Source organism: Shewanella sp. Choline-02u-19 (assembly GCF_002836205.1).
GTDB lineage: Bacteria > Pseudomonadota > Gammaproteobacteria > Enterobacterales > Shewanellaceae > Shewanella.
Genome location: NZ_PJBE01000013.1, coordinates 2,941,244 through 3,402,616, shown reverse-complemented (window position 1 = coordinate 3,402,616; position 461,373 = coordinate 2,941,244). Strand labels below are relative to the sequence as shown.

420 protein-coding genes, 8 tRNA genes and 5 pseudogenes (2 of these 433 only partly in view) are annotated in these 461,373 nt (G+C 44.2%); 226 read left to right on the top strand and 207 right to left on the bottom strand.

Annotated features, from left to right (window positions below; genetic code table 11):
* The 14 genes from CXF83_RS21570 to CXF83_RS21510 all read right to left on the bottom strand — a co-directional run.
* Positions 1-2,657: the 5' portion of a beta strand repeat-containing protein gene (locus tag CXF83_RS21570; protein WP_101098064.1), read on the bottom strand. Its footprint begins 2,272 nt before the window's first position; 2,657 of the gene's 4,929 nt are visible here — the first part of the coding sequence; it begins with the start codon at positions 2,655-2,657; its stop codon lies beyond the left edge, outside the window.
* Entirely contained in the window at positions 2,654-2,965 is a 312-nt protein-coding gene (locus tag CXF83_RS21565; protein ID WP_101098063.1) for an Ig-like domain-containing protein, read from the bottom strand. Before CXF83_RS21565 ends, CXF83_RS21570 begins: the two co-directional genes overlap by 4 nt.
* Positions 2,962-3,273 (bottom strand): Ig-like domain-containing protein, encoded by a 312-nt coding sequence (locus CXF83_RS21560; protein ID WP_101098063.1) that lies wholly within the window; start codon positions 3,271-3,273, stop codon positions 2,962-2,964. The genes CXF83_RS21565 and CXF83_RS21560 overlap by 4 nt, the downstream gene beginning before the upstream one ends.
* A complete protein-coding gene (locus CXF83_RS21555; RefSeq protein ID WP_101098062.1) occupies positions 3,270-3,704 on the bottom strand; it encodes an Ig-like domain-containing protein in 435 nt (144 codons plus the stop codon). Before CXF83_RS21555 ends, CXF83_RS21560 begins: the two co-directional genes overlap by 4 nt.
* 66 nt (positions 3,705-3,770) lie before the next feature.
* Positions 3,771-3,893 (bottom strand): cadherin-like domain-containing protein, encoded by a 123-nt coding sequence (locus CXF83_RS23105; protein WP_443019121.1) that lies wholly within the window; start codon positions 3,891-3,893, stop codon positions 3,771-3,773.
* 21 nt (positions 3,894-3,914) lie between these two features.
* A complete protein-coding gene (locus CXF83_RS23100; RefSeq protein WP_101098061.1) occupies positions 3,915-4,223 on the bottom strand; it encodes an Ig-like domain-containing protein in 309 nt (102 codons plus the stop codon).
* A gap of 28 nt (positions 4,224-4,251) precedes the next feature.
* Positions 4,252-4,518 (bottom strand): Ig-like domain-containing protein, encoded by a 267-nt coding sequence (locus tag CXF83_RS21545; RefSeq protein ID WP_101098060.1) that lies wholly within the window; start codon positions 4,516-4,518, stop codon positions 4,252-4,254.
* 267 nt (positions 4,519-4,785) lie between these two features.
* Positions 4,786-5,031 (bottom strand): Ig-like domain-containing protein, encoded by a 246-nt coding sequence (locus CXF83_RS21540; RefSeq protein WP_101098059.1) that lies wholly within the window; start codon positions 5,029-5,031, stop codon positions 4,786-4,788.
* Entirely contained in the window at positions 5,028-5,324 is a 297-nt protein-coding gene (locus CXF83_RS21535) for an Ig-like domain-containing protein (RefSeq protein WP_101098058.1), read from the bottom strand. Before CXF83_RS21535 ends, CXF83_RS21540 begins: the two co-directional genes overlap by 4 nt.
* Before the next feature lie 118 nt (positions 5,325-5,442).
* Positions 5,443-5,730, bottom strand: coding sequence for an Ig-like domain-containing protein (locus tag CXF83_RS21530; RefSeq protein ID WP_101098057.1), 288 nt, complete (start codon positions 5,728-5,730; stop codon positions 5,443-5,445).
* Positions 5,731-5,916: 186 nt separating this feature from the next.
* On the bottom strand, positions 5,917-5,994 hold the full coding sequence (locus CXF83_RS23095) for a hypothetical protein (RefSeq protein ID WP_443019120.1): 78 nt from the start codon (positions 5,992-5,994) through the stop codon (positions 5,917-5,919).
* 160 nt (positions 5,995-6,154) lie between these two features.
* Positions 6,155-6,424, bottom strand: coding sequence for an Ig-like domain-containing protein (locus CXF83_RS21520; RefSeq protein WP_101098055.1), 270 nt, complete (start codon positions 6,422-6,424; stop codon positions 6,155-6,157).
* A complete protein-coding gene (locus tag CXF83_RS23090) occupies positions 6,390-6,533 on the bottom strand; it encodes a hypothetical protein (protein ID WP_443019119.1) in 144 nt (47 codons plus the stop codon). Before CXF83_RS23090 ends, CXF83_RS21520 begins: the two co-directional genes overlap by 35 nt.
* Before the next feature lie 169 nt (positions 6,534-6,702).
* Complete coding sequence (locus CXF83_RS21510; protein ID WP_269801724.1) at positions 6,703-6,987, bottom strand: Ig-like domain-containing protein; 285 nt, start codon at positions 6,985-6,987, stop codon at positions 6,703-6,705.
* Between the two features lie 132 nt (positions 6,988-7,119).
* Here CXF83_RS21510 and CXF83_RS22640 point away from each other — a divergent pair, with 132 nt between their 5' ends.
* Complete coding sequence (locus CXF83_RS22640) at positions 7,120-7,260, top strand: hypothetical protein (protein WP_157823099.1); 141 nt, start codon at positions 7,120-7,122, stop codon at positions 7,258-7,260.
* A 63-nt stretch (positions 7,261-7,323) separates the two neighbouring features.
* Here CXF83_RS22640 and CXF83_RS23085 read toward each other — a convergent pair whose 3' ends face one another.
* The 23 genes and pseudogenes from CXF83_RS23085 to hemC form a co-directional block, all read right to left on the bottom strand.
* The gene (locus CXF83_RS23085; protein WP_443019118.1) at positions 7,324-7,473 is read right to left on the bottom strand and encodes a hypothetical protein; all 150 of its coding nucleotides are present in this window, start codon (positions 7,471-7,473) and stop codon (positions 7,324-7,326) included.
* Positions 7,474-7,762: 289 nt separating this feature from the next.
* Complete coding sequence (locus CXF83_RS21505; protein ID WP_101098052.1) at positions 7,763-7,948, bottom strand: Ig-like domain-containing protein; 186 nt, start codon at positions 7,946-7,948, stop codon at positions 7,763-7,765.
* Positions 7,945-8,088: a hypothetical protein gene (locus CXF83_RS23080; protein ID WP_443019117.1), complete on the bottom strand. Its 144-nt coding sequence runs from the start codon at positions 8,086-8,088 to the stop codon at positions 7,945-7,947. The genes CXF83_RS21505 and CXF83_RS23080 overlap by 4 nt, the downstream gene beginning before the upstream one ends.
* Before the next feature lie 245 nt (positions 8,089-8,333).
* Positions 8,334-8,498: an Ig-like domain-containing protein gene (locus CXF83_RS22625; protein ID WP_157823098.1), complete on the bottom strand. Its 165-nt coding sequence runs from the start codon at positions 8,496-8,498 to the stop codon at positions 8,334-8,336.
* The gene (locus CXF83_RS21495; RefSeq protein ID WP_101098050.1) at positions 8,485-8,682 is read right to left on the bottom strand and encodes a hypothetical protein; all 198 of its coding nucleotides are present in this window, start codon (positions 8,680-8,682) and stop codon (positions 8,485-8,487) included. The genes CXF83_RS22625 and CXF83_RS21495 overlap by 14 nt, the downstream gene beginning before the upstream one ends.
* Entirely contained in the window at positions 8,679-8,837 is a 159-nt protein-coding gene (locus tag CXF83_RS22620) for a hypothetical protein (RefSeq protein ID WP_157823097.1), read from the bottom strand. The genes CXF83_RS21495 and CXF83_RS22620 overlap by 4 nt, the downstream gene beginning before the upstream one ends.
* A gap of 304 nt (positions 8,838-9,141) precedes the next feature.
* Complete coding sequence (locus tag CXF83_RS21490) at positions 9,142-9,468, bottom strand: Ig-like domain-containing protein (protein ID WP_101098049.1); 327 nt, start codon at positions 9,466-9,468, stop codon at positions 9,142-9,144.
* Complete coding sequence (locus CXF83_RS23075) at positions 9,413-9,652, bottom strand: Ig-like domain-containing protein (protein ID WP_443019116.1); 240 nt, start codon at positions 9,650-9,652, stop codon at positions 9,413-9,415. The genes CXF83_RS21490 and CXF83_RS23075 overlap by 56 nt, the downstream gene beginning before the upstream one ends.
* Before the next feature lie 90 nt (positions 9,653-9,742).
* On the bottom strand, positions 9,743-11,314 hold the full coding sequence (locus CXF83_RS21485) for a retention module-containing protein (protein WP_101098048.1): 1,572 nt from the start codon (positions 11,312-11,314) through the stop codon (positions 9,743-9,745).
* Between the two features lie 262 nt (positions 11,315-11,576).
* The gene (locus CXF83_RS23070) at positions 11,577-13,892 is read right to left on the bottom strand and encodes a VCBS domain-containing protein (protein ID WP_443019115.1); all 2,316 of its coding nucleotides are present in this window, start codon (positions 13,890-13,892) and stop codon (positions 11,577-11,579) included.
* A 731-nt stretch (positions 13,893-14,623) separates the two neighbouring features.
* A complete protein-coding gene (locus CXF83_RS21475; protein WP_198553565.1) occupies positions 14,624-14,860 on the bottom strand; it encodes a VCBS domain-containing protein in 237 nt (78 codons plus the stop codon).
* Positions 14,826-15,047: a VCBS domain-containing protein gene (locus CXF83_RS21470; protein WP_157823096.1), complete on the bottom strand. Its 222-nt coding sequence runs from the start codon at positions 15,045-15,047 to the stop codon at positions 14,826-14,828. The genes CXF83_RS21475 and CXF83_RS21470 overlap by 35 nt, the downstream gene beginning before the upstream one ends.
* On the bottom strand, positions 14,995-15,336 hold the full coding sequence (locus tag CXF83_RS21465; RefSeq protein WP_101098045.1) for a VCBS domain-containing protein: 342 nt from the start codon (positions 15,334-15,336) through the stop codon (positions 14,995-14,997). Before CXF83_RS21465 ends, CXF83_RS21470 begins: the two co-directional genes overlap by 53 nt.
* Positions 15,337-15,364: 28 nt before the next feature.
* Positions 15,365-15,700, bottom strand: a pseudogene (locus CXF83_RS22900) (VCBS domain-containing protein); the annotation flags it as partial.
* Between the two features lie 26 nt (positions 15,701-15,726).
* Positions 15,727-15,948, bottom strand: a complete 222-nt coding sequence (locus tag CXF83_RS22890; RefSeq protein WP_232775216.1) for a hypothetical protein — start codon at positions 15,946-15,948, stop codon at positions 15,727-15,729.
* A gap of 1 nt (position 15,949) precedes the next feature.
* Positions 15,950-16,051: pseudogene (locus tag CXF83_RS22885) on the bottom strand (VCBS domain-containing protein); the annotation flags it as partial.
* A complete protein-coding gene (locus CXF83_RS21450; RefSeq protein WP_232775171.1) occupies positions 16,048-16,269 on the bottom strand; it encodes a VCBS domain-containing protein in 222 nt (73 codons plus the stop codon). The gene CXF83_RS21450 and the pseudogene CXF83_RS22885, both read right to left, overlap by 4 nt.
* 99 nt (positions 16,270-16,368) lie before the next feature.
* Complete coding sequence (locus CXF83_RS22605) at positions 16,369-16,545, bottom strand: hypothetical protein (RefSeq protein ID WP_157823094.1); 177 nt, start codon at positions 16,543-16,545, stop codon at positions 16,369-16,371.
* Between the two features lie 34 nt (positions 16,546-16,579).
* Positions 16,580-18,319, bottom strand: a complete 1,740-nt coding sequence (locus CXF83_RS21445; protein ID WP_101098041.1) for a retention module-containing protein — start codon at positions 18,317-18,319, stop codon at positions 16,580-16,582.
* Between the two features lie 281 nt (positions 18,320-18,600).
* Complete coding sequence (locus CXF83_RS21440; protein WP_101089761.1) at positions 18,601-19,767, bottom strand: heme biosynthesis HemY N-terminal domain-containing protein; 1,167 nt, start codon at positions 19,765-19,767, stop codon at positions 18,601-18,603.
* Positions 19,767-20,918, bottom strand: a complete 1,152-nt coding sequence (locus tag CXF83_RS21435; RefSeq protein ID WP_101089762.1) for a uroporphyrinogen-III C-methyltransferase — start codon at positions 20,916-20,918, stop codon at positions 19,767-19,769. The genes CXF83_RS21440 and CXF83_RS21435 overlap by 1 nt, the downstream gene beginning before the upstream one ends.
* 66 nt (positions 20,919-20,984) lie before the next feature.
* Positions 20,985-21,713 carry a uroporphyrinogen-III synthase gene (locus tag CXF83_RS21430; RefSeq protein ID WP_101089763.1) on the bottom strand — a complete coding sequence of 243 codons (729 nt, stop codon included), beginning with the start codon at positions 21,711-21,713 and terminating at the stop codon, positions 20,985-20,987.
* A gap of 9 nt (positions 21,714-21,722) precedes the next feature.
* Positions 21,723-22,655, bottom strand: a complete 933-nt coding sequence (hemC, locus tag CXF83_RS21425) for a hydroxymethylbilane synthase (protein ID WP_101089764.1) — start codon at positions 22,653-22,655, stop codon at positions 21,723-21,725.
* A gap of 217 nt (positions 22,656-22,872) precedes the next feature.
* Between hemC and CXF83_RS21420 the strand changes: the two genes are divergently transcribed.
* Complete coding sequence (locus CXF83_RS21420) at positions 22,873-25,278, top strand: class I adenylate cyclase (protein ID WP_198553588.1); 2,406 nt, start codon at positions 22,873-22,875, stop codon at positions 25,276-25,278.
* Positions 25,279-25,329: 51 nt separating this feature from the next.
* On the opposite strand, the gene cyaY is transcribed toward CXF83_RS21420, so the two are convergent.
* Complete coding sequence (gene cyaY / locus CXF83_RS21415; RefSeq protein WP_101089766.1) at positions 25,330-25,659, bottom strand: iron donor protein CyaY; 330 nt, start codon at positions 25,657-25,659, stop codon at positions 25,330-25,332.
* Positions 25,660-26,092: 433 nt separating this feature from the next.
* Between cyaY and CXF83_RS22600 the strand changes: the two genes are divergently transcribed.
* The 6 genes from CXF83_RS22600 to CXF83_RS21390 all read left to right on the top strand — a co-directional run bounded on the left by CXF83_RS22600 (position 26,093) and on the right by CXF83_RS21390 (position 30,683).
* Positions 26,093-26,269, top strand: a complete 177-nt coding sequence (locus tag CXF83_RS22600) for a hypothetical protein (RefSeq protein WP_157822888.1) — start codon at positions 26,093-26,095, stop codon at positions 26,267-26,269.
* 4 nt (positions 26,270-26,273) lie between these two features.
* Positions 26,274-27,518, top strand: a complete 1,245-nt coding sequence (gene lysA / locus CXF83_RS21410) for a diaminopimelate decarboxylase (RefSeq protein WP_101089767.1) — start codon at positions 26,274-26,276, stop codon at positions 27,516-27,518.
* A gap of 65 nt (positions 27,519-27,583) precedes the next feature.
* Positions 27,584-28,411: a diaminopimelate epimerase gene (gene dapF, locus CXF83_RS21405; RefSeq protein ID WP_101089768.1), complete on the top strand. Its 828-nt coding sequence runs from the start codon at positions 27,584-27,586 to the stop codon at positions 28,409-28,411.
* Positions 28,408-29,040, top strand: coding sequence for a DUF484 family protein (locus CXF83_RS21400; RefSeq protein ID WP_101089769.1), 633 nt, complete (start codon positions 28,408-28,410; stop codon positions 29,038-29,040). The genes dapF and CXF83_RS21400 overlap by 4 nt, the downstream gene beginning before the upstream one ends.
* A gap of 12 nt (positions 29,041-29,052) precedes the next feature.
* Positions 29,053-29,964: a tyrosine recombinase XerC gene (gene xerC, locus CXF83_RS21395; RefSeq protein ID WP_101089770.1), complete on the top strand. Its 912-nt coding sequence runs from the start codon at positions 29,053-29,055 to the stop codon at positions 29,962-29,964.
* Positions 29,964-30,683: an HAD-IA family hydrolase gene (locus tag CXF83_RS21390; protein ID WP_101089771.1), complete on the top strand. Its 720-nt coding sequence runs from the start codon at positions 29,964-29,966 to the stop codon at positions 30,681-30,683. Before xerC ends, CXF83_RS21390 begins: the two co-directional genes overlap by 1 nt.
* A 47-nt stretch (positions 30,684-30,730) precedes the next feature.
* Here CXF83_RS21390 and ric read toward each other — a convergent pair whose 3' ends face one another.
* Positions 30,731-31,438 (bottom strand): iron-sulfur cluster repair di-iron protein, encoded by a 708-nt coding sequence (gene ric, locus CXF83_RS21385; protein ID WP_101089772.1) that lies wholly within the window; start codon positions 31,436-31,438, stop codon positions 30,731-30,733.
* A 639-nt stretch (positions 31,439-32,077) separates the two neighbouring features.
* Between ric and CXF83_RS21380 the strand changes: the two genes are divergently transcribed.
* Positions 32,078-34,207: a multiheme c-type cytochrome gene (locus CXF83_RS21380; protein ID WP_101089773.1), complete on the top strand. Its 2,130-nt coding sequence runs from the start codon at positions 32,078-32,080 to the stop codon at positions 34,205-34,207.
* 541 nt (positions 34,208-34,748) lie between these two features.
* On the top strand, positions 34,749-37,763 hold the full coding sequence (locus tag CXF83_RS21375) for a UvrD-helicase domain-containing protein (RefSeq protein WP_101089774.1): 3,015 nt from the start codon (positions 34,749-34,751) through the stop codon (positions 37,761-37,763).
* Between the two features lie 146 nt (positions 37,764-37,909).
* On the opposite strand, the gene CXF83_RS21370 is transcribed toward CXF83_RS21375, so the two are convergent.
* From CXF83_RS21370 to prmA, 9 genes are all read right to left on the bottom strand, one after another.
* Positions 37,910-38,608, bottom strand: coding sequence for a glutamine amidotransferase-related protein (locus tag CXF83_RS21370; protein WP_101089775.1), 699 nt, complete (start codon positions 38,606-38,608; stop codon positions 37,910-37,912).
* A 93-nt stretch (positions 38,609-38,701) separates the two neighbouring features.
* Positions 38,702-39,871, bottom strand: coding sequence for an iron-containing alcohol dehydrogenase (locus tag CXF83_RS21365; RefSeq protein WP_101089776.1), 1,170 nt, complete (start codon positions 39,869-39,871; stop codon positions 38,702-38,704).
* Between the two features lie 41 nt (positions 39,872-39,912).
* Entirely contained in the window at positions 39,913-41,328 is a 1,416-nt protein-coding gene (locus CXF83_RS21360; RefSeq protein WP_101089777.1) for an aldehyde dehydrogenase family protein, read from the bottom strand.
* Positions 41,329-41,428: 100 nt separating this feature from the next.
* Positions 41,429-42,796: a glutamine synthetase family protein gene (locus CXF83_RS21355; RefSeq protein WP_101089778.1), complete on the bottom strand. Its 1,368-nt coding sequence runs from the start codon at positions 42,794-42,796 to the stop codon at positions 41,429-41,431.
* Positions 42,797-42,965: 169 nt separating this feature from the next.
* On the bottom strand, positions 42,966-44,426 hold the full coding sequence (eat, locus tag CXF83_RS21350; protein WP_101089779.1) for an ethanolamine permease: 1,461 nt from the start codon (positions 44,424-44,426) through the stop codon (positions 42,966-42,968).
* Positions 44,427-44,625: 199 nt separating this feature from the next.
* Positions 44,626-45,600, bottom strand: coding sequence for a LysR family transcriptional regulator (locus tag CXF83_RS21345; RefSeq protein WP_101089780.1), 975 nt, complete (start codon positions 45,598-45,600; stop codon positions 44,626-44,628).
* Positions 45,601-46,087: 487 nt separating this feature from the next.
* Positions 46,088-46,393, bottom strand: coding sequence for a DNA-binding transcriptional regulator Fis (gene fis / locus CXF83_RS21340; RefSeq protein ID WP_012153658.1), 306 nt, complete (start codon positions 46,391-46,393; stop codon positions 46,088-46,090).
* A 14-nt stretch (positions 46,394-46,407) separates the two neighbouring features.
* Positions 46,408-47,379 carry a tRNA dihydrouridine synthase DusB gene (gene dusB, locus CXF83_RS21335; RefSeq protein WP_101089781.1) on the bottom strand — a complete coding sequence of 324 codons (972 nt, stop codon included), beginning with the start codon at positions 47,377-47,379 and terminating at the stop codon, positions 46,408-46,410.
* 151 nt (positions 47,380-47,530) lie between these two features.
* Positions 47,531-48,412, bottom strand: coding sequence for a 50S ribosomal protein L11 methyltransferase (gene prmA, locus CXF83_RS21330; protein WP_101089782.1), 882 nt, complete (start codon positions 48,410-48,412; stop codon positions 47,531-47,533).
* Between the two features lie 498 nt (positions 48,413-48,910).
* On the opposite strand from prmA, the gene CXF83_RS21325 reads away from it, so the two are divergent.
* The 6 genes and pseudogenes from CXF83_RS21325 to CXF83_RS23030 all read left to right on the top strand — a co-directional run bounded on the left by CXF83_RS21325 (position 48,911) and on the right by CXF83_RS23030 (position 54,895).
* Complete coding sequence (locus CXF83_RS21325; protein ID WP_101089783.1) at positions 48,911-49,615, top strand: fumarate reductase cytochrome b subunit; 705 nt, start codon at positions 48,911-48,913, stop codon at positions 49,613-49,615.
* A gap of 149 nt (positions 49,616-49,764) precedes the next feature.
* Positions 49,765-50,439 (top strand): fumarate reductase cytochrome b subunit, encoded by a 675-nt coding sequence (locus CXF83_RS21320; protein ID WP_101089784.1) that lies wholly within the window; start codon positions 49,765-49,767, stop codon positions 50,437-50,439.
* 90 nt (positions 50,440-50,529) lie between these two features.
* Positions 50,530-52,527: a fumarate reductase flavoprotein subunit gene (locus CXF83_RS21315; RefSeq protein ID WP_101089785.1), complete on the top strand. Its 1,998-nt coding sequence runs from the start codon at positions 50,530-50,532 to the stop codon at positions 52,525-52,527.
* Positions 52,524-53,267, top strand: coding sequence for a fumarate reductase iron-sulfur subunit (locus CXF83_RS21310; protein WP_101089786.1), 744 nt, complete (start codon positions 52,524-52,526; stop codon positions 53,265-53,267). Before CXF83_RS21315 ends, CXF83_RS21310 begins: the two co-directional genes overlap by 4 nt.
* Positions 53,268-53,491: 224 nt before the next feature.
* Positions 53,492-54,391 (top strand): annotated as a pseudogene (locus CXF83_RS22880) (LysR family transcriptional regulator); the annotation flags it as partial.
* 36 nt (positions 54,392-54,427) lie between these two features.
* Positions 54,428-54,895: a GNAT family N-acetyltransferase gene (locus CXF83_RS23030; RefSeq protein WP_308303182.1), complete on the top strand. Its 468-nt coding sequence runs from the start codon at positions 54,428-54,430 to the stop codon at positions 54,893-54,895.
* Positions 54,896-54,997: 102 nt separating this feature from the next.
* Here the strand turns inward: CXF83_RS23030 and rho are convergent, their stop codons facing one another.
* Together rho and trxA are read right to left on the bottom strand one after the other, a co-directional pair.
* Positions 54,998-56,263, bottom strand: coding sequence for a transcription termination factor Rho (rho, locus tag CXF83_RS21300; protein ID WP_101089787.1), 1,266 nt, complete (start codon positions 56,261-56,263; stop codon positions 54,998-55,000).
* A gap of 234 nt (positions 56,264-56,497) precedes the next feature.
* On the bottom strand, positions 56,498-56,824 hold the full coding sequence (trxA, locus tag CXF83_RS21295; RefSeq protein ID WP_101089788.1) for a thioredoxin TrxA: 327 nt from the start codon (positions 56,822-56,824) through the stop codon (positions 56,498-56,500).
* 408 nt (positions 56,825-57,232) lie between these two features.
* On the opposite strand from trxA, the gene rhlB reads away from it, so the two are divergent.
* From rhlB to CXF83_RS21280, 3 genes are all read left to right on the top strand, one after another.
* Positions 57,233-58,546 (top strand): ATP-dependent RNA helicase RhlB, encoded by a 1,314-nt coding sequence (gene rhlB / locus CXF83_RS21290; protein ID WP_101089789.1) that lies wholly within the window; start codon positions 57,233-57,235, stop codon positions 58,544-58,546.
* Positions 58,547-58,561: 15 nt separating this feature from the next.
* Complete coding sequence (locus tag CXF83_RS21285; RefSeq protein WP_101089790.1) at positions 58,562-59,476, top strand: Ppx/GppA phosphatase family protein; 915 nt, start codon at positions 58,562-58,564, stop codon at positions 59,474-59,476.
* Positions 59,477-59,826: 350 nt separating this feature from the next.
* Entirely contained in the window at positions 59,827-62,826 is a 3,000-nt protein-coding gene (locus CXF83_RS21280) for a TonB-dependent receptor (RefSeq protein ID WP_101089791.1), read from the top strand.
* A gap of 59 nt (positions 62,827-62,885) precedes the next feature.
* On the opposite strand, the gene CXF83_RS21275 is transcribed toward CXF83_RS21280, so the two are convergent.
* From CXF83_RS21275 to rraA, 13 genes are all read right to left on the bottom strand, one after another.
* The gene (locus tag CXF83_RS21275) at positions 62,886-63,425 is read right to left on the bottom strand and encodes a thioredoxin family protein (protein WP_101089792.1); all 540 of its coding nucleotides are present in this window, start codon (positions 63,423-63,425) and stop codon (positions 62,886-62,888) included.
* Between the two features lie 247 nt (positions 63,426-63,672).
* Entirely contained in the window at positions 63,673-64,683 is a 1,011-nt protein-coding gene (gene hemB, locus CXF83_RS21270) for a porphobilinogen synthase (RefSeq protein ID WP_101089793.1), read from the bottom strand.
* A 43-nt stretch (positions 64,684-64,726) separates the two neighbouring features.
* Positions 64,727-66,598, bottom strand: a complete 1,872-nt coding sequence (locus tag CXF83_RS21265; protein ID WP_101089794.1) for a sensor domain-containing diguanylate cyclase — start codon at positions 66,596-66,598, stop codon at positions 64,727-64,729.
* Entirely contained in the window at positions 66,598-67,392 is a 795-nt protein-coding gene (locus CXF83_RS21260) for a TatD family hydrolase (RefSeq protein ID WP_101089795.1), read from the bottom strand. The genes CXF83_RS21265 and CXF83_RS21260 overlap by 1 nt, the downstream gene beginning before the upstream one ends.
* Positions 67,392-67,910 carry a hypothetical protein gene (locus tag CXF83_RS21255; protein WP_101089796.1) on the bottom strand — a complete coding sequence of 173 codons (519 nt, stop codon included), beginning with the start codon at positions 67,908-67,910 and terminating at the stop codon, positions 67,392-67,394. Before CXF83_RS21255 ends, CXF83_RS21260 begins: the two co-directional genes overlap by 1 nt.
* Positions 67,911-68,292: 382 nt before the next feature.
* Positions 68,293-69,057 (bottom strand): twin-arginine translocase subunit TatC, encoded by a 765-nt coding sequence (tatC, locus tag CXF83_RS21250; RefSeq protein WP_101089797.1) that lies wholly within the window; start codon positions 69,055-69,057, stop codon positions 68,293-68,295.
* Between the two features lie 3 nt (positions 69,058-69,060).
* A complete protein-coding gene (tatB, locus tag CXF83_RS21245; RefSeq protein ID WP_101089798.1) occupies positions 69,061-69,456 on the bottom strand; it encodes a Sec-independent protein translocase protein TatB in 396 nt (131 codons plus the stop codon).
* A 6-nt stretch (positions 69,457-69,462) separates the two neighbouring features.
* Entirely contained in the window at positions 69,463-69,720 is a 258-nt protein-coding gene (gene tatA / locus CXF83_RS21240) for a Sec-independent protein translocase subunit TatA (RefSeq protein ID WP_101089799.1), read from the bottom strand.
* Between the two features lie 61 nt (positions 69,721-69,781).
* Positions 69,782-71,431 (bottom strand): ubiquinone biosynthesis regulatory protein kinase UbiB, encoded by a 1,650-nt coding sequence (ubiB, locus tag CXF83_RS21235; RefSeq protein WP_101089800.1) that lies wholly within the window; start codon positions 71,429-71,431, stop codon positions 69,782-69,784.
* The gene (locus CXF83_RS21230) at positions 71,428-72,051 is read right to left on the bottom strand and encodes a ubiquinone biosynthesis accessory factor UbiJ (RefSeq protein ID WP_101089801.1); all 624 of its coding nucleotides are present in this window, start codon (positions 72,049-72,051) and stop codon (positions 71,428-71,430) included. Before CXF83_RS21230 ends, ubiB begins: the two co-directional genes overlap by 4 nt.
* A gap of 11 nt (positions 72,052-72,062) precedes the next feature.
* The gene (gene ubiE / locus CXF83_RS21225; RefSeq protein WP_101089802.1) at positions 72,063-72,818 is read right to left on the bottom strand and encodes a bifunctional demethylmenaquinone methyltransferase/2-methoxy-6-polyprenyl-1,4-benzoquinol methylase UbiE; all 756 of its coding nucleotides are present in this window, start codon (positions 72,816-72,818) and stop codon (positions 72,063-72,065) included.
* Positions 72,819-73,192: 374 nt separating this feature from the next.
* Positions 73,193-74,227, bottom strand: a complete 1,035-nt coding sequence (locus CXF83_RS21220; protein ID WP_101089803.1) for a formimidoylglutamase — start codon at positions 74,225-74,227, stop codon at positions 73,193-73,195.
* Positions 74,228-74,383: 156 nt separating this feature from the next.
* Positions 74,384-74,869, bottom strand: a complete 486-nt coding sequence (rraA, locus tag CXF83_RS21215) for a ribonuclease E activity regulator RraA (RefSeq protein ID WP_101089804.1) — start codon at positions 74,867-74,869, stop codon at positions 74,384-74,386.
* 335 nt (positions 74,870-75,204) lie between these two features.
* Between rraA and CXF83_RS21210 the strand changes: the two genes are divergently transcribed.
* The 4 genes from CXF83_RS21210 (at position 75,205) to CXF83_RS21195 (ending at position 78,085) form a co-directional block, all read left to right on the top strand.
* Positions 75,205-75,456, top strand: coding sequence for a YgjV family protein (locus tag CXF83_RS21210; protein WP_101089805.1), 252 nt, complete (start codon positions 75,205-75,207; stop codon positions 75,454-75,456).
* A gap of 227 nt (positions 75,457-75,683) precedes the next feature.
* Positions 75,684-76,196 (top strand): phosphatase PAP2 family protein, encoded by a 513-nt coding sequence (locus CXF83_RS21205; protein WP_101089806.1) that lies wholly within the window; start codon positions 75,684-75,686, stop codon positions 76,194-76,196.
* 9 nt (positions 76,197-76,205) lie between these two features.
* Positions 76,206-77,261 carry an MJ1255/VC2487 family glycosyltransferase gene (locus tag CXF83_RS21200; RefSeq protein WP_101089807.1) on the top strand — a complete coding sequence of 352 codons (1,056 nt, stop codon included), beginning with the start codon at positions 76,206-76,208 and terminating at the stop codon, positions 77,259-77,261.
* A 152-nt stretch (positions 77,262-77,413) separates the two neighbouring features.
* On the top strand, positions 77,414-78,085 hold the full coding sequence (locus CXF83_RS21195) for a Crp/Fnr family transcriptional regulator (RefSeq protein ID WP_101089808.1): 672 nt from the start codon (positions 77,414-77,416) through the stop codon (positions 78,083-78,085).
* A 50-nt stretch (positions 78,086-78,135) separates the two neighbouring features.
* On the opposite strand, the gene tsgA is transcribed toward CXF83_RS21195, so the two are convergent.
* The 8 genes from tsgA to priA all read right to left on the bottom strand — a co-directional run bounded on the left by tsgA (position 78,136) and on the right by priA (position 88,148).
* Positions 78,136-79,305 carry an MFS transporter TsgA gene (tsgA, locus tag CXF83_RS21190; protein WP_101089809.1) on the bottom strand — a complete coding sequence of 390 codons (1,170 nt, stop codon included), beginning with the start codon at positions 79,303-79,305 and terminating at the stop codon, positions 78,136-78,138.
* 78 nt (positions 79,306-79,383) lie between these two features.
* Complete coding sequence (gene deoD, locus CXF83_RS21185) at positions 79,384-80,088, bottom strand: purine-nucleoside phosphorylase (protein WP_101089810.1); 705 nt, start codon at positions 80,086-80,088, stop codon at positions 79,384-79,386.
* A 218-nt stretch (positions 80,089-80,306) separates the two neighbouring features.
* Entirely contained in the window at positions 80,307-80,699 is a 393-nt protein-coding gene (locus tag CXF83_RS21180) for a gamma-butyrobetaine hydroxylase-like domain-containing protein (protein ID WP_101089811.1), read from the bottom strand.
* A gap of 105 nt (positions 80,700-80,804) precedes the next feature.
* On the bottom strand, positions 80,805-82,130 hold the full coding sequence (gene hslU, locus CXF83_RS21175; protein ID WP_101089812.1) for an ATP-dependent protease ATPase subunit HslU: 1,326 nt from the start codon (positions 82,128-82,130) through the stop codon (positions 80,805-80,807).
* Between the two features lie 50 nt (positions 82,131-82,180).
* Positions 82,181-82,705 (bottom strand): ATP-dependent protease subunit HslV, encoded by a 525-nt coding sequence (gene hslV / locus CXF83_RS21170; RefSeq protein ID WP_101089813.1) that lies wholly within the window; start codon positions 82,703-82,705, stop codon positions 82,181-82,183.
* 797 nt (positions 82,706-83,502) lie between these two features.
* The gene (locus CXF83_RS21165; RefSeq protein WP_101089814.1) at positions 83,503-84,072 is read right to left on the bottom strand and encodes an SPOR domain-containing protein; all 570 of its coding nucleotides are present in this window, start codon (positions 84,070-84,072) and stop codon (positions 83,503-83,505) included.
* A 10-nt stretch (positions 84,073-84,082) separates the two neighbouring features.
* Complete coding sequence (gene argS, locus CXF83_RS21160) at positions 84,083-85,828, bottom strand: arginine--tRNA ligase (protein WP_101089815.1); 1,746 nt, start codon at positions 85,826-85,828, stop codon at positions 84,083-84,085.
* Positions 85,829-85,952: 124 nt separating this feature from the next.
* Positions 85,953-88,148: a primosomal protein N' gene (priA, locus tag CXF83_RS21155; protein ID WP_101089816.1), complete on the bottom strand. Its 2,196-nt coding sequence runs from the start codon at positions 88,146-88,148 to the stop codon at positions 85,953-85,955.
* Positions 88,149-88,248: 100 nt separating this feature from the next.
* Here priA and CXF83_RS21150 point away from each other — a divergent pair, with 100 nt between their 5' ends.
* The 35 genes from CXF83_RS21150 (at position 88,249) to CXF83_RS20980 (ending at position 128,902) form a co-directional block, all read left to right on the top strand.
* Positions 88,249-88,974 (top strand): FimV/HubP family polar landmark protein, encoded by a 726-nt coding sequence (locus tag CXF83_RS21150; RefSeq protein WP_101089896.1) that lies wholly within the window; start codon positions 88,249-88,251, stop codon positions 88,972-88,974.
* A gap of 183 nt (positions 88,975-89,157) precedes the next feature.
* A complete protein-coding gene (rpmE, locus tag CXF83_RS21145) occupies positions 89,158-89,370 on the top strand; it encodes a 50S ribosomal protein L31 (RefSeq protein ID WP_101089817.1) in 213 nt (70 codons plus the stop codon).
* Positions 89,371-89,487: 117 nt separating this feature from the next.
* Positions 89,488-90,267: a thermonuclease family protein gene (locus tag CXF83_RS21140; protein WP_101089818.1), complete on the top strand. Its 780-nt coding sequence runs from the start codon at positions 89,488-89,490 to the stop codon at positions 90,265-90,267.
* Between the two features lie 194 nt (positions 90,268-90,461).
* Positions 90,462-91,712 (top strand): malic enzyme-like NAD(P)-binding protein, encoded by a 1,251-nt coding sequence (locus CXF83_RS21135; protein WP_101089819.1) that lies wholly within the window; start codon positions 90,462-90,464, stop codon positions 91,710-91,712.
* A gap of 426 nt (positions 91,713-92,138) precedes the next feature.
* A complete protein-coding gene (csrD, locus tag CXF83_RS21130) occupies positions 92,139-94,055 on the top strand; it encodes an RNase E specificity factor CsrD (RefSeq protein WP_101089820.1) in 1,917 nt (638 codons plus the stop codon).
* A 223-nt stretch (positions 94,056-94,278) separates the two neighbouring features.
* Positions 94,279-95,160: an MSHA biogenesis protein MshI gene (locus CXF83_RS21125; protein WP_101089821.1), complete on the top strand. Its 882-nt coding sequence runs from the start codon at positions 94,279-94,281 to the stop codon at positions 95,158-95,160.
* Entirely contained in the window at positions 95,157-95,771 is a 615-nt protein-coding gene (locus CXF83_RS21120; protein WP_101089822.1) for a PilN domain-containing protein, read from the top strand. Before CXF83_RS21125 ends, CXF83_RS21120 begins: the two co-directional genes overlap by 4 nt.
* Positions 95,768-96,424 carry an MSHA biogenesis protein MshJ gene (locus tag CXF83_RS21115; RefSeq protein WP_101089823.1) on the top strand — a complete coding sequence of 219 codons (657 nt, stop codon included), beginning with the start codon at positions 95,768-95,770 and terminating at the stop codon, positions 96,422-96,424. Before CXF83_RS21120 ends, CXF83_RS21115 begins: the two co-directional genes overlap by 4 nt.
* Positions 96,405-96,740, top strand: a complete 336-nt coding sequence (locus CXF83_RS21110; RefSeq protein ID WP_332871134.1) for an MSHA biogenesis protein MshK — start codon at positions 96,405-96,407, stop codon at positions 96,738-96,740. Before CXF83_RS21115 ends, CXF83_RS21110 begins: the two co-directional genes overlap by 20 nt.
* Positions 96,741-96,744: 4 nt before the next feature.
* Positions 96,745-98,421 carry a pilus (MSHA type) biogenesis protein MshL gene (mshL, locus tag CXF83_RS21105; protein WP_101089824.1) on the top strand — a complete coding sequence of 559 codons (1,677 nt, stop codon included), beginning with the start codon at positions 96,745-96,747 and terminating at the stop codon, positions 98,419-98,421.
* Between the two features lie 2 nt (positions 98,422-98,423).
* Positions 98,424-99,332: an ExeA family protein gene (locus tag CXF83_RS21100; protein ID WP_101089825.1), complete on the top strand. Its 909-nt coding sequence runs from the start codon at positions 98,424-98,426 to the stop codon at positions 99,330-99,332.
* Entirely contained in the window at positions 99,329-100,537 is a 1,209-nt protein-coding gene (locus CXF83_RS21095; RefSeq protein WP_101089826.1) for a tetratricopeptide repeat protein, read from the top strand. The genes CXF83_RS21100 and CXF83_RS21095 overlap by 4 nt, the downstream gene beginning before the upstream one ends.
* Positions 100,534-102,270 carry a GspE/PulE family protein gene (locus CXF83_RS21090; RefSeq protein WP_101089827.1) on the top strand — a complete coding sequence of 579 codons (1,737 nt, stop codon included), beginning with the start codon at positions 100,534-100,536 and terminating at the stop codon, positions 102,268-102,270. The genes CXF83_RS21095 and CXF83_RS21090 overlap by 4 nt, the downstream gene beginning before the upstream one ends.
* The gene (locus CXF83_RS21085) at positions 102,270-103,490 is read left to right on the top strand and encodes a type II secretion system F family protein (RefSeq protein ID WP_101089828.1); all 1,221 of its coding nucleotides are present in this window, start codon (positions 102,270-102,272) and stop codon (positions 103,488-103,490) included. The genes CXF83_RS21090 and CXF83_RS21085 overlap by 1 nt, the downstream gene beginning before the upstream one ends.
* A 21-nt stretch (positions 103,491-103,511) precedes the next feature.
* Positions 103,512-104,003 (top strand): hypothetical protein, encoded by a 492-nt coding sequence (locus CXF83_RS21080; protein WP_232775170.1) that lies wholly within the window; start codon positions 103,512-103,514, stop codon positions 104,001-104,003.
* 73 nt (positions 104,004-104,076) lie between these two features.
* The gene (locus tag CXF83_RS21075) at positions 104,077-104,697 is read left to right on the top strand and encodes a type II secretion system protein (protein WP_101089899.1); all 621 of its coding nucleotides are present in this window, start codon (positions 104,077-104,079) and stop codon (positions 104,695-104,697) included.
* An 80-nt stretch (positions 104,698-104,777) separates the two neighbouring features.
* Positions 104,778-105,299: a type II secretion system protein gene (locus CXF83_RS21070; RefSeq protein WP_101089900.1), complete on the top strand. Its 522-nt coding sequence runs from the start codon at positions 104,778-104,780 to the stop codon at positions 105,297-105,299.
* Positions 105,300-105,314: 15 nt separating this feature from the next.
* Positions 105,315-105,848, top strand: a complete 534-nt coding sequence (locus CXF83_RS21065) for a type II secretion system protein (RefSeq protein WP_101089829.1) — start codon at positions 105,315-105,317, stop codon at positions 105,846-105,848.
* A gap of 300 nt (positions 105,849-106,148) precedes the next feature.
* A complete protein-coding gene (locus CXF83_RS21060; RefSeq protein ID WP_101089830.1) occupies positions 106,149-106,616 on the top strand; it encodes a pilus assembly FimT family protein in 468 nt (155 codons plus the stop codon).
* A complete protein-coding gene (locus CXF83_RS21055) occupies positions 106,606-107,220 on the top strand; it encodes a type IV pilus modification PilV family protein (RefSeq protein ID WP_101089831.1) in 615 nt (204 codons plus the stop codon). The genes CXF83_RS21060 and CXF83_RS21055 overlap by 11 nt, the downstream gene beginning before the upstream one ends.
* Positions 107,220-108,116 (top strand): PilW family protein, encoded by an 897-nt coding sequence (locus tag CXF83_RS21050; RefSeq protein WP_101089832.1) that lies wholly within the window; start codon positions 107,220-107,222, stop codon positions 108,114-108,116. The genes CXF83_RS21055 and CXF83_RS21050 overlap by 1 nt, the downstream gene beginning before the upstream one ends.
* The gene (locus CXF83_RS21045) at positions 108,106-108,624 is read left to right on the top strand and encodes an MSHA biogenesis protein MshP (RefSeq protein ID WP_101089833.1); all 519 of its coding nucleotides are present in this window, start codon (positions 108,106-108,108) and stop codon (positions 108,622-108,624) included. Before CXF83_RS21050 ends, CXF83_RS21045 begins: the two co-directional genes overlap by 11 nt.
* A complete protein-coding gene (locus tag CXF83_RS21040) occupies positions 108,617-112,534 on the top strand; it encodes a DUF6701 domain-containing protein (RefSeq protein WP_101089834.1) in 3,918 nt (1,305 codons plus the stop codon). The genes CXF83_RS21045 and CXF83_RS21040 overlap by 8 nt, the downstream gene beginning before the upstream one ends.
* Before the next feature lie 173 nt (positions 112,535-112,707).
* A complete protein-coding gene (locus CXF83_RS21035; protein WP_101089835.1) occupies positions 112,708-113,757 on the top strand; it encodes a rod shape-determining protein in 1,050 nt (349 codons plus the stop codon).
* A gap of 39 nt (positions 113,758-113,796) precedes the next feature.
* Complete coding sequence (mreC, locus tag CXF83_RS21030) at positions 113,797-114,684, top strand: rod shape-determining protein MreC (RefSeq protein ID WP_101089836.1); 888 nt, start codon at positions 113,797-113,799, stop codon at positions 114,682-114,684.
* Entirely contained in the window at positions 114,681-115,169 is a 489-nt protein-coding gene (mreD, locus tag CXF83_RS21025; protein WP_101089837.1) for a rod shape-determining protein MreD, read from the top strand. Before mreC ends, mreD begins: the two co-directional genes overlap by 4 nt.
* A gap of 87 nt (positions 115,170-115,256) precedes the next feature.
* Positions 115,257-115,853 carry a Maf family protein gene (locus CXF83_RS21020; protein ID WP_101089838.1) on the top strand — a complete coding sequence of 199 codons (597 nt, stop codon included), beginning with the start codon at positions 115,257-115,259 and terminating at the stop codon, positions 115,851-115,853.
* Positions 115,854-115,986: 133 nt separating this feature from the next.
* On the top strand, positions 115,987-117,453 hold the full coding sequence (gene rng / locus CXF83_RS21015; protein ID WP_374702335.1) for a ribonuclease G: 1,467 nt from the start codon (positions 115,987-115,989) through the stop codon (positions 117,451-117,453).
* Positions 117,453-121,694 carry a YhdP family protein gene (locus tag CXF83_RS21010; protein WP_232775169.1) on the top strand — a complete coding sequence of 1,414 codons (4,242 nt, stop codon included), beginning with the start codon at positions 117,453-117,455 and terminating at the stop codon, positions 121,692-121,694. Before rng ends, CXF83_RS21010 begins: the two co-directional genes overlap by 1 nt.
* Positions 121,618-122,451 (top strand): carbon-nitrogen hydrolase family protein, encoded by an 834-nt coding sequence (locus tag CXF83_RS21005; protein ID WP_101089841.1) that lies wholly within the window; start codon positions 121,618-121,620, stop codon positions 122,449-122,451. The genes CXF83_RS21010 and CXF83_RS21005 overlap by 77 nt, the downstream gene beginning before the upstream one ends.
* A 146-nt stretch (positions 122,452-122,597) precedes the next feature.
* Positions 122,598-124,046: a metalloprotease TldD gene (gene tldD, locus CXF83_RS21000; RefSeq protein WP_101089842.1), complete on the top strand. Its 1,449-nt coding sequence runs from the start codon at positions 122,598-122,600 to the stop codon at positions 124,044-124,046.
* Between the two features lie 143 nt (positions 124,047-124,189).
* Positions 124,190-125,581: a TolC family protein gene (locus CXF83_RS20995; RefSeq protein ID WP_101089843.1), complete on the top strand. Its 1,392-nt coding sequence runs from the start codon at positions 124,190-124,192 to the stop codon at positions 125,579-125,581.
* Positions 125,571-126,542, top strand: a complete 972-nt coding sequence (locus CXF83_RS20990; RefSeq protein WP_101089844.1) for an HlyD family secretion protein — start codon at positions 125,571-125,573, stop codon at positions 126,540-126,542. Before CXF83_RS20995 ends, CXF83_RS20990 begins: the two co-directional genes overlap by 11 nt.
* Before the next feature lie 34 nt (positions 126,543-126,576).
* Entirely contained in the window at positions 126,577-127,731 is a 1,155-nt protein-coding gene (locus CXF83_RS20985) for an ABC transporter permease (protein ID WP_198553563.1), read from the top strand.
* A gap of 1 nt (position 127,732) precedes the next feature.
* A complete protein-coding gene (locus CXF83_RS20980) occupies positions 127,733-128,902 on the top strand; it encodes an ABC transporter permease (RefSeq protein WP_101089846.1) in 1,170 nt (389 codons plus the stop codon).
* Positions 128,903-129,060: 158 nt separating this feature from the next.
* Here the strand turns inward: CXF83_RS20980 and CXF83_RS20975 are convergent, their stop codons facing one another.
* Positions 129,061-131,589, bottom strand: coding sequence for an Ig-like domain-containing protein (locus tag CXF83_RS20975; RefSeq protein WP_101089847.1), 2,529 nt, complete (start codon positions 131,587-131,589; stop codon positions 129,061-129,063).
* 151 nt (positions 131,590-131,740) lie between these two features.
* Entirely contained in the window at positions 131,741-132,283 is a 543-nt protein-coding gene (gene yjgA / locus CXF83_RS20970; RefSeq protein ID WP_101089848.1) for a ribosome biogenesis factor YjgA, read from the bottom strand.
* 674 nt (positions 132,284-132,957) lie between these two features.
* On the opposite strand from yjgA, the gene pmbA reads away from it, so the two are divergent.
* The 6 genes from pmbA to CXF83_RS20935 all read left to right on the top strand — a co-directional run bounded on the left by pmbA (position 132,958) and on the right by CXF83_RS20935 (position 140,649).
* Complete coding sequence (gene pmbA / locus CXF83_RS20960; RefSeq protein WP_101089850.1) at positions 132,958-134,298, top strand: metalloprotease PmbA; 1,341 nt, start codon at positions 132,958-132,960, stop codon at positions 134,296-134,298.
* 583 nt (positions 134,299-134,881) lie between these two features.
* Positions 134,882-135,226 carry a metalloregulator ArsR/SmtB family transcription factor gene (locus CXF83_RS20955; RefSeq protein ID WP_101089851.1) on the top strand — a complete coding sequence of 115 codons (345 nt, stop codon included), beginning with the start codon at positions 134,882-134,884 and terminating at the stop codon, positions 135,224-135,226.
* A 33-nt stretch (positions 135,227-135,259) separates the two neighbouring features.
* A complete protein-coding gene (gene arsB, locus CXF83_RS20950; protein WP_101089852.1) occupies positions 135,260-136,297 on the top strand; it encodes an ACR3 family arsenite efflux transporter in 1,038 nt (345 codons plus the stop codon).
* Between the two features lie 186 nt (positions 136,298-136,483).
* Positions 136,484-137,491, top strand: coding sequence for an ArsJ-associated glyceraldehyde-3-phosphate dehydrogenase (locus CXF83_RS20945; RefSeq protein WP_101089853.1), 1,008 nt, complete (start codon positions 136,484-136,486; stop codon positions 137,489-137,491).
* 150 nt (positions 137,492-137,641) lie between these two features.
* Positions 137,642-138,868, top strand: coding sequence for an organoarsenical effux MFS transporter ArsJ (gene arsJ, locus CXF83_RS20940; protein ID WP_101089854.1), 1,227 nt, complete (start codon positions 137,642-137,644; stop codon positions 138,866-138,868).
* A 410-nt stretch (positions 138,869-139,278) separates the two neighbouring features.
* Positions 139,279-140,649 carry an alanine/glycine:cation symporter family protein gene (locus CXF83_RS20935; RefSeq protein ID WP_101089855.1) on the top strand — a complete coding sequence of 457 codons (1,371 nt, stop codon included), beginning with the start codon at positions 139,279-139,281 and terminating at the stop codon, positions 140,647-140,649.
* Positions 140,650-140,717: 68 nt separating this feature from the next.
* On the opposite strand, the gene CXF83_RS20930 is transcribed toward CXF83_RS20935, so the two are convergent.
* From CXF83_RS20930 to CXF83_RS20910, 5 genes are all read right to left on the bottom strand, one after another.
* Entirely contained in the window at positions 140,718-140,897 is a 180-nt protein-coding gene (locus CXF83_RS20930; RefSeq protein WP_101089856.1) for a hypothetical protein, read from the bottom strand.
* Between the two features lie 385 nt (positions 140,898-141,282).
* A complete protein-coding gene (locus CXF83_RS20925) occupies positions 141,283-141,978 on the bottom strand; it encodes a TorF family putative porin (RefSeq protein WP_101089857.1) in 696 nt (231 codons plus the stop codon).
* Between the two features lie 257 nt (positions 141,979-142,235).
* Positions 142,236-142,508 carry an HU family DNA-binding protein gene (locus CXF83_RS20920; RefSeq protein WP_020910742.1) on the bottom strand — a complete coding sequence of 91 codons (273 nt, stop codon included), beginning with the start codon at positions 142,506-142,508 and terminating at the stop codon, positions 142,236-142,238.
* 137 nt (positions 142,509-142,645) lie between these two features.
* Complete coding sequence (locus CXF83_RS20915) at positions 142,646-143,443, bottom strand: response regulator (protein WP_101089858.1); 798 nt, start codon at positions 143,441-143,443, stop codon at positions 142,646-142,648.
* 83 nt (positions 143,444-143,526) lie between these two features.
* Complete coding sequence (locus tag CXF83_RS20910; RefSeq protein WP_101089859.1) at positions 143,527-143,913, bottom strand: hypothetical protein; 387 nt, start codon at positions 143,911-143,913, stop codon at positions 143,527-143,529.
* Between the two features lie 180 nt (positions 143,914-144,093).
* Between CXF83_RS20910 and CXF83_RS20905 the strand changes: the two genes are divergently transcribed.
* Entirely contained in the window at positions 144,094-144,603 is a 510-nt protein-coding gene (locus tag CXF83_RS20905; RefSeq protein WP_101089860.1) for a DUF4240 domain-containing protein, read from the top strand.
* A gap of 141 nt (positions 144,604-144,744) precedes the next feature.
* Here the strand turns inward: CXF83_RS20905 and CXF83_RS20900 are convergent, their stop codons facing one another.
* A complete protein-coding gene (locus tag CXF83_RS20900) occupies positions 144,745-145,053 on the bottom strand; it encodes a hypothetical protein (protein WP_101089861.1) in 309 nt (102 codons plus the stop codon).
* A 287-nt stretch (positions 145,054-145,340) separates the two neighbouring features.
* Positions 145,341-145,646, bottom strand: a complete 306-nt coding sequence (locus CXF83_RS20895) for a hypothetical protein (RefSeq protein WP_101089862.1) — start codon at positions 145,644-145,646, stop codon at positions 145,341-145,343.
* Between the two features lie 258 nt (positions 145,647-145,904).
* Between CXF83_RS20895 and CXF83_RS20890 the strand changes: the two genes are divergently transcribed.
* Positions 145,905-146,441, top strand: a complete 537-nt coding sequence (locus tag CXF83_RS20890) for a DUF3016 domain-containing protein (RefSeq protein WP_101089863.1) — start codon at positions 145,905-145,907, stop codon at positions 146,439-146,441.
* A 2-nt stretch (positions 146,442-146,443) separates the two neighbouring features.
* On the opposite strand, the gene CXF83_RS20885 is transcribed toward CXF83_RS20890, so the two are convergent.
* Both CXF83_RS20885 and CXF83_RS20880 read right to left on the bottom strand, forming a co-directional pair.
* Positions 146,444-148,213, bottom strand: coding sequence for a GGDEF domain-containing protein (locus tag CXF83_RS20885; RefSeq protein WP_101089864.1), 1,770 nt, complete (start codon positions 148,211-148,213; stop codon positions 146,444-146,446).
* A 160-nt stretch (positions 148,214-148,373) separates the two neighbouring features.
* Complete coding sequence (locus CXF83_RS20880) at positions 148,374-148,685, bottom strand: prephenate dehydrogenase (RefSeq protein ID WP_101089865.1); 312 nt, start codon at positions 148,683-148,685, stop codon at positions 148,374-148,376.
* 44 nt (positions 148,686-148,729) lie between these two features.
* Here CXF83_RS20880 and CXF83_RS20875 point away from each other — a divergent pair, with 44 nt between their 5' ends.
* The 3 genes from CXF83_RS20875 (at position 148,730) to CXF83_RS20865 (ending at position 152,642) form a co-directional block, all read left to right on the top strand.
* A complete protein-coding gene (locus CXF83_RS20875) occupies positions 148,730-149,614 on the top strand; it encodes a TraB/GumN family protein (RefSeq protein ID WP_101089866.1) in 885 nt (294 codons plus the stop codon).
* A gap of 131 nt (positions 149,615-149,745) precedes the next feature.
* The gene (locus CXF83_RS20870) at positions 149,746-150,579 is read left to right on the top strand and encodes a MaoC/PaaZ C-terminal domain-containing protein (RefSeq protein WP_180961048.1); all 834 of its coding nucleotides are present in this window, start codon (positions 149,746-149,748) and stop codon (positions 150,577-150,579) included.
* A gap of 350 nt (positions 150,580-150,929) precedes the next feature.
* A complete protein-coding gene (locus CXF83_RS20865) occupies positions 150,930-152,642 on the top strand; it encodes a formate--tetrahydrofolate ligase (RefSeq protein ID WP_101089868.1) in 1,713 nt (570 codons plus the stop codon).
* Between the two features lie 96 nt (positions 152,643-152,738).
* On the opposite strand, the gene CXF83_RS20860 is transcribed toward CXF83_RS20865, so the two are convergent.
* Positions 152,739-154,346 carry a mechanosensitive ion channel family protein gene (locus tag CXF83_RS20860; protein ID WP_101089869.1) on the bottom strand — a complete coding sequence of 536 codons (1,608 nt, stop codon included), beginning with the start codon at positions 154,344-154,346 and terminating at the stop codon, positions 152,739-152,741.
* A 346-nt stretch (positions 154,347-154,692) separates the two neighbouring features.
* Here CXF83_RS20860 and CXF83_RS22870 point away from each other — a divergent pair, with 346 nt between their 5' ends.
* The gene (locus CXF83_RS22870; protein ID WP_232775168.1) at positions 154,693-154,899 is read left to right on the top strand and encodes a hypothetical protein; all 207 of its coding nucleotides are present in this window, start codon (positions 154,693-154,695) and stop codon (positions 154,897-154,899) included.
* Between the two features lie 132 nt (positions 154,900-155,031).
* On the opposite strand, the gene CXF83_RS23005 is transcribed toward CXF83_RS22870, so the two are convergent.
* On the bottom strand, positions 155,032-155,157 hold the full coding sequence (locus tag CXF83_RS23005) for a hypothetical protein (RefSeq protein WP_257982718.1): 126 nt from the start codon (positions 155,155-155,157) through the stop codon (positions 155,032-155,034).
* A gap of 231 nt (positions 155,158-155,388) precedes the next feature.
* On the opposite strand from CXF83_RS23005, the gene CXF83_RS20850 reads away from it, so the two are divergent.
* The 6 genes from CXF83_RS20850 to rraB all read left to right on the top strand — a co-directional run bounded on the left by CXF83_RS20850 (position 155,389) and on the right by rraB (position 160,104).
* Entirely contained in the window at positions 155,389-155,670 is a 282-nt protein-coding gene (locus CXF83_RS20850; RefSeq protein WP_101089901.1) for an ABC-type zinc uptake system zinc chaperone, read from the top strand.
* Positions 155,671-155,751: 81 nt separating this feature from the next.
* Positions 155,752-156,945: a hypothetical protein gene (locus CXF83_RS20845; RefSeq protein WP_101089871.1), complete on the top strand. Its 1,194-nt coding sequence runs from the start codon at positions 155,752-155,754 to the stop codon at positions 156,943-156,945.
* Between the two features lie 55 nt (positions 156,946-157,000).
* The gene (locus CXF83_RS20840) at positions 157,001-157,852 is read left to right on the top strand and encodes a metal ABC transporter solute-binding protein, Zn/Mn family (RefSeq protein ID WP_101089902.1); all 852 of its coding nucleotides are present in this window, start codon (positions 157,001-157,003) and stop codon (positions 157,850-157,852) included.
* A gap of 82 nt (positions 157,853-157,934) precedes the next feature.
* Positions 157,935-158,735 (top strand): metal ABC transporter permease, encoded by an 801-nt coding sequence (locus tag CXF83_RS20835; protein WP_101089872.1) that lies wholly within the window; start codon positions 157,935-157,937, stop codon positions 158,733-158,735.
* Between the two features lie 192 nt (positions 158,736-158,927).
* The gene (locus tag CXF83_RS20830; RefSeq protein WP_101089903.1) at positions 158,928-159,656 is read left to right on the top strand and encodes a 1-acylglycerol-3-phosphate O-acyltransferase; all 729 of its coding nucleotides are present in this window, start codon (positions 158,928-158,930) and stop codon (positions 159,654-159,656) included.
* Between the two features lie 28 nt (positions 159,657-159,684).
* The gene (gene rraB / locus CXF83_RS20825; protein ID WP_101089873.1) at positions 159,685-160,104 is read left to right on the top strand and encodes a ribonuclease E inhibitor RraB; all 420 of its coding nucleotides are present in this window, start codon (positions 159,685-159,687) and stop codon (positions 160,102-160,104) included.
* A 74-nt stretch (positions 160,105-160,178) separates the two neighbouring features.
* On the opposite strand, the gene CXF83_RS20820 is transcribed toward rraB, so the two are convergent.
* Together CXF83_RS20820 and CXF83_RS20815 are read right to left on the bottom strand one after the other, a co-directional pair.
* The gene (locus tag CXF83_RS20820; RefSeq protein ID WP_101089874.1) at positions 160,179-161,147 is read right to left on the bottom strand and encodes a sensor domain-containing diguanylate cyclase; all 969 of its coding nucleotides are present in this window, start codon (positions 161,145-161,147) and stop codon (positions 160,179-160,181) included.
* A gap of 13 nt (positions 161,148-161,160) precedes the next feature.
* Positions 161,161-162,156, bottom strand: a complete 996-nt coding sequence (locus CXF83_RS20815) for a response regulator (RefSeq protein WP_101089875.1) — start codon at positions 162,154-162,156, stop codon at positions 161,161-161,163.
* 382 nt (positions 162,157-162,538) lie between these two features.
* Here CXF83_RS20815 and CXF83_RS20810 point away from each other — a divergent pair, with 382 nt between their 5' ends.
* Together CXF83_RS20810 and CXF83_RS20805 are read left to right on the top strand one after the other, a co-directional pair.
* A complete protein-coding gene (locus CXF83_RS20810) occupies positions 162,539-163,345 on the top strand; it encodes a crotonase/enoyl-CoA hydratase family protein (RefSeq protein ID WP_101089876.1) in 807 nt (268 codons plus the stop codon).
* Positions 163,346-163,456: 111 nt separating this feature from the next.
* Positions 163,457-163,954 (top strand): YqhA family protein, encoded by a 498-nt coding sequence (locus tag CXF83_RS20805; protein WP_101089877.1) that lies wholly within the window; start codon positions 163,457-163,459, stop codon positions 163,952-163,954.
* A 16-nt stretch (positions 163,955-163,970) separates the two neighbouring features.
* Here CXF83_RS20805 and CXF83_RS20800 read toward each other — a convergent pair whose 3' ends face one another.
* Both CXF83_RS20800 and rapA read right to left on the bottom strand, forming a co-directional pair.
* Positions 163,971-164,855, bottom strand: coding sequence for a DUF3530 family protein (locus CXF83_RS20800; protein WP_101089878.1), 885 nt, complete (start codon positions 164,853-164,855; stop codon positions 163,971-163,973).
* Between the two features lie 189 nt (positions 164,856-165,044).
* Complete coding sequence (rapA, locus tag CXF83_RS20795) at positions 165,045-167,951, bottom strand: RNA polymerase-associated protein RapA (protein WP_101089879.1); 2,907 nt, start codon at positions 167,949-167,951, stop codon at positions 165,045-165,047.
* 330 nt (positions 167,952-168,281) lie between these two features.
* Between rapA and CXF83_RS20790 the strand changes: the two genes are divergently transcribed.
* Positions 168,282-169,676: a PhoH family protein gene (locus CXF83_RS20790; RefSeq protein ID WP_101089880.1), complete on the top strand. Its 1,395-nt coding sequence runs from the start codon at positions 168,282-168,284 to the stop codon at positions 169,674-169,676.
* 940 nt (positions 169,677-170,616) lie between these two features.
* Here the strand turns inward: CXF83_RS20790 and CXF83_RS20785 are convergent.
* From CXF83_RS20785 to CXF83_RS20755, 7 genes are all read right to left on the bottom strand, one after another.
* Complete coding sequence (locus tag CXF83_RS20785) at positions 170,617-172,251, bottom strand: methyl-accepting chemotaxis protein (protein ID WP_101089881.1); 1,635 nt, start codon at positions 172,249-172,251, stop codon at positions 170,617-170,619.
* A 165-nt stretch (positions 172,252-172,416) separates the two neighbouring features.
* A complete protein-coding gene (locus tag CXF83_RS20780; protein WP_101089882.1) occupies positions 172,417-173,553 on the bottom strand; it encodes a hypothetical protein in 1,137 nt (378 codons plus the stop codon).
* A 361-nt stretch (positions 173,554-173,914) separates the two neighbouring features.
* The gene (locus CXF83_RS20775) at positions 173,915-175,252 is read right to left on the bottom strand and encodes an MFS transporter (RefSeq protein WP_101089883.1); all 1,338 of its coding nucleotides are present in this window, start codon (positions 175,250-175,252) and stop codon (positions 173,915-173,917) included.
* 416 nt (positions 175,253-175,668) lie between these two features.
* Positions 175,669-175,956: a 4Fe-4S dicluster domain-containing protein gene (locus CXF83_RS20770; RefSeq protein ID WP_101089884.1), complete on the bottom strand. Its 288-nt coding sequence runs from the start codon at positions 175,954-175,956 to the stop codon at positions 175,669-175,671.
* On the bottom strand, positions 175,953-177,245 hold the full coding sequence (fixC, locus tag CXF83_RS20765) for an FAD-dependent oxidoreductase FixC (RefSeq protein WP_101089885.1): 1,293 nt from the start codon (positions 177,243-177,245) through the stop codon (positions 175,953-175,955). Before fixC ends, CXF83_RS20770 begins: the two co-directional genes overlap by 4 nt.
* Before the next feature lie 90 nt (positions 177,246-177,335).
* Positions 177,336-178,277, bottom strand: a complete 942-nt coding sequence (locus tag CXF83_RS20760; protein ID WP_101089886.1) for an FAD-binding protein — start codon at positions 178,275-178,277, stop codon at positions 177,336-177,338.
* An 11-nt stretch (positions 178,278-178,288) separates the two neighbouring features.
* Entirely contained in the window at positions 178,289-179,062 is a 774-nt protein-coding gene (locus CXF83_RS20755) for an electron transfer flavoprotein (protein WP_101089887.1), read from the bottom strand.
* 1,090 nt (positions 179,063-180,152) lie between these two features.
* Between CXF83_RS20755 and caiT the strand changes: the two genes are divergently transcribed.
* From caiT to CXF83_RS20690, 13 genes are all read left to right on the top strand, one after another.
* Complete coding sequence (gene caiT, locus CXF83_RS20750; RefSeq protein WP_101089888.1) at positions 180,153-181,697, top strand: L-carnitine/gamma-butyrobetaine antiporter; 1,545 nt, start codon at positions 180,153-180,155, stop codon at positions 181,695-181,697.
* 56 nt (positions 181,698-181,753) lie between these two features.
* Positions 181,754-182,890, top strand: coding sequence for a crotonobetainyl-CoA dehydrogenase (caiA, locus tag CXF83_RS20745; protein WP_101089889.1), 1,137 nt, complete (start codon positions 181,754-181,756; stop codon positions 182,888-182,890).
* A 212-nt stretch (positions 182,891-183,102) separates the two neighbouring features.
* Positions 183,103-184,329: an L-carnitine CoA-transferase gene (caiB, locus tag CXF83_RS20740; RefSeq protein WP_101089890.1), complete on the top strand. Its 1,227-nt coding sequence runs from the start codon at positions 183,103-183,105 to the stop codon at positions 184,327-184,329.
* Positions 184,330-184,339: 10 nt separating this feature from the next.
* Positions 184,340-185,893 (top strand): crotonobetaine/carnitine-CoA ligase, encoded by a 1,554-nt coding sequence (gene caiC / locus CXF83_RS20735; RefSeq protein ID WP_101089891.1) that lies wholly within the window; start codon positions 184,340-184,342, stop codon positions 185,891-185,893.
* A 130-nt stretch (positions 185,894-186,023) separates the two neighbouring features.
* Entirely contained in the window at positions 186,024-186,809 is a 786-nt protein-coding gene (caiD, locus tag CXF83_RS20730) for a crotonobetainyl-CoA hydratase (protein ID WP_101089892.1), read from the top strand.
* Between the two features lie 116 nt (positions 186,810-186,925).
* Positions 186,926-187,777: a MaoC/PaaZ C-terminal domain-containing protein gene (locus CXF83_RS20725; RefSeq protein WP_101089893.1), complete on the top strand. Its 852-nt coding sequence runs from the start codon at positions 186,926-186,928 to the stop codon at positions 187,775-187,777.
* Between the two features lie 278 nt (positions 187,778-188,055).
* The gene (caiE, locus tag CXF83_RS20720) at positions 188,056-188,646 is read left to right on the top strand and encodes a carnitine operon protein CaiE (RefSeq protein WP_101089894.1); all 591 of its coding nucleotides are present in this window, start codon (positions 188,056-188,058) and stop codon (positions 188,644-188,646) included.
* 288 nt (positions 188,647-188,934) lie between these two features.
* The gene (locus tag CXF83_RS20715) at positions 188,935-189,885 is read left to right on the top strand and encodes an alpha/beta hydrolase (RefSeq protein WP_101089895.1); all 951 of its coding nucleotides are present in this window, start codon (positions 188,935-188,937) and stop codon (positions 189,883-189,885) included.
* A gap of 461 nt (positions 189,886-190,346) precedes the next feature.
* Positions 190,347-191,243, top strand: coding sequence for a LysR substrate-binding domain-containing protein (locus CXF83_RS20710; RefSeq protein WP_101093465.1), 897 nt, complete (start codon positions 190,347-190,349; stop codon positions 191,241-191,243).
* A 713-nt stretch (positions 191,244-191,956) separates the two neighbouring features.
* Positions 191,957-195,661 carry a response regulator gene (locus tag CXF83_RS20705; RefSeq protein ID WP_101093466.1) on the top strand — a complete coding sequence of 1,235 codons (3,705 nt, stop codon included), beginning with the start codon at positions 191,957-191,959 and terminating at the stop codon, positions 195,659-195,661.
* Between the two features lie 117 nt (positions 195,662-195,778).
* On the top strand, positions 195,779-198,181 hold the full coding sequence (locus CXF83_RS20700) for a zinc-dependent metalloprotease (protein WP_101093467.1): 2,403 nt from the start codon (positions 195,779-195,781) through the stop codon (positions 198,179-198,181).
* Between the two features lie 186 nt (positions 198,182-198,367).
* On the top strand, positions 198,368-198,802 hold the full coding sequence (locus CXF83_RS20695) for a hypothetical protein (protein ID WP_101093468.1): 435 nt from the start codon (positions 198,368-198,370) through the stop codon (positions 198,800-198,802).
* A gap of 135 nt (positions 198,803-198,937) precedes the next feature.
* Positions 198,938-199,252, top strand: coding sequence for a hypothetical protein (locus CXF83_RS20690; protein ID WP_101093469.1), 315 nt, complete (start codon positions 198,938-198,940; stop codon positions 199,250-199,252).
* A gap of 102 nt (positions 199,253-199,354) precedes the next feature.
* Here the strand turns inward: CXF83_RS20690 and CXF83_RS20685 are convergent, their stop codons facing one another.
* The 4 genes from CXF83_RS20685 to CXF83_RS20670 form a co-directional block, all read right to left on the bottom strand.
* Positions 199,355-199,699, bottom strand: coding sequence for a DUF6677 family protein (locus tag CXF83_RS20685; protein WP_101093470.1), 345 nt, complete (start codon positions 199,697-199,699; stop codon positions 199,355-199,357).
* Positions 199,700-199,769: 70 nt separating this feature from the next.
* Positions 199,770-200,162: a hypothetical protein gene (locus tag CXF83_RS20680; protein WP_101093471.1), complete on the bottom strand. Its 393-nt coding sequence runs from the start codon at positions 200,160-200,162 to the stop codon at positions 199,770-199,772.
* Between the two features lie 197 nt (positions 200,163-200,359).
* Positions 200,360-203,440, bottom strand: coding sequence for an efflux RND transporter permease subunit (locus CXF83_RS20675; protein ID WP_101093472.1), 3,081 nt, complete (start codon positions 203,438-203,440; stop codon positions 200,360-200,362).
* 59 nt (positions 203,441-203,499) lie between these two features.
* Positions 203,500-204,579 carry an efflux RND transporter periplasmic adaptor subunit gene (locus CXF83_RS20670; RefSeq protein ID WP_101093473.1) on the bottom strand — a complete coding sequence of 360 codons (1,080 nt, stop codon included), beginning with the start codon at positions 204,577-204,579 and terminating at the stop codon, positions 203,500-203,502.
* Positions 204,580-204,875: 296 nt separating this feature from the next.
* On the opposite strand from CXF83_RS20670, the gene CXF83_RS20665 reads away from it, so the two are divergent.
* Both CXF83_RS20665 and CXF83_RS23025 read left to right on the top strand, forming a co-directional pair.
* Complete coding sequence (locus tag CXF83_RS20665; RefSeq protein WP_101093474.1) at positions 204,876-205,820, top strand: LysR family transcriptional regulator; 945 nt, start codon at positions 204,876-204,878, stop codon at positions 205,818-205,820.
* A 31-nt stretch (positions 205,821-205,851) separates the two neighbouring features.
* A pseudogene (locus tag CXF83_RS23025) lies at positions 205,852-205,995 on the top strand (LysR family transcriptional regulator); the annotation flags it as partial.
* Between the two features lie 26 nt (positions 205,996-206,021).
* On the opposite strand, the gene CXF83_RS20655 reads toward CXF83_RS23025, so the two are convergent.
* A complete protein-coding gene (locus CXF83_RS20655; RefSeq protein WP_101093475.1) occupies positions 206,022-206,678 on the bottom strand; it encodes a Qnr family pentapeptide repeat protein in 657 nt (218 codons plus the stop codon).
* Between the two features lie 10 nt (positions 206,679-206,688).
* The gene (locus CXF83_RS20650) at positions 206,689-208,041 is read right to left on the bottom strand and encodes an MATE family efflux transporter (protein ID WP_101093476.1); all 1,353 of its coding nucleotides are present in this window, start codon (positions 208,039-208,041) and stop codon (positions 206,689-206,691) included.
* 247 nt (positions 208,042-208,288) lie between these two features.
* Here CXF83_RS20650 and CXF83_RS20645 point away from each other — a divergent pair, with 247 nt between their 5' ends.
* Together CXF83_RS20645 and groL are read left to right on the top strand one after the other, a co-directional pair.
* Positions 208,289-208,579: a co-chaperone GroES gene (locus CXF83_RS20645; protein ID WP_101093477.1), complete on the top strand. Its 291-nt coding sequence runs from the start codon at positions 208,289-208,291 to the stop codon at positions 208,577-208,579.
* A 93-nt stretch (positions 208,580-208,672) separates the two neighbouring features.
* Positions 208,673-210,316, top strand: coding sequence for a chaperonin GroEL (gene groL / locus CXF83_RS20640; RefSeq protein ID WP_101093478.1), 1,644 nt, complete (start codon positions 208,673-208,675; stop codon positions 210,314-210,316).
* 569 nt (positions 210,317-210,885) lie between these two features.
* Here the strand turns inward: groL and CXF83_RS20635 are convergent.
* From CXF83_RS20635 to CXF83_RS20625, 3 genes are all read right to left on the bottom strand, one after another.
* Positions 210,886-211,782, bottom strand: a complete 897-nt coding sequence (locus CXF83_RS20635; protein ID WP_101093479.1) for a porin family protein — start codon at positions 211,780-211,782, stop codon at positions 210,886-210,888.
* Between the two features lie 348 nt (positions 211,783-212,130).
* On the bottom strand, positions 212,131-212,694 hold the full coding sequence (locus tag CXF83_RS20630) for an excalibur calcium-binding domain-containing protein (RefSeq protein WP_198553585.1): 564 nt from the start codon (positions 212,692-212,694) through the stop codon (positions 212,131-212,133).
* A 415-nt stretch (positions 212,695-213,109) separates the two neighbouring features.
* Entirely contained in the window at positions 213,110-214,123 is a 1,014-nt protein-coding gene (locus tag CXF83_RS20625) for a nuclease-related domain-containing protein (RefSeq protein WP_101093481.1), read from the bottom strand.
* A gap of 514 nt (positions 214,124-214,637) precedes the next feature.
* Here CXF83_RS20625 and CXF83_RS20620 point away from each other — a divergent pair.
* Entirely contained in the window at positions 214,638-215,276 is a 639-nt protein-coding gene (locus tag CXF83_RS20620; protein WP_101093482.1) for a hypothetical protein, read from the top strand.
* A 312-nt stretch (positions 215,277-215,588) separates the two neighbouring features.
* On the top strand, positions 215,589-216,428 hold the full coding sequence (locus tag CXF83_RS20615; protein WP_198553562.1) for a DUF2306 domain-containing protein: 840 nt from the start codon (positions 215,589-215,591) through the stop codon (positions 216,426-216,428).
* Positions 216,429-216,614: 186 nt separating this feature from the next.
* Here CXF83_RS20615 and CXF83_RS20610 read toward each other — a convergent pair whose 3' ends face one another.
* Positions 216,615-218,207: a BCCT family transporter gene (locus tag CXF83_RS20610; protein WP_101093483.1), complete on the bottom strand. Its 1,593-nt coding sequence runs from the start codon at positions 218,205-218,207 to the stop codon at positions 216,615-216,617.
* A 777-nt stretch (positions 218,208-218,984) separates the two neighbouring features.
* Between CXF83_RS20610 and CXF83_RS20605 the strand changes: the two genes are divergently transcribed.
* Entirely contained in the window at positions 218,985-219,887 is a 903-nt protein-coding gene (locus tag CXF83_RS20605) for a DnaJ C-terminal domain-containing protein (RefSeq protein ID WP_101093485.1), read from the top strand.
* 135 nt (positions 219,888-220,022) lie between these two features.
* On the opposite strand, the gene CXF83_RS20600 is transcribed toward CXF83_RS20605, so the two are convergent.
* The gene (locus tag CXF83_RS20600) at positions 220,023-220,472 is read right to left on the bottom strand and encodes a hypothetical protein (protein ID WP_101093486.1); all 450 of its coding nucleotides are present in this window, start codon (positions 220,470-220,472) and stop codon (positions 220,023-220,025) included.
* A gap of 594 nt (positions 220,473-221,066) precedes the next feature.
* Between CXF83_RS20600 and CXF83_RS20595 the strand changes: the two genes are divergently transcribed.
* A complete protein-coding gene (locus CXF83_RS20595) occupies positions 221,067-221,474 on the top strand; it encodes a hypothetical protein (RefSeq protein ID WP_101093487.1) in 408 nt (135 codons plus the stop codon).
* Between the two features lie 314 nt (positions 221,475-221,788).
* On the opposite strand, the gene CXF83_RS20590 is transcribed toward CXF83_RS20595, so the two are convergent.
* Positions 221,789-223,837 (bottom strand): S9 family peptidase, encoded by a 2,049-nt coding sequence (locus CXF83_RS20590; protein WP_101093488.1) that lies wholly within the window; start codon positions 223,835-223,837, stop codon positions 221,789-221,791.
* A 194-nt stretch (positions 223,838-224,031) separates the two neighbouring features.
* On the opposite strand from CXF83_RS20590, the gene CXF83_RS20585 reads away from it, so the two are divergent.
* The 5 genes from CXF83_RS20585 (at position 224,032) to CXF83_RS20565 (ending at position 230,517) form a co-directional block, all read left to right on the top strand.
* On the top strand, positions 224,032-224,535 hold the full coding sequence (locus CXF83_RS20585) for a DUF2975 domain-containing protein (protein WP_232775167.1): 504 nt from the start codon (positions 224,032-224,034) through the stop codon (positions 224,533-224,535).
* A 3-nt stretch (positions 224,536-224,538) separates the two neighbouring features.
* A complete protein-coding gene (locus CXF83_RS20580) occupies positions 224,539-224,751 on the top strand; it encodes a helix-turn-helix domain-containing protein (protein ID WP_101093490.1) in 213 nt (70 codons plus the stop codon).
* Between the two features lie 359 nt (positions 224,752-225,110).
* Positions 225,111-226,277 carry a BamA/TamA family outer membrane protein gene (locus CXF83_RS20575; RefSeq protein ID WP_101093491.1) on the top strand — a complete coding sequence of 389 codons (1,167 nt, stop codon included), beginning with the start codon at positions 225,111-225,113 and terminating at the stop codon, positions 226,275-226,277.
* Between the two features lie 98 nt (positions 226,278-226,375).
* Entirely contained in the window at positions 226,376-227,035 is a 660-nt protein-coding gene (locus tag CXF83_RS20570; protein ID WP_101093547.1) for a hypothetical protein, read from the top strand.
* Between the two features lie 242 nt (positions 227,036-227,277).
* Positions 227,278-230,517 carry an EAL domain-containing protein gene (locus CXF83_RS20565; protein WP_198553561.1) on the top strand — a complete coding sequence of 1,080 codons (3,240 nt, stop codon included), beginning with the start codon at positions 227,278-227,280 and terminating at the stop codon, positions 230,515-230,517.
* 57 nt (positions 230,518-230,574) lie between these two features.
* Here CXF83_RS20565 and CXF83_RS20560 read toward each other — a convergent pair whose 3' ends face one another.
* Positions 230,575-230,835: a DNA polymerase III subunit epsilon gene (locus tag CXF83_RS20560; protein ID WP_101093493.1), complete on the bottom strand. Its 261-nt coding sequence runs from the start codon at positions 230,833-230,835 to the stop codon at positions 230,575-230,577.
* Between the two features lie 599 nt (positions 230,836-231,434).
* Here CXF83_RS20560 and CXF83_RS20555 point away from each other — a divergent pair.
* The 3 genes from CXF83_RS20555 (at position 231,435) to CXF83_RS20545 (ending at position 235,603) form a co-directional block, all read left to right on the top strand.
* A complete protein-coding gene (locus CXF83_RS20555; protein ID WP_101093494.1) occupies positions 231,435-232,451 on the top strand; it encodes a hypothetical protein in 1,017 nt (338 codons plus the stop codon).
* A 370-nt stretch (positions 232,452-232,821) separates the two neighbouring features.
* On the top strand, positions 232,822-233,001 hold the full coding sequence (locus CXF83_RS20550) for a CCGSCS motif protein (protein WP_101093495.1): 180 nt from the start codon (positions 232,822-232,824) through the stop codon (positions 232,999-233,001).
* A 691-nt stretch (positions 233,002-233,692) separates the two neighbouring features.
* A complete protein-coding gene (locus CXF83_RS20545; protein WP_101093496.1) occupies positions 233,693-235,603 on the top strand; it encodes a methyl-accepting chemotaxis protein in 1,911 nt (636 codons plus the stop codon).
* A 176-nt stretch (positions 235,604-235,779) separates the two neighbouring features.
* On the opposite strand, the gene CXF83_RS20540 is transcribed toward CXF83_RS20545, so the two are convergent.
* The 6 genes from CXF83_RS20540 to CXF83_RS20515 all read right to left on the bottom strand — a co-directional run bounded on the left by CXF83_RS20540 (position 235,780) and on the right by CXF83_RS20515 (position 242,913).
* Entirely contained in the window at positions 235,780-236,460 is a 681-nt protein-coding gene (locus CXF83_RS20540) for a helix-turn-helix transcriptional regulator (protein ID WP_101093497.1), read from the bottom strand.
* A gap of 113 nt (positions 236,461-236,573) precedes the next feature.
* The gene (locus CXF83_RS20535; protein ID WP_101093498.1) at positions 236,574-237,044 is read right to left on the bottom strand and encodes a GyrI-like domain-containing protein; all 471 of its coding nucleotides are present in this window, start codon (positions 237,042-237,044) and stop codon (positions 236,574-236,576) included.
* 55 nt (positions 237,045-237,099) lie between these two features.
* Positions 237,100-237,483 carry a VOC family protein gene (locus tag CXF83_RS20530; RefSeq protein ID WP_101093499.1) on the bottom strand — a complete coding sequence of 128 codons (384 nt, stop codon included), beginning with the start codon at positions 237,481-237,483 and terminating at the stop codon, positions 237,100-237,102.
* 268 nt (positions 237,484-237,751) lie between these two features.
* Positions 237,752-239,146, bottom strand: coding sequence for an ammonia-forming cytochrome c nitrite reductase (gene nrfA / locus CXF83_RS20525; RefSeq protein ID WP_198553583.1), 1,395 nt, complete (start codon positions 239,144-239,146; stop codon positions 237,752-237,754).
* A gap of 389 nt (positions 239,147-239,535) precedes the next feature.
* Positions 239,536-241,215 carry an ammonia-forming cytochrome c nitrite reductase subunit c552 gene (locus CXF83_RS20520; RefSeq protein WP_101093501.1) on the bottom strand — a complete coding sequence of 560 codons (1,680 nt, stop codon included), beginning with the start codon at positions 241,213-241,215 and terminating at the stop codon, positions 239,536-239,538.
* Between the two features lie 1,023 nt (positions 241,216-242,238).
* Positions 242,239-242,913 (bottom strand): YoaK family protein, encoded by a 675-nt coding sequence (locus tag CXF83_RS20515; protein WP_101093502.1) that lies wholly within the window; start codon positions 242,911-242,913, stop codon positions 242,239-242,241.
* Positions 242,914-243,394: 481 nt separating this feature from the next.
* On the opposite strand from CXF83_RS20515, the gene CXF83_RS20510 reads away from it, so the two are divergent.
* Positions 243,395-243,685 (top strand): DUF134 domain-containing protein, encoded by a 291-nt coding sequence (locus CXF83_RS20510; protein ID WP_101093503.1) that lies wholly within the window; start codon positions 243,395-243,397, stop codon positions 243,683-243,685.
* A gap of 9 nt (positions 243,686-243,694) precedes the next feature.
* Positions 243,695-244,207, top strand: coding sequence for a NifB/NifX family molybdenum-iron cluster-binding protein (locus tag CXF83_RS20505; RefSeq protein ID WP_101093504.1), 513 nt, complete (start codon positions 243,695-243,697; stop codon positions 244,205-244,207).
* 167 nt (positions 244,208-244,374) lie between these two features.
* Here the strand turns inward: CXF83_RS20505 and CXF83_RS20500 are convergent, their stop codons facing one another.
* The gene (locus CXF83_RS20500; RefSeq protein ID WP_101093505.1) at positions 244,375-245,256 is read right to left on the bottom strand and encodes a DMT family transporter; all 882 of its coding nucleotides are present in this window, start codon (positions 245,254-245,256) and stop codon (positions 244,375-244,377) included.
* A gap of 142 nt (positions 245,257-245,398) precedes the next feature.
* Between CXF83_RS20500 and CXF83_RS20495 the strand changes: the two genes are divergently transcribed.
* Complete coding sequence (locus CXF83_RS20495) at positions 245,399-245,890, top strand: MarR family winged helix-turn-helix transcriptional regulator (protein ID WP_101093506.1); 492 nt, start codon at positions 245,399-245,401, stop codon at positions 245,888-245,890.
* A 111-nt stretch (positions 245,891-246,001) separates the two neighbouring features.
* Here CXF83_RS20495 and CXF83_RS20490 read toward each other — a convergent pair whose 3' ends face one another.
* From CXF83_RS20490 to CXF83_RS20460, 7 genes are all read right to left on the bottom strand, one after another.
* Positions 246,002-247,000 (bottom strand): permease, encoded by a 999-nt coding sequence (locus CXF83_RS20490; RefSeq protein WP_101093507.1) that lies wholly within the window; start codon positions 246,998-247,000, stop codon positions 246,002-246,004.
* Between the two features lie 125 nt (positions 247,001-247,125).
* The gene (locus CXF83_RS20485; RefSeq protein ID WP_101093508.1) at positions 247,126-247,374 is read right to left on the bottom strand and encodes a thioredoxin family protein; all 249 of its coding nucleotides are present in this window, start codon (positions 247,372-247,374) and stop codon (positions 247,126-247,128) included.
* A 68-nt stretch (positions 247,375-247,442) separates the two neighbouring features.
* The gene (locus CXF83_RS20480; protein ID WP_101093509.1) at positions 247,443-247,769 is read right to left on the bottom strand and encodes an ArsR/SmtB family transcription factor; all 327 of its coding nucleotides are present in this window, start codon (positions 247,767-247,769) and stop codon (positions 247,443-247,445) included.
* A 302-nt stretch (positions 247,770-248,071) separates the two neighbouring features.
* Complete coding sequence (locus CXF83_RS20475; RefSeq protein WP_101093510.1) at positions 248,072-248,323, bottom strand: DUF2999 family protein; 252 nt, start codon at positions 248,321-248,323, stop codon at positions 248,072-248,074.
* A 250-nt stretch (positions 248,324-248,573) separates the two neighbouring features.
* Positions 248,574-249,206, bottom strand: a complete 633-nt coding sequence (locus tag CXF83_RS20470) for a flavin reductase family protein (protein WP_101093511.1) — start codon at positions 249,204-249,206, stop codon at positions 248,574-248,576.
* 215 nt (positions 249,207-249,421) lie between these two features.
* Positions 249,422-249,808, bottom strand: a complete 387-nt coding sequence (locus tag CXF83_RS20465) for a hypothetical protein (RefSeq protein WP_232775166.1) — start codon at positions 249,806-249,808, stop codon at positions 249,422-249,424.
* On the bottom strand, positions 249,808-251,355 hold the full coding sequence (locus CXF83_RS20460; RefSeq protein WP_101093512.1) for a S41 family peptidase: 1,548 nt from the start codon (positions 251,353-251,355) through the stop codon (positions 249,808-249,810). Before CXF83_RS20460 ends, CXF83_RS20465 begins: the two co-directional genes overlap by 1 nt.
* Positions 251,356-251,711: 356 nt before the next feature.
* On the opposite strand from CXF83_RS20460, the gene CXF83_RS20455 reads away from it, so the two are divergent.
* Together CXF83_RS20455 and CXF83_RS20450 are read left to right on the top strand one after the other, a co-directional pair.
* Positions 251,712-252,767, top strand: coding sequence for a cysteine synthase A (locus CXF83_RS20455; RefSeq protein WP_101093513.1), 1,056 nt, complete (start codon positions 251,712-251,714; stop codon positions 252,765-252,767).
* 107 nt (positions 252,768-252,874) lie between these two features.
* Entirely contained in the window at positions 252,875-253,369 is a 495-nt protein-coding gene (locus tag CXF83_RS20450; RefSeq protein ID WP_101093514.1) for a peptidylprolyl isomerase, read from the top strand.
* A gap of 41 nt (positions 253,370-253,410) precedes the next feature.
* Here the strand turns inward: CXF83_RS20450 and CXF83_RS20445 are convergent, their stop codons facing one another.
* The gene (locus CXF83_RS20445) at positions 253,411-254,031 is read right to left on the bottom strand and encodes a hypothetical protein (protein WP_101093515.1); all 621 of its coding nucleotides are present in this window, start codon (positions 254,029-254,031) and stop codon (positions 253,411-253,413) included.
* 58 nt (positions 254,032-254,089) lie between these two features.
* On the bottom strand, positions 254,090-255,238 hold the full coding sequence (locus CXF83_RS20440) for a sensor domain-containing diguanylate cyclase (RefSeq protein ID WP_101093516.1): 1,149 nt from the start codon (positions 255,236-255,238) through the stop codon (positions 254,090-254,092).
* A 443-nt stretch (positions 255,239-255,681) separates the two neighbouring features.
* Between CXF83_RS20440 and CXF83_RS20435 the strand changes: the two genes are divergently transcribed.
* Entirely contained in the window at positions 255,682-256,653 is a 972-nt protein-coding gene (locus CXF83_RS20435; protein ID WP_101093517.1) for a transposase, read from the top strand.
* A 655-nt stretch (positions 256,654-257,308) separates the two neighbouring features.
* Here CXF83_RS20435 and CXF83_RS20430 read toward each other — a convergent pair.
* Both CXF83_RS20430 and CXF83_RS20425 read right to left on the bottom strand, forming a co-directional pair.
* Positions 257,309-257,689, bottom strand: coding sequence for a DP-EP family protein (locus tag CXF83_RS20430; protein ID WP_101093518.1), 381 nt, complete (start codon positions 257,687-257,689; stop codon positions 257,309-257,311).
* Between the two features lie 68 nt (positions 257,690-257,757).
* Positions 257,758-261,027, bottom strand: coding sequence for an nSTAND1 domain-containing NTPase (locus CXF83_RS20425; RefSeq protein WP_101093519.1), 3,270 nt, complete (start codon positions 261,025-261,027; stop codon positions 257,758-257,760).
* A gap of 459 nt (positions 261,028-261,486) precedes the next feature.
* Between CXF83_RS20425 and CXF83_RS20420 the strand changes: the two genes are divergently transcribed.
* On the top strand, positions 261,487-261,810 hold the full coding sequence (locus tag CXF83_RS20420; protein WP_101093520.1) for a hypothetical protein: 324 nt from the start codon (positions 261,487-261,489) through the stop codon (positions 261,808-261,810).
* Positions 261,811-261,863: 53 nt separating this feature from the next.
* On the opposite strand, the gene CXF83_RS20415 is transcribed toward CXF83_RS20420, so the two are convergent.
* The 11 genes from CXF83_RS20415 to CXF83_RS20370 all read right to left on the bottom strand — a co-directional run bounded on the left by CXF83_RS20415 (position 261,864) and on the right by CXF83_RS20370 (position 273,834).
* Positions 261,864-262,073: a TOBE domain-containing protein gene (locus CXF83_RS20415; protein WP_101093521.1), complete on the bottom strand. Its 210-nt coding sequence runs from the start codon at positions 262,071-262,073 to the stop codon at positions 261,864-261,866.
* A 250-nt stretch (positions 262,074-262,323) separates the two neighbouring features.
* The gene (locus CXF83_RS20410; protein ID WP_101093522.1) at positions 262,324-263,427 is read right to left on the bottom strand and encodes an FAD-dependent monooxygenase; all 1,104 of its coding nucleotides are present in this window, start codon (positions 263,425-263,427) and stop codon (positions 262,324-262,326) included.
* Between the two features lie 3 nt (positions 263,428-263,430).
* Complete coding sequence (locus CXF83_RS20405; protein ID WP_198553560.1) at positions 263,431-265,599, bottom strand: LodA/GoxA family CTQ-dependent oxidase; 2,169 nt, start codon at positions 265,597-265,599, stop codon at positions 263,431-263,433.
* 2 nt (positions 265,600-265,601) lie between these two features.
* Positions 265,602-266,753 carry a ferritin-like domain-containing protein gene (locus CXF83_RS20400; protein ID WP_157822946.1) on the bottom strand — a complete coding sequence of 384 codons (1,152 nt, stop codon included), beginning with the start codon at positions 266,751-266,753 and terminating at the stop codon, positions 265,602-265,604.
* Complete coding sequence (locus CXF83_RS22595; protein ID WP_145992386.1) at positions 266,750-267,052, bottom strand: hypothetical protein; 303 nt, start codon at positions 267,050-267,052, stop codon at positions 266,750-266,752. Before CXF83_RS22595 ends, CXF83_RS20400 begins: the two co-directional genes overlap by 4 nt.
* Positions 267,053-267,141: 89 nt before the next feature.
* Positions 267,142-267,963: an HvfC/BufC N-terminal domain-containing protein gene (locus CXF83_RS20395; RefSeq protein WP_101093525.1), complete on the bottom strand. Its 822-nt coding sequence runs from the start codon at positions 267,961-267,963 to the stop codon at positions 267,142-267,144.
* Positions 267,960-268,916 carry an MNIO family bufferin maturase gene (gene bufB / locus CXF83_RS20390; protein WP_101093526.1) on the bottom strand — a complete coding sequence of 319 codons (957 nt, stop codon included), beginning with the start codon at positions 268,914-268,916 and terminating at the stop codon, positions 267,960-267,962. The genes CXF83_RS20395 and bufB overlap by 4 nt, the downstream gene beginning before the upstream one ends.
* Before the next feature lie 12 nt (positions 268,917-268,928).
* On the bottom strand, positions 268,929-269,561 hold the full coding sequence (locus tag CXF83_RS20385; protein WP_101093527.1) for a hypothetical protein: 633 nt from the start codon (positions 269,559-269,561) through the stop codon (positions 268,929-268,931).
* 24 nt (positions 269,562-269,585) lie between these two features.
* The gene (locus CXF83_RS20380; RefSeq protein WP_101093528.1) at positions 269,586-270,947 is read right to left on the bottom strand and encodes a ferritin-like domain-containing protein; all 1,362 of its coding nucleotides are present in this window, start codon (positions 270,945-270,947) and stop codon (positions 269,586-269,588) included.
* A gap of 312 nt (positions 270,948-271,259) precedes the next feature.
* Positions 271,260-272,429, bottom strand: coding sequence for an MFS transporter (locus CXF83_RS20375; protein WP_232775165.1), 1,170 nt, complete (start codon positions 272,427-272,429; stop codon positions 271,260-271,262).
* Between the two features lie 367 nt (positions 272,430-272,796).
* Positions 272,797-273,834 carry a class I SAM-dependent rRNA methyltransferase gene (locus CXF83_RS20370; protein WP_232775164.1) on the bottom strand — a complete coding sequence of 346 codons (1,038 nt, stop codon included), beginning with the start codon at positions 273,832-273,834 and terminating at the stop codon, positions 272,797-272,799.
* Positions 273,835-274,014: 180 nt separating this feature from the next.
* Between CXF83_RS20370 and CXF83_RS20365 the strand changes: the two genes are divergently transcribed.
* Entirely contained in the window at positions 274,015-274,608 is a 594-nt protein-coding gene (locus CXF83_RS20365; RefSeq protein WP_101093530.1) for an esterase/lipase family protein, read from the top strand.
* On the opposite strand, the gene CXF83_RS20360 is transcribed toward CXF83_RS20365, so the two are convergent.
* Both CXF83_RS20360 and CXF83_RS20355 read right to left on the bottom strand, forming a co-directional pair.
* Entirely contained in the window at positions 274,605-275,264 is a 660-nt protein-coding gene (locus tag CXF83_RS20360) for a GAF domain-containing protein (RefSeq protein WP_101093531.1), read from the bottom strand. The genes CXF83_RS20365 and CXF83_RS20360 overlap by 4 nt on opposite strands.
* Positions 275,265-275,416: 152 nt before the next feature.
* Entirely contained in the window at positions 275,417-276,367 is a 951-nt protein-coding gene (locus CXF83_RS20355) for a helix-turn-helix domain-containing protein (RefSeq protein WP_101093532.1), read from the bottom strand.
* A gap of 203 nt (positions 276,368-276,570) precedes the next feature.
* Here CXF83_RS20355 and CXF83_RS20350 point away from each other — a divergent pair, with 203 nt between their 5' ends.
* A complete protein-coding gene (locus tag CXF83_RS20350) occupies positions 276,571-277,452 on the top strand; it encodes a hypothetical protein (RefSeq protein WP_101093533.1) in 882 nt (293 codons plus the stop codon).
* A 67-nt stretch (positions 277,453-277,519) separates the two neighbouring features.
* Here the strand turns inward: CXF83_RS20350 and CXF83_RS20345 are convergent, their stop codons facing one another.
* Both CXF83_RS20345 and CXF83_RS20340 read right to left on the bottom strand, forming a co-directional pair.
* On the bottom strand, positions 277,520-278,866 hold the full coding sequence (locus CXF83_RS20345; protein WP_232775163.1) for a sensor histidine kinase: 1,347 nt from the start codon (positions 278,864-278,866) through the stop codon (positions 277,520-277,522).
* Positions 278,860-279,549, bottom strand: coding sequence for a response regulator transcription factor (locus CXF83_RS20340; protein WP_101093534.1), 690 nt, complete (start codon positions 279,547-279,549; stop codon positions 278,860-278,862). The genes CXF83_RS20345 and CXF83_RS20340 overlap by 7 nt, the downstream gene beginning before the upstream one ends.
* A gap of 129 nt (positions 279,550-279,678) precedes the next feature.
* Here CXF83_RS20340 and CXF83_RS20335 point away from each other — a divergent pair, with 129 nt between their 5' ends.
* From CXF83_RS20335 to CXF83_RS20315, 5 genes are all read left to right on the top strand, one after another.
* A complete protein-coding gene (locus CXF83_RS20335) occupies positions 279,679-280,731 on the top strand; it encodes a glycosyltransferase family 2 protein (protein ID WP_101093535.1) in 1,053 nt (350 codons plus the stop codon).
* Complete coding sequence (locus CXF83_RS20330; protein WP_101093536.1) at positions 280,731-282,140, top strand: ArnT family glycosyltransferase; 1,410 nt, start codon at positions 280,731-280,733, stop codon at positions 282,138-282,140. The genes CXF83_RS20335 and CXF83_RS20330 overlap by 1 nt, the downstream gene beginning before the upstream one ends.
* Positions 282,122-282,562 (top strand): GtrA family protein, encoded by a 441-nt coding sequence (locus tag CXF83_RS20325; protein WP_101093537.1) that lies wholly within the window; start codon positions 282,122-282,124, stop codon positions 282,560-282,562. The genes CXF83_RS20330 and CXF83_RS20325 overlap by 19 nt, the downstream gene beginning before the upstream one ends.
* 114 nt (positions 282,563-282,676) lie before the next feature.
* Positions 282,677-284,200: an FG-GAP repeat domain-containing protein gene (locus CXF83_RS20320; RefSeq protein WP_101093538.1), complete on the top strand. Its 1,524-nt coding sequence runs from the start codon at positions 282,677-282,679 to the stop codon at positions 284,198-284,200.
* Between the two features lie 237 nt (positions 284,201-284,437).
* Positions 284,438-285,802 carry a DUF4397 domain-containing protein gene (locus tag CXF83_RS20315; protein ID WP_101093539.1) on the top strand — a complete coding sequence of 455 codons (1,365 nt, stop codon included), beginning with the start codon at positions 284,438-284,440 and terminating at the stop codon, positions 285,800-285,802.
* A 54-nt stretch (positions 285,803-285,856) separates the two neighbouring features.
* Here CXF83_RS20315 and CXF83_RS20310 read toward each other — a convergent pair whose 3' ends face one another.
* Together CXF83_RS20310 and CXF83_RS20305 are read right to left on the bottom strand one after the other, a co-directional pair.
* Positions 285,857-286,294, bottom strand: coding sequence for a hypothetical protein (locus CXF83_RS20310; RefSeq protein ID WP_145991695.1), 438 nt, complete (start codon positions 286,292-286,294; stop codon positions 285,857-285,859).
* 230 nt (positions 286,295-286,524) lie between these two features.
* Entirely contained in the window at positions 286,525-286,761 is a 237-nt protein-coding gene (locus CXF83_RS20305) for a transposase (RefSeq protein ID WP_101093541.1), read from the bottom strand.
* 488 nt (positions 286,762-287,249) lie between these two features.
* Here CXF83_RS20305 and CXF83_RS20300 point away from each other — a divergent pair, with 488 nt between their 5' ends.
* Positions 287,250-287,918, top strand: a complete 669-nt coding sequence (locus tag CXF83_RS20300) for an OmpA family protein (protein ID WP_180961057.1) — start codon at positions 287,250-287,252, stop codon at positions 287,916-287,918.
* 229 nt (positions 287,919-288,147) lie between these two features.
* Positions 288,148-288,936 carry a molybdate ABC transporter substrate-binding protein gene (locus tag CXF83_RS20295; protein WP_232775162.1) on the top strand — a complete coding sequence of 263 codons (789 nt, stop codon included), beginning with the start codon at positions 288,148-288,150 and terminating at the stop codon, positions 288,934-288,936.
* Between the two features lie 96 nt (positions 288,937-289,032).
* Here the strand turns inward: CXF83_RS20295 and mgtE are convergent, their stop codons facing one another.
* From mgtE to CXF83_RS20235, 12 genes are all read right to left on the bottom strand, one after another.
* Positions 289,033-290,397, bottom strand: a complete 1,365-nt coding sequence (gene mgtE / locus CXF83_RS20290) for a magnesium transporter (RefSeq protein ID WP_101093544.1) — start codon at positions 290,395-290,397, stop codon at positions 289,033-289,035.
* Positions 290,398-290,482: 85 nt separating this feature from the next.
* Positions 290,483-290,758 (bottom strand): HPr family phosphocarrier protein, encoded by a 276-nt coding sequence (locus tag CXF83_RS20285; protein ID WP_101093545.1) that lies wholly within the window; start codon positions 290,756-290,758, stop codon positions 290,483-290,485.
* Complete coding sequence (rapZ, locus tag CXF83_RS20280) at positions 290,745-291,599, bottom strand: RNase adapter RapZ (RefSeq protein WP_101098039.1); 855 nt, start codon at positions 291,597-291,599, stop codon at positions 290,745-290,747. Before rapZ ends, CXF83_RS20285 begins: the two co-directional genes overlap by 14 nt.
* Before the next feature lie 468 nt (positions 291,600-292,067).
* On the bottom strand, positions 292,068-292,511 hold the full coding sequence (ptsN, locus tag CXF83_RS20275; RefSeq protein WP_101092614.1) for a PTS IIA-like nitrogen regulatory protein PtsN: 444 nt from the start codon (positions 292,509-292,511) through the stop codon (positions 292,068-292,070).
* Between the two features lie 2 nt (positions 292,512-292,513).
* Entirely contained in the window at positions 292,514-292,801 is a 288-nt protein-coding gene (gene hpf, locus CXF83_RS20270; protein WP_101092613.1) for a ribosome hibernation promoting factor, read from the bottom strand.
* A gap of 30 nt (positions 292,802-292,831) precedes the next feature.
* Positions 292,832-294,343: an RNA polymerase factor sigma-54 gene (locus tag CXF83_RS20265; protein ID WP_101092612.1), complete on the bottom strand. Its 1,512-nt coding sequence runs from the start codon at positions 294,341-294,343 to the stop codon at positions 292,832-292,834.
* Between the two features lie 137 nt (positions 294,344-294,480).
* Positions 294,481-295,212: an LPS export ABC transporter ATP-binding protein gene (gene lptB / locus CXF83_RS20260; protein ID WP_101092611.1), complete on the bottom strand. Its 732-nt coding sequence runs from the start codon at positions 295,210-295,212 to the stop codon at positions 294,481-294,483.
* Positions 295,209-295,757 (bottom strand): lipopolysaccharide transport periplasmic protein LptA, encoded by a 549-nt coding sequence (gene lptA, locus CXF83_RS20255; RefSeq protein ID WP_101092610.1) that lies wholly within the window; start codon positions 295,755-295,757, stop codon positions 295,209-295,211. Before lptA ends, lptB begins: the two co-directional genes overlap by 4 nt.
* Positions 295,758-295,820: 63 nt before the next feature.
* Positions 295,821-296,378, bottom strand: a complete 558-nt coding sequence (lptC, locus tag CXF83_RS20250) for an LPS export ABC transporter periplasmic protein LptC (protein WP_101092609.1) — start codon at positions 296,376-296,378, stop codon at positions 295,821-295,823.
* The gene (gene kdsC / locus CXF83_RS20245) at positions 296,375-296,926 is read right to left on the bottom strand and encodes a 3-deoxy-manno-octulosonate-8-phosphatase KdsC (protein WP_101092608.1); all 552 of its coding nucleotides are present in this window, start codon (positions 296,924-296,926) and stop codon (positions 296,375-296,377) included. Before kdsC ends, lptC begins: the two co-directional genes overlap by 4 nt.
* A gap of 1 nt (position 296,927) precedes the next feature.
* The gene (locus tag CXF83_RS20240; protein WP_101092607.1) at positions 296,928-297,905 is read right to left on the bottom strand and encodes a KpsF/GutQ family sugar-phosphate isomerase; all 978 of its coding nucleotides are present in this window, start codon (positions 297,903-297,905) and stop codon (positions 296,928-296,930) included.
* A gap of 46 nt (positions 297,906-297,951) precedes the next feature.
* Positions 297,952-298,911, bottom strand: coding sequence for a calcium/sodium antiporter (locus tag CXF83_RS20235; protein ID WP_101092606.1), 960 nt, complete (start codon positions 298,909-298,911; stop codon positions 297,952-297,954).
* A gap of 175 nt (positions 298,912-299,086) precedes the next feature.
* Between CXF83_RS20235 and CXF83_RS20230 the strand changes: the two genes are divergently transcribed.
* The 11 genes from CXF83_RS20230 (at position 299,087) to CXF83_RS20180 (ending at position 308,178) form a co-directional block, all read left to right on the top strand.
* The gene (locus tag CXF83_RS20230) at positions 299,087-299,899 is read left to right on the top strand and encodes an ATP-binding cassette domain-containing protein (RefSeq protein WP_101092605.1); all 813 of its coding nucleotides are present in this window, start codon (positions 299,087-299,089) and stop codon (positions 299,897-299,899) included.
* Complete coding sequence (mlaE, locus tag CXF83_RS20225; protein WP_101092604.1) at positions 299,886-300,671, top strand: lipid asymmetry maintenance ABC transporter permease subunit MlaE; 786 nt, start codon at positions 299,886-299,888, stop codon at positions 300,669-300,671. The genes CXF83_RS20230 and mlaE overlap by 14 nt, the downstream gene beginning before the upstream one ends.
* 61 nt (positions 300,672-300,732) lie before the next feature.
* Complete coding sequence (gene mlaD, locus CXF83_RS20220) at positions 300,733-301,203, top strand: outer membrane lipid asymmetry maintenance protein MlaD (protein ID WP_101092603.1); 471 nt, start codon at positions 300,733-300,735, stop codon at positions 301,201-301,203.
* A 17-nt stretch (positions 301,204-301,220) separates the two neighbouring features.
* The gene (locus CXF83_RS20215) at positions 301,221-301,895 is read left to right on the top strand and encodes an MlaC/ttg2D family ABC transporter substrate-binding protein (protein WP_101092602.1); all 675 of its coding nucleotides are present in this window, start codon (positions 301,221-301,223) and stop codon (positions 301,893-301,895) included.
* On the top strand, positions 301,895-302,188 hold the full coding sequence (locus CXF83_RS20210) for an STAS domain-containing protein (RefSeq protein ID WP_101092601.1): 294 nt from the start codon (positions 301,895-301,897) through the stop codon (positions 302,186-302,188). The genes CXF83_RS20215 and CXF83_RS20210 overlap by 1 nt, the downstream gene beginning before the upstream one ends.
* Positions 302,189-302,201: 13 nt before the next feature.
* Complete coding sequence (locus tag CXF83_RS20205) at positions 302,202-302,453, top strand: BolA family protein (RefSeq protein WP_101092600.1); 252 nt, start codon at positions 302,202-302,204, stop codon at positions 302,451-302,453.
* A gap of 21 nt (positions 302,454-302,474) precedes the next feature.
* Positions 302,475-303,737: a UDP-N-acetylglucosamine 1-carboxyvinyltransferase gene (gene murA / locus CXF83_RS20200; RefSeq protein ID WP_101092599.1), complete on the top strand. Its 1,263-nt coding sequence runs from the start codon at positions 302,475-302,477 to the stop codon at positions 303,735-303,737.
* Positions 303,738-303,885: 148 nt separating this feature from the next.
* Complete coding sequence (locus CXF83_RS20195; protein WP_101092625.1) at positions 303,886-305,280, top strand: sensor histidine kinase; 1,395 nt, start codon at positions 303,886-303,888, stop codon at positions 305,278-305,280.
* On the top strand, positions 305,280-305,918 hold the full coding sequence (locus CXF83_RS20190; protein WP_101092598.1) for a response regulator: 639 nt from the start codon (positions 305,280-305,282) through the stop codon (positions 305,916-305,918). Before CXF83_RS20195 ends, CXF83_RS20190 begins: the two co-directional genes overlap by 1 nt.
* A gap of 192 nt (positions 305,919-306,110) precedes the next feature.
* Positions 306,111-307,775, top strand: coding sequence for an Ig-like domain-containing protein (locus CXF83_RS20185; protein ID WP_101092624.1), 1,665 nt, complete (start codon positions 306,111-306,113; stop codon positions 307,773-307,775).
* A gap of 217 nt (positions 307,776-307,992) precedes the next feature.
* The gene (locus CXF83_RS20180) at positions 307,993-308,178 is read left to right on the top strand and encodes a hypothetical protein (RefSeq protein WP_101092597.1); all 186 of its coding nucleotides are present in this window, start codon (positions 307,993-307,995) and stop codon (positions 308,176-308,178) included.
* 174 nt (positions 308,179-308,352) lie between these two features.
* On the opposite strand, the gene degS is transcribed toward CXF83_RS20180, so the two are convergent.
* The 3 genes from degS to CXF83_RS20165 all read right to left on the bottom strand — a co-directional run bounded on the left by degS (position 308,353) and on the right by CXF83_RS20165 (position 311,463).
* Positions 308,353-309,438 (bottom strand): outer membrane-stress sensor serine endopeptidase DegS, encoded by a 1,086-nt coding sequence (gene degS, locus CXF83_RS20175; RefSeq protein ID WP_101092596.1) that lies wholly within the window; start codon positions 309,436-309,438, stop codon positions 308,353-308,355.
* A 129-nt stretch (positions 309,439-309,567) separates the two neighbouring features.
* On the bottom strand, positions 309,568-310,926 hold the full coding sequence (locus CXF83_RS20170; RefSeq protein WP_101092595.1) for a Do family serine endopeptidase: 1,359 nt from the start codon (positions 310,924-310,926) through the stop codon (positions 309,568-309,570).
* Between the two features lie 186 nt (positions 310,927-311,112).
* On the bottom strand, positions 311,113-311,463 hold the full coding sequence (locus CXF83_RS20165; RefSeq protein ID WP_101092594.1) for a ZapG family protein: 351 nt from the start codon (positions 311,461-311,463) through the stop codon (positions 311,113-311,115).
* Between the two features lie 165 nt (positions 311,464-311,628).
* Between CXF83_RS20165 and zapE (CXF83_RS20160) the strand changes: the two genes are divergently transcribed.
* The 9 genes from zapE (CXF83_RS20160) to CXF83_RS20120 all read left to right on the top strand — a co-directional run bounded on the left by zapE (CXF83_RS20160) (position 311,629) and on the right by CXF83_RS20120 (position 322,591).
* Positions 311,629-312,738 (top strand): cell division protein ZapE, encoded by a 1,110-nt coding sequence (gene zapE / locus CXF83_RS20160; RefSeq protein WP_101092623.1) that lies wholly within the window; start codon positions 311,629-311,631, stop codon positions 312,736-312,738.
* Positions 312,739-313,064: 326 nt separating this feature from the next.
* On the top strand, positions 313,065-313,496 hold the full coding sequence (gene rplM / locus CXF83_RS20155) for a 50S ribosomal protein L13 (protein ID WP_101092593.1): 432 nt from the start codon (positions 313,065-313,067) through the stop codon (positions 313,494-313,496).
* A 14-nt stretch (positions 313,497-313,510) separates the two neighbouring features.
* Entirely contained in the window at positions 313,511-313,903 is a 393-nt protein-coding gene (gene rpsI, locus CXF83_RS20150; RefSeq protein WP_101092592.1) for a 30S ribosomal protein S9, read from the top strand.
* A 477-nt stretch (positions 313,904-314,380) separates the two neighbouring features.
* Complete coding sequence (locus CXF83_RS20145; protein WP_101092591.1) at positions 314,381-314,569, top strand: DUF2065 domain-containing protein; 189 nt, start codon at positions 314,381-314,383, stop codon at positions 314,567-314,569.
* Between the two features lie 66 nt (positions 314,570-314,635).
* Positions 314,636-315,931 (top strand): adenylosuccinate synthase, encoded by a 1,296-nt coding sequence (locus tag CXF83_RS20140; RefSeq protein ID WP_101092622.1) that lies wholly within the window; start codon positions 314,636-314,638, stop codon positions 315,929-315,931.
* Positions 315,932-316,397: 466 nt separating this feature from the next.
* Positions 316,398-317,021, top strand: coding sequence for a tetratricopeptide repeat protein (locus tag CXF83_RS20135; RefSeq protein ID WP_101092590.1), 624 nt, complete (start codon positions 316,398-316,400; stop codon positions 317,019-317,021).
* Positions 317,022-317,061: 40 nt separating this feature from the next.
* The gene (rnr, locus tag CXF83_RS20130) at positions 317,062-319,524 is read left to right on the top strand and encodes a ribonuclease R (RefSeq protein WP_101092589.1); all 2,463 of its coding nucleotides are present in this window, start codon (positions 317,062-317,064) and stop codon (positions 319,522-319,524) included.
* On the top strand, positions 319,525-320,274 hold the full coding sequence (gene rlmB / locus CXF83_RS20125; protein ID WP_101092588.1) for a 23S rRNA (guanosine(2251)-2'-O)-methyltransferase RlmB: 750 nt from the start codon (positions 319,525-319,527) through the stop codon (positions 320,272-320,274).
* A gap of 226 nt (positions 320,275-320,500) precedes the next feature.
* A complete protein-coding gene (locus CXF83_RS20120) occupies positions 320,501-322,591 on the top strand; it encodes a prolyl oligopeptidase family serine peptidase (protein ID WP_101092587.1) in 2,091 nt (696 codons plus the stop codon).
* Positions 322,592-322,779: 188 nt separating this feature from the next.
* Here the strand turns inward: CXF83_RS20120 and CXF83_RS20115 are convergent, their stop codons facing one another.
* Complete coding sequence (locus CXF83_RS20115) at positions 322,780-323,523, bottom strand: DUF481 domain-containing protein (protein ID WP_101092586.1); 744 nt, start codon at positions 323,521-323,523, stop codon at positions 322,780-322,782.
* Positions 323,524-323,882: 359 nt separating this feature from the next.
* On the opposite strand from CXF83_RS20115, the gene rpsF reads away from it, so the two are divergent.
* The 4 genes from rpsF to rplI are packed head-to-tail and all read left to right on the top strand — an operon-like array spanning position 323,883 to position 325,334.
* A complete protein-coding gene (gene rpsF, locus CXF83_RS20110) occupies positions 323,883-324,302 on the top strand; it encodes a 30S ribosomal protein S6 (protein WP_101092585.1) in 420 nt (139 codons plus the stop codon).
* Positions 324,303-324,310: 8 nt separating this feature from the next.
* Positions 324,311-324,616: a primosomal replication protein N gene (gene priB, locus CXF83_RS20105; protein ID WP_101092584.1), complete on the top strand. Its 306-nt coding sequence runs from the start codon at positions 324,311-324,313 to the stop codon at positions 324,614-324,616.
* Between the two features lie 11 nt (positions 324,617-324,627).
* On the top strand, positions 324,628-324,855 hold the full coding sequence (gene rpsR / locus CXF83_RS20100) for a 30S ribosomal protein S18 (protein ID WP_005497284.1): 228 nt from the start codon (positions 324,628-324,630) through the stop codon (positions 324,853-324,855).
* A gap of 26 nt (positions 324,856-324,881) precedes the next feature.
* Positions 324,882-325,334, top strand: coding sequence for a 50S ribosomal protein L9 (gene rplI, locus CXF83_RS20095; protein ID WP_101092583.1), 453 nt, complete (start codon positions 324,882-324,884; stop codon positions 325,332-325,334).
* Positions 325,335-325,642: 308 nt separating this feature from the next.
* Here rplI and CXF83_RS20090 read toward each other — a convergent pair whose 3' ends face one another.
* A complete protein-coding gene (locus tag CXF83_RS20090) occupies positions 325,643-327,862 on the bottom strand; it encodes a S46 family peptidase (protein WP_101092582.1) in 2,220 nt (739 codons plus the stop codon).
* A gap of 122 nt (positions 327,863-327,984) precedes the next feature.
* On the opposite strand from CXF83_RS20090, the gene dnaB reads away from it, so the two are divergent.
* The 3 genes from dnaB (at position 327,985) to CXF83_RS20075 (ending at position 331,908) form a co-directional block, all read left to right on the top strand.
* A complete protein-coding gene (gene dnaB, locus CXF83_RS20085; RefSeq protein WP_101092581.1) occupies positions 327,985-329,391 on the top strand; it encodes a replicative DNA helicase in 1,407 nt (468 codons plus the stop codon).
* 93 nt (positions 329,392-329,484) lie between these two features.
* A complete protein-coding gene (gene alr / locus CXF83_RS20080; RefSeq protein ID WP_101092580.1) occupies positions 329,485-330,561 on the top strand; it encodes an alanine racemase in 1,077 nt (358 codons plus the stop codon).
* Positions 330,562-330,630: 69 nt separating this feature from the next.
* Complete coding sequence (locus CXF83_RS20075; RefSeq protein ID WP_232775161.1) at positions 330,631-331,908, top strand: outer membrane protein assembly factor; 1,278 nt, start codon at positions 330,631-330,633, stop codon at positions 331,906-331,908.
* Between the two features lie 170 nt (positions 331,909-332,078).
* Here CXF83_RS20075 and CXF83_RS20070 read toward each other — a convergent pair whose 3' ends face one another.
* Complete coding sequence (locus CXF83_RS20070) at positions 332,079-334,256, bottom strand: OmcA/MtrC family decaheme c-type cytochrome (RefSeq protein ID WP_232775160.1); 2,178 nt, start codon at positions 334,254-334,256, stop codon at positions 332,079-332,081.
* Between the two features lie 403 nt (positions 334,257-334,659).
* Between CXF83_RS20070 and CXF83_RS20065 the strand changes: the two genes are divergently transcribed.
* The 5 genes from CXF83_RS20065 to CXF83_RS20045 all read left to right on the top strand — a co-directional run bounded on the left by CXF83_RS20065 (position 334,660) and on the right by CXF83_RS20045 (position 338,910).
* Positions 334,660-335,619, top strand: a complete 960-nt coding sequence (locus CXF83_RS20065) for a LysR family transcriptional regulator (protein ID WP_101092577.1) — start codon at positions 334,660-334,662, stop codon at positions 335,617-335,619.
* Position 335,620: 1 nt separating this feature from the next.
* Complete coding sequence (locus CXF83_RS20060; protein WP_101092576.1) at positions 335,621-336,571, top strand: LysR family transcriptional regulator; 951 nt, start codon at positions 335,621-335,623, stop codon at positions 336,569-336,571.
* Positions 336,572-337,048: 477 nt separating this feature from the next.
* Positions 337,049-338,032, top strand: a complete 984-nt coding sequence (gene dusA, locus CXF83_RS20055) for a tRNA dihydrouridine(20/20a) synthase DusA (protein WP_101092575.1) — start codon at positions 337,049-337,051, stop codon at positions 338,030-338,032.
* 234 nt (positions 338,033-338,266) lie between these two features.
* Positions 338,267-338,575 carry a hypothetical protein gene (locus CXF83_RS20050; RefSeq protein ID WP_101092574.1) on the top strand — a complete coding sequence of 103 codons (309 nt, stop codon included), beginning with the start codon at positions 338,267-338,269 and terminating at the stop codon, positions 338,573-338,575.
* Between the two features lie 134 nt (positions 338,576-338,709).
* On the top strand, positions 338,710-338,910 hold the full coding sequence (locus CXF83_RS20045; RefSeq protein ID WP_101092573.1) for a PspC domain-containing protein: 201 nt from the start codon (positions 338,710-338,712) through the stop codon (positions 338,908-338,910).
* Between the two features lie 184 nt (positions 338,911-339,094).
* Here CXF83_RS20045 and CXF83_RS20040 read toward each other — a convergent pair whose 3' ends face one another.
* Entirely contained in the window at positions 339,095-339,832 is a 738-nt protein-coding gene (locus tag CXF83_RS20040) for an enoyl-CoA hydratase-related protein (RefSeq protein ID WP_101092572.1), read from the bottom strand.
* Positions 339,833-339,867: 35 nt separating this feature from the next.
* Between CXF83_RS20040 and CXF83_RS20035 the strand changes: the two genes are divergently transcribed.
* Genes CXF83_RS20035 through CXF83_RS20025 form a run of 3 tightly spaced genes read left to right on the top strand, consistent with a single transcriptional unit; the run spans position 339,868 to position 342,084 of the window.
* Entirely contained in the window at positions 339,868-340,347 is a 480-nt protein-coding gene (locus CXF83_RS20035; RefSeq protein ID WP_101092571.1) for a copper chaperone PCu(A)C, read from the top strand.
* A 13-nt stretch (positions 340,348-340,360) separates the two neighbouring features.
* A complete protein-coding gene (locus tag CXF83_RS20030) occupies positions 340,361-341,332 on the top strand; it encodes a DUF2333 family protein (protein ID WP_101092570.1) in 972 nt (323 codons plus the stop codon).
* 2 nt (positions 341,333-341,334) lie between these two features.
* Positions 341,335-342,084, top strand: a complete 750-nt coding sequence (locus CXF83_RS20025) for a TIGR04219 family outer membrane beta-barrel protein (protein WP_101092569.1) — start codon at positions 341,335-341,337, stop codon at positions 342,082-342,084.
* A 71-nt stretch (positions 342,085-342,155) separates the two neighbouring features.
* Here the strand turns inward: CXF83_RS20025 and CXF83_RS20020 are convergent, their stop codons facing one another.
* Both CXF83_RS20020 and CXF83_RS20015 read right to left on the bottom strand, forming a co-directional pair.
* Positions 342,156-342,593, bottom strand: coding sequence for a TIGR02444 family protein (locus CXF83_RS20020; RefSeq protein WP_101092568.1), 438 nt, complete (start codon positions 342,591-342,593; stop codon positions 342,156-342,158).
* Between the two features lie 53 nt (positions 342,594-342,646).
* Positions 342,647-344,557: an ABC transporter ATP-binding protein gene (locus tag CXF83_RS20015; protein WP_101092567.1), complete on the bottom strand. Its 1,911-nt coding sequence runs from the start codon at positions 344,555-344,557 to the stop codon at positions 342,647-342,649.
* A gap of 161 nt (positions 344,558-344,718) precedes the next feature.
* Between CXF83_RS20015 and CXF83_RS20010 the strand changes: the two genes are divergently transcribed.
* Both CXF83_RS20010 and CXF83_RS20005 read left to right on the top strand, forming a co-directional pair.
* Entirely contained in the window at positions 344,719-344,928 is a 210-nt protein-coding gene (locus CXF83_RS20010; protein WP_101092566.1) for a YheV family putative zinc ribbon protein, read from the top strand.
* A 128-nt stretch (positions 344,929-345,056) separates the two neighbouring features.
* Positions 345,057-345,737, top strand: coding sequence for a DUF3313 domain-containing protein (locus tag CXF83_RS20005; protein ID WP_101092565.1), 681 nt, complete (start codon positions 345,057-345,059; stop codon positions 345,735-345,737).
* Positions 345,738-345,780: 43 nt separating this feature from the next.
* Here the strand turns inward: CXF83_RS20005 and CXF83_RS20000 are convergent, their stop codons facing one another.
* Entirely contained in the window at positions 345,781-347,160 is a 1,380-nt protein-coding gene (locus tag CXF83_RS20000) for a DsbA family protein (RefSeq protein ID WP_157822936.1), read from the bottom strand.
* Positions 347,161-347,518: 358 nt separating this feature from the next.
* Here CXF83_RS20000 and dbpA point away from each other — a divergent pair, with 358 nt between their 5' ends.
* The 6 genes from dbpA (at position 347,519) to CXF83_RS19970 (ending at position 355,594) form a co-directional block, all read left to right on the top strand.
* Positions 347,519-348,895: an ATP-dependent RNA helicase DbpA gene (gene dbpA / locus CXF83_RS19995; RefSeq protein ID WP_101092621.1), complete on the top strand. Its 1,377-nt coding sequence runs from the start codon at positions 347,519-347,521 to the stop codon at positions 348,893-348,895.
* A gap of 172 nt (positions 348,896-349,067) precedes the next feature.
* The gene (locus tag CXF83_RS19990) at positions 349,068-350,210 is read left to right on the top strand and encodes an HDOD domain-containing protein (protein WP_101092563.1); all 1,143 of its coding nucleotides are present in this window, start codon (positions 349,068-349,070) and stop codon (positions 350,208-350,210) included.
* Between the two features lie 520 nt (positions 350,211-350,730).
* On the top strand, positions 350,731-351,948 hold the full coding sequence (locus CXF83_RS19985; RefSeq protein WP_101092562.1) for an aspartate aminotransferase family protein: 1,218 nt from the start codon (positions 350,731-350,733) through the stop codon (positions 351,946-351,948).
* A gap of 135 nt (positions 351,949-352,083) precedes the next feature.
* Positions 352,084-353,103, top strand: coding sequence for an arginine N-succinyltransferase (gene astA, locus CXF83_RS19980; protein WP_101092561.1), 1,020 nt, complete (start codon positions 352,084-352,086; stop codon positions 353,101-353,103).
* Between the two features lie 9 nt (positions 353,104-353,112).
* Positions 353,113-354,573, top strand: a complete 1,461-nt coding sequence (gene astD, locus CXF83_RS19975) for a succinylglutamate-semialdehyde dehydrogenase (RefSeq protein WP_101092560.1) — start codon at positions 353,113-353,115, stop codon at positions 354,571-354,573.
* A gap of 223 nt (positions 354,574-354,796) precedes the next feature.
* Positions 354,797-355,594 (top strand): DUF1338 domain-containing protein, encoded by a 798-nt coding sequence (locus CXF83_RS19970; protein ID WP_101092559.1) that lies wholly within the window; start codon positions 354,797-354,799, stop codon positions 355,592-355,594.
* A 130-nt stretch (positions 355,595-355,724) separates the two neighbouring features.
* Here CXF83_RS19970 and CXF83_RS19965 read toward each other — a convergent pair whose 3' ends face one another.
* From CXF83_RS19965 to crp, 4 genes are all read right to left on the bottom strand, one after another.
* Complete coding sequence (locus tag CXF83_RS19965) at positions 355,725-357,056, bottom strand: ATP-binding protein (RefSeq protein WP_101092558.1); 1,332 nt, start codon at positions 357,054-357,056, stop codon at positions 355,725-355,727.
* A complete protein-coding gene (locus tag CXF83_RS19960; protein ID WP_101092557.1) occupies positions 357,053-357,727 on the bottom strand; it encodes a response regulator transcription factor in 675 nt (224 codons plus the stop codon). Before CXF83_RS19960 ends, CXF83_RS19965 begins: the two co-directional genes overlap by 4 nt.
* Positions 357,728-357,824: 97 nt before the next feature.
* Complete coding sequence (locus CXF83_RS19955) at positions 357,825-358,163, bottom strand: PepSY domain-containing protein (protein WP_101092556.1); 339 nt, start codon at positions 358,161-358,163, stop codon at positions 357,825-357,827.
* 82 nt (positions 358,164-358,245) lie between these two features.
* Positions 358,246-358,881, bottom strand: coding sequence for a cAMP-activated global transcriptional regulator CRP (gene crp, locus CXF83_RS19950; RefSeq protein ID WP_101092555.1), 636 nt, complete (start codon positions 358,879-358,881; stop codon positions 358,246-358,248).
* Between the two features lie 440 nt (positions 358,882-359,321).
* On the opposite strand from crp, the gene CXF83_RS19945 reads away from it, so the two are divergent.
* Both CXF83_RS19945 and CXF83_RS23000 read left to right on the top strand, forming a co-directional pair.
* Complete coding sequence (locus CXF83_RS19945) at positions 359,322-360,104, top strand: tetratricopeptide repeat protein (protein ID WP_101092620.1); 783 nt, start codon at positions 359,322-359,324, stop codon at positions 360,102-360,104.
* A gap of 1,073 nt (positions 360,105-361,177) precedes the next feature.
* Entirely contained in the window at positions 361,178-361,306 is a 129-nt protein-coding gene (locus CXF83_RS23000) for a hypothetical protein (protein WP_257982825.1), read from the top strand.
* A gap of 70 nt (positions 361,307-361,376) precedes the next feature.
* On the opposite strand, the gene CXF83_RS19940 is transcribed toward CXF83_RS23000, so the two are convergent.
* From CXF83_RS19940 to CXF83_RS19930, 3 genes are all read right to left on the bottom strand, one after another.
* Positions 361,377-362,264: a phosphoribulokinase gene (locus CXF83_RS19940; protein WP_101092554.1), complete on the bottom strand. Its 888-nt coding sequence runs from the start codon at positions 362,262-362,264 to the stop codon at positions 361,377-361,379.
* 403 nt (positions 362,265-362,667) lie between these two features.
* Entirely contained in the window at positions 362,668-362,922 is a 255-nt protein-coding gene (locus tag CXF83_RS19935; protein ID WP_101092553.1) for a YheU family protein, read from the bottom strand.
* Positions 362,916-363,908, bottom strand: coding sequence for a hydrolase (locus CXF83_RS19930; protein WP_101092552.1), 993 nt, complete (start codon positions 363,906-363,908; stop codon positions 362,916-362,918). The genes CXF83_RS19935 and CXF83_RS19930 overlap by 7 nt, the downstream gene beginning before the upstream one ends.
* Before the next feature lie 191 nt (positions 363,909-364,099).
* Between CXF83_RS19930 and CXF83_RS19925 the strand changes: the two genes are divergently transcribed.
* On the top strand, positions 364,100-364,615 hold the full coding sequence (locus CXF83_RS19925; protein ID WP_101092551.1) for a TAT leader-containing periplasmic protein: 516 nt from the start codon (positions 364,100-364,102) through the stop codon (positions 364,613-364,615).
* Positions 364,616-364,653: 38 nt separating this feature from the next.
* Positions 364,654-366,243, top strand: a complete 1,590-nt coding sequence (locus CXF83_RS19920; protein WP_101092550.1) for a GMC family oxidoreductase — start codon at positions 364,654-364,656, stop codon at positions 366,241-366,243.
* Positions 366,244-366,319: 76 nt separating this feature from the next.
* Here CXF83_RS19920 and tolC read toward each other — a convergent pair whose 3' ends face one another.
* Complete coding sequence (gene tolC, locus CXF83_RS19915) at positions 366,320-367,642, bottom strand: outer membrane channel protein TolC (RefSeq protein ID WP_101092549.1); 1,323 nt, start codon at positions 367,640-367,642, stop codon at positions 366,320-366,322.
* A 290-nt stretch (positions 367,643-367,932) separates the two neighbouring features.
* Between tolC and nudF the strand changes: the two genes are divergently transcribed.
* From nudF to parC, 7 genes are read left to right on the top strand one after another with little or no spacing between them, the layout of a single operon-like run.
* A complete protein-coding gene (gene nudF, locus CXF83_RS19910; RefSeq protein WP_101092548.1) occupies positions 367,933-368,550 on the top strand; it encodes an ADP-ribose diphosphatase in 618 nt (205 codons plus the stop codon).
* 39 nt (positions 368,551-368,589) lie between these two features.
* On the top strand, positions 368,590-369,024 hold the full coding sequence (locus CXF83_RS19905) for a DUF1249 domain-containing protein (RefSeq protein WP_101092619.1): 435 nt from the start codon (positions 368,590-368,592) through the stop codon (positions 369,022-369,024).
* Positions 369,025-369,045: 21 nt separating this feature from the next.
* Positions 369,046-369,885 carry a 3',5'-cyclic-AMP phosphodiesterase gene (gene cpdA / locus CXF83_RS19900; RefSeq protein WP_101092547.1) on the top strand — a complete coding sequence of 280 codons (840 nt, stop codon included), beginning with the start codon at positions 369,046-369,048 and terminating at the stop codon, positions 369,883-369,885.
* Positions 369,886-369,915: 30 nt separating this feature from the next.
* Complete coding sequence (locus CXF83_RS19895) at positions 369,916-370,488, top strand: YqiA/YcfP family alpha/beta fold hydrolase (RefSeq protein ID WP_101092546.1); 573 nt, start codon at positions 369,916-369,918, stop codon at positions 370,486-370,488.
* A 55-nt stretch (positions 370,489-370,543) separates the two neighbouring features.
* Positions 370,544-372,430 carry a DNA topoisomerase IV subunit B gene (gene parE, locus CXF83_RS19890; protein ID WP_101092545.1) on the top strand — a complete coding sequence of 629 codons (1,887 nt, stop codon included), beginning with the start codon at positions 370,544-370,546 and terminating at the stop codon, positions 372,428-372,430.
* A 44-nt stretch (positions 372,431-372,474) separates the two neighbouring features.
* Positions 372,475-373,617, top strand: coding sequence for a PQQ-dependent sugar dehydrogenase (locus CXF83_RS19885; protein ID WP_101092544.1), 1,143 nt, complete (start codon positions 372,475-372,477; stop codon positions 373,615-373,617).
* A complete protein-coding gene (parC, locus tag CXF83_RS19880; protein WP_101092543.1) occupies positions 373,617-375,884 on the top strand; it encodes a DNA topoisomerase IV subunit A in 2,268 nt (755 codons plus the stop codon). The genes CXF83_RS19885 and parC overlap by 1 nt, the downstream gene beginning before the upstream one ends.
* A 77-nt stretch (positions 375,885-375,961) precedes the next feature.
* Here parC and CXF83_RS19875 read toward each other — a convergent pair whose 3' ends face one another.
* Together CXF83_RS19875 and CXF83_RS19870 are read right to left on the bottom strand one after the other, a co-directional pair.
* Positions 375,962-376,153: a bacterioferritin-associated ferredoxin gene (locus tag CXF83_RS19875; protein ID WP_101092542.1), complete on the bottom strand. Its 192-nt coding sequence runs from the start codon at positions 376,151-376,153 to the stop codon at positions 375,962-375,964.
* A gap of 208 nt (positions 376,154-376,361) precedes the next feature.
* Positions 376,362-377,288 (bottom strand): D-2-hydroxyacid dehydrogenase, encoded by a 927-nt coding sequence (locus CXF83_RS19870; protein WP_101092541.1) that lies wholly within the window; start codon positions 377,286-377,288, stop codon positions 376,362-376,364.
* Positions 377,289-377,336: 48 nt separating this feature from the next.
* Here CXF83_RS19870 and CXF83_RS19865 point away from each other — a divergent pair, with 48 nt between their 5' ends.
* Positions 377,337-377,669: a DUF3392 domain-containing protein gene (locus tag CXF83_RS19865; protein WP_101092540.1), complete on the top strand. Its 333-nt coding sequence runs from the start codon at positions 377,337-377,339 to the stop codon at positions 377,667-377,669.
* Between the two features lie 107 nt (positions 377,670-377,776).
* Here the strand turns inward: CXF83_RS19865 and CXF83_RS19860 are convergent, their stop codons facing one another.
* The 5 genes from CXF83_RS19860 to rsgA all read right to left on the bottom strand — a co-directional run bounded on the left by CXF83_RS19860 (position 377,777) and on the right by rsgA (position 384,612).
* Complete coding sequence (locus CXF83_RS19860; RefSeq protein ID WP_101092539.1) at positions 377,777-378,472, bottom strand: glycerophosphodiester phosphodiesterase; 696 nt, start codon at positions 378,470-378,472, stop codon at positions 377,777-377,779.
* Positions 378,473-378,498: 26 nt separating this feature from the next.
* Positions 378,499-381,690, bottom strand: a complete 3,192-nt coding sequence (locus CXF83_RS19855) for a mechanosensitive ion channel domain-containing protein (protein WP_101092538.1) — start codon at positions 381,688-381,690, stop codon at positions 378,499-378,501.
* 70 nt (positions 381,691-381,760) lie between these two features.
* A complete protein-coding gene (locus CXF83_RS19850) occupies positions 381,761-382,645 on the bottom strand; it encodes a DMT family transporter (protein ID WP_101092537.1) in 885 nt (294 codons plus the stop codon).
* Positions 382,646-382,654: 9 nt separating this feature from the next.
* The gene (gene asd / locus CXF83_RS19845) at positions 382,655-383,518 is read right to left on the bottom strand and encodes an archaetidylserine decarboxylase (protein ID WP_101092536.1); all 864 of its coding nucleotides are present in this window, start codon (positions 383,516-383,518) and stop codon (positions 382,655-382,657) included.
* A gap of 26 nt (positions 383,519-383,544) precedes the next feature.
* Complete coding sequence (gene rsgA, locus CXF83_RS19840) at positions 383,545-384,612, bottom strand: small ribosomal subunit biogenesis GTPase RsgA (RefSeq protein WP_101092535.1); 1,068 nt, start codon at positions 384,610-384,612, stop codon at positions 383,545-383,547.
* Positions 384,613-384,736: 124 nt separating this feature from the next.
* Here rsgA and orn point away from each other — a divergent pair, with 124 nt between their 5' ends.
* The 26 genes from orn to CXF83_RS19720 all read left to right on the top strand — a co-directional run bounded on the left by orn (position 384,737) and on the right by CXF83_RS19720 (position 405,205).
* Positions 384,737-385,282 (top strand): oligoribonuclease, encoded by a 546-nt coding sequence (orn, locus tag CXF83_RS19835; protein ID WP_101092534.1) that lies wholly within the window; start codon positions 384,737-384,739, stop codon positions 385,280-385,282.
* Positions 385,283-385,478: 196 nt separating this feature from the next.
* Positions 385,479-385,554, top strand: a tRNA-Gly gene (locus tag CXF83_RS19830).
* Positions 385,555-385,684: 130 nt separating this feature from the next.
* Positions 385,685-385,760 (top strand) — tRNA-Gly (locus CXF83_RS19825).
* A 129-nt stretch (positions 385,761-385,889) separates the two neighbouring features.
* Positions 385,890-385,965: transfer RNA gene (locus CXF83_RS19820), tRNA-Gly, on the top strand.
* Positions 385,966-385,981: 16 nt separating this feature from the next.
* Positions 385,982-386,078: transfer RNA gene (locus tag CXF83_RS22585), tRNA-Gly, on the top strand.
* A gap of 20 nt (positions 386,079-386,098) precedes the next feature.
* Positions 386,099-386,174, top strand: a tRNA-Gly gene (locus CXF83_RS19815).
* Positions 386,175-386,190: 16 nt separating this feature from the next.
* A tRNA-Gly gene (locus CXF83_RS22580) sits at positions 386,191-386,287 on the top strand.
* 20 nt (positions 386,288-386,307) lie between these two features.
* A tRNA-Gly gene (locus CXF83_RS19810) sits at positions 386,308-386,383 on the top strand.
* A 95-nt stretch (positions 386,384-386,478) separates the two neighbouring features.
* Positions 386,479-386,554, top strand: a tRNA-Gly gene (locus CXF83_RS19805).
* Positions 386,555-387,144: 590 nt separating this feature from the next.
* Positions 387,145-387,600 carry a hypothetical protein gene (locus CXF83_RS19800; RefSeq protein ID WP_101092533.1) on the top strand — a complete coding sequence of 152 codons (456 nt, stop codon included), beginning with the start codon at positions 387,145-387,147 and terminating at the stop codon, positions 387,598-387,600.
* Between the two features lie 189 nt (positions 387,601-387,789).
* Positions 387,790-389,271 (top strand): NAD(P)H-hydrate dehydratase, encoded by a 1,482-nt coding sequence (locus CXF83_RS19795; protein WP_101092532.1) that lies wholly within the window; start codon positions 387,790-387,792, stop codon positions 389,269-389,271.
* An 81-nt stretch (positions 389,272-389,352) separates the two neighbouring features.
* Positions 389,353-389,829, top strand: a complete 477-nt coding sequence (gene tsaE / locus CXF83_RS19790) for a tRNA (adenosine(37)-N6)-threonylcarbamoyltransferase complex ATPase subunit type 1 TsaE (RefSeq protein ID WP_232775159.1) — start codon at positions 389,353-389,355, stop codon at positions 389,827-389,829.
* Positions 389,813-391,132 (top strand): N-acetylmuramoyl-L-alanine amidase, encoded by a 1,320-nt coding sequence (locus CXF83_RS19785; protein WP_101092530.1) that lies wholly within the window; start codon positions 389,813-389,815, stop codon positions 391,130-391,132. Before tsaE ends, CXF83_RS19785 begins: the two co-directional genes overlap by 17 nt.
* Before the next feature lie 25 nt (positions 391,133-391,157).
* Complete coding sequence (mutL, locus tag CXF83_RS19780; RefSeq protein ID WP_101092529.1) at positions 391,158-393,014, top strand: DNA mismatch repair endonuclease MutL; 1,857 nt, start codon at positions 391,158-391,160, stop codon at positions 393,012-393,014.
* The gene (miaA, locus tag CXF83_RS19775) at positions 393,007-393,933 is read left to right on the top strand and encodes a tRNA (adenosine(37)-N6)-dimethylallyltransferase MiaA (protein ID WP_101092528.1); all 927 of its coding nucleotides are present in this window, start codon (positions 393,007-393,009) and stop codon (positions 393,931-393,933) included. The genes mutL and miaA overlap by 8 nt, the downstream gene beginning before the upstream one ends.
* A 95-nt stretch (positions 393,934-394,028) precedes the next feature.
* A complete protein-coding gene (hfq, locus tag CXF83_RS19770) occupies positions 394,029-394,307 on the top strand; it encodes an RNA chaperone Hfq (protein WP_101092527.1) in 279 nt (92 codons plus the stop codon).
* Between the two features lie 20 nt (positions 394,308-394,327).
* On the top strand, positions 394,328-395,623 hold the full coding sequence (gene hflX, locus CXF83_RS19765; RefSeq protein ID WP_101092526.1) for a ribosome rescue GTPase HflX: 1,296 nt from the start codon (positions 394,328-394,330) through the stop codon (positions 395,621-395,623).
* A 48-nt stretch (positions 395,624-395,671) separates the two neighbouring features.
* The gene (gene hflK / locus CXF83_RS19760; RefSeq protein WP_101092525.1) at positions 395,672-396,811 is read left to right on the top strand and encodes an FtsH protease activity modulator HflK; all 1,140 of its coding nucleotides are present in this window, start codon (positions 395,672-395,674) and stop codon (positions 396,809-396,811) included.
* A 3-nt stretch (positions 396,812-396,814) separates the two neighbouring features.
* Positions 396,815-397,693: a protease modulator HflC gene (gene hflC / locus CXF83_RS19755; protein ID WP_101092524.1), complete on the top strand. Its 879-nt coding sequence runs from the start codon at positions 396,815-396,817 to the stop codon at positions 397,691-397,693.
* A 416-nt stretch (positions 397,694-398,109) separates the two neighbouring features.
* Positions 398,110-398,700 (top strand): ubiquinol-cytochrome c reductase iron-sulfur subunit, encoded by a 591-nt coding sequence (petA, locus tag CXF83_RS19750; RefSeq protein ID WP_101092523.1) that lies wholly within the window; start codon positions 398,110-398,112, stop codon positions 398,698-398,700.
* Positions 398,700-399,914, top strand: coding sequence for a cytochrome b (locus CXF83_RS19745; RefSeq protein WP_101092522.1), 1,215 nt, complete (start codon positions 398,700-398,702; stop codon positions 399,912-399,914). Before petA ends, CXF83_RS19745 begins: the two co-directional genes overlap by 1 nt.
* Positions 399,914-400,609 (top strand): cytochrome c1, encoded by a 696-nt coding sequence (locus tag CXF83_RS19740; RefSeq protein WP_101092521.1) that lies wholly within the window; start codon positions 399,914-399,916, stop codon positions 400,607-400,609. The genes CXF83_RS19745 and CXF83_RS19740 overlap by 1 nt, the downstream gene beginning before the upstream one ends.
* A gap of 109 nt (positions 400,610-400,718) precedes the next feature.
* A complete protein-coding gene (gene sspA / locus CXF83_RS19735; RefSeq protein ID WP_101092520.1) occupies positions 400,719-401,348 on the top strand; it encodes a stringent starvation protein SspA in 630 nt (209 codons plus the stop codon).
* Positions 401,348-401,803: a ClpXP protease specificity-enhancing factor gene (locus CXF83_RS19730; RefSeq protein ID WP_101092519.1), complete on the top strand. Its 456-nt coding sequence runs from the start codon at positions 401,348-401,350 to the stop codon at positions 401,801-401,803. The genes sspA and CXF83_RS19730 overlap by 1 nt, the downstream gene beginning before the upstream one ends.
* 248 nt (positions 401,804-402,051) lie before the next feature.
* A complete protein-coding gene (locus tag CXF83_RS19725) occupies positions 402,052-402,624 on the top strand; it encodes an anthranilate synthase component II (protein WP_101092518.1) in 573 nt (190 codons plus the stop codon).
* A gap of 103 nt (positions 402,625-402,727) precedes the next feature.
* Positions 402,728-405,205: a S9 family peptidase gene (locus tag CXF83_RS19720; RefSeq protein WP_101092517.1), complete on the top strand. Its 2,478-nt coding sequence runs from the start codon at positions 402,728-402,730 to the stop codon at positions 405,203-405,205.
* Positions 405,206-405,277: 72 nt separating this feature from the next.
* Here the strand turns inward: CXF83_RS19720 and CXF83_RS19715 are convergent, their stop codons facing one another.
* Positions 405,278-406,711, bottom strand: coding sequence for a DEAD/DEAH box helicase (locus CXF83_RS19715; protein ID WP_101092516.1), 1,434 nt, complete (start codon positions 406,709-406,711; stop codon positions 405,278-405,280).
* Between the two features lie 380 nt (positions 406,712-407,091).
* Here CXF83_RS19715 and CXF83_RS19710 point away from each other — a divergent pair, with 380 nt between their 5' ends.
* The 4 genes from CXF83_RS19710 to cydC all read left to right on the top strand — a co-directional run bounded on the left by CXF83_RS19710 (position 407,092) and on the right by cydC (position 411,785).
* Entirely contained in the window at positions 407,092-407,298 is a 207-nt protein-coding gene (locus CXF83_RS19710) for a DUF3565 domain-containing protein (protein WP_101092515.1), read from the top strand.
* A gap of 196 nt (positions 407,299-407,494) precedes the next feature.
* Positions 407,495-407,845, top strand: coding sequence for a DUF3622 domain-containing protein (locus tag CXF83_RS19705; RefSeq protein WP_101092514.1), 351 nt, complete (start codon positions 407,495-407,497; stop codon positions 407,843-407,845).
* A 386-nt stretch (positions 407,846-408,231) separates the two neighbouring features.
* Positions 408,232-410,046, top strand: coding sequence for a heme ABC transporter permease/ATP-binding protein CydD (cydD, locus tag CXF83_RS19700; protein ID WP_101092513.1), 1,815 nt, complete (start codon positions 408,232-408,234; stop codon positions 410,044-410,046).
* Positions 410,046-411,785, top strand: coding sequence for a heme ABC transporter ATP-binding protein/permease CydC (cydC, locus tag CXF83_RS19695; protein ID WP_101092512.1), 1,740 nt, complete (start codon positions 410,046-410,048; stop codon positions 411,783-411,785). The genes cydD and cydC overlap by 1 nt, the downstream gene beginning before the upstream one ends.
* Before the next feature lie 192 nt (positions 411,786-411,977).
* Here the strand turns inward: cydC and putA are convergent, their stop codons facing one another.
* From putA to CXF83_RS19675, 4 genes are all read right to left on the bottom strand, one after another.
* Positions 411,978-415,172: a bifunctional proline dehydrogenase/L-glutamate gamma-semialdehyde dehydrogenase PutA gene (gene putA, locus CXF83_RS19690; RefSeq protein ID WP_180960971.1), complete on the bottom strand. Its 3,195-nt coding sequence runs from the start codon at positions 415,170-415,172 to the stop codon at positions 411,978-411,980.
* Positions 415,173-415,437: 265 nt separating this feature from the next.
* Positions 415,438-416,013, bottom strand: coding sequence for a TIGR04211 family SH3 domain-containing protein (locus CXF83_RS19685; protein WP_101092618.1), 576 nt, complete (start codon positions 416,011-416,013; stop codon positions 415,438-415,440).
* Between the two features lie 163 nt (positions 416,014-416,176).
* Positions 416,177-417,445 carry an inorganic phosphate transporter gene (locus CXF83_RS19680; RefSeq protein ID WP_101092510.1) on the bottom strand — a complete coding sequence of 423 codons (1,269 nt, stop codon included), beginning with the start codon at positions 417,443-417,445 and terminating at the stop codon, positions 416,177-416,179.
* Between the two features lie 24 nt (positions 417,446-417,469).
* Positions 417,470-418,150, bottom strand: a complete 681-nt coding sequence (locus CXF83_RS19675) for a TIGR00153 family protein (RefSeq protein ID WP_101092509.1) — start codon at positions 418,148-418,150, stop codon at positions 417,470-417,472.
* 232 nt (positions 418,151-418,382) lie between these two features.
* On the opposite strand from CXF83_RS19675, the gene CXF83_RS19670 reads away from it, so the two are divergent.
* The gene (locus CXF83_RS19670; protein WP_101092508.1) at positions 418,383-419,870 is read left to right on the top strand and encodes a CYTH domain-containing protein; all 1,488 of its coding nucleotides are present in this window, start codon (positions 418,383-418,385) and stop codon (positions 419,868-419,870) included.
* Between the two features lie 47 nt (positions 419,871-419,917).
* Here the strand turns inward: CXF83_RS19670 and CXF83_RS19665 are convergent, their stop codons facing one another.
* The 8 genes from CXF83_RS19665 to CXF83_RS19630 all read right to left on the bottom strand — a co-directional run bounded on the left by CXF83_RS19665 (position 419,918) and on the right by CXF83_RS19630 (position 426,752).
* A complete protein-coding gene (locus tag CXF83_RS19665) occupies positions 419,918-420,712 on the bottom strand; it encodes a potassium channel family protein (protein ID WP_101092507.1) in 795 nt (264 codons plus the stop codon).
* A gap of 64 nt (positions 420,713-420,776) precedes the next feature.
* Positions 420,777-421,106 carry a hypothetical protein gene (locus tag CXF83_RS19660; RefSeq protein WP_101092506.1) on the bottom strand — a complete coding sequence of 110 codons (330 nt, stop codon included), beginning with the start codon at positions 421,104-421,106 and terminating at the stop codon, positions 420,777-420,779.
* 107 nt (positions 421,107-421,213) lie between these two features.
* Positions 421,214-421,867, bottom strand: coding sequence for a DUF4178 domain-containing protein (locus tag CXF83_RS19655; protein WP_101092505.1), 654 nt, complete (start codon positions 421,865-421,867; stop codon positions 421,214-421,216).
* Positions 421,868-421,878: 11 nt separating this feature from the next.
* The gene (locus tag CXF83_RS19650; protein WP_101092504.1) at positions 421,879-422,568 is read right to left on the bottom strand and encodes a PspA/IM30 family protein; all 690 of its coding nucleotides are present in this window, start codon (positions 422,566-422,568) and stop codon (positions 421,879-421,881) included.
* Positions 422,569-422,580: 12 nt separating this feature from the next.
* Positions 422,581-422,994, bottom strand: a complete 414-nt coding sequence (locus tag CXF83_RS19645; protein ID WP_101092503.1) for a YjfI family protein — start codon at positions 422,992-422,994, stop codon at positions 422,581-422,583.
* Between the two features lie 92 nt (positions 422,995-423,086).
* A complete protein-coding gene (locus tag CXF83_RS19640; RefSeq protein WP_101092502.1) occupies positions 423,087-424,808 on the bottom strand; it encodes a polyamine aminopropyltransferase in 1,722 nt (573 codons plus the stop codon).
* Between the two features lie 71 nt (positions 424,809-424,879).
* On the bottom strand, positions 424,880-425,779 hold the full coding sequence (locus CXF83_RS19635; protein ID WP_101092501.1) for a DUF350 domain-containing protein: 900 nt from the start codon (positions 425,777-425,779) through the stop codon (positions 424,880-424,882).
* Positions 425,780-425,792: 13 nt separating this feature from the next.
* Positions 425,793-426,752 (bottom strand): hypothetical protein, encoded by a 960-nt coding sequence (locus tag CXF83_RS19630; protein WP_101092500.1) that lies wholly within the window; start codon positions 426,750-426,752, stop codon positions 425,793-425,795.
* Positions 426,753-427,124: 372 nt separating this feature from the next.
* On the opposite strand from CXF83_RS19630, the gene glnE reads away from it, so the two are divergent.
* The 7 genes from glnE to CXF83_RS19595 all read left to right on the top strand — a co-directional run bounded on the left by glnE (position 427,125) and on the right by CXF83_RS19595 (position 433,893).
* Positions 427,125-429,932 carry a bifunctional [glutamate--ammonia ligase]-adenylyl-L-tyrosine phosphorylase/[glutamate--ammonia-ligase] adenylyltransferase gene (gene glnE, locus CXF83_RS19625; protein ID WP_232775209.1) on the top strand — a complete coding sequence of 936 codons (2,808 nt, stop codon included), beginning with the start codon at positions 427,125-427,127 and terminating at the stop codon, positions 429,930-429,932.
* Between the two features lie 232 nt (positions 429,933-430,164).
* Positions 430,165-430,854 carry a DUF4347 domain-containing protein gene (locus CXF83_RS19620; RefSeq protein ID WP_101092498.1) on the top strand — a complete coding sequence of 230 codons (690 nt, stop codon included), beginning with the start codon at positions 430,165-430,167 and terminating at the stop codon, positions 430,852-430,854.
* Positions 430,855-430,977: 123 nt separating this feature from the next.
* Positions 430,978-431,352: a hypothetical protein gene (locus CXF83_RS19615; RefSeq protein ID WP_101092497.1), complete on the top strand. Its 375-nt coding sequence runs from the start codon at positions 430,978-430,980 to the stop codon at positions 431,350-431,352.
* A 391-nt stretch (positions 431,353-431,743) separates the two neighbouring features.
* Positions 431,744-432,448 carry a class I SAM-dependent DNA methyltransferase gene (locus CXF83_RS19610; protein ID WP_101092496.1) on the top strand — a complete coding sequence of 235 codons (705 nt, stop codon included), beginning with the start codon at positions 431,744-431,746 and terminating at the stop codon, positions 432,446-432,448.
* Positions 432,449-432,615: 167 nt separating this feature from the next.
* On the top strand, positions 432,616-433,083 hold the full coding sequence (locus tag CXF83_RS19605) for a nuclear transport factor 2 family protein (RefSeq protein WP_101092495.1): 468 nt from the start codon (positions 432,616-432,618) through the stop codon (positions 433,081-433,083).
* A 112-nt stretch (positions 433,084-433,195) separates the two neighbouring features.
* Positions 433,196-433,576 (top strand): DUF3224 domain-containing protein, encoded by a 381-nt coding sequence (locus CXF83_RS19600; RefSeq protein ID WP_101092494.1) that lies wholly within the window; start codon positions 433,196-433,198, stop codon positions 433,574-433,576.
* A 38-nt stretch (positions 433,577-433,614) separates the two neighbouring features.
* Entirely contained in the window at positions 433,615-433,893 is a 279-nt protein-coding gene (locus tag CXF83_RS19595; protein ID WP_101092493.1) for a putative quinol monooxygenase, read from the top strand.
* 100 nt (positions 433,894-433,993) lie between these two features.
* Here the strand turns inward: CXF83_RS19595 and zapE (CXF83_RS19590) are convergent, their stop codons facing one another.
* The 6 genes from zapE (CXF83_RS19590) to CXF83_RS19565 all read right to left on the bottom strand — a co-directional run bounded on the left by zapE (CXF83_RS19590) (position 433,994) and on the right by CXF83_RS19565 (position 443,648).
* Positions 433,994-435,184: a cell division protein ZapE gene (zapE, locus tag CXF83_RS19590; RefSeq protein ID WP_443018896.1), complete on the bottom strand. Its 1,191-nt coding sequence runs from the start codon at positions 435,182-435,184 to the stop codon at positions 433,994-433,996.
* Between the two features lie 40 nt (positions 435,185-435,224).
* Positions 435,225-436,775 (bottom strand): M16 family metallopeptidase, encoded by a 1,551-nt coding sequence (locus tag CXF83_RS19585; protein ID WP_232775158.1) that lies wholly within the window; start codon positions 436,773-436,775, stop codon positions 435,225-435,227.
* Entirely contained in the window at positions 436,775-438,181 is a 1,407-nt protein-coding gene (locus CXF83_RS19580; protein ID WP_198553582.1) for a M16 family metallopeptidase, read from the bottom strand. Before CXF83_RS19580 ends, CXF83_RS19585 begins: the two co-directional genes overlap by 1 nt.
* A 179-nt stretch (positions 438,182-438,360) precedes the next feature.
* The gene (gene norR, locus CXF83_RS19575; protein ID WP_101092491.1) at positions 438,361-439,902 is read right to left on the bottom strand and encodes a nitric oxide reductase transcriptional regulator NorR; all 1,542 of its coding nucleotides are present in this window, start codon (positions 439,900-439,902) and stop codon (positions 438,361-438,363) included.
* Between the two features lie 168 nt (positions 439,903-440,070).
* Positions 440,071-442,365 carry a nitric-oxide reductase large subunit gene (locus CXF83_RS19570; RefSeq protein WP_101092490.1) on the bottom strand — a complete coding sequence of 765 codons (2,295 nt, stop codon included), beginning with the start codon at positions 442,363-442,365 and terminating at the stop codon, positions 440,071-440,073.
* Positions 442,366-442,721: 356 nt separating this feature from the next.
* Entirely contained in the window at positions 442,722-443,648 is a 927-nt protein-coding gene (locus tag CXF83_RS19565) for an LpxL/LpxP family Kdo(2)-lipid IV(A) lauroyl/palmitoleoyl acyltransferase (RefSeq protein WP_101092489.1), read from the bottom strand.
* Positions 443,649-443,767: 119 nt separating this feature from the next.
* Between CXF83_RS19565 and hldE the strand changes: the two genes are divergently transcribed.
* Together hldE and CXF83_RS19555 are read left to right on the top strand one after the other, a co-directional pair.
* Entirely contained in the window at positions 443,768-445,198 is a 1,431-nt protein-coding gene (gene hldE / locus CXF83_RS19560) for a bifunctional D-glycero-beta-D-manno-heptose-7-phosphate kinase/D-glycero-beta-D-manno-heptose 1-phosphate adenylyltransferase HldE (protein WP_101092488.1), read from the top strand.
* Positions 445,199-445,237: 39 nt separating this feature from the next.
* The gene (locus tag CXF83_RS19555; RefSeq protein WP_232775156.1) at positions 445,238-446,101 is read left to right on the top strand and encodes a hypothetical protein; all 864 of its coding nucleotides are present in this window, start codon (positions 445,238-445,240) and stop codon (positions 446,099-446,101) included.
* Between the two features lie 200 nt (positions 446,102-446,301).
* Here the strand turns inward: CXF83_RS19555 and CXF83_RS19550 are convergent.
* Together CXF83_RS19550 and CXF83_RS19545 are read right to left on the bottom strand one after the other, a co-directional pair.
* Positions 446,302-446,427: pseudogene (locus CXF83_RS19550) on the bottom strand (nitronate monooxygenase); the annotation flags it as partial.
* A 90-nt stretch (positions 446,428-446,517) separates the two neighbouring features.
* The gene (locus CXF83_RS19545) at positions 446,518-446,901 is read right to left on the bottom strand and encodes a hypothetical protein (protein ID WP_101092486.1); all 384 of its coding nucleotides are present in this window, start codon (positions 446,899-446,901) and stop codon (positions 446,518-446,520) included.
* 532 nt (positions 446,902-447,433) lie between these two features.
* Between CXF83_RS19545 and CXF83_RS19535 the strand changes: the two genes are divergently transcribed.
* Together CXF83_RS19535 and CXF83_RS19530 are read left to right on the top strand one after the other, a co-directional pair.
* Positions 447,434-448,324, top strand: a complete 891-nt coding sequence (locus CXF83_RS19535; RefSeq protein WP_101097995.1) for a tyrosine-type recombinase/integrase — start codon at positions 447,434-447,436, stop codon at positions 448,322-448,324.
* On the top strand, positions 448,321-449,421 hold the full coding sequence (locus CXF83_RS19530) for an IS91 family transposase (protein WP_101089235.1): 1,101 nt from the start codon (positions 448,321-448,323) through the stop codon (positions 449,419-449,421). Before CXF83_RS19535 ends, CXF83_RS19530 begins: the two co-directional genes overlap by 4 nt.
* Positions 449,422-449,677: 256 nt before the next feature.
* Here CXF83_RS19530 and CXF83_RS19525 read toward each other — a convergent pair whose 3' ends face one another.
* Entirely contained in the window at positions 449,678-450,055 is a 378-nt protein-coding gene (locus CXF83_RS19525) for a hypothetical protein (RefSeq protein ID WP_101098038.1), read from the bottom strand.
* Between the two features lie 113 nt (positions 450,056-450,168).
* Positions 450,169-450,690, bottom strand: coding sequence for a hypothetical protein (locus CXF83_RS19520; RefSeq protein WP_101089241.1), 522 nt, complete (start codon positions 450,688-450,690; stop codon positions 450,169-450,171).
* A gap of 526 nt (positions 450,691-451,216) precedes the next feature.
* Here CXF83_RS19520 and CXF83_RS19515 point away from each other — a divergent pair.
* From CXF83_RS19515 to CXF83_RS19500, 4 genes are all read left to right on the top strand, one after another.
* Positions 451,217-451,555: a cytosolic protein gene (locus CXF83_RS19515; protein WP_101091754.1), complete on the top strand. Its 339-nt coding sequence runs from the start codon at positions 451,217-451,219 to the stop codon at positions 451,553-451,555.
* A gap of 833 nt (positions 451,556-452,388) precedes the next feature.
* A complete protein-coding gene (locus CXF83_RS19510; RefSeq protein WP_101091755.1) occupies positions 452,389-452,856 on the top strand; it encodes a TetR family transcriptional regulator in 468 nt (155 codons plus the stop codon).
* 276 nt (positions 452,857-453,132) lie between these two features.
* Positions 453,133-453,720: a hypothetical protein gene (locus tag CXF83_RS19505; RefSeq protein WP_101091756.1), complete on the top strand. Its 588-nt coding sequence runs from the start codon at positions 453,133-453,135 to the stop codon at positions 453,718-453,720.
* Between the two features lie 10 nt (positions 453,721-453,730).
* Positions 453,731-454,813, top strand: coding sequence for a rhomboid family intramembrane serine protease (locus CXF83_RS19500; RefSeq protein WP_101091757.1), 1,083 nt, complete (start codon positions 453,731-453,733; stop codon positions 454,811-454,813).
* 84 nt (positions 454,814-454,897) lie between these two features.
* On the opposite strand, the gene CXF83_RS19495 is transcribed toward CXF83_RS19500, so the two are convergent.
* The 4 genes from CXF83_RS19495 to CXF83_RS19480 all read right to left on the bottom strand — a co-directional run bounded on the left by CXF83_RS19495 (position 454,898) and on the right by CXF83_RS19480 (position 459,266).
* The gene (locus tag CXF83_RS19495) at positions 454,898-456,277 is read right to left on the bottom strand and encodes a MipA/OmpV family protein (protein ID WP_180960973.1); all 1,380 of its coding nucleotides are present in this window, start codon (positions 456,275-456,277) and stop codon (positions 454,898-454,900) included.
* 136 nt (positions 456,278-456,413) lie between these two features.
* The gene (locus tag CXF83_RS19490) at positions 456,414-457,796 is read right to left on the bottom strand and encodes an NAD(P)(+) transhydrogenase (Re/Si-specific) subunit beta (RefSeq protein ID WP_101091758.1); all 1,383 of its coding nucleotides are present in this window, start codon (positions 457,794-457,796) and stop codon (positions 456,414-456,416) included.
* 6 nt (positions 457,797-457,802) lie between these two features.
* The gene (locus CXF83_RS19485; protein ID WP_101091759.1) at positions 457,803-458,078 is read right to left on the bottom strand and encodes an NAD(P) transhydrogenase subunit alpha; all 276 of its coding nucleotides are present in this window, start codon (positions 458,076-458,078) and stop codon (positions 457,803-457,805) included.
* Positions 458,079-459,266, bottom strand: coding sequence for a Re/Si-specific NAD(P)(+) transhydrogenase subunit alpha (locus CXF83_RS19480; RefSeq protein WP_101091760.1), 1,188 nt, complete (start codon positions 459,264-459,266; stop codon positions 458,079-458,081). It abuts the gene before it with no gap.
* Positions 459,267-459,613: 347 nt separating this feature from the next.
* On the opposite strand from CXF83_RS19480, the gene CXF83_RS19475 reads away from it, so the two are divergent.
* Positions 459,614-461,373 carry the 5' portion of an assimilatory sulfite reductase (NADPH) flavoprotein subunit gene (locus CXF83_RS19475; protein ID WP_101091761.1) on the top strand. It continues 22 nt past the right edge of the window, so only the first 1,760 of its 1,782 coding nucleotides appear in the window; it begins with the start codon at positions 459,614-459,616; the stop codon falls past the right edge of the window.

Genomic DNA, 461,373 nt, shown 5'->3' with positions numbered 1-461,373 from the left:
CTTAAGCCAATGCCAAAGTAGTCATCCGTCGCAACTGGAGGCTCGTTAACATTTGTTAATTCTATATTGACCGTTGCTGTATCTGTAAGCCCTGTTAAATCGGTGGCAACAACATTTAGGGTAAAGACACCTAGATCCGCATCATCAATGTCTTTATTGAGGGATATTTCACCAGTGTCGGCATCGATTGTGAATACGCCATCAGTCAATGTGCCGTTAGAAAAGCTGTAACTTAGGTTATCATTAGTATCTGGATCGTCGGCAATCACTGAACCGACTAGAGTGCCGCTACTACTTCCTTCAGGCTTAAATCCAAAGTCATAGTTATCGACATTTGCCGAATCTCCCTCAATATCAGTACCTGACCTAAACTCTGGCGCTGAATCTCCTTCGGTGACGGTAATTGTAAGTACCGCTGTTGCACCAGTATTAGTGGTATAGGTGATATCAGGGACTTGACCATTCCAATTAGTATTAGGGACAAATATGTAGCTACCATCCGACTCTAAAGCAAAGCGACCTTCATTAATGATAATGAATGTTGCATTGGTGGTATAGCTTTGGCCTGAAACAGTAAAGCTAGTTACAGTGAAATTACTATCAGGATCAATATCATTGGTTAGTACATTACCCGTAGCAATTGAGCCTTCTGCAATGGTGGCAAAGTCATCAACAGGATCTGAGTAATCAACGACTGATACTGTCAGGCTTGATTGCGCAGTGGCTCCTAAAGCATCAACACCCAGAATACTTATACCACTGATAACTAGGTTTTCAGTGTTCACATTGTGAGGGAAGTTTTCTAGCAACTCGGCAGTTACTGTGACACTTCCCTGCTCGCCGCTTTCAATTCTTGCCCAGTTTAGTGTTAAACGAATAGACTCTTTACCTTGGAATGTACCTATAAGCTGTCCTGATTCATTTAACGACCAGGAAATATTAGCATTAACACCAGAGACTTGAATTGCATCTGTATCTCCAAATTGGAATGCTGTAATAGATTCACTGCCTGACTGGAAGCGTAAAGATTGTGTATCTGACTCACTCCCATCATTATTTAAATCTACTTCGCTCAATAGAGAAAGCGCATTTTGGGTTAATGCTACAGGTGCGCTTACAGGCGTAACAGGTGCGTCTAGGGCAATATCGATAATCCCGGTGCTGCTATCTCCATCACTATCAGTAACCGTCACGTCAATTTCTAAGTTTACATCTTCAGTTGAGCTAACGATGTTTTCAGCCGAAGTACCGGTAAACTGGAAGTTGTCATTGCCATCAGCAGGACTTGTTGAAAGTTCAATATAACTAATTGAACCTAAGTTGCTAATGAGTCCACCACTGGCAATGTCACCCTCTCCGAGCAGATTTCCATCAGCATCGTAAGCTTTATAATGTATAAGGTTAGCCCCGTCGAACTGGACGGATGCGGATGCCACATCATTGGCATAATCAATAACAAGGTTCTCTCCTTGATCAACGGCAGCATTTTGTACACCAAAGCCATTAGTGTTGCCATTTACTGAAGAAGATACTCCCCCTGAGCTTGATGTCAGGGTAAATGCCATCTCATTGCCTTGAGCTACATCATTAATATCATTATTGATATCGTAGCTAGTGCCGTTATAGGAAACATATACGGCAGGTGTATTGCCACCCACACCGCCAGCCATATTGACTATGGTTACGCTTTCAAGCTGATCAATAGATTGAGTAAGATTTAGTTGATAGTTGTCGTTATTTGGATCCATTGATAACGTGAAGATTACAGATTGATTCGCATTACTGGCATCATATGTAGAGGGGTTGCCACTTATATCGGAATAAGCAATAAGAATGCTTGGATCGCTAGGGTCAACAAAGTAGAAGATCGTTAAGCCATTCGATGTCATGCCTGAATCTGCAAATGTAATTGTAGAGCCATTCCAGCCAGCAATATTAGCACTCAGATCGGCGCTATAATCTTGATCTGCCCCATCAGTTGTTAATAGGCCTGTGTATATTCCCGCGGCGTTAGTGCCGGTAATATCTGATGGTGTTAGAGTCAGTTCAGCATCGATAACATTTACTTCGACAGTTCCAGATGCGACGGCACCATTACCGTCAGTAGCTATGACTTCTATACCGTTAACGACGAGTGAATCAACGGCGACACCATGAGGTAAATTGTCTAATAAAGTGACTGATACCGTCACTGAACCAGTATCCCCTGCTGCAATCGTAGTGCCTGATAAGCTAAGTTGTAAGATGGGTGAACCATCTAGACTACCGATTAAATTACCAGAGCTATCAACCGTCCAAGTTAAGTTTCCATCAAGTCCTGTCACACCGATATTAGCCAAACTACCAAAAGCAAACAAGCTCACAGCGGCAACACCAGCTGTAAAGTTCAAGCCATTCGAATCTGAATCTGTAGCACTACCAATCGTATCTGAGTCATCAACTGTGAGGGAGGTGGAATTCCCTCCAGAAACATTTGGCATTACGGTGATGTTGACCGTACCGGTGTCGATGTCACCATCTGCGTCAGTCGCGATGTAATCAAAGGTGACAGGGCCGTAATAGTTGTCTGTCGGCTCAAAGGTCATGCTGCCGTTATCGGCGATCACCACGGTGCCGTTAGCAACCGCAATGTTTTGTGCCAGACCGGTGAGGGTCACGCCATTGATCGATTGATAGCGAGGCCGCCATCCGGTGCCACATCGTTACCGAGTAAGTTCAGTGCCACACTGCCATCTTCAAGTACGGTGTAGCCGTCGTCACCAGCAGTGACGCCTTCGTCGTTATTGGTGACGGTGATGTTGACCGTACCGGTGTCGATGTCACCATCTGCGTCAGTCGCGATGTAATCAAAGGTGACAGGGCCGTAATAGTTGTCTGTCGGCTCAAAGGTCATGCTGCCATCGGCGGCAATATTCACCACGCCGTTAGTGACGGTAATACTCTGTGCTTGACCGGTGAGGGTCACGCCATTGATCGATTGATAGCGAGGCCGCCATCCGGTGCCACATCGTTACCGAGTAAGTTCAGTGCCACACTGCCATCTTCAAGTACGGTGTAGCCGTCGTCGCCAGCAGTGACGCCTTCGTCGTTATTGGTGACGGTGATGTTGACCGTACCGGTGTCGATGTCACCATCTGCGTCAGTCGCGATGTAATCAAAAGTCACCGGGCCGTAATAGTTGTCTGTCGGCTCAAAGGTCATGCTGCCATCGGCGGCAATATTCACCACGCCGTTAGTGACGGTAATACTCTGTGCTTGACCGGTGAGGGTCACGCCATTGATCGATTGATAGCGAGGCCGCCATCCGGTGCCACATCGTTACCGAGTAAGTTCAGTGCCACACTGCCATCTTCAAGTACGGTGTAGCCGTCGTCGCCAGCAGTGACGCCTTCGTCGTTATTGGTGACGGTGATGTTGACCGTACCGGTGTCGATGTCACCATCTGCGTCAGTCGCGATGTAATCAAAGGTGACAGGGCCGTAATAGTTGTCTGTCGGCTCAAAGGTCATGCTGCCGTTATCGGCGATCACCACGGTGCCGTTAGCAACCGCAATGTTTTGTGCTTGACCGGTGAGGGTCACGCCATTGATCGATTGGATAGCGAGGCCGCCATCCGGTGCCACATCGTTACCGAGTAAGTTCAGCAGTGCCACACTGCCATCTTCACCATCTGCGTCACGGTGTAGCCGTCGTCGTCGGCTCAAAGGTCATGCAGTGACGCCTTCGTCGTTATTGGTGACGGTGATGTTGACCGTACTTCGGTGTCGATGTCACCATCGATGTGCGTCAGTCGCGATGTAATCAAAGGTGACAGGGCCGTAATAGTTGTCTGTCGGCTCAAAGGTCATGCTGCCATTATCGGCGATCACCACGGTGCCGTTAGCAACCGCAATTTTGTGCTTGACCGGTGAGGGTCACGCCATTGATCGATTGATAGCGAGGCCGCCATCCGGTGCCACATCGTTACCGAGTAAGTTCAGTGCCACACTGCCATCTTCAAGTACGGTGTAGCCGTCGTCGCCAGCAGTGACGCCTTCGTCGTTATTGGTGACGGTGATGTTGACCGTACCGGTGTCGATGTCACCATCTGCGTCAAAAGGTGCGTCAGTCGCGATGTAATCAAAGGTGACAGGGCCGTAATAGTTGTCTGTCGGCTCAAAGGTCATGCTGCCATCGGCGGTGAACCGCCACCGGTTCACCACGCCGTTAGTGACCGTAATCATGTGCCGTTATCGGCTTGACCGGTGAGGGTCACGCCATTGATCGATTGATAGCGAGGCCGCCATCCGGTGCCACATCGTTACCGAGTAAGTTCAGTGCCACACTGCCATCTTCAAGTACGGTGTAGCCGTCGTCGCCAGCAGTGACGCCTTCGTCGTTATTGGTGACGGTGATGTTGACCGTACCGGTGTCGATGTCACCATCTGCGTCAGTCGCGATGTAATCAAAAGTGACAGGGCCGTAATAGTTGTCTGTCGGCTCAAAGGTCATGCTGCCGTCGGCGGCAATATTCACCACGCCGTTAGCCGTTACTCTGTGCTTGACCGGTGAGGGTCACGCCATTGATCGATTGGATAGCGAGGCCGCCATCCGGTGCCACATCGTTACCGAGTGTTTCAGGTCACACCGCCATCTTCCGAAGTAGTTCAGTGCCACTGCCATCTTCAAGTACGGTGTAGCCGTCGATAGCAGTGGCCGCCATCCGGTGCCACCATCGTTACGCGAGTAATCAAAAGTTCAGCTGCCGTTATCGCCACCACCGCCGTTATCTTCCAGACCGGTGAGTCACGCCATTGATCGGTGGATAGCCCGCCATCGGTGCCACATCGCAGTGACGCCTTCGTCGTTATTGGTGACGGTGATGTTGACCGTACCGGTGTCGATGTCACCATCTGCGTCAGTCGCGATGTAATCAAAAGTGACAGGGCCGTAATAGTTGTCTGTCGGCTCAAAGGTCATGCTGCCATCGGCGGCAATATTCACCACGCCGTTAGTGACGGTAATACTCTGTGCTTGACCGGTGAGGGTCACGCCATTGATCGATTGATAGCGAGGCCGCCATCCGGTGCCACATCGTTACCGAGTAAGTTCAGTGCCACACTGCCATCTTCAAGTACGGTGTAGCCGTCGTCACCAGCAGTGACGCCTTCGTCGTTATTGGTGACGGTGATGTTGACCGTACCGGTGTCGATGTCACCATCTGCGTCAGTCGCGATGTAATCAAAGGTGACAGGGCCGTAATAGTTGTCTGTCGGCTCAAAGGTCATGCTGCCGTTATCGGCGATCACCACGGTGCCGTTAGCAACCGCAATGTTTTGTGCCAACCGGTGTTTTCGATTGGATAGCCCGCCATCCGGTGCCGGTGGTGTAGGTCGTCACGCCATTGGTCGGTGATGTTGGATAGCGAGGCCAGGGCCATCCGGTGCCACATCGTTACCGCCGTTAGTAAGTTACACCGGTGCCACACTTGCCATCTTCGTTACCGAGTAAGTCCAGTGCCACACTGCCATCTTCAAGTACGGTGTAGCCGTCGTCGCCAGCAGTGACGCCTTCGTCGTTATTGGTGACGGTGATGTTGACCGTACCGGTGTCGATGTCACCATCTGCGTCAGTCGCGATGTAATCAAAGGTGACAGGGCCGTAATAGTTGTCTGTCGGCTCAAAGGTCATGCTGCCGTTATCGGCGATCACCACGGTGCCGTTAGCAACGCAATCACCGGTGACGGTCACCGTTAGCAACCCGCAATGTTTCTGCTTGACCGGTGAGGGTCACCGCCACCATTGATCGATTGGTGATAATAGTTGTGAGGCCGCCCATCCGGTGCCGTTACATCGTTACCGGTGAGTAAGTTCAGTGCCACACTGCCATCTTCAAGTACGGTGTAGCCGTCGTCACCAGCAGTGACGCCTTCGTCGTTATTGGTGACGGTGGATGTTGACCGTACCGGTGTCGATGTCACCATCTGCGTCAGTCGCGATGTAATCAAAAGTCACCGGGCCGTAATAGTTGTCTGTCGGCTCAAGGTCATGCTGCCGTTATCGGCGATCACCACGGTGCCGTTAGCAACCGCAATGTTTTGTGCCAGACCGGTGAGGGTCACGCCATTGATCGATTGGATAGCGAGGCCGCCATCCGGTGCCACATCGTTACCGGTCAGTTCAGTGCCACACCGCCATCTTCAAGTACGGTGTAAGCAGTGACGCCTTCGTCGTTATTGGTGACGGTGATGTTGACCGTACCGGTGTCGATGTCACCATCTGCGTCAGTCGCGATGTAATCAAAAGTCACCGGGCCGTAATAGTTGTCTGTCGGCTCAAAGGTCATGCTGCCATCGGCGGCAATATTCACCACGCCGTTAGTGACGGTAATACTCTGTGACCGGTGAGGGTCACGCCATTGATCGATTGATAGCGAGGCCGCCATCCGGTGCCACATCGTTACCGAGTAAGTTCAGTGCCACACTGCCATCTTCAAGTACGGTGTAGCCGTCGTCGCCAGCAGTGACGCCTTCGTCGTTATTGGTGACGGTGATGTTGACCGTACCGGTGTCGATGTCACCATCTGCGTCAGTCGCGATGTAATCAAAAGGTCACCGCAATGGCCGTAATAGTTGTCTGTCGGCTCAAAGGTCATGCTGCCGTTATCGGCGATCACCACGGTGCCGTTAGCAACCGCAATGTTTTGTGCCAGACCGGTGAGGGTCACGCCATTGATCGATTGATAGCGAGGCCGCCATCCGGTGCCACATCGTTACCGAGTAAGTTCAGTGCCACACTGCCATCTTCAAGTACGGTGTAGCCGTCGTCACCAGCAGTGACGCCTTCGTCGTTATTGGTGACGGTGATGTTGACCGTACCGGTGTCGATGTCACCATCTGCGTCAGTCGCGATGTAATCAAAGGTGACAGGGCCGTAATAGTTGTCTGTCGGCTCAAAGGTCATGCTGCCATCGGCGGCAATATTCACCACGCCGTTAGTGACGGTAATACTTTTGTGCCAGACCGGTGAGGGTCACGCCATTGATCGGTTGATAGCGAGGCCGCCATCCCGTTCAGTAGCCATCTTCAGTAAGCCGTCGTCACCAGCAGAGTGACGCCTTCGTCGTTATTGGTGACGGTGATGTTGACTGCCGGTGTCGATGTCACCATCTGCGTCAGTCGCGATGTAATCAAAAGGGGCCGTGAGTCTGGGCTCAAAGGTCATGCTGCCGTTATCGCCGTTAGCAACGGTAATATTGATAGCGAGGGTGCACGCCGTTAGCCCGTTTGACCGGCGATCACCATTGACGATTGTGCCGCCATCCGCAGCACACGTTACCGCAATTCAGTTTGTGCCATTGATCGATTGGATCGCGAGGCCGCCATCCGGTGCCACATCGTTACCGAGTAAGTTCAGTGCCACACTGCCATCTTCAAGTACGGTGTAGCCGTCGTCGCCAGCAGTGACGCCTTCGTCGTTATTGGTGACGGTGATGTTGACCGTACCGGTGTCGATGTCACCATCTGCGTCATCGCGATGTAATCAAAGTCACCGGGCCGTAATAGTTGTCTGTCGGCTCAAAGGTCATGCTGCCGTTATCGGCGATCACCACGGTGCCGTTAGCAACCGCAATGTTTTTGTGCCAGACCGGTGAGGGTCACGCCATTGATCGATTTGATCGCGAGGCCGCCATCCGGTGCCACATCGTTACCGAGTAAGTTCAGTGCCACACTGCCATCTTCGTACGGTGTAGCCGTCGTCGCCAGCAGTGACGCCTTCGTCGTTATTGGTGATTTGTGATGTTGACCGTACCGGTGTCGATGTCACCATCTGCGTCAGTCGCGATGTAATCAAAAGTCACCGGGCCGTAATAGTTGTCTGTCGGCTCAAAGGTCATGCTGCCGTTATCGGCGATCACCACGGTGCCGTTAGCAACCGCAATGTTTTGTGCTTGACCGGTGAGGGTCACGCCATTGATCGATTGATAGCGAGGCCGCCATCCGGTGCCACATCGTTACCGAGTAAGTTCAGTGCCACACCGCCATCTTCAAGTACGGTGTAGCCGTCGTCGCCAGCAGTGACGCCTTCGTCGTTATTGGTGACGGTGATGTTGACCGTACCGGTGTCGATGTCACCATCTGCGTCAGTCGCGATGTAATCAAAGTCACCGGGCCGTAATAGTTGTCTGTCGGCTCAAAGGTCATGCTGCCGTTATCGGCGATCACCACGGTGCCGTTAGCAACCGCAATGTTTTGTGCCAGACCGGTGAGGGTCACGCCATTGATCGATTGATCGCGAGGCCGCCATCCGGTGCCACATCGTTACCGAGTAAGTTCAGTGCCACACCATCATCTTCAAACGGTGTAGCCGTCGTCGCCAGCAGTGACGCTCTCGTCGTTATTGGTGACGGTGATGTTGACCGTACCGGTGTCGATGTCACCATCTGCGTCAGTCGCGATGTAATCAAAAGTCACCGGGCCGTAATAGTTGTCTGTCGGCTCAAAGTCAAATGCTGCCATCGGCGATCACCACGGTGCCGTTAGCAACCGCAATGTTTTGTGCCAGACCGGGCGCCATTGATCGATTGGATAGCGATCCATCCGGTGCCACATCGTTGCTAAGTTCAGCCACGCCATCTTCAAGTACGGTGTAGCCGTCGTCGCCAGCAATGACGGTTTGTTGGAGTCCAATTCCAGTTATCATTTGGATGAAGGGAACGCTGCCATGTTATCATTTGATCCATCTTCATTGATAACGAGAGAGCCGCCTTCAAGTGCTACCGTACTGCCAGCGGTAACCGTTTGGCCATCGACTTCAAAGCTAACCACGGTTAAATCGCTGTCGTTATTCAACACCATCGTTATCTAATACGTTGCCAGTGGCAAATCGCCATTCGTTCGTCAGGGATATTCCAGTTTGGCTGAAGGTGTAAGAGCCATCGTTGATAACGAGAGCCGCCTTCAAGTGCTACCGTACTGGCTAATAGACTAGCGTCATCAACAGGCGTGACATTCGTTATCTAATACGGCCAGTGGCAACGCCATCTTCGTCGATAGTTTGCTGTCGAGCCTGTATTGGGTCGTGTAGCCTGTATTGTGTGTATGTAATGACAGGAACGCTGCCATTCCAGTTTTCATTTGGGGTGAAGGTGTAGAGCCATCTTCATTGATAACGAGAGCCACTATCGAGTTCTACCGTACTGCCAGCGGTAACCGTTTGGCCATCGACTTCAAAGCTAACCACGGTTGAATCGCTGTCTACATCAGCATCGTTATCTAACACATTGCCAGTGGCAACGCTGTCTTCGTCGATAGTTTGGCTGTCGTTTGCTAATACACTGGCGTCATCTACTGGCGTGACTTCAATCGTGAGTGTTGCTGTTGAGCCCGTATTCGTTGTGTATGTAATGACAGGGACATTGCCATTCCAGTTATCATTTGGAGTGAAGGTGTAAGAGCCATCTGCATTGATAACGAGAGCCGCCTTCAAGTGCTACCGTACTGCCAGCGGTAACCGTTTGGCCATCGACTTCAAAGCTAACCACGGTTAGATCGCTGTCTACATCAGCATCGTTATCTAACACATTGCCAGTGGCAACGCTGTCTTCGTCGATAGTTTGGCTGTCGTTGGCTAATAGACTAGCGTCATCAACAGGCGTGACTTCAAGGGTCAGTGTTGCTGTTGAGCCTGTATTGGTCGTGTATGTAATGACAGGAACGCTGCCATTCCAGTTTTCATTTGGGGTGAAGGTGTAGAGCCATCTTCATTGATAACGAGAGCCACTATCGAGTTCTACCGTACTGCCAGCGGTAACCGTTTGGCCATCGACTTCAAAGCTAACCACGGTTAAATCGCTGTCGACATCACCATCGTTATCTAATACGTTGCCAGTGGCAATGCCATCTTCGTCGATAGTTTGACTGTCGTTGGCTAATACACTGACGTCATCAACTGGCGTCACTTCAATCGTGAGTGTCGCTGTTGAGCCCGTGTTGGTCGTGTAAGTAATGACAGGGACATTGCCATTCCAGTTATCATTTGGGGTGAAGGTGTAAGAGCCATCAGCATTGATCACTAATGAGCCACCATCGAGTTCTACCGTACTGCCAGCGGTAACCGTTTGGCCATCGACTTCAAAGCTAACCACGGTTAAATTGCTGTCTACATCACCATCGTTATCTAATACATTGCCAGTGGCAATGCCATCTTCGTCGATAGTTTGGCTGTCGTTGGCTAATAGACTAGCGTCATCAACAGGCGTGACTTCAAGGGTCAGTGTTGCTGTTGAGCCTGTATTGGTCGTGTATGTAATGACAGGAACGCTGCCATTCCAGTTATCATTTGGGGTGAAGGTGTAAGAGCCATCAGCATTGATCACTAATGAGCCACCATCGAGTTCTATCGTACTGCCAGCGGTAACCGTTTGGCCATCGACTTCAAAGCTAACCACGGTTAAATCGCTGTCTACATCAACATCGTTATCTAATACATTGCCAGTAGCAACGTTGTCTTCGTCGATAGTTTGGCTGTCGTTGGCTAATAGACTAGCGTCATCAACAGGCGTGACTTCAAGGGTCAGTGTTGCTGTTGAGCCTGTATTGGTGGTGTATGTAATGACAGGAACGCTGCCATTCCAGTTATCATTTGGAGTGAAGGTGTAAGAGCCATCTTCATTGATAACTAAAGATCCGCCATCGAGTTCTACCGTGGTACCAGCAGTAAGGCTTTGACCGTTAACTTCAAAACTCACGACGGTAAGAGCGTCATCACCATCTGCATCATTATCGAGGACGTTTCCGGTAGCGATACCATCTTCAGTAATTGAATTACTATCATTGACTAATATAGAGGGGATATTATCAACACTAAGATCGATATCTCTTGTTTCTGTAAACTGAGCCTGGTCAGCGCCAGCAGTGGTAAAACCTGACGCTGCAATGGTTTCGTTTGCACTTCTTGAGACTGAGAGGAAACCTGAACTTCCTCCATTACCTCCATTGCTATTACCTGCTGCTGTATCAGGCCCCTCAGTTGGGTCTTCGCCAGATGCGATAAGGGCTTGAATTTCTGCAATCTCATCTAAAGCAGTATCACTTGAAACATTTTCTTCAGCAGGGCTAGCTGATAGGGAATTAGTCGTTTCAGTATTTGATGATATAAGGCTGCCATCGTCAAACTGAATTTCAACAAAGCTATCTTCAGGCACAGATAAGAGAGTACCTTCAGGGATCAATTCACCTACCGCCACTTGTTTTTCTGTACCATTTACGGTGGCAGTTACTGTGCCTGTAAGGTTTTGAATATGACCAGCCTGTGTTGTTATAATCGACTTCATTGTCTTGCTCCCAACTGTAAACAGTATTAACTACACTTTTTTACAGCTTAAATGTTTCAAAAAAACTACCCCTGATTAACGAATGTTATAGAAGCAATCGTTATTGGTCAATTTTTTGACGCTTTATGTTGTGTAAATTGATTGTGATTGAGTATTATTCGAAAGGGTTAGTAGTGCAAGAACAGAAAAAGGCCACTAGATATAGTGGCCTTGTTAGATAACGGATGAACCGAACTGACTAATTAAAACTTTTGACTGAATATTAAGGAATGATATTTCCTTGGTCGATTTGTTCATATGGAGGGATGAAAGTATCGTTCGGATCGACAATTAGAGCCTCATCAGCGATGAGTCCTGCAATAATTACAGATTCGTCGGAACTGCCATAAATACTCGATAGATTGATACCATCTAAGATGATAGTCACTCCGTCTCCACCTGCTATTCCGTCGGCATCAATAATGATGGTGGTATTGCCACCGGTAAAATCAAAGGAGAAGAAATCTTCTAAGTTTCCGCTTTCCTCTCCAACTAATAATCCGCTTAGGTCGAGTACATCGATTTCGTTGTTGAAGTTGTAAACGTTATCAATGCTACCATCAGCACTATCGAGTTCCCAAACGAAGAAATCTCGCTCACCATCATCAACGCCATTGAGTGCACCACCGTCCAAACTATCACTACCTTGGCCCCCAGAGAGATAATCTCTACCTATCCCTCCTACTAAGGTGTCACTGCCTGTGCCGCCGATGAGAATATCATTGCCTTCACCACCTTCAATATCGTCATTGCCAGAGCCCCCAATGAGTTCGTCATTACCAGCAAGACCTTTTAAGATATCAATGCCTTCGCGGCCGAAAATACGGTCGTCTAAATTGGCCCCTGTAAGCGAGTCAGAATTGGTACTACCAAATAGCAGATTATTGATATTGTCAGTTCCCACGACCGTGATGGAATCATCAGCTATTTGATCATGGGTAAAGACAGCTTCAACAAATCGGGCTTGGAAGTTACCACCATTGTCATCGAGATAAGTTATTCTCCATATATCATTGGCCGATAATGGGTTAGCCATAAGATAATCAGCTAACGATGTTGTTGTTGGGTCACCATTGCCATCAAGTAAAAAGATTGCGCTGTAATCAATTTCGGCTTTCATTAGGCCTGAATCAGCATCGAAGCTCCAAGTAATAACCCCATCAGCATCATTCTCTGGGATCACTTCAAAGACTGCGCTACCAATTGTTAATCTAACCGATACCTCATTTTCTCTAGCGTTACCTGCATTACCACCCTGCTCTGAGACTGGTACTGGGAAAGCAAATGGCGCCTGTTGAAAATCAGTAAATAGCTGCAATGAACCACTTGCTGGATCTGAGTTCATCGCGTTGGCAAATAGCTCACTAATAACTAAGTCAGCATCTTGATCATTACCAGAGGTAAGTGGACTTGAACCATTACCAATTTGTACTGTTTGATCTGCCAAGCTGTTTGTAGGTACGGAGTGGATGATGAATTCACCATCAATAGAGTCACTACCTGAGTTCACTGTAAAAGTGAGTGACAAGTCAATTTGATAATCTACTTCTCCGTTATCTCCAGGAACGTAGATTAATGTTTCTAATTCAGCTGCACTAAGCCCTGGCGGGTTATCAAAATCAATTAAAGTGAGGGTGTTTTGACCATCGATCATATAGTAAATACTACCTAACTCAACGCTCGGGTCTAAGTTTGGTGTAAGTAGCACTAACGCTAAGTTAGTAATTGTTATTGTATCGTTTATATCTATATCAGTAGGTTTAGTCACAAGTAGTGGATAACCGCTTAGATAAGGGTCGGTAATCTCACTGACAGCGGCGGGAACCCAGATCTCTTTAGCAAACTCTCCTTCAATAGCATCATTTACGCCATTGATCGTAATGGTGACTATTTCAGTGTCATATGCACCATTTAAATCGGTAGCCGTTACATTAAAACTGAGTGTAATGGATTCAGTAATCCCTAAAAACTGAATCAATTCATTTGAAATACTAAAGTCCCAACTATCTTGGTCGCTGCTGAAACCTGCAATCAACTGATTGATCTGGTCTTGGGTTAATACGTCACTGAGAACACCGCCACTCCATTGAATATCATTATTGTAAAGAGAAGTCACACTCGCAGTATCGCCAGTATCAACGTCAGTGAAACTTAATATTCCTGTATCACTGATTAGTTGATTGACGACGTTTAGATCTTCGGTGACTTCACCAGAGGTATCTATAGTGAGTACCGGAATATCGTTGGTGCCGGTGACAGTCACGGTGACAATTTGAGTGCTGAATGCACCAAACTCATCGGTGACGGTGACTAAGAAGGTCTCGTCGTGGGTTTCACCCGAGGAGAGGGCATCGACCAAAGCGTTGTTAGCTAAGGTGTAACTCCAGACGCCGGTACTGGCATTAATGCCGAAGGTACCATAGTCATTGACCTGAGGGACAAAGCCCCAGCTCCAACTGGCCCCGTTATCGACATCACTGGCGGTTAACGTGCCGCCCGTGGTGAGGCTGCCTGGCTCTGGATCATTACCGCCATCCATGACGCCGGCTTCTAATACTTCGCCAGTCGCATCGGCAATGGTGGAAGTGATCAACGGAATATCGTTGGTGCCGGTGACGGTCACGGTGACAATTTGAGTGCTGAATGCACCAAACTCATCGGTGACGGTGACTAAGAAGGTCTCGTCGGGGTTTCACCGGAGGCGAGGGCATCAACCAAAGCGTTGTTAGCTAAGGTGTAACTCCACGCCGGTGCTGGCATTAATGCCGAAGGTACCATAGTCATTGACTTGAGGCACAAAATCCCAGCCCAACTGGCCCCGTTATCGACATCACTGGCGGTTAAGGTGCCGCCCGTGGTGAGACTGCTTACTCCGGATCATTACCGCCATCCATGACGCCCGCTTCTAAGACTTCGCCAGTCGCATCGGCAATGGTGGAAGTGATCAACGGAATATCGTTGGTACCGGTGACGGTCACGGTGACAATTTGAGTGCTGAATGCACCGAACTCATCGGTGACAGTGACTAAGAAGGTCTCGTCGTGGGTTTCACCGGAGGCGAGGCATCGACCAAGGCATTATTAGCTAAAGTGTAACTCCAGACGCCGGTGCTGGCATTAATGCCATAGACATTGACTTGCGGTACCATAGCCGACTGGCCCCGTTATCCATCATTGACCTGAGGGACAAAATCCCCAGCCCAACTGGCCCCGTTATCCACATCACTGGCGGTTAAGGTGCCGCCCGTGGTGAGACTGCCCAGTGCTGGCATTACTCCGGATCATTACCGCCATCCATGACGCCCGCTTCTAAGACTTCGCCAGTCGCATCGGCAATGGTGGAAGTGATCAACGGAATATCGTTGGTGCCGGTGACGGTCACGGTGACAATTTGAGTGCTGAATGCACCAAACTCATCGGTGACGGTGACTAAGAAGGTCGTCGCCGGTTTCAGGACAAAATGGGTTTCACGGTCACGGTGACAATTTGGTAAATGCACCAAACTCATCGGTGACGTTGTCAACCAAAGCGTTGTTAGCTAAGGTGTAACTCCAGACGCCAGTGCTGGCATTAATGCCGAAGGTACCATAGTCATTGACTTGAGGCACAAAATCCCAGCTCCAACTGGCCCCGTTATCGACATCACTGGCGGTTAAGGTGCCGCCCGTGGTGAGACTGCCTGGCTCCCGGATCATTACCGCCATCCATGACGCCCGCTTCTAAGACTTCGCCAGTCGCATCGGCAATGGTGGAAGTGATCAACGGAATATCGTTGGTACCGGTGACGGTCACGGTGACAATTTGAGTGCTGAATGCACCGAACTCATCGGTGACAGTGACCAAGAAGGTCTCGTCGTGGGTTTCACCGGAGGCGAGGGCATCGACCAAGGCGTTATTAGCTAAAGTGTAACTCCAGACGCCGGTGCTGGCATTAATGCCGAAGGTACCATAGTCATTGACCTGAGGGACAAAATCCCAGCCCAACTGGCCCCGTTATCCACATCACTGGCGGTTAAGGTGCCGCCCGTGGGTGAGACTGCCACTTCTGGATCATTACCGCCATCCATGACACCCCAGCTTCTAAGACTTCGCCAGTCGCATCGGCAATGGTGGAAGTGATCAACGGAATATCGTTGGTGCCGGTGACGGTCACGGTGACAATTTGAGTGCTGAATGCACCAAACTCATCGGTGACGGTGACTAAGAAGGTCTCGTCGTGGGTTTCACCGGAGGCGAGGGCATCAACCAAAGCGTTGTTAGCTAAGGTGTAACTCCAGACGCCAGTGCTGGCATTAATGCCGAAGGTACCATAGTCATTGACCTGAGGGACAAAATCCCAGCTCCAACTGGCCCCGTTATCGACATCACTGGCGGTTAAGGTGCCGCCCGTGGTGAACTTCCGTTCTCTGGATCATTACCGCCATCCATGACGCCCGCTTCTAAGACTTCGCCAGTCGCATCGGCAATGGTGGAAGTGATCAACGGAATATCGTTGGTGCCGGTGACGGTCACGGTGACAATTTGAGGTGCTGAATGCACCGAACTCATCGGTGACAGTGACCAAGAAGTCGTGGGTTTCACCGGAGGCGAGGGCATCAACCAAAGCGTTGTTAGCTAAGGTGTAACTCCAGACGCCGGTGCTGGCATTAATGCCGAAGGTACCATAGTCATTGACCTGAGGGACAAAATCCCAGCTCAACTGGCCCCGTTATCGACATCACTGGCGGTTAAGGTGCCGCCCGTGGTGAGACTGCCTGGCTCCCGATCATTACCGCCATCCATGACGCCCGCTTCTAAGACTTCGCCAGTCGCATCGGCAATGGTGGAAGTGATCAACGGAATATCGTTGGTACCGGTGACGGTCACGGTGACAATTTGAGTGCTGAATGCACCGAACTCATCGGTGACGGTGACCAAGAAGGTCTCGTCGTGGGTTTCACCGGAGGCGAGGGCATCAACCAGGGTTTTAGCACCGGCCGGGCGAAGGGTCATCAACCAAGGCATCACTGGCGGTTATTAGCTGGTAACCCCAGACGCCGGTGCTGGCATTAATGCCGAAGGTACCATAGTCATTGACCTGAGGGACAAAATCCCAGCCCAACTGGCCCCATTATCCACATCACTGGCGGTTAAGGTGCCGCCCGTGGTGAGACTGCCCAGCTTCTGATCATTACCGCCATCCATGACCGCCAAGACTCGCCAGTCGCATCGGCAATGGTGGAAGTGATCAACGGAATATCGTTGGTGCCGGTGAAGGTGACTTCGCCACGGTGACTAGACCGGCAATGGTGGAAGTGCTGGCATTAATGCAACGGAATATCGTTGGCTCGTTATCGACATCACTGGCGGTGCCGGTGACGTCATCGGCAATGGTGGAAGTGCCGGTGACGGTCACGGTGACCTGTTGGCTAGCCGACAATCCGTATTCATCTGTTACTGTTATATTAAAAGATTCGGTAACGATATCGCCAAAGGCTAAGCTATCAGCTAGTTCATTACTCAGTGTAAAAGACCAGACCCCGGTGTCTTCATCGAGAGTGAATAGTCCGTATGGGGTCTGAGCAGGGCTATCCAAACTCCATGTAAGCACGGCGCCATCATCAACATCCATCGCCGTTAACGTTCCGCTTGTTTGGGCTTGACCGGTTGTCTCAATATTGCCACCGACTAAAACTCCCGCTTCAATCACGTTACCCATGGCATCTTCCAATGAGGAGGTCACTTCTGGTGCGTCATTTTCTCCGGTAATAGTAATGATTAAGGTGAGAGAAACCTGATCACCGTCGGCATCTACCAGAAGGTAGTCAAACGATTCAAATACTTGATCACCCAACGCGAGAGCCTGTATATCGGTGGATTGCTCATTGAGGGTGTAGGTATAGCTGCCATCAGCAGCAATGGTTAATGATCCATAGTTTCCTGCAATTAAGTTTTCAGTGGCTAAATCTATTGAACCTGTCGCGGTGGATACTTGTGTCACCTCCGCTAGGTCAGCTCCTAAGGTATCGTTAGCTAAAACATTACCTAAAACGCCTTCAAGATTGTCTTCATTGATGGCATTTACATCGTCAAGACCCGATGGAGCATCATCAACAATACTGGCAGTGACGATTGCTGTTGTTATATCCCCTTGATTATCTGTTAATTGTACTAAGAATAGTTCTGATAAAATATCTGATTCACTATGGTCTAATGCACTATTAAGTGTGTAGCTGTAGGTGAGGATTGAATTAATTGGATCATAGCTAGAAATGACAAGAGAGCCGTGTTCACTGGGGATAGTGACGGGGCCAATAAAATTACCATCGACAAATACTTGGACACCGTTAATGGTTAATGCGTTTATTCCAGCTTGCACCGTGACAGAAACGCTTTCAGCTTGTGAAAGTGATGCGATTTGAGGCTCTGAGCCGTCAGAAAGATTTTTCTCAAATAACCGAACCGAACTTGTTGTAATCGTAGGCAGAGAAAACTGCTCTAAGAAGTTTGGTAATTCAGCTATACGAGTAGTTTGTACCTGTTCGAAACCGTCAGTGTTATGTCCTGCACCTGCAATAGTTTCGTCACCCGCACGGTTTACTGATACGAACCCTCCACCTTCATTTGCTGTCGGGCTCGCTTCGCCTGCAGCAGTATCGGGTAGGTTTAGAGTCGGATCTTCACCGCTTAAAATCTGTGCTTGTAACGCTGCAATTTCAGGGTCAATTGTTTCAGTTATTGTGTCAGTCGCTTCAAACCCTGAAGTCGTCACCTCGTTGTTGTCATTGAAGTCTATATGGGTGGCTGTTGTACCATCGCTGTACTGGAGTTTGAATGTTGCATCGACGGCGACATTAAACATAGTATTTTGGCGTAAGGTATCACCCACTTTTAATGAGACCATCTCACCTTGATCGTTTTGGCTGCTAATGACGCCAGAAAGCTCAACAATGGTGGCATCCTGCTTTGAAATATATGTACCCATCATGATTTACTCTACTATCTCATCCGTGAGCTAAATGGAGGATAGTCAGTACTTAGTCATTTTAAATTATTGTACTGACAGTACAAATTTCGTACGTCATTGAAGCGTTGTCAAATAAGCTAAAGTCAAGGTGGGTAAGCGATATGTTTACTGGGTTCGATACCCATTTTTAAAAATTAACTTTATCAACTAGCTAGCTTTGAATAGGGTTTTAGAGGAATTGTTTAAAAGTCAAAAAGCCACTTAAAAGTGGCTTTTATATTCAAAATAAATATAAGCGTTAGCTACATTTTTGCAGCGTTACGTCGAGTTTGTAGTGCTCTGTTAAGTTCGCCTTGATGCTCTTGAGCATCGGCGAGAGCATACAAGTTAGTTATATCATCTTGCAGGTAGCATGCTTTTTGCCACCATATTTTAGCATTGTGGTAGTCGTGATTTTGATGATAGAGCTTAGCTAAACAGATTTGGTAATCAACATTGTCTTCAAAGTGAGATTCAAGCGCGAGTAGCTGTTTTTTAGCTTCAACATCTGCCGGTAAAAGCACTTGTGAAAACGCTTCGAAGATAGGCTTTGAAGGCGCTGCTTTGAGTTGCTTTTGCAGCAACTTTATCGCTTGCTCTTTTTGACCGAAACGGTTTAATCCAATGGCGTATTCTGCAATATAGTCTGCTTGTTTTCTTTCGCCCCGAGATAACCAATGCCAGCATTTTTCCAATTCTTGCTCATTGGTTTTCGATGCGCTTTGCAGTAAGGCAATATTGGTCTCGAGCGAGAGCGTATTAAAGGCTTCTTCAGTAAGGATCTGCTTTTTACTGATAATAGGTAAGATTAACTTAAGTGCCTGCCAGTCTTGTTGTGCTTGGTATAGATCTACAGCAAGTTTTAAAACAGGGACTTTACTCTTACTGGTCGGGTTTAATTTTTCTAGCTCCTTTCGGGCTAAATCGAGCTCACCTTGTTGTAATAAATAACGGGTACGAGTAGTACTTACAGCTTTGACCGCTAACGGTTCCAGTTCCGCTTTTGCTAAATATTCATCACGAGAACTAATGTTATTTTGATGCTGAGCAGCACGGGCTGCAGCAAGTAGATTTAGCGCGGGTATCTCACCTTTTTCCGCGCCTTTAACCATGGCTTTTTCTGCGGCTGGCCAATCTTCTTCTGCTAAGGCTAGGGCGCCCATAAGGGTATGCTTTCTTGCCGCCTTTTTGCGCCATTTTTCAGGTAAAAGGCGACTACCAATAATAAGGTTAAGCACCCACACAACTACAAATTCAACCACTTGTAGCAGACTGTAAAATACAATGAGTGCGATAAAAGCAAATACAATACTGGTTTCAGCTTGGTAGTCTCCAAGGGCAATATAAAGGTATCCTTTATTGCCAGCGAGGAAAGGGCTTACACATAATCCAAGTAAAATAATGCCAAGATAGACGAGAGCACGAACCATTATTGTGTCTCCTCAGTCATCAAGTCACCGTATGTCACCAATTGATTTAGTAAGTTAGATGAGTCAAAGCGCTCAATTGACGCAGTTTGAATTTTTAAGGTTTTCAGTGCGTCGAGTGTGGCTAACGCATCAATGACATGTTGATCTTCTAGGTCAAAATATTGGTAAACCCACTTTCTAGCTAATTTAACCGAGTTGCGGTAATTGACTTGATCTTGTCTGTAAAGCGCGAGTTGAGCTTGTAGTAACTTGTTACGTGTATTTTCAACTAGATACCACTGTTGATCAGGCTCTAACAGTGGTGCGGCATCTGTGGTTCGCTTTCTAATAATGACAAAGTCATCGATGAGTGCTTGCCAAGATCTGGCGAGATTTGATTGCCAGTCATCCAGTGAGCCACTGACCTCGGTGTCTTTTAGTTCTTCTGCTGAAAAATGAGTCTCAGCGCGATTTAGCGGTAAGGTTTCTAGCCCTTCAATAAGCGTATCTAGGGTTAATACAGTGCCTGCTATATCGGTATTTTTTATTGATGCGGTTGCTGCTATATCATTTGCTAATGCCTTTCTTAATGGCATTAAAGAGGGATCGCGCATTGACTTAATGCGTTCATCCGCAGCCTTCAGTAAGCTCGTTGCTGTACTTGGATCTTGCTCAAGCCATAACTTCTGCCCCGCGAGTCTGACGAGGTATTTAGCTTCTTCTGCTCGCCAGTGATTGGGGTTACGTTGAGCAATAATCGATACGCGTTCTTGCAACTGCTCTTGCTCGCTTTGAGCGGCTGAAAGGGCTAAATCTACATTAGATTTGAACTGGACTTGTTGCTGTTCTAAAAAAGCGATCCGTTGATTTGGCTGAACAAGTTCTGCTTGTATTTTTTGCTCTAAAGCCAGCGACTGTGCTTTTTGGGCTTCGAGCTGTTGATAAAGATAATACCCGCCTGCCGCCGCTGCAAAAGAGACCATCAGCAAAATAAAGAGGGTAATAATAATCCCCCAAGGAGCTGATTGATTAGATTCAATCGGCGTGTCATTGACAGCATGCTGTGCGGTACTGGTTTGTGGCTCTGACTTCGCGTCGATAACAGGCTGCGCCGCAATGGTTGTTTCAGGGCTTGGCTCGCTAGAGCTGACGTCAGTGTGCTTGTTTTCCATTAAACAGTCCTTGAAAGCGATGATGCTGCAGTAAAACGAGTACATTACTAATGTTAGTGTGACAGGCTATAAAGATAGCGCAGTCAGCATGGCATTAGTATTAGCGGCTTTAGCATTGGTTACGGTACTTAGACCGTATGCGATAGCTTTGTCATATACTCGGGAGCTTGGGACTATAATATGACAAGTTTGCAGCCATGCAAATAGTTCATTTGGAACAGTTTTGACGAGGTTATCGAGTATATCGCCACTGGTGATGATGATAGTGTCTATACCGAAGGTTTGCCATTGTTGGCAAATATTGGAAATATCTAACTCAGGACAGCCTCTTTGATAGACTTCCCAGTAACTCAAATTGGCTTTTCGTTGGCAAAGTTCAAGCGCTAAATCTTCTCGACCACCCACGCCACGCACAATGACAATATTCTTATCATCCACATGTTTTAGTGTTGCTAAACTGAGTAACCCTTCCGTTTGCTGGCAATCCGCAGGGGCTTTTTCGGCGTTAATACCAAGTGCTTTTAAGGCTAAATAGGTGGCTTCGCCAACGGCAAAGTATTGTGCCGATGATGGCCATTTATCAGTAATTGCAGTTGATGCGAATTTGACAGCATTGGTACTAATGAAGATGAAGATATCAGCTTGCTGTAACGCGCTATCAATCTGTTGAGCGTCAAGGTTTGAAGTGGGTTTTACGTGTAATAAAGGCGTCGTAAGGTAAGAGACGTTTCTTAACGATAACGCCTCTTCCATTAACTGATTACGCCCTTGAGGGCGTGTCAGTAGTACTTTCATCAATACGATTTACGCTTTTGCATATACAGCATCAAGAATTGTTTTAGCGCCTTTGGCTAGCAACTCTTCAGCAAGTGCTATACCCAGCTTTTCCGCGTCGTCTTTATGGCCAGATGAAGCCGCTTCAATAATTTGGCTACCATCTGGGTTACCGACTAGACCACGAAGATTTAATATGTCGCCGTCAAGCTCTGCATAAGCACCAATGGGGACTTGGCAGCCACCTTCAAGGCGAGTATTCATTGCGCGCTCAGCAGTGACGCGAAGACGAGTTTCTAAATGCTCAAGTGGGGCTAGTAGCGCTTTTACGCGTGTATCAGCGGTACGACATTCAATACCGACGGCGCCTTGGCCATTAGCGGGTAATGAGTCTTCAGCAGAGATAAAGCTGGTAATTCTGCTTTCAAGTTTTAAACGCTTAAGGCCTGCTGCTGCAAGGATAATCGCATCATAGTTACCCGCATCTAGCTTAGCTAAGCGCGTACCAACGTTACCACGTAGATCTTTGATTTGAAGATCTGGACGTGCTGCACGAATTTGGCATTGACGACGCAAGCTAGAAGTACCAACAACCGCACCTTGAGGCAGTTCATTAATGCTCTTAAAGTCATTTGAAACAAATGCGTCACGGGGATCTTCACGCTCACAAATGACTTCAAGACCTAAGCCTTCAGGAAAGTCGACAGGAACGTCTTTCATTGAATGAACGGCGATATCGGCTCTGTCTTCTAGTATGGCCACTTCAAGTTCTTTCACGAACAAGCCTTTACCACCCACTTTAGCAAGAGGCGTATCTAAGATGATGTCACCTTTAGTGCTCATAGGCAGCAATTCAACGGTGAGGCCTTGATGGATTCTTTCCAGTTCAGCTTTCACAAATTCAGCTTGCCACATGGCAAGAGGGCTCTTACGTGTTGCGATACGGATTACATTTTGAGACATGCAGAATATTCCATCTTAGATCTTAGTTGCACCAATGCTAACATTGCCCGAAAGCAGATGTAACGTTATGCTGCTAATTCTTTGAAGTACACCCCGTTATATCCCGTTAGAAAGTGTGATCTTGATCACGCTCGCTTGCCGTTGAACATTTTGACGTATACATTAGGCATAGCAATTTATATTAAGGAGTGGACTCAGTTTGGCAGAAAAGCTCGATATGCTCGAATGTGCAGCTGAAAGATTGGATTGTATTCGATATGCGCGAGCGAGCGCGTTATTGTCGCCACTTAAACGGTATTTGCTACGCCTAATCCCCGTTTTATTACACCATCATTCAGATAAACTCCCCGGTTATAATGGACCGCTTACGCCTAATGGGATTTTTGATTTCCATTTAAATGCGGAAGATTTTGAAGCTTGTGACACCCTCGATATTACCGTGCCGCCCAATGCCATTAAGCCTAACGCGCTTATAGAGGGTGTTTATAGTATGGGGAGCACGGCTAGCTTTGGGCAAAATTCTCAAAGTGATATTGATGTTTGGCTGATCCACAATAAGTCGATGAGTCAGAGCCAATGTGAGTTATTAGCGCAGAAAGCGAGTTTGTTAACCCAGTGGTTCGCGCAATTTGATTTCGAAGTGAATATCTATTTAGTGCATCCTCAACAATTCGTTATGGGCCAAGATGATCAAAAAGATCTGTACAACAGTATGGGCCATGAGCATAGCGGTAGTGCGCAACATTGGTTGTTGCTTGAAGAGTTTTACCGTAGTCATTTTAAATTAGCCGGAAAGGTGATTGCGTGGTGGCCACAAGCCAAAAAAAGAGCCCATTTACTATCGCTTGGTGATGCTCGGGCATTACCCGCTAGCGAATATTTTGGGGCATCATTGTGGCAGCTATATAAGGGAGTAGAAAAACCGCATAAAGCGTTGCTAAAGGTTCTGCTTTTAGAAGCTTACGCAAGTGAATACCCTCATACTCGTTTAGTGAGTGACCGCATTTGGAAGCGCACTCTAGAGGGCGACTTTTCTGCAGGAAACGATGCTTATTATCTATTGTACGAGTCTATTGAAACTTATTTACTAAAGTTGGGTGATGCGAGAAGACTTGAGATCACTCGTCGTTGCTTTTATCTTAAATGCGGTGTGAGGCTCAGTTTCTCTGAACAAGCAAAAGATTGGCGTTATTACAAAATACATCAACTGGTTGAAAACTGGGGCTGGGCAGCAAGCTTAGTTGAAACACTCGATAATTGTGAGTATTGGCATTGTGGTCAGTTGCAGTGGTTTAATGAGCAACTTAATGAGCTAATGCTGGGGAGTTATCAAACGCTGTTGCACTTTGCTTCTGCGCATCGCTTGAGTGAGAGCCTGAGGATTTCAGAATTAGGTCTGTTGACCCGTAAGTTACATACCTACTTTAGTGAAGATGAGCATCAAATTATGACGCTTAATCAACTCTGGAGCCGCTCAATTACAGAAGATCATCTTTCGATTATCTATAGTGAACAGGACAAAAATTACTATTTATATCGATGTGCACCCAATCCCAAACAATTTCTGCAACACAGTGCGGTTTACCATTCCAAGAGCAAAGCTAAGTTGTTGGTGTGGGCGTCACTCAATGGCATTTCAGTGCAAAGCACTCGCTGGTATGAAGTTAAAAAGAGCAAGCGCAGAGCTGAGTTTTTAACTCGAGCGGCCAGGCGTCTTGATGGCTTGATCGATCTTGCTTCAATGAAAGTATCAAAAATGGCGCTTTGTCAGCCTTGGCATTTTAAGAAATTGGTATTTCTGCTCAACTTTAATAGTGATCCCACAGAGCAGTGGCTTGGCCAAGAGATAATGGCTGATTATTTGAATAGTAATATTTTTTCAATGGGCAAGCATAAAACCAATATGCTGGGGTCTATTGATGTTATTAGTTTAAATAGTTGGGGAGAGTGGCATTGTAATCATTTTGAAGGCGAGAAAGCGATTTTAGAAGCGCTGGCTTCAGTGACTCCCGGAATGAGAAGGGCGACGCACGAGGTGTGCATTGAGGTTATTAGCTGCTCAAGTAAGCTTCGCTCGCAAACTGAACGCAGCGTTAAAAACCTGCTAGACAGGGCGGTTCGTTTAACGGATCAAGCTCAAGATTCATCTACCTTGGTTTATCCACTCAAAGTGGGTCCCATCCGCTATGGTATCTTCTTTAATAATCGCGGTATGCATTTCGAAAACCTAAGCGATGCAAAGTCCTTTTACCAGCAGCTTTCAAAAAGAAAATTGGTTGAAATACCGCGACCTGAACTCGGCAATGAACCTTTTTCAAAGCTCCCCTCGGTTATTCAGGACTATGCCGCAAAAGGGGCGGTTCAGTACTTTTTACGCCAACGTGTAGAAGGACTCGATGTGTTTATTCTAGATGAGAATAATGCGTTAAATCATTATGTTCAAGAGGGAGCTGATGTCGAAGGCTTGGTGAGCCAGGTGAGTCATCATCACGCATTTAATGACTCAACATTAGAGAAAGAACAGTTTAATATGCCACAGTTTTTTAAATTGGAACGCGTCAAAGGCCAGCTTATTGCGTTGCCTTTTGGTGTTTCAAAGGAGGCTTACGAGGTGGAGTTTTAAGTTTGGATGGAGGTTTTATAAAAAGAGGAGTTTCCTCCTCCTTAATAAACACTAGATATCTAGCTTTAGCCCACTTTGCTTGAAAATAGATTCGATAACAAACGGCATGAATTCAGTGTCGTTACGCTGATCTAACCATTTACCTTCAATGTAGGCAAAGTGATAACCACCAAACTGCGTTGCTAACCAAATCTCATGCATTGGCTCTTGCTTGTTGATCACTATCTTAGAGTTGCCGTTAAATTCTAATTGTAAGACATTACCAGAACCATCGACATCGACGTCAGCATCTTGCTCGTCAATAAGAACCTCTAACGCATTATCAATTGCTTGAAACATTTCATCGGCAAGTTGATGAAATTCGAAATCTGTTATAGCCATGCTAATTATTCCTCAGATTTTTAAGATTGCAGTTAATGTAGCTAATACTACCAATCCAATCTGCGATTACCAATCACATTAATTTTAGGGTTATTGGGTTTTGATGTATTAATACGTAATATATAAAATTTAAGTAACTGTTTAATATCGGTTTAATCCAGTCGTTCACCTGAGTTGTAACACCTGTTTGATACAGTAAAATATCGATAAATAAGCGACTAGTGCCTATTAACCCGTCACATGGCTATCTTTTAGGTGTTTATCTTAGTAAAACAGCCCCTAAATAACTGTAGAAACAGCGGATATAAATGCGTTATAGGCTTGACTGATAATGGCCTTGTCTGCAAACATCAAGAATAACTATTTTTGCCACACAGCAGGACATTGATATGGGTTGCTCCTGTCTTAGGTCATTGCGCTAAAGGGTCAACCGATGTTGAAAAAAATGAGGCTGTTTTTGTTGGTCGGGCTTGGTAGCCTAGTACTTTTAGGTTGTGGGCAAAAAAGTGCGTTATTTAGAGCGCCGCCGCAAGATGTTAATCAAGCAGAGCAGGATCAAAAGTCGCCAGACGTAGAGCCTAAGCCAAGCGAAGAAAGTAACAAGGACTAAAGACGTGGATCATTTTATATATCAAGCAGAAGAGCTTTACGCCGAACAATGTCAGGTGGCCGAGTTAGCTAAGCAACATGGCACACCTCTTTATATCTATTCGCGAGCAACGCTGGAGCGACATTGGCATGCTTTTGATAATGCGGTTGCTAATCATCCACATCTTATCTGTTATGCGGTTAAAGCGAATTCAAATATTGCAGTATTGAATGTGCTTGCACGTTTGGGCAGCGGTTTTGATATTGTCTCAGGTGGCGAACTTGCTCGAGTGATTGAGGCCGGTGGCGATCCCGCTAAAGTGGTGTTCTCAGGCGTAGGTAAAACGGTCGCTGAGATGGAGATGGCGTTAGAGATTGGTATCTACTGCTTTAACGTAGAGTCTGCCGCTGAACTGGAACAATTAAGTATCGTTGCACATCGAATGGGCAAGATCGCGCCGGTGTCTTTGCGGATCAATCCAGACGTTGATGCGGGCACGCACCCTTACATCTCAACCGGGCTTAAAGAGAATAAGTTTGGTATTGCGATGGAAGAGGCTGAAACTATTTTCTTACGTGCCAAAGTGTTGCCAGCGTTAGACATTAAAGGTGTTGATTGCCATATCGGTTCTCAGTTAACTGAGATTAAGCCGTTTCTAGATGCAATGGATCGCATGTTGGCTTTAATCGATCGTTTAGCGGATCTAGGGGTCGAGATTAAGCATTTCGATGTCGGTGGCGGTCTTGGTGTCACTTACGATGATGAGTTACCACCACAACCCGACGTCTATGCCGCAGCATTACTCGAGCGTTTAGGTGAGCGAGATCTTAAGCTAATTTTCGAACCCGGTAGAGCGATTGCAGCTAACGCCGGTATTTTTGTCACTCAGGTGCTATACCTCAAAGAGAACAGCGAAAAGCGCTTTGCCTTAGTTGATGGTGCCATGAACGATTTAATTAGACCGGCGTTATACAGCGCGTGGCAAAAAATTATTCCGGCTATTGACCGTGGCGGCCAGACGCAAAGCTACGATGTGGTGGGACCTGTGTGTGAAACCGGCGACTTTTTAGGTAAAGATCGTCAGCTTAATGTGCAAGCGGGTGACTATTTAGCCATTCGTTCTTCAGGCGCATATGGTTTTACCATGGCGTCGAACTACAATTCACGGCCACGAGCGGCAGAATTGATGGTTGATGGTGAGAATGCGTACGTGATCCGAGAAAGAGAAAATCTTGCCCAATTGTGGCAAGGTGAACAATTACTACCGTAAACTCGATCAATAGAATGTAGCGTGATGGACACTATCCGCTACGGTTACCTTTAAGGAAGTCCATCTTGATTCAATTCACTAAGATGCACGGTTTAGGCAATGACTTTATGGTTGTTGATGGAGTCACACAAAATGTGTTCTTCTCACCGGATCAGATCCGACGTCTAGCAGACCGAAATTTTGGCATCGGCTTCGATCAATTATTATTGGTTGAACCCCCGTACGATCCGGATCTTGATTTTCATTATCGAATTTTTAATGCCGATGGCAGTGAAGTGGAGCAATGCGGTAATGGCGCCCGTTGTTTTGCTCGATTCGTGAGCAATAAAGGCTTAACGCAAAAGCATAAAATCCGTGTGAGTACCTCGTCAGGCAAGATTACCTTGAGACTGGAGCGAGACGGTAAAGTCACGGTTAACATGGGCGTGCCCGTGCTCGAACCGGCTAAAATACCTTTTAACGCAAAAAAGGTGGAAAAGACCTACTTGCTAATGGCGTCCTCAGCGACTTACCTTTGTGGTGCTGTATCGATGGGCAATCCACACTGTGTGATTGACGTTGCTGATGTGGCAAATACTGATGTCGATACTATTGGCGCAGAGTTGACCCAACATGAGCGTTTTCCTAAAGGGGTTAATGTTGGCTTTATGGAAGTGGTTAACGCTGGCTATATCAAACTGCGCGTTTATGAGCGCGGCGCAGCTGAAACATTAGCCTGTGGCACTGGGGCATGTGCTGCGGTGGTGGTGGGTATTTTACAGGGTAAGCTAGACAGAAATGTACGCGTTGATCTGCCTGGTGGCACATTAATGATCAACTGGGATGGCGAAGGTAAGCCGTTATGGATGACTGGGCCTGCAGAGCACGTTTATGATGGACAAATTCCTCAATGACAGATAACACCATGAAGCAACCGCCGTTTGACGAGATCTTGATCCGAGAATACCTGCTGGATAACCCTGATTTTTTTAGCCGTTACCCTGAGTTATTGATTGCGATGCGTATTCCCCATGCTGAACGAGGAGCCGTTTCATTGGTTGAACGTCAGCAAGAATCATTACGTCAGCGAGTTGCGCAGCTTGAAGAGGAGATCACCGCTCTACTGTCAATGGCGTCACGTAACGAGCAGATCTACATGTTTAACAGTGCATTGTCGATGCAGATGCTAAAATGCGAAGATATGGGCGAGTTGCGTCAGGTATTATCAAGCGGCTTAAAAGAGCAGTTTCAATTTAGCCATGTTCGATTAATCACCGTGCATGACATCGACAGTGCGTTGTCTCATATTTGGAGAAAGCGTTTAGATTCAGGTTATTATTTTGGTCGATTAACCATTGAAGAGTCGAAACGTTTGTTTGGTTCCGAGGTCGGCTCAGTCGCTTTATCTCGTTTGTCTAACGAGTGTGGTCAAGTGATATTTGCTATTGCAAGTTCAGATCCTATGCACTTTCATCCCGATATGGATCATCTATTACTTTCTCAACTCAAGCAGTTATTGGACCATCAGTTGTCTAAAATTTAACAGAGAGGCTTTATGGCTGACAATGTATCTTCGGGCACGTCACCTTGGCTTATCGATTTTGAGCGTTACCTGAAAACCGAACGACAAGTGTCAGCCTACACCGTGAGAAATTACTTGTTTGAGCTGAAACGTGTTGAAACATTGTTTTCAGTTAATGATAGCTGGCTAGACTTACAACATGAGTCACTGCAAGCCATACTTGCTAAACTACACCGTCAAGGATTAAGCCCTCGCTCTTTGTCTCTGACGCTGTCATCGATTAAGCAATTTTTCGATTTCCTGCTAAGAGATCAACAGATCTCGGTTAACCCCGCACTTAACCTTAGGTCCCCGAAGCAAGGCAAACCTTTACCTAAAAATATGGATATTGATTCCGTTACCCATCTACTCGAAATCGATGCTAATGACCCATTAAGCTATCGAGACAAGGCGATAATGGAGCTGTTTTACTCCTCTGGTTTACGACTTGCAGAGCTTGCAGCACTAGATGTTGTTGATATTAAGTTTTCACAAGCGCAAGTCAAAGTGTTGGGCAAGGGCAGTAAAGAGCGCATCGTACCAATTGGTAAGTTAGCATTGGTTGCGATCACACAATGGCTTGATATTCGGCGTGCTATTGCCTGTGAGGACGACGCTCTGTTTGTGACGGCAAAGGGCCGCCGCTTAGCTCACCGTAGTATTCAAGCAAGGCTGGCTAAGTGGGGCCAAGAGCAGACGCTGGGCATTAAAGTACATCCACACAAGTTACGTCACTCGTTTGCGACCCACATGCTTGAATCCAGTGCTGACTTACGTGCAGTACAGGAGCTGCTTGGACATGCCAATCTGTCGACTACCCAAATCTATACTAGCCTTGATTTTCAACATTTAGCGAAGGTGTATGATGGCGCGCATCCACGAGCGAAAAAGGGCGGTAACAAATAATGAATATCTCTATTCGACCGCAAGCCTTTAGCGTGATTAGCTTTGATCTGGATGATTGTCTCTATGACAATCGACCCATCATTGCCCAAGCTGAAGCAGCCATGCAACAGTTTTTATTGCAGCATTATCCTCGCTCGACCCAATGGCAGTTCAGTGATTGGCGTCAGCTTAAAATGAGCTTATTGGCTGAGCAGCCAGCGCTAAAACACGACACCAGTTTAGCGCGATTGATCTTGCTACAGCATGGGTTAATCGCTCTGGGTTATTCGGCTGCAGAAGCTAAAAAAGGTGCCAAAGCTGGGTTAGAGCACTTTAGATTTTATCGCAGTAATTTTAGTGTGTCGAAAGAGGTTATCGTATTACTGACTTTGCTGAAACAGCACTATCGTTTAATCGCCATCAGTAACGGTAACGTCGATTATCAACGTATAGGATTGGGTGACATATTTGAATTTGCGCTGAGTCCGGGTAATGGATTAAAGCAGAAGCCGGCAAAAGACATGTTTGTTCACGCGGCTCAGAAGCTGGGAACCCCACTGTCCAGTATTCTTCATGTTGGCGATAGCGCCAAAAGTGATGTTGATGGAGCAAGAAAGGCTGGCTGCCAAGCAGTATGGCTAAATCCTGGTTTTGGCGCTAAAGAATACGCTAAGGCGCATCAACAGCTAGCGCATATTACTCTCTCTGATATTCAGTTACTAAAGTGCTTAATTAATTAGATCATATCGATAAGCCAGCTTAACGAGTAAGCTGGCTTAAAATATGTCTATGCCGTTAGTGCAATTGCCTGCGGAAACAAAATAGTATTTTCGATGTGAATATGTTGTTTTAAATCCGCTTCAAATTCCGCAAGAGTCGCATAACAAACTCGCCATGTGGTACAGGCATGTGCTGGCGGTTGAAAACCATTTGTAAGCTCGCTTATCTTGTCAAATACCTGCAGTGCATCATCATGCTCATGCAGCATGGCATTAATCGGGTTGCTGATATGGCCGAAACACGTTTGCGTTTGTGCTTGGTTGTACAGGCCTTGAATTGCCGGAAACAAGATCTGCTCCTCTTTCATTAAATGTGGCATCAAATCATCGACTAATGCATTGATCCAACCTGCTAGTGGCTTAATTTCACTGTGTTTCTCACCATGAGCACGGACCATTTTTTGACTGTATTCAACGAGCAGCGGAGCCTTTTCTCTAACATAGCTATGGTGAGTAGCTTCAATGTAAGTGAGTAAATCTGGCAGTGGCAACTGTGCTAGTCCTTGCTCTGTATCCACATTTGAATCTAAGCTTTGCAGCGCACTTAATACGGCCTCAGCATCTGCATCAAAACGACCTATTGCGCGTTCAAGTGAGATCCCGCCGCCACAGCAGAAGTCGATGCCAAATTGACTGAAAATATGAGCGGTACGAAAATCGTTAGCAACTAACTCTCCAACACGGGTAGCTAGCAGAACTTCTTTTGATTGAGACATGATGGCACTCCAACAACTGCAAATAATATAACATGCATATTATTTGCAGTTTATGTGCTTCACAATGATTACTTGAGTAAAATGCTCGGGTAATCACACTTTTACTCTGGAAATCTTACTTTAGAGGTATGTTGATAACTTGATTGCTAACGGTTTGGTGGCGGAGCATGCCGCCAATTCGTATTGCGTTCAGCATCAACTCTATCTTCATCTTCACAATAATTTTTTCAAATACCTAAAGACCAATATTTATTAAACTCATATATTAAAATCAATAACTTAACAAATTTTTGGTCTGTTAAAAATCATCACCACTACGATTACCGCTGTTGGTAGGCTTATTGTTAGCTGTAAGTTGCAAAATGCGTTCAGTAAAGACTTGTTGCTAACGTTGGTGTGCTTGGGGATATACATCGTGCATCTTGCAAATGTACAGTTTGGTTGTTTAGCTTTTAATCCATAACTAGGTGCTAATATATTATTTTAAATCAATCAGTTAATCTAATACTAAGTTACATCATCTCTGTCACAAATTTAACAAAAATGATCGATTATTAATCTTTAGCTCAGGTTCGATTCAGGTTCAAGGTAAAGAATACACACACCCTATATAGGGTCTTTATAATAAAAGAGATAATGATGATGAACCTCAAACAGCTCAAAGCACCTCTCGCGGTGTTTATGGCATTTGGTATCGCAGCATGCGGATCAGATGGCAAAGATGGGTCCGATGGGTCCGATGGAGTAACTCCACCGGTTTTTGCAACTACTGCTGAAACACTTAACCTTGAGTACCTGACTTACGGTATTGACGAACAAGGCGTTCGCGCTGCTACCTTTCGGTTAACCAATGAGAAGGACCAACTCGTTAAAGGTCTTGGTTCTGTGCGGTTCCTACATAGCCAACTGGCTACACTTGAGAAAGGTGGCACTCAACGCCAAGGCTTTGGTTATGTTACTTGTAGTGCTAATAATGAAGCAGGCGCTTGCTTAACGGATAATGAAGATGGGACATACACAGTCTTTAACCCTACATCTATATTAGACCTCGATACCTCAGCAAAGGGCTACGAGTTTGATAGTGAAGTACCACAGCGCTTTATGGTTCGTGTTCAAAGCTATGGTGGTTTACCGGTCATTGGCAGTGTTCAAGACATAATGCCAGAGATAGACTTTATGCTTAGCGGCGAAGCTGTCACGACTACCCGCAAGATTGTATCTACTGACTCATGCCTAGCTTGTCATACCGATATTTCGTATGCCCGATATGACTCTTACGACCGTTCACCACATTATGCTAACGACCTTAACGCTTGTGCATCTTGCCACGCGACAGGTGAAAAAGATGGTAAAGGTACTATTAACGAACGTGCGCACCGTTGGCACTTCGATAGTTACCTTACTAACGTTGAATCAACCAAAAATTGCCTCAGCTGCCACGAAAGCGAAAATACAGCCGAACTTCCTAACGCTTCAGATTGGTTAGCGGGTAATGACGCCAAAGCTTGTGCGACTTGTCACTCAGGGGATTACGCACCATCTCACGGTATCGATATGCCAATGACTTGTGGTGGTGTTTGTCACGATGTTGCTGAAATCCATGTTGCACCGGTTGAAGCGCTAGCGACAGCACGTGATATGTTTAGTATTGAAGTTATTAGCGTTGAAGCTACACCGGTCACCAGCACTCGTGGCGGCCACGATTACAATACCGCTGAAATTGCCTTAGTATTAGAGATCCGTGACTCGGCCGGTACTCCCGTGACTGAAATGCCTGACTTTAAAGCTTTACGTGCAACGTTAGCTTGGGACGCATCAACCAACTATAAAATGCTCACTATGGAAACATTAGTGGGCGGTAAGCTTGGTCGTATGGCTGATCATAGCGTTAATGCTAAGTTGAATGAAATGGAAGTTGTTCCGGTTGGCGCTGGTCAGTATGCCTTTGTTATTTCCGGTGCGCTAAACCCAGACCCAACCAAAAATGATACGGGTTTAATCATTCCAACGGGTACTGAGATAGCTAAAGGTGCTGTATCGATTGAATCAACCATTATGATTAACAAAGCAGGTGAGCTGCAGCCATCTGGTACCGATGGTGCTATCCAAAATCGCTTGCGCTCTGTTACATCATTCTTTGACATGCAAGGCTTAGCTGATACCCAGCGTCGCCAGGTTGTAAGTAACGAGCTTTGTGCTGCGTGTCATGGTGACATGGCTTACGGTATGCACTCTCGTCGCAACGATCTTGAACAGCAATGCTCAACTTGTCATAACCCAAATATCGCTATTTGGGATAAAACCTTTAATGCAACAAAAACTGCACCAGACGATACTGTACTAAACCATCTTGGTTGGTCGGTGTATGTCCACGCGCTTCATGCTGGTGACAGAGAAGAGCAAAATCTAGAAGACGGCGCTATACGTGATTGGAAATATCCTGCAAATATTAAGGATTGCGCAGCGTGTCACGTTAGCGGTTCTGTGAAGCTTGATGATATCCAAAAATCGGGCATGTTTGTTACTCGTGATGCTTATTCTGAAGACGCAGAGTTCACACTAACATCTCCAGCGGCGGCAACATGCTGGTCATGTCATAGCGGCGGCGGCGAGCCACTCAAATCACATATGATTAGTAATGGCGCGCTCTTTAATGCACCACTTCACGGTGCTGATATAGAGGGTGATATCGTAGTGCAACAGAACAATCTTGAATCTTGTTCTGTCTGTCACTCAGAAGCTAAGCTCGCTGAGTCTCACAAGCTCTAAATTAGTTACTGTACCTTATAACGTCTCGCCCTGCATTTGAGACTGGCCGCTATCAACCAATAGCGGCTTTTTCACTCGAAAACAAATGCTAACACTTGTCGGTGAGCGGCGTACCTATTTGGAGGGCAAGGCTATTCAGCCAAGAGGGCGGATAGTCGTTCTAACTCAAACTTGGCTAATTCAATAGTTCGTATTGACGTAAGCCATATCTATCGGCGTATTCCTAACGCAAGAGCTGCGTGAATTGAGGACTAAGGAGTCATCTGCCCTGTTTGTAATTTCAACTTAAATGCTGTTTATTGCGTGATGGAAAAGGCTTTATTCAGCTTCATCATAAAGTTGATACAGCCACTACTGGTGAAAACTATTAAGTGGATCTGGTTACCAACCTTATTGACGTTTGCCCCAACTACTACACCATGCTGCACACTGAAAGCCCGCGATGTATTTCACTAAGCTTAGAAAGATAATTATTAGCAGCGCAAAATTGCGATATAGTGACGTCCAATATGCGTAAAGCCATTTAGTCGTAGGTTTTAAATTGTTGCCACAAAACATCGAAAAAAGTATTAGCCACAGTTGGTTTGGCCAGCTGTATTTAGGCAAATCTAATGCGGTTAAGTTAACTGCTGATGGTATTGAATTTAGCTGTGCTAAAGGCCAGTTTTTAGCGCTGTACCGCAAACCCCAAACTGCAGTTGATAAGGTGCATATATCCTGGCAGCAGCTAATATCTCCACCTGTTTTCTCTCTGAGCTTTTTTGGAACTTTGCTAAGTTTTCAAGTTGATGGCAAGCCACAACAGCTTGCTTTTCTCAGTTATTTAGCCAAATCAAAATTCAAACAACAAGTTGAAGTACTGTGGGCGCAAGCTCATGAACAGCTGTTATGCCGTTTAATCACGCGGATTGAAGCTACCCTCGCTAATCATTATCTACGTGCATCGCTACTAGAGAAGATGCAGTTAAGAATAGCGCGAGAATATAAACGCTGGTTCCCTTGGTGCCAGTCCCTGTGCGATCCCTTATATAAGTCGTTTGAATTATCAACACCGACTAAGCTCGCACTAAATAAGCTACAGCAGTTTTATCGCTGGGATAAAGTGACCATAAAGCAGCTGCGTGAAGGCTATATTCAATCTCAACTGCTTAAGCATGCTGATTTTTTTGACCATATTGAATCTAATCCTTTAACGGATAAGCAGCGACTGGCTTGTGTTATTGATGATGATAACAATTTGCTGCTCGCTGGGGCGGGAACCGGAAAAACCAGTGTCATGGTCGGGCGTGCAGGGTACTTAGTTGAGAGTGGCAAAGCCCAAGCGAGTGAGATCTTATTGCTAGCTTATGGCCGAAAAGCGGCTGATGAGATGGATCAACGGATCAAAGATAAGCTTGGGACTGATGAGATTAACGCGAGCACTTTTCACCGTCTGGGGTTAAAGATCATCGCCGCAGTGGAGAGAACTGCGCCCAGTTTGTCGCCATGGGCGGATGATGAAAAAGCCAAAGATAACTGGGTACAACAAACACTCGCTGCACTGCTTGAAGATCAGGACTATCGTCAGCAGCTTTTCGAGTATTTCAGTCAGTTCTATTATGTTGAGAAAAGTCCTTTCGATTTTGACTCCGAAGGCGAATATTTTGAATACCTCAATGACAACGATATTCGTACGCTTAAAGCTGAGAGGGTAAAGAGCTTTGGTGAACTTTATATTGCTAATTGGCTCTTCAGTAATGGTATCGAATATCAGTACGAAGCTAAGTATGAGCATGATGTCAGCAGTATCGATTTTCGCCAATATCAACCGGATTTTTACCTGCCAGAGTATGGCGTTTATATTGAGTATTATGGCGTTGATGAAGCAGACAATACCGCACCTTACATTGATAACAAGGCATACCTTGAATCCATGGCATGGAAGCGCGACCTTCATAGCAACAATGAGACTGCTTGCATTGAGCTATTCTATTACCAACATAAAAAAGGGTTGTTAATTGGCGAGCTAGAACAGGCTTTAACGGCGTTTAAAGTCAAATATTCACCGTTACCTGATGCCGCTATCCTTGCGACTTTGCATGAACTAGGACGGGTTACAGAGTTGGCAAAACTCTTTAGCCAACTTATTGGATTGTATAAAGCGGCTTGTGTTGATGATCGCGGACTCGAGAGGGTATTCGACAACGCAACGGACCCCAAGCAGACACGTAAGGCGTTCGAGTTGCTGGTGCCGATATTAAATCGTTACCAACAACATTTATCTGACTGTGGCGATATTGATTTTGAGGACATGATTGGCAAGGCGATCTCTTATGTTCAAAGTGGTCAATTCATTAGTCCATGGCGCTATATTTTGGTTGATGAGTTTCAAGATATTTCAGAACCAAGAGCTCGCCTAGTGCGCGCGTTACGAGACTCTAGCTCAGCTCACTCCAACAGTAAGGCGTCACTATTTTGTGTCGGTGATGACTGGCAGGCCATTTATCGTTTCACCGGGGCGGATGTGAGCTTAACGACTAAGTTCACTGAATATTTTGGCGCAACGGCTGAGACTTATCTCGATCTCACCTTTAGATTTAACAGCAGCATTGGCGAGGTCGCGACCCAATTTGTGACTCAGAATCCGACACAACTAAAGAAGGATATTCGATCGGTTGTTCAAGTCAATCAACCTGCCGTTTCACTTATACAGCGTGGAGATAATGACAAGCCGACGACGGACAATCCCAGCCCCAATGCACTGGAACAAGCATTAACTGCGCTGAGTGCAAGAGCGAACTTGGATGACGATGATCCCAAGCGCAAGCCGACTGTGTATTTACTTGGCCGTTTTTGGTTTCAGTTACCTGACAGAAATGAGCTGAAGCTGCTAAATTCCAAATACCCAAGTTTAACCATTGAATGTCAGTCGTTTCATGCATCTAAAGGTAAAGAGGCCGATTATGTGGTGATTACTGGCATGAAAACCGGTAAGCATGGTTTCCCCTCAAAGAAAGTCACTCCTGCATTACTGGATGCCTTTTTGCCAAAGTCGGAAGCATTTGAATATGCTGAGGAGCGTCGACTGTTTTATGTGGCGTTAACCCGGGCAAAGCACCGGGTATATGTATTGGCTGACATGACGGATGTTAGTCCGTTTGTGGTTGAGCTGCTTCAAGACGGATACCCAATAGCGCAAGCAGAGTTCAGCACCTCTTTAGTACAAAAGTTGTTTGAACAGATCAAATGCGTTCGTTGTACAACGGGGACCCTAAAGCCAAGAACTGGTCAGTTTAAATCCTTCTATTCATGCTCTCACTTTCCCTTGTGCGATCACAAAGAGGAGGGCTGTGATCGTTGTGGTAGCGCGATGACACGTAAACGTTTTACTGGCTTCAAGGTTTGCATTAATGACGACTGCAGCCATACCATACCGCTTTGCAATGTTTGTGGTGGCGATATGGTATTGAGAGAAGGCACTCGAGGGGAGTTTTGGGGGTGCAAGAATTATCGCGGCAAGAAATCACCCAGCTGTCGCAATGCTGTGAATAAATCTAAGGTAGCCCTACCGAGTTAGTTTTGATATTGGCTGGAGCACTTATTCTACCCCTGCGTTGTTGATCTTTGATAAGAGCAGGCCCATACCATAACAGCGTGAGTTTTTTGGGACACAACTAACATCTCTACTTAGAGTTGACCATCAAACCGACGATGGTCATCCTTTTAATATAAGAAGTTCACAAACCAACGAGTCACGAGTTTATCGTCAACTGGAAGCGACAGTGACTCGATGCCAATTTCAACTCTTTGATGGGGGATCCTGTCACGGCGGGCATCCATTAGATCCTCTGAGTAGCTCTTACTAAACTCAGGATGTCCCTGAACACCAAGAAAGTGGTCGTTTATCTGGATCATATAGAAGGGGCAGAAATCACTGGCGGCAATAATCTCAGTATCTTCAGGCAGTTTACTCACTTGATCTTGATGACTTACCACCAAAGATATCGCCTCTGCAGCTCCATCCATCCAAGGTTTTCTCTGAGTGATCATTGATGTAGTCACACCTACGCCCCAGCCTTTTGGAGATTTGATGACCTCACCTCCCAACGCTTTGACCATCATCTGATGACCAAAACAGATCCCAATGAGCTTTTTCTTACAGGCATAGAGTTTGGCGATGAAATGCCTAAACTGGATCACCCAAGCTTCATCATCATTGACCCCATAACGACTTCCTGTCGTAATATAGGCGTCGCATTCATCCAATGAATCGGGGTAGCTGCCATCAATCACTCGGTAAACAGAAAATGCTAATTCAGTGTCTAAATTCTCAAACAGGCGAGTAAACATCATCGGATAATTACCATGTTTAGCTTGCAGTGCTTCGGTGACATCATCGCATTGCAAAATCCCTATTCTCATCGCAATCCTCCTCTGTGAAAAACGTTTTATTGCCTGATAAATCTGTTTAATAAAGCAGGCTGAGAGCCGCACATTGTGACTCCCAGACGGGTATTATTTTAATTGACCTTTAACCGCATCACTAAAGAGCAATGAATACTCGGCATCGGTTAATATTATCGGATTGCCTGCGGAAGCCGCGTCTTTGGCTGACATTTTTCCGACCAAAACCGCGTCATCTAAATTGATCCCTATCTCGGCTAAGGTGTGCGGAATATTAAGTTGCTCCCTTAGCGTTAGCACCCAAGACAGAAAACCATCAAAACTCGCGTCATCTAACTCAAGGTATCGCGACAAACGTGTGATGCGCTCCTCTATAACACTGCGGTTTCGTATCAACACATAGGGCATTAAAATCGCATTTAATAATCCATGATGTTTGTTATACAGCGCACCAAGGGAGTGAGCGATAGCATGCATTCCGCCCAAACCACGTTGAAAACTGGTCGCTCCCATAGTCGAAGCTACTAGCATCTGTGTTCTCGCTTCAATGTCTTCACCATTGGTCACAGCTCTTGGAAGGAAGTCTTTCACTAAACGTATCCCCTCAATAGCAATTCCCTCCGCCATAGGGTGATAAAAAGGCGCACAATAGGCTTCTAGATTATGCGACAAGGCGTCTAAACCCGTTGCCGCGGTAATATGAGGTGGCAAGCTTAAGGTTAATGTCGGGTCGAGCAAAACATGCGCGGGTAGCATATTGGGATGAAAGATAATGCGTTTAATATGATGAGGTCCATCGGTGTCGGTGATGACTGACGCGCGGCCTACTTCAGAACCCGTCCCTGCAGTGGTGGGCACTGCCACCACTGGAAGCATTAGGCTTTCATCGACAAGAGTCCAATTACTGCCAATATCTTCGGCGGTCCATAAAGAGATCGCTTGCTTCGCTATCATGGCGATTGCTTTTGCTGCATCTAAACTTGAGCCGCCACCGAACGCTACCACACCATCGAAACCGCCAGCGTTTAAAAACAGTGCGCCATCGCGAACATTGTTGCCGGTTGGGTTTCCCTGTATATCAGCAAAAACATCAGCTTCAAGTCCAGCTTCTATGCAATATGCTATTGCCTCTTTGACCATCGACAAACCGGATAAACCAGGGTCGGTGATCAACAGCACTTTGGTCATATTAAGTACTTTGCAACGCTCACCAAGCTGATCTAAACAGCCTTCACCCACTGTGATGGCAGTGGGGAAATTCCAACTTGCATGTAAATCCATCTATCTACTCCCTTTTGGATCTAGCCTATACGGGCACTGAGTTAAATATGCTTTATATGAAATGACTTAGGCCGAGTCAGCTGCTCAAATCCTAACTGAGATAGAGTGCAGCCACGACCCGACTGCTTTACCCCTGTCCACGCTAATGCGGGATCTAAATAATCACAGCGATTAAGGAAAAAAGTCCCTGTCTGCAGGCGTTCACCTAACGCAATCCCGAGGTCGATATCTTGGGTAAAGATACTGGCGGTTAAGCCAAAATCGCTGTCGTTCATTAATGTAATGGCTTGGTCATCACTCGATACTTTCATTATCCCGACCACAGGGCCGAACGACTCCTGTGTCATCACGCTCATAGAGTGATCTACATGTGTCAGGATCTGTGGTGCAAGGTAAGGCGTTCCGTTCTGACTCAGCGGAAACAGTGCTTCGTCTATATGGGCTATGGCACCTTGCTCAATTGCATCAGCTATCTGCTCTCTGACAAAATCCGCCGCTGAGGTGCGCACCATGGGGCCTAAGGTGGCGCTTGGATCATCTGCACGCCCTAACTGGTATTGTTTGGTTAAGGCCACCGCCTTACTGACAAATTCATCATAAGCGTGCTGGTGGACGTAGATGCGCTCAATTCCGCAGCAAGATTGTCCTGAGTTGAAAAAAGCACCATCGACTAAGGTCTCAACGGCACTGTCTATATCCGCATCCTCACGGACATAGGCGGGATCTTTGCCGCCAAGCTCTAGACCAACACCAATAAAGCGTCCACAAGCGGCCTTTTCTACCATCTTCCCGCCATAAACAGAGCCGGTAAACGCCACATAATTGATCTGCTCATTGGCGATAAGTTTGGCGGTGTTATCGTGACTCATATGCAAGTATTGAAAAACGCCTTTAGGTAATCCCGCTTCTTTAAAGGCCTGATATAAGCGCTCGGCGCACAGTGGTGTTTGAGCTGAGTGTTTGAGTATCACGCAATTACCCGCCAATAAAGCAGGAATGATGGCATTTATCGCGGTTAAAAAAGGGTAGTTCCAGGGAGCGATAACCAAGACTGTGCCTAAGGATTCACGTTTGATATAACGGGTAAAGCCTGACTTTTCTTCGAGCTGGATATCCGCTAACGCTTGCTCGCAAACCTCAATCATATAGTCACTGCGCTCGGCAACGCCGGCAAGCTCACCGCCGCCGTAACGTATAGGTCGTCCCATCATCCAGCTCAGTTCTTTCGCTATGTCATCTTTATGACTCAATAACTGCTCGATAGCCTGTTTACATAAGGCTTTACGTTGAGATAGCGGGGTCAGTTTCCAGCTTGCCTCAGAACTATTATAGGCTGCCGTTGCTTGCTCGACAGAGGCTAATAGCTGATGCTCGTCAGCGAGCGGACGGCTGACAAAAATGCTGCCATCTATGGGAGATAGGGTGTGCTGCATCTCTGGTTTCGAGAATGATTCCATAAATAAGGTAACTCCATTGCTACAACTTAAATTTCAACTTTAACTTCAAATAAGTGGTTTACACCATAAAACTCACAGCAGCAGAAAGATGCTTGTGGGCTTAAATAATCTCGAAATAACGCTCCATCTCCCAATCGGTAACATGCTTTCTAAACTCACGCTCTTCCCACTCACGGCTGATGGCGTAATGCTCGACAAAGGTTTCACCAAAACAGCTTTTTGCCGCTGAAGATTGCTTGAATCGTTGCGTCGCATCCCACAGAGTGGCGGGCAGCGCTAATGACGCATCATGGCTCTGCTCGTAAGCGTTACCTTTCACTTGAGCTTGCGGTTCTAACTCGTGCTCTATGCCATAGAGGCCGCTGGCAAGTGCAGCAGCAAGTGCAAGGTAGGGGTTCGCATCGGCTGCACCGAGTCGATATTCAACCCGCTGAGATGACGCCGATCCAGGAATAACCCTCAAAGCCGTGGTTCTGTTTTCAACGCCCCAAGTGGCATCAGTAGGCGCCCAGAATCCGGGGACCATCCTAGAATAACTGTTAATAGTCGGGGCTATCATGCACAGAAATTCAGGCATCAATGCCTGTTGGCCAGCCAAAAAATGCCGTTGTATTTTGCTCATGCTGTGAGTCTGGCTGGGGTCATAAAAAGCCGAGCTACCATCTTTGTTTTGTAATGAGAGGTGAATATGGCCACTTTGCCCCGGATAATCCCCTGACCACTTCGCCATAAAGGTCGCCATCAGATCCCGTCTCTGTGCCAACACCTTCATAAAGGTTTTAAACAGTGCCCCTTTATCGGCCGCCGCTTCGGCATTATCAACCGCAATCGCCGCCTCAATTACGCCTGGGCCTGTTTCGGAATGGATCCCTTCGATAGGAAAATCCATGGTCTCAGACATCGACAAAATAGCTTGATAAAGATCAGAGTGCACAGAGTTACGGATCATTGAGTAACCGAACCAATCTGGGGTTATTGTCTCTAGATTGCGGAAGTTTTTTTCGCGGATTGATTTTGGTGTTTCGTTAAATAAAAAGAACTCATATTCCAATGCCGCAAACGGGTTAAAGCCCATGCTTTCAGCTTTCTCTATCACACGTCTTAGTGTCCCTCGTGGGCAGACAGCTTCAGCTTCTCCGGCAAACTCTGCGATAAACAGCAGCATGCCTTCTTCACCAATTACATCGCGGCAGGTATGGGGTAATATCCGCACTGGTGCATCGGGATAACCTGTGTGCCACCCTGTGTATTTAGCATTGTCATAGAGTTGATCTTTGACGTCCCAACCAAGTACCACATCGCAAAATGCAAAGCCTTTATCTAAGGAAGCTATAAACTTGGACTTAGACATATACTTACCGCGCATCACCCCATCATTATCAAATAGACCAACCTTAATATGGGCTAAACCACGCTCCTCTATAATGGCAATGGCATCGGCAATACTGTTAACTTGTCTCGCTTCCATATTCGCGCTTCCTTATTATTGTTCTTGATAAGATGAACTTGGCTTAGCGCTGCAGTTCATCGTCAGACTTCATTTATTACTTATTATATTTTTTTAATCTTAGTCGCTAAATTTGCAGGGAATAAGCTTGGCTGACAGAATAAAGTAGCTCACTGCCAGCCTCTTAATACTAATTAAGTTCAGACTCAGCTGAGGCGATCATGTCAAACTCCTCCTCTGGTGCCGAAGCCACCAATCGATGACGACTATAGAGGACAAAGTAAGTCACCATTATGAGATAAAAGAGGGCCGACCACATGGCAGCCTGAAGGCTGACCACAAAGGTGGATGCGAGTGCGACGAGTGAGAGCACTAATGCGATAGAGGATGTAAAAATACCGCCAGGGGTTTTATAAGGGCGTTCAAGATTAGGTTCTTTTTTACGCAGTAAAATATGTGACAAACTCATCATCGCGTAGGAGATAGTAGCGCCAAATACCGCCATGGTGATCATCAAGTCACCTTCACCGGTTAGCGACAACAGAAAGCCCAATATTCCCGGTACGATTAACGCCCAAACTGGCACTTTACGTTTTCCAGACAGCGAGAGGAAACGGGGCAAATAACCGGCGCGGGAGAGGGCGAAAACTTGACGTGAATAGGCATAAATAATAGAGAAGAAACTGGCAATCAAGCCAAACAGACCGACAATATTAACAAACTTGGCAGCCAGTGAATCCTGACCATAAACAGATTGCAGTGCCCCCACTAATGGCGCGCCATGGGTTTTCATCGCTTCGGCGCCTGCGCCTCCAGGAGCGAGCAATAACACCGCTGCAGCAAATACGATCAATACCAACATAGAGGCGATAATCCCCTTAGGCATATCTTTCGCTGGGTTCTTCGCTTCCTCAGCGGCCAATGGCACGCCTTCTACCGCAAGAAACAGCCACATCGCAAATGGCAGTGCGGCCCAGATCCCCATATAACCTTCAGGAAGGAAACTGCTGGATCCTGCAACATTAGGGTTGGCCGCAATATCGAATAGATTGGCCGAGTCGAAATGTGGCACCATGCCCACCATAAAGACACCTATAGCGATCACCGCGAGCAGGGTTATCCCCATCATGATCCTCAGTGCTTCACCAGCTCCCCACAGATGTAAACCGACAAACACGACATAGAAGGCCGCATAGACAATCGGCCCGTCTATACCGACAAGCTCATGGACATAACCGCCAATAAAGATAGCGATAGCGGCAGGCGCGATGGCATATTCTAATAAAATAGCTGTGCCGGTGAGAAATCCGCCCCAAGGTCCCATGGCGCGTCTGGCAAAGCTATAGCCACCGCCAGCCGTCGGCAGTGAAGATGACATCTCCGCTAAACTTAATACTAAGCAGATATACATTAAGCCCATCACCAGAGTGGCGATAAGCATTCCGCCAAATCCGCCAAGTTCAAGACCAAAGTTCCATCCGGCAAAATCGCCTGAAATCACATAGGAGATCCCCAGACTGGCCAGCAGTACCCAGCCAGCAACCCCTTTTTTGAGTTGACGTTGGCTCATGTATTCATCGGAAACGGCTTTATACTCAATGCTTTTATTTTTTGTGTTAGGAGCATGTTGTATCTTTGATTCATGTGACATGACACTTCCCTTAATCTTGGTTTGCGAAATGGCCCGGATAATTCGCTTTGAATTAATACCTGACCGAACCTAATAGCCTCCTGGCTTAACGACAACAACAATCATTTGTACTAACGCTGTAGTATTAATAATTTTAATACTATGAAAAACATCAGCGGCTTATTTTTTAGTTTTTAGTCGCAAAAACTCATTCTACGCACTAACCAATATCGATGGCTGATACCAGCCAAGGCAGATCCTTTTCAAGCTCTGGTAGGAAACACTGAGACATGATTTGACAACTGTCTCTGGCCATCTGCTCAGCCAAATCGCTCAGTTCATGCCGTCGAGTGACCAAGGTAAGACGCCTGTTAAAGCCATCGTTAGCAGGAAGAGGCAGGCACCTTACTTGCGCTAAAGGGATCCCACTCTGGTATAAACATAGCGGTGTGGTGATGGTGCAGCCTAGGCCAGACGCGACCATAGAGAGCACGGCAAAGGTATTGTCGAGCTGTAACCTCATGGCAGGCTCAAGGCCAACTCGTCTTAAGTAGCGCTCTATATTGGTGCCGATTAAAGAGTCATTGGTGTAGCGCACAAAATCTAGCTTTTGCAGTAAACGATTAATATCATTAATGGAACTCACATCTGCATATTGGCAGCTTAAATTCAGAGGAACCACTAACACAAAAGGCTCGCTTAATATGGGGTAGCGACAGAGGTCATCACAGTCTTCAAGTGCATCATCAGAAATAATAATATCGACCTGACGAGACACCAGTGCATCCGCGTGCATATGAGAGCGACCCGTGGTTAGACTCCAGTTCTCGGTTCGCCTCTTTACCACTTCAATTAACGGCTTACCTAAAGAGGTTGCCAGAGAATCAACCATGGCAATACGCACTAAATGAAGCTGTTCAAATGTCCCCTGAGTAAACACCTTTTGGGTTTGCTCTGCTTGGGAAAGAAGATGGCTAGATTGATCGAAAAAATAACGGCCAGCGATAGTAAGTGCAAGAGGCCGAACACTGCGATCAAGCAGCTCGACCTTAAGGTTCTTTTCTAGCATCGATAGGGTCTGAGAGACTGAAGATTGCGTCAATCCTAAACGTTTAGCCGTCTCTGTCATGCTGCCAGTTTGGGCTGCAATCACAAACACCTGCAAACCTTTTAAATCAAAATCAAATGCTCGCAATGACGTCCCTATTTAGCTTGAATAAAGTGGTGAATAAGCAAAAATATGGCATGAATATCACTCAGTTAGAAGCTTTTTTAATCACAATGGAAGATTAAGCAGCTTACAAGCTTGCTCATTGTGAGAGATTACTTCAGCAACAGGTAATTAAATGGGACAGCGTTAAACATCAAATTATGCCAATGTTTAGCTGAGTTTATTATCATTGGTGTCATCTGAGTTTCATGTGTGTGGCTGAAGCCCTGATCTTTGAGGAGGTGTGGTCGAATGAAGGTTTGGGAAGTTTTAGGCCGTGATAGTCAATCAGTGTTGAAGACTTTGGCGAGCATCTTGTCGGATGAAATATTCTGTGGATAAGTAGCTGTAGGCTTAGGTGATTTTCGAAAGAGCAACAATACAGCGGGGGCATATGGGGGGACGTATAAACAAAAACGGGTTAACCATTTCTGATTAACCCGTTTCGATACAACATATTAAGACGTGAGTCTTAGTTCATGCCGTATTTTTTTAATTTTTTACGCAAAGTACCACGGTTGATACCTAGCATGTTTGCAGCACGAGTTTGGTTGCCGCGAGTATGTTGCATAATGATATCTAGCAGCGGAGCTTCAACTTCGCTTAACACCATTTCATATACTTCTTCAGCTTCTTGCCCGTCCATCTGAGCGAAAAAGTTTGTTACCGCACGCTTTACTGCATCGCGTAATAACTGTGGCTTGATTGCGCCACTTGCGGTTTCGATTTTGCCAACAGTCAGTGGGTGAACTTCAGTGTGAGTTGTTTGATCAAACATTCGTATTCTGCTCTTTATTTATTTGCTGCAAATTCATCAAAATAGTGTTCCACCATGGAACATTGTTCTTCAACGGTCACAAGCTGATTAAACTCAGCTCGAAAAGCGCGTTGTGTTTCTTGGTTTAGATACCATCCAACGTGCTTTCTTGCGAAACGGATGCCTTTATAATCGCCATACAATGCGTAAAGCAGTTTAAGGTGTTCCAGCATCAATTGACGCTTTTCATCCATCTCAACGGGCGCTAGCTTATTACCTGTGTCCAAGTAATGTTGGATTTCCCTAAATATCCAAGGCCGTCCTTGAGCGCCCCGGCCTATCATCAAAGCATCCACACCAGTATAATCCAGCACAAAGCGTGCTTTCTCTGGCGTTAAAATATCTCCATTAGCGACGACAGGTATCGAGATCTGTTTTTTAATTGCTTTAATCGTGTCGTACTCGGCATTGCCTTTGTACATGCACTGTTTTGTTCTGCCGTGAACGGCTAACGAAGCAATGCCACAATCTTCTGCAATCTGGGCGATATGAACACCATTCCTGTGCTCTGGAGCCCACCCCGTTCGAATTTTTAGTGTCACAGGCACATCAACTGCTGCTACTACGGCACGTAGAATTAATTCTACTTGCTGTGGATCTTGCAACAAAGCGGAGCCTGCTAGCTTTCTATTCACTTTTTTTGCTGGACAGCCCATATTGATATCAATGATCTGAGCGCCTTGTTGCACATTCACAACAGCGGCATTCGCCATTAATTCAGGGTCTGAACCGGCTATTTGAACCGAACGTATTCCGTCTTCACCTACGTGTGTCATACGTAAGCGGCTTTTATCGGTATCCCAAACATCAGGATTAGATGAAAGCATCTCTGAAACCGCCATGGCTGCGCCATAACGAATACAAAGATTTCTAAAGGGCTGGTCCGTGACACCTGCCATTGGGGCCACGATCAGCTGATTTTTCAGTCGATAGGGTCCAATCTGCATTTATCAAATCACCTTGCTCGTCAAAGGGGCGCTATAGTACGCCTTTTTCAAGCCTGTGAAAAGGTCAATAAATGACCTGAGGGCAACTTTTTTTCTTGACTTTTGCTAGGTGAGAAGTCTGTCGCGGCGCAGAGTGCGCCGCGTATTACCGTTATTTGCGTATCCCTGTCAAGCGGCTCCAGTCGTCTTTGTGAGCAGGCTCGTCCATGTCGAACCATTTGCTATAAAAGGCTGAAACTTCTTCAGCTTGTTCTTTTAGTAGACCTGAAAGGGCAAGTTGGCCGCCTGGCAACACTTTATCAGCAATTAATGGCGCCAATTCACGTAATGGGCCTGCAAGAATGTTTGCCACTAAGATGTCTGCTTGCAGATCTGCGGGTTGGTCTTCTGGCAGATACAGCGAAAGCCTGTCTTGCACGCCGTTACGCTCTGCATTGGCTTTAGATGCGTCAATTGCTTGGTAATCGATATCGATGCCTGTGACACGTTCAGCCCCTAGCTTGAGCGCAGCGACAGCGAGAATGCCTGAGCCACAACCAAAGTCGATGACGTCTTTATTGCGGTAGTCGAGTCCATCTAGCCACTCTAAACATAAAGCGGTGGTTGGGTGAGTACCTGTGCCGAAGGCAAGGCCGGGATCTAAAATCACGTTGACCGCGGTTGGATCTGGGATCTCACGCCAGCTTGGACAGATCCAAAGGCGGTCACCAAACTTAATTGGGTGGAAGTTATCCATCCATTCACGTTCCCAGTCTTTGTCTTCAACTTGCTCTATCTTATGGCCGAAGTTTTTACCTAAATAAGGCAGCAGTTTTAGACGCTCAACCACAGGTGCTAAATCGTGATCGGCTTCAAATAGTGCAATGATGACCGTGTGACTCCACAGTGGTGTTTCACCCAAAGTGGGTTCATAGATCGGGGTGTCTTTACCGTCTTCGAAGGTAATGGAAATTGACCCTTCTTCCATCAGCTGATCGCTAAGTGCGTCTGCGTGAGGGCCGTCGGTATCAATTCTTAGTTGGATCCAAGGCATGACAATTCTCGTTAGCTAGATATATCGACGTATTGTATACCCAAACGACCTCAGAATGCAGTATTCAGCATGTCGAAAAGGGAATAACCATTATCTCAATCATTGCCTTGTTCAGCTATCCTACTTGAGCTCTGAAACCAGCGTTTTGAAGTGAGTTGGGTATTTCGTTAAGCTTAAATCAGGTGCAGGACTCTATGGCAATTAGTCACTGTTTTACTTGAGCAATTAGTGACTTATAGTCCGCTTGTAATAACAGTATCCCTCAGGAGGACGTTTAGATTGTTTTGTTTGAAATGTTGCTTCAAGTAGCTGAAAATCATTGGTTAAAAGGTATTACCGCTGTTCTGTGTTTTATGCCTTGTTTGTGATCTTACTCTAATACTCACTTGAAAGAGCGTGAGCAAGATCACGATTGAAAATGCAGTTTCAACGAGGTGATTAACAAGTTGCTAGAGTGTAAATCCCACGACTAGGCATAAGATAAACAAGATAACTACTATGTTAGCATCCTACGTAAGCGCAACCGGACATCCCGCATCAGCTAAAGCGGACAAAATACAAAGCATCACCGGTGTATTGATGGGCTGCTTTCTATTAGCTCATCTACATTTTGAATCTAGCATTTTACTTGGTAAAGAGGCGTTTTATACCGTAGTGCAGTTTCTCGAAGGGGGCATGTTTAGCTCAACGGGACATGGCTTCCCGATTGTCACTAAGGTTTTTTCGGTGTTTATGTTACTGGTGGTGATGGCGCATGCGGCAGTGGCTTTACGTCGTTTCCCTGCGCAAATAGGGCAGTGGCGTGCACTTAGACGTCATATGTCAGTGATTAATCATAAAGACAGCCATGCGTGGTTCTGGCAGCTGATTACGGGCTTTGTGTTGTTCTTCCTTGTGCCTGTACACCTCTTTACCATGATAGCCAATCCAGAAATAGGTCCTCATCTTTCGGCTGACAGAGTCTACAACCAAAATGCTTGGTTGCTATACGCCTTACTGCTACCTGCTGTGGTGATCCACGCGATGATAGGACTTTACCGCGTGGCAGTTAAGTGGGGTTTAACCACTAAACGTACGGGGCTGCGTAAGCTGGCTAAAGGCTTGATTATTTATCTTATCGTCATTGGTCTTATGAGTCTTATATCTTATCTAATCATTGGCAGTGATTTGAGCTTGCCCGTTGAAGCTTATCGCCCTAGTTAGTTACGGCCATATTTTATTAATCGATAAATTAGGTATCGCTGGATTAATTACTTTTTTGTTGATCTACCTCACTGTTGGGAAGTTATTTGTGAGCGACATTGGTTACAGTGTCTTTAAGCGAAAATTCAACAACATGGATAGGGAAGCGAATGAGAATAATAAAAAATCGCGGTAAATTGAGTGGTTGGCTTGATATAAGCCAAAGCGCCAGTGGGGTGGTGCTAGCGGTATTTTTGTGGACGCACCTGTTATTGGTGTCATCCATATTATTGGGTAAAGATGCGATGACATGGGTCGCTAAAACCATGGAACTGAGTTTTTTAACGGCTGACGGTCATGGCTACCCTTGGGTGGTGACGGTCATCGCTGTTGTTATTGCCGCTATCGTATTGGTTCACGTTTTGGTTGCGGCGCACAAAATGCCGCTCAACCTACGTCAACAAAAAGCGCTAAAGCAGCAACTCAGCATGGTGAACCACGGCGACACTCGTTTATGGGTTTGGCAAGCCGTTACTGGCGTGGTGATTTTTTTGCTACTGCCAGTGCATTTGTGGCTCATTGGCGCTGCACCGGAAACCATAGGGCCCTATGGCAGTGCGGATAGAATTTGGCAACAGGGCGTATGGTTACTGTATTTACCTTTACTCTTTTGCGTTGAACTGCATGCAGCCATTGGTGTATATCGTGTTGCGGTTAAGTGGGGTGCCGTCAGAGATCTCAATAGTCGTAGCAGGCTGAAAAAAATAAAAAGCATTATCAGTGCCATCTTTATTGTGGTGGGTATTGCTTCATTGCTGGCCTTTTTGCCTTACGCAAATGGTTAGTCGAAAGCACTTATTAGCACAATGCTGTGTAAATCAAATATTTGAATGTAAGAACCATAAATTGACTCTGTACCCGCTTAAGGAGCACGTGTGAAACTGATATATACCGATTCGTTAGTGATCGGCGCTGGACTTGCTGGATTACGCGTCGCCATCGCCTCAAAAGAGCGTGGGCTAGATACTGTTGTATTGTCATTAGTCCCTGCTAAACGGTCGCATTCGGCTGCGGCGCAAGGTGGCATGCAAGCAAGTCTGGGCAATACCGTGAAAGGTATGGGAGATGATGAAGATGTGCACTTCCAAGATACGGTAAAAGGATCTGATTGGGGTTGCGATCAAGATGTGGCACGTATGTTTGCTCATTGTGCCCCTAAAGCAGTCCGTGAGTTGGCGAATTGGGGCGTACCTTGGACACGCGTTACGGCAGGCCCAAGACAAGTGGTGGTTAACGCCGAGAAAGTCACCCTCGAAGAGGCTGAAGTTGCGCATGGCTTAATTAATGCCCGTGACTTTGGTGGTACTAAAAAATGGCGTACCTGTTACACGGCTGATGGTACCGGTCATTCACTGCTATATGCCGTCGATAACAAAGCGATATCGATGGATATCCCGGTGCATGAGCGCATGGAAGCCTTATCGCTTATCCATGATGGTAAGCGCTGCCATGGCGTAGTAGCACGCTGTCTGGTGACCGGAGAACTACGTGCTTATGTCGCTAAGTCGACCACGATAGCCACCGGTGGTTACGGCCGAATTTATGAAGTATCAACCAATGCCATTATCTGTGAAGGGATAGGCCAAGCACTTGCGCTTGAAACCGGTGTTGCCAAGTTGGGTAACATGGAAGCGGTGCAGTTCCATCCTACAGCCATCGTACCCGTCGGGATCTTAACGACAGAAGGTTGTCGTGGTGACGGCGGCTTATTGCGAGATAAAGATGGTCACCGCTTTATGCCAGACTATGAGCCTGAAAAGAAAGAGTTGGCATCACGTGATGTAGTGTCGCGCCGTATGACCGAACATATGCGCAAAGGTAAAGGCGTTGATAGCCCTTATGGACCGCATCTATGGCTTGATATTACCTTGCTTGGCCGTAAGCATGTTGAAACTAACTTGCGTGAAGTGAAAGAGATCTGTGAGAACTTTTTAGGTATCGATCCTGCTAAGGAGTGGATCCCAGTACGCCCGACTCAACATTATTCAATGGGGGGTATCCGTACCGATTCAACAGGGCAGAATCCGCAGTTAAAAGGCCTGTTTAGTGTAGGTGAAGCCGCTTGTTGGGATATGCACGGCTTTAACCGACTCGGTGGTAATTCTCTTGCTGAAACGGTCGTTGGCGGCATGATTATCGGCAAGTACGTGGCTGATTTCTGCCAGCAAAATACCTTAGAGATTGATACTGGTCTGGTTGAGTCTTTTGTTGGCAAAGTGCAAAGCGAGATTGATGACTTAGTCGATGGTGAAGGGACTGAAAGTCCGTTTGAACTGAAAAAGCAGATGCAACGGATCATGATGGATTACGTGGGCATCTTCCGTAATGGCCCTGAGCTTGAAAAAGCCGTTAACGAGCTACAAGCGTTACTTAAGCGTGCTCAAGCATTAGGCCTTAAATGTAAGAAGCGCCACGCTAACCCAGAGCTTGTAGAAGCACTGCGTGTTAAACGTATGCTGAAAGTTGCGCTAACGGTTGCTGCTGGCGCTGCAGCACGTACTGAGAGCCGCGGAGCACACGCTCGTGAAGATTTCCCGCAGCGTAACGATAAAGACTGGCTAAACCGCACTTTGGCAAGCTGGCCAAACGCAGAAGCGTTATCGCCGACGCTGGAATATGAGCAGTTGGATGTAATGAAGATGGAGTTACCGCCTGGCTACCGTGGTTATGGTATTAACAATGCGATAGCGCATCCTGATACGGGCAAGCGCGAGCAGCAGATCACTGAGATATTGAGTCAGTTAGGTGATGATGCCGATAGGCACGAAAGACAAAATGCCTTAATGCCATTTGAGGTGCCAGAGTCATTAATACCTAAGAATGAACGTTTGAGTGAAATGTTAGATCAGCAAGTTGCAGGAGAGGCGAAATGAGCCCAGAAGCCACAAAAGGGCGGATGTTAACCTTTAATATATTCCGTTATGATCCACAAGAACCGGGCGATAAGCCTAAAATGGTGAAGTACCAGCTTGAAGAAACACCGGGTATGACGGTCTTTATTGCGCTTAACCGTTTACGTGAAGAACAAGATACCTCGTTGCAATTTGATTTTGTGTGCCGAGCAGGTATTTGTGGCAGTTGCGCTATGGTCATTAACGGTTTTCCAACGTTGGCTTGCCGAACATTAACCCGCAAATACCCGAAAGGTGACATCATGTTGATGCCGCTACCTGGGTTTGAATTGATTGGTGATCTGTCAGTCAATACCGGCAAGTTTATGCGCGAGCTGGCCGAGCGTTTAAAGTTGTGGCTACACCCCATCAGTGATGATTTGGATGTTCACCGCTTAGAAGCGCCGATGGACCCAGTAGAAGCAGCCAAACTCTACGAGCTAGAACGGTGTGTAGAGTGTGGTGTATGTGTATCAGCCTGTGCCACTAAACAGATGCGCGAAACCTTTGTTGGTGCCGTGGGCATGATGAAACTTGCGCGTTTTGAGCTTGATAGCCGTGACGGTCGTGAGCTTGAAGATTATTATCATGTGATTGGTAACCAAGACGGTGTCTTTGGCTGCATGACTTTGCTAGGGTGCCAAGATAATTGCCCTAAGGACCTGCCGCATATGCAGCAGATTGCCTATCTAAGACGAAAAATGGCAGTCACTTTAGTTTAGGTTTATGGGTTGAAAAAAGTGCTCGAACCCCATGGCTATCGACTCTTGTGGGGGACTAAAGACGCTAAACATTAAAGCCTGCACTTGCAGGCTTTTTTTTGGCTGATATAAAAATCACTAACAGTGATGCTCTGATTAAGTAGAATTTTTATTGGTAAAAACGTGGTGATTTAATACAATAAAGTATTAGTAATGGTCGGTCGTTTATAAAGGAATAATTGATAATGCAGCTAAATGATCTAACTCTTTTCGTGAGAGTCGCTGATTGTGGCAGCCTGACGGGCGCCGCGGTTGAGCTGGATATCTCTTCTGCGGTGGCAAGTGCAGGCCTTAAAAGGTTAGAGAAAGAGCTAGGTACAACCTTGTTTATTCGCAGTACTCGCAGCCTTAGGCTAACCGATGCTGGCGAGCGGTATCTGATCCATTGTCGATCGGCATTAGCTGATCTTGACATGGGGCAGCGGGCAATTACCTCGAGCCTGACCCAGATCTCGGGCACCGTGAGTCTAGCCGTACCATCGGATGTTGGCCGTAATATTATATTACCTTGGCTCGATGATTTTCTATCCGAGTATCCAGAACTCAAACTTCGTCTTCATATTGGCGATAACTTGTCTGATTTTTATCGAGACAAAATTGATGTCGCATTACGCTCTGGTAAACCCAAAGATTCATCGCTGGTGGCCTTTAAAATTTGTGACTCCACGCGAGTACTATGTGCTTCGCCTGAGTATATCGAGCGCATGGGAGCGGTTAATAATTTAGAGCAGCTGCAGCAACATAACTGCTTGTTCTTTATGTTAGATGAGCGCACGCATGATCAATGGTTTTTCAGCAAAGAAGGTCAGCAATATAAGGTGCGAGTGACGTCTAATCGAACCTGCAACGATGCTGATGTTGCACGGCGCTGGGCTGTGGCTGGCCAAGGGGTGGTGTTTAAGTCCTGCCTTGATTTAACGGATGATCTTGAATCAGGGCGATTAGTGCCTATGCTAACGGATTACGTTGGTGAAGAGGCCGACCTCTATCTTGTTTGTCCTGGCCGAGAGCATGTGACGCCGGTGGTATTACTGCTCAGAGATATGTTAAGGGTGCGCTCAAAAGCGTGGTTGGCACGGACAAATAGCAGGTTGATTAAAGACATTCCTGACAGGCAACCAATGACAAAAGTTAGGCAAGCCGATGCCGCAGATTTAGACGTTATAAAGACGTTAGCGAGAGAGACGATAGACAAGTGTTATCGTTCCTTCTTAGGTGATGAAGGCGTTGACTGGTTTATCAATGGTGGTGGTTCAGACAAAGAGATTATTGAACATCTTGAAAATATCATGCTGCTTGAGGTGGATGGAAAAATACAAGGCTTCTGCGCTGCTGAAGAGGGATTCATCCATCTCTTGATGATCCATCCTCAATTACAGCAAACCGGTTTAGGGGGGTATCTATTAGCGCAGGTTGAGAGTATGCAACGAGATGAAGGTTATGAACACCTGCGGTTAGAAATCTTTAAAGGCAATGAGCAAGCGCTCAAATTCTATGTTAAACATGGCTGGTCCATTGTGGGAGAGGAGCAAGATGCATCGTTTGGACTGGTAAGAGTCTTTATGCGGAAAATACTAGACCGATTGTGAAAATAACAGCGTGCAAGAATAACCATAAAAAATGGACATAAAAAAACCGCATAAATGCGGTTTTTTTAGCAGTTGAGACGTTAGAGCTAGATCTTAGTAGAGTTAGGTCTTAGCGCGTTTCATTGCTGTGAAAAATTCTTCGTTCGTTTTGGTCATAGCCAATTTGTCGATTAAGAATTCCATACCAGTGACTTCATCCATTGGGTGCAAGATTTTACGCAAGATCCACATTTTCTGAAGTTCATCTGTTGTAGTGAGTTTCTCTTCGCGACGCGTACCAGAGCGATTGAAATCAATGGCTGGGAATACACGTTTTTCAGCGGCTTTACGAGAAAGGTGTAACTCTTGGTTACCAGTACCTTTAAACTCTTCGTAAATAACTTCGTCCATCTTAGAGCCTGTATCAACCAACGCAGTGGCGATAATAGTCAAGCTGCCGCCATGTTCGATGTTACGAGCTGCACCAAAGAAGCGCTTAGGACGATGCAGAGCATTAGCGTCAACACCACCAGTAAGAACTTTACCTGATGATGGGATCACAGTGTTGTATGCACGAGCAAGACGAGTAATAGAGTCGAGTAAGATAACAACATCTTTCTTGTGCTCTACAAGACGCTTAGCTTTTTCAATGACCATCTCAGCCACTTGTACGTGACGGCTTGCTGGCTCATCGAAAGTAGAAGCAATAACTTCACCTTTCACCATACGTTGCATTTCGGTAACTTCTTCAGGACGTTCGTCAATGAGCAGTACCATTAGCACAACATCTGGATTGTTATAAGCAATGCTTTGCGCCATATTTTGCAATAATAGCGTTTTACCCGCTTTTGGCGGCGCAACAATCAAACCACGTTGACCTTTACCGATAGGAGAGCATAGGTCCAAAATACGTGAAGTGATATCTTCCGTAGAACCATTACCACGTTCCATACGCATACGTTCTTCAGCATGCAGTGGCGTTAGGTTTTCAAAAAGGATCTTGTTGCGAGAGTTTTCAGGCTTATCGAAGTTAACTTCGGTAACTTTTAGCAGAGCAAAATAACGTTCGCCCTCTTTTGGCGGGCGAATCTTGCCAAAAATGCTGTCACCAGTACGCATGTTGAAGCGACGAATTTGGCTAGGTGAGATATAAATATCATCAGGACCCGCTAAATAAGACCCATCAGAGCTACGTAAGAAACCAAAACCGTCCTGCAAAATCTCTAATACACCACCACCGAAAATATCTTCACCGCTTTTCGCGTGGGCCTTTAGGATTGAGAAAATGATGTCCTGCTTACGAGCGCGGGCCATATTTTCTAGCTTCATGTCTTGGGCTAGTTGTACTAAATCTGAAATCGGTGTGTCTTTTAATTCTGATAAATTCATCTTGGGGGGTCTTGTTTTCACGTGACTATGCCATCTTAGATCAATGGGTATGAAGCTTATTGAGTATCGATCGGATAGCGGGAAGTGGGTTAGTTAGAATCTCTTTGGTTATTAAAGTAGCACTAACAAGGCAGGGCGTCTAGAAATTTAATTAAACCCGACACATTTTCTTGTTGAAGCTGTGTCGGGAATCACTCAATCTAGCTTTAGTGGGCAGGTTTAGCCTCTAAAGTCTTACAGTTGTCCGTCGATAAACTCTCTTAGTTGAGTTTTTGAAAGTGCGCCTACTTTCGTTGCCGCTAACTCACCCGCTTTAAATAAAAGCAAAGTTGGAATGCCACGAACACCGTATTTAGCCGGTGATACGTTGTTTTGGTCAACGTTTAACTTAGCAACAGTGATCTTGCCTGCATACTCTTCAGCTACGTCATCTAAGATTGGGGCAATCATTTTACAAGGACCACACCATTCTGCCCAAAAATCAACCAGAACTGGTAGTTCAGAGTTAATTACGTCATTTTCGAAGCTATCGTCGCTTAAGTATACAATCTTGTCGCTCATGTTGTTCTCCAGTTTGGTTGCCATTGCTGGTTTGTTAATGGCTTAACCTGTATATTGGGTCGGTAAAATAGCTTTTCAAGCTATTAAAGTTAATCATTTATTAAAGACGCCACTCGAAGCGATCGTAAAACGCTTTAGACAAGTCGATCAATTGTAGGCATAGTGAGCCTAAGTCGACGACGACTAACGCCTAAAAGCGTATTTAGTTCGCCCTATAGAGAACGTTTAATACACGCTAAAATTCCAAGCATCATAATAAAAAGAGGGAATAGTGATTCCGTCACCGATGCTAATAATACCGTGAAAACCGTTTCTCTGAGTGAGCCCCAATTTTCAGCGATAACAATTCTACCGTTATTTCAAACGATCGAGTTCCTTATTGCAACCTTTTACAGGTAAGCCTGCGCTATGAGCGATACACATTTATCTACAAAAAAGTTTGCCGACTTCCCGCTACAGAAAGAAGTACAACTGGCACTGGACGAAGTAGGCTTTGATTTTTGTACGCCTATTCAAGCATTATCATTGCCGATTTTATTAGAGAAAAAAGATATAGCAGGGCAAGCGCAAACGGGTACAGGTAAAACCCTTGCCTTTTTAGTCGCCACGTTTAATCACCTATTAACTGAACCCGTTCCTGCTGATCGTCAGATCAGTCAGCCACGAGCCATCATTATGGCGCCAACACGTGAGCTTGCGATTCAAATCGCTAAAGATGCCAACTTACTTGCTAAACATACTGGCCTTAAAGTCGGTATCGTTTATGGCGGTGAAGGCTATGACGCACAGCGTAAAGTGCTTGATAAAGGTATTGATATCTTAATTGGCACCACGGGTCGTATTATCGATTATGTTCGCCAAGGTGTTATTAACGTAAGTGCGATTCAAGCGGTTGTGCTTGATGAAGCGGATCGTATGTTCGACTTGGGCTTCATTAAAGATATTCGTTTCTTGTTTAGACGTATGCCTGATGCTAAATCGCGCTTAAATATGTTGTTTTCAGCCACGCTTTCAATGAAAGTGCAAGAGCTGGCTTACGACCATATGAATGAGCCTGTGAAAGTTGAAGTCGAACCAGACGAGAAAACCTCGAAGAATATTAAAGAGGAGATCTTCTATCCATCTATGGAAGAGAAGATGCCACTTCTACTCTCACTGCTTGAGGAAGATTGGCCAGAAAAGGCGATTGTTTTCTCTAACACTAAACACAGCTGTGAAAAAGTGTGGTCATGGCTTGAAGGTGATGGACATCGTGTTGGTTTACTGACCGGTGATGTGCCACAGAAGAAGCGTTTACGTATTCTGGAGCAGTTTACTAACGGTGAAATAGATGTTTTGGTCGCAACAGATGTTGCTGCTCGAGGTCTACATATTGCTGATGTTTCGCATGTATATAACTACGATCTACCTGATGACTGTGAAGATTACGTGCACCGTATTGGTCGTACTGGTCGCGCAGGTAAGAAGGGAGTGTCAGTTAGCTTTGCATGTGAAGAGTACGCATTAAACTTGCCTGCGATTGAGAGCTATATTAAGCATTCGGTACCAGTAACCTCATATGATAGTGAAGCGCTGCTTGATGATATTCCAGCACCGAAGCGTATTCACCGTAAGCCGAGCAGTCATACGCGTAATACACGTGATCGCAATGGCTCTCGTCCACAAGGCGGGCATCGTAACAGTGGTCCGCGTCGTCATGACACGACACGCAGACATTCGTAACAGAGATTTCGCTTAATGAGCGCTCCTTGCTACGCAGCTATAACGTTAGGCTCAAATAGTTTTAATATGATGGTGGCTAAAACCGTTAGTCATCATCCACAAATTATTGCCAAATATAAACGTAAAGTACGTTTAGCTGAAGGGATCGAAGCTGACGGGTTGCTTAATTCGTCAGTCATGACGCGAGGCATTGACTGCCTCGCTATGTTCGCTGAAATGCTTAAGAAAGAGGGTGTCTCAGCGGATAATGTCGAGGTCATTGCGACAGCGACTTTAAGAAAAATCAGCAACGCTGATGACTTTTGCCAACAAGCACTCACTGTATTACCTCATCCCATCCGTATTATCTCTGGTATCGAAGAAGCTGATCTTATCTATCAAGGTATGGCTGCGACGACTGAAGGTCGTGGGCGGCGGTTAGTGATTGATATCGGTGGTGCTAGTACCGAATTTATTATTGGTGACGGTAATAAGGTGCTGTTAAAAACCAGTTTACCAATGGGTTGTGTTACTTTTAATCATAGCTTCTTTAACCAATTTCCTTTTCAACCATCCGATTTTGATCATGTTAGACACCATGTTGAAAACGTACTGGGAGAATATCAGCAGCAACTAAGCAGGCTTGGCTGGCATAGTGTTGTAGGTGCTTCAGGTAGCGTACAGTCGGTTGTTGAGCTGCTCTGCGCTCGAGGTGAGTCGACAGCCATAACCTTGGATGTCCTGTATAGATTGAAGCAAGAAATTCTGGCACAAAACTCCGTATCCATGCTCGACATTGAAGGTTTAAAGCCGGAAAGAGCCCCGACTTTCGCCGCTGGAATTGCTATTTTACTCGCCTTATTTGAGTTGCTTAATATTGAAACGTTACAGCTTTCAGGTGGCGCCTTACGTGAAGGGATTTTGCATCAACTCGCCCAACGCTGCGGTTAAATAGTCTCTGCTAACATCCAAGTTGTAACCCTTTCCCAAGAACATCAAAACAATCCATATAACTTTATATTATTTCAGATTGTTCTTAGTTGCATTGATGTTTTTGACTGATTTAAGAACTTCGCCCTTCATTATTCAACGTATTCTCGAAGTACTTCACTTAATAAAACCAATATTTTCAATACTTTATTTCCACCCGAAATCTATGGATAAAATAAATTGTATACATTATGCTAACAATGTTAGTGTAATGTTGCAATTAAGGGCGAGCTCAGTTGTTGGCGATCAACGCTAAAAAAAACAAAAAAGTTTGCACAATAACTATAGATAGAACTAAGGGAAATTAGGTTATGGACGGAAATAACGCTTTAAAGCGATTTACGCCGAGAAAGACACTCGCAGCGATTGCTGTTGGATCAGTGTTAATGTTTTCTGCACCAGCTGCTATTGCAGCTGATACTAGTATTGTTAAAGGTCATGTCATCAACGCCACTGGCGCTGACTTGTCGAACGCAACGATTACACTTAAGCACAAAGCTAAAGGGCTAGTGTTCACTGTTGAAACAAACGCCAATGGTGATTACCTGCTGCGTAATGTCCCTGTTGGTGATTACGACATCACCATTAGTAAAGATGGCTTTGTTCAAAATCAAGAAAATGGCGTCCGAGTCAGTATTGGGCAATCGGTTATTTTGGATGGTCAGTTAACGGAAGCAGGCGCTGACAATATAGAGCGAATTTCCGTAACGGGTAGCATGATCCGTCGTGTCGATACTGCTTCATCAACCTCTGGCTTAACGTTTAGTCAAGATGAGCTGCAAACCATGCCTGTTAATACGGGCTTTGAAAGTATTGCACTGCTAGCCCCCGGCACTGCAGCGCCTGGTGGAGATAGTTTTAAAGGCGCATCTAGTTTTGGTGGTTCATCAGCCGCTGAAAATGGATACTATTTTAATGGGCTCAATGTAACGAGTATTCGTACGGGTTTAGGATCAATTCGTCTACCTTGGGAAGCGATTTCTCAAACACAAATAAAAACGGGTGGTGTGAGCCCTGAATACGGTGGTGCATTGGGCGGTATTGTAAACGCTGTTTCTAAATCGGGTGAAAACGAATTTAAATTTGGTGCTGAAGCACGCTGGGATCCATCTTCATTACGTTCATCTCATGACAATATATACCAATCAAGCGGTGAAATAGACACTAACACTCAACAAGATAGCTATGACTTTAAAGAGTTACAGTTATGGGCGAGCGGAGCAATTATAGAAGACTCACTATTCTTCTATGGTTTGTTTGCGCCAAGACGCGAAGATCAAGACTGGGCTGGTCAAACGACTAAAACTAACCGTGAACGCGAAGAAGATCGTTGGTTTGCTAAACTTGATTGGTACATGACAGAAAATCATTCAATTGGCTTTTCTGCCATGAACAACAAGCGTACTTGGACGAATAAGACTTACGCTTATGATTGGGAAACCAATGTTGTTGGTGAACAGCAAGGCGTAGATGCACCTGGTGAAGATGGTGGTAAAGTTTATAGTTTGAACTACAACGGTTATCTTACCGATACATTCTCAGTTTCAGCAGTTGTCGGACGAGTGCAAGAGGATGTTGAAAATGTCGTGGCCTCTACTAATCCTGGAGTATGGGACTACCGAAATGGTTCTACGACATTAAGCCAGCATACTAACTCGACGGTATCAGAAGAGCATTATCAACGTGATCAAGCGAGAATTGATTTCAGCTGGGACTTAGACAACCACGCGATTCAATTTGGTGTTGATTATACCAAGGTCAAAGTTGATTACTCTTCATCTCAAAATGGTATGGGAGATGCTCAAGGTTGGTGGTCAATTTATACGGCAGGTGCGGATGATAACTCTGGCCAAGTTCAGGGCGAAGACTATGTAGAGCGCCGCGTACGTAACCGTTTCACTGATTCTGATGTGACTTCAACCGCTTTCTATATCAATGACTCGTGGCAGGCGACTGACAATTTGGTATTAAATCTTGGTTTACGTTATAGCGAATTTGAAAACACAGTCTCAGATGGTCGCGCATACGTAGAGATGGAAGATCAGTTTGCCCCCCGTGTCCAAGCTATTTATGACTTATTTGGTGATGGTAGCGCAAAAGTGTTTGCTACCTATGGTCGTTATTTTCAACCTGTATCAGCAAATATGAATATTACTCAGGGCTCATCTTCTATTGAATGGTTCGAATATTCAGAGCTTGATCAAGTTGATGGTGACGGTCATCCAGTGATTACTGGGGATGGTTCACCGAGTCGTGGGGCAATGCTGAGGGATCGTTGGTATCGTCAAAAAGGAATTACTGAGCCTGGTTTGATCGCTTCATCTTCTCTTAAATCTATGTACTCAGATGAGTTTACGTTAGGTTACCAGCAAGAAGTATTTGAAACGATGACAGCGGGTGTTCGTGGTATATACCGTAACTTAGGCCGCAGCGTCGAAGATACTGATGTTGGTCCAGTATTGAGTAAGAAACTCAAAGAGTTAGGTATTGAAGATAATGTAGGTCAGAGCTCTTACTATGTGCTGCTAAATCCTGGTGAAGATGTGGGTATAGCATATGATTTCGATGGCGATGGTACTGTCGATAATGTGAATTTGACTGCAGAAGAGATGGCATTGCCTGAAGCTGAGCGTAAATATGTAGCTATGGAGTTCACACTTGATGGCGCTGTTACTGACGATTTACGTATTAACTCATCGTACACTTGGTCGCATAGCTATGGTAATACCGAAGGTTTAGTTAAGACGGATAATAATCAGGCTGATCCAGGTTGGACAACCTCTTATGATTATGGCGACTTGATGGATCATTCAAATGGTGATTTACCGAATGACCATACACATGCATTTAAGGTCAGTGGTGCTTATAACATTACCGATGAGTTTATCTTTGGTTTTGTAACGCGTGTGACTTCGGGTCGTCCACAGAGTTATTTCTCACAGCATCCAGAAGGCGTGGGTAGTTGTACTGCGGGTAATCCGTGGGATGACTGTATCAGCCGTTATTATGATCAAGCGTCGCACTATGATGAAAATGGAAACCCTGCACCACGCGGTGAAGCGGGTAACTTGCCTTGGGTAACGAATATCGATTTATCTTTGACTTACATGACCGATATTTTTGAGGGTGACTTCTCCATCAAGGGAACTGTTTACAATGTATTAGACTCTGATTCGGCAATTAACATTAATGAAGAAAGAGCACGCTATGCAGATACAGCGTCAGGGCTTGAATTAAACCCTGATTACGGCATGGTTACAGACCGTCAAGAAGAGCGTTTCTTTTCGGTTGTTGCACGTTACGAGTTTTAAATAACGCGTAAATAAAAAGGCCGCTTTTTGCGGCCTTTTTTATGTTTTTAAAGGTAGAGTTACGAGGCTTTTAAAATGGCCGCGAGATCTTTCTCTAAAGACACTTTAGGTCTTTCGACAATACGACCAATCTCTTCATCTTTTTGTGAAACGATGAAAGTCGGTATACGTGAGAAATCATAGTGTTTAGCCAAGCCTTTTGGATCTTCTTTAGCTCTATCAACACCAATGTATTTCACCGTGATCAGAGGGTTATTAACCTGTTCCATTATACGAATAAGTCGCGGCGTTTCACGGTGACAATCTGGGCACCATGTACCAATAATAACGGTGATTTCAGTTGCCTCAGTGACAGCCTGTAACTGCGCTACTGTTGCTTTGTCGGCTTTGTAATCAGTATATTCTTGATTGAACCAATCAAGCACGTTGAGTTGTTCGGTTGTAACGCTACCAGTTAAGATCACTTCTTGTTTCTCCTCACTACAAGTGGCCATAAAGCCCTCTTGTTGGCCTTCGAATGCACAGCCGCCACTAGCCATACTCTGGCTACTAAAAAATAAAACGGTGGTGGCAAGCAATGCTTTGACGTTATTGTGCATGATTATACCTCTAGCAAGAAGAAATGAATTCTGCTTTATTCAATCATGTCTTAACTAATGGGTGAAGCATGGGCTAGAAGGACTGTTATATCGATCACTGCATGATTGTTCGTTTAGTGGCAGGAGTCACACAATAGAGACTAAGCTCTAAAAGTAGAACCGAAATATTGAACTTTATAGGGGGGATTTGACGTTAGAAATAAAAATGCCACTCGCTAGGGAGTGGCATTTCTGCATCTATAAACGGTTATTTATCTTCTTTTAACCACTGCGCAGCGCGCTTGGCAAAGTAAGTCAGGACACCATTTGCCCCCGCACGTTTAAAGCAAAGTAATGACTCCATTACAATCGCTTTTTCAGCTAACCAACCATTTTGAATCGCGGCCATATGCATCGCATATTCCCCACTGACTTGGTAAGCAAACGTTGGCACGGCAAGCTCAGTCTTAACGCGACGGACGATATCAAGATAAGGCATACCAGGCTTAACCATTACCATGTCTGCGCCTTCTTGAATGTCGAGAGCAACTTCATGCAGTGCTTCGTCACTGTTAGCAGGATCCATTTGATAGCTATGCTTGTTGCCACCCTTTAGATTACCCGCTGAACCGACTGCATCACGGAAAGGACCATAGTAGTTTGATGAATACTTGGCAGAGTATGCCATGATCTGTGTGTTGACATAACCAGCGGCTTCAAGCGCTTTGCGAATAGCACCAATACGGCCATCCATCATATCTGAAGGTGCGATAATATCAGCACCGGCTTCAGCATGAGAAAGTGCCTGTTTAACTAAAATATCGGTAGTGATGTCATTGATGATATAGCCAGTTTCATCAATGATGCCATCTTGACCATGAGTGGTAAACGGGTCCAGTGCGACGTCAGTCATCACGCCTAGCTGTGGGAAAGCCTCTTTCAATGCACGCACGGCACGTTGTGCTAGCGCGTCGGCATTATAAGCTTCCTCAGCCATCAGGGTTTTCTTCTCTGAAGGCGTGACAGGAAATAGTGCAATAAGTGGGATCCCAAGTTCAACTAATTCTGCCGCTTCTTTAAGCAGTAGGTCAATTGAAAGGCGCTCTACACCAGGCATAGAAGCAACTTGCTCTGTACGATTATTCCCTTCCAGCACAAACATCGGATAAATTAAGTCATTTACAGAGAGTTGGTTTTCAGCCATGAGACGACGACTAAACTCATGTTTGCGCATACGACGCATTCTACGCTGTGGGTAGGCACTAGTAATAATATTCACATTCGACTCCAGACTTTTTGATGATGTCAATTTTGCTCAGGGCTCAATCTTGCTCAGGGCTGTATAGCATAACGCGATTACGCCCTTCGTTCTTTGCGCGATAAAGTGCTTTATCGGCTTGGTCTAATAACAATGTTGTATGTTGTTCGGATGAAACGATTTCAACGCTCACTCCAATACTGACGGTTAGAGGAATGGTTATTTTTCCCCAACTAATCGGTAATTCAAAAATAGCTTTCCTTATGGTCTCAGCAACTTGCAGGGCGCCTTCTTGATTCGTATTCGGTAATATAATAGCAAACTCTTCACCACCAAAACGTGATACCAGATCGGTTGGTCGCTTTAATTTTCGCTTAAGTTCATCAGCGATAACTCGCAAGGCTTGGTCGCCGGCAAGGTGTCCATGAGTGTCATTAATCGACTTAAAGTGGTCTATATCTAGCATGAGGATAGCCATTGGCGTTTGTTGTCGACGGCTTATGCGGCCTTCTGCAAGGATACGCTTATCAAACGAATTTCTATTTTTTACACCTGTAAGGCTATCAATCGTAGTTTGTTCCGTCAGCTTTTGATTTGCTTCGTTGAGCTCTCTTAGTGCAATTTCTAATTCTAATGTTCGCTCTTGAACCATCTTTCCAAGTTGCTCGCTACTTCGAGCCTCTATTCGAAGTGCATCTTCTCGGGTTATTTTCACTCTTTCTGCTTGAATTAACGCTTCTTTCTGGATCTGCAGTTTAGACAGGCGTTCATCGTTATAGCGTATCGCTAGTAGTGCCGCCATGAATAGAATTTCGAAGCTTAATCCAAGCATGAAGGGAGTATTAGCTTGCAGCTCAAGTTCGATATAACCCATATACATCATGCCGGAAATTAAGGCTCCTAGCATCATACAGGCCCAGCCAATAGCGAATAACTTAGCCAGTTTATGGCCTCTAAATCCTTGAACAAGTGCGATATACATCAGTATTAAACTGCTGAGCATGACTACGCAGACATCCATTTTTAGCGCTAGGTTGTAGTCGAGTAATAATCCAATAAAAAGCAGGAAGATTGAAATGGCCGCACCGACCCGGCAGATCCGTAGCATCGGCTGGCTATGGTATTTAAGCTGCATGACTTTCTCTGAAAATAGAAAGGCAAATGCCATCGATAAACACAATAGTACAGGCAAAATAAACGTTTGTACTATCGGTAAATTAGGCCAAATAAAACGAAAGGCGATACCGTGTAAAGCGGCGACAAATAGCGTCAAAGAGAGCACATAACCAGCATAATAGGTGTAACTAAATGAGTGTGAGCTAATGGCAATAAAGAGGCTGAAAATCCCAATCGCTGTTAAGACACCTATTTGGAAGCCATAGAGTAATGATTGCTGCTCAGCACTTTGATAGTAGGCGTTATCGGTCCAAAGCGTGAGTGGAATACTTGAAGACCCCGCAGTGCTTATTTTTAAGTAAAAGGTATGGAAATCATTATTTTTACTGCTAAACGGGTACGAAAAATCATTACTAACAATAGGCCTTCGAGAGAAAGGGATACTGTCACCCATAACGACTTTGTTGACTAAACGGTGTCGATTGAAGTGATATAACTCAATCAGATCCAAGTGGGGGTTGGTTATTGATAATATTCTATGGGTTACAAAAGAACCGCTGCTGTGCACGCTAAACTTGACCCAAAATTGCTTGTTACTTAGACCGCGAATAATATCCGGCGTGAATTTATCCCAACGTGTTGATGACAACTGGCTGACTTGGAATACGTCCGTGTTTGGCGTTACTGGTGTGTAATAGACCCAGTCATTTAAGGCTTGCTCTGTAGGGGTATGGCTATCGAGCGTTAAGATGTTTTCGGCATTTGTACAGCTTGATATAAAAAGCATCGCGATGGCTATAAAACGAATGAATAGCCGCATTAATACGTTAAACCAAAAAAGGAACGGCTGTTTTGATAAGTTTGTAGTGCAAAATCATCAATCTGTTGCCCACGAAGATTCGCAATATACTCAGCGATATAAGGTAAGTATTTAGGTTGGTTCTTACTTGATTTCGGTTTTGGTCGCATGCTTCTTGGCAATAAATAGGGGCTATCAGTTTCAATTACAATACGATTGTCAGGAATAAATGGCACTAGCTCGGCTAGCTCCTGACCTCGACGTTCATCACACACCCAGCCGGTGATCCCTATGTGTAAGTCTTGTTCTAGATAAGCCTCTAGACTTTCCCGGTTCCCTGTAAAACAGTGCAGTAGCGCCGCGGGTAATGCTGAGCGGTATTCTTTTAATATGGTGAGGAAATCTGTATGAGCGTCTCGTTCATGCATCAATACTGGCATTTTTAGCTCAACTGCCAGATCAAGTTGCTGGGCAAAAGCCTGCCTTTGTTTGGCTCTCGGTGAGAAATCCCGATTATAGTCCAGACCGCATTCTCCAATGGCAACGACACATTGAGATAAGCTTAGTTGCTTAATGCGATGACAGCTTTGGGACGTCCATTCACTCGCATGATGCGGATGAACACCTGCTGTGCTATAGAGAGTTCCTGAAAATGAATTGCATAGCGCAATCGCTTGCTCACTCTCTTCAATGTGGCTGCCGACAACAACCATAGAGGAGACGCCAACATGATTAGCGGCTGCTACAACCTCGTGAAGATCTTTTTCTAAGCTGCTGCCAATGAGATTGACAGCAATGTCCATAAACTGCGGCATTATTTAAGACGTTTAACCCGAATGGTGGTGTTACGATCTTTTGTGCCTAACATAAAAGATCCAAGGGCTGCTTTCTCAATATAGACTTGTTGTTCTGGCTTGAGTTTGAAAGAGCGTGAATCAGTTTGTTTCCAAACTTGACCGTTATCAAATTGAATTTTAAGCGCGCCATATGGATCTTTGGTGACTTTATCTACGGTTAGATTGATGACCACAACCTCTTGCCCCGCTTTGTCATTCTTGATATTGCCAAACTCTTCAATAGCGTTTTTTTGTGCATTTGCGGTACTGGTGACAACGGTTGCTGAGGCGGCGACGGCAATCGTTTCTGGTGCCGAACTAACACTGGTGACGCTGTTTGTTACTAATGACGCGGAGAGGTTGTCGTAACAGACAAGACGATCCAGTTTGTCTGGTACCGCAGCACATTGTGATAGCTGAGTTTCAACGGAGGCATTTGCAAATGTCGATAACAAAATAGAGGCTGTTGTCAGTAATAACAGATACGGCTTAATCATTAAAATTTCCTTTTTATTATTAGAAAGCAGGCTACGGGACGATTTTATACCAATTCCGTTATATATGTAATCAATTCAGAGCCTCAATGTTAAGGCCATTAAGGTATGTAAAGAAGCTAAGGTCTATTGCTTTTGTGATTCAATATACCTACAGAGTTACCAGTGAGAATGTTAGCTATTAGAGGGTAGGGCTTATATCTGTTGCATTAAAAGTTTGAACATTCAGCGGGAATTCAAAGCCCTGTAGGCGAGATTAGGAATTGAAGCTAATAGTTATTCTCGGCTCTGGCATCGTAACCTAATGGTTTTTCAGTGCAAAAAAAAGGTACTGCCTTCATCAACTGAATGGCAATACCTTTTATCTCTATCAACAAATGTTTAGTTACTTTTGTTCACTCTCTTCAGACGTATCTTCATCTTCATCGTCTTCAGATTCATCTTTACTATAAAAGCGTGCTGCGATGAGTCCACCTTCAAACAAGATGAGCATTGGAATCGCGAGCATAGTTTGCGAAATAATGTCGGGAGGTGTTAAAAACATTCCCACAATAAATGCACCAACCACTATGTATGGACGTTTCTTTTTCAGCTCTTCAGGTGAGGTGACACCCGCCCAGCACAAAAGAACGACTGCTACAGGTATTTCAAACGCTAAGCCAAAGGCAAAAAACAGCTTGAGAATAAAACTCAAATAGCTACTGATATCGGTCGCAACTTCTACACCTTCAGGTGCTGCAGACGCAAAAAAACCAAATACCACAGGGAATACTACGTAATAAGCAAATGCAATACCGAGGTAGAACAGCAAGGTACTACTGGTAAGCAGCGGCACCACTAAGCGCTTTTCATGCTTATAAAGCCCTGGTGCAACAAATGACCATACTTGAAACAGAACATAAGGTATGGCAATAAAAAATGACAGTACCAATGTTAGTTTGAATGGTGCAAAAAAGGGTGCGGCAACATCCGTTGCAATCATGCTGCTCGAGTCGGGCAGAGCTTGCATCAATGGTATCGCCATATAATGGTAAATATCATTGGCCCAATAGACCAAACAGATAAACACCAAGAGAACACTCGCTATTGCTCGAAGCAGCTTATTACGCATCTCAAGCAAATGGCTTATTAACGGCTTTTGTTGTGACATGGACTACCCGTTAGGTTTGTCTGACTTAGCACTATCTGTTGAAGATGTCTCAATAGTAGGGGCGTCCTTGGCTGGCGTTTCTTTTGCCGAAGGAACATCTTCTACTTGATAGGGACGATTAACAGATTGCGCTGCTTGTTTTAATTGATCGATTGAATCCTGTAACTCAGGCGCAAGGTTTTTTAAGCCTTGGCTTTCTGCTTTTTTCAAATCAGTATGCAATTGCTCGATTTTAAGCTCTTGTTCTAATTCGTCTTTAACTGAGTTAGCCATTTTTTTCATGGCGCGGATCCAGCCTGAGATTGAGCGCACGGCGACAGGAAGTCTTTCAGGGCCAAGTACAACTAGCCCTAAGACTCCAATCAACAGCAACTCCATAAAGCCGATACCGTCGAACATAGTCGATTACGCCTGTTCTTTGTCCTTAGATTCAGCCTTTTTTTCGGCTGTCTCAGTGCCCTGAACTGTTTTTTCAGCTGCACTGTCTTCTAGCGCTGTTTTTTCTTCTAGCGCTTTTTTATCTTCTTCAGAAGACATGGCGTTTTTGAAGCCTTTAACAGCACCGCCTAAATCGCCGCCTAGAGAACGTAATTTCTTTGTTCCAAACAATAATACGACAATCAATGCAACGATAAGAAGTTGCCAAATACTAATGCCACCCATGAATGAATCCTCTTAATTTAGATATTGAATCTATTATGAACCTTTGGTTATTTAGGTCTAGCTAAAGTTTACGGATCTTTGGTCTAGATCGCCATCCGAGCAGCCACAATGTGGCGCCTAGGCCGATACTGCCGTAAGACGCCCATAGTGTAGCGTCTTGATTGAACAAAATAGTGCCACAGATCACTAAAATAGCGGCGGTGATCAAAAAATAGTTACTTTTATGTGCTTTTTGCTGATGTTTTAGATATCGATCGAGTAATTTGTTTTGTGTCTTTGCTAGGTTGCGACCCATTTTTAAATTATCGTAAATGAGCTCTGGCAGCTCTGGCAGGTGTTCTGCCCAATAAGGCAGTTGCTGCTTAATTTTGCTTGCCATGGCTTTAGGGCCTACTTGTTCGGCCATCCAGTCTTCAAGAAAAGGTTTAGCGGTTTGCCATAAATCTAATTGTGGGTATAGCTGACGCCCTAAACCTTCAATATAGAGTAAGGTTTTCTCTAACAATACCAGCTGAGGCTGGACAACCATGTCGAATCGACGCGCAGTTCGAAATAGCTCAAGTAAAACGTGACCAAATGAAATTTCATCTAATGGTTTATTAAACATGGGCTCACAAACAACTTTAACCGCTTGTTCAAATGCACTGATATCGGTATCGGGTGATACCCAACCGGATTCAATATAAAGCTGAGCAATGCGGTGATAATCACGATTGAAGAAGGCGAGAAAGTTTTCTGCTAAATAGCGTTTATCTTCATCGGTCAGTGTGCCCATGATGCCGCAATCTAAACCGATGTAAAAGGGATCATCTGGGTGTTCACGGCTGACAAAAATATTGCCGGGATGCATATCTGCGTGGAAAAAATTATCACGAAATACTTGAGTGAAAAATAGTTCTACACCGCGTTCAGCAAGCAGCTTTAGATTGGTACCTTGCGCTATAAGTGCCGCTTTATCTGATACAGGTACACCGTCAATACGCTCCATTACAATCAGTCGGGTAAAACAAAGCTCTTCATACATAAAAGGGATATAAAGTGAATTTGAACCCAAGAAATTATTACGTAACTTAATCGCACTAAGGGCTTCAAGTTTTAAATTGAGCTCACCCTCAATGGTGGTGCGATAATCCTCGACAACTTCGGCTGGACGTAAGCGATTGTTTGCCCCTAGCAGTAACTCTAAAAAGCCCGCAGTCTGCGACATTAGCTGAATGTCGGCATGAACTTTTTGTTCTACATCTGGGCGCAGTACCTTTAATACCACTCTAGCGCCGTTAGACTTTAGTGTCGCGGTATGCACTTGTGAGATAGAGGCTGATGCAAGCGGCGTGTCTTCGAAGTCATCAAAGTAATTTTCGATGGGGGCTTTAAGTTCGGACTCAATAGAGGCGCGAGCAATCGCGGAATCAAAGGGAGGCACTCTGTCTTGCAACATCGCCAGCTCTTCAGCCCATTCATCACTGAGTAGATCGCGTCGGGTTGAGAGCATTTGGCCAAACTTAATATAGACAGGGCCAAGCTCTTGCATCGCCAGTTTTAAGCGTTCGCCGCCGATTTTATCTTTGTGTTGGTTTCTGAGCCAGAAGAGACAACCTCTTAATAGCTTGAAGTACCAAGGCGTTAACTTTGAGGGAATTAAATCATCTAATCCGTAATGCAACGCGGTGCGGATGACTTGATAAGCGCGCCTGATACTTGTTACTGTCATGGTTTAACTCTTGCCCTATTTAGTAATTGCTCTATCCGTGCTTCCAAAGCGTCGACGTCGACGGCGATATCTTCGATGGTATCACTTAAGTGAATATATTCGAGTTTATGCGGTGCAAGTCGATACTCTTCGGTCGTTAACTGACCTAAGTGGGAACGTGTTTTGAGCCATATTTGGGTGATATCTTGTTTTGCTCGCTTAACCGTTTGGCAAACAAAGTGAGTTGGAATATCACCGATATAACGAGATAGTGGCTCGTAAAAATCGAATTCAACACTTTGAATATAGTGGCTAAAAGCTTGCAATAAACCGAGGTCGCCTTCGAGGCTAAGCTTATCTTGTTTGATCAATTCAGTGAGGTTTGCACCTTCAGTGAGTTGATATAAAGTGGTGATATCGGCATTAACTTGAGTGGTAACCTCACCTTCGTATTGGCTGTAAACTTGGATCTCTTTAGCAAACAAGAGAAAAAGTGGCCAATTAAGCTGAGTAAGTTGAATGCAAAGAACTTTGCCATGCAGACTACGCAGGGTCGCGTAGTCTTCAGGCGATTGGGCGATTAGCTTGTTTAAGCTAACCTCAATCGCCGCACATGTAAGCAGTGACATGTCACGAGACATAGTGAGTCCAATCAGAATTTGTAACCTTTATGCAAGGCCACAATACCGTCAGTCATATTGGTATAGTTCACTTGCTCAAAACCAGCATCTACCATCATTTGTTTCAATGTTTCTTGATCTGGGTGCATGCGAATAGATTCAGCAAGATACGCGTAACTCTCAGCGTCTTGTGTAATTAACGCGCCCATTTTAGGCATCACTTTAAAGCTGTATAGATCATATAATTTACGCATCACGTTGTGCTTAGGCTTAGAAAACTCAAGCACTAATAATTTTCCGCCGGGTTTCAATACTCTTAGCATTGAAGCGATAGCGGCATCTTTATCGGTGACGTTACGTAGACCAAAGGCGATGGTAATAATATCGAAATGATTGTCTGGAAACGGCAGTGATTCAGCGTTAGCTTGCACATAGTTCACATTGCCCACAATGCCTTTGTCTCTTAACTTTTCGCGGCCAACCTTTAACATTGAGTCGTTAATATCGGCTAAAGTAACTTGGCCTTTTTCACCGACAATACGAGAAAACTTAGCGGTTAAATCACCAGTACCGCCAGCTAAATCAAGAACCTTCATGCCTGGACGTGCACCAGCACTTTCGATAGTGAAACGTTTCCACATGCGGTGGATACCGAAAGACATGACGTCATTCATGATGTCGTATTTAGCGGCGACAGAATGGAATACGCCAGCGACCATCTCGGCCTTTTGCTCAGCTTCAACCGTTTTGTAACCGAAGTGAGTGTTCTTTGGAGTGTCCTCTGACATCTATCTATTCCTATACGTTAACAATTGAATTATCGCGATTGTAAGTCATCAAGCCAGATTGCTGAATCTTTCATCCATCACTATGTGATGTATGTTATCTATCAGTCGCTGGAGTTCGTAAAAATGAGCGATGACACAGGGTTTCGCAAAATTGACTGCGCATTACACCATAATCCTAGCCAATGTTGAATCGTTATTATACCAATTGTAATGAGTATCTGTTCATTCAGTACTTTGCAGCTCACGCGCTCACTCATTCCACTTCTGTATTGCATCGGCTCACAAGGGAATAACCATTCTTTCGTCAATGCGCCTTGAATTGAAAAGATTGAGCGCTTCTGAATTGACTACATATTTAATGCAATTGGTATTTACTACAATGCATTAATACGTCCGTTGATATAGCTATAGATCAACTCGCCAATACTTTGTCCTGTTTCACGGTAGCCGGCATCGACGCCTGCAACATGGCAACTTGGAGCCGCTTCGGCTAAATGTAAATAGGCACAAGGGCAATGCTTAGCAACATAGCTGACGTAGTGTAATGCATCGAGCAAAGGCACTCCTGCTGCGGTTGAAGCGCTGCTCGGCATGTTCGTTATGGCATCTAAATCGAGCTCAACCGCCACCGGTAGCGAGCTGTTATTGAGCTCTTTGGTAATGGATTTCAACGCGGTTTCTAAGCTTAGTTCTCGACGCACCCAAATTTGCTGAAAAGTATGCCAGTGGCCACCAAATGCTTTGAGTTGTTCTAATGTTGCTTCGCTGTTTTTTAGCTCATGCAGTCCAAGTACATGATAAATACCCAGTGCACCAGAAGCGGCAGCGTAACTAAATCCGTTACCACTGTGGCGACCTTCTTTTGGCCTGAAATCTGAATGAGGGTCTAGATTCACGGCGGCAATTGGGCGCTTATGGCTGGCTTTAGCGGCCATCAGTAAACCGTAGGCATTGTTGTGCCCACCGCCAATCACAATGGGTTCTAACCCTGCTTGCATTACGCGAGATAATACCTCGATCACTCTTAAATCTAACTGCTCTACATTGTGGCGTAGTTGCTCTGCGGTACTGTTGTCTGGCAATTGTAAGTCAGTGGTTTCTATTTGGCCTAAGACTAAACATTGGTTACCGCTTAAAAAGCGGTTGGATTGAAAATTGAGAAACTGTTTCATAGCGCTGTCAAAAGCGTCTGTAGAGCCACCTCTGCCCAGGTTTGCACGGGGGCCAATATCTTCGCCAATGCCAATAATCGCAAAGCGGACATCTGCTGCCTTGGCCTGTGCTAGTATTGCCGAGAGGCTATTTGTCGCTGTAGGAATGTGTACTCGTTGTCCGAGTTTGGTTTCGCCAGCTCTCGGCGTGAGTAAGCTCTCAAGCTTAATGGTGGTGAAAGGGCTGAGATACTGCATTGAGTTATTCTTATATTTTAGTGCTCATTACCGACAGTGTAAGCCCTTGGGTTAACACCGCAAGCCTTGCTGAACAATCAGCCACAAAAAAGCCAGCACTTCGGCTGGCTTAGTTGGTTAGATTTAATCGAGATTTAATCTAAATGTGTTATTTGATTAATCAATGTCGAGCGGTTCAGGTGATAAAATCATGCCAGTGTTATCGGCATAAACATGGTCACCGGGTAAGAAGCTCACGCCGCCAAAATTGACTGGAACTTCAAGCTCACCAATGGCATGGCTATCGGCGCCAACGGGAATAGAGGCTAACGCTTGTATGCCAATGTCTAAATCTTCTAATGCATCAACATCACGAATTGAACCATAGATGATGATCCCTTCCCAATTATTGTCCACAGCCACTTGGGCAATCGTTGAGTCGAGTAGGGCGCGACGCAGTGAACCACCGCCGTCAACGAGCAATACTTTGCCTTCACCATCTTCCTGTAGAGCATCGATGATGAGGCCATTATCTTCGAAACATTTGATGGTGCTAATCGAGCCACCAAAAGAGTTACTACCACCGTAATTACTGAACATGGGTTCGACAACATCAACTACATCGATATAAGTGTCACAAAGTTCTGAGGTGTTGTATTCCATAAGAACGCTCCTGGTAGATAGGCGTAGCTCAGTAATTTGAGCAAAAGAGTAATTTAACCAGTATATAAGGGATTGTTGAAAAGAAAAGTCTTATCAATCACGCAATTGCCGATAAACGCATCACTCAGCTATGTTGTGGTAATATTTCGACATCTAGGTTACTAATTCAGCAAAAATATGACATAGGTCATTATATAACGTTTTTTTATTACCAAGATGGTGTATTTTTGTTAGCATAAGTGTAGACATATTAACTTAACTTAATTTTTGAGTCGCTTTAGGGGCACGGATCCCCCGGTTAGCTTAGGGACGGCAGAGGGCCTAAAAGGTGCCTTATGGAAGCTATTAATACTATTGAAATCATCGGTTATGCTGCGTCAATTATGGTCGCGATTTCGCTAATGATGAAAGACATTACCTGGTTGAGATGTTTGAACTTTACCGGTTGTTCACTGTTTGTTATTTATGGAGCGTCAATTGAAGCATGGCCTGTTGCGGGTATGAATGCCTTTGTTGCATGTATTAATATTTACCACTTGCTAAAGATTTACCGTAATCGCAATAATGTTGAGCTTGCTACTGATTAATGAGTAGATATACCTAAGCGACTTGGGTATTTCACGCTGGCCTGATTATCTACGGATAATTAGGTTAGCAAATCTCTTTCCTCTCTTATTTTTTCATCTCTCCTCGATAATCATCCAACACGATAACGTCTACTTTTACACAGTGTCATAAAACTTTAGGGTCGCTGTCACCTTCACGTCATGGATTTTTCATAGCTTGCTATTAAATAATGATTTTGGAGTTTGCAATGATCACCTCAATATCAAGACTAGATCGCAGTGGCTATCAATTTGTGGTTAAGCAAGGCCAGCAGCATGGTTTACAACCGTTGGCTTTATCACTTTCGGCCTCAGGTAACGGACCTGTTTACCTATACATGGTGGTGCTGTTTTTACTGCTAGATAGTAATGGCGAGTCACTGCTTAATACGCTATTAGCTTCATATTTGGTTGAGTTGCCGCTTTATTTTCTGCTTAAAAATATGATCCGTAGACAACGTCCTTGCCATGCGCTTGCTGATGGCATTGCCCGTTTTGAACCCGCTGACAAATTTAGTTTGCCCTCGGGTCACACCGCTGCTGCATTCGTGATGGCTACAAGCATCTACTTTATCTATCCACAACTGTTTTATATTGCCACGTGCTGGGCAATAGGCATTGGTCTGTCGCGCATTATTTTAGGGGTTCACTATCCGCTGGATATTATCGCCGGTGCCTTACTCGGTATCGCTTCTGTTGTGCTTAGTCAGCAAATTATTTAGGAGAGCGCATTGAAGATCCTCTATGGAGTACAAGGCACTGGAAATGGCCATTTAAGTCGGGCAAGAGTGATGGCTAAAGCGATGCATAAGCAAGGAGTCGACGTAGACTTTTTCTTTTCCGGCCGCTCTTCGGAGCAATTTTTTGATATGCAGTGCTTTGGGCAATATCGGGTGCAATCAGGCCTGACGTTTGCGACTAAAGATGGTCGCGTGAATGTGGGGCAAACCGCTAAGATGAACGCGTGGTTTGGATTCGTTAAAGATGTCAAAAACCTAGATTTAAGCGGCTATGATCTGGTCCTTAATGATTTTGAGCCCGTATCCGCTTGGGCAGCTAAAAATCAAGGTGTGCCGTCCATTGGTATCAGCCATCAAGCCGCGCTTAATTTCTCGGTGCCTAAAGTGGGTGACAGTTGGTTTAACGAAACGATGTTGAACTACTTTGCACCAGTGGATATAGCGTTAGGCTGCCATTGGCATCACTTTGGCTTCCCCATTTTGCCACCTTTTGTCGAGGTTGATAAAGTTGAGAAAGAGTTAGCGCATCAAGTATTAGTCTATCTGCCTTTTGAGTCCCCAGATGCAATTGTAGACTTCTTGGCGCCTTTTACTGATTACACCTTTTTGGTGTACCACGCAGGGATAACTCATCAGTCAATGCCGTCACATATTAAATGGCATGGTTTTGACCGCGATGGTTTTAAAGCGGCAATGGCAAGCTGTGGTGGTGTGATTGGCAATGCGGGTTTTGAGCTTGCCAGTGAAGCGTTAACCTTGGGTAAAAAACTGCTGATCAAGCCATTGTTAGGCCAATTTGAACAGTTATCTAATGTCGCAGCACTTGAACTACTGGGGGCCGCTGAGTGCATGAAAACATGTTTAGAACCTGATGCACTGCGGCGTTGGTTAAAGTCACCGACGCCCGAATCTATAGACTATCCTCAAGTGGCAGATGAGTTAGTCAGCTGGTTACTTAAGGGCGATTGGAATCAGCCTGAGGAGTTATGCCAGTCACTTTGGTCGCAAGTCAATTTACCTCAGAGCTGGCAAAAAAAGAGCCCTTAAAACTAATGGTTACTACTGGGATTTAGTATGTCACTAATATAAAGAGACAATGCTGCCGCTGTACATACCTAGGCGTGCGCTATTACTACTGACTTTTAAAGAGGTATAATGCTTAAGTCTTTCGCCTAACATAAATCCATATCGGCAATACTATGCAGCTAAAACCACTCGAGAAAGGGCGTTTTCATTCATTATGGCATCAAGAACATGATGCCATTGAGCAGACTATGCGTGAGTGCATTACCGAAACGAAAACGGTGACTGCACAACATCGACTAATGGAGCAAGGCCAAAAGGTTAACGACCTCATACTGGTGCCACATGGCCGTATCTCAATGGGTTATACCGCTCGAAATGGCCGTAGCTTTCAGTTGGGAACCATGACTTGCGATTCTCAGCTGTTTGGGGAGATGGAGTTTTTTACTCACTACTTGTGCCAGTTAGATATTATTGCCGAAGAGCCATTAGAAATCTCAATTATTAATGGCGATAAGTTACAACAGGCTTTATTAAAAACGCCTCAGTTTGCACTGTTTTTTGCCAGTGCTATCGCCATAGACTATCAAGATACTGTGGATATTTTCACCCGCCGCATGTTATACCCCATCGCTTATAATATTGCTTACGACCTCTATCATCAGTATTTAAAAGATCAGCCAGTAGAGGGCTTCACTAAGTGCTATTTAGAAGCTGAACGCTTTGCGACAACCGATAGAGTTTATCGCCGTGCAGTTAAAAAGTTGGAAGATTTAGCCTTGATTAAGCGAGATAAAGAGGGGCTGATAATTTGTGATTTAGCCGGCCTAAAAGCCTTTATCGAATAGTCCCAAACCTTAGTCTTAAGGCTTGGGACCGATAAGGTGTTAATGGTTAATTATGCAACTTGCGCAGTATGGCCGATTTTTTGGCGCATAGAGAGCACTAGCATGACGATGATTAATCCATAGATCACTGGTATGGCATACATAACGGTTTGTAAGCCAATAATGCTTTCAAATAGTGAGCTAATTGCAGGACTGAACATTGCGCCCGCACTACCACTAATCAAAATGTAAGAGACGTTCCGGCTACTGGCATTTTTGACAAATGACACACCGTAAGCAATAAAGGCGTTATAAAGCGCGGCACAAGCAAAGCCATAGCCATAGGTTAGGTAACCAATCCACGCTAAATTATCTGTAGTTACAATCAAACTGGTGATGATAAAAGCCAGTGAAATCATCCCCATAATGAAGTGCTGAATCTTAACTCTTGATACAATCACCGTCGACACTAGCGCACCAATTAGCGCGGCAGACCAGTACTGAGTGATAATATTACCCGCTTCCTCGAATGGAATATCGAACTTGGTTTTAACGAACATCGGTGCCCAAGTTAGGAAGGTGTAGAGTGCTAGCATGCCAAGGAATAAACCCAGTCCGCCACTAATGATGCCTAAGTTCCACTCAGACTCATCTTTACCATTTTCTGCTGATGTTTGATTTTCAACAAGTTCAAAGTTGGTCGCAAGTGCAATGGCTGCCGTCGCTAATGCAACGATACCCACGGCCAAATAGCTGAAGCTCCAAGATAGTGCATGGCTTAATGCATAAGTGGTAATGAGTGGGAATACAACGCCCGCTACATTAAAGGTGGCATCTTGTACCACGAGCATGGTGCTTTGGATTTTATCTTTCCATACCGATACTACGATAGTACCTGCGATACAAAGGCCAACACCGCCACAAAGTCCGATAATCGTCATTGCGATCATCACAACAGTGAGTGAACCGGTGAAGTGTAATGCTGCTGCACTGAGTGCTATGCTCACGTAGCTAATAAGTGTCATGCGTTTTACACCGATTTTTTCAATTAAGAAAAAAGCAGCAATAGTACCCGCGAGGGCTCCGCCATTAAGCAGTGAGAATATTGAGGCGACTTCATTGACGTTAGCTGAAAACTTCTCAGCTATAGGTTCAATCAGCATGCCGAACTGGGTCGCAAAGCCTGCCATTACAAAGTTGGCTAAAAAGCTGAGCAAGGTTAAGGATATTTTATTTTTCATCATTAGTTCCTAGTATCACTATATCAAGCGTTAAAGTTAAGCCGCGCAAAGGGATGCTTCGAGCGGCTTAATAAAGCGTTACTGACAGGCTGTTTCTAATGCCAGCTCTATCATCTGATTAAAGGTTAATTGTCGAGCCTCAGCACTGGTCTCTTCGCCCGTTAAGCAATGGTCTGAAACGGTAAGAATCGCGAGTGATTCGAAACCTTTGTGATGCGCTAGGCCATATAAGCCAGCGACTTCCATATCAACACCTAATACACCAAAGCGTTCTAATGCTGGGATCATATCTTCATCTGGATCGTAGTACATGTCACCACTGAACACATTACCCACTTTAACGTTGATCTGCTTCTGTTGAGCGATGGTGTAGGCTTTGTGCAGCAGATCGAATGTGGCAGAGGTCGCCATTTGATAACCACTACTACGCTTGGCATTAGTGGGTGAATCAGTACCTGCAGCTTGCGCTAGGATGACGTCGTTGATCTTGACGTTATGTTGGGTTGCACCAAGGCTACCGACGCGGATGATACGTTTCACATTAAAATCAGTGACTAGTTCATGGGCGTATAACACCATAGAGGGAATACCCATACCATGGCCCATAACAGAAATACGTTGGCCTTTATAAAAACCGGTATAGCCAAACATATTGCGGATATTGGTCACTTCCACCGCATCATCTAAAAAGTTTTCAGCGATATACTTAGCGCGAAGTGGGTCGCCAGGCATGATGATGGTTTCGGCAAAATCACCGGCTTTACCATTAATATGTGCAGTCATGAGTAATCCTCTATTTTGATTACTCTCGATAGTAATTGTCTGTTTATAATCCGTGGAGGACATAAGTCCGCATAGGGGGATTAATACACAGGATCTACTGTTTGATCACAAAAAATGACGCTTATCTGCGTCATTTTGTGATGGAGTGTTTTTTGCTACAACTTGGAGTGTGACGTCGATCGCCTTTTTTGGGCGGAGCATTTCGAATAAACACTCTGTTACTTGTGGTATTTCACTGCCATATCGATAAGCGGTTCGCGGCTGGCTTTTGCTGCTCGTAATCGCGCTAAGTACTTTTCCCATAAGTCGACTTGATGAGTGGCTAAGTCATAAAGCACCTTCCATGAGAAGAGCCCTGTATCGTGGCCATCATCAAAGATGATTTTAACGGCATAATTGCCGACAGGCTCAATGGCAGAGATATTGACCATTTTCTTGTGGGTAACCAGTACTGGATTGCCATGACCGTGTACTTCTGCTGATGGAGAGTAAACCCTTAGCATTTCGCAGCTCAGCTGATGAATGTCGCCATTATCAAAGTGCACCTCTAGCTGGCGAGATTTACGCTTAAGCTTTAAGGATTCAACATTAGGGGTGTTATCTTGAGTCATAAGTCTACCAATGATTAAAAGTCTCGGTTCATAAAACAGAATAGCGGTTAAGCACAGAACTGTCCTTAACCGCCATCACTAAATTAGCGTTTGGTTACTGCAAGATTAGAGAATAAAGCGACTCAAATCTTCATCTTGGACCAAGTTATCGAGATGTGCGCTCACATAATCGGCATCGATTAGTGTTACAGAACCTGATTTGTCAGACGCTTCGTAAGATAACTCTTCCATCAAACGCTCCATCACAGTATGCAGACGACGGGCACCAATGTTTTCTGTGCGCTCGTTGACTTGCCATGCGGCTTCAGCAATAGAGTCGATACCCGATTCGGTAAACTCAACTTTAACGCCTTCAGTCCCCATAAGGGCAACATATTGCTCAGTTAGCGATGCGAACGGCTCAGTCAAAATACGTTTAAAATCACCTGCTGATAGCGCATCAAGTTCGACTCTAATCGGCAAGCGGCCTTGCAGCTCAGGGATCAGATCTGACGGCTTACACATCTGGAATGCACCCGATGCAATAAACAGAATGTGATCTGTTTTGACCATACCGTGTTTAGTATTAACCGTGCAACCTTCAACTAAAGGAAGCAGATCACGCTGCACACCTTCACGAGAAACGTCTGGGCCTGAAGAGTCACCGCGCTTACAAATTTTATCAATCTCGTCCAAGAAAACGATACCGTGCTGCTCAACCAATTCGATCGCTTGCTCTTTCAGATCATCAGGATTAACGAGTTTGGCCGCTTCCTCTTCTATAAGCAGTTTATAGGCTTCTTTAATCGGCATTTTACGGCGCTTGCTCGCACCGGGTCCCATGTTCTGGAACATGCTTTGTAGCTGGTTGGTCATCTCTTCCATGCCTGGAGGCGACATGATTTCAATACCGGCTTGTGGCGCAGAGACGTCAATTTCAATCTCTTTATCGTCTAACTGGCCTTCACGTAGTTTTTTACGAAAAACTTGGCGAGTGCTATTGTCGCTAGGTTTTTCGCTGTCCCAATCTTCTTTTGGTTTAGGCAATAGGGCATCAAGAATGCGCTCTTCAGCGGCTTCTTCGGCTCTAAATTTACACTTAGCCATCTGCTCTTCACGTGTCAGCTTAATGGCTGAATCGGTAAGGTCGCGAATAATCTGGTCAACTTCTTTACCGACATAACCCACTTCAGTGAACTTAGTGGCTTCCACTTTGATGAACGGTGCTTTTGCAAGGCGTGCTAAACGGCGGGCAATTTCAGTTTTACCCACACCTGTTGGGCCAATCATTAGAATGTTTTTAGGTGTGACCTCTTGACGAAGGTCAGCATCCAGTTGCATACGGCGCCAGCGATTACGTAGCGCGATTGCGACTGAGCGTTTGGCCTTTTGCTGACCAATAATGTGACTATCTAGTTCGTGAACAATTTCACGCGGTGTCATTTCAGACATATTATTTCCTCATGCTTAAGCATCAGTCTTGGGTATAAACGAAAGTTCGTTTAGTACTTTAACTCTTCGATGGTCTTAAATTGGTTGGTGAAAACACAGATGCCGCCGGCAATCGTTAATGACTTTTCTGCAATTTCTAAGGCGCTAAGATCGGTGTTTTCAAGCAATGCTATGGCTGCTGATTGGGCAAAGTTGCCACCAGAACCTATAGCAATTAAGTCATTTTCTGGCTGAATAACATCACCGTTACCGGTAATGATCAATGACGATTCACCATCAGCGACAGCTAACAGTGCTTCTAGTTTGCGTAGCACCTTGTCTGAACGCCAGTCTTTGGCCATTTCAACGGCTGCGCGCATAAGATGGCCTTGATGCATTTCGAGTTTGGCTTCGAAGCGCTCGAATAATGTAAATGCATCTGCTGTACCGCCAGCAAAGCCTGCCAATACCTTATTGTGGTATAGACGACGAACTTTTCTAGCGTTGCTTTTCATCACGGTATTACCAAGAGAAACTTGGCCATCACCGGCGATAACCACTTGGTTATTTCGGCGTACTGATACGATAGTGGTCACGATAAATCCTCTTCTCTAGCCAGCGACAATGTGCCTGCTGGTTGGTGATAATAGAGATATGGGGGGGAGTTGAGTAAATATCAAGGGGGGGAACTTGGATTGCTAGCCTGACTCAGCTAGGGTCTGCTTATTTGCTGGTCATGGCCGGTCTATGAGTGGTTATCTGATTGCTATTGAAAGCTTCGGTCTTACGGCCGAGGTAAGTCGTGGTGCTTCGCCCACATATAAATTGAGATAATCAAACTCCGCTTGATAAAGGTCGTGGGATTCCATCCCACACTCGGCCAAAAGGGGATCAACAGCAATATCCCCTCTTGGATCGCCCCTGCCGCCCGGACGAAGTTGTCTTCCTCATACTTCAACAAAAATTGTCTAACGGCTCAGATGGTACATCCATGTACCCCCGAGCCTGAACCATCATCCATGATGGTTCCACGGCATTAATGTCTACGTATTTCGGCAACTTCGATGGGGAATGGGTGTTATCAATGAGTTCAAGGAGATGGTGGTCATAGTGTTTTCAATTTAAAAACTAAAATGCTGAGAATTGCGCTTTTCTAACCCAGTGTAAATACGGCTGAGGCCTTCGGAAACAGGTCTGTTTTGTTCCATCTCTGGAGATCAAATTTGCTTGCGGCGTACTTCAGTAGTGTCTGCTGATACGCTGACCGCAGGTCATTGGAAGCAAATATCCAATAGCGTAATAAAAAACAATTAAATGACGTATAGGCTTTTAGTTAAAGCAATAAAAAAGCGCTACATGAGTAGCGCTTTAAGATTAGATTCTGAAGCGGGATTTAACTTTCCCAAAACCAGATTTGGCAGCCGTTAGTGCCAGAGTTTTGCAGTACATGGCGCTGTCTTTCAGCATCACGTTTCTTGTCGTAAGGCCCTAGAACGACCTTATACCACATTCCACTAGTGCCTTTAACTTTACGCACTTGCGCTTCCAACCCTTGGAACGCAATGGTTGCCTTAAGCGAATTTGCTTGAGATTCCTTTCTAAATGAACCGCATTGCATCTGGTAAGGACGCTTAGGCTTAGTGGAAGTTGCAGGCAGGTCCACTTCGACCTTTTTGTTTTCCAGCTCCTTAAGATAGGTCCACTCTTCTTTTGGGGCTGGCGGTAGCGCATTAGGATCTTTTTTAACACTGGCTTTCTTTGGTTCTTCAACCACAACCGGTGTTGTTACGATTTCATCTTCACTGCTTAATAACCATAATACATAACCAAACCCAGTTAGACCTGCGAGCGTTATTAATAGCAGTAAAACAGGGAAACGCTTGGGGGCATTTCCCTTTGAACCACGCTTTTTAGTACTGCCTTTGCGCGTGGGTTTACGGTTTGCGTAGTCACGACTCGTCATAGGGTTATGATTACATCCGCTCTAAAGTGTCTAGTCCTAGCAAGTTCAGCCCTTGCTTAAGTGTTTTCGCTGTTAGCTTAGCCAATAATAAGCGGCTCTTCTTCTGTGCTTCGTTATCGGCAGCCAGTACTGGGCATGCTTCATAAAAGCTAGAGAATGCACCGGCAAGTTCAAATAGGTAAGCACATAGTGCATGTGGTTGACCTTTATTGACGACGCGGTTCATCACTTCACCGAACTGAGCTAACTTAGTGCCAAGATCTTTCTCTCTCTCGTGTTCAAGTACGATGGTAGCACCACTCAAATCAACGTCTTGTGCACGGTTGAAGATACCCACAACACGAGTGTACGCATAGAGTAGGTAAGGTGCGGTGTTACCTTCAAAACTCAGCATCTGCTCAAAGCTGAAGATATAATCGCTAGTACGGTTCTTAGATAAATCAGCATATTTAACGGAAGCAATACCGACGACGCGAGCGATTTCAGTCAGCTCTGCTTCATCCATATCAGGATTTTTACTGCGCACTAAATCAAGAGCACGAATGTCAGCTTCTTTAAGCAGATCAATAAGCTTAACCACACCACCAGAGCGTGTCTTAAAGGGACGACCATCAGCACCATTCATGGTGCCAAAGCCCATATGTTCGAAGCTCATCTCTTCGCGAACAAAATTGGCTGTTTTAGCAAGCTTAAACACTTGTTGGAAGTGTAAGGCTTGGCGCAGATCGACAAAATAAAGTGCTCTATCTGCTTTTAGCACATTCGAGCGATAGCGCATTGCTGCCATATCGCTGGTCGCGTATAGGTAGCCGCCGTCTGCTTTTTGAATAATAACAGGGAGTGGCTCACCCTCTTTGTTTTTAAACTCTTGTTGGAACACCACTTTAGCGCCATTACTTTCTGACAATAAGCCCAGCGTATCAAGATCGGCAACGACTTGCTCTAAGTCAGCGTTATATGAGCTTTCACCGCGAACATCTGCACGGGTTAAGCTAACGCCTAAACGTTCATAAATTTCGTGGCAGTGACTCAAGGAAATGTCATTAAATTCACGCCATAATTTATTGCAGTACTCGTCACCTGATTGTAATGCAACGACCAGTTTACGAGCACGGTTGGCGAAATCTTCAGACTCATCGAAGCGGACTTTAGCGGCACGGTAGAAGTTTTCAAGATCTGAAAGCTCCATTTGTGCTTGTTCACCATTTGCAGCACGTAACTCTTCCATGTACGCAAGCAACATGCCGAACTGAGTTCCCCAGTCACCGACGTGGTTCTGGCGAATAACCTTGTGACCCATAAACTCAAGTGAGCGTGCGACGCTGTCACCGATGATGGTCGATCTTAGGTGGCCAACATGCATCTCTTTCGCAAGGTTAGGTGACGAGTAGTCAACGACAACCGTTTGCGACTCAGGCAACGTTAGGCCCAAGTGGTCGCTGTTAAGTGCGTCCATCAGTTGATTGGCGAGCGCATTGTCATCGATAAAAAAGTTGATAAATCCTGGTCCTGCAATCTCAACCTTTTCGACATGGCTAGATTCAGGCAGATTATCAATGATGAGTTGAGCTATCTCACGTGGATTCTTGCGCGCTGCTTTTGTTAGCATCATCGCCAAGTTGGTAGCAAAATCACCGTGGCTCTTATCTTTGGTTCGGTCCACTTGAATGCGAGCTTCAAAATCAGCAGGAACAACACCTTGTTGTTTAAGGGCATTTAACGATTCAGCGAGTAAAGATTGAGTATGTGATTTCATTGGCGTTTAATCGGCACTTACAAAAAGAAAAAGTAATAGGGGTAACCGACTATTTTAGCCGCTTGTGGTACCCAATTACTATCCTCTAGCGAACTTTTTCTACTTTAGTGACGATTAAATCGATTTAAAGCAGATCTTGTGGATCGCGATCGAGACTCCAACGGCATTTTTTAGCCAGAGGTAACTGTTCAATTTGTGGTAGTGCTTGTTCAAATGCTTGTTGTAATTGATTGCGGTTTTTAGTTTGGAAGAGTAGCTGGCGACGATATTTACCGGCCTTTCTATCCAGCGGGGCAGGCATAGGCCCAATCACTTCACACTCTTCGTTTTGTGGCAGCAGCGCGCCTATTTGACTCAGCAGTGCATCGGCGTCCGCAGCCAAGTGAGCTTCTGCGCGAATGAGGATCATATGCCAAGCGGGCGGGAGTAATGCTTGTTTGCGCTCATTGAGCTGATTGCGAGCAAACTCACCGTAGCCTTTATGCATGAGTTCTCGAAGCATGGTGTTGTCGCTTTGATGGGTTTGTAATAATACCGTTCCAGGTTTGCTCGCACGACCGGCACGACCTGAGACTTGAGTGTAAAGCTGGCCGAAACGTTCAGGTGCTCTAAAGTCAGCACTAAAGAGCGCGCCGTCGACATCCAAAAGCCCGACCAAGGTCACGTCAGGAAAGTGATGGCCTTTTGCTAGCATTTGGGTGCCGACTAAAATTTTGTATTCGCCTTTATGTATCGCATTGAGATGGGCCTCTAACGATCCCTTATTGCGCGTGGTGTCGCGATCGATACGCACAACTGGGTGGTTGGGAAACTCTTTCTCAAGGAAGCTGGCGAGTTGCTCGGTACCCACACCTTGGCCAGCAAGCATGGTGCTACCACATTGATGGCACTGCTTGGGGATCGCATATTGATTACTGCAGTGATGGCAGCGGATCTCACCTAAGGCTTGATGCACAGTAAAGAAGGCATCACAGCGATCGCATTCATGTAGATGTCCACATTCATGGCAGATTAACGCGGGAGCAAAGCCCCGTCGGTTGAGAAATAAAATGACTTGGTTGCCAGCATCAAGGTGAATGCGCATTTCATTCAACAATGCATGCGACATACCGGTGCGCAGTGGCTGATTACGAATGTCGACTATGCCTTGACGCACTTTTTCTGCATTGCCTGCACGTTGACCTAGCTGCAAATGCTCATATCGACCACTGAGTGCATTTTGCAAGGTTTCCAGTGACGGTGTTGCTGTGCCTAAAAGAACTGGAATATCTTCTAGATGCCCGCGCATGACGGCAAGATCACGTGCGTGATAACCCACACCTTCTTGTTGCTTAAAACTCGAGTCGTGCTCTTCGTCTAAAATGATCACCCCAGGATAAGCCATCGGCGTAAATAACGCCGAACGCGTGCCGATAATAATGGCTGCTTCGCCCGTTTTGGCGTGGCGCCATGCATCTAATCGTTGATTGTCAGTCAAACCTGAATGAATGACCGACACTTTGACATTAAAGCGGTGTCTGAATCGGCTAATGGTTTGGGGGGTTAAGCCTATTTCCGGAACTAGAACGAGCGCTTGCTTGCCCTGCTTTAATATTGTTTCTAATAAAGCCAAGTAAACTTCGGTTTTCCCCGAGCCCGTAACGCCTTCGAGTAAAGTGCAGTGATAGCCCGATTGCAGCGTGAGTGTTGCGACGGCAATGGCTTGTTCTGGGTTGAGTCTATGCGGCTCTTCAGTCATTTCAAGCTGGGTTCGCCAGCTGAGATCAACGGACACAACACGTGAGTTCTTCGTTATCCAGCCTTTATCATCGAGCGCTTTTAGAGCTGCTTTACTGAGTTCTAATGCGGCGATTTCGTGCTGTTCGAGATCACGTTCAGCTAAGGCGTTAAACAGTTTGCGTTGCGCGGGTGCACGGTTGAGTTGATTAACATCTGCAGCGCGTCCCGCATCCGTTAAAGTCCAATAGGACGCCGTCGCCGCTTTCGACTCCGCCCCTTTTCTCAGTGCAACGGGTATCGCTTGTGATAGCATTTGTCCTAAGCTACAGAAGTAATATCTTGCAGCCCAAGCCGTTAATTTATACAGTGAATCAGGTAATAATGGTACATCGTCTAAAATGCTAACAATTGGCTTTATTTGCTTAGGCGTTAAATTACAAGTATCCGTTATGGCTGTAATAAGGCCAATAAGCTGCTGTCGACCAAATGGCACTTGTACTCGCATGCCTTTTTGAGGAACGATGTTGATATGCTCAGGAACTTGGTAACTAAAGGTTTGCCGCATTGGAACGGGCAGGGCGACCTCAACAAACAAAGGCATAAAACTCTATTTCAATAGGAGATAAGCCTGTAGTGTACCGAGGCGAGTCTTGGAGAGCCAGTCAGATTTAACTTATTATGATGCGCTAGAAAAGGAAACGATGAAAAGAATAATAATATTAGCATTAACGACGTTAGCGCTGTTTAGCACAGCGGTTACAGCTGAAGTTTCTCATGTAAGCATAAATGAAAGGTTATTTGAGCTGGGAGAGTACCCAAAACTTAAAGTGAATATCATTTCAAGCCATAAGAACCCCAATAAGGTGCAGTTCTTTTTACGGCAATCGACCGGAGAAGAGCGCCTTGTGAGTTCACCGTTGAGTCATTTCCTAGTGTTAGTTACCGGGGTTGACGATGTTGTCGATAGTGAAGCGGTGTTGGTGGTGAAAGAGCATCGAATAAACCGCTGGCGAGAAGTCACGGTCCTTAATTTATTCAGTGATAACCCTGTCGAGAATGTGCCGCATACGGCATACACTCCATCGCCAGCGAAGGTCGATGAGAAAGCAAACGGTGCTGTAAAAACGATTTCAAATTCGTTAACGACCAGCACGGCGCCTATCGGGGTTAAACTCGAAGAAAATTGTACTGTAGACTTTAATGGTAGCGAAACACTCTGGCGTATTGGTTTACGTCAATCTAAAGTGTGGGGAGTCAACACTTATGGTGCAATACTTGCCATTTATGAGGCGAATCCGCGTGCTTTTAATAAAAACAAAATCAATGGTTTAAAGGCTGATGCATTATTGAAATGTCCTTCTGTAGCAATAATAGATAAATATACTGATGCCAAGGCTGCCGAAAAATTATTTGATTCGATGTACTAGGGATTGCAGCAACTTAGGGTAGGATAGCGCGCTCACTGATTCTATTTATGGTGATTCATGACGGGTAGCTGGATCTATTGCTTAAATGCTGTATAATCCTGCGCCCTAAACTATTATTAACTGCATGTGGTGTCCGACTTCGGGTTGGAAGAGCGACATGGCCTTAACCTTGAGGTAATTCCAATGAAAGCAGGTATTCATCCTGATTATGCAGAAATCACTGCAACTTGTACTTGTGGTAACGTTATCAAAATTAACTCTACTATCGGTAAAGACTTACATTTAGACGTTTGTGGTGCATGTCACCCATTCTACACTGGTACCCAGAAAGTTACGGATACTGGCGGACGTATCGATAAGTTCAACAAGCGCTTTGGTGCACTTGGCAAGAAGTAATTACTTCTGCAATGAATTTAAAAAAGGCGCCTTCTGGCGCCTTTTTGCTATTCTGAGGTTGAGCTTTTTTATCTTTCTTACCGATATATGTCTATTTGACGACTCAACAGGATCCTAATGGACTTTAAAACATCACTCTGCGCCTTATTATTAGTTTTGAGTCTTCCGCCAGTGCACGCCAGCCAATGTGTGCCGACTAGCTTTGATGAAACCGTGGTGCTTGATTACGTCAATGACGGCGACACTATTACCCTAAAAGATGGTCGACGGGTGCGGTTCATCGGTGTTGATACTCCTGAAATTGATTTCCAGTTTAAAGATCTTTCAGACCCATACGCCGCCGAGGCTAAATCATTCCTACAAAGTACAATCAAACCAGGACAATCGCTTAAGCTTGTTTTTGGGCAGCAAAAACTGGATCCATACGGCCGTACACTTGCTTATGTGTATACCGCAGCAGGTGAACATCTGCAGGAGTTGCTACTCAGTAACGGCTTTGCTAAAGCCAAGGTGTTTCAAAATGACTTTTTTTGGCAATGTTTAGCAGACATTGAAGATGATGCGCGGACAAATCAACGAGGTTTATGGCAGAATCTTGACTACCAAGCTAAGTCACCTGCACACCTTTCAAGAAGCGATAGCAACCAATGGCGAGAGGTCAGAGGGGTGGTGACTGGCTATGAAAGAAAAGGTCAGGATTTAGCGCTGTTAATCGATGATAAGTTGGTTTTGATGATATCTAAGCAAGATATCAGTAAGTTTAATAACATATTGAATCTTAATCTGCTGCAAAGCCAGGTAATAGTGCGCGGTAAGGTGTACTTTTCTTACAGTAAATGGCGCATAAATGGCACTCATCCATCACAGATAACCGTCGAAAAAGACAGTTTGGAATAATATATAGCGATAAAGTTAAAATTTTGAAAGATCTTATTTGAAATGCTCCTATATTCGAGTATCTTAGCGGCTATCAGCTTACGTTTATTGTTTAGGTAATACACGATACCGACCTCAACCTAAACAGCTTCAATAACCGTTTAGCTGTCGACCTTTCGCTTTGGATAACATTAGTCGCACTCAGGATTAGAAAAATGGCAGATCTTCGTCAACAAGCCCTCGATTATCATGAATTACCCGTACCAGGTAAAACAGCAGTTTGCCTAACAAAACCCGCAGAAACGAGCATGGACCTTGCACTGGCGTATAGCCCAGGTGTGGCTGAACCAGTGCGTGAAATAGCGGCAAACCCTGAAAATGCATATCGCTATACCGGTAAAGGCAACACAGTTGCAGTTATTTCTAATGGCACCGCCATTCTAGGTTTAGGTAATTTAGGCCCGTTGGCATCTAAGCCTGTGATGGAAGGCAAAGCGTTATTGTTTAAGCATTTTGCCAATATTGATGCGACTGATATCGAAGTAAAACACAGAACTTCAGAAGAGTTTATTAATATAGTTGAAGCGATTGCCGATACATTCGGTGGTATTAACCTTGAAGATATTAAAGCGCCAGAGTGTTTTGAGATAGAAAAAGCCTTGATTGAGCGTTGTAATGTGCCTGTTTTTCATGACGACCAACACGGTACTGCGATTGTGACTACCGCAGGCATGATCAATGCGTTAGAGATCCAAGGTAAGTCGATGGAAAAAGCTGTATTTGTTTGTATGGGAGCTGGCGCTGCTGCCATCGCTTGTATGACAATGATGGTTAATTGTGGTGCTCAACGCGAAAATATCTACATGTTAGATAGAAAAGGTGTAATCCACACTCGTCGCGAAGACATTAACGAATATAAAGCCTTATTTGCAAATAATACGGATAAGCGCACGCTACAAGATGTTATCAAGGGTGCAGATGCTTTCTTAGGTTTATCTGGCCCAGATGTGCTTGGCGCTGAAGATGTAGCCTTGATGGCTGAAAACCCGGTGATTTTTGCTTGTTCAAACCCAGATCCTGAAATTAGACCTGAAATCGCCCATGAAACCCGTAAAGACTTAATTATGGGAACGGGTCGCAGTGACTATCCAAACCAGGTTAACAACGTATTGTGTTTTCCATTCATTTTCCGTGGTGCATTAGATGTGCGCGCATCGAAGATTAATGACGAAATGAAAATTGCTGCCGTGCATGCTATTGCAAGCTTAGCTAAAGAAGCCGTGCCAGCATCAGTGCTTGCTGCATATCCAGATGTTAGCTCTCTGGAATTTGGTGCCGAGTACGTTATTCCTAAACCAATGGATCCGCGCTTATTACCGAATGTTGCTAAAGCGGTAGCCCTTGCTGCCATCGAGTCGGGTGTGGCTCATATTACGACGTTACCTATCGGTTATATGGAGTCGTAATCACTGATTTGCGAGTGAATAAGAAAAGGGGCTTAGGCCCCTTTTTTATTTTCTGTCGTTTTTATTTTGCCTTTTATCACCTGCTGTTTAATAATCCTCAAATAAGCCGCTATTTGCGGGATAATTCTTCTACATCAAAATAAGATCCTGCAGGAAGCGGACATATACCCATCTTGCCTGAATATGCAGGATTCAGTGGGAGTTTAATGGGCTTTAATCAAGGCATTGATTGCCACTAATGGTCGTTCCCTTAGTAAAATCAATAACACGGAGTAAAGCCCATTAAAACCCATCGCAGAAGGCGTTGTGCAAGCTCACTTCGTTGTTGCACTAACTTAAAAGGGAATAACCATTTCTATGTTAACGCGCCTAGAATTGAACTGGCACAATGCCTCTGAAACGAGCATCTTCAAGTAGGATGGGTATATGATACTCACTCGAATTCTTACTAAGAAACTCACTAGCTTTTGGCTGATGTCGTTAGTTGGTGTCGCCTTTATCTGTTTTTTAACCGCTATGTTCAGTTTCGTGCAGCTGACCTATGCGTTTCAACAGCAAAAAGTGTCAGAACTAGAGGGCATGTTACAACAGCAGTTTGCCGTCACTGTGGCACCAGAAGAGAAGTGGCAGCTTAATAATTGGTTGCCACCATTGCTACATGCCTACCAAGCGCAATCATTTGTGCTGACTAAAGGTAATGTCACTCTATTTGAATATAAGGCGCTAAAGCCTCAACCTGGTGGTGTGCAATACAGCAGTCAGCTTGAAAATGGCCTAATGATGGAACTGGCATTACCACAGCCGTTTAATAAGCATGAAGTCAGTGCTTATGAATGGATGATTCTGTTGGTGGGTTGTCTCGCTGTCATGCTGTTTGTTCGATTTGGCTTTCGATGGTTTTCGGACCAACTTAATGGCATCGAAGATCTCACGCAACGGGCAAACCTCATCTTAACGGGTAAGCGCGATAAAGCATTGGCAGAAAAGGGGCATGGAAGGCCTCGGATGATTAACCGCGCCATGACGCAGCTACTGCTTGAACTGCATGATGCCCATAAAGAGCGGGCGAGGTTTGATCAATTTATACGTTCCAACACTTTTCTTGATGCCGAAACGGGTGTTGGCAACCGTTTGTTCCTAAAAAACCGTTTGGATGCACTGAGTAATAGTGCAGGCATGATGACACCCGGTGTGTTGTATCTGTTTGAGATGGAAGACCTAGATCTATTAAACCGAGAAATTGGTGAGCAAGAGGTCAATGAAATACTGTCACAAATCATCGCCACTATTAATCAAATTTTAGCGAGCAAAGCTAACATCATTTTCTCGCGCCGCTCCTATAATCAGTTCGCGGTGGTGGTGCCACAAATTTCACAAAAAGAAGCGGATCAAGTTGCGGCGAAGTTGTTACGGGTGAGTTTGAGCCAGATTGATAGCTTGCTCGATACACCTGATGATTTTCTGCATCTAGGTGGGGCCTATTTTAAAGTCGGTGATGACAAAGATGCTTTAGTGGAAGAGGCGGAGCTCGCTTTGCGCTCGGCTCAGTTTCAAGGCGGTAGTAGCTGGTTTATGTATGACAAGGGCGCTGTTGATGGTGATTTGTCTAAAGGCTCTGTGCGTTGGCGTAGCTTTTTGGAGAACGTGCTCGTTAGCAAGCGAGTCTTTTTATTCTCGCAGCCCGTTGTTGATAGTGATTTAACTGCGCATCATCAAGAAGTGTCCTGTCGACTGCGAGATACTCAAGGGAATTTGGTCCGAGCTACCCTTTTCCTCCCCATGGCAATTAAGTGCGGCCTCATCCCTCAAATAGAAAGGCAGGTTATCGAGATGGTGCTGTTTGATGTGTTGCCAAAACAAAATGATACTAGCCTTAAGTTCAGTATTAACCTGAGTTTAGATACATTAACCAGCCGAGCATTCGTGCGCTGGTTAAAAACCACATTGTTGGAATATCGGCACTTAGTCCCGCGGATCATTTTTGAGATAAATGAAGATATTCTAGTGCATCATCAAGATGTACTGACTGAGCCGCTTGATATGATCAGTAAAATGGGGGCGGGGATCTGTGTCGACAGAGTGGGGCAACAAGTTGTGAGTACCGAGTATTTACAACGTTATCCTATCTCGTTAATTAAACTGCACCGTTCTATCGTCAGTCAAATCCACCTGCGAGCGGAGAACCAACTTTTTATCCGCAGTTTAATTGCTGGTCTGTATCGTACCGATGTGCAAGTTTGCGCTGAAGGTGTTGAAGTTTTTGAAGAGTGGCAGACGTTACAAATTTTAGGCGTGAGTGCGGGTCAAGGTAGCTTTTTTAGTGAGCCAATAGAAGAAGTATAACTCGTTCCCATCGTCGGCAAGCGATAAGATGTAATGGCTTTATAGATGTTTTTCTATAATATTCAAATATTAGTCGTTACAATGAGTGACATAAGAAGACTCTCTTTCCTTTTAACCTAAATTAGATCAGTATTATCATCATCTAATTCACAAGTGGTTATCAGAAAACTCGATCATATGAACATTTACGAGTAAGAACTAACAGTAATTAAGGCATGGATGAATGGAAGCTAGCTTGCTAAGTAAACTCCAATTTTGGCGGAAACTCGCTCCAACATCACAGTTGGGGCTATATGTGTGTGCCGATAAAATATTTGTATATCAAGCAGCAACTGAAGAGTCTGTCGCCAATTTTTCTACTTTCAACTTTAAAAAACTGGATTGGGTAGATGCCTTTGAGCAGATCGTCAAGACGCTCGGCATTGCAAAAATTCAAATCGTTTTATCTGCTGAGTTTTATCAAGTCATACAGGTCGATAAACCCAATGTAGAGGCAGACGAGATGACTGCTGCGCTGCTATGGTCGGTTAAAGATCTTGTTAGCCAAGCGGTAACCGACATCCATTTAGATTACTTCGAATCCTCTAAGCAGACGACCAATAAAGTCAGCGTCGTCGTCGCAGAGAAAAAACAGCTCACCAGTATACTGCTCGCAGCGAGAGCTGCGGGTATGGAAACGTGTGGCGTCACCATTGAAGAGATGGCAATTACCCATTTGTTTAGTGATAGCCAAGCAAGACTATTACTCAGCCATCGCGCTGGCGGTGAGCTTTTACTTGCCGTCGTAAAGGATGGCGAATTATTCATGCAGCGTCGAGTGAGAGGCTTTTTACAGCTTGATAGTGTTGCCGCTGAAGATCTCGCTTTTGGTCTTGCTGACAACTTGAGTTTAGAGATCCAACGTTCAATGGACTTTTTTGAAAGCCAGTTACGTGAAGCCCCCGTGGTATCGATTGACTTATTGATGCTGGGCGCCCGTGACAAGTTGGCTGTGTTAGTGAGTGAAAACTTCAATCAAAGTGTGACACCGTATCAAGCTGAGTCGGTAGAGGCGGTTTTTTCGCAGATGGCATTAGCTGAGTTTTCACAAGGTGATTCAATATGAAATTAAGGGTTAACCTCTACTCAGAATCTTTGTTCCCTGCTGAAGTACGTTTATCTTTTTTAAGATTGAACCAAGTGTTGGTGGGCTTAGTGTTAATTTTATTATTAAGCAGTGCTCTCACATATGGATTCGTGTCGAGTCTGGCGTCTGAAAAAGATGAGTTACAACAAGCTAAGGCCACTTTAGATGAACGCAAATCGGAACTCGAAGATGAGCTCGCCAAGAGGCAGCCAAGTGCGTCTTTGGTGGCTGAGGTCGAATTAAAAGCGCAACAGTTAGAGCTCAAGCAGATGTTAATCGGTAAGTTGAGTCAACAAGAAGCGCTTACAAGCTTTGGTTACTCGCCGTTAATGACTGATTTAGCCAGTGTGGCAGATCGTAGTATTTGGCTGAATCGGATTCAGGTTAACGAGAATCGCTATATCTTCGAAGGCTACACCTCTAGCCCACAAAGCGTGCCTAATTGGATTGATAGACTCAAAACCACGACTACATTGAAAGGCCACGCATTTGCATCGATGACAATGAGCTTAGGTGAAGATAAACCGCTCGCATTCAAATTAACCAGTGATGCCGATACTGAATCCAAGGCCGCGGAGGGTAGAAAATGAAGCAGCGCTGGTATGATCTAGCCACCAAATTCGATGTGCTAAGCCAACGAGAAAGAGTGTTAGTTGCAGCTGCTGTGCTTATCATTGCAGGGTTGATTCTTTATCTGCCGTTGGAGTCATTGTTAACCCAACATACTCAGTTAAGTCAGCAGGTTACCTCTTTAAAGAATGATAATGATATTTCAGAGCAGCAGATTGCGCTCTATGAGCAAAGCTTGGCGACCGATCCAGACACCGAATATCGCCAGCGCTTAGCCAACATTATTCAGCAGACTAAGCAGATAGATGAAGAACTGTCTTTCCAAATGGTTGATATGGTGCCAGCAGATCATATGCCAACCTTACTTGCAGGGCTACTTTCAAATATAAAAGGCATTAAATTGAACGCCTTTACCTCAATCGCCCCTACGCCATTATTGGAAGTCGGCGAAGAGAAGAAAATGAACTTGTATAGCCATGGGATCCGGCTGGAGTTTACTGGCGATTATTTTTCGGTATTACGCTTTGTTGAAGCCGTGGAGAGCATGCCAAATAAACTTTACTGGCGTAGCATGGATTATAAAGTGGATGCCTATCCTAAAGCTGCAATCACGTTAGAGCTTTATACCCTAAGCATAAATAAGGACTTTATTAGTGTTGCTAAAACAAATTAGTCGCTTAGCACTGCTCATTGTTGCTGGCAGTTTTTGCGCAAACTTAAGCGCGGCCAGCTTGCGGGATCCAACGTTACCGGGTGCTGGTGCAAGCATAACCAATACCGCCACCGTATCAGTAAATAAAGCATTGGTGCTGAACAGTATTTTAATTAAACAAAGCGGTTCTTTTGCAGTGATTAACAATCAAATATTTAAGCAGGGCCAGCGAGTACAAGGTGTAAAAATCGTGCATATTGACAAGGATACAGTGTCATTAGCCGATGGCCGTAAACTGACAATGTTTAAAGCAATATTAGAGATTAAGGGACACTAAACAGATGCGCTCAACACTATATATAACCCCTTTGCTGACATTGTTACTGGTGGCCTGCCAAACGGTTGATAGGCCAAACCCAGTAGCGTCTAAGCAAGCGTTAGCGGATTCTATCGCGATCGCTGAAACGGCCACTTTAGCGCCGCCTCCTGCAATATTGCCAGAGGAAGTGCAAAGAGAGCTAGCGTCAGACAGTTTACTTGCTGGTTTTACCCCAGCCAAAAGAGCTGAGCGTCGTTTTGATGTTTCTGCTCATGAAGTTGACGCTAAAGTATTTTTCCCTAGTTTAGTGCAGGGTACGTCATTAAGTGTTGCAGTACATCCAGATGTCTCTGGACACATTTCGCTTTCATTAAAAGGGGTCACCCTCCAGGAAACGCTGCAGGTTGTTGAAGATATTTATGGCTATGAAGTGAGTCGAGAAGGGCGCATTTTACGTATTTATCCTGCCGGTATGCGTACCGAAACCTTTTCACTCAATTACCTCTACATGCAGCGCGAAGGCTTATCGTTAACCTCGGTTAATTCTGGGCGTATATCAGATGATAACAACAGCTCCAGTGGCGGTAATAGTAGCGATAGCGGTAATAGTAATTCGAATAACAGCTCCAATAGTGATTCTAATTCAAACAGTAGCAACAGTAGCAGCGAGCAAACCAACGGCACGTTTATCCGTTCAAAAACCAAGTCTGATTTTTGGGGCGAGTTAAAAGAAACATTAGTCTCCATTGTGGGTGAAAGTGGTGGTGGGCGCCAAGTGGTGGTTACACCACAAGCTGGACTCGTCACTGTCCGTGCCTACCCTAATGAAATTAGACAGGTGCGTAATTTTATTAAAACGGCAGAAAGCCACTTGCAACGTCAAGTCATCATCGAAGCGAAAATACTTGAGGTGACATTATCTGATGGCTATCAGCAAGGGATCCATTGGGAAAGCGTATTAGGGCATGCTGGTAGCACCGATATCTCCTTTGGCACTAGCCCGTCAACAGGCTTAAGTGACAAGATCACCAGTGCGTTAGGCGGGGTGACCTCTATTAAGCTTAAAGGGTCTGACTTTAGCACCATGATTAGCTTACTTGATACGCAGGGTGATGTTGACGTGCTATCGAGCCCGCGCGTGACGGCGTCGAATAACCAAAAAGCCGTGATTAAAGTGGGTACCGACGAATATTTTGTCACCGATGTTTCTTCAACGACGATTGCTGGCACCACGCCAGTGACCAGTCCCGAAGTTGAACTGACGCCATTTTTCTCCGGTATTGCACTTGATGTTACTCCGCAAATTGATGCCGAAGGCAATGTGTTATTACATATCCACCCATCGGTGATTAAGATTAAAGAGCAGACTAAAACGATTAAGATCTCCGATAGCACTTTGGAACTGCCTTTGGCGCAAAGTGAAATCCGCGAGTCAGACACTGTTATCCGAGCAGCAAGTGGCGACGTGGTTGTTATTGGTGGCTTGATGAAAAGTGAAAACATAGAGATCGTTTCTAAGGTGCCATTACTGGGAGATATTCCCTTTATCGGTGAGGCATTTACTAACCGTGCTAACTCTACCGTAAAAACAGAATTGGTTATCTTACTGAAGCCTATCGTTGTGGGTGCTGACACTTGGGAGAGTGAACTTAAACGCTCTCAAGCGCTACTCGACCGTTGGTATCCAGAGGGGGAGTAGGTTTGTATCTGCAGCATTTTCGGTTAACTGAAACGCCATTTTCACTGACACCGAATACGGAGTTCTTTTTTGGCTTAGCACCGCACGTAGAAGCCATGCAAGTGCTACAAACTGCGTTACAAACAGGTGAAGGTTTTATCAAGGTTACCGGCGAAGTCGGTACTGGAAAAACCTTGATTTGTAGAAAACTAATGAATGAGCTGCCAGAGCGTTTTCATTGTGCTTATTTACCTAATCCGTATCTTACGCCTGCCGAACTTCGGTGGGCGGTGGCGATGGAACTGGGCCTTAAACACTCTAGCCAGATTGATCAACAACAGCTGACGGGGTTAATTCAGCAACAGTTAATGGCGTTAAGCGCACATGGTCATTCGATTATTTTAGTCTTGGATGAAGCACAAGCTTTACCTGACGATAGTTTAGAGGCGTTACGGTTATTCACTAACCTAGAAACAGAGAGCCGCAAATTATTGCAAGTGGTGTTGTTTGCCCAACCAGAGCTCGATGAGCGTCTTGCCATGAGTAAATTTAGGCAGTTGAGGCAAAGAATCACCTTCAGTTACTGCCTTCGAGCCCTCACATTAGATGAGTCTGCCGCATATATTCAGCATCGCTTAAAAGTGGCTGGCAGTATAGGTGACGAGTTATTTACCGACGTGGATGCTAAGCGTCTAGCCAAAGCGGCGCGGGGGATCCCGCGTTTGATTAATATTTTGTCTCATAAGGCACTGTTAGTTTGTTTTGGCGAAGGGGTGAGCAAAATTTCAAAGCAACATGTTGAGGCTGCTATCGCAGACACAGAAGATGCGTCCCTTAGTCGACATTTATGGTTACGCAGGACATTGGCTGCGGGGGTATTAATCAGCATGGTATTTGCGGTTTTATATTGGTTTAAGGGAGGTGTTGTATGAGCGTAATCAATAAAATGCTCAAAGATTTAGACAAACGACAACAGCCTCACGGTATTGAGAGCATGGCAAAACCACAAAATGCGCTGTTACCTCAACGCCAATCTAAGCTCCCCTTAGTTGTTACCAGCTTACTGTCGTTGCTTATCGGCGGTTTCATTGTCTTTTTTGTTATTGAGCCGAGTAACCCTAGCGCAATTGGTAATGTGGTGGCTGCTGAGCAAAGCGAATTAACGTCCGATCATATTGCTGGCGTGCTATCCGATAGCGACAACATGGTGTCAGCAACAACGCAAAGCCTGGCAATTGATACTCAAGAACCTTTAACCGATAAAGAGACTTTAACACCTGCTCCTGCTACTCGCACCGTCAATGTTAGCAGCATTCAGCCAACTGCAAAGCCTGAATTAGTGCAGCCAGCGGTTAACACGGCGAAAGCGATAGCAGAGGTTACTGATGAAAATACAGCCATAAGTAATCCTGAAGCTCAAATGACAGCTGCCAGTGCGAGTCCAACCAGTCAACCGCTGAGACAGCAAGCAAGTTCTATGAGTATTGAGCCCACTAAGCGAGCGACTCGAACTTCTTATACCAGCAGTAATATGGCGATAAAGGAGGTCAAGTTGACCTCCGAGCAGTTGGCACAAAAGCAGATGATATTAGCGAATGACGCCCAGCAGCAGGGGCTACATAGCGATGCGCTCACTTACTACAAAGCGGCTTTGTCTTATAACCCCGCTTTACATCAAGCGAGGAGGCAAGCCGCGGCACTTTATTATGGGCAAAACAAGTTGTCGGAATCGGCTCAGCTATTAAAGCAAGGGCAACTATTATTTCCAGACGAATATGAATATTCACTGCTGTTAGCCCGTGTACTGCAGGCAGCGGGGCAAAATAAGCAAGCCTTGAACAGTTTGAATCTGATCCCTGATACTAGCGCATTAGCGGTAAAAAAATGGCATCAGCAAAGTGATTTAGCCCAGAAAGAACAAAACTTCCCCGTTGCAGAGCAGAGCTTTAGGCAACTTGCCAAAAATGAGCCTAGCCAAGGGCGATGGTGGATGGGATTGGGTTACGCACTTGATGCTCAAAAAAACTATACAGAGGCTAAAAATGCCTACAACCAAGCTTTGGCCCAAGGGAATCTCTCTTCTCAAGCGCAAGCCTATGTTGATAATCGATTGGTGCAGTTAGGAGCATTCCAGTGAAGCCTAAGTTAAAAATGCGTTTAGGTGATCTTCTCGTTCAAGAGCACATTATTACCGACGAACAACTCGGCCAAGCGCTTAGTGAACAGCGTACCAGCGGGAAAAAACTCGGGCGTACATTAATTGATCTTTCATCGATCACTGAAGAGCAGCTGCTACAGTTTTTATCTCATCAGCTCAATATTCCTTTTTTAGATATCAGTAAACGTTCAATTGCTGCTGCAGTTGTTGGACTACTACCAGAAGTGCAAGCGCGTCGTTATCGCGCCTTAGTGGTGGAAGATAATGGGGATTCGGTGTTGGTGGCGATGAGCGACCCTGCCGATCTACAAGCCATGGACACACTTGAGGGCTTACTTGTCCCCAAGCGTATTTCCATTGCGGTGGTGACCGAAAGGCAACTGCTTGATGCTTTCGATAACCTTTATCGTCGTACGGACGAAATCGCGCAAATAGCGGGTAAGCTCGAAGAAGAGTATTCCGCTGACGATCTGTTCGATCTCGCCAGCCTAACGGACGGCGACAGTGATAATGAAACCACCGTTGTTAAGTTATTACAGTCAATATTTGAAGATGCAGTGCAGATGCGCGCATCAGATATCCATATTGAACCGGGTGAGAATGCATTAAGGATCCGTCAACGTATTGATGGACAACTGCATGAAAATATACTGCCTGAAGTCAATATAGCGGCAGCCCTAGTGCTGCGATTGAAACTGATGGCTGGACTCGATATTTCTGAAAAGCGTCTGCCACAAGATGGTCGTTTTCACATGGAGATCAAGGGCCATAAGATAGACGTGCGTATGTCTACTATGCCTATTTACCATGGTGAGTCCGTAGTAATGCGTCTTCTCGATCAATCGGCAGGTTTGCTGACATTAAATGAAACGGGTATGCCACCTGAAATGCTGGCGCGTATTCGCCGGCAGATTAAGCGTCCTCATGGCATGCTTTTGGTCACAGGGCCAACGGGTAGCGGTAAAACCACTACCTTGTATGGCGTACTCAGTGAGCTTAATACCGCTGACAGAAAAATTATCACCGTAGAAGATCCTGTCGAGTACCAACTACCGCGTATTAACCAGGTGCAAGTGAATCACAAGATTGGCCTCGACTTTTCTAATGTATTAAGAACAACCTTGCGCCAAGATCCCGATATCATCATGGTCGGTGAGATGCGAGATCAGGAGACCGTAGAGATTGGTCTACGTGGTGCCCTTACTGGTCACTTTGTACTGTCAACGTTACACACTAACGATGCTGTCACCAGTGCGTTAAGACTGTTAGACATGGGCGCGGCGGCTTACTTAGTCGCAAGTGCCTTAAGAGTGATTATTGCGCAGCGTCTGGTACGTCGAGTGTGTCAAAACTGTGCTATTCCTTATACGTTAACCGCACAAGATAAAGTATGGCTAACAACCGTCAGTAAAATTGACATCTCAAAGGCGACCTTTAGAGTTGGAACCGGCTGTCAAAGCTGTAACGGTAGCGGTTATCGCGGCCGTATCGGTGTGTTTGAAATCCTAGAGTTAGACGAGCCAATGGTCGAAGCTATGCGTTCAGGTAATCCGCAGGAGTTTACGAATGCGGCCTATAACAGTCCTAACTTTACCCCGTTAGCCGAGTCAGCTTTAGAGTATCTAGCACAAGGCATGACGACCATTGAAGAGGTGGCCAAGCTGGTTGAAGATGTCAGTGATGATACGCTCAATGTGAGTGAGGGTTCATAATGCCGACATATCAGTATCGCGGACGCAGTGCGCTAGGAGAGCAAGTGACTGGGCAACTAGACGCTAGCTCAGAAAGTGCCGCGGCCGACCAGCTGATGTCTCGTGGTGTTATTCCGCTTGAGCTATCGCCTGCAAAAGAGGTGAAAGAGTTTACTCTTAAATCGCTTTTCAAAGGCAAAGTGGCGCTGGATGAACTGCAAATATTTACCCGTCAGATGTATTCGTTAACCCGTTCAGGCATTCCAATGTTAAGAGCGATAGCGGGCCTTTCCGAGACCACGCATTCACAACGGATGAAAGATGCACTGAATAATATCTCAGAGCAGCTCACTTCAGGCAGACCCCTTTCATCGGCGATGAACCAACACCCTGATGTATTTGATGCACTCTTTGTATCGATGATCCACGTGGGTGAAAATACCGGTAAGTTAGAAGATGCGTTTATTCAGCTATCAGGATACATAGAGCGTGAACAAGAGACGCGGCGACGAATTAAAGCAGCCATGCGCTACCCTATATTTGTACTTATTGCTATCTCGATAGCGATGGTCATTCTCAATATTATGGTTATTCCAAAGTTTGCTGAAATGTTCTCTCGTTTTGGTGCAGATCTGCCTTGGGCAACTAAGCTGCTGATCAATACATCGAGCCTGTTTGTCAATTATTGGCCAGCGATGATCGTGTTCTTAATTGCATCCTTTGTCGGTATTCGCTACTGGCATAATAGCGAAAAAGGCGAACGACAATGGGATCGTTGGAAACTCAACATTCCCGCAGTGGGCAGTATTATTGAGCGTTCAACACTGTCTCGCTATTGCCGCAGTTTTTCGATGATGCTGAGTGCGGGTGTACCAATGACACAAGCTTTAAGCCTAGTGGCTGATGCTGTTGATAATGCCTATATGCACGACAGCATTGTCGGGATGCGCCGTGGTATCGAATCTGGTGACTCTATGCTTAGAGTGCACAATAATAGTCAATTATTCACCCCGTTAGTGCTACAGATGGTCGCTGTTGGTGAAGAGACCGGCCAAATCGATCAGCTACTTAACGATGCCGCAGACTTCTATGAAGGTGAAGTGGATTACGACCTTAAAAACCTAACGGCAAAATTAGAACCGATATTAATCGGTTTTGTTGCTTGTATCGTATTGGTGCTCGCGCTGGGTATTTATCTACCAATGTGGGACATGTTGAATGTCGTTAAAGGCAATAACTGATGTCTCAACAGAGTGCAGCAAGTGCTTAGTCAACAAAAGTCTGATATTGAACTGTTAACGCTTTTTAGGAAGATATTTGCGCTAGTTATACTATTGTTAGTGTTGTCTTATTTAGCTTTTAGTCATTTTGATAGTATCAAACAGGTGGGTCAACAGAGTATTAAAACCGAGCATAATCGGTTGCTTAATATATTGGGGATTATTCGTTCCCAATGGTTAATCAAAGGTAGGCCTGAGCAGCTTAAGCTGGACTGGCGCAGTCATTTAGACGGTGAGATTGAATCAATAAGTTATGTTTCTATGGCTGTTGGGGGCTGGCCATTACCCGACGAGACAAGTGTTGCTGGCTGTCGTGATTTAATTGAGGAGTTGTTGGGGGAGAGTTACACGCAACAAATTGTCACTAAGTTCAATTCAAATACGGGTGTGTGCCGATATATTGGCGTTTCCGGGGGCAGTATTAGCTACCAAACGACCTCTGGGCGGGTCATTTTTTTGACAGGGGGCAGGTAAGCAGTGAAATTACCTGTTTTCTATTTTTAACAAACTGATAGAATAAGCTTATAAAATAATGGGGATTAAAATGATTAAACAGTATCAAAAGGGTTTTTCCCTTATAGAATTAGTGATTGTTATCGTGATTTTGGGTTTGCTGGCAGCAACAGCGATACCACGTTTCCTTAACGTTACCGAAGATGCAGAAGACGCCAGTGTTGACGGTGTTTCTGGTGGTTTGGCTACAGCAGTGAGCTTTGTACGTTCACAGTGGGAAGTTGATGGACGTAATAACCCGAATGTAGTACTCGATGGGGCGACAATTTCTCTAGATGATAGTTTTGGTTTCCCGACTGGAAGTACAAATGTTGATGCAGCAGCTATGACTGATCTTACGTGTCAAGAGGTTTTTGATAACGTGCTGCAAAATGCTCCACGTAATGTTTTATTTAACGAAGATGCTAGAAGCCAAAGGTATGTTGTTAGGGTAGAAAGTGGCAAGGGTGGTAACGGTTCTGGAACTGCTATTGACTTAGATGGGAAATCGGTTGGTGGCATTGATTTATGTGTTTATTATTTAGTTGAATCTTTAACATTAAATCAAAATAGTGGTATAGCAACTCCAGCACCAACACGCGTAACAGGGGCTAAGACCAAAGGTGTAACTTACAACCCTGGTAACGGTCAGGTTCAAAGCTTTATAACTAAATAATTTGTAGCTGATGATGGATTCAAATTAGAGTAAATCATCAGCTGTAACTCGTATTATTAGGAATGAAAATGAATATAAACATGCAAAAACAAAATGGTTTTACCCTAATTGAATTAGTGGTAGTGATTATTATTTTAGGTATTTTGGCTGTCACTGCAGCACCTAAGTTTATCAATCTTCAGACAGATGCTCGTCAATCTTCTCTGCAAGGTATTAAAGGTGCAATTCAAGGAGCCAATGGTTTAGTTTTCGCTAAAGCTGCTTTAGCTGGAAAGGAGAAATCCGGAGACACAACCGTCGATATTCTTGGAACTGCTGCGACTACAGATGATGTTGCGATCACATATGGCTATATGCATGCAACTGAAGCAGCTTTTGAACTCGCTATGGATGCTGGTTTTGATGCACAAACAACACCTCCCGCTGTTCAAGCAGGTACTCAAGATTGGATTGTCGTAGAAGCTGGGACACCTGCTACTGATGGCACTATGATAATTTATCAGCGTGGTGCACCGAATAGCACTAATTTATGCCAGATAACATATAAAGAAGCAACAGCAACGACTATCCCTACATTTACAGTCGCCGATTCAGGCTGTTAATAGGAGCTATTGATTATGCAAAAACAAAATGGTTTTACGCTAATTGAATTAGTGGTGGTTATTATTATTTTGGGTATTCTGGCAGTAACTGCAGCACCAAAATTTATTAACTTACAAAGTGATGCGCGTGCATCGACTCTACAAGGCATGAAAGGAGCTTTGCAAGGTGCAAACTCTTTAGTTTTTTCAAAAGCCGCAATTGCTGGCGAAGAGAAAAAAGGTTCAGCAGATGGGGCTACACTGGGTTCAGTGAATATTGGGACTGGTACCCTTGCTACGACTAACTATGGATACTTGATCTCAACAGTTGCGCAGTTAAAAAATGCTCTAGATATTAATATTAGTCCTTCAGTCTCGACTGAAGCAGGCTACGATGCGAATGCTGAGTGGTTTTTGATTAAAGGTACTAACGGTGCTTCATTAGCAAAAATTTACCAGTTAGGCTCACCTACAGCTTCTGATGTGACAAAAAAGTGCTGGGTAGAATATACACCAGCGACTTCCTCATCTGTTAGTCCTGTATATAAAGTAGTGAGTGATGATTGTTAATCGCCCATGATTGTAATGGAAGGGCCTGCTAAGCAGGCCTTTTTTGTAACTAATGCCGTTATAAAGATGATTTATTTGCCATAATTATTAAACTGTTAGAAAATCTGGGCTATAGGTAGCAGGTCAGGCTAAGATGGTGAAAAGCCGGAAAAGCCGGAAAAGCCGGAAAAGCCGGAAAAGCCGGAAAAGCCGGAAAAGCCGGAAAAGCCGGAAAAGCCGGAAAAGCTAAAGCAAATCTAGATTCGGGCTTTAACCGCCAATACATTTTTCATGACACCACAGCATCAATCGGGATTGATAATGCATACAGCGTACCGACGCAGAGGCTTTACGTTAGTTGAGCTCGTGACTACCATTATTCTTATTGCCATTCTTTCGGTGGTGGTCATTCCACGTCTGTTTACGACTTCAAGTTACAGTGCCTTTACACTGCGTGAAGAGTTTATTGCTGAGCTGCGTAAAGTGCAGATTATGGCGATGAATAATCAAGATCGTTGCTATCGCTTATCGGTGACACCCACCCAATATCAAGTATCCCGATACTCTGGTGCTTGTAGCGGCACGCCAGTGCGGACTGATGTTGCGCAAGCCTTTCAAGGCGGCGCTGCATTGTTACTTGGCGTAAAAACCAGCTTTAAGGTTGAATTTAATAGCCAAGGTGTACCGATCGTTGACGGCAGTCGCTGCTCTGGTCAATGCATTACGGTTAAAGCTGACGAAACCCAGTGGATTGCTATCGAGTCAGAGGGCTATATTCATGCGGGTTAACTCATTGTTTGAGAAACGCTTGCGACAAAACTCTAGTTTAGTAAATCGTAATGGTTTGCAAATAAATAAGGGCTTCACGCTCATTGAGTTAGTTGTGGGTATGGTGGTGATCAGTATTGCCTTTGTGATGATGAGTACCATGTTATTTCCACAAGCCGAAAGAGCTGCGGATAATTTGCATAGAGTGCGCTCGGCAGAGTTGGCGCATTCGATATTAAATGAGATCTGGGGCAAGCGCTACGATCAAAATACTAACTCCAACGGTGGTGTCCCTGCTTGCGACGCAGTTGCTAAACCGTTGCTAGGTTTACCGGCTGGAGTGGCTTGTACTGCGAAAGATAAACTTGGACCGGATGAAGTAGCTACAGGTGTCACTGAAAGCCGTAACAACTATAACGATGTTGATGATTATATGGGGCTGAACATTAACAGCAATATGCTTAATAGCAGCGATACCTATGCCAGTCGCTACATCAATTATGCGTTAGCGGTTAAGGTTGAATACAGCGACGGAGCTAGCTTAAACAGTAAATTGGTTACGGTAAACGTCACTACTCCGAGCGGTGAAGTGATCACTTACAATGCGATTAGGAGCAACTATTAATGCAGCGGTCGTTAATATTCTCCCTGAGGCATAAAGGGATTTCGAATGCTAAGCGCCAAGGATTCACCTTAGTTGAATTGGTAACAGTCATTATCATTCTTGGCATTCTGGTGCTGGGAGTCAGCAGCTTTCTCATTTTTGGCACCCGTATATTTATTGATTCAACCTCAGTAGAGCAGGTAATGAGTCAAAGTCGTTTTGCAATAGAGCGCATGACCCGAGATATCCGTAACGCGGTGCCGAATAGTATTAGAGTGGCTAATGGTGCAAGTGGTGCTAGTGCTTGGCAGTGTATTGAGATGATGCCGATCACCTCAAGCTCATCTTATATTTTGGCGCCTATTGCGCCGTTACCTGCGTCAAATACCGCCACCGTAATGCAAGGGAGTGGCGCACCATTAGTAAAAGTTGATGATGTTACCCTGTCTTTACTGATCTACCCATTAAGCCCTGCTGATGTCTACACATCGGTGACCAGTACTTCGGGAAAGTTGTTTAAGATAGATGAAGTCACTGATGATAGTGTCACTAATGTGACTACTATTAAATTTACAAAAAGTGTTCAGTTTAGTGCCATGTCGCCTCGACAACGTTACTTTGGTGTTAGTGATGCGATAAGTTACTGCTTTGAAGGGATCACTAGCGAGTTGAGCGTACTAAAGCGCTACTCGGGCTATAATTTTAATCATCCAAACACGCAACCTAGCCCAACTGAAATGGGGACGAGTGTATTGATGGCTGAAAATGTGGTCAATACTATCAGGGTCAATAGCCCTATGGTCTATACCCCGGGTACATTACAGAATAATGCCATGGTGCAGCTTAATCCCTTGTTTGATATCCAAGGGCAATCGTTGCAGTACCACCATCAAGTGCAGGTGATAAATGTCCCATAAATACAGCCGTTTTATCATTAGCAGCCAAGATACAATCGGCCACTCTAAACAGGGCGGTAGTGCACTTATTATTGGTGTCTTCATCATCACGGTAATGTTTTTGCTTGCAGCGACCTTAATCAATGTACTGAACGATGCCGATCAGCAGATCAGTCTTGAGGTCTGGGGCACTCGGGCATTTGCGGCGGCTAACAGCGGTGCCGATCGCGCGTTAGCCGAACTGTTTCCTGTTGATCAAGTGGGCGTTGGTGCTTGTAACGCAAATACTACTTGGAACATAGAAGCGGAAACTATTCCTAATACCACAACTAAGCTCGTAGGTTTTCATGGCTGCTCAGTAGTCATTAGTTGTAATGCTATTTCCACTACCACTCTGCCGATTAATATGACTCAATATTTGATTACCAGCACAGCCACCTGCAGTACCGGCCAGTGTGACTTAGGCGCAAGTAGTGACACTAGCTGTATCCGCGTTAATCGTACTGTGGAGGTAGAAGCCCGTGATTAAAAAAAGCCTGTTAGTCTTATTATCCACATTGCTACCCGTTAGTTTTAGCCCATTTGTTTGGGCTTTTGATAATATTGATTTAAACGCAACTTTTCCCGCTGTAGTGCAGGGGCATCATGGAACATCGAACCAGCAATGTAGTGGTGATGGCGCCTATGATAAGCAATTAGAGCAGAAGCATGATGCGAAAATTAATGGAACTGAAGGATTAGATTTAAACTTTTGTTCTTCAGCTGAGGGAAAGAAAGATTGGCCTTCAGACGGTTGTGATACGAATACCTCTGGCTATCAAGAGTGCTCAATAACGTTTAGCGATATAGCTGGCATTAGTTTGAGCGGAAATAACGCTTTTAAGAGCACTTCTAGTAATGTGAAAGTGAATTCTTGTCCTTCAGCAATATTGGGAGATGATGGCAATACTGAGTTTAAAGAAATAAAGCTGGATGATGAATGTACAATTTCGTTTTCCTCAAGTAATACCGAGTATCGTATTAAGAAATTGGAGCTGAAAGATGGCGGGGAACTCATTCTTCCAGCTGGCGATTATTGGATAGAAGAGATAAAAAAAGATAGTGAAGATCTTACTATTCGCCCGCAGGGAGACGTGCGGATATTTATTGGTGAAGGAGGTGGAGGTCATGCACACCTCAAAGATTTTATCGTTACAGAGAATCCAACCGGGACAACGACATTAGTTGTATACGACCATTTAGAGTTAAAGGACAGCTCCGTCGTCAATGCCTATATATACGCGGATGTGCACGTAACTCTGAAAGACGATGCCATTATAAACGGACGTGTTACCAGTGGTCGCCTGAAAATGGAGAATGAGAGCGTTATCAACGATAGCGATATGACTCCTCAAAAGTTTGATATTAAATTTGGCAAAAGTACTACAAATTCAGTAACGTTTGATACAGCATTCCCTGCGGGTGAAACACCACTGATTTTTCTTATGCCAACAGTTAATAGCTCAAACCCTACCCAAAGAGATGGTCCTGCATCTGTCTTTCTGACTAGTGTTTCTAGCAGTGGTTTTAGTTGGGAGCAAAGCGAGCCCGATATTCCGTGGTGGCAGTCAGATCTAGATTCGCTTGCTATGCCTGAAGTTCATTGGGTTGCGGTACTGCCGGGCGAGCAATCTTTAGAAAATGGTACTCAGGTAAAAGCAGGGTTGGTGGCGGTTGATTATCCGTTATATGTGAGTTCTAACTATTACGAGTCAATATCCACTAATAAATCTTACGATGTAGTTTTATCTCAAATCCAGTCTAAACGTAATCCTTGCTGGTTAACGAGTACAGCTAAAGTATCAAGCTCACAAATATCTATCGGCATAGATGTGTCTGAGGTTGTTGATGCAGGCTCTGGTAATGGTTTTGGCAATAAATATTGTCAGCCAGGAGATATAAAACTTAATAAGTTAGCAAGTGAGGATGTTGCTTATTTTGCATTACAAGCAGGAGATGGAACTTTTGAGCTGAATGGTGAAAATATTCGCTACCAATTTGGCGTCAGGTCGAATCTTCCAATTACTGGAGGCTCCAGAGCGGTAGACTTAAATCAACAATGTAGTGAACTAAACGATCTCATCTCCTTTGCTGGCCCACCCATTTTTGTTGCTGGTAAGCAATCAAGAAAAGGTTCTAACGGAGGATGGTTAAGGCGTTGCCAGCTAACTAATAATAAAGTGAGTATGGTTGTAGATGAAGACAGGTATCAAAATTCTGAAAGGAATCATCTTCAAGAAGATTATGGCTTTGTCGCTTTTGACGATCCAGCTGAACCGCCTGCAACTAACCATTACCGCATTAGCTTTAGCTCCAATGGACTTACCTGCGCGGCGAAAGAGATCACCATTAGAGCCTGTAGCGACGCAGACTGTAATTCAGAGTTAGCTGATCCAGCCACTGTTGATTTAACTAAAAATGGTCAAACTTATAAAACAGAGACTTTTATTGGCTCAACAGTGACGGACTTATGGCATACCGATGCTGGGAATGTCAAAGTGGGCTTAGGCGGAACCGTCCCATCAGGTCCTTACACTTGTTATATTGATAATGCATTGGTCAGCAATGAAAACTGTACGTTAACTTTTGCTGATAGTGGCTTATATTTTGACGTAGACAACACCACTGCCTGTAAAAATAGTAATAGCTTTGAGCTATTTGCAGTGAAGAAAGACACACAAACACAACAGTGCGTGCCGTTATTCGCGGGTGAAACTCGCAGTATCGATTTGGACTTTAACTACGTTACCCCCAATAGTAGCGCCGTTAACGAACGCGCAAATCTTACGGTCAATAGTGAAAATGTACCATCAAGTTCAGTCACGCTTGAAAGCGGTACGCCTCAAGGGTTGCAGGTTAAATTTGATAGTAATGGTAAAGCCAGTCTCAACGTAAACTATCCAGAAGCAGGCAAAGTCGCATTAATCGCTAGTGCGTCTATTGAAGCGGCAGATGGCAGTGGTGATATTGAATTGCTGCAACATACAAATGAGTTTGTTTCTGCTCCTGATGGTTTTCATTTTTTCAATGATTCAGGCAATAACGGTTGCTTAACAGCTGATTGCACGAGGTTTGCTAGTGCGGGAGAGGACTTTAAGCTAAATGTAAAATCGGTTTGCGCTGTCGATGATAATACGCCTTATAAGGATAGGCCAGCGTTAAAGAATTTTCAGCTGAGCGACATTAAGATAAAGCCGATTCTTAAAGCGCCATTAGCGATTAACTCTGGCGATACAGTGGACGGTGGAATAGGCGTTATTGGTCAGAACCAGATTAGCTTTATTAAGGCCAGTAGTGCGCCACTTAAACTGACGAATCAAACATATTCAGAAGTGGGAGCGATTAGCTTTGCCTTAGATGGAGACATTGATTACATGGGAGTGCCTATTAGGGAATCTAAATCGACGAGTGAGATGTTTGGCAGGTTTAGCCCATTCTACCTTTCGATTGAAGAGAATATCCCGTCTCTCAGTGCTGCATGCGGTACCTTCACTTATATGGACCAGCCGTTTGGTTTTGTGGTTGGTAGTGAGCCAACCATTAAAGTGGTTGGAAGAAATAAAGCCAATGCAGTGACCAACAACTATCAAATTGATGATTGGTGGCGTTATGACGGTCGAATCTGGAATGATCGCAGTTACAGTGATACTTCGGGCGCTAAGTCTGAAGATACTGTCGCGTTGCAAGTTTTAGATGAGTCTACAAAGTCTGGCGAAGTAAAGTATTATCCGACCGACAGCAGTAATGCAATTCGTCGCGCTTATTTAAGTGGCGCTCAGGTGCATTATGCCCGCACTGCATCGCTAGCAAAGCCGTTTAATGCTCTGTTTGATTTAGATTTGTCGGCAACTGATGTGACCGATGAAGATGGTATCTGCCATCAGGAATCAGCTCTTAATCCGAGCTGTATCGGTTTTACTTTTAACGACATCGCCAAAGATGACGCATTTGAAATGCGCTACGGCCGTTTAGTGATGCAAAACGCCTATGGACCTTCATCGGAAGAACTACGCCTAGAACTTGGCACCGAATATGTTAATGCTAATGCAGAATGGGTGGCGAACAATGATGATAGTTGTTCAGTATTTGATACCAATACCACCAGTGCATCGGCTGACACAGGACTTGCATTAACACCGCAAACTGGGCTTGAAGCGGTTGAAGGCTTTACCCGTTCTGGTGGAGCAGGTAAAGCTGGGACAGTTGGTTTAGGTAACAGCTTTATCTATTTCCCTGCACCTAGTGCAGAGGGTGAAGTCGCTTTGCAGTTAAATGTGGATAAGTGGTTAAAGTGGTATTGGGCGTATGACATTAGTGCATTAGAAGATCCACGAGCGACAGCTTACTTTGGCACCTATAGAGGCCACGATCGCATCATATATTGGCGAGAAGTTAACTAAGCGTCATTAAGCCGTGAACAAGGCAAAATATTGACTCGCTCTTTAAGGCAGATATTGCAAAAAACTTTACTTCATTAGCAATTGTTAACGTCTGTGGCCTTGTGGAATTCAAGAAGCATGATAAAGTTACCTGATTTCTTTTTTCTTCGATTCCACTGAGACAGGCTGGTTACATGTTCAAGAAGCTACGCGGCATTTTTTCTAATGATCTTTCGATTGATTTGGGTACAGCTAACACGCTAATTTACGTCCGTGACGAAGGTATCGTTTTGAACGAACCTTCAGTGGTTGCCATCCGTGGAGAACGGTCTGGCTCAGGTCAGAAGTCGGTTGCGGCCGTCGGTACTGAAGCAAAGCAGATGCTCGGACGTACTCCTGGAAACATTCAAGCAATTCGTCCAATGAAAGATGGCGTTATCGCCGACTTTTATGTGACCGAAAAAATGCTACAGCATTTTATCAAGCAAGTGCATAACAACAGTGTATTCCGCCCAAGCCCTCGTGTTTTGGTTTGCGTACCCGTTGGTGCTACCCAAGTTGAGCGTCGCGCTATCCGCGAATCAGCCATGGGCGCAGGTGCACGCGAAGTTTATTTGATTGAAGAGCCAATGGCTGCGGCAATCGGTGCTGGTCTTCCAGTATCGGAAGCGACAGGGTCTATGGTTGTTGATATCGGTGGTGGTACAACTGAAGTTGCCATTATCTCGCTTAACGGTGTGGTTTATTCTTCATCTGTTCGTATCGGTGGCGACAAATTTGATGATGCTATCATCAATTATGTGCGTCGTAACTACGGCAGCCTCATTGGCGAAGCGACCGCTGAGCGTATTAAGCATACTATTGGTACTGCTTATCCTGGCGATGAAGTGTTAGAGATCGAAGTACGTGGTCGTAACCTTGCAGAAGGTGTTCCCCGCAGCTTTACACTCAACAGCAATGAAATTTTAGAAGCACTGCAAGAGCCATTATCTGGCATTGTCAGTGCTGTTATGGTCGCACTTGAACAGTCTCCACCAGAATTGGCCTCTGATATTTCAGAGCGCGGTATGGTGTTGACGGGTGGTGGTGCCCTTATCCGTGATTTGGATCGTCTCTTAATGCAAGAAACGGGCATTCCCGTGATGATTGCCGATGATCCACTGACCTGTGTGGCTCGTGGCGGTGGTAAAGCGCTCGAGATGATCGATATGCACGGCGGCGACCTATTCTCCGAAGAAAATTAAGACGGTTAAAAAGGGCGGTGATTACCGCCCTATTTTTTTATGAAGCCAATTTTTGTTCGTGGTATATCAAACCAATTCAGATTGACCCTAGCCGTCATCATGTCAGTGATTTTGCTTGTTGCAAATGACCGGCTTGAGCCTGTGCGCAACTCGCTGTCCTCCCTCTTAAGTCCACTGCAATATGTCGCTAATATCCCAGGGGTATTACTTGATGAATCCGCAGAAAATTTGGCCACACGTAATATGTTGGCTAAGCAAAATAAAGAGTTATTACGCTATCAGTTGTTAATGAGTGAACGCTTACAACGCTTTGAGCATCTGCGCCAAGAAAACGATCGTTTACGTGGCTTGTTAGGCTCTCCTGTTTATATGGACGCTAAAAAAGTCGTTGCCGAAGTGATGGAAGTTGCCAGCGATCCCTTTCATCAATATGTGGTCCTTAACCGCGGCTCACGTAACAGTGTTTATGTTGGCCAACCCGTTGTCGACGCACAAGGTGTGGTCGGGCAGGTTGTGCAGGTCAGTGAGCTAACAAGCCGAGTATTACTGCTGTCTGATGTCTCGCATGGGATCCCCGTTAGAATTACGCGCAACGATGTCAGAATGATGGCTATCGGCACGGGCTCTATAGATGAGCTAGAGCTGCGTCATGTGGCTAAAAGTACCGATGTACGCGCCGGCGATTTGTTAGTTTCTTCTGGATTGGGAAAACGTTTTCCCGAAGGTTACCCCGTTGCACGAGTGATGACTGTCGAGAAAGATGACGGTAAAAACTATGCCACTGTGATTGCACAGCCGTTGGCAGCCTTAGACAGAATACGTTACTTGCTATTAATTTGGCCTGATATTGAAGCCGATGACGCGGAACTGGTTGCACCAGAAGGTGTCGAAGAAGCGTTAAAAGCCAATAAGGAGGCCGCGCAATGAGTTTACATGTCGCCAATGGCCGTTGGGTTGTTTGGTTAAGTTTGCTGGTCGCGATGCTATTTCAAATTATGCCTCTGCCTGAATTAGTCGAAGCATGGCGGCCCGATTGGTTGCTACTGGTGATTATCTACTGGGCAATGGCGCTGCCACACAGGTACAACATATTAACGGCGTGGGTGCTGGGTGTGATGCTGGATATATTGCTGGGGGCGACCTTAGGTATTAGAGCTTTTGCCATGTCGGTGGTGGTTTATGTGGTGGTATTACATTTTCAACGTCTACGTAACTTCCCTATGTGGCAACAAGCATTGCTGGTGGCAACACAGGTCGCGCTCTATAACTTAATTGTTTTTTGGGTGCAGTTTGTGACGGATACAGCGAACTTTGATATCACGCTGTTTTATCCCGCATTTTCAAGTTTGATCATGTGGCCCTGGATATTTTGGATCCTGCGTCGTGTCAGGCGTTTATATAAAGTCCGCTAGCCCATTGCCGTCGTGACTTAAGTTTATGATGTATTTCCATGTTAGCTCGGTCTCCCTTGATTAGCACCTCTGAATAGGTATTGTAGAATGAAGTTAGTACTCGCTTCCGCGTCGCCAAGACGCAAAGAATTATTAGCTCAATTAAGCTTTTTAAGCTCAGCTGAAGATGGCTCATTTGACTTCGATATATTGGCGACTGATATTGATGAGAGCCATCATGCTGGTGAGTCTGCTGCAACCTTTGTGGTGCGCTTAGCGAAAGAGAAAGCGATAGCGGGACTGAATTTATACGCTGCAGAAGGTAAGGCCGTTGTACTGGGCTCAGATACGATTGTGGTATTAGGCGATACTATTTTAGGTAAGCCGACAGACGAAGCAGATGCAAAGGCAATATTAACCCGCCTTGCAGGAAAGGCACATCAAGTGATGACGGCTGTCGCGGTCACCGATGGGGATAAAACCCTGACTAAGTTGGTGACCACTGGAGTACAGTTTTGTGCAATGACACAGTCTGATATTTTGGCTTATATTGCGACTGGAGAGCCCATGGATAAAGCCGGAGCTTATGGGATCCAAGGTTTAGGCGGCAGTTTTGTAGAAGCTATTGAGGGAAGTTATTCCGCAGTAGTCGGGTTACCTTTGGTAGAAACCCGTGCGTTGTTGTGTGAGATGAATATTTTATAACCCGATAATAAAAATCCAATTCTAGGTTGTAACATCGGTCACTAACGCCAAATCCTTTTTAAATTAGCTATTTCCCTAAGTGGGGTGAGTTGTGAATACAGGTCGAATCGTGCCAGGCAGAGTAAAGCGAAAAATAGGTTCTGAACTGCTCATTAATGTGACACCAACCGAAGCTAGAGTGGCATTGGTCGAGCATGGTGTGTTGCAAGAAGTACACATAGAGCGACGCATGAAGCGTGGTTTAGTGGGCAATATCTATAAAGGAAAAGTCAGCCGAGTGTTACCCGGTATGCAGGCTGCCTTTGTCGATATTGGCTTAGATAAGGCCGCCTTTTTACACGCCTCTGATATTGTGCCACACACCGAGTGTGTTGCTGATGTAGAGAAGGGCAACTTTGTTGTACGTGACATTGCTGAACTGGTGAGGCAAGGGCAAGATATCATGGTGCAGGTGGTTAAAGATCCGCTCGGTACCAAAGGCGCACGCTTAACTACCGATATTACACTGCCTTCTCGTTACCTTGTTTTTATGCCGGGTTCGAGCCATGTTGGCGTATCGCAACGGATTGAAACTGAAGAGGTCCGTGCCAGACTTAAAAAAATTACTGAGCCTTTTGTCGATGATGATGGCGGGTTTATTATTCGCACCGCCGCTGAGAGTGCCGGTGAAGATGAACTGGTGCAAGACGCTGCTTTTTTACGCCGTGTATGGGCCAAAGTCAGCTTACGACGCAAGCGCAAAGGCGTATCTTTACTTTATCAAGATTTAGCGCTGCCGGTTAGAATCGTACGTGACTTTGTCGGTACAGAGCTTGACCAAATTCAAGTTGATTCCAAGCAAACCTATGACGAGTTACAGCAATTTGCGCAAGAGTTCATGCCCGAAATTGCCAATAAGCTAGAGCATTACAACGGTCCAGTGCCTATTTTTGACCTTTATGATGTCGAAAATGAAGTTCAACGTGCATTAGGGCGCAAGGTGGAACTTAAGTCCGGCGGCTATTTGATTATTGATCAAACCGAGGCCATGACCACGGTTGATATCAATACCGGTGCTTTTGTCGGCCATCGTAACCTTGAAGAAACCATCTTTAACACCAACCTTGAAGCGACTCAGGCGATAGCGCGGCAATTAAGGCTACGCAACCTAGGTGGCATTATCATTATCGACTTTATTGATATGTTAGAAGCCGAACATCAAAAACGTGTGCTTTCGGGTCTTCAGGGAGCATTAGCCGTTGATAGAGTAAAAACCAATTTCAGTGGTTTTTCTGGTCTTGGCTTAGTCGAAATGACACGTAAGCGTACTCGCGAAAGTTTAGAGCATGTTTTGTGTGGCGAATGTCCATCTTGTCTCGGTACCGGAAGTTTAAAGACCGTAGAAACGGTGTCATACGAAATGTTTAGAGAGATCATTCGTTTGAACAAAGGCTATGATGCCGATGAATTTTTAGTCTATTGCGCGCCAGCGGTTTACCACAGTCTTAAAAGTGACGAAAGCCACCTTCTGGCCGAGCTAGAAGTGTATATTGCTAAGCGTGTTCGTTTACAGAATGAACCTATGTACGCTCAGAATAAATTTGATGTGGTGATAATGTAGTGTCATCTAAGACTCGTAAATTTAATTTTCTTAGAGTGTGCCTGCAGTCTCTGGCTATTGTGATGGTGCTTTTTGCACTATTCGTAAGCTTGTTTCGAGGGCTGTTGCCCCAGCTTGATCAAGTCAGATTAGAGCTAGTTGACTATATTCATAATAAGTATCAAGTCGAAGTACAGGTGGGTCAATTACAAGCCGAATGGCAAGCATTTGGCCCTGCACTCACCGTTAAGAACTTTGTGCTCCCTTCCCAAGAAAAGCTGCCTGTTACCCTGCTGTTTGAACAAGTGCATGTGAAATTTGATTTTTGGCAAACCTTGTTGACCGCAACACCGCAAATAGAAGATGTTATTTTTGATGGGGTAAACGTCGCGCTCGATCTCGACCGATTGGCATCGACTTCGACTTCAAGCTCATCAAGTACAAAGATGAACACTGATTGGCTCTATCAGCTGATGTTAGAGCAATTAGAGCGATTTTCAATTACCAATGCCCGTATTCAGCTATTAAGCCAAAAACACCAATACCGCCCTATTTTCATTAAAGATATGCATTGGCGTAATACGGAAAAGCGTCACCGTGGTCAAGGTAAGTTGTTTTTAGATGAAGAAGCTTCAGATATAGAGCTGCTGGCATTAAGTGTTGATATCAAAGGTGACGGCCACAAACCTGAGTCATTAATAGGACAGTTTTATCTTGCGGCAGCGTCACTCGATATCGGCGAGTGGGCATCGCGCCAACCTAATCCATTTGATGCAAATAAAAAGCTGCAGCTCGAAGGCGTGGTTAATTTAGAGGCGTGGATAAGCTTTGCTAATCGTGAGATTAATGATGCCACAGTTGCGTTTAAACCTAGCTGGCTAGAGTGGTTTTTAAACGGAGAAGCGCAGAAGTTTTCAATTCAAGCGGGTGCAATGCGTTGGCATCCAGATACCAATGGTTGGTCTCTAAGCAGTCACGATCTGTCTTTTGCAACCAATGGCGAGCAATGGCCATCCCCTGTATTGAGTGCCAAGCAACATGGGGCTAGCATCGACGCTTATTTAAATACTTTGGATTTAGCCACGGTATTACCGCTACTGCCGCTGCTCCCCGGTATTGAGCTCGACACCTTACAGACTTGGCAGGCGTTAAGCCCTCAAGGAGAAATCACCAATACCCAGTTACAGTGGGATACCGACAAAAACCAGCCGCAACTTAGCGCTAACGCGCAGCAAATTAGCTGGCAAACGCACGGTGCTATCCCTGGGCTTTCGGCTATTGATGCTAAGGTCATCGTTACCGATAAAGAATTACAGTTTACGTTACCTGCACAGCAATATGTGGTCGATTTTGATGGTGGCTTTGAAGCGCCACTCGATCTTAAGGGCGATGCATTGACAGGACAGTTCGATTTCGCGACTTCAGCGCTATCATTACCTAAACTGCATTTTAGCAATGCCGATATTTCAGTTGATGCCGCCACTCGACTTGAGTTTTCTGGCGCGACTCATATGGCATTGTTAGCCAATCTTAATATTAATAACGTGGCAAATGCACATCGTTACTTCCCGCTTAAGGGAATGAGTGCTGGCCTGGTGGACTATTTAACCGGCGCATTAAAAGCAGGAAAAACAGATGATGCCGTCATCGTGTGGCAAGGGGCTTTTGAAGATTATCCCTATTCACAAAGTGCGGGTGTTTTTCAAGCGGGATTCACCTTAGCAGATGCTAATTTTAAATTTCAAGACACTTGGCCTGCAGTATCCAATTTAAACCTATCAGCACTGTTTGAGAATGCGGCTATGGATTTGTGGGTGAATAAAGGTCAGTTGATGGATGTTTCAGCGGATGGCGCCTATATTGGCATTCCCCTCATGAACCATGAAAGCATGCTCATCATTAAAGCTGACTTGGCGACCAAAGCCGAAGCGGCTAATGCGGTGATCCAGGCTTCTCCCTTGGCTGACTCCGTGGGCTCAACGCTTGATGTCGTACAAATATCAGGTGATATTACTGGGCAGATAGATCTGAGCATTCCGCTGTTTGATGGAGTGGATGAAATCATTCAGGGCACGGTTAATTTTGATAATACGCCAGTTTATATCAGTGAACCGGGTATTCAGCTAGATAATGTCAGCGGTCAAATTCAGTTTATTAATGATGTAGTGACGGGCAGTGACATTAATGCGCTGATGTACAGTCAGCCATTAACATTTAGCTTTGATACGGGGCGGATTAACAAAAACTATGCGGTGAATGTCGACTTGACGGGGCATTGGCTGCTAGATAACTTACCCAATGAACTCAATAACCCGTTAAGTGATTATTATAGCGGTGAACTTGATTGGACTGGCGGATTGATGCTGATATTCGACCCCTCTGGTTACCGTATTCAAGCACGGGTTGATAGCGATCTTCTTGGGACTGAACTGGCTCTGCCAGCCCCATTTACTAAGGCGTCGACCAAGACGGCAGAATTTACGGCAGAGCTTATTGGCGATAACAAGGAGTCCTCTCTGGGGATTAAGCTAGATAAGCAGTTAGAGTTTTGGGGTGGTTTTGATCTCGAGTCCGGTAATGGGCTCGCTCACTTTGATCTATTACTCGGTCGCTTATTTAAACCCGGCGACCAGTTACGTAAAACAAAAGGGCACCTACAGATAGATCTCGATAAAACCGAATTTTCACCTTGGTTACCCATCATTCAGAGCTTTACCGCTAAATCAGAAAAGACACTAGAGTTAGATGTTGACACGGGAGTAGAGAGTGGGTCTCTTACGGCTACTGATAGTTTTTTCCCGCCTTTAGTGTCAATTGAAGCTAACTTTAATGATCTGGATTTGATGGGGCAACCATTGAATGACCTCCATTTCAATGCGGGGCCTACTGAATATTCATGGCGATTCGATGCCACTTCTGAGCAATTCGATGGTCGAATCGACTTTTATCCTGATTGGGTTAAGCAGGGGCTTAAAGTGGTGGCGAGCAAGTTGTATATGTCGCCAAAGGCGAAGACTGATGAAACCGCGCATTTCAAATCCGATACTGTTTTGGCTAACTTACCGCCATTAGCGGTCGATGTGGATGACTTTAGATTGTTTGATAAATCGATGGGGCACCTCGTTTTACAAGCCAGCCCTAAAGATGATACTTATCAGATCCAAACCCTATCCTTAAGTTCGCCAGAGGTGCAGCTTAAAGGAAAAGGCACTTGGTCGATAGAAGATGGCCAGAGCCTGACCTCGTTTAATTTGACTCTAGATTCAACTAAGTTTGACTTCCTGTCGGCTAAATTGGGCATAGATCCAGGTCTTAAAGACGCACCAACATCGGTGGTCGGTGAAATTTCCTGGATCGGAGCGCCATACGCATTTTCGCTCGACACTCTTGATGGTGAAGTGAGGTTTGATTTAGGCAAAGGGCATTTGTCAGAGGTGAGTGACAAAGGGGCGCGGATATTCTCGTTATTTAGCCTTGATTCACTGCTGCGTAAATTGTCATTGGACTTCTCCGATGTATTTGGTAAAGGTCTGTATTTTGATTCGTTTGGCGGCACCTTGATGCTTGATAACGGGGTTGTTAAGACCACAGATACAGAGATGAAGGCTGTCGCAGGTAATATGCGAGTGCGTGGTTATACCGATTTAACCACTGAAAGTTTGAATTATGATATTCGCTTTGTGCCGCAATTAGCATCAAGTGTGCCGACGGTGATATTGCTCAGTACCGGCGGTTGGACATTAGGCTTGGGCGCTTTTGCACTGACGAAAGTACTTGAACCTGTTATTGAAGTGATATCCGAGATCCGTTTTAGGCTGACAGGCACCATGTCTGAGCCTAAACTTGAAGAGTTAGAGCGTAAGAGTAAAGAGATTGAGATCCCAGAATCGGTGCTGCCTAAAAAGGCCGTTGAACCTGCTGAGGGGAGTGGACAAGACAGCGCTTCAGAGAAGCAGCCTGAGGATGCTGTATCAATCCCTTCATCAAACTCAACGTCTAAAATTGTCCCAGCACAGGGGCAGGTATTAGAACCCATTTCAGATATAGCGTCAGCGAAAGTAGGGCTTAAAATGGAAGCTAACGGCGCTAGCGAAACGAGTCAGTCTGATAAGACAATTGAGCAATCCAATTTGAAAGAGAGTGGCCAAACAATGCCTGCTTTGAAATTGATACCGGGAGAGTCAGATGCAAGTAAGCCTACTGCAATGTCAGAGCAGCCGCAGCGTAATCGAGAATCTCGCATTTATCGAGTCGCAGCTTAAGCAATTACCTCGGCTGGATGATAATCAACAGCTAGTAGTATTGCCTGAGTGTTGCTTGTTATTTGGTGGACAAGAGAGCCAACAACTCGACTACGCAACAGACGAAATACACAGTCAACTTAAACAAGACTTAGCTGCGCTAGCAGATAAATATAGCGTAGTGTTAGTGGCCGGTAGTATTCCTATATTGGCAGAAGACGGTCGCATCTATAATCGTTGTTATGTGTTTGACACTGATGCAAGCGTATTGGGCTATTACGATAAGCTGCATCTATTCGATGTAGAAGTGTCGGATGGCACCAAGCAATATCGAGAGAGTGATGCATTCTGCCCCGGCAAACATATTACCGTGGTTGATACGCCCTTTGGTAAGCTTGGTTTGGCTATTTGCTACGATATTCGTTTTGCCGATTTATTCAGGGCGCTGCGTGAAGCAGGGGCTGAAATTATTGCACTGCCAGCGGCCTTTACTAAGGTTACCGGTGAGGCTCATTGGCAAGTTCTGCTGCAAGCTCGAGCTATTGAAACCCAATGCTTCGTGTTAGCGGCAGCACAATGGGGCATTCACAATAACGGCGGTCGTGAGACATGGGGCCAAAGTATGATTATCGGCCCTTGGGGAGATATTTTAGCCCAAAAGCCAACGGGTACCGGTTGGGTTAGCGCTCAGCTGAACATGCGAGACTTACATGCCGTGCGGGCAAAGATGCCAATAATAACGCATAACCGCTTTCAGTCGCCAACACTTAAGCAGTAATGCTAAGCGAGTCGTGGCAATCTAGGTTAACCTAGCGCTATGTTGGCATTATTCCTTAGCAACAAGCTAAAACACAAATCGTATAGAGATGCTTATCTGTAAGGGTTTCTAGAACAGAACTATATTTGGTCGAAGAGAGAGAATTGATGTCATTTTTAACCCAAGTTGGACACAGCCTACTGCAAGATGGACTGGCGATAGATGATCTACAAAGCTATTTAAAGCGTATTCATGAGCATAAAATTGATTTTTCAGATCTGTATTTTCAAGGTAGCCGCCACGAGTCTTGGGTGTTGGAAGATGGCATCGTTAAAGACGGCAGTTTCCATATTGAACGTGGCGTGGGTGTTAGAGCGATAACCGGTGAAAAAACAGGTTTTGCTTATGCGGATGAAATTACCCCCGCAGCATTAGAAGCTGCCGCAACTGCCGCTCGCAGTATTGCAGTATCTGGCGGTAGCGGACGCGTTAACGCTTGGAAGCAACAGCATGATAAAGCGCTTTATATAAGTTCAGATCCCATTGCCGCCATGGAAGAGATTAAAAAAATAGCCTTACTTAAAGAAGCCGATGTCTATATTCGTAGTCTCGATAAACGAATTATTCAGGTAGTAGTGAGTCTGTCTGGAGTGCATGAAGAGATATTAGTTGCCGCAAGTGATGGCACTTTAGCGGCCGATATTAGACCGTTAGTTCGATTTAATTGCAGTGTTATTTTAGAAGAAAATGGCAAGCGAGAGCGCGGTGGTTCTGGTGGTGGCGGGCGTCATAGTTACGATGTGCTGTTAGCCAATGCTGATGATGGCTTACCATATTGCTTTGCTTTTGCGCGTGAAGCTGTACGCCAAGCATCAGTCAATATGCAAGCGGTCGATGCTCCAGCAGGTGAGATGCCGGTAGTGTTAGGCGCGGGCTGGCCTGGCGTATTGCTGCATGAAGCGGTCGGGCATGGCCTAGAAGGCGACTTTAACCGTAAGGGGAGTAGTGCATTTAGCGGCAAAATGGGTCAACAAGTGGCCTCTAAATTGGTCACCGTAGTCGACGATGGCACCATGGTCGATCGTCGTGGCTCGTTAAGCATTGATGATGAAGGTACACCGACTCAAAAAACAGTATTGATTGAAGACGGGATCTTAAAAGGCTATATGCAAGATAAGCTCAATGCTGGACTTATGGGGGAGCGCTCTACCGGTAATGGTCGCCGTGAGTCTTATGCTCATTTGCCGATGCCGCGTATGACAAATACCTATATGGAAGCGGGCGAGTCAGATCCAACCGAGATCATCAAATCTGTTAAGAACGGGATTTATGCGCCTAATTTTGGTGGTGGCCAAGTGGATATTACCTCCGGTAAGTTTGTGTTCTCTGCATCAGAAGCTTATTTAATTGAGAATGGCGAGATTACCCAGCCGATTAAGGGAGCAACCTTGATAGGCAATGGACCAGAGGCTATGAGCCAAATTTCGATGGTGGGTAATGACCTTGAACTCGATAAAGGTGTTGGTGTGTGTGGTAAAGATGGGCAAAGTGTACCTGTAGGTGTTGGTCAACCAACATTAAAATTGGACAAGTTGACAGTAGGCGGCACTGCGTAAAGGTTTACCCTAAAGTCGTTTAGGTCAAAATATCAAAGTAAACTAGGATTTAGCGGTAAGCTCATTACGCTAGATCCTAGCGAGCAGTGGTTAGCAATGGTACTATTCACTCAATAATTAGAGTAATAACTCTAGAGGTGTAAATGAAACGTTCGCTCTGTGCTCTTTTGTTGGTTCTTCCGCTGTCGATACAGGCCAAGCCAATTGCGTTTAATCAAGCTTGGGATCAATTACTCAAGGTGAGTGATAAATTGCAAGCGGGCACGCAAGAGGTCAATCGTGCAGAGGCCGAGCGCGATGCTGGTGAAGATATGAATTTACCTTCAATTAACCTCACTGGTAGCTATACACGTCTAGAAAAGCCCATTGAGTTAGATCTGCGCGATCTCAATCCGTTGGCTTCATTGGATCCTGCTGCGTTACCTCCAGCGATAGGTGGTGCATTGGCAGGTATTCCAGGATCGCTATTTGTAACTCCTTTCACCGAACAAGATATCTTCCGCTCTAGTTTGCAAGCGATGTGGCCAATCTACACCGGGGGTAAAATTACTGCGGCGCAAGGTATACACGAAGCCCACGTTGCAGAAAAAGAGGAACAGTTAAAGCTGACCACTCGCGATCTGTTTGTGACTTTAGTTGACCGCTACTATGCAGTGGCAGTGACAGAAACGTTAGCGCAAACTAAAAAGCAGTTGGTAGACTCTCTTACGCTGCATGCTTCACACGCCCAAAAACTTGAACAGCAGGGGCAAATAGCCAAAGTTGAACGACTTAATGCGCAAGTGGCACTCGAAAATGCCAAGGTGAGTTACGGCAGTGCTAAGCGTCAATCTGAGATGGCAATGATTGCCTTATCACGCATGCTACATGAGCGTGAAGTCGACGCGACCTCATCACTGTTTATGCTAAATAATTCGCCGTCATTACCACAGCTATCCCAGCTTACGATGAACCAGCATCCGGCATTAAAGTTACTTGAAGCCAAAGAGGCACAAGCGCAGGGGCTTATCAACGTTGAAAAGGGCAGTTACTACCCAACGGTCTTTCTTTACGGTAATTACACCCTTTATGAAGACGATAGTCTGTTCTCAAAAATGGAACCTGATTGGATGCTTGGTGTTGGGGTTAACATTCCACTGCTAAGCCGTGATGGCCGCAGTGGCAAAGTCGAAGCGGCTAAAAGTGCACTGTTGCAGGCTCGATATACTAAAGCGCAAACCCAACAAGATTTGAATCTACTGTTAGAACAAAGTTACCGCCAATTACTTCAGGCGCAAGAGGAGGTAGTCTCACTCAATAGCTCACTTAGCTTAGCTGAAGAAAATAAACGCTTACGTGACATCGCTTTCAGGCAGGGCTTGTCGACCTCAATTGAAAAAGTGGACGCCGAACTTAAACTCACCGCGGTAGAAACTCAACAACTGGGCGCCCAGTACCGCTATATACAATCGTATGCGAGGCTGATGGCTATTAGCGGTCAGTTAGATGAATTTATTGGCAGAAGCCTTCAGCAAGGGGAACAAAATGCGCACTAACCGTATCTTGGCCGCAATAGCACTTATTGCACTAATCGGAATATTAGCTTACGGACTCGTGTTAGCTTACAGCCCTAAACCACAGGTATTACAGGGGCAGATTGAAGCCCGCGAATATAATATCTCCTCTAAAGTCCCTGGGCGTGTAGAGCAAGTTCTCGTGCGCCGTGGAGATAAAGTTAGCCAAGGCGATCTGCTATATGCGATTTATAGCCCTGAGTTAAAAGCTAAACTAATGCAAGCCGAGGGTGGTCGAGATGCAGCTAAAGCGATGCAGCAAGAGGCTGATAATGGCGCTCGTAAACAGCAAATTTCGGCTTCGAGGGAGGAATGGTTGAAGGCGCAAGCGGGATCTAAACTTGCTAATACCACCTTTGATCGTATTGAAGCACTATTTAATGACGGAGTCATTGCGCGACAAAAGCGTGATGAAGCCTTTACGCAGTGGCAAGCTGCAAAATATACCGAACAAGCTGCATTAGCCATGTATCAAATGGCGGATGAAGGTGCGCGCTATGAAACCAAAGCCGCAGCAGCGGGTAATACTAGAATGGCTGAGGGGGCGGTTAATGAAGTCAATGCCATATTGGCTGATAGTCAGATGCGATCGCCAAAAACAGCTGAGGTTAGCGAGGTTCTCTTGCAGGCGGGTGAGCTAGCGCCTAGCGGTTTCCCAGTGGTGAGTTTAATAGACATGAGTGACGCTTGGGCAGTGTTTCAGTTACGTGAAGATCAGCTAAAGCACGTCAAGCAAGGCCAAACAGTGTTATTAACCATACCCGCACTTGAGCGTGACGTTGAGTTTACCGTTAGCCATATTGCGGTCATGGGTGATTTTGCCACTTGGCGTGCAACTGAAAGCGGTCATGATTTTGATATGCGAACTTTCCAAGTCGAGCTACGCCCGAATGAGGCTATTGCTGACTTGAGAGTCGGTATGTCTATTCTGTTTGCTTTATAACACTCTGTAGCACGGGGCTGATGCTTTGATAAATATGCTAAAAAGAGAAACAGCTGCCCTGTTAGACGATCCTTGGCAGCTGGCGCTTATCAGCTATATTCCGCTATTGGGTATTATTGGATTATGGCTACTATTTAGTGCGGGCTTACCAAGACAACTTCCAGTGGCTGTGGTCGATTTAGATCAAAGCCAAGTGACCCGAGCGCTTGCTCGGCAGTTACAAGCAAACCCTGTTACACAACCCATCAGTTATACCGATCTCGCCAGCGCTGTCGACGCAATGCAACAAGCAGAGGTTTATGCGCTGCTAGTGTTGCCCCACGGCTTTAAACGTGACCTGCTTACAGGTAAAAGCCCGACGATTGATATCCGCTATAATAGCCAGTTTTTATTGGTGGGTAAGTTATTGTCGAGCCAGCTACAAGCAAGCATGGCCGATGGTTTAAAACCATTCGCGGCGATGAAACAACTCGCTGCGGGCGTGCCTAAAGCCAAGGTCGCGGTGAATTTAAGTCCGGTGAGCAGTCAAACAACGGCGTTATTTAACCGTAATAACAACTATGTGGGTTTTCTGGTGCCACCAGTATTGATAGCGTTGCTGCAACTCGTGGCCATGATGGTGTTTGCTAATAGCCTTAATCGAGAGCTACGCTGGAATACCACCTCTGAATGGGTTTCACTCGGGATGTGGAAAGGTATTGCGGCGAAAGTGCTTTTCTATACGCCAATTGTGCTGCTGCATGGTGGCTTTATTCTCGCGCTTATCTATCTGTATTTAGGTTTGCCTATTGCTGGCAGTATCGCGCTACTGTTAGTTGCACAACTGCTGATGTTGCTCGCGGTGTGGTTACTGGTGCTGCTGATCTTCTTCGTCCTAAAAGACAGCGCTAGGGTTATTAGTTTTTGTACCGCTATGTTTGCCCCTGCATTTGCTTTTATGGGCGTGACATTCCCCACCCATGAGATGCCTGCACTTGCCCAATGGTGGCGCGTCATTATGCCATCGAGTCATTATATTGAAACTCATATTGCGGTGGTGAGTTACGGTCAAGGTTGGTTAGCGACCTTGCCCCAGTTTACTGGCTATTGGGGCTTCCTATTGCTACTCATTCCGATTAGCGTATTGGCTGCAAAAGGCTTCGATTCAGCAGATAATGTAACTGCACCACTCGCAGCTAAGGAGCATTAGTATGAGCTTCTTGCAGCTTATCATCGCAGAATTAAAAGCTATTTTGGCTGACAAAACCATTGTTATTACGGTATTTGGTGGCGTGCTTTTTTACTCTATTCTTTATCCGTTACCGTATCTTAATCAAGTGCCGACAGAGCAACAGCTGGTGGTGGTGGATCACGACCATTCATCATTAAGCCGTCAGCTTATTCGTCATGCAGATGCCAATGCAAAAATTCAAGTGATCGCCAAAGTGGGTTCAATTGATAAGGCTAAAAAATGGATAGAATCTGGACGAGCTCATGGCCTGTTGGTTATTCCGGCAGACTTTAGGCGCGATCTATTACTGGGTCGTGGAGTGACATTAAGTTATGGCGGCGATGCGAGTTACTTTTTAATATACTCCGCCGTTGCAGAGGGGCTTATTTCAACGGGGCTTGATGCAGGGAAGAGTATGCAGCGGTTGGGGTTACTGGCTCAAGGCAGTGGTGCGCAAGCGGCAGATCAAAGCCTTAATGTGGTTAAACTCAATAGTATTCCCGCTTTTAATCCAAGTTTAGGCTACACCCCTTATATTGTACCTGGGCTGTTCCTATTAATTTTGCATCAAACATTGTTGATTGGGACCAGTATTCTCGGTGCTAGTCAGTGGAAAGAAACCGGCTATTGGCGGCAGGTAAGCCCGCTTAAATTAGTGTGTGGTCGCATGGTAGCCTTTATGGGGATTTATACACTGCTGACTAGTTACTATGTTGGGTATTGTTACTATTGGTATGACGTGAGTTTACAGGCAAGCTTTGGCACGGTTGCATTATTGCTATTGCCTTTCTTACTGGCCACTACCGCTGCTGGTATTGCTTTTAGTTGCTTGTTTACCCGACGCGATCTACCTACTCAAGTGTTACTGCTGATCTCCATGCCGATTCTGTTTGTGTCAGGCTTTGTGTGGCCGACAGCGTTAATCCCAGAGTCTGTTGTGGCAGTGTCGCAAATCTTTCCCGCAGTGCCAGGTATTATGGCGATGTTAGAGCTCAATCAAATGGGCGCGTCGTGGCAGAGTATTATGCCGCAATGGCTACAGTTATGGGCGATGACAGCATTTTACTTTGCGTTGGCATATGTTGGCGCTAAAGCCCGCTTAACCGCTCACTTAAAAGCTGATGTGCACCAATCTGAATTAACACCTTAGAGGTTAAGTCAATTAATGGAGTGCTCGTCGGCTGCATAGCCTCGAACAGATAGAGCGACAAATAAAAAGCCCGCTGCAATAATATTGCAGCGGGCTTTTTGCTGTTTCAACGTAATTGTATAGGCACTCATTAACTAAGTGCCGATAGTTTGCAGTAATTATGTACCTGTAAGTTGAACACCAAAACCGATAGTGGTTTTCACTGGTTTAGGGGTCAGTACTTCAATCGATACATTACTGGTCTTACTCAGTTCACCGGTACTTGTAGGGTCAATATCGTTAGTCAGTACAAAGCTGGTGCTGTTGCCACCAATGCCATTACGATTGGGTACCACAAAAGTGTCAGACTCAAGTTCACCCTGAGAGGCTGTAGTGGTCAAATTCGTATTAGCTGGCATTATCTGATTGGCGCTATCGAAGAAGCGAATGCTAAATGTCGATGAAGCACCAGCTGCTATAGCATTAGTCACGATAGCGGATGCATCATCACCGTCGCTATAGAGGGTAATGCCATCTTGTTGTATTTCAAAATGTGCTTGCGAACCAGACATTGTCAATATAAGCGCTTTACGGATATAGGTTTTATTAGCTTGCCCTGTGCCGCATAAGCTGCCACTGGTGCATTGAGGACCATTGAATAGCCCGTCAGCAGTTTGGTAACTGCTGCTTGATGCGGTATTAAAATAGGGTTCACCTGAGGTGTGACTACCCGATTCATTGTCATCTCTAAACGCATCGCCTAAATCGCTAAAGCCATTAGGATGGTAAGTTTCAATATCTCTACCGTTACCAACGCAGGCAACCGCTGCACCACTGCTGTCTAAACAAGCTTTTGCAATTGCTCCACCATCAGCATCATCAAAAACGTTGTTACCATTAGTATCGAAAAAGGTCTCATGACCTAAAGCATAGGCGAGGACTGTAATGCGGTGGTTAGGCACACGAGCATTAGCCGATGTCCATTCCACGCTACAGGTGCCGTTGACTGTTAAACAGCTAGGCACTATTTGGCCGCCTTCAGCTGTGAAGTTAATCGTGGTGTCATCAGGCGCGGGGTTGCCAAAACTGTCAGATGCGTAGGCTGTGATTGCAACCTTTTCACCATTGTAATCACCCGCTTCAGGGTTAAATAAATCCGCTGAAACACTAAAGCCTAGTTGCTGCGGCAAACCAGTATTAATGGTTAACTGCTCAGACTGACTGGTGACAGACTCATCATCGTTTACCGCAGTTGCTACAACACGCACTGGCGTAGGTACCGTACCGGATAATACTGTGGCACTGACGAGTCCAGCAGAGTTACTAGTGTTAGTTGTGGTTGATTCACCATCCGAAAAAGTAATGCCACCAACAGTGGTATCAAGTGAGAAATCAACTTGTTGTTGTGCTATTGGTTGGCCATTGGCATCCGAGACTTTAAAGGTGATAAGTGACGACTCGCTAGAACCAGTGCCGCCAGCACCTTTAATGCGTATTGATGCTGGTTCTGCTGATACAAAACTTAAGTTAGCTAATGTTTGACTAGCCAGTGAAAAATCAAGCATTGCAGAAAGCGTCTGGTTGCCAGCAACAATAGAGGCAATTATTTGGTCATCACGCTCGCTATTACCGCTACAGCTAGTGTTTTGGAATGTGGAGCTTGCCGTACCAGACAATGTCGTTACCGGTGAGTCGATGCTAGCGTTACTCCCCTGGACACAGCTGGAGCTAAAACTCACACTGGTGGGGGTTTGTAGTCGAGTGTAGCTACCGTCTTCGTTCTTGGTTGCTAGATCCGCGGTGACTCCAAAAGTTCCGCCTGCACTAACAATTCTTTGCTCTTTAACTAGTGGTAATGTGGTCGCTAACTTATCTTCAATGAACGTACTGCCGTCAGTAGAAAAATGACCAATAACGATAATTCCCTCTTCACTAACGGCATCTTTAGCTAATACCTCATATAGACCGGAACTTTGGTAGGTCTTGCCATCACTTTCAAGCGTGACTGACATATTGGCTGCGCCGAGTTCACTTTCTGTTGGGGTGTAGCTGACTTGAGCGATACCATTTTCTTTAGTGAGTGCAGAGCTTGGATTTAAGCTGGCGTTGCCGGCAACAAAAGTAGCCTTCTTGCCTGCCACGCCGAGACCTTGCTCATCTAAAAATTGCGCCTGTAGCTGAACGGTTTCATCTGCCTTAAATTGGGTGACAACGGCAGTACCATTAATGATTGCACTGTTAAGCGTAAAGCTTGGCTCTGATGGCGAAGTGGCCGAAGTGAACTCAAAATTACGACTAGCATTAGCACTGCTGTCACCTTCAGTAAAGCTGGCTGTCAACGCGCCAGCGCCTTCTGCACCTGAAATATTGCTGACGATCACTTCAGCTTGGCCGTTACCGCTGGTTAATTTAGTCGCAACTGAAAGTTCACCAAAGCTGGTAGAGAAGGAGATAAGCTTACCATTACGGTTGCTGTCATCTTGTTTTAAGTGTGCCACTGCACAAAAAGTGCTGTTGGCGGAAAAACTGAGTGCGTCCGTTGCTTCGGCGCAAACTCCGTTCTCAACCGTTTTATAACTTAAGCTGAGGGCATAGGTGCCGCCATTTTCGGTGTCTTCGTTATCACCAGAGGCGCCATTACAGCCGCTTAATAGAGATAAACATAAAAGAGTAAAAGGGATGGTGGCCAGCTTCTTGGTGAGGCGCATTCACAAATTCCTTGTGCAAGTATGAACAGTACTGTTTGAAGGGGTTAGTTAATTTGATCACAACGATACTATGAGTATTTATCATTGATCAAAAAAATAGCTCTCTGAATAAACGACTTATGCAGAGAGCTAATATCTAGATTGGTAACGATTATTCTGGGATTCCGTTACGTATATATTTACTGAACTCTTTTGCTGTTTTTGATAGCTCAATATCAGCATTTTTAGTGAGTTCTTTCTTGGTTTGACGGACAAATTGACGCAACTTTTGTCTGTCTAAATCTGGGTGTTTCTCGATCAACGCTTGAATCGCAGTGTCACCATCGTTGAGCAGTTGGTCGCGAGTCTTATCCGCAACATTACTCTTGGCGCTTTCATTGCTGTTTTTATTCAATACGTTTTTTATTGCGAGCTGTAGCTCTTCAATATCAACGTAGCGCATTAACTTGCCAATATATTGCAAATGGCGACGATAAGCTTCAGTGTTGCTCTTAATCGTCTTAGCTTTTAACACGTTGTCATAAATAATTTCATCAAGATTGAGTCTTTCAATCTGACTTTTACTTAGTAAAGTCAATTCGTTACCAATTTCTTGGTAGATGGCGATACCACGCTTAGCTTCAGCTCTGCTTTCGTAGTCATCATCTTTGTCATAGGGCTGGTGGAAATGTTCTGAGTCACCGACAATCTTCATATCTAAAATCTCTTACAAATACTGATTTAATAATAACATTTATAAAGCCAGTTGACCTGCCATATTTTATCTAGGTGAATCGAAAGCACACTAATAAGTAAACTGGCGCAATTATACTAATTTAAATAAATAGGTGATCACTCAGCGGGTGTTCAAAGCCCTGTAGGTAAGGATTGTATTTGCTCCTGCAATACAGACATTCGCCACATCCATGTGGCTAGCGGATGATTGAAGCTAATCGTTATTCTCAGCTCTGGCATCTTCGGTAATTGCTCCATGCATGACTCTACCCCCTAAATCCCTTTAGTCGTGCTTCGCTCTCGATAATTGCTCCTGCATTATTCTACCTTCGTCCATCCGTGGACTCGTACCTCCTAAATCTGACCGCCAAGGAGGGCGGGAATGTCTTATTTTGTATGGAACATAGTCGTATATCCAAAGCCCACAACGAAGCTTAAAGGGCTTTGTCATCGCATTGAACATCAGCCGCACTACGTGAGCCTCTCAGGTGTTCCACTTCTGCGTTACATTGACTTGAAAGGGAATAAGCATTTCTTCATCAGTGAGCCTTGCATTGAAAAGTCTGAGCGGCTCTGAAGTGACCAGATATTTAATGTGATTGTTTTTTGGGTTTGTTATGCTTAAGTCATTACCGATTATTGAAGAGTAGATTTGTGTCCTCACCTAGCATTGATATCGAATTAGATTCCCTACAAGACGCCGTTTCAATGGCACTGGAATATGCAAAAACCTTAGGCACTTCTGGTGCTGAAGTTGCGATTAGTAAGCAGCAAGGGCTATCTGTTTCAACTCGTATGAAAGAAGTTGAGACGGTAGAGTTTAATAAAGATGGTGCACTGGGGATCACACTCTTTAGAGGGGGTTGTAAAGGCAGCTCCTCGACTTCAGATCTCAGTCCTGCAGCCATTAAACAAGCGGTAAAAGCGGCCGATGATATTGCCCGTTTTACGTCAGCAGATCCTTATAATGGTCTAGCCGATAAATCACTGATGGCGACAAAGTTTCCTGATTTAGATCTATATCATCCGCAGAACATTTCACCTGAAGAGTTAACTCGCATCTCGATTTTGGCCGAAGAGGCCGCACTCGACACCGATAAGCGGGTGCAAACCTCTGATGGCGCCAGCGCCAGTGCGCATTCAAGTGTCAAGGTATACGGCAACAGCCATGGTTTTTTACATGGATATTGTAGTTCTCGATATAGCTTAAGTTGTGTGGCTATTGGTGAGATTGATGGTGGCATGCAGCGCGATTATGACTACACCATCGCCAGAAAATACAGCGAGCTGTTAGCGCCAGAGTTGGTTGGAGCTTCAGCGGCCCAAAAAACGGCAGGCCGTTTAGGCGGCCGAAAGATTGCGACCACTGAATTACCGATTTTATTTTCTCCAGAGATAGCGACCGGATTGATGGGGCACTTAGTCGGTGCGATTAGTGGCGGTAGCATTTATCGTAAATCTAGCTTCTTGTTGGATGCCATCGACACTCAGGTTTTTCCGGATTGGTTTAGTATTGATGAGCAACCGCAATTAGTCGGTGCACTAGCCAGTTCAGCTTATGACAGCGAAGGTGTCGCGACTCAAGATCGTAAGATTATTGATAATGGTCGATTGGCCACTTATTTACTAACGAGTTACTCAGCCAGAAAATTAGGCCTGACAAACACTGGCCATGCGGGTGGGATCTATAATTGGACGTTGTCATCAACGGGGCAAACATTTGATGAGCTCGTCAAAGAGATGGGCACAGGATTGATTATTACCGAGGTGATGGGGCAAGGGGTTAATACCGTAACGGGTGACTACTCACGCGGCGCCGCAGGTTTTTATGTTGAAAATGGCGTTATCTTATATCCAGTTGAAGAGATCACCATTGCTGGCAATCTAAAAGATATGTATAGCAATATTGTTGCGGTTGCGAAAGACAGAGATTTACGCTCGTCGATCCGTACTGGTGGGATCTTGATGGACAAAATGAAGATTGCGGGTAGCTAACGCACTATCGTATATTTTAATATAAGGCTTCTTCGGAAGCCTTTTTTATGGTTTTTTTATCCGGCGTTGTCACCGCTTAGTGATGGTTTACGGCTTCACTCTTATGTTTAAGTCCAGACTCACGCCAAAAAAGTGCTCGGTAATTGTACTCGGGGTTGCTGACTTTAAATACTCAAATGATCGGCATTAATACCGTAACTTTGCTTGGCATTAGCTTGCGCTTTATCACTGAATTGGCAGCTTAAGCTAATCACCCCATCACAGCTTTGTAGATTTTGATAGCCAAAAATCAATAGATGAGGTGGAGTGGGTTTACTACCTACAAACCGCTACTTTCAATTTTTGCATTGTTTTCACCTGCCTTAATTTTCGATCTATCATTATGTAAATCATCCAGATACTAAACTTATAATGACTTAGTCAAACATTAACCTGTCTGCAGCGTATTTTTCAAAGTGAATAATATTTTTAAATCTCTACTTGAATATATGGCAAAACATATATATTATTTTTCATATATCCTATGTGTGCAAAAAACCATGGCTAATCTGGTTTTATAGACACCTTTTGCGAAGAGCACAATATGACTCCATTAGCTTTTTTTAAAGCACTCGCCGACGATACTCGACTACGCAGTTTATTGCTGATCCAATCGGAATCAGAATTGTGCGTTTGTGAATTGATGACGGCACTCGATGACATCCAACCTAAAATCTCTCGCCATTTGGCGCAATTGAGAAAACTGGGAATGTTAGTTGACCGACGTCAGGGACAATGGGTTTTTTATCGTATTAATCCAGAGTTGCCGTTATGGGCAAGCGATATTTTGCAGACACTAGCGCAGCAACAACCTGAGTTAATCGAGATTAATTTGGCAAGGCTGTTACAAATGGGCGATCGCCCAGAAAGAGTATTGCGCTGCTGTTAATTAAACAATGATCACTATTATAGGTTTTAGATTATGGGTATTTTTGAACGTTATTTAAGTGTGTGGGTTGGCTTAGCCATCGTTGTGGGTGTGTTTTTAGGCAATGTGATGCCGGGTGGGTTCACGCAAATTGCTGGGCTTGAGTACGCGCATGTCAATTTGGTTATTGCGGTTTTAATCTGGGTAATGATCTACCCCATGATGGTACAGATAGATTTTTCCGCAATAAAAGATGTCGGTAAGAGTCCAAAGGGGCTGGTGCTGACATTGGTGATCAATTGGCTGATTAAACCGTTTACGATGGCGGCGCTGGGTTGGCTGTTCTTTAAAGTTTTCTTTGTTAATTTTGTTGATCCACAAACGGCGAGTGAATATATCGCAGGGATGATTTTACTCGGCGTAGCACCTTGTACTGCAATGGTATTTGTTTGGAGCCAATTAACTAAAGGTGACCCAAATTACACACTCGTGCAGGTGTCTGTGAATGACTTGATTATGGTCGTGGCTTTTGCGCCCATCACGGCGTTGTTGCTAGGTGTGAGTGACATTCAAGTCCCCTGGGAGACATTGCTGTCATCCGTTGTGCTTTACGTGGTGCTGCCGTTAGTTGTGGGGGCGGCTACACGCTATTTGTTGCAGAGAAAGGGCGATGATAGCCAATTAAATGCATTTGTGGCTAAGCTTAAACCTTGGTCTATGGTTGGCTTACTGGCCACTGTGGTATTGCTGTTTGGTTTCCAAGCGGAAACCATTATGAGTCAACCTCAAGATATTTTTCTAATCGCAATTCCATTATTGATCCAAACTTACGGCATTTTCTTTATCGCTTTTTATGCGGCAAAGAAGATGAAGCTAAGCCATAAAATTGCGGCTCCAGCCTGTATGATTGCAACCTCTAACTTTTTCGAGTTGGCCGTCGCGGTCGCTATATCATTGTTTGGCTTGCACTCAGGAGCAGCGCTCGCCACTGTGGTGGGAGTGTTGGTTGAAGTACCAGTGATGTTATCGCTGGTGGCAATATGCAATCGCAATAGACATTTGTTCGTTGCGGACGAAGCATCTGCAACTTAGGGGCTGTTTATCTCTCTTGCTGAGTTTGTGTCGGTCTCTTTTTATATTAAAGAAGCAGTATTGATAAGCACTCGAAGGGTTATGGAAAACCGTTAAAAATCAATGACAATTTTAAGGCGAAAGTAATATCTTTTTTAGTGTGAAAAGTCTATTTGTATTTAAAGAATTTAAGGTTGGGAAACGACAATGACAATCAAAATTGGGATTAATGGCTTCGGCAGAATGGGGCGCTTGGCATTAAGAGCTGCGTGGCAGAATCAGGATGTCGAGTTTGTACAAATTAATGACCCAGCAGGTGATGCAGCGACATTAGCGCACCTGCTGACATTTGATTCGGTGCACGGTCGTTGGACTGAAGAGGCTATCGCCGAAGGTGATGACATTGTTATTGGTCAACGTCGCATAGTGACCACTCGCAATAAAACCATTGCCGCGACTGACTGGTCAAATTGCGATGTGGTGATTGAGGCTTCTGGTGTCATGAAAACCAAAGCGCTGTTGCAAGCTTATCTTGATCAAGGCGTCAAAAGAGTGGTTGTCACCGCGCCAGTCAAAGAGGATGGCGTACTTAATGTGGTCATGGGCGTTAACCAGCATCTTTACAATAAGGATATCCACCCTATTGTGACGGCAGCGTCATGCACTACTAACTGCCTTGCGCCTGTGGTGAAAGTGATCCATGAAAAAATTGGGATTAAGCATGGCTCGATGACCACCATACATGACATTACCAATACTCAAACCATTCTTGATGCGCCGCACAAAGACCTAAGGCGTGCCCGCGCCTGTGGTTTAAGCCTAATACCAACGACCACCGGCAGTGCTACCGCTATTACTCATATTTTTCCAGAGCTAAAAGGTAAGCTCAATGGGCATGCCGTGCGCATTCCACTTGCCAACGCCTCACTCACGGATTGCGTGTTTGAGTTAGTGCGTGAAACAACTGAAGTGGAAGTTAACGCCTTGCTAAAAGCTGCGGCAGCAGGAGAGTTGAAAGATATTCTTGGTTTTGAGGAGCGTCCATTAGTGTCGGTTGATTATAAAACTGACCCGCGCTCAAGCATCATCGATGCACTCTCTACTATGGTAGTTAATGGCACGCAAGTGAAGCTGTATGTGTGGTATGACAATGAGTGGGGCTATGCCAACCGCACTGCTGAACTGGCAATTATGGTCGGTAAGCTAGATAAGTAAGGCAGAAAAAGCAGGGGAAAGCAGGAAGAGCCGGATAAAGCCGGGAAGAGCTGGGACGGTAATAGCTAGGACGGAATGGCTAAGGCGGTAATAGAGCGTGCTTTGCCTGATAGCGTTCTGCTGTATTGATAATATTTAGGTTGGTGATCTGTGTTAGCAAAATATCGTGCTTTACCTGAGAGTATTCGTCAGTATTTGCTGGTGACGGGGAACTACTGGGCGTTTACCTTGACCGATGGCGCGCTGCGCATGCTGGTGGTGCTGCATTTTTATGATTTAGGTTATACGCCGCTAGCAATTGCCATGTTGTTTCTGTTTTATGAGATTTTTGGGGTTATCACTAACCTAGTCGGTGGCTGGCTAGGCGCTAGGCTTGGCCTGAATCGTACCATGAACATAGGTTTAGGCTTGCAGATAGTCGCGCTGTCGATGTTATTACTACCGAGTGCTATGTTGGTGGTACCTTGGGTAATGGCTGCTCAGGCGCTTTCTGGGATAGCAAAAGATCTCAACAAAATGAGTGCTAAAAGTGCGATTAAAACCTTAGTCCCCAAAGATGCCGAAGATAAGCTGTATCGTTGGGTTGCGATGCTTACAGGTTCTAAAAATGCACTTAAGGGGGCAGGATTCTTTTTAGGTGGCGTGTTATTAACACTTGTAGGCTTTACGGGGGCGGTGGCCATCATGGCGACGCTACTGTGCATTGTTTGGTTATGTAGCATATTCAATTTAAAAGCGGATTTAGGTAAAGCGAAGTCTAAGCCTAAATTTACCGAAATATTTTCAAAAAGTCGCCGAGTTAATATCCTTTCAGCAGCACGTTTGTTCTTATTTGCAGCTAGAGATGTGTGGTTTGTTATTGCTCTGCCAGTGTTTTTAGCCAGTCAATTAGGTTGGGAGCATAGTAGTGTTGGCGCCTTTTTAGCATTGTGGGTCATTGGTTATGGTGTGGTTCAGTCCGCGGCGCCGTTAATCACTGGACGCAATAGCGCAAAGACGCCTGATGGCGCGAGTGCAACGGTATGGGCCGGATTATTGACATTGGTGACAGCAATATTAGCCGTTGTGATGTTTACCGGCTGGACTGATCTACAGTTTGCATTAATCACAGGTTTGATGCTGTTTGGTGCGGTGTTTGCCATAAACTCTTCTCTGCACAGCTACCTTATAGTGAGTTACGCTGGTGATGACGGTGTCTCACTCGACATTGGTTTTTACTATATGGCGAATGCAATGGGTAGGCTTATCGGGACCATACTGTCTGGTTGGGTGTATCAAATTGCAGGGCTTGGGGCTTGTTTGGCGGTTTCAACGATCTTTTTACTCCTTACTTATATCATCTCTTTTAAGCTACCCAGAACAGATCCTGCTTTGTGATAAATAATAGCCGTTTTGAAACAAGTCCGAAGCCACGCTTGTTGGCTGTTGTTACTGCACTGCTGGGTATTGTTGCTTTTTTGTAGGCTATTTATGGGTGGTAACTAAGCTGTATAGCCTCCGCGTTGGTAAAAAAACCAAGCAACACAATTATAAATATTAATAAAATTCAACACCTTCTAGCGTCTTTGGGCGCTATTGTCACTTTCTTCAAGTGCCTTTCTCTCGTGTAGCCTTTTCAAAGGTTAACATTTCGTTGTACTCTGTTTGACCCGATGCGTATTGTTTGAGCTAGCGCAATCGGTGAGGACCTTTTGACCTTGCTCTCATAGGGAAGATCAAAAAGCCCTAAACACTTAGAATAAAATTATAAAAAATAACTATAAATAATCTGTATCTACGAGGTCTGAATGGAAGCTATTACTGAATTTATTGGCATGATTAACGGTGTAGTGTGGGGGACTCCTATGCTGGTCTTGATCCTAGGGGTAGGGTTATTTCTCACTGTTGGTTTGCGTTTTATGCCGATTTTAAAGCTGGGCACTGGTTTTAAATTGTTATGGTCAGGTCGTATTCCTGACAAAGATAAGAACATGAAAGGTGAGATTAGCCCGTTTAACGCGCTAATGACGTCGCTCTCCGCAACGATCGGTACGGGTAATATTGCGGGTGTTGCTACCGCTATTTTTATTGGTGGCCCAGGTGCGCTTTTTTGGATGTGGTGTACGGCATTAGTCGGTATGGCAACCAAATTCGCAGAAGCGGTATTAGCGGTTAAATACCGTGAAGTGGATGACAATGGTAACCACGTCGGTGGCCCAATGTATTACATCAAGAACGGCCTTAGCTCTAAGTGGGCTTGGTTAGGCACCGCATTTGCGTTGTTTGGTGCACTGGCTGGGTTTGGTATTGGTAACACCGTACAGGCTAACTCAGTGGCTGATGCGTTAAGCAGTAATTTTGGCGTACCAAGTTGGGTTACCGGTGTGGTGCTGATGGTCTTAGTTGGTGCGGTATTGATGGGCGGTATTAAACGTATCGCTGATGTTGCCGGTAAACTCGTGCCGATTATGACGATATTCTATATAGGCGCTGGCATCGCAGTACTGGTGGTTTATGCTTCTGAAATCCCAGCAGCATTCGAACTGATTATCCACAGTGCCTTTAACCCTGTCGCGGCTCAAGGCGGTTTTGCGGGGGCAGCAGTTTGGGCCGCGATTCGCTTTGGTGTGGCACGTGGTGTGTTTTCTAACGAAGCGGGTCTTGGTAGCGCGCCAATAGCTCACGCTGCAGCGCAAACAAATAACCCCGTTGCTCAAGGATTAGTGGCGATGTTGGGGACGTTCATTGATACCTTAATCGTTTGTACTATTACTGGCTTAGCGATTATAGTGTCCGGCGCTTGGACTTCGGGTGAAAATGGGGCTGCATTGACCTCTTTTGCCTTCTCTCAAGCGTTCCCATTAGGCAATTATGTCGTGGCTATAGCCTTGAGTGTGTTTGCGTTTACAACCATCTTAGGTTGGAGCTTTTACTGTGAGAAGTGTGTACAGTTCTTGTTTGGTGTAAAGGCGATTAAGCCCTTTAGAATTCTTTGGACACTGGTAGTGCCATTAGGCGCTGTAAGCTCATTAGAGTTTATTTGGCTGTTAGCGGATACGCTGAATGCAATGATGGCAATACCGAACTTAATCGCATTGGCATTGCTGAGTCCGGTGGTATTTGCGTTGACCAAAGAATACTTTCTCAAGAAGCGTGAAACAGAGGCCGCAGAGCAGTAAGCTTTCTAATTAGCTTTGTAAGCTCCTGGAATTGATTCAGGAGCTTTTTTTGCGCTTATACCAATGAATTAAGCCCAAAATTCATCTTCGCCCATCGCTCGACTGAGCTGGGTTCTTTCTAAATACGCTTCTAAGCGTTTTTTCACATCTTTTTTATGCGCTAAATCATCAGCAGCCTTTTTATTTTTTGGCGCTGTAAATGATTCCATCTCTGCATCGTTGGGCACAAAATCTAGTATCTGAGCCATCACGAATTCCTCTCAATTGAGTACCTATTTTCCTGATCCTTAATCGTTGTCGAATAAAGAAAATATTATTGATACATATAGGTTAATAACAGATTTTATCGTGCTCATATTGACAGTGGTTACTGCCACATTAGTGAGCGCTTAAGAAAGAATTTAGCAGGCCATTAGACAAAAATATGCGATCTACGTAACAAAATTACAGTTTTATAAAACTAAAGCTATAAAACCCATTGGCGGAGAGTAATTACTGAAATTTAATAACCTAAACTAGAGATGGTATATGACGATTAATAATGCAAAGGGTCGATGACTTTCAGTCAGCGGCGTTTTTTGTGCAATGGTATCTGCACAGCAACGGCCGCCACTGAAAGATAATATTCGAATATTACAAATCGAAGCTATAGCTATACCCTAGCAGCACTTTAGCATCATCATCTGTTAAGTCAGTATCACTGACCATAAAAGAGACAGTACCAAAATCTGTGTCTTTACTGAGGGCAATCGAATAGTCAGCGTAGTTGTCGGTACTGTACCAAGCGGTAACGACATCACCTGTTGAGTAGCCATAGTGCGCTGCAATTGAGAGAGTATCTGAGATAGGGTAAGTTAATGTGGTTTGCACGTAACCCATGTCTTTTTCATCGAGTGTAGGGTCGCCAGTGACATCATTTCCCGCATTGACTACATGTGCGTAGCTTACTTCAATCCATTTCCAGCTAAGGGCCACTGTAGCTTCGCCAAAATCGATGCTGTCGTCAGCATCTGGGTAAGCATAATAGAGATAGCTGATGTCATAGCCAAACTCTTTGCCTATGCTGCCAGCAAAGCCGGCATAGAAATCAATCTCATAACTGGTCTCGTTACCAAAATCGACATTTGATGCCCATGTTCCGGCGTAGAAGCCGACTTCGTGGCTGTAATCAATGCCACCTTGAACGGCTACTGCATCATTGGTTTGGGTAACACCACGCCATAAGTAGTTAGAAGTGGCGCCAATATTGGCTTCTACTGCGGCGTTTGCCGATAGGCTCATTAGCGCTGTTGCAGTCACGGCTGCGGTATTGATAAGTAGCTTGTTCATTATCTTCCCCTATAAGTATTTTTATAATAGTCACAGGGGATATAGCAAAGACCAAGCCAGAAATTTTAATGTTATAAAACAGATGTTTATTTGTACTGCTGTTGGTTTGTTCATTGGAATTGATTCAATCTAGGGCAGGTGGCACTGGATTAGTGCAAAGTTGAAGTGAAAAATGGTTGAACTTGCAGTCGTGGCCGATTAGCAGACATAAAAAAACCTCCTAATAGGAGGTTTTATATAAATCACAAGAGTTGTGATTAGTTAACGCTATCTTTAAGCGTTTTACCCGCTTTAAACTTAGGTACGGTAGCCGCAGGGATCTGGATTTCTTTGCCAGTCTGTGGGTTACGACCTGTGCGAGCAGCACGCTCTGATGTTTCAAAAGAGCCAAAACCAACAATAGAGATTTTTTCTCCATTCTTCATCGCTTCTGCAACAGTTTCTTCAAAAGATTTTAACGCACGTGCGGCTTCAGCTTTAGTGAGTTCCGCAGATTCAGCCATTTTTGCAACAAGTTCAGTCTTATTCATTTGAATCGTCTCTTCTTTCCGTAGATTTATTTATTAGTAGCGTTATGTAACATGCCACAAGCTTTTGCATTTGAAAAGAGCTTTAAGCCGATGAAATGACCTTTAAAGTCAAAAACAGGAAGGATTTCTCAATTTTTCTACTCCTCGAGCAGTTGATAGAGGATTCGTTTGACAACTTGAGGCTCAAAAGGCTTATCACAAAGTGCATTCACACCCGCTTGTGAAACGTTACTCAGGTGAGTTTCGTTAGCTTCAGATGACACCATCAGAATAGGAATATGAGATTGCTCACTATCGTTACGAATAAATTGGGTTAATGCTAAACCATCCACGGTGGGCATATTGTAATCAGTTATGACCAGATCAAACATCTGCTGCTGCAGTATTTCAATGGCTTCTTGGCCATCTTGAGCCTCCGTTATCATCCGTAAACCAAGATTGGTAATCGTGCGCTTAATGACGTTTCTTGCCATCTTACTGTCATCGACGACGAGTACTCGCAGATCTTGTACATCAAAGTGGGTGAGGTCTAATTCGTCGTGGCTTAGTAGATCAATCGTGGCGTTGAGTGCTTTTCCTAGGTGGATTGAAGTAAACGGCTTAGGGAGAATAGCGACAACGCCTGACTGACGATAGCTTTCTAATTGCTCGCGGCGACACTCGCTTGAGACCAACATAAACTGAATATCACGAAATTGTTCTGATGATTTGAGTTGTTTTAGCAGATCTAGCGCGGTGCCATCTTCAAAGTGCATTGCACTGGCAACGAGATCTGGCTGGTGGCGCTTAATTATCCCCAGCGCTTGCTCAAGGTTGGTGGCTGTTTGGATCTGTTTCACACCCTCTTGCTCTAATCGGTTAACGATAATTTTACGTTGAGTATCTGAAGGCTCAACGAGCAGTATGGAGAGTTCACTAGGTTGTAAATCGCTCATAAATAGCTTTACCACTTGTTATTTTTATTTGTTATATGGTTGATTTTAAGCATTCTAAAACGCTGCCGTTTATCGGTTTGAAACTATTCTTCTTGTTTAAAGTAACGCTTTGTTTTTTGACTAAAGGCGACGCAGTACTGGAAGCTCATGGCGATTAATGCAGAGATAACAATGGTACTAATAGGAATATTTCGTCCTTGGAAAACCACTTTCACATCTTCAGGTGTAATTTGATAAGCAATGATTGCGGCTGTAGCCAGTGCGAGCAGTGCCACTGTTTGAATCGCGAGGTATATTTTTAATAACACTACAGCCCAAAATTGACGTAGTACAAGCCCGTATAACACTGGAAACACACCAAGGGTGAACAAGTCGTATGTTTGTGTTGTCGCGGTGCGCCATAACGCGGCAAAGGCGACCAAGACATATATAGCCATTAAAATTGCCAGCATTGGGTGAGGTTTCTTCATTGGATACCTAATTATTGACGCATTAAGCGTCGTCGTGCTTGAGGGAGATAACGGTGAGTGTAAAAAAATCAGTGCAGCGAGTCCACACAATCGCTCATTTAGTTTTAATAGCCAAGCTTGGCTATTTTATCGGGTATTACGCTAGAATAGCGTTATACCATCGTATTTTTAGAGAGCACAATGACAGAGTCACAGTTTTGGGAACTGGTTACCCGTACATCTCCTCAGCAAAATCAAACGGATTTAGCTGAATCACTAAAGCAAAACCTGAGCCCTCTGAATAATGATGAGCTTCGTGATTTTGACAAGATCTTTGGCCAGCAAATGCGTCGTTCGTATTCGTGGTCAGTGTGGGGTGCGGCCTATATCATCACTGGATGTGATTCTGAGTATGCTTTTGCTGAGTTTCGCTGCTTTTTGATCTCACTGGGAAAACAGTGGTATGACACTGTTGTCGAGTCACCAGATGAGCTTGGTAAGTTACTTGATTGGCCTGAAAAAGATGGTTCAGCCTATCCTTTTCTCGATGAGTATGACTTGATAGCGGGTCAGCTCTATGAAGAGCGTGCTGATGATGAGCTTCCTTATGTGCCATCAGGGCAAGCTTCACCTGCGGGGAAGAAGTTTTCACATAAGAAAAAACAACTAAAAGCGAGCTATCCAATTCTTAGTGCAGCTTTTCCGTTTTAGTTTATCCTCAAATATCCTCGAAAGGCAGGATTCAGCTTATCGATAAGTGACAGAGTTCTATGTATGAAGTCGCTAGGGTGTATGGGGAGCTATAAACAACAAAAACGAGGCAATGCCTCGTTCTTGTTATATTAAGCTCGCTTACTCGACGCAGGCGCTTACTTCACTGTCGAAATCAAAACCGTGAGCCTCACAGGTCAACTCCATAAACTCTTCTTCTGAGTCGCTGACTTGGTCATCAAATTCAGCCTGAATTTTGTTATCTAACGCAATATCCGATTGAGCTTGCTGCTCTGCTAGGATCTCAAAGTGTCCATCCACTGCTGCTTGCTCCGCAGGGGTAAAGTCATTGGCATTTGCTTGGCCGATGAAGCTAAATGAGAGCAGCATTGCTGCAAAGAATGCCATACGGCCAGAAAATGGCAGTGTTGTAATGTTTGAGTAGTTCATATTGGACTCCAAATATTAATCAGTAACCAGTTTAGGAACCGTTGACTCTTAACGACGATTTATAGCCCGTCAGTTAAGAGGTTTTCCTCTGGGGATGCGTTTGCTTGATACGTATGTTAACGAATGCTTCATGTACCAAAGCTGAACAAAAAGTGAGCTAACGACTGGTTGTGTTGAGCTTTAGTTTTTATGAAATAAAAACAGTTGGTTACTGATGGAGTGTTTTTTGTATTTAATTTTTTAGTCTTATATGTTGAAAGTGTTTAGAGCGAACAAAACAACGCTAGTTACTCATTAGTCATTGTTTTACAATGAAATCCTTGTCGCATAGAGTCGAAGCTACAGTTAAGGCCGCATTCCCAAACAACATTATTGAGTTGCTCTGACTGCTGTTCTGAAAATGCCTTGCAGCTTGGGTAATCGTCGAAATCATCGGTTTTTTCATATTTACTTGAGTTATAGCCATTCTTATAAATGAAAGCGGACCAAGTTTCATAGGATGAAGTTTGCTCTGATTGATTGATGCTAATAATTGCCCAAGTTAAACCTGTCAGTAATAGGAGCACAAAAAGGACTGGAGCGAGTTTCTGCATGGCACGATTTCCAATTTATTAGATGGCGACTTATTTTAGACAGCATAATATTTAGCGCTAATAATGCAAATCCTGTTTACAGTTTGGTTAGCTTAAGCAAGTTTTGATGCAATTTGATGCAACCATTCGGCATTGAGTGTGGTCTACTAATATTATATAGGTTATATGTTAACCATTTCACATTAAGTCCTTATTCAGCTTAGGTCGTTTATGATTGTGAAATAGAGCATTCCCCTTTGTTCAACCGTAGAGGTAAATATGAATTTAAAACACATACTCGTTGCTGGACTATTACTATCAGGTTCAATGTTATCAGGTTCAACATGGGCTGATGAAGCCGTTGAAAACCCTATAACAGAAAGTGGTATTGTTAAAGTTGAGTGGCAAGATCCAAAAAGTTTTCGCGATGTTAAGGCTAGCGGTGATATTCAATCCCGTTTTGAAAACCGTACGTTTGAAGCGCTAACTAAAAATTTAAACAAAGAAGCGGCTAAGATTTTAAAGCCGAATCAAAAGCTTGAAATGGTCGTTACTGACTTAGATTTAGCGGGTGATGTCAGACCGACGTTTGGCGCCACTACCAACGATTTACGTGTGGTTAAAGATATTTACCCACCTCGTATCACCTTTAGTTATAAAGTGACTGAAGGCGAACATGTCATCATAGTTGGCGATGAAAAATTAACCGACCTTGGCTTTATGCACTCTATTCATAAGGCTAATAATAAAACTAATCGGTATGAAAATGCGTTACTCACATCGTGGCTAAAAGAGACTATTAAGCCAAAAATTTAAACTTAAAGCCGTGCTGACAGCGCGGTCACGTTAAGCACCTTTTCCTTGTGCAATTGAAATAGACTAAATAAGCCACTGGCTTGTTTAGCCTGTTTCTTTGCTAGAGCACTATAAACAGACAGTTGGTGTTCATTGCAATTTGAGGTGACTAGCGGTGGTAAAACGCCTGCCGTTAATGCGATTAAGCCGTGATAACAAGTAACACCTTCTCTGTCATCTGCCAGCATCCGTTTATCCTGCCAATGCTCATCGGAGTAAAATAGTGACTTCACGGCTTCAAAGTCACTAATAATGGTGAGTGCTTGCTGCTGAATATCATCGCAGGTGCTAATGATGACGAAGTCGTCCCCACCAATGTGGCCGATAAAATTATCGCAGCTTCGTTGACGTTGTAATAATCGTGATACCTCCATAATGACCTCATCTCCACGACAAAAGCCGTAAATATCGTTATAAGGTTTAAAATGAGATAGGTCAAAATATGCAAGGTAGAACGGTTTATTTTGCTGTTTTAAGCGTTGTAACTCCTGTTGAATTGGAATATTCCCTGGCAACCCTGTCAGAGGGTTTGCATGACGAGCGACGGTAATTTTTTGCTCCGTGATCTGTGCCAAGAGATCTTTAGTATGACCAATCCCCAATAGCCGCCCTTGTTTTAATACAATAAACTGTTGCGCTACAAGCCCAGTTGACTCTGACGTTAGACGTTGACTGACTTGAGATAAAGGCTGGTGAGCTTCAATCTGAATCACATCGGTATCGAGAATGTCATCAACGGGTTGGTGTTCATGTAGTGATCGACCGTAAGGCGTACTAAACAGTTCTATAACGTGAGATCGAGCGATCAATCCAATCACTCGTTGTTGGTCGACTACGACAATGGCTTGTAAAGCGGGTTGCTGATTAAACTGTTCGCCGATAAGTTTTAGCTTAGTGCCGGACTGGCAAGTAATCGCACTGCAGCTGAGGCTTTCTGCCGACTCTGCAAACCGAATATGGTAAGGGATGGGCTCAATGTTATCTTTGAGGGTGATGCTTCGATTTGGCGATGCTTCTGGTCGACCCAGTAGGTAGCCTTGACAGTAGATAATGCCCAACTGTTTTAATACCGCGAGCTCTTTTTCTGTTTCAATACCTTCTGCAATGACTTTACAGCTTAGATTTTGGCATAGATTGACAATAGAGCGCACGAACTCTTGTTTAACCGGAGATGAGTCAATTGAATCAATAAAGTGCCTATCAATTTTGACGTAATCTGGTGCAAGCTCTGACCATAGTCTCAGACCCGAATATCCCGCGCCAAGATCATCAATGGCAGTGAGAAACCCCTGGCTACGGTAGTGATTTAAGCAAGATTTGAGCAGATCGATATCATCGGCGGGATACTGCTCAGAGAGCTCAATAACCACTTGAGAAGGATGGATCCCCAATTCCTGCACCAAGCTTAATGTGAGACCCTTAGCGTGATTGGGTTCCAGTAAGGCTTTAGGTGAAATATTGATGAACAACTTGCCTAATAGCGCAATATTCTTGAATTGTTGGATGGAGATCCGTCGGCAAAGGCTTTCAAGTTCAGATAAACGCCCTTCGTGAGCCGCTGTTTTAAATAGTGGTACAGGAGAGTAGAGCGGGCTATGTTCGGGTCCACGACTTAGCGCTTCGAAACCATGAACTTGATACGTTGAGATATTACATATGGGCTGAAAAACAGCTTTGATTTTCTCTCGATCGATGATCTTAGCGAGTTCACTTTTTAGATCAATAGCGGTCATGTGTTCTACTCAATATTTAAGAAGTAGAAGATTGTATGACGCTTGGATGACATTAAGATGTCAAAAATCAATCCATTAACATTTTTTTCACGCTTTCACTTACCTTAATGGCTATAAGGTAAGCGTCGGTTTTATTAATGGATCGACTGGCCCCGCAAGGCTATTTGGTATTGGCTTTAAAAGTCTGCATCGTTTGCAATAATAAGCCAAGCTTACGGACGTAGCTTTCTAATCCAGTCGCCATGGTGTCAGGTTCGTGGCTCATCGCGTCCATTTCAGCAGCAAGTTCGGTTACATAAGGCTGAAAGCGATTGCTACTGGTAGAAAATCCCTCGTCCTTAGTGAAAATAGTATTAAACTTAACGTGGCCTGCTTTTTTGAGCCCATCGAGTCTTGTATCTGCATCGATAGCTTGTCGGTAGGCGGTTTGCAAACTGGCTTTTAGTTGCTCGATAACCTGTGTGTGTGGCATAACAGCCTCTCATTTTAAAATTTGCTGAATTATAAGGGGCAAGTATGTTGGCAACAAGTATTCAGAAAGGTTTATTATCGATAGTTGGCATGTGTTGTGTCGTTGCAGCCCAAATAGCCAGCGCTGCGCCAACGGATAAGCCGCCTTTCTACCAAGTTTCTTATCAAGGTAAAACCGCCTATCTACTGGGCTCTATCCATATTGGTAAAGCTGATTTTTATCCATTAGCGGATCAAATTGAACAGGCATTTTCGACATCAAAAGCGATTGTCGTAGAAGCAGATGTTCGCGATGCTAACGTTGCAGCATTATTACAAAGATATGGCGCTAAACAGTTACCGATTGATGATAAAACCAAAGGCGTATTAGCCAGTTATTGTAAAGATAAAGCCAACTTATGTGCCGCTTTAAGCAGCTATGCACCCTGGTTACAATCAATGCAACTGAGTGTGGGGCGCTACACTGCTCTGGGATATAGCGCACTTTATGGCGTGGACTCAGTGTTAGTTGCTCAAGCAGATCATAGACCTGTATATGAGCTCGAAAGCACCGAGTTTCAGTTTGAGTTGCTATCATCTTTTAGTCCTGAGACGCAGTGGGAGATGGTACGCGAAGCAATAGAAGCACCCGATGAAGATATGCTAAAACTTATTTCGGCGTGGCGCCGTGGCGATGAAACTGAGCTGGCAGATTTAATGGAAGGAGAGATGCTCCGCGAAGGCAATACTGAAATGGTAGAGAAGATGCTGTGGGACCGTAATAAGGGTATGGCTAATAAAATCGAGGAACTGATGACATCAGCCTCAACTAAGCAACCTTTATTCATTATTGTTGGTGCCGGACACTTAGTGGGGAGTCGGAGTGTACAGTCCTACTTGGAGCCTATTGGCGTGAGCAGTAAAAACTGTTGGCAAACCACCTGTACTTAAGGCGATTGCTCATCACTATTATCGGCTTTTTCTGTTTTAGGGTATAATCTGCGGATCGTTTATTTTTTGTCTGTGTTTTAATGTAAGGTTTGATTAGTTTGACTGAAGAATACTGTATTGATTTAAAGGCTATGCCATCGCTGTTTTCGCTGTATCGAAAGATATTTTTTGGGCGCAAACCTGGTTGGGATGAACAGCCGCTGCCTATGATTAAAGTAAGCAGTCCAAATGTGGCATTGTCCGCAGAAAAAGTTGAGCAGTATGCCAAGGTATGCGGTTTTGATTTTGATGGTCAAACGTTACCGCCGACTTATTTGTATGTAATGGCGTTTAGATTACATGCAATGATTTTCACTCATGACGCAATCACCTTTCCTTTGCTTGGTATGCTCCATTTAAAGAACAGCATCACCTTATATCGTCCAACAACGGTTGCTGAAAGCTATGATATTGAATGTTCATTAACGACCAGCCAAATGACCGACTCTGGCTTGGAGTTTGAATTGGTATCAAAAGCGTTTGTTGCTGGCGAGTTAGTCTGGGAGTCACTCTCAACCTACCTATATCGCATCGAAGGTAAGACTAAGCGAATGCGCCCACCCAGAGCCAGTGATATCAACTGGGATACTGCTCAAGCATGGAGCTTAAGTGAAGACTTGGGCCGCCGTTACGCCAAAGCATCAGGCGACTATAATCTTATCCATCTGCATCCAGTATTGTCTAAACGCTTTGGGTTTGATCGTGTTTTAGCGCATGGTATGTGGTCTAAAGGGCGCTGTATTGCAGAAGTAATGCCTGAAATCGTGGCTAAACCTTGCAAGATAGATGTTGCCTTTAAATTACCCTTGTTTATGCCTGGTAACGTCAGCTTTGCGGCGGAACAAAAACAAGATAGTTTGATATTTGAGCTAAGAGACCAAAAAGGACGACGTCCGCATTTGACCGGTGAAATCACCTTTTTATAAAGCATTGGTCATGATGAAAAGGCGCTGTATTGCGCCTTTTTCGATCTAAACCCTGACGATTCCGAATGCTTTTTTCAGCACTCCGGTAGAAAAGTGGAACAAGGTAATAATTGAGATAATGGTGATTCCAATTTAGATTGTAATGCTATTCGCCAAAAGCCTACGACAAATTGTGATAGTTGAAAATCGCTATTTTGCATGGTCTATTTCTGTCATCTGGTGATGATTTTATTGATGTAGATTACAAAAAGCTAAAATAGCATTCGCTCACTATTCAACCTCGGTTTCAGATCCTCTATATTGCACTCGTGACTCTACCTTATTTTAAACAAAACAGTGGATACCTACGAATGCTGTCAGATATACAAATTTCTAGTGAGCATACCTGCAAACCGATTGCAGATATCGCCGCTAAACTCGGCATTATCGACTCTGAACTGTCCCTCTATGGCGCTAACAAAGCCAAAGTTTCCCTCACCGTTGCCCACCGCTTGGCTGACAAACCAAATGCCAAACTTGTGATCGTCACGGCAGTAACACCTACGCCTTTTGGCGAAGGAAAAACAGTAACCACTATTGGTTTGACGCAGGCGATGAATACCATTGGGATAAAAACCTGCGGCTGTATACGCCAGCCAAGCATGGGACCAGTATTTGGTATTAAGGGCGGGGCTGCAGGAGGCGGCTACGCGCAAGTGGTGCCAATGGAGGAGCTGAATTTACACCTTACTGGCGATATACATGCAGTGAGCAGTGCGCATAATCTCGCTGCAGCGGCTATTGATGCTCGTCTATTCCATGAAACAAGGCTGGGCGCTGATGCATTTACCCAAGAATCTGGCTTAACAGCGCTCAATATTGATGTTAAAAACATTCTTTGGCGCAGAGTGGTTGATCATAATGAGCGTAGCTTAAGGCAGATTGCAGTCGGTCTTGGCGAGGTCAATGGCCCTGTACATGAGTCAGGTTTTGATATTACTGCTGCATCGGAGTTAATGGCGATTCTAGCATTGAGCAAAGACCTTCAAGATCTCCGGCAAAGAGTGGGGCGGCTAGTGCTGGCACTCGATCTAGAAGCAAATCCGATTACTGCAGAGGATATCGGTGTGGCAGGCGCCATGACTGTGATAATGAGAGATGCGATTAAGCCAACATTGATGCAGACGCTCTCTGGCGATCCTTGTTTTATTCATGCGGGTCCTTTTGCCAATATTGCCCACGGTAACTCTTCGATTATTGCCGATGAATTGGCAGCAAGATTGGCTGACGTGGTGATAACGGAAGCTGGTTTTGGCTCTGATATGGGCTTTGAGAAGTTCAGTAATATCAAAGTCAGAGAATCTGGCTATAAACCGTCAGCAGCTGTGGTTGTGGTCACGCTAAAAGCGCTTAAGGCCAATAGCGGTATTGAATCGGATATCGCGATAGACCAACCTGACTTGCTCCGTCTAAAAGCTGGTTTTGCCAATTTAGAATGGCATATTAATAATGTGCATCAATACGGTACACCTGTAGTGGTCGCTATTAACCGTTTCCCAACGGATACCGCCGCAGAGCTTGATTGGCTAAAAGCACAAGTGAGCCACACCCGTGCCTTTGGCTGTGAGATAAGTGATGCTTTTGCTCGCGGCTCTGAAGGCGGCGTTAAGTTAGCGAAGGTGGTTTACGCTGCCACCCAAATAGAATCTGAATTTAAATGCTTATACCAAGCGGAAGATAGCTTAGAGGCTAAACTGATGACGTTAGCTGAAGTGGGATATGGTGCGGCGAGTGTTGCTATGTCTGATAAGGCCAAACAGCAATTGGCTTGGCTAGGTAAACATGGCTATAGCCATTTGCCTGTTTGTATTGCTAAAACGCCGATGTCTATCAGTCATGACGCTAGTTTAAAGGGGGTTCCTACAGGTTTTGAACTGCATATCAATGAACTCAGGCTTAATGCTGGTGCGGGCTTTATAACGGCTTTAGTGGGGAAGGTGATGACGATGCCGGGCTTGGGGATTCGCCCTGGTTACTTAAATATCGATATCGATAGCAATGATGAGATTATCGGCTTAGCTTAAGTGACAGCGGATCTTCATCGTTAGTATTTATGGAGCTATTTTAATTTAAAAGCCCCGCCAGCAAACGCTGGTGGGGCTTTTAGCTAATACAGCAATTTAGGTTTCTTGGTAGATATGGACATCGCGTTGTGGGAACGGAATACTAATCCCTTCAGCGTCAAAGCGCATTTTGACTTCACGGGTGATATCCCAGTAAACATCCCAGTAATCAATAGGCTTAACCCATGGGCGTACAATAAAGTCGACCGAAGACTCACCTAACGTGTGTAGCTTTATCATCGGCTCAGGGCTTTTCAACACTTTAGGATGCGACATCATGACATCGTTTAAGACTTTTTCGGCATGTTCAATGCTGTCTTTATAACCGATGCCAAACGTTAAGTCGACTCGACGTACTTGCTCAACAGTGATGTTGTTAATGGTATCGCCCCAAATTTTATTATTGGGGATGATTAACCTTTGGTTATCTAACGTTTTGATGGTGGTTGAAACCAGACTCATATGGCTGACTCGCCCGGTGACGCCAGCGGCATTAATGAGGTCATCAACATCAAAAGGACGGTAGATTAAGATCATCATGCCTGAAGCAAAGTTAGATAAGGTGTCTTGCAGTGCAAAACCAATAATCACACCGGCAATACCGAAACCTGCTAGCAGCGGCGCCAGCTCAAACCCGAGTTGTGACAGGCCAATCAATAAGCCTAATGCAAAGACCACTTTTCCCACCATAGAGATAAAAAAGTCTTGCAGTAGGTAACTAAATTTAAGCTTAGAGTTACTCACTGTTTTTTGTACGATGCGCTTAGCAATTTTCCCGACCAAGCTCGATAAAAACAAGATTAAGCTAAAAATGAGAAGTTTGAACACCACACTGGCGCCATTTTCTAAGGCCTGATTTTTGGCAATCGACATCCACTCACTCAGTAGGCTGCTTGCCACATCTAAGTTGAGTACATCTTGAGTGATATCGCCAGATATACTGAACAAAGTTTGCTTATATATAGCGGTATCTTCACCGAGTTCATCTAAAAGCTCGATGGCAGTCGATAAACTGGTAGAGCTTTGAGCAAGACGCTCCTTTAGTTCGACAACCACGGCAGTTTGTTCACTGGTCGCGTCTTTACCTGCCACCGTTACATCTGTGACAGCTTGCGTTAATCGCGACTGGTTATAGTGTACAAAGCTATCGAGATCATCAGCCCGGCTCTCTAATGCTTTGATGAACCTTTGATTTTGGACTTCAACATCAACGCCTGCCATTGTTGCCCAGGCCAATAGTTCCTTTTCTGCAACGTAAAGCTTGTCTTGTTCGCGTTGGATCTGTACCAGTTTCAGCATGATTTCACGGTCATTATCCGCGCCAACTTGACCCATCAAGGTTTCTCTTTGAGTCTTAAAATAGTCTTCAACTTGATTGGTAAAAGCGAGTTGTTTGACAATATATGGCTTTAGTACATCCAACTTTGCGGGTGTATCTTCAATCTGCTGTTTCAGTTTTTCCTGTAACAAGGTTGCATTGCGGCTGATGCGATATTCAATAAATGATTTTATTTCTCCCTTGGTGCCCGTTAATACTTTTACATCACTATCAATAGCGCTTTGGATCTTGTTTAGCTCAATCGTGAGTGGCTCATCATTTGCCGAAGCGATAGAGGAGAATAAGCATAAGCCGATAAAGAGTAGCTGGGTAAGCAATCTATGCATTTTTGGATATCCGTTAGTTCCCTGAAGTAACTATATTATTACTCAGATTTAACAGTGTCGATTTGTTATTTAGATTTTATAATGACTTTGGGCAATAAAAGGTCTGACTAAGGCCCAAACCTGTTAGAATTGGCGGCCAGTTTTGGGCCGTAAAGCGCCAGTTTCTGGGGTGTGTTGGTCATACGACAACCTTAACTAACTAATTATATAGAGAGAAGCGCCTGTGATATGTGCACATTGTTCTAAGCCTTTCGCCATAGATAAAATCGTTAACCAAAGAGGAAAGGGCTTAAATGGTGAGATCCAGTGTCCGCTTTGCGACGCTTGGTTGGGTAAAAGTGCACCCATGGCTCGCATTAAAATGGCGAGTTTTTATATTGGGTTTATGGCAATAGTGTGGGGATATTTTGATGAGACTATGCGGACGATCTGTATTCCGGTGACAATATTTGCAGTGATGTTACTGTTGGTAAGCCATATGATGGATCATATGAAAGTCACCGAAGCGCCAGAGAGAGTTGATGACAGCGAAGAAAGGCAGAAATACCGATAAATTCTGATGACTCAATGCCATCAGAATAGAGGCTTATTGAGCAGCGAGTTACATTTCAGCTCATTCAAGTTTTCATTCGAAAATCAATCCCAAATTTAACTTGAATGTTAACGAAATAACCCGTTGACAGCGTTAGTCGATGACTTGAACTTGTGCTTCAAGTGCGGCTTCTACGTAGTAAATACCGCCAAGTACCACACCAAAAAATAACGCTGTCATAATAATGAATTTTAAGTTTGAGCGAAGAAGTTCAAGCATGATGTTGGCGCCTTATTAGTAAATAAACTCTTAATTCATATCTCTATGAATTAATGCTAGTGCTGAAATCTTAGCCCTATCAGCTTAAAACAGTATTAATTGTCATTCAAGTTTTAGTGATATTCATCACAAACACTTTGTAACGCTTTCACTTTAGGGAGTACTTGACTTCAATCTTGAACCACCTACACTTGGCTGGTTTTTTAAAACAAGGTTAACACTTTGATTCAACTGAGTAGAGCGAAGCAGAAACTGGTAATAGGGCTTATTGCCGTATTCCTGTGCCTGTCATTTGCAGCGTCCGCTCATGATCTGAGTCACTTGGATGATGGCGCTAAAAACCATTGTACTCTGTGTTATCACCAACACCACATCAACAAACTGCTGCCTAGCTTTGAGTTTAATATTGCGGTAGAACGCCAGTTCGTTGAGAGCCAAGAGTATATCCTTCCAATATTTAACTCGCGCCATGTGAGTTTTTTCAATAGCCGTGCCCCCCCCGTTACTGTCTAAGCAATTCGATAAAAATCAATTACTAAATTAAATAAGTATTCCCTATGGGAAGGCTTTGCTTAGCTGTATTTCGGAGAACTAATGACTATTTCAACTATGCGCCTAACTGGCGTAGCTGCTGCGTGCGCAATTTTTTCTATTAACGCTTTTGCTGAAGATTCAAGCTTAACCAACCCTGCCATTAGTGCGGTATTAGATGGCTACTATCAAAGTGCTGAACGCCCAATGAGCGAGCGTGTCGAGGGTTTTGGGTTGGGCCACACTGAAGTGGCAATGAGTGCCAATATTGATGATATGTTTTACGGTAAGTTAACTGCAGTGATAGAGATGCATGACGGTGAAACTGAACTAGGCCTTGAAGAGGCATTCATTCAAACAATGGCGATGCCTTACGGCCTTTCAATGAGGGCGGGACGTTTCTTATCCGACATTGGTTATCTTAACAATCAGCATGTGCATACCGATGCTTTTTCTGATCGGCCGGCGGCATATCGTGCATTTTTAGGCAGCCATTATTTCGATGATGGTGTGCGACTAAGCTATGTTGCACCAACGGATCTTTATTGGACTATGGGCGTTGAAGCGTTCAAAGGTGACAATATGCGCGCTGCTGACGAACATAACGAGCGCGATTACAAGTCAACAGGGGTTTATACCGCATTTACTAAGATTGGTGGTGATGCTGGTATTAATGGTTCATGGCAGGCGGGTTTGAGTTATTTACGTAATGAAAATGGTCGCATGACTGCCGAAGAGCATGATGATCATGCTGCAGTTCAAGATGAGCATGATCATAGCCATAGTGCGCAGTACACCGGTGAGAATACCTACGTAGCAGACTTTGTTTACAAGTGGGCACCGAATGGGAATTATAAATACCAACACCTCACTTTGAGTGGTGAATATTTCCGAGTGACTGACTTTAAGCCGCTTGAAGAGCATCATGATGAGCATGACGATGATGGTCATGATGATTCTGGTACGGATTATCAAGACGGTTGGTACTTAAGCAGTGTTTATCAGTTCTCCCCTAAGTGGTCTGCAGGTTTACGTTATGGCCAAGTCGACACTCAGATGATGCATGATGATCATTTTGATCCACAAAAGTTGAAAGAAACTGAGGTGAGCCTTGCATGGCACCAAAGCCATTTCTCAACAGTGCGTCTGCAATATACCAATCAACAAGGCACTAACTTCGATGGAATAGAAGACGATAACGTTATCACTCTTCAATATATTATGACTCTGGGGGCTCACGGTGCGCATCAATTCTAAGCAGTTCTTACCTAAAGTATTAAAAACACTTACCTTAGCTGTAACGCTAGGTTTTATCAGCAATGTACAAGCAGAATTTAATATTTTTGCCTGTGAACCTGAGTATGCAGCACTGGCGAAAGAGCTAGCGCCTGATGCACGGATCTATTCGGCCACCACGGCGATGCAAGACCCTCATCAAGTGCAAGCCAGACCGAGCCTGATTGCTAAAATGCGTCAAGCAGATCTCGCCATTTGTGCGGGGGCGGATCTTGAAATTGGCTGGCTGCCGATGCTGCAGATGAAGTCGGCAAACGCTAAGGTACGTTCTACCGATCAAGGGCTGTTTTTTGCTGCAGAGCAAATAGACACTGTGGATCAAATGAAATCGGTTGATCGCTCAATGGGTGATGTTCACGCCAAGGGCAATCCACATCTGCACTTTGACCCAAAACGCTTGCTGGGTGTTGCTGAGGCATTGACACAAAAGTTGATTCAACTTGATCCAGACTCCACCGCGCAATATCAGGCTAACTTAGCCAGTTTTAGCCAACGTTGGAATGACGCAATTCCTCGCTGGGAAGAGAAGGCAAAGCCACTGAATGGTAAAAAGATTATTGCTTACCATTCAAGCTTTAAATATCTGTTTAACTGGTTAGGGTTGGAGCAGGTTGCTGATCTTGAACCAAAGCCTGGGATCCCACCCAGTAGCTCACATTTAGCGAGTCTACTTACCCGCGCTAAGCAGGGTGATATTATGGCAGTCATTATCGCGTCATATCAAAGTGAACGTGGTGCGGATTGGTTGGGTGAACGTGCTGATTTACCGGTTATTGTGCTGCCGATGTCAGTAGGTGGAAATGAGCAAAGTGTTGATCTGTTTAGCCTGTACGATAGTGCGATAGACTTATTACTCGCCGCTAAATAGCCACTGTCCAAGAGTAAAGCAAGTGAACGCGATATATTGCGTTCACTTGCTTTTTAAATGACGTTAACCAGAGTAAATACCGATGTTTGATCTGGATCTTTTATCTATTTTGTTCCCCGCATTTGTTGCGGGGATACTCGTTTTGTCTACCCATGTGGTACTAGGACAACAAGTGCTAAAGCGTGGGATCATCTTTATTGATCTTGCTATTGCACAGGTCGCTGCATTAGGTGCCATCGTGGGCCATCTCAACCATGATATTGAAGCCTTACCTTTCTCCAATGTGTGGATGCCCGCATTATTTGCCATTGCGGGTGCGGGCTTTATCGCTTGGTTATCTAAACGGATGGCAGATGAACTGGAGGCGATTATTGGTTGTTTCTATGTATTAGCTGCCGTGGCTGCGATGCTGCTATTATCGAATGACCCTCACGGGGCTGAAATGCTAAAGCAGTTGATGTCAGGGCAAATACTATGGGTGAGCTGGAGTCAATTGTTTCTGCCTGCCAGTATATATGCAGCTATTCTTCTATTATTGGCTTTTAAACCTAAAATTCTTGCTGGGCGAGGTTTCTATCTGATATTTGCGGTAGTCATTACCCTGTCAGTCGAGCTGGTAGGCGTCTATTTAGTGTTTAGCTCTCTGATATTACCCGCGCTGGCGGTTAATCATTATGCTGGGCGTTTTAAGCTCGGCTGGGCTTATGTGGTCGGCTTGTTCGGTTATGTTGCAGGCTTAGTATTATCCGCCTCATTTGATTTGCCAAGCGGTGCGGCCATCGTGGCGACGTTAGCCGTCAGCGCTATTTGCTTTAGATTAGTACTGCTTCTACGGAAAAAATATTGGCCTGCAAAGGCTGGTTTAGTTGAGGTCAGACCTTAACGCTACACTCTATAGGCTATTATCCGCGATGATTAAATATGCGCTAGATTAAAGTTCGCTTAAGTTGGGTGCGCTAAAGTAGCCTAAGTCTGGTGTTGTATAGCCTAGGTTCAGGCTACATGTGTAAACTAAATATTGAGTCGTTAGTACTTGCTGGCTATACTGGCGCCAATTAAATCGCGGGAGATTGTAGTGCTGTTAATCCTTAGGTGTTTGATTTTATCTGTCATGCTTGTTTTAGCCTTTATTATTGGTGGATTAGCGTGCGTTTTACGACCACGTCACCGTGATAATGTGCATATGTTCGCTAAGATTTTTTCTTGGGCTGCACCCGTGTTGGGCATTAAAGTTATTACGCGCAAGTCTAAATGTGAAAGCGATGAGCCTCGTGTGTTTCTAGCTAATCATCAAAACAATTTCGATATGTTTACCCATACTGCGATGGTACCTAAAGGTACGGTGAGTTTAGGTAAAAAGAGTCTCGCGTGGATGCCGTTGTTTGGTCAAATCTACTGGCTATCAGGTAATATTTTGATTGATCGTAAAAATCGCAGCAAGGCGTTTGATACCATGGCAGCGACAGCGAGAAAAATCAAAGAGAAGTGCTTGTCAGTATGGATATTCCCTGAAGGAACACGTTCTCGTGGCAAGGGGTTGCTGCCTTTTAAAGCTGGTGCTTTTTATACGGCGATTGCGGCGGGCGTGCCTATGGTGCCTGTACTGGCGTCTAATCAAAGTCATATCAAACTGAATCGTTGGAATAATGGCATTGTTATTATTGAGATGATGGAGCCTATCGAAACCAAGAGTTTTGATAAAACACAAGTTAAAGAGCTGTCTAAGCGGATCCATATCTTGATGTCCGAAAAATTGTCACAGTTGAACCAAGAAGCTTCTGCATTAATGACTAAAGCGGTATAATCTTCGCGAAATTTTTGAGGAGTAACTGATGTCTATTGAACGCCTGTTAAACGAACAGAAAGCAGAGAACCGTGAAATCGTTGAAGCAATACTTGCTGACGGTTCATTACCTGATGCCGATTACACGATTGAGCATCACTTCTCATCGACCAATTTTGATCGCTTGGAAAAAGCGGCAGTAGAAGCCTTTAAGCTTGGCTTTGAAGTGAACGATGCTGAAGAGATGGAGCTGGATGACGGTTCTGTGATTATCTGCTTTGATGCCGTCGCTTCACACCAGCTCGATGTTGAGTTACTCGATACCGCTTGTGAGAAGTTAATTCAGTTAGCGGCAAAACAAAAAGTTGATTATGACGGATGGGGCACTTACTTCATTGATGAAGATGGCGAAGTCCGTGATGAAGAAGATGAAGATGAAGAAGACGAAGACGAAGATAAGCTGCATTAAGCTTTACTGATTTTAGTCCACATCTGATACAAAAATGCCCATCAATGATGGGCATTTTTGTATCTAAATCTTGATTAACTTAGCAGGTGTTGGTGAATAACACAGGAGTTTTTTCCTGCCCCTTTTGCTTGATATAAAGCTTGGTCTGCTAATGACAACCAAGATTCACTGCTAAGGATCTGTGGCTGAATGTCACAAATGCCGATACTAATAGTGACTTTAATAATATTGTCAGCATACATTGTTTCAGACTGCTCAACTTTTTTGCGTAATCGTTCCGCAAAATAAAGCGCATTAGCTGCAGGGGTATTGGCTAATACTACGCCAAACTCCTCGCCACCATAGCGACCAGCGCAATCGGTTTCACGCAAAGATTTATTAATTAAGTGAGATACATTCTGAATCACTTTATCGCCAGCCTGATGGCCATAGGTATCATTGATCACTTTAAAATTATCAATGTCTAGCATCACTAAAGTGGTTTCATCGCCGTAGCGGCTGTTACGGTCGAACTCTTTTTGCATGCATAACTGCCAGTGACGACGATTATACAGTTGAGTTAACCCATCTATCTGGCTTAGCACTTCAAGGCTCTCATTGACTGCTTTAAGCTGCAATCTGTTGACGGCAACATCCGTCACATCATAAACAATCATGCTTAAATGGGTCACTTCACCTGTCAGTGATGACAACGGCAATAACGTGACATTCTGATACATGAAATCAGCGCGGCCAGTGATGGGGCGGTAATTTTTAAATTGGAAAACAAACGGTCGTTGTTCCCAACTAATAAATGCACGATTTTTAAGGAGGAATACTGATTCCATTTTATGCTTAAGCCACTTAGAAGGTAAGTACTCAAACTGCTCAAATAGGTTCTTGCCCTTAATCGAGTTGGGTGACACACCACTGTGGTTTTCCATAAAACCATTCCACAGCTGGATATTGTAATCTTGATCGAGTACGACTAAGCCCACTTCAATGGTTTGCACCATATCAATTAGCCAGTGGAGCTCATTCATTGCGCTTAGATCGTTTGCCATCTTATGATCCATCTTAATCTAGCAAGTAGCCGAGCTTATAATTAAGCGTGGGCAAAGAGTCTTCAGTAAACAACAATAGTAAATCACATTGAATGTCATGATCTTCAATACGATAATTAATTTCCATTGCCAGCGTGCGTTCCCATTTGTCAGCATTCTCATGAATGAGATCATTGGCTGTACAGTGTCGGCCAAGCACCACGGGATGGCTTTGGCTGAACTTCATATGCAGTTGCTCAGAGATCCCATTGAGAAAGGCACCGATAAGTACGTTGCCCGTATCCATCATGACCTCAAGCTCAGTATTTTCATCTTCAGGATTTTCAAGCTTCATCAGCTTTGCCATGTCTTGAAAAGAGGAGTCATGGAATAGCAGCAGTGCTTCGCCTGCGATGCCAGCGCCGATAAAACCTTGGCATAGAGCCGACACGGTACCATTTTCTTCCGTGGCTTTAAGCGTCATCGTCAGCTCGCTAACCTCGAGTACATTGACGTTGGGGATAGGCAGTAATACAAATACGTTGAGTAGCTTTGAAAGTAGATCCGCTGCACGACCCATAGCGACGTTAGCGACCTCCTGACAAGCATCACGTAAGTCGACCTCAACCATGGGGTTTTGTGTTTGGTTTGCGCCAACGGCGAGCTCTAAGATGCCGTATTCCTGCAGAATATGGCTAATAGCGTCAACGCTAACGGGTTTTTGAATAAAATCGAGCGCGCCGAGTACTTTGACTCGTTCATGCGCTTTTATTTGGATGTCACCAGAAACAACAATGACGAGCGCAGGAAGATCTTCTCTTTGAATTGCTTCAAGCACTTCATAGCCATCCATAACGGGCATGTTCAAATCTAGAAAAACAATCGCGCCTTTACCTTCGCGTATCGCATCAATCCCTTCGGCACCATTAGCAGCATAGGTGAGTTCTACGTCCCACTCTTTTGGCAGGGTTCGCGCCATCTGCTTTCTTGCGAGCGCAGAGTCGTCACATATCAGTACAGGGAATGACATTATTATTCTTACGTCCTAGTTTCGTGCAAAATCAGCTATTTGTTATTATTTTTAAAGCTCAATTATCAATTCGATAACTTATATCTTTATGAATATAAACATTTTTATTAAAGTTTTACCTATTCACTCAGATTTCTAATAGTTTGCTACGTTAGTCGCTACGTTGCAATTGAATTAGTTTCTTATCAATGTCATAAAACGGGCGTTTTAACTAAACTTGTCGCTATTTAGACTGATTATTAGCCATCAACTCAGAATCAGAAAGCGACATTTATTTGACGATAGTCAAAATTTAAGTGCATGTTATAGGTATTAACGATTTATGCCAAATATGTTAACTTGATCTTCTGGACAGACCAGTGCTAAGAAAAAGGATTTGAAAATGAGCAATAATTTAGTCTGTGTGAGAAAAGAAGAGGGTATTGCTTACGTGTCTCTAAATCGCCCAGATAAGTATAATGCTTTGAATTATGAGCTTTTTAAAGAAATAGATACCTGTATCAATAGCCTTAAAAAGGATAAAGCACTGCGAGCGGTCATTCTGTTTGGCGAAGGACACAGTTTTTGTTCTGGGCTCGATGTGAAGAGTGTTAATCGTTCGCCATTCGATGCTGTGAAGCTATTATTTAAACTGCTACCTGGCAATGCTAATTTGGCTCAACGTGTTTCTATCGGCTGGCGCCGACTGCCAGTGCCTGTTATCGCCGTGCTTGAAGGCGTTTGCTACGGTGGTGGTATGCAAATCGCCCTAGGGGCAGACTTTAGAATTGCAGCGCCAGAGTGTAAATTGTCGATAATGGAGGCTCGTTGGGGGTTAGTGCCTGATATGGCTGGTTTTGTTGGGCTTAGAGAGCTAATGCCTAAAGATCAAGCGCTTATGCTAACGATGACGGCGGATATATTGACGGCTGAGCAAGCACGGTCTTTCAACTTACTGACTGCGGTTGAAGCCGATCCTATGGCTGCAGCGATAGTATTAGCCCAGCGGTTGATACAAACATCTCCCGATGCCAACGCGGCGATTAAGCAAAGTATTCAAAAAAGTTGGAGCGCGCCCATTCGGCAATTACTGCGAAGAGAGTCGTGTTATCAAGTAAGATTGCTTGCTGGAAAGAATCGAATTATTGCGGCAATTCGGCAATCAAAAAGTCCTCAGAAAGAGTACAAAAATAGACAATCTGGTTGGTAGTTTTTATTAATCACTCAATTTGTGATCCGCTTCACAAATTGCTGTGAAGTTTGTATCGCAAGCGGAGGCATATTTTACACTTTTGATTCTTAGCTTAATTTATGGGAATAAATGATTGTGCGCGAACTTTTTGAACGGTTTTTATGGAGTAGCCGACTCTCGGTGATGGTTGGTGTGTTGTCCTGCATCATTGCGGCATTTGTGGTGTTCGCGATGGGGCTTAAAGATGTGGTTCATATGCTGCAACTTATCTGGGGCTACGTGTTTAGTGGCAGTCATGCTATCCGTAACGACTTAGTGATGGTCGTGGTAGAGATTTTAGATACTTTTTTACTGGGTTCAGTGTTGTTGATTTTTGCTTTTGGTTTATATGAACTATTTATCAGTAACTTGGGTGAAGCGAGTAAAAGCGAAGCTGGCGGAAAAATCCTAATCATTAGCAGTATCGATTCCCTTAAGAGCAAGTTAGGCAAAGTGATACTGATGATGCTTATCATCAAGGTCTTTTCATTCTTTAGTGAAATGAAACCGACGACTAGCTTAGATCTGTTGTATATGGGTGTGACCGTGGTATTAATTGCCTGGTCGCTAAAACTAAGTAAAGACTAAGACAATTATGCAGAGCCTATCTATTCGGATAGGCTTTATTAATCCGCAATGCGAACCCTTCGATAATTTTACTGCCCCCGCTCCAACCTTCTTTATGCTGTAGATCAAGTAAGATCTTATATTGATGATATCTAAAAGGCGCATTTTGAGGCGAAAGATCAAATCGACTTTGCTGGGTAGCAAGTGAGGCGGAGGTGCCATCTCTAGACTGAATATCGAGAACTGGAATGGTCAGCTCTGCCAATTGAGCTGCTAGTGCTTGGTTTTGGCTGGGATTGTCATTATAGGGATTGATGATAGCGAGCATATCGGGCATGGGGAGCTTATTGTCTTTGAGCAATTCGATGATGATACCGGCGCTGTCGTCACTGCTGATCAACAAGCGTTTGCCCTGAAATTGCTTACCTAGGTTATCGAGCTGCGACATAGAGCTAATGAAAAAACTCTGCTGTCGTTGAATATTAAGTGTTTGTTGTTCTTCACTAAAAACCGGCATGGCTTGGGTGCTTTGTTGGCTAAGTTGCTTTTCCCCTGCGTTGGCGACATGCACAGCTTGTGTGGTGTAATTGGGCATGCCTGGTCTTTGCGGTGGTGTAATGGTTAATGTGGCCCAACCCGCTTTGTTTAGTTTACGGCGTAAGTAGGCGGTGAAGCCGCCTTCGTCAGGGCTGAGGCCTAGTCCTGGAACAATAATCGCTAGTCCTAATTTTTTCTTTCCTTGCCAAGGCCTCAATAGAACAGGGTAATCTTGATCATCAACTTGGACATAGTTGATTTCATTTTCTGGCAGGTAACTGAATTTTGATGTCGAGGCTAAAGTGGTAAAAGAGACCATTGATATTAGTAGGGCAAAGGCGAGCGCAAGTCCGCAAGAGGCAACGCTTAAATGACGATGGTACATACGCGAGAAACAACCTTAGGGCACAATAGTAGGGGAATAGGCTAACGGTGTCAGCCAGTATATCGTAAATAATAACCGCAGTATAAACCTTGCCCGCTATAATCCTATCTCGCAGAAAATATAGCGCTAGAAATGAAAAAGCCCTACTTTAATAAGCAGGGCTTTGGTCAGCTGAAGCTAATGATTAGGTTAAGCGTGGCTAACTAACACCAAGCGAACTGCATCAAGCTGAAGCTGGCTACCATCCAAGTAGCGATTTAGTTCACTCATTTGTCCACTGAGATGGGTTAACTCTTCCTCACGGATATTTGGGTTAACCGCTTTAAGTGCTTTTAGTCGCTCAAGTTCACCTGACAGTTGTTGAGTCATTTTTTCACGAGCGCTTTCCGTTAGCAATTTCAGCTCGGCTGCAGCAAAGGTCTCAGCTTTAGCAAATAACGGATGTAAAATCGCTTGCGATGCGGTGACTAACTTACTGGCAAGATGACGATTAACAGCGCTTAATTGTCTATCGAAGCTTTCGTAAGTCACATTCTCTGACAAGTTATTACCATTCTTATCGAGTAAGATACGAATAGGTGTCGGCGGCAAATAACGATAAAGCTGGCTCGATTTTGGTGCAGAAGCATCAGCCATATAGATAAGCTCTAAGAAAATAGTGCCAGCGGGTAATGCTTTGTTCTTTAGCACTGCCACACTCGTGGTACCGGTTTCTGACGAGGTGATTAGATCTAGCCCGGTCTGCACTATCGGGTGTTCCTGAGTGATTAAGGCGATATCATCTCGAGATAGTGCGATATCACGATCGAAGGTAACCGTAATACCATCTTCTGGCAAACCTGGATAGGTCGGGAACATCATATGTTCACTTGGGCGCAGCACAATGGCGTTTTCACCACTGTCTTCTTGCTCAACACCAATGATGTCCCATAGACGAATAACCGAACCGATTAAGTGAGTATCTCCGTCTCTTGCCGCCAAGCTTTCTACCAGTTTGTTTGCTCGTTCGCCGCCATGAGAGTTAATCTCAAGCAGTTTATCGCGGCCTTGTTCCATGGCCACTTTAAGCTCTTGATAACGCACCTTGGTGTTTTCGAGCAAAGTCTCAAGAATAGATTCATCGCTATTGACTAAGGTCTCTAGCAATTCGGCTGCAAATTCACCAAATAGAATGTGTCCACTTGGACAAGTACACTCAAAGGCGTTTAGCCCTTGGTGATACCACTGCATTAAACGTTCTTGAGCGGTACCGGCCAAATAAGGCAGATGGATCTCAACGTCATTCTTTTGCCCGATACGATCGAGACGGCCAATGCGTTGCTCAAGCAAGTCCGGGTTAAGCGGTAAATCAAATAAGACTAAGTTGCTGGCAAACTGGAAGTTACGACCTTCTGAACCAATCTCACTACAGATCAATGCCTGTGCTCCACCAGTTTCCTGGGCGAAGTATGCGCCGGCTTTATCGCGTTCGATAATCGACATGCCTTCGTGGAATACGGTAGCTTGAATACCTTCGCGGGTACGCAATGCTTCCTCCAAACTCAAGGCCGTTTCAGCTTGGCTGGCGATAATGAGCACTTTTTTGCTGCGATTAGTCTTAAGGAAATCAATTAACCAATCAACACGGGGATCAAACTTCCACCAACTGGCACTGGCACTGTCAAAATCGTGGTAGATTTTTTCAGGGCTGAGTACTTGTCTCACTTTGGCGTTAGTGTCTAAATGTTTGTTCATCATTTCGCTAACGCGAGAAGCGGTAACGTATTGTTCTGGCATCGTCTGCGGATGAATATGTAAGTTACGTGTTGGGAAACCTTTTACCGAAGCACGGCTGTTACGGTATAACACGCGGCCAGTACCATGACGGTCAAGCAGATCTTGCAGCAGTTCTTCACGGGCTTGATGACGCTTATCGTCGCTCGCGCTCTCGTCTTGAATAAGGCTAATGCTGTCACTGATATCTTTTTCAGATAACAACTCTGTTAGGCTGGCAATGGCATCACTTGAAAGAGCATCGCGACTGGCTAATCCCTCTGCAGCGGTGGCAACATCTTTATAACTCTCTTCCTCTTTTAAGAAAGAGGGGTAGTCATAAAAACGATCCGGATCGAGTAAACGCAGGCGGGCAAAGTGACTCTGATGACCTAATTGATCTGGGGTGGCAGTCAGCAGTAAGACGCCCGGAACCACTTCACTTAAGGCTTCAACCACCTTATAAGCACGGCTTGGTGCATCTTCAGACCACTCTAAATGGTGAGCTTCATCTACAACCATTAAATCCCAGTCGGCATCCAATGCTTGTTCTAAACGTTTTTTCTTCCGTAATAGCTCGAGTGAGCAAATCACCAATTGTTCAGTGTAGAAAGGGTTGTCGTTATCAGCATAAGCCTCAACGCAGCGGTCTTCGTCGAAAACAGAGAAACGCAAGTTAAAGCGGCGCAGCATCTCTACAAGCCATTGGTGGCGTAATGTATCTGGCACAATAACCAAAATACGTTCAGCGCGGCCAGTCAGCAGTTGTTGATGAATGATCAAGCCCGCTTCAATGGTTTTACCCAGACCCACTTCATCGGCCAGTAATACGCGCGGCGCAAAACGTCGACCTACTTCATGAGCAATCCACTGCTGATGTGGGATCAATCCAACTCTTGGCCCTTGTAATCCAAGGAGATCGGATGTCGCCAATTTATTTCTGAGTAACTGACACTGATAGCGCACACCGAAACGGTCCATGCGGTCAATTTGACCTGCAAATAGACGGTCTTGCGGTTTATTAAAACGAATATTGTGATTAAGTAACGTTTCACGCAGGCTAACTTGCTCGCCGGTTTCGTTATGAGTGCCGTGGTAGGTAATAAGGTTATCTTTTTCTTCAACTTCAGTGACGGTTAAGCTCCATTCGTCATGGCTCTCAACTTTATCGCCTGGATTGAAGATAACGCGTGTTAGCGGGGCTTCTGAACGAGAAAACAATCTATTCTCGCCAGTCGCAGAAAAAAGTACAGTGACCATACGGCCTTCCATACCGACGACTGTACCCAAACCTAATTCAGATTCGGTATCGCTGATCCAGCGTTGACCTAGGGAAAACGGCATTTAAAATTCTCATATACTGGGTGAATCACAAGGGGGCGCGTATGTTATAACAATCCCACACATTTTGAAATTGAACCTACTAATATTAGCTTAATTCTGTTGACGATAGATTATAAATCATTCAGTTGAATAAGAGTATTTTTCTGTGTCATCAAGTTGTCACATTGTAGCGATAATCATGAAACCTTAGCTTACGATTAAAAACCGTACGAGGGCATTGAAGCTTGGCTATATTGGTGGCAGTATGAAGTGAACGAAATATAACCAATATCGACCATAAAGGAGCTTAATTTATCTCGTAATCAAAACTAATGCACAATTGGAGGCGCCATGGAACAAGACGACAGAAAGTTGTTTGTACTGGATACCAACGTATTACTGCATGAACCTTTGGCTATTTACTCATTTAAGGAACATGACGTAGTCGTACCAATGACAGTTTTAGAAGAACTGGATCTGATTAAGGACAGAAAGAGAGACGTTAGCCGCGATGCAAGAGTCGCGATTCGAGCATTAGAAGACATTTTGGGCGGTAAGACTACGCCAGAAGAGATCGTTAAAGGGGTGCCACTACCTAGGCGAGAAGATCATAGTGATGCTAATGGCACTTTATCGATTTTCCCTGACCATCAAATTGAATTTACGATGGGCAGCATGCCGGGTGATAGTAACGATAACCGCATTATTAATACCGCTCTATACCTACAAGAACAGCACAAACCTCGCAGTGTGGTCCTCGTCACCAAAGACATCAATATGCGCTTAAAAGCGAAAGGCGCAGGCATTCAATTGGTTGAAGACTATCGCACTGACCAGTTAATTGACGACATCCGCTTTTTAACTAAAGGCTTTCACAAGTTTGACGGCGACTTTTGGCAACATACCGATGATGTCACCACCGAAAGTAACGGTCGCCATACGGTGCATAAGGTGCCTATCGATAAACTCGGTGATGACATTTTCTACACCAATCAATACCTGTTGGATGAAGGTAAAGAGTTCTGTGGCCGCATTATCGAGAAAACCGCAACCGAGTTGAAGTTTTTAGATCTCGGACAAGAACGATTGATGAACCTCAATGCATGGGGGATTAGGCCGAAAAATATTTATCAAGGCATGGCGTTACAGGCATTACTGGATCCAGACATTGATCTGGTGATCTTAACCGGCCCAGCTGGCTGTGGTAAAACTCTACTGGCGATGGCCGCTGCGCTGGAGATGGTGGTGGAACGGGGTAAGTATGACAAAATTATCGTCACTCGAAACACGCCTGAAATTGCCGAGTCGATAGGGTTTTTACCTGGCACGGAAGAGGAGAAAATGACGCCTTGGTTAGCCGCCATTACCGACACCTTAGAGGTGTTGCATAAAAATGATGTTAACCCCAGTGGCAGCATGAACTACATCATGGACAAGGCCAATATTCAGTTTAAATCGATTAACTTTATGCGTGGTCGTTCTATTCAAAACTCTGTGGTGCTGCTGGATGAGTGTCAAAACTTAACCGCGTCGCAGATCAAAACCATGATCACGCGGATGGGAGAGGGGACAAAAATGATTTGTAGCGGTAATTTGGCGCAGATAGATTCAAATTATTTAACTGCGGTTACCTCTGGTCTAACCTATATTGTCGAGCGTTTTAAGGATTTTGATGGTAGTGCTAACATTTATTTAAACGGTGTTGTACGTTCTCGATTGGCGGAGTTTGCTGAAGAAAACTTATAAGCTCAACAAGCTGTTTTTACCACTCAAAGGCCTCATTTTTATTGAGGCCGTTACCTCTAATCTCACGCTTATATAATGGAACGTTTTAAAGATTTTGATGGTAGCGCGAATGTTTACTTAAATGGCGTAGTTCGCTCACGTCTAGAGGAGTTTGCAGAAGAAAACCTATAAGCTCAGTAAGCCGTTTTTACTTAGATAATCGTAAACTCAGGCCTCATTTCTATTGAGGCCGTGAGCTCTAATCTCACGCTTATATAATGGAGCGTTTTAAGGATTTTGATGGTAGCGCTAACATTTACTTAAACGGTGTTGTACGTTCTCGATTGGCGGAGTTTGCTGAAGAAAATTTATAAGCTCAACAAGCTGTTTTTACCACTCAAAGGCCTCATTTTTATTGAGGCCGTTACCTCTAATCTCACGCTTATATAATGGAACGTTTTAAAGATTTTGATGGTAGCGCGAATGTTTACTTAAATGGCGTAGTTCGCTCACGTCTAGAGGAGTTTGCAGAAGAAAACCTATAAGCTCAGTAAGCCGTTTTTACTTAGATAATCGTAAACTCAGGCCTCATTTCTATTGAGGCCGTGAGCTCTAATCTCACGCTTATATAATGGAGCGTTTTAAGGATTTTGATGGTAGCGCTAACATTTATTTAAATGGTGTTGTACGTTCTCGATTGGCGGAGTTTGCTGAAGAAAACTTATAGGTAGATCCAGTGTATTAGGATAGATAATATTCAGGATGGAGCTTTAAAAGTTGATTTTTATAAATACCCTTTAAAATTCAACTGAAATCAGTCGCAAGAAGACCTCAATGAAAATAGAGGTCTTCTTTGCATATCCAGCACATTTAAAATGTGCAATTTGACACTGAACTCCTAAGTACTTCCAAAGCTTAAATACTTTATAGAAGCAAGATTGTTGGAGTGGGCTAATTAATATTAAGTTGTCTTAAACTGATCGAGTAAACTCTTGAGGCCTAAAGATAACTGGCTCAACTCTAAACAGGCTTGAGCCGTCTGCTCTGCTCCGGTTGCTGCCTCCGATGAGGAAGAGTTGATGCTTTCTATACTGCAGCTGAGATTTTCTGTCACCGAGTTTTGCTCGCTGCAAGCACTGGCAATTTGAATATTCATTGCTGCAATTTGTGTGACAGCCTGTTCTATCTCTGAGATCTTCTCTCCTGTTGAGTGGGTTTGCGATACGCAACCACGGATCATCTCACAGCTTTGCTTTGTTGCAACCCCAGCTTCGACGGCGCGAATTTGTAGCTTCTCGATTATCTCAACTATTTGACGGGTGGAGTCTTGGGTTCTTCCTGCTAATGTGCGAACTTCATCGGCGACGACGGCAAAGCCACGTCCTTGCTCGCCTGCGCGGGCCGCTTCAATGGCTGCATTTAAAGCCAGTAAATTAGTTTGCTCTGCAATGCCGCCAATGACATCAACCACCATAGAGATACTCACGGAGTCTTTTTCTAGCAGGGCTACCATCTCTCCAGCATTTTCGATGACTTCTGACACATGTTGGATCTCAATGATACTTTGTTGTACATCTTTATTGCCTTGTGCTGCATGGTTTGTTGCCGAATTTGCTGAGCTGGAGGCATCCTCGGTATTCATCGCAACTTCATTAACGGTTGCTTGCATCTGTTGCATAGCAGTGGCAACCATTGTGATTTCATTTTGCTGCTGTGACATTCCTTGGGATGATTGCAATGATATCGCGCTCACCTCCTCGATTGAAGAACTTAGTTGAACGACAGCACCACCTATCTCACCGACTAACTTTCGCAAGTTCTGCTGCATACTGATGCAGGAGTCAGCAAGTTGTCCAAGTTCATCATTGCCAATTTGGTCGCGTTTTATCTGATAGACAAGATCCCCTGCAGCAATCGCTTCGGCCATGCTCATCACTTCACGCAATGGGTTACGAATTTGTCGTCCAAGGAAGATAGTCATGAGAATCATCAAGGCGAATAATACTCCAACACCGATATAGGTCTTGATGGTTGCGGTGCTGACACCTTCTAGCGTATTGGTGCGGTCGTCTGCGGTGCGTGCCAAATTGATCTCTGTGAGCTTGGTTAAGGCGTCTTGCATCTTATTAAACTGTTTGTAAGAGCTGAGGAGGTATTTATTTGCGCCTGACAGATCATTTTGCAGAACGATGTCGTTGAAACCACTCTGGGCACTGAGGTAATCTTGCCAGTGGCGTCTCGCTAATGTTAGAGCTTGGCGTTCATCCTCTGTCTGTATGTGCTTTTCATAGGCGTCAATCATGTCGGTGACATCATTAATCATATTGTCGGTCGTTTGCATCCAACCCTTCATTCCGGGATCGCCAATACTGGGAAGAAAGGAGAACTGATCCCGACGAATGAAGATGGTGACATATTTGATTTTTTCGACTGCTATTACGTTGGGTAACACTTCATCAGTCAGAGATAAAATATTATCGCGTGTGTTGTTCAGTCCCGATATAAATAACATGCAGAGGGCGATTACAGCCACGGCGACGCAGCTAAAGGCTAAGCCGATTTTTTTATTAACCGATATGTTTTTAAGGTTCATCATGATTTGATCACTTCATTCCTTTGGTGTAAAAAAACCTTCGGCAGGGCGAAGGCTGGGTCATAAGATGTCCATGTAATACGTCGAGATGAGACCGTGTTAACCCTTAAATTGGAAGAGGAGCAATTAATCTGGGTGTAGCTAATTGCTTACCTCCTCCGTGCTTGTTTAGAAGTAATAAGCCATGCTGATGTTGAAGCGCTTATCCCAATCATCACCCACTTCAGGCAGGCCGATATGGTCGTTGTTTGCCGTTGAGAAAGTCATGTTCTTACCCATGATGAAGTCAATCTGGGTGTAAGTAGGACCAGCGGCAATGGCCGCACCTAGTACGTTCTGCATGCTGTCATCGTAGGTGACATCGGCAACATCTGGCGTCATCAGACCGAAGTCATTGTAGAACTTTACGCTACCCCAATCGGTTGGAATTGTTTTTGCTAAGTTGACACTGTATACCTGTGCCTTAGAAGCAATTTCATACTGCCAGCTGACCACTGCGATGGCTATTTTGTTGTCATCTGCGCTATCAGCGGCATCATATTCATACTGCATAGCTTGAAGTTGTAGGTTCCAACCATGGAACTTGCTGTCAAGACTAGCCGCAATAGCGTATCTGTCGCCATTGTTACCCGTTTTAGAGTTATAGATCTGACCAACCTCAACTGAGCCACCAAAAGTAGTTGATCCGCCTTCGTGCTCCATGGTGTAGGTTTGGCGAAGGTTAAGCTGATTGGTCTCTTCGTTGTTATATTCGGTACCGTTGATAGTGCCGGTATACAGGTCAGCTGCGTACTGTTTGTTTTCGCTTGCTGCATATTCGGCGCTCTTGTAGAAGGCCATATCAGTGTGCCAACCATTTTTCTCAAAGGTGGCTTTTGCACCAATATCATAGTCGTCTTCAAAACCAAGATAATAAGGAAGGCCGAACCAGTAGCTGTTAGAGATATAACCTAAGTTACCGAATGGAACTTGGTTAATACCGAATTGAAGTTCCCATTCAGGATTTAAATTGTAGAATGCATAGCCATATTTAATATAGTTAGTATCGGCAGTAAAACGATAATCCGACCTTAAACCCCAGTCACCAAGTTTACCGTCGAATCGTAGAGATGCCATGTTAAAGGTCATATCACCCCCTTTATCTTTTGAACTCTCACTGTAGTCTTTATATGAGTAGTTAATACGCACGCCACCGTGAATATTAATACCGTCTTCTTCATCCGCAGCAACGGTGTTAAAGCTACTTAATGCAATAGCGCTTGCAATAAGAGAGATACAAAACGCTCTTTTAGTTTTCATCATCATTATATTCCGATTGTATTAAAATTTTTTAGTGCTTAGTTTGCACTTATATGAAAAATTGTTTTTTACTTATATAAATCAATGTGGGTAATTAAATACAGGCAAGTAATCCCCCCCGGTCTAATCACAGGTTATATTTAATTCATAAGCTCCGTACAGGTTCGACATCCTTTTCGGATTGCGCGGACATTCTCCTTTTATTAATTGGTTTTGCCTTCATATATCAATATCCGGCTGCTAATATTCAAAGCTGTAAACTTAAAAATAAAGAATATATTTTAATTCTATATTTTATTGAGTCCCGTACCTTATCTGTGCATCTTTTTCAGATGTACGAGACTCTTTTAATATTGCAGATAATATTTTATCTACTGACTTTAACTGAAGCGGTGAAATCAACTGAACTGGTTGTTTCTAATGTTAATCCTTTTGTTTCTGGTGCCATGAACACTGAAACAATTAATCCGAGAAGTGATATACCAGCACCGACAAGCAATGTTGATGATATGCCATAGGTGGCCATATAAACGGGCAGAGCATAAGTCGAGACGATGGTACCTATTCGACTAAAGGACATCACTGCGCCAACGGCAGACGCCCGTATCTCAGTAGGAAACAGTTCATTTGGATACAGCCACTGCAAGATCCCTGGACCACCGGAGAAGAAAGCGTAAACAGCAAAAGCGGCTACTATCAGCCAGATGCTTGGATTTGGTACGATACCAAGCAGCGCTAAGGAGGCCGTCATAATGCCAAAGCTGCCGATCAAAAGTGGTCTGCGACCGATAGAGTTCAGCCAGTACATCGCAGGAATACACCCGGCCATAAAGAATATACTGATAACGATATTACCCAGGGCCGCGTCTTGACCCTCCGTAAATCCTAGCAGTCCAATTATTTGAGGCCCAAATGTATATATGGCGAACATAGGAATAACCTGACAGCTCCATATCGTACCGATGAATATAATTCTTTTTAAATAGACAGGCTCAAAAAGTTTACTATATTTGGTCTCTTCTGCCTCTTCAAAATTAATATCAATATCCTTACCAAAAAACTTATGCATTATTTCACGGCACTCTTCCACACGGCCTTTCTTAAGTAACCATCTTGGTGATTCAGGTAGATGAAAACGCCCGAGTAGAATAACGAGACAGGGGATAATCGCACTACCGAACATCCATCTCCAGCCGTCTTGCACATCGTATAAAAGATAGCCGACCATGTTGGCGGCAGTTGCACCGACGTACCACATAGCAGCGATGAAACCCATGGTGAATGCGCGTTTCTTTGTCGGGGAGAACTCGGCAACCATAGAGGTTGCGATGGGATAATCGGCTCCAATGACGATACCAATTAGGAATCGTAAAATGACTAATTCGATGGGGGATGAGATAAACATGGTTGCAAATGAAAGTACCGCAATAGCAATAATGTCTATCATAAACATTTTCTTACGACCGACTAAATCTGCCACATAGCCAAATAGCGCGGTCCCGATAAATAGGCCGACCAGCGTCGCTGCACCAACTAAACCTATCCATTGTGCATCTAGTCCTAATTCTGGTGTAAGTTGTTGAAGTGCCAGTCCAATAATAACTAATACATAGCCATCTAAAAATGGACCGCCGCTTCCCCAAAGCATTATTTTTCTATGAAGTGGAGTAAACTCCATATCATCGAAGTTTTTCTTTGATTTCATACTACTAACCACCAATTTCATTTGTTCTAATAAGAATGTTCACGACTGTTATAGTTGCAAAAAAATATAAAGATACCCTTAACCAATTAGCTGAGAGTTTTTTCTTTGCATATACTTCTTCGAATCAGATAACCCTATTCTAAAATTTTACAACGTAAACATTTAAATAACAGTGATGTAACTAATGGTTTTGCTATATGTTTTATTTATTTAGAATTTTTACATTAATACATCTGCTGATATGTTCTGATTTTTAAATTTGTCGTGCTATATTTATTTTTATATGTTTTCAGTTTTACGTTTGAATGTGTTTGTGATTTTAAACTAACCACTAACTACCTAAGTGATAATTACATATACCACTGTGATTTTTAAAACAGAGGATGTTTTAAAAACACCCTCTGTTAATATTATGGTTACCCATAGCGGTATTCTATTCCAAATGTACCTCTAGGGTATTCCCATTTTTCCAGAATAGTATCGCCACAAAGAAACTTACAGGTACCGCATTCCAGACAACCCGCAGAATCAAAACGGATAGACCCGTCATCTTCGAGTTTATATAAACCAGCCGGGCAAGCGTTTACCAACTTGCGATACTCGTTCATATTGGGATTATCTTTGAGGATAATATGTGGATGACCTTCATCTACGTGAAATTTATTGACGCCCAGTTTAACGTCTACATTGACTGACTCGGTCATATTGAAGTGACTCCTTTAATGCCATCTTTGATCAGGTTCATATAACCCACCTCTTTACAATGTTTCATGAGGGTCTTGCGTAGTGGTTGCGATTCGCTGCCATCTACGGTGAACATGCTTTGCATAATGTCGGCAACCATCTTTGGATACTGATTGAAGATCCGTGGTGTTTCCATGAATGCGGGAAGGTTCTTATAGAGTTTCAGATCTTTCATCAGGAAGCTGTCTTCTAGCAGTGTCTGATATGTAGATAAGCCTTGTGCGCTGAAATCACCTGTTGCACGAGCCGCTAAAACGGCTTTTGCTGCTGCTTCGCCAGAAGCGATGGCAAGATCCATACCGCGAACGGTATAGCCAATGTTTAAGCAAAAACCCGCCGCATCTCCGGTTATCAATACGCCATCATCGACCAGTTTCGGTACCATATTAAAACCAGCTTCCGGTACGACATGACCCGAATACTCAAGTAACTTACCGCCTTCAATCAATGGCTTAATCATTGAGTGGTTTTTGAAATCTTCCAACATTTGCGGAACCGTTTTATCTGAACTGCCAATGTCGTGTAGTCCGCAAACGATACCCAGTGATACAGTGGTTTTGTTAGTGTAGATAAAGCCACCACCCATCAAACCATTTGATGGCGAACCGGCGAATAACCATGCCGCACCCTCATCGTCAGAGAGGTTAAATCTATCTTGAATAACCTCTTTCGGTAGTTCAATCAGCTCTTTTACCCCTACGGCCATCACGTCAGCGTTGACCTTAGGTTTTACCATGCCTAATTTCTCAGCCAGCACAGGATTAACGCCTTCAGCTAGAATGACTGACTTGGCTAGCAACTCATCACCATCGGCTTTAACGCCTATGACTTTGCCATCTTTAGTGATGAGCTCATCGACACGAATACCGCTAATAAATTGGGCACCCACCTCTTCGGCTTTTCCCATCAACCATTGGTCAAAATCACCTCTTAAAACTGTATAGGATTCTTGAACTGGTGTTTGTGCTCGGCCATTATGGTAGTCAAGGGTGACACCGGTATCATCGGTCAAGAAGGTGACTTTTTCTTTAGTGACTTTTCTTTCTACTGGTGCTTCTTTAGCAAAACCGGGAATAATTTTCTCTAGGCTATGCGCATAGAGTCGGCCACCTGTCATGTTTTTGCTTCCGGCAAAGTTGCCGCGTTCAATAACGAGAACATCAGCTCCCTCTTTTGCTAATACATAAGCGGCAACGCATCCAGCAAGCCCGGCACCTACGATAATCGCGTCAAATACATCTTCTGACATACAAATTTACTCTTCACATAATTTGGTTTTTAACACCGGACTTTCTGTGCCCAGTGTTAAATGGGGAGATAAATACGACCCGCTGGTCAATTAGCTTTTAAAGGCGCTGATGAGTGCTGGTACGACCTTATTTAAGTCGCCAACAATTCCGTAGTCTGCATACTGGAAAATGGGGGCGTTTTTATCTTTGTTTACCGCAAGAATTGTCTGTGAACCCAATGCGCCAACCATATGCTGTATCTGTCCAGAAATACCCAGAGCCAGATAAAGTTCTGGTTTTAGCATGACCCCAGAAACACCGATGTAACGCTCACGTTCCATCCATTTTTCTGTTTCGGCAATCGGGCGAGAACAACCCAGTTCTGCACCAATTGCAGCACCGAGTTCGGCAACCATTTGCAGATTCTCTTGTTTGCCAATACCGCTACCGATAGCAATAACGCGTTTTGCCTTACCTAAGTCCACGCTTTCGCCTTGCTTAGCACGGCGCTCGATGCACTTGATAGCAGATTTAGGTTCGATGAATGAAACCGAAACTGCTTCACCCGTTTTTGAAGTGTCAGCTTCGGCGGCTTCGAATACGCCATTTCCGATAGTCACAAGTGCGATGGGTGATACGATTTTCTCTTCACCTATCGCTAGGCCGCCGTAGACCATATGCTTGGCCGTGACACCTTCACCGACTGTGACTTCTGAAGCGTCGTTGACCACACCAGCCTTAAGCTGGACACCTAATTTTGCAGCCAGTGCTTTACCGCGTTTAGTCGCACCTAACAGCATTAAGGTGTGCGTATCGCCATTAGCGATCGCATGGGCCATCGTTTCGGCATAATCTTCAATGATCTTGTTGGCGTCTTTTTCACCCAGGTAATACACATGGGTTGCACCCAATGAGTATGCTGTGGCGATTTCATCTTCAGAGCCAATCACGAAAGCAGACACTTTTTCGCCTAGCTGAACGCCGCCGGCGATAACTTCAGGTAAACGGGAAGCGATATCACTAAATACCCATACATTAGACAGTTTGCTCATCATTTTTTCCCTTAGTTAAGTGCTTTGCGCAGGTATTCTGCAAATTCTGCGACTTGTTTTTCATCATCGCCGTCAATAATGATCTTCTTACGATCAGTTTGTTTTGGTGCCAGTACTGAAACGGATTCAACCAGAACAGGTATTTCAGCAAGCTCGAGATCTTCGATATTTAACTTAGTTACCGGCTTTTTGGATGCGGCTAAAATAGTCTTCATCGATGGGATTGATGGATCGTTAATATCGGCTGAAACAGAAATAACGGCAGGTAAGGTGATCTCAAGCACTTCGACTTCATCGTCTAAGGCTCTTTCAACGGTAAGCTTACCGTCTTGGACTGACACTATTTTACTGACGGCATTGATGGTGGCAACGTCCAGTAACTCACCCAGTTGTAGACCCACTTGTTGCGCGTATAAGTCACCTGAGCCATCACCACAAATAATCAGATCAAAGCCATTTTTCTTTGCGGCAGACGCTAATACACGGGCAGTCTGATGAGGCAGAGCCTGTTCGAATCTTTCGTCAACGACAACCGTTAGCTCATCGGGTCCGCGAGAGAGGATGTCTTTACGCGCTTTAGGGTTATCTAAAGCCTTGCCGCCTATGCTTAAGGCGGTGATCTTGCATTCTCCAACAAGGGCTTTGATTTCGACCGCAGCTTCTACCGCATTGAGATCAAACTGGTTGATCTTTGGTGCAGCTTTGCTGGTGTCCAGAACACCGTCAGCTTTCACCGAGATATCTTGCTCTTCAGGAACTAATTTGTAACACGTAATAATTTTCATTATGTCTCCAGTTAAGATATTGCATACTTCTAAATTTGATATATGGCTATGTTCTTTATGATTTAACCTATACAACCTCAGAAAATGTCTTGACGGTAAACCGCTGCATACTTATTGTTTTTTGCCAATTCGGCGTATCAATAACTGTAATCTCTTCATGTTATAAATAAATCATATATAGCGACTTTAATATATTTACAGTCTGTTATTTAGAAGTTTGTTTTATTACCGTATGTTCATTTAGTAGGGTGTGCAATTATAGGTCTAGAATTAATAATGCTAATGTTAGACTGGTCACACTTATTAACAGTATCCTGTTAGTGTTTCTAACGTTAATATTAGTAATTCTAATGACTCTCATTTAATAGGTGTCTTAGCTCTTTAAATACAAGGGTTTTTAGCTGGTGTAATAACAATATTAGCTCTGCTAATAGCGTTGGTTATTAATGGTTTTATTGTATTTCTCAGTATTTCTAATAGTAATGTTAGCTCTACTAATAAAGGGTTTTAGCCGTACTAATATCACTATTAGAAATACTATTTTGAGTAATAGGTTTTGCCGATTCTCGCTTTGTTTTTTGGCTATGTCTTTTTCGGGCTTACAATATGCGCACGTGATAAAGGTGAATGAAAACAACGGTATGCATCTTTATTTTGAGTGTTTGATTCCATTGGTTCTTTCGTTTTTTATTAATTTGTTGTTGCGTTAACCCACTTTTAAACTTCATTTTTAGCCCCTGTTTTGTGATGGGAATAACACTATTTTAAAAGTGATTTTTTCCGTTTTCTTTCTATTTCAAATGATCGTGATAACGATCACTGAATAAGAAAGTTAAGGAATGCATTATTCTGTCGTCAACCAAGCAGTGTTAATTAATAAATCAACGTTGTGGTCAGTGGGTAAGAAAATGAAAAAGGTGTGTTAAGTTATTTTAATTTGCGTCTCCAACCATTCTTAATAGTTAGCGTTAATAGCCGGGGGTAATCTTCCTAGCTATAAGCTAATACTAGGTCTGATAAGTATACAGATTGAAATAACTTCGAAACCTTCACTATTATCCTCCTAAATATAAGAGGGAGATGTATTAAGATGAATGAAAAAACGATGGATGTAGATATCACCGAAGTAAAAAAGAGGAAGGTCACTATTGACCCGAAAATATTTTTTCCTTCATTGCTTATCGTCATATTGCTTTCTTACTTGACTGTAAGAGATCTGGACGCAGCTAATTTGGTAATTAAGGATGTATTTCACTATTTGACCCACACATGGGGTTGGGCGTTTGAATGGTACATGATCGCAATGGCAGCGGGTTGGGCTTGGCTGGTCTGGGGACCCTATGCAAACAATCGCTTAGGTCAGGAAACACCTGAATTCAGTACCGGAAGTTGGATCTTCCTAATGTTTGCTTCCTGTACATCGGCAGCAGTGTTGTTCTGGGGGTCGTTAGAAGTCTATTACTATGTAACTTATCCTCCCTTCGATCTCGAAGCACTGTCGGTTCCAGCAAAAGAGTTAGGACTTGCTTATAGTCTCTTCCATTGGGGACCTCTGCCTTGGATGGGTTACGGCTTCTTTACCGTTGCTTTGGGTTACTTCCTGTTCGTTAAGAAAATGGATGTAGTTCGTCCCAGTGGCACCTTAGAGCCGATTCTAGGTAAACATCATAAGGGGATTATTGGTACTTGTATCGATAACATCTATGTGGTCGCCTTGATCCTTGCTATGGGTACCAGCCTAGGTCTGGCTACACCTCTAGTGACTGAGTGTATCCAATGGTTGTTCGGCATTCCTCGTACCCCGGCAGTCGATACAATCGTTATCTCTTCATGGATTATCTTTAACGCTGTGTGTGTCGCCTTCGGTCTACAGAAGGGCGTTAAGCTTGCCAGTGATCTGCGTAGCTACCTAAGTATCATCATGCTTGTTTGGGTGTTCCTTATCGGCGCCACCAGCTTCACGGTTAACTACTTCACTGAGTCAGTCGGTGTCATGTTGGACCTACTGCCTCGCATGCTCTTCTATACCAGTTCAATCAGTGAAGGCAGCTTCCCGCAAGATTGGACCGTGTTCTACTGGGCTTGGTGGGTAGTGTATGGCATTCAGATGTGTATCTTCCTGGCTAAGATCTCTCGTGGTCGTAAAGTACGAGAGCTTTGTCTGACAATGGTGGGTGGTTTGACGGCTTCTACTTGGTTCCTTTGGACCATTCTGGGCAGTAACACCATGAACTTGATGAATGAAAATATCATCAACATGCCTCAGCTAATTTCTGAACATGGTGCTGCCAGAGCGATCATCGAAACCTGGGCTGCACTACCGTATAGCACGATTACCATGTGGGGCTTCTTCATCTTATGTTTCCTCGCAACGGTCACCCTGATCAACGCCTGTTCTTACACGTTGGCGATGTCTACCTGTAAGGGAGTCGATGCTGATAACGAGCCACCAGTGTGGGTGCGTGTGGGTTGGTCTGTACTTGTAGGTGTTATCGGTATCGTGTTGTTGTCACTGGGCGGACTTAAGCCTCTACAGACGGCAATTATTGCCGGTGGTGCGCCGCTGATTATCGTCAATGTCATGATTATTATCTCTTTCTTGAAAGATGCTCGTAAAAACAAATGGAGCTCTTAGTGTTGGCCTACAAGCCTGCTCTTTAGCCAAGTAATAGCAATTTATAGGAATATACGATGGATTTTAAATTAAACGACGAGCAAGAGTTATTTGTTTCTGGTATTCGCGACTTAATGGCGAAGGAGAACTGGGAAAACTACTTCGCAGAGTGTGACGAAAACAGTCAGTACCCTGAAAGGTTTGTCAAAGAGTTAGCCGATATGGGGATCGACAGTTTGTTGCTTCCTGAAGAGTACGATGGATTCAATGAAGGCATGGTAACTCTGACCGCTATTTGGGAAGAACTCGGAAGATTGGGTGCTCCCACTTACGTTCTTTACCAGCTGCCAGGTATTGCTACTGTACTGAGACACGGTAACCAAGCTCAGATCGATAAGATCATGGCATTTCGTGGCACCGGTAAGCAGATGTGGAACTCGGCGATTACTGAGCCTAGTGCCGGTTCTGACGTGGGTAGCTTGCTTACCACTTATAAAAGAAAGGATGGCAAAATTTATCTGACTGGTAGTAAGTGCTTTATCACGAGTGCGGCAGGTACGCCTTACATCGTGGTGATGGCTAAAGATGCCGATTCAGAAAAGCCAATCTTCACCGAGTGGTTTGTCGATATGTCAAAACCTGGGATCAAGCTAGGCAAACTGCCAAAGCTTGGGCTAAAAATGGACAGCTGCTGTGAGTTGCAGTTTGACGAACTTGAACTCGAAGAGTCAGACATGTTTGGTGAGGAAGGCAATGGCTTCCTTCGTGTTAAGGAGGAGTTCGATTCTGAACGTTTCCTCGTTGCACTGACCAACTATGGTGCAGCGTACTGTGCATTCGAAGATGCGGCTAAATATGCCAATCAACGTGTGCAATTCGGTGAGGCTATTGGTCGATACCAGCTGATCCAAGAGAAGTTTGCTCATATGGCTATCAAGCTTAACAGCATGAAAAACATGGTTTATGAAGCAGCTTGGAAATGTGATAACGGCGTCATGACTTCGGGTGACTCGGCAATGTGCAAATTCTACTGCGCAAATGCGGGCTTTGAAGTCATCGATTCTGCCATGCAGGTTCTGGGTGGTTACGCTATTGCCGGTGAGCATCGTATCAGCCGTATGTGGCGTGACATTCGTGTCGACAGAGTGTCTGGCGGTTCAGATGAGATGCAAATTCTGACCTTAGGTCGTTCTGTGTTGAAGCAATATAAGTAACTGTCGCTGGGTTTAATCCGTACGGCAAGGCCTCCACAAACCATTGTGGAGGCCATTTAAATACTTGCCTAGTTCCCGAAAACGCGCATTTATCGTCATCACGTTTTCAAGGTTCAGTACGCCTTATCTTCAAATCCGTTTGAGTCTTTATTAGAGATTGCCGACGTATCGTCGTGCAGAGTCTTTGTTTGAATATAAAAGAGAAGGGTAATATGTCAAAGAAATTAACCACTCCTACGTTCGGCCCGCTAGCAGGGGTTCGAGTTGTATTTTCCGGTATTGAAATCGCAGGGCCTTTTGCCGGCCAGATGCTTGCCGAGTGGGGCGCTGAAGTCATTTGGATTGAGAATGTGGCTTATGCAGACACCATACGTGTACAGCCTAACTATCCAGAGCTGTCTCGTCGTAATCTACATGCCTTGTCTCTGAACATCTTTAAAGATGAAGGTCGGGATGCGTTTCTAAAATTGATGGAAACGACTGATATCTTCATCGAAGCGAGTAAAGGACCCGCCTTCGCTCGTCGCGGTATCACAGACGAAGTTTTGTGGCAGCATAACAAGAAGCTGGTTGTTGCACATCTGTCAGGTTTCGGCCAGTACGGCACCGATGAGTATACCAATCTTCCAGCTTACAACACGATTGCTCAGGCATTCAGTGGTTACCTTATCCAGAACGGGGACAAGGACCAGCCTATGCCGGCTTTCCCTTATACGGCTGACTACTTCTCAGGCATGACGGCAACCACTTCAGCCTTGGCGGCCTTATACCGTGTTCGTGAAACTGGTGTCGGCGAAAGTATCGACATCGCCATGTATGAAGTGATGTTGCGTATGGGTCAGTACTTCATGATGGATCACTTCAACGGTGGTGAGATGTGCCCGCGTATGACCAAAGGTAAAGATCCTTACTATGCAGGTTGTGGTCTGTACACCTGTAAGGACGGCTATATCGTTATGGAGCTGGTCGGTGCAATGCAGATTGAAGAGATGTTCAAGGATATGAATATTTCTCATCTATTTGGCACAGAGGAGATCCCTGCAGGAACTCAGCTGATCCATCGCGTTGAATGTCCTTTCGGTGAGCTAGTTGAAGATAGTCTGGATGCCTATCTAGCCACTCGCACTATTGAAGAGGCGTTAGCAAGATTCGCCGAATTAAAAGTCGCCAGTGCTAAGGTGCTGACGGTTCCAGAGCTCGAGACTAACCCACAGTATGTGGCGCGTGAGTCTATTACCGAGTGGCAAAACATTGATGGCAAGACCTGCAAAGGGCCAAACGTGATGCCTAAGTTCAAGAATAATCCTGGTCAGATATGGCGCGGAATGCCAAAACACGGCATGGATACTGCGAATATCTTGAGTGATATTGGTTATTCGGATGAAGAAATTCAAAATTTAAGTGAAAAAGGCTTGGCCAAAGTCTCTGGTAGTAAGTGAGGCATTGATAATGGATATCGTTGGTAGCAAAACAATCAGATGCATGTGGGAAGAGCGTGCGCGTAAATATAGTGATAACACAGCATTAGTTTTTGAGGATGCTGCTGGCGATGTCCGAGAGTTTACTTATAGTGCACTGAATGACGAAATTAACAAGGCAGCAAACTTATTCCTTCAGTTAGGTATTAATAAGGGGGATAAAGTCGCTGTACAGTTATATAACAGCCCTCAATTTATATTCTGTTGGTTTGGGTTAGCAAAAATTGGCGCTGTTATCGTTCCTCTTAATACGCAATATGTATATGGAGAGTGTAATTACATCATTAATAAATGTGATGTAAAAGCGGTGGTTATTGAAGAGGAGTTTCTGCCTACTTTTAAAAGAATAGCGCAGGATGACGATAATTTAGTCACTAATATCTTAGTGGCAAGGTCGATAAGTACAGATATTTCGAATGCGATTAATTTCGATAAGCTTATGAGCCAACAATCTAGTCAGTTAGACAAGATGGTGCCATTAAGCAGTGATGATGTGGTCGAAATTTTATGTACCTCTGGCACAACCTCCAGGCCTAAGGGAGTGGAGATCACTCACTGTAATCTTCTGTTCGCGGGTTATTACACAGCCTGGCAAACAAACTTGAGATCTGATGACATCTATTTAACTATGATGCCCAGCTTTCATATCGACTTTCAGTGCAATGCGGCTATGGCTGCGTTTACTGTTGGTGCGCGTTTAGTCATGCTTGAGAAGTACAGTGCACGTAAGTTTTGGAAGCAGGTTTGCGATTATAAGGCCACTATCACCCACAGTATGCCGATGATAGTTCGGACTTTAATGTTGCAGCCGGTCATGCCCCATGAACGCGAGCATTGTCTTCGTGACATGTTGTTTTTTATGCACATTTCAGATCAGGAAAAGTCAGATTTCGAAAGACGATTCAAGATTGAGTTGTTTAATTCCTATGGTATGACTGAGACCTTAGTCGGTTTAATCGGTGACACGCCAGGTGAAGAACGTCACTGGCCGTCCATCGGCAGACCGGGTCTCTCCTATGACGCTAAGATCACCGATGCTAATGGCGATGAAGTTGCGCCAAATGTTGTTGGCGATCTGCGAGTCAAAGGGGTTCCCGGGAGAACCATACTCAAGGGGTACTATAAGGATCCAGAAGCGACAGCACAGGTCTTGACTGCTGACGGTTGGCTCTACACCGGAGATAAAGGATATGTCGATGAAAGGGGATTATTTTATTTTGTCGATAGAAAGACAAATATGATTAAACGCTCTGGAGAGAATATTTCAAGTAGTGAAATTGAAAAAGTTCTGATGTCTCATCCCTATATTCTCGATGCTGCGGTTATCGGTGTTCCGGATCATATCCGTGATGAAGCAGTAAAAGCCTTCGTTATTTTTAATGAGGGCGAGTCATTGAGTGTCGATAATATACTCAATTATTGTTCTGAAAATATGGCTAAGTTTAAAGTTCCATCTATTGTTGAAATAAGAAAGTTCTTCCCAAGAACGTGTACTTGTAAAGTAGACAAGAAACTTCTTGCATGACTTTGTTTTAATAATTCCAGCTAAATAAAGTGAATTATATCGAATTAATTAAACCCAATTAATTAAATCCAATAACTGAATTAATCTTTTAATGAGAGTCATCTTTGATGACTCCTAATGGAGTATTAGTATGAGCGAATCATTACACATCGTCCGAAATGGCAGTATTTTAGAAATTACCTTGGACAGACCCAAGGCGAATGCCATTGACGCCAAAACCAGTTTTGAGATGGGAGAAGCCTTCCTGGCATTTCGTGAAGACCCAGAACTGCGCGTCGCCATTATTACCGGTGCCGGTGCACGTTTCTTCTCTGCTGGTTGGGATCTGAAAGCCGCGGCCGAAGGTGAAGCACCAGATGCTGATTTTGGCCCAGGTGGATTTGCGGGTTTAACCGAGATTTTTGATCTAGACAAGCCTGTCATCGCAGCGGTAAATGGCTATGCATTCGGTGGTGGTTTTGAACTTGCGCTTGCGGCAGACATGATTGTTTGTTCTGAGAATGCCAGTTTTGCTTTGCCTGAAGCCAAACTCGGTATTGTGCCTGACAGCGGCGGAATGCTACGTCTGCCTAAATTGTTACCGCCTGCAATTGTCAATGAGTTGATGATGACTGGCCGTGGTATGGGCGCCGAAGAAGCACTTCGTTGGGGCGTCGTTAACCGCGTGGTTGAAAGCGATAAACTGATGGAGACCGCGCGTGAATTGGCTCTGCAAATAGCTCAGGGCGCACCTTTGGCCATTGCCGCAATTAAAGAAATATATCGCGAAACGGCTGAGCTATCAGTTGAAGAAGGCTATCGTCATATCCGCACCGCAACCTTGAAAAATTATCCGTCAGTATTGCGTTCAGAAGATGCGTCAGAGGGACCTCTCGCTTTTTCTGAGAAGCGTGACCCTGTTTGGAAAGGCCGATAATCTTTCGATTAATAGCCTTAAATAAATCGGTGGGATCAGGTGATCCCGATCCCACTGTTATTAGTTCAAATAGCCCGTCAGGCGTTGTGTTTCTTGGTTTGTAAAAGGAGTTTCGAATGGCGTTAAAATTAGAGATGCAGGGACAAATATACGGCCCCTTCATCAATGAATATACACAAAAAGATGTCATGTTGTTTGCACTGGGTTGTGGTGCAGGAAGTGACGGTAAAACAGATTTAGATTATGTGTATGAAAAGAATTTAAAAGTATTACCTATGTTTGCGGCAATACAAATTGTCGACGCTGAGGTGACCAAGACTATAGATTATGGTTTCCAGTGGGGTGGATCTCTGCATTGGGGATTTGATCTCCATATTCATCAGCCATTACCCACCTGTCCGGGGAAATTGAGCACTACAGTGTTGCTAAAAGGCCTGTTTGATCGAGGTGAAGGCCGTGGCTGCCTCGCTCAACATATCGGCGAAACCTTCGATGAAGCTGGTACAAAACTCTTTACTAACGAGAGCTGGGATTGTGCCCTCTATGACGGTGGCTTCGGTGGACCTAAGGCGCCCAGAGATATCGTTGAGATGCCTGAACGAGCACCTGATTTTGAAATTGAACAAGCAATTCCACTTAACCAGGCGCTTATTTACCGACTATCTGGTGACGATCATCCCCAACATGTCGACTGGGAGTATGCTCAGGAATTTGGTCACCCTAAGCCAAACCTGCATGGAGTGAGCACAGCTGGTGTTGCCTGTTGTCACATTATTCAGGCCATGTTTCCCGGCAAACCTGAACGTCTGACGCGTTTTAAAACCCGTCTCACCAAATCATTGTATCCGGGCAGCACAGTGAAAACCCAAATCTGGAGATGGGACGATAACTGTATTCACTTCAAAATGGTGGATGCCAACGATCCTGAGATGGTCTATCTGAACTTTGGCCTCGTAGAGTGGCAATAGTCGAGATAGAGCTACCGAGCGGAAAGTCGCTCGGTTCATGTTTTTCGGTGAGCGCAATGCTCCCATGAATATCGATGGTACCTTTATATTCAGTGCTCACCACACTGTTATCGGGTCGGTATTAGAGACATTATCCGTTAATTTTTTTGGTCTATTGAGGCAGAGAGTTAACCGCTAATTTCTTACACAATGTAAGAGAGTCACTTGTATGGCCTGTTATGTTCTTGAAAGGCTTAAGTTGCTGATAAAATGGATAGTAAATAGAGCGAGTAATTGTAATGCCCTGTTATGAATTTGAAGGCTTAGTGCCAGTGGTAGATCCCAGTGCCTATGTTCACCCGACTGCAGTATTAATCGGTGATGTAATCGTCGGTGCAGATGTCTATATTGGGCCAACTGCATCGTTGCGTGGTGATTATGGTCGGCTGATTTTAGAGCAAGGTTCCAATCTGCAAGATGGCTGCATCATGCACGGTTATGCGGGTATGGATACCGTGGTTGAGCAGGACGGTCATATCGGTCATGGCGCCATTTTGCATGGTTGTGTGATTAAGCGAAATGCCCTCGTCGGCATGAACGCGGTGGTGATGGATGGTGCCGTGATTGGGTGTGACAGTATTGTTGGTGCAATGAGCTTTGTAAAAGGAAGTTTTCAAGGCGAACCGCGGCAACTGCTGGTTGGCTCGCCAGCTAAGGTCATTCGGCAGGTATCTGAGCAAGATTTACATTGGAAAGGGCTCAATACCTTAGAGTATCAGCTATTAGCGGGTCGCTCGTCGAGATCGATGCATGAGGTCGAGCCGTTGACTCAGGTTGAGGCTAATCGTCCACGTTTAATGGGATCTACCGAGGTACAGCCGAAAAGTTAGTGTCAATTTGGCTGGTTTTAACTCTGGCTTATTTGAGCAAGGTTATACGCTTATCGCAGCGTCACATTTTTAATGCTGCCTGACGAGTGTTCTATTTCAACAGAGTCAGTTGATGATTTTCAATCCCCACATTGTTTGATTCTGTAGCTGTTAGTGATGGCCAGGCGGCATACCTTTTTATTGTTTAGGTAAGAATCTAGGCGACATGTAAATGTTACCAATGCGCGGACATGTCATTTGAATAAGATACTAATTTCAATTGAATACATTAGAGATAAGGAGAGGATTATGCCGCTCGACCCAAAAGTTGAACAGTTTTTGCAAAAGGTGCGTGACTCGGGTGCTCCAGCTTATGAGGATATGACGCCGGCACAGTCCAGACGTGACGATCTAACCGCATTAGCCACGGCAACACCAAGCCGTAAACCAGAAAGCGTTTCTGCGATTGAACATAGATTTATTCCAGGGCCAACGGCCGACCTACCCATTCGTATCTATCGTCCTGAAGGCGTTGAAGACACGGGAGAGTTGCAGCCTGGGCTTATCTTTATTCATGGCAGTGGTTGGGTTGTATCTAACATCGAAACCAATGATTCATTTAGTCGAGCGTTGGCTAATCGCACTGGAGCTGTTGTCATTGCCATTAATTACCAGAAGGCACCGGAGCACAAGTTTCCTATCCCTATGGATGATTGTTATGCCTCGACACAATGGGTTTTTGAGTATGCATCTCAACTTGGCTTGGATGCGAATAGAATTGGTATTTTAGGTGACAGTGCGGGCGGTAATCTTGCTGCTGCTGTGTGTTTACGTCTGCGTGATGAAAATGGACCTAAGCTGGCATATCAGGTATTGGTTTACCCAGCAGTGCAGTACGGGTGGCATACGCCTTCGGCTGTCGCCAATGCCGAAGGTTATTTGCTCCAGCAAGCCAGTATGAAATATTACTGGAATCACTATGTACGCAGCGAAACCGATGCCAAAAATCCCTATTGCTCGCCCCTCGATGCTGCCGACCACAGTGGGTTACCACCGACATTGATCTATACCGCCGAGTATGATCCCTTATGCGATGATGGCTGTCATTATGCACAAAAACTTCAGGCATGCGGTGTGCTGGTAAAACATAAGATGTATGGCGGCGTCATTCACGGTTTCATAAAAATGTTGGGTGTGTTTGATCAAGCCGATGAATTTCTCGATGAAGTCAGCCAAGATCTCAGTGTTATATTGGGATAGTCTAATTACCAGTATATTAACTTTGTCTAATCTTTTCGAGCAAGTGTATTTGATTAATGCCCTGTTTAATTCTACGGGGTATTTTTACGAACGATTGTTAACCAAATGAAAAATTTAAATATTGATGAATGTTTTATTTTAATAAAAACACCCAAGATGTATGCGATATTTTGACAATAGTTGATGGTAAATATTTTGTTCAAGGTTAAGTTTTTGATTTATAGTGGCTTTATTCTTATTATTTGATTTTTATTATCATTGTCGTTATATTTTAAAATTGCACTGAAATTTATTTTTATATTTAGTGTTCACGTTATAGGTAGTGTTTGTGATCCCAGTCTTATTATTAAAAAAACCCGTTCCATTTAACTATGGAGTAACACTTTATTGTGCGCGTCATTACATTTTTTAAGTAAAATCTTATGATAACCTCCTGTAAGGTTTTCGATATTTAGTTAATTATGAATAATAATATTCCGTTAAGAGCACTTCAGATTTTTGAGTCCTGCGCAAGATTAGAAAGTTGCTCTCTTGCTGCTAATGAATTGAGTATTACTCAAAGTGCTGTATCGCAGCAGATTAAACAGCTGGAAGACTACTTCTTAGAAAAGCTATTTTATCGGAATTCAGGAAAAATCAACTTAACTGAAGCAGGCCTTGAACTGAGGCAGAGACTGTCTCCGGTTTTCTATGACTTGAATAGTGTCTGTGCCAGTCTGGTTCCAACGATGTCTGGTGAGGTCAGGGTGCACTCCTATACTTCTCTCGCGGCCAGATGGTTGGTTCCAAATATGGAGAAGTTGAGAAGGGAATATCCTGAGTTGAATATTAACGTCGGCATGTTTCAAAATGACATCGAAATGAGCGATATGATTGCCGATATATTTATCGTAACTCGAGAGTCGCAAGATGGTTATGTGTTTAAGCCGCTTATTAAAGAGACGCTTATTGCATTTTGTAGTCCTGAATATCTTGAAAAGTCGAAAAAAATTACGTCGCAAAATTTACATGATCACTGTTTGTTATTTTCCAAACATAAAGATTATGGTCTGGACTGGGATAGCTGGTTCAGGGATAACGGTATCGAAATGAGTTCCGTTCAGAAGAAGTTAGTGTTTAATCATAATATGCTAGCGGTTCAAGCTGCGATATATGGAGAAGGTGTTGTACTGGGGGTTGAACAAACCTTGAAGGTTGAAATCGATTCGGGCAACCTGGTTAAATTAGATCTTCCTTCATGTTATTCAGGTTTTAATTATTCGATAGCCTATAAAGCATCGAAGCAGCGCGATGCAAGGATCATGAAAATCGTTGATTGGATCTGTGACAAATATCCTCGTGTGGGTAGTAGTAAGTAATACCGCGAAGCTTTGTTTTATACCAAACACTGTCCATCACTTGGACAGTGATAAATCTCGTACCTTTTTCTTCCACGCACCTGAAGAGCATCAATTTCTGTCACACCAGAAAGTCTCCATTAGCTATGTTTATGTTCCATAGCCGTTCTCAGCCTTATATCAAAGGTACTTTTGCCAATTTACCTCAATCATTTTGTGCATTCTCAATGTAGAAATATTACTTTTCTAATGCTAAAACGAGATAGGCCAAAACCCTTTGTAAAAGAAATACGGCTGCCGTGGAGTCATTTAGCGACTGTTATTTATTGTTTTTTTATGGCAATTGCTGCATTTATAAATATTACGTGTTGTCAGTTGATATCAATAGCTACAATTACTCGTAGGATAAATAAAACGATCAGGCCATATCATTTTCTTTAAATGATTTAGGCTATCAATGTCAGAGAAAAATGGGCGTTGCCGTTCAATAAATGTGTTCGAGACATCCCATCTAAATCTTCACTCCTCGTCGTGATTTATACAGCAAGTGTAGGCTGGGAATTTACTCATATGCATAGGCATTTTTTTGTTTGATTAATTACATTTTAGGCTAATATAGAGTATTCCAATCAGCTATCTTCCTGATACTATTGGCCAGCATGCCAAGATAAACGTTGTTTAGGCATTGGCACTCACGATTACACATTTCGATTGAGCATTACCAAGGGTTGTAAATGAAACCGACTGATCCGGCTCCTCAGCTAAAGTCACAGATACAAAAAAATTATAGTAGGGCAGTTTTTTACACTTACATCGGTGTAATTATCATGGCCTTGGTGACTGCTTGGTTCTTTTTTGAAAGACAAAAAACACAAGTGATGGAGCAACGTGAAGAGCTTGTTGAGCGTCATGTGCTACAAATCGATCTGTTGCTTGAATCGAGTATTAGAGCGGTAAAGAGTTTGCGTAATGTCGCCATTGACCATTTAAGGTTGGGTGAACTGGTGCGTAAAGACCGCTTACCCCAGTATGAAAAATTTAACGAAAGTGGTCAGTTTTTTACACTGGAACCGAGTTATGCCCACAGTGGTGAACCGTTTACCAGCATGGGGCGGATAACCGGTGCGGGTTCTCTTAACGGCCGCAGTGATAAGTTCTATCAAGAACTGGAAATGCTGTTTGAGTTATCACTGTCATTCCCTGTTGCGACACAAGCTGCGCCTAAAGCCTCATCCATCTATTACATCTCTAAACGCCGAATAATGTCTTATTATCCGTGGCCATCGGATGATCAACGTTTTCGCGATGAACTGCTCAATAAAAAACAGTTCCAGTTAGTCACCCCAGCGATGAATCCGCAGCGCAGTATTGCGTGGAGTCCGGCCTATGTTGAGCCTGCTGAAAAGGGCTTGCTAACCACTCTAGGTGTGCCTATTTATCTCGAAGATGAGTTTATTGGATCAATCAACTTAGATATGACCTTATCTTCATTAGCCAAGCAGATCCGTCTCTATTTTAAAATGCCTGGTACGGTAATTTTACTGGATCAAGACAATAATATATTGTCCCATAGCGATATCGACACCTCGGACTTTAGTCGGGTTTACCATATCAGCCAAAAGATCCCTTCTGAATTGCACTCGATCCCAGAGTCTGAACTGTTTGATGCCCATGAAGGTATTATCCGTAATGGCTATTACATTCACTCAGTAGCGTTAAATAATGCGCCTTGGCGACTGCTGTATCTGCAAGATGTGGATGATCTGTTTAAAGATTCATGGGAAAAACTTGAACTGTCATTTGTGTTGGTGGTGATGGCGTTATCTATTTTGGTTACGATTGTGCATTGGCAGACACGTCGCTCGTTCGTTAATCCTGCCACTAGGCTACTCACGCACTTAGAAGAGTGCTCGGCGGAGCCGATAAAGCCACCGGAGAAAATTACCGAAGGCTGGGCCCCCTGGTTCCAGCTCGTGAGTCGGATTTTTGAAGAAAACAAACAATATACCCGACATCTAGCAGAACAAAACCGGCGACTCGACAAGCAAGTTGCACAGCGTACAGAGCGACTCAAAGAGACCACTGAACGACGTGAGCAAGAGTATGCGTTATTGCGTTCCTTACTGGACTCGATCCCCGAAGCTATTGTGTTTAAAGATAAAGAGGGTCGTTATTTAGGTTGTAACAAATCTGCAGAGCGCATGCTTGGTTACACCGAAAATGAGATCATAGGCCAGTATGCTGATGCACTCATCCCGAGCGAGCAAGCGGTGCGTATTCGCGCCGAAGATAAACGCGTCCTCGCCAATCGCGTGCCACTGCGTTACCAAGAAAAAGTGGATCTGGCAGGTAAACCCGTACTGCTTGATACGTTAAAAATTCCCTTCTATAACCGCCGGGATGAACTGTTAGGTTTGATTGCAGTATGGCGTGATGTTACCCGCGAGTATGAATCAGCTGAGCAGCTACGTTTGTCTGAAGAGCGTTATCATCTTGCGATGGACGCAGTAGAGGATGGCCTCTGGGATTGGTATCTAGATTCAGAGCAAATTATTTGTAATCCAGCGTATTACTCAATGCTCGGTTATAAGAGTAATGAATTTCCTGCGTTAGTCTCTACAATCGATGAACTTATTCACCCAGATGACCGTTTACGGGTAGAGGAGCATCGTAACGAGTACTTGAGCGATCCCGTGGGCACTTATGATGTTGAATTTAGAATGCTCGGTAAAAATGGTGAGTACCATTGGCTGCTATCGCGTGGTCGAGTGGTCGAGTTTACTGCGACCAATCAACCCAAGCGTATGGTCGGAACCCATAAAGATATTACCCGCCATAAGCGCAATGAAGGCGCCATGCTTGAAGCTAAGCAAGACGCTGAAATGGCAAACCTTTATAAGAGTGAATTCTTGGCCAACATGAGCCACGAGATCCGTACACCGATGAATGCGATTATTGGTATGTTGCAGTTGGCGCAGCGCACATCGCTAACGGCTCAGCAGAAAGATTACCTCGAAAAAGCCGGTTTCTCAGCCCATTCATTGCTGCGGATCATCAACGACATTCTCGATTTTTCTAAGATTGAAGCCGGTAAGCTTGAACTAGAGCGGGTCGCATTCCCACTCGATAAGGTGCTCGACCATGCGTTGGATCTTAACGCGCTAAAAGCGCAAGAGAAGGGTGTCGAGCTACTGTTATATGCGCCGGTCACCGCGGGGTTAATTCTTGAGGGCGATCCACTGCGTCTGGGGCAAGTGTTGATTAACATGCTGTCTAACGCCGTTAAGTTCACCCAGTCAGGTGAAATTGAGCTTGGCTGTGAAGATGTCGGTGAGCGAGATCATCGCATTACGCTTAAATTCTGGGTACGTGATACCGGTATCGGGATTAGTAAAGAGCAGCAAGCCATTTTGTTTGACGCCTTTGCCCAAGCTGATGGTTCAACCACCCGTAAGTACGGGGGGACCGGACTAGGCTTATCTATTAGTAAGCACTTAGTGTCAATGATGGGTGGCACCATGCAAGTTGAAAGTGAGATGGGGGTAGGCAGTACCTTTAGTTTCACCATCAGCTTTGAGATTGCCGAAGAAGCGGAAGTGTTGCCATTTGTGGTGCCTGCAACCGTAGGCAGCTTGAAGACCTTAGTTATTGACGATAACCCGACAGCGTTGCAGATCTATTCAAGCGTGATGCGAGATTTTCACTTCTCTGTTGATACTGCCGCCAGTGGCCCTGAAGGGTTATATAAATTAAGCAAGAATCCGGTCGATTTACTGCTGCTTGATTGGATGATGCCAGAGATGGATGGTATTGAGGTGATTAAAGAGATCGACGCCATGGTGGCTGAAGGCAAGTTGGCTAAGCGACCTGTGATCATCATGATGACAGCCTATACGGCGGAGCCGATGCATAAGGATATTGAAGGTGCTAATGTGTTTGCATTGCTGCAAAAACCCTTTAAAGCGTCATCTTTGTTTGACGAAATAATCTCGGCATTCTCCGACGAACCAAGCCTAAATCCGCTACCAGAGGCGAGTGAAGAAGAATCAGACAAAGATGCTGGTTATATATTGTTAGTTGAAGATAACTTTATTAATCAGCAGGTTGCGACTGAACTGCTCAAGAGTGCAGGTTATACGGTAGATGTGGCTGAAAATGGCCAAATCGCCTTAGAGATGATTGATGCGGCAAGCTACGATGCTGTTCTGATGGATATACAGATGCCAGTGATGGATGGTTTAACCGCCACCAAAGAACTGCGTAAACGTTATCCTGCATCAGAGCTGCCCGTTATCGCGATGACGGCCCACGCTATGTCTGGTGATAGAGAAAAGAGTTTATCAGCAGGGATGAATGCACATATCACTAAACCTATTGTGCTCAACGAGTTATTTGAAACCATCAGTTATTGGATTAATGAATGTGGTCGAAAATCATGATTAGCTTGATAATTTTTCATATAGGCTTGCTATAGTACAAGCCTATTTATTAAGCTAACAAATAATAAAGATTATTGTATTGATACAATAGCGAATAATAAGGCTCAAGGAGAGACCATGAAACCTTACAAACTTGCACTGGCAATCGCCCTAGCGACAATGCCACTGACCAGTGTGAATGCTGCTACTAATACCAACACGATCATTAAGAAAAGCCAAGCAGCCACAGGTTTCATTAATCTGTTTTATGAGAAAGCATCTGGCGATCTCTACATGGAAGCCAACAAACTCAACCAACCTTTTTTATTGCTCACCAGTTTACCGCATGGGGTTGGCTCCAATGATATCGGTCTTGATAGAGGGCAGTTAGGGCGTACCCGAATGGTACAGTTTGAACGCCATGGCCCTTACCTTATTCTTAAACAACTCAATACCGCTTACCGAGCTGACACTGATAATGCTGCCGAGCAACGTGCAGTAAAAGAGGCATTTGCTGAATCTGTTTTATGGCGCGGAAAATTGGTCACAGGTAAGCGTAATTTAGTCTCTATAAATGACTTAGTCGTTAACGATCTACATGGTATTAGCGATGTCTTAGAGCAGACTAAACAGGGTAGCTACCAATTAGACAAAACGAAGTCTTTGATTTTACCTGAAGGGGTTAAGTCATTTGAGCGTAATAGTGATGTGGATGTATTACTGACTTTTAACAGTGCCAAAGAGGGTAACTATGTTGCGCAGGTAACCCCTGATGCAAAACATATGTCAGTGCGTTTACGTTACTCGTTTATCGCTTTGCCTGAAGAGCAATATCAGGCGCGTTCTTATCACCCCATGAGCGGTTACTTATCTGATGATTATCTCGATTACGGCACCCGTGTCGATCAAGATATTCGTCAACGTTTTCTGCTGCGCCACCGACTAGAGAAAGTAACCCCTGGTGCAGCGCCAAGTCAGGTTGTTAAACCTATTACTTATTACCTCGATCCTGGTGTGCCAGAGCCTATTCGCTCAGCACTCCTTGAGGGCGCAAGCTGGTGGGAAGATGCCTTTACTGAAGCTGGTTTTATCAATGGCTTTAAAGTTGAGTTATTGCCAGAAGATGCCGACCCACAAGATGTACGTTATAACGTTATTCAATGGGTGCATCGCGCTACGCGTGGCTGGTCTTACGGTTCAGCCGTGACCGACCCTCGCTCGGGTGAAATCATTAAAGGGCATGTCACACTGGGTAGCCAACGAGTACGACAAGACCATCTTATTGCACGAGGTCTTACTGCGGGTTGGGAAGATAGAGCCGCGGCTGATGATGCCGCCATGGCGTTGTCACTTGCAAGAATAAGACAGCTTGCGGCCCATGAAGTTGGCCACACGTTAGGGTTAGATCATAACTTTGCCGCATCGAGCAATAACAATGCCTCAGTGATGGATTATCCACATCCTATGGTCACGATTAACGGTGACAAGATTGATATTACTAAGCCTTATGATGAAGGTATTGGTGCTTGGGATAAATATACCGTTGCTTATGGTTACGCTGAATACTCAGATCCAGCGCAAGAGAAAGCAGCACTCAAGGATATGCGCGCAGAAGTTGAGCGCCAAGGGCTTAGATATATTGGTGAAGCCGATTCAAGAGGGGCGGGGGCCAGTAACGCTTACGCCAGCCTGTGGGACAACGGCAACGACCCAGTGGCTGAATTGACACGTTTAAGTGCTGTACGCGCTAAAGCGATACAAAACTTCTCTGCCACTGCACTATTAGCGGAGCAGCCAAAAGGTGAGCTTAGTGATGCTTTTGTGCCGATCTACCTATTAACGCGATTCCAAATCAGTGCCGCCGCTAAGTTTATCGGGGGCACTGATTACACTTATGGTGACGGAGTGGACGGTAAATCATGGCACTACCTTGCCCCAGCACTGCAGCAGCAAGCATTGCAGGCCATTTTAGCGACCTTAGCGCCGAGTGAGTTAGCCATTTCTGAGTCTCTGCAGGAGATGCTAGTTCCTAAAGCGGGCAACTATAGCAATACTCGAGAAAGCTTCCATTCGGGACTCGGTGTGGTCGCGGATCCGTTAGGAATGGCTGAAGTCTTAAGTCGGCATGCACTATCACAAATTTTTGTGCCAGAGCGAATCAATCGTATAAACCAAGCTTATCTTAACGATAAAGAGCAATGGTCGGTGTCAAAAGTGACCGATAAAGTGCTCGCTAAAACGGTTTTTGCCGATATGCCAACAGGCCCTGAATTGGGTGTGTGGATGCGAGTCAATGCGGTGACTGTTGATGTGTTATTAGCGGCATACCATGACGATAAAACACGACCTGAAGTGAAGGCTCAATTAGCCGAACGTTTAGGCTATATGGTTAAGCAGCTTAAACGCAAAGTAAAACGTGTCAGTGCCTACGAAGCTGCGCACTTTGCTTGGTTGCAACAAGGCATTGAAAAGGGTTTGAACGATCCTAAGCTTAAGCTTATTGCTCATCCTTTACCTATGCCACCAGGTTCACCTATTTAAGCGTAATAGCCTTGAAAATCATCAAAGCGCTTAGTGAATAACTAAGCGCTTTTTTATTGGGCGCGGGAGGCCTGATTGTCAGTCTTTAATAAAAATATAAATGGAAACTATTGGGCGGATCATCTGTCTACTACTGTGCATTCACGGATCTTAACGATTGAATTTCTAGCAAGGGTAAATGATTAAATGATTAAAGGGTTAACACATTGGGTATTACTCATCTCATTGGTTGGGCAGTTTCTGCTGAGCCCTGCGATGGCGTTGCCTGATATACTACATACCCTAGATAAAAGCGATATACAGATCCAACAACGTCTTGCTGATACTGGTAAAACATCTTTACTGATAAACTTTTCAAACATCGCTTCGTCGATTGAAACGCAATATGGTGAACATGGATTTTTGTCTGACAGTCGTTATATCTATGGTGCTAATTGCGACGATGTGTGCCAAGTTTTAGCATCGGGTCATTGCACTACTCACGCACATTGTCCGATCGGTTTACATTTGTTTACTGATTTGTTTCCCATACAAGACAAGCTCGAAGGAAAGATTTCTGAGAGTCCTTGGCCGATAAAAACAGTTACTCTTCATATAGTTAATCCTCCTCCAATAACATAGTTGTCTAACATAGTTTTAATTTTTTGTATGTTATATGTATCAAATTGCAAAACTTGTCCTTTTTTTGTTCTCTAAAACAGGTAAATAACTTAGACTGTTTGTTAACGAAATAGGCAAATTAGATTGGAGTTGTATATGAAAATGTTAACCAGCGTAGCCTTATCTGTAATTGTTACTTTATTTTCTGCATCAGCAATGGCAGAACGACCAGATTTTTCTAAAACATCAGCTGCACGTGCTGATTACGATTTTTCTAAAAATATTGCCGCAGCAGCGCAACCCAATAATATTCAGCGTGGCTCGACTCGGCATGATTTTTCAAAGACGTTAGCGGCGACTAACGCTTATGATTTTTCGAAAAATGCAAAGTCAAAAATTATTCAGCATACTCAGCCGACAACGCAACATGATTTCTCTAAAACGAATGCCGCTAAAGAGTCATGCATGTAATCGCGACCGCGATTCTGCTTTGTTGAAATCAGCATTGTTAATAAAAAAGGGTTACTCAATGAGTAACCCTTTTTTGTTGGCAAATTTGGCTATATCGAACAGCTAGTCACTATCTTGGCGGCGGCCTAAACGGTAAGCATCTGCAATACCAATAATCCAAGTCACTATAAAACCAGCGGTAGCAAGGTTAATCCAAATCGCTTCATTGCCGACAGGCGCTTGAGTTACTGCGCTGTATATAGCATCAAGCTGTAATGGAATTTCTCCACTGAAGATCTGCTCCGATATTAACTGTGCTCGTTGATAGGCATGCCAGCATAAGTAGGATAAAGAGGCGATGGTCGTGACTAAAATGAGATTGCCTACCGCACGCTGCTTTAAATAAAAATGGCCTGCACCAGGAAAAATAAATGCCGATAACAAGGCTGCTTTTGTTGAGGTTTTCATGGTTATACCCATTCGGTTTAATAGGTGGTCTTAGAACTTTTCCTGGCCTTTTAAGAGGGTTCAGGCGTCTTTATTCTAGATCTATACGTCGTAACGCTTGCTGTAAAAATTCTATTTTTTCTGCTAATGCTGCTTTGTGAGTATGACGATCTTGGCTGGCATAATATTGGCTTTGAACGCCACTAAGCACCTGTACCAACCAGCCTCTTATCATCACATAATAACGCGAGTCGGTGCCGTAGTGAGTAATAATCTCTAATGAGTCGTTAGATGGATTTTCAAGTGCAGTATTTATCGCTTTTACCATTACGCCAATTGAATACTCTTCACTCTGTTGTTCCAACTGGGGTTTATCATCCAATGCTGTATTGGCTATCGCTTCGCTTGATAAGCAGGGGATAGATAGCAATGCTGCGGTGATTATCAGCTTGGAAGGTATTATTCTGAATATTAGCGGCTTCATAAGCAGACCATGATAGTAAGCAACAGCTGTTTACATTAACAGCCTCGTTGATCGATTACTCGTAAACTTTTGTTCATCAAACATCAGAAAGTATTCCGGCTTGGCCCATTTATGGGTCAAGCCGGAGCTGCCGGGAAGCATTTTTGTTGTACTAATTTAATTGATTTACGGGGTTAATTTAATGCGTTGTAACCTCCTTACTTCGCATTTTTATGTGGATAAGGAATGCGAAACATTAAGGTATAAGTGACGGGCAGTACGATGAGGGTCAATACTGACGCAAAGCCTAGTCCGAAGATGATGGTAATGGCCATTGAGCCGAAAAAGGCATCGGATAGCAGTGGCACCATCCCCAGCATAGTCGTTATCGCTGCCATCAACACAGGGCGTACGCGGCTGACCGACGAGTCTACAACTGCCTGATAGGCCTCTTTGCCTTCGCTGAGTTCGAGATTGATTTGATCGACCAACACAATGCCATTTTTAATGATCATACCGGTAAGGCTCAATAAGCCCAGCAGTGCCATAAAGCTAAAAGGGGCATCAAAGATCAGTAAGCCCGATACCACCCCAATCAAAGCGAGAGGCACAGTAAACCAGATCACCAAAGGCTGGCGTACAGAGTTAAATAACAACACTGTGATTAAGAACATGGCCAAATAGCCCATGGGTATTGAGCTGAATACCGACACTTGCGCTTCACCGGCTGTTTCAAATTCGCCGCCCCACTCCAATTCATAGCCACTGGGCAGTGGAATAGCTTCTATATCAGCTCTGATGTTTCTGAAAACGGAATCGGCGGTCTCATCGGTTCCATTGATGGGGTCGGCATAGACAGCCAGCATACGTTTTCTATCTCGGCGCATAATCAGTGGGTTTTCCCACTCGGTAGTGAACTCCGAGACCACTTGATTTACAGGGACAAAGACGTTGTTTTCACTGCTCCAAACTTGCAGTTTCCACAAGCTGTCGGCGTCGAGTCGCTCTTCTGCAGGAGCTCTGGCAATGATCGGCAACAGGTGGCTATTTTCACGATAAACCCCCACCTGCTTGCCACTGAAGTTAACCAGCAAGGAGTTATCGAGATCTTGTTTACTGATCCCGGTTTCACGAGCTTGTGCTAAGGCCAGTTGCGGGCGGATTAAGGTCACCTGGTTACGCCAGTTATGCCTCACACCAACTGCCGTAGGTTCTGCCTCTAAAATGGCTTCAGCTTGGGTCGCGAGTTGGCGCAGCACTTTTGGATCTTCACCATAGAAGCGCGCCTCAATCTTAGCGGCTGGGCTAGGGCCATTTTCCATATACTTGAAGCGGTATTCCGCTTCTGGGTATTTAAGGCTTAACTCCTGTTCTAGGATGCGCATATACTGATTCAAGCGAGTAAGATCGGTCATCTCTATCAGCAGTTGACCGTAAGCGCTATAGCCTTTCTCAGGCGCATAGGAGAGCACAAATCGTTGTGCACCTTGACCGATAACACTGGTTAAGTTGACTAGACCGATATCATGGCGCTGTTGCTGTTGCATCAAGTCTTGTTCGATACGGCCGAGTAAGTGTTCGGTTGCCTTAATATCGGTGCCCTCTGGCATCCACACATCAACAAAGAACATTGGCGTGTTTGAGGCTGGGAAAAACACGTTTTTCACATGTCCGAAGCCCATGACTGAGGCTATCAGGGCTGTAATAACCAACAGTATGGTCACAGAGCGAAAGCGCATCGCCGTATTTAAGCTGCTACGGTATATCTGAAATACCCAACCCTTATAAGGATCATCGTTTTCATCATCGCTGACGACACCGTCTTTGAACATTAGATGACAGAAAAACGGCGTCAATGTCATTGCGGTGATCCAACTGATAAACAAAGAGATCAGTAAGACTTGAAATAAAGAGACGCAGAATTCACCCGTGGCAGTGTCAGATAAGCCGATGGGTGCGAAGGCGAGAATAGCAATCACCGTCGCGCCAAGCAGTGGCCATTGGCTTTGCTTGACGACTTGTTTCGCGGTTTCTAAGCGACTGTAACCCCGCTTAATGCCGATGAGAATGCCTTCGGTAACCACGATGGCGTTATCGACCAACATACCTAACGCAATGATCAATGCCCCGAGAGAGATGATCTGCAGCTCAATGTTGAGCACACTCATCATGATAAAGGTGCCTAATATGGTCAGTAACAATACCAAGCCCATTAGCAGACCAGCACGTACTCCCATAAATATCAGCAGCACACCGATCACGATGGCAATCGACTCTGCCAAATTGATTAAGAACCCACTGACCGTTTGGTCGACCATCTTGCTCTGGTCATAGACCTTAAAGAGTTCAATACCGATAGGACGTTGGTTATCCAGTTCGCCCAATCTTTGGTTAATGGCCTCACCCACATCAACAACATTGACGCCGCTAGAAAATGCAATGCCCACCGATAACGCAGACTCACCGTTACCATGATAGAGCGTACTTGGCGTTTCATCGTTGGCTTTATAGATCTTAGCAATATCACCTAAATAGATGAGCTTAGTGCTGCCTGGTGCGCTAATCAGCAAGCGTTCCATCTGTTTAACGTGATTAAATTCGCCAGTAGGGTGTAAACGGATACGGTTATCGCCGACACGGATGCTGCCGGCATTGGACACCACATTTTGGCTATTGATCAGACTATAAATATAGTCTTGGTCCAGACCGAGTGCATTGAGCTTCTGTGGTGAAATTTCGACCACCACCTGCTCAGTAATATCACCGGCAATATTGACCTTTTTAACCCCATCGACCAGTACTAGTTCACGCCTGAGAAAATCAGCATAATTTTGCAGTTCTCGGCTGGTGTAGCCATCGCCAGTGATGTTGAGCAAAATGCCATACACATCGCCAAAATCATCAATAACCGCAGGGGTCGCGACCCCGGGGGGTAACAAGGCTATGTTGTCATTCACCTTACGGCGAAGTTCATCCCATACTTGCGGCAGTTCATCTGCCCCGTAATGCTCTTCAATTTCCACTTCAATCTGAGATAAGCCCGCACTGTTGACCGACGTTATGTGCTTGACGGCATCGAGTTGCTGTATGGCATCTTCAAGGACTAAGGTGACCTCTTCCTCTACCTGCTCGGGTGAGGCGCCGGGGTAAGCGGTAACCACAAGTGCTTGTTTAAGAGTGAATTCCGGAAATTCGAGCTGACCTAAGCCAAGAAATGAAATACTGCCCCCCACGAGCAGTAATAGGGCGAACATCCAGCTAATGACTTTATGTTCGATTGAATATTGAGCAAAATTCACAGATTAAATCCTTGCAGGCGAAAGAGAAACATAAAAGCTAATTCCAGTGTCATCAGGGGTTATACGCCACGCTGCCAACGCAGTGGTTTAACGCTTTGTTCGGCTGATAGGTATTGCACTCCAGCGACCACAAGTTGATCGCCTAGGCTTAGTCCCTCTAAAATTTCAATGCCATGGGTAGTGACACGGCCGAGGGTGACAATTTGTGGCGTCACACTGCCAGTATCAGCATGGTAGAGCCAGATGATGTTCTCGCCATCTTGATCGCGCTTCATCACTGCACTTGCTGGCACCACGGTTTTGCTGAGTTCATTGCCCAGTGATAGGTCCAATGTTAGCTCGGCGCTCATACCGGGAAGGATGTTGATGTTCGTCGGATTGGGTAGGGTATAGACCACTTCATAGCTCTGGGTGCCAGGGGTGACTTGGGTAGCATGCTCTTTCAAGCTGACCTGATAGCTTTTATCCAATTGAGTGCTAAAGCGCACCTGTGGCTGAAACTTGGCATTGGGATTAAATGCGATAGCTTTATTCGCCATTGATTCAGGCACCTGAATGACGACATCAATATGATGATTTTTCTGCAACACTAACACTGACTGATTGGCTTGGATCATCTGGTAATTGTCGATAGAAATTTTAGCCACTGTGCCGTCATAAGGTGCGAGTAAGCGGGTGTAACTTAACTGATCTCGGGCATTAGCAAGGGCAGCGGTGGCTGACTTTAATTGCGCCTTAGCAAGATCGTAATCGGCAGGTGAGATCAGCTGACGGCGAAGTAATTCGCCCTTACGTTTATAATCGGCGGTAGCCAACTCATGATCCGCTTCCCGATTAAGCAAAGTGTTGCGGGCATCTCTGTCATCTAATTGAGCCAGAGTCGCCCCCTTTTTTACCTGTAGACCTTCGACCAAATTAAAATCAATTAACTGACCAGAGACGCGAAAGCTCAAGTCGGCCTGCTTAGTCGCGGCCACTTTAGCAGGGAAAACACGAATAGAAGCGGCATTAATATCGGTGACTTCCAATAACTTCACGGGCCTTATTGATTGCGGTGCAGCTTCAGTTGATTCTGCGCTGCAGCCCGAGAATATGGCTGCGATCATAACAAGGATGAATGTTTGGGGGAGGTGCTTCATAAACCGAATTCCATAAGTGCGACAAATAGTATTAATGACGGCTAAGATAACAGTATCTAATTTTGAACAAAACGGGAATGAATGGGAGTGTGAGTTCCATAAAGTGAGACTATTTAACCTTGATTGTAAATGCTAATCGTGTGCATGATCTTTGCTGTTAAAGATGTTACTGATCAAATGTGCTTGTCGGCTGCGCTTTTACTTAAGTTATTTACTTGAGCTATTCGCCCAGCGTGACGCCGTACAGCCCCTGTAGAGTGTGCCGTGAATGTGCCGCGAATTTGTAGTGAGAGAGTATGAAAACTGAAGATATTGCCTTGTTTCATCGTATCGTAGAAACAGGCAGTTTAGTGGATGCGGCAGATCTGTTGAACCTGCCTAAATCGACCGTGAGTCGCCGCTTGCAGAGCTTAGAAGAGGATCTGCATGTGAAATTGTTTCATCGTCAGAGTCGCTCTATGACATTAACGGCGTCGGGGAGTCATTTCTACGATAAGACCTTATCTATTCTTGGCGAACTTGAGCAGACAATGGTGGAGCTGACTGATACGGAAGCCGAGATTGGAGGCCACTTACGCATTCTTATGTTCCCAGTGCCTGAGTTGCTCGATATTGCCAGTGGTATCTTCGAGTTTATGGATCATAACCCTGAGCTTACCGTTGAGCTGATTGTGAGTACTGAACCGCAGGATATGATCCGTAATAATATCGATCTCGCTTTCATGATTGAAGACGCCTTTAACGAAAGTGAGATGGTGGCTCGGGAAGTGCTCACCGAAGAATTACATTTCGTCGCCAGTCCCGACTATTTGGCAAAGGCAGGCACACCCTTGCTTCCCGAAGATCTAGAGAAGCATAACTCCATTCTTTTCCGTTACCCTAACGGCCGAATTTTTAATGAAGTTCCCTTCGGCAATGATATGAAAATAGCCGTCAAAGGCAACCTGTGCCTAAATAGCCTTCAACTCTGTTTAGAAGCGAGCTTAGCCGGCCGTGGGATCGCCTTCCTCCCGATAGAAGTGACGCGTGATTATGTCGAACGTGGTGAACTCACCATGTTGTTTGAAGATGTAGCGCCCTATATAGGTAAGTGCTACTTGGTATATCCCTCAAGACGTTTTATTAGCTTAGCCAGTCAGCGATTTATCGATCATATGATGGCGGCACTCAAGCGTTGTAATTCAGGTAAGGGTTGTGGCAGGGAAGAGAGACTACGCGGTGCTATCAAGTCCTGGATTTAAGACCGTTTGAAGATGTAGAATACATGATATAGGTAAGTGCTACTTGGTATATCCCTCAAGACGTTTTATTAGCTTAGCCAGTCAGCGATTTATCGATCATATGATGGCGGCACTCAAGCGTTGTAATTCAGGTAAGGGTTGTGGCAGGGAAGAGAGATTACGCGGCGCTATCTAACCCACGCGCATACTTAACCAGGGGTTTCAATCAGGCGTGACGATCAGCCCCAATGGTGCCAGTAATTGCTCCTGTTGCCATTGATTAATGATCACGCCCTCAAGCCCAACGTTGCGCGGATCTAAACCGTCGAGTTCAATTCGGGTGAGGTTACACCCTTTAAGCTCAAAGGTGCCCCATTGCTCAGGGGAGAACTCGCCGCCACTTAAGTCGCTGCCTTTCATCGACGCGCCAGTGAGGTTAGCCCCGCGCCAGCGATTATCAAATAGCTCACACTCTTCCAGCAATGCACTGTTTAAGTCGGCATAAGCCAAGTTACAAGCGGTGATATAGGCAGAGCAAAAATAGCTTTTAGGGGTAATGTAATTGGCAAAGCTAGCCCGACTAAAGTCGCTCCCCTGCAAGTTACACTCGCGCATCTCAATACCGTAACAGCGGGCACCCTTAAACAGGGTCATGCTCAAATTACAGTGTTTAAAGCTGGCGCTGGTTAACGTCGCGTAGCTAAAATCACAGCCCTCATCTTCGCCTTGTCGTACAAATTTACAATGGCTAAAACGCGCATCGGTTAGGTCGGCATGGTTAAAGCGGCAGTGATGGAATTCACAATGCTCAAAATGGGCATCTTGCAGATCTTGATCGCTAAAATCTTCATCGCTAAAAATCTGTTTTGATGCCAGCATCGGGTGTCCTTTAGTGTGCTATTGGAGCGAGTTCAGGTTCTGAAATTCGACGTGCCAGAATATAGCAAGCCAGTCCCATCAACGCATTGGTGATCGGTAGCGCGAGCAGCAAGCCCTTTACGCCGCCCAGATAAGAGCCCAGAGCTGCCAATGGCAGCATGATTAAAAACAAACGGCAGATATTTAATACCAGTGAACTCATGGGTCTATGGTAGGCATTGAGCGTGGTCGCCACCAAGATAACAACGCCGAGAGGGCCGTAAGCGGCAGGTAATACCAAAATATAAAAACTCAACCACTCAATCACTTGTGGGTCGCTACTGAACAATTGTGCTAAAGGCTCGGCTAAAAAGAATAGCGGCAGATAAAGTAGGGTTTGAAACAACAATACAAACTTGAGTGAAAGCAGCAATGCATCACGGGCACGAGCGGTTTGCCCTGCGCCTAAGTTCTGCGCCACAAATGGCACCAGGCTTGACGACAACGCCATGACCACAATCAACATCACCGACTCTAATCGAGTGCCCGCGCCAAAGGCGGCGACGGCGCTATGGTCGATACGTGCCAGCATCGCCATGATAATGGCATTTGTGACTGGGTTTAATAGGTTCATTAAGGTTGCAGGCTGGGCAATATGCGCCAGTTGCTTCCAATTACACTTAAGTCTGGCGAGATTAAACTCAGCAAACTCGACTAAGTGACGCTTAAAAATCAGTAGATGAGTGGATAACGACAGCGCCACTATCCAAGAGACCACCGTGGCAATGGCAGCGCCTTGAATTTCTAAGCGTGGGAAAGGCCCAATACCGAAAATAAGCAGCGGATCCAGAATCAGGTTTATCAGCGCCGCCAACATCATTATTTTAGCCGGCGAGTGGGTATCCCCCGTCGCGCGTAGGCCTTGGTTACCCACCATCAACAACACCAATAATGGCGCACCGAGATACCAGGTAAACATATAGTCATGGATCAGCGGTAAGCTGTTTTGGTTAGCGCCGAGCAAGCTAAATAACGGACTAATACACAAGCTGCCAAGCAGCGAGATAACCGCAGTTACCAAGAAGGTTAACAGTAGCGCGTCATGCAAAAAAATCTTGGCTTTATCAGCGTGGCCACTGCCTATAAGGCGGCCTAAGTTGGTGGAAACTCCTGCGCCAATGCCAATAGCGATACTGGCGATGATTAAGGTTACAGGAAAAGTAAAGCTGATTGCCGCTAGGGATTCGGTGCCTAACTGGCTGATAAAAAAAGTGTCAATGAGGCTGAACCCGAGAATGGTTAGAATACCAATCAGGTTTGGGAGGCTCATATTTAGCAGTACACGACCAATTGGCTGTGTTAGCAGCCCGTGTCTGTCTTTCATAGGGAAGTGTTGCCTAGTCTATGCTTGGACGGCGAATTCTATCAGGATTGCCGCAATATTTATAAAACAGAGTTAAAATAAACAGATTTATTTTATAAATGGGGCTTGGAACTGTCGACCTTTACCCCCATATCTCGAACATCAAGCGAGATTTTTGTTTTCACAGAGGTGAAAACAACCAATATCGTTACAATCTTTAATAGTCAGCAATAAGCGCTGGCGACCAAAATACTAGGAGCATCCATCGATGAATATTCGCCCATTACATGATCGTGTCATTGTTAAACGTTCAGAAGTTGAATCAAAGTCAGCTGGTGGCATCGTACTAACAGGTAGTGCTGCTGAGCAATCATCACGCGGTGAAGTTCTTGCTGTAGGTAATGGCCGCATTCTTGAAAATGGTTCAGTTCAGCCACTTGACGTAAAAGTGGGTGACATGGTTATCTTCAACGAAGGTTACGGCGTTAAGAAAGAAAAAATTGATGGTGAAGAAGTGCTGATCCTTTCAGAATCTGATCTAATGGCTGTTGTGAGTTAAACCACTTCGTTTAAACATTTTTCAATGCTGATGTGTTGCTCGAGCTTAGAGGACACATCGGTAATTTAAACAGAATTTAAAGGACAATTAAAAATGGCTGTTAAAGACGTATTATTTGGTAACGATGCACGCGTAAAAATGCTTGCAGGCGTTAACGTACTAGCAAACGCAGTAAAAGTAACTTTAGGCCCAAAAGGTCGTAACGTAGTACTAGACAAGAGCTTCGGTGCTCCACTTATCACTAAAGATGGTGTGTCAGTCGCTAAAGAGATCGAACTTGCTGACAAGTTCGAAAACATGGGCGCTCAAATGGTGAAAGAAGTTGCTTCTAAAGCCAATGACGCTGCGGGTGACGGTACTACTACTGCTACCGTGCTTGCTCAAGCTATCGTGACAGAAGGCCTAAAAGCCGTTGCTGCTGGCATGAACCCAATGGATCTTAAGCGCGGTATCGACAAAGCGGTTATCGCTGCAGTTGCTGAACTTAAGACACTGTCACAAGAGTGTTCAGAATCTAAAGCTATCGCACAAGTTGCGACTATCTCTGCTAACTCTGACGAATCAATTGGTGACATCATCGCAACAGCGATGGAGCGTGTTGGTAAAGAAGGCGTTATCACTGTTGAAGAAGGCCAAGCGTTAGAGAACGAATTAGATGTTGTTGAAGGTATGCAGTTTGACCGTGGTTACCTATCACCATACTTCATCAACAACCCAGAAATGGGCAGTATTGAACTAGAAACGCCATTCATATTGTTGGTTGATAAGAAAATATCAAACATCCGTGAATTGCTTCCTATCCTTGAAGGTCTAGCTAAAACAGGTAAGCCACTGCTTATCGTTGCTGAAGACGTTGAAGGCGAAGCGCTAGCCACATTAGTGGTAAACAACATGCGCGGTATCGTTAAAGTCGCTGCTGTTAAAGCCCCTGGTTTTGGCGATCGTCGTAAAGCAATGCTACAAGATATCGCTATCCTAACTGGCGGTACTGTTATTGCTGAAGAGATTGGTCTAGAGCTTGAAAAAGCGACTCTAGAAGATTTGGGTACTGCAAAGCGCGTTATCATCACTAAAGATGACACCACTATCATTGATGGTAACGGTGAAGAAGTTCAAATTAAAGCACGCGTTGCACAAATCAAAATCCAAGCTGAAGAATCAACTTCAGACTACGATAAAGAAAAACTTCAAGAGCGTATGGCTAAACTTGCAGGCGGCGTAGCCGTAATCAAGGTTGGCGCAGCCACTGAAGTTGAAATGAAAGAGAAGAAAGCACGTGTAGAAGATGCACTACACGCAACTCGCGCAGCCGTTGAAGAAGGTGTTGTTGCTGGTGGTGGTGTTGCACTTGTACGTGTAGCAAGCAAAATTGGTGAAGTTGAAGTGCTTAACGAAGACCAGAAGCACGGTGTGATTATCGCACTACGCGCTATGGAAGCACCGCTTCGTCAAATCGCGACTAACGCGGGTGAAGAAGGTTCAGTTGTTGCTAACAACGTGAAGATCGGCACTGGTAACTATGGTTACAACGCGGGTAACGACACTTACGGCGACATGCTAGAGATGGGTATCCTTGACCCAACTAAAGTGACCCGTTGTGCACTACAGTTCGCTGCATCTATTGCAGGCCTAATGATCACTACTGAAGCTATGGTGTGTGATGCGCCACAAGAATCAGCTGGTGCACCTGATATGGGTGGTATGGGCGGTATGGGTGGAATGGGCGGCATGATGTAATTTTACTGGTCTAAATTGATTCTTACTGCGTTGCCATTCGCTCGCGTAAGAAAGACTACGCGTCGCTCAAGGCGCCTTGTCATAATCAATTTATCCTACGTAAAATACGTTGTCGGTCTATAGCTCAAAAGCTAAAGCCAAATAAAGAAAACCGATACTTAACAGTATCGGTTTTTTTATGTCTGCAGATTAGTTTAAAGCTGTGGCGCTTCGCCCATTCTGTTGTAAAGAGCAGAGCCAAGGGGTAAAGCGCTTGTCCCCGCTCCATTGCATTTGCTAAGAGTTCATAAGAGTCAATCCCTCAGCGCCTCGACGAAATGGCCTGAGAAGCGAAAATTTACAACGGGGGAGATTGGACTCTGTGAGTGGCGAGGTTTGGAATTGGGTTAATCGATATTTGAGAAAAAGGGAAAAGCATAAAGTTTACTCTGACCCCAATTTATTTTTCAATTTATTTTTAGAGAAGAGGGGCAAAGAGTAAAGTTTATTCTGACCCCAATTTATTTGTATTTGTACAAAATCGAGAGCAAAGTAATAAGTTTTCTTTGCCCTAATAACGATAATATTATTTAGAATGATAGCCTTAAGTTACCACTATACATATTGATATCATCTGCTGCTGAATAGCCAATTCCGATAGCCAACTGTTTATTGAAATGGTAATAAGCCGACACCGCAAAAGCGGTTTCTGATTCACTGTCTATCTCGGCACGTTCGATAGTAGCAATAGCTTCAAAAGACTCAGTTAACATTGAACGGACACCAAGCTTCAACCCGTAGCCATTATCATCATAAGAACCGCTATTTCCGTCGTAAGAGCCTTCGAATTCTACATATAGATATGATGCCATGACGAATAAGTCTGTTGTATCGCTGGCTCCAAAACGATATCCAATACCTGCGGAGGCTAGGCTTAGAGTGGCATCTATATTTGAGTCTATTATTACAACATCCTCTGAAATTGTACTGTAGCTAGCACTCAAAATTACATTCTTTCCTAGTAATGCAGACCCTATCACGCCATAACCCTTTGGCTTGATATCTTGATCAAAACCATCAACATCAGCTGATAAATAGGAAGCTTCGATAAAATTCCAATTGGGAGCTCTAGCCTTAGAGTTGGGAGTCGGGCTTGTTTCGTAAAACCCCCATTGATAAAAAACATCTGGTATCTCATTCTTGGTGCTTAGCTCGGTTTTTATTCTTGCTCCACTTGGTAATACGTGAAATTCACACCCACTTTTAGATTGTGAAGGGCATACCTTCACATTCATTTTTTCAATACAATGACCAATAATTTCTACATCAACATTATATAATTCTGACTCAACTTGTTTTATATCTAGAGTTTTTACCGATACGCAGTTTTGCCCCTTTGATGTGGTAGGGTTTGTTAAGTTAACTGCCCATGCATCGTTAACCGTTATGCATAAAAGAAAAACTCCACATAATTTCTTGTAAACCATAGATAGTCCTTATCTGATTTTTTAGAGAAATGTTCACCACGCGTAAGCATAGACTAGCTGTTTTAATAACACTAAAAATTGATTTAAATAAATTGGGTCTGCTAATCAAATCAAGATAGAGTAAGATTTAATTTAAAAATTGATAGCATTGTAATAAATGTGGTTACTCGATAGCCTCAAGTTTCCGATTTTAGAACCCATAAGTAAAAAGTGGGGTCAGAGTCTGACGAATCCCCACAAAAAGGCACACAGAAATAATGAGATAGGTAAAATAAAAAGTGGGGTCAGAAAAAGTGGGGTCACAAAAAAGTGGGGTCAGAGTAAACTTTAACCCAAACTCTTTAACTGTTAATTACACCACTGCCTTTCACATGGTACACCGTCGTGGTCACCGTCCATTTTTGTGCCTGGGCAGTTTTTGATGTAGAAAGTGGCTTCATCACATGATCGCATTTGGCTGCAGTGTGCTTTTCCTGCTTCACAGCGGAAGTTCTGTACCGGGTTGAACTTCATCTGCTCAATGTCTTTATTGGTGAGTACGGGCGTTGCGGTCATCTCTTCATATTTTTTAAAGCCAAATATGCCGAGGCCGAGTAAGACTAAAAGTGGGATGAGTAATCCGCTTGATGGCTTACGCTGGTGCTGGCGTCTTGCAGTGTGCTGTGTTTTGGTTTTTCTGTTTTGGTTGGACGCGATAACGGCCACGCCTTCGATATTGGCTTTTACGGCCTTGATCTTGCCATCACTTTGCCACTCGGCGTGATAGTTGATTTGGTCGCCTACAATGGGCTTCCTTTCCATTTGTTTTAGTATTGAGATATGAATAAACACATCTCCGGCATTGGCTGTATCTGGCTTGATAAATCCAAAGCCTTTGTCACTGTTCCAACGAACAATGGTCCCTCTTTCCATGAGCATCTAATTCAATTCCCTTAGTCCGTTAGCGCTTGTAACTAATCTATTTTCTATACTATCCCAGATAAAATGACGATGCCTTAACAATGATCAAAGTTACTGAGTATGTATTCCTATTTATAACTCCATAGTCAGCAGTTACCGCTTTCTAAATCAGTGTAGATGCGGCTGAGGCCGTCGAAAACATGGCCAATTCTGTTCCAGACAGAATACGGCATTCCATCCATCCTTGGAGGTCAGATGTTTTCGTTGAGCTTACAAGGACCCTTTCTTTTATAAAGAGGTGCAGCGAGTCTCAGCAGCGTCTGCGCATGCGCTTGCCACAGGCTATTGGAACCATTTTCTTTAATTAACCACTTATGCTGCCGATAAACTGTAAAAAGAGAGTCAGAGTAACATTCCCCCTTAGGCATTAAATCAACAAGCTCCCGCTGCTGCACTCTTGGCAGTTCAGCGTGTAGGTCTCTTTTTGTTTTTTTACCTTGGTATTCTTGCTTTGGCACTTTGGGCAGGCCTGTTTCATCGGCGTGTTTTTCGTGCATTGATTACATTTTATGTAATAACCAAACTTGCCATACATTGGGGTGATGTTGTTTGATTCTCCGCAATGTTTACAGCATAACGTTATCTGTATATCAGTTGTGGTGTCAGTTGGAATATCGGGTTGCTCTAGAGGCTGTAGTGCTTGTGCTACAGGAGCATGTATTGGCTGGATAACACTTGCGGCTGTTGGTGTTATGGCAGTGGCTTTCGTGTCTATTTCAGCTGTCTGATTATTACTATCAATATGTTGGTTAATAATGAATTGACCAATTGAATCGAGTTCTTTTTGATTAAAGTAAGGTCTAGAATCCGCAATACTTATAACTCGCATAAATTTATTTTTTAGATTCATGATTTCTTTGGTTTTATCGACCAAAAACTCTGATTTTACTAATTTGTCTGAAACAGCTTTAGGCATGGTTTGTCTATCAATGATCGCATCACTTGATACTACGCAAAGATGATCCCAGCAACGCCCACTAAAACCTTGTTTCAGGCCGAGCATTTTCCCTAACACCTCAAGTCTATGATGATTGAGTAGCTCTTTAAGCAGGGCTTGTTGCAGCTCAACTTGTTTGATGGGTGAGGGCATGCCTTGCCACTTGCTGTTATAGCTGCGAGTCCACTCTTGTTGCTTGTTTACTTTTACATGGCCTTTAATACTTTTTGATTCAATAAGTACAAAGCCATAGGGGTAAACGATTAAGTGATCGATCTGCGCGGTTTCATCATTGAAGCTGAACTTAAAGTCATTAATGACCAGCACTTCGGGATGATCTTTAAAGGCACGGCGTAGAAAAAAGGCGACATTTTGTTCTTGCTTGAGGCCTGCTATAGCTTGTGGCGATTGGGCGTTTTGAGGTGACTTAGTTTTAAGAATCATTTATCAACAGCATCCATACATAACTTGATAATAATTCAGACAATAATACTCGTATCAGTACCCATAAATCTACTGCTAAGTGAATGATAAGATGATAAAAGTGGGGACTGAGTAAACGTTAACTCTTATTAAAGTGTCCAAAGGGCAATAGGATCGGAGTAAGGTTTTTTGGGTTGGTGTTTATTAGATATTGGAGAGAAGAGGGCAAAACATAGGTTTACTCTGACCCAAACTTTTAAAAGGTTACCCTCTTATCATCCCTGATGAGCTTAAGATGCTGAGACTATAATTGGCTTAGTGGTTTGCCTTGAGCAAATGCGTTTATTTTAACAAGTTTATCCAGCATAGACTTGTCATGAGTAAATAAATGCAATAATATTGCGCGCAATTGAATTGCTCGAAATATACATTCAATCCGACAGCAGTAAAGGATCACAGGCAGTTCAATGAATGCCTGTAGTAAAACAGATTTTAAATCTGGCTCATCTTTTAAGCTTTAACAATAAGGAACACCATGAAAGCAGAATTAATTAATGGCCAACGTGCGATGATTTTGTTCATTACACTGATTTGCAGTACAGCGAGCACTGCCGCGACAACGCCTGAATCTGAACCTGCCGTTGTAAATATTGATGAAACAAGTTTTAGCTGCATACGCGACATGACGCCAGTGCGCCACTTTTACGTAGATAATCTGTTGGGAGACATTAACGGGACTCTGGCCGCCGCTAATTCACCTGAGGGAGCGATATATCCGACAGGATCTGTGGTGCAACTGGTACCAACCGAAGTTATGGTCAAGCGTGAACCTGGCACTTTTCCGGCAACCAGTGACTGGGAGTTTTTTGAGTTAGAAGTTGATGAAAGTGGTTCTAAAATTGCAAAGCGTGGTTTTGTTGATGTAGTGAATCGCTTTGATGGCAACTGCTTCACTTGTCATGTGCCCGCTAAAGAGAAGTGGGACTTTATTTGTGAGTCGGGACACGGTTGTGAACCGATCCCAATCGACCATAAAATGACTGGTGCATTGCAGCGCTCAGATCCGCGTTGCGGCGAAACTGCACTGGAGTCTGGTGATACCATGGCACTGATAAAACTTAAGGTTATGCTCAGTATTGGCCTGACCAAGAAGTGGCTAGAAGATCTGTTTTAAGCTAATCAAAATAGGGCGGGTCAGAGTAAACTTTCCTTCAGTATCTCGTTAAAAGGACTGGATCAGACTCTCTCCGCGCTATTTATTGCAGAACCTACTTATTTAATGTCTCAGTTTAGGGGAATGGACCATTCTTATTCGATGCCATATTAATCGCCATATTGACTGATTTTCAGTGAATATATTATCTTTTGAGATGACGCTTTGGGTAATGCATTGATTTATAGCTCTTATATTTCTGGCATAACTTTTGCTGTTAACGATGTGTTAAATAAAAATTGTTAACTTTTAAGGTACGCCAAGGGGATAGGAATGAGCGAAGCTGCAATAATCAGAACAATAGCGGTAGATGGGAAAAGTCATAATTCAACGAATAGGCATTGGCTTGGTCATAGTGCGAAATTATGGTTTGCAGTGACGGTCATGGGGCAATGGATTTTTGCTGCCTATGTGGCCATTTTTTATGGTGGGGCAACCTTTTCCGGAGATCTTGCAGAGTGGAATAAGGTGATGCCACACGGTTATATTGCTGGTGACACCATAGGTAACTTAGCGGTAGGAATGCATCTGTTTTTAGCCTTGGTGGTGCTCATTGGTGGGCCGTTACAACTTATTCCCCAAATAAGATCTTATGCGCCTAAGTTTCACCGCTTTAACGGACGGATCTATATTCTAACCGCTTTTATATTAAGTCTGGGTGGTTTATTTATGGTGTGGAGTCGCGGCGTTGCAGGCGGTGAGATTGGTAAGTACAGCATCAGTTTAAACGCCATTTTAATCATGGTATTTGCAGGGCTGGCGGTATATAACGCGATTAAGCGAGATATTAAAACCCATAGACGTTGGGCAATAAGGTTGTTTATCGTTATGGGAGGGGTATGGTTTTTTCGTATTGGACTGATGCTATGGTTAATGGTCCATCAGGCACCTGTAGGGTTTGATCCTAAGACATTCGAAGGGCCATTCTTAAGCTTTTTGGGCTTTGCTCAGTACCTGCTTCCGCTTGCTGTCGCTCAACTGTATTTTGCTGCATCAGACAGTAAAAATCCAAAGTATAAGATGGTGATGTCTTTAAGCTTAGTTGTACTCTCTCTTGGTATGGCCTGCGGTATTTTCGCTGCTTCAATGGGAATGTGGTTACCACGAATCTAATCGAAAAATGTTGGCAATGAGATGATTTTCACATCGACGAAATGGAGGCAGAGTCTGACTACCCCTTTATTTAATCTTTTGTGTAACTAATGGGTTTTCTGAAGTAATAAAAAACCGGCCTCAAACATTGGGTTAAGGCCGGTCATGATATTACTGTGTGTTACTGGTTTTCTCTATATATCGCCGTTATCGGTATAACGCGTATTCGCTTTTCAGCCCTTTAATCAGACTAACGCACATTAGTAACAGCACAAAGGTGAAGGGTAATGCAGTAGCAACGACGCCGGACTGTAATGCCTGCAGCGCTTCTTTACCGCCAACCCAAAGCATGACTGCTGCAATAGCGCCCTCTACAGTTGCCCAGAAGACGCGCTGAGGGATCGGTGCATCTATCTTGCCGCCAGCGGTAATGCTGTCGATCACCAGTGAACCTGAATCCGATGAGGTCACGAAGAAGATCAATATCAGCACAACCGAAAGAATCGAAATGGCAGAGCCGTATGGTAGAGCATCGTATACATGGAACAGAGAGAGTGAAATATCAGTCAAGCCATTAGCACCCAGCTCACCCACCTTATTGGCGACTTGATCGAGCGCAATACCGCCGAAGACAGCCATCCAAATGATGGTCATCGATGTTGGAATAAAAATCACGGCAAACAGGAATTCACGTACTGTGCGGCCTTTAGAGATTCGGGCAATAAACATACCGACAAAAGGTGACCATGAAATCCACCATGCCCAGTAGAATACGGTCCAACCGTGCATCCATGTTGTGTCTTCCCGACCATGCGGATTGCTGAGGCCAATGACATTGTTCACATAGGCCATTAATGTGTCTGGAATCGACGCCATTACAATATCAAAGCTGACGTAAGTAACGAATATCAGCAAGGCTAATGCAAATAGCATATTGATATTACTCAGCACTTTAACGCCGCCATCGATGCCACGAATAACAGAGCCAATAGCAATTAAAGTCACTAAGATAACGACAGCCAGTTGCATACCGATACCGCCATCAGTACCAAATACATGGTTGATACCACTGGTGGCTTGCATTGCCCCCAATCCCAGCGAAGTCGCCAAACCAAACAAGGTCGACAGTACTGCCATAACATCGACGACATGTCCTAGCCAGCCCCAGGCTCTGTCACCAAAGATCGGGTAGAACACAGAACGAAGCGACAGCGGCAATCCCTTGTTATAGGTGAAAAATGCCAGCGCGAGCGCGACAATCGCATAGATTGACCAGCCGTGAATACCCCAATGGAAGATAGTTGCCCCCATGGCCAATGTTTTAGCTTCAGGGGTTAATGGTTCTACATTAAATGGCGTGCCCCACCAGTCAGTAAAGTAAGCGGTAGGTTCAGCAACACCCCAGAACAACAGTCCGATACCCATACCTGCGGCAAACAGCATCGCCAGCCATGAAACTCTGGAGTGCTCTGACTTGGCCTCTTTGCCGCCAATACGGATTTTACCGAGCGGCGACAGCATTAGTGCCAAAGAGAAAAGGACGAAAAAGTTGGTTGACCACATGAAGAGAACATCAAAGTTTTCAATGATGCTGCTTTTCAGGGTATTTAGCATTTCTTTTGAAGTGCTTGGATCGACGATGAGGAGTGTGGAAAGGAAGATAAGAATAAGGCCTGCGCTGATCCCGAATACGCGGTTATGTATATCGAAACCCCATTTTTGGACGTTGTCCTGACCAACCTGATAGTCCGTTGTTTCAATACTGTATTTATTTAATGTGTTATCCGAATTGATGCTCAAATGTTTTGCTCTTGTAATACTTTTAATCGAAAAGTAAAAACGAAATGGTCTTTAAAAATAAAGTAATTAGACCACGAAATAAAATAACGCGGGGGATAATAACAACTCCAGTACTAAATCTCAAATATCACCTGATTAATGGCGTTTTTATTGCTATTCCAATAGTCGGCGAACATGTATATATAGTTCGTGTTCTAAGTATTTGTCTGATGGGAACCGTTAGGGGTTGAGGGCTTTATCTCTATCCCATAGATAATGGAATGGAACTTAACGTTGGATGACGTAGCTTAGATTATCCAAGTGTGCGATAAGCTAGACATACAATATCAATAGGCTATTAATAGGCGGATTCGGCTGCTTCTGAATGGTCATTCGCAAGCGCTTGTCGTTGCTCTAGTCACTCTTTTATGTCTTCTTTTAGCTTATGAACAAACGGGGTTTGATTCCGCTCCTTTAAATGCTAATTACACCACTGTCTTTCACTGAGGGTGCCATCATTGTTGCCGTCCATTTTAATGTTGGGGCAATATTGGTGATAAAACTTTGCTTGCTGACAAATGACTTGGTCTTTTAAGCCATCGATTACAGTGGCTGGGGATAAATATTTTCGTGAGAATGTGTAGATGGCGAGTTTAAATAATGAAATAGCATTACAATGGTTAAACAAGACAAGATTGGACTCAATAGTCACTTGAACACATAAGCTTGTTAATATTTAGGGCGATAAGAGAGAACTCATGGCCCTTTTTTTGAGATACACATTAGTGAGGGTTTAGCGTGTCTAAACAAGATTATTACAGCGTGCTAGGTGTTTCAAAGGCCTCCTCAAATCAAGAGATAAAAAAAGCCTATAAAAAGCTAGCGATGAAGTACCATCCCGATAAAAATCCTGATGATTCTGTGTCAGAAACAAATTTTAAAAATGCTAAAGAAGCCTATGAAGTACTGACTGATGCTGACAAGCGCCAGAAATATGATGATTTTGGTCATGATGCGTATGTAAACAATGGCCAGGATGGACAACGTTATAGCCAAGGCGGGTTTAACGATATGTTTGGTGCCGGGTTTAGTCAGCGAGAACGTGGCTTTGGTGGTCACAGCTTTGATGCAAATGATTTTGAAAGTATGTTTTCTCAATCAAGAGGGCGAAGCCGAACTCAAAAAGGGCAAGATAAAGAGTTTGTGTTCACTGTAGACTTTGTTGATGCAGTGCAAGGTGCTGAAAAAGTCGTTGAACTACCGGTTAATGGCGAAAATAAAAAAATAAAGGTTAAGATCCCTGCGGGTATTAAAGACGGTGAGAAAATACGCTTCACTGGCAAGGGGAGTGCAGGAGTACATGGTGGGGCTGCTGGTGATCTATTTCTAACGATCGCCACCCGCGCTCATGCTTTTCTTGAACGTGAAGAGAACGATCTTATTTACACCAAGGCTGTCGATATGGTGACGGTGGCACTGGGTGGCGATATTGAAGTCAACGTATTGGATAAGCGCTTTAAGCTTAAAGTGCCCGCTGGGACTCAACATGGTCGAAAGTTCAAGATAAAGGGTAAAGGTGTTACGGATCGAAAAGGAGAAACCGGTGATTTGTTTGTGCAAATTAAGGTGGAAATTCCGCAGGATCTCACTGAAGAACAACGTTCATTACTGGAACAGTTCAACGCTTTAAGAGAAAGTTAATACGCTTTAACCAGTGTTGCAGAGCAAGCCTGTAGCACTGGCCTCAACTTTAATCTCTATATGTACTCAGTGTACGTTTATCGTGAGCCTAGCTTATTTTGGTGCAAAATGAGCTAGGCAGACAATTTCTATAGGTTACTTAGAGGCCGCTTCGGCTTCCTCTTTCTGTGCTTTCAGCAGGGTGGTTATCTGTGCACTGAGCATCATCATTCTATTATCGATCTCTTTGCGTTTCTCATCAGCGCCCGCTGATTTATCACCCGCAAGTGCTTGTCGCTCCTGTTGTAACTCTTTTATCTCTTCTTTAAGTTTATCGATTTTTTTCTCTATATCGGTACGCGTATCTAGTTCTTCACTTTTTTGTTCTTGCGCTTTTGTGGTGGCAGAGTTTTTGTTCATCGCCATGCCAAGTTCAGTCGACAGCTTTTTTTGCGCTGCATCTGAAATAGACACTGTATCTGATCCAGCAACTGGGGAGGTCGATGTTGCTTGTGGAGCGATATCAGATCTTACCTTGATCTCTGCTTGTTTCATGTTTTGAGTGACCGAAGATGCTGATCCTATACCTAAGCCGGAAACGTTCATTGCTATTCCTTGCATAATAATACCAGTTGCATTAAGTATTTAGTCAATTCAGAAGCGCTCACGCTTTTCGTTTCAAAGCGCATTGACGAGAGAATGGTTATTCCCTTGTGAGCCAATGCAATGCGGAAGTGGAATGCGTGAGTGCTTCACGTCGGGTGGGTTTCAAAGCGCTGTATGCTGCGTCGAAAACACTCGAGATAGAATCACTATTAGCTTCATGTTTCCGGCTTGCCTTCAGCGCTTTGAATTCCAACTGAATGAACAGGTACTTAATGCAATTGGTATAAGATAATTGTTTATCGGCTTTTTGGGTAAAGGCTTTAGTACTAATTAATGGGCGAATTGCAGCGTAAAGAGTTTGGCTACTCAATACTTGCAGCGGGTTAACCTATAGTTTTTGCTTAATGCTGATGAAAATAAATCTGTAACTTCGAATGAAAGAGGGGGAAGCAGGATGACATGGCTCATCCTGCTTACTTGTTTGCGGGCAATGAAAGTTTATTCGCTAGCGTTTTTAATACACGTTTCAGTTTTGTTTATTACAATTGATTGCTTTGTCATGTATTTCAACAGTTAAAAGAGAGAATAGTTAGCATGGATACACAAAATTCACACTCGACTCGGCGTAAGCCTTTGGTTTTTCTTGGGGTCATTGCATCAATCGTGGTAGTGGTTTGGTTGTTGTTGATGGTAATGCCAAAAGGTTTTAAAACCACCCACGAACAAATAGGTACAGGCTTACCTGCATTGGTGTTTGTCTATGATCCTAACCTGACACTGAGTCATAGCCAGACAACACAAATGAACGAGGCTCGTATGCATCTGGGCGATAATGCGTTGTTTCTTCTCGCCAGTATTGGCACGCCTGAGGGCGATCAATTTATCGCAAAATATCGAGCGGGTTCAGCTGAACTATTCCTTTTTGATCCTGCTGGAAAGCTAGTTAAAAGGCAGTTTGCTGTGAAAAATGCTAATGATCTCATACTGTGGCTACAGGGCTGATAATGGAAGCCTGAGTAAGATTTACTCAGGCTCATCTTTATCACGATAGCCAAACGTTACCATCTGCTGGCTAAACCCGCGTAATGAAAAAGGGTGCTGAGTAAGCTTTATCCCACGGTATTGCACAGCTTGCCGCTTTTCTCTCAACAATAACCAATGTATCCACAATAGATTAATCTCTTAGCTAAATAATAGTTATTGAAGTATTAAATAGTGCTTGGAAAGTTAAGTGGCTATGTTTAATAAAAAACCGAAGAGTGATTACTCTTCGGTCAATTTAAGGTCTCTAACTGTGTTTATAGCACTGCTTTCAATTAAAGGCTTGGCACATCCACTTTAAGTGTGGCTAAGTGGTTAGAGAGGTTGGCAGGGACCGTATTGTCTTGGCGCCCACCTAAATGCTCGGCAAAAAATTGTTCCATTGCGACAATATAAGCAAGCTTATTATCTCTTTTTTGAAAACCATGGCCTTCATCTTTTGCCAAGATGTACTCAACAGGCAAGCCTCTTTTGTTCATTGCTTTAGCAATATTATCGGACTCAACTTGAGTGACTCGAGGATCATTCGCTCCCTGAACCAGCATCAATGGCGCCGTAATGTTATTGACAAAATTTATGGGTGAACGAGACTGCATATCTTTACGATCCATCTCGATTTCTGGGTCGCCTACCGCACTATAAAATTGCCCAAGATAGGGACGGAAATGTGGCGGGAATGACTCCATTAATGTGATTAAGCTTGAGGGACCAACGTAAGAGATAACAGCTTTATAGAGATCGGGTGTGAATGTGGCACCTGCTAGCGCAGCATAGCCACCGTATGAAGCGCCCATGATCCCTAAACGTTGTTTGTCAGCAATCCCTTGGTCGATGAGATAGTTAGCACCGTCAGTAAGATCATCTTGCATGCTGCCAGTGCCCCAATTTTTATTACCAAGATTGAGAAAACGTTTACCAAATCCTGTTGATGCACGGAAATTCGGCTGTAGTACCGCATAACCTCGGTTAGCTAACAGTTGTGCAATCGGATTAAAGTAACCAGAACTCAAGGTCCAGTAATCTCGCGCCCAAGGACCACCATGGGGCAAGATAATCGTTGGCAGGTTTTGGTTTTGCTCTTTTGGCAGTGTCAAATAGGCTTGTATTTTTACACCATCTCTTGCTACGTAGAAAATGGACTGACGTTTTGCTAATAGCGCGGGATCGATCGCTGGTTGCTGCTTGAGCAATAGACTGATTTTTCCAGTATTTGCATTGTAGCGATAGTCATTACCCATATCGATATCACTGGCGACATGCAGCTGCCATAAACCAGACTCCTCATTGCGTTCTGCTATGGTTATTTCTACATCCTGTGCAAAATATGCGTTAATATTTTCCCAATGTTGAGCAAATGATTGGCTTAATGGATAGGTGCGCAGGCGGCCGCCGTAGTAGCTAACCGCAATCGGTTTGCCACTGTCGTCAAACAAGACGTCTTCGACGTCAGATTCATTTTCTGGATCGGTATGCAGCGTCGTCAATTTCCCAGTGGCTATGTCTAAACTGAGCAACTCTTGTTTATCTCGTCCCTGTATATTGGCGCGAATATAGGCGACGTTGCTATCTTCATCAAACTGCAGTAAATCAATATCTTCACCAAACTCAGTCGTTATTAACACTTTCCATTGGGTATCGACCTTGGCATACAGACTAGTGGTGTTATCTGGATTGCTGCTGACACCTAAAACAGGGATCCCCTGTTTGTTGGTCTGTATATTATTGAAACCATACGTGTTTGAAAAAACATTACTTATTGAACCGTTTGTTACATCTAAACGGTAAACATCAAGTTGTTGAGGATTATCCTGGTTTGATAGCAGCACTAAGTTGTTGGGGGTTTCTTTGGGCTGCTCAATAATCTGATATGTGACTTCATTATTGTGAGTCAGCGCGGTTGTGGTTGCTTTGGGGGTATCGTGAGTTAAATCGAGTGTTAGCATGTAGATTTGGGTATTTTCGTTACCGCCATTATCACTTAAAAAGAATATGCTATTTCCTGAAGTTGACCACCTAAACTCATTGATTGGTTCTTTGGAATCAGTAATTGCAACGGCCTCTTCAAGTTTGGCGCCTGCTGGTAGCAAGTAAATATTTTTGACTCCTTGATATTCCTTTAGAAACGCCATCCATTGACCATCGTTAGAGGTGTTGAGGTGAGTGATGTTCTGCTCACTAAAGAAGGATTCAAGCGGAATGAGTGGACTTTGCTGTTGCACTGTTTCTACAGACGACACTTTAGGTGTTTGGGAGCACCCAGTGACAAATAAGCTGCAAGCGAGTGCAGTAGCTAAAAGACTGGGTAAGACTTTATTGGTGATCATATTTTTATCCTTTACGACAACGCTATGGCTGACAGCAATGCTAATCTTTCATTATCCTGAATGTTAATTAGCCTATTACATAAAATAATTATTGTAAAACGATAATTAAATATTATTTTGCAATCAAATGTTGTTGTCTTATATAATTGGCAGGTCATTTAAGTTGAGGTCTACAAAAGGTTATGAATTCCAATATGCAGAAGCTGATGCAGATCAGTGGTTTTTTTAGAATCGCAGTTATTTTTGGTGCCGTGTCTATATTGATTTACCTTGGCTATGGCTATTTTATTCAAGGAGATATTCGCTTTTCAACTAGTATGCTGTTTACCGAGTTATGGTGGGATGAGCGGGCGAGTAGACAGGTGTTATTAGCGATTCAGGCGCCGCTATTTATCATGTTTTTAGTTGGGGTGTATTGGCTGCAAAAATTGCTAGGTTTTTATCATCAAGGTCATTTTTTTGGACACAATGCCATGCGCTGTTATTTGTGGTTGATATGGATAAAGCTGGCTGATTTTGCACTTGAAATCGTTCAACATCTGCTGACGGGTTATTACCATAAATCTTTCTTCGACAAAACTCACATCGAGTTACCGTTAGATTTTGGCAATATTACGACAATCTTACTGATGTTGATTATTGTCTATTTGCTTAAAGCCGCTAGAGAAATCGAAGCTGAAAACAAAGAGTTTATTTAAGCCATGGAAATTATAGTTAATTTAGATGTAATGATGGCGGTACGAAAGGTGAGTTCTAAAGAGCTCGCTAAAGCGATTGGCATCACCGAAGCGAATCTCTCTCTACTAAAAAGAGGCAAGGTCAAAGGGGTTAGGTTTGAAACATTGGCGAGCATCTGTAATTATCTGAAGTGCCAGCCTGGTGATATTTTAGAGTTTCGTACGGTTCCAGAGTAGTTCTGTTTTGTCGAAGCTATTGAGATAATAGGGCTCTCTTTTTAGAGGAAGAGAGCCCAGAGTCAACTTTGCTCTATGTCATCGCAGAGCATGCCATTTTTCCCCAAGCAACAACTCACATATCTGTATTGGAATAACCCCTAAGCTAAAAAAGTAATGGTTGAAAATAGCGGTAGTGGTAGAATGCGCTCGGCAAGTCGATTGACTGCCTGAAAGGTCGTTATGCGGTTCGAATGAAACCAAAGTAAAAGTAGCAAAAGTAAGGGGGGAAAGTGCAAGCTGGCCTTACCTAACCTCTTTTGCAAACAGCATTGCGTCCGCCTTATGCCCATAATTCTTCATTATTGATTCGAGTACTTATGAAACGGATTTTACTGCTAACCTTATTTGCCTTTTCCAATGTGGCTGTCGCTGTTGAACCTCTGTTTGAAACTCCTGAGAACATGGAACCGACCTGGGTCGATAACATTTTGTCCGTTTTTGGTGCCGACGGTGAGTTCGATGACAGCAAACCCATTGATATGAGCTATCTACCAACCGCGTATTACACACCCGAGAAGAAGTTTGGTGTTGGTCTGTTGATGGTCGGTTTGTATAAAACTGACGGTGCATCGAATGAAGAGCAACCGTCGTCGTTAGTATTAAATTCATTTGTTTCAATGAACAACTCTTACGGCGTTGAAGTTGAAAACATGACTTTTTTCAATGGTGGCAAACAGCGTTTATTACTCGGGCTAGAGCTACATAATGAAGCGTCAGTTTATTATGGCCAAGGTATTGATGACGGCAATGTCGACGCGAATCATCATGAATTTGAAGAGCAGTTATACAGTTTCAAACCTCGCTGGATGACAGAAGTCGCCGATAATTATTTTCTAGGCGTTGGGGCTGACTTCACTTATGCCAGTGCTGACAAATTAGAGTTAGTCGAAACTGGCGTACCAGTAGATGCAGACACTCTTTTACCGAGTAATTTTAGCTCGGGTATCGTCGTTACCAGTATCTATGATTCACGAGATTACCGCTTAAATGCGACTAAGGGTTGGTTGTTCCAAATCGATGCAGGTCTTTACCAGAACAGTGAATATTCGACGTTTTCAACCTATAACCTTGAGTTAGCAAACTACATTGATTTGAGTTCAACATCGCTACTTAGCTCTGCGCCAGGGCTGATTGCATGGCAAGTGCAAGGGCAGTTCACCGAGGGCGATGTGCCTTGGAACATGTTGCCAGATTTAGGCGGTTCAAGTGCAATGCGTGGTTATATCAAAGGGCGCTACCGCGACAAGCAGATGATGATGGGCCAAGTTGAATATCGTTTACCGATTTTCCAGCGTTATGGCATGGTTTTTTGGGGCGGTGTGGGTAGCGTAGCATCAAAGGTAAGTGATCTTAACGAGGAGCTAATGACCTCTTATGGCACAGGCTTCCGCTTTAAAATCAAAGACAATATCAATTTGCGTCTTGATATTGGTGTCGGCGAGAACGAAACTAACTTCTACCTCAATGTGAACGAAGTCTTTTGATTTTGACTAGAGTAGTTTCATTGACGATGAACACGTGTTGTTTGGGGCTAGCGTTAACGCTTGCCCTCGTTAATAACGTGTTCGCTAGTCAGTCAAAGATGGATCAACAAGTCCCTGTAAAAGAACAGTGTAACCGTAGTTCAGATTACGATATTTACCTCAGTGGTATCCATACTGGAACAATGGCCCGAACCGAGACTTGGTTGGGTAACACTGCGGTGGTAACCTCAAAAAGTGAAGCCAGTATTTTAGGTATTGGCACTCAATATCAGCAGCGGGCTGAGTTGTCTTGGTCCAATAAAACTAATGAGTGGATAACCGACAAGTTTCATCAAAAAGTGACCGGGTTTAGGGCGAGAGACATGCAGGTTTCTTTTAGCCATAACGGCCGTCAATCTCGGGTCGATATTGATGGTGATATAACCAACTATACCTCTGCTCATATCCCTTTGCGGGACGTGGACACTTTAGCGATTCAAATTCGTCAGTACTTGCTCCAAGGCCGCACACAATTTGCTTTAATCAGACAAGCTTCAGATGCAATAGAGCCTTATCAACTTTATGTTGAGGACCCGCAAACCGTAAACATCGCACCTTGGGGCGAGTTAACCTTAATCCCGGTTAAGCAGTCTGGTGCCGAAGAGGTGACTTACTACTTTGCGCCAACGATGGATTATCAATTAATTAAAGCCCGTTATCACGGCATCATAATTGAAGGGCTTATCGAACTTAATCACTACAGTTCATCTTGCGAGTAGCTCCTCTGAGTCTGTCACTGTCGGGTCACAGCAAGCGTTTATTAAATCCCTCCCAATGCACCTTCGGGTTCTAGATATATAGGCCGAATAGGCCAGAATATTTCGTCAGTTACTTTTTGCTCCCCTATAAATCCTCTGCATTACATCAAACAAAACTCACATCCTAATAATTTATCCTAGAATACATATATTAGCCGTTGATAAAAACAAACTAATCTAATCAAATCAACAACAGGATGTGCATGGGTAACGTTGGACTATCACAAAGTAAATACTCTACACGGGTCATTCTTGTAGGATTTGCAATCATGGTTCTGTTGATGATGCTATTCGTTTTCATGGCGGTAGATGAAAACAAAGAGCTTGCTGAACTCAATCATAAAATGTACCAGCATCCCTTTTCTGTCAGTATCGCGGTATTAGAAGCCAATGGCGATATCCTTGCTATGCACCGTTATATGAAGGATGCGGTGTTAGCTAGAAACAAAGATGAATTAGACGCAGCCATCTCGCAAGTCGATCAACATGAACAAGAAGTGTATCGACATTTCGAATTAATCAAACAACGTTTTCTTGGGGATAAAGAACAGATTAATGTCGCCTATAAATCCTTTGTTGAATGGAAATCTATACGTGACGAAGTGCTTGCTTTGAAACGTAATAACCAACATCAACTCGCTGCAAATATTACCACTGGGAAAGAAGCGCTGCATGTTAAAAAGCTGAACCGAAACATGACTTTCCTAATCGACTTTGCGCGTAATAAGGCACTTGAGTTCAAGGGAAGTAGTCAACGCTCTTATGATTTGAGCAGGACATCTTTATATTCTTTGCTCATTTTTACAATATTATCCAGTATTATCACCGTGTTTTTTGTCATCTTTCTGGTCAGAAAAGCAGAATATTCTCGCAATGAAAGTGAAGAACGCTTTGAAGCTATTTTCAACAACGCTGAAGTTTCTATTTGGAGTGAAGACTTTTCTACGGTTGTCATAGCACTAGAAGATTTGAGACAGAAAGGGATCGTTGACCTAAGAACATATTTGTATGCGAATATAGATTTAGCTTGGGATTTTGTGGCGATGGTTAAAGTAAATTCTGTTAATAATGCAACCTTAAAACTCTTTGGTGCAAAAAACCAAGCAGAATTTATTAGCAAAATTGACCAAACTTTTGGTACAAATGCGATTGATGTCTTTATTGATGAAATGTGTGCCATCTGGACAAAACAAGAAACTTTTCTATCTGAGGCTAATTTTCAGACATTAGATGGCAAAGAAATTAAAGCACTTATTTCATTTCAAACACCATCGTCGACAAATAATTTCCGTAATGTTCCAGTGAGTATTGTTGATATTTCTGAACATAAGAGATTAGAGGAAAAACTGAAACTGTCATCTCGGGTTTTTAGTGACACTCATGAAGGCATAATCATCACCGACGCTGATAAAATGATTGTCGACGTTAACCCTGCTTTTTCAAACATTACTGGCTACAGTCGTGAAGAGGTCATAGGTCAAAATCCTAATATGTTAAGTTCGGGTAGACATCAGCCTGAATTTTATACCAAAATGTGGCAAAAAATCACCGAGCAGGGCTATTGGCAGGGAGAAGTTTGGAATCGTAGGAAGAGTGGAGAGGTTTACGTGGAATTGCTCACCACTTCCTCACTGAAAGATGCTGATGACCGCATCGTTAACTATCTAGGTATGTTCACTGATATAACACACAGTAAACGCCAGCAAGAGAGTATGCGCCGAATGGCTCATTACGATGCCCTGACAGGACTCCCTAACCGAACACTACTACTCGATCGTTTTAATCAAGCCATTGCTCACTCAAAACGTTCAGGCACATTACTTGCCGTTTGCTTCCTAGATCTAGATGACTTCAAGCCGGTTAATGACCTTTTTGGCCATGATATAGGTGACAAACTACTGATTGAAGTCGCCCATCGCCTTGAATTAGCATTAAGAACCGAAGACACTGTTTCGCGTCTCGGTGGTGATGAATTCTCTATGCTCCTAGGCGATATAAAATCCACATCTCAATGTTATGAGATACTCGATAGAATTATTCACTCGGTCAGTGCGAGCTATTTTATTGACGAACGCTACATCAACATCAGTGCCTCCATTGGGGTCAGCTTATCGCCATTAGATGGTGTGGAGCTAGATACCCTGCTACGTCAAGCTGACCAAGCGATGTATCAAGCGAAACAAGAAGGGAAAAAAAATTACCAGTTCTTTGATTTAGAGCAAGCTCAAGAAGTAACCCTGCGGCATGTAAAATCACAAGAAATACAGCAGGCTTTAATCAACAATGAACTGTGTCTATATTACCAACCGAAAGTGGATATGGCCTCAGGTAAAATAATTGGAGTTGAAGCGTTAATTCGTTGGCAACATCCAGACAAAGGACTTATCCCTCCAATGGCGTTTTTACCCCTTATTGAAGGGACTGAAATAGAGATCCAAGTTGGTGACTGGGTAATTGATCAAGCCATGGTTCAGCTTGAGCGATTAAATAACCAAGGCATTAATCTAGAAATGAGTGTGAATGTTTCTTCGATGCAGTTCTTAAATAAAGGCTTTTTTGACAGTCTTAATGAAGCGCTTAATCGTCATCATAATATCGACTCTCGTAACTTCAAGTTGGAAGTTTTAGAAAGTAGCACCTTAGGAAATGTTGAGCGGATCAGTCATATTATTCGCGCTTGTCGTAATGATTTAGGCGTAAGAATTGCGCTGGATGATTTTGGCACTGGTTACTCATCACTGTCCCATCTTTGTCAGCTTCCTGCTGACACAATCAAGATTGACCAAAGTTTTGTTCGAGATGTATTAATAGATCAAAATGATTTCTCTATCATTGACGGTGTGATTGGGCTCACTAAGTCATTTAACCGACACGTTATTGCAGAAGGTGTCGAAACGACAGAGCATGGGCTGATGTTACTTTTGATGGGCTGTCACTATGCACAAGGTTATGCGATATCAAAACCTATGCAGGCAAGTAAACTTGCTGACTGGATTAAAGAGTACAAACCCAACCAAGCTTGGATAGAAAGCAGTCAAGAGGAAATGACGCTGCAAGTCAGGAGAGTAAAACAACTGGAATTGATACTCAAACACTGGCTTAAAAACATAGAAAATTTGATGCAAGAGGATTCAAAGGGTCAAACAGATATCGGTAATATGGATTGTCATTTTGATAAATGGGTTAGACGATTAAGAGAAGATAAATTATTCGATGGCTCATGGATTAATGAACTGGAACAGACCTATAACGTTATGCACACTGTAGCGCGGGACATTATAAGGAGTTATCAGGCTGGTACTTGTACCTCTAAAAGAGATGAATTAAGCAAGCTACATATTGAATTTGATAAAATATTATCGATGCTCGGCAAGTATAAGCAACCAAGGGATATGAGCTCTTTAGCAGGCGTCACATATCTGCATAGGCCCTTGAGCCGATAATTTTTTTGAACATGATCCAGCCATAATAATTAACTCACTATGGCTGTTTATCGTGTTTTACTTTTCAGTAAATTCCGCTTGAATCCTTTCTAACTCTTGCTGTTCTCTAAGTTTAGCTTTGACAATGGCTTCTTGTTGAAGCGTTGCTTGTCTTTCCTTAAAGCTGAATTTCTCTTCTTTAGTCAGAAACTTAAAGGCTTTATTATTGGCAAGTACGTAAGCAACGACGTCTTCGCCCTTTACTCTGCGCTCATCGACTCGTTGTGAAAAACGGTCGTTATCTCGGACTTTACGCTCTTCAGCATTTAATTTACTCATATCTTGTATCCTCATTAGTTAATCACAGTAGCGTTTCACTACGCTCAGTCAAACAAATGAGTTGTGTTGCACATTCATAAAGCTGATAGGGGGATTTTAGCATAATATGCACTACAAGCCCTATGGTATCTACCTTTAAGCAGGTTTTAAGCTGTTAGAAGTTAGATCATAATCAATAATAAAACCAAGGCACTGCTCCACAGACAAAGTGTAAACAAAGGTGCCAATCCCCTTTGTTTACACTTTTTTCATTAAAGGGCCGCAGCGTTGGCTTTCGCAAAGACAGCCGTGCTTTTTGTCTGCTTCATAACGCAAGTTTTTGTACCGGGGCAAACTTCTCCAGTTCACTCACTCTTTAGTTAATTAGGACGTTGCGTTCGTCTCTTAATATTTCTAGTTTTATGATAAATAAACAGACAGTGATTATTTATCTCAGGCTATATTCTTGCGTGTTTCTTGTGCGGAATGAGGGGTAGTTGACGGTTTTGATTAGCTTTTTTATAGACTTTGTTGGAATTTTGTTTCAGCTTCGATGACTTTAGTTAGTAAACAGGTTATAACTTTTACAACATAGAGAAATTCAAAATTTTGGGAAAATGATGAGTCCATGGTTTACTAATGTTCAACTCGGCTTCGACATGGCAACAAGTTTGACGATTGTCGGTGCAGCCATTACTTGGGCTGTTCGTCAAAAAAAGCAAACAGAAGCAGAAAAAGTGAGAGGCATCAATCAACAAGTTAGATCGACAAGCCTACAGAAGGTTCAGCATGTGCTGATTGAGATGGAAGATCAATTTTCAATATTGATAGACGAATCTCAAAAGTTCGAAAATATGATTGATAACCGTGTTAAAAAAGTTGATGGCGAGTTTGATTACTCTCGTTTAAATTCAGCCATTAAAACTGACAGTGACTTTCTTACAAATGCGATTGATAGATTAGGCAATATACGTGAAGAGATTGGTCGTTTTTATGAGTCAATTCAAGTTAGGCGTTATAGCCTGATCCCCTTGCTTGATGCTATTGATGAAGGTGATAAGTATATTGGTGTCTTCCAGAAAAACATCGATGAGGTCGGTGAGGCATATAATCGGGTTTCTTCTGGCAATGTACGACTGTTAAAAGAGTTAGAAAATGTCGTTAACTTGATTAATGCAGAATATGGTGATGAGCTTAAAGATCTAAGTGATGAACAACGTCACGCGTTAATCAAGCAAACATCTTCAAATGACACCCTCATGAGACCTATCAAATCTATCGTTTTTGACGAGGATTATTTTGACTGGGTGCAAAGATTTGTTCCTGAAGGCAAAGAACAAGACTTTTTAGAAAAAGTGGTTAGACCGAGTCAAATTGAAGATCAGGATTTGTGTGCTTCGGTAATCATCAACTTCATCTTGTCACTGTACCGAAAAAATCATGAGTTGATCTCTCAAGTGTTAAGCACTGCTTCCTACACTGTTATGCAAGCAAGGATGGAATGCAAAGACATCTTGATTTCATTAAGTGCGATTTCGCATAAGCTGGTCATGGATAATAATCCTGAATCATTAAACTCAGTGATTAAGAAGTATGAATCTAAAGAGTATTTTGGTCGAGAGACTAAGATTCGTTAGTTAATCATTAAGTGTAGAACGGTCTGCATTCGAGTGTGTTACCCACTAATAAACCTCAGTTACTCGTCAAGAGTACTGGGGTTTTTTAATGCCTATCCCATCGATAGCTAGAAGATAGTGTCACTCACTTTAACAATGAAAGAAAATCCCTTGTTGATGATGGACTATTTGGCTGCGATTGACGCTATGGCTTTGCTTATCAGCGATGAACACCTAAACGAGTCCTTATAGCAATTCAGTTTGGCGCTTGGTTAGCGACGACAAACCATCATTATAAATCGCGCCAAAGAGAGCGATTAATAGTTGACTAAATTACTCGGGAATTATAACATGCTTTAAAAATACACCTTTAATGAGTTATGGAGTTTATATGTCAGTATCATTCAAAAAAATATTTGGGTTGAATAAATCAGAGAGTCAGGCTTCTGTACTAACACCTACCAAGACAGTCGAAAAAGCGGCAAAAGTTGACGCGACTAATGCTGCCGTAAAAGCTGAAAATGCAAAACATGGTGACAATGGTGTGTGTTGTGGTTCTTGCTCTAAGTGAGTTTTAAACTCAAACCGATAGCGACTGGAAAGTAAGTAAAGATAGATACTCATTGAGGCTAAAATGGCGCTCGTTGAGTTTACAAGGACACTTCCGGTTGCTAAATATTTACTGCGTTTTTTGTCAAGAGAATACAAAAAGTCGGGCACTTATATTCTACAATAATTAGGTGTGTATTCCCTATATACTGAGAGTAACCGCGTTAATGTATGAGTCTCGTTAGTGGAGTTAATTATGATTCTAAAACATGTTCTACCAACATAGCCTTAAATATTTATCTCATAAGGTTAGTCTTAAAAACACTCTACATCTGTTCTATAAACACCATTCTTTTGGCCTATCTATATATCCAAATCACTTTAAATTATTCGATTCAAACACTGCAGCCACACTTATTTTTAATGCATTAATTACATTTTATAACCTAGTTTGATTCGGCTGATGCCTTTGCGAACTGGCTGATGGGGTACTGTTTGCTTCGCAGTCCTTTAATATTGAGCTTACAACAGGTTAAGTTACTTTTATGTGTGCTCATCGTTACGTGGGCACTGCTGCGTGCTGTTGATCGCTTCACGGTTTGGAATTGATTCCAAGTGTATGATTTCACTTGTTATTGTGCTTTCACTATGAAAGTGAAAGTGAAAGTGAAAGTTTTTACTGCAAAGTCTTTAGACAAGGAAATAAGGTAGCCATGAAAGCTATTGGATTTAAAAATACCCTTACCATTGCCATTATGCTATTGGTTTCTAGTTGTTTATTAGTGGCTAATTGGATTTCATATCACGAGCTGAAACAAGATACTATTCTCTCTGTTCAAACCAGATCTCAGGAAATTACTAGTTATGAAGCCAGTTCGATTTCGAAATGGTTTAACAGCAAAGCTACGGCGATAGCGGCAATGGCTGCCGAATATCATAATGGGCAGTTTCAGCAGCAGTACGTTGGTATGGCGCGTTTGGGGAAACGTGCGAGTAGCTTGTATTCGGTGTTTTGGGGTTTTGATGATGGCAGCTCATACGCCAGTGTGGCTGATAATGCCATTTGGCAAAATGGTGTGGCAGATCCTCTCCAATATGACCCGCGCCCGCGTGGTTGGTACCAACTTGCTAAAGCTAACAATGGCGCAGTGCTGACTGACATTTATACCGATATGGTGACTGAGCAACCTGTTATTTCGATAGTAAAAGATATCGGTGATGGGGTGTTATCGGCTGATATAGGTTTGGAAATTTTAGCTGAAACGGTTAAAGAGGTGGACTTCCCAGGAGCTGTCGCGGTGATTATCGACGATAAAGGTAAAGTACTGGCGTCTTCTACTAATCGCTTTGAAGTTGGAAACACGCTAAGAGAGTCAGGCCTAGGTAAACTTATGCAGGGGATCGTGTCTAACGACTCCTTTAGCGGTGAATATCAATATAGTGGCACTAAGCAGTTATTGTTTAGCGAAGCCATTCCGTTGCTGGGAGCCAAACAATGGTATCTCTTTATCAGCGTGGATGAAAATATTGCTTATGCTGGATTGAATGATGCGCTGCAAAGTTCACTCTGGATGTCGGTAATTATGTTGCTGCTGAGCATAGGATTAGTGTTTGCGGTATTAAATTGGTTGTATCGACCTATTCTAAGCCTCAAGCAGATGGTTTTAGATCTTTCTCAGGGACAAGCTGATCTCACTCGCCGCCTGCCTGTAACGAGTAATGATGATTTGGGGGAGATTGCCAGCGGTATTAATCGGTTTGTGGCTAACCTTCAAGGTCTAGTGAAAGAGGTGTCGTTTGGCTCTAAAGATATTGGCGACAGTATTGCCAAGCTACATCAACAAACTGAGGACAATGCGGGGGTGCTAAAGCAACATGTTTTGGAAACGGAACAAGTTGTCACCGCAGTCGAAGAGATGAGTGCAACCGCAATGGATGTGGCCACGAATACCTCTCAGGCATCTAATGCGGCGCTTGTTACGAGTGAGCAGGTGAGTAACACTAATAGCATAGTCTCTGAGACCAGACTTACGGTCGAACGCCTGATTCAAGATGTAGAAGATACCGAAGTTAATATTGGTCATGTAGCACAAGATGCTATTAGCATCACTAAAGTGTTACAGGTGATAGGCGGTATTGCTGAGCAGACAAATTTACTAGCGCTTAACGCAGCAATTGAAGCGGCTAGAGCAGGTGATCAAGGCCGAGGTTTTGCGGTTGTAGCAGATGAGGTACGCGCTTTAGCTGCTCGTACTCAAGTCAGTACTACCGAAATAGAACAAACTCTCGATAAGCTGCAACAAGGTGTTCATAATGCGGTTGATGCAATGAAGCAAACTAAAATAACTTGTGAACAAGCGAGTCAAGCCACAATTGATGTGAGTGATAACCTTGAAAAAGTAGTGTTATCCATTGCAGAAGTTAACGACTTAAATACGCAAATTGCCACCGCTGCCGAGGAACAAAGTGCGGTATCTGAAGAGGTGAGCCGTAATATGAACGCGATTCGCGATATCGTCGTAGTACTCGACGACAATGGTAAATCGACCGAGAGTGAAACTCATAAACTAACAACCGCTAATGATAAACTTATTGATGTGGTGAACAAGTTCACCATTGAATAACAACAGATAACGAATTAAGCCTCGTTATTGTGATTGGCATATGTTTACACCTCCTACTTAGCTTTAATGAATAGGTAAGTAGGAGGTGGCAATACTTGGAGTGCTAGGCATTAATCAATTAGTATTCTTTAATTAATAAAACGTCGTTTTTACTCTGGTTGTTACCGTGTTATTGATTAACAATGCTTGGCTTCCATCAATGCGATGTAATCTTGCATCTCTTGACCTGGTGATACGGCAAAGTGTTGCGCTAACCCTGCCAGATTTATAATTCGGTCGACTCGGAAATTACGAAAGTCATTTCGCAGCTCACACCATGCCAGCAGAGTCCAAGTGCCTTTCCAGAAATAGATGGCCAGCGGGCGTACCTCCCTTTGACTTATGTCCTCTTTGGCATCGCGGTAATCCATCAATAGATACTCTCTTAATCGAGATGCTTTTCGTAGCTGATCGAGAAACTGAAGCTCATCGGTATCGATGTAAAAGTCAGGTGCGAACATCAAAGATTGGTACTCTTGCAGCCGTGCAGGCAATACCGCTTCGACTTTTATCATTGCTTGTTTAGCGGCGCTGGCCAGCTCTTTTCCACCCCAGGCTTGCACCATACGCATGCCGACCTGAATCGCCTCAAGCTCAGCTTCATTAAACATTAATGGCGGCACATTCACCTCTTGCCGCAGAAGATAACCTACGCCAGCTTCCCCCTCGATTGGAATGCCATTTAAGCAGAGGTCTTGTACATCACGGTAAACGGTTCGAGTTGATACCTCTAGCCTTTCGGCCAGCTCTTTGGCCGTGGTTAAGCGGCGATGGCGTAGGATCTGAACTAACTGAAATAATCTATCGGCGCGGCGCATGTTATACCAACTCCATTCAATATGTGCTTAATCATGCTGACAAACAACAGAGCCAAATTCAATCTTAGATTAAACTTGGCTCTTATTATTCGTTTGGCAAAGTAGGGTTAGTCTCAGGGCTTAATGCCGATATAGATCTCAACCCCATTGTTATCTAAATACATTTCATAATCAGTGAGGTAACTGCGTTGATATTCACATTTTTCGGAGGCGAAATAGCGCCATACTTCGCCCCAGAGGTTGACCACACATTGGGGCATCTCTCCTTGCGCACTAAACTTAAGGTACTCGCCTGCTATTAACGTAAGATCACAAATCTGATCTTGCGTAGCAGTGGTTCCAGCTAGCACTGAAAACTCCCCCTCCATATCCGATTGATAATCGTAATAGACACCATACATTAGCTGAGTATTGCTGTGTGTTTGCATCCGCTCAGTAAAGTAACGCTGCCAAAGAGGGCCTATTTTTTGAGTGCTAACATGCTGTTCGGCAAGATTACTTGTCCTTGTGATTAAGCCAACAAGTTCGACAGCGGCTTGCGTTACCCGCTCAGGTGAAACGACATCCTTGGTGATATTACTCATGTTCTCTCCGTTGAATATGGATTTCAAGCGCAGTGCCTAAGCCCGCTACTTTGTTTTACTTTTGTTGGGACCAAAGGCCAACGGTATTGCCTTCACAGTCTTGAAATAGCGCAATGAATCCGCACTCACCGTCTTTTATTGGCATCACTGGCAGCAACACTTTAACCCCTGCCTGGGCTATTTTATCCACCAGTCCAGTGAGCTGTTGACTCAGATGAAGGTAAAGCACACTACCATGAGCTGACGGCTGCATCATCTCATGTTTCACTAACCCGATGCTGGCGGCGTCTTTATCTTCAGTTTCTAGCACGGCCATCTCCATATCATTCATCACTTCACGTCTGAAACTGACGCCGAAATGCTGAGTGTAAAATGCGACGGCTCTATCCATATCGGTAACGGGGATCTCGCCCCAAACTAAGGCTGCTTTAGGTAACATGATGAACTCCTTGTATGAGCTGAGAGAGCATTCGAGATGAAGGTCTTGGCTCAGCGACACAGCAAGGATATAGCAGGGCTACTGACAGCGTGATGTCAGTAGAGATTCGACATGGTTAATATACTGGGGATCGCCTGAGCTTGAATCTGTTTCAAGTATCGCTACAGCAGATAGCGGTTTTTCTGGGTTTTTAGAGGGGATTATCGCGGAAGAGTGTCATTGAAAAATTGAGTCGCTCACATCCGTGTGAGCGAGATACGTTTAAACGTTACTCTTTGTCGTATATTGCTTCGCGTAATTTAGCTTGTTCATCCCACTGAGGCAGTACTGTCTCAATAAAATGGGCCTTTTCGGCGTTTAGCTTGTCCATGTTTAAGCCAATAGCCGCTTGTGCTTTTGCTTTGGTTGAGATATCTGGAATAGCGACGGGTTGTTTAACTCCTTTGCTACTCAATAATCTGGCAAGCTTAATACGGGCGTTAGCCGCTCTGTCGATAGCAGTGCCTAAAACTCTGAGTGCTTCATCAGGGTTATGCATGGCTATACCGTGTGAAGCGGTAGCGTGATCCCAGCGCCATTGTGCGTGACGTATATCTTGCTGAATCGAATGAACTTCTTCATCAGTAGCGCCCGCCGCAAGCGCTGCTGCAGTTTCATAGTGAGCATGCACTAATTGCGTCTCAGCATTCATCTTCAGCTCATCAATCTTCGCCTTTCGCTGAGCGACAATATCTTGTAACTGCGCTTTAGTTTGATCATGGCAACTTGCGCAGGTCTGTTCGAAACGATCGAATGGATTGCCTACTCTATGATCGGTATATTTACGTCCTTCTTTATTGACCACTTTTGGCATATGGCAATCAATACAGGTAACGTTGTTTTGACCATGTATCCCCTGACTCCAAGTCTCGTAGTCTGGATGTTGTGCCTTGAGCATTGGTGTTTTCGAGAGTTGATGGGTCCAATCAGTAAACTCTATTGAGTCAAAGTAGGCTTCAACTTGGTCCGTTTTTACGCCGTTATCCCAAGGGAATTTAGCGCTTTTGTTTTTGCCTTCGAAGTAGTATTCGACATGACATTGTCCACAGACCATAGCTTGTTTATCTTTTCGTCCAGCGGTTTCCCAAGTTAAGCCAATGCTTTTCATGGCTCGCTCTGCAAAAGGTCTAGCCATACGTAACTTTGACGAACCAGGTTCGTGGCAATCTTGGCAACCGATAGTATTGACGACTTCAGGGCCACCTTTACTCCACTGACCTTCGAAGAATCCATCTTCTCCCTGCTCAGTGATCATTCTTGGTACATCGGGTCCCTTACAGCTCCAACATGCCATTGGCATCATGTCTGGATGCTCTGCATCAGGTGTACCGGTTCTGAGCGTTTCTCTGAGATCGGTAACGGCGTACTGATGGCCGCGGGCGCGGGTATAATCTCTTGAAAAGGCATAACCTGCCCATAAGACTGCAAGATTTGGGTCTTCAGCTACTTCATCTGGTTTGTCACTGTAATCAGTGGTTTTTTTCCAGCTTTGGTACTGTTTTGGATACTTCTTAGCATACTGCTCACTACGCGGATCGAGATCTTTAGCTTGAGCATAGGCAAAAGATGAAGATACCAGGGCCACTGATATGAGTAAACTTATTGGCGTTAGCCTTAAAGTTATTGATTTCATTTACTTTGATTTCCTGTTTATTGATTAAATGGAGAACAGGAATAGGTGGGGTATATTCAAGTAACAACAAGTAACAATAAAGATTCGACAGTGAATGTTAAAACCAATCGAAAGGTAAGAATAGTTTACTGTTTTTAATGATGTGTTAAGTAATTCTTAATTGATGTGTTGCTTAACTACTGATCTTTCATTTGGGTATCGATGTGATGATGGCGATAGGAAAGGTGAACTCAACATAGTTCGCTAATGCGGTGGTGATTATTGACCTTCCGTTCTTAATGGAAAAATAATCATAAATAGCAGAGATAAAAAAAATGCCAGTCGGTGGGAGGACTGGCATTTTAGGTCGAAGACAATAGGTTACTTAACTACATTCGTGATTAACGTAGCTCAGCAGGCCATTCTTTTTTAACACGCTCTTCAACGAACTTGTCTTTAGCTGTTTTCATAGCTTCTAAATTAAGACCAGCAAGAGGTTGTACTTTTGCTTTAGTATCGTACTGAGTAGCGTCGTACGTATACTCTGGTGCGTACTTAGTTAGCAAGGTATCAGCTTCAATGATAGCCGCACCTAGAATCGCATTAGCTTTAGTCAGTAAGCGTTTAGCTTCTTCAGGGTTATGCGCAGCGATACCGTGAGATGCGGTTGCACTGTCCCAGAACCATTGTGCGTTACGCACTTGACCCAATAAGCTGTTCATCTCAGTAGCCAGTTCGTTTCCTGCAGCAAGTGCGCCTTCATAGGCCGCTTTAGCTTCGCCAATAGTTTTGCCAGCGTCTAGACCTTCAATGCCATTTGCAGCCCAAATTGCTTGTGCTTTGAAATGTACTTCGGTTAGACGAGGGTCGGTACCGTTTGCTTCAAAACGCAATTTGTCGATTTCAGCTTTACGATCAGCAATGATAGTGTCTATATCTAAATAGTCGGCATTATGACAAGCAGTACAATTTGCGGGTAGCTTGTCTGCGTCAAATGTGACTTTATGGTTTGAGTACTCTTGGCCTTCAGAGTTAGTCGATTTAGGCATATGGCAGGTATTACAGCTAAACTCTAAATGGTTTGGTCCTTTGTGTTTAGCGCGGTCTGACATGTTTTCAAACTCAGGGTGTTGCGCTTTTAGCGACGGTGCACCAGAGATGGCATTAGTCCAATCTTTAAAGTCGATGTTGTCGTAGTAAGCTAGCTGAGCTTCTGCTGCGTAACCTTTATAAAGATTATCAGTCCCTTGGTAGTCAGTAACATTTGCGTAATCGGTGTCAACAGCGGGTACCCAATGATCCCACGGGTAACGTACTTTCTTAGAATCGCCGCCGTCGAAGTAGTATTCTACGTGGCACTGAGCACAAGTTTGACCAGCTTGAACAGTGTGGTCTTGAGCCGCAAAGGTAAGCTCAACTTTGTCCATTGCACGTTCTGTGTATGGACGGCTTAGGCGCAGTGTATTTTCGCCTAATTCATGACAGTCGGCGCAGCCAATGACGTTAGTCATCTCTTTGCCCCAAACAGACCAGCCGTTATCAGCAAATTTCCCTTCGCCAACCTCGTCATACATACGGGCTACGTCAGGAGATTTACAAGACCAGCAACTTGCTTTCATCGCTTCACCAACAACGACGCCGTCGTGACCTACCAGTGGAGCGCCAGTACGAAGAGTTTTGATAATGTCCGTTAGTGCAAACTGGTGACCGCGAGCGCGGTTGTAGTCTTTAGCAAAACCGTAACCCGCCCATGCACTCACTAGGTTTGGATTTATTTCCAATATATCAGTTGGTACGCCTGATACTGGGTTAGTTTCTTCAGTTTCTAGCCAAGTAGTATGCTGATCAGGGAAGGTTTCTTTCCAGTTGTCGCTATTGTAGAAATCAGTCGCTACTGGTGGCACTACGACTGGTGGTACGACGACTGGCGGTACGACGACAGGTGGAACAGTGACACAAGTATTAGTGTTTGTATCTAAAATGGTACCATCAGAACAGGTCTTAGCTGAATCGTCATCACTATTACAACCGGATAATGCAGTCATTACTGCTACAGCGATAGCAAGCTTTTGTAATCTCATCATAACTCCTTTAAATAACTATATTTGTTATTTTACTTTTGATTATTTACTTATTTAGATTTATCTTATGCGTTAAAATGTTTATTTTTATTTGTACTATAGATTTGTCTAATTTGTTTTCTATATTAATTAAACTCATCTAGTCTTATTAATATAGAACGGGTGCATTATTAACATGAGGGGTGTTGTTGCTACACATTTTATTAACAACAACGTGAGTGTGATCAATAAATTTACAAAAGTGAGTTGTTAACAAAATAAGAAAAATCTAACAAATACCTAGTTAGAGGTACGACTTAGTGGGTACTTAACTGTAGTGTTTATCAGCGATCCAGTTGTAAGTGCTTGTTCTAATTTAGTGAGTGACGTTTTTCTGCGTTAGGGTGAAATCTTCTTATTTGTAATGTAAATGTTTCATTTTTGGTGGCGCTTTAGCTGGGGTAACTTAAAGAATTACAACTGGAGTGTGTCGTAACGGTTTGTTTTTCTGAGCCAAATTAGTTAATTGTTTATTATTGTTAGAATGCTTTAAATTAAATAATATATTTCATTAAAGTTGTGCTATTTATATTTTTAAAAAAGATTTATTAATGGCATTATATTTGTTGTTTTCTATAAGTTATGTTGGTAGGGAAGTTTTAAAGGGATTTTCATTTTAATATTATCTTATAACTATGTGTTGTTTTTTGTTTAAATTGGGAGGGGATAATTGATGTTGTTGGTTATTATTAATAAATATAATCTTAAAACAATTGAGGTTAAAGTATCTTTTTTACTTGTTTTTCTGATTCTAGATCCGTTTTTTCTGTTATAAATTGGCATAGTGTCGTTGAGGTTCTCGATTCTAAAGCTAATGAGTTTCGCCTAACATACTTGTTTGCTGATGAATCTTTACTGCAATGCCTCAGGAGATAATTTTAGGTGCTAAAAGCGCCAATATAAGTGATTTATAGGTGTTCTTTACCATTGATAAAGCGTTATTTTTTATCAAAATTAGAGAGATAATGGGCTGAGTTTGTACTGTTACTTTATAGTGATGATAGCCGTTTTTACTTTATATAGACGATAGCTGATGGCTAAAATGATGCAGATCCCAGCGGGAATACTGAGCGCGTAGAATTGAAAATGGTGAAATAGCACCGCGCCTATTGTGCCACCACAGATAAAGCCTGTGATGATAAGTAAAAACAGTACCGCTTTGCGTTTATCAAAAATTTCCCCTTTGAACCAACCTCCTAACATGATCCCAAGATCTGTAAATATCCCCGTGACATGTGTTGTTCTGACAATCGCGCCACTATAGGTTGTCGCCAACGCATTTTGCAATCCACAGGCCGCAGATGCCAGATAGTGGCCAAAATAGGTCCCCCCTTGCAGAAAATAAATAGCAAAAAGAAGCAGTGAGGCTTCGATAATAAGCAAGGTATCGTAATGGCGGCCAAGTTTAACTGAGCTCCCAGATAGCAGTGCACCCGATAATGTGGCGCCCAGCATAAAACTGACAAGGAGCCCAATAAGATGAAATAACATTTTAGGTGATGAGTTCAGTAACTGGGTGCCAACTAAAGTGGCGGTGCCAGATAGATGAGATACCGATTGATGCTCAAACCCCATCAATCCAATCGCATTGATACAGCCTGCTGTCAGCGCAAGAATAAAGGCGCCATATTCAACCCATTTGGGTAATTTTGATATCACATGAACTCCAGATTTGAGCGCGGTAAGTCGATGATCTTTTGCTGAGAGCGTAATGGCCAGTTTGTATAGCGTAGAGACTAATTAGTGTTATGTCGCAATGTGTGAAGGTTGATTTAACCATCAAAGCGGCTTGTTTTCGCTGTGAGTATTTTACCGTCTATCAAAGGGCTCAACTGTTTAGTCGATCGCAAAACCGCAGTCATTCGTTACTAACTTATCGCTAGAACTAAGGCTGTGAATATTCACCTAACCCTAGTCCAATATCTGAATCGTTTATTACCTGTTTTATAGCGGGCTATTGCGCGTTAATAAATGCATATTCTCCGATAAGGTTAAGCGAGTGCGAATATTGACCAGTGTGAACTAAGCCACAGTTTGTTGTTGGGTGATTGCAATACCATACAGTTATTGGCGTAGGCCAATAACTAAGGCAGCGATGAAGAATGGCTGTTTCATCTATATCCGTTGATTAGGCTGATTTATGTCCAGACCCAAAAAATGTCGACACTTATCCTGTTGCGCACCCTATAGCCTGTTTAAACCTAATGGTGTTCCGTCCGTCGAACTCGAAAAAATTCAACTCGACGCCGATGAGTTTGAGGCGTTGAGTTTGGGCGATGTGAAGAAGATGAGCCAAATTGACGCCGCGGCATCGATGGGGATCTCACGGCAAACATTTGGTTATTTACTCGCTAGTGCGCGGCAAAAGGTGGCAAGGGCTATCACTGAAGGTCATGCGCTGGTGCTCCCTCAATCGGCCAACACCCAATAAGGAAGTTTTATGATTATTGCAATGCCAATGAGTCGAGGTCGACTCGCAGGCCACTTTACTAAAGCACAACGTATTGGCTTTTTTAATGAATATCATCATCTGGTGACGAGTTTTGACAACCCAGCATTGGCCGGTGGTTGTAGTGCAAAAAAAGCAATGCTGAATCTAATCAAAGAGCAAAAAGCCGATATTGTAATGGTGCAAAATATTGGCGAACGCATGCTGGGTAAATTACTCGATGCTGGAATAAGCGTGAGTCAAGGTGATAACACCTTAGGCATTGAGCAGCTATTAACAAGCTGTAGCGATGTGAGTCTTCGACTGCTTAATGCATCAGAGGGCAGAGCCTCGCTTAATCATCTAAAAAAAGACGGTTGCTGTGGCAGTACTGGCGGTGGGTGCGGCTGCAGTGGTGGTGCTGAGCCAGAGCCTTTATTGAGTAAGGTGGCTCCAGATAGCGGAATAGAGAGTGCAACCCAGAGCGTAAAAGTGAGTTACGCTGGATTTAGACCGATAAACTAGCTTCACCTTCAAGTAATAGCGCTAGCTCTCTTTGTAGCAAGTGGAGGGTTTTGAACGCAAGGTACGAGTTTAATAACAAGGTCGTTATTAATGGTGGCATCAACGGTAGCTTTAACGCTACCGTTGATGTTTGTTGTTATTGTCACTTAATTTAATAAGCAAGGTTTTCAACTGCCCCTAATACGTTGGCGGAGCATTTGGATTAAGGTGGGGGCGATAGACGCTAGGATCATGCTGGCCATCAATAAATACTGATGTGGAGTAAATGACTCTCCTAACAAGACCATGCCACTCACAATGCCTGCTACCGGGTTGGCGATGCCGCCAAAGGTAAAGTCGACTACCGTCATACGCTGTAATAACCACACATACATGATGTAACCCAGTACGGTATTAAGCAGAATTATCCAGCCCAATCCAAAGCCGTTAGTCATACTAAACTGCTGAATGACACTGACATATTGCTCAGGTGAAAACAGTGCATGAATGAACGCTGCAACTAACAGTAACAGCCCACCAATAATCAACTGCCAAGTTAATACCGTCCACCAATGAATGCGTGTCCCGAGTGCTTTAATAATGGTGCTGCCAACTACAATGCAGCTAATAGCGGCAAACATAGCCAGTAATCCGAGCGGATTTAACGTGATAGCACTAGGGTCAAATAGCTTCCAAGCCAAGATGATTAACACCGCGCCAAATACAGCCTGCAGTGAATTAGGGCGTTTTTTACTTATCACCCAATGAAAAAGCATCGCAAAAACAGGCACCGAAATCATGCCTACGCCCGAAATCGCCGAGGGTAACGTGAGCGCCATAATAAAAATCAAACTAAAGAATGCGGCAATGTTGATGGCGCCTAACTTAATCAGTACAGGCCAATCCGCTTTCTTGGGCAGGCTAGGCTTAAGGGCTAGTAAGATCAGTCCTGCTGGCAAAGCACGAATGGCACCGAGCAATAAAGGGGGCCAGTCAGGCAGCGTAAACTGCGTCATGGCATAAGTCGTCCCCCAAAAAAAGGCGGGGATCATGGCTAGAAAAATATTCATATACTACCTTAGAGTTAAGTATCTTCACGTAAAGATATAAGCTGATTGTGAACCTCTAATTTATTTTTGTAAAGTATCTTCTTATAAAGTATCTTTGCGTTAAGTTTAATTTAGCCGTTTAACAAACAGAGTATGGTGTGAAATGGATGATATCGATAAAGTCGTCGCACAATGGGGCGAAGAAAAGCCACACTTGCAAACGCTACCGATGGAAATTTTTGGACGCATAATGCGTTTGCAAAAGCATATTGAAGCAGAAATCGCAGCTTGTCATAAACAATATGGGCTAACATTGGGGGAGTTTGATGTGCTCGCGACACTGCGTCGCTCTGGCGAACCTTTTAACTTGACCCCGTCAGCCTTGTTGTCGTCAATGATGTTGACCTCTGGCGCGATGACAAATCGTTTAGATAAGCTTGAATCTAAGGGGTTTATTGAACGGGTGCACAGCACTGAAGATCGCCGTAGTGTTTCTGTTGGTTTGACCGAAAAAGGCTTTGCTATTATTGATGAAGCGATTGAAGAGCATGTGCGTATTCAGCATCAGTTAGTTCAGCAGTTATCGGATGCAGAAAAGCCGGAATTAAATCAACTGCTCAAAACGTGGTTAGCCGCTTTTGAAGGCGATCAGTAGTAGAAAATCCCCTCTCTTTTAAAAGAGGGGATAATGGTTGTAGATGATGTGATAAATCATTTTTGGGGCCTAAGGCGACGTTAAGTAAACCATAACCTTGCTAGCTAGCCGTTAAACCAGATTTAACACCCAACCTAGAATGGTAAATGACACCAGTAGCAGTACAAATAAAAGTGCCAATAAACGCCATTGCATTACTTGCTTTAACATCACAAATTCTGGGAAGCTAACAGCAACAGTACTCATGCAAAATGCCAGTGTCGTTCCTAATGGCACGCCTTGTAGCAACAAGCTTTCTAATACGGGTATTACGCCAGTCGCATTGGCATACAGTGGGATCCCCATTAATACTGCAAGCGGAACAGACCACCATTGGCCATCACCTAAATTGGCTTCTAACCAGCCAGCAGGCACAAACCCATGTAGCGCCGCGCCTATGCCTACACCGATAATGACCCATTTCCATACTCGTCCAAATATCTCAACCGTTTCAGACTTAGCAAACTGATGTCGCTGTTGCCAGCCCATCGTGCTAGCAGCTTGGGTCGATGATTGGCCTGGTGGTATTGCTGTTGCGGTCGATAGTTGGCCTCTAGCATAGGCTTTAGCGGCTAAGGGTTGTAACCAGCGCTCGGCTTTTAATAAGTCGAGTAGCGCGCCACCCAATATCCCTATGGTTATGCCCGTTAAGACGTATAACAGCGTGACTTTTAACCCTAATAAGCTGAACAGTAATAGAATCGCAACTTCATTGATCAAAGGGGAGGTGAGCAAAAAGGCCATGGTAATACCGATGGGGATGCCCGCGGAGGTGAAGCCTAGAAACACCGGAATACTTGAACAGGAGCAAAAGGGGGTAATTGCGCCAAATCCAGATCCTAAACCATAACCGACCAGTTTGGGTTTACCTGATAAATAGTCACGTACTCGTTCAACATTAAGTGACGCTCGTAACCAGCCAATGGCATAGATCATCACAATCAGCAGGGCAAATATCTTGGTGGTGTCTTCAACAAAAAAATGTACCGCTTGGCCAAGTTGGTTTTGGCTGGATAAGCCTAATAAATCATAAACCAGCCAATCGGCAAGTACTGAAAACCAAATCAACATTGGTTTACCTCGCTAAAGGGGTTAGAGAAAGTTAGCAATCGTCGTTAGCTGTCACTAGCGCTCTCTTGCTAGCCCACTGATGACTATTTACCGATGACGAGCTATAGATAAATAGTGACAGACGCTTATTGAGTGTTGTTAGCTTGATTTAATAACAGCTCAATTTCAGCATGGGAAGGCACATTCCCCGCGCTCATTACCACGCCATTAATGACAATAGCGGGTGTCGACATGACACCATAATCTAGAATGGTTGTCATATCGGTGACCTTTTCAAGTTCAAAGTCTAGCGCTAATCCCTTGGCAACTTGCTCTACATCGGCGGCTAAGTTGGTGCACTTTTTACAACCACTTCCTAATATTTCAATTTTCATATTGTTGTCCCATTTTTAATTAATGTACGTAGATTATTGCGATTAACACTTAGCAAAGTGTGTACTGTTTAAGAGGGCTTAAGCAATGCGGCTTGAGCTTTGGCATTCTTTTCCAATACCGCCTCAACACAGCCAAACATTTTTAATAGGCAAGGGGTTTCAAGGCGATAGAAGATATTTTTTCCATCGCGGCGGCTACTGATAATTCCCGCCTGTTTTAATACCGATAAATGTTTAGATACCGTTGAAATATCGGCGTTAACACCATCGGTGAGATCGCAAACGCAATGCTCTTGTTGCTGTAATTGTTCTAACAGCCATAGACGTGTTGGATGCGCCAGCGCTTTGAGCACTGCTGCACGAGCAGTTAGTCGCAGTTGTTCCTGTTCTGTCATACTAATGTCCTTCGTGGGTAACCCGATAGGCGTTCAATACTTTATCATTTGGCAAAGTGACCAAGTGTTATGGTGCAAGTATAGCGCAAAAATTTTATTGATTATCGTGACAGAGGGAACAGTTCTAGTAAGTTTACAAACAAGAGGATAAGTCTAATAGGTTGTTAATGGCTGTTAGGGAACAATGGATTGTGACGGAGATTAACAGTGAGCTTTTGAAGATAAATATCGAGGGCGGTGACTTGTTTGGAGGTGTGGGGAAGGAGAGTTGATTAACTCTCTTCCCACAAAAATCTTTTTTGTTACTGTTGTAACTGAGCTTTTGCTGCTTCAACTTTTGAAAAATCTAATCCAAGCTCGGTGACAGCTTCTTTAATTAGACCTGGCGCTTGCATTACTAAGCCCATCATCTGTTGCAGCTTTTCTGCTGGAATACCTAACTGGCCAACGGTCGCCATCGCCATCATTGGATTTTCAGTCAGTGTTTGGAACAGCTCACTGATTTGTGCGTCACTGATATTGTGTTCTTTTAAGATAGCAAGAATCGGATTCATTGAACTGCCTTCATATGCAAATTAAGTAAAATAGAGGGGGGATTCTATCACTCATGACAGCTAATTCGACGCTTTGGTAAAATAAAATTATCTGATGTTGAACCGTATCGAAGAGGAGTAATACCAATTACCTTAAGTATTTGACCAATTCAGAGTGCCTCAGACTTTTCCACTCAAGGTGCATTGGTGAAAAAAGGGTTATTCCCTTTTAAGCCTAGGCACATTTTTGCTGACACGGTATTCAGTTAGATTAAGGCGCTTTAGGGCGTTGTAAATCGAAGCGGTTTTCTTCGGTAATGCTGTAGTAAGCAGTGGGGCCACCAGCGCGTAATATTGGCTCGGCATCTGAGGTTAGGTATTCACCCTGGGCGCTAAGTAGGTGTTTGGCAATATGCACGGCAACCACTTCCCCTAAGACTAACCAGCTATCAATTTTATCACCATTAGCGCCTTGTAGTTGAATGAGCTGGGAGAGCTTACATTCAAAATTGACTGGGCTTTCAGCTACGCGATCGGCAGCTACAACCGTTCCTGGTGTTGCAGTGAGCCCAGAAAAATTGAATTCATCTTCGGAGTTAGGTAAAACGACTGAGCTTTGATTCATTTTCTCGGCAAGCTCTCTGGTGGCTAAATTCCAGATAAACTCTTTGGTCTCAGCTATATTGGCGACACTGTCTTTCCAACCGATGCTGGCAAAACCAATAATGGGTGGGCGATAGTTAAAGCAGTTAAAAAAGCTGTAGGGAGCAAGATTGCGCTGCCCTTGAGCGTTCCTCGATGAGATCCAACCAATGGGCCGCGGACCTATAATTGCACTTAACGGATCGTGGGGCAGTCCATGGCCTTTACTGGGTTCGTAAAAGTAGCGGTTATCATCGTTCATCGTTATCTTTCCGTGATGGCTGTCAGTGATGGTTCAACGTCTCAACTTCTCGCGGTATTGTCAACCAGCCAGTACTGGCCCATTACTGATACTCATAAGGATGCGAATATTGACTGAAAATTTAAGGTTGAATTAATCACGTAATTTGTAGCGACTCTTTTTTTGCACGCAATAAAAAAACGTCTAAAAAGACGTTTTTTTCGTTATTGGATAACCTATTCAGCTTGGCATTTTAGCTCGGGCAAAGCCCTTGTTTCATCACTGTCTGGCAGTTTAATGGAGCAAACATCAGCTTGGATCATCAGCTGCACCATTTGTGGCATCTCATCGTTTCTGCCCATAATTAATTGGCCACTAGGGTCTTTATGGGGCGCACGTTCAATGGCCAGCAAACTGCTTTGAGTAAATGCTGTTTGGCCTATTTGTATCTTGTTAGCCTTGAGTAAACTGGCAATGGCTTGCTCGAGCAGGCGAGTGTTATTGGCAGTCGATGATACTAATACGGCAGGTACCGCTTTAGTGTCATTTTCAGCAAAAGCACCGCAGCCACCTAGGCCGATCACGCCCATTGTAAGCACGGTGCCAAACACTCGCCGTAGCATTATAAAGCTCCTTTCATATCGATAATGATACGGTTGTTTTGCAAGAACGACTGGTTACGCTCATCTTTTAGCATAAAGCCTTCATCGATAAATTCATTGACGGCTTGAGAGCGAGCAACGCCAGCGGCAATTGCTGGGCAGCGCTCGTTATCTCGATAATAAAGCGCAGCACTTAATAGGCGTTCATCCGTATCACCCAGTGCATGCCCTAAATCATCATCAAGCATACAACCTTGAACCTCACTGGCGAGTGTTGGGCTAGTCGAAGGCACAAAGCCGTCAGAGTATTCACCAAACCCCTTGTCATTCACGCCTTTAAACTGAATCGTAAAGTAGGTGGTGCCACAGTTAGGTGTTGGATAAAAACCGTAGGGTTTACCACAGGTTGTGCCGCCTAATTGAATGACTTCGATATCGACACCGCGTAAACCGTTCATTAACGCTTCACTAGCAGAGCAAGTACTTGAGGTCGTAAGCACATACACTCGTTTAAGATCGAGTGTTGGAAGTGTGGAACCGCCAGTGAGTAATGCAGTATTAAACCCCAGTGTTTCGTCTATAAAGGGCATGGGCGATAAGGCCTGATTGTTCACTGGGTTGGTATTTGGATATTTGTCATTGAAGCTGGTTTCTTCAAAGGTGCGGTTGGTGGTGGCATCTTTACCGGCAATCATGTAGCCGAGTTGGCTTGCCATCGCGAGTAATCCGCCGCCGTTATACCTAAGGTCGATGACCAGATCGTTAATACCTGCTTGGCTCAATGTGGTCACAGCATCAAATAGCCCGCGTTCAGCGGTGGCAATATGCGCATTAAACTGCAGATAACCCACTTTACCCTTGGGTGTTTGAATCGTTTTAGTATTTTGTACTGGGGTCGAGATAATGGTTTTAGCTGTTAATGTTACCGTTCGATCTGCTACAGCATCTAAATCGCGCACGATAAAAACGGTTTCTTTACCCTCTTGGCTTGGAAATAGCCCCGCCCTGATGATGTCTATACTGGCGCTATCGGCGGCATCTTTTACGTTTACGCCATCAACTTCTACAATTACCGCACCGCGAGTGAGGTTATTGTCGCTGGCGGGAGAGTTGGGCTCATTGTAAGTGACGGTCACGTTACGGGCACCACTTTGGGAAGCGTTCGTGAGCTTGAAATTGAGACCGTAGCCTACTGAAGCACCAGATTGATTTAGCTGTTCCCATTCAGCGGTAGACATTGAGAAGTGGTATTTATCTTTTTTATTGCCGGAAACTGAATTGTTTTCCGTTTTCAAAAGATCAAAATACTCAGCAACTGTGTATGGAGCTGGGCTGAGATCGACAATCTCGTTGTACCAAAGATAGGTATCATTACTCCACGAACGTAACCAAAGCTTTTCAGTCTCTGCGCTACCGGTTTGATTGGCTCTGCATTGGTTAACTAAACTAGAGTCACTAGCAAACTGACCTTGCACCCAAGTTTCGCTAGAGTCTCCCCCACCACAAGCGGATAAGCCAAGTGTAGTGACGATAACTAGCAGCAGTAATTTTGTTGAACCCAACATCATAAATAATCCTTTGGTTTTGCTAATATGTTTTAACAAACAGGAATGCAATTAGTAGAGGTTGCAACTTTATTACAAATGAAACAATTTGTAATGTAAATTCGCAATAATGTAAGCCTTAATGTTGGGGTTTGATGGTTGATCTTGCCAATGCCTGATCAGAACCCCTTAGTGTGGGGCTATGATTACAAGCAAATTGTACTTTCATCCTGTGCTACCTTAGATAAAGACGTATTATTAATTGTTTGCCCACTATCATCATTGGCCATAACAGCTATACCGCGATGCTTGTTGTCGCAACCTGCTTAATAGCAGTTGGGCCTAGTCTTTATTATTACTGCTAACAGATAAGGCAATCTATGGAATATCCCTCATTATCGAGCAATATCACCCAGCTTATAGGTCATACCGATCTGCTGCGGATCGACAGCTTATCTACGCTGAGTGGCTGTGAAATTTTAATTAAATGTGAGCAACAAAATCCAGGTGGTTCGATTAAAGATCGTGCTGCACTGCAGTTGGTTACCGATGCCATTGAAAATGGCAAGCTAAAGCCGGGCATGACAATTGTTGAAGGTACAGCGGGCAACACCGGTATTGGTTTAGCGCTGGTGGCTAAAGCACTGGGGTTCAACATGTTGGCGGTGATGCCGCGAGGCCAAGCGTCAGAAAAAGAGCAGATGATCACTCTACACGGTGCCAAACTGATGTTGGTTGATGCTTGCCCATTTGCCAACCCCGATCATTTTTACCATACGGCAAAGCGTTTGGCGGAGGCTAATGATGATTATTGGTGGGCCGATCAATTTGAGAATACCAGCAACAGCAAAGCGCATTATCAGCACACTGGGCCGGAGATCTGGCAGCAAACCAATGGCAGCATCGATGCGCTAGTGTCGGTGGCGGGCACTGGCGGTACGATTGCGGGTAACTCTCGTTATTTATCAGAACAAAACCCAGCGTTGCAAACATGGTTGGTTGATCCCGACGGTTCCGGCATATATGCCTACCTAAAATCAGGTGAGTATGTATCAAGTGGCAGTTCGTTTACCGAAGGGATAGGGATCATGCGCCTTGTCGAGAACTTTAAGCAGGCTAGAGTCGATAAAGCGATCACCTTGCCCGATCTCGACCTTATTGCCATTGCACGTCATGTTCAGCGTGAGGATGGCATTGTGCTCGGCAGCAGTGCTGCGCTGAATGTTGCAGGGGCACTCTATGCCGCGGCGAAAATGGGCAAGGGCAATACGATTGTGACTTTTTATTGTGACTTAGCAGAGCGTTCTTCGTCCAAGCTGTATAACGCAGAGTTTCTTAATAGCAAAGGCTTTAATCAACCGATTGAGTCGCTTGAAGAGATGTTTCAGCGATATAAAAACCAAGCTAGTGAGGCGGTGGTTAATGTCGCGCGTTAACCTGCTGAGAGCGATGCGCACTTTTGCTTTAAAGAAGTGCAAAATCGAGATAGAGGCTAGCAACACAAGGTATACTATGCGCTCTTTTTTGCGGCTTGCGAGTTGATATGATTATTTTTACCACTAACTTTGGCGATATTGAGATAGAGCTCGATTTCGACAAAGCCCCCGTTAGCGCTAAAAACTTCCTCAAATATTGTGAAGATGGTTTTTACCAAGGCACCATTTTTCATCGGGTGATTAAAGGCTTTATGGCACAAGGCGGTGGTTTTACTGCTGAAATGGAAGAAAAGCCAACCCGTGCTGCTATTGTCAATGAAGCCAATCGAGGCCTTAAAAACCTCAGAGGTACGCTTGCGATGGCACGTACTGATGCACCGCACTCTGCTACTGGTCAGTTTTTTATTAATTTAGGCGACAATGCATTTCTTGATTATACCGCGACGACTAATGCAGGCTGGGGTTATGCTGTGTTTGGTAAGGTAACGGCGGGAATGGATGTGGTCACTAAAATAGGTCGAGCTAAAACGGTTTCTCAAGCAGGTCACGACGACGTGCCTAAAGAGCAAATCATTATCGAAAAGGTCACTATTAAGGATTAATCACTCCCGCCTAAAACCACTTACTCATTAAAGCGCTAATATCAATAGCGCTTTTTTGATCGCGACATGATTAACGCCATCAGCTGTGCAAACATAACCCCTAAAAAGCTGCTTAGCAGCAGACTTATACCCGCTTGCTGCAAGCTCCAACTTGGCTCGTTGGTCGGTATCAACAGCATCAGCAGAAATGTCATAACCGCAAAAGCTTGTCCGATTTTTATGGAACAGTGATTTTTATTAGGTGTAGGAGGGTTGGCTTTCATTGCGGTTACTTTTTGATAGCTTCTTGCGAGCGAGCGTTTCTTAAGTGGTTTCTTCATCAACCACCACAGTGGTGCACTCAGTGTCAGTAGCAATAAACTGGTGAAATTCCATAAACAGGGGATAACGCCACTGCATTCTGGGCAAACATAGCCAAACCAATGGCCGAATGCATTGCCATTACTCCATAACATGCCTGGATTCATCGCATGGCAATGTGGGCAGGGAACAACTTGTCTGGCTAATAATGGCTGCTTACTGTGTTTTTCAATGAGCGTGACCTTGGGAAGCCGTTGACCTAATACTAATTCGTTAATTGCCAATACGGGATTGATGGCCCAAAACAGTAATAATGGGCTCGGCAGCTGCAGTATCTGATACTTGTTAGGGTCATATCGCATCTTAACTCCTGATCAATATAGGGCGTTTCGGCTTAGCTGTTAGCCTCGTTAGTTAGCATTACACACAAGCATTAATTCGGTTACGTCCATCGGCTTTGGCGCGATAAAGCGCGGTGTCTGCGGCGCATAGCAATGCAGTGCTGGTTCTGAATTGTCCATTAATTTCGCTAGCGTGTCCTTGGCTCACACTGACCGAAACAGATGCATCAAGACCGATATCCATGTAGCTTAAGTCGTTAATGTTCTTTTGAATCAGTCGTGCGGTTTGCGCTACCTGCCTAGCATTGCTATTGGGCAGAATAATGGCAAACTCTTCGCCACCATAGCGGGCAGCGGTGCAATCTAAATTCGGTAATGAGGCTTCAATCGCTCTGGCTATTTTCTGTAAACAGTAGTCACCTAATATATGGCCGTATTTATCGTTAAAAGACTTAAAGTGGTCAATATCGATAATCAAAACACTCACCGGGCGACCTTTATCGACACAGGTTTTCCAGTGGCTTTGTATTTCAGAATCAAACACACGACGATTGGCTAGCTTGGTTAAGCAGTCGGTGGATGCCCATTGGTGTAGCTGTTTATATTCGGCGCGATACTTAGTCAGATCTCTAATCACAATGGCAAACAGGGGCGTGCTTAATGCAAAATGTGTTATCGACACCTCGACATCTTTGCTGACATCGTTTGGTAACCGCAGCGTGGTCTCTGCTGGTGCGTGGTTTAGTGGGCGGCTACCGGTACGTGATTCGATAATCATTTTTTGGTAAAGGGTTTTTTGTGGCTCTAATAAATAGTTTTGCCACTGCTGGCCAATCAATGTTGGTGTTGTCATCGATTGATTAGTATTGAGCTGTTCACTACTGAGATCTTCGCCAATCAATAGGTCGAGAGCATGTTCGTTGATAAGTTGAATGGTGCCGTGTTCGTCGACGACGACTATGGCTTCCATAAGCAGATTAACCATCATCTTAAGGGGTTGCAGGTGGGTGCTTTGAAGCTGGCTGGCGACGGCTATCGGCTTAAAAGGTAATGTTTCACTGGTGGCAGCGTGCTCTGTAGGGCCATCGCTGATAGCGGTATTGGCGATAATCGCGGTCGGCTGCGACGCGACAGTCGCGCTGTTTTTGCTCGTCGCAATAGTCGTCGCCATCGAGAGCGCTGAGCTTACAGCTGCCTTAGAAACGGTATCCGTTGGAGTCGCCAACATAGCAAATATCCCTTTTAAATTATTAATTTAACGCTTAGCCCACGTCAATTGAGTTAATACTTTAGCTAAAGGGGAAATACTTTACCTTTCGGCAACCTTCCTAATTAAGTCATTGTTACTATGTGATTTTTTTCTTAATCTTGATGTTAAGGTGTCAACTTAAAGTGCTAGATTTGCTCGTGGCTATAGATAAAAGTATTAGTTTGTAGGCTATTAGCTTGAGTATTTAGGCTAGGTGCTAGGTGCTAGGTGCTAGGTGCAGCAGAGGGAAAGGAAAATATGGCCACCCATAGAAGGAAAATATGGCCACCCATGAATAATCGCATGTTTGCAGCCTGCCGACTAAACTTGAACAAGAAGGGAAAATATGGCCACCCATGAATAATCGCATGTTTGCAGCCTGCCGACTAAACTTGAACAATGAGCTTATGTAGGAGGTTGCCATGCCCCGTCCACGAAGAACGCAAATTAGTCTTGAAGACACTCCTTTTTACCATTGTTGCAGCCGTGTGGTTCGACGTGCTTTTCTCTGTGGCGATGATAAATACACGGGTAAAAACTACGACCATCGGCGAGGTTGGGTAGAAGCGCAAATACTCAAACTTACAGAGGTCTTTGCCATTGATGTCGCAGCTTATGCAGTGATGAGTAACCATTTGCATTTAGTACTTTATATTGATGTTGAAACCGTTAATAACTGGTCCGATAGAGAGGTCGTAGAGCAGTGGCATAAATTATTCAATGGAACGCCGTTGACGCAAAAGTTTGTTAAAGGCGAGGTGATTGATGACTATTTAGTTGCTCAACTAAAGCATGCTATCGCAACTTACCGTTCAAGGCTTTGCGACATTAGTTGGTTTATGCGCTGCCTCAATGAGCCCATAGCACGGCAAGCTAATCTTGAAGACAACTGCAGCGGACATTTCTGGGAAGGGCGTTTTAAATCGCAAGCATTACTTGATGAAGCTGCAGTGCTGGCCTGCATGGCTTATGTTGAGCTCAACCCCATTCGAGCCAAAATGGCCAATACGCCTGAATCTTCAGATCACACCAGTTTGCAACTGCGTGTTAAAGCGGCATTAAACGGTAAACAACCCACAAACTTACTGCCATTTATTGGTAACGAGCACCAACATCAACCTAAAGGCATCGCATTCAGCCTGAATGATTATCTTGAATTGGTTGACGAAACAGGACGAATTATTCGTGATGGTAAGCGAGGATCAATATCTGCGAATGCACAAAAGATATTGCATCGACTGAATATACCTACTGCCAACTGGCTGAAAATAACCACTGAATTTGGCAGTCTTTTCCACGGCCCAGTAGGAACGTTGCAGGAACTAAGCACCTACTGCGAACATCTAGATAAAAGGCGACGGCATTTTTCGAGTAGTTGTCAGTATCTGCAATAAGGTTAGATTCCATCTCAAAACTCTAAAGCTACTTTCTCTGAAAATCAACAGAGCTGAAACTCCGCACCTGTAAATCAACAATTTCACGATAAATCAGTCATCTTTCACTCTTCACAAAAAATATAGCCCTTTCTAAAGCACCAGCAGCACAGTGAAACATCCAGAGTCCAAATATTTCTCTATTCGCTTCGTATGTTATTGATTAATAGTGGCTGGCTAATCTATTTGAACAACAAATCGGTGAATTCAAACTCTTAGAACAAGATACCTGTCCAGCTAAAGCACAAACAGCACAGTGAAATATCCAGAGTCCCAATATTCATTACTTGCTTCGTATGTTATTGATTAACAATGGCTGGCTTATTTATTCCTATAGAGCTGAATCCCCGTGCCTGTAAATCAACATTTTCACAATAAATCAGTCATCTCTCACTCTTCACACAAGATATAGCCCTTTCTAAAGCACCAACAGTACAGTGAAATATCCCGAGTCCTAATATTTCATTATTTGCTTCGTATGTTATTGATTAATAGTGGCTGGCTTATCTATTTTTGTGTTGATACGAAAAAGATGAGGCAAAGGAGCCTCATCTTTTGGGGTTAACTATGGGTGTCTAGTTAATTCAGCTTATGGGTGTCTAGTTAATTGATTTTACTATACTTCATTACCACGATTAATAACTTCAGGATCTGGGCTTAATATCATTAATCTAGTGTCAACTGCAGATAGTACAAAGCGGAAACCAGTCTTACCTGTAGCAGCGTCATAGTCAATTAACTCTATTGACATACCATCGGCGCTAACTACTACATCATCTATTACGTTATTGAATGGGGCGGTAAAAGCTGCACCAGTAATCTTAAGGCCTTTACCTGTTTCATCGACTAGGCTATAACGGATGGTTGTTGGTTCGCTTACCACAACGCTACCTAATGCCGGAATGCCAGCTTCATCAGTGTAGTTAAATTGAGGTACATTATCGTTATTCAGGCTTACTGTGAGTTTAAATTGTACAAGTTTTGTGTTGATTGGCATATAAAATTCCTTTTACGTTACGGGTTAGTTTACTTAAAACTCTTTTAGGTGATTATCTACAAATCTAACTAAAACGGTTTTACATCAATGCCTGATATTTTTAATTTACTAACAAGCTCTGGTTGGCTGTCTAATTGATGTAAACAGGCTAGTGCACGGATGTAAGTAATCGTAAATTTTGGATCTTTATTTATCTTTACTATATTTTGCATTCGTTGTTTAGCTTGCTGGCAAAGTTGAGTGTTAAAAGAAGGAGACCCTGAAGCCTTGATAGCGCTTGCGTGTAGCAGTTCACTTGCTGATAAGTTAGTCAAATGAAGTTTATTGTCAGGGTGTCTTATAGCTAACCCTCTGAATAGTTCTGTTGACTTAAGGGCTAGTTGTTCACTCTGTTTAAAGGCGCCTGTTTTTATGTAATAGCTGGCAGCAGCGAAATAGTATTTTGCCCAAACATTTTCTAAGTGCTTAGATTGGCTAAGTGATATGTCTGCTTTGAGTATCGTTGCGATTATCTTTGGTTTAAATTTACTATTTAAATTTTCGGGGTATTGTATAAATCTGAGCATAATGAAGTAGGCATTATATTGTTGAATTCGCCAGATATCGTTCTTAGGATCGTTCTTTAATGCTTCTGTTATGGCTCGGTAGCTGAGCAGGGCTTGCTCAAATGCATCCACATGCTGCTCAAGGTAGTGATAAAGAGTAGCAAGTATGTGATTGCTACTGGCTAGTCTATCTAGGGTATATGAGTCATTGGAATTGTTATTTTTGAGGTCTTGTTGGATTTTTAGTTGTATTTTTATTGCTGCTTGAATATCGCCTTGGGCTAAGGCTGCACTGGCTATCCATGAGCGTGTGTTGGCTACGTCTGCAATCAGTTTCTTGCTTGTTTTATCATGAGATAAGGCTAATTGTTTTAGCTTTAAAGATTGTTTAAACGATTGTAGGGATAGCTCAAAATCTTGCTGCTTCATCGACACAGAACCCAAAGAGTTCTGCGCATATGCTAGCTCCATCAATGCGTTGGTATCCTCTGGCGCAACATCAAACATGGTTTGGCTATACGTTAGGTATTGCTCCCACCACACCCTTGCCGCATCCCAATCGCTTTTGTCGTAATCAAGCTGACCTATCCAAAAAGCATTGGCGCCGAGGGTTTTAAGTAACTCTAAATTGTGTGGCTGGGCAGCTAATAACGTGGTTAACTTGCTGCGAGCGGCATGAAAGGCGGTGCTGGCTTCATCTAATTTATTACGCGAATAGGCCACTTCGGCCATGGCCTCTAGGGTTTGTGCATGTTGGAAGTTAGCGTCAAAGCTGAGGTTGTTATCAATATTAAAGTTGTCGGCACTAAAGTATTCCAGTGCTTTATTGCTAATACCGTCGAGCAGGTCCATGCGGCCAATGCCGCGCATCTTGTCGGCGAAATCACCCACCATAAAGCCGAGTAGGTTTTCTGCCGCTAAACGCTTTTGCTGCGCCATTTTTTCCGCTTCGGTGCTCTTGTAACTCATCACTATGGATACGACTGACAGCACGCACAGCGCTGCAATGGTGAAATGTCGACGCCAGCGTTTGCTGCGTTGTTGTTTGGCGGAAGCGGCAATCAACGCTCGCTCCTGGGGTTCAATGGTAAACAAGGGATTATCTTGCAGGGCTAAGGCCTCATTGAGAGGTTTGCCGTCGGCGAGCAGGTAGGCGCTATTTTTGTGCTCTTTGCGCCAGCGCTTGGCAAGATGATATAAGCGGCTTTTTATCTGCAAGCTAGTATTGTGCTCGTCAATCCAGCTAGTGGCACGCGGCCAACGCCTTAATAGTGCTTCGTGGGCAATGCTAAAGCAGGGCTCACCATTTTGCAGGTGTGAGACAAACAATCGGCTGTCGACCATGGCTTGCACTAAGGCATTTTCGGACTCGGATTCTGATTGTGATTTAGCGAGCAGTTGTGACCAGCGCGCGGTGCGGCTGGTAATGGACACTTCATCTTCTCTTAGGGTCACCAGCAAGGACAACACATGCGGCAGGCAGTTTTTTTGCTTTTCAGTTAAGCCATTAATGGCATCTTCGGCATTTTTACCTATGGCGCCCTCGATGCCGCCGAGTTCTTGATACACAGTGACTTGCAACTGATCGTCGCTGCTTCGCCTTAGGTATAAGGCTTGCAACATATATTGCAGCATTGGCAGTGCGTCAGGGTTGCTGGCAGCTTCGCTACAAAGCATTTCGTCTAGCGGCATGGCGCTATCGGGATCTATGTCCCACGTTAAGTTGGCTGCGATAGCGGGCAGGCGGATCATCTGCAACAGTTCACTGCGAGAGGGCGGTGCTAAGTCAAAATGGGCGCCGCGACTTTTACCCGCCATTAATGTGGGGTAGTTCACCAGCAAGGGGTAAAACTCATTACGACAAGCACTTAAGATAAGCACAGTGCCTGAGGTGGCTAAGTGTTCAATAAGCTCGACAAAGATATGCCGCTCTTCATCTTTAAACAGCGGTGATGAGAGTAATATTTCAAGTCGATCGATGAATAGCGCGAAATGGGTATAGTTATTTGTTTGCGTTTTTAGCGCTTGCTGGCATAGCTTAATGACGGCATTGGGCTCATCAATCAATGTGGTTGCAAGGGTGTCGGCACTATAACCGTCAAACACAGGCAGATCGTTTAACTCCCAGTCGAGCATGGCGCTGGCCAGTTCAATAAACAACTGCGAACTGCTTACATCAGCAAAATCAAGACCACTATAGGAAGCGACTTTAACGCTGTTGTAACCGGCGGTGGTCATTAAGTTAGGCATAATGCCTGCATTAATGAGTGATGACTTACCACTGCCGCTGGGGCCTAAGGTCAGGCAGAAGGCTCTGCCGTACTTAATTTGCTGGCTTATTCTATCCAGCAACACGCTGATCTGTTTACCTCGACCAAAGAATACGTCGGCATAGTCGGCGCAATACGCTTGTAAACCAGGAAAGGGAGAACCACTTTGCCAGCTTTGGTGAGCGGCTACCTCTTCTTGGCCAATGGGAAAGCGTACTTCGGCTAAGGTGCGATAACCCCGTTTACGAATGGTTTCAATGAATATGGGAGAGGTGGCGCTGTCGCCGAGTGCGCGGCGTATTTGATTAATGATTTTGTGCAGTGGATTGTCACCCACATCGGTGTTGGGCCAACAATGATTGACGATGTCATCGCTACTCAATACTTCACCTGCGCGTAGGCAAAGTAGTTTTAGCACATCCATGGCTTTTGGCTCTAGCTGCTTGACCTGCTTACCCGCGCGTAAGCTGTTTGCATTGGGGTCAACTTGCCATTCACCAAAGAAAAAAGTGTGATCACTCATAGTTTCATTCCATTGAGTCCTGATAGGGTGATACCTATACCTAAACGACTTAGAACCGCTCCCACGTGAATGCTATTTATATCAGCGCCTGCATTTCCAAGTGGCTTGAGTATAGCAGCCTGACACTAGGTCATCGTTATTAGGTTTAGCCTGTATCTAGTCAAAAATAAATTAATAAATCAGGCGTTTAAAGTCTAAATCCTAAATGATTATGTCATCGTTTTGAATGTAATAGAAGTGTGTATCTTGTTATTTTTATGTTTATTTTGTGCGTTGTAGAGATGTTTCAACTTGGCTTTAAGGAGAGTCAATTTGATGCTTTAGTGAAATGATTAAGCCATTATATTTTTAATTTGGTTATACAATCGGCTTTATCAAGTCAGTCGAACTTTACTTTTGCAGAGAAATGGCTGATGTTTATAAAAGTGTAAAATCGATTTGTGGTCAATAGAGGGCGTTATGTCGGTAATAGCAATTGGTTTTTTGGTGCTGTTTTTTGGGATCGCTTTTATGGGGATGCCCGATCTTAATCGTACGCTTAAACTGCACGATAGAGAGCAGTGGAATGCTTTGTTAGGATCTCAAGGCACCTTTATGGCGTCTTTCGATCGGTTAACATTGTTTAGCTGGACCTTGAGTCGTCGGTTTGAGATCTCTGATAATATCGATATTCAGTACGCTGGCCACCAAGCTTTTAAGCAGGCGACTCGGGTTAAATACACCATGTTACTCGGCATATCTCTGATTATTATTGGTTTTATAGCCTCTTTTTTTGGATATTAGTCGGCAGAAGAAAAAAGCCGCAAGCTAAGTTACGTTGCAGCTTTGATGAGCATTTAGTCTACAGCAACCATAACATTGCTTGCTTTAATGATCGCGTAAGCCTCGCCACCCACAACTAGACCTAGTTGTTGACAAGACTTCTTAGTCACAACTGAAGTGATCTCAACGCCAGGCGCCAATTCAATAACAACTTCATTATTAACTGAACCTTCATCGATAGATTTAATTTTGCCACTTAGGGTATTACGTGCGCTGATTCTCATGGATTAATTCCTTTGGTATATGAAGGCTAAATTATACGTTGTAATGGCTTATCTCGATATTTTTAAAGCATAGGCGTTACAATTGTTTGAAGTAAATCGCAAATTGCTAATAAATTGCAATGTTATTTTTACTGATGTGACTTTACTTTTTAAGTGGCTGTTATTAATCGACTAAAAATGTAGCGTAATTGTTTTTCGTTGCATTAGGTTAGCAAGTTTATTTGATTTCCCACGGCAGCTATTCCCTTTGTTATTGACGAGGCTGCTGCCTGCTTTTCCAAAATGTACTCTCTGGCCAGCGCTGCTCCTCACTATAAAAATAAGCTTTTTGAGCGAGATATTGGATGAAGTTATTACCGATATTATTGCGGTATTGGTTGATGGTCTGAGCGTTGTTATCTAACCAATCGACAATCGCATCGGCGGCATCGATACCATTTTTAAGTGCTTTGTAGATCCCTTGTGAACTAATAGGGTCATAGATTGAGGCGGCATCGCCGACGGTTAACCAGTGTTCTGCTGCGGGGGGATTCATTATGGCCGATTGAGCCACCCACGTATGCAAACTGCTTGGGGTTGATTGACTTATAATCGGCTGAATATGTTGCGTGAGCTGCATGGCTTGTAGCCAAGAACGGGGGTCTTTTAGGTGTTTGTCTTTCACAGTTTGAGGATCGGTTGCGACGGTTACTATGACCTTGTTATTGGGCAAGTGAGCTAAATACCACCAGCCATAATCGACGGCTTCAAGCAGTGTCATTTGGCGATAACTGTTTGCAGATATAACGTCGTTAGAGTCAAAGTATGCGCTGACGGCCACCAGTTGATCTTCAATTTTTGCTTTAGCATTAAACTGGCGTGCCACTTTGGCGCTGCGACCCGTAGCGTCGACAATAAAGCGACACCTTAGCTGAGCATTGTTACGCAGCAGGACTTTGATCGGGTAGGCATGTTGCTCACGTACAAGGCTGGCAAAATGGGTGTTTTTTAACAGTGCGCCTCCTCTTTTTTCCACCTGTAACGCTAAAAACTTATCGAAAGCGCACCGGTTTAAATGCCATCCATGCCCCTGCGGATTAAAGAGATAGTCGTTAAAGCCTAATTGATCACTGCCCCAGCTTGAATAACTGCCTAAGCAGGGAGCGTGTTTTTGTGCTGTAAACGCGTCCCAGATCCCTAGTTTTTCTAACAGTTCACGGCTATCGGGTGGAATGCTCTCGCCGATACGAGGCGCTGTGTAATCACTGGCCTCGATGACGAGCGTATTTTTAACCCCTAGATTGTGCAAAGCAATTGCTGTCGCACAACCCGCGGGCCCCCCTCCGACGATGATGACGTCATAGAGTGGTTTCATCGATTATCCCTTTTTATTGATGGCAGTTTCGTTCCCTGCCAGCATGGGCCAGGGTGTGGGTTCTTTTAGGTTTGGCGTAGCCCCGGTGAGCTTACTTTCAACTTCTAGGTAAACGTTGTCGGGGTAGCTGTTGCCATCGTTAATAGTGGTGGCTTGCACTATTACGCCGATGTCACTCCACTTTTCGAGCATCTGGCGATAATCCCAGAAGCGTCCCGCATTGGCGAGATTGCCGCTATCATCAGGGCTATTTTCGCCAGGCACTGTGCCTTGACCTCTGACAGAGTAGCGCTGTGGTGGTAAACCATGGCGGTCTTTCTCTATCTGCAGGTTTTGATAATCTTCGGCGGTGTAAACCGTGACGGGTCGCTGCGCCGGCCATGACCAATACAGGGTTTGCGAGTCTTGAGTATTGGGTGATGATTGATGAATGGCGCAGGAGTTATAGTCTGCATGCCAAGGCAGTGCCATAAACTTGGTGGCATCGCCTGGCTCTAGTCCTAAATACTCGACTTCTTCATGACGCGGGATCCACCCGAGTGTTAGTAAAGGGGTGCCATAGCTGAGTTTTTGGTTGATCACGCCAGCGTAATTGAGCGCTTTATGATGGATCCTAAACGGACCTGCGCCTTGCTGCCAGTCAGTGACATACAGGCTCGGCTCTCGAATGATCCAAGTCATGTCAATGCCAGGACTAAAACGGCCGCCTAAGCAGTTTTGCAGCGTGGCGCGATCAAGGTATTCACCTTGGCCTAGTGGGTTGTCGTTTACCTTTCTATATTGATGATTCGACCAGCAGTGTAAGAAGTGATACTGAGTGACCGTAGGGCTTAAAAACGGTTTTCCTCCTGCTGGGCTTGAATCGCCTAAGGAGAGCGGCATCAGTGGTGCACCGACATCAATCGATTGCGAGCGCCAGCTCGCTTGCTTACCATCATTTGGCTGACGGATATAAGCGAGTCCCGCTAAGATGGTTTCGTCTGGATTATCATCGGCAGTTATGCTGTCCACGCTATTGTGGGCATCAATGGCAAAGCCGGGTAGGTAGGCATTCCATAGCTGCTGGGCGGTGGCTCTAAAAAGCGGTTTAATATGATCATCAAAGGCGGGTTTACAATCAGGGTTAAATTGTCCATCGCTAAATACCGTGGGCTCTAAATTGAGTTCACGTAAGAAGACGTCATACGCTTCGTCGAAAAGTGATACTACATTCAGGGTTTGCGGGGCATAGCTTGGATCTGTCACCACCACCCATCCGCCAAAGGCCGATTCTGTAGTGCCATCGTCAAAAACCAAAGTGGCATCGACTGGGCCGTCAGAGGTGTCGTCAAACCATTGGTCGTTGTTTACCGGGTTATTGAGTAGCGGAATATTGCTAGCATCGAGTTGCCACGCATTACTCCGTCCATAGCCGCCAGCTACAATAAGGCGGCCGTCGCTGTCGGTTTCCATTTCGCCTAAACTTTCGATGCGCCCTTGAGGAGTAATTAGCTTGACTAGTTTCTGGGATTCCTCGGATAGATCGGATTTGTCGGGAAGCTCGAAGTGCATATAGGGAAACGACTGTGGATAATGCGGCAATGGCACTATTTCACCTTTTTGTTCAATGCTTGCGTGCTGTTCTGCGGTGAATTCTGCCTTGCTACAGGGCCCCTTTATTGCTCGGGGGCCAGCATCAATAATGAGTTTTTTCAGTCGGCCAGTATTGTAAGGATCGAGTCCTTCACGGAGGTTTCTTAAGGTGGGGGTTTTACCGTTGTCGTACGCTACCGCGCCATGATCATCGTCATTGGCAAACCAGCTGCATTTCTTGTTGGCTAGATGCACACTCCAAACAATATCGACCACTTTCTTACCGTTAATCACGCTACCGATTTTTATCTCTTCGCCATTTTGGGCTGGGTACTGGTTAACGTCTTTGGAGGGGTAAGCAAAAATACGAAAGCGCGCCGCCTGACGTTTAAATGCGCCGCAGTGGTCGCGAAACTCAGAGCTGTTGATAATGCTGTCTTCAGTGCCGGGGCGAATTGGCAAGCCGCCTGTCGTCATATCGCCAGGTTTACCGGGTTGCGGCATCGCTGCAATAGATTCTGGCGCGAGGTAGTACTCTTCACTGTTACCTACACGGGCAATACCAATGGCAGGGTGAATTTTAAAAATTGACTGAGTCATGGTTATTGCTCCTGTTGATTTGATTGACTAGAGAAGGTCGGTGGCACACCGTTTTCCCAGCATGCGGCAATAGCGGCACCGACTTTGTACATAGTGGTACCAAATTCGGCTCCAGCACTTTGCTGTACTTGTTCGACCGTTATGCCGTTCTCTTTAGCCAACTGCTGTTGGTAGATGGGGTTAAATACGATGTTCATTAGCTGCAGGAAGTGGCCAAAATGGCTAATGAGGATTTGTTGGTTTTTACGCCCACGCGGGCTGCCGAATGTCAGTGGAAAAGTCGCTGGTAATGCTTGCTTACGTAAATAGGTAAACTTTTGAAAGTGATCCCAGTAGGGTTGAATATCATCGACTTGGTTTTGATATTCTGGCGCTAACAGCTTCTGTTGATAGTCTTCGTAGCGCTGATTAATGGGTTTATCGGCGTCGCAGCAATCATGGGGCCAATCTGCACCTTCGCCTTGTTCGACAATCAAATCAATTAGTCCGCCGACTTGATCTAATAGACTGTAGTCAGCGCAACTGTTGGTGACGGTGAGCGATATTACGTCTGGATAGGTAGAGGTAAAGTGGGCGACTTGGTTGTTGTCGGCGATGATACATTCACTGAGCATGGCGGCCCCTTCGCGGATTGCTTGATAGACTTCGCCTATCGAGCTGTACTCTGCTGCATTTGGACCTGACGGCGTGGTACTCGATTCACCAGGGCATTCAATAATGCACATAGTGTTAATACGCAGTGCATCCATCGGCCCAATTTCAGTGCTGTATGGGGTATATACATCGGTAGGTCGATTAGGGTTATTCTTAAAATCCAAGTGGGGGACTTTACCACCATAGTGCGGTGATCGAATCAGTAGATCACAGCCATAGGCGTTGGCAATATTGGCCGCACATTGCATGTGCAGCATCTCTTGATTGACGACTGAACGCACTATACGCCTTGCTTCAGATGCTTGGTCGATGACCGAGTACATTGCCGACATGTAATACGGAATGGTATAGAGTTCAACGTCGACAGCCCATTGTAGATGTTCTCTTAGGGCCTCAATGGTCCATGGGTTTTGGCTGGTTATCTTGTTGGGGTGCACCATAGTTCGGCTTTTGAGTAGATCTTGCTGCGATCTCATCCCGAGAAATTGAGTAATACTCATAACGTTAGTCCTTTTTCGTTCGCGACATATTCTGCTGTTGTGACACCATAGGGAGTGGGGCATTTTTGACTGCCGATGAGTTGTAAAAATGGTGGCTGTTCAGTAATGCTTAACATTGAAAATGTATCAGTAGCGGATTGGATTGCCACCGGATTAGAGAGGGGGACTTCTGCCGCCGCCGCATAGGCGCTGGCCATTGCGGTGGCGGCGGAAATAAAGATGACAATTTGTTTTTTTAAATAGCCTTTTTTGATTGGGCTGCGTTGTGTTCTCTTAAAGTACATGACGATATGCTCCATATTGTGTCAGTTGACATCCGGTGTTAACTGGATTGCTTTTTACTCGGTTTACTATTTTTTAATGGTTTAGTTTTAATGATTTAGTGTCGTTAAATTTGGTTAAAAATACCCATCTCTATAAAATACCTGCGCCACATTAACCACAGTTCTTCAATCGTCTGAGCTGTGCCTATTTGCTGTTGAATCAGTTGATCTTTACTGGCTTTGATTGACTGGGTTTGTTGCAGTTGCTTGAGAAAACAATACTGAGTAGCGTTTAAATCAATAATCCCGAGTCGATAGTTTCTTCTAAAGACGGCAGCAAAACTGGGTACTGGCAATGGCAGCGGCGGTTGTTGGTTGTCGTTACAGCTGCGGTAGTAGTTGCAGATGGGGTAACTTAGCTTAAACACTTGCAGCACTGGGACTAACTGCAGCTGTTGATCCTGGGTCTGTTCGTCTGCTTGGTTTTGCTGCGGATCGGCAGGGTAGCCAGTGGCTTTGGCATCAAATAGATGATTGAGTGCAATTTCGAACTTTGCTAGCTCAATCATAAAGTCTGGCCAATCTTCTTTTATCTCCAGCTCTGCATCTGGTCTAGTCTGCTGCAGAAAATGGGGCAAGTTATCCCCGAGATTATTGAGGGTGTAACTGTTCGAAGGTGACGTCTGTAAATACTGAGTCGCGAACAATGCGAACAGTTCGTCACCGAGTGCATATTTGAGTGTGGGGAATTGACTGGCCATACACTGCTGTAGCCTAAGAATGTAGCTGCGTTGGTAGATCCCAACATGCGCTTGCGCCGACAGTTTGTGTGAAGAGACGATCTCATTACTGATGAATGCATTTAACGCTGGCTGCATTGGCTGCGTCAGTGCATCCAGCATACTTTGCTGTATTTGGGGCAAATTTTGCGGCGTTAAACTGCTCATTTAATACCTTGAGTTGCGGCTAAATGAGGCTTTGAAATCATAAAGTCAATGGGGTTTGAAACAGCAGCAGTGCTAATTTCGGTCTCATTGATATGGGGTTCGGTAATGATGTTTGAGATGTTGCTCATATACTGTTTAGCTTTGAGTAACTCTTGATGATAGGCAGAGAACGTGGGGATATTGCCATCCCACTCTAAGCAGGTGGCACAGCCTTGGGTGCGTTGCCAAGCCAAATTAAACAGTTGCCACACAGCATTTGTTACCGGGCTGTCGTGCGTGTCTATGATGTAGTCACCGCAGTGCTGGTGGCCTGCGAGGTGCATCTGCACTATTGATTGATGCGGTAGGCCTTCGATGTACTCAATAGGGTCGAAATCATTATTGAAAGCTGACACAAATACATTGTTGACGTCGAGTAACATACCGCAACCCGTTTGAGCGGTGAGCGCGCTAAAGAACTCCCACTCTGGTATGTGCGATTGGGTGTAACTTAAGTAGGTACTGGGGTTTTCTAGCACGATAGGCCGTTGTAAAAACGATTGCACTTGATCAACACGCTGACATACGTGACGAAGTGCTTCTGCGGTCAGTGGCAGGGGCAACAAATCGTGGCTATTGAGGCTTAAGGCGCCAGTCCAACATAGATGGTCACTCACCCAAGCGGGTTGCACTTCATCAATGAGTTGCTTTAACCGTTTAAGGTAGGTGAAATCTAGCTCGTCAGTACTGCCAATAGACAAAGATACACCATGCATTACTATGGGGTAATCTGCTGCTATCTGTCTGAGAACGTGGCGCGGACGTCCACCTGAATCCATAAAGTTTTCTGAGATAATTTCAAACCAATCGACCTTGGGTTTATTATCTAAAATCTCATTAAAATGCTGGCTTCGAAGGCCAAGGCCCAAGCCCAAATTTGGGCTTGCCTCGGTTTGACGATGAAAGTTAGGCATCATTACCTCTGATTAATCGTCGTTGAGTTTGTTGTTAGTGTCGCTGCACTCAGATTCAGCAAGTGTTTTAGAGCGTGATTCAATGCTACGTTCAACCAGTTCTTGAGTGTTCTGGGCTGGGTTATTAAACCCAAAGGAGCAGGATTTATCACCTGAATTGCCGCAAGAGTCATATTCACCAAATGACTCTAGCCATGCTTGAGGCGGACCCGCGGGGAAAGGCGCTTGGCCTACATTACGACGAGATTTGTCCATGCGTTGTTGAAACAGTTCTCTAGCAAGTAACCAAACACTGTTGTTTTTATTCGCGCCGAGGGTACTGAAACGTTCTGCTTGAATGGGGGTGGCGCAACTTCCTTGCCATGAGCAGTCATTAGCGCCAGGTTTACACTGTTCTGCTGCATCACCAAATAAGCCACAGCCACCTTGCCCTGCACAGTTATTAAGCGTGTGGCACACATGAGTTTCTGTTGCGCAGTAGCCAGTGCCAGCGCAGGTATTGGTACCAAATCTGTCATGTCCACGGCAGGCATTTAACCCCATACAAGCATGTAACTCCAATGGTGTTGCTGTATTGGGCATATTTTTGTTTATAGGCTGGCTACCGCAACCATGACTTTGGATCTTATCGTTTAACTTAGACATTTCGTTATCCTCAATAGGGTTGGGTTAAGCCATTAATGGGGTATTTGATGGCTCAAGAAAGCCTTCTAAGGAGACATTGGGTAGGTCGAGAATACGCTGCTCAATGTAAGCTATCTTGTGAGTGCCCCCGACAGCTTGATTAAACAGTTCGATGATCTGTGACTTAGGACTAGAGGCATTGCTAAATCGATATTCTTCAAAGGTAGCGGTGGCAGTGTATTGCTGACCATCGGCGGCTATATACTTAAAGCCTGTCATTTCGCCGCAGAGCGAACTTAAGATCCAAAGCATGCTCTTATGGATCCCAAACATAAATATTTCGAACTGAGTGTGCTCGTCTGCGCGGTAACAGGCCTGCGACATAATGAACAGATAGCTGTACATTGCATTGGTGAGGTTCGATACGGCTTGGATCGTGGCGGGGTAGTCAGGTGTTTCGGCGTTATCGGCAAAGTTGTAGACAAAATATTGCTCAACGTCCATCTCATCGCCAAATATGTTTTTAAACTCGGCGTTGATATTGATCAGTTCTTGTTGAAGTTGGTCAAATTTATAGTAGTGCGCGAGCTCATGTTCGGAATTATCATCATATCCGGTGCCAGCCCCTTCCCCTTGTTCCACAATGATCGCCAGCGCTGCTAGTGCACTGGCTTGGTCAACAACATGGATTAACCCCCCTGCATCGGCGGCATTTTCGTATACGGGGTTATGTTGTTTGTCGTAATAGATGGTGTCGATATTATTCTGTGCGTAGTAGCCACGGTTGGGAATAAGCTGCGGCCGTTCTGAGTCATAATCTCCCTCATGGCAATAATACTCTTTGATACAGTCTTCAATGCCTTGATAGAAGAGCCCAATGGTGAGGTAAGGGATCGCTGTAACCTGCTTTAAATTCTTGTCGAAAGGTTTGGGGCTTTCAATCTTTTTGAAGGTTTCCAACTGCTCAGTGCTTAATTTCGCTCGATTGATAGGAAACTCTGGCTCGTGACCAGGAAGATAAGCAGGCCATTCACTTGGCGCTTGGCCCACCAGAACGGGGTTACCGAAAAGAGATTGTTTCACATTGGCAGAGAGCGACATATGCAGCATCTCCTCCACAACAACACTCATGATATTTGCGCCAGCTTTATTGGCAAAAACCATAATCTTGGCGGAAAGTTCCAGTGCTTGCTCCTGTGCTTTTTGTTGACAGGTTCCTTTTTCAATCAACAGCTTAGTGAATTCTTTTTCTAAATAGTCTTGTTTTGGCGTTCGATTGATAGAGTAGTAGGTTGATAAGTAGGCCGGAATGGTGGCGATTTCGATACCGATTGCTTGTTGCAGGGCTTCTTCCAAATTACCTTTAGTGATTTGAGTGATACCATCACCCATAATTGCTTGTGCCATTGTTAATTCCTTTTATACATTGCTAATTAAATTCATCTTAAAAAGTGTTTAGGCTTCTGCTGTTATTTTGGCTATGTCGAATGTTTGATCCGCTAGCGAGATAGAAGTCATTAACTAAAACTTAGGACATATTTGGCTTAGCAACCTTTCGGTAATCTTCTATTAAAATATTTTGATTATTAATCAGTTGGCTACATCGTGCTTGAGTTGAGTCTTACGTTATTACTTAATGCAATTGGTATTGGTGTTCTGCCGCGGCATGTGGGGGCAAGGGATGTAGCGCATGTATTTTAATGCGCTACACGTTGGGGGTTAACCAATGGCTGGCGTGTGACCGCTGTGGGTTCTTTGTAAGTTTTTTAACAGCATATAGATTGACGTTGTTGCTAACACAAAGCCTAAATACAGTATTAAAGAGTGGGCTGAACGGCTACTGTGCTCGGCGACGATAGGACCGAATACTGATCCAACACTATAACTGAGTAGCATTAACTCGGTTGCAGCGACAATTTTTTCAACCTCTAAAGCATCGCAAGCTAGCGTGATTGCAATGGGGTAAAGCGCAAAGCAACTGGCACCTAAAACAAAGTAACTGATGCTGACTAGTGCAATCGAATTCCCCTCTAACACACCGACAATGCCTGCCGTTCCCAGTAAACAAAACTGTGCCATTAACAGGCTTTTACTGACTCTGATGGATAGATAACTCACCAGAGGTTGAATAAGCATGCCGCCCAGAATGATCAGCGCCATTAAAAATGCGGTTTTTTCAGTACTGCCAAGTTGGGTATTGATGTAGGTCGGCATCAAGCCATAAATAGGCCCAAGTAGCATACCTGAGACCAAGCAACCAATAATGGCTGGTGTGCTGATCTTTCTTGCTTGTCGAAGGCTAATTTTTTGGTGTTCAATAACTGCTGGCTGACCTATTTTAATCAATAATGGTGGCAAAATAGCAATGAACAATAAACCGATAACACATATAAAAGGCGTTAATCCGCTGATACCAACAGGCCCGATGGCAAGTTGCCCTAATGCGCTACCGCCATAAAGGGATGTCATATATAAGCCTAAGCGCTTCGCTCTTTGTTTAGCGCTATCAGCCATCAACAACCAAGACTCTACGACCACGAAGACACCAGCCACCGCAATACCAGCGATAAAACGTGCTGCTAGCCAAACCCAAGCGGTTGGAAAAATTAGCATGAGTACTATGGTGAGAATTAGCAGTGAAAGAAACATCACTAATGCGATACGGTGACTTGTTCTGCTAATGACTGACTGAATACAGGTGGTGCCGACTAAGATCCCTAAATAGAAAATACTTGCAAGCCAAGCAATGAGTGATGTGTCTATTTCGAACGACGTTAAAGACAAAGGGATAAGGCTCATGAGAAAGCCTGATGCAATAGCGAAAAAAGCCAGACCTGTCACCGGAGTGAACGTGCTATTTTCTGATGTTTTAAAGGCAGATTTATCCACCTTGTACTCCTTAAAGTTATGCTTTTGCATGTTTGAATGCAAATTTTAGGCAGCGGATTTTATGCCTTTTCTGGGCAAAGTAAAGTTTATTTTTTAAACGCTGAAACAAGGCAGGTTATTGATTGGAGTTTTAACTAGTATCTAATTGTATTTAAATAATATTAAACTCAATTTACTCTAAGGTTCGTGATGAGGTTGGTCGTTATTTTATATGAGATTTTTGGGTGGTTTTAAAAGCAGAAACTCGTTGTGTGACTAGCCAAGTAAGCTTTTTCTTTACAGCGGTTAGAGGCTAGATTGTATTGTAATAGTAAAAATGACGAGTTTAATGTCGTCACTTTTACTGTATTCAGCATGTTTCTGTTGACTAGCTTAAGGTTAACGCAACCATTTTTAAGGGATGATTACCATCAAAAGAAGGGAAGTCTTCATGGCAATCGAGCCATGCATGGTGGGTCACCTGACGCCCTTGTTTTTCAACGCAGCGCACTAAACTGTCAAACCAAGCTTGGCGGTCAACTTTAGCGACATTGTTACAGCACACTATGGTGCCACCGGGCTTAGTGGTTAGCATTGCCGGCTTAAACAAGCTCTGGTAATCATTAATGAGATCGACAATGCCAAAGGCGCTTTTGGCGTATCTTGGTGGGTCTAAAAAGACCAAATCAAATTGAGTGGCTGCCAGTTTGGGATAGGCGGGTAGTTTTTGATTCCTGCGTCCGCCGACTTTCAAACCTGCCAGCTGTCTTAAGGCAGGGAATGCATCACTTTGAATAAACTCACAGACATTTTCAACGTGGTTGAGTTGCGCATTTCTTTTGCCCGCAGCCAATGCGAATGAGGAAAAATCGATATTAACAACCCGTGTTGCGCCGCCAACGGCGGCAGCGGTGCCAATACCGCAAGTATAAGAAAATAGATTGAGTACCGTACGATCCTGACTGTGTGATTTTACATATTCACGGCCAATGCGCATGTCCAAAAACAGCAGTGGATCTTGGCCTTCATGGCGCAATTTACTGCTGAACAACATACCATTTTCCTGCATTTGCTGTTCACTTGTCGCGAAAACTTCATTGTCATCACTTAAGCTATTCAGTACGCGGGAATTCTTGTTGGAGCGGTCATTATAAATGACCGGTAACATTGACTCTTGGGTCAGCTGAACTGTTATTTGGCTAAGCTCATCTTCAGTCAATGCTTGGTGAAAACTTTGGATCAGCCATGCATTGCCATAGCGATCAATATTGAGGCCATTGATGCCCTCTACCGTACCGTGAAATATTCGATAGCAATCGGTTTCGTTTTGCTTTGCATTCGCTAAAAATTGAGTTCGTTTGCTAATGGCAACACTCAAAGCTTGTGATACTGACTGGGGTGTAGGGTTCGATGGACTTATCGACATAAATACAGGGCTCATTTGAAATAAAGGCAGATGGGACGCCGCTAATAATAGCAAAGTTAGCGCAATAAATATCGTTACCGAAAGCCGAGTGGTGTTTTAGTGGCTTTATTAAGTGTGAGTGGTATTTGTTAATATGGATTGCTACGCTTGAGGCGTGAGACCTGACCAACAGAGGTGTTGATGAAAATTGTGTTAGTACATGGCATTTTTAATACCGGGTATGTGATGCGCTGGATGCAGCAACAATTTACGCTTGCAGGCCATGAGTGCTTTTCACCCACGATTGCTCCGTTTGATGGACGTTTGGGTATTGAGCACGCTGCAGCCAACTTAAAGCGGCAGATTGAGCAAGAGTTTGGCCTTGCGGAAGAGATTGTTGTCATCGGTTTTAGTATGGGCGGCATCGTGGCACGTTATTATTTACAGCTTTTGGGGGGAGCTGCAAGGGTAAGGCAGTTTTTTAGCTTATCGGTGCCTCATGCGGGCAGTATCTGGGCCTATTTGCCATACCCATCAAAGGGCGTTAAACAATTACGCCCTAAAAGCGAGCTGTTAAATGAGCTGCGCGCAACAGAACATATCCTTGAAAATGTTGAACTTTACTCTTACAGAACCCCTATCGATTTTACTATTGTGCCTAATTCGAGCTCCATATGGCCAGCGGCTGAGAATAAGTCATTTTGGATAGTACTGCATTTGACGGTGATATTTAGCCACAAAATTGTGGCAGAGATAAACCGCAATCTCGCATCGCAAGGGGCTGATAGGGATTAAAGCGAGTGTTGCTGATTGAGAGTTGCGACGGCATCGTTACTTAAGCTGTCTACTTTATCGGTTTTCAGATCCTTGTAGGTTCGTTCAAATGCATCCAGTCGCGCTTGTTTTTGCAGTTGATCAAATTCAAACGATTTTTTATGTAATTGTTGGATTAGCCGTTGATTATCTTGAACTAATTGTGCCTGTTGATAGACACGTTTGAGGTCAGTTTCAACGACTAATTTAAATCGAGTCAGCAATTGTTTGGTGGGGTTATCGAACTGCATCGGTTGCGAGTCAAGCATACAGATGGTGCCAAAGACATCACCATTGGGCCAACTCAGTGGTAATCCTAGATAGGCTATCATCCCCAGTTTTATATCGGGATTATTCGACCAATGAGGGTCTTGGCTGGCATCGTTAACCGTGAGCAGTTTCTTTCCGGTGATCACTGATTCACAATATAATCCCATGCCCAAGCGTTCGCGTTCTTTAGCTCTGTATGGGTTGTGGGGAGTATTGCTGCTAATAAAAACTTCAATCTCTTTAGGGTAGGTTCGCATGATGAGAGTTGCAGGAATTTGAGATATTTCAGATATTAAGTTAACCATCTCTTGCCAGCTTTGGCTTATGTCTTGGTGGATGTCGATATTCTGAGTGTCGAGAGTAACCATATCTATCTTCCTTTTTAAAGCCTCACTTGCTAACAGTAAGGCAATTTCATGCAGTCCTCATACTATTTAAGTTGGTTTCTACCTAAAATCAACTTGGTAAACTAAAAAGATGAACTAAAAAAATGAAAAATGAGGTTTCAGGAAAATAATCATTATTTGCTGTTTCGAATAAGGTTGATAAACAAAGGGCTGGCGATTAATACCTGACGTTGAAGTTCAAATGAGACATAGCTGCGGCGTTTGCCTTGGTATTTAGCACCTTGCAAACGTTCGCTTAATATCTCACCTGTATTAACGACAACACCGCCGAGAAAATCCATTAGTTTGATGCCTATATCAGACCGCGCTTTGTAGCCAAACGAAGTGTTTACTGGGTTCTCGACTAAGGTAAAGAGCAGTTGCGCGACGAAGTCCTCGGACACATGGGCACCGCCTAAATAGGTGCTTAACATGTATAGGCAACCAGGTTGCTCTGCAGCAATTAAATGTGCCGGAGTTAGCTCATTGTCATTAAGCTTGCCGTGCAGTAATTGCTCAAATGTTTCTTCGGTAACTTTAACCATAAATATATGGCCGGCGAGCAAGCCGTTGACTTGGTAAAACGACACTTCCGTTGAATCTACCGCCGCTAATGACTTGATAAAGGACTGACTCCATTTTTCCCGTCCACGGCTAAGGTTGGTGTGATAATTGGCTATCCAGCTATACATTTGCGGTGCTTCATCAGCCTGTTTGCAGAGTTTGTCGAAGCTAACATTGTCTGCAGATATATAGGGGTGAGCCCCCATAACATGGTTGTAGTTTAACTGTTGCTCCATCATTTTATTGAATGCATCAAGTGACGGCAGTTGTTTTAATTCAAAGCTGGGATCGCATAAAAGCGTGTGTGGTTTATCACCAAAATACTCCATTAGCGCGACTTGCCTGCGCAGGTTCGGGCTGACTTTGCCACGTTCCCAGCGACTAATGGCTAGTGAGTCGACGTCTGCAAACAGGTCATTGTTGCTAATCAGTGCTGATGCTAATGCTTCTTGAGATAACTGTGCTTGAGCACGTCGCTGAGAGATGTAATCAGCAATCCCGGCAAAATTATCTGACTTCATAACGTTTCCCCATATTCTTAATTAAATCGTAGCAGCGATATCCACCTAGGCATCGGATTATTATTTTTTCGTCGCCATGCCCTAATACTGCAACTGCATTGTTGGTTTAATAGTGACCAATGCATTACCGCGTAACCTTAAGTTAGCAGTTATTACTGATTAGGGTTAATTGCAACATACATGTTCATTTGAGGAAATACACTATGCCTAGCAATATCATATCTACCGATTTAGCTTCTTTAAATGCAGACCCTAGCAATACTCGAACGGTAAATAAGTTTGCTAAAGTGGCGCTGACGACCTTGTGTCTAATGGCACTAACCGCTTGTGCAAGCGGTGATGGTATGGGTGAAGATGGTCGCGATAGTAACCGCGGTATGAAAACCGGTGCCGCAGGTGGTGCCATTCTAGGCTTGGCGATGGGCGCAGTAGCGGGTGATGCAGGCATGGCCTTAAAAGGTGCAGCTATCGGCGCTGCAGCGGGTGGTGTGGCGGGAGCGGGCGCTGATTATGCCAATGATAGAGAAGATTACCGTAATGAAAATGCAACTAAGAGCATTAACATTAACGGTTTGCCTGGAACTCAAGTTGGAGTGGCTAGTCAGGCCCCGGCAACACCACAAAATTGGGACCGTTTAGATACTTTTAGCGGCCAATGGCAAGTTAATATCTGGGCCTTAGATAGCCAAGGAAAAAGAGTTGAAGCCACGGGGGTTGCACAAGGGGGGTTAAGTAAAACAACCGCCGCTACCTTGTCAGTTGAAAATCTGGCGGTATCTGGCGTTAAGCAAGATTTAACCGGGCAAGTTGAACTGTCTTACTCGCCTGAGCTGGGTTATCAACTACAAACTGACTTTAACGGTAATAAGAAGCTGAATTTTTCGGGTGAGTATCAACCACAGTTGCAACGTTATAACTACTATCCTGTTGGTGTGAATGGGCAAACTTACTCAGGTAATGAACGTAGTCAGATGCGTATTGAACTGAGATTTGCGGGTAAAGATGTATTTTTAGTCGACAGCTACGCAGTGGTGGATGGGCAAGAGGTACAAATACAGTCTTACCGTTTCACCCGTCAAGGATAATTTTCAATACCGATTTAAGCTATAGCGCTAATGGGAGTGAGTTAGCGCTATAGCTTAACACTGAGCATTACAATGTTAATTGTGGAAAGGTTAATTGTGCGCTGCAGCCTGTGGGTTGCATATTGGATAAGTTGAACTGCCAGTGGTAGCGTTGACACAGGCTATCGACAATCAACAAGCCAAGTCCATGACCATGTTCATTTTCTTGTTCTGATTCGGTAAGCCCGCGACCTTTGTCGGTGATGACTATCTCATGACGATTGATTGATATTGTGATCTCTCCAGAGTTACTTGCATTAATGGCATTGCTGATGACATTAGTCAGTAGCATGCGCAGTACTGCGGGGGCCGGTTTTATGACTGGAGCTTGCTCAAAGTTAATGCTGATATTAATACTTTTACTATTAGCCAGCCCTTGTAGCGGTTGAATTATTTGTTGCACTTCGGCTAAAGATAGAGATCTTGGCGGATTGCTTCCGGTTGCTCTTTCTTGTTTAACTAAATTTAGTAGGGCATCAATAGTGTGCTGCATATCAAGGGCTGCACGTTGGATACGGCCTCGTTGACGTGCTTGAAACTCGAGAGCGTTGTTTTGCTCTTGCAGTTTTGCAGCGCCGCTGATCACGGTCAATGGCGTTCTCAGTTCATGGCTGGCATAACGAGCAAAGGCTTGCTCCTGCTTCATCATCATCTCATTTTGTTGTCGATAATGGTTCAGGCTATCGGCAAGCTCACGAAATTCAGCCGCCGATTGGTCTGAAACACTAAAGGTTTTGTTGGACTCTGTTGATTTTAATTGCCGACTTAACTGCTCTACGGGCTTAACGAGGCGGCGGCTCAGCTTATGGATAGCAAAGCCAAACAAGCCAAAGAGTACGCCGATAAAACAAAGCACAAACAGATTAATAGCGGTCCATTCAGTGTCACTCAATTCAACATTTTCGGTTGGCATAATCAGAAACAAAGATTTCAGTTGGCCATCGAGTAAAAATTCTCCTCTATAGAGAAAAATCTCTTCTCGGCTATGTGCTCCCTCTGCGCTTAAAGGCGACAACGCGACTAACTCATGCAAAAATCCAACCTGATTATTGTTATAGATCTCACCATTAAATCCGATAGGAAAATCGCCTAACTCACCATATTTCTCTGGAATTAATTCTAGAGAGTAAAAAGCTTGCACGTGCATACCGATATCTAAGGGTTGTTTGGCCCCTTGCTGGAATAAGCTAATGGCGTAGGGGGCACTCGTTTCAAGTTCGTGTTGATTAACTTCATCTTCAATCCATTGCATCAGTCCAAGCATCGATAGGTAAATTGTGAGACCGATCATTATTGCAATAGCACTGAAATACCACATCAACTTATGCGGTAGGCTTGAGGCTGAAGAGACCTTATTAAGCAGCTTGTTTAGCAAAGTTCCTCTCCAAGCTGCAGTCTAAAGCCTATTTTTGGTACTGTGGCTAGCATGGGCTGTTTAAAAGGTTTGTCGAGTTGATTACGCAGTTGGTACATATGGCTGCGTAAAATATCATTGCTGGGTGGCGATTGTCCCCAGATCTCTTCAATTATCATCTCTCGCTTAACCACATTTGGCGCATGTTTCATCAGCAGTAACAATATTTGATAGGTGGTTGGTGTGAGTGCTAACCGCATCTGTTGACGATAAGCTTGGTGCTTAGCAATATTAAGTTCGACATCGCCGAATGTGAGACTGCCTTGTGCTACTTGGCCACGGTGACGTTTTATTAGTGCTTTGACACGGGCATCGACCACGTCGAGATCGAAAGGTTTACCAAGATAGTCATCGGCACCACAGTCAAAACCACTCAGTAGATCCGCTTTGTTATCCAGTGCCGTTAACATCAGAATGGGGGTGGTACAACCAAGCGACCGCAATGCCTTACATAGGCTTAGGCCATCGAGTTTAGGCAGCATTAAATCTAATAAGATGGCATCAAAGTCAAATGCTTGCGCGAGTGACAAGCCTAGCTCGCCATTATCTGCGAAATCAAGTTCAGCGCCTTGAGCCTCAAAGTAGTCTCCAAGAATGCCCGCAACGTCTATGTTGTCTTCAATAATGAGTAGTTTTAGTGTCATCGTTAAGCGATTAATCAGTCAGTTAGTTGTACCCACTTTAGCACTATTTTTGTCGAAAAAATGTCAATGACATTTTCTTCACCTCAATAGCTGCATGCTACTGGGAAAATATATCGAGTAGGATGTTTCATGCCATATTCCCATGCGAACCCAAGTGCTCACAACGCTGAAATATGTTTGTCAGTCATTGTGCCACTGTTTAATGAATCACAAATGATAGCGCCATTAATTTCGCGGCTAACGGCGGTATTATCTGAGCTTGATGAAAGCTCTGAAATTGTTTTTGTTGATGACGGTAGTAGTGATGACTCTTGGCTGCAGGTCAGCCAATTACCTTTGGCCGACAATGAATATCAATGCATCAAATTGAGCCGTAATTTTGGTAAAGAGGCTGCAATGTCGGCGGGTATTGAGCATGCCAGAGGCTTGGCGGTCATTATGCTTGATGCCGACTTACAAGATCCTCCAGAGCAAATCCCATTAATGCTGGCGCAGTGGCGTGCCGGATACGAAATCGTCAATATGAAACGACGAAAGCGCCTAGGTGAAACCTGGTTTAAGCGTTTTTCTGCGGCTTGCTTTTATCGATTGATGAATTGGCTTTCTGATTCGCCGGTGCCGGAAAATGTCGGTGACTTTCGTTTAATGAGCCGTCAGGTTGTCGACAGTATTAAAGCATTGCCTGAGCGTAATCGATTTATGAAAGGTTTGTTTAGTTGGCCTGGTTTTTCACAAAAAACCTTGGAGTTTGACCGTGATCCTCGCTTTGTGGGCGAAACGAAATGGAATTACAGCAAGCTATTTGGCTTAGCAATGGATGGCATCACCTCTTTCAGTTTTAAACCGTTGCGTATTGCTACCTGGTGTGGCGTGTTTACTGCTTTTAGTGCCTTTGCTTATGGTGGTTGGGTGGTAACTAAAACGCTTGTATATGGTGACACCGTTGCCGGTTACCCCTCAATGATGGTGGTGCAACTTGGCTTGGCGGGTATTCAGCTGTTGGCATTAGGGTTAATTGGCGAGTATCTAGGGCGAGTATTTGTGGAAGTTAAGCAACGGCCACTTTATTTCATCGAAGAGGTCGCTTATCGGCAGTCAGTTTCACAGCTAAAGCCTAGCCGTCAGCAGCAAGGTGACGAGGTTGCGGTACAAAGCAATATCAGTTACTTGGAGGCTAATTGATGCAAGCTTTGAGTTCTGCGCAAAAAAGCTTGGCTGTGCTGTTGCTGGTGGTATTGACTCGATTATTGCTACTGCCTTGGTATCCGTTAATGGATACCACGGAAGCTCGATATGGTGAAATGGCGCGTTTGATGGTGGAAACCGGTAATTGGATCACGCCGTTATTTGATTACGATGTGCCGTTTTGGGGAAAACCCCCACTGCATACTTGGATGAGTGCAGTGTCTATTTTGGGCTTTGGTGTCTCTGAGTTTGCAGTGCGTTTCCCGCATTGGATTGCTGCCATGCTCACCTTAGGTGTGGTGGCACTTTTTGCTAAAAGGCTACGTTTACCAGTATTGCCAATACTCATTATTTTAGCCTCAACAGTGGTGTTTATTGTTAGCGCGGGTGCTGTGATGACCGACATGGCATTGACCTTAGGTTTGACGATGGCAATGGTGGGGTTTTATCTGTGTTGGCAAGGTGAAGTTCGCTGGGGCTACTTTGGCTTTGTGGGTCTTGCGATTGGCTTACTGGCGAAAGGCCCTGTTGCCTTGGTTATTTTCGGCATTGGCACTGGATTATGGCTACTGTGGCAGTATGGATTGATTCGACCGTGGCTCCTTTTATGGCAGCGGGTTCCCTTGATTAAAGGAACCATATTAATGCTACTGATTGCCCTACCTTGGTATGTTATTGCTGAAAATACCACGCCGGGATTTTTAAGTTATTTCATCGTCGGTGAGCATTGGTCAAGATTTGTTGATAGTGGTTGGCAGGGGGATCTGTACGGCACTGCACACGATCAAACTCGCGGTACCATTTGGCTGTATTTTATTGTCGCGGCCTTGCCTTGGTCTTTGTTTTTACCGCAAGCGCTTTATAAAGTGATTATTGAAGCGCCAAAGAGAAGTGATGAAGATAAAGCGTTACAGGGCGCAGGTTTCGCGAGTTACCTTGTTTGCTGGATGATAGCGCCTATGGTGTTATTTACCTTTGCAGGTAACATATTACCGGCTTATGTGTTGCCTGGGATCCCAGCATTGGCGATATTGATCGCTTTTGCTTGGCGCCATACACAAGTGCCGATGTTGCATCGAATCGCACTGGTTATTACTGCGTTATTGATCATCGCAGTGGGTGTTATTCATTTTGACGCAGGAAAGAATAAAAGTGAACGTTGGTTACTGCAGCAACGACAAGTGGACCTTGCTACTTATTACTGGGGCAAAATACCATTTTCTGCACGCTTTTATACTGCAGGCAAGGCTGAAAAAATCACCTCGTTAACCGATGTAAATCAGAATGGAAATCCATTTTATCTCTTTGTGCAACACTCCAAAGCCGATGATAGTCGTTTTGTAAATTGTGATGAGATTGCCAGCAATAAAGATAGAGGCTTACTGCTTTGTCGTCCCAGCCGATAGGTTTACTGAGTCAGTACTGGCGTAAGTACCAACAAGAAGGGCGCTTCTTGTTGGTCGGTGCTAACGTATTTGTTGCTGATGCGGTGTTATTTTACCTGTTATTTGAAACGTTTGGTTTACCCCTGATATGGGCGAGAGTAGGGGCATTTTCCGTCGCGGTAGTGTTGTCGTGGTTTGCTAACCGTTGTTGGACTTTTAGTGATAGGCAACAAGCGGCTAAAAGTCGGCAATTAATAATGTCTGTTTTAGTCTCGAGCATGGCGGCGGTCGCTAATCTGTCTGTTTTTTATTTGATATCACTGTGGCTTGGTCAATCGCTGTTAGATACCGCATTAGCCTTTAGTGTGGGTGTATTAACAGGTTTAGTACTCAATTGGTTTGGCGCCAACTTTTGGACTTTTAGATCGCTAAATATCGATTAATGCCGTTTATTGAGGGTGATATGTTACAAACTGTTAAATTTGCTTTTACTCTTAGTCTAAAACCGATAGCTTGAATCATTGTACTTTTGTTATCGCTAATGGAGTAAATCAAACATGGAATCGGTTTTAAAAGGCTTGGGTATTGGATTAGTGGTATTAGGGGGCTTTGTCGCTCAGCCTGCTGAAGCCAAGTCAGCGTCTAAATTGACGCTGACAGAAACGACATTGAATGCGCCTTTTAATTTGACGCACCCTATAGTGTCGGCCGATCTGTTACCTGCTGCAGGTAAAGAGTTAGTGGCCTTTGGGATTGATGATTTGAGCCAGCGCTGGATGGCGGTTTATGCGTTAGAAAGCGGTAAGTATAAGCTGGCGACTAAATTCGAATTGCCCCAAGCCCTGCACTCGTTCGATATTACTGAGTATCAAGCAGGTAAACGCCAACAATTGTACTTTTTATCGCAAGATGAACTGCTACTTTTTCAGCCTCAAAAAGACACCGCTAATGCCGAATTAATCTCATTAGCTGATATCAATTCTTTATCCTTTAAATCCCGCCCAGATTATTTAAGTCGAGGCGAATTTATCGCGGATTTAAATGGCGATAAACAAGACGATATTTTGATCCATGATTTTAATCAGGTACATCTATTTATTGCTGATAACGGTGAATTTAAGCAGCAAGTGTTGCCGATTAAACCGCAGTCTAGATTGTTTGAAGATGGCGCCACATATACCCAGTCCAAACTCTATGCTAGCGATATTAACCTTGATGGTTTAGTCGACATTGTCAAAATTGGAGAAGGAGAGTTAGAGCTTTATCGACAAACAAAAGACAAGATGTTTCACCCCATTACAGAGTTTGTGTCAGTACGCCAACCTATAAGTGGCATTGACTGGTGGAATAAGCGTGATGCCTATGGTGAGCAGCTCGACCAAAGTGAGTTGGTGTATCGCAAAGTGGAAGAGCTTAAGGACATCAACAACGACGGCATTACTGATCTGGTGGTGCGCTATACCAAAAGCTCAGGTGTATTTGATAGATCCAACGACTATGAGGTCTATCTCGGTGAAAGCCAAAAGGGCAAGTTGGTGTTCCCGAAGCTGCCTAGCAGTGTTGTTAAAGCAGAGGGCACATTAACGGGGCTACAGTTCGTTGATATTGATAGTGACGATAAAGTCGAAGTGATGGTGGCTGGGTTTGATATCGGCGTATCACAGATTATCGGTGCATTGCTTTCTGGCAGTATCGATCAAGATGTTCATTTGTTTAAAATGGATGAACAAGGACGCTTTGCTGAAGAGTCAAATGTCAGTAAAGAGGTTGAACTCAACTTTAGTTTAAGCTCAGGTCAAAGTGGCAGTCCAGTGGTCAAGTTAGCTGATCTTAATGGCGATGGTTTGAAAGATTTAATGCTATCTGATGACGAAGACACCTTAAGAGTCTATTTCGGTCAAGCTGGTTCACGCTTATTTAGTCGTGATGCAGAAAAGCACGATTTAAAGTTGCCTATTGATGGCGGGATGCTGCAAAGCGACGACCTTAATGGCGACGGTAAAGAGGACATTTTAATCAAATATGGTAAGCAAGATGATAAAGCATTAGCCAACCAATTTAGAGTGTTCTTCGCTAGCTAAATAATTCTTGAGGGGCAGCGAGTTGCTGCTCCTTTACGCTCATTTGGTCTTTTATTATGCCTTCCGTTAACATCTCATCCTTCCGTAAAAGTCATTTATTGTTCAATCTATACAAGTAATAACATTAATTTACAAAGCTATTCAAAGGCTTTCCTTACATTGCAATTGTTGACAGTTCTTGACGTGGATTCTTGGTCATAGGTAATGAGTTTGTCATTAATTAGTTAAGGAAAATAAATGAATTTCACACCTCGGGGTATTACTTGTCTCTTTCTTGCATTGGCTACAGCTGTCGGATGTAGCTCAGATGATGACAGTGATTCAAGCAGTGAAGCTTACATACAGTATTACAATGCGTCACCCAATAGCACGGCAACGGCGCTGGTTTTAGATGGTTATCAATACACAGCGGTGAGCTACGCTGATGCTCAACCTCGTTATGTTTACAATACGGGGAGTTCCGAGATGGAAGTGATTGGCACTGATGAGCTGGGCGATGAGTTATCGCTCTATTCATCGACACTCTCACTTTCAAATGACGATGAACATTTTTTTGTTTTACTCGGTGATTATGGCGCTACTGAATTACTTGATATTCAATATGATCGCAGTGAGATGGATGAATTGAATATGGATGAAAGTGATGACTACAGTAAAATGCAGATGTTAGTGATGCATGCCGCCATGGATGAGCCGACTTATGATGTTTATTTTGGTTTGGATGGCGAGGACTTTAGCGGCGCGAACATGCTTGATTCGCTTAGTTATAAGGATTATTCAAGTGAGTTAATGTTTGATACTGGTGAATATGTACTGTATTTGACTCAGACCGGACAGAGTACGCCAATCTACACTACTGCAACACTGGATTTAACCGCTAATACGGTTTACAAATTTGTTATCCGTAATAGTTTTGGCCCTGGAACACCTAAGCTCACTATTGATGCTGTTGATTCGACGGGTAGCCCAACCCAATATGCCAATATTGATGCCAATGCTGAGTATCGTATTTTTAACGCGTTAAACAGTGTTGATAATATTGATATAGCGATCGCAAGTAATCAGGAGACTCAATATCTTTATGAATTAGGCAAACATAGTTTAAGCGATTTCAAGACCATAGGTTATAACGATTATGGTGTAACGATTACCAATAAAGATTCGAATGAGGTGTTAGCCAATAACTTGTTAGTGACCTTTAATCAAGATGAGAGTAAATCGATACTGGTTTATGAGGACGAGCTAGGAATGACCAAAGGGATGACGCTAACTCATGATCATCGTCCTCGTGCTTTTACCCATAAAATTGATCTAGCGAACTTAGTTTTCGACTATGAAACGTTAACCATCTACTTTGTTAAATCAACCGAAACCATTGAATCTGCTAAGTATAAAATCACTGATTTTGAGTTCACCGAGTTGGAGTCAATCAGCATAGAGTCTGGAGAGTACGAGATTAATGTCGTCTTTGAAGATGAAAATGAAACGCTCACTTTACTCTACCAATCTGAACCCCTGTTTTTTGATAGTGCAGGCAACTACACCATGGTACTGAATAAAGATGACACACAGCCTTTAGGTTACCGACTGATACTATTTTAGTTGAGCTAAGACATTACAGACCGCGGTTTATGGCGCGGCCTAGTATGTTCTACACTACTGTTTCTCTAGGCTTTTGAGAGCGTCGATGTCGACGCCCTTCATGACTTCTTTCTCTAATGCGTGTTGCTGGCTAATATTATTGGCTTTCTTTTGTTCCTGTAAGCGCTGTTGCTCAAGCATTATTCTGGTTTGACGCTGCGCTGCTTCCTGTTCAGTTTCGCATTGTCTAAAGCCATCAGACCATCCTTGACCGTATTGTTTATCACTGTTAAAGCGATTGACGTCTTTTTTGAATTCGTCGAATAAACTCCCCGCCGCTTTATTGCCACTATGACAGCCATCATCAAAGCCATCGGCATAGGGCAGTGGAAAACCTTTTTCGACCATTAAATCATGTTGACTAACACAAGCCGAAAGTGAAAAGACAATGGCGATTGAGCTAAGAGTTATTTTAATTGTTGAACTGATTGAATTTAATGTGTGGGATCCCATGAATACAGCCTTTTTAGTAAGCACTGCTAGTGAGTTTAATGTAACCGCAGCCGTTTGAGTGGATTTTTAATGTTACTTAAAGTTAATTAATCATCGAATGCAGTTGCTTGCAATAGCATAAGTCGCAGAGGTAAAAGTGAAATTAGCGCGCAATTATTATTGTTATTACGATAACACTATCATTTCATTTGGGGCAAAACGATATACCTTTACCTCTGCTAAACAGGGTTTTATTGAGTAATATGGCTCAGCTCTAAGGTTAACTCTTGAATACGGCTGCGTAGTTGCTCAATCTCTGATCTTAAGGTCAATGTGCGGCTTGTTGACGGTTGTTCGCTTTGACGCACAAGTTGATAAACAGCCTTAGTCGACACGCCATATTGCTTTGCTACGTCAGATAACAGCCGGCCATTACTTTTGACTTCATTGATAATACTGAGGTTGATACTGTGGTTTACTGCTGTCATTGGACACCTCTTATGTATACGTTAAATTAATCTAATAAAAATGGTCTTATTCGACATCCCACTGGCTGATGCCAATATGCATAATCATATGCGTGAACTCTTGGTACTTTGTTGCAACTTTCTGGATTAATTTCATGGGTGTTCCTATATCGCTTTATACAACTCAATTTAATACTACTTTATAGGTATGCTCATTTTATGCCAAAACAAACCGCTAGAATAATCACTTGCAGATCAAGTGTTTGTGGTTTTTGGTTGTTGTGTGTCAGGGTGATATAAGTGACGTTGGCTACAAATTAGGGCATACTTGCGCGATTTTGGTGCGCAGACTTAGCAATTGTCAGGATTTTATATCGCGTAAGCTGTACGATTTTAGCGCGCTTGATTTTGTAGCCATTGTCTAATAATTGCCTGCTTATATACTGTTAACAAAATAACTCGATATGTTGTCGTCTTCACTTGGGTGAAGACAGTTAGGAGTAATGTTTATGAGTGTTAAGCACGGCGGAATTATCGCAAGCTGTCTGGTTGCAGCAGTGTTCGTTTCAGGTTGTCAGACAACCAATCCATACAGTAATGAATCCCAAAATGGTAAAGCGACTAATGGTGCATTGATCGGTGCACTTGCTGGTGCGGTCATTGGAGTTGCCTCTTCAAGTAAAAGTGATAGAGGTAAAGGTGCTTTAATTGGCGCTGCATCAGGGGCTGCCCTTGGTGGTGGTATTGGTTATTACATGGATGTACAGGAAGCTGAATTGCGTCAGCAACTGCAGTCATCTGGTGTCAGTGTCACCCGAAGTGGCGATAATATTATTTTGAACATGCCAAACGATGTGACTTTTGGTGTCGATCAAACAGATCTAAGCCAACGGGCGCAGCAAGTGTTAAATAGCGTCGCTTTGGTGGCGTTAGAATATGATGAGACCAAGCTCAATGTGATGGGTCATACCGATAGTTCTGGTGCTGCATCTTATAACTTGAGGCTGTCGCAAGTCAGAGCGAGTGAAGTCGCTAGCTACTTGATGAGCCGTCAGGTTCCATCAGCAAGAGTGGTGTCTCATGGCGTGGGGGAAGAAAGACCTATAGCAGGCAATGGGACTAAAGCGGGCAGAGCAGACAATCGCAGAGTTGAGATAGTACTTAGCCCACTAAGCTAACTAGTGTCTTTATTCAGATAAAAAGCCACCGACTCGGTGGCTTTTTGCTATTCATTAATTGCGACTTTTTGTCTGGTGGCGTTAATTTGTGAGTGATCCATTTCAACAGTTTTAAAGCCCCTTTTGCTGATGGAGCCTTGGCTGTTGTTTTTTGCGAGTAAATGCTTTTTGATCGGCGGCATCGTTATATACACCGATTGTACCTTCAGTACTTACTATGGAAATTATCATGAAAAAATGGATTGTAGCCTCGTTATTAATATTGCCACTAACGGCAACCGCTGCGCCGATAGAGATGCGCGCAGCGGGCAGTTTAAAAAATGCCATGTCAGATATTGTTGCGGCTTATCAGTTAGAGTCGAAGCAGGCTGTTAATACCGATTTTGCACCCTCAGGTCTACTCAGAAAGCGTATTGAAAAGGGTGAGACTGTGGATGTGTTTGCGTCTGCCAATATGAAACATCCACAAACCTTACAAAATGACGCACTGGCAGAAAGTGTGGTGATGTTTGCACAAAACCAAATGTGCGCGTTGACGCAAGCCAGTGTTGAAATTGATGATGACTTATTACAACAGATGCTCAGTAGTGACGTTCGTCTTGGCACGTCGACTCCTAAAGCCGATCCGTCTGGTGATTACGCGTGGAAGGTTTTTGCAAGGGCTGATGCATTAGTTGCTGGGGCGAAAAATAAATTAGAGAACAAAGCATTACAGCTAACGGGCGGTGAAACCAGTGCTAAAGCACCTAGTGGCCGTAATACCTATGGTTGGGTGATGGAAAATAATCGCGCTGACATCTTTTTAACCTATTGCACTAATGCTGTTCTTGCACAAAAAGAGGTGCCTAGCTTGAAAGTGGTACAGCTGCCCAATGAGATAGCGGTGGGAGCAGATTATGGCTTAGTCGTGTTAAAGGCTGCACAACCTGATGCCTGGAAACTAGCAATGTTTGTGTTATCTGAAAAGGGCCAAACAATCTTAGCGGACTATGGTTTTAAAGCGCCACTCAAACGATAAATACAACAAGCTCTGCGTGAAGATTGATGAATACTAAAAGACCGCTTTCTAGCATTAGCTAAAAGGCGGTCTTTAGTTTATTCAACTTTCTTTAAGCTACTTTATCAGGAATACGGTCGCCAGTCCTAAGAAGGCAAATAAGCCGATAACATCAGTCACTGTGGTTAATACCATGCCGCCTGCAAGCGCTGGGTCGATGTTCATCTTTTTAAGCAGTAACGGAATACTTGCGCCAGCAAGGCCTGCAACCGTCATGTTGATGAGCATAGCTCCACCAATCGTTGCTCCCAAGGTAATGTCACCTTTCCAAGCCCACACTGCTGCAAACACAAGAACGGACCACAGCAAGCCATTCAGAAAGCCAATGGCAAGCTCTTTGCCAATAAGCCACCTGGAGTTACTTTGACCAATTTGACCTAGGGCGATACCACGAATGACCAGCGCTAAGGTTTGATTACCTGCAACACCGCCCATACTGGGAACAATGGTCATTAAAATCGCGATAGTGGCAAATTGCTCTAATGTTCCTTCGAACATATTACTCACCGATGCTGCGAGCAGCGCGGCAAACAAGTTGACGGTTAACCACAGTGAACGGCGAAAGGTACTTTTGAGTACAGGACCAAAGGTATCGGTATCATCATCCATACCTGCCATACCCATCATCGAATGTTCGGCATCTTCTCGAATAACATCGACCACATCATCAATGGTAATACGGCCAAGCAACTTGTTATCATCATCAATAACGGGGGCAGAAACCCAGTCATGACGCTCAAACAGTTGCGCCACTTCACTGTCGGACATACCCACGGGAATAGCTTCGAGATCGGCGGCCATGATCTCTCTAATCGATGAATCTGGATTACAGGTGAGTAGATCGGCAATGCGCACACCGCCGAGTACTCGGTCCTGTTTATCGACCACATACAGCATATCGGTTGCGGCTGGCAGTTCGCCGCGAATTCTCAAATAGCGCAATATCACATCGATATTGACGTCGGGTCTTAGGGTTACAGTATCGGTATTCATGATACTGCCAGCAGTATCATCGGGATAAGAGAGCGCCTGCTCAACCCTGACACGGTCTTGGGCACTCATCGACTGCAGCACTTCATTAAAGATGCTGTCTGGTAAGCTTCTAAGAATGTAGGCTAAGTCATCGGTATCCATGCTTTCAGCCGCTTTAGCGACGCGCTCTGGACTCATTTGGCGAATAAGATTGTCTTTAAGCTCTTCGCCTAACTCATCAAGAATTTCACCTGTGTGCTCTTGGTCAATCAATTGCCATAAAACTTGGCGGGTGCGGGGCGGCGAAGATTCGAGAATAAAGGCGATATCGGTGGCTGCCATATCCTGCAACATATTGCGGACATGAACAAACATCCCGCTACCTAATGCTTTATTTAGCTGATTGAGGCGTTGGTCTGTTGTTTCGTTGTCTAAGACTTCAATCGGCATGGGTCCCTCGCAGGGTCTTTTAAAAGGCGCTTATCATAACGTAAGTAAAGGGGGATAAATAACAAATATTAGGAAAATGGACGGACTAATTATCTTCGTCGAATTTGGTATTGATCAAATGACATATGGCATCTAACGCTGGTTTTGCATCTGGGCCGTTGGCGAGAAGCTGTATGGATTTACCCATTCCAGTTTCTAACATGAGTAAGCCTAGTACACTTACCGCTGAAGCTTGCTTTTCACCTTGAATAATAGTGATTTGGGCATCAAATTCTGAGGCTAAAACCACCAATTTTGTTGCCGCTCTGGCATGTAGCCCGAGCTTATTGCAGATGGTGACTTGCCGTTCAATCGTTGGCATTTTTTAACTCTCTATGGCTAGAAGTGACTTTATGTCGGCCTTTTTTGAAGTGTTCAGCGAGTCGTTCTGTGACATAAACAGAGCGATGCTGGCCACCAGTACAACCAATAGCGATAGTGAGGTAGCTGCGGTTGTTACGTTCTAAATCGGGTAACCAAGTCTCCAATAAATTCTCGATCTGCCAGATAAACTTATTGACTGTAGGGTGCAGATTTAAAAACTCTTGCACGGGTTTATCGAGCCCTGTCATGGGTCTGAGATCCGGCTCCCAATGTGGATTTGGAAGAAATCGAACGTCAAACATAAAATCAGCTTCAGTTGGCATGCCATGTTTAAACCCAAAAGACTCAAACTTGATCATCAACTCTTTATCGACGTTGCCTAATAAGATCTCACGTACTTGGTCATTGAGATCGTAAATATTGAGGGTAGAAGTATCAATATAATGGTCAACGATCTTAGCGAGCGGTTCCAACTGGCGCCCTTCAAGCTGAATTGCTTCTTTTAATGAAATGTTTGCATGAGACAAAGGGTGCAGACGACGAGTTTCGTTGTAGCGCTTGAGGAGCACTTCATCGCTAGAGTTTAAAAAGAAGCTCAATAACTCCACGCCTTCTGGCAAATTGGTCAGATGCTTAATCCATTCGTTCTCTTTTTCTGGCATGTTGCGGATATCAACACTAATAGCGACTAACTCTGAGTTACCAGAAAGTTGTTCAAGCAGGGTGCCCATCATTGGCAATGGTAGATTATCGACACAATAATAGCCGAGATCTTCTAGCATTCTTAACAGTACTGATTTGCCTGAGCCGGAACGACCAGAGACTAGAACGAGTTTCATCTTTTCACTACCTAATAAAAGTTAGAATTAATGTTTTATAAATGTATACGGGGTGTACAAGATTATAGATTAACTTTTTTCTGGCTTAAAGCAATAGCTTAGGCTAGTTGGTAATAATAAATAATATTGCTGTAATAAATGCCTAGGTCGTTAAATCTTACTGCTTGTATATCGGTAATCTCTAGCGACTTACGGACTTGAGTCCGTCGAGATAGTTGCACTTTTAGGTTTGTTTTTACCGCAGTTTATACATTATTTTGGCGAGGTGGGACGATACGGAGGCAATGCAGTTTAATTATTCTCCACAAATAGCCTATAACACGGCAACAATAGCTTAGGAACACTGGTTTAAGTGTTTCTAAGCTATTCCTACAAGAGTGTGTAAGCGTTTCTCTTTGCTCATGTCTTATACTTCTTGAACATCAAAAAATACGTAAAAACTAAGCTCGACAGATCAGAGACCTCTCACTATTGAGTGATTAAGTCGTATAACTCAGATTCACTCTTACTTTTTCTCAACTGCTTCACGATCGCTTTGTCGTTAAGCTTTTCTGCCATTGAAGACAGCGTCGCGAGATGTTGCTCACATTGATCTGCGGGCACTAACAGGGCAAATAATATATCAACCGGTTGCTTATCTATCGAGTCAAAAGATATCGGTGTTTCACATTTGATTAATATGCCCAATGGATGGTCAATATTAGCCAATCTCCCGTGAGGGATTGCTATACCGTTGCCTATACCTGTGCTACCCATTTTTTCGCGAGCCAACAGGCTTTCGAAAATCTCTTGTGAAGAAAGGGTAGGGTACTGGGCAGCGGCAATATCGCTGATGAGTTCCAGTACTTTTTTCTTACTGCCCGGAGTGGCACAGGTAGTGCATTCCGGCTGCAGGATGGTACATAGTTCCATCGTTAGTGTTTGGTCAGCTTCTCTTTGTGTTTAATAACCTGACGATCTAATTTGTCGATCAGGGAGTCGATTGCGGCGTACATGTCCGCATGTTCCGAAGTGGCAAAAACTTCACCTTTTTTCAGGTGAATTCGTGCTTCGGCAATCTGTTGCATTTTTTCAACATTCAATATGACGTGCACATTATTGATCTGATCGAAATGACGTTCAAGCTTTGTAAATTTTTCTTCAACATAACTGCGCAGTGACGCAGTGATTTCAATGTGATGCCCAGTAAGGTTAATTTGCATAGAAAGATTCCTCCAAGTGTATAATTTTAGTTATAAACTCTTGCGTTGGTTTGAGGGCGGGATCATCATTGCTTCGCGGTATTTCGCGATGGTACGTCGAGCAACTTTAATCCCCTGTTCTGCCAACAGTTGCGCCATTTTGCTATCGCTTAATGGTTTCTGTTGGTTTTCAGCTGCGACTAACTTCTTAATAAACGCTCTAATTGCTGTTGATGAGCACTCTCCACCGTCGTCGGTTCCGACATGACTAGAGAAGAAATACTTTAACTCGAAAATACCTCTAGGGGTATGCATATACTTTTGTGTGGTCACCCTTGAGATAGTGGATTCATGCATCTCTACGGCTTCAGCAATGTCGTTGAGTACCATAGGTTTCATGGCTTCATCACCATATTCGAAAAATCCCTGTTGGAACTTCACAATACAGTTGGAGACTTTTAGGAGGGTCTCATTACGACTCTCAATGCTTTTAATAAACCATTTAGCTTCTTGTAAGTGACTACGAATAAATTGGCCATCTGCTTGATTTTTTTGGCTACGAGCCATCGAAGCATAGTGTTGATTGACGTTGATTTTTGGCATGTAGTCGGGGTTGAGTTCAACCACCCAACGGCCTTTCTTTTTTGTCACTGAAACGTCGGGGATCACATATTCGTCTTTACTTCGCGTGACTGCCAGGCCCGGTCTTGGGTTCAAGGTTTGAATAAGCGTGATAGCATCACGCAGGTCATCCTCTTTGAGCTTAGTCTTACGCATCAATTGCCTAAAATCACGTCCAGCAATCAAATCTAAGTAATCTTTAATGAGCAGGCGAGCATTGTCTATATGGGGTGTTGTTTCTGCATATTGAGCTAATTGGATAAGCAGACATTCACTGAGATCTCTGGCTGCGACGCCGATAGGGTCGAAATGCTGCACGCGTTTGAGTACGGCTTCCACTTCGTCTATCTCGATCTCTGGATCGCCCATTGCTTCAAGAATATCTTCACAATTCTGAGTAAGGTAACCTCGCTCATCAACCGCATCAATAATGGCGGTGGCAATCGCTAGGTCATTATCAGAAAAAGGCGTTAGATTTTTCTGCCATTCAAGATGTTCGTATAAACCTTCAGTGGTTTCGCCTTGGAATGGCATATCATCATCGCGCATTCCGCCGGAGCTTGAATTCGAAGACACGGTATAGACTTCATCCCAAGTAGTATCCATTGGGAGTTCATCTGGCATTGAATCTTGCGTTAATGCATCAGAGGTGTCTACCGCAGCGCTATCCTGCTGTGGATCAACATCTGTGTTACTGCTGTATTCATTGTCGCTATCCGACTCTGAATAGCTGTCAGAGTCACTGGTGGTTCTATCTTCGTTGCTGATAGGCTCGCCATCGGATTGCTCTTCATCTAATTCAAGCAGTGGATTAGAGTCTAATGCTTGCTGGATCTCTTGCTGCAGCTCTAAAGAGGACAATTGCAAAAGGCGAATAGCCTGCTGTAATTGTGGAGTCATAGTTAGCTGCTGACCCATTTTGAGCTGGAGTGACGCTTTCATCTTACCGCTATTCCCTACACTGTAATTAAACGTTGAAGCTCGGTGATTTGACGAAGAGAGCTTAAAGAGTCAACACTTTGATTGTATTCATATACTTAGCTAATGCTATACAATTAAACCCGCATACTGTGGGTTAACTATAGCCTGAATTGTTCACCTAAGTACACTGCTCGAACCTGCTGATTATCTAATATCTCGGCAGGTGTGCCTTCTGCAATCAAATTTCCGTGACTTACGATATAGGCATGTTCACAAACGTCCAATGTTTCACGCACATTGTGGTCTGTGATCAACACCCCTAAGCCACGGCTTTTTAACTGTTCAATAATCTTTTTAATATCGATAACCGATATTGGATCAACGCCGGCAAAAGGTTCATCGAGTAGAATAAACTTTGGGTTGGCTGCCAGTGCTCGAGCGATTTCAACTCTGCGGCGTTCACCACCTGATAACGCCATGCCTTGGCTATCGCGGATATGGGTGATGTGAAACTCTTCGAGTAGGTGTTCAAGTTGCTCTTCACGCTGCTCGTTATTGATATCTTTGCGAGTCTGTAATACTGCCATGATATTGTCACGCACTGAGAGCTTTCTAAAGATGCTTGCCTCTTGTGGCAAGTAGCCAATGCCTTTACGTGCTCGGAGATGCATTGGGTCTAAGGTTAAATCATCGTCATCGATTAAGATCTGACCCTTGTCGCTCTGAACTAAACCAACAACCATATAAAATGTTGTGGTTTTACCTGCACCATTAGGACCCAATAACCCAACAATTTGCCCTGTTTTGACCGTTAAACTCACATCTTGAACAACGGCTCGGCTCTTATAACTTTTCGCTAAATTGCGTACGGTCAGCGTTTTTTGGGTCATTGCTGTTCCTGCTTTTTAATGGGTGCGGCTGGGGTTTCAGGCGTCTCTTCTTGATAAGCTTCAGGCTGAATGATAGTGATCACGCGATCATTACCTTTACCTGTACTTTCTGCGACTAATTTTTGTAGTCCGATATTGTACTTGATGCGGTTACCCGTGACTTGGCTGCCCTCTTGCTCCAAGGTTGCATTACCTAACAAGGTTAAGGTTCTTGTTGCCAACTCATAACGGATCTCTTTCGCACTTGCCATCGCCGGGCGGCCATCTTCCATCATTTGGGTATATGTCGCAGGATTACCCGTAGCCACGAGTATTTTTCCTGAGCTCGCTTCTTTGGAGAACACCCGTAATTCATCAGCCTTCATTTTAATTGAACCCTGAGTCACTTCTACAGGACCAAAAAAGATCACCTGATTATTTTTTATATCAGCTTCTTGGCTGGCAGCAGCAATTTTAACTTCTTGCTTTAAGTCATCGACTTGCGCGTAGCTACTAATGCTAAGCAGACACAACAGACCTGCAAGTATTGATTGATTGTATTTCATAACTTCCTTCTACTCCGCTATTGGGTTGCTAGCATGAGTGAGTATATTTGTTTTTTGAATCGCTTACTTAACATCGTAGATCCCTTCGACTTGACTGATCAACTTTACACTTTGGGCGTTAAGATCAGCATAAAGGCCTGTTCCCTGAATCACAAACTCATTACCAGTGACGTAAATGATTTCATCAGAGGTCATAACCATCGTCTCTAGATCAAGCTCTAAATAGGAGGTAGACAATGTTTGGATCGGCTCTTCTGGACTAATAGAATCGATAATAACATTGTTTTCCAATGAGACCTTACCGGTTAAATTGTTATGGGTTCCTTTAGCCGCGGTTAAACGCCATTGGGCTTGACCATCATCGGGATAGATCAAATAAACCGGGTCAGTGAAGTAAGTCATACTGGCTTCTTCAAAGTGTTCCATGTGCTTGGCGGTGACTTTGCTATTAATGAGACCCGCTTCATTGTATTCAGTGCTGCGCATATCATTGATGATGTAGTTAGGGCGTTCGCTTATATCAATGTCTAACGTTTGGTCGCTTTTTTTAGACTGCACTTGCCAATAAAGGATCAGTGCGGTGCCAAATAAAGCGATAATCGCTAGGGTGACGCGATTCATATGCTCATCCCGTGAGCCGACTCAAACTTACCTTGGCTAAGTAATAACAAGTCTGTGAGCTCTCTAAGGGCGCCATGACCACCATTAATATGAGTTGTCATTAAAGCATGTTGCTTCACGTAAGGGTGGCCATCAGCGACGCAAACCGATAAACCGACCTCTTTCATCACCGGCAAGTCGACCATATCATCACCTATATAGGCAACTTCATTTGGATTGACATTGTAAAGTGCTAATAACTCATTGTAGGGGCTTAACTTGTTATCAACGCCTTGATAAATATGAGTGACGCCGAGTGCTGTCATTCTATCTTCGACAATTTTTGATTTTCGACCAGTAATAATCGCCACGTTAATGCCGCTAGAAAGAACAGAGCGAACACCGTAACCATCTCGAGTGTGGAATGTTTTAAGCTCTTCGCCGGAGTTGCTCATATAGACTAGGCCATCGGAAAATACGCCATCTACATCGCAAATAAGCAGTTTGATTTTGCTGGCGGCTTGCCAAACATCATCGCTAATCGGGCCATAGAATCCCTGTTTAGACATGTTAAATAACTCCTGCTTTCACCATGTCGAGCATGTTAAGTGCACCGACAGGTTGTTGCTGTGAATTGATGACTATCAAACCATTAATGTTTTTCTCTTCCATCACTTTTAATGCTTCTGCTGCAAGTACATTATCAGTAATGGTGACACAGCCTTTAGACATAACTTCAGCAATGGGGGTGGTACGTAAGTTAACTTCTGCATCAATCACTCGGCGTAAGTCGCCGTCGGTGAATATACCGACTAAAGTGCTTTTCTCATCGACAATGGCAGTCATGCCTAAGCCTTTTTTAGATATTTCGTAAAGCGCATCGGTAATACAGATATCATGCTTTACCAGCGGCAGCTCATTGTCTTTATGCATTACGTCACTGACTTTTAAGAGTAGCTTACGCCCTAAAGTTCCACCGGGATGAGACAGTGCAAAGTCATCTTTAGTAAACCCGCGAGCTTGCAGTAAAGCAACCGCTAATGCATCGCCCATCACCAAAGTGGCCGTCGTGCTCGATGTTGGCGCTAATCCCAGCGGGCAGGCTTCTTCGGGCACTTCAATACAAAGGTGCAGATGGGCTAGCTTTGCCATGTTGGATTCCGGCTTGCCTGTTAACGAAATCATCGGCAGCCCCATGCGCTTGATTACTGGCATTAATGTCAGAATCTCACTCGATTCACCTGAGTTAGAGATAGCAAGGACGATATCGTTTTCGCTTAATACGCCTAAATCACCGTGACTCGCTTCACCTGGATGGACAAAAAATGCAGGCGTTCCAGTGCTGGCTAATGTGGCTGAGATCTTATTACCTATATGGCCTGATTTGCCCATTCCCATAACGATAACTTTGCCGGTGCACTGCAATATTAATTGGCATGCTTGGGCAAACTCATTTGAGTCTACATATTGGTAAAGGTTATCGAGTGCTTTTTTCTCGATATCAATGACCTTGGTGCCCCACTGGCGTAGCTGCTGTTCATCTACCATTTCTTGGTCTCTCTCTAATTTACTGCTTTATAGGTCGCATTCATATTTAAGATAGGAAAAGTAACGCTTGATACGCGACAAATGTAATGAGTAGAACAACGCCATGCCAAGGCTTTAGTTGCCTAGCGCGTCCGCTCAATAATATCAGTATTGCAAGCGCACTGCTCGTTGCAAGTACCATGTAGAAATCTCTCGTGCTTGCCGCGGCATCGACGGCACCTGGCGCGATAATGCCGGGTATGGCAAGTACCGCTAAAATATTAAATAAGTTTGAACCCACAATATTACCGATGGCTAAATCATCCTCTTTTTTCAACACGCCAGCAATACAGGCTGCAAGCTCAGGAAGACTGGTACCCACGGCAATAATCGTCAGTCCGATGACTAAGTCAGAAAGGTGATAAGCCTTAGCAATGCCTACAGCACCTTGAACCATCCAATCGGCTGAAAGAGGTAACAACACCATGCCGATGACAAGCCAAAAAATCGCTTTCTTGGTGGGGACATTTGAGGGAACCTCATTATCGGCATCAATGGCTAACGCATCGCGATTATTATTCGTCAGACCATGCCAAATTAGGTAGCCCATTAATGCGAAAAAGAGCACTAAAAGAGACACGCCTTCAATTCGGGTTAAAAAGCCGTCATATAAAAAATAACCCACAATGACGGTGGCGGCTAACATTAAAGGGATTTCACGTTTCAGCGTTTGTGAACTGACGGAAATAGCCCCGAGTAACGCTGTAATACCTAGAATGAGTGTGATGTTAGCTATATTGGAACCGAGCACGTTACCAATGGCTGTATCTGTCATGCCTTCCATTGACGCGGTGGCGGCAACAAACATTTCTGGTGCAGAGCTGCCCATAGCCACAATGGTTAAGCCTATTAACATTGGTGGAAGGCCTAAGTTGCGTGCAAAAGCTGCCGCACCGTATACAAACTTATCTGCGCTCCAGACTAAAGCACTTAAGCCAGCCACTAACAAAAATATATTAAATAACATCGATTCTAGGTATTTGAGGATATAGCCGCGTATTTTCGCTGTAATTTAACAAAAATGAAAGTATTGAGACGAGATAGTGTTGATTTGGTTGTACCTGATTGTTCAATTACGTACAATTTCTCCCTTTCCAGTACGGAAAAATGGATGTTTCTTAATTTGAATGCAGGGCTCATGCATGACTCAAAACCATAACTCATTGGTCGAAATCCAGAATATGGCCTTTAGCCGCGGCTCACATGTCATTTATGAAGACATCAGTCTATCGATCCCTAAAGGCAAGGTTACTGCAATAATGGGACCTAGTGGCATAGGCAAAACCACCTTACTGAAATTAATCGGTGGTCAGCTCACGCCAAGTAAAGGCAAAGTACTTTTTGATGGCATCGATGTGCATCAATGCAGCCGCAGCCAATTATTTGTATTGCGTAAGCGCATGAGTATGCTGTTCCAAAGTGGCGCGCTATTTACGGACATGAATGTGTTCGATAATGTTGCGTTTGCGCTTAGGGAGCACTCTGGTTTACCTGAAGCGATTATTCGCCGCATCGTGTTAATGAAACTCGAAGCGGTTGGACTGCGCGGCGCGGCGCCGTTAATGCCAACCGAGCTTTCAGGAGGAATGCAGCGCAGAGCTGCCTTGGCTCGTGCCATCGCCTTGGAACCGGAAATCATTCTTTATGACGAACCGTTTGCAGGACAAGACCCTATTTCAATGGGGGTTTTGGTTAAATTAATTCGTGAACTGTCCGATGCACTTAACCTGACTTCAGTGGTGGTGTCGCATGATGTGCAAGAGGTGCTAGGCATTGCTGATTATGTCTATGTGCTGGCAGATAAAAGAATTATCGCTCATGGCACCCCCGAAGAACTGCGCTTGGCTGACAATCCGCAGTTAACACAGTTTATTGGCGGAGAACCAGACGGGCCGGTGCCGTTTCATTACCCTGCACCGGACTATAAGAAGGAGCTGCTAAGTGGGCTTGATTAATCAAATCGCTAAGTTGGGTCGTGGTGCTATTGATTTAGTGGTTGGTCTTGGTCAAGCGGGACTGATGCTATGGGGTGCGATAGCGCATCGCCCAAGGTTTAGAAAAGGTACGCCGTTGCTCATCAAGCAATTGTATGTGGTTGGCGTGCAATCAATGGTGATTATTTTAGTATCGGGGCTCTTTATTGGCATGGTATTAGCGCTGCAAGGCTATAATATACTTGTTGGCTTTGGCACTGAAGAGAGCCTAGGACCCATGGTCGCCTTGAGCTTATTGCGTGAATTAGGTCCTGTAATTACCGCACTATTATTTGCCGGACGCGCGGGCTCAGCATTAACGGCTGAGCTTGGCCTAATGAAAAGCACTGAGCAGCTCTCGAGCCTGGAAATGATGGCTATTGATCCGCTACGGCAGATTATTGCACCGCGCTTTTGGGCGGGAGTGATAAGTTTACCTTTGTTAGCATTAATGTTTACCGCCATAGGTATTTACGGTGGTCATGTTGTTGGCGTTGAATGGAAAGGGATCGATAGTGGCGCCTTTTGGTCAATATTGCAGTCTTCAGTTGAATGGCGAGAGGACATTGTTAACTGTATTATAAAAAGTGCATTGTTTGCGGTGGTAGTGACTTGGATAGCACTTTATCGCGGTTATAATGTGGTACCTAATCCAGAAGGGATCAGCCGAGCAACAACCCAAACGGTAGTGCAGTCTAGCTTGGCGGTGTTGGCGTTAGATTTTTTGCTGACAGCGATGATGTTTGGCAGCTAGCGTAAGATTGCAAGCATGTTAATTATTGTTTAGATTTATTGAATAGAGTGGTAAATGAGTTATGTTGACACGGAAGATTGAGGTGTTAGTCGGCCTATTTTTATTGTCTGGATTGGCAGCGTTTTTAATATTAGTTTTCAATGTTGCCAATGTAGAAGTAAAAACGGGTGACAGTAGTTATTCCCTCCACGCCAAATTCAGCAATATTGGCGGTTTGAAAGTGCGTTCTCCAGTGAAGGTAGGTGGCGTGGTGGTTGGCCGAGTTAGTGCCATCACTTTGGACCCAGAAAGATTGGTCCCTATCGTTACGCTCTCGATGGATAAGCGCTATCAGTATTTCCCAGAAACGAGCACGTTATCGATCTTAACATCCGGCTTATTAGGCGAGCAGTTTTTAGGGCTGGCCCCAGGTTTTATGGATGACGATGTTGAGATGTTAGCCGATGGTGACAGTATTGACGATACCCATTCGGCATTGGTATTAGAAGAGCTGATTGGCCAGTTCTTATATAGTGCAGGTTCAAAAGATTAGTGGTAGGAGTAATGGATATGTTGAATAAATTTTGTCGCGGATTGATGCTGGTTACAGTGGCGTTTATGAGTCTTAGCGTGCAAGCGGCTGATACCGAAAATAGTACCGATGTTGAGATAGATAAAACGAACCCTTATACAATGGTTGAGGCTGTTTCTAAAAAAACATTTGCGCGCTTTAACCTAGATAGGCAGTTGATTGCTGATAATCCTGAGCATTTAAAGGTTATTGTTACCGAAGAGTTGATGCCGTATATCGATTATAAATACGCCTCTTATAAAGTGTTGGGTCAGTACTTACGTGACACTACAAAAGATGAACGTACTCGCTTTGTTGAGGCTTTTAGAGGTTATTTAGTTTCAACGTATGCACAAGCGTTTACTGAATATACAGATCAAACGGTTAAATTTAATCCTGCTAAAGATTTTTCCGGCGAGAAGATGGTCAACGTTAATGTTAGGATCATCGAGAAAGGGCGCCCTGAAATCAAGTTACAGTTTAGAGCTCGGCGTTTAAAAGATGATACTTGGAAAGCATTTGATCTTGTTGCCGAAGGTGTTAGCTTATTATCTTCAAAGCAATCAGAGGTCACTAACTTGGTTCGTCAAAAAGGCATCGAAGCAGTGATCGAGATGCTCATTGAGCGCACAGCGACTCATATTGATTTAAACCCGAGTGAGCAGGCCAACTAGTGGCAAGCTTTCAACAGCAAGGTATTATTTGTGCGATTAGCGGCCGCTTAGATCAAGATGCCGTAATCAGTCTATGGAATGACAGACGTTGCTTATTGGATGTCGACACTGCTTTTTTACAGTTATCGGACATTGAATATTGTGACAGTGCTGGAGTGGCATTTTTACTCGAATTAGTCAGTGTTTTTGCCGCAAAAGGTGCTAGCTTGAAGTTGATTTCAGCTTCAGAGCAGCTTAAGAAATTTATCGTATTATATGATTTAAACGACTTCTTTTATGAAGAAGCACAGTAAGGTGAATAGTTCCATGGAATGTAAAGATATAGAAGCGATCCTGTTAGAAGCATTATCCTTAGAAGAAGTAAAAGTGACTCAAGAAGGGACTCATTACAAGATTGTCGCCGTCGGTGACTGTTTTGACGGGATGGGGCGCGTTAAGCAGCAACAGACAATTTATGGTCCATTAATGGCTCACATTACTAGCGGTGAGTTACACGCTATTACGATTAATGCATTCACGCCAACACAATGGAAGCGTGAAAAAGTCTTTAATATGTAATTGCTGATTTAGAGAGTTAATGTGGATAAATTAAAAATTGAAGCGAGCAATGCGCTTGCGGGTGAAGTTGTCATTTCAGGCGCCAAAAACGCGGCTCTGCCAATTCTAATGGCGGGTGTGTTAGCTGAGACAGACTTTAATGTATCTAATGTTCCTAGTCTTAGGGATGTTAATACCAGTTGTGAATTATTACGCTGCTTGGGTGCCGAAGTCACTCGCTCAGGCGATGATAAAGTGTGTATCTCAACCACCAATCTTAATGAGTTTTGCGCCCCTTATGAATTAGTTAAAACGATGCGTGCATCGATATTGATTCTAGGCCCTTTACTTGCTCGATACGGTAAGGCTGATGTGTCTCTGCCCGGTGGTTGTGCTATTGGTGCCCGCCCGGTGAATTTGCATCTGCAAGGCTTAGAGCAAATGGGTGCCAAGATTGAAGTCAAAGAGGGCTATATCAAAGCTCGTGTTGACGGTCGTCTTAAAGGCGCCCATATCTTTATGGATATGATCAGCGTCGGCGCAACCGAGAACTTATTAATGGCTGCTGCATTAGCTGATGGCGAAACTGTTATCGAAAATGCAGCACGTGAGCCTGAAATTGTAGATTTAGCCAATTGCTTGATGGCAATGGGGGCAAACATCGAAGGCGCTGGTACCGATACCATTCGCATTCAAGGTGTTGAGTCGCTCCAAGGTTGTGATTATCGCGTGATGCCGGACCGCATCGAAACCGGTAGCTTTCTTGTGGCCGCAGCGGTGACTCGCGGAAAGATTCGTTGCACTAAAGCGGACCCTAAATCGCTTGAAGCGGTACTGGCTAAGCTTGAAGATGCAGGCGCAAAGATCACTACCGGTGATGACTGGATTGAACTTGATATGCAAGGGCAGCGCCCTAAAGCAGTCAATATTAAGACGGTGGCTTACCCTGGCTTTCCAACTGACATGCAAGCACAATTTTGTGTGCTTAATGCATTAGCAGAAGGTACCGCAACCATCACTGAAACCATTTTTGAGAACCGCTTTATGCATGTTCCAGAGCTGAGCCGTATGGGCGCAACAATGGAGCTAGAGGGTAATACCTGTATTATCCACGGCATTGAAAAGCTAAATGGTGCACAAGTGATGGCAACCGATCTACGGGCATCAGCCAGTTTAGTGATTGCAGGGCTTGTTGCTGAAGGAACAACGATTGTTGACCGTATCTACCATTTAGATCGCGGTTACGAGCATATTGAACAAAAGTTCAAAGGGCTTGGTGGACACGTTGAACGGGTAAAATCATAAACTGATTGAGCTTAGCTTTACGAAATAAGAACCATTTAGGCGTTATCGCTTAAATGGTTTTTTGTTTTATGAACTAGCGCAAATTAACGAGAGGCTAAATCAGAACAAGATCAACACATGGCTATCTTTACAATGTTATGTTATCGCTATGCCTATTTTTGTCACTTTTAATATCTATCTATTCTACGGCCTAGTTTTTTTCTCTATAGGTTGCGCTGTCGTATTCCGAAATTTTAGATATAGCCAGCTTAAAGTTGCTCCTACCTTGTGGGCGTTGGCCATTTTTGGGTTTTCACACGCCTTCCATGAGTGGTCCGAACTGTATATTATTATTTTTTCGCATGATATTGGGCAGCAGTATCAACTACTGATCCAGTGGCTCAGCCTTGCTAAGCTACTCTTATCCTATATCGCGTTAATGGTGTTTGCTTGGCAAATACTGAGTATTACCACCAAGCGGGTTGCTATGGTTGGGCATGGGATCATTCTGTCGATATTAATTAGCTATCTATGGCTGATTATTCCAGACCTGCATGATCTGGCAGCCAACAACACTGGTTTTGCTGAAGCGAGTCAATATACCCGTATATTAATTGGTTTTGGTAGTGCCTCTTTAGCGGGCATTGGCATGGCCGTTTATGGCAATAGCTTACGTCAAGAGAAGCATCACTATGGATTGTACTTTGTGATCAGTGGGGTTGGCCTACTGATATACGGTGTACTCTCAGGACTCGTACCGACAGATTCTCATCATAGTGTACCTGTGTTGCGAACCCTCGCTGGCGGCTTGATTTTAGTTGCACTGTTTAAGGCGTTAAAAGTCTTTGATTTGGAAAGAGAGCAAGTAACCGCAGCCAAGCTTAAGCGTGCTCTTGAGGCTGATAAATACAAAGCGATAGGTCGATTAGCAATGGGAGTGGCGCACGAGATCAATAATCCATTGGCCTCTTCAACACTCGCGCTAGATCTTTGGCAGCGGAAGAACCCTGAACATTTTAGTTCTGAAGGGGACTACTTGAATCGAGCTAGACTGGGTATTGAGCGTGCTTCATCTATCAGTAAAGAGCTATTGAGCTATGCTCGGCCCGCGTCAGGGATACGCGGCGATGTTGCGATTGAAGATATATTAAATAGCGCTGTAAAGTTGTTGGCTCACCGCTGTAAGCATCATGAGATCCAGTTGAATTGTGCAGCTCATATTTTTCTCTATTGTGAAAAAATTAAATTAGAAGAGTTAATCATCAACTTACTTTGTAACGCGTTAGATGCATCGCAGCTTCGGCAAAGAATAACAGTTGATGTTACCGAGGTAGATACTCGGGTCATTATTACTGTCAAAGATGTCGGCTGTGGTATGAGTAAAGAGGCGTTAGCTCGTGCTACAGAACTGTTTTACTCCAGTAAACCAGTCGGCAAAGGCACTGGGTTAGGGTTGGCTATTTGTGAGCAAATTACATCATTACATAACGGGAAAATGAATATTGTGAGTGAGTTAGATAAAGGTACCACTGTAGAGTTAGTCTTTTATCGGGAGCACTGCTAATGATCTCTATTCTACTGGCCGAAGATGATAACGAACTTAGGCGTAACATGGTTGAACTGCTTGAGCTTGAAGGTTACCGGGTAACGGCAGTTGAGAGCGCTGAAGCTGCAATTGCAGAAAGTGAACTACAACACTTTGATATCGCGCTATTAGATCTCTTGATGTCGGGGATGACTGGCGTTGAAGCTATATCGAATTTACGCCATCAGCAGCCTTTTATTGCCATCGTGATTATTACCGCTTATGCAACGGTTGATACTGCAGTTGATGCGATGAAAAAGGGGGCTGATAGTGTGATGACTAAGCCTTTTAAGAGCCAGGAACTCATTGTGACCATTAAGCGTAGCTTAGCGGAAAAAGAGATGCTTAAAAGCCGTTCTGATCTCGACCCTGATCTTGTCTACAGCGCGCTGGCTAACCCATACCGCCGCAAGGCATTAATAGCACTGGCAGCCCATCAAGCCTTGAAATTTATGGATTTGTGTCGTTTGGTCGAAATGGATGACCATACCAAGTTTAACTTCCATCTACGTCAATTAAAAAAGGCTGGCCTTGTTATGCAAAATGAGAAGAAGATCTATATTCTGACAAATACAGGTCAATTTGTTTTACAACATCACAACTTATCTGAAGATTAAATATAGTTAATAAATAAGACGTTAGATACATTCTGATAACAATAGTTCACAACTTGTTAATTCTAGTGAACTCTAGTTATCTATCTCTTTAGTAGTAACTCTTCAATACTTGACCCATGTCCATAGAGGCTATCAATCGCCAAACAGATTTATCTCGGCGATATGAATATGAGCAATGTTGAGGATGAACTTATGAACGCACAAATCCCATGTAAAAAGCTACTACTCGCGAGCATGATAACCATGTTGGTTGCATGTGGTAGTGATAATGATGATACCACCCCACCTGTAGAGAATACTCCACCTGTTGCCGTCGCTGATGCCGCAAATGTCCTTGCATCAGCAGTCGTGACCATCGATGTATTGGCAAACGATACCGATGCTGATGGCGATTCGCTAACTATTGTTTCTGTTGATTCAGGTAGTGCCGTTATTAAAGATGGCAAAGTTGACTTTACCGCAGGCAGCGATGCCGGTGAGGTGAAGTTTAACTACACCATCACTGACGGTACTGATGAAGCGTCTGCTGTTGTTACCGTTACTGTTGAAGCACTGCCAGAGCCAGAAGTATTAGCTTATGTTGGTTCGGCATCTTGTGCTAGTTGCCACAGTGGCAAACATGAATCTTTTGTTAAGACTGGTCATAACTTTAAGATCATGAAAAACCCTGGAAATGATGCTCCTGTATTCCCATATACCCCAGCAGCAACCATTATTGGCGCTATCGATCTATTGGTCGATTCAATACCCAATAATGATTTAGGTGCACCAACGAGTTACGATGAGGTCTCATATACAGTCGGTGGTTACGGTTGGAAAATGCGCTGGTTAGACAAAGATGGCTACATCGTTACCGGTAAAGATGTGCAATACAACATTCGAAACTCTGCCGGAGAATTGAATATTCCTGATAATCATCCAGGCGATGCGGATGTTATGGGCAATTACAAGGATACCCAGTTCAATGTTCAATATAGCTGTGGTAACTGTCATACAACGGGTTGGAAGCGCACGACTGATGTAGCTGGTGGCGATACTCGCAGCCCATTACGCCAAGATGACTTACCGGGCATGAATGGTACTTTTGCTGAGCAAGGTGTGCAGTGTGAGTCTTGTCACGGTGCGGGTAGTTTCCATGTTAAGTCTCCTTCAAAAGACAATATCACTAAGATTGCGGTCGCACGTATTACCGATGATTTCTTAGCTGAAGATATGGCTTACGGTAAGGCTGTTACTTGTGCCGAATGTCATACACGTGATGGTGAGAAAGACTACCCAACATTTGTTAGCCATTATAACGACGCTTTCCCTGAAGGCAGCAAAGTCGGTGGCCGCATCATCTCTAAAGGCGGCTTATCAAAGCATCACCAAACTGCCGATGAAATGTTAGGTGTCGTTCCTGAAGATCACGGCACTTATAAAGCGGGTGACGAAATTGGTCCTAAGAGTGGTATGGCGTGTACTACTTGTCATGACTCTCACAAGTCTACCTTGAATGCAGATAGTGCTGATGGGCTGCACACTGGCGCAGTGAAAGAGTGTACTTCTTGCCATACAGGTGACTACAAGAAAGAGTTCACCGTTGGACTACATGAGTTTGCTGCAGAGTGTACAGATTGCCATATGCCGAAACTGGCTAAGAGTGCTGTTACTCATTTAGCTAAAGACGGTACAACATTATACGGTGATGTGAAGTCTCACTTATTCACTATCGACCTCGACCCAGCAGCAAAGCAGTTCACTGAACTTGGTGACTTTCAAATGCCTTGGGCAACCGCGCAGTACTCATGTGGTGAGTGTCATGCTGATGTAGCTAGTTATGTTGAAAAGTTACCTGGTGGAAAAATGCATAAGTAGCAAGTAAGCTTACTTACCTCCCTTTATCCCTGCCAAAAGCCGCTCTATTTCATCATTAGAGCGGCTTTTTCATGTGTTGAACTTCTGCTTACCCACCCACTTAAGATAAACAAAGGTTAATATACTAGATCGTACTCCTTTAGCTCATTTTGCTATGGTTAACACTAAGCGTTGAAGAAGGGTTCATGTAGAGTTGACCAGAAGGGAGCTGAGATAGATGAAACTATGGCAAAGGATGGGCTTATTACTACTGCTAATATTGACTGCGCTGGCGTGTTACGCCGTTGGCTTTGCATCAGGCGCTAAAGGGGTACTGATCTTAGGTGTGGCTTTAGAGATCGCATTCTGGTTTAGCTTACTGCAAAAGAAACCGCAGCAGCTACCGAAATCTACTGTTAATTGAACTTACTCACCAATCCATAGAGTGACCTGCATTTAAGTGGCACTCGGTTTAATGCCCTTCTGATGCAATATCAATTGGTTTTCTTGGAGGGGCTAGATTGATCGCATTTAGATGTCGTCAGACAGTAAAAAGCCTGCATTAAGCAGGCTTGTTATGGGTCTAGGAGGTTAGCGGTTACTCTTTGTTGTGAACTGGCTTCTCATCAATTATCACTGGTACATCGTAAGACTTACCTTCGCGAATAATGGTGATTTTAACTTCCATACCAGGTTTTGTTTCAGCGATTCTATCCATCAACATCTCAACGCCCGGTATCGCTTCACCTTGATAATGCGTTATTACATCACGGATTTGCAGTTGTGCTTTTGCCGCCGGACCGGCTGGGTCGATACTTGTCACTAGTACACCCGTTAAGTCTGGAAGATTAAGAATTTGTGTCATCACGGGACCAACCGCTTCACCACTAATACCTAAAGCACCACGAATAACGCGGCCATCTTTAACCAACTTACCCATAATGCTGTGAGCCAGTTTGATGGGGATTGCAAAGCTAATACCGTGAGTACCACTTTCTTTACCAACCTGAAAAGCCGCGGTGTTAATACCGACTAATTGGCCGGTAGTATCAATGAGTGCACCACCCGAGTTACCCGCATTAATCGCAGCATCAGTTTGTAGAAAATCAAGGTAACCAGAACTGAGTCCATTTCGACCCGTTGCACTAATAATGCCTTGGGTAATGGTTTGGCCTAAGTTGTAGGGGTTACCAATGGCCAATACGACATCACCCACTCTTGCTGGTACCTCGAGTCCAAGTGGCACGATGGGAAGATTATCGCCCTCGACTTTTAATACCGCTAAATCGGTTTCGGGATCGCTGCCAACCACTTCAGAGGTGAATTTTCTACCATCTTGCAACGCGACGACAATCTCGTCGGCTTGTTTAATGACGTGGTAGTTGGTAAGGATATAACCCTCTTTGCTCATGATAACACCTGAGCCCAATCCTTGTAATGAACTGGGTTTAAGCGGTTGTCTTTGATCAATGCTGAGGCTATAAATATTGACAACAGCGGGTGCCGCTCGGCGCACTGCGGTTGCAAAAGATAATTCGTTGCTGCTGGTTACCGCACGGCTCATTAAGCCATTCGTGAGGCTTTGCCCGGTAATTAAAGGCATCACAATAATGATAACCACAGCCATGATAAGGCCAAATGCTATGGCTTTACCGACATATATAAGAGTGTCTTTAATCATCATGATTGGGAGTTAATACTGAAAAGATGAGTTAGATTAACATGTTTGTATTAAACACGCATACGAAAGCACTTTGACCGACAATAAAATAGCCGAGTATATTACTCGGCTATTCAGTTTACGCTGATGAACTTAGCGAAGGATCAAATATATGCTGGTGTTGTCTCGTTGTATTTTTAACGCGACAGAGCCTTTCTGCTCTTCAAACACTGACTTGAGTGATTTTAGGTTTTTCACTTTAGTGCGGTTTACACCCACAATAACATCACCTTTTATCAAACCACTCGCCGCTGCTGGTGAGCCCTGAGCTACATCGGTAATCGCGACTCCTGATGAGGCATCAGCATTTTCAAGTTTTGCACCTTGTAACATTGGGTGTACTGCCCCTGCGGCGGCTTCTGCTGTTTGGGTTGATTCTCCGAGTGTTGCGGTCACGGACTCTTCATCACCGTCACGGATCAGGCCAAATTCAACTTTGCTACCCGCGCCCATAGTGGCAACTTTGGCGCGTAGTTCTTGGAAACTCTTAATCTTGCGACCATTAACACTGGTAATAATGTCGCCTACTTTTATGCCTGCTTTGTCTGCAGCACTGTCTGGCATGACTTCATTAATGAAACCACCGTGCTGGGTGTCAATGCCAAAGCCTTTTGCCAGCTCACTGGTAAGGTCTTGACCTAATACCCCAAGTACGCCACGACGCACTTCACCATGTTCAATAATTTGGTCCACTAGGTTGTTGACCATGTTTGATGGTATCGCAAAACCGATACCAACGTTGCCGCCGCCTGGAGCGACAATCGCGGTATTGATACCGATGAGGTCACCATTTAAATTAACTAATGCCCCCCCGGAGTTACCACTGTTGATAGCTGCATCGGTTTGAATAAAGTTCTCAAGCATTTCAATGCCAAGGCCACTTCGGCCCATCGCACTGACAATACCCGATGTGACGGTTTGACCAAGACCAAACGGATTACCAATGGCGACGGCAAAATCTCCTACTTGTAGCTCGTCGGAGTCAGCGCGCTTAAGGGCTGTGAGGTTTTTGGCTTCGATTTTTAATAGGGCGATATCTGATTCGGTATCAGTACCAATGAGTTTTGCTTCAACTTCGCGGCCATCAGATAATCCGATAAGGATTTCATCAGCGCCCTCAATAACATGGTTATTAGTAACAATATAACCCTCTTCAGCATCGATGATGACGCCCGAACCGAGTCCTTTAAATGGACGTTCCTGTACTTGTTCTCTTGGTGCGTTAGGGCCAAAGAAATAGCGGAATGCATCAGGGACTTTTTGCTTAGAAACATGTGTGCCTGACACTGCTACGGCGACCACTGCTGGCGTCGTTTTATGTAACATAGGGGCTAAACTCGGTAAGAGTTCGCCGCCGACGGCAAGAGGGATTGCGGCCTGAGATACAGTGGGGGCTAGCATTAAAGAAGCACTTAAAAAGGCTGCTGAAAGTAAGGATAATTTAGTCTTCATTTATACGTTGCTCCAATTTCGTCAATACTAATGTTTGCACGGTTCGGCACTGGTTTACCTTTAACAAAAGGTGAATGCCATGCAAATCATATAATCTGTTTTATATCATTCGTTATTGAGTCGGACTCAAGCGAGTATCAAAAAGTTCATCAATGATTAACAAAGGTTAATTTATCGATACATTCTCTATAGTGATGCAGTCTTTTCAGTATAGGTGCTATCGGTTGCTACGCTGCGGTTATCTACAGGCGCTAAATCAGCTAGATGTTTATCAGTCGTTGGGGAGGTTAATAAGCTCGCAGATGTATTCCATTGCTGGTTAACCTTATTGACTAGGTGGGTAAGTTCCGAGAGTTGTTTATAGTGGCCGTCAAAGTGATCTGATACTTCTTGCTTATATTGGTAAAGTTCCAGCTGAGTTTGCTCTAGCTGTTTATTTTGACTTTTGTCTTTATTTTTTATAGTTAAAACGGTATGCCCAACGTAGCCAAAAACGCTGCCTATAACAAAGGCTGCAAAGGTTAATGCCCATTCCATATTGACTCCAATGACGACTTTAAAAAGAGAGATGCTGCCAAATATACATGGCGGCTTTCGGCCGTGGTACTATTTACTGAAATAGTTTAATTATAATTAATCACCAAACAGTCCTGATCGGCTGATTTGTGTTTGTTCCTTACCTACAGATAGAGAATGATTTACGTGTCGCATTTAACTCCTTGGCAGCATTATCAACAAGATTTAACTCGAGATGACTTTTCCCACGACGTTGCACAAGAAGAAGCGGTAAAGCAACTGCAACGAGTGTACGACGATCTTATCGCACTGAATAGCCAAGGACGCAGCAAGAGTAAGCTGTTTTCTCTATTTGGGACAAAATCAAAGCAAAGCGTACAAGGGCTCTATTTATGGGGCGGAGTGGGTCGCGGTAAGACGTATCTAATGGATACCTTTTTTGATTCTCTTCCGGGTGAAAAAAAACTGCGTGCGCATTTCCATCGGTTTATGCATCAATTACATATTGATTTGGCACAGCTACAAGGGCAACGTGATCCGCTGGTCATTATCGCTAAAAAAATGGCGACACAATATCAAGTGATCTGCTTTGATGAATTCTTTGTCTCTGATATTACTGACGCAATGTTGTTAGGATCCTTGTTTGAATCCTTGTTTGCTGAAGGCGTCGCCTTAGTCGCGACGTCTAACATCATCCCTGACGAACTGTATCGCAATGGTTTGCAGCGGGCTAGATTCCTACCCGCGATTGCTGCTATTAATAAGTATTGCGATATTTTAAATGTCGACTCAGGCATTGATTACCGACTAAGAACACTTGAGCAAGCTGAGATCTATCACTCACCATTAGATGCACAGGCTGAGCAAAACTTACAAGAGTATTTTGCGAAGTTAGCCCCGGAATCTGAGATCTCACAAGAAGGGGTGCTAATTGATGGCCGCGTCATTGAGATCCGTCAGCAAGCCCAAGGGGTATTGTTGATTGATTTTAGAGCGTTATGCGATGGCCCGCGCAGCCAACGAGACTATATGGAGGTTGCAAGACTTTACCATACGGTGCTGCTCAGTAACGTAGAGCAGATGGGCGAGCATTTAACTGGTGATGACATTGCACGTCGATTTCTAGCGATGGTAGATGAGTTTTATGAGCGTAATGTTAAATTAATTATTTCATCGGCAGTCTCTTTAGAGGATATCTATACTAAAGGCTTACTGAATTTTGAATTTAAACGTTGTCGTTCCAGATTGACCGAAATGCAGTCCCACGATTATTTGGCGTTAGAGCATTTACCTTAAGTTTAAAGCCAATCACTCGCTGCTTTTTAACTTGATTATTTGTCTCTAAAACGACCTTATTTCCTACGTTATGAGGCGATCAGAGGGTCATCTGCAGCCTTGATAGATGAAACGTTTAAAAAGAGATAAGAATTTATCTAGAAATTAGGTGATTTTTAACTCATCTTTGTCTATAATCCGCCACCTGCCCTCGTTATCCACCACTCTAGGTGGAAGTTGTAAAGCCTAATTCTTTGCTCGAAGGGGCGGGGAAAGGCATTTTTTGTGTTTTTGCCAATAATGGCATTAGCATGTGAGACAGAATTTTAACATTGGGTTTTTGTAAAATGAAGACTACTTTTACTGCTACACCAGAAACAGTCACTCGTGATTGGTTCGTCGTTGACGCCGAAGGTAAAACTTTGGGTCGTATCGCTACTGAAATAGCTTCTCGCCTACGCGGAAAGCATAAGCCAGAGTATACGCCTCATGTTGATACTGGTGACTACATCATCGTTATTAACGCTGAGAAAGTTACCGTGACTGGAAACAAAGCCAAAGGCAAAGTTTACTATTCACACTCTGGTTTCATCGGTGGCATTAAGCAGATAACTTTTGAGAAGCTGCAAGCTCATAAGCCTGAAATGATTATCGAAAAGGCTGTTAAGGGTATGCTACCTAAAGGCCCATTGGGCCGTGCCATGTTCCGTAAGCTTAAAGTTTACGCTGGTACAGAGCATAACCACGCTGCACAACAACCTCAAGTACTTGATATCTAAACGGGATTATAGCAATGGCTGCAACTCAATACTACGGCACTGGCCGTCGCAAAACTTCTACTGCTCGTGTATTCGTTAAAGTAGGTACTGGTAACATTATCGTTAACCAGTTACCTCTAGACGAATATTTCGGTCGTGAAACTTCTCGCATGGTTGTTCGTCAGCCTCTAGAGCTAGTTGAAATGACTGACAAGCTAGACATCATGGTAACTGTTAAGGGTGGTGGTAACACTGGCCAAGCAGGCGCTATTCGTCACGGTATTACCCGTGCGTTGATGGAAATTGACGAGACTCTACGTCCTTCTCTACGTGCTGCTGGTTTCGTTACCCGTGATGCTCGTAAAGTTGAGCGTAAGAAAGTTGGCCTACGTAAAGCACGTAAGAAGCCACAATTCTCTAAGCGTTAATTTTCGCTTTCAGAATTCAAAAAGCCCAGCTATATGCTGGGTTTTTTATTGCCTAGAAATTACCGCTTTGCCTAATCACAATATTTATCAACTTAGTCTGCTTTTTCGAGCGACTCTTCATTCAGGTTGTTGCTTTTACACGTCCTGAACGCTTTCAATTGTATCGGCAAATAAAATCCCTCCGCAATGCACTGGCTAAACCTGTGGCAGATAACGGCTGAAATACGCATGTGCAGCTTTTACGTTGCCATATGTATGGAAGCTTGCCTTTTTGGCTCAGCACACACGACAGCACTATTGAGAGGGATTTTGATTAGCTTATTTGGCTTGTCGGTTATTACGACATTTATCTGAGGTCACACTTACTATAAGATGGCTGAAGAGCAACTCGGTAATCATAGTGGCTAGAGAAGCTGGCTATTAGGAGAGGTAAAGTGCTTTATATTCTTCAGTGTTCGGTACAGGAAATACTTTGTTATGTCTTTTGAGTTAATCATGCTTGCGTTAGGTTTAGTGCTCATCATTGAAGGAATTGGCCCCTTATTATTTCCCAATCGTTGGCGAGCGTATTTAAAAGAAATTTCCAATCAAAATCAGCAGCTTTTGCAACGTTTAGGTGGCTCTTTAGTCACCGTTGGTGTGATTATATTGATTATTTTTTCATAAAATACTTGCCTACCGCCCCTATAGATCTGCTAAAATCCCGTTTTAACCACTACCGTGCAGCAAATAATGGGCAAAAACGTTGTAGTTCTCGGCACCCAATGGGGTGACGAAGGCAAGGGTAAGATAGTAGATCTTCTTACCGAACAGGCTAAATATGTCGTTCGTTACCAAGGTGGCCACAATGCGGGTCATACTCTTGTTATCGATGGCGACAAGACCGTTCTTCATCTTATTCCATCAGGGATCTTACGCGATAATGTAAAATGCATTATTGGTAACGGCGTGGTGCTTGCACCTGACGCACTGATGACTGAAATTAACATGCTTAAAGAGCGTGGCGTACCTGTAGAGGAACGTTTATTAATTTCTGAAGCATGTCCTCTAATTCTTCCATTCCATTGTGCATTAGATATGGCCCGCGAAAAAGCGCGTGGCAATAAAGCTATCGGCACGACGGGTCGTGGAATTGGTCCAGCATATGAAGATAAAGTATCACGTCGCGGTTTGCGTGTAGGCGATCTGTTTAATGCAGAATTGTTTGCAGAGAAACTGAAGGAAGTGATGGCTTATCATAACTTCATGCTGACCGAATACTACAAGTGTGAAGCGGTAGATTACGAAGAGACATTGAAAGATGCTCTAGCAATTGCTGATTACTTGAAGAGTATGTGCGTCGACGTTTCTGAGCTACTTGATCAGGCACGTAAAGCCGGTGAACCGATTCTATTTGAAGGTGCTCAAGGCACGTTACTCGATATTGACCATGGTACTTATCCATTTGTAACCTCTTCTAATACTACCGCTGGTGGTGTTGCTACAGGTTCTGGATTTGGTCCTCGTCATCTCGATTACGTTTTGGGTATCATGAAGGCATACACCACCCGTGTTGGTGCTGGTCCTTTCCCAACGGAATTGAAAAACGAAATTGGTGATTACTTAGGTACTAAGGGTCATGAGTTTGGTGCGACTACAGGTCGTAAACGCCGTCCAGGTTGGTTAGATGTTGTCGCGATGAAGCGTGCAGTTCAAATCAACAGCGTAAGCGGCTTCTGCTTGACTAAACTAGATGTTCTAGACGGTCTTAAAGAAGTGAAAATTTGTGTTGGTTATGAGTATCCTGATGGTACTGTAGCAACTACAACACCGCTAGCAGCTGAAGGCTATGAGCAGGTTACGCCTGTTTTAGAAACTCTGCCTGGTTGGAGCGAAACAACTTACGGCGCAACATCTGTAGAGCAACTGCCACCGGCAGCAATCAACTACATTAAGCGTTTAGAAGAGTTGCTAGAAACGCCGATTGATATTATCTCAACGGGTCCGGATAGAAACGAGACCATGATTCTAGTGAATCCGTTTAGTTAATAAGAAGAGGCCGCGTTTAGCGGCCTTTTTATTAGCGGTTATTGATGTTTTACCGTCGTCGATAGTCTGTTTCGGTAAGGCCATGTATTAGTTGTTCTCCACAAATATCCTCCTGCACAGCGAAAATAACCTAATAGCACGGCCATTCTAGTTCGGTTAAATATCTCTATTATTTTACGACAATAATGCGTTATTAGCTTTTCCCTTAGCTCGCTCATCATCGCTCAAGCCTGGTACTGCATTGATTATTCGCTATCATAGAGAGGCGAACAAAAGCTAAGTTCGAAAGATAAATAGCCCCCAGAGACTAATATTTAAAACCGCGTAATCAGAAATGGTTAATGTGCAGTTAGTACTCAAGAAATGCGGTATACTGCCGATGAGAAAAGACAGATGTGCTTAGAATTTGCTTTTAGCAGACTCGATATTTAGTGCTTGAATTAACCCACTGTCATTGAGAGACCTTATGCTGCGTTATGTATTAATTATTGTATTATCGATAATTTCTTTGCCTAGTCTGGCGACTCCGAAAGCGGTAGACGTCTATACTCAAGAGCAACTTGTTGATTTAATTCGTACCAAAAGCTATTTAACCCAAGTTAAAGGCGATGACTGTCAAATTGTAGAAGATATTGAAGCAAGAGCTGAAGTGCTAAAGCAGCCTTTGTATCAGTATCTTTGGGCTGAAATGCTCAATCATGGGATCTGCGTAAAGGCCAATCCGCCGCGTGGGATCTCGATGTTAAAAACCTCAGCAGAGCAAGGCAGTGCTGAAGCCATGGTTAGAATGGCAGAGTATTACCATGACGGTAAATTCGTCATGGAAGATAAAGAACGTGCTGTGCACTATGTGCTACCAGCAGCCGCGACAGGTGATTTACCTGCGCGAATGATGTTGGTTCGGTTATTTGGTGAAGGCTATGGTAGCCCCCGCGATTATGAAACTGGTTTTCATTGGCTATACAACGAAGTTTTTAGCGATGAAACGGTACAAACCGAAGCAACCAATTTGTTAAAGGTGTTAGAGGCAAAAATGCCGCCCAGCGCAATAGCTAGGGCAAAGAAAGAACACCTGAGAACGCAACAATAAGCATAGCTGAGAGCAGCCATGCCAATAATTTGGAAAATGAATGATACAAGATCCGCATATTAAGCGAGAGCAAGAAAACTACGAGAACCCGATCCCAAGTCGCGAGTATATTTTAGAATACTTACGCTCTCAAACGTCACCACTTACCCGTGAACACATTGCAAACGCACTTAAAATCGAAGGCGAAGAACAGCTAGAAGCTATCCGTCGTCGTTTGCGTGCAATGGAGCGTGACGGTGAACTCGTATTTACTCGCGGTAAATCATATGGCTTACCAGAAAGAATGGATTTGCTAACAGGCACCGTCATAGGCCATCGCGATGGCTTTGGATTCTTAAAGTTAGCAGAGGGTGGAGACGACCTTTATATTAATAACCGTGACATGATGATGTATTTTCACGGTGACAAAGTACTGGCACAAAAAGCAGGCGTTGACCGTAAAGGGCGTCGTGAAGCTAGAATTGTACGTTTAGTTGAACAACGGAGCGCCGCACTTGTTGGCCGCTTCCATCTTGATGCTGGTATGGGCTTCGTTATCGCTGACGATCGTCGTGTCACTCAAGAGATACTGATCGCTGAAGAAGACCGTTTAGGCGCGAGACAAGGCGATATCGTTGTTTTAGAGCTCACTCGTCGACCTGGACGCTATGTTAAAGCGGCCGCAAAAGTGACCGAAGTACTTGGCCAGCAGATGGCGCCGGGCATGGAAATTGAGATAGCACTACGCAATTATGACTTACCACACGAGTGGTCTGCACTGATTGAAAAGAAGCTTAAAAAGATCCCTGATGAAGTGACCGACGCGGACAAAGAAGGTCGTGTCGATCTACGTCAATTGCCTTTAGTCACGATTGATGGTGAAGACGCGCGAGACTTCGATGATGCAGTGTACGCCGAGAAGAAAAAGTCAGGTGGCTGGCGCTTATGGGTAGCCATTGCTGATGTGAGCCATTATGTGCGCACAGAGTCTGCATTAGACAGAGAAGCCCGTTCACGTGGCAACTCGGTTTACTTCCCATCGCAAGTGATCCCGATGTTGCCAGAGAAGATCTCTAATGGATTATGTTCTTTGATGCCAGAGGTCGACCGTCTTTGCATGGTTGCTGAGATGACCATCTCTGCCGCTGGCAAGTTATCAGGATATAAGTTTTACCCTGGCGTTATGCACTCTCATGCCCGTCTAACCTATACCCAGGTAGCGGATATGCTTGAAGGCGGTGAGGTGAGTGATAAGCTTAAACCTATCTTCCCTCATCTGCAGACACTGCAATCTCTGTATCTGACATTAGATGGGATTCGTGCAGACCGTGGTGCCATTGCTTTTGAAACCACAGAAACGCAGTTTGTATTTAATGAACAGCGTAAAATCGATAAAATCATACCGCGAAATCGTAATCAAGCGCATAAGATCATTGAAGAATGCATGATCTTAGCCAATGTTGCCTCTGCTAAGTTTGTTAAAAAGCACAAAGGTGAGGTGTTATATCGCGTACATGAATCACCATCGGAACAAAAGCTAACCAACTTTAAGGATTTCCTTAAAGAGCGTGGCTTGACGATGGAGGGTGGACTCGAGCCGACACCAAAAGATTACCAAGCGGTAATGGAGCAAATTGCCGACAGACCGGACGCTGAGCTTATTCAAATAATGTTACTGCGTTCAATGAAGCAAGCAACATATACCCCCGATAACGAAGGGCATTTCGGTCTAGCATTGGAAGAGTATTCGCACTTTACTTCACCAATACGCCGTTATCCTGACTTGATTTTGCACCGAGTGATCCGTTACTTGTTAGCAAAAGAAGAGGGCAATCTTGCCGACCAGTGGACTGCTGACGGTGGTTTCCAATACAAGATTGAAGAACTTGATCAGCTGGGTGTTGAGTGTTCTACCACAGAGCGACGCGCAGATGAAGCCACTCGAGATGTGAGTGATTGGCTCAAATGTGAGTTTATGCAAGACCATGTTGGTGACACGTTTGAAGCCGTTATCGCATCCGTGACTCACTTTGGTATGTTTGTACGCCTCAATGATCTATTCATCGACGGGTTAGTGCATATCTCTAGCCTTGGCAGTGATTATTATCAGTACGATAATATGCGCCAACGCTTAGTGGGCGAAGCATCTGGACAAGTGTATCAAATTGGCGATACGGTCACGGTAAAAGTGGCGGCCGTCAACCTCGATGATCGCCAAATCGACCTGATGATGGAAGGTGACTCTGCTGGTGGGAAACGCCGTAAGCCGAGTAAGCCAATGACCGCCAGAGAGCGCGTCAATCGTGAAGGCGCTAAGATTGCCGATAAAGAAAAGAGCGCTTCTAAAGGCAAGCGTTCAAGTGGTGGTAGAAGTGGATCCAAAGCGACATCGGGTTCAAAATTTGCAACCAAAAACAAATCAAGCAGTGGTAGCCAAGCTCCCACGACTAAGACCAAAGCTTCAGCAACAAAGTCTTCGGCTAAAAAAGCCAAGCCAGCGAAGCGTAAAACGAGTAAGAAATAGATGAAAAAGCAAGATATGACCTTTGGTTTGCATGCCGTTGAATCTGTATTACAGAATAGCCCTGAGCGTGTTATCGAAATGTGGGTGTTACAAGGACGCGATGATAAGCGACTGACTCCGATATTAGAAATTGCAGCGGAATGGGGCGTGACAATACAGTATGCGTCACGTAAAGCGTTAGATGATAAGTCTGCTGGCGGTCAACACCAAGGTGTTGTGGCTAAAGTCAAAGTAGCCAAAATTCTCAATGACAGCGATCTCAATGCGATGTTGGAAGAGACCGAAACACCTTTCTTATTGATTTTGGACGGAGTAACCGATCCACACAATTTGGGTGCTTGTTTACGTAACGCCGATGCTGCAGGTGTACAAGGTATTATTGTACCGAAAGATAACTCTGTTGGTTTGACACCTGTTGTCAGCAAAGTGGCTTGTGGCGCCGCTGAGATTGTTCCGTTATATCAAGTGACTAACTTGGCGCGAACCATGCGTAGTTTACAGGATAAAGGTATATGGATTATTGGCGCGGCAGGTGAAGCTGATTGTGAGCTTTTTCAAGCAAGTCTAACGGGCCCTATTGCTATTGCGATGGGGTCAGAAGACAAAGGCCTTCGCCGTCTAACACGTGAGAGTTGCGACACTTTAGTGTCTATTCCTATGGCGGGTAGTGTTTCAAGTTTAAACGTGTCAGTGGCGACAGGTGTCTGCTTATTCGAAGCGGTACGTCAACGTCTTACTAAGACTAAGTAAGCAACCTATTACGGTCTAGTTTTCCGTATAAACGCTTAATATTAAATGCCGATGGGGTTTGTGCCTCATCGGCATTTTTGTATTTGGATGTTTTCAAATTAGACTGATTTGCTCGTGATGGTAGAAGGGTGACAGAGTTGAGCATTGGTTTTTATTTAATTGCTATTTAACTTTAATACAACATGCAGTAACTTAGTCGGACTCACTAGAAGAACAGGATGTCTTAATGCGAAATCCAATTTTATCCTTATGCGTGCTAAGTTCAATTGCCGCTGCAGCCCCGACTTTTGCTGAAGAAGATAAATACCTATGGTTAGAAGATGTAGAGGGCGCGAAGCCTTTGGCGTGGGTTAAGCAACAAAATGCTATCTCTGCGAAGGAAATCAAAGCCTATAACGGCTTTGATGGATTAGTCAGCAACAGTTTAGCGATTCTGAACAATAAGGAACGCATCCCGTATGCAAGCCGCATGGATGGCTTTCTTTATAACTTTTGGAAAGATGAAAACCACGTGCGTGGTATTTATCGTCGAACGACGATGGAAGAGTACACCAAGGCTGAACCCCAATGGGAGACGGTGTTAGATATTGATGCCTTAGGCAAGGCTGAAGGCGTTAAGTGGGTTTATAAAGGCATGAGTTGTCGTTATCCCGATTATGACCGTTGTCTGGTGTCGCTATCACGCGGTGGAGCGGATGCAGTTGAGGTACGTGAGTTTGATTTAACGAGTAAGTCATTTGTCGATAAAAAGCAGCAGCCCTTTGCCTTAGATGAAGCTAAATCTAGTGTTAGTTGGATAGATAAAAACACCGTTTTTGTTGGAACTGATTTTGCTGATGGCAACAGCCTTACCGATTCAGGCTATCCTAGAGTGGTTAAGCAGTGGCAGCGAGGAACACCTTTATCTGCTGCAAAAACTATTTTTAGCGGCGATAAAACATCAGTAGCAGTCTCCGGCTATGTCATTTATGACGACAAAAAATCGCTACAGTTAGTATCTGAAAGCCTTACTTTTTATACCGCGCAGCACTATGCATATCGCAATGACGAACTCATTGCTTTGCCATTGCCAATAGATACGGATATTAAAGGCTATTTCAATGATCAGCTTTATATCGAACTTAAAAGTGACTTAACGATAGCAGGTAAGACTTTTAAGCAAGGCGCTATTGTTTACACGGATCTCGATAAGCTTATCGCTCAGAAACCAGAATTTAGTGTCTTGGTTGAGCCAACTGCAACAGCTTCAATTTCACAAGTACGATTCACTAAAAGCACCATTCTTATCACTTGGCTCGATAACGTTAAAAGTAAGTTGATGCGTTACGTGCAAAAGAAGGGTCAATGGCAAGCCGAACAAGCCCCATTTGCAGTAAACGGCACATTGAGTGTGTTTGGTGGTGAAGATAACAGTGATGAGGTTTTTGTTGATTACACCAGTTTCTTGGAGCCAGCAAGTCTGTATTTGTTCGATAGCAACAGCATGAAGGCTAAAAAAATAAAGGCAATGAAACAGCAGTTTGCTGCTGATAAGTTTGAGACTAAGCAATATTTCGCTATATCAAAGGACGGCACTAAAGTGCCTTATTTTGTGGTCATGGCTAAAAATCTGACGCTAGATGGCACTAATCCAACATTACTTTATGGCTATGGCGGTTTTGAAATCTCATTACGCCCATCATATTCAGCAACCATCGGTAAAAATTGGCTTGAGCAAGGCGGCGTATATGTCTTGGCTAATATTCGCGGTGGTGGTGAATATGGCCCCGCATGGCATCAAGCAGCACTCAAAGAAAATCGCCATAAAGCTTATGAAGATTTTGAAGCAATAGCGCAGGATTTAATTGCCAGAAAAATCACCTCAAGTAAACATTTAGGGATCCAGGGGGGCAGCAATGGCGGCCTACTCATGGGCGCGGCGTTTACACGTAAGCCAGAGCTATATAATGCGGTAGTTTGCCAAGTGCCGTTGCTCGATATGAAGCGCTACAATAAATTGCTCGCGGGTGCGAGTTGGATGGGCGAATATGGCGACCCTGATATCCCCGCTGAGTGGGATTATATTAAAGAATTCTCGCCATACCATAATTTAAAGGCGAACACGGCTTACCCTAAAGTGTTCTTTACCACTTCAACTCGAGATGATCGTGTTCATCCCGCGCATGCGCGTAAAATGGTGGCGAAAATGGAAGGTATGGGGATAGACGTGTTGTATTACGAAAATATAGAGGGTGGTCATGCCGGGGCGGCAGATAATAATCAAGCTGCTGAATTAAGCTCAATGGTCTATGCCTATTTAATGCAGCAACTTAGGTAGTCTGGACGTTAAGCCATTCTGCTAGACGATACGAGTAAAAAATAATCTTAATGAAGCTGATTATGTTTTTACTCGTATTGCTCACACTTTGGGATAGCATTATGGTTTGCTTTAATGAATCAGATCGACGTTGATTTTCTACATTGATAACGTCGAGCCGCAACTTAAGTACTCAAGCCGTCACATCATTATTGAAAGGTATAAAGTAAATTAAAGGTAGTGATGGTATCTGTTTGTTTTGAGCCTTCTGGCACCACCTGAGTGTATTTGATATTGACACCAATCTTGAACGCCCAATCTTGAAAAAGAGTATTTTTGTAGCTCATATCTAGGGTTAGCGTGTTGTTATCTTCACCCGCTTCTGACGTCAAATCTGCATTCAGAGTCGTATATTCTTGTAGTTTTTGCTCAAACTTTGCCGCAGTACGGAGAATGACATCTTTATTTGCATCTGGCTCTGGAATGCTATCGGTGGCGATAGGCAAGTTATATCGATAACCTGGACCCACTTCTAAGCTTAATGTTGTACTAGAGTTGGCGATGGCATCGAAACCATAACCACCTGATATTGTTGATATACGTGTATAACTACCAAATTTATCCCAGGTAAAATCACCTCGACCAAAAACATAGCCACTATAGAATTTATAACTTGATTGAAGTTGTAGCTCATACTTTTCAGAGGTGGTCTTTTCATCATCGGCGGCAAAGTAGGCTTTAAAAGTACCTTCTTGTCGTGTCGCGTCCGTGTCATAAACAATTTTTGTTCTGCCGTTAAAGCTGCTCGATTGAGTGTTGCCCGTATTGAGTTGAAAGCCCGCTTCAATTTCAGCGGTTAAGTCACTTGGTGGCTCTTGATAGTCAGGCGGAACAAGTGCAAAGGCTGCTGGGGAGCAACAAAGAGCAAAGGCGGTAGTGAGGATTCTAGGCATTATTATTATTCTTGGTGTGTTGCTTTAGGTTGAAAGTAAAATCATGCAATGCGACATCATACCTAGAATCAGCACTAGCGCAAACAAGATTCCAGCTTGAGATTAATGCCTATCGAATGAATGACTCCATTATTTGTCCTAAAGCTTATATATCCCCATAAACAACGTTACTTGACATACATAACAGGGCTTTTATGGCTAATTAGAGAGGAATAGGGGAATAAGGTGATTATTGCTTGAATTATGCCGCTAGTTTATGTAAGATTCCGCGGCTTAAATCAGTCACTTTAATTAGTTCCTTGCCTCTATTAGGTTTGACTGAGCCAACAACGAGGCTAGATAACCGTAAGGAGCAAAAAATGCGTCATTATGAAATCGTATTTTTAGTTCACCCTGATCAGAGTGAGCAAGTGCCAGGTATGATCGAGCGTTACACTGGTATAATTACCGAAGCTGGTGGCCAAATCCACCGTTTAGAAGATTGGGGCCGTCGTCAATTGGCTTACCCAATCATCGAGTTGCATAAAGCTCATTACGTTCTTATTAACGTAGAAGCTACTGCAGAAACGGTTGAAGAGCTAGAAACAGCTTTCCGTTTCAACGACGCTGTTTTGCGTAGCATGGTTATGCGTACTAAAGCTGCCATGACTGAAGCATCTCCAATGGCTAAAGCTAAAGACGAACGCGATACACGTCGTTCATCTGAAGAGCGTGCACCAGCACCTCGCGCAGAAGCTACTGAAGAAGTTAAAGAAAGCGCTGAAAACACTGCTGAGTAAGTTTTTTTGTGACCACAAACCATTTTGTATTAGCAGGAACCATTACGCGTTCTAGACGATTTGATAGTCCAGCAGGCATTGCCCATACGGTATTGATGTTGGAACACAAATCTCAACGTTACGAAGCAGAAATGTTACGCAACGTTTATTGTCAAATTCAAGTTGTGTTGAGTGGTGAACGCTTTAATAGCGTTACAGAAAATCTGAAAGCCGGCGTTGAAATCCAAGTCGAAGGTTTCCTTAATCTGCAACAGAGCAGAAATGGTCAAAATCGTTTGGTTTTACACGCCGAAAATGTCGAATTGAAAACTTAGGAGACTGTCACATGGCACGTTATTTCCGTCGTCGCAAGTTCTGCCGTTTTACTGCAGAAGGCGTTACCGAGATCGATTACAAAGATATCGTTACTTTGAAGAACTATATCACTGAAAGTGGTAAAATTGTTCCAAGTCGTATCACTGGTACAAATGCTAAATATCAACGTCAACTAGCTCGCGCTATCAAGCGTGCTCGTTATCTTTCTCTACTGCCGTATACTGATTTACATCAGTAAACTGCATTAATTTAGAGGAATATAAAATGAACGTTATTTTACTTGATAAAATCGCTAACCTAGGCAACTTGGGTGACCAAGTTTCTGTAAAATCAGGTTACGCACGTAACTTCCTTTTACCACTAGGTAAAGCTGTTGTTGCTAACGCTGCTAACACTGAAGTCTTTGAAGCACGTCGTGCTGAATTAGAAGCTAAGTTAGCTGGCCAATTAGCTGCTGCTACATCTCGTGCAGAGATCATCAATGCACTTGAGTCTGTTGTTATCGCTTCTAAAGCTGGTGACGAAGGCAAGCTATTTGGATCTATTGGTAACCGTGACGTAGCTGATGCAGTTACTGCTGCTGGCGTTAAGCTTGCTAAAAGCGAAGTACGTCTACCATTAGGTGCATTGCGCAACACTGGTGACTTTGAAGTTGAAGTTCAACTTCATACTGAAGTTAAAGCTATTGTTAAGATTTCTGTTGTTGCAGAAGCTTAATATATTGCATTAATACCTTTTGGTATTAGCAAAGTTTTAATTTAAAACACCGCACTAATTTGATTAGCGCGGTGTTTTTTTATGTCTGAAAAGCAGGAATAGCAGGAATAGCAGGAATAGCAGGAATAGCAGGAATAACAGGAATAGCAGGAATAGCAGGAATAGCAGGAATAGCAGGAATAGCAGGAATAACAGGAATAACAGGAATAACAGGGAAAGCGAGAAGAGTAGGGTGATGGAATGATTGTTGTGAATTAAAAAGGCATATCAGCTGCGCTGTATATGCCTTTTTTCAGTTTTATATTTGTTTAATTTCTAACTAAATCGAGCTCTTCGATTAAGTTGTCAGCATGATCTACTTCATCCATCATCCACAGTATGTATCGAATATCGACATGTACCGCTCGGGTAATTGTTGGGTTGAAGAACCAGTCTTTGGTAATGGCTTCGTAAGTCGAGTCAAAGTTAAGACCGACTAGCTCGCCTTTGCCGTTAAACACCGGTGAACCTGAATTACCACCAGTGGTGTCGACACTTGATAAGAAGTTGACGGGGACAGAGTTAAATTGTTCTGGCTTGTCTAAGCATGAGAATAGTCGGCATAACCAAGAAGCGGGATCTTGATAAACATTCTCTACTTTATGACTACCATAACGCTGTTCTTCAATCGCTTTTAATAGCTTAGCCGGTGCATTGAAAGGCTCGATGCCGGTACTTTTGGCTGGGATCCCTTCTAAGCGAGTAAACGGCTGCTTGTAGAGCGCATCTTTCGACTGGTATCCATCAACCATCCCGTAGGTGATCCGTAGCGTGCCGTTGGCATCAGGGTATACTGGCCAGTTATTTGATTTGTAGTAGGCGATAATGGCTTTCATGTAATCAGGACGTGCCATTGATAGCTGACCCGCCATTGTTTTTGCTTCCTTTTCGGCTGCCATATTTTTCTCATATAATGAGACGGCAAGGCGAATAAAAGGGTCAGCACTGGTTTCGAATACGCTTGCGTCAGCATCCATCCAAGCAAGTCGCTTCTGTTTATCCGTTAACGATGTTAGTGCATAAAGTGCATCCAATTTTTCAGACAATGTGATTTCAACATCCCCTTCATTTAGTGCTGCATCAAGTTCGCTAACACGAATATCTTGGTTTAGATAAGCTTCTAAGTCTTGTAACCATAGTGTTTTATCGACGCTAATGGCAAAGCTCGAATCAAGGCGTTTTAGGCGTGCTTTAAACATCTTCATGTCACGCTGTTGATAACCTTCTTCGCGCTTAGCATCGGGCTTGGTTTTCTCTTTTGCTAAACGGTACAGCTTGTTAGCGGTATCGAGTAGCGCGCTGCTTTGAGCACTGTCGAAATAGTAACGTGTTTGACGTTGTTTACGCTGCTCAACCAGTAAGGTTTCGAGCTCATCAAACTGAGTTTGAAAAGACATGTACGTTTTGTCTTGCGCTAACCAAGCTTTAAAATTATCTTCACGGGCTTGCTTAATGCCTGCAATATCGGTGGCTTTAAATCCATCGAGCAGTCCGTTGTACTTTTTCATACGGTTGGCCATGCCTGCAAGCTTACCCGCATATTTAATCTTAACGTCGTTATTCGCGGCGCTCATCGCTTCAATGGTATCGATGCGTAGCTGATAGCGTGCTGCGAGTGTGGGGTATAACCAATCGCTGGCAAACTTGAGTTCACTTGTTAAGCGATAGCGGCTGGTTGAACCTGGATAACCGGCGACAAAAACACCGTCGCCCGCTTTAACACCGTCGGCATTAATTTTTAGATAGCTCTTTGGCACATAAGGCACGTTGTCTTTGTTGAATATCGCAGGTTTACCATCTTTACCAACATAGGCACGTAAGAAGGTGAAATCAGCTGAGTGGCGTGGGTATTCGTAGTTATCGATGTCACCGCCAAAAGCCGCGGCACTTTCTGGTGGCGCATATACCAAACGAACATCTCGTATAATGAGCTGTTTAGTGAGGTAGTATTCTAAGCCATTGTGAAAGCTTCGCACTGAGCAGCGATAGTTGTCATCACTTTCACACTCTTTAACGAGTGCCTTGCGGTTGGCTTGAATGTTTTCAAAGCGAACCAGTGGATCCTTGCCGATATCTTTTTTTACCTGTGCAGATACGTCGGTTACGGCTTCAGTAATATAAAGACGTTCATTAGGACCTGCAGTCGGTTCTTTATCTTTACTGCTTGCTAAAAAACCATCCGCGAGATAATTATGTTCTTTTTTACTGTTATATTGAATCGCGCGGTAGGCACAATGATGGTTTGTGACAACTAAGCCTTGGGGCGAAACAAAACTGGCGGTACAATAGCCCAAACCGACAACAGCGTTCATAGGGTAGCTCGTGAGATCCGCTAGCTGTTTAGCGGGAATATCAATACCACGTTCGCTAAGTTTGTCAGCGATTGAGGGCATTTGATACGGCTGCCACTGTCCTTCATCGGCCTTAACCACAGAGGATGACAACATCCCTGTAGAGAGAGCAATAGCGGCAATCAATGCATTGCGCATGTTCTTTCCTTATTTTGTTATTGTGTGTTTTTTACCTGCAGGTCGAATGTTGTTAATTGCCTGCTCTGCTTGAGCCCGTTTTATACCACATTTTGCCTAATCGTTGGAATTTTGGAGATTTAATGTCACAGCAACGCCCCTTTAAACCTAAAGCAAAGCCCAGAGATCTGCAGATGGATGCGCTAAAGATGCCACCGCATTCAATTGAAGCAGAGCAATCTGTTTTAGGTGGCTTGATGTTAGATTCTGATGCATGGGACAGAGTTGCTGAAGCCGTCGTTAAAGAAGATTTTTATTCTCGCGCTCATGCAACGATTTTCACGGCGATGGAATCTTTAGTGAGTGCCGGTAACCCTATCGATTTGATCACGGTTTCAGAGCAGTTAGAGCTCACCGATCAATTAGAAGATGTCGGCGGCTTTGCTTATATAGGTGAAATTGCCAAGAACACGCCGAGTGCCGGTAATATTCACTCTTACGCTGACATTGTGCGTGAGCGTGCCGTCGTTCGCGACATGATTAAAGTGGCCAATGAAATTGCTGACGCCGGTTTTAATCCTGAAGGGCGTAACTCGGGTGAACTACTTGATTTAGCTGAGACAAAAGTATTTAAGATTGCTGAGCAGCGCGCTAACGCTAACGAAGGCCCTGAAGACATAAAAAGCATTCTGGAAAAAACCGTCGATAAAATTGAAGAGCTATACAATAACCCGACCAACGGTGTCACCGGGGTGTCGAGCGGTTTCGGCGAACTCGACAAAATGACAGCAGGCTTCCAGTCGGGGGATTTAATTATTGTCGCAGCGCGTCCTTCAATGGGTAAAACCACGTTTGCGATGAACTTGTGTGAGCAAGCGGCATTGAATGAAGATAAACCCGTGCTTATTTTCAGCTTGGAGATGCCGTCAGAACAGATCATGATGCGTATGTTGGCATCACTTGGACGAGTCGATCAGACCAAAATTCGTACCGGCCAGTTAGATGATGATGATTGGGCACGTGTATCGTCCACTATGGGCATCATGCTTGAGCAAGGTAAGATGTATATCGATGATGGTTCAGGTTTAACACCTACCGATGTGCGAAGCCGAGCAAGACGTGTTGCGCGTGAATATGGCGGGCTATCGATGATCATGATCGATTACCTCCAATTGATGCAGGTTCCCGCACTGAAAGATAACCGTACTTTGGAAATTTCTGAGATTTCTCGCTCACTAAAAGCTTTGGCGAAGGAGCTCGAAATCCCCGTTGTAGCGCTATCACAGCTAAACCGTTCATTGGAGCAACGTGCAGACAAACGTCCAATTAACTCAGATTTGCGTGAATCTGGTGCAATTGAGCAAGATGCGGATTTGATCATGTTTATTTACCGTGACGAAGTGTATAACGATGATTCTGAAGATAAAGGCACCGCAGAGATTATTATTGGTAAGCAGCGTAACGGCCCAATTGGGCGTGTGCGGTTAACATTCCAAGGCCAATACTCTCGTTTTGACAATTATGCTGGCCCACAGTTTGAAGAAGATTAAATCGAGTTTATAAAAGCTTTTATGCAACACAATTAACTACAATAGAGCCTCATTGAGGCTCTTATTTTTTGATTAGATACAACAAGGTTACTCTTGAAACCATTCCCACGAGCAGAAATCAGCCGTAAAGCGCTCAAGCATAATTTAGCGCGGCTACATGAGTTAGCACCGTCAAGCAAAGTCATGGCGGTGGTTAAAGCTAATGGCTATGGTCATGGCTTACTTAATGTTGCCCAATGCTTAGATGATGCCGATGGTTTTGGCTTAGCTCGCTTAGAAGAAGCATTAGCGCTACGCGCCGGTGGCGTAAAAGCCAAACTACTCTTGCTCGAAGGCTTTTTTAGGGTGGGCGATCTGACAACGCTAGTGGAACATAATATCGATACTGTGGTGCATCATGAATCTCAGCTTGAGATGTTAGAAAGCGCTGCTCTGGCAAAACCGGTGACCGTTTGGCTTAAAGTCGATAGCGGAATGCATCGTCTTGGTTTTTCTCCTGAACAGTTTGATTCAACTTATCAAAGGCTATTAGCCAATGATAATGTTGCCAAGCCTATTCATTTAATGACGCATTTTGCCTGCGCTGATGAGCCGAATAATCCGAGTACGGCAGCGCAACAGAAAGTGTTTGACGCGTTAACGCAAAATTTGCCTGGAGATCGCACTTTAGCCAATTCTGCTGGCACACTTTTCTGGCAACCAAGCCAAGCAGACTGGATTAGACCGGGGATTGCACTTTATGGTGTGTCACCTGTTTTAGGGGATTTAGGCACAAAGCACGGATTGATCCCCGCGATGGATTTAGTATCGCAATTGATTGCAATTAGAGACCATAAAGCGGGCGATCCAGTAGGATATGGTAGCTTTTGGACTGCGGAAACAGACACCAAATTGGGTGTCGTCGCGATAGGTTATGGTGATGGTTATCCGCGTAATGCTCCGCTTGGCACACCAGTGTTGGTGAATGGGCGTGTGGTGCCGATTGTGGGCAGAGTGTCGATGGACATGCTAACGGTTGATCTTGGTGTCGATGCAAAAGATAAAGTGGGCGATCTTGCTGTCTTATGGGGGAAAGATCTGCCCGTTGAAGAGGTCGCTGAACATATTGGTACCATAGCCTACGAGCTCGTCACCAAACTTACACCTCGAGTCGCTGTTTGCCTAGATTGAGCAAGTAACAAATTTATGTGCTGCTGTGATGAGGCCGGATGCCCATCATCAGTGTGAAGATGTCTTAAATTGAAAATACATTCATTAATTCCCGCTGCAATGTTGTTGATGCAGCCAATGGCATTTGCCAATCCTATTATAGAAACAAAGCCGCAAATTCAATCGGCTAATATTACCGATACACCATCAGAACAACCGCAAGCTGACTTAGCCGTTGCAACGCCCCCCAGTGCCGAATTCGTCGCCGTGCCATTTGCGTTCTCGTCTGAGTCACTGAGTACCGCATTGGGCGGAGCCATGGTAGTGAAGCATGCTGGTCAAGTACAAGCCTCTATATTGGGCATAGGTTTATACAGTTCTAACGACAGTTGGGTGACCTATTTAAGTGCACGTAATTATCAAATCCCTCAAGTCGATAGCTGGCTATTTTCGGTAGAAACCTATCAAGCCCAGTTTAAAGAGGGGATCTATTACCTCTCTGAATTGCCGCAGCTCAATCAAGAGGCTGATAAAGTCGTTACCCTTGGTGACGAGTCATACACTCGATTTCATGCTCAATATGTGTTGCCTTGGGGCCGAGGCGTTAATGGTGCCGCCCGCAGTCTTGCAAGATCTACTGAAGCAATTAAGTGGAACCCGTTAACATCGGGTGTGACGAGCATTAAAGTCAGTCCATTTGTGCAAACGCGCGAGCTGCAAGGCTATGAGTATTTGCCACAAAAATCCCAAGGTGTCGCATTAGAGCTCGATTGGGATAATCGTGACAATGGTAAAAATAGCACTCAAGGTGGCCAAACAAGCCTCAAGTTCAGTCGAGACTTTGGCTCTGAAGAGCGCAGCAGTTGGACAACCTGGGAGTTTGAACAAAGTGCATTTTTTGCAATTGGGGCTAATGATTGGTTTGCTAAGCAGATCATGGCGTTTAACTTCTACTTAGCTGACACGCCAACTTGGAATACACAAAGCGGCGATAACTATCATCGCCCGCCGACATTCGCTGGGATCAGTTTAGGTGGTTTTGACCGCTTACGAGGCTATGCCAGTAAGCGTTTTACCGGACGCTCAGCGGTACTTTATTCCGCCGAGTACCGAATTCAGCCAAGATGGCAGCCGTTACAAGAGTGGCCCGTGTTTAACTTATACAATGTACCTTGGTGGCAATGGGTTGCATTTGCCGAGGCAGGGCAGGTTGCCGATGAGTTTAATGCAGAAGCGTTGCACGATGACTTAAAGTGGTCAGCGGGTATTGGCGCAAGGTTTGAAGTCGAAAGTGTTGTCGTTAGAGCTGAGCTGGCTTTTGGCAGTGAAGATCGTCAATTCTGGGTGATGGTGAATCAGCCCTTCTAAAGCAAAGGTGTTAATGGCGGTATTTGATGGCTTTCTATCGAAGTCATTTCTCAGGATAGTTGCTCTTGAATACACAAAAAAGGCACCCGAGGCTGCCTTTGGCTTTTGCAGGGATAAATCGTTAGAGTAAACCTAGGGACAAGTTAGGACTCTGTTGTTACTGGGACTGCTTATAAAGTAAATCCATGATGCTCCATTACTTTTTCCGGGCTGTGGCAAGTCGCACAGGCTTCTTTCGCATCTTTTGCGTTACCCGCATCATTGACATCAACAATATGCTCGGCATCTTTATTGGCACCGAAATAACCACCATTGCTGTTGATATGAGACATTGCTGAATCAGACAGGTACTTCTGGTGACAGCTCATACACGCTGCCGCATCAGGAGAGGCATACCAAGTTTCAACAACTTCATCAGCAGCCGGGCTTTGAGTGCTAGGAATCGCATGAGCTTGACCTGCATTACGGCCTAGCTCAAAACCATACTTAAGACCACCATAACCTTCTACAGCCGAGTGACACGTTGTACAATCAGTCTTAAGGATTGTGCCGCTACCACCGTGACCATTATCATGACCTTGCGCTTTATGGGCTTTGTACATGAAGCTTGTTGATTTAAGTAAGTCAGCACCATTGCTGGCTTTGCCATTACCTTTAAGGCTCTTATCGTTAGTATGACAAGCGATACAGTTCACACCATTTGAATCATGGTAGAACTCATAGCTATGACAACCATGACAAGAGGCAGTATCGACAATCGAACGACGTTCGCCGACAACGGCTTCAGCATTGGCTAGCACAGTGCGATAAGCAGGGGTTTGAACATAAGCTGGGTAGGCGTTTTCAGCAGTACAGGCTGTACGAGTAGTTGTACCTTCTTCAAAGCACACTTTAAGTACGGGGAGTACTTCTAATGAACGTGAAGCGATGTCAGTTGGGAAGTTAATGGTCACAGCTACACTCACTGTGTTATCAGCATTCCAAATCGCTTTAGTCTCATCTTTAATATCGATGCGACGTTTGCTATAGGGTGCTTGATTGTAATCAGGGTAATCTTTTTCTACATCCCAGCTCACGACCATGTATGGCTTACTATAACCTTGCTTATAGACTTCATCTTTAGAGGCTAACTCACCATTCGCATCCATCACTTTCATGTCAAACTTAATCAGATTAGCAGCATCGATAGTCACATTCATCACTTCAACACTGTAATCTTTAGCCGCTTGGTAAGGCTTAGCAGCTTGTGCATGCACTTCGACACTATGACAATCGGTACAAACCAATTCAGGGTTCTTATCTGACTTATGCTGTGCAGGTGAGTCTGTATGGCAACCCGTACATGCGTTTGCATTCGCATTGGTAAGCCACAGATCTTTGTCTGCTAGTTCTTCATCTTGGACATGGCAAACTGCACAGTCCATAAAGGGTTTAGTTGGGAAAGCAGGATAATCGAATGCATGATCGCCACCGTAGCCAGCGATGGTATAAGGCATAGGAACAACATTACCTTCGGCATCTTTACCTTCACGCTCAGGTCCCATATGGATAGCATGCAGCATATGGCCTAATTCAACAGAAACATCATTTGGATCAGAGACGATTCCGTTATGGCATGACTGGCAATTTTCAAGGTCAAGTCTGCGACCACCGTGAGCCTTTAAGCTGTCTGGTTGGTGACAGGTGTAACATGTTTCAAGTGTTACTAACTCGCGAGTCTCTACACCCTCGGTCGCATTAGTCGCTGGGATCCAGTCATAGTGCGCGTTCTCTGCCAGCTCGTGACCAGAGGCATACTCAAACTGCATCTCGATAGCAATACGCTGCGTCAATTGAGGGTCGAAAACGACTCCTGCTGGATCGACGGCGGTGGTGAGATTAGTGTTAAACGTATAGGTATAGGCGCCATCTTTATGATCGACTAAACACTCCTCGCAGTTTTTTATTTGCTCAAAACCTTGCTCAAAGGTAGTGCCTGTATCGTTTGTAGTCTCATTTAATAGTGAGATCCACTGCTTTAGATCTGATCCTTCATTCGTTTTTAGCTGGGCTAATGAGAAACGGAAATCATGAAACTCATTTTTTGCGCTTAGACCATAAAGTCCAATGCCTTCTTTATTTTCAAGATCGAAATCAAGGGTAATGACACCGTCAGCATATTTTGCATTACTGATTTCAGCAATTGCCTCTGCAGCCATATCGATATGTAATCCAGAGGTACCAGGAGCACCGGGTCCTCCTGGCTGTCCATCTTCACCGTTATTACCATCTTCACCATCTGAACAGCCTGAGATTAGAAATGCGGAGCTAATCAACAGTGCTAACGATGCTTTTTTTGTTGTTATCATCATACGTTCCTTAAAAGTAACCACTTTTGGTTGTTAAAATGTTAAAGATTTTGGGTGGTTGTGGATATGAGGTCGGTCACTGATACGGAATGACGTTTTGCAGTCGATATAACTGCTTTAGCTAGTATTTATTGGTTTTTTAGTTTGGCCTGTTATTGAATTATTAGATTATTGTCTTTTTAGTGGGGTGTTTTTCGGTGTGTAACTCCGATATGCGTTAGATGGAAATGTGAAATTCGCATCTTGCAAATCTGAAACTGTCGCTTTCATTGATTTGGGTATGTAAGTCACAGAATTGAGGTGTAACGAAGTAAAGGTCGCAAACTTTGAGCGTGCGTATAGCTGAGCTATAAATATGCGGCTAAATTAGTAAACACTGTGTTAATGAGTATTCAGAGGCTGAATGAATAAATTAAATACCAACAGTTTATTTGATATTCAAGTATTTGTTTTATTATACGAATCACTAAATGCAACAATTGTCAGTCAGGTACTAGGCGTTCCCGCTTCCAAAGTCAGCCGGAGCTTAAAATCGATTAGACATTCTTTGGATGCACCGCTATTTATTAGAAAACAGCAGGGATTTGAAAGAAGCAGCTTTGCTGATGATATATATCCTAAAATGAAAAAAATAGTACAGCTGGCCAAAAAATGCGCAGAAATTGACATTGACCAAGATAAAGCGAGAAAACGAGAGTTGATCATTGCTTGTCCTCCAACCTTGTCGCTGAATCTTTTACGCCATTTACAAAAAAGAGCGTCTGCAGAAAATGAAGACTATGTATTCCATATTAAATCCTGTAACAGCAACATCGGAGAGTTATTAAAGCAGCAGCGCGTTGATATAGCCGTCACGTATAGCGCTTATAACACTGAGCAGTTGTCTTCAACGTTAATCGTCAAGTCAGACGCCTACGTCATGGTTGCTAGGCATGGTCACCCACTTTTGACTGCAAATCAGCCGTTGCTACTGAGTGACATCATCGATCATCCATATATTAGTTTTGCGGGTAATGAACAGGAAGACATTACTGATCCCCTTGAATGTTATGCCCTCGATACTAATAGTGACTTAAATGTAGTTGCAAAAGTGTGTTTACTTGCGGACTTAATGCTGCAATTGGAACACAGTAATGCCATAGCACTTTTATGTTATAAAGATGCAATTGAGTTTCTATGTCAGCGAGGTGATATAGCAGCGTTAGAGTTGGACGATTCTATCTGTAAGTTAATTAATCAACGAAGTGGGCACTATCATCACTATATTACCCAAACAAGAAAAAGTTCGTTAATACCCAATTGGTTAAGTCATGAAATTCAGACTTATATAAAAGGTAATATGACATTGCCGGCTAGAGGTTGATATGAATAAACTGAGTAATATTAGCATCAGTACGATAGAGATATTTTGCCAGTTATATATCAAGGGGAGTACTAAGGTTGTTGCAAATGACTTATCGTTGTCACAGCCCAAGGTCAGCCGTGCGCTGAATTCGCTGAGAGTGGTATTTGATGACCCCCTTTTTGTACGAAAAAATAACCAGTTCATTGCAACTGAGCTGAGTCACCGTTTACATGCTTCGTTATCGGAAATCCTACAGTGTAGTCGCTCTATCGAAAGTGATGCTATCAAAAGCTCATCGCCCGTAGAGCCAGCAATAATCATTAGTACCGTACCTCAATTGGAAATAGGACTTGCGCAGAAAATTATTAAGGATGCGGCGGACAACAACCAAAATCCTAATATTCCCATATCAACCACAGCTTGGTCAGAGCAGAGTGAACAGCAACTCATTGATGGTGAGGTTGATGCGGCAATCTGCTTTAGGCCATCAACTCGAAAAGAAGTGTTATCAAAACCAATTATTCAACACCGAGGGGGGTATTTAATCGCCCATTCGCAGCATCCGGTTTGGGATGATTTGACGATTGATAATATGATCAACTTCCCCATTGTTAAGCTTGTTACTATGCCATTCCCTGCGAATAAATCGCCACTAGGGGCTTATGCCATAACACAAGGCAAACCTATGCAGGTGTATGCAACGGCTCCCGACCTTGGTAGCGCCGCGAGTAGCTTACTCCATTCTCATGCGGTTATGATTGTTGGCGTTAAATGTGCTGTCGATTTTTTAGCGAGCATTAAGGGCCTACATGCCCAAAAAATAGATTACTCAGAGGATAAAAGTTTATTAAAAGGCTTTAGCTATCCAACGGTTTACTTATGGCTTAAGCGTGCCATTGGCGGAAAAGTCGTGGTACCCCTGTGGTTACAGCAGACCTTAGAAGCGTATATCATCAAGTCCCATAAATAGTTACGTAGCAGCCTACAACGATAATCTGGCAAACATTCAAGCGACTCAATTAATGATTAAACTCTTTAATGGGCTGCAGACATCAGCATTTAAAGAGGCGCTAAGCTAGCGTTCAATGTGTTAACGCCAACCTCTGTATATAGATAGAAAAGCTCAGCATTACTGGGCTTTTGGTGTGCGTTGAGAGTGCTATAACGTATTTTAGTCGTGTTTGGGTGACGCTAGTGTGCATGCTCATCGTGGACGATAGATTAAGACTATGTTGCCAATGTTGGCACTTATACTTAGCGCTTATAGTTGATTTTAAGCACGACGAGCTTGTTGTAACTATTTGATGTTTATGTTTCATAGTGAATGCAATATCTGTTTGACTACGACTGCATGCTGACAAAGTGCGCTTAACTCTGTCGTTTTAATAGCTGACAGTGTAAAATGCGCGCCCGAATCATCTCTTGTTTTCGTTTTATTGGTAAATATATGCAGACCCAACTTAACCGTACCTTCTCTATCGCTCCCATGCTTGATTGGACTGACCGTCATTATCGTTACTTTGCGCGGTTAATGTCGTCTGAAGTGCTGCTATACACTGAAATGGTGACAACGGGAGCAATAATTCACGGTCGTGGTGACTACCTTGCATATAACGAAGAGGAGCATCCTATTGCATTGCAGTTAGGGGGCTCGAATGCAACTGACTTAGCGACGTGTGCAAAATTGGCCGCGGAACGAGGATATGATGAAATCAACCTCAACGTGGGTTGCCCATCCGATCGGGTTCAAAGCGGTCGTTTTGGTGCTTGTCTAATGGCAGAGCCGACATTGGTTGCTGAATGTATCGATGCGATGAAGCAGGTTGTCGATATTCCGGTGACAGTGAAGACGCGTATTGGTATTGACGAGCAAGATAGCTACGAGTTCTTAACGCAATTTATTGATACCGTAAAAGCGGTAGGTTGCAATGATTTTATCATTCATGCCCGTAAAGCGTGGTTGCAAGGCTTAAGCCCTAAAGAAAACCGCGAGATCCCTGAGCTAGATTATGAGCGTGTTTATCAGCTAAAACGTGATTATGCTGATTTAAGTATCAGTCTTAATGGTGGGGTTAAAACACTTGCTGAGTGTAAAAGCCATCTTGAGCAACTTGATGGTGTAATGGTTGGGCGTGAGGCTTATCAAAATCCCTATATCTTGGCAGAAGTCGACCAACAGTTATGTGGCCTTGATAAGCCAGTGCTCAGCAGAGATGCTGTTTTAGAGAAACTACTTCCTTATATAGAGAAACATCTGCAAGCGGGCGGACGCCTCAATCATATCACTCGCCATATCATTGGATTGTTCCAAGGCGAAGTTGGCTCACGAGTATGGCGTCGTTATTTAAGTGAAAATGCACATAAATCTGGTGCAGGTATAGAGGTTATAACCCAGGCTAGGAAAGAGATGGAAGCGGTTGTCAGCCTTTAATTAGCCTTAAATTTTCTCCTTTAAAATGTCTTGTAGTGAAATTCACCAGTGCGTGGTGAGTTTCACTAACGTTAGCTATCCCTCATTAAACTCCCTATCGTGTTAATGTTACTAAAAACCCACCCGTCGATAATTATTCCTTTATATTTAAAGTCTTAGCTTGTTAATGAAAAGTTGGCACGCCACTTGTATTAGTCTATGTGCAATCAGGCAAAACTCGAAAAGGAATCCATTATGTTTAATTCTATTGTAATGAAAACGGTAAAGACCTCTGTATTAACTGCTGTATTGTTAGGTGCTAGTGTTTCTGCTCAAGCGGAAACGTCGTTGGTCAGTGAAGTGGCAAACAGCTTAGAGCAAAACATTAGCGCTCAAATGCAAGATATGGTCAGTAAAGCACAAACAGAACTGAGTCTTTCCATTCAGTCTCAAATGTCAGAAATGATGTTCGAATTAAGCAGTGATGAAGATTTGAAAGCTGAAATGCTTACCGCCGAAAAGGTTGAAAAATCACTGGTCACAAGCGCACTAATTAAGGACTAATTATGTGGTATATAGCTCAGTTCATGGGGTTGTTACTACTGCCAGTTGTGAGTTTAGCGATATTTGCTTGTATTATTTGCTCGCTGCAGTGGCATAAATTAAAAGATTAATTTTGAAGTTAAATGGAGTTTTAAATGGCTAATTTTATTAACAGGTTAAAAGATCCTTCGTCATTGGTATGCGGCGTTGCAGCGGCAATGGCAGATAAGTTCGACTGGTCATGTTTATGGACCCGTGTGGTATGTGCACTGGCGGTTTTTTGTAACCCTGCAATGGGATTGATGATCTATTTTGTGTTGGCCTTAGTGTTACCTAAGTGGGAAAAACCATGCTAATACAGGCGCATCTATATAAAGAAGTCGATAGTACGACTTATGGATTGATACGTCGTGCCAATACGGACTACAGCAATTGGATACTAGGTGAGATGATTTGTTATTCAAGAAGGTATGCTCGCTAAAATCGATATTGATATAAGCAAGCATACTTTCTGACATTTTAGCTTATTTAGGCTACGAGCTATTTCTTTAGAAATGCAGCGAAACGAGATTTTGCTTCATCACTTGCCAGCCTAGTACCAAACTCAACCAATTCTTTTTCCATCTGCGCTCTTATTTCTTCTTTGTTATAACGCATTAACTGCTTGGTTGTTTGTAGTGAAATAGGCGGTTGCTCTGCCAACTTCTTTGCTTTATTCAGTGCATATTCAAAAATATCTTCCGTTGCAACAACTTCGTTAATAAGCCCATATGTGTGTGCTGTTGCTGCATTAAAGCTTTCGCCCAACATCAGAAGTTCAGCGGCTTTCACATGGCCGATAACTTGAGGCAATAGCAGACTTGCTCCAGCTTCAGGCACAAGTGCTAGTTTGACAAATGGCAGTTGGAATTTAGCGGTGGTATCGGCATAGACCAAATCGCAATGTAATAGCAAGGTTGTACCAATGCCAACCGCTGCGCCAGTAACGGCAGCGACGACCGGTTTTTTTAAATCAAGTAGGCAAAATAGGAATCTGAAAGCGGGGTGTTTCACACCTAAGTTACTATTTTTTAAAAAGTCAGCAATATCATTACCAGAAGTAAAACACTCAGCTTGACCACGAAACATAAAGGCTCGAATTTCATTGTCCGATTCACCTTGGATAAGGTATTCTGTTAGCTGTGTATACATTTGAAGGTTGAGCGCGTTGCGCTTGTCTGGACGATTAAACGTAATAATACGTACCCCATTATCGTCCTTAATCTGAATAGTACTCATTCGTTATGTCCTCATGTTGCGAATTAGATTTTAAAATGGAGTTTAAGACATTGAAGCAAATATTCAAACAACTGTTTAACCTCACCCTGCTGAGCTGTTTCTCGTTTACGGCTTTTGCGCAAGTGGTGCTTGTTGATGGTTACGTTCGTGCAATGCCGCCAAGCGTGCCCAATACCGCTGCTTATATCACTTTAGAAAATCATGGACCGGCAACACGGCTTATTGCTGTTGAAGCGCCTTTTGCGAAAGAAGCGCAACTGCATACACTTATTGATGAAGATGGCATGATAAAAATGCGCCAAGTTGATGGCTTTGACATAGACTCTCATGGCAGCTTGGTACTCTCTGAATCGGGAAATCACATCATGTTGTTGGGATTGATCGCGCCCTTAGCCGAAGAGAGCAAAGTAGATTTAACTCTCAGGTTCGCAGACGGTAAACAGCAAGTGATTTCGCTGCCCGTTAAAAAGCAGGCTGGCTCCGCAGAGTCTGAACATCAACATCACCATCATTAAGGAGTAATTGTTAATGAAAATGACCTGGAAAAAAGGCGTAGCGCTAGCTGCTTTAATTTGTTTTATTGGTTACCTTATCGCTATTTGGTGGAGTGCTGAACCTGATGTCATCGAACAAGAGGTTTATAAGCAAGATAATGGGCGCCAAGTAATTGGTTATGCCACGACAACATCGCTTATCTTAACGGTTGAGGCATTGCTGGATAAACCTGGCGGCTGGTTATCGAATGACGTCACACCGCCTTCAATCTTGATGGATAATATGCCCGCATTTGAATTTGGTGCGATTGAACAGGCTAGAGATTTAGCGCTGATTATGCGTAAAGAGTTTAGCCGTTCTCAGTCTCAGTCAACAGCTGATAAAGATCTACTTGCCGCGCATTCAAAACTGAACATTGAGCACACGAGTTGGTTGGTACCCAGTGCTGAAAGTGAGTATCGCGATGCCGTTAAGCTGTTGAAGCTCTATCGCGCTCGAATGATTACGTCAGAGAATCCAGATGCGCAGTTCTATGCCCGAGCAGACAACCTAAATGAATGGTTGAAAGAGATCCAAAAGCGCTTAGGCAGTATGTCGCAACGACTGTCAGCGAGCGTTGGCCAAGAAAGGCTTAATACCGATTTATCAGGTGATAGTGCAGCAAAGCAATCAACACCAGGTTATATCGCGCAAGAAATTAAGACCAGTTGGTGGAAAATTGATGATGTTTTCTATGAAACTCGTGGGGCAACATGGGCGCTGCTTAATTTCATGAAAGCGGTTGAAGTTGATTTTGCAGATGTACTGAAGAAAAAGAATGCTCAAGTGAGTTTTCGTCAAATCATTCGCGAACTTGAAGAAACACAACAATCCGTTTGGAGCCCATTGATCCTTAATGGTTCAGGCTTTGGGGTTGTCGCTAATCACTCATTAGTGATGGCAAATTATGTCTCCCGCGCAAATGCCGCGGTTATCGATTTAACTAACTTATTAACTCAAGGTTAACTATGAAAAAAACATTATTGGCGTGTGCACTATTAGGCTCTTTAGTAGGCACTTCTGCTCATGCTGCTTCTGTTATTGGTTTTAAAGTAGGTGGCGATTACTGGCAAGCTGATACCAGTGGTACTTTCGCTGAGAAGGGCCAACCACAGCAAGAGTTTAACCATAAAGATTCTTCACAAGGTAGCATTTGGCTTGCGATTGAACATCCGATCCCGCTAGTGCCAAATGTTAAGATCAGACAAAATAGCCTGAGCGCGAATGGCAGTGCTAACGTGACGAACTTTGAATTTGGTGGTAATACTTATACTGGCGACGTGACGACTGACTCAGATTTAAGTAACACAGATTTCGTACTGTATTATGAAATATTAGATAACGACATCGTTTCACTTGATCTCGGTGCTGCTTACAAGAAGATGGACGGCAAATTCCGAGTCAATAATAGCAGTAATAATGGTCGAGAAAATTCTCAGAAAAATATCGATAGCGGTATTGTGATGGGTTATGTCGATGCACAGGTAGGCATTCCTGGCCTTGGCCTTTACGGTTTTGCCGATGTGATGATGGGCGTTGATGAGTCAAGCGTTTACGATTATTCAGTGGGTCTTGGTTGGAACTTTGATGGTACTGCGTTGGACTATCGTATCCGTGCGGGTTACCGTGATTTTAAGTTTGATGTAAATGGCTTTGACGGCGTTACAGCAGATATGCAGTTCAAAGGTTACTTTGCCGGTGTAGAATTGGTTTTCTAAGTTTCGTTAAAACTTAAGTAAGCTAATAAAAATGCCCGTCGTTGAGATGGGCATTTTTTATATGTAAACGGTTATATTTTTAATGATGGGTAGTGCTCACTGCACAGATTAAACAGGGCTAAATAACCGGTTAGGTTACTGCCGTCGCCTTGGCATACGAGTGTGTTTAGGCTGCGTAAAATCAGCCTTTGAGATTTACGTTCAAGCATCAGTTCCACGTCCAGCATTTGCTGGTATTCAGCTTTTTCTAGGCATGACTTACTTAGGCGGCGCAGTTTACGGTAGGGTAAAAGTACTCTAGCTTCCCACTTAAATGTGTCTTGTTGTAGAGTTTGCCATTGCGTGGCTGACAGCAAGTACTCTTGGGTGTCTAACCAAAGTGCGAGCAGCAACAAGTTCACATTGACCTGATGTTCGTCCTGTAAACGAAGGCATTGTTGTTGGTGTTTGAGGTAAATGTCGTCGCAGTCTTTCCACAGGCTCAAGTCTAATGTGTTGAGAAGTGTCATGATTACCGTCCATTAAAAAAGGGGCTTAATGCCCCTTTATGTTATGTAAGTCGTTAGAGTGAAGCTCGGACTATTTGTTCCATCTTTTCAATTTCTTCTTGAACTTCTAACCACTCCATTTCGCTCTCTTCTAACCCTTGAGTGAGTGTGGTTCGCTCACTGAGGACTTTAGTCAGTTTTGTTTTGTTGTCAGCGTCATAAAGGCTGCTGTCTGCCAGCATCTGCTCTAGTTCACCTAAGCGGTCATTTGCCTTTTGTTGCTCTTTCTCCAGCTTTGTTTGGACTTTCTTCATCGGAGATAGCTTTTGTCTTAACTCCGCTTCCAAACGCTTTTGCTGTTTTTTGTCTTGAGTGGGCTTAGCTGTTGTCCCTGTATCGTCTTTGTTTGCGGCCTTAGCAGCATCAAGTAACCATTGATGATAATCGTCCAAATCCCCTTCAAAGCTTTTAACTTCACCTTGATCCACTAGGTAGTAATCACTGCAGCTAAGACGCAGTAAATGTCTATCGTGCGATACAATAATCATTGCACCTTCAAATGATTGTAGCGCCATAGTGAGCGCATGGCGCATCTCTAAATCTAAGTGGTTGGTGGGTTCATCAAGTAGCAATAGGTTAGGGCGTTGCCACACCAGTAGCGCCAATACTAAACGCGCTTTTTCGCCACCGGAGAAGGGGCGCACAGGTGCAACAGCCATATCACCGTTAAAGCCATAACCGCCAAGAAAGTTACGCAACTCTTGCTCTTTTGTATTTGGTGCGAGGCGTGCGAGGTGTTGCAATGGCGTATCGTCTAAGCTCAGAAACTCTAATTGATGCTGTGCAAAGTAGCCAATGTTTAACCCTGGGTTAGTTTCATATTTACCTTTCATTGGCGACAGCTCGCCGGAAAGCAGCTTAACTAAGGTTGATTTACCGGCACCATTTCTGCCGAGCAAACCAATACGTGCTCCTGGCACTAGGTTTAGTTGCACCTTTTTAAGAATTTCTGTCTCACCATAACCAACAGACACTTGTTCCATGGCGACCAGCGGATTAGGCAATGCTTCAGGCTCTCTAAATGACATATGAAAAGGGCTATCAGCTTGTGATGGCAATAGTTCTGCCATGCGTTCAAGCGCCTTTAAACGGCTCTGGGCTTGTTTTGCTTTACTGGCTTTGTATCTGAAACGATCCACAAATGTCTGCATATGCGCACGTTCTTTCTGCTGACGTTCATAGGCAACTTGCTGCTGCGCCATACGCTCGGCACGGACATGTTCAAAGGCGGTGTAGTTACCTTTGTAGTAATTCAATTTTTGATGTTCTACATGGACGATTTCATCAACAATGCCGTCGATAAAGTCACGATCGTGACTGATCAAAATTAATGTACCTTGGTAGGCTTTAATCCAGCCTTCCAACCAGTACATGGTATCTAAGTCTAAGTGGTTGGTGGGTTCATCAAGTAGTAATAAGTCTGAGCGGCATAATAGTGCTTGGGCTAAGTTTAAGCGCATGCGCCAACCCCCCGAGAAACTTTTTACTGGGTTAGACTGTTCTGCTTCGCCAAAACCAAGTCCAGCAAGTAAACTGGCTGCACGGCTACGAATCGCATAGCCGCCTATGGCCTCTATTTTACCGTGTAGTAGGGCAATCTTATGCCCGTCGTCAAGCTCTTGGGCTTGCAGCAATTGAGCTCCAAGCTCACGATATTCAGTATCACCGTCAATCACATATTCAATGGCTGCAACATCCAGTGCGGGTGTTTCCTGGGCGACGGTTGCTGTTTGCCAACCAGACGGCATACCGAAGTCGCCTTTGTCTAAACTTATCTTGCCTAGAATTAGCGCTAGAAGTGAGGATTTTCCTGTACCGTTAGCACCCACGAGACCGACTTTATGGCCTGGATAAACGGTTAATGAGGTTTCATCTAGCAGGATTTTAGACCCGCGAACGAGTTGAGCTTGAGTGATGGTGATCATTTATGCCGGCTTGAGTCTGAGTGAAAGCAATTATTGCTGGGGATAATAGCCCAGAATCTAGTCTGGCGGCTATGACCAAGCTGCGAAAACTGTCGCTATGGTTCGGCTTATTTGTGCTTTTGTGGCAAAATGGCACGAATTTACCCTTAGGGCTCTAATTGATGACCACCACCACGAAGAAAGTAAAGAAAAGATTTGTTGCAGGTGCAAAGTGTCCGAAGTGCCAAGCGAAAGAATCTATCGTGCTATTTAAAGAAAATGGTATTGAAACGGTTGAATGTGTTGAGTGCGATTATCGCGAGCAGCAAACTGATGAAAAAATCGTTAAAAAAGCCACCGGTGCGGTGATTGGTGTCTTTAAACCTGAATAGCCAATAGCGGGTCACTATTAATGACTATACACGTGTGTATTTATCTGTACATTTGTTTTGTTGTCGTTTAAACTTTGCGCGGTATATATGGGCTACTGCTTATATTGAATTGTTTATTAGGAAACAAAATGAATATCGCTCGCTTGGTTGTTATAGGTTGCATGTTATTGCTGGTGGGCTGTGGAACAGTTCAAGATTACCGAAAATCGCAAATGTTCAGTACGTTTGAGGATTTCAGAGCTGGACCAGAAGGTGGTAGCGACTTAGTTTGGGCGCAGCCTAATATCAAAAGCGTGGCGGATCTTAATCAGATTTTAAACCGTTATGACAATGTTATCGTCGATCAGGCTTGGTTACTGCTTGATGATAAGGACAGATATGACGGGCTCGATGATCAAGACATTGTCGAGGTGTCTAAATACCTTATGGATAAAATTAAGGAGAAAGCCAGCAACCGCTTTACCTTGGTCGACAAGGCAACCGATAAAACCCTGAGAGTGAGTGTCGCGCTAACTAATATTGAAACACCTAACCCCATTCTGGCAGTGACCAGCAGTATCATGCCTGTTGGACTCGGCATTTCGAGTATCTCTAAAATAGTGACTGGCGAGCATACCAACGTCGGCAGTGCCACGATTGAGCTTATGATTAGCGATGCCCAAACGGGCAAACCCATCGTCGCGGTGATAGATCGTAGGGGCGGAAACAAAGATCTAAGCACCATGATTGATTCGACCGACGATGCTAAAGATGCGATAAATTGGTGGGTTGAACGCTTGAGTAAAACCTTACGTGGTGAAACGCTCTAAGCGTTAAATTTCTGCAACCATTTAAGCCATCTTTGCCAACGTCTTAAAGACGTTGGCTTTGGATAAACTGCTCAATTCTTGCCAATCTATCCTGGCCCCACACGCTTAGTTGTTGGCTAGAGTCTTGTTGCTTACCGCCATGTTGAATACTTCCTGCTAGGATATTGCTTTGGTAACTAAAACTCGGTACTCCCCAAAGGCCGAGTTGCATCATCTCATCAAGATTGTGTTGTGCCCATTGGCGCCAGCTTGATAGCTTTAGTAAGCTCTGCGCATGTGCCCAATCTAAGCCACTCCGTTCGACGATTATCTTCAACCCTTTATCGGTATCGCTATGTAATCCTTGGCTGTTGACTGCTCTTGAGTAATTTAATAAGTACTCCGTTCCTTTGCCTTGCGCCTCGGCATATTCAAATAGGGCGTAGCAGCGTTCAACTCCCAGCCCTAAAGGATCGGCGACTTTACCGTAATCGATATTTAAGCGGCATGCTTCGCGTTTGGTGTCATGAAATATATACATCTTCTTTGCGTTTGGTACCGCTAAACCGCGCATCACCATCGGCAGAACAGGCTTGATGGTGAGAGGGATTTGATATTTATTGGCGAGTAATACCGCTTGCTCTAAACCCAAGTGGGAGTAAGGGCTGCGTATTGAAAAATATAGCGTGAGTCTTTTGTTATGTTGGTCATAGTTTGGAATCTCGGCTTGTTTCAATGTGGATGTAGCGTCGAGTTTCAATCTTGTTTTGGTGAATATGGGCTGCAAAGGCAATTTGTACAAGCTAATCAAGCGTTGCTCTAAATAGGCTAATCTATCAACTCCCCAATACCATTCTCCAGCATAATGGATCGTGCCCGTTTGATAGTGTCCAAGTTTTTGTATTAAAACACTGTTGCGGCTTAAGCTGGTTTTCTCTTGGGGGCTGAACTGGAACGTTTTTTTACGTTGAGGGCGGTTTTCATCTTGCCAGAAATCGGCAAATATTTTGACTAAATGACGTATATCGGCTGCAGTCGACCCACAGGCAAGTAGCGCTTTTGTCGCGACGACTTTGTCAGATTGATGATGTTCAATACCGCTGTTAACGGAGTCAAAGTAATACAGCTTGGCTAAATACTGACAGTCTGATACGGCATTTTTTTTCCACAAGACGGGTTCAGGAAAGGCATTATCTGGGACTGATATTAACGGATAAAATACAATATTGAGCGGCATTGATGACCCGTAGCGCGGTATAAAATGCGCTAGCGCTTGCAGCAGGATATAGCTGTAAGGGTCATCTATTTTGATAAACACTTTGAGACTGTGAGGTTGACGTAGCAGCTTACGTTTAAACTCAAACAGATATCGTTTGCAGTTAAGTGACGTATCACTGGATAAGCACTGTGCAAGATATGGCATAAGCGATGTTTTAACAGACATGATAGTTGATTGACCCTTAAAAGTTAGTTTTAACATAAGGGGCAAAGCCTTAAAGGTAAAGCACAGGGTTTAATCTACTGCTACGCGCAGTATTTGTTGCTGCAAAAGCGTGGGAATGCTGCATCTATTGTAATAACTGCTACAATAGCGCGCTATAATAGTTAGCATTCATCATCGACATTTTAAGCCTTGTGATTTTAAGGCTCTTGTCACTATATTTTATTGCTGTTGAGAATCGGCCAAACCGCCGACGGTATTGAACTGGTGAGATAAACTCTGCCAGCAATGAGCTTCATTCTCGCGGTAAATACTTAGGAAAGAAACTTTGACTCAATCAGTCCTCGACACCGATGGCCAAGTGCCGTTTTCAACCCTAAAGCTCAAAACTGAGCTACTCGACAACTTAACCACAATGGGTTTTGAGTCGATGACACCGATCCAAGCTCAGAGCTTACCAGCGATCCTTAATGGGGAAGATGTCATTGGCCAAGCCAAAACAGGCTCGGGTAAAACAGCCGCATTCGGTTTGGGTCTGCTGCATAAATTGGACGTTAAGCGATTCCGCATCCAGTGTTTAGTGATGTGTCCAACACGAGAACTGGCTGACCAAGTGGCCAAAGAGATCCGTACGTTAGCCCGCGGTATTCACAATATTAAGGTGTTGACTCTTTGTGGTGGTGTTCCTATGGGCCCACAAATTGGTTCGCTAGAGCACGGCGCGCACATCATTGTGGGGACTCCAGGACGTATTATCGATCACTTAGATCGTAACCGCTTAGATTTAGATAATGTGCACACCTTGGTGTTGGATGAAGCTGACCGTATGTTAGATATGGGCTTTCAAGTTGAACTTGAAGCCATTATTGAGCAGATTCCAGTTGAACGTCAGACATTACTTTTCAGCGCAACATTCCCTGATCAGATTAAGTCTATTGCCAATACGATTATGTTCAAACCTGTCATGGTTAAAGTCGCTTCGACGCATGAAACAAGTACGATTGACCAACACTTCTATGAAGTGGGTAATCCTAATGACCGTATGCGCGCACTAAAATTGCTGTTACTGCAGCATCGTCCAGATAGTGCTGTGGTATTTTGTAATACCAAGCGCGAAACTAAAGATGTTGCTGCGCAGCTGAAGAACGACGGTTTTAGCGTAGTGGCACTGCATGGCGATCTCGAGCAACGAGATCGCGATCAAACGCTACTGCAGTTCGCCAACAAAAGTGTGTCTATTATGGTGGCAACAGACGTTGCGGCGCGTGGATTAGACATTGACGCGCTTGATGCTGTGATTAACTACCAGGTTGCTTTTGACACTGAAGTTCACATTCATCGTATTGGTCGTACTGGACGTGCTGGCAGTCAAGGCGCCGCATATACGTTTTATAACGATGAAGATGGATATAAAATTGCGTTGCTTGAAGATTATCTTGAGCGCGATATTGTCAATGAAGCGCTGCCTGCAGAGAGCTTACTCGACACTTACCCTACTCAACCAAGCATGATCACGTTGCAAATCGAAGGCGGTAAAAAGCAGAAGTTGCGTCCAGGCGATATTTTAGGAGCACTTACGGGTGAAGATGGCATTGATGGTAGTGAAGTTGGTAAAATCAAAATCACTGATTATCGTGCTTACGTCGCGGTTAATCGTAAAGTCGCAAAGCGTGCGTTGCATAAAATTGTTAATGGTAAATTGAAAGGGCGCACATACCGCGCTTGGGAAATGAATTAACGAACTCGACGTAATTCGACTTCAGATTAAATACTCAATTAGTTAGCTGTTGAGCCGATAAAAATCCAGAGAGATCTGGATTTTTGTCTATGTGGAGACGGTGAATGGACGGCGAGGTTGTATTGCCGTTAGTTGCAGTTGGTAGAATTGATATTTTGGGATAGGTTAATTAGTGGCAATTTCGGTAGCGGGTGGAGTTAAACCCGGCAAAATTATAGAGATAGAGCATAGGCTGCAAGAGTTACTCATTGTTGGCAAAGGCAAACCTGTCTCTATTCCTGATGAGATCCACGCAGAGCTTGAAGATGATGCCAATAAACTCGAAATTGAAAGAGACGCTATTCGAGCACGAATAGAGAAGCAGAATAAAGCCCAAGCGTTGTACAAGGTTGTTTCGGCCCAACTGATTACCAGTGTTAACCGTGCTATTGAACATCAGTTGTCGTCGCCAGAGCTGGTACTTGAGCATTCTAAGCTCGATGAAAAGCAAATCCTCTTACTTGAGCTACTGTATTCAAAGCGAGTTGATCTGTCACGTATACGCCCGTTAGTCATGGACTTACCTTGGTTACAGCGTGACTTAGTTAATATGATCAATAGTCCGATGTTTCGGCATCGACGCCCACAAACTTCAGACATTCAAGTGACTGATATCAAACTCGTGCTTAACTACATTGGTATTGAAAACCTGCAAGCGTTAATCCCCTATTTTTGCCTGCGTTACCTCATGCCGAGTGGTCAGCCTCAACTGTTGTGGGTGACTCGTAAACTATGGCGTTACAGCGTTATAAGTGCGATAGCGGCTCAGGCCTTAGTTGAGTTACACAATAAGGACCGCGCTTTTGCCTACAGTTGTAGCTTGATGAGTCAGCTTGGAACAACTTGCGTTATTAGCAATTGCGCTAAGATGTTTGATGCTACGTTGGGGAGTTGGTTGAGAGAAGCCAGTGCTAGCGGAGATAAAGAACTTTATGATGCAATCATGGCAACTGAGTTTCCGGCGATTGATGTTTATCAGCAAGCGTTAACGCACAGTGGTCCGCTCAATTGGCAGTTACTTAATCAGCTGAGTTTTGAACAGAGCCGTTTAACCAAAACGTTTAAAGCGATTGATGAGAGTCTTAAATATGCCGATCTTGATGAAGATTCAGCACTTATCGAAAGAGCTAACTGTTTTGCGAGGGTCTATCTATTAAAAGAGGCGGGTAATATCACCTCCCATGAATGCCGTTTAATGTACGATTACTATGAAATCTCCGAGCAAGAGTTGATCCGTTTGAATGGAAAAAACTATCGTAAATTAGCACTGTTTTAAGCCCGCTATAATGAAGAGTGCTCATTGTACAATCGTAGACTCATTCTCCCATGTTGATTAATCTCATTGAACATCGAATAGCCGTCCAAACATCCGCTAATTTCCGCCACTAAATAGTATACAATTATTTATCATTTAGACTCTTTTGGTTAGTTAATCAAATCTTGGTCAAAAAACTGTCTAATTTACGCTAACTGAGCCTATATACGCCATTTCGGTGAACTAGTTATGCAGTAATGCTGAATATTTAGTATTCAGAGGCGCTAGATAACTTTTTTATGACTAATTATGCTTAAACCCCCGCCATATACGCTTTGATAATTCTAAATCTCAACTCTTTATGCACTATAAGGCGTGTTTGGTCCGATGAAGGTTGTGAAAAACTGGTATTTTGATCACGTTTTCGCTAATAATGTCTTCCTAGCAATACAAGCAACCGCGATGTCACCTATAAAAGATAAAGACATCAAGCGGAATACGACGGCTTTATCGCGGTCGATAATTTGAAAGGATGGAAGGAATGAGCGTTAAAATGAATCTTACACGTGCCCAGTTTGACGAAGTTATGGTGCCTAACTATGCGCCTTCAGCAGTAATCCCAGTGCGTGGCGAAGGTAGCCGAGTTTGGGATCAAGAAGGTAAAGAGTTTATCGATTTTGCTGGTGGTATTGCCGTTAACTGTTTAGGTCATTGTCATCCTGCTTTGGTTGGTGCGTTAAAAGAGCAAGGCGAGAAGCTTTGGCATCTATCTAACGTCATGACTAACGAACCTGCTCTTGAGCTTGCCACTAAGCTTGTTGAAGCGACATTTGCTGAGCGTGTTTATTTTGCTAACTCTGGCGCTGAAGCCAATGAAGCTGCACTTAAGCTAGTTCGTCGTTACGCGATGAATAAGTTTGGTGCTGAAAAAGATCAAATCATTGCATTTGATAAAGCATTCCATGGTCGTACTTTCTTTACGGTAAGCGTTGGCGGTCAAGCGGCTTACTCTGACGGTTTTGGTCCAAAGCCACAGAGCATCACCCATGTCCCATTCAATGATATTGCAGCACTAGAAGCGGTCTTTTCTGATAAGACTTGTGCAGTAATGATGGAGCCACTACAAGGTGAAGGCGGCATTATCGATGCTGATCCTGAGTTTCTAACAGCCGTGCGCGCGCTTTGTGATAAGCACAATGCATTGCTTGTATTTGATGAAGTTCAAACGGGTGTTGGTCGTCTAGGCGAACTATACGCTTACATGCGTGGCGATGTAGTACCAGATATTCTGACAACCGCTAAAGCATTGGGTGGCGGATTCCCAATCGCTGCGATGCTGACAACCAAAGAAATTGCTGAGCACCTTAAGATAGGTACTCATGGTTCAACTTACGGTGGTAATCCACTTGCTTGTGCTATCGGTAACGCAGTACTAGATGTGGTAAATACTCCAGAAGTCTTGGATGGCGTTAAAAAGCGTGAGCAATTGCTGCGTGATGGTCTGAGCAAGATCAATGACAAGTATGATGTTTTCTCTGAAGTCCGTGGCCAAGGCCTGTTGCTTGGTGCCGTGGTAAACGAAAAGTATCAAGGACGCGCTAAAGAGTTTTTAGTGGCAGGAATTGAAGAGGGTGTTATGAGCCTAGTGGCTGGCGCAAATGTTGTGCGTTTCACACCTTCACTCGTGATCCCTGAAGCTGACATCGCTGAAGGCCTAGCGCGTTTCGAGCGAGCTGTCGCTAAAGTAGTCGCAGCCTAAATTGGCAAACGAAGCGCTAGGTCACCTTAGCGCTTCTTTTTTGTCTTTAGGATACTTGATAGCTGCAGTGTCAGTATTGCCTGTTAAAGGCAATGCCTACCTGATAGCGACAAGTGATAGTGAGGAAACTCCTAGATGTTAATAATACGTCCAATCCGATCCACTGATTTTGACGCGCTATATCAAATAGCCGAAGAATCAGGACATGGATTCACATCTTTACCTGTAAACGAAGATCTTCTTAGACGCAAAATTGCGCGGGTTGAAGCTTCGTTTGAAAAACAAGTCGATAAGCCGTTTGATGAAGGCTATTTAATGGTGCTTGAAGACACAGAAACCAGCGAAGTCGTTGGTACTTGTGGTATTGAAGCGGCTGTTGGTATGGAAGATGCGTTCTACCATTACCGTCTTGGTACAGAGGTTTACCATTCCGAGCAAATTGGCGTGCGCAATGAAGTCGAGACGTTAACCTTATGTCATGACTATACTGGCGCCGCAGAGCTATGCACTTTGTTCTTGCGAGGAAGTTACCGCAAGAACAACAATGGCCGTATGTTGTCCCGAAGCCGTTTTCTCTTTTTAGCACAGCATGCCGCGCGTTTTGGCGAAACTGTGATTGCTGAAATGCGTGGCGAGAGCGATGACGAGGGTAACTCGCCTTTTTATGATTGGTTGCAAAAGCACTTTTTAGGCATTGATTTTATTGAAGCTGATTATTTATCAGGCCTAGGACAAAAGGCATTTATGGCGGAAATGATGCCAAAAAATGCAGTTTACGTGTGTTTATTGCCAGAAGAAGCGCAAAAAGTTATTGGTGAAGTACATGCCAATACTCGACCCGCGCTTAATCTATTGCAGGCAGAAGGTTTCAGATGTCGAGGTTACGTCGATATTTTTGATGGTGGACCCACCGTTGAATGTAACCTGCATGATATTCGCTCTATACGCGAAAGCCGCCTGTTAACGGTGACCATTGGTGATGCTCCAGCAGATGCACCAAGCTATATCGTTTCAAACACCCAACTCGCAAATTACCGCGCTACAGCTGCAAATCTAGCTGTATCAGAAGACAATGACAACGTGATCTTAGACGCTGAAACTGCTGCAGGCCTTATGGTTGCAGACGGTGAGCAGATCCGTGTATTGGCCATGTAGGAATAGAATATGACACAATTTATTGAAGGTAAGTGGATAGCAGGTTTAGGTCACGATGTGACATCAATTAACCCTGCAAACCAAGAAGTCATCTGGACAAGTAAAACGGCAACTCCAGCGCAAGTTAATACCGCGGTTGATGCTGCGCGTAACGCGCAATTTGATTGGTTTATGCTGGGTTTTGAAGCGCGTTTAGCGATTGTTGAAGCATACCGTGATCAGCTAGAAGCCAATAAGGCCGATATGGCTGAAGTGATTGCCCAAGAAACGGGTAAGCCACAATGGGAAACCGCAACAGAAGCGGGCGCTATGATCGGTAAAATCGGCTTGTCAGTGGCCGCTTATAATAAGCGTACGGGGACGTCTGAAAGTGAGATCCCTGCAGGACGTGCTGTATTGCGTCACAAGCCACATGGTGTGGTTGCGGTATTTGGCCCTTATAATTTCCCTGGTCACTTGCCTAATGGCCATATTGTACCTGCGCTACTTGCGGGTAACACAGTGGTATTCAAGCCATCAGAATTAACCCCTAAAGTGGCAGAGCTAATGCTTAAGCTTTGGGAAAAAGCGGGTCTACCTGCTGGCGTGCTTAACCTTGTTCAAGGCGAAGTTGAAACGGGTAAGGCGCTTGCGGCTCATCCACAAATCGACGGTTTGTTCTTCACGGGGAGCTCGCGTACGGGTCACATCTTGCATCAGCAATATGCCGGTGAACCAGGCAAAATCTTAGCACTTGAAATGGGGGGTAATAACCCACTTATTATTAAAGGTGTTGAAGATACTAAAGCTGCAGTACATGACATTATTCAATCTGCTTATATCTCATCAGGTCAGCGTTGCACTTGTGCTCGTCGTCTATACGTTGAGAAAGGTGCGCAAGGTGATGCACTGCTTGAACAACTCGCTGCCGCCGTTAAAAAGATTCAAGTGGGTGCGTGGAATGCACAGCCACAACCATTTATGGGCTCTATGATCTCAGAGTCTGCCGCAAAAGGCATGGTTGAAGCACAGCGTAACTTAGTTAACTTGGGCGCAGCTCCACTTGTTGAACTCACTCACCTAGAAGCGGGCACGGGTCTGGTTTCACCGGGTCTGATTGATGTGACTGATGTGATTGAATTGCCTGATGAGGAGTACTTCGGTCCACTACTTCAAGTGATCCGTTATAGCGATTTTGATCAAGCAATCAAGCTGGCTAATGCTACTCGCTATGGTTTGTCTGCCGGTATACTTGCTGATAACCGTGAAGATTATGATTACTTTTTAGCGCGTATTCGTGCCGGTATTGTTAACTGGAATAAGCAGATAACAGGTGCGTCAGGTGCGGCACCATTTGGTGGCGTTGGTGCATCGGGTAATCACAGAGCTAGCGCATTTTATGCCGCTGATTACTGTGCATATCCAGTGGCTTCTGTTGAAGCGGATGCAGTGAGTCTGCCGGCGAAATTGAGCCCAGGCTTGAGCATTTAGTTTTAAGGTAAAGGGAAGAGCTTCGGGGCACTTCTTTATATCAAAGGCTTTGCTGAATCTGTTAAAGCCTTTGAGCAAGTATCAACAACATTTGATACGACGCAAATCTAGCAAGCATTAGTAGCTCTTACCTACCAACCTAGGTGGAGCTGCTAAATCCCTCAAATGTGTACAGCCGCGTGACATAAAAAACAATAAGCACGATGGCGTAAAGGAGTTAACGATGCACACTAATGTAAACGCGTTATTTGAAGCACTTTGGCAAGATTATATTGAGATGGCACCCTCTGCTGCTAAAGTTCATCAGTTACTTTCTAAGGGCGAGAAGATCATCAATGATCATATTGCACTGCGAACGTTTAATATCAGCAAGGTTAACCTTGACGTACTCGCTGCACATTTTGAATCAATCGGTTATGTCGCTTGTGGTGATTATAAGTTTGAAGCTAAAAAGCTTAACGCTAAGCATTTTGAACATCCTGATAGCACTCAGCCAAAGGTGTTCATCTCAGAGTTGTTGGTCGAAGAGTTTAGTGATGAACTCCAAACGACCATTAAAGGCCTAATTGAGCAGGTAGAACCAACGGCAACGACTGCCGATAATTTCCTGTATTCTGGACGCCATTGGGCGCTTGATTCTAAGACTTATGAGTCGTTATTAGCTGAAAGTGAGTATGCAGCTTGGGTTGCGGCATTTGGTTACCGAGCTAACCACTTTACGGTTTCAATTAATCATTTACCCAACTTTGATACCATTTTTGAAGTGAATGACGCACTAAAAACTGCCGGTTTTGTCCTTAATGCTGCTGGTGGTGAAGTGAAGGGCAGTGCTGAAGTGTTGCTCGAGCAGTCGTCAACGATGGCAGATAAGCTTCAAGTTAGCTTCTCAGACGCTGTGGTTGAGATCCCTAGCTGTTTTTATGAGTTTGCTATACGTTATCCAAAAGCTGACGGAGAGCTTTACACAGGCTTTGTGGCTGCGTCTGCCGATAAGATTTTTGAAAGTACTAATGTGAATTAAATCGTCAATTTGGCCACTGGCTCAATGGTGAACTAAACAGGGTGCTAGATTTTTAGCATTAGACACAAAAAAGCCGGAGTCAATCCGGCTTTTTTGTGTCTAGATTTTACGGCTGATAAAGCCATTGGCATTAAACCGAAAAATGCAGTGTCACTTTAAGACCGGATAAAGATAAGCTGTGTTGAAATTGCAATACAATCTTATATTGTTCGGCAATATCCTTAACAATCGATAGTCCGAGTCCGTGGCCCATGGTGGCTTCATCTAAACGTTTTCCCCGATGAGTCAATAGCGCCAACTCTTCTGTTTTCACTCCTGGACCATCATCTTCAATACTGATAATGAGCTGCTGATCATGATTGCTGATACATACTCTAATTTCAGTGTCAGCCCATTTAAACGCGTTGTCTAATAAGTTACCCAGTAGTTCCATGCCATCTTCGCGATGCATGGGGAGTCGTCTGATGTCTGCTGGAATATCTAAGCGGCAATTGATGGTCTTAGTGCGATGCACTTTTTTTAGAGTCTGCACCAGATCTTCAATATCTTTAGGTAATTGCATTTGCGCCGCCGGTAACATATCACCAGTTATACGCGCTGCAGCGAGCTTTCTCTCAATCATTTTATGCACTAGATCGAGTTGTTTTTGTAATGCTTCTGCAGAATCAGGATCTTTTAAGCCTAATACTTCAACTTGTTGCTGCATGACCGCTAGCGGCGTTTTAAGCCCGTGGCTTAAGTTGCCTAAATTATTGCGACTACGCTCAATCTGCTTACTCGAATACAGTAAAAGCTCATTATAGTTCGAGGCTAATGGTTGCAATTCTAAGGGGATGGTATTGAGATCGAATGAAGATATTTCGCCTTCACGTAACCGAGCCAAAGTATCTTTCATTTGACTGACGGGTTTAAAGGATTGACGCAGCACCAAAAAAATCCCCATTATCATTGCCATCAACATAACAAGATTGACGATAAGCTTAGTACCATAAATTTCTGAGACTATTTTGCGACCAATACTTAAGTCTTGCGCTACGGTGAGTGTGGCATTGAGCCCTGAAGTATCAGAATTAAGACCTATCGATAACAGTTGAATATCATGATTTTGTGGCCCCTTGGTCTGCCATGCTCGCGTCTCCCCCTCTTTTAAGTCGGCAACTTCTAAGCGTTGATCCCACAGTGACCGCGATCTTAGCTCCTGCTCTGGCAGATCAAGTTGATAGTAGCGACCTGAATAGACGGGTTTATAGAAATTTGAAAGTTGGGTTTGATCAATGCTGAGGCTGCCGTCCTCGATGTGAGTGGCGAGTAATACTTGTTGAAGATCTTCTTGCAGCCTTGCAATAATCGAATCATGGAAGGCTTGGCGTAGCATGGACTCGAAAAAGACCAGCGCCACTATTGTGGCGATAACAACTAAGCCTGTTAACCACAGGCTTAGTTTGCTACGGATGGATATCATTGCACCACGCCGTGAAAAATATACCCCTGGCCGCGACGTGTTTCGATAGCGGTTTTACCCAATTTTTTACGAAGGTGAGTGACGTATACTTCAACAACATTACTCTCTTTTTCGTCGTCAAATTGATATAACTTATCGGTGAGCTGCGCTTTTGAAAGGAGTTTTTTAGGTGACATTAAGAATATCTTTAATAGCCTAAATTCCATTGCGGTTAGCTCAAAGGTATTTTCACCTATAGTGACAGATTGCTGTCCTTCGTCTAAAGCAACGCCAGCATAAGTGAGCTGTTTGTTAGGTGAGTTGGCTTTACCATGAGCACGTTGGATCAACGCTTGGATCCTGACAAGTAGCTCTTGGGTATGAAAAGGTTTACCTAAGTAGTCATCAGCGCCAGAGTTAAAGCCTTCGACTTTCTCATGCCATTGGCTCCGCGCAGTTAGCATGATAACCGGTGTATGTATGCCTTGTTCACGCCAGCGCTCGAGCAACTCAAGGCCATTACCGTCAGGTAAGCCAATGTCAAGGATCACGCAATCATATTGGGTTTCATTCATTAGATAATCAGCTTCGCTAATCTTGTCGGTAGCATCAGTGACATAGCCTGCTTGCTTAAGCTGTTTTAGCAGTTCTTCAACAAGTAGGGCGTTATCTTCAACAAGGAGTAATTTCATAAAGTGTGCTCTCAATCGTGCCTGTAGCGTTAATCGCGCTTAGCTTTTGACTGGTAATGTTAACTCAAAAGTAATGCAAAGCTATGTGTTTTATATATTACAGTGTTTCTGCAATACAACGACTTGGCATTTTTGCTGGGTTAGTGAGTTGTCCGTTACGTGCATTTAGGATCAGATCTACAATCTCACCATTTGGGTTGCGAATTTGTATTTCATACAGCCAATTGCCATCATATTGGTAAAGATGGGCATCGATAAGCTTACCGTGACAGATAGCTTTGATGCCAACAAGTGTAACGTCTAATGACAGGATTTGACCACTCTTCACCAGCAGTTGCGCTTGATAGTGCTGCACTTCCACTTTTTGATTGGCAAATACCAATACGGGGAGTTTTAGTAAGCAAACTAAAATGCTTAAATAAATAGCAATTTTCAAGCGGTACTCCTAAAAAAAAATGGCCTGAGATTAATCTCAGACCATTTTATAGAAGCTGTATTAAACCGAGCTTAATACTGTATTAGCGAGTACCGTATACTACGATAGTCTTACCATGAGCTTGTATAAGGCTTTGTTCTTCTAGCATTTTCAAGATACGACCAACAGTCTCGCGAGAACAACCAACAATCTGGCCAATCTCTTGACGAGTGATCTTAATCTGCATGCCGTCAGGATGCGTCATCGCATCTGGCTGCTTAGCTAGATGAAGCAATGTCTGCGCTATTCTGCCAGCAACGTCTAAGAAGGCTAAGTCACCCACTTTTTGGCTTGTGCTGTGCAGGCGGTGAGCCATTTGTGAAGAAAGCTTCATCAAAATTTCAGGATTAACCTGAATGAGTTGCTTAAATTTCTTATATGAAATTTCAGCAATCTCACAGGCTTGCTTAGCACGAACCCAAGCAGTACGTTCAGCTTGTTCTTCGAACAGACCTAATTCACCGATAAAGTCGCCCTGGTTAAGGTAAGAAAGAATCATCTCTTTACCTTCTTCGTCTTTAATCAAGACGGCTACAGAGCCTTTTACGATGTAATAAAGCGTATCTGAATCTTCACCAGCGTGGATCAAAGTGCTTTTGGCTGGATACTTATGAATGTGACAGTGTGATAAAAACCATTCCAAAGTAGGATCCGGTTTTGGCTTTCCAATCAGAGCCATGCCTATGTTCCTCGACTGATTTACGTTAAGAGTAAGAATATGCTAATTAAGCATCTTACGTCAATTAAGCAGATGAAACCTTGATGGAAGTCTTACTTTAGACTTATCGCATAAAGGTAACTAGCTATGATGATAGTCTTTTATTCTGATACATTAGTAATATATGTCAACTTATTACGTCTTTTCCAATAATAGTATGGTTAACTCTGCAAGCGATATCACATCTTGTTTGGTCGCTGGCAGTTAGGCGAATCATCGCTTAATACAAGGCTGGATTTAATGTCATAAATTCGGACGCTTTTAATGAGAGTGATTCTCATTTGTGTAGTTAAGGGCTTTATCCTCGACTTTTGTCTGAATTTCTGGCTAACTGCTAAAAGATATAGTTCAGCATTGATCAATTAGCCATGCTTGAGTTGTTTGATTTAATAGGAGCGCGTGTGAAGTTTAGACCTTGGATTTTAAATACTGTAGTGGTCTTTTTGATAGCCGCGAGCCCTGCTGCTCAAGCTTTTTCAATTCCTCAGCCTGTAGGTACAGCTGAAGCCAGCCGGGTAGCACATATCCATTTGAAAGCGGCTCACGGTGATTCCGATGCCCAATATCTGCTTGGGTTGATGTATTTGTCTGGACGATTTGTTGAACAGAACCAAACTGTAGGCATGGAGTGGGTGACCCGCGCTGCTAAGCAAGGCCATGCTAAAGCGCAGCAAACAGTCGCTGACTTGGCGTTTGAAGGCAGCATAGTGACTCGTGACCTGCCAACGGCAAAACAGTGGTACACGGCGCTGAGTAAGCAGGGCAATAAGCGGGCTGACTTTAGATTAGGCTTTATTTATGCTGCTGGTGGCGAAGGGGTTGAGCGTAATTGTGGTAAAGCGGTAGAGCAATTTAAGCTGGTCGGCGATGAGATCTCATTAAGTAATGTTGCTTGGATTTTAGCGACGTGTCCAGAAGCTAAGTATCGAGACGGTGACCAAGCATTAGCGCTGTCACTTAATCTGCTAAAAGCGAATAAAAAAGACCCGACCACATTGGATAACCTTGCCGCAGCGTATGCGGAAGTTGGCGATTTTGATGCAGCCATTTCTACTCAGCAAAAAGCGATTGAGGCATTAGCACTCACCTCTGATCAAAGTAAGACGGGTGCGTTTATCCAGCGATTGGAAACATACCAAAACTTTGAGCCCTTTCGTGAAGTGGTGCCTTTAATCGGTAATTAACACTCATCAAATTTGAAAAGCGCTTAAGTGATTAAGCGCTTTTTTTGTGTCTCGAATAAACCCATTCAACTAGTTATTACCTCTAATCAAATATGGAAATCCACAGACCGACTCAATCGAGGCTGTTATCTGCGGCCATGTTCCGGAGGATAATCTGATCAATATGGGTGTGGAATTCACTTAGTGTTGATTGTTAAGAGAACTTAGCCTGTATTTTCAAGGAGATGAATAGATGAACATGGGGATGGAATTTACTTTATTTAGAGGTTAGCGAGCATCTTCAAGGAGATGAACAGATCAACATGGATGTGGAATTCACTGGATGTTGATTGTTAAGAGAGGTTAGCGAGCATCTTCAAGGAGATGAACAAATCAATATAGATGTGGAATTCACTGGATGTTGATTGTTAAGAGAGGTTAGCCAGTATTTCCAAGGAGATGAACAGATCAACATGGGGATGGAATTTACTTTATTTAGAGGTTAGCGAGCATCTTCAAGGAGATGAACAGATCAACATGGATGTGGAATTCACTTTATTTAGAGGTTAGCAAGCATCTTCAAGGAGATGAACAGATCAACATGGTTGTGGAATTCACTTTATTTAGAGGTTAGCAAGCATCTTCAAGGAGATGAACAGATCAACATGGATGTGGAATTCACTTTATTTAGAGGTTAGCAAGCATCTTCAAGGAGATGAACAGATCAACATGGATGTGGAATTCACTTTATTTAGAGGTTAGCCAGCATCTTCAAGGAGATGAACAGATCAACATGGGGATGGAATTTACTTTATTTAGAGGTTAGCAAGCATCTTCAAGGAGATGAACAAATCAATATGGATGTTGATTGTTAAGAGAGGTTAGCCAGTATTTCCAAGGAGATGAACAGATCAACATGGGGATGGAATTTACTTTATTTAGAGGTTAGCAAGCATCTTCAAGGAGATGAACAGATCAACATGGATGTGGAATTCGCTTTATTTAGAGGTTAGCAAGCATGCCCAAGGTAATAAACAGATCAACATGGATGTGGAATTCACTTTATTTAGAGGTTAGCGAGCATCTTCAAGGAGATGAACAGATCAACATGGATGTGGAATTCACTTTATTTAGAGGTTAGCCAGCATGCCCAAGGTAATAAACAGATCAAGATGGGGGAATTCACCGCCAAGAGCATGCTAACTTATCGTTCTTTCGCCTGAAATCCCGATAAGCCAAAGTCTACAGAACCTACCTTAAACAAATCTTAAGACTGTGAATCGTCGGATTGAATTACTCATTCTCTGGTGTGATTAGCTGCAGTCGCTTATCCATTAAGTCCTTAACCAGTGGGGTTAGGATCAGTTCCATAGCCAACGACATCTTGCCACCTGGCACCACTAACGTGTTGATGCGAGACATAAAGGAGCCTTGGATCATCCGCAAGTAATAAGGGAAGTCGACGTTTTTAATTCCACGAAAACGGATCACCACAAAGCTCTCATCTAAGCTCGGGATGCTTTTTGCACTAAAAGGGTTCGAGGTATCTACGGTTGGCACCCGTTGAAAATTAATATGGGTGCGAGAGAATTGTGGTGTCATATGGTTAATATAATCGTCCATACTGCGCACTATCGAGTCCATGACTTTTTCACGGCTATGACCTCGTTCAGAAGTGTCACGAATAATCTTTTGAATCCACTCTAAATTAACAATAGGTACCATACCTATCAGCAGATCGACATGCTGTGCCACGTCACAATCATCGGTGACTACGCCGCCGTGTAGACCTTCATAATAAAGCATTTCGGTATTTTCGGGCAGCGGATGCCACTGGGTGAAAGTGCCAGGCATTTGGTTGAATGGAACGGCTTCGTCAAAGGTATGCAGGTATGCGCGGGTCTCACCTTGGCCTGTGCTGCCATAGTCGCTAAAGCATTGCTCTAAACGTTGAAAATCGTTGGCTTCAGGGCCAAAGTAACTGATGTTACGATTTTCAGTTTTTTCTTTACGGATCATCACCGCCATTTCTGGGCGAGTGAAATGATGAAAGCTATCGCCTTCAACAATGACTGCATTAATCCCAAGTTGCCTAAAGATATGATTGAATGCAGTTGTTGTCGTTGTCGTACCGGCACCGGATGAGCCTGTAACAGCAATAATAGGATGTTTCGCTGACATTTTTTTACCTAAAATAGAGACAGTTGAATATCACCTGGACACCGCCAAATATGGCTAATGGTTTTGATCCTGCAACAAATCTGGTTCTTCAAAAACTGTATGTGAATTTTATACCCATTCTACTTCAAAGTGCCTGTTTCAGAGCTGCCTGAGCGGAGCCAATTCAAGGCGCACAGTTGTAATAATGGTTGTTCCCTTATCAAACTGCGCAACGAAAAAGTGGCTTTGCTCAGGCGCTCCCTTTGGGTGGGTTTAAAAGTGATTTAAACCGCGTAACTGAACTTGACAATAGACCAGCTATTGCGCTGCGCCCAAAGCCTTGTTTAAGTCACTTTTAATTCCCACTGAAATCATACATCTTGAAGTTGATTGGGTATAGTTATACGTATTCGAATCTCTCAGGTCAATCTTGAGCTGGATCCATTGTTACAATATCTTCTTTACGCCTAATTGCGATAGATTCTTCCTCTTCGCTAAACTCGACCACTAATTCGCCACGCGCGAGTGCGGCACGACAGGTCGAAATTGCACTCTTCATACTGTCTGCATCAGTACCTGAAAAACTGCCATCTTCTAGCTGGCCAATGAGAAACTCTTTGATAATGTTTTCAAATGTTTCAGGGGGCAATTGGTTTAATGATTCATACGGAACTAGCATGGTTTATTCTCAGGTTGATTGAGGTGAGAGGTTAAAAAAGACAAAATTCTCTTTTCAATATAGTAGCGTGGGCGCCATGGCGTACCGCCTTCAATAAAGCCGACATGGCCACCATTCTCATGTAATTCATATTCGACCTGTGCCGCTAACTGGTCACTCGTCGGGATCACTGCATGGGTCATAAAGGGATCATCTTTGGCATGGATCACTAAGGTTGGTTTTTGAATTGTGCTCAAATAGGGAAGACCGCTGGCGCGATGGTAATAGTCGTCCACACCATTAAAACCGTGCAGTGGCGCCGTTATCTGATCATCAAAAGCATAAAAAGTGGTCAATTTTTCAATTTCAGCTTTGCCAATAGGCATTAGGGCTTGTAGTGCTGGAGTCGATAATTTGCCAATCATCTTCTCCTGCAGTTGTTTGATTAGATAGCTCTGGTACATCTTTGAAAAGCCGCTCTCTAGGCGTTTAGCGCATGCAGCAAGGTGTAACGGTGCAGAGATGGCAACGGCTCGATCAATTAAGCTTTTCTCTTGTTGTTCGCCTTGATACTTAATCAAAACGTTACCACCAAGACTATACCCCACAGCCAGTAAAGGGGAGTCCGGATAGCGTTGTTTAAGTAGCATCAGAGTCGCCTGAATATCTTGAGTATCACCGCTATGATAACCCCTGACCAGCCTATTTAATTCGCCAGAGCAACTTCGATGATGATGTACTACGGCGCATCGTTTTTGCGTTTTACATTCGGCCAGAATACGGCGTGCATAATGAGACGCTGAACTGCCCTCTAGGCCATGTACGATAACAACAATGACCTGGCCTGTTTGGGGCTTACCTTGCCAGTCAAGATCAATAAAATCACCATCGTCTAACTCTAATCTTTCCCTTTCTAACGGTGGTCTGTCCACTTTGGTTAGCACGGGTAAAATCGTTTGGATATGGGGGTTTTTAGCCCACCAGGCAGGTGAAAATTTGTGTGTCATCATAATTGGCTATTGCTGAAAATTAAAACGTGTGTTTAATTGTTATTATGACAAGAGTGTAACACAGATCGAAAAAGCAAATTTGGAGCGCTTTAACTCAGTGTCTTAATGGTGATTAGGCAAGATGAAAACCCCACCTTTTATCAACGTCAGCTTTTATAAAAAGCCAATAATAACAATAAGAGGACAAGATGGAACGACGTACTTTTATAACGACTGCATTAGCTGGAACGGCATGCCTAGCACTAGGCGTTAATTATTGTTCTACCGATTACATCAATGTCAATCCTAAGCTTGATGGTAAACATCGACTGCTTTTTAGCGTATTACTGCCAGTATTTCTCGACGGTGCACTACCTGACGTACCTGGGTTAAAAAGAGATGCTGAAAACCGCACCTTAGATGCTATTGAACAAACGATCTTGTTGTTACCCGAAGATAGCCAGGCCGAGCTTGAACAGTTGTTAGACTTATTAGAAGGGCGATTAGGACTGTTAATTCTTACGGGCAGCATGACGCCACTGATGATGCGTAACAGCGTGGAATTAATAGAGATGCTGCAAGGATGGCGTACAAGCTATATCGAAATGATGGTGACAGCTTATCAAGGTTTAAGAGAGTTGGTCATGGCAAGCTATTACTCGGACCCGGAGCATTGGAGCCGATTACATTACGCTAAGCCCGATTTTCTTGAGGAGATTAATTGATGTTATTCGTAAACCGTGTCGGTTGTGAGGAGTAATTTGTGGCCATTGAAGATCCGATTGTTACTGGGCTAAATTCGGGCTGGGCGCATATTAATGCGGGACAGTTAACATCAAATCAAACGTTTGAAGCTGATGTGGTTATTGTGGGGAGTGGCGCTGGAGGCGGAACTGCCGCAGAGATCCTCACTAATGCTGGCTTGTCAGTCATTATTGTTGAGGGCGGGCCTCTGAAGTCTTCTAAAGACTTTGTTATGGAGGAGCGGAGCGCTTATCCTGATCTCTACCAACAAGCAGCTGGAATGAAGACAACCGATAAAGCGATTGGTATTTTTCAGGGCCGAGCTGTAGGGGGCTCCACTACGATTAATTGGACGACATCTATCCGAACTCCAGATCCCGCTTTAGCTTATTGGGCCTCAAAAAAATCGGTCGTCGGACTTTCAACAGATGAGTTGACACCTTGGTTCAAAAAAATGGAACAGCGGCTCAATATCAGTGAATGGACATTCGATCCTAATCGCAATAATGCCGCTTTAAAAGAAGGGTGTGAGCAGTTAGGTTGGGATTACACTGTTATTAAGCGCAATGTAAAAGGGTGCTGGAATACAGGGTATTGCGGTATGGGCTGCCCGGTGAATGCTAAACAATCAATGTTGGTAACCACAATACCTGCTGCGTTAGAGCAGGGCGCGACACTGGTCAGTCAGGCCAAAGTGATGAAGCTTGAGCATCATAATGACAAAATTTATGCATTAAAAGCACAGGCATTAGACAGTAATATGAAACCGTTACCGGTGGAGATCGTCTTCAAGGCAAAGCACTATATTCTGGCCGCGGGTGCAATCCATACACCGACGATAATGTTGCGCTCAAAGTTACCTGATCCATATGAGATTATCGGTAAACGGACTTTCCTGCATCCAAGTTTACTTAGTGGTGCTATTTTCTCTGATCCCATTAATGGTCATAGTGGCGCACCACAATCCATTTATTCAGATGAGTTTGTATGGAAAAATGGCGTCGATGGCGAGCTCGGTTATAAGCTAGAAGTACCGCCCATTCATCCTATTTTGATCGCATCCAAAACGATAGGTTACGGACAAAGTCATGCTGAATTAATGGCGAACTTTAACCAACTACAAGTCACCATCGCGTTGGTTAGAGATGGTTATCATGAGAATAGCCCTGGCGGTGAGGTTAAGTTAACCGATCATGGCAGTACGTTAGACTACCCGCTCACGGATGCTTTTTGGCGAGCAGCAAGACGTGCTTACGCCAGTATGGCTGAGCTGCAATTTGCCGCTGGAGCCAACAAGGTGTTACCCATTAGTGAGGGCATGCCTTATTTAAACAGTTGGCCCGAAGCTAAAAAGGCAATTGCGGAGATGGACTTGGCGCCATTAAAGACGGTTGTTGCCTCTGCACACGTGATGGGAGGGTGTCCGTTAGGGGAAGACCCTAAAATGTCGATGGTCAATAGTTACGGTGAGTCTCACTACTTTGACAACTTATCGGTAATGGATGGATCCATATTTCCCACGAGTTTAGGTGCAAACCCGCAATTGTCGATATACGGAATAACGGCACGCAATGCGACTCGTCTTGCAGAAAAATTGACCGCCAGTTAAACAACAATATTTTGAGTATTAAAAAAGCCCGCTGATAACAGCGGGCTTTTTATTGTTCAATAATCTATCTTAGCATTTACAGTGGTGCTATTAGGCCACTGTTAATGTTGCTAATATCATCTTCATTCAATGTACCTGCAGCTTGCTTAAGCGCAATGATTGAATTGATATAGCCATAACGCGCATCAGACAGTTTACGTTTTGAATCGTATAAGTCTCGAGTACGGTTTAACACGTCAACGATAGTACGAGTGCCCACTTCAAAACCGGCTTGAGTTGCTTTTAGTGCACTCTCTGATGAGATCACTGATTGCTCATATGCACGGATTGAACTGATCGAAGCGCCAACGTTGTTAAAGTTATTACGGATATCTTTAACGACTTTACGGTGTGTCTGTTCAAGCTTCTCACTTGCTTCAACATACTGATACTGAGCTTGATTGACTTGAGAAGTGACTTTAAAGCCTTCAAAAATAGGAATGCTCAGTGTGACACCAACTGTGCCATTATCGAAGTCAGGTTGGTTAATACCACCGGTGTCTTGTTCAATTCCCTTCTTATATCCTGCATTTAGGCTCAGTGAAGGCATGTGACCGGCTTTATAAAGCGTAATGGTCTCTTCGGCAATATCTTTACCAATACGTGTTGTCATTAAATCAACGTTATTGGTTTCTGCTATTTTGACCCAGTCAGCCGATATTGCGGGGGCAATGGGGGCTGCTGAAAAACGGTTAGTGTCTAAGATATTAATACTCTTATGATCAATACCGGTAATTTCACGCAGTGCTTCATAGCTATTGGCAAGTGTATTTTCAGCTAGAATTTCAGTTGCGTTGGCTAAATCATATTGTGCTTGAGCTTCATGCACGTCGGTAATCGCGGTAAGACCTACGGCAAAACGTTGTTTTGTTTGTTCAAGTTGGCGATCAATTGCACGTTTCTCTGAACCTTGGAACTCGTAGTTATCTTTTGCGGTAAGGACATCGAAGTATGCTGTCGTGACACGGATAATCAAATTTTGTAGCGAAGATGCATATGCAGAGTCAGCTTGAGATGCCGCTTTTTCTGCCAAGCTTAAACCTACCCATGCACTGTGATCATAGATAACTTGATTTAAAGAAATGCCACCAACGATGCCGCTGGTATCTTCAGCGGTGTTTGCTGAATTATCGTTCCACGCTTTATCGTAACCGACATTGGCACTAATGGTTGGCAATAGCGGTGCACGTTGCTCTTCTATTTGCTCATAAAGTGCATCACGCTGTGCTTTGGCTTGCAGCGCAATAGGATCACTGGTTAATGCTTGTTGATATATCTGTAGAAGGTCGTCGGCATGTGCGACCTGAGCAGAGACGGCCAGCGTCAGTGCGGCACATAGATAGCGGATCTTGAATTTCATTTGCTGTCCTTTTAGACAAAATTCCCCATTGAGGAGCGAATTTAACTTTGTTTTGTTTAGTTATGCCTAACTTAAAATGAAAAGTTAGGCGGTTTGCGCTTCCCGACGCTTCCCAATACATCTAAACTTAGTGGGTAGATAGTAAAAACCTACAATTCCTAAGTCAACTATGAAGTGTAACAGTTTTTTATCGCAATAATCAGATCTGCCTTTTATCTTAGTATTAATATATTTACTTTGCTTTGTTTTGGCATAAACACCTTGATAAACAAGTAGGTTTAGGGGAATAAATGAACAATACTTTTAGTCATAAAGATGTTGAATTGCTCGCTAAGAAAACCTTATATAAAGGTTTCTTCAAAATGGAAGAGTATCGCTTTAAACATCGGCTGTTTGACGGCGGTTGGAGTGGTGAGGTCACAAGAGAGGTGTTTGAAAGAGGACATGCTGTCGTTGTGTTACCCTACGACCCGATTAAAGATAAAGTGGTGCTGATTGAGCAGATCCGCATACCAGTGCTCGGCAGCGCTAAATCGCCTTGGTTGTTTGAATTAGTCGCCGGGATGATTGATCCGGGTCAAACATCTGAAAATGTTGCCATTAAAGAGCTTAAAGAGGAAACCGGTCTTGACGCGTTGAGTGTTACTAAGCTGAATCAGTATTTTTCAAGCCCAGGTGGTACAAGCGAGCGCTTTGACTTTTATTGGGCTGCAGTGGATTCATCAAATGCGGGTGGAAACTACGGTTTACCTGAGGAGCATGAAGACATAAAAGTCCATGTAGTGGACAGAGAATTAGCTTACAAAATGTTAACAGATGGACTGATAGATAATGCCTCCACCGTCATTGGCCTGCAATGGCTGCAATTGAACTATCGAGATTTGATTAAACGCAATAGTGAAAAATGATCATTGTTGCTCGGCTTAAAAGATCCTTGGAACTATATCGTGTCAAAAGTCACATACGTCCGCAAGAACAAGTACCAGCCCAATATCAGTCAGTTTTTGGCTGTCTGTGCTCGCAACTATATGCATATTCAGCGTTGGCTTACACAAGAGCCTTGCGAAGGTCAGCATTGGCAAGTTGCTGGTGAGTTTGGTCGGCTGGATGTTCGGCTGTTGGAAAATACTAAATATACTCAACTGGTCGAAATTTCAAGGTGTGCAGGCGATCATGCATTAGTGTCAAGGCCCAAAGTATCAGTTCGCGTTTATCATGATGCTAAATTAGCAGAAGTGTTAACTAGTCAACAGATTTACCAATTACGTCCAGTGTATGATTATCCAAATATGTATATGCATCATCGTGATGAAAAGTATCAAGTGAATGCGTTTCTTGAAGAGTTATTGAAGATCGATAACTTGACTAAATTTATTTGTTAATCTGGTATTTAGGTAATTACTTTGCTAAAAGAGGCAATCTCTTATTCAATTTCTGAGTCAGGCAGTGTGAGAATGGTGCAAGTCACTGACCCTCATCTTTTTGCTGATCCTGAAGCCCAGTTACTAGGTTTGAACACTTCCCATAGCTTGAATGCAGTATTGAATACCATTGCTGCTGTTGATTACCCGGCACACTTTATGTTGGCGACAGGGGATATCAGTCAAGACTATTCAAACCAGTCTTACCATAATTTTGTCGATGCTATTACCCCGTTAAACTTGCCTTGTCATTACTTGCCTGGGAATCATGATGACCCCCGTATTATGAATCTGCATATGCAGGGTGAGAAAGTATATGGGCAAAAAAGGATACTGGCAGGTAATTGGCAAATTATTATGCTGGATTCTACGGTTAGAGGCAGGCCCGGTGGGCATATGTCGGATGACGAGTTAAGTCTCATTGATAATGCCATTAAAGCTGAACCTAACCGCTACACCCTGCTGGTGATGCATCACAATCCTGTTCTTGCGGGTTGTGCTTGGTTAGATCAACACTGTATGGACAACGGCAGCGACTTTATTGAGCAGGTCTCGCGTTACCGACAAGTCAAAGGGCTACTTTGGGGACATATCCACCAAAGTATTGATACTATTCATCTAGGGCCACATGGGCCAGTCAAGTTAATGGCCACGCCGTCGACTTGTATTCAATTTAAACCTAAGTCTCCCTATTTTGCATTAGATGCACTTCAACCGGGTTACCGTTTGCTGGAGCTTAAGTCTGATGGTAGCATCCTAACTAACGTGTATCGGGTACCAGGCGAAAACTTTTCACCTGACAATGAAGCTGGCGGTTATTAAGTAAGATATAACACCGCAGCGTGAGGAACTATGCTGCTTTATATTCATGGATTTAATAGCTCTCCGCTTTCAGACAAAGGACTTGTGACCGCAAGTTTTATTAAGCAACATTATCCCGAATTAGACTTTTATCAACCACAGTTGCCTAGTGAGCCACTAGAGGCGATGGCGTTATTGATTCAAATAGTAGAAAAAGCCAAAGCTGCAAATAAGCCGGTGAGCTATATAGGCTCTTCATTAGGAGGCTATTTTGCCAGTTATTTGGCTGAAAACTACGGTGGGCGCGCAGTTTTGATTAATCCTGCGGTAAAACCCTTCGAACTGTTTGATGAATTCATCGGCACTCAGTACAATCCCTATACAAATGAAACCTATCAGGTTTCAACTAAACATAAACAGGATATTGCTGAGTTCGATACTGCAGCTATTATGAATCCTGATCGCTTTTATGTACTGTTACAAACAGGCGATGAAGTACTCGACTATAAACAGGCCGTACAGAAATATCATTGTTGTAAACTGTTAATAGAACCAGACGGCGAACATCGCTTTATAGGCTATGAAAAGCAGCTTGCTTCCATTTGTGAATACCTGTTTTCTTGACAAATAGACCCGTAGGGCCGCAACATGGCCTGAATAACAAAAAAATATGTGTGCCATGACAAATCAATACACCTCAGATGCTATTGAAGTCCTAAACGGACTTGACCCTGTAAAACGTCGCCCGGGTATGTATACCGATACTTCGCGCCCGAACCATTTAGGACAGGAAGTCATAGATAATAGTGTCGACGAAGCTCTCGCTGGGCACGCAAGTCGTATCGACGTTATCTTACATACTGACAACTCACTTGAAGTCACTGATGACGGCCGCGGCATGCCTGTGGATATTCATCCTGAAGAGGGGATCCCCGGCGTTGAGTTGATCCTCACTAAGCTGCATGCTGGTGGAAAGTTTTCTAATAAAAACTACCAATTTTCCGGTGGTCTACATGGGGTGGGTATTTCGGTTGTTAACGCCCTGTCTAACCGAGTTGAAATCACCGTAAGACGAAATGCTGAAGTCTATGATATGGCTTTTGAGCACGGTGAAAAAGTGGAAGATCTACGTGTCACTGGCACCTGTGGTCAACGAAATACCGGTACTCGAGTCCATTTTTGGCCAGATATAAGCTATTTTGACTCAGGCAACTTCTCAGTGAGCAAGCTCAGTTATTTACTTAAAGCTAAGGCTGTATTGTGTCCTGGTTTGAGAATTAAGTTTGTAAACAAGCAGGCTAATGAAACACAAGAGTGGTTCTATGAAAGCGGCTTAGAAGATTATTTAAAGTCGTCAATTGCTGGTGCCCCTACGTTGCCAGAAGACCCATTTGTAGGGAGTTTTAAAGGTAATATTGAAGCCGCTGATTGGGCTATCACTTGGTTACCTGAAGGTGGCGATTACTTAAATGAAAGTTACGTAAACCTTATTCCAACACCGTTAGGTGGTACGCACGTCAATGGTTTTAGGCAAGGTTTGCTCGAGTCCATGCGTGAGTTTTGTGAATTTAGAAACTTAATGCCACGTGGTATCAAGTTAACTCCTGAAGATATCTGGGATCGTTGCACCTTTATCTTGTCTATCAAGATGCAAGACCCACAATTTTCAGGGCAGACCAAAGAGAAGTTATCGAGCCGACAATGTGCAGCTTTTGTATCAGGGATTGTACGCGATGCATTTAGCCTGTGGTTGAACACCAATACAGAACAAGCTGAAGCCTTGGCTGATATGTGCATTAATAATGCACAGAAACGTTTAAAAGCAGCAAAGAAAGTTGCGCGAAAGCGTATTACCTCTGGCCCAGCATTACCTGGGAAACTGACCGATTGCAGTGGTCAAGACCCAATGCGTGGCGAACTGTTCTTGGTGGAAGGTGACTCTGCAGGGGGGAGTGCTAAGCAAGCGCGTGATCGTGAATTTCAAGCAATTATGCCGTTGCGAGGTAAAATCCTCAATACTTGGGAAGTCGATGCATCGCAAGTGCTGGCATCACAAGAGGTTCATGATATCTCGGTTGCCATTGGTTGTGATCCCGACAGCACTGATATTTCTGAATTAAGGTACGGTAAAATCTGTATTTTAGCGGATGCTGACTCCGATGGATTGCATATTGCGACCTTGTTGTGTGCGCTATTTATGAAGCATTACCGTGTCCTGGTGGAGCAAGGACACATTTATGTGGCTATGCCACCTTTGTTCCGTATCGATATTGGCAAAGAAGTGTTCTATGCACTCGATGATTCAGAGAGAGACGGTATTATTGACCGCATCGCAGCTGAAAAACGCAAAGGGAAAGTCCAAGTAACACGATTTAAAGGACTAGGTGAAATGAATCCACTGCAGCTGCGTGAGACCACAATGGATCCCAATACGCGTCGATTGGTTCAACTGACCATTGACGATGTTGATGACACATTAGCACTGATGGATATGCTGCTTGCTAAAAAACGTTCTGGCGACCGAAAAATTTGGCTGGAGACAAAGGGTGATTTAGCGCAGATCTAGATAGATCGCTTACCTCAACAGAGCACTAAACTAAAAGAAGAATAATGACGTTTAAAAATCACCCCAAACAAATATGTGTCGGCCTGTCCGCAATATTGATTCAGCTTATTTGTAGCGCAACGAGTATAGCCGCGGAGCCTGTGATGATCACAGTCTCTAAAGGCTTTGGTTTAACACTGTTCGCTTCCGATTTGGGCGATGCGAAACAGCTGGCCTTAGGGAGCAATGGCACACTGTTTGTTGGCTCCTACAAAGAAGGAACCATAACCGCGCTCGTGGATGCAGACCAAGATGGTAGAGTAGACAAGCGTTATATCATTGCTAAAGGGCTGCATTACCCCGAAGCGATTGCTTTTCATGATGGTGCTTTATATGTGGCTGAAGATGAACGGATCTTAAGATTTGTTGATATTGAATCACGGCTAAGGCGTCCGGGCCGAGCGAAAGAAATTTATGATCGTTTACCTGGTAACACCCAAAAAAGTAAACGTGCCATGCATTTTGGCCCTGATGGCAGGCTTTACATCGCGATTGGTGCACCCTGTAATGTGTGTGAGCCTGAAGCACCGTTTGGTAGCATTATTGCTATCGACGTCAACACTGGCGAAAGCGAGCAAATTGTGAGTGGTGTTCGTCGAGTTGCGGCTTTTGACTGGTCTGTTGAAGATAAAGAGTTGTGGTTTTCAGACTTAGGCCGAGATTGGATGGGCGATAACCTACCGCCAGATGAGATTAATAAAGTTGAAACTGTAGGCAGTCATTATGGCTTTCCCTATATCCACGGAAAAGATGTTATTGAACCCGCTTATGATAAGCCTAAAAACTTAAAAGTGGTCGCTCCCCAATACGAACTACCTGCTCACGTTGGACCTAAGGGGCTGCACTTTTATCGTGGCGACCAATTTCCAGAACGTTATCAGAATCAAATGTTTGTTGCTGAAAACGGTTCGTGGAATCGCTCAAGTAAAGTTGGCTATCAAATAGTAATGCTTGAGATAAAAGATAAACAAGTCGTCAAGCGTAGCACCGTTGTTAGCTTCTTAGATGGTGAATTTCCGGTAGCCAGACCCCATTCGTTGATCACCGCACCCGATGGTGGCATGTATATTTCGGACGATTTGAAAGGTAACGTTTACCGTTTGTATTACAAAGAGACACAAAAAAATCAGTCACAGGATAATGATTAATGAGTGATGCGATAGATTTAAGCTTAGACGGCGTAGAGCAAATGCCAATGCGCCGCTTCACGGAAGAGGCCTACCTTAATTATTCCATGTACGTGATCATGGACCGTGCTCTGCCGCATATTGGTGACGGACTGAAACCGGTACAAAGGCGTATCATTTACGCGATGAGCGAGCTTGGCTTGTCCGCAACGTCAAAGCATAAGAAATCAGCTCGTACGGTCGGTGACGTGCTCGGTAAATACCATCCTCATGGTGACAGTGCATGTTACGAAGCCATGGTGCTTATGGCACAGCCGTTCTCATATCGTTATCCATTGGTCGACGGTCAAGGAAACTGGGGAGCACCCGATGATCCTAAGTCATTTGCGGCGATGCGATATACCGAAGCTAGACTGTCAAAATTTTCTGAAGTTCTGCTAAGTGAACTTGGACAAGGGACTGTTGATTGGGGCGTAAACTTTGATGGCACCATGAAAGAGCCGTTAGTTATGCCCGCGAGATTGCCTCATATCTTACTCAACGGCATTACCGGTATCGCTGTTGGTATGGCGACAGATGTGCCACCACACAATGTTAAGGAGCTTGTGGGAGCTTGTATCGAGTTACTCGATAACCCGAAAGCTGACTTGCCACGTTTGATGGAGTTTGTTCCTGGACCTGATTACCCAACAGAAGCAGAGATAATTACTCCAGCTGCTGATATTGCCAAAATATATCAGACCGGTAAAGGCTCGATTAGAGCCCGTGCTGTATACACGGTTGAAAATGGTGAGGTGGTGATTACCGCATTGCCACATCAAGCGAGTAGCGGCAAAATATTAGAGCAAATGGCAGGGCAGATGCAGGCTAAGAAGTTGCCCATGGTAACGGATTTACGTGATGAGTCTGATCACGAAAGCCCTGTTCGGATGATCATTGTGCCGCGTTCTAACCGCGTTGATTGTGATCAGATGATGGCACACCTTTTTGCAACCACGGATTTAGAGAAAAGTTATCGAGTCAATCTTAATATATTAGGTCTAAACGGACGTCCACAAGTTAAAGGTCTACTTGAAATATTAACGGAGTGGCTGGTGTTCCGTACCACAACGGTTAAGCGTCGTTTAGAATACCGTTTAGATAAAATCTTATCGAGACTGCATATTCTTGATGCCCTAATGGTTGCATTTTTGAATATAGATGAAGTCATCGAAATCATCCGTTTTCACGATGAGCCCAAAGCTGAGTTAATAACAAGATTCAATCTGTCAGATAAGCAGGCCGATGCGATTTTGGATCTGAAATTGCGCCATTTGGCTAAGTTAGAAGAGTTTAAGATCCAGTCTGAGCAAAATGAGTTAGCCGCTGAGCGTGACAAGCTGCAACTGTTGTTAAGTTCTGAGCGTCGTATGAAAACGTTAATTAAAAAAGAACTGATTAGAGATGGTGAAAATTACGGTGATGAGCGACGCTCTCCACTGGTAGAGCGCGGAGAGTCTAAAGCGCTTACGGAGCTAGAACTTGTCCCTGTAGAGTCTGTTACTGTTGTATTGTCAGCAAAAGGCTGGGTACGATGTGCCAAAGGGCACGAGGTTGATGGAAAGAGCTTGTCTTATAAAGAGGGTGATGAATATCTCTGTGCCGCTCCTGGGCGCAGTAATCAACCGAGTGTGTTTATTGATACTTCCGGTCGGTCATTCGCCACTGAAACCCATACGTTGCCGTCAGCCCGTTCTCAAGGCGAGCCAATAACCACTCGCTTTAATCTCGCACCTGGTGCAACGGTAGAGCATGTATTACTGGCAGATGAAGAGCAGTGTTATATTTTAGCCTCAGATGCCGGTTACGGATTCGTTGCGGCAAATAAAGATATGATATCGCGTAATAAAGCGGGTAAAGCTTTGTTGAGTTTACCTACCAATGCGAAGGTATTGCTGCCACAAAAAGTCGATAAATCGACAGCACAATCTATTCTAGCGATTACCAACGAAGGCAGAATGTTACTCTTCTCGTTAGATGCTTTACCGCAGCTGACCAAAGGTAAGGGTAACAAGATCATTGGTATACCGACTGAACGCGCTAAAAGCCGGGAAGAGTTGCTAACACATCTACAGGTGATCCCTGAAGGTATGTCTGTCACCTTGTGGGCCGGTAAGCGGAAACTCACCTTAAAGCCAAGTGATTTGGAGCATTACCGCGGGGAGCGTGGCCGTAGAGGAGCTAAGTTACCCCGTGGACTTCAGCGTGTTGATAGTGTTGAGTTAGGCGAAGGTTCGCCGCAAGAGTAGCGGAAACCTCTGAATGATAGACAATAAAAATGCAGCCAAATGGCTGCATTTTTTATTGATAAACCGCTTCCTAAATACTAAGCGACTTCATAACAATTGGGTTCAATATCGACTTGTCTTTGGATTATTTGAGTTGCCATCTTTGCACATTTACCACATTGGCTTGCAACGCCCAGACGCTTCTTTACATCCGCTAATGAAGCATCGCCTTGGCTAACGGCTTCTTTAATCTGGGTATCTGTAATGGCATGACAAAGGCAAACGTACATAAATAATGATCCAACAATCGAATATGCACGCAGTATAAATGAAAACGATTCTCAATGCTAATAACTAATGAGAATGGTTATCAGTCGTTTGTTAGGTTTACCGTTATTAAAAAGGTTGCAGTGGATCACAACCCAGTGGCAGCTTGCGCACTTGGTTGTGTTTTATGTTGCTTTGTCGGTTCATGACTCTTGCGCTTGTAAGACGGGTTTAATAGCCGCGTTCGAAATGAACTCGATGAGATAGCTTTTCCCCCTTTATCCACTTACGGTAGTTTTCTGAGAAGATCTCTACCACTTGCTCAGGAAAGCTTGGCGCGGCAATATGCGGCGTAATCACCACATTGTCGAGTGACCAAATAGGGTGTTCCTCAGGCAAAGGTTCTTGATTAAAGACGTCAAGGATCGCTTGTTGCTGCTGGTTTTGGATCAGCTGAATGTATAAGGAGTCTAAATCGAGTACATCGCCTCTACCGAGATTAAATAACACTACCTCTTTTTTTAACAACGATAGCGTATGTTGGTTGAGTGCTCCTCGTGTTTCAGGGGTACTGGGTAAAATACTGGCGACAGCATCAGCACGAGGCAGGTGGTGTGTTAGGTTGGCTAACGTGTCGACTTCATCGAAGCCTTTTGTCGGTTTTGCGCCACGATTAATGCCAATGACATGCATGCCGAAATGTTTAGCTGTTTGGGCTATATGCTTAGCAATGGAGCCTGTTCCTAACAGCAATAGGTTTTGCCCTTGCAACGTTTTGTAGCTACCCGGAAGCCAAATTTTTTGAGCTTGCTGATTTCTATATTTGACGTGCTCTCGCTGATACGCCAATAGATAACCAAACAGATACTCACTCATTAATGGACCAAAAATGCCACGCACATTGGTCAGCTCATAGTCTCGGCGCTGTCTCGGTTTTACGAGTGCATCCACTCCAGCAAACGTCGACTGCATCCATTTCAAATTGGTAGCATGGGGCAATATGGGGGCGGCGAGACTGGGTTCTGCGAGCCAGATGTCGGCATTGAAAATATTTTGTGGGTTATCATCCAGAATGTGAATATTAGGCAGATGGCAAGAAGCCAAAAGCTGACGATAGCGTTCATTTTCTCTGGTAAGCAATAGTAACTTGTGTCCCATGCAGACTCCCTTTATTCTAGCTCTACATCATTAAACTTGAGGATATTAATGTCTAAATTAATTGAATTTATTAGCTATTTAGGTTCGTTTATCTATCCTTGGCTAACAGAAGTTTCAACTGCAATTATTGCTTGTGCACTTGTTGTATTTGGTAGTGATATTAACCGCTTTTTGCGCCGCTATTTAACGGGGCGATCTTTTATTATTCGAACATTCATTTTTGTCTTAGTAAATGCATTCGGCTATGGCTTAATCATTGTGAAGTTAAGCCCGCTACTAGCGCAATATATGGCTGGAGTATCTTCACACTGGTTGTTCCTGCTTATTATCGCGATTTTCTTTGCTATAGGGGGTTGGGCTCAACGAAATAAACAAGTTTAAGCCATTAATTCTAGTGTAGATTACATTGCACTATTTTGAGAAAGAGATATTCAAACTATCAGCTATAAATTGCATGATTGGTTATTCATTGGCTCAATTCTATCCCGTTAATGTTTCGCTAATGCGGTAATGGCTTTATCTGGAAAGTTAGTAAAGATGCCATCCACTCCAAGTGCCGCCAGCATTGTTATGTCGTCGGCAAAATCCACGGTATAAACATAAACTTTAGCCCCGCGTTGGTGTGCATCATTAATCATCTCTTCGGTGACAAAACTGAGGCCTAAATGGATAGAGTAGGCGTCGAGATCGGTGACCACTTGCGCTAAATTAAGTGGCACGCCCTCAATCAGTGGCGCCACATTGGCGCAAGGAAAAGACTGTTTAAAGGCTTTTAACATCGGGTGATTAAAAGATGAGATTAACAATAAGCTTGGATCATAATTCTGCTCGTGGAGCAGACTAGCGTACAGGTTAATAAAGGCGGGCAACACCGATAGGCCTTTAAGCTCTATATTGACTTCAATATTGTGAGGCTTTAACGCGGCTAATACCTCTGTCAGCTTAGGAATCGCTTCACCAGAGACGAAGATACTTAGTAAATAATCTTTAGTTGCTTTATCGATAAGCCCTTTACCCGAGCTTTTGGCGTCAAGCCTTCTATCGTGAAAAACATAGAGTTCGCCTTCGACCAAATGAATATCCAACTCAACGGCTTTTGCTCCTAGTGCAACCGCCTTCATAAAAGCTTTGGTGGTATTTTCAGGAGCGCAGCCACTTGCGCCGCGATGAGCATATATTTTCATTAGTTGGCTTCTTGAGTCATTGAGTATTAGGTTCTTATCAAGCTTTGGACATCTTTACTCTGTCCCGTCGATAAATGAACTTCTAGCTGAGGGTAGGCGAGCTCTAAATCGTTATCGCGTAACTTCTTGCTGATCTGTTTGTGCAGTTTGTGTCTTAATGGCCAACGAGTGCCCATATCTTTTGCATAGGCTCTCACTTCAAAGTCTTGAGTATGTTGGCCAAAGCCTGCAAACCAAACTTCTGGCTCTGGCGTTAGAAGTGCATCATCACACTCTTGAACCGCTTGATAAAGGGCTGCTTCAACACGAGCAGGATCGGAGTCTCGTGCAACGGATACATAAACAATAACGCGTGTAATAGGATCTGACAGCGACCAGTTAATTAACTGCTCGGTAATAAAGGCCTTGTTGGGCACAATAATCTCTTTACGATCCCAATCAATAATTGTGGTTGCTCGGATCTGAATTTTACTTACCGTTCCGGTGAGATCTCTGATCGTCACCGTATCACCAATTCGAACTGGTTTTTCAAACAGAATGATCAAGCCAGAGATAAAATTAGCGAAGATCTCTTGTAGACCAAAACCTAAGCCGACCGATAATGCAGCGACTAGCCACTGCAGCTTAGACCACTCCATTCCGAGTGTTGAGAAACCACTTAATATACCGAAGAAGATCACCAGATAGCGGCTAACTGTCGTGAGGGCAAAACCAGTACCTTGGCTTAAATCGAGCCGTTGCAGGATGGTTAACTCAATCAAACCTGGCAGATTAGTGGCTATCATCATCGAAAAACCAACAATGATAAATGACAGTAGCAATGACTTTAAGGTTATTGGTAATTGCTGCTCAATGCCATTGAGCGTGGTATTACTAGACCATAACGTCACCCCATCTAGCAAAGAGAACAACGCAGTATGAGTTTGGGTCCACAGTCCTACAATACTGGCTAAAAATGCCAATAGTAACAATGAGCGGACTAGGCCCAGAGATTGACCTGAAATGGTCTCTAAATCGACCTCTGGTTCTTCATAGGTATCTAATTGTTCAGGAGCGTTTACTTCGCCTTTCTCACGTTGGGCGAGTACCTCCGCACGTTTAGCTTTAGCGCGTTCGAACGCAATACGTCGTCTTTCAATGAGCATCCAACGTTTGGTTAATTGATATAACAGTAAGAAACCTAAGCCTAAAATGAGTGATATCTGTAGCTGTAAAAACATTTGAAATGCAGTGTAGTAGTAGCCGAGAAAAGCTAATAACGCACAGGCAATAGGGGTCATTATCAGCAATGCCCAAAGTAGTTTTTGGATCAGTTTTCTATTTTTATCGTTCTGATGATGTTTATTGCCTCGATTAGCAATGTTTAAAATATCTTTATAGAACCAGAACAGCATTAAGCAAAAAATAATGAATGCACCGCGGCCAAGGCTATTTCTAACAAGAGAGGTGTCGATGATCTCTGCAAATGCGGCAAATCCCAAAAATGGCATAACCATAATCGTGAGTTGTTTAAATCGCTCTTGCCCTACACGAATAACATCACGTTGCGCTTTAAAGTGGTTGATTAACAGTCCTTTATCTAATGCAAGTAAATGCACAAGACGATAGAGCTGGTAAAAAGCCCCTATTGCGATAACGCCCATGCCAATAGCTGACACAAAGTTAAGACTCGAAGTATAGAAAATGGCCCCCGCTAAAATAATAGGTAATGGCTTTAATAGGCTATAGCTGACTGAGTTAACGAACACATGCCAAGTATAAATAAATTTATCTTGGGTGACATTGCCAACAAAAGGTAACTCGCGGCGCATGGCGGCTTTGAACTTAGGGGTAACAATATCCTGCGCGATTAGGCTGACGATGAATAAAATCAACCACCAAGACCATAAGCTCCCCTGTTCACTGAATGATGTTTGCAATTGCTGTAACGGCGCTTGCTGGATCATCCATTGTACACTTTGTTGTAGATCGGTAAGCCACAAACCGCCAATTCGATTAGCATTGGGCACCCAGAATAGGTGCTCGTTTAGGGTATCTCTTAACGTTAAATACTGTTGATTTAGCTGCTCATTACTCACTCTTAAATCAGCCAGTTCACTTAAGTACAGATCGTAGCTTTGTAATAACTGTTGCAATAAGAGTTCTTGAGAGACAAGCAATTTAGCGTGCAGTTGCGTTGGCTTAGGCACATTGTTGAGTTGTTGTAGACTGACGGTTTGCGCCTGTTCGATTTGATAGCGCGCTAGCCGTGCATTGGCAATGTCATTTTGGACCGGGTCTTGGCTTGGCGGCTTAGGAAGTGCTTGCAACATTTGTAAAAAACGCTCGCCAAAAGCGGAGTTTAGTTTAATCCAACTTATCTGCTGTTGGATATTGGTTAGCTGTTTAGCTTGAGCTTGGTATTGAGCTTCTGCTTGCTCTTGTTGTGTAAGCGCTTGGCTTATTTTTAAGTTGAGTGATTTTAGTGTTTCACCATAGCCTAAATTCGCATCACTAAGCGATTGGGCTATTGGGTCTGCGCCATTTGACTCAGGCAATAAACTACTTGCGATAGCAGCTTCTGTACGTTTATGCCGTTGTATCTCTCGCTCTTGATTGAGGCGTTCAATGAGTTGCTCTTGTTGCTGTAGTTGCTGTCGTACCAATTTGAGCTGCAGTTGATTGAGATCAATCTCTTTCTGGCTGCTTGCTAACATCGCCTCTAACGTTGCGACACGCTGCTTATATAATATTTCCTGGGTAGTTAGTATTTGGTTTGATAGGGTTTGATCACTCGCTATACGGTTTTTTTTATGTTTAGTGAGTGTCGCTCTTGCCTTGCTTAAAGCATCGGGGAGGCTGTCGAGTGATTTTATTAAGTTATTGATTTTATTGCTTAAGCTAACTTCTATCTCTTTTAGTTCAGATAAACGTAAGTACGCTAGCGAACCTTGTTGATTCAAGTCTTGCTTATTTGACCATGCGAGCGGCTGCAGCGCCTCTCTGATTTGATTCAGAAGATTCGATTTATGCTGATCAAAATTTTGTACCAGCGCTCTAGCGCTCTCTTCCGTGAGAGATAACTCACTTATTTTATTGTTGAGTAGCTCGAGTTGTTCTTGTGGCGTACTGCTATTGCTCGAAGGACTTAAACCCAACCTTTTTTCAAGTTGAGTTGACGGGTTAGCGTTGGCTATAGTGCAAATAAAACACAGAAAAACCAATAAAAAACGATGCATGATTAGTGGCTTGCATAAATCGAAAAGGACTTACTCATAGTAGCCAAGTTATTCAGATAAATACATGGATCTATATAGTCTTTTTAATCCGTTGTGACTTATGGCTCTGTTGCGTTTCAAATAATGCAGTGGCAACGACCAATGTTCCACCAATAACGGTCTTGAGTTCAAGATCTTCACCGAGAAGAAGTAATGCCAACACCGCACCATAAAAGGGTTGTAAACACGACACTAAACCGACGGTTTTGGCGCTGAGTAATCGCAGTGCGGAGGTAAATAGCGCATGAGGGGCTGCTGTAAATACCACGCCGAGTAATACAATTAACCACCAAACATTGAGCTCAATACTGCTGACTTCAGTGGTGAACCATGGCGCAAGAAAAAGCACTGCAACCATGGTTTGATAGAACATTGCTTGTTGACCGCTATATTGTGAAAAATAGCGTTTATGTAATAGATTTCTCGCGGTGAATAGCGCAGCTGAGAGTACGCCAATGGCAATTCCGAGGGTGACATCGTTGCCAAGACTCGCCTCTGGGATAAGTAAAGCCACCCCGGTCAATACCAAAATACCACTGATGACGTCGGCAAGTTTTAGTTTGGATTTAGTGACCAATGGCTCAATGAGCACCGTCATAACGGGGTAAGTAAAGAAGGCTATCATGCCAATTGCAACTGAAGATAGTTGCATTGAGGCGAAGTAAGTTACCCAATGCAAACTAACGATAATACCCAGTCCAATAGCGACGAGATAATCCTTTGCTGCCTCGAGTGCTATTTTTTGCTTACTCAGCTTAACAATAAGTGCGAGTACCGCTGCTGCGACAACACAGCGCAGTACGGTAATATCTAACGCACTTAAAGGGATGAGTTTAGAAAACAGGGCTGTACCACCAAAAAGCAGTACCGCTAAATGCAGCTCAAGTAGCCCTGTTTTTTTATCACTTGGATTCAATGGTGTTAGTTAGTCTTCAATTTTTGCAAAAGCTTGACCCATACGGGTAATGCTTGTTGGCTCTACGCCGTCAGCAAACTCGTCGAGTGCGTCTTTAGCAAATAGCATAACGACAGTGCTGCCCAGTTTGAAACGTCCCATTTCTTCACCTTTTTCAAGGGTAAGAGCCTCAGGCCCCTCAGTGGGATAATCCCAAGTAAACACGTCTTGACCTGTTGGCGGCGTAACAGTACCAGCCCATATTGTTTCAATGCTGGCCACAATCGTTGCCCCAACAAGTACCATTGCTATAGGGCCAATTTCCGTTTCGAAAATCGCCACAACACGCTCATTCCGGGCGAATAAGCCTGGAACATTTTGCGCGGTTAGCGGGTTAACTGAAAACAGTTCACCTGGTACATATGTCATTTTAGACAGAGTGCCTTTTATTGGCATATGAATGCGATGATAATCTTTAGGCGCTAGATAAATGGTAGCAAAATCACCGTCTTCAAAACGTTTTGCATCATTAGCCTGATTACCGAGTAACGCTAGAGATGAATAGTCATGGCCTTTTGCTTGAAAAATGCGTCCATCTTCAATAGGACCTAATTGACTGACTGCGCCATCCACCGGGTGGATGATGTAATCTTTGTCTTCACATAGTGGACGAATGCCAGGCTTTAATGCACGAGTAAAAAACTGATTGAAAGTTGGATAAGCTTCAGGCGCGGGCTGAGCGGCTTCACTCATATCAATTTTGTATTGCTTAATAAACCATTTAATTGCAGCCGTGGTGACAGCACCCATTTCAGCTGCGGCTAATTTACCCACAAGACGTGATACCAAATGCTTTGGCATAATATATTGCAGTGCAATTTTGACTTTATCCAATTTCAAATTCCTTTAAGTTCTATTTTTTATTCGTCTGGACCAGCTCTAAAATGACGAGCGTGTCTTTGTTCATCCAGACTGGCAATGATTTTGTGGTAGTTATAGTAGCGATCAGCGCTGATGTTACCGGCTGCTAACGCTTCGGTGATTGAGCAACCAGGATCATTGAGGTGTTTGCAGTCTCTAAACTTACACGTCCCTAGATATTCTCTGAATTCAATAAAGCATTGGCCCACTCTTTCAGCGGGTAAGTGCCATAGGGCGAATTCACGGACGCCAGGGGAGTCAATTAAGTCACCGCCGGTGGATATGTGGAGTAGCTTAGCGGTGGTCGTTGTATGCTGACCCAAACCTGAACTCTCAGATATATCACCAATGACTAACTCTGCGTCTGGCATCATGGCGTTGATCATCGATGATTTACCGACACCTGATTGGCCTACAAACACACTGACTTTTCCATTCATCAGTTGGTTTATCTGTTCGACACCTTCACCGGTTTTACTACTGACTTTATAGACCTCATAACCGACATCGCGATAGCGTTGCAGTGCAGCTTCTATTTCAGCTAGCTCTTCAGGTAAAATCAAGTCGACTTTGTTGAGTACGATAACGGGCGCAATTCCGGTATCTTCCGAGGCGACAAGATAACGATCGATAATTTGCGTGGTAAACGCAGGCTTAACAGAAGTGACGATAAGGATCTGATCGATATTAGAGGCAATAATCTTAACGCCATCGTACATATCCGGTCTAGACAGTAGTGAATGCCTTGGATGAACGGCTTCAACAATACCTTCAATTCGGCTGGCACCAGATTCACTCGTTACTGCTAAACGCACAATAACTTTGTCACCAGTGACTAAACTTTTAATATTACGGCGTATATTGCAGCGCGCTAAATGGCCTGTCTCGGTCTCAACATCCGCATGCTGACCAAAACGAGAAATAATAGTGCCTAACTGCTCAGGGCCTAAAGAGTTATCCTGTAATTCAGGAGTACTTTCGCCAGCATCGCTGTTCTGTAATTTCTTTTTTTGGTTGTTACGCATTCTGCGTAACTGACCTTGGCTTAATGGTTTCTTTTTGCTCACGTATTACTCACGTAAATAGCCTTCAATTATAAAGGTGATTTTTTGTCGCTTAAAAAAGCAGTATGATACACCGTCTTAAACAAAAAAGCCTGAATTTAGGCTAACAAGGATTACAGGTCACTTTATGGCTATAAATGAAAACAACCTTATTTGGGTCGATCTTGAGATGACGGGGCTTGAGCCTGCAGTCGACAGAATTATTGAAATAGCGACTATAGTGACTGATAAAGAGTTGAATATTATCGCACAGGGTCCTGTGATTGCGATTCATCAGACTGATGAACAACTTGCATTGATGGATGATTGGAATCAAAAGCACCATGGCGAATCAGGACTCGTTGAACGTGTTAAAGCCAGTGAGTTTAGCGAAGAAGATGCGATTGAACAGACGATCGCATTTTTGTCGTTGTATGTTCCAGCGGGTGCTTCACCTATGTGTGGCAACAGCATTGGCCAAGATCGCCGTTTTTTAAATCGTTATATGCCAGCGCTTGAGGACTTCTTTCACTATCGAAATATAGATGTCAGTACAGTAAAAGAGCTAGTTCGACGTTGGGAGCCATCAGCAATGAAAGGCTTTACCAAGCAAAATACGCATCAAGCTTTACTCGATATTCAGGAATCTATCGCCGAATTGCAGTTTTATCGTGCGAAAGTTTTCAAAATTTAAGCAATCAGTCATTTTTTTGCAAGAAGGGGTTGCAGAGCAGTGAAATTCTCCTATAATGCGGCCTCAACTTTTCACTAAACGGCAAACTTAGTGATTAAGTAAAAAAGTTGAAATGCGACATTAGCTCAGTTGGCAAAGGTGAGAAACGAGACCTTTAATCCAGCGAGTATAGTTAAGACAGCATTTAAAGATTTACGCGACATTAGCTCAGTTGGTAGAGCGATACCTTGCCAAGGTATAGGTCATCAGTTCGAACCTGATATGTCGCTCCAAATATTTACTTATTGAATTACCAAATTCGGTAAGCAAAAAAAGATTTACGCGACATTAGCTCAGTTGCTAGAGGTGAAGAACGATACCTTTGGTTAATGTTTACAGCTAGAGTGTAATAAAAAGATTTATGCGACATTAGCTCAGTTGGTAGAGCGATACCTTGCCAAGGTATAGGTCATCAGTTCGAACCTGATATGTCGCTCCAAATATTTACTTATTGAATTACCAAATTCGGTAAGCAAAAAAGATTTACGCGACATTAGCTCAGTTGCTAGAGGTGAAGAACGATACCTTTGGTTAATGTTTACAGCTAGAGTGTAATAAAAAGATTTATGCGACATTAGCTCAGTTGGTAGAGCGATACCTTGCCAAGGTATAGGTCATCAGTTCGAACCTGATATGTCGCTCCAAATTAAAAAGATTTACGCGACATTAGCTCAGTTGGCTCTTTATTAGAGCAAAAGGGCGATACCTTACCAAGGTATAGGTCATCGGTTAGTTTTTTCGAACCGGATATGTCGTTTCAATTTTTAAAAGATTTACGCGACATTAGCTCAGTTGGTAGAGCGATACCTTGCCAAGGTATAGGTCATCAGTTCGAACCTGATATGTCGCTCCAAATTAAAAAGATTTACGCGACATTAGCTCAGTTGACTCTTTATTAGAGCAAAAGGGCGATACCTTACCAAGGTATAGGTCATCGGTTAGTTTTTTCGAACCTGATGTGTCGTTTCAATTTTTAAAAGATTTACGCGACATTAGCTCAGTTGGTAGAGCGATACCTTGCCAAGGTATAGGTCATCAGTTCGAACCTGATATGTCGCTCCAATTTAAAAAGATTACGCGACATTAGCTCAGTTGCTAAAGGTGAAAACGATACCTTTGGTTAATGTATACAGCTAGAGTGTGATGAAAAAGATTACGCGACATTAGCTCAGTTGGTAGAGCGATACCTTGCCAAGGTATAGGTCATCAGTTCGAACCTGATATGTCGCTCCAATCTTCCTCAAGTAAAACTCCAAACTCCAAACTCCAAACTCCAAACTCCAAACTCCAAACTCTAAACTTAGCTCAGTTGTGTTTTTAGAAATAGTTGATACCGTTTTTTTGCCAAGGTATAGCACATTAGTTCGAACCTACTCTCTGTAACATCAAAAACTCGCTCCAATCTTCCCCTTGCAGCTAAAAAATTTAAGCTTCCCTTTTTAAAGACTGCCGTAATATGAACATGAGATTAGCTCTGCCATGTTCATAGAAATAGCTGATATTTTTTTCTAAGGTAAAGAGCATAGGTTGGTATTCACTATTGTTAAATCAGAAGCAAGAAGCCAGTTTTTTTTACACTCTTTTTATCTGATAAGAATACTTCCTTTAAGGCCCATATCGCTCAATCCCTAAACCTCTCTACTTAAACGAAGGTGGGAATGGCGTGATCAAGTACTCATTTTTTTAACTATCTTTAAGGCTGGCCACTTTCTAGTTGGCAAAGTATGACTAGCGTCAACTATTGCGTAGTGCGTTCAGCTCATAATATCGTCAAATTGATTTTTAGCTTGTGATCTAAAACGCAAGCGATAGGAGAGCGGTAAATGCGTATTCAACAACTTAGTGAGCTTTTAAATTATGTAGCAACTTGTCGACTTGAAATGGCACAGCTATATAGCCGTTTACACTCACAAGCTGACTCGTCACGTGTAAAGCTAATGCTTGAATATTTTCAACAGCATGAGCGTCAAACCGCCGATAAACTTGAGAACTATATCGATGCTGCTCCTAAGAAAATACTCGACACTTGGTACAAGGATATTGTGTTTGAAGATTTTTCGGCTTTGTGCTTAAAGCAAACTCTGCCAGCAAATATGAGCGAAGAAGATATTTTAGAGCTACACCTAGAGCTCGATAATAAGCTGATTGGCTTAATTGAAAAGACCTCTCTCTCTTCAGCATCAGCCGAGACAAAAGGTGCACTTGAAGATCTCGTTAGGGTTGAGAAAATTCAGCAACAGCGTTTGGTTCATAGCAGTATCCGCATGGATGACATCTAAGAGTCAGCTTTCCTCTATCGATTAAAGGCACCTTCAGGTGCCTTTTTTGATCCAGCCTGTAGCAGCCTATACTTGTGTTAGATCAACTTACGGTGATTTAAATGCCTTACGGATGAACAATTCATTTGTGTTTAAGTCTGAGTTACTAACATTCTAAGTTGGTCGTAATTCTGTCGTGGGGACACCTTAATGAACGAGAAACATCTGTCAGCATTAGTATCATTATACTCAGTCGAACAAGTGAGGGAGGCCGAGGCTAGCGCTGTACGTTGTGGCAAGACAAGCCTTTATGAGCTCGTTGAACGGGCTGCAGCTGCTGCCTTTGAGCAGCTGCAAACTCAAAGTGGTAACTCTCAAACTATTTTGGTTTTAGCGGGGCATGGCAATAATGCTGCTGATGCTTATGTTACTGCATCACTGTTAATTAAGGCTGGACGAACGGTCTATTTACAAGCCTCTGCGGCTCATAACCCCACTGCTGAGCTGTTGCTTGCTATTGCACATTTTGAACGTGTTGGTGGCAAAACTTGTCCATTTTGTATCGATAGAATCGTTGAAGCTGAAGTGATTGTTGATGGTTTATTGGGTACCGGGGCTAGAGGTGAACTCAGTGATGAGCTTGTTGCGATAATTAGCGCTGTGAATCGCAGTAGTGCTTGGGTAGTGTCACTTGATGTTCCATCAGGGATAGAGTCTGATACCGGAATCACTAAACAGGTTGCGATAGAAGCGAGCATAACCCTTACCTTTGGAGGGATTAAGCAAGGATTGTTAACCAGTCAAGCTCGGCACTTTTGCGGCAAGTTACTACTGGCAGATATTGGTTTAACTCCTTTCTTGCCTCTCAGTGAAGTGAAGAAGTTGGTGAGTAACGATCTGCCGAACATTTTTTTGCCAAGAAGAAGGGATTCCCACAAAGGTGATAGCGGTAAAGTTACTGTTATCGGTGGTGATTTTGGTATGTCTGGTGCGATCAGATTAGCTTCTGAGTCATGTTTGAGAGCGGGAGCTGGACTTGTCACTGTGATTTCAAGACCTGAACATCATGCGGTGGTTTGTACCACTCGACCTGAACTGATGTTTTGGGGTTGTGAGTTAGTCGATATGGAAGTTTACCTTAAACTGGGTTGGGCTAATGTTCTAGTGATTGGGCCCGGTTTGGGAACAACTGATTGGGGTTACAATTTACTTAAGGCGGTCGACTTAGCTGAAAAACCCAGCGTGATTGATGCTGATGCATTAAATTTGCTGTGTCATTTTCCATTGTCGAATAAGAATTGGGTGCTAACCCCACACCCAGGTGAAGCGGGTCGACTACTTGGAGTGAGCACTGAAGAGGTAGAGAAGGACCGTTTCAAGGCGGTTCGTACACTGCATAAAAAATATGGAGGAGTTATCGTTTTAAAAGGTGCTGGTACCCTTATCTATGACGGTAATGACTGCCTTGTCGCCCCTGTTGGTAACCCTGGCCTTGCCAGCGGTGGCTGTGGGGATGTGCTCTCTGGGATCATTGGCGCCTTGATGGCGCAAGGTTTCAGCAACATGCAGGCGGCTTATATAGCCGTTGTCATTCATGGTGATGCAGCCGATCTCGCGGCTAAAGACGGTGAGCGAGGCATGCTAGCCAGTGATTTAATGTCTTATATTCATCAGCTGGTTAATGAAATCTAGTTTGGAAAACGAGATGATTAGGTTAAAGTAACGCATTCTAGCCAATGTGTTACTAGGACATCTTTTTAAATCAATATGAATATGCAATCAATTATCTTAGATCTTAATGATGAGCAAGCAACAGTGAGTTTAGGCAGTAAGTTATCGGCCTTAATCACACCGCCCTTGACGCTCTACCTTAGTGGTGATTTAGGCGCTGGTAAGACGACTTTTAGCCGTGGTTTAATTCAAAGTTTAGGTCACGACGGAGCGGTGAAAAGTCCTACATACGCACTGGTTGAGCCATACGAGCTAAATGGTATGGACGTTTTTCATTTTGATTTGTATCGGTTATATGATCCCGAAGAGCTCGAATTTATGGGGATAAGAGATTATTTTACCGAGCGTAGCTTATGTATCGTTGAATGGCCCGATCGTGGTCACGGTCTATTACCGCAAGCTGATATACATATCTACATTAAATATGTTAATACTGGACGACAAATAGAATTACAGGCCCTTTCTACTAAGGGTGAGCAAATATTGGCGTGTTTGAATAATAATGATAATAAACAATAATATATTTAAGTTAGTAGTATTACTCTTTACCTTTGGTGCCTCCTTTTTTGCGCAGAGTGCTAATAAGCTCGAAGGCGTAAGGGTATGGGCTGCACCCGAGTCTACCCGTATCGTTTTCGATTTAAGTCAATCGCCGAGTTATACGCACTTTACCCTAACCAATCCCTATCGATTAGTGGTTGATTTGAAAAATGCATCAAACAAAGTCGACTTAGCTAAAATTGCTAACAACAGTAAGCTGGTTAAGAAAATTAGAAAGAGCACCCCGCCAGAAAAAGGCACGCTCAGGATTGTCATTGATTTAGTTAAGCCGCTGAGAGCTAGCTTGTTTGCACTTCCACCAACGGCGCCTTACGGCAATCGATTAGTCGTTGATTTAGATAGTGGCAGCGCTAAACCTAAAAGCCAGTCAGCTAAACCCGTGAGTGCTTTGCGCGATGTGGTGGTGGCGATTGATGCAGGTCACGGCGGTGACGATCCCGGCTCTATCGGTCCTACAGGGATGTATGAAAAGAAAGTCGTATTACAGATAGCGAAGAAAGTCGCGAAAAAAATTAATGCAACACCTGGAATGAAAGCCGTGATGACGCGTACTGGCGACTATTTTGTCAATTTGAATCGCCGTTCCGAGATTGCTAGAGACAGTAAAGCGGATCTGTTGATCTCTATTCATGCCGACGCATTTACCTCGCCCCAACCGCAAGGTGCGTCTGTCTGGGTATTATCGATGCGCCGTGCCAACAGTGAGATAGGTCGTTGGTTAGAGCAAAAAGAGAAACACTCTGAACTGCTCGGTGGTGCAGGTGAAATTATTCAAAATACGGATAATGAACAATATTTGGCGATGACTTTACTCGATATGTCGATGGATCGCTCGATGGCGATTAGTCACAATATTGCAGATGATGTGTTATCTAATTTGGGTAAGGTGACTAAACTACACAAACATAAGCCTGAGTCGGCCAGTTTTGCCGTGCTTAAGTCTCCCGATATTCCCTCAATATTGGTAGAAACTGGATTTATTTCAAATCATAGGGAAGAGCGCCTACTCTCCCAAAGAGAGCATCAGAACAATATCGCCAAAGCAGTACATAAAGGCGTGGTTAAGTATTTTGAAGCTAACCCTCCCGCTAATACACTACTCGCCAGTAGAAGTAACACCAAGCACAAAGTGCGCAGTGGTGAATCATTATCGGTTATTGCCCATCGTTATCAGATCTCTATTAGTCGCTTGAAAAAAGCGAATAGACTTAAATCTAATACTTTGAAAATTGGGCAAACGTTAATCATTCCGCGAGCGTAATCATGTTGCAGTTAAAGAGTAAATAATGGCCATAGAAAAGTTACCTCCCCAGCTTGCTAACCAGATAGCCGCTGGAGAAGTTGTTGAGCGTCCAGCTTCTGTTATCAAGGAGTTGGTGGAGAACAGCTTAGATGCCGGAGCAACAAAAGTTGACATCGAAATCGACAAAGGCGGCAGTAAACTTATTCGTATTAGGGATAATGGCTTAGGGATCCCTAAAGAGGATCTTGAATTAGCGTTATCTCGGCACGCCACTTCTAAACTTAAATCACTTGATGATCTCGAAGCGATTATGAGCTTTGGATTTCGAGGCGAAGCGTTAGCCAGTATTAGCTCTGTTTCTCGCCTCACTTTAACGTCAAGAACGGCAGCGCAAACCGAAGCATGGCAAGCCAAGGCCGAAGGGACTGAGATGGCGGTGCAAATATTGCCAGCAGCACATCCTGTTGGAACCACCATTGAAGCCATCGATCTGTTTTTCAATACTCCGGCTAGGCGTCGTTTTTTAAAAAGTGATAAAACGGAATTCACCCATATTGATGAATGGTTAAAGCGAATTGCGTTAGTCAGGCGCGATATTCACTTTACCCTTAAGCATAATGGTAAAAGTGTCCGCAATTATCGGCCCGCCAATACCGAAATCCAATACTTACAGCGTTTGGGGCTCGTGTGTGGCAAAGCATTTGCAGAAACCTGTTTGCATATTAGTTGCCAGCATAATGACTTAACCTTAAGCGGTTACCTTCAAGCACCTAATACTGTGTCCGGCTATTGTGAAACACAGTACTTTTACGTTAACGGTCGCTTGATTAAAGACAGACTGGTGAATCACGCTGTGAGGCAAGCATTCTCTGAGTATGCCGCAGGGGTTTCACCTGGTTATGTATTAATGCTCGAGCTAGACCCGCATCAAGTGGACGTTAATGTTCATCCTGCAAAGCATGAGGTCCGTTTCCATCAAAGCCGTTACGTGCATGATTATATTTTACAGGCATTGCAATCTGCTATGGCACAGTCTGCTGAGCTGGAGGGAATTGAGTCACAGCATGATATAACAGGGGAGCATCCATCGACCAATAGTGGAGCAACTGCATCTGCTCAAGGTTATGCACCAGTCAGTAGTAAGCCATCTTCCTCTTTTAGCGTCAGCGAGCGCCCACCAGTAGCATCATCAAGTTACAACGACGAGCCGTCCAGTTATAAAGCCCCGTTAAGGCCTGCAACTCACCGAGCGGAAGTCAATTTACCTTCGCAAAGTAGTTTAGACGCCTATGGTAGCTTGCTCAGTACCAGCACTTCAGCGACATTGACTAATGTCGTCAGCACCAGTTCCACCACTGCGGTGGCTGGCGCAACTGTCAATATGCCTCCTGTATTAGCCGATAAGTATTGGGTGATCGCTAAGCAAGACACGTTGAGCTTACTGAGCATTGTTGATGTGATTAAAGCAACTGTGCGTGAAGAGATAAGTGCTAAGTTAGGACAAGGGCTTGTTGGTCAACCATTGCTGATGCCTGTTGCTGTTCCTGTTGATAAGGTCTGGAGCGAGGTCATTGAAAACAGAGAGCAATTGCTGAGAAAGTTGGGAATTGAGTTATCTATTCGACTCGGGCAGTTGATTATCAAAAAAGTGCCCCCATATCTGAGAGATAGCCAATTGGCTTCGGTGATCCCAGCATTATTACAATGGATCCGATTTGAGTTACCCTGTGACGCAGCATTAGTTAATTGGCTTGCAGAGCAATCCTCAGGTCGTTTTACTGCCACTGCCGAGGCGTGGTTAGCTTTTAATGCACTCGATGACAGTGTCATCAGCGACCTTTATAATCAAAGCCAAGTATTACCTTGGCAGCAATGGATGAAAGAATCTCAGAGTGACTGACAAGAAAAAACATAAAGTTATCACCTTAATGGGCCCAACAGCTTCAGGTAAAACTGCGCTGGCCATTGAGCTTGTCAAAAACCATGACTGCGAAATTATTTCTGTGGACTCAGCATTGATCTATCAACAGATGGATGTTGGTAGTGCCAAACCTGATGCCGCAGAGTTAGCTGAAGCGCCGCATCGCCTGATTGATCTTATTGATCCGATTGAGAGTTATTCAGCAGCTGATTTTAGAAAAGATGCGCTGATCCAAATCGAAGAAATCATTGGTCGTGGTAAAACACCTTTGCTGGTGGGTGGCACCATGATGTATTTCAAAGCCTTGATTGACGGCTTATCACCTCTTCCTGCAGCAGATGTAGCGATTCGAGCACAAATAGCAGCAGAAGCTGACACTCAAGGTTGGCAAGCATTACATGACCAACTTAAAAGTATTGATCCAGTATCCGCTGAACGTATTCACCCTAATGATCCACAGCGATTAGCGAGGGCATTAGAAGTTTTTCGGATCAGTGGCAAGTCGTTAACCGAGTTAACGAAAACCAAATTAGATGCATTCCCTTACGAAGCAGTGCAATTTGCGATTGCACCTAACGACAGAAAAGTGTTACATAAAGCGATAGAAACTCGCTTTATGTCGATGTTAGGTCAAGGGTTTGTAGAAGAAGTAAAAAATCTAAAAGCTCGCGGTGACTTACATTTAGACCTGCCATCAATGCGATGTGTTGGTTATCGGCAATGTTGGCAGCATTTAGATGGTGAATTTGACTATGAAACCATGGTTGAAAAAGCTATTGTTGCTACTAGGCAATTAGCTAAGCGCCAATTAACATGGCTACGTGGTTGGCCTGACTTAATTTGGCTAGAAAGCGGAGCCGAAAGCAATCTTGCTACAGTAATGCGATATAGTCGCTAGCTTATTGGCTGTAGCTGTATAATACTAAAACTAAATAATAAAGTTTTATAGTATTAGAATTACTATTGATATTTCATAAAAAAGGAAATTAGAAAATGGCAAAGGGGCAATCTTTACAAGACCCGTTTTTGAACGCATTGCGTCGTGAACGCGTTCCAGTATCTATTTATCTTGTTAACGGCATTAAGCTACAAGGACAAGTTGAGTCTTTTGATCAATTTGTTATCTTGCTTAAAAACACGGTAAGCCAGATGGTTTACAAGCATGCTATTTCGACAGTGGTACCTTCACGTCCATTTAACGTGAGTAACCACCAAGCGACAAATGCTCAAGCTGGTTTTAACGCTCAGCATGATGAAATTGATGAGAAGTAATTTTTTGAGGAGATTGCTTTTTGTTTGATCGTTATGAGGCCGGAGATCGAGCAGTACTTGTCCACATTGATTTCTCCGATGAAGATAGCCGAGAGGATCTAGAAGAGCTTAAACTTTTAGTTGAATCTGCTGGGGCCCAATCAATCGGAGTTATTACAGGAAGTCGTCGTGCTCCGGACCGTAAGTTTTTTGTTGGTTCGGGCAAGGCCGAAGAGTTAGCTGCGATGGTTGCGGCTACAGATGCTAACGTGGTGATTTTTAACCACCCATTGAGCCCAGCTCAAGAGCGAAATGTAGAGCATTTGTGTGAATGTCGAGTACTCGACAGAACAACTTTGATCCTTGATATTTTTGCTCAAAGAGCTAGAACCTTTGAAGGCAAATTACAAGTGGAGCTAGCGCAATTGCGCCACATGTCAACGCGCCTAATTAGAGGTTGGACGCATCTAGAAAGGCAGAAAGGCGGGATTGGTCTTCGTGGACCAGGTGAAACCCAGCTAGAAACAGATAGACGTTTGTTACGAGCGCGAATTCGCACTATTAATCGACGTTTAATTAAAGTCGATAAACAGCGTGATCAAAGTCGTAGAGCTAGACAACGAAGTGATATGTCGACAGTGGCATTGGTAGGCTATACCAATGCTGGAAAGTCTACATTATTCAATGCATTAACAACTTCGGATGTTTACGCAGCAGATCAACTTTTCGCAACGTTAGATCCAACGTTGCGAAAATTAGAGTTACCAGATGGCCATGTTATTTTAGCCGATACTGTTGGGTTTATTAGGCATTTGCCTCATGATCTTGTTGCAGCATTTAAAGCTACATTGCAGGAAACACGACAAGCTGATTTGTTATTACATGTCGTGGATAGCGCTGATGAAAACATGGCGGATAACTTTGAGCAAGTTCAAAGAGTGCTTAAAGAGATCGATGCTGACGAAATTCCACAATTGATTGTTTGTAATAAAATCGATCTATTGGATGAGGTGAAACCTCGCATCGATTACGATGATGAGGGGAATCCAATTCGAGTCTGGGTATCTGCCCAGCAGCAAAAAGGCTTGGAGCTAGTTCAGGAAGCTATCAACGATTTAGTTGGTAAAGCGGTTAAAGAACTAACCTTGCAAATTCCTGCTTCGGCAGGACATTATCTTGGCCAGTTTTATAAACTGGATGTAATACAGCAGAAAGAGTATGACGATCTGGGGAACTGTATGATCTCTGTGCGCTTGTTAGAGGCCGATTGGCGTCGACTGGTAAAGCAGAGCCTTGGTGAAATAGAAACTTTTATCGTCGACGATGTCGTCGCATAAATTGTTATTTTAGTAATCTCGCTTAATTCATACACTATGGAGTACTAAATGGCTTGGAACGAGCCCGGTAACAAGGGTCAAGACCCTTGGGGGAAAAAAGGTGGTAACGATAAAGGACCACCTGATTTAGATGAAGTTTTTCGTAACCTTTCTAAGCGCTTTGGCGGCAAAGGTAATGGTTCTGGCGGTGGCATAAGCGCAATCAGCTTGGTTATCGTTTTGGCTATTGCTATTGTGGTTTGGGGCCTATCAGGCTTCTACACAGTTAAAGAAGCTGAGAAGGGTGTTGCACTGCGTTTTGGCGGCTATATTGGTGAAGTTGATCCAGGCCTTCAATGGAAAGCGACCTTCATTGATGAAGTCACTCCAGTGAATGTGCAAACTGTTCGTTCAATTCCAGCTTCTGGTAGCATGCTAACAGCGGATGAAAACGTAGTATTGGTTCAACTTGACGTTCAATATCGAGTGAATAATGCGAAGAATTATCTTTATAGTGTAGTCAATGCTGATGCCAGTCTGCGTGAAGCGACTGACAGTGCGTTACGTTACGTTATTGGCCACAATACAATGGATGATATCTTGACCACTGGTCGAGATAAGATTCGACGTGATACGTGGGATGAGATAGAGCGCATTATCGAAAGCTATAAGCTTGGTATTGTCGTTGTTGACGTTAACTTCTTGCCTGCTCGTCCACCTGAAGAGGTTAAAGATGCCTTTGATGACGCGATTGCAGCACAAGAGGATGAACAACGTTTTATCCGTGAAGCAGAAGCTTACTCTCGTCAGTTAGAGCCTAAGGTTCGTGGTACTGTGCAGAGAATGGATCAACAAGCCAAAGCCTATCAGCAAAGAGTTACGCTTGAAGCTCAAGGTAAAGTTGCTCGTTTTGAACAGTTACTACCAGAGTACCAAATGGCGCCTGATGTCACTCGTGAACGCATGTATTTCGATACTATGGAACAAGTGATGAGTGGGACTAGCAAAGTGCTTATTGACGCTAAAAGTAGCGGCAATTTAATGTATTTACCGCTAGACAAACTGATGCAGAATACTCAGTCACAAACGTCAGTGAGTCCTAAAAGTAAACCTGCACAGCCTGTAACGTCGGTGAATAGCACGACAAATAATCGCAGCATGCCTCTTGATGGTCGCCCATCAAGAGGAGATCGTACGGGGAGGAATTAAGTAATGGGTAAATTTACTGCGGTATTAATCGCTGTACTTATTGCAATCACTCTATCGTCACTTTTAGTGGTTAACGAAGGCGAGCGCGCAATTGTTTCGCGATTTGGTAAAGTCTTAAAAGATGATGGCGTTACGCGAGTTTACAATCCTGGTTTGAATATAAAGATCCCGATGCTTGATAAGGTCAAGTTTTTGGATTCTCGTGTACAAACCTTAGATGGTGCAGCGGACCGTTTTGTGACTTCAGAGAAGAAAGACCTTATGGTCGATTCTTATGTGAAGTGGCGCATCTTGGATTTTGAACGTTACTATTTGTCGACCAATGGTGGTATTAAAGCTAATGCTGAATCGCTGTTGCAACGTAAAATAAATAACGATCTTCGCACTGAGTTTGGTCGCCGTACGATTAAAGAGATCGTTTCTGGTAGCCGTGATGAACTGCAATCTGATGCGCTAAGAAATGCATCAGAAAGTGCTGCTGACTTAGGTATTGAAGTCGTTGATGTTCGCGTTAAGCAGATCAACTTGCCTGATAACGTTAGCACCAGTATTTATCAACGTATGCGTGCAGAACGTCAATCTGTTGCCAAAGAGCATCGCGCTCAAGGGCGAGAGCAGGCTGAAATCATTCGTGCTAAGACCGATGCTAGTGTGACTATTCAGACTGCAGAAGCTGAACGTAAAGCCCTGACCGTTCGTGGTAAAGGTGATGCTGAAGCGGCTAAGATCTATGCAAAAGCTTATACGAAAGATCCTGAGTTTTTTAGCTTTATGCGTAGCTTAGATGCATATAAGTCGAGTTTCGCTGGTGATAGCAATGTGATGGTGCTTGAACCAAACAGTGAATTCTTTAGATACATGAAGAGTTCCACTGGTAAGTAATCTTATCACTCGATAAAAAAGGGCCTAACAAACGTTAGGCCCTTTTTTTGCTTTGAATATTTAATTTTATAGCCTACCGCCAATTCCTACCTATTCAGTCAACTATTCACTCATAGCAATAATAAGCCTACATCTAAGAGTGTAAGTGTCTAATTTAGCAGTGTTTAAACAAGATGTTTTTTGATGTTCTATAGAGCTTGATTGCGGAAGTTATTAGCCTTGATGCTTTCTTTTTATACATAATAGGCATTTAAAGCAACATAGTTAACTTAGTTCTGTGTTTTAACTATGATCTGGTTCTAATTTTTGGCTATAATGAGCTCCGCCTCTAATTTAGGTTTTTAATCTCTGGCTGTAAGTCAGATTTTGAGAAACTTGATATAACAAAAATTCCAACACTCTCTGGAGATAAGTGGATGAGCAATGCGCCAGTCGATACCGGACGTCGCAGATTTCTGACCGCAGCAACCGCCGTAGTAGGTGGTGCTGGTGCCGCTGCTGTAGCGGTTCCGTTTATAAAGTCATGGAATCCGAGTGCCAAAGCGAAAGCAGCAGGTGCGCCGGTTGAAGTAAACATAAGTAAAGTCGAGCCAGGTCAACTTATTCGAGTTGAATGGCGTGGTAAGCCTGTATGGGTTGTTCGTCGTACCAAGGAGATCTTAGCGGGTCTGCCTGCTATTGACGATCAGCTTCGCGATCCAGCTTCTGTGGAACCACAGCAGCCTGCATACGCGCAGAACACATGGCGTTCAATTAAGGAAGAGTACTTCATAGCCGTTGGCTTGTGTACTCACCTAGGTTGCTCTCCAACTTACTTACCAGATACATTTGGTGAGCAGGTAGAAGGTGTTGCATCTGGCTTCTTCTGCCCTTGTCACGGTTCTAAGTTTGATATGGCTGGTCGCGTTTTCCAGGGTGTACCTGCGCCATTGAACCTCGTCATCCCTCCACATCAGTATATTGATGATGGTACCGTGATTATCGGTGTCGATAAAGGAGCTGCGTAATGGTTAAGAATATCATTGATTGGATTGACGAACGTATTCCTATGACCGCGACGTATAATCGCCATGTCGGTCAATATGCGACACCAACCAACTTTAACTTTTGGTACTTTTTTGGCTCATTAGCCATGCTCGTACTGGTTAACCAACTGCTTACCGGTATCTGGTTAACGATGAACTACGTGCCTACAGCGGAAGGTGCGTTCGCTTCTATTGAATATATCATGCGTGATGTTGAGTACGGTTGGTTGCTGCGTTATATGCATTCCACCGGGGCATCCGCCTTCTTTGTTGTCATCTATCTTCATATGTTCCGTGGTTTAATCTACGGTTCATACCAGAAGCCTAGAGAGCTGTTATGGCTATTTGGTATGCTTATCTTCCTGGTGTTGATGGCTGAAGCATTTATGGGTTACCTACTACCTTGGGGACAGATGTCCTACTGGGGAGCACAGGTTATTATCTCATTGTTTGGTGCTATCCCATTTATTGGTGATGATCTCACATTGTGGATCCGGGGCGACTTTGTTGTCTCTGGTGCGACCCTAAACAGATTCTTTGCGCTGCATGTTATCGCTCTGCCGCTTGTACTTGTGGTTTTGGTGTTCTTACATCTAATCGCGCTACATGAAGTGGGGTCAAACAACCCAGACGGAATCGAGATTAAGAAGAATAAGGATGAGAATGGTTGGCCTAAAGATGGTATCCCATTCCACCCATACTATACCGTCAAAGATATTATGGGCGTCGCAGGATTCTTGATTGTCTTCTGTTATGTGTTGTTCTTTATGCCTGAAGGTGGTGGTTACTTCCTTGAGGGGCCGAATTTTGAAGCGGCTAACCCGATGAAGACACCTGAACATATTGCACCAGTTTGGTACTTCACACCTTTCTATGCGATTTTGCGTGCGATTCCTGACAAGTTAATCGGGGTTATCGGCATGGGTCTTGCTATTGCGGTTCTGTTCATTCTACCTTGGTTAGATCGTTGTAAGGTTAAGTCAGTTCGTTACCGCAGCATGATCCACAAGCTGAACATTGGTCAGTTTGCCGTATCATTTATTGCATTGGGTTACTTAGGTGCAGTTCCTACAACGGAAATTCTGACTTATGCGGCGCGTTTCTTTACGGTGACTTACTTCGGCTTCTTCTTACTACTGTGGATTTACAGTAAGAACGAGAAGACTAAGCCTGTTCCAGAGAGGTTGACACACTAATGAAAAAATTATTGATTGCATTAGTCGCATTGGTCCCAACTTTGGCGATGGCTTCTGGTGGCGGTGCTCACCTTGAAGACGCAAACATTGACCTAAATGATCAAGCGTCGCTGCAGCGTGGTTTGGATCACTTCCAAAACAACTGTGCAGGTTGTCATAGCACTCAGTATCAGCGTTATGAGCGAGTGGCAACAGATCTCGCTATTCCGCTAGATGTTATGAGCGCTAAGTATGTCCATGGTGAAGCCAAAGTAGGCGAACTTATGGAAAATGCGATTCCTGAAGTTGATGCGGCTAAGTGGTTTGGTGCTACACCGCCAGATCTAACCTTGGTTGCACGTGTTCGCGGCGAAGATTGGGTTTACTCATACCTTAAGGGTTTTTATAAAGATGAAAGCCGTCCGTTTGGTGTGAATAATACTGTTTTCCCCTCTGTTGGTATGCCGCATGTTCTGCAAGAACTTCAGGGCCTAGCAGTTAAGCAGGAAGATGGAACCTTAGTTGCGACTGGCGGAACACTCTCTGCTGAAGAGTATGACCAATACGTCCGTGATATCACAGGCTTCTTAGTTTACTCTGGCGACCCCGTAAAACTTGAGCGTGAAAGCTTAGGTTGGTGGGTGATGGGCTTCCTGTTTATTTTCTTTATTGTGGCTTACCTCTTAAAGAAAGAATACTGGAAAGATGTACACTAAGCCCTATTAAAGGGTAGAATGTATTATCCGCATATTGTAAACGGGGAGCTTTGCTCCTCGTTTGCTTTTGCATTTTTTGCTTTTTGATTTGTGAAACCGGAGGGTATCAATGGCTGTCGCTGCCAACAAACGCTCAATCATGACCCTGTATTCAGGCGCCGATGACCTTTATAGTCATCAAGTACGTATCGTTCTCGCTGAGAAAGGAGTAACGGTTGACGTGCTGCAGGTTGATCCAAATGAGATCCCTGAAGATTTGATCGAGCTTAACCCGTACAACACTGTGCCAACATTGGTCGACAGAGAGCTAGTACTTTATAACTCTCGCATCATTATGGAATACCTAGATGAGCGCTTTCCTCATCCTCCATTAATGCCTGTTTATCCGGTTTCTCGTGGCCAAACTCGTCTTTGGATGCACCGCATCGAAGAAGATTGGTATGCACTTGTAGAGCGCATTAGAAAAGGCGACCGTGCTGAAGCTGCTCGTAAAGAGTTGACTGAAAGCTTAACGGCAATTGCCCCTATCTTCGGTGAAGTGCCTTACTTCATGAGCGAAGAGTTTGGTTTAGCTGATTGTTATTTAGGTCCACTATTGTGGCGTCTACCTGTGTTGGGTATCGAACTTGATAGCCGTGCAGCAAAAGACATTAAAGGTTACATGACTCGTTTGTTCGATCGTGAATCCTTTAAAGCTTCTTTAACAGAGACTGAGCGCGAAATGCGCATGGGTATCTAATGAAAGAGCTGACTCCGAATCGTCCATACTTGTTGCGGGCTTATTATGACTGGTTGATGGATAACCAGTTAACGCCCCATGTTGTTGTTGATGCCTATGTGCCTGGCACACAAGTACCACAACAATATGTTAAAGATGGTCAAATTGTACTTAATATTACTGAAAGTGCTGTAGGTAACCTACAAATCACTAATGAGTTTATTGAGTTCAGTGCACGTTTTGGTGGTGTACCTCAGCAGGTGTTGCTGCCTATGGCTGCAATTGTTGCTATCTACGCCAGAGAAAATGGCGCTGGTACGGTTTTCGATTTAGAAGAGTCGTACCAAATAGATGATGCTGAAGAGACAGGACTTTCTGTAGTGAAAGAGCCTGTGGTTGAAATCAGCGAGCCTGAAGAGGCTAAAGAAGAGGTTAAGGAACCTAAACGCCGTGGTCATTTGACCTTAGTGAAATAGGTTGTAACCTGCCAAGAAAGCCAGTCATTGACTGGCTTTTTTATTGGATAAAATTAACGACAAAACGAACAAGCGGTAACGTTAATCTACTCCACTCTTATAAGTGAAGATTTAGGGACGCTGTGATAGCATCAGCGCCAACTATACTAAACCCTATACAAAGCGATGTTTAGCGCGATTTCCCAGCGTGTTATGGGAACTCTTTCGCCATCGATATTGCAAGTGAAATACAGGCTCACGGCGCTCTTATGATCTTAATGATCGATAACTACGATTCTTTTACATATAACTTGGTGCAGTATTTCCAGCAACTGGATCAAGAGATCACGGTTAGGCGCAATGATGAAATAACCCTAGCGGAAATTGAGTCACTCAATCCTAGTCATATCGTTATCTCCCCAGGTCCTTGCACGCCAAATGATGCAGGGTTATCCCTTGCCATTATTAAGCATTTCGCGGGTGAATTACCCATTTTTGGTGTGTGCTTAGGCCACCAAGCTATTGCCCAAGTATTTGGCTCAAACGTGGTGAAAGCGAAGCGAGTCATGCATGGAAAGACCAGTAAAATAGCGCATTCAGGGAAAGGTTTATTTTCGAGCCTGAATAACCCGCTAACAGTAACGCGATATCACTCTTTATTAATTGATGCCGTCCCTACCGGTTTTGTATTAGATGCTTGGTACGATGATCCGTTACATGGCCGTGAAATAATGGCAATGAGTTGTCCAGAGCAGAAAATCTATTCAGTGCAGTTTCATCCTGAATCAATTTTGACAGAGCAGGGGCATAACTTGTTAGCCAATTTTATCGAAATTACTTAAGTTGCTACTATCTGTTACAAAATTAACTGCGTTTTAAACAAATCCCGTTGGTAAAGTGTGATATAAAAGTCCGCAAAAATACCAATAATAAAAGGGATGGATAATGAAAAGCGTCATTCGTCATATCGGAATGAGTGCTCTAACAGTCGCTATTTTAGCGGGTTGCTCATCGACTAACACCACTGTTGTACCTGAGCTAACTTCCGCTACAAATGTTGTAGCATTGTCAGCGCCTCCACAAGTTGACCAAGCACTTACACTTAATCAGATTATGGCTAATCCAGATTGGATGGGGTTACTTGCAAAAGGGGCTTACTGGAGTGACGATAGCCAATCAATCTATTTTTCTCGCCAAGCCCATGGCAACCCAACTAAAAATTACTATCAACAAGATAGCAAGGGTTCTGCAGCCAACGAGCTTGCGTTAAATCAGCTTCATGCAGCCGATCAAGAATATGGTGTGCTGGATAATGATAAGACGCGTAAAGCCTATCTTTATCAAGGTAACTTGTTTGTAAAAGATCTCGGTTCAAAAGTCATCACTCAACTCACCCGCCAAAATACCAATGTTGATGGTGTCCGCTTTTTGAACAATGGTGATATTGCCTATTGGCAAGGTGATAATATTTTTAAAATTCACCGCGATTCAGGTTTATCCGAGCAGATAGCCAATATCAAAATGGCATCCGCCCCTAAAGGTGTTCAAGATCCTTCAAGCTATATCGCCAAACAGCAACATCGCCTTATTGAATATGTTGCACTGCAACAAAGCAACGCCAAGTCTAAGCAGCAGTATAAAGAAGCTTTAGTTAACGCAGATCCTACTATGGCAGCCAAGACATGGTATTTAGGTGATACTGAAGTGGTCACCGAGCTGAGCTTATCTCCTGACGGACGGTATGTATTGTTGTCACTACGTGACAAAGATTACAGCTGGCGTTCAGAGCACGACATCATGCCGAACTACTTAGGTAAAGACGGTTATGTCGATGCAGTACCTGCCCGCGCCCGTGTTGCCGAAGATACCCCGCCAGGTGAGCGTATGGTTATTCTTGACCTGCAAAATCACACCAAAAAAGACGTTACCATTGAAGGCCTGACGGGTTTTGATGAAGACGTACTGGCGTCAGTTAAGGCAGAAAATGCCAAGGCTAAAGGTGAAAGCTATATTAGCGAAAAATCACCGCGTAAAATTCAATTCATTCAAGATTGGGGATGGTCACAAAGTGCTATCCAATGGCAAGCATCTGGCGATAAAGTCGCGGTGATGCTCGAAGCTATCGATAATAAAGATCGTTGGATAGCGACGGTTGATTTAAGTAAAGGCAGTTTGAAAACTGAACATCGCCTGCACGATGATGCGTGGATTAACTACAACTTTAACCAGTATGGTTGGTTGCCTAATAGCGATAGCCTGTATTACCTTTCTGAAGAGACGGGTTATTCACACCTGTACCTAAAAGCCAGTGGCGAAAAAGCTAAAGCGCTGACACAAGGTCAATATGTGGTAAGTGATATTACATTGGGCCCCAAAGCACAGTTTATCTATTACAAAGCCAATAAAAGCCACCCAGGTATCGATAATGTTTATCGGGTAGAGATAGCAACAGGTAAAGATGAGCAACTAACGCAGTGGCAAGGTCAGCTCGATTATAGTTTGAGCCCTGATGGTACGCAGTTACTGCTCAGTGCTTCTACTCGTACAAAACCTGCAGAGCTTTTTGTACAACCTGTTGGCGGCGCGATAAAACAGCTGACTGATTATACAAGTGATGCATTTAAAAACTATGCATGGCAAGCACCAGAAGTCGTTACTGTTCCATCAACCCATGGTGCCGGCGAGGTGTATGCTCGTGTTTATTTGCCGCAAGGATATAGCAAAGACAACGCTGACAAGTATCCGGCAGTTATTTTTAACCATGGTGCAGGTTATCTGCAAAATGCTCACTACGGCTTCTCTGGTTACTTCAGAGAGTTCATGTTCCACAACTTGCTTGCCCAACAGGGCTACGTAGTCATGGATATGGATTATCGCGGTTCAAAAGGCTACGGCCGAGATTGGCGTACAGCGGTATACCGTCAGATGGGAACCCCTGAAGTTGAAGATCTTAAAGACGGTGTCAGCTGGATGGCGGCTAATGCTAATGTCGATGCTGGTAAAGTGGGCACCTACGGTGGATCTTACGGTGGCTTCTTGACGTTTATGGCGCTATTTAATGAACCTGAACTGTTCCAAGCAGGCGCTGCATTGCGTCCAGTGACTGATTGGGCACATTATAACGCACCGTATACCTCTAATATCTTAAATACGCCAGATGTCGACCCCATTGCTTATGAGCGTAGCTCGCCAATTGAGCATGCTGCAGGTTTACAAAAGCCATTATTGATTATGAGCGGAGTGTTAGATGACAACGTATTCTTCCAAGACAGCGTTCGTTTAGTACAACGTTTGATTGAGCTTGAAAAGCCGATGTTTGAGACTGCGATCTATCCGGTTGAACCTCATGGTTTCCGTCAGCCATCGAGCTGGTTAGACGAATACCGCCGTATTTATAAACTGTTTGAGCAAGAGCTTAAATAACGTTATTCCAGACAATAAAAAGGCTCCCGATGGGAGCCTTTTTTATTTGGTATTCAATGTAATAGCGTGATATTAGCCTTGTGGGCTATTTTCGCTGCGACGACTGCGGCGCTGCCCTGATAACGGCGCAGATCCAGGCTTGCTTGATCGGCTATGTCTTGGGTTTTTATCCGTAGGCTTATGGCCACGCGCCGCTTCTCCGCTGCGTTGTCCATCTTTATGCTCAACTTTACCCGCACCATCTTGTTGGCTGCGATTAGCTGGCTTGGCACTTGAGTTAGAACGTCTTTGGTTGGTGCCTCGAGGGCTACTATTGCGCGGACCTTTGTTTTGTCCGTGAGATTTACCCGTCAAATCGGTCTCTGGCAGAGTATGAGTAGGTTCTAAACCTTCAATAACTCTACGTTCTAAATTTTGCTTGATCAGTAGTTCGATATCACGCAGCAATTTAACTTCATCATCGCTAACCAGTGATACAGCCTGACCAGTAGCACCTGCACGGCCTGTACGTCCGATACGGTGAACATAATCCTCAGGTACATTTGGTAGGTCGAAGTTGACAACTTGAGGTAGCTGATCGATATCAAGGCCACGAGCGGCAATATCGGTTGCGACTAAAATGCGTACATCGCCATTCTTAAATTCAGCCAGTGCTTTAGTACGTGCTCCTTGGCTTTTATTACCATGGATGGCTGCTGCAGTAATGCCTTTAGCCTCGAGACTTTTAGCCAAACGGTTTGCACCATGTTTAGTACGGCTGAAAACCAAGACCTGTTGCCAGTCATTTTGCTTGATAAGCTGAACCAGTACGGCTGCTTTTTGGCCTTTATCGACCGGGCAGATCCACTGGGTTACAGTATTAGCTGTGGCGTTACGAGGTGTTACTGAAATTTCAACCGGATTGTTGACTAAGCCTTTAGCGAGCTTTCGAATATCATCAGAGAAGGTCGCAGAGAACATTAAGTTCTGACGCTTAGCGGGTAGCGCGGCAATAATCTTCTTAATATCGTGAATAAAGCCCATATCTAGCATACGGTCAGCTTCATCTAGTACTAACACTTCAAGCTGGCTAAAGTTGACGGCGCGTTGGTTATAAAGATCAAGCAAGCGACCTGGAGTCGCGACTAGGATGTCAACACCACGACTAAGTTTCGAGATTTGTGGGCCAATGCCGACACCACCAAAAATAACCGCTGATTTTAGAGGCAGGTTTTTACCGTAAACTTCGACACTTTCACCCACTTGAGCCGCGAGTTCGCGCGTCGGTGTTAATACTAAGGCTCGCACTTGTTTTGCTGGAGCTTTGGTGCCTTTTGAAAGAATCTCTAACAGTGGCAATGTAAAGCCTGCTGTTTTGCCTGTCCCAGTTTGGGCGGCGGCCATAACGTCTTTACCTTCAAGTACCGCTGGAATAGCCTGTGCTTGAATTGGAGATGGAGTGTCATAGCCTTTGCTAGCGACAGCTTTCAAAATTTGGGCTGATAAGCCCAGTGAAGCAAAACTCATAGATTGGTCTCATTTCGGCCAGCCAAGCTGGCGTAAAGCGCGCTGACTGCTGTTATAGGAGGGCCGGCTAATGCTGGCGGGCGTGCAGCTTACAGGATCTGCCCAAAAAGCGCCATTTAATAAACAATAGCGCTATTATCTCATCGTTTAGAGTATGGCAGCGAATAGCAGCTTTTGAACGGGAGTACGGGGTAATGATTACCCGCTTAGCTGCTGGGAAAACAGCCTAATGGAGTTAAATTTCTCAATTGTGTGATTTTTAGTCGCTTAAAAGATGTTGTTTCAAGTCTGCACGTGTTAATCTCGCGCCCCTGAAAGTTTATCTATCGACTGCAACTCAAACTTAGCCAATCGCTTTTGGTCTATTTAAGGTGTATGCCTTGCTACAAGCCATTATTAATTATCATAAAGATGATGAACAACATTGGGTTGCAGAGTTAGCTTGTGGTCATAACCAGCATGTGCGTCATCGTCCACCGTGGGAAAACCGTGGTTGGGTGACAAGTACTCGCGGGAGAAAATCTATGCTCGGGTATCAACTCACATGTCAACTATGTGAATTCGACATGGTAGATAAACTGAAGTGATAGCTTAATAGGCGAATTGATCAGTCAGACATATTATTCACGACTATGACTTGGCATGGCAATTAAGCGCTATTACGCTGAAAGAATATTGAAGGTAGCAGCAAAGCAACGGCGATTGCTGTTACTTATTGATTGAGCTAAATCATTAACGCATTAAGCTCAAAGTATTACGATTATTGTTAGGAAAATAAGCAACATGACACAAACAAAGAAGTATGATTTTCGCGTTGTTGAAGATAAAACAACTTGGACTGGCCAGATCACTCGTCGTCAATCAGCTAGAAAAATAGTGGTATCAAAAACCCAAAAAGGTTTTGCTACTGAAGCTGAAGCGATAGCGTGGGGCGAAACTGAGCTGAAATCATTCTTAGAGAACCTTGTTAAGCGTAACGAACGTAAAGCTATAGCGCGTGACGAGCGTAATAAAGCGGCTGACGCTAAAGAGCTTGCAGCAGATGTATGGCGCAGCGCTCGTGACGAAAAGAGAGCATCTGAGAGTGATTCTGAAGATGAAAACCTTGATTACGGCTCAGACGCCGAGCGTTAATTGAGACGCTAACTTGCCAAGTGTTATTACACTATTATTAGGCAAGAGATAAAATTAACCGCGATAAGCTGAGCTTTCGCGGTTTTTTTGTGCTTAAAAGTCAACAGCTATGGCGAATGATGTTGAGTCATAGTCGCCATTTTATTGATCTAGCTCAATTTATGTGAGTCTCATAGCAAATACGCAACTGGCGTTTTATTCTGCGATTAATGCCTGCGATACTAGCATTCCTTTATGCCTCAATATTATTTTTTTTAGGCTACGGAACTTACACTTAAATGCAGTCCTCTTAAATACTGCTTTCTTGGTGACGGCCTTCAGGCGTCTTACTCTTACTCCGTTAATTTATTAAGCTTATCTGTCAAGTACAGTAAATCTGGGATCCAATGGATAAAACCGTAGAGAAAAAACTCACTCACTGGCTCAAACAGCAAAAATCAGCCTGTGGTTATTACCTCAATGTATCGATTTTCTTTGGGGTGCTAACCGGCATTAGTTTGATGTGTCAGGCATGGCTCATTGCTACCATATTACAAGGCATCATTATCGATGAACTGCCTAAGGCTACTTTTAGTGACCATTTCTGGTTACTGTTGCTGCTCACTATTGTTAGAGGTGTATTGGCATTTGCTAGAGAGCGTTCAAGTTTTAAAGCGGGTGCGCAGCTTCGAGTGCATATGCGCGCTGCGGTTTTGGATAAGTTGGCCGCATTAGGGCCTGCTTTTATTCAGGGTAAACCTGCTGGCAGTTGGGCGAGCATTGTGCTTGAACAAGTGGAAGACTTACAAGATTTCTACGCACGTTATTTGCCACAAATTGTTCTGGCAGGCTTTATTCCACTGATTATTTTAATGGCTGTATTCCCGGTCAACTGGGCGGCAGGGATTATTTTACTCGCAACCGCGCCGCTTATCCCAATGTTCATGATTTTAGTAGGAATGGGGGCTGCTGATGCTAACCGTAAAAACTTTGGCGCCCTGGCTCGTTTAAGTGGTCACTTTATGGATAGGCTTAAAGGCTTGTCGACCTTGAAGCTGTTTAATCAAGGTGCCAAAGAAGCTAAGGCGATAGAGAAAGCGTCAGAAGAGTTCAGAGAACGCACCATGTCGGTGCTGCGAATGGCGTTTCTCAGTTCAGCAGTGCTTGAGTTCTTTGCCGCGGTATCGATTGCGGTCTTGGCAGTGTATTTTGGTTTCAGTTATTTAGGCCATTTGGATTTTGGTCATTACGGTACCTCAATCAGCCTATTTACCGGTCTGTTTATTCTTATTCTCGCGCCAGAGTTTTATCAACCGCTGCGAGATATGGGCACGCATTACCATGCCAAAGCACAAGCGATTGGTGCTGCAGAAGAGCTAATGGCTCTGCTTGACCATCCAGAAGAAAACGCGGGTCAAAAAATGGGCACGGGTGATGAACTTGAGGCTGAGGTTAGTATTGAAGCCATTGATCTTAAAGTTTATAGCGTCGATGGCACCGAGCTGCTTGGACCGATTAGTTTTACGTTGCAGCAAGGTGAGCATTTGGCCGTCGTGGGGGCTAGTGGTGCGGGTAAAACAAGTTTGCTTAGTGCCTTATTAGGCTTTTTGCCGTATCAAGGCCAGCTTAAGATTAATGGTGTTGAGTTGCGCCAATTGCCGATGTCGCAGTGGCGTAAAAAATTGGCATGGCTTGGGCAAGAGCCTCAACTGTTTTGTGGCACCGTGCGTGAAAATGTTGCGCTAGGACAGTTAGCACAAGACCAAGCACTGTCAGATGATGCTATTAAGGCATTGTTAGCCCAAGCACACATTCTCGATTTTATTGAATCGCAACCGCTAGGGTTAGACCATCCTATACAAGAACAAACGGCAGGCTTATCCGTTGGGCAAGCCCAACGTATTGCACTCGCTAGAGCGCTAGCGCAGCAACCTAAACTATACATATTAGATGAACCTACCGCGAGTCTAGACAGCTTAAGCGAACAAGCTGTACAAGCGACATTAGCTGATGCGATGCAAGCAACGGGTTGTTTAATGGTGACTCATCGGTTGGAATCATTAAGTTCGATGGACAGAGTATTAGTGATGGAGAATGGCTTATTGGCACAGCAAGGTACATTTGCTGAGCTTTCAGCGGCTGAAGGGGTGTTTAAGCGAATGTTACTTGAGTCAGCGCCTGTTGATATTGAGCTCGCGACGAAGACGGAGGGAGATCTGTAATGAAAGCGCTATTACCTTACATTAAACGATTTAAAAGCCAATGGTTCATGATGTTTATCGGACTGTTTTTAAGCGTGACCACCATGATGGCGGGTCTTGGCTTATTAGCGCTTTCCGGTTGGTTCTTATCCGCTGCAGCGGTTGCTGGGCTCACCGTAGTTACGGCGCAGATGTTTAACTATTTTACGCCTGCTGGTGGTGTTCGTTTGTTATCAATCGTTCGCACAGCGAGCCGTTATGGCGAACGTTTAGCCACTCACGAGGCAACATTTAGCTTATTAACCGATCTGCGTTGTTGGGTATGGAATAAGCTGATGCCGCTGAGCGCTAAAAACCTGCAGGGGATCCGCCGAGGAGACTTACTTAATCGGCTAGTGGCAGATATCGATACGTTAGATCATCTTTACTTGCGCTTGCTTACACCGCTACTAGCTTCATTATTGATGCTAGTGGGGCTGTATTTCTTTGTTTCATGGTTCGATGCAAAACTGGCAGCCACACTCTGTAGCATATTATTGGCAGTATGGTTGCTTCTGCCAACGGTATTTTACTTTCTCGGTCGTAAACCGGGTATCGCTCAGCTCGAAACTAAGCGTGAGTTACGGGTGCAGTTGCTCGAGTACTTGCAAGGCCAAGCCGAGTTAACCTTATTTGGTGCACAAGGGCTGTATCGCCAGCGCTTAAACGGTGCAGAGAGCTTAATGATCGCCAGTCAAAATCGAATGAATCGGGTGACGGCTCTTAGTCAAGCCTGTCTCATCTTCTGTCATGGTTTTGCTGTGCTAGTCATGCTGTATATGGCTGCAGCGGGAGTAGGCGAGTCTGTACCGCCAGGGCCAAAACTGGCAATGATTGTATTTATAACGATGGCGACCATTGAGATGATGATGCCATTAGCGGGGGCATTTCAGCACCTTTCCGCTTGTAGCTCAGCAGCAACTCGACTTAATCAAGTGGTAGAGCAAACCCCAGAGGTTACCTTTGCAGAAGATAATGATCTGCAAGTCAGTGAGGGCAGTGTTGAATTAACCAATATCGATTTTGGCTATGACCCTGAGCATAGCGTATTGCAACAACTTAACTTCGTCATTCCAGCGGGGTCCAAGGTCGCTTTACTGGGGCAAACGGGTTGTGGGAAGTCGAGTTTATTGTCATTGATTACTCGCGAGTGGTTACCACAACATGGCCAAGTGATATTGGATGGGCGTGACGCGAATGCTTATTCTGAGGATGCTCTACGCAAATCAATGTCGGTCGTGAGCCAACGTATCTATCTATTTAGCGGCACCTTAAGAGAAAACTTAGCTATTGCATTGGATAACGCTAGCCGTAAAGATGACGATAAGTTGATTGCGGTGTTAGAAAAAGTCGGCTTAGGGGTATTATTGCAAGGTGATAAGCCATTAGACAACTGGATTGGTGAAGGTGGTCGGCAGTTATCGGGTGGCGAGCAGCGCAGAATTGGCGTGGCTAGAGCACTGCTTAGAGATGCCCCTATGTTACTGCTTGATGAGCCAACCGAAGGGCTTGATAAGAAAACAGAACGAGAGATTTTAGCGTTATTGTTTGCGTTTGCGAGTGATAAAACGGTATTGATGATCAGCCATCGTTTAACGGCAATGGCGAGAATGGATACGATTCACTTGATGGAGCAAGGTAAGATCCGTTGCTCAGGTAATCATCAACAACTAATTGAAAGTGATAGTTATTACGCCAGTCTATACCAAAAGTTAGCCTAAGTTGCAGAGCCATTTGATTAAACGAGTGTAAGGGTAATAGTCTATAACCCTTACGCATTTTGAACTAATTAAGGCATTAGCTTCAGTGACTCGCTCGCATTAATGGCCACAGTGCCGCATAAAAAAAGCCAGATTAAAAACCTGGCTTTTTTAGTTTAAGATTATTGGCTTAGGTATCAATACCTTTAGTCATTAATCGTCACTATCACCTAAAGACAATAGTGTGGCATTACCACCTATCGCGGTGATGTTGTTAGTGCGTGTTTTCTCGGTTATAAAGCGCGTAAGGTAGTGTGGACCACCTGCTTTAGGACCGGTGCCAGACAACCCTTGACCACCAAAGGGTTGAACACCGACTACAGCACCAATTTGGTTACGGTTAATATAAACGTTACCGACATTAACTTTACCTGCTAATTCAAGCGCATGACCTTCGTTACGGCTGTGGATTCCTAACGTGAGGCCAAATCCAGTTGAGTTGATCTCATCGATAACTTTATTTAGCTCGGATGCCTTGTAACGGATCACGTGCAAAATCGGCCCAAAGTGCTCTTTATCAAGCTGCTTGATTGACGCTATTTCAATGGCCGTTGGCGCAACAAAGTAACCATTTTCGGTACCTGCAGGTAACTCCATCTGCTTAATTAGCGTACCGACTTGTTTGATATGGTCGATGTGAGCGTTAAGGTTTGCAGCAGACGTGGCGTCAATCACTGGACCAACGTCAGTTTTGACTGAGCTTGGGTCACCAATGGTAAGCTCTTCCATCGCGCCTTTCATTACATCAAGCACGCGATCAGCAACATCCGCTTGCAGGAACAGCACCCGCAACGCAGAGCAACGTTGGCCCGCACTGGTGAAAGATGCCGACACTATGTCGTTAACCACTTGTTCTGGTTGTGATGTGGAATCCACTACCATAGCATTCTGCCCACCGGTTTCAGCAATCAAAGGAATAATTGCCCCTTCGCGCATGGCTAGCGTGCGGTTAATCAGTTTTGCTGTACCTGTAGAACCGGTAAAGCAAACACCACCGATACGGTCATCACTGGTAATTGCTGAACCTACTGTTGCCCCTGTCCCCGGCAGAAACTGCAGCACATCTTTCGGAATGCCCGCTTCGTGAGCGAGCTGTACCGCGCGGTAACCGACGATAGACGTTTGCTCTGCAGGTTTAGCGACAACAGTGTTACCTGCCGCTAGCGCTGCTGCTGCTTGGCCTATGAAGATTGCCAATGGGAAGTTCCATGGACTAATACAGACAAAGATCCCGCGGCCCTGAAGGAATAACTCGTTAATCTCGCCCGTTGGGCCAGGAAGTCGCTCGGGTTGAGCCATCATTCTCTTTGCTTGCACTGCATAGTAACGACAGAAATCAACGGCTTCACGCACTTCATCGATACCGTCTTGAATACTCTTACCCGCTTCACGGGTACAAAGTGCAATCAGCTCTTCACGGTTATCTTCAATTAGGTCGGCAAGCTTCTGCAGTGCACTGGCTCGCACCTCGACAGGGGTAGAACACCAGCTTGGAAATGAAGCCGCAGCGCCGGCAAGGGCTTGTTCAATAGCATGCTTGTTAGCGAAGGCAACCTTACCAACTACCTTAGAGGTGTCAAATGGGCTAACAATTTCTTTAATGTCACCACTTAAGGTTTCGCCGTTGACTAATGGACCAGCAGACCAAGTGTGGTTTTTATACTTTTCTATTGCCGCCAAAAAAGGAGTCGATTCTGACATTATGTTCAGGTTGAGGCCTTTCGAGTTTTGACGCTCAGTACCGAATATGTTGGCAGGTAAAGCAATTCTGTTGTTAGCTAGCGTTTTGTAGCCCTTTAGCGTCGACAGTGGATGTATCACCAGTGACTCAATCGGCGTTTTAGGATCGACAAGTTTATGTACAAACGACGTATTTGCGCCATTCTCAAGCAAGCGGCGCACTAAATAAGGCAGTAGGTCTTTATGGGCACCCACTGGCGCATAGATACGGACCGTCTTAACGCCACGTTCTGCTAACAGAGTGTCGTAAAGCTCTTCGCCCATGCCATGTAAGCGTTGGAATTCATAATTTCGGTCACCTGCCATATCGGTTATTGAAGCAACCGTTTGGGCGTTATGACTGGCAAACTGTGGGTAGATAGCGCCGCGTGTGGCATCAGACAACAAGTATCTTGCACAGGCAAGATATGACACGTCGGTACTCGCTTTGCGGGTATAAAGAGGGTAACCCGCTTCACCATTTTCCTGCGACCATTTAAGCTCGCTATCCCAGTAGGCGCCTTTAACTAAACGTAGTGGAATTTCATCGCCTTGATCTTTGGACAGACGAGTTAACCAGCACAATACTGGCAGCGCACGCTTAGAATAAGCTTGAACGACAATACCCAGTAGACCCCAGCCTTTGGCTGCGTCTGAATTATAAAGGCGTTGGAATAGTTTTAATGAAAGCTCAAGGCGATCCATCTCTTCTGCATCAATAGAGATGCCGACTCTAAGAGAGCGAGCTTGCTTGATAAGTAATATCAGCGTGTCATATAGCTCTGTTAAGACTCTATCTTCGTTGGCAACCTCGTAACGAGGATGTAGCGCTGAGAGTTTAATTGAGATCGTTGGGCGAGGAGATTTACTTTCGTCATACTCTAGCCCGCCGATCGTTGCGATAGCACTAGAGTACTCATCGAAATATTTTTGCGCATCTTTTTTAGTTAAAGCTGCTTCACCTAACATATCGTAGCTATGGGTATAACCAAGCTTACGTTTGTCGACACTATTTTTGAGCGCCTCTTTTACGTTGCGACCAAGTACAAATTGTTTACCCATTATTTTCATCGCCCCAAGCATGGCTTGGCGGATAACAGGTTCACCCATCTTATTGACTAAGCGGTTAAGTAACTTACTTGGTTTACCGTTGACTTGTTTGTCGAGTTTGACGATTTTACCGGTAAGCATCAACCCCCAAGTTGAGGCGTTGACCAAGAGTGAGTTACTCTTGCTCAGATGTTCATCCCATTGAGCGCCAGAGAGTTTGTCTTCAATCAGGGCGTCAGCGGTTGCTGCATCAGGAATTCGCAATAAGGCTTCAGCAAGGCACATTAAAATAATGCCCTCTTGTGTTTCTAAGCTATATTGCTGTAAAAATGCGTCAATACCGACCATAAGGCCTTTCTTGTCGTATTGACGTACTTTATTCACTAATTCGTATGCACGATTTGTCACACGATCGATCTCTTCTTTGCTGGACGGAACCAGTTTTATCAATTCTGATAAATATAGTTCTTCATCAACAATATAATTATTGCTGATCGCTTTGAACAGTTCGTTGAGATCGGCTGAGTCATAACGACCAGCTAGTACTTCACTCGCTTTGAACATATTAATAACTTCCATCTTGGCCGAAGGTATATTGCAGGGATGTTTAATGCGACAAGATCTTTGTTGTTATCTTTTTGTATACAATCTAAGGCCTCCGCGCGGGTGATTGTACCTGTAAAATGTGATAAGGAACACCTTTGCGTGAAGGAATGTGATCTTTGTTTGACTTGGGGGTGGTGGGGCGTGTGCTAGGCCCCACTGGGTAAGGGGGGAAGGCTAGAAAATAAAAAGCCAGCGTTTAAAAACACTGGCTAAAGAACTAAAAATAACAGGTTACTATTTACCAGTGATTTTTAGGTTTACGCTGTGGTCGTGGTAAGTAAACTAAAATAATGCCCAATAACAGGCCGCCAGCGGCGATAAAGCCACCTTGTTGCCACATTTCAAAACGCTCATTACTTTGCATACTTGCCAGTTTTACCTGAGCGCTATCGCGCTCTTGGCTAGCACTTGCAAGTGCTTTTTGTGCTTGAGCTAATTGCGTCTTAATCTGGCTCAACTCTTGTACACTCGAATCTGTTGTCGTGAGTGCGTTGGTTAAGTCAGCTTTAGTTTGCGCTAGCTCTGCTTGCACCGCCGGTAATTGTTCACGCAAGCTTACAGCTGAGCTGAGTAGCTTAGTTTGAACCCAGCCTTCACGATCCTTATGATCGATTATCTTGCTGTAGTCACCTTGAGTTTCACCTAATAAAGTTATCTTCTGACCCGCTTCTACGCTGCCCAATATCCGAAACTGGGTACCCGGTCCGCCATGGAGATAGATAAAAACATCATCAGAGATGTAACTTGTTTGGTTTGCCGCAAATAAAGAGGGGGAAAGTAATAACGCTCCCACAATAGTTAGAATTTTTAACACCAATCTATTCTCATCAATGAAATTTAGCCAACATGCTATGGATTTAGAGGACTTAATGCAAGTGGCATTAAGGGAGATAAAACGCAAAAAGGGAGCTTGATACAAATATTATCAAACTCCCTTAAGGAATCGCAGTACTTTTTGGTGCGATAAAGCTCAGTATTTAGCTAAAAATACCTTTAATCATGAAGAAGATCATGATTGATAGCGCGGCACCAGCGGGTAGGGTTACCACCCAAGACACAACAATATTACGCACTACGCCAATATTGATTGCAGCGATACCACGAGCCATGCCGACACCTAACACCGCACCCACTAGGGTTTGTGTCGTTGAGATTGGTAGACCAGTACCCGATGCAATAACCACCGTCGATGCTGCTGCAAGCTCTGCCGCAAAACCACGACTTGGCGTCAGGTGAGTAATATTCTTACCAATGGTTTGCATTACACGCTTACCAAAGATAGCAAGTCCTAAGACAATACCCACTGCACCCAATGGCAGAATCCACCAAACAAGAGCGGCATTACTGCTGATCTCGCCACCACTGTTAACGATTGAAACAACCGCCGCTAGTGGGCCAATAGCGTTAGCAACATCATTTGAGCCATGCGCAAATGCCATACAACATGCGGTGACAACCATTAAGATAGCGAAGACTTTTTCAACGTTACCAAACTGGGTTTGACGATCTGCTTTATTATCCATTTTTAGGCGTTTGATAGCGATCATGCCACCAATTCCTACAAGTGCTGCAATAGCGAGCGCTAACGAATAAGCTTCTAGGTTGTCAAAGTGCAAGCCAATATGTTTAAGACCTTTCTTGATGGTGACAAGTGCCATTACAAAACCAGCAAGAGCCATATAGAAAGGAACATAACGTTTAGCATTTTCAAGTGGATTAGAGGTATTAAAGATAAGCTTTTGGACACTTTGGAATATCATAAAGGCGATAAAGCCCGATATTGCCGGCGTGACAACCCAAGAACCTACAATACCACCTACTTTGCCCCATTCAACCGCATCTGCACTTACGCCTACTGCAGCGAAACCAACAATGGCGCCGATAATAGAGTGAGTGGTCGAAACTGGCCAACCAAGTGCTGAAGCAGCGATAAGCCAGATACCAGCGGCTAGCAAAGACGCTATCATGCCGTATACCAGAAGCTCAGGTTGTTCAATAAAGAAAGTTGAGTCAATAATGCCTTTGCGGATTGTACTGGTGACTTCGCCACCGGCTAAATACGCACCTGCAAACTCAAAAATCATAGCGATAATAATCGCTTGTTTAATTGTAATCGCATTGGAACCTACAGAGGTTCCCATTGCATTGGCTACATCATTTGCGCCAATACCCCAAGCCATTAAAAAACCAAATAGAGCTGCCATGCCAATAAGCCATGGGCCGTTGGTGACTAATACATCAACCATGTTATTACCTTGATAATCTTTTGATTAGACGCGAGCTAACATCAGCTCTAGGCGGGAACCGACTCGTTCGGCAAGATCTGCCAAGTCACCAACCCACTCAATTATCTTGTAGAGGAACATTACATCTACAGGGTTAAAATCAGATTCGATAGCCAAAAGTTGTCTACGTATCTTAATTTGTAAAACATCAGTGTCATCTTCGATAGAGTCAAGTTCACTGATCATTTTTGCCACAAGATCCACTTCACGGCCTCTAAAACCAGTTTCTAGTAGGTCGTCGAGTTCGTTAATTGCTTGCTTTGATAACGCAACTGCATCAAGACAGCGTTGTAAATAAGCAATGAAGGATTCTTGGATTGCATGAGGGATGACGAGCTCTCGGCCAATAACTCGACCGGAAATGTCTTTCGCTTTGTTAGCGATCTTATCTTGCTGGGTGAGTAGCTCCAGTAAGTCAGTACGCTCAACGGGCATAAACAAACCACCTGGCAGAGTTAAGCGGATTTCACGTTTTAGTGAATCTGCTTCTTGCTCGGTCAAGCTTATTTGCTGACGCAGTTGAACAGCTTTGTCCCAGTCACCTGAGGCTGTAGCTTCGAAAAATGGGACAAGTAATGACGCGCAGTCGTATACTTTGTCTATATGCTCTTGGAGAGGCTTAATTGGCGATTTTGCAAACACGCCCAAAATAGAGTTTACTGGCATTGCCGTTTACCTATTTAGGTTATTCCACTATTGGAAAAAGCGGGCGCATGTTAACCCAAGCGGCCGCGTAAGAAAACTGTGTTTTTGTAATTAACTAAACAGTTTTTTATTCTAACGAGTTATATCTTAACTGCAAAGCGAATCCTACGGCGTTTTTATTACAAAAATATTACACTGTGTCGAATTAATGACAGATTGATTAAATTTTGATTACAAGGCGAATAGTACACAGATGGAAGCAGAGATAGAACTCAAACTTTTCTTTAATGAAAATAAAAGAAAAACCCTTATAAACCTGTTGGATAGCATTCCTAATTCCGATAGTAAAGGCAGCGAAAAGTTAACTAATGGGTATTTTGAAACCCCTGACCTTACTTTGCGTCATTGGGACATGGGATTGCGGGTTCGCGGGATAAATACTCACCGAGAGCAAACTATTAAGACTGCTGGACAGGTTGTCGGTGGGATCCACTCTCGGCCTGAATTTAATGTCGATATAGATCACGATTTTCCAAAATTAAATTTATTCCCGAGTAAAATTTGGCCACAAGGCGCAGATCTTGAACAAGTGCAGTTACAGTTGCGTTGTTTGTTCAATACTGATTTTGAACGACAAAAATGGCATATTTTTGTTGATGATAGTTTGGTCGAAGTGGCGCTTGATATCGGTCATATTTGTGTTGATGACCGCTCTGAACCCATCTGTGAATTAGAGTTTGAATTACTTGCTGGTGATACTGCTGCCCTACTTGTTTTAGCAGGTATTGTTAGCAGAGAAGTACCGGTTCGATTAGGCAACGCGAGTAAAGCAAAAAGAGGCTATCAGTTAGCGGCTCAAGCAAGTCCGTTTAATTTGGAAGTGCTCGATTTTATAGCATTAAAGCCTGAACAAAACTTAAAACAAGTCGCCATAAACTTGCTCGAAGTTGGGCTAGAAAGATGGCAGCAGCTAGAAGCGATGATCCTTGATGTCGCGCAGAACCCCCATGAACTGCCAATGCTCTGTTATCGACTCAGAGCTTGTATTCGGTTGCTAAAAAGCACGCTGGCGCAATTTACCTTGTTAGGTGACTCTTTTGAAGAAGACTTTGGCTGTATTGAGCGTCGGCTTAACTTTATCGAAGAGTCGCTGAGTCTATTTTCTATTGTGGAGAAAAACGGCGCCCTTATCGCTAAGTTGTCGATGTCGGATGCCCTGGTAGATATAGCCAATGCTAAATTGCAGCAACTGAATATTTCTGCCCATTTCGACGCGCTGTTAGACGATATTTGTTATGGCCGACTGCAAGTACATCTTGTTGATCTGTTGATGCAAATAAGTGTTGGCAACGTTGTTATTGATAAAACACTCAGTTTGAAGCAATTTGCCGATGAGCTACAAGAAAAATCATGGCAAAAGATATTGGATGTTATGCCATTAAATAATGATTTAAGCAGTAGCGACTATCTTGCTGTCGCAAAGGCGTTAGATAACAGCATGTTTGTTGGTGTGGCATATGGTCAGCTTTATTCAAACAAATCACGTGATCAATTTAGGGCACCTTGGCAAGACCTTGCGTTAGGTATTAGAACTTTAGCGGCTTATCGGCAGCTTAAGGTGATTAGTGAACTGGCGTATATTGATATTAGTGATTGGCTTGAAAATAAAGAGCTGAGTTTAGTGCAGGCAATGGAGCTTTCACGTCGTAGTGCAATGCAGAACGAACCGTACTGGCGTTAACGCTTTGGTGACACGTTTTTAATGATTGAGCCCGCCAATGTGCGGGCTTATTTTTTGGCGTCTCTCATCTCTAATTTTAACGCTTCTATCTCTTTAAGCAGCTGTTGTTGGTTGGCTTCCATGCGAGCAAGACTCATTTGCAGCTCTGAGCGGATCTCTTCACTGTGGCTCTCGAGTTTTTCGGCTTCGTCTGGGGCGACAAATACTGAGGCCATATAACCAGAAATAATACCAAAAAAGCTGACGCCACACACAATGACCATACCACCGATAATATGTCCAGCTGTGGTCACTGGGTAGTAGTCACCGTAACCGACAGTCGATATTGTGACTAAAGCCCACCAAATAGCATCTTCAGCAGTCTCAATATTAGCCCCTTCAACACCGCTCTCGACAATAAGTACCAAAACAGAGGCAAAGGTAAGAATCGTCACTAAAGCCACTAACAAGCTTGCCAGAGTGGCTTGGCGACGCTGTTTGACCATAGGGACAATTAGGGAACGGGTCATACGAATGAGTCTGACAACACGAAGGATCTGAAAAAGTCGTGCCATTCTCAGTGCTTCAATTGCTGGGATACTGGCAACTAGATCTATCCAATGATGCTTAAAGTAAGTTTTTTTACTCTCTGCTTTGAATAGGCCATAGAAAAAATTCGACATGAAGAGAAGACAAATACAGGTATCTATAAAGAACAGTAAGCGCCTAGTCTCGCCATCAAGGCCGCCAAATGTAAGCACGAGCACTACAACGACAGAGAGCAACGACAACAGCATCATCGCAAGCTGGAATGGTGTTGGCGGCGTTTCAGGTTGTATGATCCAGCGCTTTTCGTTAGTCATTTATCGATCCATCGTTCTTGCTGCACTTTCCCTAAACCGGGAAGCAAAATAAGTCTTCGGGGCGTTAGTCTTCGGCACTGAATTTAATGAGATCATCCAGTACGTGTTTTTTGATCTCTAACTGTTGCTCTGCTTTTAAGTTGTACCTTTCAGCGAGCTGGGCATAGTCTTCCGCGCTTAAGGATACGGTAAGGCGAGGGCGTTTAGGACGTTTAGTCACACTTAACCCGAGAATGTCTCTAATTTGATCTGAAGGACTGACACCGGCATCAAGCGCGGCTTTACGGATGGAATATTGAAATTTCTCATCCAAATCAAAGGCAATTTGAGTGGCCTTAGCGGCTTTTTGATTTTGCTGCCACTGTTCCGGCAACGGATTCTTTTGCTTGCTCATGCGTAAGATATTACCTATCCATAGAAACGGCTTTATAGGTTAATGCTATCACTCATAGCGCTAGAAATAAAAAAGGTTCTAACGTGAGTCACGTTAGAACCTTTAAATTATGCGCCAGGCCAATAGTCCCGGATGTCTGATAGAGGGCGGTAAAGTGTCAACATGACATCTGTTTCCCCCCCATCATAGACTTCGATATCAATGGCCTTATCTTCATCGTCATCCAGTAATTGGTATGATTCAAAAGGATCGCCTGTAGGGCCATCGGCATCTTGAGGTGGCTTATTGCCCCGATAATCCTGACGGTGAAAGTAACCAAAACCTGCAAATGTGACCTGATGATATTGAGGTGACAACCACTGTTCAAATTCAGTTGCTAGCTCAGGTGACAATTCACTGGTGGTTAGCTCTGCTTTGCCAGGTTCTTCAAAAATAGCGCTAAATTGCTCTAGATTGAATAGCTGCTCGACTAAACCACGATTAACCTTTATCGACAACGCGAGGTAAGTTTCATCATCTTCATCTAAGCCGAGAAAGATGGTGTCACTTCCGTGCCCTTTTAGCACCCATTCCGTTTGCTGTTTGCGCTCATACTCATAAGTATTAACCGCTTCAACTCTTAGCTGCTGCCCACGTAATTGTGGTGGCAGCGCAAAGCTATCATCAAGGGAGATCATATCCCCCTTATCTAGCTTTGATGGGTGGTCGAGTTGACGTTTAGGTTCCTCTTTCTTGCCAAATAGGCCACTTAGAAATCCCACGTCATACTCCTTTAGCCTTTACGGGCTTTAATGCGATCAAGTACAGCGTTAGCGTTAGACTTCTGCTCACCAATACCTGCTTCCGCTAGCTTATCATGCAGCGCTTTGTCGTTGTTTTCTTCCGCTAGCGTCTCAGATGCCTTAAGGCGATCATCAAATGACTGCTGACGAGCTTTGATGCGCTCTAGCGAATCTTTAGCGTTAAGTAACTTTGAGTTACTGCCCGCAAACGAATCGGTAATTGTTGCAGTCGCTTTTTGTACGCTTTCTGTCGTCTTTACCATCGTCAGTTGGCGTTGGTAATCAGTGACTTGACGTTCAGTTTTACGTACTAGCTCTTTTAGGCGAGTCGCATGTGCGCTGAAGCTTTCGTTGGCAGATTGCTGGTCATTAAGTTCTTGATCCAGTTCAGCGATTTTCTCAGCAACTTCTAGTGCTAATGCTTCGTTACCTTTTTCAAGTGCTTGTGCTACGTAACCTTCATGTTCAGCAACTGCACGCTTAAGGCGGTCAACTTCACGGCTGGCTTGCATCTCTTTTGCCATCACTTCAGTTAAGTCGCGTTTAGCTTTAGTCAGATGTTTCGCTGCATCACGGATCTCTTGTTCAAAAATACGTGTTGAGTTTGCGTCTACAATACCTTGGCCAACTTCAGTTGCGCCACCGCGAAAAGCAGTAAGAATCTTGTTTAGAATGCCCATAATGTGGCTCCTTTATTTAAGGTAATCGGCGAGTTCGTCGATTACTTCGAGACAGTTGTCAGATAGAACAGATAGTTCTTGTTCTATCTCTTCGATGCTTGATTGTACTGATAGTGCGCCGTATACCACATACTTGTCATCAATCTTGGCGAACGATGAAAGTGGCATTGGAATGTTGAGTTCTAACATGGTCTCAAACATCTCACTACGACGCTCTTGATTCACTTCATCCTCGCCCCATAAATAGCTGATGCAAAGGATCTGGTTGTCCGTAACCGATAAGAACACCGGGATCTCTTCTCGGCCAACGATGTTAACCTGCAAGACTTCCACGTCGCCATCAATTGGATAACAATCAAATTGAAAGCCAGTATGGCCATTGTCGCCAAGTTCATTTAGATGGTTGGCAATGTTGTGGATATTCATATTTGTCCTTATTGACATATTATGTCTGCGATTAAAGATAACATCAGGACATAATATGTCAAGTGCTATCTTTGCGGTGTAAAAAATAAGCTTTACTGATTTTCTAACCAAGCTTGCTGGTGGTACTGGTATAACTGACTCGAACCCAAGGTATTTGGTTTGATAGCCTGTTTATCGATATAAAAATTACCCGGGAATGCAAAAGCGGCATGCATTAATTCTGGTGTAAACCAAGCATCATCTATGGGTAATTGCTGTATTTCATCTAGTCTAGATTTGGCACTTTTGCCACTTAATGTCGCAATAGTCCAACCCCATTCGCCAAAACTGGGCACATTATGGTGGTATTGATCCACCGTAAAGCCAGCTAACTCCAAAGTCTTACCCACTGAAATAAATGCTTTAGGCGCATGATACGGTGATGTTGACTGTATTGTTATGGCAGCATCCGCACTCATAAGTTCCTTTAGCTTCAGATAGAAAGTATCTGAATAAAGCTTGTTAAGATCGGGATGGCTTGGGTCGGGAAGGTCAACGATAATGGCATCGAATTTTTCCTCATTTTTAAGTAATTGGTCTACCCCATTGAAAGCATCGTCAAATATCAGTCTGACTCTAGGGTCATTCAGTGCATCTTTATTGAGTGCCATTAATGCTTTCGTTAGATGTGCAGGCATATCGGTGTTTGGCGTTTTGAATAGCTTTACCAGCTCTTTATCTAAGTCCATTAATGTGACCTGTTTAGGCTGCCACTTAAGCACTTGAGCAAGCCCTAAACCATCTCCACCGCCTATGATTAAAATTTTGTCATGACGCGCGCTGGCTGCAAGCGTAGGGTGGACTAAAAAGGAGTGATATATGTGTTCGTCGCTACTGGAAAACTGCAGGCGACCGTTAATATAGAGCGAGTGAACTGGGCCGAGTCCATTTCCTCTTAAGCGCTCAGTGAAAGTGAGTTGCTGAAAACGCGTTGCTTTAGCGTAAACCACATTGTCCTTGTAGAGTAAGTTATTAAAACTTTGCTCCCAAGAAGGGCCATGCAGTGCTAATAAGAGAAGTACACCTGTTGCAGCAATATGGCCGACCAGCAGCAGTTTTACATGGCGGATTTTAGTCCAAAAACGCCAAATAAATAGAAAGCCAGCGAGTAAATTAAAGCTGGCGGTTAACGACGCGGCTAACTGAATATCAATGGCAAGCATAAAGCCTACCCAGATGGCTGCGCCAATGCCTGCGCCGATATAATCAGCGCCATAGATAGTGCCCGCATTATGCATCAAGTGTTCGTCAGACAAAGCCTGGCGAACTCTAGCGATTAACGGGATCTCCATACCAATCATTAATCCAAGTAATACTCCCCAAAAATAAGGTAAGTACTCACTGAGTTTTTGTAAGGTTGCGATAAACCCGCCATTAGGGAGTTGATCGCTTGGAAGACCGAGTGTTTGAGCCACAATTAACGGTAGCTGTTGGCCAAAGCCAATAACACTAGCGGTGATCAAGATGGCTAACGAGCCACATAGCGCGACGCTGAGCTCAAGTACGGCAAAGCCGGTAAAGGCACAGCGAATTTTCCGCGCGGCAAAGGCACCAATACCCATGGATACGATCATCAGGCCGATCATGGTGTAAATAGCGGCTTCAAGCGCGCCGAGTATGCGGCCAGCATAGTGTGAGAGTAGATACTCATAGATTAAGCCGCAGCCAGCCAAAACGGCCATAATGCCTAGCAGTAATAGATCATCAAACCAGCCTAGTTTTGCCGGCTTTATTGTATTCGGATTTAAGGTGTCGCTGTGAGAGGTGTTTGGCATGGTGAGTCTATTGGTTTATCTATGGTATGAAAAAGGGAGCGATGATAACCGCTCCCATCTTTAGGCTTACATTAGGCCATTAACGCCGCGAGAATAAGCGCGATTGAAACACTGATTGCCATTTCAACAGCAGCAACACCAATGTTATTTTGCTTCTCTACTTCATCAAACAGATCAATGTTGGCGAGGACTAACTTTTTGACAATCTTTATCAAAATAGATAAGGACACCAGCATAATGACAGAGAACATTAACCAACCGAATAGATTGGCAACATAAGCTTCTGGATTGAAAATAATAAAGTGACTTGCCGCATTAAAACTAAATGCCATCGCTAGCATGTAGCCACTATGCCTAATAGCCAAAGCGATATGACCTTGAGCCAGTGCTGCTTGCATAGAAGCATTTTGATTACGGTCGGCATAGCGCTTGGCACGCACACGCGTCAGTACGACTAGCATGAGCTGCGAGATAGCAAAAGCACTAAATATAGCGATAAAGGTATAAACCGTAAGGTCTTCCGCCCACATCAGCACTGAGCGGATGATGATGGCGGTTGCAATGGCTGCAGTGGCATCAACAATGGCGACTGAGACATTACCTTTAATGATCAGGGCATTTTTATCAATCTCATTTAGTGCCACTTTGTCATGTAAAAATCGACCTAGTTTAATCAGTATCAGCCCAAATAATCCGTAAGCGGACATGCCAATAGCTTCGACTAGGTAGGATTCAGCTGCCTCTCCGGTGATAGCGCCAGTCAGCACAATACCTAATGCCGCAACCGCGCCAGCAGTGCTGATACCAAAAGCAAAGTTGTCGTTTTCAGCAAGCTCTTTACGACTATTTACCTTGATAGTCCAGCCTTGCAGGTAACGCATTAATGTCAGCAGTAACACAGCAATGGTTAGATCAATTGCCAAAATAATCAGTAGTTCTGGCGTGATGCCGTAGTGTTGAAAAAATGTCATGAAAGTCCCTTAATTATTTGCCTCGGCGAACACCGCGAGTAGTACGACTGCTTGAATTACGAAAGCTACTGTCTTTAGAGTAATTTGAGCGGAACTTGCTCTTGCTACTCGCAGTGCGTCCTGTTGAACTAGCTTTAGGCGTGCTGGTACTTTGTCTCGACAAGCTGGTAGAGCCCGTACGCGATTTGGCGTATGGACTATCAAACTTCTTACCTTGAGAACTAAATTGCTTTTTGGTGCGCTCAAAGGTTTGAGTTTGCGATCTGGCTTGTTTAGGCGAGGTATAACGATAACGGCCAACATCATTGTAATAGCTATAGTTACGACGGCTTGACCAGCGATCGTATCCGATAGGACCTCGGGTTAGATTCGAGAACATTGAGTACATGCCGTACCAAGCCCAAATTGACATCCCACTCGAGCCTGATTGCCAGTTGCCGTAAGACGGGTTGCCCACTAACTGGCTGCCAGCGCCAAAGTCTTCAGAGCCATTCGCCAAAGTAGCAGCTTCGCGACTGATGGAATTGACTCGGGCAAGCGCGCCATCAGACATATCTGCAACCACATTGAGTTGATCTGACAGCATGTCGTTATAAAGACTTGGGTCCATTGCCTGATATAGGTTTTCAACTTCGGCGAGTTGCTGATCGAGATCAACAAAATTCGCTGCATTCTGAGCTTCAGTTAACCTGCGGGTTAGCGAAGTAAACATCGGGCCTCGAGCTGTCGCATCAGTAGCGAGCTGATTAAGCAGTGGCACCAGATCAGGTTTTTGCTGAGATAAAATACGCGTATATTGCTGCAATAAATTGGCATTACGCACTTGGCCGTCATTGAGCATGGTGCTAAGCGTATCCAAGCGTTGCTGACTGAGCTGCTGGTACTTTGCTATTTGCTCTGGTCTATCATCACCGCATCCTGCGAGTGATAACGCCAATATAACGGTGAGAACACGAATTAGCATTCCTGCCATGCTTTCTCCAAAAATCAGTTAAGGTAAGCGCTAGTGATTAGCAGCGACTCGGGATTATATTCTCTTTTTAACTTGATATTTAAGTACATAAAATTAATCTTTCATGTGCTGAAATATTGAATTTGCTAGAGAAACAGCCTTGCTGTACTGCAATTACTACAGCTTTGGGTATAGTATTCTGTATTAAAGCACAAAAATACAATGATTGATGTTTCAAAGGGCTATAAGCACTTAATTGCTCATCTAGCCAACATCATTTAAAAAACTCAATCACATTTTTATAGCACTGTGGACATAATATGTCGATAGTAAGAATTGTTAGGGATTATTATGCGCGCGGCTTTACGGGGTAAAAAAGAAGTTTCCACTCAAATGGCTGCTAACGTTGAAAACTACTGGCAAAGATTCGTCGATACCTCTCCTGAGGCGCTAGCCTCCTTGTCGAATGAGCAGCAACAAGAGCTTAAGACCATCATGGCGTTAAGTGACTTTGTTGCCGCGCAACTATGTCGATACCCGCAATGGATAACAGCGCTATTTGAATCTCAGCTTAATGGCACTGACCGAAAGTTTTTCGCCAGCGATCTGCATGAATTGTTAAGTGCGGTGAATGACGAAGAGCAGATTAAGCAAATCTTGCGTCAATATCGTAACCGCCAAATGGTAGGTATCGCCTGGCGAGATTTTATGGGATACACCTCGCTGGAAGAATCTTTATTAGATCTATCAGTATTAGCTGAGGCATTGGTTATTGCGGGGCGTGATTGGCTATATCACGATATGTGCGCAACGCTGGGTACACCGACAAGCCCCGAAGGGGTGGCGCAAAAGCTATTGATCCTTGGCATGGGGAAACTCGGTGGCCGTGAGCTAAACTTTTCGTCAGATATTGATCTGGTATTCACCTTTCCTGAACACGGTGAAACGATTGGCGGACGACGCTCAATTGACAATCAACAGTTTTTTATCCGTATGGGACAACGTTTAGTTAATCTGTTGCATCAAGTGACGGTTGACGGCTTTGTTTATCGGGTCGATATGCGTTTGCGTCCCTATGGCGAAAGCGGACCTTTAGTGGTTAGTTTCAGTGGCCTTGAAGACTATTACCAAGAGCAAGGTCGGGATTGGGAGCGTTACGCGATGGTAAAAGCGCGTGCGTTAGGCCCCTGGACTGCCGACTCCGATGAACTGCATGATTTATTGAGACCGTTTGTATATCGCCGTTATCTTGATTTTTCTGCCATTGAATCACTGCGAAAAATGAAAGGCCTTATCACTCAAGAGGTGCGACGTAGAAAGCTAACTGACAATATAAAACTGGGTGCTGGTGGCATTCGCGAAGTGGAGTTTGTGGTACAAAGTTTTCAGCTTATTCGCGGGGGGCGAGAGCCTTCATTAAGGCAGCAAAGCTTATTCGCCGCTATTGAGACGCTATATCAGCTTGGGCAAATTGAGTATCTCGCGCTTGATGAACTTAAGCAAAGCTATCTAATGTTGCGCCGAGTCGAAAATTTACTGCAAGCCATTAATGATGAGCAAACTCAAACCCTGCCAGTTAAAGAATTGGATTGGGACCGTTTATGTTGGGCCTTAAATGCCGATAATGAGATGGATCTAAGGCAACAAATTGAAGGTGCAATGGCCTGTATTCATCGTCATTTCAAAGAGACTGTTGGTGGTGATAATCAAGATGACAAAAGTGAAACTTGGTCGCAGCAATTATGGGATGCGCAGGAGGAAGAAACCGCATTCGCGATTTTAGATGAACAAGAGGTTGAGTTGCAATTGTGGCCCATGTTAAAGCGTTGGCACGACACGGTAGTGCGTAGGACCATAGGGCCACGCGGCAGAGAAACACTCGACAAACTGATGCCAAGATTATTGTGTGACTTGTCGTTACATTCGCAACCCACTAAAGCATTTGAACCCGTCTCTAAAGTGCTAGATCAGATTTTAACTCGCACAACATACCTTGAGTTACTCTGTGAAAACCCAGGAGCGCGGCAACAACTCGTCAGTCTTTGCTGTGCCAGCCCATGGATTGCAGAGCAGTTAGCAAAATTTCCCATGTTGCTTGATGAGCTTATTGATCCTGCGCAGCTCTACGATACCACTTCGCTTGATGATTATAGTAGTGAGCTAAGGCAATACCTGCTCCGTGTTCCTGAAGATGATATGGAGCAGCAGATGGAAGCGTTGCGACAATTTAAGTTATCACAACAGTTAAAAATTGCGGCGGCTGATGTCACGGGAGTCTTACCCGTGATGCAAGTGAGCGACCATCTTACTTTTCTAGCAGAGGCGATAATTGAACAAGTGGTGCAGCAAGCTTGGTTGCAGGTGAGCACTCGTCATGGGGTGCCCGAAGGCCTCAAGACTAATGAGATGGGCTTTGCGGTGATAGGCTACGGTAAGGCTGGTGGCTTAGAACTTGGCTATGGTTCTGATCTCGATTTAGTGTTCTTACATAATGCTAAGCAGGGTGGGCAAACCAATGGTGGTAGAGCGATTGATGTGGGTCACTTCTATTTAAAGCTGGCACAGCGGATATTGCACCTGTTTTCGACGCGCACGACATCGGGCGAGTTGTATGAAGTCGATATGCGCCTACGTCCCTCTGGAGCTTCGGGTTTACTGGTTAGCGAGATAGAGCACTTTGGCGATTATCAACGAAAAGAAGCGTGGACCTGGGAGCATCAAGCACTGGTAAGAGCCCGCTTTATGTTTGGAGATAATAGCTTATCGAGTCGTTTTAATGAGTTAAGATCTGAGGTGTTAGAGTCGAATCGTGATAATGCTGTACTGGCAAAAAATGTGCGGGATATGCGACTTAAAATGCGTGACCATCTGCTTAAAGTGGGTAAAGGCATGTTTGATCTTAAACAGAGTCCCGGTGGTATCGCCGATATCGAGTTTATTGCGCAATATCTTGTGCTTGCTAATGCCAGTGAGTATCCGTCGCTGTCTTTTTGGTCCGACAATGTGCGTATTTTTGAACAACTTGCAGAGCTTGAACTTATCCCTATCGCTAGCGCTCAATCGTTAACTCAGGCTTATTGTCATCTTCGTGACGAAAGCCATCGATTAACTTTGCAACAGGTAGCAACGACTTTACCCTTTAGCGAAGTGAAACAGCATGCTGAAAAAGTGCTAGAAATTTACCAAAGAATTCTTAATTAATAACATCAAACCACTGTATTAATAGCGCTAATTAAACAAAAAAGACCAGACTTAGTCTGGTCTTTTTTTGATCGCAAATTGCGCAGCAAAATAGAAATAATCGCGATACGTATTGCTATTCATTGGATGGTCTTGAGTTATCTAACTGAAATTTAACTAATTATAAAACTGGTTTGTTCTATGCATTACCTACATACACCGAGGAAATCTAAGCCTATGTAGGAGGCCTGACATGGATAGCCTAAAGCACATTTCAACATACTCCACTTTCAATGACAGCCTGACCCATCTCAGTTTATTTGATACGTCAGACTCGACACTGGATTCTGAACTCAATCCAGCACTCGATATAAAAGCAGCATCTGCAGAGATTAAGTTTCCTAGACAGTTCCCATTAACGTGGCTGATTTTGCTGTGTTGCCTCCTTTTTGTTAATGAAGCTACAGCGAATGAGCGCCCAACAACATCCTTGCTCAATGTTGAGCACTCAGCCGTGTTAGTCATTGTTGACAACACAGTGCAAGATCTAGAGGGGTTATTGCAGAACGTTAGGGGAGAGGTGCACTTATTGATCCTTGACGAGGGCCAAGAGCCATTTGCTCAAATCAATCAAGCTATCGCTAACGAGCCGAGTTATATTGGGGTGGTTATGGTGGCTTCTGCGGCCAGTGATGCAATTTATTTAGGCGGGCGTTGGATTGATAAGCAGTATCTGGTTAATCACCGCGTCAGCGTGAGCCAGTTTGGAGCTCACTTTAGCGCAAGCAGTCAGTTTATGATTTTGACTAACGACAGTATTGCCAACCCAAAAGGTGATCAACTATTACACTTGATTACGCGCCTGACTCAGCTGGATATTAGTGCCTATGGTGACACTGAACACCACTATCTGTCTTCACGTCATACTGTACGCTTTTTTTAGTTAAATCAGTCTGTAACAAGGATACGTTTTGTATCATGTTTTACTTTTCATTAACGAGGGTTTGATCGTTTTGCTGCTACTATACACACCAATATAACCTGCAGTTGTTTAAAGGACTATTTGATGACATACGTCAGCGGTGTAAGCAGTAATTTGGCTAATAACTTAGATGCTCTCGCGAGCGTTAACAGCCGATTGTCGGCCGCAAATATGACCGAAACGACCAAGCAACCGCGAGTGGAGCCTGCGGCTCAATCGAATGCACCTGATACATCAGTGACGCTTTCAGAGGCGGCGAAAGACAAGCTAATGCTTGAGCAACAAACGGCTGCTACAGCGGATACTGATGAGATAACCGATTTAAAGTCTTTTGCTTTTGGAGCGTTAGGCTTAGATCATCCAGATCAAGTAGAAGATAAGGAAGACTCTTCGTACACTGTAGGCCAATATGTAAAAGCCGCTGCGACGATAGGTGGCATGATTGCGATGTTTGTTTAAGCTCGTGTTTGTCGTACATGATTCTGTCATATAGCACTCTGATATCCACATTTGAAAGCTATATGTTTAACCCTATGCTTTAGAACGGGTAATGACCGTCCTCATCTCTTATTTATTTAGCGGCATCATATCCTGATAGTATTCGCTAACACGCACAGCTTCAACTGAGCATTAGCCATTTTTGGTTGTTCTTCGTGGCGGTGTTGATGCTCGTTTTAATGCGTTCAACAAGCGCTATAATCTGTAATGGAAAGTGCTGGAAAACCTGCCAATATAAGCTTTAAATTTCCTATAGGCTTTTAATCTAGATATTTCCCCGGCTACTTTAGCCACTCATCGTCATTGTAAATGATAAACTTGCCCCCGTTTAACTGCATTTGATGAGACTCTTATGAAATCAGAATTGTATTCAAAATATGCTGAGCAATATGATGCAGCAATACAAGACAATATTCACAATGCGTGTTTAGAACGGCCGTCCTTACAAGCGTTACTTGATGACCTTTCAGGGCTCGATGTCGTCGACTTGGGTTGTGGTACAGGAATTTATGCGCAGTATTTTATCGCTCAAGGGGTTAGGTCACTTACCTGCGTCGATGTGTCTGAATCTATGGTTGAGATAGTGCGTGCCAAGTTAGGACAACGAGTCACCGCTTACGTACAAGATTTATCATTAGGGTTGCCGCAGCAAAAGTCTGCCAGTGCCGATGTTATTGTGTGTCCACTAGTACTGCACTATGTTGAAGATTTAACCGTTGTTTTTAAAGAGATCCACCGGGTCTTAAAGCCAGCTGGCTATATGGTCTTTTCAACTCATCATCCCTTTGCTGATTTTGAATGTTCGCAATCTGGTAATTATTTTGAACGAGAGTTAGTTAAGCAAGAGTGGAATACCATAGGTAAGCCTGTTGCGGTGAGCTTTTACCGTCGCTCACTCACTGAGATCAGTGATGCGATAACATCCAACGGCTTAGTCATTAGCCAAATCTGCGAAGGGAAAGTGTTAGAAAAAGTCAAAGGCATTTCCGCCGTTACTTATCAAAAACTCAGCAATCGACCCAACTTCATCTTTATTAAGTGCCATCCATCGCGATAACTACTGTTTATGTAACAATTGAATAACAAATAAGAGGGGTGTTATGGTAGGCCTCCAAGGCTGGTGAACCTACCTTTTGAAGGTACTACAACAGGCCATATGGCTTGTTTGTAGCTTAAAGCATTTGTCTGCTATGAGGTTCAATCGTCATCAAAAGGGAGTTTGTTATGAAACGTTTGGTTGTTATCGCATTAAGTTTATTGGTTGTCTGTTCAGTACAAGCACAGAGCAACCAAAGTGAGATGGAGCAGATTGCTCAAAACTATTTCGAGGTGATGGTTGCGTCACAAGCGCCTGATGCCACAGAAAAAGAGTTAGAAAATTACCTAGCTCTGCTGACGGATGACGTTGGCCATCAACATCTTCCTTATGAAACAGACGACTCTCGTTCAGCTGATGGTAAGCAAAGTATGCGCAAAGGAATGACATTCTACCTTGGGGCGCATACTGAATATAAAGCTGAACTGCTTAACCTATTTACCTTTAATGACAGCGCAATAGCGATCCGCTACAGCCATAGTGCGAAAGGGATCCACCCACAAAGTAATCAAGCGATCACATATACATCAACCATGATGGAAGTGTTAGAGATTGAACATGGCAAAGTGGCTGTAATACGTAAATATCATGAGTAGGCCTTAACACTATGGCGTAATTTTCTGGATTGTTGTTATTGCAGCAATAGAAACGGTCGCGTAAATACACCGGGTTAATCAGTAATGGTTCAATTAAAGATTGGAGAAATACATGATGGTGAGTGGACAATTTTCAATAGCGTTTACACCTGCAACTGATGACGTTATTGATGCTGGACGAATGTCGTTTACTAAAACATTTGAAGGCGACATAAGCGGTGTTAGCCAAGGGCAAATGCTAAGTAAGCGTACCTCTGTCGCTAACTCCGCGGCTTATGTGGCCATGGAGTCCTTCTCGGGTGTTATTAACGGTCTCAAGGGAGAGGTCTCATTTCATCATACTGGGGTGATGAATCGAGGGGCTGATACTTTGTCAGTTTTAGTGGTACCTGATTCTGGAACGGGTGAGTTAACGGGAATTTCAGGCTCTATGACGATAAAAATAGAAGCTGGAGTGCACCATTATCATTTTGATTATGTCATTAACGCTTAACGCCCAGTAAACAGGCTTTGTACGGTAAGGAACAACGATTGGCTAAGGTTATTTTATCGGGTTATATCTTGGTGGCTATATCCGAGCTAGCGACGGTAAAAGATGCGCTATTGCAGCATACAGAGCTAACAAAGCAGGAACTCGGCTGCTTGATATTTGAAGTGACCCAAGATAGTCAGGATAGCTGTCGTTTTAATGTCTATGAGGAGTTTGTTGATCATGCTTCATTTGCTGCTCATCAATCTAGAGTCGCCAATTCAACGTGGGGCGAGGTGACTGTGAATGTCGAAAGGCATTATCAGATTAGCCCCCAGTAATATTAATAGCGGGCTATGAGCCGAGAGCAATCCAGCAGTCTAGCTCTTTTTTAATCAGCTTTTACGACGGTTTGGTGGCTTAGGGGTGTCGGCCGCTAGCTTAATCGTTCGTGTAAGCTAAGGATTGCATTTGGGTTAGTCGGCTTAAAGTGCGTCTAAATTCAAAGCTTAACGCTCCGCCAGTGTATAAATCTTCCATCGCGACATCAGCTTGAATATAGAGTGTTACGCCTTGGTCATATAACTCATCGACCAAGCTAATAAAACGCCTCGCAGGGTCATCATTTACTGCATACGACAACTGTCGCTCACCCGTTTCGATGGCGATAACGCCATCTTCTGTGCCGCGTGCACGGATCCAGCTTCTTGGCTCACCGCCTAAAATAGGCACCTCTGATACCATGACGGTGTTAAAGCGCGTGGCTATTTCAATATAATCTAGCTGAGAACGTGGTCCATCGCATAGCGCATCAAAGCGAAACCAAGCGATGTTGTTGGTATACTCTATAGTATCAATCACTCTGCTGTGCACCATGAGTTTGGCAGCGCAAGGCTTTGCCGATGCTGTCATCGTGCTAAAGCGCTCTGCGAAGGCACGATGTTGGCTTTGCGCAGTGCCAGTGTTATTAATAAAATAGCGCTGTTGATAAACTGAGTGACGCAGCCTATGGTCAGCTTCACCGTTGAGATGAATTTCTTGAGTAAACTGATTCAATAAGTCGATAGTGGCTAAAAATCGTTGGCGTTGTAAGCCGTTTCGGTATAACTCATTAATGGGGATATTTGAGGTGGTGACCAGCGTCACCCCTTCATTAAACAAGGCTTCAAATAGCTTACCTAGGATCATCGCATCGCCAATGTCAGATACAAAGAACTCATCAAAACACAGTAGCTTACATTCGCCAGCAATCCGTTTAGCAATTCGGGCAAGCGGTTCTCTGTTACCGGATTCCGCCATCATCTCTTGATGAATTCGAGCCATAAAACGATGAAAGTGCAGCCGCAATTTCGGGGTATTTTCAATACTGTTATAAAAGAGGTCCATTAAAAACGTTTTGCCACGGCCGACATCCCCCCATAAATACAACCCGGTTAACGCTTGATGAGCTGGGCGACTTGAGTTTGAGGATGTGAGCGCAAGGTACAATGCCTCTAAGGCTTCAATCGCTTGGTATTGGCTCGGGTCATCGATAAATTCTGTGTGTGCTAGTTGCTGCTGGTAGCGCGCAAGTGGGCCAGCCTGTAATGATTCAAGCTCTATTTTTGGGTCTGCTGCTAGCGCGCTTAACAATGTCATCTAGGTCATCGTATCTTAATTAGAATTGCACGTATTATAACGACTCATTAGCAGACACTTCAATCAGCTGCCAGTCAGGAAGCTTCTGTTTAAGATCGGCATTGATTTTTTCTGCGTCGCCACGGATCACAATATAGGGTGGACGACTAAATACATCGGCGGCAATGGACTGCAGTTGCTCCGCGGTGAGCGCCTCGATTTTGTCGGCGAATGCTTGCTGGTATAAAGGTGAGTACCCAGAGGTGAGCTGCCTAATAGTATCAAGCTCTAGCGCCATGGGGTTATCTTGGCGCAGCAGTAATTTACTGGTGTTATAGGTTTTTACTGCGGTTAACTCTGCTTGACTGGGTGGACTCTCAGCGGCCAGTGCTAAGTGCTTGAGTACACCATCGATAAAGGCGCCAGTGTGCTCAAGTTTAGTACTGCCATAAAACTTGATAGATCGCGAAAGAGGATTGTCATAACAGCGACCGTAAATACCGTAAGTTAAACCACGAACCTCACGTAAGTCGTAATATAATCGGCCCGAAAAACTGCGCCCTAACCAGCTTGCAAGTAACTGACAATCTTGAGCATTGCCACTTGCATCACTGGGTAATAATGCTTGATTTACCTGTGTGTCATTTAAGTCTCTAACCATTGGATAGCCGACTCTGATTTGAGTTTGTACACTGCCAGGGGCGTCAATAATGTAGATCGTTTTACTGCTATTGCCTAAAGGAACAACAGGCATGTTCTGCATTATCTGTGTGCTGGAATGATTATGGGTATCTTGGGTTATGTTGGTGGTGCTATTTAACGCCACTGCGCGGGAGAGTAATGCTTGTGGTGGCTTACCTTTAGCATTAGTTAGTCTTTGGTTAGCTAATACAGCCCAACTCGATTGAGATAATATCTGCTCTCTAACGTTATTAAGGCTATCAAGCGTTAAGCTATCGGCAAGTGAACTATCGTTGAGCGCTTGGTTATAGATATGTTCTTCGCCGAGAATAGTTCTCGCCCAGACGGTATTGATCTCTGCGCCACTAAAAGCATTGATATGTTTAGCGAGCTTTAATTGCCGCCTAACATTAGCAATGTCGATGTCATCAAAGCTGTGTGGGCGCCAAAAATTCATTAGCAGCTCAGTGGCCTCTGTGGGAAGTTGGTGGCAACTAATACCAATCGCGATACTGTGCAGTGACGGGCTAAACGTTAGGCTCTCGGCGCAACTCTGCGCTTGGCTCGCGACCAGCCAACGGCGCTTTTCTTCAAATGCTCTCATCAACACGTCTACATTTTTAAACGGCTGTCGAGCGCTATAAGCCACGAGAGTGAGGTGATCTAAACCTGATTTTGGATCGTTAACCCTAAATAACTGACTGCCGTTAGGCATTATTTGTTGTTGAATGCTCTGTGTTTGCTCAAAACGCATGGACTCAAGGGTCGGTGCCCCGTGAATGGGGTTAAACTTTGGGAGACTGGTTGCAGCTGTCGCAGTAAAGTCTATTTGAGTCTGTTGGCAGCCCAGTAGGTATAGGCTTAAGTAAACCATTAAACTTACACTGGCAACTCTTATATAGATAATGCGTATCCGATGTTTCATCACATTACACTCTCTTCAAGATCGTCCGCTGTTCCCTTTGGCAACCACTCTAGAATCGTTTTGGCAGCACGTATGTGCCAAGGAGGGAGCAAGTCGAGCCGGACGCGTTTGTGCTTAAAATAATGCTCGCTTACGCGCTGTAGATCCGCAGCCGTGACAGCATTTATTCGCTGCCATTGGGCTGTTAATGGTGCTGAACTATCCTGCGGTAGCGTCGCTGAAAGGGTTCGAGCCAGTACCGATGGGCTATCTAATATTGAGAGCTTTTTATCTAGCCATATCTGCTTTAGTTGGCAAAGTTGTTGCGCAGGTATGGGTTCTACAGTTACCGATCCAATTAACTTTTCAACGTTCTCGGTTAAGGTATCGAGTGAAGTGCGGGCTCGGGGGACTAATACCAGATTGGTCACGCCATGATGCTGCATTTTGAGTGGAATTGAATAACTAAGGAGTTGGTCGGGATCGCTGAGACTGGTGCGTTCAATCAAGCTACTTTTATTTTGAAACAGGTACGCTTCGAGTAACGCCAGTGCAGCGGCATCTGGCGAATCAGTTCCTGCTGTATGCCAAGCGAGTAACACCGCTGGCCACGGGCCGCGTTCATCAACTATTTCACCGTGAACCGCCTTTGTGTCAATGATGAGATCTGACATGGCGACTTTAGCGGCAAGCGGCTGTTGCCAGCTGGCAAAACTATTATCTATCCAGGTATTGGTGTTTGCGGGGAGGTTACCCACTAAGCTTAACTGCATTGCATCGGGGCGATAAAAACGCTGATGAAACTGATTGAGCGATTCAGGTGTCGCGGCTTTTACGTCAGCAATGCTACCAATAACCGCATGTCCATAGGGCGTACCTTGAACTTGCGCTAGCAAAAACTCCATTGCTTTACGCACATAAGGTTGGTTATCAATGCTGGTGGCCATCTCCTCGAGCACTGCGCCTTGTTGGTTAGCAACGGTGGCAGGCGTTAGCGCTGGATACCTAAAACGATCGGCTTCTAACCATAAACTTAGCTCCAGTGCTGGGGCGGGGATGGTTAAGTAATAATTAGTGAAATCAAAAAAGGTACTGGCATTAAACTGGCCGCTGAGTTCACTCATAGTTTGAGTGTAACGGTCACCGGGGGCATGCTGACTGCCTTTAAAGAGCATATGCTCAAACAGGTGCGCATAACCCGTTTGCCCCTTGATTTCGTTTCGAGAGCCAACATCAAACTGGCTGGCGATTGAAATTGATGATGAGTCAGTAATCGCTAAGGTTCTCACCTGTAAGCCGTTGCTTAATTGACGATACTGAATACGCTTTTCGGTTTGATAAAGCGGAGCTGCTTGGGTGGTTAGATCGCAACTGTGCTCAATGGCAGTTAGAGGTTGTTGCTCTGCAGCAATAGCGCCGTTTGAGATAAAACCTACGGCAAAAAATAGGCCGATGAAAAGGTGCTTATTTGCCGATTTTCTCAATGTGCTTCATCCTTTTGCAACGTAACATAACCCATTAAAGCAACGGCGGATTTATCTCTTACACTCATTTATAGCAGTTATTGTCATTAACCCCAATGGGCATTTTGATGTGGTTTAACTTATTATTTTATCCCAATGCGTTTAGCGAGTCGGTGGAGGTTGCCAGAGTCGAGTGCAAGGGATCTCGCTGTTGCCGCCCAGTTACCTTCGTTTTCAGTTAATACTTGCTGAATATACTGTGATTGAAAAGTTGCGGTAGCTTGCTTTAACGTTTGATGGCTGGGGTGCGCAGTATGGCTAGGGACTATTTTAGTGTTAGTGACGCTGGTTTGCGGCTCCACATGGAAGTCAAAATGTTGCTGCGAGATAAGGCAGCTGTCCGATGATGATTGGGCGCGAGATAGCACCGATGCTCGGTGCAGCACATGTTCTAACTCTCGGATGTTGCCGGGCCAGTCGTAGCCATTGAGAATGGCAAGGCTGCTTGCATCTAATCTAAGGCTTTTAAGGCCTAGTTTTTGGCGACAGCGTTCTACAAAAAAACCGCTTAATAAAGTGACATCACCATCACGTTCTCTTAGGGGCGGTACGACGATTGGGAATACACTGAGTCGGTGGTAAAGGTCGGCTCTAAAGCGTCCTGCAAGTACCTCCTTTTTAAGGTCTTTATTGGTTGCGGCAATGATTCTCACATCAACTTTTAAGCTCTTATCAGAACCTACTTTCTGTAGGTCGCCGTACTGCAATACTCTTAATAACTTGGCTTGTAACCCTAATGGCAGTTCGCCAATTTCATCTAAAAACAAGGTGCCGTTGTCAGCTTTTTCAAACTTGCCACTACGATGACTTATTGCACCGGTAAACGCGCCTTTAACATGACCAAATAGCTCACTCTCAGCAACGGATTCTGGCAACGCTGCGCAATTTAAGTAGACGAGAGGCTGTTTTGCACGATGCGAAAGTTGATGCACCGATTTTGCCACCAACTCTTTACCTGTACCTGTTTCCCCTAAAATAAGCACGTTTAGATCGGTATTCGCGACCACGTTAAGCTCATTTTTAAGTGAATTTATCGCCATTGAGTGGCCTATCATTTCTACACGAGTATCAGCGTTAATACGGCTCGCAGAGGGTATTTCCTGTGACTGGACAGCCTGTTTCTCGAGTTTATCGATCATCAAGGCATTGTTAAGCGAAGCTGCCGCAAGCGCACTGAGTGTGCGCAGCTCATTGTCACTAAAATCGTTAAATTGCTTAGGGTCAAAACCGTCGATGGTGACAGCGCCAATCAGGTCGCCATTAGCAAGCAAGGGGAGTCCGATGCAAGCGTGCACCACTAAGTTATCACCTTGGTGAGGGATCAGGCCATCGTAAGGATCAGGCAGTTCACTGTCAGCTGGAAAGCGCACGATATCGCCAGCGCGTGCAATGGCTTCGAGTCTTGGGTGTTCGCTGATAATAAATCGTCGCCCGAGTACATCTGGGCTGAGGCCATCAATTGCCAGAGGGTTAAATTGTTGTCCGGTAAATTGCAGTAGTGCGGCAGCGTCGCAATGCAAGGTTTGCCTTATGGTATCGAGTAAGCGCGAGAATCTATCATGATCAGAAAGCCCAGCAGTAATATCTAAGGCGATGCGGGTAAGATCAGTTTGGCTTAAAGACATAGAGAATTTCCATAAAGTATTACAACAAAACTCATACTTTCTGAGCGATGGGAGGTGTTTGTCTTTTTGACATTAATGCGAATGATGAACAGTGTCAAATGTACCGTGTATTAGATAAAGAAAAGGGCGCTACAAATAGCGCCCTTGAGTCTGTATCATTTAACGTTGTTAAGCGTTAGCTGATGCTTGACTGTCATCTAGTGCGCTCGCTGTTTTCTTCTTAACAATGGCTTTTTTGATAATATCAAAGAAGAAGTAGCCCATAAATAAGCCACCAAAGCCAAATAGAATATCACCAGGCATACGCATCCAAACCAGTGTTTCAACCAGTGGACTATGGATCACTTCTGGTGAACGAGCAAACCAGTAACCATTGTCGATAACGGCAAAGAACTGCACTATGCCAACGGGCAGTAGAGACATAAATACCATGGCGGCTAAGCCAATATTCATGGTCCAGAAGGCGCCTTTTAGAAGCTTCTCATTCCACTGCATTTGTCCTGTTAATCCACGTAAGCAGAATAACATCAGTCCCATACCTAGCATTCCATATACCCCCATGAACGCTGCGTGGGCGTGAGTTGCGGTAGTATTTAGACCTTGGATAAAGTACAACGCGATAGGTGGATTGATGAGGAAACCCAAGATCCCAGCGCCGACTAAGTTCCAAAATGCGGTTGCCACGAAAAACATAATCGCCCACTTGTAACGGATCATCCAAGGGCTTGCTGCACGTAAGCGATAACTTTCAACCGCTTCAAAACCAATCAGTGCCAGTGGTACCACTTCTAGAGCCGAGAAAATCGCGCCCCATGCAATCACTGAGGTTGGCGTACCGGTAAAGTACAAGTGATGCAAGGTGCCGATTAAACCACCGGTTAAGAAAATAACCGTGGTGAAGAGTACCGCTGCATTTGCGCTGCGAGCACGGATAAGTCCAAGGCGCACAAGCATTAAGGCGACAACAGAGGTAGCGAAGGTTTCGAAGAACCCCTCTACCCATAAGTGAACCACCCACCAGCGCCAGTATTCAGCAATCGCAAGGTTGGTATGCTTACCCATAAATAGGCCAGCACCATAGAATAAACCAATCGCTACACACGAGGCGTACAGTACCCAAATAACCGGGCGCATCTCGCCTTTAACTTTTAACGCGGGACGCATTGCTGCTGTCACAAGGGCAAGCCAGATCAATAATCCTACCAGCAGTAATATCTGCCACACTCGGCCTAAATCGATATATTCATAACCTTGATGACCGAATAAGAAATTCATGTCTAGGTCAAAATACTGCTGAACACCAATCCATTCCCCTGCCATAGAGCCGAGCACAACCACCAGAAGTGCAACCCAAAGTACGTTTACACCGATGCGTTGGAACTTAGGTTCATAGCCCGATAATGCAGGGGCAATATAAAGACCTGTACCTAACCAAACCGTTGCAATCCAGAATACGGCAAGTTGTGTATGCCAAGTACGCGTGACGGAGTAAGGGAGAATTTCTGACAGTGGAATACCGTAAAAATTTTGCCCTTCAACCGCGTAGTGTGCGGTGATCCCTCCGAGTAATATTTGCAATAGAAACAAGCCTATCGCAGTAACGAAGTACTTCCCTACAGCGCGTTGTGATTTAGTGGGTTTAGTGAAGAAGAGTGGGTCTTGTTCGGCAGGCTTTGGCAAACTGTCATGTTTACAGCTCGCGTGATGCCAGACTAATGCACCAATACCCGCAATAAGAGTCACAAAACTTAAGATTGACCAAACCACGTTGTCTGACGTTGGCGTATTACCAATTTGTGGATCGAATGGCCAGTTATTGGTGTAGGTATAATCGGCATCTGGACGTTCTGTTATTGCAGCCCAAGCGCCCCAAAATAGAAAACCATTGAGCTTTTCACGGCGATCTAAGCTCGGAACGGTACCCTCTTTCATTGCATATTGTTCTCTAAGAGATGATAACTCTGGGTCATCACCAAATAGCGCTAAATAATGTTGCTCTACCTGTTTAATGGCTGCAATACGCGTGTCTGAAAGAGTGATATAGGTATCACCATTAGCTTGCTCAACAACCGTATTACGGCGAATATCTTCGCGCAAGCCTTGCTCTAGTCCTGCTTGTTGCTGGGTATTTAGTTGCGTAAACGGGATCTTGAAACGCTGCTTTGCGGTGATATCTAGCCAAGCCTGAGCTTCTTTATGTAACCAGTCTGCAGTCCAGTCTGGAGCAACATATGAACCATGTCCCCATATAGAACCCAGTTGATGCCCCCCCATAGAGCGCCAAACCAATTGTCCTTGTTCGATGTCATTTTGACTAAATAGTGTTTGTCCTTGGCTATCAACAAAAGCTGTCGGTATTGGCGGCTTTTCTCGATAGATTTCACTACCAATACTCAGTAGTACAGTAAATGAAGCAATTAGCACCAGTAGTAGTGCAATTGCCGTTAGTCTTTGTTTGCTCATAAGTCCTCTTAGCGCAACGGTATTATTATTCAGGCGTAGCTTGCTATAGCAGATAGCATGCCAATAGTTGAAGCTGCTGTTTTAAAAGGATATTGTTGTTTTTATTTATAGTGATAATGTCATAAGGACAGCGCTTTAAGTGTCTTTATGACACCTAGCTGTCTTTTTGACATTAGCGTGGCGTTCGAAAAGTAATCGACGTAGGAAATCGTGTGGAAATAAATACTTATCGGGCTGAGAATGTCGAGTATGGCTAAGCATGAGGACATTGGAGTATGAGAATGTAGAAAGGGCTACTTGTTGAACGAAAGTGAGCTAAACAAAGCCCTTTGCAAATGCTGCAAAGGGCTAGGGGGTTATTTATATAAGGACGGGTCTTCAGGTTTTGGGCGGGTCTTAAAACGTCGATGCAGCCACATATATTGACCTTTATTACGGCAAATAATGTCTTCAATAATTCGATTACCCCGCTTGGCATCTTCAATCTCATTTTCGCCTGGAAAGTCTTCTAACGGCGCTTGGACTTCGATGTTATAGCCTGTGTCGGTACTGTTTCGTTCAACAAAAAAGGGCAGAACCTTGGCTTTACCCAGCCTTGCCAGTGTGGTGGCACCGGTAATGGTGGCGGCTTCTTTAACCGCGAAAAAAGGGATGAATGTGGCACTCGAACGGCCAAAATCTTGATCGGCAGTGTACCAAATGACGTTGGGGGCTCTTAAGCTACGCACCATTTGGCGTAAATCTCTTTTTGGCACCAGCGCTTTATTAGATCGTAATCGACCTTTGACCTGCAGATACTCAATTACGGCATTATTATGCGGTCGGTAAACGCCCACTCCTGGCTGGAACTGGCCAAAGATACGAGCACCCATCTCTAAAGGCAGGCAGTGAACGGCGTACAGTATGACCCCTTGGCCACTGTTCAGGGTTTGCTCGACATGCTCTTGACCTTTAATACTCATATGTTGTTGAATTTTTTCATCCGACCACCACCATGCATTGATGGTATCGAAGATCGCTTTGCCTGTTTGTTCAAAGTTTTCGCGTAATAGCGTTTGCTGTTCTGCTTCGCCCATATCAGGAAAGCACAGCTGCAAATTACGCTTGGCAGTGTTAACCCGTTTGCGGGCAAACTTCATGGCAATTCTGCCAATAGCCGCGCCAATCCTCATTTGGAGAGGTAATGGCAACACTTGTGTTAAGCGCATCATCGCAACGCCTAGCCACAGGGGCCAGTACTTAGGATGATAAAGATGAGATGACAACTGGGCTTTTTCTACCACGGAAAACTCGAATACATTGAAAAATTACTCATTATTCTAACGCAAACTCACTCAAACTCACTCAAAATCATTAAAAATTAGGTACAATCATCAGTAAATTTGCAAAACACACGGCCATTATGAAGATTTCTCTGCCAGCATTTGAAAACGCCAAGGTACTCGTCGTTGGTGATGTAATGTTAGATCGCTACTGGGCGGGCACGACTGCGCGTATCTCTCCTGAAGCACCCGTCCCCGTTGTTAAAGTCGAACAGATTGAAGATCGACCTGGCGGCGCGGCGAATGTGGCGATTAACATTGCCACGCTAGGCGGCGCAGCGAGTCTTGCTGGCATCGTCGGTGTTGACGAAACGGCTGACGCATTGACCATTGGTGTGCAAGCATTCGGCGTTGAGCCTAATTGGCATCGAGTTGCTGGCAAGCCGACGATCACTAAACTACGAGTGATGTCGCGCAATCAGCAATTGCTGCGTTTGGATTTTGAAGAGAGTTACTCGAAAGTAGAAAGTGATGCGCTGCTAGCAAAAACCATTTCACAGTTAGACAATGTCGATGTGGCAGTGCTGTCTGATTACGCTAAAGGCGCCCTCGTTTCTCCTGAAGCCTTTATTCAATCGGCGAACGACAAAGGGGTCAAAGTGTTAGTGGATCCTAAAGGCAGTGATTTTGCTCGTTACCGTGGTGCTTATCTATTAACGCCAAACATGGGTGAATTTGAAGCGGTAGTGGGCAAGGTTGAATCAGAAGCAGACTTAGTCGCTAAAGCCCAGTCTTTGTTGTCGCAATTTGAGCTCAATGCCATGTTGGTAACGCGTTCAGAAAAAGGCATGACATTAATCACTAAAGATCAGCCTGAGCTGCATATCCCCACGGTTGCACGCGAGGTTTACGATGTGACGGGTGCGGGTGATACCGTTATTTCAGCGCTAGCGACAGCGATTGCCGCAGGCAGTGATTTACCACAAGCGTGCGCCATTGCTAATACGGCAGCAGGAATAGTGGTTGCCAAGTTAGGCACCTCAACAGTGACCAGAATTGAGTTAATCGAAGCGCTCTCTTTGAATCAAGGTGAATCAGGTTTCGGTGCAGTGAGTGAAGACCAACTCGTTTACGCGCTAGAGCAAGCTAAGCTGCGTGGTGAGCGTGTGGTCATGACCAATGGCTGCTTTGATATTTTACATGCTGGACACGTTAGTTACCTGCAACAGGCCAAAGCCCTAGGTGATCGATTAATCGTTGCTGTTAATAGCGACGCTTCAGTCAAACGCCTGAAAGGCGAAGGGCGTCCGGTGAACCCAGAAGACAGACGAATGGCAGTGTTAGCCGGTCTTGCTTCGGTTGATTGGGTGGTCCCATTCAGTGAAGATACACCACAACGCGTGATTGCTCGCTTGTTGCCTGATCTGCTGGTAAAAGGCGGCGATTACAAGGTTGAAGATATTGCGGGTGGCGAAGAGGTGATTGCTGCGGGGGGCAAGGTTAAAGTACTCGGCTTTGAAGAGGGTATTTCAACCACGGCGATTATTGAAAACATCATGGCTAATCGCTAGTGAAAGCCATGCGTAAAGATCAATAATGTTATCTAATCAATGCTGAACTCATTAGTTTTTAGCATCGCGCTGACAAGTGGCTTTATTTGGGATGATATCGGTTCTAAGAAAGCCCTTGTTTGCGAGCTTAAGCAGCTTGAAGTTTGCTTAAGTCAACTCCCTCCTTCTGCCAGAAAACAGTTACCTAACACTCAGCTGATACAAATGTCATTGGGCGCGCGCGCCGCGATGGTGTTACCTCTCAAGCATGTCGACGTCGCAGGCGTATTAGTAACCGACTTTAGCCAGCTTCCCCTCAAACGCAGTGTTAATTGGGGAGAAGGGGACTTTTCTTTGAGTCTTAATCGGCAGGATGAACTGACCTATTGGCATGAATTAGGCCACCTTCAAGCAATTGAAGCGCTTAAGACCATGAATGCTGAGATCTCCAGTCCTTTTCAACATGAGTGGTTAGCGGATCTCTATCTGATTTGGCGTATCGCCAAAGAAACTAATAGCTTGAGCTTAGCGTGGCAGCAATATCATCGTCGTAACATTGATGTAATGGCAAATGTGGCATTTATGTCCCATTGGAGTGTGCCTATCATGTCGCAAGCTCTTGCGCGTTATAGCGTCAAAGAGCTCACCGCGTTCAACAGTTTTAATACATTTTTAGCTGACTTTTGGCCGACGATAGCACTGCCAACCGCTGATAGTTTAGCTGAATTTTCAAGCCTGATTCAGCGTACATTCGGTGCTGGGACAGTGCAACCACTGCCGGAATATATGTATTGGCGCAAACCCGCTTTAGGACATTATTTTAAGCCGACATTGATTAAGTTAATGGGACAGACTGATGCAGTGCAGTGGCTTGTAGATCAAAGTATGGATCAAGATGGTTCGAGTCTAAAGCCCAGGCTGTAGGGTTTGTAAGCAGGGTTCCTTTAAGGTAGAGGGTTATCTATTTCCCCTTGGGCAGAAGTGGTTATTTTTGAAGCATGTGGTTCCAATTGCCTGCTTTCGACGGCCTCAGCTGCACCTACATTGGGTTAGAAAAGCACAATCACTCGGCATTTAAGTTTGAAATAGAAAGTCTATTAAAGATATGGCTGTCCTGTCTTTTTCCCACAAGGAATAGAGCCAAGCCCACCAGAGTTTGATACTGCAGCAGCCAACTCCCAGTTTTGTACTCCAGCCATTGGAGCTTGAATTATTGGCTTTTCAATACCGAGGATACTGCATAGATTCATAATTATTCTTCCTGAATGCGATATGTTTTATTTAGGCATTTAACGCCCTGTTAACAGGCCAACTGTATTTTGTCCTTTTTTAACAGCTTGTTAGGTAACATTAAGCACTTTCGGAATCTCACGAGTAACCACATGAATAAACTCATTTGAAGTCATAACTGAGAAATGAGCCAGCTCTCCTGGAGTTGTGTCATATAGTATGGTTTCAGTTTTAAGATAATCTATTAAGCTCGATTTATCATACCTACCAATAACTCCACTCTCTCTATTGAGGTGGTAATTTTCTGAATGGTCACATTCATCATAAATTTGAAATTGGACTGTGTCTGTAAAAACTACTAGAAAGCGCTTAGGATCAAATTTTCCTGCTGCCCCTTTCCCTTCTTCAAGGGTCAAAGTTAGCAATCCATTTTGGTACTGTAAATTATCAAGGAACCAATCCTGATAATTGTGGGTATCAAGCTCAGTTTTCATCTAGTTACCTAACGCCTTGTTAGGTGTTTTAGTTGGCATGATGCACCTGTTTGTATTGAGCACGATTACAGTAAACTAGACTACCAATTACCACCCAATATAAGAAGAACAAAGTGGCGTTGTATGTGATGTGGCTGTAATTCACTTTAGTTGCGTTAATTAAAACAAATGGGATCGATACGACGAAAAATACTATTAAGGCGATTAGACTGAATTTACGAACAAATATTAGTAAGGGAATACCTACGATTTGTATCGTGATTTGGGTGAGCACCCACAGCCTATAAGTTTCACTGTCAGAACTAAGTAAAATTAAGTGAAGCGCTGAACTGATAGCTAAAGCCAGCATGCTTAAATTAATAATTATTTTAAAAGTACGATCCATATACACCTAACGCCCATTTTGTCCTGCTTGAAATTCTTGTTGAACGAAGCCGCTCTGCGGCAGAAAAGATAAAAGCCCTCTCTATCTCCCATCCTAAATACTTATTAGTACAGACCCTGTTAGGTCTTTACTACTAGGAGTATTATCATGGACACATTCGAACAACACCGCTTTGATTCTCTTTATGAACAACATCTTACCAACTTAACCCTACAAGGCAAGCGACCCGCCACCATCGATGCATATAGCCGTGCAGTACGGCGTATTGCCGCCTTCTTTGACCGTTGTCCCGACAACCTTACCACCGATGATTTAAAGCGTTACTTTGCTCAACTGATAGCATCACACTCGTGGAGCACCGTTAAGCTTGACCGTAACGGCTTACAGTTTTTCTATCGCCATGTGCTCAACCAACACTGGGAGTGGCTCAACATCGTTAAGCCTCCACAGGTCAACCGACTGCCCGATATCCTAACCCCAACTGAAGTTGCCATCGTTATAAGTCTCACACATAAGTTGCGATATCAGGTCTGCTTTCTGACCCTATACAGTATGGGGTTGCGCCTCGGCGAGGCCATTTCATTGCAAATAGGTGATGTGGATTCACAGATGATGCAGGTGCATATTCGCAATGCTAAAGGCGGTAAGGATAGATTGGTTCCTCTACCACAACGCACCTTATTAGCGCTGCGATATTACTGGCAAACTCATCGCCATCCACGCCTGATGTTTCCTGGTAAAGACGGTAAACCGGATTCGATGATAGATAAAGGCGGCATTCAGAAAGCCTTAAAACGAGTCATTGCTGAGTGCAATATTCATAAATCCATCAGTCCGCATAATCTGCGACATAGCTACGCAACCCATCTGCTAGAGCAAGGACTAGACCTGCGCTCAGTGCAAAGCCTGCTCGGTCATAACAGCCTCAACACCACCGCTCGTTACACCAAACTGACCCACATCACCCGTAAAAATACCGCTGAGGCAATTAACAAACTTGCTGATGATTTAATCTTGAAGTGGGAGTGCGACGTATGAAGTTCATCGATATTTTACGCGACCATCTTGATACCTTTAATCAGGCTTTTGATCAACAAATCACAACCTCGATGCGGCAAGCTATTTTCGCCATGCTCAGTTGTCGCACCAATACTGAGAGAACGAGTCAGTGGGCGTGTCAGAGTTGCCCTCATCATGCTGACTTTCCGTTGTCTTGTGGTCATCGCAGTTGCCCGCAATGTCAGCACAACACCACGAGCGACTGGCTGGCAAAACAGCAGGCTAAACTGTTGCCCGTGGAGTATTACATGGTCACTTTCACTCTGCCTTATGAGCTTAGAGTTACCGCCAAACATCAGCCTGAACTTGTCTATCAAGCCATGTTCACCGTCGCTGCTAGCGTGCTCAAGGAATTTGCTAAAAACGCAAAAAAACTCGGTGGTGACATCGGTTTTACGGGCGTGCTACATACCCATAATCGGCGACGCGACTACCATCCTCATATTCACTTCATCATTCCCGCGGGGAGTTTCAACAAAGCCAAACAACAGTGGCACAAGAACAAAGGCAAGTACCTGTTTAACAGTTTTAACCTCGCCAAAGTATGGCGAGCACGCTTGCTTGAGCAATTGACAGACAAGCTCAACATCAAGCTGCCAGCAGCCATCCCGAAACAGTGGGTTGTCGACTGCCAGCATGTTGGCAAAGGGCTACCTGCGCTAAAGTACCTGTCGAGATACCTCTATCGCGGCGTTTTGTCTGACAAAAGCATCATTAGTGCAACCGAAGATCAAGTGTCCTTCGAGTATCAAAATAGCCAAACCAAAGCCACTGAAATACGCACTTTACCTACGGTGGAGTTCCTATGGTTAGTGCTTCAGCATGTGCTACCGAAGGGATTACGTCGAGTGAGAGACTATGGATTACTGCAAGGAAGTTGCCGAAAACTAAGACTGCAAATACAGCTCATGCTAGCGGTTGCGGGAACGATGTTTGCGCCGTTCGAAAAAGCTACCAAAACCAAAGCTATACGACCTTGTCCCTGCTGCCAGCAGCCGATGACATTTATGGGAGTGCACGCACGACTGACAAGCTTTCTTAGGCAAAAACCAACGACACCTAACGCCACTGTTTAAGCGGAAGGATAAAAAAGTTAACACTTAAGATGCGGAACAAGAAAAGTATAAGGAGGTGCTAAGGCATTGATATGTTGAGGTAACGAAATTAGCTGGCGATGCTAAGGGATAGATGCGGCTAGTAAAAAATGCTACTGCTCAGCACACATCGAAAAAGCGTAAGATCTTACGCCGATATTTACACAATAAAGGTATCACTCGGGCTTGTTCAACAATCGGGATAAGGACGCGGCTACGCGCGGCCTATCCTTATTCGTTAGGTAACTTTTACCCACTGCCCAAATCTGACTATCTGTTGAGGCGCATATTCCATCACCCATGTTCGATCTGAAGCAATAATCAGAATACTTTCTTGGTCTAGGTAATATTCCAATTCGGACAGCAATTTAGACCAACTTAAATATCTTAAGTATGACCAAGCTTTATCAGTGATAATTATTTCAAAGGTATCAGAAACACTCTTACTCTTTAACCAAGTAATTAGTTTCTGTTTATGTACACTATCTTCGAAAGAAGCAATAACCCATTCACTAGTGTCGTCAACACCACAATCCCAATCTACTTCATGTAAATGAGGTTCAACAAGTTTCCTCAGATCTCTCACTCGCAATTCTGGATTCAGAAGATTAACCATCCGTAGTTACCTAACGCCGTTTTAAGCGGCAAATTGCAGTTGGCTAAAATAAGTGAGATACGAACAAAAAGCCAACTGTGATTTGTCCGACTTGAAAACCCTTGTTAGGCGCTTTATGGATACGTTACGACCCATACTTTATGTTTTTTCATTAGGTTACTATACCCCTCAGAAATCATCCCATTAAGGTATGATAATCTCAGGTGCCCTTCAATAAGTTGATAAGGGGCTTTCATTTTTTGCTCACCAAACTCGATTGGATGAGAAATCTCACTAAAATTTTCTCCTATTATAATAGGCGTTGGCGTAGAACCATATTCAAGCATATATTGACCAAGCCAAGTCGTTTTTCTGTGATTACCTTTTAATAACTCTTTACCCCAAGATTTAAGTTGAGGAAGCCAATCACCTACATGATCAATTTCTAATATTTGGTCATTATTAAGTTCACGAAGTTCATACTTCCATTTTTCAGGTTGTAATGGAATCCAATCTTGGAAGTCACTCCAATGTCTATAAATCCATGATTCGATCACTTCTTTGGGAATATGACTAAGTTCTTCAGGCCATCTTTTAAAATATTCTTCAAACGGTTCAGGAGATAATGAATCGTAATTTTTAACTGCGGGATACATGGAAACTCCTTGGCGCCTAACATTTTAATATACGGCTTGCGCGTTTTTCCAAGCCATGTTGAGAAAGCGTGCACAGTAAAAAGCCTTAAAAGTTTATTAATAACAGCTTATTAAACACTTACGCTAAAAGTTGTATCCAATACACCTAGGGAGAAAAGTGAGTCGCACACTTTGCTTTCCGGTTATCTGAACTTTTCATGAACGCACACTTACATCTTACTGAATTTATACAAGTTACTAACACTGCACAATAGTAAAGCGTGAATTGAATCTAAGAAAATGATCTGTTTCCACAATTAAGCCAATAATACTGTATGTCCAACCACACTTTCTTACTTAATCCAATGCTGCTGCGTCTATGCCATTTGAGTTCATTTCTGACTCGTTATGGGACAAAAACGTGTTTCAAGTTGGCCTAGTGAATGTCCGGTAATGGCACAGAATTACCGCCTTTAGCAACTAAATCACTACTACGTTCTCCTCTGATAGTGATAAAATCTCCGCATCAGAATTACCGAGGAACTCTATGTTTATCCATCATGTTAACGGCATCGACTGGCTTGTGATTACAGCTTTTGAAGAACTGAAAACTAAATTTATCGAAGAAGCCGCTGCGATTCCCTTTTGCTTCTCTACCGTCAGCGAATTGAACCTGATTGATCAAGCCAAGAGTACTTATGGATATTTGCCTACACGCAGCGGCGTAATCACTGATACCGGCACTTTTCAAAGTCAGGATAACGAAGAAGATTTGAACCCACAGCTTGCCTGCCTAGTTGAGGGGCGTGGTCGGGTGTTTATCTATCACGGCGGCTTTGTGGCTTTTGTGGATGACGATCAAACCTTTATTACCCGAATGGACTGAAATTATTCAGTAAGTTGAAATCAGCGAATTGGCATCCCTAGCCGTTCATCCGCAAGCGCTTCGTTTATTAACAGGGTGCGAATCGAATGGAGCCGGATCCTAGCTTCAATAAGAAAAGCAATGCTGCGGTTAACTGGCGAGCTGTATCCCTAGCAAGTTTTGGGGCATAGATGCGTTAGCTGCTGACCAAAGTGGTTCCAATGACCTGCGGTCGGCCCATGTGCAGTCACTGCCGAGGCTCGCCGCAAGTTCGTCCCTGAAGGCTCAACGAAATCATCCTTGATTTCGACGGCCTCAGCCGCATCTACACTGGGTTATAAAAGCGCAAACTCTCGGCATTTTAGTTTTAAATTTAAAGACATAAGCCTTAAATTAAGCAATATTGCCAAACAGAATAAACATTGATTACAGAATCCAATCTCCCCCGTTGGAAATTTTGCTGTTTAAATTTCGCCGGGGCGCTGAGGGATTGTCAAGGGGCGCAAGCGCTTTGCCCCTTGGCTCTGGTGTGGGCGAAGCACCACGACTTCGATTTTGATTTTGAAAAACAATAACTGATAGTACAGCCAAATTGTTTTGGGGCATAGATGCGTTAGCTGCTGACCAAAGTGGTTCCAATGACCTGAAGTCAGCGTATGCGCAGCTTAATATCTAGTAATGTAAAAACATAGAACCAAGCTCTAGCTTGCTCGCTAATGAATAGCAGACAACCACTGTTCAGCCATTTTTTGCTGAACCTAGGCTGAACACTTTACTGATTACTTCATAAGGAGTGGGTTTCTGGCAACGGCTTTTGATAGAGTCATTTTACGTCGAATCAATGGGGCCGTATAATGCCAAAGCGTTCAAGAGCTGAAACCAAGCAAACCATAGAACAAATAACAGCAGCTGCACTGCAACAGATGTTGAATATGGGTTATGACGCGATGTCCTACTCCACCCTTTCGCAAGCAACAGGGATCAGCCGCACTGGGATCAGCCATCACTTCCCTTATAAAGCGGATTTTCTCACCCTGTTAGAACCGAAACTCGGCGCCTTGTTAATTGAGGATTTAGACTTTAGCAGCGCAGAATTGCTGCAGGAATCTTGGCTTTACGCATTAGAAACCCCTCAGTTTAGCGCGATTATAAAACTGTTCTTTGCTATTTGTGGCTCCAATCAGTTGAATACAGCCCAATATAAGACACTGACTTTGTTACATGACAAAGTGGCCGTTGAGTTTGGGGAGCCGGGGAGAACAACTGTCGATACGCTATTAGGTAAAAGCGCAATATTTCTGTTTAAGCAAAATAGGCAATAAATAGTTCACGAACCTATAAAGCTAATGATTTTCTTTGTGTATGCTATTCGGGCTAAAATTAATCTCATCTTTGTTATCTATGATTCGCCTTTGATATTCTGGGTTAGCAAGGGCGTAGCGGTTGAGAGCATGACCCACATAGAGTAACGGATAGCCCAATGCTGCTTAAGTATAAAAAGCAAAAGGTTAAGGTGCTAGCGCTGTAGCGACGAAGTCAGTTTTTCTATATGCTAGCGGCCAATAAATATTTTAAGCCTGTAATGAGTGATGCACGATATGGACGTCAAACCTAACATCTCAGTAGCCGCTGAATCGATCAAACGTTTCCCCAAATTAGATAATCAAGAGTTAGTCAAACCCAGCTTTTGGATAAGCCAAGTGTTTATGATCATTGCCACCATTGTTGGTGTCTATTTGGCTGCGCAAGAGGGCTTGTCACAGGCGATTATCTTCGATGACTTATCAAACAAACAAGATAACTATTACCTTCGACATGCTCTTTTCGACGAAGTGAATGACAATGTCACTATCATCAATGAGTATGCCGATACAGTGGCAAAAAGCTCCCCTTATGACTTAAAGAGTATTCACCCTACAATGGCAACATTCGTCTGGGAGAATATGCGCTACTCAGCCAATACATTGGAAACTCCAACGCAAATTCTCACTGAGACTCGGCGATTCTATATGACATCGGCAAACATTATTTCTAAAATGGAAAGTCGATTCTATGGTGCAAAGTTTGGCGCTGAAAAACTCAAAGAGTTAACCAAAAATGTGTCTGAATCAACCCTCCCAATGTTGCAAAAAAACTATCAAGCACTCGCCGCAGAGTTAGACGCTGCCAATATTACGGTTGAATAAGGATATTTAAATGACGATTAAGTGCCCCGGTTGTAACAGCCAAGCGATGCGAGTGTTCGAGTTTCATGGTCAAGAGGTTGATAGCTGCACTGAGTGCGGTGGTATATGGTTTGATAGTGGTGAGCTTAACGGTGCACTTTCAACGGCAGACAATGGCAATGACAGCGTCGGCATTGAAAATTCACTCGGTGAACATCAAGGGGTGTCACTCCGACAATGCAGCCATTGTCAGTGCAGTATGCAGCACTACTTTTTAATGGACGACTTTCAAGTTGAGGTGGAGGTTTGCCACTCTTGTACTGGGGTATGGATTGATGAACACGAACGAGAGAAAGTGCTGCAGTCCCCGCAAATTAGAGCGGCATTAGAACGACTCAATCAAAAAACCAATGTCAAAACGTGGCTGTTTCAATTTTTACTGCAAATGCCGTTAGAGTACAACTTAAAAACCAAGAGCAAACCTTGGGTCACGTATAGTTTACTTGCACTGAATATCATCATCTTTTTTGCCTACGGTTATAGTGACCCCGCTACTGTGTGGGTGTTTGATCATTTTGCCATGCAGGCGTCACTCGTGATGCAAGGGCAGCAGGTATTGCCTCTGCTAAGTCATATGTTTCTTCATGGTGATATCGTTCATCTGCTGGGGAATATGTATTTTCTCTATGTGGTTGGTGACAATTTAGAGGATGCACTCGGTCATTCTCGTTTTCTTGCGGTGTACTTACTGTGCGGTTTTGCTGCCGTCTTTGCTCAAATTGCATCGGATCCAACATCGACCGTATACATGGTTGGCGCGAGCGGGGCGATAGCGGGCTTGTTTGGTATGTATCTGTTGTGGTTTCGGCATGCCAGTCTGACATTCATGTTTGTTGTCTTTCAAAAGAAATTGTCGCCGATGGCATTCTTTGCGATTTGGTTATTGATCAATATTGTAGGGGTATGGTTTGCTGAGGGCGGCGTGGCTTATTGGGCGCATATTGGCGGTTTTATCGCAGGTCTGATTATCGGTATCGCGCTTAAGCAGCGAGTCATGTTGGCTAACCCCATGTTGGCGATGCTTAATTCACCCGAAGTGAAAGTGTCTCGATAGTTTGTGTGTGTTTACGCATGTTTAGAAAATTAAGGCCGCGAATGCGGCCTTTTTGTTAACTCACTACCAATCAACTAATCTAGCTTAAAAGTGCCATTGCAGGTAAACACTTTGATAATTACTGCCACCACTTATGCGGCCAAAGGCCGAGCTCGACTCAAAAATGCCTGAGCGGTGGTGGATGCTATAACCAAACCAAAGGTTTTCCATTTTTCTTGAATTGAACACATCTCCGACATTAACATCTAAAGAAAAATCTAAGTAATTAAGCAGCTTGGATGGCTTATAGTCTTTTTCTTCTAACTCGCTAGATTCAATGTAAGTGACCGTGCTGGCGTAAGATAAACCTTCGGCGACACCGAGTCTAAATCGTGGGCCAATTTCAAAGGTGTAGTATGCTTTAATCGCAATAATGGCTTCAGCAATATTATCTTGTACTTCAGAGTCATGGTGCCAGACTAAGCCCGGCGTCAAGTAAAGCTCTATCGGTAAGGTAAACAGGGTATCGGTGAGCTGAGTACCGTAAAAAGCCGAGGTCATTTGGTTGTTATAGGGATCGGTTGCGGTTTGCCATTTGAGTATCGCATTGAGGTTCGACGGCGTCGCCCAGCCATGAGCAATACGCAGGTATTGGGTAGGTTTTTCTTGTTTAGTCACAACAGGCTTAGCCGAATAATTCTTTTTATCCGGTTCGGGAAAAAAGCCGAAACCGAAAAAGGACTCATACTGAAAGCGGTTATTAATACTGGGCAGATTGTAGACATCATCTTCTAAGCGTCCTACGCCAAACTGGCCCAATAAATACAGGTTTCTGAACACATGATATCGCGCTTTTATGCCCGCATTAAAGCTCACCCCACCGCCCACTTCATATTTATCTAAGCCATAATAATATTGATTAAAATCGGCACTTTTCCACTGAAACTCAGCGTAAGGTAATAGGCGCCAATCTCCAGACTGCCAAAGGTATTGAGTGCGACTATAGCCATAACTGCGCTTGTCGGAGTCAGAGAGAATGGCTAAATCGACATCCCATTGATCTTTGACAAAACGGTATTGAAAACCAAAATCAAAGGCTTGAGATTGAGTGTCATTTTGCAATTCTTGGGGAATATCAACAAAGCGGAAACGGGTGTATAGATTGACTTGATGGTTGTCATTTTTCCAGATGTGACCGGCAGCTTCCATTCCATTGATATAGAAATAATCATTCTTAAAATAGATGAGCGGCAAGGTGTCATACACCTCATCTTCTTCGGTGGCGAAGGGAATATCGCCACGGCGTTTACCGATACCAATGCCCCAACTGTTATTCCATTGATTGGCTGTCGGCTCTTCTGCTGTCACCGCGATTGCCGATTCTGTTGTCGTTGCCAATGCAGGGTCTTTCGCCGCGTTAACGTTGCCTTGGGGCACAAGCATTAACAAGCAGACAAAAGTTGTTGAATATAGATTGAATTTCATATTATTTTTCTTAGATTAGCGCTGAGCGAAGTATAGAGAAAAAAGCAGGTTACATACATAAGTTTAACAAAATTGTATTAATTTAGACTTAAAAAAAAGACCGCAAATGCGGTCTCTTAATCATTGAAGCTAATAATTAATCTGCTTCTTTTAAGCTCTTTGTCAGCTCAACAATGGCTTTCTTACCATCGCCAAATAACATGACCGAGTTGTCCATCGCAAACAGAGGGTTAGGCAACCCTGCAAAGCCTGGGCTTAATGAGCGCTTTACAATTACGACGGTTCTAGCTTTGTCGACGTTGAGAATGGGCATTCCGTAAATTGGGCTGCCTTTGTCTTCTCGTGCCATAGGATTAGTTACATCGTTAGCACCAATCACAATCGCCACATCAGTTTGCTCAAACTGAGGGTTAATCTCATCCATCTCGATTAACTGCTCATAAGGCACTTCAGCTTCTGCTAGCAATACGTTCATATGGCCTGGCATGCGACCCGCTACGGGATGGATGGCATAAAGCACCTTGGTGCCTCGCGCTTCCATCACCGAGGCTAGCTCACGTACAGCATGTTGCGCTTGTGCCATTGCCAGTCCGTAACCTGGCACGATAACAACGCGCTCGGCAGTTTCGAGTAACATCGCCACTTCTTCTGGTGAAGACGAGGTGATTTTACCGGCATAAACTTCGTCAGCATCAATCGTTTCTCCGCCTTCGGCCATAACGCCAAAGAGCACATTAAACAGTGAGCGGTTCATTGCCTTACACATGATCCGTGTCAGAATAATACCTGATGCACCGACCAGTGAACCCGATACGATAAGGACGGTGTTGCCGGTAATAAAACCAGTCGTTGCCGCAGCAAGACCTGAATATGAGTTAAGCAGGGCAATGACAACGGGCATATCAGCGCCGCCAATGGGGATGACGAGTAATAAACCGAGTACCACTGACACAGCAACTAACGCATAGATCAGATTAGTATTGCTTGGGTCCATCACGATAGCAACAGACAATCCAATGGCACTGAACAACAACAATGCATTGAATATCTTGTTACCAGGCACCTTTATCGGATTGCCTGAAATAAGCTCTTGTAGCTTAGCAAACGCAATAAATGAACCTGACAGCGTCACGGCACCAATAATCACGGTTGCCGTAATGGAAATCAAGGCGACGGTGTGTGTGGCAGACTGAGGATCGAGGAAGTTAGCCAAGGCGATAAAGAGTGATGCTCCACCGCCAAAACCGTTTAGCATTGCGACCATCTGTGGCATCGAGGTCACTTGAATTCGGGACGCCATAACTGCGCCGATAGTTCCCCCCAATAGCACACCCGCAATGATCCACTCGTAACTTAAAATACTCTGGTCAAACAGAGTCACAACGACCGCCATGAGCATACCTAATGCGGAGAGTTGGTTACCCCTGACCGCCGTTCTCGGCTTTGTCAGGCCTTTTATCCCAAGGATAAATAAGCTCGCAGCCACCAAATAGACGAGATAAATAATTGTCGCACTCATAGTGGCTTATTTCCTTTTGAACATAGCTAGCATGCGGTTGGTGACCATATAGCCACCGACAACATTAATCGTGGCAAGTACCACAGCGACAAACCCTAAAACGTTGACCCAAATACCGGCGCCAGAACCTGCTGACAATAGTGCGCCGACGAGTGAGATCCCTGAAATTGCGTTTGAACCTGACATTAACGGAGTATGCAAGGTGGGTGGTACTTTGGTGATGACCTCAACGCCGAGAAATACTGCGACCATAAATAGGGTCAGTAAGAGTAAAATTTCCATTTATTTTTCCTCCGGTGTAGCAGCCGTTATGACAGGCTCCAATGCGGGTAAACCTAATATATCGCGTAAGCGTGCACTGGCGACTTCGCCTTGGTGTGCCACAACGGTATCTCTAACAATTTCATCTTCAAAATCAAGTGTTAAAACACCCTCTTTATCGACAAGCAGTTTAAGTAGATTTTCAATGTTGGTGCCATACATCTGGCTAGCATGGTTGGCCGCGCTACCCGGTACATTGGATGGCCCAAGAATGGTCACACCTTTGTAAACCACTTCTTTATCGACTTCCGTGAGTTCACAGTTACCGCCCGTTTCAGCGGCAAGATCGACAATAATGGTGCCATTCTTCATACCATCAACCATCTCTTTAGTGATCAAGATAGGGGCTTTGCGACCTGGAATAGCGGCAGTGGTAATGACGATATCTTGCTGTGCCAACACGTTTGCCATTGCCTGTTGCTGACGCTTAAGGAAGTCATCAGTTTGCTCTGCAGCGTAACCGCCTTTGGTTTCGGTATTTTCAGTTTCCAAATCGAGTTCAACGGGCTTAGCGCCTACTGAGATGATTTGCTCGCGTGCGGCAGGTCGAATATCGTAAGCTTCAACTACAGCGCCTAAGCGCTTCGCGGTTGCACAAGCCTGTAGGCCTGCAACGCCAACTCCCATAATAAAAGCACGTGCTGGTTTGAGGGTACCTGCGGCTGTCATCATCATTGGGAATATACGTGGAGCTTTATGCGCGGCAAGCAAAACGGCTTTATAACCCGAAATAGTGGCCATTGAAGAGAGAATGTCCATGCTTTGTGCACGCGTGATCCGCGGCACGAGTTCAAGTGCAATCGCAGTCGCTCCCGTTTCGGCAATCGCCTGGGCATTTTCTGGATGCGCAAGTGGGTCCATCATACCGATCACGATTTGATTCGGTTTAATGGTGGCTTTAAGTTCAGCGAGTTGCTCATCTTTAGCATTGACGACAGTAATTACATCCGAGTCGCTCAAGACTTGTTCGCGAGGTGCAATCGTGGCACCTGCTGCAACATAATCTTCATCGGTAAACCCGGCATGACTTCCAGCATCGCTTTCAACAAGCACTTGCACGTTTTTCTTTAGCAGACGAGCCACATTGGCAGGAATAAGTGCAACACGACTTTCTCCAGCATGACTTTCTTTGGGGATACCTAACTTCACAAAGGCTAACCTCTTCGTTGAGGACATTCGTAGGGACAGATGTCATTTTTATTTGTAAGGTCTCATATTGTGGCGACTCTGAATTTAGACACAAGCTGATATTTTTCAATATCGTGTTTACAGTACTGGTCTGACTGAAAAATTTGCGCTAGGCCACACTTTTAAATGGAAGTTTGCTGTCATCAAGCCCACTAAAAGTGAATTCATTCAAATGTCAGTTACTTTTGTAGCTTACTTTTCAACCTTTGTATATTCCAAAATGGAATTAAAAATCATTTTTTATTCTTTTTTACTTTTAGTGAGAGGCGCTAAGCTTGCAAACACTAAACTGATACAGGGCCGTTCTAATGTTGTTAAAAGAGCTTTCATCACTCGCATCACCTTTGTCTTCTGGGCAAGTTGATAAGCTAAAGCAGTTCACCGCTGAATTGAGTGCCGTACAACTTGCGTGGGTTAGTGGCTATTTGGCTGCAACATCTGAACAGGGAACTTCGGTTGTACCACAAGCTAGTGCAGAGCAAATTATGACTATTTTATACGGTAGTCAAACCGGTAATGGTCGTGGCGTGGCATCGGCACTTGCTGAAAAGGCGCAAGCCCAAGGTTATGCGGTTAATTTAGTATCGATGGGTGACTACAAGGCGCGTCAGCTAAAGCAAGAGTCATTATTACTGTTAGTCGTTAGCACTCATGGCGAAGGCGATGCTCCTGATGACGCCATAGAGCTGCACAAGTTCTTAGCCTCAAAGCGTGCACCTAAGTTAGATAATCTTAACTACTCGATATTGGCACTGGGGGATTCAAGTTATGAGTTTTTCTGTCAAACCGGTAAAGATTTCGATGCTCGCCTTACCGCGCTCGGTGCAACATCAATTTCGCCCTTAATTGAATGTGATGTGGATTATGAAGAACACGCAGAAGCGTGGCAAGACAGTGTACTTGAAGCCGTTAAGCCGCTGATCCAAAGTGCTGGTGCCAGTGTGGTGTCAATTGCGAGCACGGCTCAGTCTGTAACCTCTAGCTTTACCAAACAAAAGCCATACGCTGCAGAGCTGCTTGTCAGTCAAAAGCTGACCGGCCGGGATTCCGACCGAGATGTGCGTCACGTTGAAATTGAGCTAGGCGAGTCAGGTATTCATTATCAAGCGGGTGATGCATTAGGAGTGTGGTTTAACAACAGTGCAGCGCTGGTTAATGAGCTGCTTGCGCATTTAAGCCTTAATGGTGATGAGCAGGTCAGCATTGGAAGCAACACGCTTAGCTTGCGTGATGCGCTAATTAATAAAAAAGAGTTAACTCAGCTTTATCCTGGTTTAGTCACAGGTTGGGCTGAATTGAGCCAAAGCCAAGCACTGCTTGATATCAGTGCCGACAAAGTGCTTGTGCGTGAGTATATTAATAACAACCAAGTTGCCGATTTGGTCCATCAGTATCCAGCGAGCGTCAGCGCAGAGCAATTGATTGGCCTGCTTCGTGGTATCACTCCAAGACTTTACTCGATAGCCTCTAGCCAAGCGGAAGTGGAATCGGAAGTTCATCTAACCGTGGCATTAGTTGAAGACGAGCGCGCTGGTGTTGCTCGATTTGGCGGTGCATCTCAATTCCTAGCAAGTGCGGAAGAGGGTCAACAAGTTAATGTCTACGTTGAGCCAAACAATCATTTCCGTCTGCCAGAAAATCCTGATACCCCAGTTATCATGGTAGGTCCGGGTACGGGTGTCGCTCCGTTTAGAGCATTCATGCAGCAACGTTCAGCACAGGGTATTGAAGGCAATGCGTGGTTAATCTTTGGTAACCCCCATTTTGAGCAAGACTTCCTCTACCAAACAGAATGGCAGCAGTACATACAAAGCGGAGAGCTGTCGCGCATTGATTTAGCATTCTCGCGCGACCAAGCCCATAAAGTGTATGTGCAGCATAAAATTATTGAACAAGGTGAGACGCTGTGGCAGTGGCTTGAATCTGGTGCTCATTTATATATTTGTGGCGATGCAGAGCGTATGGCAAAAGATGTTCACCAAGCCTTATTGGATGTGGCCATAAAATTTGGCGGTAAGAGCGCTGAGCAAGCTGAAGATTACCTCGAAGCGCTGCGAGTCGCTAAACG

Bases quoted from the DNA above. Each gene is read 5' to 3' on its own strand.
- CXF83_RS23100 (WP_101098061.1), bottom strand. From the start codon at position 4,223: ATGATTACGGTCACTAACGGCGTGGTGAACCGGTGGCGGTTCACCGCC.
- CXF83_RS21520 (WP_101098055.1), bottom strand. From the start codon at position 6,424: ATGGCGGCCTCGCTATCAATCGATCAATGGCGTGACCCTCACCGGTCA.
- CXF83_RS22640 (WP_157823099.1), top strand. From the start codon at position 7,120: ATGTTGACTGCCGGTGTCGATGTCACCATCTGCGTCAGTCGCGATGTA.
- CXF83_RS22625 (WP_157823098.1), bottom strand. From the start codon at position 8,498: ATGGCAGCATTTGACTTTGAGCCGACAGACAACTATTACGGCCCGGTG.
- CXF83_RS21495 (WP_101098050.1), bottom strand. From the start codon at position 8,682: ATGATAACTGGAATTGGACTCCAACAAACCGTCATTGCTGGCGACGAC.
- CXF83_RS22620 (WP_157823097.1), bottom strand. From the start codon at position 8,837: ATGGTGTTGAATAACGACAGCGATTTAACCGTGGTTAGCTTTGAAGTC.
- CXF83_RS21485 (WP_101098048.1), bottom strand. From the start codon at position 11,314: ATGAAGTCGATTATAACAACACAGGCTGGTCATATTCAAAACCTTACA.
- CXF83_RS23070 (WP_443019115.1), bottom strand. From the start codon at position 13,892: ATGGATGGCGGTAATGATCCAGAGCCAGGCAGCCTCACCACGGGCGGC.
- CXF83_RS21475 (WP_198553565.1), bottom strand. From the start codon at position 14,860: ATGAGTTTGGTGCATTTACCAAATTGTCACCGTGACCGTGAAACCCAT.
- CXF83_RS21470 (WP_157823096.1), bottom strand. From the start codon at position 15,047: ATGATCCGGGAGCCAGGCAGTCTCACCACGGGCGGCACCTTAACCGCC.
- CXF83_RS22890 (WP_232775216.1), bottom strand. From the start codon at position 15,948: ATGCCCTCGCCTCCGGTGAAACCCACGACTTCTTGGTCACTGTCACCG.
- CXF83_RS21445 (WP_101098041.1), bottom strand. From the start codon at position 18,319: ATGATGGGTACATATATTTCAAAGCAGGATGCCACCATTGTTGAGCTT.
- CXF83_RS21440 (WP_101089761.1), bottom strand. From the start codon at position 19,767: ATGGTTCGTGCTCTCGTCTATCTTGGCATTATTTTACTTGGATTATGT.
- CXF83_RS21435 (WP_101089762.1), bottom strand. From the start codon at position 20,918: ATGGAAAACAAGCACACTGACGTCAGCTCTAGCGAGCCAAGCCCTGAA.
- CXF83_RS21430 (WP_101089763.1), bottom strand. From the start codon at position 21,713: ATGAAAGTACTACTGACACGCCCTCAAGGGCGTAATCAGTTAATGGAA.
- hemC (WP_101089764.1), bottom strand. From the start codon at position 22,655: ATGTCTCAAAATGTAATCCGTATCGCAACACGTAAGAGCCCTCTTGCC.
- CXF83_RS21420 (WP_198553588.1), top strand. From the start codon at position 22,873: ATGCTCGAATGTGCAGCTGAAAGATTGGATTGTATTCGATATGCGCGA.
- cyaY (WP_101089766.1), bottom strand. From the start codon at position 25,659: ATGGCTATAACAGATTTCGAATTTCATCAACTTGCCGATGAAATGTTT.
- CXF83_RS22600 (WP_157822888.1), top strand. From the start codon at position 26,093: ATGTTGAAAAAAATGAGGCTGTTTTTGTTGGTCGGGCTTGGTAGCCTA.
- CXF83_RS21400 (WP_101089769.1), top strand. From the start codon at position 28,408: ATGACAGATAACACCATGAAGCAACCGCCGTTTGACGAGATCTTGATC.
- xerC (WP_101089770.1), top strand. From the start codon at position 29,053: ATGGCTGACAATGTATCTTCGGGCACGTCACCTTGGCTTATCGATTTT.
- CXF83_RS21390 (WP_101089771.1), top strand. From the start codon at position 29,964: ATGAATATCTCTATTCGACCGCAAGCCTTTAGCGTGATTAGCTTTGAT.
- ric (WP_101089772.1), bottom strand. From the start codon at position 31,438: ATGTCTCAATCAAAAGAAGTTCTGCTAGCTACCCGTGTTGGAGAGTTA.
- CXF83_RS21380 (WP_101089773.1), top strand. From the start codon at position 32,078: ATGATGAACCTCAAACAGCTCAAAGCACCTCTCGCGGTGTTTATGGCA.
- CXF83_RS21370 (WP_101089775.1), bottom strand. From the start codon at position 38,608: ATGAGAATAGGGATTTTGCAATGCGATGATGTCACCGAAGCACTGCAA.
- CXF83_RS21365 (WP_101089776.1), bottom strand. From the start codon at position 39,871: ATGGATTTACATGCAAGTTGGAATTTCCCCACTGCCATCACAGTGGGT.
- CXF83_RS21360 (WP_101089777.1), bottom strand. From the start codon at position 41,328: ATGGAATCATTCTCGAAACCAGAGATGCAGCACACCCTATCTCCCATA.
- CXF83_RS21355 (WP_101089778.1), bottom strand. From the start codon at position 42,796: ATGGAAGCGAGACAAGTTAACAGTATTGCCGATGCCATTGCCATTATA.
- eat (WP_101089779.1), bottom strand. From the start codon at position 44,426: ATGTCACATGAATCAAAGATACAACATGCTCCTAACACAAAAAATAAA.
- fis (WP_012153658.1), bottom strand. From the start codon at position 46,393: ATGTTTGATCAAACAACTCACACTGAAGTTCACCCACTGACTGTTGGC.
- dusB (WP_101089781.1), bottom strand. From the start codon at position 47,379: ATGCAGATTGGACCCTATCGACTGAAAAATCAGCTGATCGTGGCCCCA.
- prmA (WP_101089782.1), bottom strand. From the start codon at position 48,412: ATGCCTTGGATCCAACTAAGAATTGATACCGACGGCCCTCACGCAGAC.
- CXF83_RS21325 (WP_101089783.1), top strand. From the start codon at position 48,911: ATGTTAGCATCCTACGTAAGCGCAACCGGACATCCCGCATCAGCTAAA.
- CXF83_RS21320 (WP_101089784.1), top strand. From the start codon at position 49,765: ATGAGAATAATAAAAAATCGCGGTAAATTGAGTGGTTGGCTTGATATA.
- CXF83_RS21310 (WP_101089786.1), top strand. From the start codon at position 52,524: ATGAGCCCAGAAGCCACAAAAGGGCGGATGTTAACCTTTAATATATTC.
- CXF83_RS23030 (WP_308303182.1), top strand. From the start codon at position 54,428: ATGACAAAAGTTAGGCAAGCCGATGCCGCAGATTTAGACGTTATAAAG.
- rho (WP_101089787.1), bottom strand. From the start codon at position 56,263: ATGAATTTATCAGAATTAAAAGACACACCGATTTCAGATTTAGTACAA.
- trxA (WP_101089788.1), bottom strand. From the start codon at position 56,824: ATGAGCGACAAGATTGTATACTTAAGCGACGATAGCTTCGAAAATGAC.
- rhlB (WP_101089789.1), top strand. From the start codon at position 57,233: ATGAGCGATACACATTTATCTACAAAAAAGTTTGCCGACTTCCCGCTA.
- CXF83_RS21285 (WP_101089790.1), top strand. From the start codon at position 58,562: ATGAGCGCTCCTTGCTACGCAGCTATAACGTTAGGCTCAAATAGTTTT.
- CXF83_RS21280 (WP_101089791.1), top strand. From the start codon at position 59,827: ATGGACGGAAATAACGCTTTAAAGCGATTTACGCCGAGAAAGACACTC.
- CXF83_RS21275 (WP_101089792.1), bottom strand. From the start codon at position 63,425: ATGCACAATAACGTCAAAGCATTGCTTGCCACCACCGTTTTATTTTTT.
- CXF83_RS21265 (WP_101089794.1), bottom strand. From the start codon at position 66,598: ATGCGGCTATTCATTCGTTTTATAGCCATCGCGATGCTTTTTATATCA.
- CXF83_RS21260 (WP_101089795.1), bottom strand. From the start codon at position 67,392: ATGCCGCAGTTTATGGACATTGCTGTCAATCTCATTGGCAGCAGCTTA.
- CXF83_RS21255 (WP_101089796.1), bottom strand. From the start codon at position 67,910: ATGATTAAGCCGTATCTGTTATTACTGACAACAGCCTCTATTTTGTTA.
- tatC (WP_101089797.1), bottom strand. From the start codon at position 69,057: ATGTCACAACAAAAGCCGTTAATAAGCCATTTGCTTGAGATGCGTAAT.
- tatB (WP_101089798.1), bottom strand. From the start codon at position 69,456: ATGTTCGACGGTATCGGCTTTATGGAGTTGCTGTTGATTGGAGTCTTA.
- tatA (WP_101089799.1), bottom strand. From the start codon at position 69,720: ATGGGTGGCATTAGTATTTGGCAACTTCTTATCGTTGCATTGATTGTC.
- ubiB (WP_101089800.1), bottom strand. From the start codon at position 71,431: ATGACAGTAACAAGTATCAGGCGCGCTTATCAAGTCATCCGCACCGCG.
- CXF83_RS21230 (WP_101089801.1), bottom strand. From the start codon at position 72,051: ATGTCTCGTGACATGTCACTGCTTACATGTGCGGCGATTGAGGTTAGC.
- ubiE (WP_101089802.1), bottom strand. From the start codon at position 72,818: ATGTCAGAGGACACTCCAAAGAACACTCACTTCGGTTACAAAACGGTT.
- CXF83_RS21220 (WP_101089803.1), bottom strand. From the start codon at position 74,227: ATGCAGTATCTCAGCCCTTTCACCACCATTAAGCTTGAGAGCTTACTC.
- rraA (WP_101089804.1), bottom strand. From the start codon at position 74,869: ATGGAATACAACACCTCAGAACTTTGTGACACTTATATCGATGTAGTT.
- CXF83_RS21210 (WP_101089805.1), top strand. From the start codon at position 75,205: ATGGAAGCTATTAATACTATTGAAATCATCGGTTATGCTGCGTCAATT.
- CXF83_RS21205 (WP_101089806.1), top strand. From the start codon at position 75,684: ATGATCACCTCAATATCAAGACTAGATCGCAGTGGCTATCAATTTGTG.
- CXF83_RS21195 (WP_101089808.1), top strand. From the start codon at position 77,414: ATGCAGCTAAAACCACTCGAGAAAGGGCGTTTTCATTCATTATGGCAT.
- tsgA (WP_101089809.1), bottom strand. From the start codon at position 79,305: ATGAAAAATAAAATATCCTTAACCTTGCTCAGCTTTTTAGCCAACTTT.
- deoD (WP_101089810.1), bottom strand. From the start codon at position 80,088: ATGACTGCACATATTAATGGTAAAGCCGGTGATTTTGCCGAAACCATC.
- CXF83_RS21180 (WP_101089811.1), bottom strand. From the start codon at position 80,699: ATGACTCAAGATAACACCCCTAATGTTGAATCCTTAAAGCTTAAGCGT.
- hslU (WP_101089812.1), bottom strand. From the start codon at position 82,130: ATGTCTGAAATGACACCGCGTGAAATTGTTCACGAACTAGATAGTCAC.
- CXF83_RS21165 (WP_101089814.1), bottom strand. From the start codon at position 84,072: ATGACGAGTCGTGACTACGCAAACCGTAAACCCACGCGCAAAGGCAGT.
- argS (WP_101089815.1), bottom strand. From the start codon at position 85,828: ATGAAATCACATACTCAATCTTTACTCGCTGAATCGTTAAATGCCCTT.
- priA (WP_101089816.1), bottom strand. From the start codon at position 88,148: ATGCCTTTGTTTGTTGAGGTCGCCCTGCCCGTTCCAATGCGGCAAACC.
- CXF83_RS21150 (WP_101089896.1), top strand. From the start codon at position 88,249: ATGAAAAGAATAATAATATTAGCATTAACGACGTTAGCGCTGTTTAGC.
- rpmE (WP_101089817.1), top strand. From the start codon at position 89,158: ATGAAAGCAGGTATTCATCCTGATTATGCAGAAATCACTGCAACTTGT.
- CXF83_RS21140 (WP_101089818.1), top strand. From the start codon at position 89,488: ATGGACTTTAAAACATCACTCTGCGCCTTATTATTAGTTTTGAGTCTT.
- CXF83_RS21135 (WP_101089819.1), top strand. From the start codon at position 90,462: ATGGCAGATCTTCGTCAACAAGCCCTCGATTATCATGAATTACCCGTA.
- csrD (WP_101089820.1), top strand. From the start codon at position 92,139: ATGATACTCACTCGAATTCTTACTAAGAAACTCACTAGCTTTTGGCTG.
- CXF83_RS21125 (WP_101089821.1), top strand. From the start codon at position 94,279: ATGGAAGCTAGCTTGCTAAGTAAACTCCAATTTTGGCGGAAACTCGCT.
- CXF83_RS21120 (WP_101089822.1), top strand. From the start codon at position 95,157: ATGAAATTAAGGGTTAACCTCTACTCAGAATCTTTGTTCCCTGCTGAA.
- CXF83_RS21115 (WP_101089823.1), top strand. From the start codon at position 95,768: ATGAAGCAGCGCTGGTATGATCTAGCCACCAAATTCGATGTGCTAAGC.
- mshL (WP_101089824.1), top strand. From the start codon at position 96,745: ATGCGCTCAACACTATATATAACCCCTTTGCTGACATTGTTACTGGTG.
- CXF83_RS21095 (WP_101089826.1), top strand. From the start codon at position 99,329: ATGAGCGTAATCAATAAAATGCTCAAAGATTTAGACAAACGACAACAG.
- CXF83_RS21085 (WP_101089828.1), top strand. From the start codon at position 102,270: ATGCCGACATATCAGTATCGCGGACGCAGTGCGCTAGGAGAGCAAGTG.
- CXF83_RS21070 (WP_101089900.1), top strand. From the start codon at position 104,778: ATGCAAAAACAAAATGGTTTTACCCTAATTGAATTAGTGGTAGTGATT.
- CXF83_RS21065 (WP_101089829.1), top strand. From the start codon at position 105,315: ATGCAAAAACAAAATGGTTTTACGCTAATTGAATTAGTGGTGGTTATT.
- CXF83_RS21060 (WP_101089830.1), top strand. From the start codon at position 106,149: ATGCATACAGCGTACCGACGCAGAGGCTTTACGTTAGTTGAGCTCGTG.
- CXF83_RS21055 (WP_101089831.1), top strand. From the start codon at position 106,606: ATGCGGGTTAACTCATTGTTTGAGAAACGCTTGCGACAAAACTCTAGT.
- CXF83_RS21050 (WP_101089832.1), top strand. From the start codon at position 107,220: ATGCAGCGGTCGTTAATATTCTCCCTGAGGCATAAAGGGATTTCGAAT.
- CXF83_RS21045 (WP_101089833.1), top strand. From the start codon at position 108,106: ATGTCCCATAAATACAGCCGTTTTATCATTAGCAGCCAAGATACAATC.
- CXF83_RS21035 (WP_101089835.1), top strand. From the start codon at position 112,708: ATGTTCAAGAAGCTACGCGGCATTTTTTCTAATGATCTTTCGATTGAT.
- mreC (WP_101089836.1), top strand. From the start codon at position 113,797: ATGAAGCCAATTTTTGTTCGTGGTATATCAAACCAATTCAGATTGACC.
- mreD (WP_101089837.1), top strand. From the start codon at position 114,681: ATGAGTTTACATGTCGCCAATGGCCGTTGGGTTGTTTGGTTAAGTTTG.
- CXF83_RS21020 (WP_101089838.1), top strand. From the start codon at position 115,257: ATGAAGTTAGTACTCGCTTCCGCGTCGCCAAGACGCAAAGAATTATTA.
- CXF83_RS21005 (WP_101089841.1), top strand. From the start codon at position 121,618: ATGCAAGTAAGCCTACTGCAATGTCAGAGCAGCCGCAGCGTAATCGAG.
- tldD (WP_101089842.1), top strand. From the start codon at position 122,598: ATGTCATTTTTAACCCAAGTTGGACACAGCCTACTGCAAGATGGACTG.
- CXF83_RS20995 (WP_101089843.1), top strand. From the start codon at position 124,190: ATGAAACGTTCGCTCTGTGCTCTTTTGTTGGTTCTTCCGCTGTCGATA.
- CXF83_RS20990 (WP_101089844.1), top strand. From the start codon at position 125,571: ATGCGCACTAACCGTATCTTGGCCGCAATAGCACTTATTGCACTAATC.
- CXF83_RS20985 (WP_198553563.1), top strand. From the start codon at position 126,577: ATGCTAAAAAGAGAAACAGCTGCCCTGTTAGACGATCCTTGGCAGCTG.
- CXF83_RS20980 (WP_101089846.1), top strand. From the start codon at position 127,733: ATGAGCTTCTTGCAGCTTATCATCGCAGAATTAAAAGCTATTTTGGCT.
- CXF83_RS20975 (WP_101089847.1), bottom strand. From the start codon at position 131,589: ATGCGCCTCACCAAGAAGCTGGCCACCATCCCTTTTACTCTTTTATGT.
- yjgA (WP_101089848.1), bottom strand. From the start codon at position 132,283: ATGAAGATTGTCGGTGACTCAGAACATTTCCACCAGCCCTATGACAAA.
- CXF83_RS20955 (WP_101089851.1), top strand. From the start codon at position 134,882: ATGACTCCATTAGCTTTTTTTAAAGCACTCGCCGACGATACTCGACTA.
- arsB (WP_101089852.1), top strand. From the start codon at position 135,260: ATGGGTATTTTTGAACGTTATTTAAGTGTGTGGGTTGGCTTAGCCATC.
- CXF83_RS20945 (WP_101089853.1), top strand. From the start codon at position 136,484: ATGACAATCAAAATTGGGATTAATGGCTTCGGCAGAATGGGGCGCTTG.
- CXF83_RS20935 (WP_101089855.1), top strand. From the start codon at position 139,279: ATGGAAGCTATTACTGAATTTATTGGCATGATTAACGGTGTAGTGTGG.
- CXF83_RS20930 (WP_101089856.1), bottom strand. From the start codon at position 140,897: ATGGCTCAGATACTAGATTTTGTGCCCAACGATGCAGAGATGGAATCA.
- CXF83_RS20925 (WP_101089857.1), bottom strand. From the start codon at position 141,978: ATGAACAAGCTACTTATCAATACCGCAGCCGTGACTGCAACAGCGCTA.
- CXF83_RS20920 (WP_020910742.1), bottom strand. From the start codon at position 142,508: ATGAATAAGACTGAACTTGTTGCAAAAATGGCTGAATCTGCGGAACTC.
- CXF83_RS20915 (WP_101089858.1), bottom strand. From the start codon at position 143,443: ATGAGCGATTTACAACCTAGTGAACTCTCCATACTGCTCGTTGAGCCT.
- CXF83_RS20910 (WP_101089859.1), bottom strand. From the start codon at position 143,913: ATGAAGAAACCTCACCCAATGCTGGCAATTTTAATGGCTATATATGTC.
- CXF83_RS20905 (WP_101089860.1), top strand. From the start codon at position 144,094: ATGACAGAGTCACAGTTTTGGGAACTGGTTACCCGTACATCTCCTCAG.
- CXF83_RS20900 (WP_101089861.1), bottom strand. From the start codon at position 145,053: ATGAACTACTCAAACATTACAACACTGCCATTTTCTGGCCGTATGGCA.
- CXF83_RS20895 (WP_101089862.1), bottom strand. From the start codon at position 145,646: ATGCAGAAACTCGCTCCAGTCCTTTTTGTGCTCCTATTACTGACAGGT.
- CXF83_RS20890 (WP_101089863.1), top strand. From the start codon at position 145,905: ATGAATTTAAAACACATACTCGTTGCTGGACTATTACTATCAGGTTCA.
- CXF83_RS20885 (WP_101089864.1), bottom strand. From the start codon at position 148,213: ATGACCGCTATTGATCTAAAAAGTGAACTCGCTAAGATCATCGATCGA.
- CXF83_RS20880 (WP_101089865.1), bottom strand. From the start codon at position 148,685: ATGCCACACACACAGGTTATCGAGCAACTAAAAGCCAGTTTGCAAACC.
- CXF83_RS20875 (WP_101089866.1), top strand. From the start codon at position 148,730: ATGTTGGCAACAAGTATTCAGAAAGGTTTATTATCGATAGTTGGCATG.
- CXF83_RS20870 (WP_180961048.1), top strand. From the start codon at position 149,746: ATGCCATCGCTGTTTTCGCTGTATCGAAAGATATTTTTTGGGCGCAAA.
- CXF83_RS20865 (WP_101089868.1), top strand. From the start codon at position 150,930: ATGCTGTCAGATATACAAATTTCTAGTGAGCATACCTGCAAACCGATT.
- CXF83_RS20860 (WP_101089869.1), bottom strand. From the start codon at position 154,346: ATGCATAGATTGCTTACCCAGCTACTCTTTATCGGCTTATGCTTATTC.
- CXF83_RS22870 (WP_232775168.1), top strand. From the start codon at position 154,693: ATGGCTCGCATTAAAATGGCGAGTTTTTATATTGGGTTTATGGCAATA.
- CXF83_RS23005 (WP_257982718.1), bottom strand. From the start codon at position 155,157: ATGCTTGAACTTCTTCGCTCAAACTTAAAATTCATTATTATGACAGCG.
- CXF83_RS20845 (WP_101089871.1), top strand. From the start codon at position 155,752: ATGACTATTTCAACTATGCGCCTAACTGGCGTAGCTGCTGCGTGCGCA.
- CXF83_RS20835 (WP_101089872.1), top strand. From the start codon at position 157,935: ATGTTTGATCTGGATCTTTTATCTATTTTGTTCCCCGCATTTGTTGCG.
- rraB (WP_101089873.1), top strand. From the start codon at position 159,685: ATGTCTATTGAACGCCTGTTAAACGAACAGAAAGCAGAGAACCGTGAA.
- CXF83_RS20820 (WP_101089874.1), bottom strand. From the start codon at position 161,147: ATGGCAAACGATCTAAGCGCAATGAATGAGCTCCACTGGCTAATTGAT.
- CXF83_RS20815 (WP_101089875.1), bottom strand. From the start codon at position 162,156: ATGTCATTCCCTGTACTGATATGTGACGACTCTGCGCTCGCAAGAAAG.
- CXF83_RS20810 (WP_101089876.1), top strand. From the start codon at position 162,539: ATGAGCAATAATTTAGTCTGTGTGAGAAAAGAAGAGGGTATTGCTTAC.
- CXF83_RS20805 (WP_101089877.1), top strand. From the start codon at position 163,457: ATGATTGTGCGCGAACTTTTTGAACGGTTTTTATGGAGTAGCCGACTC.
- CXF83_RS20800 (WP_101089878.1), bottom strand. From the start codon at position 164,855: ATGTACCATCGTCATTTAAGCGTTGCCTCTTGCGGACTTGCGCTCGCC.
- rapA (WP_101089879.1), bottom strand. From the start codon at position 167,951: ATGCCGTTTTCCCTAGGTCAACGCTGGATCAGCGATACCGAATCTGAA.
- CXF83_RS20790 (WP_101089880.1), top strand. From the start codon at position 168,282: ATGGAACAAGACGACAGAAAGTTGTTTGTACTGGATACCAACGTATTA.
- CXF83_RS20785 (WP_101089881.1), bottom strand. From the start codon at position 172,251: ATGATGAACCTTAAAAACATATCGGTTAATAAAAAAATCGGCTTAGCC.
- CXF83_RS20780 (WP_101089882.1), bottom strand. From the start codon at position 173,553: ATGATGATGAAAACTAAAAGAGCGTTTTGTATCTCTCTTATTGCAAGC.
- CXF83_RS20775 (WP_101089883.1), bottom strand. From the start codon at position 175,252: ATGAAATCAAAGAAAAACTTCGATGATATGGAGTTTACTCCACTTCAT.
- CXF83_RS20770 (WP_101089884.1), bottom strand. From the start codon at position 175,956: ATGACCGAGTCAGTCAATGTAGACGTTAAACTGGGCGTCAATAAATTT.
- fixC (WP_101089885.1), bottom strand. From the start codon at position 177,245: ATGTCAGAAGATGTATTTGACGCGATTATCGTAGGTGCCGGGCTTGCT.
- CXF83_RS20760 (WP_101089886.1), bottom strand. From the start codon at position 178,277: ATGAGCAAACTGTCTAATGTATGGGTATTTAGTGATATCGCTTCCCGT.
- CXF83_RS20755 (WP_101089887.1), bottom strand. From the start codon at position 179,062: ATGAAAATTATTACGTGTTACAAATTAGTTCCTGAAGAGCAAGATATC.
- caiT (WP_101089888.1), top strand. From the start codon at position 180,153: ATGAATGAAAAAACGATGGATGTAGATATCACCGAAGTAAAAAAGAGG.
- caiA (WP_101089889.1), top strand. From the start codon at position 181,754: ATGGATTTTAAATTAAACGACGAGCAAGAGTTATTTGTTTCTGGTATT.
- caiB (WP_101089890.1), top strand. From the start codon at position 183,103: ATGTCAAAGAAATTAACCACTCCTACGTTCGGCCCGCTAGCAGGGGTT.
- caiC (WP_101089891.1), top strand. From the start codon at position 184,340: ATGGATATCGTTGGTAGCAAAACAATCAGATGCATGTGGGAAGAGCGT.
- caiD (WP_101089892.1), top strand. From the start codon at position 186,024: ATGAGCGAATCATTACACATCGTCCGAAATGGCAGTATTTTAGAAATT.
- CXF83_RS20725 (WP_101089893.1), top strand. From the start codon at position 186,926: ATGGCGTTAAAATTAGAGATGCAGGGACAAATATACGGCCCCTTCATC.
- caiE (WP_101089894.1), top strand. From the start codon at position 188,056: ATGCCCTGTTATGAATTTGAAGGCTTAGTGCCAGTGGTAGATCCCAGT.
- CXF83_RS20715 (WP_101089895.1), top strand. From the start codon at position 188,935: ATGCCGCTCGACCCAAAAGTTGAACAGTTTTTGCAAAAGGTGCGTGAC.
- CXF83_RS20710 (WP_101093465.1), top strand. From the start codon at position 190,347: ATGAATAATAATATTCCGTTAAGAGCACTTCAGATTTTTGAGTCCTGC.
- CXF83_RS20705 (WP_101093466.1), top strand. From the start codon at position 191,957: ATGAAACCGACTGATCCGGCTCCTCAGCTAAAGTCACAGATACAAAAA.
- CXF83_RS20700 (WP_101093467.1), top strand. From the start codon at position 195,779: ATGAAACCTTACAAACTTGCACTGGCAATCGCCCTAGCGACAATGCCA.
- CXF83_RS20695 (WP_101093468.1), top strand. From the start codon at position 198,368: ATGATTAAAGGGTTAACACATTGGGTATTACTCATCTCATTGGTTGGG.
- CXF83_RS20690 (WP_101093469.1), top strand. From the start codon at position 198,938: ATGAAAATGTTAACCAGCGTAGCCTTATCTGTAATTGTTACTTTATTT.
- CXF83_RS20685 (WP_101093470.1), bottom strand. From the start codon at position 199,699: ATGAAAACCTCAACAAAAGCAGCCTTGTTATCGGCATTTATTTTTCCT.
- CXF83_RS20680 (WP_101093471.1), bottom strand. From the start codon at position 200,162: ATGAAGCCGCTAATATTCAGAATAATACCTTCCAAGCTGATAATCACC.
- CXF83_RS20670 (WP_101093473.1), bottom strand. From the start codon at position 204,579: ATGAAGCACCTCCCCCAAACATTCATCCTTGTTATGATCGCAGCCATA.
- CXF83_RS20665 (WP_101093474.1), top strand. From the start codon at position 204,876: ATGAAAACTGAAGATATTGCCTTGTTTCATCGTATCGTAGAAACAGGC.
- CXF83_RS20655 (WP_101093475.1), bottom strand. From the start codon at position 206,678: ATGCTGGCATCAAAACAGATTTTTAGCGATGAAGATTTTAGCGATCAA.
- CXF83_RS20650 (WP_101093476.1), bottom strand. From the start codon at position 208,041: ATGAAAGACAGACACGGGCTGCTAACACAGCCAATTGGTCGTGTACTG.
- CXF83_RS20645 (WP_101093477.1), top strand. From the start codon at position 208,289: ATGAATATTCGCCCATTACATGATCGTGTCATTGTTAAACGTTCAGAA.
- groL (WP_101093478.1), top strand. From the start codon at position 208,673: ATGGCTGTTAAAGACGTATTATTTGGTAACGATGCACGCGTAAAAATG.
- CXF83_RS20635 (WP_101093479.1), bottom strand. From the start codon at position 211,782: ATGGTTTACAAGAAATTATGTGGAGTTTTTCTTTTATGCATAACGGTT.
- CXF83_RS20630 (WP_198553585.1), bottom strand. From the start codon at position 212,694: ATGGAAAGAGGGACCATTGTTCGTTGGAACAGTGACAAAGGCTTTGGA.
- CXF83_RS20625 (WP_101093481.1), bottom strand. From the start codon at position 214,123: ATGATTCTTAAAACTAAGTCACCTCAAAACGCCCAATCGCCACAAGCT.
- CXF83_RS20620 (WP_101093482.1), top strand. From the start codon at position 214,638: ATGAAAGCAGAATTAATTAATGGCCAACGTGCGATGATTTTGTTCATT.
- CXF83_RS20615 (WP_198553562.1), top strand. From the start codon at position 215,589: ATGAGCGAAGCTGCAATAATCAGAACAATAGCGGTAGATGGGAAAAGT.
- CXF83_RS20600 (WP_101093486.1), bottom strand. From the start codon at position 220,472: ATGAACGTTTCCGGCTTAGGTATAGGATCAGCATCTTCGGTCACTCAA.
- CXF83_RS20595 (WP_101093487.1), top strand. From the start codon at position 221,067: ATGGATACACAAAATTCACACTCGACTCGGCGTAAGCCTTTGGTTTTT.
- CXF83_RS20590 (WP_101093488.1), bottom strand. From the start codon at position 223,837: ATGATCACCAATAAAGTCTTACCCAGTCTTTTAGCTACTGCACTCGCT.
- CXF83_RS20585 (WP_232775167.1), top strand. From the start codon at position 224,032: ATGCAGAAGCTGATGCAGATCAGTGGTTTTTTTAGAATCGCAGTTATT.
- CXF83_RS20580 (WP_101093490.1), top strand. From the start codon at position 224,539: ATGGAAATTATAGTTAATTTAGATGTAATGATGGCGGTACGAAAGGTG.
- CXF83_RS20575 (WP_101093491.1), top strand. From the start codon at position 225,111: ATGAAACGGATTTTACTGCTAACCTTATTTGCCTTTTCCAATGTGGCT.
- CXF83_RS20570 (WP_101093547.1), top strand. From the start codon at position 226,376: ATGGATCAACAAGTCCCTGTAAAAGAACAGTGTAACCGTAGTTCAGAT.
- CXF83_RS20565 (WP_198553561.1), top strand. From the start codon at position 227,278: ATGGGTAACGTTGGACTATCACAAAGTAAATACTCTACACGGGTCATT.
- CXF83_RS20560 (WP_101093493.1), bottom strand. From the start codon at position 230,835: ATGAGTAAATTAAATGCTGAAGAGCGTAAAGTCCGAGATAACGACCGT.
- CXF83_RS20555 (WP_101093494.1), top strand. From the start codon at position 231,435: ATGAGTCCATGGTTTACTAATGTTCAACTCGGCTTCGACATGGCAACA.
- CXF83_RS20550 (WP_101093495.1), top strand. From the start codon at position 232,822: ATGTCAGTATCATTCAAAAAAATATTTGGGTTGAATAAATCAGAGAGT.
- CXF83_RS20545 (WP_101093496.1), top strand. From the start codon at position 233,693: ATGAAAGCTATTGGATTTAAAAATACCCTTACCATTGCCATTATGCTA.
- CXF83_RS20540 (WP_101093497.1), bottom strand. From the start codon at position 236,460: ATGCGCCGCGCCGATAGATTATTTCAGTTAGTTCAGATCCTACGCCAT.
- CXF83_RS20535 (WP_101093498.1), bottom strand. From the start codon at position 237,044: ATGAGTAATATCACCAAGGATGTCGTTTCACCTGAGCGGGTAACGCAA.
- CXF83_RS20530 (WP_101093499.1), bottom strand. From the start codon at position 237,483: ATGTTACCTAAAGCAGCCTTAGTTTGGGGCGAGATCCCCGTTACCGAT.
- CXF83_RS20520 (WP_101093501.1), bottom strand. From the start codon at position 241,215: ATGAGATTACAAAAGCTTGCTATCGCTGTAGCAGTAATGACTGCATTA.
- CXF83_RS20510 (WP_101093503.1), top strand. From the start codon at position 243,395: ATGTCCAGACCCAAAAAATGTCGACACTTATCCTGTTGCGCACCCTAT.
- CXF83_RS20505 (WP_101093504.1), top strand. From the start codon at position 243,695: ATGATTATTGCAATGCCAATGAGTCGAGGTCGACTCGCAGGCCACTTT.
- CXF83_RS20500 (WP_101093505.1), bottom strand. From the start codon at position 245,256: ATGAATATTTTTCTAGCCATGATCCCCGCCTTTTTTTGGGGGACGACT.
- CXF83_RS20495 (WP_101093506.1), top strand. From the start codon at position 245,399: ATGGATGATATCGATAAAGTCGTCGCACAATGGGGCGAAGAAAAGCCA.
- CXF83_RS20490 (WP_101093507.1), bottom strand. From the start codon at position 247,000: ATGTTGATTTGGTTTTCAGTACTTGCCGATTGGCTGGTTTATGATTTA.
- CXF83_RS20485 (WP_101093508.1), bottom strand. From the start codon at position 247,374: ATGAAAATTGAAATATTAGGAAGTGGTTGTAAAAAGTGCACCAACTTA.
- CXF83_RS20480 (WP_101093509.1), bottom strand. From the start codon at position 247,769: ATGACAGAACAGGAACAACTGCGACTAACTGCTCGTGCAGCAGTGCTC.
- CXF83_RS20475 (WP_101093510.1), bottom strand. From the start codon at position 248,323: ATGAATCCGATTCTTGCTATCTTAAAAGAACACAATATCAGTGACGCA.
- CXF83_RS20470 (WP_101093511.1), bottom strand. From the start codon at position 249,206: ATGAACGATGATAACCGCTACTTTTACGAACCCAGTAAAGGCCATGGA.
- CXF83_RS20465 (WP_232775166.1), bottom strand. From the start codon at position 249,808: ATGCTACGGCGAGTGTTTGGCACCGTGCTTACAATGGGCGTGATCGGC.
- CXF83_RS20460 (WP_101093512.1), bottom strand. From the start codon at position 251,355: ATGATGTTGGGTTCAACAAAATTACTGCTGCTAGTTATCGTCACTACA.
- CXF83_RS20455 (WP_101093513.1), top strand. From the start codon at position 251,712: ATGGAATATCCCTCATTATCGAGCAATATCACCCAGCTTATAGGTCAT.
- CXF83_RS20450 (WP_101093514.1), top strand. From the start codon at position 252,875: ATGATTATTTTTACCACTAACTTTGGCGATATTGAGATAGAGCTCGAT.
- CXF83_RS20445 (WP_101093515.1), bottom strand. From the start codon at position 254,031: ATGCGATATGACCCTAACAAGTATCAGATACTGCAGCTGCCGAGCCCA.
- CXF83_RS20440 (WP_101093516.1), bottom strand. From the start codon at position 255,238: ATGTTGGCGACTCCAACGGATACCGTTTCTAAGGCAGCTGTAAGCTCA.
- CXF83_RS20435 (WP_101093517.1), top strand. From the start codon at position 255,682: ATGCCCCGTCCACGAAGAACGCAAATTAGTCTTGAAGACACTCCTTTT.
- CXF83_RS20430 (WP_101093518.1), bottom strand. From the start codon at position 257,689: ATGCCAATCAACACAAAACTTGTACAATTTAAACTCACAGTAAGCCTG.
- CXF83_RS20425 (WP_101093519.1), bottom strand. From the start codon at position 261,027: ATGAGTGATCACACTTTTTTCTTTGGTGAATGGCAAGTTGACCCCAAT.
- CXF83_RS20420 (WP_101093520.1), top strand. From the start codon at position 261,487: ATGTCGGTAATAGCAATTGGTTTTTTGGTGCTGTTTTTTGGGATCGCT.
- CXF83_RS20415 (WP_101093521.1), bottom strand. From the start codon at position 262,073: ATGAGAATCAGCGCACGTAATACCCTAAGTGGCAAAATTAAATCTATC.
- CXF83_RS20410 (WP_101093522.1), bottom strand. From the start codon at position 263,427: ATGAAACCACTCTATGACGTCATCATCGTCGGAGGGGGGCCCGCGGGT.
- CXF83_RS20405 (WP_198553560.1), bottom strand. From the start codon at position 265,599: ATGACTCAGTCAATTTTTAAAATTCACCCTGCCATTGGTATTGCCCGT.
- CXF83_RS20400 (WP_157822946.1), bottom strand. From the start codon at position 266,753: ATGAGTATTACTCAATTTCTCGGGATGAGATCGCAGCAAGATCTACTC.
- CXF83_RS22595 (WP_145992386.1), bottom strand. From the start codon at position 267,052: ATGGAGCATATCGTCATGTACTTTAAGAGAACACAACGCAGCCCAATC.
- CXF83_RS20395 (WP_101093525.1), bottom strand. From the start codon at position 267,963: ATGAGCAGTTTAACGCCGCAAAATTTGCCCCAAATACAGCAAAGTATG.
- bufB (WP_101093526.1), bottom strand. From the start codon at position 268,916: ATGCCTAACTTTCATCGTCAAACCGAGGCAAGCCCAAATTTGGGCTTG.
- CXF83_RS20385 (WP_101093527.1), bottom strand. From the start codon at position 269,561: ATGTCTAAGTTAAACGATAAGATCCAAAGTCATGGTTGCGGTAGCCAG.
- CXF83_RS20380 (WP_101093528.1), bottom strand. From the start codon at position 270,947: ATGGCACAAGCAATTATGGGTGATGGTATCACTCAAATCACTAAAGGT.
- CXF83_RS20370 (WP_232775164.1), bottom strand. From the start codon at position 273,834: ATGTCGATAAGTCCATCGAACCCTACACCCCAGTCAGTATCACAAGCT.
- CXF83_RS20365 (WP_101093530.1), top strand. From the start codon at position 274,015: ATGAAAATTGTGTTAGTACATGGCATTTTTAATACCGGGTATGTGATG.
- CXF83_RS20360 (WP_101093531.1), bottom strand. From the start codon at position 275,264: ATGGTTACTCTCGACACTCAGAATATCGACATCCACCAAGACATAAGC.
- CXF83_RS20355 (WP_101093532.1), bottom strand. From the start codon at position 276,367: ATGAAGTCAGATAATTTTGCCGGGATTGCTGATTACATCTCTCAGCGA.
- CXF83_RS20350 (WP_101093533.1), top strand. From the start codon at position 276,571: ATGCCTAGCAATATCATATCTACCGATTTAGCTTCTTTAAATGCAGAC.
- CXF83_RS20340 (WP_101093534.1), bottom strand. From the start codon at position 279,549: ATGACACTAAAACTACTCATTATTGAAGACAACATAGACGTTGCGGGC.
- CXF83_RS20335 (WP_101093535.1), top strand. From the start codon at position 279,679: ATGCCATATTCCCATGCGAACCCAAGTGCTCACAACGCTGAAATATGT.
- CXF83_RS20330 (WP_101093536.1), top strand. From the start codon at position 280,731: ATGCAAGCTTTGAGTTCTGCGCAAAAAAGCTTGGCTGTGCTGTTGCTG.
- CXF83_RS20320 (WP_101093538.1), top strand. From the start codon at position 282,677: ATGGAATCGGTTTTAAAAGGCTTGGGTATTGGATTAGTGGTATTAGGG.
- CXF83_RS20315 (WP_101093539.1), top strand. From the start codon at position 284,438: ATGAATTTCACACCTCGGGGTATTACTTGTCTCTTTCTTGCATTGGCT.
- CXF83_RS20310 (WP_145991695.1), bottom strand. From the start codon at position 286,294: ATGGGATCCCACACATTAAATTCAATCAGTTCAACAATTAAAATAACT.
- CXF83_RS20305 (WP_101093541.1), bottom strand. From the start codon at position 286,761: ATGACAGCAGTAAACCACAGTATCAACCTCAGTATTATCAATGAAGTC.
- CXF83_RS20300 (WP_180961057.1), top strand. From the start codon at position 287,250: ATGAGTGTTAAGCACGGCGGAATTATCGCAAGCTGTCTGGTTGCAGCA.
- CXF83_RS20295 (WP_232775162.1), top strand. From the start codon at position 288,148: ATGAAAAAATGGATTGTAGCCTCGTTATTAATATTGCCACTAACGGCA.
- mgtE (WP_101093544.1), bottom strand. From the start codon at position 290,397: ATGCCGATTGAAGTCTTAGACAACGAAACAACAGACCAACGCCTCAAT.
- CXF83_RS20285 (WP_101093545.1), bottom strand. From the start codon at position 290,758: ATGCCAACGATTGAACGGCAAGTCACCATCTGCAATAAGCTCGGGCTA.
- rapZ (WP_101098039.1), bottom strand. From the start codon at position 291,599: ATGAAACTCGTTCTAGTCTCTGGTCGTTCCGGCTCAGGCAAATCAGTA.
- ptsN (WP_101092614.1), bottom strand. From the start codon at position 292,511: ATGGAACTATGTACCATCCTGCAGCCGGAATGCACTACCTGTGCCACT.
- hpf (WP_101092613.1), bottom strand. From the start codon at position 292,801: ATGCAAATTAACCTTACTGGGCATCACATTGAAATCACTGCGTCACTG.
- CXF83_RS20265 (WP_101092612.1), bottom strand. From the start codon at position 294,343: ATGAAAGCGTCACTCCAGCTCAAAATGGGTCAGCAGCTAACTATGACT.
- lptB (WP_101092611.1), bottom strand. From the start codon at position 295,212: ATGACCCAAAAAACGCTGACCGTACGCAATTTAGCGAAAAGTTATAAG.
- lptA (WP_101092610.1), bottom strand. From the start codon at position 295,757: ATGAAATACAATCAATCAATACTTGCAGGTCTGTTGTGTCTGCTTAGC.
- lptC (WP_101092609.1), bottom strand. From the start codon at position 296,378: ATGAATCGCGTCACCCTAGCGATTATCGCTTTATTTGGCACCGCACTG.
- kdsC (WP_101092608.1), bottom strand. From the start codon at position 296,926: ATGTCTAAACAGGGATTCTATGGCCCGATTAGCGATGATGTTTGGCAA.
- CXF83_RS20240 (WP_101092607.1), bottom strand. From the start codon at position 297,905: ATGGTAGATGAACAGCAGCTACGCCAGTGGGGCACCAAGGTCATTGAT.
- CXF83_RS20235 (WP_101092606.1), bottom strand. From the start codon at position 298,911: ATGTTATTTAATATATTTTTGTTAGTGGCTGGCTTAAGTGCTTTAGTC.
- CXF83_RS20230 (WP_101092605.1), top strand. From the start codon at position 299,087: ATGACTCAAAACCATAACTCATTGGTCGAAATCCAGAATATGGCCTTT.
- mlaD (WP_101092603.1), top strand. From the start codon at position 300,733: ATGTTGACACGGAAGATTGAGGTGTTAGTCGGCCTATTTTTATTGTCT.
- CXF83_RS20215 (WP_101092602.1), top strand. From the start codon at position 301,221: ATGTTGAATAAATTTTGTCGCGGATTGATGCTGGTTACAGTGGCGTTT.
- CXF83_RS20205 (WP_101092600.1), top strand. From the start codon at position 302,202: ATGGAATGTAAAGATATAGAAGCGATCCTGTTAGAAGCATTATCCTTA.
- CXF83_RS20195 (WP_101092625.1), top strand. From the start codon at position 303,886: ATGCCTATTTTTGTCACTTTTAATATCTATCTATTCTACGGCCTAGTT.
- CXF83_RS20190 (WP_101092598.1), top strand. From the start codon at position 305,280: ATGATCTCTATTCTACTGGCCGAAGATGATAACGAACTTAGGCGTAAC.
- CXF83_RS20185 (WP_101092624.1), top strand. From the start codon at position 306,111: ATGAACGCACAAATCCCATGTAAAAAGCTACTACTCGCGAGCATGATA.
- CXF83_RS20180 (WP_101092597.1), top strand. From the start codon at position 307,993: ATGAAACTATGGCAAAGGATGGGCTTATTACTACTGCTAATATTGACT.
- degS (WP_101092596.1), bottom strand. From the start codon at position 309,438: ATGATGATTAAAGACACTCTTATATATGTCGGTAAAGCCATAGCATTT.
- CXF83_RS20170 (WP_101092595.1), bottom strand. From the start codon at position 310,926: ATGAAGACTAAATTATCCTTACTTTCAGCAGCCTTTTTAAGTGCTTCT.
- CXF83_RS20165 (WP_101092594.1), bottom strand. From the start codon at position 311,463: ATGGAATGGGCATTAACCTTTGCAGCCTTTGTTATAGGCAGCGTTTTT.
- rplM (WP_101092593.1), top strand. From the start codon at position 313,065: ATGAAGACTACTTTTACTGCTACACCAGAAACAGTCACTCGTGATTGG.
- rpsI (WP_101092592.1), top strand. From the start codon at position 313,511: ATGGCTGCAACTCAATACTACGGCACTGGCCGTCGCAAAACTTCTACT.
- CXF83_RS20145 (WP_101092591.1), top strand. From the start codon at position 314,381: ATGTCTTTTGAGTTAATCATGCTTGCGTTAGGTTTAGTGCTCATCATT.
- CXF83_RS20140 (WP_101092622.1), top strand. From the start codon at position 314,636: ATGGGCAAAAACGTTGTAGTTCTCGGCACCCAATGGGGTGACGAAGGC.
- CXF83_RS20135 (WP_101092590.1), top strand. From the start codon at position 316,398: ATGCTGCGTTATGTATTAATTATTGTATTATCGATAATTTCTTTGCCT.
- rnr (WP_101092589.1), top strand. From the start codon at position 317,062: ATGATACAAGATCCGCATATTAAGCGAGAGCAAGAAAACTACGAGAAC.
- rlmB (WP_101092588.1), top strand. From the start codon at position 319,525: ATGAAAAAGCAAGATATGACCTTTGGTTTGCATGCCGTTGAATCTGTA.
- CXF83_RS20120 (WP_101092587.1), top strand. From the start codon at position 320,501: ATGCGAAATCCAATTTTATCCTTATGCGTGCTAAGTTCAATTGCCGCT.
- CXF83_RS20115 (WP_101092586.1), bottom strand. From the start codon at position 323,523: ATGCCTAGAATCCTCACTACCGCCTTTGCTCTTTGTTGCTCCCCAGCA.
- rpsF (WP_101092585.1), top strand. From the start codon at position 323,883: ATGCGTCATTATGAAATCGTATTTTTAGTTCACCCTGATCAGAGTGAG.
- rpsR (WP_005497284.1), top strand. From the start codon at position 324,628: ATGGCACGTTATTTCCGTCGTCGCAAGTTCTGCCGTTTTACTGCAGAA.
- rplI (WP_101092583.1), top strand. From the start codon at position 324,882: ATGAACGTTATTTTACTTGATAAAATCGCTAACCTAGGCAACTTGGGT.
- CXF83_RS20090 (WP_101092582.1), bottom strand. From the start codon at position 327,862: ATGCGCAATGCATTGATTGCCGCTATTGCTCTCTCTACAGGGATGTTG.
- dnaB (WP_101092581.1), top strand. From the start codon at position 327,985: ATGTCACAGCAACGCCCCTTTAAACCTAAAGCAAAGCCCAGAGATCTG.
- CXF83_RS20070 (WP_232775160.1), bottom strand. From the start codon at position 334,256: ATGATAACAACAAAAAAAGCATCGTTAGCACTGTTGATTAGCTCCGCA.
- CXF83_RS20065 (WP_101092577.1), top strand. From the start codon at position 334,660: ATGAATAAATTAAATACCAACAGTTTATTTGATATTCAAGTATTTGTT.
- CXF83_RS20060 (WP_101092576.1), top strand. From the start codon at position 335,621: ATGAATAAACTGAGTAATATTAGCATCAGTACGATAGAGATATTTTGC.
- dusA (WP_101092575.1), top strand. From the start codon at position 337,049: ATGCAGACCCAACTTAACCGTACCTTCTCTATCGCTCCCATGCTTGAT.
- CXF83_RS20050 (WP_101092574.1), top strand. From the start codon at position 338,267: ATGTTTAATTCTATTGTAATGAAAACGGTAAAGACCTCTGTATTAACT.
- CXF83_RS20045 (WP_101092573.1), top strand. From the start codon at position 338,710: ATGGCTAATTTTATTAACAGGTTAAAAGATCCTTCGTCATTGGTATGC.
- CXF83_RS20040 (WP_101092572.1), bottom strand. From the start codon at position 339,832: ATGAGTACTATTCAGATTAAGGACGATAATGGGGTACGTATTATTACG.
- CXF83_RS20035 (WP_101092571.1), top strand. From the start codon at position 339,868: ATGGAGTTTAAGACATTGAAGCAAATATTCAAACAACTGTTTAACCTC.
- CXF83_RS20030 (WP_101092570.1), top strand. From the start codon at position 340,361: ATGAAAATGACCTGGAAAAAAGGCGTAGCGCTAGCTGCTTTAATTTGT.
- CXF83_RS20025 (WP_101092569.1), top strand. From the start codon at position 341,335: ATGAAAAAAACATTATTGGCGTGTGCACTATTAGGCTCTTTAGTAGGC.
- CXF83_RS20020 (WP_101092568.1), bottom strand. From the start codon at position 342,593: ATGACACTTCTCAACACATTAGACTTGAGCCTGTGGAAAGACTGCGAC.
- CXF83_RS20015 (WP_101092567.1), bottom strand. From the start codon at position 344,557: ATGATCACCATCACTCAAGCTCAACTCGTTCGCGGGTCTAAAATCCTG.
- CXF83_RS20010 (WP_101092566.1), top strand. From the start codon at position 344,719: ATGACCACCACCACGAAGAAAGTAAAGAAAAGATTTGTTGCAGGTGCA.
- CXF83_RS20005 (WP_101092565.1), top strand. From the start codon at position 345,057: ATGAATATCGCTCGCTTGGTTGTTATAGGTTGCATGTTATTGCTGGTG.
- CXF83_RS20000 (WP_157822936.1), bottom strand. From the start codon at position 347,160: ATGTCTGTTAAAACATCGCTTATGCCATATCTTGCACAGTGCTTATCC.
- CXF83_RS19985 (WP_101092562.1), top strand. From the start codon at position 350,731: ATGAGCGTTAAAATGAATCTTACACGTGCCCAGTTTGACGAAGTTATG.
- astA (WP_101092561.1), top strand. From the start codon at position 352,084: ATGTTAATAATACGTCCAATCCGATCCACTGATTTTGACGCGCTATAT.
- astD (WP_101092560.1), top strand. From the start codon at position 353,113: ATGACACAATTTATTGAAGGTAAGTGGATAGCAGGTTTAGGTCACGAT.
- CXF83_RS19970 (WP_101092559.1), top strand. From the start codon at position 354,797: ATGCACACTAATGTAAACGCGTTATTTGAAGCACTTTGGCAAGATTAT.
- CXF83_RS19965 (WP_101092558.1), bottom strand. From the start codon at position 357,056: ATGATATCCATCCGTAGCAAACTAAGCCTGTGGTTAACAGGCTTAGTT.
- CXF83_RS19960 (WP_101092557.1), bottom strand. From the start codon at position 357,727: ATGAAATTACTCCTTGTTGAAGATAACGCCCTACTTGTTGAAGAACTG.
- crp (WP_101092555.1), bottom strand. From the start codon at position 358,881: ATGGCTCTGATTGGAAAGCCAAAACCGGATCCTACTTTGGAATGGTTT.
- CXF83_RS23000 (WP_257982825.1), top strand. From the start codon at position 361,178: ATGAACAGATCAACATGGATGTGGAATTCACTTTATTTAGAGGTTAGC.
- CXF83_RS19940 (WP_101092554.1), bottom strand. From the start codon at position 362,264: ATGTCAGCGAAACATCCTATTATTGCTGTTACAGGCTCATCCGGTGCC.
- CXF83_RS19935 (WP_101092553.1), bottom strand. From the start codon at position 362,922: ATGCTAGTTCCGTATGAATCATTAAACCAATTGCCCCCTGAAACATTT.
- CXF83_RS19930 (WP_101092552.1), bottom strand. From the start codon at position 363,908: ATGACACACAAATTTTCACCTGCCTGGTGGGCTAAAAACCCCCATATC.
- CXF83_RS19925 (WP_101092551.1), top strand. From the start codon at position 364,100: ATGGAACGACGTACTTTTATAACGACTGCATTAGCTGGAACGGCATGC.
- tolC (WP_101092549.1), bottom strand. From the start codon at position 367,642: ATGAAATTCAAGATCCGCTATCTATGTGCCGCACTGACGCTGGCCGTC.
- nudF (WP_101092548.1), top strand. From the start codon at position 367,933: ATGAACAATACTTTTAGTCATAAAGATGTTGAATTGCTCGCTAAGAAA.
- CXF83_RS19895 (WP_101092546.1), top strand. From the start codon at position 369,916: ATGCTGCTTTATATTCATGGATTTAATAGCTCTCCGCTTTCAGACAAA.
- parE (WP_101092545.1), top strand. From the start codon at position 370,544: ATGACAAATCAATACACCTCAGATGCTATTGAAGTCCTAAACGGACTT.
- CXF83_RS19885 (WP_101092544.1), top strand. From the start codon at position 372,475: ATGACGTTTAAAAATCACCCCAAACAAATATGTGTCGGCCTGTCCGCA.
- parC (WP_101092543.1), top strand. From the start codon at position 373,617: ATGAGTGATGCGATAGATTTAAGCTTAGACGGCGTAGAGCAAATGCCA.
- CXF83_RS19875 (WP_101092542.1), bottom strand. From the start codon at position 376,153: ATGTACGTTTGCCTTTGTCATGCCATTACAGATACCCAGATTAAAGAA.
- CXF83_RS19870 (WP_101092541.1), bottom strand. From the start codon at position 377,288: ATGGGACACAAGTTACTATTGCTTACCAGAGAAAATGAACGCTATCGT.
- CXF83_RS19865 (WP_101092540.1), top strand. From the start codon at position 377,337: ATGTCTAAATTAATTGAATTTATTAGCTATTTAGGTTCGTTTATCTAT.
- CXF83_RS19860 (WP_101092539.1), bottom strand. From the start codon at position 378,472: ATGAAAATATATGCTCATCGCGGCGCAAGTGGCTGCGCTCCTGAAAAT.
- CXF83_RS19855 (WP_101092538.1), bottom strand. From the start codon at position 381,690: ATGCATCGTTTTTTATTGGTTTTTCTGTGTTTTATTTGCACTATAGCC.
- orn (WP_101092534.1), top strand. From the start codon at position 384,737: ATGGCTATAAATGAAAACAACCTTATTTGGGTCGATCTTGAGATGACG.
- CXF83_RS19800 (WP_101092533.1), top strand. From the start codon at position 387,145: ATGCGTATTCAACAACTTAGTGAGCTTTTAAATTATGTAGCAACTTGT.
- CXF83_RS19795 (WP_101092532.1), top strand. From the start codon at position 387,790: ATGAACGAGAAACATCTGTCAGCATTAGTATCATTATACTCAGTCGAA.
- tsaE (WP_232775159.1), top strand. From the start codon at position 389,353: ATGCAATCAATTATCTTAGATCTTAATGATGAGCAAGCAACAGTGAGT.
- CXF83_RS19785 (WP_101092530.1), top strand. From the start codon at position 389,813: ATGATAATAAACAATAATATATTTAAGTTAGTAGTATTACTCTTTACC.
- mutL (WP_101092529.1), top strand. From the start codon at position 391,158: ATGGCCATAGAAAAGTTACCTCCCCAGCTTGCTAACCAGATAGCCGCT.
- hfq (WP_101092527.1), top strand. From the start codon at position 394,029: ATGGCAAAGGGGCAATCTTTACAAGACCCGTTTTTGAACGCATTGCGT.
- hflK (WP_101092525.1), top strand. From the start codon at position 395,672: ATGGCTTGGAACGAGCCCGGTAACAAGGGTCAAGACCCTTGGGGGAAA.
- hflC (WP_101092524.1), top strand. From the start codon at position 396,815: ATGGGTAAATTTACTGCGGTATTAATCGCTGTACTTATTGCAATCACT.
- petA (WP_101092523.1), top strand. From the start codon at position 398,110: ATGAGCAATGCGCCAGTCGATACCGGACGTCGCAGATTTCTGACCGCA.
- CXF83_RS19745 (WP_101092522.1), top strand. From the start codon at position 398,700: ATGGTTAAGAATATCATTGATTGGATTGACGAACGTATTCCTATGACC.
- CXF83_RS19740 (WP_101092521.1), top strand. From the start codon at position 399,914: ATGAAAAAATTATTGATTGCATTAGTCGCATTGGTCCCAACTTTGGCG.
- sspA (WP_101092520.1), top strand. From the start codon at position 400,719: ATGGCTGTCGCTGCCAACAAACGCTCAATCATGACCCTGTATTCAGGC.
- CXF83_RS19730 (WP_101092519.1), top strand. From the start codon at position 401,348: ATGAAAGAGCTGACTCCGAATCGTCCATACTTGTTGCGGGCTTATTAT.
- CXF83_RS19725 (WP_101092518.1), top strand. From the start codon at position 402,052: ATGATCTTAATGATCGATAACTACGATTCTTTTACATATAACTTGGTG.
- CXF83_RS19720 (WP_101092517.1), top strand. From the start codon at position 402,728: ATGAAAAGCGTCATTCGTCATATCGGAATGAGTGCTCTAACAGTCGCT.
- CXF83_RS19715 (WP_101092516.1), bottom strand. From the start codon at position 406,711: ATGAGTTTTGCTTCACTGGGCTTATCAGCCCAAATTTTGAAAGCTGTC.
- CXF83_RS19705 (WP_101092514.1), top strand. From the start codon at position 407,495: ATGACACAAACAAAGAAGTATGATTTTCGCGTTGTTGAAGATAAAACA.
- cydD (WP_101092513.1), top strand. From the start codon at position 408,232: ATGGATAAAACCGTAGAGAAAAAACTCACTCACTGGCTCAAACAGCAA.
- cydC (WP_101092512.1), top strand. From the start codon at position 410,046: ATGAAAGCGCTATTACCTTACATTAAACGATTTAAAAGCCAATGGTTC.
- putA (WP_180960971.1), bottom strand. From the start codon at position 415,172: ATGGAAGTTATTAATATGTTCAAAGCGAGTGAAGTACTAGCTGGTCGT.
- CXF83_RS19680 (WP_101092510.1), bottom strand. From the start codon at position 417,445: ATGGTTGATGTATTAGTCACCAACGGCCCATGGCTTATTGGCATGGCA.
- CXF83_RS19675 (WP_101092509.1), bottom strand. From the start codon at position 418,150: ATGCCAGTAAACTCTATTTTGGGCGTGTTTGCAAAATCGCCAATTAAG.
- CXF83_RS19670 (WP_101092508.1), top strand. From the start codon at position 418,383: ATGGAAGCAGAGATAGAACTCAAACTTTTCTTTAATGAAAATAAAAGA.
- CXF83_RS19665 (WP_101092507.1), bottom strand. From the start codon at position 420,712: ATGACTAACGAAAAGCGCTGGATCATACAACCTGAAACGCCGCCAACA.
- CXF83_RS19660 (WP_101092506.1), bottom strand. From the start codon at position 421,106: ATGAGCAAGCAAAAGAATCCGTTGCCGGAACAGTGGCAGCAAAATCAA.
- CXF83_RS19650 (WP_101092504.1), bottom strand. From the start codon at position 422,568: ATGGGCATTCTAAACAAGATTCTTACTGCTTTTCGCGGTGGCGCAACT.
- CXF83_RS19645 (WP_101092503.1), bottom strand. From the start codon at position 422,994: ATGAATATCCACAACATTGCCAACCATCTAAATGAACTTGGCGACAAT.
- CXF83_RS19640 (WP_101092502.1), bottom strand. From the start codon at position 424,808: ATGCCAAACACCTCTCACAGCGACACCTTAAATCCGAATACAATAAAG.
- CXF83_RS19635 (WP_101092501.1), bottom strand. From the start codon at position 425,779: ATGACATTTTTTCAACACTACGGCATCACGCCAGAACTACTGATTATT.
- CXF83_RS19630 (WP_101092500.1), bottom strand. From the start codon at position 426,752: ATGGCAGGAATGCTAATTCGTGTTCTCACCGTTATATTGGCGTTATCA.
- glnE (WP_232775209.1), top strand. From the start codon at position 427,125: ATGGCTGCTAACGTTGAAAACTACTGGCAAAGATTCGTCGATACCTCT.
- CXF83_RS19620 (WP_101092498.1), top strand. From the start codon at position 430,165: ATGGATAGCCTAAAGCACATTTCAACATACTCCACTTTCAATGACAGC.
- CXF83_RS19615 (WP_101092497.1), top strand. From the start codon at position 430,978: ATGACATACGTCAGCGGTGTAAGCAGTAATTTGGCTAATAACTTAGAT.
- CXF83_RS19610 (WP_101092496.1), top strand. From the start codon at position 431,744: ATGAAATCAGAATTGTATTCAAAATATGCTGAGCAATATGATGCAGCA.
- CXF83_RS19605 (WP_101092495.1), top strand. From the start codon at position 432,616: ATGAAACGTTTGGTTGTTATCGCATTAAGTTTATTGGTTGTCTGTTCA.
- CXF83_RS19600 (WP_101092494.1), top strand. From the start codon at position 433,196: ATGATGGTGAGTGGACAATTTTCAATAGCGTTTACACCTGCAACTGAT.
- CXF83_RS19585 (WP_232775158.1), bottom strand. From the start codon at position 436,775: ATGAAACATCGGATACGCATTATCTATATAAGAGTTGCCAGTGTAAGT.
- norR (WP_101092491.1), bottom strand. From the start codon at position 439,902: ATGTCTTTAAGCCAAACTGATCTTACCCGCATCGCCTTAGATATTACT.
- CXF83_RS19570 (WP_101092490.1), bottom strand. From the start codon at position 442,365: ATGAGCAAACAAAGACTAACGGCAATTGCACTACTACTGGTGCTAATT.
- hldE (WP_101092488.1), top strand. From the start codon at position 443,768: ATGAAGATTTCTCTGCCAGCATTTGAAAACGCCAAGGTACTCGTCGTT.
- CXF83_RS19555 (WP_232775156.1), top strand. From the start codon at position 445,238: ATGCTGAACTCATTAGTTTTTAGCATCGCGCTGACAAGTGGCTTTATT.
- CXF83_RS19545 (WP_101092486.1), bottom strand. From the start codon at position 446,901: ATGAAAACTGAGCTTGATACCCACAATTATCAGGATTGGTTCCTTGAT.
- CXF83_RS19535 (WP_101097995.1), top strand. From the start codon at position 447,434: ATGGACACATTCGAACAACACCGCTTTGATTCTCTTTATGAACAACAT.
- CXF83_RS19530 (WP_101089235.1), top strand. From the start codon at position 448,321: ATGAAGTTCATCGATATTTTACGCGACCATCTTGATACCTTTAATCAG.
- CXF83_RS19525 (WP_101098038.1), bottom strand. From the start codon at position 450,055: ATGGTTAATCTTCTGAATCCAGAATTGCGAGTGAGAGATCTGAGGAAA.
- CXF83_RS19520 (WP_101089241.1), bottom strand. From the start codon at position 450,690: ATGTATCCCGCAGTTAAAAATTACGATTCATTATCTCCTGAACCGTTT.
- CXF83_RS19515 (WP_101091754.1), top strand. From the start codon at position 451,217: ATGTTTATCCATCATGTTAACGGCATCGACTGGCTTGTGATTACAGCT.
- CXF83_RS19510 (WP_101091755.1), top strand. From the start codon at position 452,389: ATGCCAAAGCGTTCAAGAGCTGAAACCAAGCAAACCATAGAACAAATA.
- CXF83_RS19505 (WP_101091756.1), top strand. From the start codon at position 453,133: ATGGACGTCAAACCTAACATCTCAGTAGCCGCTGAATCGATCAAACGT.
- CXF83_RS19500 (WP_101091757.1), top strand. From the start codon at position 453,731: ATGACGATTAAGTGCCCCGGTTGTAACAGCCAAGCGATGCGAGTGTTC.
- CXF83_RS19495 (WP_180960973.1), bottom strand. From the start codon at position 456,277: ATGAAATTCAATCTATATTCAACAACTTTTGTCTGCTTGTTAATGCTT.
- CXF83_RS19490 (WP_101091758.1), bottom strand. From the start codon at position 457,796: ATGAGTGCGACAATTATTTATCTCGTCTATTTGGTGGCTGCGAGCTTA.
- CXF83_RS19485 (WP_101091759.1), bottom strand. From the start codon at position 458,078: ATGGAAATTTTACTCTTACTGACCCTATTTATGGTCGCAGTATTTCTC.